The organism is Rahnella sp. R3(2024) (assembly GCF_042920125.1).
GTDB lineage: Bacteria > Pseudomonadota > Gammaproteobacteria > Enterobacterales > Enterobacteriaceae > Rahnella > Rahnella rivi.
Genome location: NZ_JBHGBU010000001.1, coordinates 1,557,131 through 2,018,503 on the forward strand (window position 1 = coordinate 1,557,131; position 461,373 = coordinate 2,018,503).

Consider the following 461,373-nt stretch of genomic DNA (forward strand, 5'->3'; position numbering starts at 1 on the left):
CCAGACGGCCTAATCCGCCATTGCCCAGCGCCGGATCGGTTTCCTGCTCCAGCACATCGGCCAGCTCAACGCCCTGCTCTTTCAGCGCCTGTTGCACGGTGTCATACCAGCCGAGGTTGATCAGGTTATTCGCGGTCAGGCGCCCGATCAGGAACTCCATCGAAATATAGTTCACGTGCCGCTGCGGCTGCTTTGTCGCTGCGGGCACCGGCTGCGCACTGAGTTGCTCGGATAACGCGGCACTGGTGGCCTGCCACCACTGATGCGGCGTCATGTCCTGCGCCTGTTGTAAACCGAACCCCTGCCACTGGCGTTTCAGCGCGGCTAAAAACTGCGTTTTATCCAAAGTCACCTGCATCACATGCCTCTTTATCCGGGAATTTGTAGGGAAGTCTGATGTTGATTATCACTATGCTGACGCTTGTGTCGGTGAGCGGCATCATCCCGTCACAGATTAGGCGGGGAGGAGAAACGGGGCGTAGCCGGAGGAGACAGGGGGTCAGGGCGAACGGCGGAAAATTTGTATTAAGAAGTGTGATGCAGAGCAACTTAACGGCATGTAAAGACGTAACATTCTTGCAATCAATGTTTCAAAGGAGGACTTTAGGAAAAGTGATTAATTACACGCTGTGAAATAATTAAGCCGCCCCCAGATTATCGTCAAAAGAATCGAAAAAAATGCTGATCCCGTCAAAACTGAGCCGCCCGGTGCGGCAGCAAAATACTGTGGTTCGCGATCGTCTGCTGACGAAACTCTCGACTGCGCCTAATTATCGTCTGACCCTGGTCGCCAGCCCGGCGGGCTATGGGAAAACGACGCTGGTGGCACACTGGGCGGCGGGTAAAAGCGATCTGGGCTGGTATTCTCTGGATGAAAGCGACAATCAGCCGGAGCGTTTTGCCAGCTACCTGATCGCCGCCGTTCAGCAGGCCTGCGGCGGTCATTGCGTGAAGAGCGAAGCCTTGAGCCAGAAGCATCAGTACGCCAGTTTGTCCGCGTTGTTCGGGCAACTGTTCGTGGAGCTTTCCGACTGGCACCGCCCGCTGTTGCTGGTGATCGACGACTACCATCTGATTTCGAACGATGCCATTCATGAGGGCATGCGCTTTTTCCTGCGCCATCAGCCGGAGAATATGTCGCTGGTGGTGCTCTCCCGTACCCTGCCACCGCTGGGCATCGCGAACCTGCGCGTGCGCGACCAGTTGCTGGAGCTGAACGCTTCCCATCTGGCCTTTACCCATCCCGAAACACAACAATTCTTCGACTGCCGTCTCAGGGATCCGATCGATCAGGCTGACAGCAGCCGTCTGTGTGATGACGTCGCGGGCTGGGCCACCGCGCTGCAACTGATTGCGCTCTCAGCGCGCCAGTCCACCACGCCTGCCCAGCAGTCAACTCAGCAATCCGCCCGTAAACTTGCCGGGCTGAATGCCAGCCATTTATCCGAGTATCTGGTGGATGAAGTGCTGGATCGCGTGGATGCGCCGACGCGTGATTTCCTGCTGCGCTGCTCGCTGCTGCGCTCAATGAATGACGCGCTGATTGTGCGTCTGACCGGCGGAGACAACGGCCAGCAGCGTCTGGAAGAATTAGAGCGCCAGGGATTATTCATCCATCGCATGGATGACACGGGCGAATGGTTTAACTTCCACCCTTTGTTTGCCACCTTCCTGCGTCAGCGCTGCCAGTGGGAACTGGCGGCTGAACTGCCCGCCATTCATCGTGCGGCTGCCGAAGGCTGGCTGGCGCAAGGCTTCCCCGCCGAAGCCATTCATCACGCGCTGGGAGCCGAAGACACCGATATGCTGCGGGATATTCTGCTGCAACACGCCTGGGCGCTGTTTAATCAAAGCGAACTGGCCTTGCTGGAAGAGTGTCTGAACGCGCTGCCGTATGAGCGCCTGATCCAAAATCCCAAGCTGGTCCTGTTGCAGGCCTGGCTGGCACAAAGTCAGCATCGTTATGCCGAAGTGGAAACCCTGCTGGTGCGCGCGGAAAGTGAAATGCAACAGCGCAGCATTGTGATGGAGCAGGACATGACCGCCGAGTTCGACGCCCTGCGCGCGCAGGTGGCGATCAACGATGGCCGTCAGGATGAGGCGGAAAAACTGGCCGCCGATGCCCTGCGTTTCCTGCCGTATGAAAGCTATTACAGCCGCATCGTCGCCACCTCAGTCACCGGTGAGATTCAGCACTGCAAAGGCGATCTCACCCGCGCGCTGCCGCTGATGCAGCAAACTGAACAGATCGCCCGCCGGTACGAAGCTTATCACTACGCGTTATGGGCGCTGCTGCAACAGAGTGAAATCCTGATTGCTCAGGGCTATTTGCAGGCGGCCTATGAAATGCAGGATCGCGCGTTTGAACTGGTGCGCGAGCAACATCTCGAACAGTTACCGATGCATGAATTCCTGCTGCGTCTGCGGTCACAGTTATTGTGGTCGTGGTCGCGGCTTGACGATGCCGAAGAGGCCGCCCGTGAAGGGCTCAACGTGCTGACCAATTTCCAGCCGCAGCAGCAGTTGCAATGTCTGGCGATGCTGGCGAAATGCTCGCTGGCGCGCGGCCAGCTCGACAACGCGCACCACCATTTACAGCGCTGCGAGGCCCTGCTTAAAACCGGTCAGTACCATATTGACTGGCTGACCAACACCGACAAGCCACGGGTGATTTACTGGCAGATGATCGGCGATAAAGCCGCCGCGCGACAATGGCTGCAACAGGCCAGAAAACCGGACATGGCGGACAACCATTTCCAGCAGGGCCAGTGGCGCAATATTGCCCGCGTGCAGATTTTGCTGGAGAAGTTTGATGAAGCCGAAGTGGTGCTGGATGAACTGAACCAGAACGCCCGCCAGCTGCGTCTGACCAGCGATCTGAACCGCAATCTGCTGCTGAGTAATCTGCTGTACTGGCATACCGGGCGCAAAAGCGACGCGCAGAAAGTCCTGATCGAAGCGCTCGGGCTGGCGAACCGCACCGGCTTTGTCAGCCACTTCGTCATCGAAGGCGAAATGATGGCGCAGCAACTTCGTCAGCTGATTCAGCTTAATTTGCTGCCCGAGCTGGAACAGCGCCGCGCCCAGCAAATCCTGCGCGAGATTAACCAGCATCACCGCCACAAGTTTGCACATTTCGACGAAGGCTTCGTTAATAAGCTGCTGACCCACCCGCAGGTGCCGGAACTCATTCGCACCAGCCCGCTGACCCAGCGCGAGTGGCAGGTACTGGGGCTGATCTATTCCGGTTACAGCAATGATCAGATCGCCGGTGAGCTGGATGTGGCGTCCACCACCATCAAAACGCATATCCGTAACCTGTATCAAAAACTCGGCGTCGCACACCGCCAGGAAGCTGTGCAGCAGGCTCAGCATCTGTTGCAGGTGATGGGCTACGGCGCGTAATTCCTTTACCTCATTCCCGCCTTTAATAACGCACGGCCATGAATCAGCTGTGCGTTATACATAAAATGCATTAGCGAGCAATTTTTGCTCATCGCCCCTGCTCATGACGAAAATCTGATGATATAATGTGACATACATCACATTATTGTGTTTCTTCATTTTTTCAGTAAGCCCATTGCCCACCTTGTTTAAACAGCCTTTGCGGCTGATTTTGGCATCGTGCAACCGGCTGTAGTGAGTAAGGATTTTATCAATGGGAACGTTAACTGCCGGAATAGTCATGATGCGCTGGGAATTGCTGAGCGCTTTTTTGATGTTCTGCACCAGCCAGCTCAATATTCTGTGCCGCCAGTCGAGCCGCAACACCATGGCTTTCGTCTGTAGCGGTCTTGGCCTGACGGTGACCTGTTTCTTTGTCATGAGCCTGATGGGCATGACTTACAACGCCGCTGCCATTGCGCAATTCTGGTCAATGACCAAAGACGTTTTCTTCGATGTGATGAGTAAAACCCCCACCGATATGCCGTTCTATTATTAATGCCGTTTTATTATTGATTCCTGCCTGACAGATTGATCGGCTTTTTCCGGGCTGAGCATCACGCTCTGCCCGGCTCATTGTGCAAAAATCTCCCTTCCCGCGCTATTTCATCGCTCATTACTGAACCGATTTGTCATCTAATCCTAATTGTCTGAAATTGCGGGGTATATCGAACGTCTTTTAGTAGCCATCTGCCCGATTACCTGTAAATTGCGATCTGTCTCCACAGGTAAAAGATAATGTGCCGCACGATAAAACTATTGATTGCTAATAGTTGAAGGGTCGTATTAGATTCTCACACTATACTTTTCTTAGAATGATCATTGATTTGTTTGCTTCAGGCTGCTGAATTTTCTCTGTTTTGGCATCCCTGCTTATGGCTGAAGGAATTCCGATGAATACGCATCACATGCTCGGCGCGTTTGTGCTACTGGTAAGTTCTGCTTCTGCTCTGGCAGTAGAAACGGCGGGTATACCTCAGAATCAGGTAAAAGAGCGCAACGCGTTCATTGCTGATCTGATGAAAAAAATGACCCTTGATGAAAAAATTGGTCAGTTGAATCTGGTGACCGTCGGGACTGATTATCCGAAAGAAGCGATCATGGCCGATATTCGCGACGGCAAAGTCGGTGGCGTATTTAATACCGTGACCAAACCCGATATCCGCCGCCTTCAGGATGAGGTGAAAAACAGCCGCCTGAAAATCCCTCCTTTCTATGCGTATGACGTGGTACACGGCCAGCGCACTATTTTCCCGATCAGCCTCGGTCTGGCAGCCAGCTGGGACATGCAGGCCGTGGCCACCAGCGCACGCATTTCTGCAAAAGAAACCGCAGCCGATGGCCTGAACATGACGTTCTCGCCGATGGTAGATGTGACCCGCGATCCACGCTGGGGCCGTGTTTCCGAAGGTTTCGGTGAAGACACCTATCTCACTTCACGCCTTGCGCATGAAATGGTTACCGGTTATCAGGGCAAAGACCCGTCTGCCCCTGACGCTGTGATGGCAAACGTCAAACACTACGCGTTGTACGGCGCTGTCGAAGGCGGCCGGGAATACAACACCGTGGATATGAGTCTGACGCGTATGTTCAACGACTACATGCCACCGTACAAAGCCGCTGTCGATGCGGGTGCGGGCGGTGTGATGGTGGCGCTGAACAGTATCAACGGCACGCCTGCCACCTCCAACACCTGGCTTTTAAAAGACATTCTGCGTGACGACTGGCAATTCAAAGGCCTGACCGTCAGCGACCACGGCGCTATCGGCGGCCTGGTCAAACACGGCGTAGCCGAAGACGATCGTCAGGCGGCGGCCATGGCATTGAAAGCCGGTGTCGATATGGACATGGCGGATAACATGTACGGCAAGTATCTGAAAGGCCTGCTCGCTGACGGCATGGTCAGCCAGAATGATATCGACCGTGCGGTGCGTGACGTACTGGCCGCAAAATGGGACATGGGCCTGTTTGTGGATGAGTACCGTCATTTAGGCCCACAGTCGAGCGACCCGGCAGATACCAACGCCGAAAGCCGCCTGCACCGCAACGAAGCGCGCGAAGTGGCGCGAACCTCGCTGGTGCTGCTGAAAAACAACAATCAGACATTACCGTTGCAGAAAGCGGGCACCATCGCCGTGATCGGACCGCTGGCTGACAGCAAACGTGACGTCATGGGCAGCTGGTCTGCCGCCGGTAAAGCGGCTCAGGCGGTCACCGTCCTGCAGGGCATGAAAGATGTGCTCGGCGATAAAGGCAACGTTCTTTATGCACGCGGCGCTAACGTCACTGACGATCAGGCCATGGTGGATTTCCTCAACTCTTACGACAAGCAGGTGATCAACGACACACGTAAACCGCAGGAAATGATTGATGAAGCAGTGAAAACCGCTGAAAAATCTGACGTTGTGGTCGCGGTCGTTGGTGAGGCGCAAGGTATGGCGCACGAGGCGTCCAGCCGTTCTGAACTGAACATCCCGCAAAGCCAGCGCGACTTACTGAAAGCCCTGAAAGCGACTGGCAAACCGCTGGTCATTGTTCTGATGAATGGCCGTCCGCTGACGCTGTCATGGGAAAATGAAATCTCCGACGCGATGCTGGAAACCTGGTTCAGCGGCACCGAAGGCGGCCACGCGATTGCTGACGTGCTGTTTGGCGCTTACAACCCGTCAGGCAAATTGCCGATGACCTTCCCGCGCGCAGTGGGCCAGATCCCGCTGTATTACAGCTTCCTTAATACAGGGCGTCCGTTTAATCCACAGCATCCGGATAAATACACCACCCGCTATTTTGATATCACTAACGGCCCGCTGTTCCCGTTCGGTTATGGTCTGAGCTATACCGACTTCAGCGTCTCTGACGTCAGCCTGTCTTCCACCACCATGGATGCCAAACACCCGCTGACCGCCAGCGTGACGGTGAAAAATACCGGTAAACGCAGCGGCGCGACCATCGTGCAGCTGTATTTGCAGGACGTCACCGCGTCGATCAGCCGTCCGGTCAAGCAGCTGAAAAACTTCGAGAAAATCGAGTTGCAGCCGGGTGAGCAAAAAGTCGTCACCTTTACAGTGAACGAACAGGATCTGCGTTTCTACAATGATCAGCTGAAATGGGCTTCCGAGCCTGGCAAGTTCAACGTCTTCGTTGGGCTGGATTCAGAAAACGTCAAACAAACCAGCTTCCTGCTGAAGTAATCTCGAAAGCGATCTTCGGGCGGCATGCTCGCCCGGAGATCGGTCAAAAGCCCCTCAGTGCTGACGGCATCCGGCAACGTGTGTCGTCAGCACTGGGCGGCAATTTCTGCCCGTAAACTGGATATATAACGGACAGTTGCTAACCTTAATTTCAATGTGTTATGCCCTTTTGCCTTTATCCGCCGGATGCGGAGCGTTGCGAGTGGGCTCAACAGAGTAAGCTCCGTCTGTGCTGACTGTCGCCAGGTCACTGCGCAGACGGCGTTTTGCGTTCTTTGCGGAGAAACATTCCATGGTCGACTCACAAGATGCCTCCATCCTGTACCTGCATTTTGGTACGCCCCGCCCATACTGGCGACTGGGTTCAGACAGCAACGCGCTGGAGTTATCTGCTGAGAAAGGCATCGTCAACGTGGCGATCTCCCTGACCCAATGGCAGGCAGGAAAGATCAGACAACTGACCGGGATTACCTCAAGTTTTACGCTGGACATCACGCTGTTCGGATCACAGGTGCGCCTGTTTCTGGTGGGCCGAAAAATTGATGGTCAGGTCTGGGCGGGCACTGCGTCGGCCTATCAGGACACCGAGTCCGTCGCGCACGATTTAGAGGTCGGACTGACCTTTGCAGAGCAGGTCGTTTCCGAAGCCAATTCCGTGATCGTCATTATCGATCAGGAAGGCAAAATCCACCGTTTTAACCGGCTGAGCGAAGAGTACACCGGCCTGCGTGAAGAGGATGTTATCGGGCGCAGCGCCTACGATTTATTCATGTCGATGGAAGAAGGTCTGGCCTCACGTCAGAACATCAGCAGTTTCTTTCAGAACCAGCAATCCTACGAAGTCGAACGCTGGATCAATACCGTCAAAGGCCAGCGGCTGTTCCTGTTTCGCAATAAATTCGTTCACAGCGGCAGCGGCAAGCAGCAAAAATTTCTGATCTGCTCAGGCTCAGACATCACCGACGAACGTAAAGCGCAGGAGCGTTTACGCGTGCTGGCAAACACCGATCTTGTTACCGGTTTCGCGAATCGTAACGCGTTGCAGGAATCTCTGGCGACGGCGCTGAAAGACCGGGGTGACACGAAAGTCGGGCTGATTTACCTCGATCTCGACAACTTCAAAAAAGTTAACGACGCCTACGGGCATATGTTCGGCGACCACCTGCTGCGCGCAGTGTCAGATGCGATTCAGGATTGCCTTTCAGCCAACGATAAACTGGCCCGTCTTGGCGGCGATGAATTCATCATTCTCAGCTCAAATGCTGAAATCAAAACGATGGAAGCGCTGAGTCAGCGTGTTTTACACCGTCTGAGTATGTCGTTTCGTATCGGGCTGATTGAAGTCTACACCGGCTGTTCCGGGGGTATTGCCATTTGCCCGGAACATGGCACCGACGGCGATACCCTGCTGCAAAATGCCGATACCGCCATGTACGTGGCGAAGGAAAAGGGCAAAAACTCGCACTGCGTATTCTCTGTGGAAATGAATCAGAAAGCGGCGGAATACATGTGGCTGGACACCCATCTGCGTAAAGCGCTGGCGGAAAAAGATCAGCTGGTGCTGTATTACCAGCCGAAAGTGTCGCTGTACGGCGCCGTCAACAGCGTCGAAGCGCTGCTGCGCTGGCAGTCCCCGGAGCGCGGGCTGATTCAGCCGCAAAGTTTCATTCCCTACGCTGAAGAGTCCGGGCTTATCACGCCGCTTGGAAAATGGGTCATCGAAACCGCTACCCGTCAGGCGACAGAATGGCAGAAAAAAGGCCTCAACCTGCGCGTGGCGGTTAATCTTTCCGGGCGTCAGCTCAATAACGGGTCGTTCATCACCACGCTGGCAGAGGCCATGAAAGCGTCAGGCATGAAAGGCTGTTTGCTGGATTTTGAGCTGACAGAAAGTTGCCTGGTGGAAGACGAAGGCGCAGCGGTCACCATGATTAATCAGTTACATAAGCTGGGCGCGCAGGTGCATCTGGATGACTTTGGCACCGGGTATTCTTCGTTGTCACAACTGGCACGCATCCCGCTGGACTGCATCAAACTCGATCAAAGTTTTGTGCGGGGAATCAATGACAATCCGGTGTCTCAGGCGCTGGTGCGGGCCATTGTTGCGGTGGCAAAAACGTTGCAACTGACGGTGGTGGCAGAAGGGGTTGAAACGGCGGAAGAAGAAAAGCTGATCGACGAAATTGGCGTGGACAGCAAACAAGGTTTTCTTTACGCCAAGCCAATGCCCGCAACGGAACTCGAGCACTGGCTTGATGATAAAAACGTTGCTTCACCCAATGTGTTTAAACATAAAGCCAAACAGAAATAGCACCAGTGACGGGCTTTTTCTGTTTGCTGCTAGCCGGTTTTACGCAATGACGCCGTATGCCGGTTTTGCAGCATGACCAGCCGCTCCATGTAACTCAGATCTTTCTCCTCCAGCGTAAATGCCGCATCCACCCAATCCTCCGTGATATCCATCAGTTCCGAACGCGACAGCTGCAATACACGCTGGCGTGCGCGGAGCATCGCACGTATCCCGTTAAGTTTTGGCCGCAACGTATCCATAAAGGTACGCGTGGCGTTGAACGCCTCACCGGGCTGGAACAGGACATCCACCAGGCCCCGGCTTTCGAACCATTCCGCCGTATGCGATTCGCCGGTAGTGATCAGTTCCTCCGCGAGCCGCATCCCGGCTTTACGTGATACCAGCGAATAGCCCCCCATACCGGGGAACAGGTTAAACGCGATTTCAGGAAACCCCATCCTGGCCGTGTTCTGTGCCAGCACGTAATGGTGCGCCAGTGCCGCTTCAAACCCGCCTCCCAGCGCCGTTCCTTCAATCATCGACAAACTGATGGCACCGACATCGAACCCACGCGCGGCGGCGTGTACGCAGTCCACACAGGCTCTGGCGTAAGCGCGCAATGCTTCGCGCTTGTTGTTTACGATGGAATCGACAAAGAAGCTGAGATCGCCACCGACGTTGTACATATTGGGGACCAGCGAGCCGGTGACCCAAAAGTCGAAACGCAGCCCCGACGCTTTCGCGGCGTAGGTCAGTGTCATGATGTCTTCAATAAGCTCCTGATTAAAACAAGGACGTGGATAAGACCTGAGCATCATCCACATGACATTACGGCCTTCTTCATAATAGGCAGCAATTTGCGACAAATGCCCGGCTTCGGTAAACGGACGGCAGGCTGTATGGTCAATAAGATTCATAGTATATATCCAGGTTAGAATTGAATTTTAGGGTGAAGCAGCTCCAGCCTAGTCCAGCTCTAACCCGAACTGAATCGATTCGAGGTGTTTTTATAAGAATATTCCTAATGCACGAAATTCAATAAAAAAATGTTAAAAATAAACAACCTGCAATCAATCAATGTTGTGTAAAAACAGTGAAATAATGATTTCCCCCGCAAAAAAGCACTCGTTCGCCTCCTCAGTAATAATCTGTTAATTAAATAAACCTGATTAATAATATGAGGAAGAGTTAATAAAACCTTTCCGTTTTGCCACAGTGATACACGTCACAATCATGGCGCGCCCGCTTTCCAATTCTTCCGCCACCCGCTAAATTGAATTCATCTCCTCCGACCACTTAAGAGAATTCCATGACTGAACCCGCTTCGCTGTTTTATCCGCACCTGCTGGCGCCGCTGGATTTAGGCTTTACGCAGCTGAAAAACCGCGTGCTGATGGGATCCATGCACACCGGTCTTGAAGAGCTGGAAGACGGACCGGAACGGCTGGCGGCTTTTTATGCCGAGCGGGCCGCAGCGGGCGTCGGGCTTATCGTGACCGGCGGTATTTCGCCCAATGCGCAGGGCGTGGTTTATCAGGGCGGTTCGATCCTTGCCGAACAGCAACACATCACCCACCACCGCGTGGTGACCCGTGCGGTGCACGCCGCCGGGGGGAAAATCGCGCTGCAAATCCTGCATGCCGGACGCTACAGCTATCAGCCAAATCCGGTCGCACCTTCTGCCCTGCAGGCACCGATTAACCGTTTTACGCCCCATGCGTTGAGCGAAGAAGAGATCGAGGCAACGCTGGAAGATTTCGCGCGCTGCGCAGCGCTGGCGAAGGCGTCAGGTTATGACGGCGTGGAAATTATGGGCTCGGAAGGTTATCTGATTAATCAGTTTCTGGCCGCCAGAACCAATCAGCGCAGCGACCGCTGGGGCGGTTCGGCTGAAAACCGGATGCGTTTTGCTATCGAAGCCGTGCGCCGCGTGCGTGAAACCTGCGGGCAGGCATTCATCATTATTTATCGCTTATCCATGCTGGATCTGGTCGAAGAAGGCTCGGACTGGCTGGAAGTCGAAACGCTGGCGCAGCGCATTGAACAGGCGGGCGCGAGCATCATCAACACCGGTATCGGCTGGCACGAAGCGCGGATCCCGACCATCGCCACCATGGTGCCGCGCGCCGCGTTCAGCTGGGTGACGCAAAAACTGATGGGCAAAGTCGGCATTCCGCTCATCACCACCAACCGTATCAATGACCCCGACGTGGCTGAGAAAATTCTCGCCGAAGGCTGCGCGGACATGGTGTCGATGGCGCGCCCGTTCCTCGCCGATCCGGCGTTTGTGGAAAAAGCCGCACAGGGCCGGGCTGATGAAATCAATACCTGCATCGGCTGCAATCAGGCCTGTCTGGATCAGATTTTCGCTGGCGAAGTGACGTCCTGTCTGGTGAATCCGCGCGCCTGCCGGGAAACGCAGTTGCCGGTGATCCGCGCGCAGGTCCCCAAACGCCTGGCCGTCGTCGGTTCGGGCCCCGCCGGGCTGGCCTTTGCCACCACTGCCGCCAGCCGCGGGCATCACGTCACCCTGTTCGACGCACACAATGAAATCGGCGGGCAATTTAATGTCGCCAAACAGATCCCCGGCAAAGAAGAGTTTTATCAGACGTTACGCTATTACTCGCGCCAGCTGACGCTGCTTGGCGTGACGCTGCGCCTCGGCGAAACCGTCAGCGCCAGCCAGCTGACCGGCTATGACGAAGTGATCCTCGCCTGCGGTATTTCACCGCGCCTGCCGGACATTGCGGGCATAGATCATCCGTGCGTACTGACCTATCTCGACGTGTTGCGGGATAAAAAACCGGTCGGCCAGCGCGTCGCCATTATCGGCGCAGGCGGCATTGGTTTTGATACTGCCGAATACCTGATACATAACGGCCCGTCGTCGAGCCTGAGTGCTCAGGCCTTCAGCCACGAATGGGGGATCGACCAGAGCCTGACGTACCGTGGCGGGCTGGCGCCGTCTGGCCCGCAGCCGGAACCCGCCGCGCGGGATATCGTGTTGCTGCAACGCAAAACCACTAAAGTCGGCGCAGGACTGGGCAAAACCACCGGCTGGATCCACCGCGCCAGCCTGTTGCAGCGAGGCGTGAAAATGCAAAGCGGCGTGAGTTACGAGCGCATCGACGACGCAGGTTTGCACCTTGTCATGAACGGTCAGCCGGTATGTCTGGAAGTGGATAACGTGATTATCTGCGCCGGACAGGAGCCGCAGCGGGCCTTGTATCAGCCATTACAGGCGGCGGGTAAAACCGTGCATCTGATTGGCGGCGCAGACATCGCCGTCGAGCTGGATGCACGTCGGGCAATCGATCAGGGCACGCGGCTGGCACTGAACATGTAGACAACCGCCCTGGAGAATCACAGACGAAAAAAAAGCCGCGTGAGCGGCTTTTTTATTTCAAGACTTCAGGCTAAGGCATCAATCAGTGATGCGACGCCGTTTTCACCGCGCGCAGAATGACGAATTTCTGGTTGGTGGCGATAGTCGTGCAGTTACCGAACAGGCGACGCAGTTTCTGGTAGTAATCCAGATGACGGTTGCCGACGATGCGCAGTTCGCCGCCGGTTTGCAGGCAACGTTTGGCATCGCAGAACATGCGCCAGGCGGTGTCATCGCTGACGACCGTGCCCTGATGGAATGGCGGGTTACACAGCACCGCGTCCAGGGTTTCGCGTTCAACACCGGCCAGCATGTTGTTCACTTCGAAATGACAGCGGCTGACATCCTGCGGCAAGTTGTTTTCGACGTTGATACGGCTTGATTCCACCGCCATGTAGGATTCATCGACGAACAGCATTTCCGCGTCCGGGTTCAGTGCCAGGGCTGTCATACCGATGACGCCGTTACCGCAGCCTAAATCCACCATGCGTCCTTCAATGCCTTCCGGCAAATGTTGCATGAAGAAACGCGCACCGATATCCAGACCGCCGCGCGAGAACACGTTCGCGTGGTTGGAGATACGGAATTCACTGTCGTCCAGCGCCCATTCGGCGATCACCGGTTCGGCGGCCTGTGCTGGCAAGGTGGCTTCGCAATGGATCAGACGCGCTTTTTTCCACGCCAGACTGGTTTTGGTCGGGCCGAGGATTTTTTCAAACAGTTGCAGCGTGGAGGTGTGGATATCACGGGCTTTCGCCCCGGCGATAATCTGGGTGTCCGGCGTCACGACTTCGCGCAGGGCCAGCAATTGCTGTTCCAGCAGCGCCAGCGTTTTTGGCACCTTGATGATGACCAGCCCCGGATTGATCGGCAACGGCACCAGGCTGCTTTGCGCTGCCACGGCGTCTTCGTCAAAACCGTTCAGACGCAAGTTGTGGCGCGTGGCCAGCTGGCTCATGAAAGAGTCATTGATGCTGGTGGGACTGAACGCCTGCAATGCGCACGCCAGCGTGCCAAAAGCATCGTTGAAAATCAGCAGCGGACGGCCATTGAGCTCACCGGTGTTCAGGGTTTGCAGCAGATATTCATCAGCAGCTTCCCATGCCTGCAACTGCGTTGCCGCTTCGTCCTGCGGATAACGTTCCAGATCCAGTTGCAGTAACTGCCCACCTACTTCGGTTTCGAATTGGCTCATTGGCCCTCCTCAATATTCAATTTGCGCTGTTTATCCCCTAAATTGGGCTATCAGTAAAATGTTTTTTCAGTTAAAAAGGGGTTTATCTGCCGGATCCCAGCGATCGCGCTAAAATCCACGTTTATCGTTACGGCATCTTTTCCCCGTCAATAAGAGACAAAGCAAACAGTTATGCCTGAATTGACCTATCTGCAAGGCTATCCCGAGCACCTTCAGGCTCAGGTGCGTCAGTTAATCGACCAGGAACGTTTAGGTAAAGTCTTGCTGACGCGGTATCCGCAACCGCACGAGCTGACCACCGATAAATCGCTCTATCAGTATACGCTGGACCTGAAAAATCAGTTTTTGCGCAGTTCATCACCGTTAAGCAAAGTGGCCTACGACAATAAAATCCACGTGATGAAGCACGCGCTCGGCCTGCATACGGCGATTTCGCGTATTCAGGGCGGCAAGCTGAAAGCCAAAGCGGAAATCCGCGTGGCGACGGTGTTTAAAAGCGCGCCGGAAGCTTTTCTGAAAATGATCGTGGTGCACGAGCTGGCGCATCTTAAAGAGAAAGATCACAACAAAGCCTTCTATAGCCTGTGCTGTCATATGACGCCCGACTATCATCAGTTAGAATTCGACACGCGCATGTATCTGACGCATCTGGAAATATTCGGCAAGTTGTATCAATAATTAACCTACCAATAGGGAACACGCATGATTCGCTTTGCTGTCGTCGGCACCAACTGGATCACCCAACGTTTTATTGATGCCGCGCACGAGAGCGGAAAAATGAAGCTCACGGCGATTTATTCACGCACGCTGGAAGGTGCCAAAAAGCTGGGCGAGGATTATCCGGTCGGGCACTATTTTGATTCTCTTGAAGAAATGGCGGCGTCTGACCTGATTGACGCGGTCTACATCGCCAGCCCGAATTCATTGCATTACGCACAGTCTCTGCTGTTCCTCAGCCATAAAAAACACGTGATGTGTGAAAAGCCGCTGGCCTCTAATCTGCGTGAGGTTGAAAGCCTGATGGCCTGTGCGAAAGAGAACAACGTGGTGCTGTTTGAAGCGTTTAAAACGGCGTACCTGCCGAACTTCCTGCACATGAAAGGGGCGCTGAACCGCATCGGTAAATTGCGTAAAGCCATTCTGAATTACTGCCAGTATTCATCGCGTTATCCGCGTTATCTGGCGGGTGAAAATCCAAACACCTTTAACCCGGCGTTTTCCAACGGCTCGATCATGGATATCGGCTATTACTGCCTGGCCAGTGCCGTGGCGCTGTTTGGCGAACCGTTGTCCATCAATGCCACCGCCACCTTGCTGGAAAGCGGTGTCGACGGCCAGGGGACGGTGATCTTGTCTTATGCCGATGACTTCGTCGTGGTCATTAACCATTCCAAAATCAGCGACTCTCATCTGCCAAGCGAGATTCAGGGTGAGGAAGGGACGCTGCAAATGGAAAAAATTTCCGAATGCCAGACGCTGAGCCTGACGCCGCGAGGCAGCCAGAAGCTGGATCTGACGCAGCCACAGCACATCAACACCATGCTGTATGAAGCAGAAACGTTTGCGATTCTGGTGGATAACCAGTTTGTCGCGCATCCGGGGCTGGAAGTCTCGCGTATCACTGCCAAAGTGCTGACGGAAATCCGCCGTCAGACCGGGGTGGTGTTCCCTGCCGACCATCAGCCTTAACGATTATCACCCATTCGGGAGTCACAGATGACCGCACCCAGTCTGAAGCCGTTGTTGATTTTGCAAACCGGCCACGCGCCGGAGCCTGTCCGTCGGGCGCACGATAATTTCCCGCAGATGTTTATTCGTCAGGGCAATATCGACGCGCAGCAGGTGGTGATTGTCGATTTACAGGCCGGTGAGCGCCCGCTGCCGCCGGAACACTATTGCGGAGCGATCATTACCGGTTCGCGCAGCATGGTGACGGAGCATCTGGCGTGGAGCGAAGAAGCGGCGGACTGGGTACGCCTCGGGATGTTGCAGGAATTGCCGATGTTTGGTGCCTGCTACGGTCATCAGCTGATGGCCTACGCGCTGGGCGGCGAGGTGGATTACCATCCGCAGGGCATTGAACTCGGTACGCATGAAGTCACACTGACGCCTGCCGGACATCTTGATCCGCTGGTATCGCAGCTTCCGGCGCAGTTCGCGGCGAACCTGATCCACCTGCAAACCGTGATCACTCCGCCCGCGACGGCAACGGTGCTGGCGAAAACGCAGCACGATCCGCATCAGATTTTGCGCTACGGCCCGAACGCCATCAGCACGCAGTTCCATCCGGAATTCAGTCTGGCGGTGATGAAGACCTATCTGACCTGGCTGAGCTCGATCGCCGAAGACGAACGTGTAGACTTTGCCCATCAGGCTCAGCAACTTAGCGAAACACCGCTCAGTCAGGGTTTGCTGCGGGCGTTCGTGGGTGCCTTGGGTAAGCGACAGGCACTGGCGGGATAAAGTGCAAAGATATGTCAAAATGTTGACAGCAGTTACACTTTGAATTAATTTTTGGATCGCAAAGGGGAGTAACTTCTTCGTCGGATAATCGTCATTACGGTGTCTGGACCCGCGCTCACAGCAGCGCTGTCTCAGTCACCCGGTTACCGGGGCAACCAGAATCGTATTCTTTGGATGAATACATCTCGTTGTAAGTGAGACCTTGCCGGATGGCGAGGTTTGCTTACAGCTCAGAGAGAGCGGCTAACGTCTTCCGACGCTGGCCGTTTTTTTTTGATGTTTTTCGGAGGACAACGTAATGATGAATTCAGTAGGCAACCCGATGTTATGGGGCGCATTTGCCGTTGTTGTGGTGATTATGCTCGCGTTCGATCTGCTGTTGCAGGGCCGCAAAGGCGCGCAGGTCATGACCATGAAAAGCGCCGCTGTCTGGTCGCTGGTGTGGATTGGCCTGTCGTTGTTATTTAACGTCGGCTTCTGGTGGTATCTCAACGGCGAGTTTGGACGCGAAGTCGCAGACGCCCAGGCCACGATGTTCCTGACCGGCTACCTGCTGGAAAAAGCGCTGGCGGTGGATAACGTCTTCGTCTGGTTGATCCTGTTCAGCTACTTCTCCATTCCGGCCAACCTGCAACGCCGCGTGCTGATCTACGGCGTGCTGGGTGCGATCGTACTGCGTACCGGCATGATTTTCGCGGGCAGCTGGCTGGTGGGTCAGTTCAGCTGGATTTTGTACGTGTTCGGTGCGTTTCTGCTGTTCACCGGGATTAAAATGGCGCTGACCAAAGAAGATGACGGCGAGGTGGGCGAGAAGCCGGTGATCCGCTGGCTGCGCAGCAAAATGCGCATGACCGACGAATTGCACGGTGAGAAATTCTTTATACGCCGTAACGGCATTCTGTTCGCCACACCGCTGCTGCTGGTGCTGATTATGGTGGAACTGAGCGACGTGATTTTCGCGGTCGACAGTATTCCGGCCATCTTCGCCGTGACGACCGACCCGTTCATCGTGCTGACGTCTAACCTGTTTGCCATCCTCGGCCTGCGTGCGATGTACTTCCTGCTGGCGGGCGTGGCGGAACGTTTCTCGATGCTGAAATACGGTCTGGCGGTGATCCTGATTTTCATCGGTATCAAGATGCTGTTGCTCGACGTGTTCCATATTCCGGTCGGCGTTTCGCTGGGTGTGATTGCTTCGATTCTGATCATCACCCTGCTGATTAACACCTGGGTGAACCGTCGTAACGATCTACAAAATACGCGCAAGTCATAACATTACTCAGGAATAACGAATGGGCGGATATCACGACCATTCGTTATTTTACCTGTCTTATTTTCAGTGAAGTTTATCAAAACTTATTTCCATTGATATAACGCCGATGACGATCCCCTCCAACTGAGCGAGGAGGAGCTTGTCAGGCAACGCTACGCTGTGGCCCTCTCATTCCATCTGTCCTTATGTGTGATATTACCGTCGCAGTGCTTCCAGGTAATCGCCTCATAGCGTAGCTGAATGTTTTCCAGATGCGTTCCCGTTGTGCCGCCAGGATGGAGCGTAGGAGTGATCGCAGTGATCGCAGTGATCTTCACATTCTCTAGCAAAATATTGAAATACTCATGTTCCATGCCTGAATCCACTATCTGATACATCTTTATTGTTGCAGATTTCAGTACCAGATTATTTGTGAGAGCGCGGTATAGACAGGTGGTGAGCAAAAGATTTCAACTCAATGGCACCCACGCGGCCAGAAACCAAAGAGCCGCCGATAATCGGAGAATTATTTTCATCCTTCAGAAATAAATAAGCGGGAACTGACATATTATATCCTTTAAAGTTAATTATCACGTTTTCCACTGCCTGTGAATTTATCAATCACTTTGTACAAGACGTATAAAAACACGAGCCAGGTTATTATACCTACAAATTTCATCGGCCACGGCTCGATATACATAATGCAAAGCATTGACCCAAATATAATTAATGGTGCAAATGCAAACTCAAATATATAATAAATTATAAATGCAATTACTTTTCCGAGCGCAGTAAGCACCATCTTGAAGATTTTAAAAAACACCCCATCTTTAGGCATTTATTTTATTCCTCACCAACTCAATTATTTTTCTGAATACAGGCTCGCCTTGCGTCATTCTGATATGCATCGCATCTACAAAAGGTTGAACAGATGGCTAAAATAAGAAGTAAAGGAGATCATAGTCTTTCGGACTCAATAAATTAAAGAGTTCTGGGTTTCAGCCTCCAACCTTTCAGAGGTTCGTATTCGCCAGCCTCAGTCAGCAGACCGCACTATACTATAAATTTCCCAGAATACTTTGGCACCAACAAGAATTTCATCAAATTACTCACTCTGCACAAGCTTGCATGACATGACTTGTTCTTAATTTTGTTATTCGAAAATTCATATATTGTGTAAAACACACTTATTAGAATTTCGTTAAACACAACATATAAAATAAATCACTCACATTAGAGTTTGATATCCGGCCACGGCATCAGCGGTAAATTACCGGCCGGCGCGGCATAGGCGGAAACACAAAGCAGCAGGGATGAAGCCAGAAAGGTACGGCGGAAAGGCACTCGCATCGGTGAAATTCCTCAGAGTAAAAAAGCGCGCCATCTTAGCCCGCTGAATCTAAAGGAATAACTATAGTCTCTGGATAAAAAAAAAGCGGTGACTGCGTTAACAATCACCGCCTTTATGATGAATGCGCTGCGATTATTGCCAGCCGTAACGGCGCACGAACCAGCCTTTCACGCACTGCGTCAGCACCATGTAGCCCGCCAGAATCGCGATAAGCCACGGGAAGTAACTCAGCGGCAGCGCCTGCAATTGCAGGAACCCGGCGACCGGCGAGTAGATCAGCGCGATACCGGTGACCACCACCATCAGCGTCATGATGCACAGCGGCCAGGAGGCGCGGCTCTGAATAAACGGCACTTTGCGGGTGCGGATCATATGCACAATCAGCGTCTGCGACAGCAACCCTTCGATGAACCAGCCGGACTGGAACAGCGTCTGCGCTTCCACCGTATTGGCTTTAAACACCCACCACATCAGGCTGAAAGTCAGGATGTCGAATACGGAGCTGATCGGACCGAAGAACACCATAAAGCGGCCAATATCCCCGGCGTTCCAGCGCTGTGGCTTAGCCAGCTGTTCTTCGTCCACGTTATCAAACGGGATCGCCACCTGTGACACATCGTAAATCAGGTTCTGAATCAGCAGATGCAGCGGCAACATCGGCAGGAACGGCAGGAAGGCGCTGGCCACCAGCACGCTGAACACGTTACCGAAGTTGGAACTGGCGGTCATTTTGATGTATTTCAGCATGTTGGCGAAAGTTCTGCGCCCTTCCGTCACGCCCTGCTCCAGCACCATCAGGCTTTTTTCCAGAAGGATAATATCAGCCGCCTCTTTGGCGATATCCACCGCGGAATCCACGGAAATCCCGATGTCCGCCGCACGCAGCGCCGGGGCATCGTTAATGCCGTCGCCCATAAACCCGACCACATGCCCTTCGCCGCGCAGCACGCGCACAATGCGTTCTTTATGCATCGGTGTCAGTTTGGCAAACACCGTGGTTTCGCGGGCAACGCGCAGAAGCTCTGCATCATCAAGAACATCGATATCGCTGCCGATCACCACGTTATCGGCCTGTAAGCCGACATCTTTGCAGACTTTGCGTGCTACCAGCGGGTTATCGCCGGTGAGGATTTTCACCGTCACGCCTTTACGTTGCAGGGCGTCCAGCGCCGGTGCGGTGCTCTCTTTTGGCGGATCGAGGAACGCAATGTAACCGGCGAGAATCAGGCTGGATTCATCCGGCACCGCGTAACCCTGCGTGCGGGCAGGCATCACTTTATGCGCCACGGCGACCACGCGCAGCCCCTGCTGATTGAGGTCATCCGTAATGCGGCGGATGCGCGCCAGCAGCACATCGGTCAGCGGCACAATCTCACCGTTGAGCTGCACCAGCGTACAAATCGACAGCATTTCCTCGAGCGCGCCTTTGCAGATCAGGCGGTGATTCTGGTCGGTTTCAGCCACCACCACAGACATACGGCGGCGGTCGAAATCGAACGGAATTTCGTCCACTTTCAGCGAGCTATGGCCCTGATGCGGATCGCCGGCGTCCAGCACCGCCACGTCCAGCAGATTTTTCAGGCCGGTCTGATAATGGCTGTTCAGCCACGCCAGATGCAGCACGTCGTCGCTGGTCACGCCGAGCACGTCGGTGTGGCGCTCGAGCACGATTTTATCCTGCGTCAGCGTGCCGGTTTTATCGGTGCAGAGAATGTCCATCGCGCCGAAGTTCTGGATGGCGTCCAGACGTTTGACGATCACTTTCTGGCGCGAGAGTTTGACCGCGCCTTTCGCCAGCGTCGAGGTGACAATCATCGGCAGCATTTCCGGCGTCAGGCCGACCGCCACCGAAAGCGCAAACAGCGCCGCTTCCCACCAGTCGCCTTTGGTGTAGCCGTTGATCACCAGCACCACCGGCGTCATCACCATCATAAAGCGGATCAGCAGCCAGCTGACTTTGCTGATCCCTTCCTGGAAGGCGTTAGGCTGGGTGTCTTCCTGCACCACGCGCTCGGCAAGCTGGCCGAACCAGGTTTTGCTGCCGGTGGCAATCACCATCGCAATCGCCGTGCCGCTCACCACGTTGGTGCCCATAAAGCACAGGGTGTTCAGTTCGAGCGGATCGGCGGCAACCGGGGTTTTCTCGCAGGCATGTTTTTCCACCGGCAGGGATTCACCGGTCAGCGCTGCCTGGCTGATAAACAAATCTTTGGCGGAAAGAATACGCAAATCTGCCGGGATCATATCCCCCGCAGAAAGCTTGATCAGATCGCCCGGCACCAGCTGGCTGATCGCGATTTCCACTGTTTCACTGCGCCCGGTTTGCGCGTCGCTGCGCAGCACCGTGGCGGTGTTGCTGACCATGGCTTTCAGCGCATCGGCGGCTTTATTGGAGCGGGCTTCCTGAATGAAATGCATGAAGGTGGAAATAAACACCATCGCGCCGATCACCAGCGCAGCCGTCAGATCGTCGGTGGCGTAAGACACCAGCCCGAGCACGGTCAGCAGCAGGTTGAACGGATTGCGGTAGCAGTGCCACAGGTGCAGCCACCACGGCGCAGGTTGCTGATCGCCGGTCTGATTGAGGCCGGAAACGTCGCGGATAGCCTCGGCCTCCTGCGCGGTCAGCCCTTCCGGATGGCTGGCAAATTGCAGGTAGAGCTGATCTTCCGTTGCGCGGGCACAGGCCTGACAATGGGCGGACATCGCCGCAGGGATCGCCTGCGACGCACGGGCTGGCACGTTTTCCAGCATCGGATCGCGGCGGACTAAACGGCGCGGTAAATTACGGCTGAGCGCAGTGAGCAGCCGGGAAGTGAGATTTTTGAACATCATTCGCACCTTTGTTGCACCCACGGCGAAGCCGCCATGAGCATGGCAAAAGGGTTGTTAAAAACAGGGCGAACGAAAAGACGTGCGCCGCTGCCTGCCAGGTAACGTCACGGCAAGCAGCAGCGAAAATGCGGGTGCTTACCGGATCACAACGGACCTACTGAATTGGGGTCGGGTTCCATGGGTTTTCACCTCCGGTAAGGAACGGTCTGGAAATTCATACGCATCAGGCAGGAAAATCCGTTAGGGTATCGATTCGATATTGCGAAGCGTCGATATTTGAGCGGATCATACGCTCACCAACTACAACCGTTTTTAAACCTGAGCATTTTTAGCTAAAAAAATCACCATGCAAAATCGCCTGACTATTAATGATATTGCCCGCCTGAGCGGCGTCGGAAAATCCACGGTTTCCCGCGTTTTAAATAACGAAGGCAACGTCAGCCCGCAAACCCGTGAACGGGTATTACAGGTGATTGAACAGCAGCATTTCAGCCCGTCGAAATCGGCGCGGGCCATGCGCGGGTTCAGCGATAAAATTGTGGCGATCATCGTGTCGCGTCTCGATTCGCCGTCAGAAAACCTGGCGGTGCGCGCCATGCTGCCGCTGTTTTATCAGCAGGGGTACGATCCGATCGTGCTGGAAAGTCAGTTCAGCGCCGAACGCGTTAAAGAACATTTGCAGGTGCTGAAACAGCGCAACATCGACGGCGTGGTGCTGTTTGGTTTCACCGGCTTATCCGCGCAGATGCTGACGCCGTGGCAGGATAAAATGGTGATACTGGCGCGCGATATGCCGGGGCTGTCCTCTGTCTGTTATGACGATGCCGGCGCCGTACACCTTTTGATGCAAAAGTTGCTGGCACAGAACCTGCGCCGGATCGGCTTTATCGGCGTCTCCCCGCAGGACACCACCACCGGCCAGCGGCGCAGCGCGGCCTATCAGGCATTTTGTCAGGCGCACGGTCTGACGCCGCACGTGGCGCTGGGCGAGCTCACTTATCAGAGCGGCTTCGATCTGATCCCGCAGTTGCTGGAAAATGACATTCAGGCCGTGGTATGTGCCTCGGACACTATCGCCATCGGCGCACAGAAATACCTGCAACAGCAGCAAATCCGCGACGTGCAGGTCTGCGGGATCGGCAACAACCCGCTGCTGCACTTCCTGTTCCCTGAATCTTATTCGGTGGAACTCGGTTACGGCGCGGGCGGTGAAGCGGCGGCAACGCAACTGCTGGCTCAGCTTGGCGGTTCCGCGACCGTGCAGCAGCTGATTATTCCCGGAAAACTCTCCGCCTGACCGGCCTTCCCGCCAGATAAAAACAGAAACTTTGTGATCGTCCCGGCAAAACCGGGAACGTTCCCGGACAAGTTCCCACCGCCTTCGCTATGCTTGAACCCTACCCACACCCTTACGCTAAATCACAGGCCACATCTCATGAGCAAAGTTAAGCAACAGGATGTTGATCAGCTGATCGCCCTCGTTGGCGGCAGCGACAATATCGCGATGGTGACTCACTGCATTACGCGTCTTCGTTTTGTCCTCAATGATCCGTCCAAAGCCGACCCGAAAGGCCTCGAAGCCCTGCCGATGGTGAAAGGTTGCTTCACCAACGCCGGTCAGTTCCAGGTGGTGATCGGGCCGGAAGTGGATGATTACTATAAAGTCCTGATCGCCAGTACCGGGAAAAGTGCGGCCGGAAAAGAACAGGCGAAAGTCGCCGCCCGCCAGAATATGAGCTGGTTTGAGCGCAGCATTTCTCACTTCGCGGAAATCTTCTTCCCGTTGTTACCGGCGCTGATCAGCGGCGGTTTGATCCTCGGTTTCCGCAACGTTATCGGTGAAATCCCGATGAGCGGCGGCCAGACGCTGGCGCAGATGCATCCGCTGTGGCAGTCGATTTATGACTTCCTGTGGCTGCTCGGCGAAGCGGTGTTTATGTTCCTGCCGGTGGCGGTCTGCTGGTCGACGGTCAAAAAAATGGGCGGGACGGAAATCCTCGGTATCGTGCTCGGCATCACGCTGGTGTCGCCGCAGTTAATGAACTCCTACAACCTCGGGCAGCAAATTCCTGAAGTGTGGAATTTCGGCTGGTTCACCATCGAAAAAGTCGGTTATCAGGCGCAGGTGATTCCTTCCGTTCTCGCCGGTATGGCGCTGGCGATGATCGAAAATGGCCTCAAGCGCATCATCCCGAATTACCTGTATCTGGTGATTGTGCCCGTCACTTCACTGATTATTGCCGTGTTCCTGGCGCATACGCTGATCGGGCCGTTTGGCCGCATGATCGGCGACGGCGTGGCCTTCGCGGTGAAATTCGTCATGACCGGCAGCCTCGCGCCAGTCGGTGCCGCACTGTTTGGTTTCCTCTACGCACCGCTGGTCATTACCGGCGTGCATCAGACGACGCTCGCCATCGACATGCAGATGGTACAAAGCACCGGCGGCACCCCGGTGTGGCCGCTGATCGCCCTGTCCAACATTGCGCAAGCCGCTGCGGTCGTCGGCGTGATTATCGTCAGCCGTAAACATAACGAGCGTGAGATTTCCGTGCCTGCGGCGATTTCCGCCTTCCTCGGCGTCACCGAACCGGCGATGTACGGCATCAACCTGAAATACCGCTTCCCGATGCTGTGCGCGATGATCGGCTCGGCCTTAGCTGGCCTTATCTGCGGCCTGTTCCACGTCACCGCCAATGGCATTGGCGTCGGCGGGTTGCCGGGCATTTTGTCCATCAAACCGCAGTTCTGGAGCATCTATGGACTGGCGATGCTGGTGGCGATTGTGGTGCCGATTATCCTGACCGTGCTGGTTTATCAACGTAAAGCGCGCCGTGGCGAACTGGCAGTGGTGTAAGACTTTCAAGAAGGAAAATGGAATGAATAGCGAATTGCCGTGGTGGAAAAACGGCGTGATTTACCAGATTTACCCAAAGAGTTTTCAGGACACCACGGGCAGCGGCACCGGTGATATCAACGGCATCACCCGGCGTCTGGATTACCTGAAAACGCTGGGCGTTGATGCCCTGTGGCTGACGCCGATGTACCTCTCGCCACAAATTGATAATGGCTACGACGTGGCCGATTACTGCGCGATTGACCCGGCTTACGGCACGCTGGAAGATTTCGAGCGGCTGACCGCAGAGGCACATCAGCGCGGAATGCGCATCGTGATGGACATGGTGTTTAACCACACCTCGACCCACCACGAATGGTTCCGCCAGTCGCAGGATCCGGGCAGCACCTTCCGCCCGTTCTATGTCTGGCGTGACGGCGCTGCCGAAGGCGGGCCGCCGAACAACTGGCGCTCCAAATTCGGTGGCGGCGCCTGGCAGTGGCATGAAGACAGCAGCCAGTATTATCTGCACCTGTTCGCGACCGAACAGGCCGATCTCAACTGGGAATACCCGCCGGTGCGCGAGGCACTGAAAAAAGTCTGTCATTTCTGGGCGGATAAAGGCGTCGACGGACTGCGGCTGGACGTGATTAATCTGGTCTCGAAACAGCAGGATTTCCCCGCTGACGACGCAGGCGATGGCCGCCGTTTTTATACTGACGGGCCGCGCATTCATGAGTTCCTGCAGGAATTCAGCCGCGACGTGTTCAAACCGCTCGGGCTGATGACGGTCGGCGAAATGTCTTCCACTCAGCTCGAACATTGCCGCCGTTACGCCGCCAACGACGGCAGTGAACTGTCGATGACCTTTAATTTCCATCACCTGAAAGTCGATTACCCGAACGGTGAGAAGTGGACCGACGCGCCGCCGGATTTTATCCAGCTCAAACAGATTTTCCGCGAATGGCAGCAGGGAATGCACGGCCACGCCTGGAATGCGCTGTTCTGGTGTAACCACGATCAGCCGCGCATCGTGTCGCGCTTTGGCGATGAAGGCGCACTGCGCACGACGTCCGCCAAAATGCTGGCGATGGTGCTGCACGGGTTGCAGGGCACGCCTTACATTTATCAGGGCGAAGAAATCGGCATGACCAATCCGGGCTTTAAACATCTCGAGCAATACCGCGATGTGGAAAGCCTGAATATGTTTGCCGAGCTGAAGTCAGACGGGCGCAGCAACGAAGAACTGCTGCGCATTCTGGCGAAGAAATCGCGGGATAACAGCCGCACGCCGATGCAGTGGAACGCCGGAGAACAGGCCGGATTCACCACCGGCACGCCGTGGATTTCCGTCAGCCACAACGCGCAGGAAATTAATACCGAACAGGCGCTGGCAGATAAGGATTCGGTGTTTTATCTCTATCAGCAACTGATCGGCCTGCGCAAAACGTTGCCGGTGCTGACGGACGGCGATTATCAGGACTTGCTGCCGGAGCATCCGCAACTCTGGTGCTATACGCGTACCGCAGGCGGTAAAACCCTGCGCGTGGTGGCCAACCTGAGCGCGCAGGATCAGGCACTGGATCTCACAGAATTCACCGGCGAGACGCTGCTGAGTAATTACGACACCTCCGCCACTTCCGGCATCCTTCGTCCTTACGAATGCCTCTGGCAACTCGCCATATAGTCTGAATTTTCTGTTCTGTCGGGTCAGTCACACGCGTGGCTGACCCGTTTGTTTTTTATGCATCTCCTTAAAAAACAACAGGCAAAAATGAGGCCAGAATTTACATTTGGTCATCAATTCTTCCGCTGAAAAAATTCTTTGTTTCAGGTCAATAAAACGAGAATTAACGCTCGCGCGAATCCTACATCTAGTGTGTATAGTACACACCCAACCCAATATATAGCGTTTACCTGTAAAACCCGCACAACAGGCCTTCAGGCCTTGTGGGGCGCGGGGTGCGCAAAAAAGGAGTGTCATTGTGAAGGCAGACAGACTGGAATCCGTTCCCGCTAATACGAAGAAAATGCAACCCATCGTGATTAAGCGGGATGGTTGTCAGGTCCCTTTCGATGAAGTTCTGATCAAACAAGCGGTGCAACGCGCGGCGGCGGCTGCCGGTATCGACAGCATTGGTTATTGCGAACAGGTCGCCCGCGTTGTTGCTGAAAATCTGCAAGACCAGGCACGCGTCGATATCCACGAAATTCAGGATGCGGTAGAAAACCAGCTGATGGCGGGGCCGTACAAAAAACTGGCGCGTGCTTACATTGAATACCGCCACGACCGCGACGTGAAACGTGAAATGCGCGGGCGCCTGAACCAGGAAATCCGCGGTCTGGTTGAGCAAAGCAATATGGCGCTGCTCAACGAGAACGCCAACAAAGACAGCAAAGTCATCCCGACCCAGCGCGATCTGCTGGCCGGTATTGTGGCGAAGCACTACGCCAAACAACATATTTTACCGCGTGAAGTGGTGCTGGCGCACGAGCGCGGCGAAATCCACTATCATGACCTCGATTACTCGCCGTTCTTCCCGATGTTTAACTGCATGCTGATCGACCTGAAAGGCATGCTGAATCACGGTTTCAAAATGGGCAATGCGGAAATTGATACGCCTAAGTCAATTTCCACCGCCACCGCCGTCACCGCGCAAATTATCGCGCAGGTCGCCAGCCACATTTACGGCGGCACCACCATTAACCGTATTGATGAAGTGCTGGCACCGTTTGTCACCGCCAGCTTCAACAAACATCGCCAGACCGCCGAAGAGTGGCAGATTGCCGATGTCGAAGCCTTTGCCCACAACCGCACCGAGAAAGAGTGTTATGACGCCTTCCAGTCGCTGGAATATGAAGTCAACACACTGCACACCGCCAACGGTCAGACGCCGTTTGTTACCTTCGGTTTCGGGCTGGGTACGACGTGGGAATCCCGCCTGATCCAGCAATCCATTTTGCGTAACCGCATTGCGGGGCTTGGCAAAAACCGCAAAACCGCCGTGTTCCCGAAACTGGTCTTTGCCATCCGCGACGGCCTGAATCATAAAGCCGGTGACGCCAATTACGACATCAAGCAACTGGCGCTGGAATGCGCCAGCAAGCGCATGTATCCGGATATCCTCAATTACGATCAGGTGGTGAAAGTCACCGGATCCTTCAAAACGCCGATGGGCTGCCGCAGTTTCCTGGGCGTTTATGAAGAAAATGGCGAGATGATCCACGAAGGCCGCAACAATATCGGCGTAATTAGCCTGAACCTGCCGCGCATCGCGCTGGAAGCGAAACGCGACGAAGCCGCGTTCTGGGCACTGCTCGATGAGCGTCTGCTGCTGGCGAAAAAAGCGCTGATGACGCGCATCGCCCGCCTCGAAGGCATCAAAGCCCGCGTGGCACCCATTCTGTACATGGAAGGGGCGTGCGGCGTGCGTCTGAAAGCCGACGACGATATCTCCGGTATCTTCAAAAATGGCCGCGCATCGATTTCACTGGGCTACATCGGCGTGCATGAAACCATCAACGCGCTGTTCGGTGACGAGACTCATGTCTTCGACGCCAGCCAGTTGCGCGAAAAAGCCGAGGCGATTGTTGCCCGACTGAAAGCCGCCACCGAGAGCTGGAAAGATGAAACCGGCTACGGTTTCAGCCTGTACAGCACGCCGAGCGAAAACCTGTGCGACCGCTTCTGCCGTCTGGATACAGCCGAGTTCGGGCTGGTGGCCGGGGTCACTGATAAAGGGTATTACACCAACAGCTTCCATCTGGACGTCGAGAAGAAAGTGAATCCGTACGAAAAACTCGACTTCGAAGCGCCGTATCCGCCACTGAGCAACGGCGGTTTCATCTGCTATGGCGAATACCCGAACCTGCAGCACAACCTAAAAGCGCTGGAAGACGTGTGGGATTACAGCTACACCCGCGTGCCGTATTACGGCACCAACACGCCCATCGATGAGTGCTACGACTGTGGCTACACCGGCGAATTCGAATGTACCAGCAAAGGTTTCACCTGCCCGAAATGTGGCAATCACGAACCTTCCCGCGTGTCAGTCACCCGCCGCGTGTGCGGTTATCTCGGCAGCCCGGATGCCCGTCCGTTTAATGCCGGTAAGCAGGAAGAAGTGAAGCGCCGGATTAAACATCTGGGTAACGGCCAGCTGGGTTAATGCGTTGAGATTCCATCAGTATTACCCGATAGACGTCGTCAACGGGCCGGGAACGCGCTGCGTGCTGTTCGTTTCCGGCTGCGTCCACGAATGCCGCGGGTGCTATAACAAAAGCACCTGGCGGCTGGATTCCGGCAAACCTTTTACGCAGGAAGACGAAGACCGCATCATCGCCGACCTGCAAAACACCGTCATCCCACGTCAGGGGCTGACGCTCTCCGGCGGCGACCCGCTGCATCCGCAGAATCTTTCCGCCGTGCGCCAGTTGTTGTTGCGCGTGCGGGCGGAATGTCCGGGTAAAGACGTGTGGATGTGGACCGGTTATACGCTGGGTGAACTGAGCGCTGAACAGCAGGAAGTGACGGCATTAATCAACGTGCTGGTCGACGGGAAATTCGTGCAGGAACTGAAAGACCCCTCACTTATCTGGCGCGGCAGCGGCAATCAGGTGATCCATTACTTACGTTAGATTCCATTCAGAGGGGAAATCATTCCCCTCTTCTCTGATTCAAATTCCATTCAGTAAAAAATCAAAGGCATTTTTCACTTCATAGATTTCGCCATCGAGCTGCCTGACCTGATCGCCAATTTCCTGAGGCGGGATCCCGCCTGGAATATGTGTCATCAGCACATAATGTTTGTGCTGAACTTTTAGTAACGGGCACAGTTTTTTAGGGGGAGAGGTAGTCATCCTCGCCAGGGGAACCAGCGGCACCATGACGGTATGACCAAAGCCACTCGCCGCAGGATGGAGAACATTAAGCAGATAAGGGTAAGCGGCTTTACGCTCACCCATATTTTTATAAATAGCGTAATGCTCCATTTATAATTTCCGTGGCGGATGAGTCAGCGTCCCATGCTTTTCCACGTATTTCTTGAGCGCCTCAAGCCCGGCCCGGTTTTCACGTCGCCATTGCTCAACTGCTGTTTCCTGAACGGGTTGCTCCGCAGACATTTTAAAATCCCTCTTATTTCCTACTGACATAACAGTTCCTTTTACAGTTTTTAGTATGAAAAACAATCAACTAAAACAAAGTGTATTCCTTCACACTCAACTCGTAAATCACCACTGTTAATTCCTGCGAGGCACCTTCCAACTCTTCGTTTTCACGCCACGGCTTGCCCACCGATTTCAATATGGGTAATGTGCAACTCGGCACTCGCCAGCATGTTCACCAGCATATCAATACTGAACACCGAGATTTTACCGCGCATCAGATCCGATATCCGTGGCTGAGTTACCCCAAAAAACTGCGCAGCCTGAGCCTGGGTCATTTTGTTTTTCTCGATGTGTGCAGTGAGAACCATCATTAATCTGGAGCGTATTTTCATATTCTCGGCTTGCTGCGGCGTATCTTCGATGGCATCCCAGACATTATCAAAACTCTGAATCATTCTTCCTCCGGCTTACTTCTGATTTATAGCGTTTTTTAGCCCACTCAAGATCATGATGATTCGTGGCCTGAGATTTTTTCTGAAAGCAGTGAAGCACATAAACGGCTTCTTTGAATTTGGCGATATATAAAATCCGGTAAATACCCTCCGCGTCTTTAATCCGTATTTCGCGGACACCCATCCCCACATTTGGCATGGGTTTCCAGTCAAAAGGCATCTCGCCATGCTGCACCCGATATAACGGGTGTCCTGCTTCCCGACGAGCCTGTAAGGGAAAACGCTGTAAATCCGCCAAACTGCTGTCGACAAAGAAAATCCTTTTCATCTTACCTTCCCGGATGAAATATACAAAATTTTATATAACCGAAGGAAAAATCACCTTACGCTGCTTCCGCCGATGGTGCGGAAGAAATGTAATTGCCTGCGCATCCGGGGTAAATCACCGCCTTTCATTCCTGCGCGATGTCTTCCAACTCTTCATTTCCCTGCAATCAGACCTTCACCCAACTGTCATTAAGCTCCGCCAACATGATGCCAACGCCACACTGAGGTTTGCATCATGACCCTTTCAGACCGCTTTCATACTTCCCCTGCCATAGCCCGTTTATCCCGTGCGAGGTATTCATTGTGATGAACTTATCTAGACATCCGACCAGTCACACCACGGTGTATCAGCAAATCGCTGCCGAACTGGAACAGGAACTGCGTAACGGTTACCGCTGCGGCGATTATCTGCCGCCGGAACAACAGCTTGCCGAACGTTTTCAGGTGAACCGCCACACGCTGCGCCGTGCGGTGGATGAGCTGGTGGATCGCGGCTGGCTGCAACGCCGTCAGGGCATTGGCACGCTGGTGCTGATGCGGCCTTACGATTATCCGCTGCACTCGCAGGCGCGGTTCAGCCAGAACCTGCTGGATCAGGGCAGTCACCCGACCAGCGAACGTCTGCTGGCGGTGCTGCGTCCGGCGACCGATCACGTTGCGGCGGCGCTGTCCCGCCAGGAAGGCGACACGATTATTCATTTGCGCACACTGCGCCGCGTTAACGGTGTGCCGGTCTGCGTGATTGACCACTACCTGCCGGATCTCGACTGGTGGCCTGCGCTGCAAAACTTCCACAGCGGCTCGCTGCACGATTTTATCCGCGAAGAAATTAAGCAAAAACTCAGCCGCCGCACCACCCGTATCAATGCCCGCCGCGCGCTGGCGAAAGAGAGCAAATTACTCGAAATCGTACCGCAGGCACCGCTGCTGTGTGTGCGCACCCTGAACATTCGTGAAGGCAGCGACACGGTGGCGGAATACTCCGTCAGCCTGACGCGCGCCGACATGATCGAACTGACCATGGAGCACTGAATGGATCACCTGCAAACCCGCCAGCGCTGGATGTCGGTGCTGGCTCACAGCCGCCCCGACGAACTGCTCGCGCACTGGCAAACGTTAAATTTATCACCGCAGTTTGAACGCATCCGCGCTGCCGAAACCGGACTGACGCAGCTTCAGGGCCGCATGGGCGGCACCGGAAAACGTTTCGTGATGGGCGACATGACCATCACCCGCGCGGTCATTCAGTTAGATGGCGGCGTCTATGGCTACAGCTACGTCAGCGGGCGCAATAAACCGCACGCCGAACTGTGCGCGGTCATCGACGCCTTACTGCAAATGCAGGGCATGGACGAACTGCTGCATAAACGTGTGATCGCCCCGCTGGCTGCGCTGCAACAGGAGCGCCGTCAGCAACGCGCCCGTGAAGTGGCTTCCAGCCGCGTCGATTTCTTTACCCTGGTTCGCGGAGAATAATTCATGTCACTTGTTGCCAGTTTTCAACATCCCGTTGCCGATGCGCAGTACAGCTTTCGTCGTATTCTCAAGGCGTTAAGCGAGCCCGGCGTCAGCGTGCAGTTACCCGCTATGCCTGGTTTTGGCGCACTGGGCTCTGCCAGCGCCTGCGTGCTGCTGACGCTTATCGATAAAGACACGCCGCTGTGGCTGAGCGCGTCGCTCAACGATGAAATCCTGCGTAAAAACCTGCGTTTTCATACCGGTGCCGTGCTGACCGACGATGCCTCTGCCGTCAGTTTTGCGCTGGCCGATCCGGCGCTCGACAGCGCCACCCTGCTGGCTTTTCCGTGCGGGGATGAAATGTCACCGGAGCTGGCGACCAGCGTGATTGTTCAGCTGGAAAGTCTCACCGGCGGCACGCCGCTGCGTCTGAGCGGGCCGGGCATCGAAAGCAGCCGGATGATCACGCCGCAGTTGCCCGATTCCGTCCGCGATTATCTGCTCAACCGCCCTCACCGCTTCCCGCTGGGCCTGGACTTTATGTTCACCTGCGGCGAAGAATTGATTGCCATACCGCGCACCACGCGCGTGGAGGTGTGCTGATGTACGTCGCCGTTAAAGGGGGTGAGAAGGCGATTGCCGCCGCCCATCAGTTGCTGGCGCACGAACGCCGTGGCAACGCTGATGTGAATGAACTGGGCTGTGATCAGATTGAACAACAGCTGGGGCTGGCGGTTGACCGTGTGATGAGCGAAGGCGGGATCTACGACCGCGAGCTGGCGGCGCTGGCGATCAAACAGTCCGGCGGTGATCTGGTTGAAGCGATTTTTCTGCTGCGCGCTTACCGCACCACGTTGCCGCGTCTGGCGACCAGCGAGCCGCTGAACACTCAGGCGATGCGCCTTGAACGCCGCATTTCCGCCATCTACAAAGATTTGCCGGGCGGCCAGGTGCTCGGGCCGACCTACGATTACACCCACCGTCTGCTGGATTTTGCCCTGCTGGCCGAAGGCGAAGCGCCGTTTACCCCGATTGCCGATGAACCGCAGCCGGAAGACTGCGGGCACGTATTTGATTTGCTGACACAGCAACAGCTGGCCGTTCGTGAAGAAGACGACGGAAGTGAGCCGGAAGATATCACCCGCACGCCGCCGGTATTTCCGGCATCCCGCGCGGCACGTCTGCAACAGCTGGTGCGCGGCGACGAAGGTTTTCTGCTGTCGCTGAGCTATTCCACCCAGCGCGGTTACGGTCGCACGCATCCGTTTGCCGGAGAAATCCGCACCGGCTGGTTGACCGTCGACATTGTGCCGGAGGAGCTGGGTTTTGCCATTGATATCGGCGAAATCCTGCTGACCGAATGCGAGATGGTGAACGGTTTTGTCGCCCCCGAAGACAAACCGCCACACTTTACCCGTGGATACGGGCTGGTGTTTGGCCGTGCCGAGCGCAAGGCGATGTCGATGTCGCTGGTGGATCGCGCACTGCAAACCCGTGAATACAACGAGCAGATCAGCAGCCCGGCGCAGGACGAAGAATTCGTGTTGTCGCACGCCGATAACGTCGAAGCCGCCGGTTTTGTTTCGCACCTCAAACTGCCGCATTACGTCGATTTCCAGGCCGAACTGGAGTTGCTAAAACGCCTGCGCGCCGCGAAAGAACAGGATCCTGCCAATGAACAATAATACCGCCCGCACACTGACCGGCTACAACCACGGTTATCTGGATGAACAGACCAAACGCATGATCCGCCGTGGGATCCTCAAAGCCGTGGCGATCCCCGGTTATCAGGTACCGTTCGCCGGACGCGAAATGCCGATGCCTTACGGCTGGGGCACCGGCGGGATCCAGCTGACCGCCAGCGTGATCGGTGAAAACGATGTGCTGAAAGTGATCGACCAGGGCGCCGATGACACCACCAATGCCGTGTCGATCCGCAAATTCTTCCAGAGTGTCGCGGGGGTGAAAACCACCGAGAAAACCGTGGAAGCCAGCCTGATCCAGACCCGTCACCGCATCCCGGAGACGCCGTTGCAGGAAGATCAGATCCTGATTTTTCAGGTGCCGATCCCGGAGCCGCTGCGCTTTATAGAACCGCGTGAAACGGAAACCCGAAAAATGCACGCGCTGGAAGAGTACGGCGTGATGCAGGTGAAACTTTACGAGGACATCGCGCGCTTCGGCCACATCGCCACCACCTACGCCTATCCGGTAAAAGTGAATGACCGCTACGTGATGGATCCGTCGCCGATCCCAAAATTCGATAACCCGAAAATGAACATGATGCCCGCCTTGCAACTGTTCGGTGCCGGCCGTGAAAAACGCATTTACGCCCTGCCGCCGTTCACCAAAGTGGAAAGTCTGGATTTCGACGATCATCCGTTCACCGTCCAGCAATGGGATGAACCCTGCGCCCTCTGCGGCTCGCGCAACAGTTATCTCGATGAAGTGGTGCTCGACGATCAGGGCAACCGCATGTTCGTGTGCTCTGATACCGATTTTTGTGCTCAGCAGGTTGAGCAACAGGCTTCCAACGAGGGTAACCGCTGATGACCACTCCCTTAAATCTCGCCGCCGAACCCCTGTTGTCGGTGAATAACCTGACCCACCTTTATGCGCCGGGCAAAGGCTTCAGCGATGTGTCGTTCAATCTGTATCCGGGCGAAGTGCTGGGCATTGTCGGTGAATCCGGCTCGGGTAAAACCACGCTGTTGCAGTCGATTTCTGCCCGCCTCGCGCCACAGCAAGGACAGGTCATCTACAACAACGGCCAGGTTGCCGCACAGTCGTTGTATGACATGGCCGAAAGCGACCGCCGCCGTTTGCTGCGCACCGACTGGGGCGTGGTGCATCAGCATCCGATGGACGGTTTACGCCGTCAGGTGTCTGCCGGGGGCAACATCGGCGAACGTCTGATGGCCGTGGGCGAACGTCATTACGGCGATATCCGCAAGAAAGCCGGTCAGTGGCTGGAGGATGTCGAAATTCCGGTGTCGCGCATTGATGACCTCCCAACCACGTTTTCCGGCGGCATGCAGCAACGTCTGCAAATCGCCCGCAATCTGGTGACGCATCCGCGTCTGGTGTTTATGGACGAACCGACTGGCGGACTCGACGTGTCCGTGCAGGCGCGTCTGCTGGATCTGCTGCGCACGCTGGTGGTGGAAATGCAGCTGGCGGTGGTGATTGTCACCCACGATCTGGGCGTCGCCCGCCTGCTTGCGCACCGTCTGCTGGTGATGAAACAGGGTCAGGTGGTGGAAAGTGGATTAACCGACCGCGTGCTCGACGATCCGCATCATCCTTATACACAGCTGCTCGTTTCTTCCGTGCTGTCCTGAACCTTATTTAAGAGAAAGAGTGACCAAAATGACGACGAAGCTCAGGGTCGAAAATCTCAGTAAAACGTTTGTTCTGCATAACCAGAACAGCGCCAGATTGCCGGTATTCAGCAACGCCAGCCTGACAGTAAATGCCGGGGAATGCGTGGTGCTGCACGGCCATTCCGGCAGCGGGAAATCTACCCTTCTGCGCTCTTTATACGGCAACTATCTGCCGGACAGCGGCAAAATCTGGGTGGAACATCAGGGCCAGCAGATTGACATGGTCAGCGCCGAAGCGCGGCAGATCCTGGCGGTTCGCCGCCATACGGTCGGCTGGGTCAGCCAGTTTCTGCGGGTTATCCCACGCATCAGCGCGCTGAATCTGGTGATGCAGCCGCTGCTGGAACTGGGCGTGGATAAAGCGCAAAGCGAAGCCCGCGCCAGCGCCTTGCTGCGCCATCTGAACGTGCCGGAACGCCTGTGGCACCTCGCGCCTTCGACGTTTTCCGGCGGCGAACAACAGCGCGTGAACATCGCCCGCGGTTTTGTGGTCGATTATCCGGTGCTGTTGCTCGACGAGCCGACGGCTTCGCTGGACGCCACCAACCGCGCGGCGGTCGTCACGCTGATTGAACAGGCCAAAGCGCGCGGCGCGGCGGTGGTCGGGATTTTCCATGATGCGGATGTACGCGAACGCGTTGCCGATCGTTTATATGAAATGAGCCTGGAAACGGCTCCGGAGATGTCCGCATGATCATTAATAACGTCAGACTGGTGCTCGACGATCAGGTTGTTGAAGGATCCCTTGAGATGCAAAACGGCGTGATCAGCGCCTTCGCTGACACCCGCAGTCAGTTACCGCAGGCGCTGGATGCGCAGGGCGGCTGGCTGATGCCCGGTTTTATCGAGCTGCACACCGATAATCTGGACAAATTTTTCACGCCGCGCCCGAAAGTTGACTGGCCGGCACATTCCGCAATGAGCAGCCACGATGCGCTGATGGTCGCCAGCGGTATCACCACGGTGCTGGATGCCGTGGCGGTTGGGGATGTGCGCGACGGCGGGCATCGTCTGGAGAATCTGCAAAAAATGATCGACGCGATTGTGAACAGCCAGAACGCCGGGCTGAACCGCGCCGAACACCGTCTGCATCTGCGCTGCGAACTGCCGCATGAAACCACGTTGCCGCTGTTCGAGAAGCTGATGGACACGTCAGTGCTGTCGCTGGTGTCGCTGATGGACCATTCGCCGGGCCAGCGCCAGTTCGCCACGCCGCAGAAATATCGCGAATATTATCAGGGCAAATACAACCTTAACGATGAGCAGATGGACGACTATCAGGAAGAGCAAATCGCCCTGTCGCGCCGCTGGGCGCAGCCAAACCGTGAAGCCATTGCTGCACACTGCCGTGAGCGCAGGATTTCACTGGCCAGCCACGATGATGCCACCGCTGCACATGTCGAAGAATCGCTGGCGCTCGGCAGCGTGATCGCTGAATTTCCGACCACCGAAGAAGCGGCGCGTGCTTCTCATGCTAACGGGTTGCAGGTGCTGATGGGGGCACCCAATATCGTGCGTGGCGGCTCGCATTCCGGCAACGTCGCGGCGCACCAGCTGGCCTCGCTCGGCCTGCTGGATATTCTCTCCTCCGACTACTATCCCGCCAGCCTGCTCGACGCGGTCTTTCGCATCGCGACGGATGAGAATAATGCCTTCAGCCTGCCGCAGGCGGTGAAGCTGGTGACGCGTAATCCGGCCAATGCGCTGGGCTTGAATGATCGCGGGGAAATTGCCGAGGGCAAACGCGCGGACCTGGTGCTGGCACGTGCGCACGGCGAACATCACTACGTTCAAAACGTCTGGCGTCAGGGCATTCAGGTGTTCTGAGGGGAGAAAGGATGAGTCGTTTACTCTATCTGATGGGCGCGTCGGGTTCAGGCAAAGACAGTCTTCTGGACGCGTTGCGCCAGCATTTACCCACTGATGTCGCCGTGGCGCACCGCTACATTACGCGCCCTGCCGATGCGGGCGCCGAGAACCACATTGCGCTGAGTGAAACCGAGTTTATTCAGCGCCGCCAGCTCGGTTTATTTGCCCTTGAATGGCATGCACACCAGTGCCGCTATGGCGTGGGCATTGAAATCGACAGCTGGATGCAACTGGGCTGTCATGTGGTGGTCAACGGCTCACGCGCGCATCTGGACATCGCCCGTCAGCGTTATGGCAAGCGGCTGCTGCCGGTGTGTTTACAGGTTTCAGACGAGGTGCTGGCCGCACGTCTTACGGAACGCGGACGCGAAGATGCGGCGCAGATTGCCTGTCGGCTTCAGCGCGCCAGAGAGTATGCCAGCGCGCTGCCCGCCGAATGCCATCTGCTGAACAATGACGGCGCATTACAGGAAACATTACAGCATCTGCTGGCGGTGCTTTCGCTGCCGGTCAGTGCCCCGGCTTATCCCGTGACGTTACGATGAAGGATCCTATGACAGACATCATTTCTCCCTTTTCGCTGGCTGATGAACACGATTTTTCCCGGCCTCAAATTGGTCAGCAGGTTGAGCTGAACGGATCGCAGCTCGGGCACTATGTGCACATCGCGGATAACGCGATCATCGAAGAAACGCAGATCGGCGATTACTCTTACACCGCCGGAAATAACCAGATCTTCTACGCGACGATCGGCAAGTTTGTGTCGATCGCCACTTATGTGCGGATCAATCCCGGCAATCACCCGACCTATCAGCGTGTAGCGCAGCACCATTTCACCTACCGCAGTTCGGTGTATGGGCTGGGTGAAGACGATCAGGCCTTTTTCGACTGGCGGCGTGAGCATCACGTCACCGTGGGCAATGATGTGTGGATCGGCCATAACGCGGTGCTGATGCCGGGCGTGAACGTCGGCAATGGCGCGGTGATCGGCACGTCGGCAGTGGTCACCAAAGACGTCGAGCCTTATTCCATTGTCGCGGGTGTACCGGCGAAGAAGATTGGCATGCGCTTTGACGATAAGATGATCGACAGGATCGAAAAAAGTCAGTGGTGGAACTGGGATCATGAAACGCTGAAAGAAAGGATGCCGGACTTCAGGGATCTGGCGGTATTTGCGGAAAAATATCTGTAAAGATCGATCGGGAGGAAGCGTCAGGTCAGACAGGCAGAAAATTCACGTTTTTTGCCTGATACCTTATCACAAGGATCCGCCTGAGCGGATCACGCGGATTAAAGATCTTCAATACTGGCGGCAATCTGATCGGATTCCAGCACCGTTATTCCGCCCAGCCCGGCATTGAATGCCTGCTCCTGCAACGCTCTGGCCACGATATCGGCATCAATGGCTTTCAGTTTTCCCGGCAATAATTTAAACAATGGCGCACTCAGTTGTTCCAGCAGGCGCGGCGGATGGCGTTTTCCCACCAGCAATGACGGTCTGACCAGCGTCAGCAACGGCCATCCCTGTTGCATCAGCGCCTGTTCCATTTCGCCTTTGGTCCGGTTATATAAAAAACGCGAACGCGCATCGGCACCGTGGGCACTGACGGTAAGACAATGGCGTGCGCCCAGTTCCCGTGCGGCTTTGGCGCTGTCGACAACCAGATCGTAATCGACGGCCCGGAAGGCCGCCGCACTGCCAGCCTGTTTGCGGGTGGTGCCAAGACAACAGAACAGCAAATCGATGGGTTCATCCAGCGCGACCACCAGTGAGGTCAGATTGGCTCCCAGCGGATTGACCACTTTACTGCCCGGCGGCAAAGGACGGCGGCTCGGCGCAACTATGCGGCTGACGCGCGGATCCAGCTGGAGCAGGCGCAGAAGCTCTCGCCCCACCAGACCACTCCCACCAAGAAGAAGAACTTTTGCCATATCACTTCCTTTTAAACATCGGCGTTTCAGATAGCTTTTATCAGCAGATTTTTCAGTGTTACCTGATCGTTAATGCAGCGCTATAAGACATATCCTGTTACGGATGAATGTCAGACATCCCCCGATCCCACAGCAGCTTTTTCCCAAAGCCGAGCGTGTTGTCGGTCATCTTGATGTAATTGAGTTTAAGCCGCCACACCGGCGCTTTCATCGCCACGGCCACGGGAAAATGCGTGCAATAAAGATGGCGCGCACGCCCCTCTTCTTCACCACTGAGCAGCGTGGCCTCTGCGCGAAACTGAATCCCCTGGATCAGGGCGATGGTTTTCGGATGCGGCGCGATGGTGCCGACCACCTGCGGCGATTTCGCCATCAGCGTGCCATGCAGCGTTTTCATTTCCGTCATGAAATACAGCGACAGGCTTTCTGAATCGGTGACGTAAAAACAGTTGGCGCTCCACATGTCGCCATCAGCGGCGGCGCACAGCGCCAGAACGTGGTTTTTATTGAGAAACTTCAGGATGTGTTTCAGATCGTCGGGATTATTCATCAACGGTGCCCTTTCCATTCTTTGCGCACAGTGTAACGCGCTGCCAACAGGTTTTACGTCACTCCTTTGTGCGCTTCGGGTAAACTTACGCAAACTTTATTAAACGCCATGAGCCTATGTCAGCCCCACCAAACTGGTATTTGTATATGTTGAGAACCCCGACCGGCGTGCTGTACACCGGGATCACCACCGACGTGACGCGGCGTCTGGCGGAGCATCAGTCCGGAAAAGGGGCGAAAGCGCTGCGGGGAAAAGGCGAGTTACGGCTGGCGTTCCATTGCCCTGCGGGCAACCGTTCGCTGGCATCGAAGCTAGAAATCAGAGTGAAGAAGCTCAGCAAGGCGCAAAAGGAGTTACTGGTAAAAAATGCGCCGCCGTGTCTGGAAAGGTATTTTGGCTTGCCGGAGAGCGGTGTTCAGGAAGAGTGCTGACGGGCCTGATAACAGGCCCGCTGGAAATCAGAAACGGTTAAATGCCGCCGGGAAAACCACTTCTCCGCTGGCATGGGTGAGCGCATCGTCTGACAGGGTAAACAACTGGAAAGCATCTTGCGTGCCCGGCCAGCGGCAATGCAGGTCGTGTGGCGCGGCGGGTTTGAAGCCAAAACGGCGGTAATACGCCGGTTCACCTAATACCACCACAGCGGCATAGCCGAACTCGTTAAGGGAATCTAACCCTTCGTACACCAGTTTTTGCCCCAGCCCCTGCTTGCGCAGTGAGGCTTCTACCGCCAGCGGAGCCAGCCCCACCCAGTTACGATCTTCACCCTGAATATCGACCGGGCAAAAAGCAACGTAACCCACGACACCACCTTCATCATCCGTTGCCACAACGCCCAGCGTCAGCAGGCCGTCTTCGCGCAGTTCCTGGACTAAATCGGCTTCGGCACCGGTCGGAAACGCAGAGCGCAACAGGCGGTCTATGCCCGCCGCATCTACAGGAATTTCAGTTCGAATTAACATGGTTCAGCTACCGGAGCTTGTGGCTCACGGCCCTCTTGCAGACCTGCTTCAACAAAGTCGGCCAGACGCAGCAGACCGTTTTTCAGCAGTGCAGGCATCGTATCAAGGTCGATAGAATCCATCAGATTCTTCACGTTCAGACCGAGTTCAGTGTCACCTTCAATGCGCAGACGACGCTGGAAGAACAGCGTATCCGGATCTTCCTTACGCGCCGCGATCAGGATCAGATCGTTGGCTTGACCGCTGAAACTGACGTCGGCTTCGCCTTGTTCGCGGATGATCAGTTTGCCTTCGCTGACGGACATCTGCCAGCTCAGGTTGAGATCGGAAACCTCAATTTTTAACCAGCGGCTTTCCAGAAAATCCAGTTCGCCGTCGGCCAGTGCCTGACGTAACTGCCAGCTCAACACCTGCTGCAAAACCTGACGCGACACGGCGAAAGGGGTGAATTTTAAAGGCACACTTAACAGGGATGGCCCCTGACGAACTATACGTGCACGTAGTTTTTGCAACACTCGCACTACTCCTTTCGGTAACTTTTTGGGCAACACGTCAGTCTATTTTGCCACATCGCCAGACTCATTCAGCGGCCTGCATCAATAAATACTGCTACAGAAAAACCTCACGTACAACCTCCCCGGCCCTAACTCACCGCTCAATACCGCAGAAACTGCCTCAAATCAAAATATTGCATCTATAGCTTCTCTAAAATAGTTCGCCAACCTAAGCCCTCGCTGATGAATGAATTACGTCGGCATATCGCTTCTCATCACTATCAACCCTTCAGCTACGCTGTCCGGTTGCAGCAAGGAATGATCATGGAGCTACTTTGTCCGGCAGGGAATTTACCTGCGCTGAAAGCGGCGATCGATAACGGGGCCGATGCGGTTTATATCGGCCTGAAAGACGACACCAACGCGCGCCATTTTGCAGGTCTGAATTTCACAGATAAAAAACTCCAGGAAGCGGTCAGTTACGTGCACAGCCGCCAACGTAAACTGCACATCGCCATCAATACGTTTGCACATCCGGACGGGTATCAGCGCTGGGAGCGCGCCGTGGATATGGCCGCGCAACTCGGCGCGGATGCGCTGATCCTCGCCGATATCGCCATGCTGGATTACGCGGCCAATAAATATCCTCACGTGGAGCGCCATGTTTCGGTGCAGGCTTCGGCCACCAACGATGAAGCGATCCGTTTCTATAAACGTAACTTCGACGTCGCCCGTGTGGTGTTACCGCGCGTACTTTCCATGCATCAGGTACGTCAGCTCTCGCGCACGTCGGTGGTGCCGCTGGAAGTGTTCGCCTTCGGCAGCCTGTGCATTATGGCCGAAGGCCGCTGCTATCTGTCTTCCTACCTGACCGGTGAATCACCCAATACTGTCGGAGCCTGTTCTCCGGCGCGGTTCGTGCGCTGGCAGCAAACCGCGCAGGGCATGGAATCACGCCTGAACGATGTGCTGATAGATCGTTACGAGGAAGGCGAAAACGCCGGTTATCCGACGCTGTGCAAAGGCCGTTATCTGGTGGATGGCGCCAAATATCATGCACTGGAAGAGCCCACCAGCCTGAATACGCTGGAATTACTGCCAGAGCTGTTCGCCGCCAATATTGCCTCGGTGAAAATTGAAGGCAGGCAGCGCAGCCCGGCCTATGTCAGCCAGGTCGCCCGCGTCTGGCGAGCGGCGATAGACCGTTGCATGGCCGATCCGGTGCACTTTACAACCGATGCCGCCTGGATGAGCACGCTGGGCGCAATGTCTGAAGGGACACAAACGACGCTCGGTGCCTATCACCGCAAATGGCAGTAACCGAAGAGACAATGATGAAATATTCTTTAGGCGCCATCCTTTATTACTGGCCGAAAGCGCAGGTGGAAGAGTTTTATCAGGCCGCCGCCGCAAGCAGCGCAGACATCATTTATCTGGGTGAAAATGTCTGTACCAAACGCCGTGAAATGAAGGTTAACGACTGGCTGGAGGTCGCGCGCCAGCTGGCAGCGACCGGCAAACAGGTGGTGATTTCCACGCTGGCCCTGTTGCAGGCACCCTCTGAACTCAATGAACTGAAACGCTATGTCGAGAACGGTGAGTTTCTGCTGGAAGCCAATGATTTTGGCGCAGTGAATATGGCTGCTGAGCGCAATCTGCCGTTTGTGGTGGGCCATGCACTGAACTGCTATAACGCCGTCACGCTAAAAATCCTGCAAAAACAAGGCATGGTGCGCTGGTGTATGCCGGTTGAGCTTTCCCGCGACTGGCTGGCGAATCTGCTGAACCAGTGTCAGGATCTGGGTATTCGCGATAAGTTTGAAGTGGAAGTGCTGTCTTACGGGCATCTGCCGCTGGCTTATTCGGCACGCTGTTTTACCGCGCGTTCAGAGAACAAAGCCAAGGATGAGTGCGAAACCTGCTGCATCGAGTATCCGCAGGGCCGTAAGGTGCTGTCACAGGAAAATCAGCAGGTGTTCGTGCTCAACGGTATTCAGACGCAAAGTGGCTATTGTTACAATCTCGGTAATGAACTGACCTCGATGCAGGGGCTGGTGGATATCGTCAGGCTGTCGCCGGAAAGCAGCGAAGCACTTGCCACGCTGGAGGCGTTTCGCCGCAATGAGCACGGATTAGCGCCGCTGACGCTGACCGATAAGGCTGACTGTAACGGTTACTGGCAGCGCGTCGCCGGACTGGAACTACGCCAGTAATTTCAGCCTGTGTGGAAAAGAAAAGGGATATGGCTTTGCGGCGATATCCCTTTTTTATCACGCTTTTTTATGTTTGCGCCTGAACATCGCCCGCAGGCGGACGCCGTCGCGCAGCATGCCCACGGCAATACCGGTGAAGGTGTAAAACGCGCACAGGATCAGTAGCATCAGAATATCGCCGCCCACGTCTTTGAACGGCAGCCCCATCTGATTCACCCCGGCAATCGCTTTGGTCGCCCACGTTGATGGCAGCATAGAAGAGATTGCCCGAACCCATGCCGGCATTGCCTGTAAGGGCCAGATAGTGCCGGAGATGTAAAACACCGGCGTGGTCAGAAAAGCCAGCGTCAGGTAAATCAGCTCGACGCTGCGCAGACATTCCGTAACCAGTTTTCCCAGCCCTAAAACGGCCAACAGGAACGGGAAAGTCAGCAGCAGAATTTCCGGAATGCTGGCCGTTTGCCGGTAGCCTAATATCCACGGCCAAAGCACAAACAGCACGATCGATAAAAACAGCCAGACCGGGATCAGCGCCGAAATCCCGCCGAGAAATGCCGGGATCGTCGGTTTTCCGGAGGGAGCGCTGTTGAGCACAATACTGACGCGCACACTGGCAATCAGCAGGGAGTGTTGTAACAACATCACCAGCAGGCCGGGGAAAATGATTGCCGCAAAGCTGATGCCGGGGTTAAACAGATCCAGCGTCTGCCCCACCATCGGCGAGAGCACCACGCTGGCCTGACGCTCGCTGAAGCCGTTGCTCAACAACAGATCAGTGTTGTATTGGGTGAGGAGCGCCTGATACGCCCCCAGCACATCCTGCTGGATCTGCCCGTTTGCCAGACGGTTGGTGGCATCGCCGTACACCGGAATAACGATATTTTGACCGGCAAGGATCTTCTTCTCCAGATCGACCGGCATGATGATCACGGCGAACAGTTTGCGCAGCGCAAGATCGTGCTCGGCATCCGCCAGATTTTCATAGTGCACCGTGGCGACTTTCGAGGTCGCGTCGAGCTGGCGGGTCAGCATCCGGCTGGCGGTACTGTGATCCTGATCGACGACGGCGACCGGCAAGTCCCACACTGTGCGGTTGGCGTAGACCATGCTCATCACGCACAGGGAAATCAGCAACATCATCCACATCGGTTTATCAAGCAGGCCCGTCAGCACTTTGCTGAAAGTCCCCCACCAGGTCCTGAACCATTCGCGACGGGTCATTTTCCTGGCTCCTGTTGTTTCAGCCGCAGATATAAGCGTTTCCGCACCAGAAGGCTGGTGACCAGCGGATAGATCAGCAGGATGGCGCAGACCATTAAAATACCGCGCACGGACACTTCACGCAGGAAGACGTCAAACATCGCGGCCAGGGCGTAACTGAGCGGTTCGATGCCGGAAATTATCCGCGCAGGCAAGGGCATCGAGAGCACCGGGACCGCCATACCGGAGAAGGTCAGCGCGATACTGACGAAAATCCCCATCATGGTGTAGGCCGTAATCGTGGTTTTGGTAAAGGTGAACAGCAACAGCCCGAGGCTTTGGGCGGCAATCACATAAAAGAAACCGATGAGCAGCATATATAGCGGGTTACCGCTGACGCGCGCGTCAAAAAAGCCGACCAGCATGGCGATCTCGACCATCAGTAACGTGGTGAAACACAGCGTGTAAGGCGCGAGTTTGCCCAGCAGTGCCAGCGTAAACGACGGCGTGCTGATCAACGCCTGACTGCGCGCCATGACGTAAATCATGCAGGTGACGGTAAACAGTTGCAGCAGGTGAATGGTCGCAGCGAACTGCTGGTAATAAATGTAGCTGCCGCTGGCATTAAACAGGCTGCCGTAGGAGAGATCCACGCTCGCCAGCGACGGCAACGTTTTGCCGATTTCAGTCGCAATAATCGAACGGTAACGGGTATTGAGTTCAGTGATCAGCCCGCTGAAATCCTGCGTGGAATACAGTCCGGCACCGTAGAACAAAGCGTTGTAGTACAGCACCGCACTTGGCTGTTTTCCGGCCAGCACGTCCGCTTCGAAATTAACCGGAATATACAGCAACGCGTAATCCTGCGCGGTACGCAGGCGATATTCCGCTTCCTGCAATCCGCCACTGAAGGCCTGAACATGAGCATGGGAACCGGCGTCCAGTTTGCGGGTCAGGGTCTTCGACAGGTTGCTGTGATCGTTGTCGATGACCGACACCGGTAAATTCAGCAGAGTGCCTTCAGAGAAATTGCTGCTGATGAGGCCAAACAGCAACAACGGGAAAATCCAGCACAGCCAGTGGATCACCGGCTTGCGGAATGCATGACTGACTTCACGGTTAAATGCCCGGCTAAAACAGCGCCATCCGGCTTTTATTCTTTCACTGCGCGGCGCTTTGACCCGCTTCACTTCGCCTTCCACTGCCACAGCGCACTCATGCCCTGCCGCAATCCGGGCACCGGTTTCGCAGGGTAAAGACGCACTTCAAAGGTTTTAAGATCGAAATCACCTGTCGCACGCGTGGCGCGTTTGGTTGCGTAATCACCGAGCGGTGCGATATAGCGCACTTCGGCTTCGATCATCTGGTTGTTCAGCGCAGGCACGCGCATTTGTACTTTGTCGCCTTTGCGCACGCCGGCCAGAATATCTTCGCGCAAATTAAAGACGAAATAGGCGTCAGGCAGACGGACTAACGTCAGCAACGGGCTGTTCGCACTTTCCAGTTCGCCGACTTCCACCGGGATCGGCCCCACTTCACCATCGACCGGGGCTTTCACCTGCAAGTCATCGGTTTGCGCTTTGATTTCCAGTAAATCTTCTTCCGCCTGACGCAACTGCGCGGCGTAGCTTTCGCGCTGTTCCACGCGGTCGCCATTTACACCTTCATCAAGATTGGCTTTGGCGACCAGAACTTGTGCATAGGCGCTGTCACGGGCGCGGCGGGAATCTTCTAAATCAGACGCTGAAATAAACCCTTTCGCCGCCACTTTGGCGTTGCGGTTGTAGAGGTCGCGGGCGTTAACATATTCCGCCTGAGACTGGGCCAGCGTGGCTTTCAAATTGCGGATGCTCTCTTCGCGGGTACCGTTAACAGAGAGATCGAGCTGGGCTTTTGCCTGATCGCGGGCCGCTTCGGCGGCGTGCAACTGCGCCATCATTTCCGGGCTGTCGAGGGTGATCAGTAGCTGACCTGCTTTGACATCGTCACCGCGTTCAACGTGACGTTCAATCACGCGACCTTTGGCTTTGGACGCGACAATGACTTCCGGCGCATCGACTTCGCCCTGCAGCAATAAGTCCTGATTGTTCGCACGGAACAACACGGCTAAAGAAACCGCCACGAAGACCAGCAGAAGGGTCAATAAAATTCGTTTACTCATGTGTTGCCTGATCCTTTTTTTTCTCGCCAGTGTTCTTCAGAGGCATTGGTTTTCCATTCCTTGAGTGTCCTTTCGCCGCGCTCTGTTTTCGGAGTGATCGATACATCACAGGAGGCGTTCAATCATAGCGGCGCTGACAGAGAGTTTTTAACACAAAACAACATATTGACTGAAACGATAAATTAAACGCAATTCATAGTCGTTACGCATGAGTTAGAGGATCAGGAAAGGCACAAATGCAGTATTCAATCCACGGTGAATGGGTAATACTCGTTCTAATTATGAGCATTTTTAGCGGGCGAACTGCTTGTGTTTCGCCCATCAACGAGTGAGCCGTGACTATGTCTGATAAACACACCGTTCCCCTATCCGTGCTGGATTTAGCACCCGTTCCACAAGGTGCCGACGCTGCACAGGCCTTTAAATCTTCCCTCGATTTGGCACAACATGCTGAAAAATGGGGCTATCAACGTTACTGGATGGCTGAGCATCACAACATGACCGGCATCGCCAGTGCGGCGACGTCGGTGTTGCTGGGATACATCGCGGGCGGCACGAAAACGATTCGCGTCGGTTCCGGCGGGGTCATGCTGCCCAACCATTCCCCGCTGGTCATTGCCGAACAGTTCGGCACACTGGCGACGCTGTATCCGAACCGTGTCGATCTTGGTCTTGGCCGCGCGCCGGGTACCGATCAGCGCACAATGATTGCACTGCGCCGCCATCTCTCCGGTGAAGTCGATAATTTCCCGAAAGATGTGCAGGAATTACAGTTGTACTTCGGTGAAGTTCAGCCACAGCAGGCGGTGCAGGCCGTGCCGGGTCAGGGATTGCATGTGCCGATCTGGCTGCTGGGATCGAGCTTGTACAGCGCTCAGCTGGCCGCCGCACTGGGATTGCCTTTTGCCTTCGCCTCGCATTTTGCGCCGGATATGCTCTATCAGGCATTAGCCATCTATCGCAGTAAATTCCAGCCTTCTGCCCAGTTTGAAAAGCCGTATACCATGGTGTGTATTAACGCGATTGGCGCGGATACGGATGAAGAAGCGCGCCGGATGTTTACCTCAAATCAGCAGCAGTTCATCAATTTGCGTCGCGGTATGCCGGGCAAACTGCCAGCACCCGTGGATAACATTGAAAGTCTGTGGTCCGCGTCAGAGCGCTTTGGGGTGGATAATGCGCTGCGTATGTCGGTCGTCGGTAATAAAGACACGCTACGCCAGGGATTGCAGTCCATTCTGCGTGAGACACAAGCGGATGAACTGATGATTAACGGCCAGATTTTTGATCATCAGGCGCGTTTGCATTCCTTCGAGATTGTGGCTGGCTTACAGGATGATTTGGTAAAAGAACAGCGCATCAGTTAATCGCGTTCGCAAATTTAAGACGAAAAAAAACCAGCCGGTTAAGGCTGGTTTTTTATTATCTGCACCCGAGTAAAACCAGGTGCGATAAATTATGCGTCAGTCGTGCGACGTGGTGCGCGGCTTGGCGGACGACGTTCGCCTGCAGCAGAAGAACCTTCACGACGATCGCCGCTGAAAGAACGTGGAGCGCCGTTACCACGACGTTCGCCACCTGCACCCGCAGGACGGTCACCGTTGAAAGGACGCGGAGCACCGTTACCACGACGCTCACCACCTGCACCGGCTGGACGTTCGCGACGCGCAGCCTGTGGCTGAGCATCACCCAGCAACTGCATGTTCATCGGTTTGTTCAGGATACGAGTACGGGTGAAATGAGACAGAATCTCGCCCGGCATACCTTTCGGCAGTTCGATAGTAGAGTGCGTACCGAACAGCTTGATGTTACCGATGTAACGGCTGCTGATGTCGCCTTCGTTAGCGATCGCGCCAACGATGTGACGAACTTCAACACCATCATCACGACCCACTTCGATGCGATACAGTTCCATTTCGCCAGCGTCACGACGCTCACGACGTGGGCTGTCGCCATCACGTGCAGGACGGTCGTTGCTGCGAGCCGGACGGTCACGACGATCGCCACGGTCACCGCGATCGCCACGTTCTTCAAATTCACGACGCGGTGGACGGCTTTTGAAGATTGGGTCAGCAGCAACGATCAGAGGACGTTCGCCCTGTGCCATTTTCAGCAGTGCAGCAGCCAGCGTTTCGATGTCCAGCTCTTCTGCAGGTTGCAGTTTAGCCAGCAATGCGCGGTACTGATCCAGATCGCTGCTTTCCAGTTGTTGCTGAACTTTTGCTGCGAACTTAGCAAGACGACGCTCGCCCAGGACATCAGCAGTAGGAATTTCAACTTCTGGAATGGTCAGCTTCATGGTGCGTTCAATGTTACGCAACAGGCGACGTTCACGGTTTTCGACGAACAGTAATGCGCGACCAGCACGGCCTGCACGACCGGTACGACCGATACGGTGAACGTAAGACTCAGAGTCCATCGGGATGTCATAGTTAACAACCAGGCTGATACGTTCTACATCCAGACCACGTGCTGCCACGTCGGTTGCGATAAGAATGTCCAGACGGCCATCTTTCAGACGCTCCAGGGTTTGCTCGCGCAGCGCCTGGTTCATGTCGCCGTTCAGTGCAGCGCTGCTGTAGCCGCTACGTTCCAGAGCTTCGGCCACTTCAAGGGTCGCGCTCTTAGTACGAACGAAGATGATGGCTGCATCAAAGTCTTCTGCTTCCAGGAAACGCACCAGTGCTTCGTTTTTACGCAGGCCGTGCACAGTCCAGTAGCTCTGGCTGATGTCCGGACGGGTAGTCACGCTTGACTGGATACGTACTTCCTGTGGATCTTTCATGAAGCGACGCGTAATGCGACGAATCGCTTCTGGCATGGTTGCAGAGAACAACGCGGTCTGATGTTCAGCCGGGATCTGCGCCATGATAGTTTCAACGTCTTCGATGAAGCCCATACGCAGCATTTCATCAGCTTCGTCCAGCACCAGACCGCTCAGGTTAGAGAGGTTCAGGGTGCCGCGTTTCAGGTGGTCCAGCAGGCGGCCCGGGGTACCCACAACAACTTGTGGACCTTGACGCAGTGCGCGCAGCTGAACGTCATAGCGCTGGCCGCCGTAAAGGGCAACCACATTCACGCCATGCATATGTTTAGAGAAATCGGTCATTGCTTCAGCAACCTGAACCGCCAGTTCGCGGGTCGGAGCCAGAACAAGAATTTGTGGTGCTTTCAGTGAAGCATCAATGTTGTGCAGCAAAGGTAAAGAGAATGCAGCAGTTTTACCGGAACCGGTCTGCGCCATACCCAGAACGTCGCGGCCACTCAGCAGGTGAGGAATACACTCAGCCTGGATTGGTGAAGGTTTTTCGTAGCCCAAATCAGTCAGGGCAGAAATGATCGGAGCAGACAGCCCCAGGTCAGCAAAAGAGGTTTCAAGCTCAGTAGTCATGTACACGTGCCTCATTAATAATGGCAGCCAGTCTACATAACTCGTCGAGAAAATTTTCAGTCATTTTCATTGAAAAGTGTGAACCGGCTCAAATTAGATTATAAAACGAACAAAGCAACCCTCGCCCGTTAAGGCGCTTAAAAATGGTAAAAACCATGATTAATCAGGCTGATTGGTGTCGTCAGCTATTGCTGGTCCGATTCTGATAGGTCGTCTTGCTCTTGGCCCAAAAGCGCCAATTCCAACAATGCATAGCGGTGCTCAACAAAGTTGTGAACGTTGTTAGCTACCGTCAGTTTGAACAGTGCCGCAGCGCTGTTCTTGTCCCCCAGACTTAGGTAGTGCTTACCTAAATAGAAGTCAGTTTCACTGAGATGCTCAGCGAGCGAAGTGTTATCCGTTGCTTCTGCCTTGAGGCGTTCCATCAGCGTAGATTCGCTGATTTTGCCCAGGTAGAATTCGACGATATTCCATCCCCATTGCCCTCTGTCCGCTTTGTCATAACGCTGTTGAAGCGCTACGTCGGCATCCTTTGGATTGATTTCTCGCTCCGCAAGATAAAGCCATAATGAACGGAAGGGATCATTTGGATCGTCTCGATAAAACGCCTGCAGATCATCCTGCGCTAACGAGAATCGGCCACCGTAATACAGGGCGATACCTCGGTTCAAACGCGCGTAGTTGTAAGTTGGATCAAGCTCTAGTACAGAATCAAACGCTTCATAGGCAGCATCGAAATTGCCTGCCTGCGTTAGGTAAATCCCCAGGTAGTTAAAAACTTCTGGCATATCAGGACGAACAGACAGCGCTTGTGAAAAATCATTACGCGCCAGTGCTCTTAGCCCGAGACTATCATACAGCACACCGCGCTCATATAATAGCTGTGCTCTCTCATCATCGGTTAATGACCGGCTGGCAAGAATTTGTTCCATGCGCGCCAGGATGACTTCCTGCTGCAACGTCGGCTGCAAAGGAATCGCCAGAACTTCATTTTTACGCCAATCATGGTTGCTGCATCCTGCCAACATAAGTGCTGTCGCAACATAACACCAGCGCAAGAAAGGCTTCATTTCTACTCCCGGAGACAAACATTGGATAGACGTCCTGTCATCCGCTTGCTTAACACAAACGCGTCCTACGCTCGTGATACGAACAGCTCCTCTCCGGATGGAAAGGAGCTGTAAAACTTCTGTTACAGATTATTCTGCGTCAGGTTGCTTAGTTGTATCATCCTGAGTCGGTGCAGTGGCTTCTTTGATGCTCAAACGCACACGGCCCTGACGGTCAACTTCCAGTACCTTAACCGGTACTTCCTGACCCATTTGCAGGTAATCAGTCACTTTCTCTACACGCTTGTCAGCGATTTGAGAAATGTGAACCAGACCTTCTTTACCGCCGCCGATGGCAACAAACGCACCAAAGTCTACGATACGGGTCACTTTACCCTGATAGATACGGTCAACTTCGATTTCTGCAGTGATCTCTTCGATACGACGGATAGCGTATTTCGCTTTCTCGCCGTCGGTTGCTGCGATTTTCACAGTACCGTCATCTTCGATTTCAATGGTTGTACCCGTTTCTTCAGTCAGGGCACGGATCACAGAACCACCTTTACCGATCACGTCCTTGATTTTGTCCGGGCTGATCTTGATGGTGTGGATACGTGGAGCAAACTGAGAGATGTCGCCGCGCGGAGTGCTGATAGCCTGTTCCATTACGCCCAGAATGTGCAGACGCGCACCCTTAGCCTGGTTCAGAGCCACCTGCATGATTTCGCGGGTGATACCTTCGATTTTGATGTCCATCTGCAGCGCGGTGATACCATCGCGGCTACCGGCTACTTTGAAGTCCATGTCGCCCAGGTGATCTTCGTCACCCAGAATGTCAGACAGAACAACAAAGCTTTCGCCTTCTTTAACCAGACCCATTGCAATACCTGCAACAGCGGCTTTGATCGGCACACCTGCATCCATCAGGGCCAGAGATGCACCACAAACAGAAGCCATAGAAGATGAACCGTTAGATTCAGTAATTTCAGACACGACACGTACGGTGTACGGGAAGTCTTCTGGTTTTGGCATCATCGCCAGCACGCCGCGTTTCGCCAGGCGGCCGTGACCAATTTCACGACGTTTTGGTGAACCCACCATCCCGGTCTCACCAACGGAGTACGGAGGGAAGTTGTAGTGGAACAGGAAGCTGTCAGACTTCTCGCCCATCAGTTCATCCAGGTTTTGCGCGTCACGGGCAGTACCCAGAGTTGCAGTAACCAGTGCCTGAGTTTCGCCACGCGTAAACAGCGCTGAACCGTGAGTACGTGGCAGAACGCCAGTACGAACGTCCAGACCGCGGATCATGTCTTTTTCGCGACCATCGATACGTGGCTCGCCACGCAGAACACGGCTACGCACCACATTCTTCTCAATGCTACCCAGCAGGTCAGAAATTTCGCCAGCGTCCAGCGCTTCATCTTCAGCTTGCAGGGTCTGAACCACTTCCGCTTTGATGACGTTGATCTGAGCGTAACGGTCTTGTTTATCAGTGATCAGGTAAGCATCACCTAAACGAGATTCTGCCAGGGCTGCAACGCGAGCGTGCAGCTCTGCGTTAACCACTTCTGGCTGCCAATCCCATTTCGCTTTACCGACTTCAGCAACCAGAGAGTTGATGTTATCGATAACGATTTGTTGTTGCTCGTGGCCGAACACCACAGCGCCCAGCATCTGGTCTTCGCTCAGAACGTCAGCTTCAGACTCAACCATCAGAACCGCGCCTTTAGTACCGGCAACGACCAGGTCAAGACTACTGGTTTTCAATTCATCTGCGGTTGGGTTCAGAACGTACTGATCGTTAATGTAACCCACGCGTGCTGAACCGATTGGGCCGCTGAAAGGAATACCAGACAGGCTCAGGGCAGCGGACGCACCGATCATCGCAACGATGTCAGGGTTTACTTGCGGGTTCAGGGAAACCACGGTCGCGATAACCTGAACTTCATTCAGGAAACCTTCCGGGAACAGTGGGCGAATTGGACGGTCGATCAGACGTGAAGTCAGTGTTTCGCCTTCGCTTGGACGGCCTTCACGACGGAAGAAGCTACCCGGGATACGACCAGCAGCATAAGTACGCTCCTGGTAGTTAACAGTCAGTGGGAAGAAACTCTGACCTGGTTTGGCTTTTTTCTGGCCAACAACGGTAACGAATACCGCGGTGTCGTCCATGCTAACCATCACGGCTGCAGTCGCCTGACGCGCCATCATGCCGGTTTCCAGCGTAACGGTGTGCTGGCCGTATTGGAATTTACGAATAGTCGGATTAAGCAATGTAATGTCCTTAATTGTGGCACGCAGCTGTTATGACAGCAGTTCACGCCGATAGATATCCGAGCTTCTCACTACATTCTCGCGACTAATGACAATCCTTATTGACCTGACAATGTGGCAATAAAGTCTCTCATTAGCCGCGCGAAAACATCTGTAACGGAAGTTCATGTTCTTAGAAAAACAGCAGAAACAACAGCCATACAGTACCCTGATTTGGTGTTGCTTCCTAGAATAAAGGGGCCTATTGGCCCCTTTACACTGAAACTCGCTTGATTAGCGACGCAGACCCAGACGTTCGATCAGGCTGGTGTAACGCGCTACATCTTTACCCTTCAGGTAGTCCAGCAGTTTACGACGCTGAGAAACCATACGCAGCAGACCACGACGGCTGTGGTGATCTTTTTTGTGCTCTGCAAAGTGACCTTGCAGATGGTTAATTTGAGCAGTCAGCAGAGCAACCTGAACTTCGGTAGAACCACTGTCGTTAGTGCCGCGACCAAAGTCGGAAACGATTTGAGCTTTAGCTTCAACGCTTAGAGACATAATTATACTCCAAAATATTATAGATAGTTTAAACGGGTGCCGATCTCTAATTCAGCTACCCAATGCATAAGCTGCGCTATTCTACCCTTTGCTATATATGATCGCAAGGTGGGCAAAAAGCGCTTATTCGGCGTATTCGACGACTAAACGACGTGGCGCAATGCGGCCATCATCGTCAATTTCACCAATGCCGATAAACTTATGTTCTTCACCTTCCGTAATGCGAACCATGCCGCTCGTCGGTGCGCCCGATGCCTGAACAGGTTGACCCTGTTTAACGTATCCGGCCACCACAGGCAGCAAATTCACTTCCGGGAAGTCTTCGCATGCGCTGTCCATAGGTAGCAACAACGGATCCAACAGCAAGCGTGGATCGATGCCCTGCTCTTCTGCCTGAGCAATCAACTCATGGAGTTTTTCCATTGTGACCATGCGCTCAAGGGGATACGTAGCCACCTGCAAACGACGCAAATAAGTGACGTGTGCGCCACAACCCAATTTTTCACCTAAATCATCCACAATAGTGCGAATGTAAGTGCCTTTTGAGCAATGGATTTCCAGTTCAACCTCAACGCCTTCCCAGCGGATAAACTTCAGTTCATACACCGTAATACTGCGAGATTGACGGGGAACTTCGATACCCTGGCGTGCGTATTCATACAGCTTCTTGCCTTCGTATTTTAACGCAGAATACATAGAAGGAATTTGCTGGGTTTCCCCGCGGAAGCTATCGAGTGCGTCGTCAAGTTGCTGCGGCGTAAAGGTTATTTCACGTTCGGAAACGATCTCACCTTCAGCGTCAGACGTATCAGTGCGTTGGCCTAGGCGGGCAATGACCCGATAACGCTTGTCTGAATCCAGCAGAAAACGCGAGAACTTGGTCGCTTCACCTAAACACAATGGCAGCATGCCCGTTGCCAGAGGGTCGAGCGCACCGGTATGTCCTGCACGGTTCGCGTTGTAAAGGCGTTTCACCTTTTGCAGGGCATCGTTGGAAGACAAGCCGTAAGATTTGTCCAGTAGCAGAACGCCGTGAATATCACGGCCGCGGCGACGTGGGCGGCTCATTATGCTTCCTCGTCGTCGCCTGCAGCTGAACGACGTTCAGCATCATTCTTCACGACGTTAGTCACCAGGTTAGACATACGCATGCCTTCAACCAGGGAGTTATCGTAAGCAAAGGTCAGTTCCGGAACAACACGCAAACGCATCGCTTTACCGATCAGGGTACGAATGAAACCTGATGCATCCTGTAAGGCTCTGATGCCGTTTTTCACACGATCGGGATCGTGATTATCGGTGGTCAACACGTCGAGGAAGGTGACGAACACTTTGGCATAAGCCAGGTCACGTGACACTTCTACGCCGGACACGGTGGCCATGCCAACGCGCGGATCTTTGACTTCGCGCTGTAAAATAATCGCGATTTCTTTTTGCATCTCCTGAGAGACACGTTGAGTACGGCTAAATTCTTTTGCCATGATTCTTTCTCCACTTGCTCCAGACAAATAAGGGGGCGCAAGGCCCCCATCTGGATATCAGCTACTTCGCAAACGTTAAGCGATAGTACGTTTGATCTCGATGATTTCGAAGACTTCGATCACATCACCAGTACGCACATCGTTGTAGTTCTTAACGCCGATACCACATTCCATGCCGTTACGAACTTCAGCAACGTCATCTTTGAAGCGACGCAGGGATTCCAGCTCGCCTTCGTAGATCACCACGTTGTCACGCAGTACACGGATTGGGTTGTTACGTTTGATCATACCTTCAGTAACCATACAACCTGCAATTGCGCCAAATTTCGGTGACTTGAACACGTCACGAACTTCAGCCAGGCCGATGATTTGCTGTTTGTACTCTGGCGCCAACATACCGCTCATCGCCTGTTTGACTTCATCAATCAGGTTATAGATGACGGAGTAGTAACGCAGATCCAGGCTTTCGCTTTCTACGACGCGACGGGCAGAAGCATCCGCACGCACGTTGAAGCCCAGGATGATCGCACGGGAAGCGGCTGCCAGCGTTGCATCAGTCTCGGTAATACCACCGACACCCATACCTACGATTTTGACTTTCACTTCGTCGGTTGACAAGTTCTGCAGTGCATCGGAAATCGCTTCGCAAGAACCCTGTACGTCAGATTTCAGAACGATGTTCAGTTCAGAAACTTCACCTTCGGTCATGTTCGCAAACATGTTTTCCAGTTTAGATTTCTGCTGACGAGCCAGTTTCACTTCGCGGAATTTACCCTGACGATACAGAGCAACTTCACGAGCTTTCTTCTCATCACGAACAACAGTCACTTCATCACCCGCAGCCGGAACGCTGGACAGACCCAACACTTCGACAGGAATAGAAGGACCTGCAGACAGAATGTCACGTCCCAGTTCATCGCGCATCGCACGAACACGGCCGTATTCGAAGCCACACAGAATGATATCGCCTTTATTCAGCGTACCTTCCTGAACCAGAACTGTTGCTACCGGGCCGCGACCTTTGTCCAGGAAGGACTCAATCACAACACCACTTGCCATACCAGTACGTACCGCTTTCAGTTCCAGTACTTCAGCTTGCAGCAAGATGGCTTGCAGCAGATCGTCGATACCCGTACCGACTTTCGCAGAAACATGGATGAACTGAGATTCACCGCCCCACTCTTCCGGCATAACGCCGTACTGAGAAAGCTCGGTGCGAACGCGATCTGGATCAGCATCTGGCTTATCAATTTTGTTCACTGCAACCACGATTGGCACGCCAGCCGCTTTCGCATGCTGAACTGCTTCAATGGTCTGTGGCATCACGCCATCATCGGCTGAAACAACCAGAACCACGATGTCAGTTGCCTTGGCACCACGTGCACGCATTGAAGTAAACGCGGCGTGTCCCGGAGTATCCAGGAAGGTGATCATGCCGTTTTCTGTTTCAACGTGATAAGCACCGATGTGCTGAGTAATACCACCGGCTTCGCCCGCAGCAACTTTCGTTGAGCGAATGTAGTCAAGCAGGGAGGTTTTACCGTGGTCAACGTGACCCATGATGGTCACAACCGGAGCACGTGGCTCAGCGGCAGCTGAAGCACCGGTATCACGGTCGCTCATCAGCGCTTCTTCCAGCTCGTTCTCACGACGCAGGATGACTTTATGGCCCATTTCTTCAGCAACCAGTTGAGCAGTTTCCTGATCAATAACCTGGTTGATAGTAGCCATCGCACCCAGTTTCATCATCGTTTTGATGACCTGAGAGCCTTTAACTGCCATTTTGTTCGCCAACTCAGCAACGGTAATGGTTTCACCCACAACAACGTCACGATTCACAGCAGCGACAGGCTTGTTGAAGCTCTGTTGCAGTGTGCTTGGCTTACGCTTGCCTTTACCATTACGGCCAACGGCACGTGCTTCTTCGCGATCCGCTTTAGATTCAGACAGTTTATTGCCTTTCTTCTGCTTGGTCGCTTTTCCACCGCGGGTACGGCTACGACGTTCGCCTTCAACTTTGGCGTCGTTTTCGTCTTCAGCTGCACGGGCGTGGGTAGAAGTGGTGACATGATAGTCAGCAGATTCTGATTCGCTTGGCGCGACAGTTTCAGTCCAGACACCTGAGTCAGCCATTTTACGGGCTTCCTCTGCGATGCGCTTGGCGTTTTCTTCAAGCTTACGCTGGGCTTCTTCTTCCGTTTTGCGTTTCAGCTCTGCGGCTTCAGCTTCACGGCGTGCTTTCTCTGCCTGAGCTGGTTTGGTTACTTCGTCAGTATGTTGATTCGTCACTTTATCTTTTTCCGCTGCATCACGCTTAGCTTTATCAGCGGCCTCACGTTTAGCTTGCTCTTCGGCGGCGCGTTTGGCTTTTTCCTGAGCTTCGCGCTGGGCTTGCTCTGCTGCTGCACGCTGTGCCTGTTCTTCCGCGTCACGCTTCGCCTGCTCTTCCGCTTCGGCCTGGGCAAGTTCTGCTTCGGTCATATCACGTTTAACATAAGTGCGTTTCTTGCGGACTTCGATTTGCACCGATTTACTCGTCCCGCCGGTGCTCGGAATATTCAGTGTACTACGCGTTTTGCGTTGTAACGTCAGTTTGTTTGTCGCACCAGCGTTTCCGCCATTCAGATGCGCCAACAATGTTTCTTTTTCCTGCTGGGTCACAGAGTCAGATTCGGACTTCGAGATCCCTGCATCAGCAAATTGCTGTACCAGGCGATCTACCGGGGTCTGAATCTCTGCCGCCAGCGATTTTACAGTTACATCTGTCATGCTGTTCCTTCCTGCTACAGTTTATTACGCGTTGTCGCCAAACCAGCAGATATTGCGCGCGGCCATGATAAGTTCACCAGCCTGCTCGTCAGTAAGACCTTCAATATCAGCCAGATCGTCGACACCCTGCTCGGCAAGATCTTCCAGCGTACAAACGCCTTGTGCAGCCAGTTTAAACGCCATGCTACGTTCCAGACCCGCCAGGTTCAGCAGATCGTCAGCAGGCTTGTTGTCACCGAGACTTTCTTCCTGGGCTAAAGCCAACGTCGTCAGCGCTTCTTTCGCACGTTCGCGAAGCGCATTCACGGTGTCTTCATCCAGACCGTCGATTTCAAGCAGTTCGTTCACTGGCACATAAGCCAGTTCTTCGAGAGTAGAGAAACCTTCTTCTACCAGAACCGTGGCGAAATCTTCATCAATGGCCAGGTATTTAGTAAAGGTTTCAATCGCAGCGTGTGCCTCAGCCTGATGTTTGGCCTGAAGGTCGTCTGCTGTCATCACGTTCAGTTCCCATCTGTCATCACCACGATGTTGTTTCAACAGTTGGGAAGCCAAACGTACGTTCTGACCATTACGGCCAATCGCCTGTGCCAGGTTGCTGGCTTCAACGGCGATATCCATGGTGCATTTATCTTCATCAACCACGATGGAGGCAACATCTGCCGGAGCCATGGCGTTGATAACGAATTGCGCAGGATTGTCATCCCAAAGGATGATATCGATACGTTCGCCGCCCAGTTCACTGGAAACGGCCTGAACGCGTGCACCGCGCATACCGACACAAGCACCGACAGGATCGATGCGTTTGTCGTTGGTTTTCACTGCGATTTTTGCACGGGAGCCAGGATCGCGGGCTGCCGCTTTAATTTCGATCAGCTCTTCACCGATTTCTGGCACTTCAATGCGGAACAGTTCGATCAGCATTTCGTTGCGCGAACGGCTGACAAACAGCTGTGCGCCACGTGCTTCAGGACGAACATCGTACAGAACGCCACGAATACGGTCGCCAGAGCGGAAGTTTTCACGCGGAAGCATATCTTCACGCAGGATCACAGCTTCAGCATTGCTGCCTAAATCCAGGGCGATGCTGTCGCGGTTAACTTTTTTCACGACGCCAGTGACGATTTCGCCCTGCTGTTCACGGAACTGCTCAACAACCATCGCGCGTTCAGCTTCGCGTACTTTCTGTACGATAACTTGTTTTGCGGTTTGGGTGGTGATGCGGTCGAATGTGACTGACTCGATTTGATCTTCGATGTAACCGCCGAGTTCGATAGACGGTTCTTCATACTGTGCTGCTTCGAGGGTGATTTCACGCGTTGGCTGAGTCACTTCGTCGACTGCAACCCAACGACGGAAGGTATCGAAGTCACCTGTTTTACGGTCAATGCTGACGCGGACTTCGATTTCCTGCTCGTATTTTTTCTTGGTCGCTGTTGATAATGCAATTTCCAGCGCTTCAAAAATCTTCTCGCGCGGGAGGGATTTTTCATTAGAAACTGCTTCTACAACAGCCAGAATCTCTTTGTTCATCCTAGTTGCCTCTTCCAAACTCTTTAAAAGTGGGGTACCAGGTTCGCTTTCTGGATGTTGCTCAGTGCGAACACTTCGTCTTTCCCTTCCACAGTCACCGTGATCATTTCGCCTTCGACAGCTTTGATGATGCCCTGCCATTTGCGACGATTCTGGACCGCCATACGCAGTACCATGCTGACTTCGTCACCGATAAAACGTTGATAATGCTCAGCGGTGAACATAGGACGATCAAGGCCTGGAGAGGAAACTTCCAGGTTATAGGCGACGGTGACTGGATCTTCAACGTCCAGCACAGCGCTCACCTGGTGGCTGACATCAGCACAATCATCAACATTGATCCCGGCGTCACTATCAATATAGATGCGCAACGTCGATTGGCGAGCCCGAACGAACTCGATGCCCACCAGCTCAAAGCCAAGTGCCTCGACTGGTGCTGTAATCAGCTCTGTTAATTTTTGTTCTAATGTGGACAAGCCCACCCCCAAGACATAAAAAAAGGGCTAAATAGCCCAGTGATTCTGTTGCCAAATAACAAAAAACCCCGATAAATCGGGGCTTTATGCAACTGGACCCTATTTGCCGCATAGCGGCTTCGGTACAACTTTCGAAGTGTTATTTTCAAATTGAAGCTTTCAAATGGGAACTGCAGAACATCACAGGAAGATACTGAAAGTCTATTTGAAATAAACACTTAGGGAAAGTGGTTGCGGGGGCCGGATTTGAACCGACGACCTTCGGGTTATGAGCCCGACGAGCTACCAGGCTGCTCCACCCCGCGTCCGAAAACGTGGCAAATACTACGCCGATAATCGCTAAAAAGCAAATTATCACAAAGATTGGTACCGAGGACGGGACTTGAACCCGTAAGCCCATTCGGGCACTACCACCTCAAGGTAGCGTGTCTACCAATTCCACCACCTCGGCACTCTTTTTTTTCACAATCGCTTGTACTGTCCAAGTTCAAGCCACTGTTTAAAACTTTTCACTTCTTTAGGTAAGAAGGTTACTGCTTAGTGAGGAACATCACTGTTCGGCGCTGCTGGAGCTGCCGGTGCAGTTGTCTGCTCAGTTTGCGCTGGCTGACTTAAGTTTTCCCACTCACTGCCTTTTTGGCCTTTATTGGTGCTCATGTTCCCAAGAATCAAACTAATGATAAAGAACAAAGCGGCCAACACGCCGGTCATACGGGTCATGAAGTTACCGGAACCACTCGAACCGAACAATGTGCCAGAAGCACCTGCTCCGAAAGAGGCTCCCATATCAGCGCCTTTACCTTGTTGCAGCATAACCAAAGCCACAAGGCCGATTGCTACGATAAGGAAAATCACCAGAAGAGCGTCGTACATAGTAGTACCTGTATCCTCGCGGGTTCACCGCATGCCAATTGCTTCTCACCAATTTAGCAGGCCATTTAAGGACCCACTGAAGCGGGTGTGAATACTAACCAAAGCCGTATGGCCGCGCAAGAGCAATTTGCAATGGAATGTTCGTTTGCGGAAAAAAACGGCAAATTCATTCAAAAAACCTTCATCAGGTATTATCTGCGCCGTTATCTGATGAGAAGACAACGGCGCAGAGCAGAAAAATTCGCCATTTCTTATCGGGTTACGGCTTGACCGCTTTCACTGCATCGGCAATGCGATTAGCTAATTTTTCTACCAGCGCCGCATCTTCACCTTCCACCATGACACGCAACAAAGGTTCTGTGCCTGATTTACGCAATAAAACGCGGCCACGGCCTGCAAGTTGCTTTTCAACTTCAGCGGTTACCTGCTTCACTTCATCAGATTCCAGCGGATCATGTTCACCAGCAAAACGCACATTAATCAGAATTTGGGGCAATAATTTCATACCGCTGCACAAATCATGAAGAGTCATGTGGTTACGGACCATTGCGGTGAGTACTTGCAAACCTGCAACAATACCGTCTCCGGTGGTCGTTTTGTCCAGCAAGATGATATGACCGGAGTTTTCAGCACCAATACGCCAGCCTTTTTCCTGCATTTTTTCCAGAACGTAGCGGTCGCCCACTTTCGCACGAGTGAAAGGAATGCCGAGCTGCTTGAGCGCAAGTTCGAGGCCCATATTACTCATCAGCGTGCCTACCGCACCGCCTTTCAGTTGCCCCTGACGTAGACCTTCACGCGCGATGATATAAAGAATCTGGTCGCCATCAACTTTGTTACCTTCGTGGTCAACCATGATCAGACGATCGCCGTCACCATCAAATGCCAAACCGACGTCAGCTTTTTCTGCCAGAACGCGTTGTTGCAACTGACGAACATCCGTTGCGCCGCACTCTTCGTTAATATTCATGCCGTCCGGCTCACAGCCGATAGCGATGACTTTCGCGCCCAGCTCGCGCAGGACACTTGGCGCAATGTGATAAGTTGCACCGTTAGCACAATCGACCACAATTTTCAGACCGTTAAGGCTGAGTTCGCTCGGGAAAGTCCCTTTGCAAAATTCGATGTAACGACCTGCCGCATCCACTATACGACTGGCTTTGCCTAACTCTGCCGATTCAACGCAGGTCAGCGGTTTTTCCAGTTCGGCTTCTATGGCTTCTTCCACGTCATCTGGCAGCTTTGTCCCATCGATGGTGAAAAATTTGATGCCGTTATCGTAATAAGGATTGTGGGAAGCAGAAATCACGATCCCAGCTTCTGCACGGAAAGTACGCGTCAGATACGCCACCGCAGGGGTGGGCATCGGTCCGGTAAAGGATGCCGATAAGCCCGCAGCCGCCAGCCCTGCTTCAAGAGCCGATTCCAGCATATAGCCCGAGATACGTGTGTCTTTACCAATAATCACTTTACGAGAGCCGTGGCGCGCTAAAACTTTTCCCGCTGCCCAGCCGAGTTTGAGAACGAAATCTGGCGTGATTGGGTTATCACCTACTTTTCCGCGAATGCCATCGGTGCCAAAGTATTTACGGTTGCTCATAGTTATTTTTTATCCCTTGCAGAAAGTGTAGCTTCGACGACACGCATCGCTTCGACGGTTTCTTTTACATCATGTACACGGACGATCTGAGCGCCCTGCATGGCTGCGATAACAGCACAGGCAACACTTCCCGTCACACGTTGTTCCGGTGAGACATGAAGCAGTTGGCCGACCATGGATTTCCTCGACATGCCAACAAGAAGAGGCAAACCGAAATGATGAAACTCAGCCAGTCTGGCGAGCAACTGGTAATTGTGGTTCAGATTTTTACCGAAACCAAAGCCCGGGTCGAGTAACAATTTGCTTTTCGGAATGCCGGCATTCTCACAGCGTGCAATTTGTTCAACAAAATACTCCGCGACTTCAGCAACCACATCCTCATATTTTGGGGAGTGCTGCATTGTTTTCGGTTGCCCTTGCATGTGCATCAGGCAAACGGGCAAACCTGTTTCTGCGGCTGCCTGTAATGCGCCCGGCTCTTGTAAAGAGCGAATGTCGTTGATCAGATGCATACCTGCGCGGGCAGCTTCGCGGATAACGATCGCTTTTGATGTATCCACTGAAATCCAGACATCAAAGCGACGGGCAATCGCCTCAACAACCGGCACCACACGTGACAGTTCCTCATCTTCACTGACCTCAGCAGCACCTGGACGCGTCGACTCTCCGCCAATATCAAGAAGGGTTGCCCCGGCATTGATCATCGCCTCAGCATGCCTGAGTGCGAGCTCCAGCGAGTTATGCCTTCCTCCATCGGAAAATGAATCCGGCGTAACATTCAGGATCCCCATTACCTGAGGAAAAGTGAGGTTTAGAATCGATTCTCTGGCTGTGAGTTGCATACGTCATGTCTCGTTTGATCGGTCAGTGGTCGTAATATCTAAATTCCGGGGCAAAGAATGCACGCATAAAAAACCCCGGGCAAGCCCGGGGTAGTATGTAATCAGCATTTTTCCAACCAGCGACTTATTTGCCGCTGAATTGTTCAAACATCGTATTGCCAGGATTTGGCGTACGAGGCTCATCAACCGGCGTTGGCGCTTTTGGCGAACCACCGTCGTTAGAATTGCCATTACCATTTTTACCGCCGACGTCATCCCAGCCAGCTGGCGGGCGAACTTCCGTACGGTTCATCAGATCGTCTATCTGTGGTGCATCGATGGTTTCATATTTCATCAGGGCATCTTTCATTGAATGAAGGATATCCATGTTTTCCATCAGCAAAGTACGCGCACGTGCATAGTTACGTTCAACCAGAGATTTCACTTCCTGATCGATGATTCGCGCCGTTTCATCAGACATGTGTTTCGCTTTTGCTACTGAACGGCCGAGGAAGACTTCGCCTTCTTCTTCCGCATACAGCAACGGACCTAATTTGTCTGAGAAGCCCCACTGCGTAACCATGTTACGGGCAATGGATGTCGCCACTTTGATATCGTTAGATGCACCGGTAGAGACTTTTTCTACACCGTAGATGATCTCTTCAGCAAGACGACCACCGTAGAGCGTGGAAATCTGGCTTTCGAGTTTCTGACGGCTGGCACTGATCGCATCACCTACTGGCAGGAAGAACGTCACACCCAATGCCCGGCCACGAGGAATAATCGTGACTTTGTGCACAGGATCGTGTTCAGGAACCAGGCGGCCAATGATGGCGTGACCCGCTTCGTGATACGCGGTGGATTCTTTCTGCGCTTCTGTCATCACCATGGAGCGACGTTCCGCACCCATCATGATTTTGTCTTTGGCTTTTTCGAACTCAACCATAGACACCACACGTTTATTACCACGTGCAGAGAACAGAGCGGCTTCGTTGACCAGGTTTGCCAGATCAGCACCGGAGAAGCCCGGTGTACCACGTGCAATCACTGAAGCATCAACATCTGTTGCCAGAGGAACGCGGCGCATGTGAACTTTAAGGATCTGTTCGCGGCCACGCACGTCTGGCAAGCCAACCACAACCTGACGGTCGAAACGGCCCGGACGCAGCAATGCCGGGTCAAGAACGTCAGGACGGTTAGTCGCAGCAATAACGATAATGCCTTCGTTACCTTCAAAGCCGTCCATCTCAACCAACATCTGGTTCAGCGTTTGCTCACGTTCATCGTGACCGCCGCCTAAACCTGCACCACGCTGACGGCCAACGGCGTCAATTTCATCGATGAAGATGATACATGGAGCAGCTTTCTTCGCTTGTTCGAACATGTCACGCACACGGGATGCACCAACACCAACGAACATTTCGACGAAGTCAGAACCAGAAATAGTAAAGAAAGGAACCTTGGCTTCACCTGCAATGGCTTTCGCCAGCAAGGTTTTACCGGTACCCGGAGGACCGACCATCAGGACGCCTTTAGGAATTTTACCGCCCAGTTTCTGGAAACGGCTAGGTTCGCGCAGGTAATCAACCAGCTCGCTAACCTCTTCCTTGGCTTCGTCGCAACCTGCAACATCCGCAAAAGTCGTTTTAATTTGATCTTCTGTCAGCATGCGCGCTTTGCTCTTGCCAAAGGACATCGCCCCTTTGCCGCCGCCGCCCTGCATTTGCCGCATAAAGAAGATCCAGACCCCAATCAACAACAACATTGGGAACCAGGAAATAAAGATAGAGGCCAGTAAGCTTGGTTGCTCTGGTGGCTCACCCACTACGGTTACATTTTTGCTCAGCAGCGTATCCAGCAACTTAGGGTCTTCAACTGGAATGTAGGTCGTGTACTTGTTGCTGTCTTTTTTAACAACGTTAATCTCACGTCCATTGATACGCGCTTCGCGAATCTGGTCTTGGGTCAATTCGGACATGAAGGTAGAATAATCTACCCTACGGCCATTAGACTCGCTGGGCCCAAAGCTCTGAAATACAGACATCAATACTACTGCGATGACTAACCAGAGAATCAGGTTCTTCGCCATGTCACTCAAGGGATCAACCTCATATTACAACTGTGTTAACAAACAGCGTTAGGGTACTACAGTTTCCGCCCTGTCGCTACGATGTACACTTCTCGCGAACGTGCTCGGGAAGCGTCTGGCTTACGAATCTTCACCTTCGTAAACAGGGAGCGAATTTCCCGCAGGTATTCATCAAAGCCATCTCCCTGGAACACCTTCACCAGGAAACTTCCGCCTGGTGCTAATACATCCCGACACATATCCAGCGCTAACTCAACCAAATACATCGATTTTGGAATATCGACTGCCGGTGTACCGCTCATATTCGGGGCCATATCGGACATGACCACCTGAACCTTGTTTTCTCCCACGCGGTCAAGCAGCGCTTTGAGAACTAATTCATCACGAAAATCCCCCTGAAGGAAATCGACTCCAACAATAGGATCCATAGGTAAAAGGTCAAGAGCAATGATGCGCCCTTTGCTACCGATCTGCGTGGCGGCAAACTGCGACCATCCACCGGGTGCTGCGCCTAAATCCACAACGGTCATCCCGGGTTTGAACAGCTTATCGCCCTGCTGTATCTCATCAAGCTTAAACCAGGCGCGGGAACGCAGCCCTTTTTTCTGTGCCTGAATCACGTATTTATCGCTAAAGTGTTCCTGCAGCCAGCGTGTGGAACTTGCAGAACGCTTTTTAATAGACATTATTTAGTAACCATATAGTTTTCCAACTACCCTGTGTTAGAGCTTTTGGAACAAGCTGTTAGCGTCATGACGTCTATGGCTAAGTCAGTATAAATCACATCCCGAAGCAGTGCGGGTTGGTCATATACATGAGATGGCGGTAGAATGACCCGTTTTCAATCCCAACTTAAGCAAAAAAGACGATGAATCTTAACAATAAACAAAAACAGTACCTGAAAGGTCTGGCACATCCACTGAAACCGGTTGTCATGCTGGGTAACAACGGCCTGACAGAAGGCGTGCTTGCCGAAATCGAACAGGCACTGAAGCATCACGAACTGATCAAGATTAAAGTCGCGGCAGAAGAACGCGAAACGAAGACCTTGATCGTAGACGCTATCGTGCGTGAAACCAAGGCGTGTAATGTGCAAGTTATCGGCAATATGCTGGTACTTTATCGCCCTTCTACCGAAGACCGCAAAATTATCTTACCGCGTTAATTCGTCAGAGTTTAACGAAAAACGCTTTAGATTTTCGGAAAGGTGCCACGAAATCACGTTCAGGAAAAGGCTATCACTGGCCTTTTTACGTTAGTTTTCAATTTAATGTGAAGTCATTCACTTCATGAATGGGTGATTTATAGGGCGAAACATTACGTTTCGCCCTTTTTAATGCAGATTTTTAGAGGTACTCGACCTTCAGCACTTCAAACTCAACATCCCCGCCTGGGGTGCTGATCACAACCACGTCATCCTGTTCTTTCCCAATCAAACCGCGTGCGATAGGTGAGTTCACAGAAATCAGATTTTGCTTAAAGTCAGCTTCGTCGTCACCCACGATGCGGTAGGTCTGTTCTTCTTCGCTGTCCAGGTTCATCAATTTCACCGTGGCACCAAAAATGACACGACCCGTCGCCGGCATTTTTGTCACGTCGATCACCTGAGCATTTGAAAGCTTGGCTTCGATCTCCTGAATACGGCCTTCACAGAAGCCCTGCTGTTCGCGGGCAGCGTGATACTCAGCATTCTCTTTCAGATCGCCGTGTTCGCGCGCAGTGGCAATATCAGCAATAATCTTTGGACGACGTACGCCCTTCAGATGATCCAGCTCTTCACGTAATCTTTCTGCGCCACGCAACGTCATCGGAATCGGTTTCATATATTCATTACCTCTAACTTGGTCCTTTCGGTAAACACCGTCCTGATTGAATCAGGTAAGAAATTAAGCCAGCTCTTTTGACCTACTCACTCTGGCGAAAAACAAAAAAAACCTCACCCGGAGTTGCCACCAGGCCAGGATTCATTTTGCATTATGATTCGTATTTTAACGTAGAGTTCCTTGAGGATCATCGTTTACTTTCAGCCACGTTGCGCCTGGGTTCGTAGCATCGTAGTATGGCACCACATTATCCTGTTGTTACCCAGAGCCTTTACTCAAAATAATGCGTTTTATACGAATAGTCAGTGGATTAGCATGCGCGTTTGTTCTGAATACAAATGCGGCTCAGATCGAAAATTACACAGAATATCTGCCTGACGGTACGAATCTGGCTGTGCTGGTACAGAAAATAGGCGCTCCCGCGCCTGCCATCGACTATCACGGTTCCCAGATGGCGTTGCCCGCCAGTACCATGAAAATCCTGACCGCGCTGGCGGCCTTACTTCAGTTGGGTCCAGATTTCCGATTCACTACCACCCTTGAAACCCCGGGCTCCGTTTCAGATGGCGTCTTAAAAGGGGATCTGGTCGCGCGTTTTTCCGGAGATCCGACGCTGAAGCGTCAGAATATTCGGAATATGGTTGCGGTGCTTAAAAAACAGGGCATTAAAGAGATCAGTGGTGATGTGGTCGTGAACACGTCAGTGTTTGCCAGCCATGACAAAGCCCCCGGCTGGCCATGGAATGACATCACACAGTGCTTCAGTGCGCCGCCCGCCGCGGCGATTGTCGATCGCAACTGTTTCTCGGTGTCCCTTTACAGCGCGCCTAAACCTGATGAAAACGCCTTTATCCGCGTAGCCTCCTATTATCCGGTGCATATGTTCAGTGAGGTCCGCACGCTGGCAAAAGGTTCTCCGGATGCACAGTATTGTGAACTGGATGTGGTGCCGGGAGAATTCAATCGCTACACATTGACCGGTTGTCTGACCCAACGCAGTGAACCTTTGCCACTGGCTTTCGCCATTCAGGATGGTGCCAGCTATGCCGGTGCAATTTTGAAAGACGAACTCTTGCAGGCAGATATTCAGATTGATGGCACCTTGAAACGTCAGACGCGCCAGACACCTGCCGGGACGGTGCTTGCACAAACGCAGTCTGCCCCGTTGCATGATCTGCTGCGCATCATGCTGAAGAAATCCGACAACATGATTGCCGATACGGTATTTCGTACGATTGGTCATCAGCGGTTTGGTGTGCCGGGAACCTGGCGTGCCGGTTCAGATGCTGTGCGCCAAATCCTCCGCCAGAAAGCGGGCATCGATTTAGGCAACTCTATTCAGGTTGATGGCTCAGGCCTGTCACGTCACGATTTGCTGTCACCGGCGACGATGATGCAGGTACTGCAATACATCGCGCAGAACGATAAGGATTTAGACTTTATCTCAATGCTTCCACTGGCCGGTCATGACGGAACGCTGCAGTATCGCGGTGGTCTGCACGAAGCCGGTGTGGACGGCAAAGTGTCTGCGAAAACAGGCTCACTGTCTGGCGTATACAACCTGGCAGGCTTTATCACCACCGCCAGCGGGCAGCGCATGGCGTTTGTTCAGTTCCTCTCCGGATACGCAGTGCCTCCGGAAGACCAGCGTACGCGTCGCGCTCCGCTGGTACGCTTTGAGAGCCGTCTCTATAAGGACGTCTACCAAAATAATTAACCCTGGAGAAGTGCCAGACGATGAAACTGCTGATAGTTGAAGATGATGAACTTTTACGGCAGGGTTTATCGCTGGCATTAACCAGCGATAATTATGTGTGCGACTGCGCATCCACCGCGGCAGAAGCCCAAAGCCTCATCCAGACCAGTCAATACAGTCTGGTGATCCTTGATTTAGGGTTGCCAGATAAAGATGGCGCCACGCTTCTGCGTCAATGGCGTCGCCAAAGAATTTCCCTTCCCGTCCTCATTTTGACCGCCCGTGATGCCCTTGAAGACCGCGTCGATGGCCTGGACGCCGGTGCCGATGATTACCTGATCAAACCTTTCGCCCTGGCCGAGCTCCAGGCGCGGGTTCGTGCGCTTATTCGCCGCTATCAGGGACAAAGCGATAACGAGATTTCCGTTGGCAATTTGAAAATTAACCTCTCGTCGCAGCAAACCTATCTGGGTGACGCTCAGGTGGAAGTCACGCCGAAGGAATTTGCGATTTTAACCCGACTGATGATGCGCGCCGGGCAAACGGTCAACCGCGAGTTACTTCAGCAAGATCTCTATACCTGGCAGGACGATTTAGGATCCAATACGCTGGAAGTTCACGTTCATAACCTGCGCCGCAAACTGGGTAAGGAACTCATCCGCACAGTGCGCGGCATTGGATACCGGCTGGAGATAGCACCGTGACCAGTATGCGCCGCCGTCTTCTGGTCATGCTGGCGTTGATTCTTTTTGTCACCCAACTCACCAGCATTTTCTGGCTCTGGCATGAAAGTCAGGAGCAGATTAATTTGCTGGTGAATGACACGCTTTCCGCCAAAGTTCGCAATGCGCATGTTGAGAAGGAAATTGCCGAAGCGATTGCCTCGCTGATTGCGCCTTCTTTGCTGATGATGACCATTACTCTGGTGCTCTCCTTCTGGGCGATCAGCTGGATTATTCGTCCGTTAAACCAGTTACAAAAACGTCTGGAAACCCGCTCGGCAGATAACCTTTCGCCTTTGCCACTGAACAGCGAAATTCGCGAGGTGGTGGCGGTGACAAACGCCCTCAATCAGCTGTTTTCGCGCCTTTCAAATACGATTCAGCAGGAACGACTATTCACTGCCGATGCCGCTCACGAATTACGAACGCCACTTGCCGGCGTGCGTCTGCATCTTGAGATCATGCAAAAAAATGGCATCACCGGCAGCGATACCCTGATTGGTCGCATCGATCAGCTTATGCATACCATTGAACAATTACTGATGTTATCCCGCGCTGGACAAAATTTTGCTAAAGGTGAATATCAGCAAGTGGATCTTGTGGCAAACGTCATTGAACCGCTGCGTGAAGAGTTCTGCGAGATGCTGGAAGATCGCCAACAAAGGCTTATTTTGAGGCTTCCGCAACATGCCACGCTTCAGGGAGATGCCGTTCTGCTTCGTTTACTGGTGAGGAATCTGGTGGAAAATGCTTTCCGCTACGGCCCTGAGAACAGTGAAATACTTATTACAGTGCAGCCACAGAACAAGGGTTTCCTGATACAAATTGACGATGAAGGTCCGGGGATTGATGAGACAAAAGCGTGTGAGCTGACCCAGGCATTCAAACGTATGGATCAACGTTATGGCGGCAGCGGGTTGGGTTTGAACATTGTGATACGCATTGCTCAACTTCACTGCGGAACGTTGACGTTGCGTAACCGTGCCTCGGGCCACGGGCTGAGTGCGCAATGCTGGCTGCCCGATGTGATTTTGGAAAATGCCCTTTCACTTTCTGCCAGCACCACGAAAAACATGTATTAAAAAAGGCTGCCACTGGCAGCCTTTCAGATTGAGATCTACGCCGGATTAACGTTCGTAAATGATTTCAACGCCTTCGTCGTCGTCTTCATCCCAGTCATCATCCCAGTCGTCGTCAGCTTCAGATTCCACTTCAGCCAGTTGTTCACGGTGATAATCATCCCACATGAATTCAACTTTTTCTGGCGCAGCTTCTTCAATCGCCATGTGCTTAGGATTTTCATTGATAAATTTCATCACATCCCAGCACAGTGCATTCACGCCTTCGCGATTAGCGGCTGAAATCAGATAGTAGTTACCTTCCCAACCCAGCGCTTCTGCAATGGCTTTAGCACGCGTCTCAGCTTCTTCTTTTTCGATCAGATCAACTTTGTTGAATACCAGCCAACGTGGCTTTTCAGCCAGTTTTGCATTGTATTGCTGCAACTCATTGATGATGACTTTCGCATTCTCGATCGGATCAGATTCATCAATCGGTGCGATATCGATCAGGTGCAATAACACACGGCAACGCTCAAGGTGTTTCAGGAAGCGAATACCTAAACCAGCACCTTCAGATGCCCCTTCAATCAGACCAGGGATATCGGCGATCACAAAGCTTTGCTCACTGTCCATACGAACAACACCAAGGCTTGGTACCAGGGTGGTAAACGGATAGTCAGCAACTTTTGGTTTCGCTGCGGAAACGGCACGAATGAAGGTCGATTTACCCGCATTTGGCAGTCCCAACATACCCACGTCAGCCAGCAGCATCAGCTCAAGCGCGATATCACGCTCTTCGCCTTTCGTGCCCATGGTTTTTTGGCGTGGGGAACGGTTAACCGACGATTTGAAGCGGGTATTGCCAAGACCGTGGAAACCGCCTTTAGCCACCATATTGATCTGACCGTGTTTGGTCATATCAGCAAGCACTTCACCGGTGGCCTGATCCAGAACGCGCGTACCAACGGGAACTTTGATCGTAATATCTTTACCGCGTTTACCGGTACAGTCGCTGCTTTGACCGTTTGTGCCGCGCTCCGCGCGATATGATTTCACAAAGCGGAAATCGATCAGCGTATTGAGGTTTTCATCAGCAAGCAGGAAAACATCACCACCATCGCCACCGTCGCCGCCATCAGGGCCGCCACGGGGAATATATTTCTCACGACGGAAGCTCACACAACCGTTACCGCCGTCACCTGCCACGATCAATATTGTGGCTTCATCAACAAACTTCATTTGTACTGTCTCCGTAAATCATTCGCCGGGCAGCTATAGTTTAGCTACCAGGTTTTGCTCTGTCCGACGAGGCCACCAACGATGGCCTGCTGCGGAAAACATTGCACCCGCCACCACCACAAATGCCCCAAGATAACCTACAAAATTGAGCACTGGTGCGGCGAAATAGCCCGGCCAGGCAAGTGCTAACAGATCTGAAAATAGCAGGGTAAACAAGGGCGTCAGCGTCACTATTGCGCTGACCTGCGATGCCTGCCATCTCGCCATCGCTTCCGCTAAGGCGCCATATCCTACTAAGGTATTCGCGCCGCAAAACAACAAACAGGCAAACTGCCAGCCGCTGAGCTGTGAAAGCATCGCCGGACTGGCCAGCGGGAGCAATGCGATAGAACATAAAGTGTACAGCAAAAACAAGATTTGCGGCGAGGCCAGCTGACGCAACAGAACCTTTTGCGCCACACCATAAATCACCCAAACCATTGCTGCCCCGACACCAAAAATCACACCGAGGGTGTAATCGGTAAGACGGGTAAATATTTCAATCAGGCTGACATTGAAGAACAATATCAGTCCCAAAATCAACATAATGGCGCCAATAACCTGCGTGACACGCATCTTCTCTTTCAGGATTATCACACTGGCCAGCATCATACCAACAGGCGAAAGCTGACCGATAACCTGAGAAGCCGTCGGACTGAGAAACTTCAGTGAAGAACTAAAAAGAACAAAGTTCCCCATCAGCCCTGCGGTGGCAATTAACACCAGAATAAGCCAGCGTGGCCTGCTTAAAATCACTCTTGGCGGTAAGCGGCGCTTCGCGGCAAGAATGCATCCCAGCACAATTGCAGCCATGGAAAACCGATACCAGACCACCGTAAAGGGATCCATGACGACCAATACCTGCTTCATGGCAATGGGCAGAGAGCCCCAACTCATGGCAGTGATCAGCGCTAACATGATCCCGACAGGTGCCTGCGATTTAGTATCCATTATCCGCCAGAATGGGCTAACCAGAATGTAAAAAGCCCCGCAACGAGTTGCGGGGCTTACATCTATTTACTAAGACGAGAAAAACTTATTCAGCTTCGATGCTGATGTACTTACGGTTTTTCGGGCCTTTAACTTCGAACTTGACTTTACCGTCAGCCAAAGCAAACAGAGTGTGGTCCTTGCCGCAACCCACGTTGATACCAGCGTGGAATTTGGTGCCGCGCTGACGAACGATGATGCTGCCTGCCAGTACTGCTTCGCCGCCAAAGCGTTTTACGCCCAGACGTTTAGCTTCTGAATCGCGACCGTTGCGTGTGGAGCCGCCAGCCTTTTTGTGTGCCATTGTTCCGCTCTCCTAATCTTAAGCGCTGATGCCGGTGATTTTAACGTCAGTGAACCACTGACGGTGGCCCTGCTGCTTACGATAGTGCTTACGACGACGAAACTTAACGATTTTGACTTTAACGCCACGACCGTGAGCAACGATTTCAGCTTTAACGATACCGCCAGCAACTAAAGGCAGGCCGATATTAATTTCTTCACCGTTTGCAATCATCAGAACCTGATCAAACTCGATCGTTTCGCCAGTTGCGATGTCAAGCTTCTCAAGGCGAATAGTCTGCCCTTCGCTGACACGGTGTTGTTTACCACCACTTTGGAAAACCGCGTACATATAAAACTCCGCTTTCCGCGCACTCAACTTTGTATAGTTCAGAGGGCGCTATAAATATTCACAATAGGGCGCGAATTCTACGCAAAAAATCAGAGTAAGACAAGAGCACAATGACCACAAAAGAAGAAAAAAAGCGCAGTTCTTTCGTTATCATTTATCTACACTGTTTTTCAAGTACAATCCCCTTTACAGTTAGCGCCATGTGCCAATGTGAGCCAGATCTCATTGCGGTGAAGAGAACAACAGCCGAAAAAACACAATGAACCTAGAACAGATTATCGATCTTACTCAGGACGACATGGCTGCGGTCAACGCATCCATCCTTGAACAGTTGAACTCCGAAGTTTCACTCATCAATCAACTGGGATATTACATCATCAGCGGTGGCGGTAAACGCATCCGTCCAATGATTGCAGTATTGACTGCCCGGGCGCTCTCATACGAAGGCGACAAGCACATCAAAGTGGCTGCGTTGATTGAGTTTATCCATACCGCCACGTTATTGCACGATGACGTTGTGGATGAATCCGACATGCGTCGGGGCAAAGCCACTGCCAATGCGGCTTTTGGTAATGCGGCCAGCGTACTGGTGGGTGATTTCATTTACACCCGTGCCTTCCAGATGATGACTGATTTGGAATCACTTCCCGTTTTAGCTCTGATGGCAAAAGCGGTGAATGTGATCGCCGAAGGCGAAGTACAGCAACTGATCAACTGCAATGATCCTGACATCAGCGAAGAGAGCTACATGCAGGTTATTTACAGCAAAACAGCGCGCCTCTTCGAAGCAGCATCCCAGTCTTCTGCCATGCTGGCTGGCGGAACTCAGGAGCAGATTGTCGCGTTGCAGGATTACGGTCGCTATCTGGGTACTGCGTTCCAGCTGATTGATGATTTACTCGATTATGATGCTGACGGCGAAACGCTGGGTAAAAATACCGGTGATGATCTTGATGAAGGCAAACCGACATTACCGCTTTTGCATGCAATGCAGCATGGTGATGAAGAACAGTCAGCCATGATCCGTAAAGCTATCGAAGAAGGTAATGGGCGCCATTTACTGGAACCCGTCCTGGCAGCCATGCACCAGTGGGGCTCACTGGAGTACACCCGTCAGCGCGCTGAAGAAGAAGCAGACAAAGCGATTAAAGCCCTTCAGGTATTGCCGGAGTCTGTCTACCGCTCCGCGCTTGAAGGTTTGGCGCACCTATCTGTGAAACGCGACTTCTGATGTTTTCTGTCGTACCTGCATGACCACGGCAGGTACGACAGCGTTACAACGCTAGCTTTCGTCAGGTTTGCGTAACCTGTTTAATATTTCCGAAACACCTTCTCTCACAATAAACGAGATCATTGTTTCACGTTCCGGCTCTCTCAGTTGCTTATAGCTTTCAATCCATATCGCCAGGGGATCCTGATGCGACGTATAAACATACTCTGCCGAGTGCTCATTCATCGCCAGACTGGCGACGGTATTACCTGGCAGACTGTCTATGTGATATTCAACCGCACGCCCCTGTACACCTCGCCTCCTTCGCTTTATCCAGCATAACCTGCGCGCCATTCCGTGCACGCCTTGTGTCGAAGTCGGAAGCCCTTCTTTACCGGTCAACTCCTTTGCTGCAAACCACTCTTTTTTCATAACGTTCCTTGTCTTTCTCATTCAAACCAATAAGAAAGTTGCTGTTATAAATCCATGTGAATAATGACGATGCTTTCCTGACACGGGCGACGTTTATTTTAGAGAAGATATTAACGCCACCACTTAAGGAAAACGTCTATTTAACGGAAAGAAGATATTCAATTTTTCGAAATGAGTCCACTGCTGCTTTAAAAGTTTCCATGAATTATCTTTATCAACAAACCATGAATATGCTTAAAGGAAGTTTTTTAGAAAGAAGCATTACAATGTTGAAAGAAAAACATCAACACCATTAAAATATAAATAAAAAACAAATACTTAAGATAAAAATCAATAATTAAATATCATTCAACTATAATAAATTAACTACTCAAAACATTTAATTATTATTTTTATAAATGCTAAAGATCAAAAAACACGCATACCGATAACGCATCCACTTTAATCAATTTCAACTTTGCACGTGATACATCATGAAAATAGACATGAATCACAAAAAGCAACATGAATTTACTTGTTTGTTTAAATCACAATAAGAATGTATTTTTCTAAATGAAAGCAATGAGGGTTTTTAAGAAACATAGATTTAAATGATCGTAAATAAATCAAACCCTCGTTAAATGTATAAGTGCGATAAATATGCCCGCGGAATAAAATTAAACAAATAAGGAAGCCATCATGAATACAAGGAACGAAGACTGGCATCAGGCCGATATTATTGCTGCACTCAGAAAGAAAGGAACCACCCTGGCGGCAGTATCGCGCTCTGCAGGTTTGAGCTCTTCCACCTTATCAAACGCTCTGACACGGCCATGGCCCAAGGGCGAATTGCTCATCGCGAATGCGCTGGGGCTACATCCTTCAATCATCTGGCCAAGCCGCTATTTCGACGCCAGGACTTTTCAGATCATTGAACGCCGTTGCCGCACACCCAATGCTGCGCAAGAGTAAATCCGAGGGGAGATAAAAGAAAAAAACCGCCGGGATAAGCCGGCGGTTATCTATAAAGAGACGCAATCAGTGATTAATAAACTGTTCGCCGAGTTCGATATCCTTGTGCAGGATCTCCAGCATCGATTCCAGTGACTGCTGTTCAAATGCGCTCAGTTTACCGATGTCCAGCAATTCGGTGATCCCGTTTTTGCCAAGCAAAACAGGCTGTGCGAAAAAGCGAGCATACTCACCATTGCCTTCGACATACGCACATTCCACAACGTTGCTTTCACCCTGCATAGCTCGCAGTAATGAAAGTCCGAAACGCGCAGCCGCCTGCCCCATCGACAGCGTTGCCGATCCACCACCCGCTTTTGCTTCTACCACTTCAGTGCCTGCGTTTTGAATGCGCTTGGTGAGTGAAGTGATTTCACTTTCGCTGAACGTCACACCAGGTACCTGAGAGAGCAGCGGCAGAATGGTGACACCAGAATGTCCACCGATCACCGGCACTTCAATGTCTTCCGGTTGCTTACCTTTTAACTCCGCAACGAATGTATTAGAACGGATCGCATCCAGCGTTGTGATGCCAAAAAGTTTGTTTTTGTCATAGACGCCGGCTTTTTTCAGCACTTCTGCCGCAATAGCAACCGTCGTGTTGACCGGGTTGGTGATGATGCCAATGCAGGCTTTCGGACAGGTTTTCGCCACTTGCTGAATAAGATTACGAACGATACCCGCGTTAACATTAAACAGATCTGAGCGATCCATCCCTGGTTTTCGCGCCACACCCGCTGAAATCAGGACAATATCTGCGCCTTCCAAAGCAGGTGTGGCATCTTCGCCACAGAAGCCTTTGATTTTCACAGCGGTAGGGATATGACTGAGATCGACAGCAACGCCCGGCGTCACCGGTGCGATATCATATAATGAGAGTTCGGAACCGGAAGGTAGCTGGGTCTTTAGCAGAAGCGCGAGGGCCTGACCGATACCGCCCGCAGCACCGAGAACTGCAACTTTCATCCTATACTCCTTTTTTATCATTAACTTATAAGTGTCGTGGAATTATTTTGGTTGTGACCTTAATCACTTACGCTGTTAAAAACAATCGCTCACCTGCAGAGAATCTGAGGTTGGTCGTTTAGAAAGTAAAAAAATACACCTAAGCGCCCTTATCCGGTCTTTTATGACTTTTATCGGAAAGCTACCCCTTAAAAGTAGCACCGCAAAAGACGTCAGGTTAATAAATGGTTAAATTTGGTTCATTGTGTGAGCTGAATCGAAATCGGTTGAGTCCAACTTCCTGCGAAAGGCTTACTCAAAATTCACAATTTCGGCATATTCATGAAAAACCCACTAACGCGACACCCGTCACATTCCTTGCAGAACGGTGAGTTCTGGATTGTCCATGTCTTGCGTTGTTGCATAAAAATGCAATTATCTGCATAATCAGCCAAACATTGATCAAGAGACCAGGGTGCAAAATGCGTAATCCTGCCAAACAGGAAGATTTAATCAAAGCCTTCAAAGCATTACTGAAGGAAGAGAAATTCAGTTCTCAGGGCGAAATTGTCGTCGCACTCCAGGAGGAGGGCTTCGAAAACATCAACCAGTCCAAAGTCTCACGGATGCTGACCAAGTTCGGTGCGGTGCGTACGCGCAACGCGAAAATGGAAATGGTGTACTGCCTGCCCGCTGAAATCGGTGTGCCAACAACGACCAGTCCACTTAAGAACCTGGTACTGGACATCGATCACAATGAAGCCATGGTGGTCATCCGCACCAGTCCGGGGGCAGCACAGTTGATCGCCCGCCTGCTTGATTCACTCGGAAAATCAGAGGGTATCCTCGGAACTATCGCGGGTGATGATACGATTTTCATTACGCCTGCCCGCAGTTTCAGCGTTAAACAACTGCACGATGCGATCCTGAGTTTGTTCGAACAAGAGTTATAAGCCGCCTCAATAGTACAAGGGTGTAAGCGCCCTTTCTGTGCAGGGGGTCAGAAGAACAGAATTTCTGACCTCAGGCCAGCCTCTTTACCCTTCCTTTATATTGCTCACATTTCAAATGCCGCACAAAAATACCGGTTTTCTACCATTAACGGGTACAAGGCGCATGCCCTCTTCTGTTAACGCCGGTCACAACAGGCTCATTTCCGTCACATAAATATTTCAATGATGTGATTCACACCAAAAATAAGCACAGATAATCAAATTCATTCAATCTATTGATTTTACTAAAAATCAACACCAATTGAACAATTTATAGACGTTTTTTATTACTTTCCGTTATTAAAAACACCAATAGGACACACATAACCACTCAAATAACTATTAGCAAACTATTAATATTTTGAGTGACTAGATGTATACTCATTTCCGTGGTGTGAGACACCAGTTGTTGGAACACATAATAAAATCGACGAGGTCAAATCATGAACGTTAAAACTACAATCGCAACATTAAGCATTCTCTCTGCTCTGTCATTTGGTGCATTTGCAGCACAACCTGTTAGTCAGGAACAAGCTGCCAATCTGCAGGCGAAAGGGATGATCAGCGTCAGCGGCGTTGCCGGTGCACCTTCTGATATCCGCCAGGCACTGTCTGACAAAGCTGATGCAAAAGGCGCTAAAGCTTTCCGCGTTATTGAAGTGCGTCAGGAAGGTAACTACCACGCAACCGCAGAAATCTACCAGTAACTTTCCGGTAGCCATCGCGAAGGGGCCTGAATAAATCAGGCCCGTGAATAAACAGATTTATCACTGCCCGTTTTACGTTCCCGCACGCTTTAAGCGCCCTGAACTGCAGTTAACAGCCCTGATAAATCTACATTTGAATCGACGTTGCTCTCTCAAATTGCATCAACGTCAGTGAAATCAGGAAATTATCATGAAAATCATCACTACTATCGCCGCTCTTAGTCTGTTGTCTGCTGTGTCTTTCGGTGCGTCTGCCGCGCAACTGATCACGAATCAGCAAGCAGAAAATCTGCAACCTATGGGCGTGATCAGCGTGAGCGGAGTGAATGGTGCACCAACCGATATTCGCCAGGAGCTGTCTGACAAAGCTGATGCCAAAGGCGCTAAATCTTATCGTGTGATCGAAGCCCATAATGAAGGTGCTTATCACGCGACAGCAGAAATCTATCAGTAAGATCTTCTGTACGTTACCCAGAAATAAAGCCACTGCTTGAGTATTTATATGAATTAGCGTTACCGGGTTTCAACAGCCACAGATCGTCTCAATAAAACGATGCTGTTGAGGCTGGGAGAGAGCTGACACTGCCACTGCCGTGCTCTCTTGCTAACGATACCCTCGTCGTCCTGTCCGACGACACCCTTTGGCTCCCACGCTTTTTTTGGGAGCTTTTTTTTGTCTGTTGATAAGCCATTGCCCGGAATAAAGACAAAAAAAAGCACAGCAGATGCTGTGCTTTGAGGCCGTTGAGGAAGACATTATGGCTGCTGTGTAAGGCTCGCTTTTGCGGCCAGAGCTTCCAGCAGTTTTCCGTGGATGCCACCAAAACCGCCGTTACTCATGACGAGAATATGATCGCCCGGCAGCGAGGCCTTGATCACCATATCCACCAGCGAATCCACATCGGCACTCCAGTGCGCAGGCTGTATACAGTGTTCAGCCACTTCTGCTACCTGCCACGGAATATGCTGCGGCTGCAGCAGGAAAACTTCGTCCGCACGCCCCAGCGACGGCGCCAGTTCGTTTTTGCTCATGCCCATTTTCATGGTGTTTGAGCGCGGTTCAAGCACTGCCAGAATACGCGCCGTGCCGCCCACTTTGCTGCGCAATGCGGAGAGCGTTGCCAGAATCGCCGTTGGGTGATGGGCGAAGTCGTCATAAACGCTGACGCCATTTTCAACGCCGCGCAGTTCGAGACGACGACGCGCGTTGATAAATTCGCCCAGGGCTTTACAGGCATCTTCCGGTTTCACACCGACATGACGCGCGGCGGCAATCGCCATCAGCCCGTTATGCATGTTGTGTTCACCGACCAGATTCCAGTCCACCTGCCCGACGATTTCGCCTTTCAGGTAGACATTGAAAGAGCTGGCATCCGGCGTCAGTTTTTTCGCATCCCACGAACAGGCATCCGTTTCACCCACAAACTCCTGTTCACTCCAGCACCCCATCGCCATCACTTGCTTAAGCGGAGTATCGTGCTCGGGCAGGATGATTTTCCCTTTACCCGGCACCAGACGCACCAGATGATGGAACTGTTTCTGGATGGCTTTAAGATCGTCGAAGATATCGGCGTGATCGAATTCAAGGTTGTTGAGCACCAGGGTGCGTGGGCTGTAGTGAACGAATTTCGAGCGCTTATCAAAGAAAGCACAATCGTACTCATCAGCTTCCAGCACCATAAACGGGCTGTTGCCCAGACGCGCAGACACCTCAAAGTTACCCGGCACGCCACCAATGACGTAACCCGGCTCATAACCACAGGCTTCGAGGATCCACGTCACCATACCCGCCGTGGTGGTTTTGCCATGTGTACCGGCAACGGCAATCACCCAACGCCCAGGCAGAACGTGGTCGTGCAGCCATTGCGGGCCAGACACGTAAGGGATCCCCTGTTCCAGCACAGCTTCAACGCACGGGTTTCCGCGCGTCATCGCATTGCCAATGATCACCAGATCCGGCTGAGGGTCTAATTGTGCAGGATCGTACCCCGTAATCAGCTCAATACCCTGATTTTCCAGCAGCGTACTCATCGGTGGATAAACGTTATCGTCCGAACCTGTAACCTGATGCCCCTGAGCACGAGCCAGCATCGCCAGCCCGCCCATAAACGTGCCGCAAATCCCAAGAATATGAATGCGCATATGTTTTCCATTAATGCCTTTAAGTCAGCCGCCATTCTACCGCTCAGAATCCTTCAGAAGAAATGGATTTGCCTATGATTCATCCATATATTTGGGCTAAACTGCCCACGCTCTTGTAAAGGTTTTATTAACGAACCGTTATCCATCCTAGATTCAGGGAACGTGTTATGAAAACGTTAGGCGAATTTATTGTTGAAAAACAGCAAGACTTTCCTCATGCAACCGGTGAACTCACCGCCTTGCTCTCAGCAATAAAACTCGGCGCTAAAATCATTCACCGTGACATCAACAAAGCGGGTCTGGTTGATATTCTCGGTACCAGCGGCGCAGAAAATGTTCAGGGCGAAGTACAGATGAAGCTCGATCTGTATGCGAATGAGAAGTTAAAAGCAGCCATGAAAGCGCGCGGCGAAATTGCCGGTATCGCGTCGGAAGAAGAAGACGAAATTGTTATTTTCGAGGGCGAACGCGCTGAGAATGCAAAATACGTCATTTTGATGGATCCGCTCGATGGCTCTTCAAACATCGACGTTAACGTTTCGGTCGGCACCATCTTCTCCATCTACCGTCGTACCACGCCACTGGGCCAGTCGGTGACCGAAGCTGACTTCCTGCAACCGGGCAACCGTCAGGTCGCTGCGGGCTACGTGGTTTACGGTTCGTCCACCATGCTGGTATACACCACCGGCGTTGGCGTTCATGCCTTCACTTACGATCCTTCACTCGGTGTATTCTGCCTCTCCCATGAAAAAGTACGCTACCCGGCAACCGGCAGCATGTATTCGATCAATGAAGGCAACTACATCAAATTCCCGCTCGGCGTAAAAAAATACATCAAATATTGTCAGGAGCAGGACGAAGCTACGCTGCGCCCTTACACCTCACGTTACATCGGTTCTCTGGTGGCAGATTTCCACCGTAACCTGCTCAAAGGTGGCATTTACATTTACCCAAGTACGGCGACCCATCCCAACGGAAAATTGCGTTTGCTGTACGAATGCAACCCGATGGCGTTCCTGGCTGAACAGGCCGGTGGCAAAGCCAGCGACGGTAAAAACCGCATTCTGGATATCATTCCGCAGAAACTGCATGAACGCGCGCCGTTCTTCGTCGGTAACTGCTCAATGGTGGAAGATGCAGAACGCTTTATCGCTCAATTCCCTGATGAATAAGCCCTGCACGGCACGACAATAAAACATCAAAGAATGAACGTGATACCTCTGTAACTTAGCCTTACCGCTGTTCTGAACGTAAAAAGGTGGCTTTTTAAGCCACCTTTTTTATTTCCTGCAAAATGCGGTTTTACGATCGGTACTGCTCAGACTGATTCAGTTTGAACACGGCCATGCTCGCCGCCAGCAGCTGAGCCTGCTCTTCCAGAGAACGCGTCGCCGCCGTCGCCTGTTCAACTAACGCGGCGTTTTGCTGTGCCACCTGATCCATCTGGGTGATCGCGACATTCACCTGCTCGATGCCGTGCGTTTGCTCGCTGGTGGCAATCGAGATTTCCCGCATCAGGCTGGTCACGCGCGTCACTTCGCTGGAAATTTCCAGCATCGTCGCCGCGGCAGATTTCACCATGCTGGATCCTTCCGCCACCCGGCTTTCTGAATCACCAATCAGCTCTTTGATTTCTTTGGCAGATTGCGCACTGCGCTGTGCCAGGCTGCGCACTTCCCCCGCCACGACGGCAAATCCGCGCCCCTGCTCACCGGCACGTGCGGCTTCAACGGCGGCATTCAGCGCCAGAATATTGGTCTGGAAAGCGATGCCGTCGATGACAGTAATGATATCGCCGATACGTTTGGAGCTGTCGGTGATGCCCTGCATTTTCTCCATCACCTGATTAACAACCTGACTGCCTTTGTCCGCGATCGATGAAACGCTGTGCGCCAGCTGGTTCGCCTGTTCAGAGTTTGCGGCGTTCATCCGCACGGTCGAGGTCAGTTGCTCCATGCTGGCGGCAGTTTCTTCCAGAGAGGCCGCAGACTCTTCTGTGCGCTGCGCCAGATGCACATTACCGGCCGCCAGTTCGCGCGAGCCCACGTCAATCTGGTTACCCGCATCGCGGACGCGGCCAACCGATAACACCAGAGAATCCTGCATTTGCTTCATGGCTTTCAGCAGGCGCCCCATTTCGTTGTTGTGAGAGTCGTCGATATCGTGTGTCAGATCGCCTTGCGCAATGAATTCCAGCTGCGCGATGGAAAACGTCAGCGGACGCATAATGAGTTTCTGCAATGCAAACCACGCCAGGACAGCAATCGTCAGCGCCACCACAAAAGCCGCGACGATGACGGTCAGCTGGATACGCGCCTCTGCCCGCGCCTGCTCAATGCGTTGACGGGTGTTATCCACCGCATACGCGCGGAAATCCGCGAGCGCTTTGTCATAAGCATTGCTGTAGGGCGTGATTTTATTCTCCAGCACATCGTAATAACTGTCGGCGCTTTGCGACTGCAACGCCTGAAGAATGGGGACCAGACCATTAGTTTTGTACGCTTCGTAGGTTTTTTGCACCGCTGCGGACAAATCCCTGCCGTGCTGAGTGTCATCCACTATGCTGACGAATTTTCCCAGATCCTCATCTGCCTGTTTGATGTAACCGGCAATGCGGTCGGACGTTGCTTTCGCGTCATCCATCATGCCGATTTCCAGCTGACGGACAGCCACACCGCTGGCAACACGGGTGCGCAGGGAGTAACTGTAGCTGTCAGCCAGCGAGCCCAACTCCTCGCCCTGCAGCTGATTAATCTTTTGCAGCGAGGTCGCACTTTGCCTGATGGCATTGGCGCCCAGTACGCTCACCAACAGTAAAATCAGGGTCATAAACACTAACAGGCCGATCAGACCGGCCTTTACGCTCAGCTTATTCAACATACGGTGTTATCCAGTCATTCAGGTGAAAAGGAGAAGTGCATATCGCGGTAGGGGTCAGGTTTATCCCGACTTTTATTTGAATAGAGTTATCGGCAATTGACTGAATTTCTTGATAAGAAAAGCAAAAACAGGCAGTTACGCGGTGAAATGACCTGGCGGTAAATTTTACTGCCGAACCTGAAGTTTTTGCAGGTTCGCAACAGCAGGTCATGCGGAAAAATTGGAAAGCGACATTCGGTGAAAAGGGCGGGAAATCACGGGAGACTTGGCTATAATGTGCGGCACTCTATTCCTGGTTCAATGAAGGAAACCAACCATGAGCTTACTGAATGTACCTGCTGGCAAAGATATGCCAGAAGATATCTACGTTGTTATCGAAATCCCGGCAAATGCTGATCCGATCAAATACGAAGTAGATAAAGACACCGGCGCACTGTTCGTAGACCGTTTCATGTCTACAGCGATGTTCTACCCGTGCAACTACGGCTACATCAACCACACTCTGTCTCTGGATGGCGACCCGGTTGACGTTCTGGTGCCAACGCCTTACCCACTGCAACCGGGTTCTGTGATCCGTTGCCGTCCGGTTGGCATGCTGAAAATGACCGACGAAGCGGGTGAAGATGCGAAGCTGGTTGCGGTTCCGCACACTAAACTGAGCAAAGAATACGATCACATCCAGGATGTGAACGACCTGCCAGAACTGCTGCGCGGCCAGATCACCCACTTCTTCGAGCAATACAAAGCGCTGGAAAAAGGCAAATGGGTAAAAGTTGACGGTTGGGCTGACGCTGCTGCTGCAAAAGCTGAAATCGTGGCTTCTTTCGAACGCGCTAAAAACAAATAAGTTTTTCGCTGTTCGGACGAAAAAAAACACCGCCAGATGGCGGTGTTTTTTTATGTATTACGCGTTGAAACACAACGTTTATTTTTAGACGACCTTGCTCAGATTACTCACTCTGCTGCATCGTTACGCTTTACCCAGTCGCCACCCTCTATTCTCGGCACACCATCCAGTGAGCGAATGTAGAGATAAATCCAGGCACTGCCGTACGGCGTCGAAATCAGCTCGCGACGATAATCTTTTGTATTACTTTTCAGTTCATCCAGCTCGGCTAAGATAGACGAGTTTATGCGGTAAACTTCGCAGTAGACCTTTCCTTCCCCTGGAATCACAGCCGGGTAATGCCCCAGATTATAGAGCGCATACCCTTCCAGCTCATGGTCACCCAGCCATTGAGCGTTAGTCATCCAATGACTGTTGCCTTGCTTGCGTCGCAGACTACCGTAAACAATTATTCGCATGTTTATATTCGTATAGTAAAAGTCACATGAATTAAAACTCAAACTGATAGAGCAAATCCAAGGCCTGATCGATGCCCGATACCGCCTGCAGATAGAGCTTCGGCATCAACCTGTAGCGTAAAGTGAGTGTTGCCAGTGAGTCGAAGATCCCGACACCATATTTCACCTGTAAACCCGGTAAAACATAACCACTGACCACCACCTGGGAACTGTCTCCCACGCCCTGAGTATCCAGTGCCAGATTGCTGACACCAAACGCCTCGCCGATTTTACCCACAAGTTTACCACTTTGCGCAACCCCCAACCCGATAAGAGCTGAGGTCATTGCGCCGCTGTCACCGCCAGAATTGTCTAATCCCTGCCCGCGAAGCAGGTAGGACAAGGCTTCCTGCTGTGACATCGCCGGATCTGAGAATATCTCAAGTTTCGGTGCATCGGCCTCGCCGGTCACCCGTAAACCGGCCACAACGTCGTTTTCTGTCGCTTCCGGATTACGAATCGCTTCCAGATTCAGCAGTGGCTGATCCGCCGGACCGGAGAACAGTAACTGGCCTTTACGCACAATTAAGTCCTGCCCGTACGCATGGAACCGGCCAGAAGGAATATTAATCTGCCCATTCAGCCCCAGACCGCGACTGTCCTGCGCCACTTTCAACGCCCCTTCAAGCCGGGCTTTCAGGCCGAACGCATCCAGACGCACATCTTTGCCGATATTCACCATCAGATTGCTGTTGATCGGAATTGACGCTGACACCGGTTCAATCGGCTGACGCTGATCGTTGAGCATCACCTCATCTGATGAAACCCCGACCGCGCTTTCCGGCAACTCCTGCACCGTGATGCGTGCCCAGGGAATATCCACCGAACCGTTCAGTGAGAACAGCTGCGGCGTGGCATCAAACACCAGATCCGGCGAGACGTCGAGACGCACCATCGGCGGTACCGACACCCGAACGCGATCGCCGCGTGCGGCAATGCGGGCGCGCCAGGCGTTCAGCTCGCTCCAGTCGGCGTTGCCGTTAAGCTCCAGCTGGCCGTGCGCCGTTTTGATCACCCCTTCCATCAGCGATGACATGCCGTTGAAATTGATATTGATGTTCGCGTCGGTGATATCAAACGGCATGAACTGACCGTCGAAATCGACGCCGCTCAACGCCAGTTTGCCAAACACCTGCGGTTTCTGTGCGTCGCCTCCCAGTCGCAGATTCGCGTTCAGGATGCCGGACGCCTTCTCACCGTCCATCAGGGCTGGCTGCAACAGCGCCATCGAGATGCGGGTAATATTGACGTTGCCGGTCAGATTACGTTTCCCCTGCGGATCGGCAATCTGAATACTGCCGTCCAGCTGGCCGTTATTGGCAATCTTGATCAGCCAGTCCAGCGTCGCCCGGCCATTATTAAGACCGGCATTCAGGTTCAGCGTGTCAAACGCCACCGGCAGCGGACTTCCCTGCACCAGTTGCTGTACTTTCACGCCCTTGCCCACCAGCGAGACGCTGGCCTGAGGCAATCCGCCCTCTGCTTTCCAGCTCACATCGGCCTTACCGGTGAAAACGCCGCTAAGCTGCGTGTCATCGGTCAGGAAGGGTTTAACCATCGCCAGATCAAAGCGGTTAAGCACCACGCTGGCCTGCCCGCTGGCACCGGCATCAATGGTTTTCGGCACGCAAAGACTGGCGTTCGGGTTCTGCCAGCAATGCGGCCCCACGGTGATTCGTTGCTCTTTGTTGAAATACTCCAGTGCGATCGTCCTGTTGAGACGCCATTCGCCGACCGGCGTATCGAACAACGTGTTATCGACGGTGCCCTTCCATTCCTCGGTCGCGCGGTCGAAACTGCCTTTCAGCGCCAGACGCCCGGAAACGGGTTTACCCTCGACTTTCAGCGTCAGCTGATGCTGTTTTTCGTTACCTTTCGCGTCCAGACTGATATCGGAGATATCCAGCGCGTCCTGTTTCAGTTGCTGCACGCGCACCGCCAGATTGCCCTGAATCTGATCGGTGGAGCTGACATCGCCTTTGACGTCAACGCGGCGGACGGTCAGTGCCTGCCATTTCAGCCCCGTTGCAGTCAGGTCCGCCAGCAGCTTCGGCGCTTTCAGATCGCCGCGCAGTTGCAGCATCCCTTTCGCCACGCCGCCCAGCCCCGGCAAGGCGCCGTCCAGATGTGGCGCATCCACTTTGGCATCCAGATCCCAGGTATCGCTGAGCTTACCTTTCACATCCAGATTGTTGCGCCCCAGTTCGAGGTGAAGCTGTGGAATATCCCACTGACCGTAACTGTTTCCGCGCACATTGCCCTGCGCTTTGACGGCGTTTTGTTTCACGTTGCCGCTCAGATCCAGTACCGGTACCTGCACCTGCCATGTGCCGCCATACAGGCTGCCGCGCGTGGTGATTTTACCCTGCAACTTCGCCGGCCAGTCCGGATACTGTTTGGCAGTATTAATGCCGGTCAGCGTCAGTTGGCTGTTCCAGCTGATGGCTTTACTCCAGTCCACCACGCCGGTCAGATCGGTATTGCCTTGCAGCGCTGCCAGACGCAGCAGCGTCAGGTTGAACTGCTCCACGTTACCTTTGCCGTCAAGGGTCAGCGTGGCGGGCGGGATCTGATCGCCTTTGAAATCAGAACGCAGCGACAGTGCGTAATCGGTCGCTTTTCCGCTGACGTTAAATGTAAAGCCTTTCACCTGATACTGCGGCGTACCGGTCAGCGGCCACTGCAAAGCGTCACTGGTCAGCTTCATATTAAGGGGTAAGCCGGCTTCCGCCAGCTGGGTTTGCAACGCCAGCTGCGCACGCACAGGCCCGGAGAGATTGAGGCCAACGTCGAGTTTGTCACGCAAACCGCCTGCGACCTTCAGTTTGACCTTCTCGCCTTTAAGCGGATCGACATTCATGGCGGTGTTGATGGTCATGTCCACCGGCCAGTTTTGATTCAGCGTCGCCTGCCCGGTCCCGTCCAGCGTGCCCTGCGGCGAGCGGATCTGTAATTTGTCTAACCTGACAACCTGATCCTGCGTACTGGCCTTTAATTCGAAACGGGTGATCAGCACATCGGTATCACCGGTCAGACGCAGGTTTTCCCCGACAATCTGCTGAATATCGAGATCAACCGGCAGCCGGTAATCGGGTAACTCAGGCAGCAGGGGTTTCGCAAACAGTTCCTGAAGCGTCTCACCCAGCGGTTTTTCCGGCACGACGACCGCAGGTTCCGCCGGTTTACCGGTGGCTTTTTCCACCGCTTTGTCCTGCGCGGCCTGCACCACCTCCGGCAATGGATTGACCGGTGTTTTCGGCAACGCGATCAGTAATCCGCCAATGTTTGTTGGCATCAGCTGAATCGCACGACCTTCCCAGTGCGCACCGGTCCGAAATGACGCCAGAGAAATGGCACGGTCATCGAGGGTTACGTTGATATTTTCCAGGGTCAGGACGCGCAGCGTGATCGGATACGGCGTACTGAGATTGGTCAGCGGCTCGCTGTTTTCTGGTTCAGGCTGCGGCTGAGCAGGCGTCATTTCTTTGGTGTTCACCACCACGTTGACGTCTTTTACCCGCAGCGCATTCACACATAACGCGCTGTTTTTCAGGCAGGAGAAATCGAGGGAGAGATGAAACTCCCCGGCTTTCACATCCACACCCGGCATTTCGTAATGCACGCCTTTCAGCGTCAGGTCGCGCCATCCGCCTTCGGTACTGGCGATGTTCAGCCCCGGCACTAACCGGTTGGCGCCGTTGATCATCAGATGAAGACCGGTTTGCGTACCGATCAGGAAGGCCACCAGGCCAATCAGCAGCACCAGGAAGATCAGCGTTCCCAGGCAGATTTTCTTAAATAAACTCATAATTCCGGACCCAGGCCGATGTAAAACTGCAATCCATGCTCATCTTTATCGCCAACCGGCGCGGCGACATCTAATTTCACCGGACCGATCGGTGAAGCCCAGCGCACACCCACACCCGCGCCGGTTTTGAAATCGTTTTTCGTGATGTCATTTACCGCTTCGCCGGAATCGACAAAGACCGCTCCCCACCATTTTCCGGTGACGTTGTACTGATATTCCAGCGAGCCGGTGCCCAGATAGGACGCACCGGTCAGTTTGCCTTCATCATCGCGCGGAGAGATTGATTTGTATTTGTAGCCGCGAATACTGCGATCGCCACCGGCAAAGAAGCGCAGCGAGGGCGGTACGCGTTCGAAATCGTTGGTTTCGATCCAGCCCAGATTGCCGCGCATCACGAAGCGGTGTTTCTCTTCCAGCGTACGGATCCAGACGTTTTGCGCCTGAACCACGGCGAAATCGACGTCGGAGCCCCAGGTAGTGTCCGACACATCCAGCGAATAACGTTGAGAGTCGCCCCAGGTCGGCATCAGGCCGCCGCGCTGACGCGTACGGTTGAGGCTGACGCCCGGATAAATCAGCATCGTGGTGTTGGTGACACTGCCCTGCGTAAAGTGGTCAAGGCTCCAGCGCAGATTCACCGCGTGTTGCCAGCCGCTGGAAAGATCCCAGTAGCGCGCCAGATTCACCGTGGTGGAGTCCGAATTGGTGTCATTGAGGTCTTCACGTTTGAAGCCGCCCTGAACCAGATAATATTGTTCGAGAGGTGACTTCAGCAGCGGAATTTTATAGCTGAGATCTAAAGACTGTTCCGGGCCGGACAGCGTGGTCGAGGTTTCAAAGCTCTGGCCGCGATCGTTCACCCACGGTTTTTTCCAGTTGGCCGTCACACGCGGCCCGATATCCGTCGAATAGCCGACACCCGTCTCAATGGTGTTTTCGGTGCGCGGCGAGACTAAGGCGTTCAGCGGTAATGTTTTACTGGCTTTAGCATCGGTGAAATCCGGGGAAACCACGACGGAATTAAACCAGCCCGTGGCAGACAGGCGGCGGTTCAGCTCGGCCAGCTGGGCGGACGTGTAATAATCCCCTTTGTGGAAAGGCACCAGATTTTGCAGGTAATCATCACGGATTTGCGAGCCCTGATAATGCACATCGCCAAAGCGGTAACGCTGGCCGCTGTCGAACTGGATATCCCAGAACGCTTTATGCTCATCTTCGATGACGCCCAGCTGGCTTTTCAGCATGTTGGCATCAAAGTACCCTTTGCGCAGTGCCACACCGGTAAGGGAACTTTTAAAATGCTCGTAGGTTCCGTGGTTCAGAATGGTGCCCACGGCGGGAACCTGAGTTTTCTTCAGTTGTTCGAATTCATTATCTTTATCCGCCTGTCCGGTGATCACCACGGTGGTGCCCGCGATTTTAACCGGTGTGCCCGGCGTCACTTTGGCAATCAGCACCGGACGTCCCGGCGGGGGCGTCTCACGGTAGTCGAAATCAATCGTCGGGGAATAATAGCCCAGTGGCCGCAGCCCCTGTTCAATCGCGGCACTGACGCGCGCACGGAACCGCCCGTTTGCGCCGACTTCATCACTTTCTATTGACGATAAACGCACGCGGACGTTTTTTTCCAGATCGCCATCCAGGCCTTCCAGCTGCAAACGCACTTTCGCTGCCATGGAAAGTGAGGGGGCGAGCAGTACACATAACAAACCCAGTTCACGATATCGTGGCACACGCACTCCTGCTAATTTTGCTGTCCTGTTAAAATATCAGATGCCCGCCGGAGAAAATCCGCCCATCTTTGGCAGATTCCTCTTTCTAATGTCTGATGAAGGCAGTTTAGTGCCAATCTTCTGAAAATGTTCAACGACGGCGCAACGTTCCTCGTATTGTGTGCAAAGACGCAATCAGATACAACTAAGAGTGACCCGTTGGTCACTAATGTCTGTTACTAATTTTGTTCACTAATGCAACAAATGGAGTCTCCTGTGGTGCAACTTTCCGACAAAACGCATGTGGTTAATCAAGAAGATGCGTTGACTGGCAGAACAACCCCGATGCCTGTGGCAACCACTCACGCCGTGAATGGTCATTCGATGACATATGTTCCTGACAATATGGAAGTCGCTCTTTTTGCGATGGGATGCTTCTGGGGTGTGGAGCGTTTGTTCTGGCAACTGGAAGGGGTTCACAGCACGGCGGCCGGTTACAGTGGCGGTTTTACGCCTAACCCGACCTACCGCGAAGTCTGCACCGGCCAGACCGGCCATGCGGAAGTGGTGCGCGTGGTCTTCGATCCTTCCGTCATCAGCTACGCGAAGCTGTTGCAGATCTTCTGGGAGAATCACGATCCGGCACAGGGCATGCGTCAGGGGGGTGATATCGGCACTCAGTATCGTTCGGCGCTGTATGTGCTGAGCGCGGCGCAGCAGGATCAGGCTCTGGCCAGTCTGGCGAGCTTCCAGCAGGCGATGGACGAAGCGAACGACAAACGTACCATCACGACAGAAATCAGCGAAGCCCTGCCGTTCTATTACGCCGAAGACGATCATCAGCAATACCTGTTTAAAAACCCGGAAGGTTACTGCGGTTTAGGCGGTATCGGCGTCTGTCTGCCACCGCAATAATGCGGGATTTTTAAGCGCTGGCGGCAGTCTCAGTGCTGCTGCTATACTATGCGGGTCACAAATGTGGCCTTTTGAAACTATTTCTGGCAATTATCTTTGTTTTTTCATCCTTAATGCTTCTTTCTTCTGAACCGACTTTTAATCTGTTAGTAAAACGATGTTGAGTTAAGCAATAAATAAGCAACAAAAATAATACGTGCCTTTCCCTGCTGGTTCATACCGGTGTTAAACGGATAGATTATGTTAAACAGTATCTTACTGATTCTCTTACTCATCGCGATCAGTGCCTTTTTCTCGCTTTCTGAGATATCGCTGGCCGCGTCCCGAAAGATAAAACTCAAACAGTTGGCAGACGAAGGAAACGTCAATGCCTCCCGCGTCATGAAACTGCAGGAAACCCCTGGCCTGTTCTTCACCGTGGTACAAATCGGCCTGAATGCCGTTGCCATCCTCGGTGGTATTGTCGGCGATGCCGCTTTCTCCCCTGCGTTCCAGTCCTTTTTCATTCGCTTTATGTCGCCGGAAATGGCGGATCAAATCAGCTTTATCTGTTCCTTCGTCCTGGTCACCAGTCTGTTTATTCTGTTCGCTGACCTCACTCCGAAGCGCATCGGTATGATTTCACCTGAGTCGGTTGCGGTCCGTATAGTCAACCCGATGCGTTTCTGCCTGCTGGTGTGCCGCCCGATGGTGTGGTTCTTCAACGGCATGGCGAACATGATTTTCCGCCTGTTTAAACTGCCAATGGTGCGTAACGACGACATCACCTCTGACGATATTTATGCGGTGGTGGAAGCCGGCGCACTGGCCGGTGTGTTACGTAAACAGGAGCACGAGCTGATTGAAAACGTGTTCGAGCTGGAATCGCGTACCGTTCCCTCTTCCATGACCTCGCGTGAAAGCGTCATCTTCTTCGATCTGCGCGAAAGCGAAGAAAGCATCAAAGAAAAAATCTCGACGCATCCGCACTCCAAATTCCTGGTCTGCGACGGCCATATCGATCAGGTGGTGGGTTACGTCGATTCCAAAGACTTACTGAACCGTGTGCTGGGTAATCAGAGTTTAATGCTGAGCAGCGGCGTGCAGATCCGCAACGCGCTGATCGTGCCTGACACACTGACGCTGTCGGAAGCGCTGGAAAGCTTTAAAGCCGCCGGTGAAGACTTCGCGGTGATCCTCAATGAATACGCCCTGGTGGTTGGCATCATCACGCTCAATGACGTGATGACTACGCTGATGGGCGATCTGGTCGGCCAGGGTATGGAAGAGCAGATTGTGGCCCGTGACGAGCACTCGTGGCTGATTGAAGGTGGTACGCCAATCGAAGACGTGATGCGCGTGCTGCACATTGAAGCATTTCCGCAGGCAGGTAATTACGAAACCATCGGTGGTTTCATGATGTTTATGCTGCGTAAAATTCCTAAGCGTACGGACTTTGTGAAATTCTCAGGCTACAAATTTGAAGTGGTCGATATCGACAGCTACAAAATTGATCAGCTGCTGGTGACACGTATTGTCGATCAGCCCGTGACTCCGTTGCTGCCGAAAACGCCGCAGGAGATCAAAGACGAGAAGAAAGCGCAGGCGCAGTCTTCATAAAACATCCCCGCGCAATATTCCGGATACCAGAAACACGAACGGCCCCTTTCAGAGGGGCCGTTTTTTTTGCGCCTGCTGCGCCAGTGGGGGCAGCGACTACGCGCAGGGCGTTTAACCCATTTCTGTCTGCAAATGCGTAACCTGACGGTTAACTTCAGACATCACGCTAAAATGGCGCTTATCACGAACCTTTGGCAATAAAATTTTGCCTTGGTCAAACTCAAAAGCGCCGACGTCTTTGATGTACAAACGTCCACGAAACAGTGTCTTAACGTACTTTGCGACTTTCATCGGATTGTAACGCTGAAAGATTCTCATTTTTCTACTTTTCTCCGTTAAATCACTGCATGCGCCGGCCACGTCGCAAGGCGACAGATACCGGAACAGAAAAGGAACATTTGCAGTGATGAGACATATAACATAGCAGGGCACTCAGGTATTGCCAGTGTATTTAACTGCTTTTACATTGCTTTTCAGTATTGTCTTAATCCCTGACACTACTTGGCAGTATAACCCTGCTCTATGTGTCAATTTTGTAACCAGCAACACAAATTTAACAAGCCAACAGGACAGACCACTTGAGCGATCCTATGATGAGCAGGTCTGCCCTTTTGTGCCCCGGAGAATCTATGCTTTTAAAAAGTCTGTGTGTGATCAGTTTTATGACATTTTCGCTTTTTGCCTCAGCCCATAACTTTACGGTTGGCCAGCGTCTGGCACCGGTCGGCGTCGACGACAAAGGCGAGCTGAATGACGTGAATGACACCTTCAGCTACAGCAAATGGAACAGCGCCAGATTGCCGGGAAAAGTACGTATCGTGCAGCATATGGCGGGCAGAAGCAGTGCAAAGGCGCTGAACGAGCCGCTTATTGAGGCCATCAGGGCGGCGAATCTGCCGCATGACCGCTACCAGACCACGACCATCGTCAACGTTGATGACGCGATAATCGGCACCAGTCTGTTCGTGCGTAAAAGTATTGAGAGCGGTAAGCGGGAATTCCCGTGGTCGCAGATCATCGTCGACAGTAACGGCGTGGTGAAAAAGGCATGGCAGCTGCAACCGGAAAGCTCCGCTGTCGCCGTGCTGGATAAAAACGGGGTGATTAAATTCGCCAAAGACGGGCAGCTGTCGCCGCAGGAAGTTCAGCAGGTGATTACGCTGGTCGATCAACTGGTCAAAGAATAACAGCATAAAAAACCCCGGCGCGCAGGCCGGGGCAGGAACAGTGCGGGCCTGCGTCAGAACAGAGAAACGCGGAAGCCCGGATTCAGGAACGATTCACGCGGCGTGTACAGCAGCGTCTGCCCTGTCCAGTCATTCACTTTTGCACCCGCGGCAATGGCCACCGCATGTCCGGCTCCGGTATCCCAGATGTTCGTTGGTCCGAAACGCGGATAAAGTTGCGCCGAGCCCTCGGCAACCAGACAGAACTTCAGGGAGGAACCGACAGAAACCGTCTGATGTTCACCCAGCTGGGCCAGATAGTCTTTCAGTTCCTGATCGTTGTCGTAATGTGAACGGCTCACCACAACCAGCGGCGGATGCGCTTCGCTGACGTGAATCTGACGGCGCTGACCCTGATCTTCTTTCCACGCTTTTCCTTCTGCCGCGCTGTACATCACTTTCGTGACCGGCACATAGACCACGCCGAGCACCGGCACGCCGTCTTCGATAAGCGCGATGTTCACTGTGAACTCGCCATTACGTTTGAGAAATTCTTTGGTGCCATCCAGCGGATCAACCAGCCAGTAACGCGTCCAGTTCTGACGTTCACTCCAGCTTTGCGGATCTTCTTCCGAGAGCATTGGTGTGTGCGGATCCAGCTGTTGCAAACCGGCTTTGATCACATCATGCGCGGCAATATCAGCCGCCGTCACCGGGGAATCATCTTTTTTCTGACGTGCGTCGAGCGGCTGCTCGCCGTCATAGACCGCCATGATCGCATCGCCTGCATCGCGCGCCAGCTGACAAATTTGCTCTAACATCTTTTACCTCAGTGCTTTGATTCTCATTTCTCAAGCCTAGTTTTTTTTGTCCTGAATAGCCATCCCGTCATGCTAAGGATTCATAAAGTTGTTACATCTCACATTTATTTATGACAACTGATTACATTCTCAGCAAATTTTGAGATACATATCCGGTTTTTTATTCCGGGCATCATCTTTTTCTCTGGAGGCAAGGCAATGAATACGCGTCATCTGACGTTATCCCTGCTGGCGACACTGACGGCGGCATCCGTTCAGGCGTCACAGGTGGATCTGCGCATCATGGAAACCACGGATCTGCACAGCAACATGATGGACTTCGACTACTACAAAGATAAACCGACCGAGAAGTTTGGGCTGGTACGCACTGCCAGCCTGATCCACGCGGCGCGTAACGAAGTCACCAACTCCGTGTTAGTCGACAACGGCGACATCATTCAGGGCAGCCCGCTGGGCGATTACATGGCGGCAAAAGGCCTGAAAGAAGGCGATGTGCATCCGGTGTATCTGGCCATGAACACGCTGAATTATGCGGTCGGTAACCTCGGCAATCATGAATTTAACTACGGTCTTGATTATCTGAAAAAAGCGCTGGCTGGCGCGAAATTCCCTTACGTGAATGCTAACGTCATCGACGATAAAACCGGGAAACCGCTGTTCACGCCGTTCCTGATCACCGATAACGCAGTAAAAGACCGCGACGGCAAAACCCATAATCTGCGCATTGGTTACATCGGTTTTGTGCCACCGCAGATCATGGTCTGGGATAAAGCCAATCTGCAGGGCAAAGTGACCGTGGCAGATATCACCGAAACCGCCAAAAAGTGGATCCCGGAAATGCGTAAACAGGGTGCCGACATTATTGTCGCCATCCCGCACTCCGGCCTGTCAGGCGATCCCTACAAAACGATGGCGGAAAACTCGGTCTATTACCTGAGCCAGGTAAAAGGCATCGACGCCATCATGTTCGGCCATGCGCACGCTGTTTTCCCGAGTGAGGAATTCGCCAGCATCAAAGGGGCAGATATCAAACAAGGTACGCTCAACGGCGTGCCTGCCGTGATGCCGGGCATGTGGGGAGACCATCTGGGCGTTGTCGATATGGTGCTCAGTAACGACGGCGGCAACTGGAAAGTCGAAACCGCCAAAGCCGAGGCGCGGCCGATTTACGATAAAGAACAGAAAAAATCACTGGCGGCGGAAGATCAGGATTTGGTGAAAGTGCTCGCCCCTTCTCATGACGCCACGCGTGAATTTGTCAGCAAGCCGATCGGTAAATCTACCGACAACATGTACAGCTATCTGGCGCTGGTGCAGGACGACCCGACGGTGCAGATCGTCAATAATGCGCAAAAAGCCTATACCGAACACTTCATTCAGGGCGACCCGGATTTAGCCGATCTGCCGGTACTGTCGGCAGCAGCGCCGTTTAAAGTCGGCGGACGCAAAAACGATCCGGCCAGCTTCGTCGAAGTGGAAAAAGGCGAGCTGACCTTCCGTAACGCGGCAGATTTGTATCTGTATCCGAACACGCTGGTGGTAATGAAAGTCACCGGGCAGGAAGTGAAAGACTGGCTGGAATGTTCCGCCGGGCAGTTTAATCAGATTGACCTGAACAGCACCAAACCGCAGTCGCTGATTAACTGGGACGGTTTCCGTACCTATAATTTCGACGTCATCGACGGCGTGAATTATCAGATTGATGTCAGCCAGCCTGCGAAATTCGACGGTGAATGCACGCTGGTCAACAAAGATGCCGAACGCATCAAAAATCTGACTTACAACGGCAAGCCGATTGACCTGAAGGCCACCTTCCTGGTCGCGACGAATAACTACCGGGCTTACGGCGGGAAATTTGCGGGTACCGGCGATAAGCACATTGCTTTCGCATCACCGGATGAAAACCGTTCCGTTGTCGCCGCCTACATCAGTGCTGAAACCAAAAAAGCTGGCGCGGTCACCCCGACTGCGGACAACAACTGGAAGCTGGCAACCCTCAACGCCCCGCAACCGCTGGATATCCGCTTCGAAACCTCGCCGGGTGACAAAGCCGCGGCTTTCATTAAGTCTCATGCTCAGTATCCGCTGACCGCTAAAGGCACAGACGCTATTGGCTTTGAGATTTATCAGGTCGATTTGCAAAAATAACGCCCCTTCAAACGCCCTGCGGGGCGTTTTTTCTTTCTGTACTTCCTTTGAGCTATAGCTTCGCTTTAAACATGTATTTATAATGCATGTTATAGATTCTTTCATTTAACGAGGCTTCATCATGGACTATCGCGACCAACCCCTTGGCGCTCTGGCTGTTGCCATTCCACGCGCTACCCGTCTGTTCCGTCAGTACGATCTCGATTTCTGCTGTGGCGGTAAGCAAACGCTGTTACGCGCCGTCACTAAAAAAGATCTGGATATCGATCTTATCGAGCAGCAAATTGCTGAGATTGCCCAACTGCCGGATACTTCAACCGACTGGAAAACCGCTCCGCTGGCGCAGATCATCGATTTCATTATTCCGCGCTACCACGATCGTCACCGTCAGGAATTGCCTGAACTGGTGCTGATGGCAGAGAAAGTGGAAAAGGTCCATGGCGATAAAGCGCCTTGCCCGCACGGTCTGGCGGTTCAGTTGCAACTGATCCTCGAAGAACTGACCAGCCACATGATGAAAGAAGAACAGATCCTGTTCCCGATGATCCGTGGCGGAATGGGCCGTCAGGCTGCCGGTCCGATTTCAGTGATGGAACGTGAACATGATGATGCGGGGCTCATTCTGGAAGAGATTAAACGTCTGACCAATAACGTGACGCCGCCGGAAGGCGCCTGTGTGACGTGGCGGGCGCTGTACGCCGGGATTAACGAATTCATCACCGACCTGATGGAGCATATCCATCTGGAGAATAACCTGCTGTTCCCGCGCGCGCTGCGTGGCGAATAAGCCGGATTCCGGACGTAAAAAAGGGCGCATTAGCGCCCTTTTCATTTCTGTTATCTGCAGAGAATTACAGAATTTCCAGCAGCTCAACTTCGAAGATCAGCGCGCTGTATGGCGGGATGGACGCACCTGCGCCACGCTCGCCGTAAGCCAGGTTATGAGGGATGTACAACTCCCACTTAGAACCCACCGGCATCAGGGTCAGTGCTTCGATCCAGCCTGCGATTACGCCGTTAACCGGGAATTCAGCCGGTTCGCCACGCTGTACGGAGCTGTCGAAGACAGTACCGTCGATCAGTTTACCGGTGTAGTGAACGCGTACACGATCCTGACGGCCCGGAATAGCGCCCTCGCCCTGGGTAATCACAGAGAATTGCAGACCGGACTCGGTGCTGCTCACGCCTTCGCGCTGTACGTTCTGAGCCAGGAATTCCTGCCCCTGAACAGCCAGTGCTTCCTGACGTTCACGACGAACAGCATCAGCACGTTCATGGACTTCACGCAGTGCGCGGTGAACCACGTCAACAGGAACGGCTGGCGTATTCCCTTCCAGCGCGTCGCGTAAGCCTGCCAGCAGTGCGTCAGGCTCTAAGCCCTGCAAACCTGATTCCTGCAACTGTTGACCGACCTGCAGGCCGATACCGTAACTTGCCTGCGCTTCTACGCTGTCAAATGAAGGGGTAGTCATGAATTTTCCTTAGCTCTTAAAAATGTCGAAGGCGCAGCATAGCAGCGCAAAGCTTTTGGGTAAAATCCTCTGTGAGCCAACATGACGGCGGGCGCAGTTCATCCCACTTTTCGATAAATTTTTCGCATTTGACGCCATTTAGCGCATCGTTTGGATGATATTTATGCTTTGTCCCTTTCCGCATCAAGCAGTTAAACAGCTATACTAGGCAGCAACAGACAGTCGAAAATGCGACAGTTAACAAGAGAGGTCGTCATGGGCAGAATCCCGCCCAGGAGAAGGAAAGCCATCCGTATTTATCAACCCATGTTGAGATCCTGGATTGCCATTATGAAAAGGCCGATGCGAGACACGACAGCACCGCAGAGCGAAAGCGAAAGTGAAATCACTTCTGCTGAAACTGAAACCGGAACGTCTGCTGCAACCAGAGGCAAAACGTTGCTGAGCAGGATCTGGCACATAAGCGACGGCTTCCACTGGATGTCGCCACTCCCTTACCCACATCGTCGCGGCATTATTTTGGCTGTGCTGGTCATTCTTCTGGCACTGCTGTGGCCGTATACGCCGGAAAATACTTACGCGCCGTCACAACCGCAACAGCCGACCAGCATCCCGATGCAGGCCGATTTGCGCAACGATCAGGGCCGTACCACGCAAATGGCGCAGCCGGAACCTGTGCAGCCGCAGAGTAATGACAACGGCGGCACATGGCGTAGCTATCAGGTGCAGTCTGGCCAGACGCTGGCGCAGCTGTTCCGCGATAACAATATGGCTGTGAACGATGTGTTTTCAATGGCGCGGGTAGAGGGCGCGGAGAAACCGCTGAGTACATTGAAAACAGGACAGGAAGTGAAGATACAGCGCGATGCTCAGGGTGTAGTGAAGGCATTGCAGGTCACGACGGAACAGAACGTCACCGTGACGTTTACCCGTCAGTCAGACGGCAGTTTTCAGCGCGAAAACTGAGTGAATTCAGTAAAGGGTTCGCCACTGAAATACTCCGCCCGTTCTTAATGCTTGTGGGCTCAGCATTCCCTGATGCAGAAAAGCAAAACGCCGGCACTAGGCCGGCGTCTCAGGGTTAACTTCAGCGTTATTACGCTTCAGCAACCACAACGACATTCAGTTTAGCGAATACGTCGCTGTGTACCTGGAACTCAACTTGGTGTTCACCAGTGGTACGCAGAACGCCATTCGGCAAACGAACTTCGCTTTTTGCAACTTCAACGCCAGCTGCAGTCACTGCATCAGCAATATCGCGAGTACCGATAGAGCCGAACAGTTTGCCTTCGTCGCCTGATTTAGACGCGATGGTGACTGAACCCAGTTCGTTGATTTTAGTTGCACGAGCTTCAGCAGCGTTCAGAACGTCAGCCAGTTTGGCTTCCAGTTCAGCACGACGTGCTTCGAAGAACTCAACGTTTTTCTTGGTAGCAGGAACAGCTTTGCCCTGTGGTACCAGGAAGTTACGAGCATAGCCCGCTTTAACGTTAACTTGATCACCCAGGCTGCCCAGGTTTGCTACTTTATCAAGCAGAATAACTTGCATTACCTTAACCTCTCAAAGTCGTTTATGGACAGTGGCCTATTACTGATGACGATCAGTATATGGCAACAAAGAAAGGTAGCGAGCGCGCTTGATACAACGAGCGAGCTGGCGCTGGTATTTTGCACGAGTACCGGTAATACGGCTCGGGACAATTTTACCGCTTTCGGTAACGTAGTTTTTCAGCGTAGCGATATCTTTGTAATCAATCTCTACAACGCCTTCCGCGGTGAAACGGCAGAACTTGCGACGACGGAAATAACGTGCCATTAGGCTAGTCTCCAGAATCTATCAATTCAATCTGCTCGGCATGTAACACCACTTTGTTCAGTCCATTGCGCCCTTGATGGCAACTAATGAATCCAGAAACAGTGAGTTGCGTGCCGACCGTTATACTGTGAGTTAATGCTTGTGACGCTTGTCCACTGACAACCACAGGCATTCTGCACCATGTTTGTCGGTTAAATCCGGCTTCCTGCTGCTGCGAGCGATGCTCTAGCACGAACTGGCAGTGAGGAATACCCGAAGGACTGACTTTACGAATGGGGGTCTTGCACACTGTGCCGGACAACACCAGACGATTCGCCGTCACGGCAATTACTCTTCAGAATCCCCAGCTTCAGCATCATCATTAGCTTCAGCGAAATCTTCACGACGATCACGACGTTCGTCTTTCGCTTTAACCATTGGAGATGCTTCAGTTACCGCGTGTTTAGTACGCATAACCATGCTACGGATAACGGCGTCGTTGAAGCGGAAGTTTGTTTCCAGCTCATCGATCGCTTCCTGCGGGGCTTCAACGTTCAGCAGAACGTAGTGAGCTTTGTGCAGTTTGTTGATCGGGTAAGCCAGTTGACGGCGGCCCCAGTCTTCCAGACGGTGAATCTGACCAGCAGCGTTAGTGATTACTGCACTGTAACGCTCGATCATGCCCGGAACCTGTTCGCTTTGGTCAGGGTGTACCATAAATACGATTTCGTAATGACGCATAGAATTGCTCCTTACGGATTATTCAGCCTCCTGTCAGGGTCAACCGCGGCCCATGGAAGCAAGGAACGTGTTATGTGTGCGGTCGAAAAAATGACGCGCAATTATATGTACAGCCACTGTGAAACTCAAGGAGAAAGGCAGATTAATTTCTCTACAGCTTTTGAGCGAAGAAAGCGGTGGCTTCTGACAGTGCGTGCACCGTGACTTTATGCTTCGCCTCAGACTCAGAAATGAAGGTCAGATTGGCGGTCGCTTCGCTGGCAGCCAGTTCCTGTTGCAACCGCAGGCTTTCGCCAAACGGCACCACGTCGTCCTGCTCGCCGTGCCAGACAAACAGCGGTTTATCGGCGAATAATGCCGTTTTACCGGTGACATCCAGGCTAAGTAGCGGAGCAACATCACGTTCAAAAACGTCGCGCTGTGCTGTGTCACCGGCGGTAAATGCAGGGAAAAGATGATGTGATAAACGCGAAAAGTAGCCCGACCCCATCAGATTTGCCGCAACCTTCACCCACGGGTATTTCACCAGCGCGGCCATGGTGGTCATTCCGCCCATCGATACCCCGCCGACGCCCAGGCGTTGCGGATCCGCCAGACCGCGTCCGACAAACAATTCCTTCAGCATCGCCAGCTCTTCTACGTTGTTTTGTAAAATACGCCAGAAATGGGCCACGCATTTGGCTTCGTCACTTTCTGCACGGGCACCGTGCATGAGTGCATCCGGCAGAATGACGCGAAAACCGGCCTTCGCCAGCGTATAGCCGAAATACGAGTACATCTCTTTGGAGGATAAAAAGCCGTGATAGAAAAAAATTGTCGGAAGCTGCTGCTGATACTGTCCGGCAGGCACGGCATGAATCACCTGGATCCCTTCAATATTCTCTTCATACATCTCAACCATCGTAACTTCCCCTGCGCATATGGAAAAAAATGTCGGCCTCAGTGCGAACCGACATTCTACGGGTCTGAAAACCGGCGACTACAACCTTTTTCGTATGATTTATAACCGGTTACTTCATATCGGCCATATTCTTCTCACCGGCCTTAATTCAAATTCATACATTCATAATTATTTCATTGATTCAGATCAATTTTTATTGAAATAAGTGGTTACATTTGATCATTAATCCTTTCCGTTTTTACGCCGTTAGTGCGCTATCGAAAATTAACGGGAAACCCCATGAAAACGGCATCAAAACGCTCATTTCGCCGATGGAGCATAGGGGCAAAACTGGCAAGTTTCGCCTCCCTGCTGGTCGGCCTCTTATTTATTATTTTCACCTTGTCACTGACGCATTCCGCTGGCAGGCAGGTCAATGAACTGGCGGTTAACGCCATTTCCGAGCAGGTGACCGGCGTGGTGGACATGATAGAAATGTACAACGCCAGTCTTAACGCCGAAGTAGACAGTTATACGCGCCTGTTCAGCCATTTCCTGCCGGAAAATTTTGAACTGGATACCGGCAACCCGGTGATTATCGGTGAACAGTCTGCACCGGTTATCAAAGCGGGCGGCAATCCGCTGAATCTGGACAGTAAAATCCCCGATGATTTTCTGGCGCGCACCGGCGCGATTTCCACCATTTTCGCCCGCCGTGGCGATGATTTCATCCGCGTGACGACGTCCCTCAAAAAGCAGGACGGCACCCGCGCCATCGGTACCTTGCTCGACAACACCAGCCCGGCTTATGCAAAAATCATGGCAGGCGAATCCTTCAGCGGGCTGGCGACGCTGTTCGGCAAAAAATACATCACTAAATATCAGCCGGTACGCGATGCGCAAGGCAGCGTGATTGGCATTCTGTTTGTGGGCGTGGATATCACGTCAGAATACGCGGACATGCGGGCGAAGATCCTCTCCAAACGCATCGGCGAGCAGGGCTATTTCTTCGTGCTTAACAGCGCGCCAGGCAAGGATCTGGGGAAATATCTGGTTCATGCCACCGAGGAAGGAAAAACCCCGGCATGGCCAGAGGGCGTGCTGGAACAGGTGATGTCGCAATCGCGCGGTGAACGTGAATACACCGACGCCGCCAGTCAGCATCAGCAATTTATCGTTTATGCCAACGTCCCCGCCTGGCATTGGGTGGTGGTCGGCAGCACGGACAAAGACAGCCTGATGGAACAGGTGACCCGCACGCGTAACCATTTCCTGATGATAAGCCTGCTGGCACTGGCCTGTTTTGCCGCACTGTTCATCTGGCTGACGCGTAAGCTGGTCAGCCGTCCACTCAGCGACGTCGTCCACATCGCTCAGCAGTATGCCAGCGGCGATCTGCGTGCGCGGGCACAAACCCGGCGCGTTGACGAAATTGGTGCGCTGATGCACGCCATCGACGGCATCGGACACGGACTGGAGAAAATCGTCGGCGAAGTGCGTCAGGTGTCATCTGAAATCATGCACAACACCCAGGCGCTCTCCTCAGACAGCGATCAGATAAACCAGCAGATCGGCACTCAGGCCAGCAGCCTGGAAGAAACGTCGGCCAGCATGGAGCAGATCACCGCCACGGTTCAGAACACAGCGGATAACGCCACACAGGCCACCCGGCTGGTGCAACAGACCGATAAAGCCGCCACCGTCGGCGCCGATGCGGTAGATCAGTCCGTTGAAAGTATGGAAGCTATCCGGCACGCCTCTACCCGTATCGCGGCCATTACCACGGTCATTGAGGGTATCGCCTTCCAGACCAACATTCTGGCGCTGAACGCTGCCGTGGAAGCCGCGCGTGCCGGTGAGCACGGGCGCGGCTTCGCCGTGGTGGCGTCAGAAGTCCGGGCACTGGCACAGCGCAGTTCGAATGCGGTGAAAGAGATTGAAAATCTGGTGGCAGATTCCCTGAGTAAAGTGGAAGAAGGCCATCTGAGTGCGGCCAAAACGCAGTCGAACATGAACCATATCCTGCAGGGGATCCGTCAGGTAAAAGTGCTGATGAGCGATATTGATATCGCTTCGCACGAACAGTCGTCAGGGATTTCTCAGGTGAACATCGCCATCATGCAGATTGGCAAAGCGACGCAGGAGAACGCCACGCTGGTGGAAAACTCACAGCAAACGGCCGCCGCGCTCAGTGAACAGGGTCGCCATCTTTCTCAACTGGTCAGCGTGTTTAAGATTTCCGAACGTTAGGACGTGCAGGGCGCGGCAATAAACGCCGCGCAAACTCGCCAGCAGACCGGTGAAAGGGCTACACTTACGCTATCGCCCTTTTACCGGATATCACGATGAAATCCCTCCGAATCCCTGCCGCCCTGCTTTTACTGGCAGCGCTTAGCGGTTGCAGTAACCTGATGAAAACCACGCCGGTTCCTCCGCCTGCGCCAGCGGCCAACGCGCAGGAAATCACCCGTGCTCAAACGTCCACACTGACCAAAATCGGCAGTATCACCGCAGATGTCATTGGCAGCCCGATGGATGCAGAAGCAGAAATTCAGCGCAAAGCCGATGAAGCGGGCGCACGCTATTACGTCATCATGTTTAACAGTGAAACCATTGTGCCCGGACGCTGGTATTCCCAGGCCACGCTTTACCGTTGAGACGCCGGTTTCAGCCCTACTCTGCGCCAATTGCCCGGTTGATCAGCAACTGACACAACCGCTCCGGCAGCAACGTTTCGCCGCGCGGATCGAGCACCATCCGGCACCAGGCATCGGCCATTGGCGGTGATGCAAATTCCAGCATCTGCGTCGCCGTCAGCAACTGACATAACTGGCCGGTCAGCCACCGGCCCTGCGCTTCCTCCGGCTGGCGCAGGCGTTGCAGAAACTGACGGGCGGCGCGATCAAATACCCGGTTTTGTCCCCGCGCATGATGCAGCAGCTGTTGCAGCATCTCTCCGCTGGCTGGCAGCTTGCGAAGCGTACGTAATATATCAAGGCACATAATGTTGCCCGAGCCCTCCCAGATGCTGTTGACGGGCATTTCACGGTATAAACGCGGCAACTCGCTGTCTTCGCAATACCCAATCCCACCCAGCACTTCCATCGCCCCGGCGACAAAAGGCATGCCCTGACGACAGATCTCGAATTTTGCGGCGGGCGTCAGCAACCGGCAAAGCAGTTGTCCGGCGGAGTGATTTTGTTCACCCGAAGCGGCGGCGAGATGCATCAGTAACAAGGTTTGCCCTTCCAGTTGCAGCGCCATGCGGCTCAGCGTCTGGCGCATCAGCGGTTGTTCGATCAGCGGCTTGCCGAAAACCTGACGCTGAAACGCATGGTATAACGCCACCGACAGCGCCCGCCGCATCATGGCGTGGCTGCCCAGCGCGCAGTCAAAGCGCGTATGACCGCCCATTTTCAGGATATGGCGGACCCCTTCGCCCTCTTCGCCCAGCAGCCAGCCGGTGGCATTCTGAAACTCCACTTCGCTGCTGGCGTTGGAGCGATTGCCCAGTTTGTCTTTCAGGCGCTCAATCCGCACGGCGTTGCGCTCGCCGTCCGGCAATACGCGCGGCAGGAAAAAGCAGGAAAGCCCGCCATCGGCCTGCGCCAGCACCAGATGCGCATCACTTTGCGGCACCGAGAAAAACCATTTATGCCCGACCAGATGATAGGGTTTGCCGCTGCCCCGTCCTTCCAGCGCGCTCGCCCGCGTGGTGTTGCTGATCACATCCGATCCGCCCTGTTTTTCCGTCATGCCCATGCCGATCAGCACGCCTTTTTTCTGATCGCCGGATTGCAGATGCGGATCGTAGCGGTCGGATAACAACGGTTTCATCCAGCCACGAAATTCTGCGGGTAAATATTCTTGTAGCAGCGGGACAGCGCCGTAAGTCATGGTCACCGGGCACAGCGTCCCGGCCTCAACCTGCGCATGGAGAATAAACCGTGCAGCGCGCGACACCGTCGAACCGATTCGCGCATCTTCCTGCCACGGCAGATTGTGTACGCGGTTAGCGATTAACCCCTGCATCAGCAAATGCCACGCCGGATGAAAACGCACATCATCGATCCGCTCGCCGGTGGTGTCATATCGCAGAAGATCGGGCGGATTGGCATTGGCCAGCCGGCCAAGCTCAAGCGACTCCGCGGAACCTAACTGCTGCCCCAGAGAGGCCAGCACATCGGCGTCCCATCCGGCCTGATGCCGCATAACAGCCTCACGAAGCGGAGTATCGGACAGAAATAAATTGCTGTTGCTCAACGGTTTGGGCTGATTGAAAACCCGGTGTGTTTCCCAGTTCATCGCCTGCTCCTTTTAAAGGACATGGCATCAGTATGGTAAAAATCGGGGAATTAACAGGCGGGCAGATCACAAAGACAGGAATGCAAACGGGAGCCCGAAGGCTCCCGTTGAAGGCACAGCTAAAGAAACTGAAATCAGCTCTTCTTCAGACCACGCTGGCGCACGGCTTCGAACAGACAGACACCGGTCGCCACAGAGACGTTCAGTGAAGACACGCTGCCCGCCATCGGAATACTGATCAACTCATCACAATGTTCACGGGTCAGACGGCGCATACCTTCACCTTCTGCCCCCATCACCAGCGCCATCGGGCCGGTCATTTTGCTCTGATACAGGTCGTGATCGGCTTCACCGGCGGTACCGACGATCCAGACATTGTGTTCCTGTAAAACGCGCAGCGTGCGCGCCAGGTTGGTCACGTTGATCAACGGCACGTTTTCAGCCGCACCGCTGGCGACTTTTTTGGCGGTCGCGTTCAGTTTGGCAGAACGGTCACGGGGAACGATCACCGCGTGAACACCTGCCGCATCTGCGGTACGCAGACATGCACCGAGGTTATGCGGATCAGTCACGCCGTCCAGGACCAGCAGGAACGGGGATTCGAGACTTTCCAGCAGCGCTGGCAGGTCGTTTTCCTGATACTGACGGCCTTCACGAACGCGCGCGATAATCCCCTGGTGTACGGCACCCTCGGATTTTTCATCCAGCCACTGACGGTTCGCGACCTGAATAACAATCCCGCTGGCTTCCAGTTCGTCGATCAGCGGTTTCAGACGTTTATCATCGCGGCCTTTCAGAATGAAAACTTCCAGAAAGCGTTGCGGATCGTTGTCGAGTAAAGCTTTAACGGAATGAATACCGTAGATAATTTCGCTCATGATGCTCTTTAAAATAGACTTGCGGACAGCATGCTGTCCGCAATTTAACGAAGGATTGCGGGCGATTCTATCATCGACTGAAAAAAGCATCAGTGAATAAATGACCGCCCGTTAGTGCAGACGCGTGACCGTCAGCTTTGCGCAGGTTTTTTCTTCGCGCGCTTGGCTTTGGTCGCGGAAGCGATTTTCTGCGTCTGGTCAGACGGCTTTTTAGCTTTCTTCGGCTTGCCGTCTTTACCGACTGCACTCACCGCTTTTTCTTTCTTCGGCTTAGCAGGCTTCGCATCGTCTTTACGGAACGCGCTGTCCGGCTCGAAGTTAGCGCCTTTCTTGCCTGTGCGACGACGTCCTGCATTGGCGGGCGCCGTGGAACGCATGGAGCGCTCCCCTCCTTGTTTCGCGCGATCGCGTGCGGTTTTGCCTTCACCACGTGCTTTACGGGTGCTGGAAACCAGAGCGAAGTCGATTTTACGCTCGTCCATATGCACGGCTTCAACACGAATTTCAACCGTATCACCCAGGCGGTAAACCGCGCCGGAAGATTCGCCCACCAGACGCTGTCCGATGTTGTCGTAACGGTAATAATCGTTGTCCAGTGAGGAGACGTGCACCAGACCGTCGATGAACAGATCGTTCAGACGCACGAAGAAACCAAAACCGGTCACGCTGGCGATGGTGCCGGTAAAGACTTCACCGACGTGATCTTGCATAAAGTCGCATTTCAGCCAGTCAGCCACGTTGCGGGTGGCTTCGTCGGCGCGGCGTTCTGCCATCGAACAATGCTCGCCCAGCTGCAACATGTCTTCGTAATCACTGTGCCAGCCACCGGTTGGCGTCCAGCGTTCTTTCAGCGTGCCGTGCTCTTTCGCCAGCAGATATTTGATTGCGCGATGCAATGCCAGATCCGGATAACGGCGGATTGGCGACGTAAAGTGGCCGTATGACGCCAGCGCCAGACCGAAGTGACCCCGGTTTTCCGGATCATAAATCGCCTGTTTCATCGAACGCAGCAGCATAGTTTGCAGCATTTCGCGGTCAGGACGATCCGCCAGTTCATCCATAATCTGGGCATAATCTTTCGGCTCAGGCTTGAGGCCGCCGCCCATCACCAGACCCAGTTCACCCAGCACGCTTCGCAGCGCGGAGATGTGATCATCGCTTGGACGGTCATGAACACGGAACAGCGCGGGTTCGTTATGTTTTTCAACAAAACGCGCCGCCGCGATGTTAGCGAGGATCATGCACTCTTCAATCAGTTTGTGTGCATCGTTACGCACGGTGGGCTCAACACGTTCGATACGACGTTCGGCGTTGAAAATGAACTTCGCCTCTTCGGTTTCGAAGGCGATACCTCCACGCTCGGCACGCGCCTGATCGAGCATTTTGTACATGGTATGCAGTTCTTGCAGATGTTTGACCAGCGGCGAATATTGCTCACGCAGCTCTTGGTCACCATCAATGATGCGCCAGACTTTGTTGTACGTCAGACGGGCGTGAGAACTCATCACCGCTTCATAGAATTTAGAACTGGTCAGCTTGCCCTGCGCGGAGATAGTCATCTCACAGACCATACACAGACGGTCCACTTGCGGGTTCAGGGAACACAGGCCGTTAGACAGCACTTCCGGCAGCATCGGGACTACCTGCGACGGGAAATACACAGACGTCGCGCGGCTGCGTGCTTCATCGTCAAGCGCTGTGCCGTGACGGACGTAATAACTGACGTCAGCAATCGCCACCCAGAGACGCCAGCCGCCACCACGTTTTTTCTCACAGTACACGGCGTCATCGAAATCGCGGGCATCTTCACCATCGATGGTGACCAGCGGCAGACTGCGTAAATCCACGCGGCCTTTTTTCGCTTCTTCCGGCACCTGTTCACTCAGATCTTCGACCTGTTTCAGAACCTGCGGCGGCCAGACGTGCGGAATTTCATGGGTGCGCAGTGCGATGTCCACCGCCATGCTGGTACCCATTTTATCGCCCAGCACTTCGACGATTTTACCGACCGCTTTGGTACGGCGGGTCGGACGCTGAGTCAGCTCGACCACGACCATATATCCCATGCGCGCACCATTGATGGCGTCGGAGGGGATCAGAATATCGAAGCTCAGACGGCTGTCGTCCGGGACGACAAAACCGGCGCCGGCATCAGTAAAGTAACGGCCCACGATCTGGCTCATTTTCGGCACCAGCACACGCACGATGCGCGCTTCGCGGCGGCCTTTACGGTCGGTGCCGACCGGCTGTGCCAGTACCACGTCGCCGTGGATGCACATTTTCATTTGTTCAGCAGACAGGTAGACGTCATCTTTCTTCACGCCTTCAAGGCGCAGGAATCCGTAACCGTCGCGATGACCGATGACCGTGCCTTTCAGCAAATCCAGGCGTTCAGGCAGTGCGTAACACTGGCGGCGCGTAAAGACCAGTTGACCATCACGCTCCATGGCGCGCAGTCGACGGCGCAAGGCTTCCAGCGCCTCTTCACCAGACAAATTCAGTTCGTTACCGATTTCTTCCCGGCTGGCTGGTGTTTCACGTTTCGCGAGGTGTTCCAGAATAAATTCACGGCTGGGAATAGGTGAGTCGTATTTTTCTGCTTCTCGTTCCAGGAATGGATCTTGTGACATAGCGGTTCCTCCGTTGCCATCAGCAGTTTGTTGAGAGTCTTTCATTCAACAAGCAATAATTTATAGAGCGGCGAGTTATCTTTGACCATATCGGCCAGAGTGTACTGATTCAGCTCATCAAGAAAATGTTCTACAGCAGTGTGCAGGACTTGTTTTAGCCGGCATGCGGGCGTGATGTGGCAAAAATCACTGTCACAGTTGACCAGTGAAAGCGGCTCGAGTTCGCGAACCACATCGCCAATGCGGATTGTTTGTGCCGGTTTACCCAGCTTTATGCCACCGTTCTTGCCGCGAACGGCGGTGACCAGACCTGCGCGGCTTAACTGATTAATGATTTTCACCATGTGGTTTCGCGAAACACCGTAAACATCGGTAACCTGCGAGATATTGGTCATCTGATCGTCAGGCAACGACGCCATATAAATCAACGCTCTCAAACCATAATCAGTAAAACTCGTTAACTGCACACATACCTCTGGGTAGTTTTTTACCCGCTCTTCCCGCGTCGACCGAGACGAAGGGAAAAATTGATTTTTTTAAGAAAGCACAATGATGATAAACCAGCCTGCAAGTTTGCGGCTAATCATTTAAATAGTGGATGCTTTATGGGAAGTAAACAAGCGCAGACAGGCAGAAAAAAATAAACCGGGCAAATTTGCCCGGTTATGACGTTTTTACATACTCAGCTCGCGCTGTTATGCATCAAACGGGTCACGCAGAATCATGGTTTCGCTACGGTCAGGGCCTGTTGAAATGATATCAACCGGCACTTCGGTCAGCTCTTCGATGCGTTTGATGTAGTTAAGTGCCGCTTGTGGCAGTTTATCTACTTGTTTCACACCAAAGGTCGTTTCGGTCCAGCCTGGCATGATTTCGTAAATTGGCTCGATACCTTCCCAGCCTTCTGCTGCCAGCGGAGTGGTGGTCATTTCGCGGCCATCAGGCATACGGTAACCGATACACAGCTTCACTTCTTTCAGACCGTCCAGCACGTCCAGTTTGGTCAGACAGAAACCAGACAGGGAGTTAATCTGCACAGAACGACGCACAGCAACGATGTCCAGCCAGCCGCAACGACGGCTACGACCCGTGGTCGCGCCAAACTCGTTACCTTGCTTACGCAGGAACTCGCCCGTTTCATCGAACAGTTCAGTCGGGAACGGACCTGCACCCACGCGGGTGGAATAGGCTTTTACGATACCCAGTACATAATCGACATAACGTGGACCAATACCAGAACCGGTAGCGACGCCGCCCGCGGTGGTGTTGGAAGAGGTTACGTACGGATAAGTCCCGTGGTCGATGTCCAGAAGCGTGCCTTGCGCGCCTTCAAACATGATCAGATCGCCACGCTTACGCGCGCCATCCAGCAGCTCAGACACGTCAACGACCATTGCGGTCAGGATGTCGGCGATAGCCATGACATCGTCTAACGTTTTCTGGAAATCAACGGCTTCTACTTTGTAGTAGTTGACCAGCTGGAAGTTATGATAATCGATGATTTCTTTCAGCTTGATAGCGAAAGTTTCTTTGTTGAAGAGATCACCTACGCGCAGACCGCGACGGGCAACTTTATCTTCATAAGCAGGACCGATGCCGCGACCGGTGGTACCGATAGCTTTATCGCCACGCGCTTTTTCGCGCGCCATGTCTAATGCGACATGGTAAGGCAAGATCAGCGGGCAGGCTTCAGAGAGTAACAGACGTTCGCGTACAGGGATGCCACGAGCTTCAAGTTCGCCCATTTCTTTCATTAAGGCGTCAGGCGCCAGAACAACACCGTTACCGATGATGCTGGTGACATTTTCACGCAGAATGCCAGAAGGAATTAAATGAAGAACGGTTTTTTCACCGTTGATAACCAGAGTGTGACCGGCGTTGTGACCGCCCTGATAGCGCACAACATATTTAGCCCGTTCAGTAAGCAGGTCTACGACCTTGCCTTTCCCTTCATCACCCCATTGAGTGCCGAGTACGACGACGTTCTTACCCATCTCAAGAATCACCAGGTTGCTTAAAAAAGGATTCTAACATCTCATTCTGTGCTTTCCAGTACTTTTAGCACACGTTTGCGGGAAAAATTTCAATTGCGTGCTACTCGTCTCTGCCAGACGTGACACAAGGGATGTAACAAAAGCTCAGCCACCCAGACGACCACGCAACATGTAGTAAATTACGAAGCCGGCAACCACAAGTGCCCCTCCAAAACGGCGTAAAACCGGGTCCGGAAGATTTGCCAGAGCCAGGATCATTTTTCTCCATGATTTTGGATAAATCATCGGCCCCAGGCCTTCAAGAACTAAAACTAATGCCAGCGCCAGCAAAATAGTGGAATTCATGGTCAGTGTTTCTCTTTGCTTCCCCTGATTTAAAACAGCAGGGTTTTAGAAAAGACAAAAGGCCCCGCAGGGCCTTTTGGAAATTGCATCAGCAATTATTTATTTTTTTCAGGTGACTTCATGAAACGGAAGAAATCGCTGTCAGGGCTTAACACCATGACATCGTTACCGCTCTTGAAGCTGGCCTCGTAAGCACGCAGGCTACGAATGAATGCATAGAAGTCAGGATCCTGGCTGAATGCATCAGCAAACAGTTTCGCCGCTTCAGCATCGCCTTCACCGCGGGTAATACGTGCAGTACGTTCCGCTTCTGCAACAGTACGGGTTCTTTCGTAATCCGCCGCAGCCTGAATCTTGGTGGCTTCTTCTTTACCCTGAGAGATGTGACGCAATGCAACTGCATTACGCTCAGCACGCATACGATCGTAAATCGCGCTGGACACTTCTTCCGGCAAGTTGATCTGTTTCAGACGCACATCGACCACTTCAATACCCAGCGCGGCCATGCTGTTCGGGTTCACCGCAGGCTGTTTGCCTTTGGTTTCCTGCTCAACACGTTTTGCTGCAGAAGCGATAGCATCATCGGCTTCTGTGGTCGCTTCAGGCTCATCGCCGACGCTACCGGTGTTCAGTGCATCACGCACATCCATCGTCAGACGACCACGGGAATCGGTCACGATGTCTTTCACATCAAGACGACCGATTTCAGAACGCAGACGGTCACTGAATTTACGTTTCAGCAGAATTTCAGCCTGAGAGACGTCACCGCCGCCCGTAGCCAGATAGTAACGGCTGAAATCGCTGATACGCCATTTCAGGTAAGAATCGACGATTAAGTCTTTCTTCTCGCTGGTAACGAAACGGTCAGCCTGGTTATCCATAGTCTGAATACGTGCGTCGAGCATTTTAATGGATTCCACGAAAGGAACTTTAAAATGCAGGCCCGGCGCGTACACCAGAGGTTTGTTATCGTTGTCACGCAGGACTTTGCCGAAACGCAGCACGATGCCACGCTGGCCTTCCTGAACGACGAACAGTGAAGCATAAAGCGCCACCAGCACCACAACGACGATAAGTAAAATGGACTTACGCATTGTTATTCTCTCCCTACGCGAAGTGTATCGTCACGTTGTGCATTCACACGACGCTGATCCATGACACTGCCAGACGAACGGGAACTGCTGTTATCGGCACTGCTTTTGCCATTATTGCCAGTTAAACCCGGAACGGAAGGCAACAAACCTGTTTCATCACTCTTGGTATCATTGGCGGCTGGATTAGTGCCACGCAGCATTTGATCAAGAGGTAACACCATCAGGTTGTTCCCTTTGTCACTCACCAGAACTTTACGGGTGTGACTGAGAACTTTTTCCATTGTCTCGATATACAGACGCTCGCGGGTAATTTCCGGCGCGGCTTTATATTCAGGCAACAGTTTTGCAAAGCGGGCAACTTCACCCTGCGCTTCAAGCACGGTACGGTCTTTATAAGCTTTCGCATCTTCAAGCAGGCGCTGTGCTTCACCGTTTGCCAGAGGCTGGATTTGGTTAGCGTAAGCTTCTGCTTCACGAATAGACTGTTGTTCCCTTTCACGGGCAGCAATCGCGTTATCGAAGGAGGCTTTGACTTCTTCAGGCGGACGCGCCGTCTGGAAGTTGACGTCCTGAATGGTAATACCCATTTTGTAAGGACGAATGGTTTCTTCCAGTACGCGTTGGGTGTCACTACGCACGGTGGTACGGCCTTCAGTCAGGATTTTATCCATCGTGTATTTACCGATAACACCACGTAATGCGCTGTCCGTTGCCTGGCTCAGGCTGTCGTCAGGGTTGGCGACGCTGAACAGATAGGCTTCAGGGTCGGTCACGCGGTACTGTACGTTCATCTCGACACGCACCACGTTTTCATCAGACGTCAGCATCACGCCAGACGCGGCCAGTTCACGTACCGATTCTACGTTCACTGCGCGGACCTGATCGATGAAGGTTGGCTTCCAGTTCAGGCCCGGTTCAACCAGATGGCTGAACTTTCCAAAACGGGTGACCACGCCACGCTCGGCTTCTTTAATGGTATAGAAGCCAGTTGCAGCCCAGATAACCACCACCGCGGCGACCGCGATGCCAGCTATCCGGCTACCACTCATTCCGTGACCGGAACCCGATGGCGTGCCGTTGTTATTGTTGTTGCCTGAACCTTTTCCACCGAAACCGCCCAGCTTTTTGCTGAGTTTACGGAAGATATCATCCAGGTCAGGTGGCCCCTGATTTCGGCCGCCTTTGTTGTCATTATTACCACCAGAATTTCCACCAGAGTTGCCGCTATTATTATTGCTGCTGCCCCAGGGGTCGCGGTCCTGTCCGTTATTACCGGGCTGATTCCACGCCATGTTATAGCTCCATTATTCTATGATTGGTGTTCTTCAGGACAAATCAGACAGACTCTGGTTGCGGATATAGCTGGCCAGTTCCTGCTCTTGTTTGCAGAGGCGGTGCCAGTCAACAATGGGCATTCGCACCATAAGACCAAAACTACCATCCTCTTCAATCCATTCTTTTTCTATCGCCTGAAGCTGGTAAAAACGGCTACGAAGGCGTCCTGCTTCCGGCGGCAGGCACAATTCATGCTGCGCGATTTCGCCAGAGAGTCGCTCCGTTAATGCCTGAAAGAGCAACGGAATACCTTCCCCGGTCACGGCTGATAGCCACACCCTGATCGGCAAATTCTCCTCGTTGCGATCGATACGCGGAACAAAATCATCCAGCATATCTATTTTGTTCATCACTAACAGCGCAGGAATTTCATCTGCTTCGATCTCTGCCAGCACCGTATTCACCGCGTCAATATTTTCCTGAACGCGGATGTCCGCTGCATCGATGACATGTAATAACAGAGATGCCTGTTGGGTTTCCTGCAATGTTGCTTTAAAGGCGGCAACTAAATCATGGGGCAGGTGACGAATAAACCCTACGGTGTCCGCCAAAACTGTTTCCCCGACATCCGCAACCATAATGCGTCGCAGCGTAGGATCCAGCGTAGCAAACAACTGATTGGCCACGTAAACATCGGCCTGAGTGATACGGTTAAAGAGTGTGGATTTCCCGGCGTTGGTATACCCCACCAAAGACACCGTTGGAATATCCGCACGGACGCGCGAACGACGACCTGTTTCACGCTGCTTAGCCACTTTCTCAAGACGGCTGAGGATCAGGGTAATTCTGTCACGCAGTAAACGGCGGTCAGTTTCGAGCTGGGTTTCACCCGGGCCACGTGCCCCGATGCCACCCCCCTGACGCTCAAGGTGTGTCCAGCCACGAACCAGTCGGGTAGCAATGTGGCGTAATTGCGCCAGTTCTACTTGTAACTTACCTTCGTGTGTTCGTGCCCGCTGGGCAAAGATATCTAAAATCAATCCTGTGCGGTCGACAACGCGACATTCGCATAATGCTTCCAGGTTACGTTCCTGGGCAGGAGATAACGAGTGATCAAAGAGAATAACAGAAGCGCCCGTTGCTTTGACTGCGTCTGCAATTTCCTGGGCTTTTCCTTCACCGACAAAGTATTTTGGGTGCGGTGCCTTACGGCTCCCGGTGACGACTTGCAGCGCCTCTACACCGGCAGAAGAAACCAGCGATTCGAATTCGCTCAGGTCTTCCGTGTCTTTGTCTTGCGAGAAATAGATATGAACCAGAACGGCCTGTTCGCCGCCTTCATAACGGTCAAACAAGCTTGCGACCTCTCATTTGGATTAAATTCGACAGCCGGGGGTGCATAAGCATAATCGGAATACTTATGAACCCCTTCGTGGTTGACCAACGTTGCGCTTTATTCAGCGTCATCGTTTTCCTGCTGCGGCTGTTGCTGCGCAGACGGAGTACTGCCTTGATGATAGTTGTTGGTGCTGCCCGTACCTGGATTATTGCTATGATGTGACACCGGGCGGGAAGGCACTACGGTGGAGATAGCGTGTTTATACACCATCTGGCTTACCGTATTTTTTAACAGAATGACAAACTGGTCAAAAGACTCAATCTGGCCTTGCAGCTTAATACCATTCACCAAGTAAATAGAAACCGGAACACGTTCACGACGCAATGCGTTCAGGAACGGATCTTGCAAAGATTGCCCCTTAGCCATTCTATCTTTTCCTTATTAGTTTGTTGTTTGTAACTTTGAGCCTATCGGCTCGAAAATAAATCACATAAAAAATTTGCGCGCTGAGTACTGATCAATTGTACACAATCACCCAACCTATGCACTAACAACCTGAATTACACGGCTTAAGGCATCGTCCGGCTTTTCGGAATCCAGCCATTCGACGTTATCCCACCCTCGTAACCAGGTCATCTGACGTTTGGCCAGCTGTCGTGTCGCGCAAACACCACGATAAACCATTTCATCGTAATCGAATTCACCAGATAAATAGGACCACATCTGGCGATAGCCGACACAGCGAATGGAAGGCAAATCCGTATGCAAATCGCCCCGAGCTAACAGCGTTCTGACTTCGTCTTCAAAACCATTGGACAACATCTGACTAAAACGTTCCTCAATCCGCGAATGTAATAATTCACGGCGCGTTGGAGCAATCGCAAACTGGTGAACGCGGTAGGGCAACGTTTCACCCGAAATTTTAGTCAGTTCCGTTAAAGTTTTACCCGAAATATAAAAAACTTCCAGTGCTCTGGACAGTCTCTGCGGATCATTCGGATGAATTCGCATAGCGGCAACCGGATCGATCTCGCTTAATTGATCGTGTAACGCGTTCCAGCCCTGCTCTTCCGCCTGCTTTTCAATGCGCTCACGCACGGCGGCATCGGCCTGCGGTAAAGGTGACAACCCTTCGAGCAACGCCTTGAAATAAAGCATAGTCCCACCCACCAATAACGGGATCTTATTGCGTGCAGTTATTTCTGCCATTTCGCGCAAAGCGTCAGCTCGAAAATCTGCCGCCGAATAGGCCTGGGTAGGATCAAGGATATCAATCAGACGATGGGGGGCATCCGCCAGCTCTTCCGCTGTGGGTTTGGCAGTACCGATGTCCATTCCGCGATAGATAAGTGCGGAATCGACACTGATCAGTTCAACCGGAAGATGTTTCACCAGCGACATCGCCAGTGCGGTTTTACCGGATGCGGTCGGCCCCATAATAAAGATCGCCGGGGGAGCGGAGTGTTTTTCAGAATCAATCATGCTTAAAAGCCGCCAGCGCGGGCTGTAAATCAAGAGGTTGCAGAAGTCCGGACGGAGGTGATTTCACCAACTGCGGGCAAAGACGCTCAACATCCGTGAGTAATTGTATGGCTTGGGAAATGGTCCAGACCTCGTGCTCGCAGCCACAGTGGCGGGCAAACCACATAGCTACCGCATCAGAAGTCACCTCCTGCTGAACAGCAAGGTAATCTAACAGGTCGGGTATCAACTTTTGTAAATTTTGTTGGCGTAATGGTAAAGGTACTGCGCGTACCGTCACACGCTGCGACTCACTGAACATTTCTAAACCAAAATGCTGTAAAAGCGGCTGATTTTTTGCAAGCACGGCAATTTCATCTTTGCTGACTGTCAGCTTCAGCGGAATCAAAAGGGGTTGCGGACGCAACCCTTCATCAGGTGGCGTCATCTGTGCCCATTTAAGCCAGCGATCGGCGACAGGTAACGCCAGCATAACCAGTTGTTTGCCTCTTTCGAGCAACGCATATTCTGCCGCACACACCGTCAGGACACGCCCGAAACTTTGGCTATGCGATTCCAGAGCCGGTTCAGCGAGTGTACGAGCCGCCGGCACTACCGGCTTAGCGGCCTGTGCCGCGTCGGGCGCAGGCTCCTGCAAGGAAAATACGTCGGATGAAGGCTGCAACAACCGTTGATAGGCTTTACCTTCTGAGCGGTTATATGCCGGTTCATTGCTGTGGCTAATGGGTTCGCGCGGATGGCCGGCACGGGACGTTTCAGGAAACACGTTCTCACGCGCTGCTGGCTTTTCACGTTGCGGGTTCGCCGGTTTTTCTGCGGGTTGTGAGAAATGATTACCGCCGGCGGCCTGACGATTCTCCGGTTGCCAACGCGGTGCGTCTTCCTGGGTCTGCTGTTGTGCCAGAACAGGATTGCCGGCCTGTTGTAATACCGACATCACCGCCTGGTAGATAAAATCGTGCACCAGCCGGGACTGATGGAACCGCACTTCGTGTTTGGCCGGATGCACATTCACATCGACCTGATGCGGATCGACATCCAGATACAGCACATACGCAGGCTGCTGATCGTCTTTTAACTGATCCTGGTATGCCTGACGGATCGCATGATTAATCAGGCGATCTTTCATCATGCGGTTGTTCACATAACAATATTGCATATCGGTGAGACTGCGCGATCCGGCTGGATCGGCGACCCAGCCACGGATCCCCAAATCACCGTGAGTCCATTCGACTTCCAGTGCATGTTCAACAAACGTCGGGCTGCAAATGCTGGCCAGACGCCGCGATGACTGGGAGGGATCTTTCACTGCGCGGTACTGCCGGATGAGTTTGCCGTTGTGACTCAGATTGACGGAAACGTCAAAACGCGCCAGAGCGATCCGGCGGACGACTTCATCAATATGGGTAAATTCGGTTTTCTCGGTGCGCATAAACTTGCGTCGGGCGGGCGTGTTGTAAAACAGATCCAGCACTTCGACGGTCGAGCCCTGCGGATGCGCCGCCGGTTTCACCGTCACCGCCATATCGCGCCCTTCCGCGTAAGCCTGCCAGGCTTCACTTTGATCTGCGGTGCGTGAGGTCAGAATCAGACGTGAAACAGAACTGATACTCGCCAGCGCTTCGCCACGAAATCCGAGGCTGAGAATCGCTTCCAGATCGTCGAGACAGGTAATTTTGCTGGTGGCGTGACGCGCCAGCGCCAGCGCTAAATCATCTTTACCGATTCCGCAGCCGTTATCGCGAATACGGATGAGCTTGGCGCCACCGCGATCAATATCGATATCAATGCGCGTGGCTCCGGCATCAAGGCTATTTTCCACCAGCTCTTTCACCACGGAAGCCGGCCTTTCGACAACTTCACCCGCGGCTATCTGATTAGCCAGTTGCGGGGGCAGTACCTTGATCGGCATAGCGGCTCCTGTGGAAAGCGGTCTGTCAGACCGCCGTTAAGACTGTGGAATAGTTAAGGTTTGGCCGAGCTGTACCTCGCCAGACTTCATGTGGTTCGCCGTTTTAATTTCCGTCATGCTGACACCGTATTTGCTGGCAATCGCCGACAGCGTATCGCCGCGTTTGACGGTATGTTTCGACGGTTTTTTCGTGGCTTTCGCCGTCGAGGCCGACGCGCCGGTGACAGAAGATGTGCGAGTACCTGCGGGAACTTTCAATCGCTGGCCGACCCAGACACCGTCTTTTTTCAGTTTGTTGAGATCGCGCAGCGCCGCATTGGTCGTACCGTAACTTTTCGCAATCCCCGTCAGTGTTTCGCCACGGGTCACTTTGTGGATCTGCGTGGCACCGGCTGCGCCGGCCGTCACTTCAATCGGGCCCGGCTGATTACTGGTCTTTGCGCTACTGTCTACCGCCGCTGCTGATGAGGCCAGCAGCGGACGGTTTTCGACCTTTGGGCCGTTTTGTATCGGATGCGACTGGAAATAATTACGCAGACCGACGTGAATGGCCCTCGCAATTTTATCCTGGTACGCGCTGCTGCCCAGCAGCCGCTCCTCAGTTGAGTTACTGATAAAGCCGGTTTCCACCAGCAGGGAAGGAATGTCCGGCGAACGCAACACCCCTAAACTGGCGTGCTCAGGTTTCGCTTTATGCAACGAACCGACGCTGCGCAGTTCGCGCAATACGCGGGTGGCGACGTCATAGCCGACGCGTTGTGAATGGCCGAATTGCAAATCCAGCACGGCCTGACTCAGATACGGGTCAGAGGCGGTATTCGCCAGCACATCCCCCGCACCGCCCAGCAGTTCGGATTGTTTCTCGTGCTGCTCGAGCCAGTTACCCATTTCACTGTTGGCGCGACGGTTAGACAGCACCCAGACGGATGCCCCGCGCGCACTGCGGCTTGGCGCAGCATCGGCGTGAATAGACACCAGCACGTTGGCATTTTTCTTACGCGCCACATCAGAACGCCCCATCACGGAAATAAAGTAATCGCCGTCGCGGGTTAATACCGGCTGGAACATCGGGTCAGCATTTAAAATCGCCTGTAATTTACGGGCAATCGCGATGGTCACGTTTTTCTCTTTCAGGCCACCCGCGCCGATAGCGCCCGGATCCTGCCCGCCGTGTCCGGCATCAATGGCGACAATGATTTTGCTGTCGCTGGTGGAAATCGTGGAAGAACGCGAGTTGTCTGACGCCACGGCCGTCGAAGCAACCGTAGTTTTATCATTGGTAAACGGATTTGATTTCGCGGAAGGCGTGACTATTCTGCCTGCGTTTGGCGAAGGCGTGTTCGTTGCCACGGTAACCGGCGCGCTCTGGCGTGCCGGAGCCGACGCATTCATGGTCAGCACCACCGTGTACTGGCTGCCATCTTTCTGTTTAGTGGCGTTGGTTCTGACCTTTTGATTCAGTTCAAACACCAGACGCTGACTTTGCGCGTTCGGCGGGGTACTGGCGCGCACGCGCGTCACCAGATTCTGTCCGTTAAAGGTCAGCGGTAGACCTTTCATCACGCCATCCTGACGAATATCCATCACCACGCGTTCAGGATTATGCAGCGGGAAAAAGGAATAATCAGGCGAACCGTCAAAGGTAATGGTGACGGTAGATTGCGATGGGCCGTTTGAAACATTGATATTTTTCATGCCGGCCGCAAAAACGGCGGAGGACGTCAGTCCGGCAAAAAGCATCAGCGCCGATAAAAACATCGTCGCTGTAAAAAAGAGAGAAGTGATACGTGAATTCATCGCGTGATCATCCTTGCTGTTGAACACGATGCAGCAAATTTATGCCAGATTCAGAAACGGCCACCAGCGTCGCCGTACGCCCCTGAGGCTGATAGTCCAGCGTCAGTTCGATATCCGGTTCAGGCAACACGCCCTCACCTTTTTGCGGCCACTCGACCAGACAGATGGCGTCTTGCGCGAAATAATCGCGAATGCCCATAAACTCGAGCTCTTCCGGGTCGGCAAGACGGTATAAATCAAAGTGATACACCGCGATATTTTCCAGCTGATAGGGCTCTACCAAGGTGTAAGTCGGGCTTTTCACATTACCCTGATGCCCTAATGCCTGAAGAAAACCCCGGCTAAAGGTGGTTTTACCGGCACCCAGATCGCCATAGAGATGGATAACCGTTGAGCCCTCGCAAGCTTTCGCCAGTGAAGCACCTAGTTGCAGCGTCGCCGCTTCGTCGGGTAATGAGATATTAAGTTGATTCATTCAGTGATATCTATTTCTTCAGGTCTGGATTAACTAACGGGGCAATCACCGCTAAAAGATCAGTCGCCAGCATACCGCGCGTTCCCTGCTGCCGGGCGATTTCGTCTGCGGCAGCGCCATGAACCACCGTTCCCGCGCAGGCCGCATCAAATATATTCAGTTTTTGAGCGAGCAGGCCGCCGATAATACCAGAAAGCACGTCGCCCATACCGCCTGATGCCATACCGGCATTTCCTACATCGGCAATGGCCATCTCACCCTGCTCCGTGGCAATCAGTGTGCCGGCGCCTTTAAGCACCACCACGCCACCGTATTGCTCAACCAGTTTCCTGGCAGAAAGTAAGCGGTCACTCTCAATTTCCTTCACGGTACAACCGAGCAGACGGCTGGCTTCACCAGGATGAGGCGTCAGCACCCGATTTTGCCGTTTCTCCGGTGTGATTGCCAGCAGGTTCAGCGCATCGGCGTCCCATAAGGCCGGTTTCTCGCATTTTGCCACCCGCTCCAGCGCCTGTTTACCCCAGGCTTTCTGGCCGAGCCCCGGCCCAATCACCACCACGTCGGCCCATTCAAGCGCTTCATCAAGCGACTCCGCGCTGAGTTCCTGCACCATCAGCTCAGGTCTGGCGGTCAGCAAGGGGCCTGCGTGTTCTTTGTGAGTAAGCACTCGCACCAATCCGGCTCCGGCACGCAGCGCGGCTTCCGACGCCATGCGGATCGCGCCCGCAAAGCCGGTATCCCCGCCAATCACCAACAAACGCCCGTGATCGCCTTTATGAGAACACGGGCGTCGCGGGTGCAACCAGGTGCTTAATTGTGACGCATCAAGCCGTTGTAACACTGCACGATGTCCAGCCAGCCAGCTTTCCAGCCCCAGGGCATCGCAGTGTAATTTGCCGGTGTAATCGCGCGCCTGCCCGGTCAGTAAACCCGGCTTCAGGGCAATGAAACTGATCGTGTGCGTGGCCACTGCCGCTTTGCCCGCGGCCTGGCCGGTTTGCGCATTCAAACCCGAAGGAATATCCAGAGAGATGACAGGCAATGACGACGCGTTGATAGCATCAATCAACGCGTCATAAGGGGCGCGCGGCGCGGAGGATAAACCGGTACCGAGCAGGCCATCAATAATCAGATCGGCGTCGTGCGGCCAGTCAGAGTCCGCCGGGTTAACCATGCCGCCACTTTTAAGCCAGCCCTGACGCGCGGTTTCCGCTTCGTCAGGCAAGGGCTTGCCGCCTTCGACGGCCAGCAGCGTCACGCGTATACCCGCGCTTTTCGCCAGACGCGCCATTTCAAAACCGTCGCCACCGTTATTTCCGTGGCCGCATAAAATCAGCCAGTGTCGCGATTGCGGAAACTCACGCTGAGCAAGCGAAAAAGCCGCGCGTGCAGCACGCTGCATCAGCGAAAACAGAGAAATCCCCGTTTCCTGCGCGGCGTGACCTTCATTCTGACGCAGCCAGTCAGCAGAAAAGACGGAATGTGGTAAACTCGCCTCGTTTCGTTTTTCACGTTGGTTCGTCATGACACTCCCTCTCGATCTCGTTCAACTGGCTCAACATATCAAGCAATGGGGCCAATCGCTAGGCTTCCAGCAGGTTGGTATCTGCGATACAGACTTATCTGCAGAAGAGCCCCGACTGCAGGACTGGCTTGATAAACAATATCATGGCGAGATGGACTGGATGGCGCGCCACGGCATGTTGCGCGCCCGTCCACATGAACTGCTGCCCGGTACGTTGCGGGTGATCAGCGTGCGCATGAACTATTTGCCTGCCAACGCTGCCTTTGCCAAAACCCTTAATAACCCGCAACTCGGCTACGTCAGCCGTTATGCGCTGGGCCGTGACTATCACAAAGTGCTTCGTCAGCGCCTGAAAAAGCTTGGCGACATGATTCAGACCTACTGCACGGAACAACAATCTGATCATCAGGTGGCATTCCGGCCATTTGTCGATTCTGCTCCGGTGATGGAACGCCCTCTGGCTGCGAAAGCCGGACTGGGCTGGGTTGGTAAACACTCACTTATTCTGAACCGGGAATCCGGTTCCTGGTTTTTCCTCGGCGAACTGCTGATTGATTTGCCCCTGCCCGTCGATCAGCCGCAGGAAGAGAAGTGTGGAAAGTGCGTCGCCTGCATCACCACCTGCCCGACCGGCGCTATTGTCGCGCCTTATACCATTGACGCCCGTCGCTGTATTTCCTATCTGACCATCGAGCTGGAAGGTGCGATACCGGAGGAATTCCGGCCAATGATGGGCAACCGCATCTATGGCTGTGACGACTGTCAGCTGATTTGTCCGTGGAACCGTTATTCGCAGCTGACGGATGAAGAGGATTTCAGCCCGCGCGCCGCGCTGCATGCGCCGGAACTGATAGCGCTGTTCGCCTGGACGGAAGAGAAATTTTTGCGCATTACCGAAGGCTCACCCATCCGCCGCATTGGCCACCTGCGCTGGCTGCGGAATATTTCTGTGGCGCTGGGCAATGCGCCGTACTCGGAAGAGGTGTTGAATGCGTTGCAGTCACGGGCAGGCGAAAATGTGTTGCTCGATGAACATATCGACTGGGCCATCCGGCAACAAGTGGAAAGAAGAAGTGAACATCAGGTCGAAGTGCAAACATCCCAGCAGAAACGACTGATCCGCGCGGTGGTAAAAGGTTTGCCGCGAGATGCATAACGCGTCGTGAAGCGCTCAGATTAAAAAGCCAGATTTTCTGTGCATAAAAATAAAAATGCTTTGCCAATCAAGTGCAAAAAAAAGAGCAAGTGATCACCATAACGTTTCGTTATAAATTTATTTTGTTTTAAAACAAGTGATTAGAAATTGGCAATATGGAGGGTGCAAAAAACAGACAGTTTAAAAAAACAGCTAAACCTGTGGATAAGTCTGTTTAAAACATTACTACAAATCGTGTAAGGATCGTATTAATCACGCACGAATTATGCATGGGGGAACTGGCAGGAAATGATTGTGTACTGAAGAAGAAAATTGGAGCGGGAAACGAGACTCGAACTCGCGACCCCGACCTTGGCAAGGTCGTGCTCTACCAACTGAGCTATTCCCGCTTTGAGATGCTAGGTGCATCGGCTGTAAACTTACAGCATTTGAAATTTTTTGGAGCGGGAAACGAGACTCGAACTCGCGACCCCGACCTTGGCAAGGTCGTGCTCTACCAACTGAGCTATTCCCGCGTCGCATGGCACTGCATTTTTTACGTCTTAACTCTTTAAATCTTCACAACTTAAAAATTTGGAGCGGGAAACGAGACTCGAACTCGCGACCCCGACCTTGGCAAGGTCGTGCTCTACCAACTGAGCTATTCCCGCTCTGCGCACTCAACGAAATTCTTCATCGGTACGGGGTGCGCATTATACGAGAAATCCTTTTAGCCGCAACCCCCTGAAAGCAAAAAAATGAATTTTTCGTTCAAGTGCCGATTAAACCATCAAAGCGGCGATTTAAGCGGCGAAACCCGGCGGTTTTGTGTTCCGCGGCGCAATAAAAAAGATTTCAGGTATTTTTAGAGATTAATAAAATGTTCGCGGTAATACGCCAGTTCAGCCACGGACTCACGAATATCATCCAGAGCCTGATGGGTATTTTGCTTTTTAAAGCCGCCCAGTATTTCCGGTTTCCAGCGACGCGCCAACTCTTTCAGCGTGCTGACATCCAGATAACGGTAATGGAAATAGGATTCCAGCTCCGGCATGTACTTAAACAGGAAACGGCGATCCTGCCCGACGCTGTTGCCACAAATAGGCGATTTGCCTTCAGGCACCCACTCGCGCAGGAACTCAATGGTTTTCAGCTGAGCTGCATTGTCATCAAACGGGCTGGCTTTCACACGGTCAACCAGACCGCTGCCGGTGTGCGTACGCACGTTCCAGTCATCCATCAGCGCCAGTTGCGCATCAGACTGATGCACAGCCATCACCGGGCCTTCGGCCAAAATGTTTAAATGCGCGTCGGTCACCAGCGTGGCGATTTCAATAATACGGTCACGTTCAGGATCCAGACCGGTCATTTCGAGGTCGATCCAGATTAAGTTCGAGTCATTAGCAGCCATGATGTGTCCTGTTAAAGTAGAGAGTTGACGGAGATCTCCGTCATTCGGGCAATTAATATAAAATAGCTGGTATCATAGTCGTTTTGGTCGCACCGAGCGATTAAAGCCAGTTAAGTGAGGCGCAGTGACTAAATCAAAACTGTCTAAAGGGCAACAACGTCGCGTTCAGACTAACCACCAGCGTCGTCTGACTCAGACCGACAAACGCAAAGAGCTGGACGATTCTCTGCATGGCGAACCGCAGGACGGCATTGTCATCAGCCGTTTCGGGATGCATGCGGACGTTGAAGCGGCCGACGGCAGCCAGCACCGTTGCAATATCCGCCGTACCATTCGTTCTCTGGTCACCGGTGACCGCGTTGTATGGCGCGCCGGCGAGAACACCAGCGTCAAAGGTATCGTTGAAGCAGTGCATGAACGCACATCCGTGCTGACCCGCCCAGATTTCTACGACGGCGTGAAACCAATCGCCGCCAACATTGACCAAATCGTCATTGTCTCCGCCATCTTGCCAGAGCTGTCGCTGAACATCATCGACCGCTATCTGGTGGCGTGCGAAACCGTTGAAGTTGAGCCGCTGATTGTGCTCAATAAAATCGATCTGCTTGACGACGAAGGCCGTAAGTTCGTCGAAGGTATGATGGATATCTACCGCAGAATTAACTACCGCGTACTCGAAGTCTCCAGCCAGACCGGTGAAGGCATGCCTGCATTTGAAACCGCACTGACCGACCGCATCAGCATTTTCGCCGGTCAGTCAGGTGTGGGGAAATCCAGCCTGCTGAACGCCTTACTGCCGCCGGAAGAGAAACAGATCGTGGTGAATGAAGTGTCAGACAACTCCGGTCTGGGCCAGCACACCACCACCGCGGCGCGCCTGTACCACTTCCAGCGCGGCGGGGACGTCATCGACTCCCCCGGCGTACGTGAATTCGGCTTGTGGCACCTTGCGCCAGAGCAGATCACTCAGGGGTTTGTCGAATTCCGTCCTTTCCTCGGCTACTGTAAATTCCGCGACTGCAAACATGGCAGCGATCCGGGCTGTGCCATCCGTGATGCCGTAGACCGTGGCGACATCGCTGAAGAGCGTTTCGACAACTACCATCGTATTCTGGAAAGTATGGAAGACGTAAAAACGCGTAAAAACTTCGACGCACTTTAACGTTAACCCGTTGAGTTTATGAGCAAATCAGAAACGAGTGAGATTAACGGAAGTTGAACCGTTGATTTCTCATCGTTACAATCGGCGTCGATTAACAGGCTCCTGCGCAATCATACAATGTGTGACCGTCCCGCTGATGGACGGTCCCCTGCAAAATGGCCGGTCATGCCGGCCATTCATACCATCCAAGAGGTTTTTCCCGTGCTGGACAGTATCAAAATCAAACTTCAATACTTACTTCCTAAACAAGGTCTGACCCGTCTGGCGGGCTGGGGCGCGGAAAAACGTGCAGCCACGCTGACCCATTGGGTCATTAAAGCCTTTGCGCGCTTTTACAGCGTGGACATGAAAGAAGCACAAAATCCGGATATCAAATCTTACGCGACGTTCAATGAATTCTTTGTTCGCCCACTGCGCGACGGCGCGCGCCCTGTTGTCAGTGGTCTGGACATGCTCTGCCTGTCTGCCGACGGTGCAGTCAGCCAGTTGGGTGCGATCACTGACGGCAAGCTGTTCCAGGCAAAAGGCCATTTTTACAGTCTCGAAGCGTTGCTGGCGGGAAATTATCAGCTGGCCGAGAAGTTCCAGGGGGGTCAGTTCGCCACAATCTATCTGGCACCCCGCGATTATCACCGCGTGCATATGCCGTGCAACGGCGTTCTGCGCGAAATGATTTATGTGCCGGGCGATTTGTTCTCAGTAAACCCGCTGACTGCCGCCAACGTCCCTAACCTGTTCGCCCGTAATGAACGCGTCATCAGCGTGTTCGATACTGAATTTGGTCCGATGGTACAGATTTTGGTCGGTGCGACCATTGTCGGCAGCATCGAAACCGTGTGGGCGGGCTGCGTAACGCCACCGCGCGAAGGCATCATCAAGCGCTGGACCTACCCGGCTGCCGGTGAAGAAGGCGCCATCGCGCTGGAAAAAGGCCAGGAAATGGGCCGTTTCAAACTGGGCTCTACCGTGATTAACCTGTTTACCGCCAGTCAGATTCGCTTCATGCCGAACCTGAGCAACGGTACCGTAACCCGCATGGGCGAACCTTTCGCCGAAGCGCTGCGTGCATCCGCAGTAGCCCCTGAAGCGCCTGAAGCAACTGAAATACCTGAAGTTACTGAAGTTACTGAAGTGCCTGAAGTACCTGCAGGTGTGGCAACGGCTGAACCGCAAGTCCCTAAAGACTTCTGATTCCGCCCTGAACTGACGAAAAGAACTGAAAAAAGGATGTGACCGAGTGCGCCTGATCCCCGCCTTGCTGATGAGTTTACTGCTGTCTCTGCCGCTCATGGCAGGTGCCGCACCGACTGAAGATCAGCTCAAACAGGAACTGAAACAGGCGGAAGCCAATAAAGAAATGGCCAACCAGGCGCAGGTTGTTGAGGCGCTGCAAAGTGCCCTCAACTGGCTGAATGAGGCGAAAGTCTCTGCCGGGCGCACGGCGGAATATCAAAAAGTCATCGATGACTTTCCTAAACTGACGCAGTCTTTGCGTCAGGAACTGCAAAATCAGCCCGAAAAGCCGCCTGCGATCAGCACAGATGTATCCAGCGCCGAGCTCGACCAGCAAATTCTGCAAATCAGCAGCCAGCAACTGGAAGAAACCCGCCAGCTCCGCCAGGAGCAGGATCGCTCCCGCGATATCAGCGACTCGCTCAGCCAAATCCCGCAGCAACAGTCGGAAGCGCGTAACGCGCTCGGCGACATCGATCAGCGGATCCAGTCAGCCACTGCGGCGGCCACATCGTCCATCCTCGCACAAGCCCAGCTGAGTGCACTGCAGGCCGAATCTGCCGCACGCAAGGCGAAAGTGGATGAGCTTGAACTGGCACAGCTTTCTTCCAATAACCGGCAGGAACTGTCGCGGATGCGCGCCGATCTCTACAAGAAGCGCGCCGATTATCTCGATCAGCAACTGCAGGCTCTGCGCAATACGCTGAACAATCAGCGCCAGCGTGAAGCGGAACAGGCGCTTGAAAAAACCGAGCTGCTGGCAGAACAGAGCGGCGAACTGCCCCACTCCATCAGCCAGCAGTTGCAATCCAACCGTGAACTGTCGCTGGCGTTAAATCAGCAGGCGCAGCGGATGGATTTGATCTCCTCCCAGCAGCGTCAGGCCGCCGCGCAAACGCAGCAGGTGCGTCAGGCGATCAATACCATTCGCGAACAGGCACAGTGGCTGGGCGCATCCAATCTGTTAGGTGAAACGCTGCGGGCGCAGGTTTCCCGTCTGCCGGACATGCCAAAACCGCAACAGCTCGACCGCGATATGGGTCAGTTGCGCGTTCAGCGTCTGCACTATGAAGATTTACTCGATAAGCAGGCGGTTTACCGCCAGGGGCGTCAGGACGACGGCAAACCGCTGACGGCTGCGCAGCAAAAAATTCTCGACGCGCAGCTTCGCACTCAGCGAGATTTGCTCAATTCACTGCTCTCAGGCTGTGATACGCAGATTCTCGAACTGACCAAGCTGAAAGTCGCCAACAGCCAGCTGGTGGAAGCACTGAACGACGTCCATGAGGCCGCGCACCGTTATCTGTTCTGGGTGGCCGACGTCAGCCCGGTCGGGCTTTCCTACCCTGTCATGCTGGCGCATGACGTGAAACGCCTGGTGTCGCTCGACTCCCTGAGCCAGCTCGGCGGCGCATCGATGATGATGGTCACCAGCAAAGAAACCCTGCTGCCGCTTTTTGGCGCACTGATTCTGGTCATTATCAGCATCAGCTCCCGTAAGCACTATTACGCCTTTCTGGCGCGTGCCAGCAGCAAAGTCGGCAAAGTCACGCAGGATCACTTCTCGCTGACAATGCGCACGGTATTCTGGTCGATTCTGGTGGCGATGCCGCTGCCGGTACTGTGGGCGGCTCTGGGCTTCGGGCTACAAAGCGCCTGGCCATATCCGATTGCCGTGGCAATTGGCGATGGGGTTACCGCAACACTGCCGATTCTGTGGGCGTTCATGGTGAGCGCGGCGCTGGCGCATCCGCAGGGGTTGTTTGTCACCCACTTCGGCTGGCCGCAGCGCGCCGTTTCCCGCGCGCTGCGCTACTACGCCTTGTCTATCTGGGTGATAGTGCCGCTGATCATGGCGCTGATTACATTCGATAATCTCAATGACCGCGAATTCTCCAACACCCTGGGCCGTCTGTGCTTCGTCATTCTGTGTCTGGTGGTGGCGCTGGTCACTCACAGCCTGAAACGTGCGGGGATCCCGCTGTACCTTGATAAAAAAGGCAACAGCGAGAACATGCTCAACAATACGCTGTGGTGGATGCTGCTTGGCGCGCCGATAGTCGCGGCACTCGCCTCACTGATGGGCTTTCTCGCCACCTCACAGGCATTACTGGCACGTCTGGAAACCTCGGTCGCCATCTGGTTTGTGCTGCTGGTGATTTATCACATCATCCGCCGCTGGATGCTGATTCAGCGGCGCCGCATTGCCTTTGAACGCGCCAAACAGCGTCGGGCCGAAATGCTTAATCAGCGCGCCCGTGGCGAAGAAGACGCGAATCACGCCAACAGCAGTAACGAAGGTACGGTTGAAATTGAAGAGCCGGTCGTCGATCTGGATGCCATCTCCGCGCAGTCACTTCGTCTGGTACGATCGCTGCTGACGCTTATCGCGCTGATCTCGGTGATCTTCCTGTGGTCGGAGATCCATTCGGCCTTCTCATTCCTGGAAAATATTCATCTCTGGCAGGTGGCGTCCACCGTTCAGGGCGTTGAGAGCATGCAGCCGATCACGCTGGGATCGGTGTTGATCGCGATTTTAGTGCTGATCATCACCACGCAGCTGGTGCGTAATTTACCGGCGCTGCTGGAACTGGCGCTGTTGCAACATCTGGATCTGACGCCGGGCACCGGTTACGCCGTACTGACCATCACCAAATATGTGCTGCTGCTGATCGGCGGGCTGGTGGGCTTCTCGCTCATTGGCATCGAGTGGGCAAAACTGCAATGGTTAGTCGCCGCGCTGGGTGTGGGGCTTGGATTTGGTTTGCAGGAGATTTTCGCCAACTTTATTTCCGGCCTGATCATTTTGTTCGAGAAACCGATCCGTATCGGCGATACCGTGACGATCCGCAACCTGACGGGCAGCATCACTAAGATCAACACCCGTGCCACGACCATTGCCGACTGGGACCGTAAAGAGATTATCGTCCCCAACAAGGCCTTTATCACTGAGCAGTTCATCAACTGGTCGCTGTCGGATTCCGTGACGCGTGTGGTACTGACCGTACCGGCTCCGTCGGAAGCCAACAGTGAAGAAGTGACTGAAATCCTGCTCAACGCCGCGCACCGCTGCTCCCTGGTGCTCGACACGCCGGTGCCGGAAGCCTATCTGGTGGATTTGCAGCAGGGGATCCAGATTTTCGAATTGCGTATGCATGCCGCCGAAATGGCTCACCGTATGCCCCTGCGCCACGAAATTCATCAGCTGATTCTGGCCGGATTCCGCGAGCACGGCATTACGCTGCCCTTCCCGCCATTCCAGGTGCGAATGGAAACATTGCACCGCGCGCAAAATGGCAACAACGCGACCTTTACCAGCAGCAGCGGCAGTGGCCGCAGCGGTACAAGCTCGCGTTCGCCGGGCGATTTATAAACCTAAAAGGGCAGATTTCTCTGCCCTTTTTTACGCCCTGAGTTTACAGATCCGCGATCAGCGCCGCCGCAGCTTTACGGTGTCGTGATATCAGCGATGCCACATCCATATCCACAATCTGGCCGTCGATGACGCGCCATTTTCCGCCGACCATCACGCGATCGGCTTTCTCCGCGCCGCACAGTAACAAGGCGGCAATGGGATCATGGCTGCCGCTGAAACGTAACTCGTCGAGTTTAAACAGCGCCAGATCAGCCTGCTTGCCCACGGCAATTTGTCCGATATCATCACGCCCGATAAGCGTCGCCGAACCCCGCGTCGCCCAGCCCAGCACTCTTTCCGGCGTCACATATTCCGCACCGTATTTCAGCCGTTGCAGATACAGTGCCTGCCGCGCTTCGTACATCAGATTCGAGGCGTCATTTGATGCCGAACCATCAACGCCCAGTCCAATCGGCACGCCTGCGGCCTCCAGGTCACGCGTCGGACACATGCCGGACGCCAGCCGCATATTCGACACCGGGCAATGACAGATGCCGGTGCCCGCCGCGCCGAGACGGCGGATTTCATCGTCGTTAAAGTGAATGCCGTGCGCCAGCCACGTCCGGTCACTCAGCCAGCCGACGCTTTCCAGATAATCCACCGTGCGCAGGCCAAACATCTTCAGGCAGAACGCCTCTTCATCCAGCGTTTCCGCAAGATGCGTGTGTAAGCGGACATCTTCCCGCCGGGCCAGCCGGGCGCTTTCGCGCATGATTTCTGTCGTGACGGAAAAAGGCGAGCACGGCGCCAGCGCAATCTGCATCCATGCTCCTTCACCGCGCTGGTGATAGCGGTCAATCAACCGCTGACTGTCGCGCAAAATGGTTTCGCCCGACTGAACCGTCTGTTCCGGTGGCAGCCCGCCCTGCGCTTCACCAAGGCTCATTGAGCCCCGCGTCAGTAAAGCACGCATGCCCAGCTCCCGGACCACGTCCACCTGCACATCGATGGCTTCTTCCATCCCTTGCGGAAACAAGTAATGGTGATCGGTGGTGGTGGTGCAGCCAGACAGCAACAGTTCGGCCATCGCCACGCGGCTTGCCAGCCCGAGCGTTTCAGGCTGCAAACGCGCCCAGACCGGATACAATTTTTTCAGCCACGGAAATAACGGCACATTGACCACGGGCGCCCAGGCCCGGGTCAGTGTCTGATAAAAATGATGGTGGGTGTTAATCAGGCCCGGTAGCAAAACACTCTCTGAGGCATCAAAAATATGATCCACCGGTTGTGAAGGTGGCTGGCCGGGGGGCAGCAATTCGACGATTTTCGCGCCTTCGATGACAATGCCCCCGCGTGCATCCAGGGTGTTTGAGGTAAAAACAGCCAGCGGATTTTTGATCCACGTGCGTTGCTCTGACATATCTGACGTCCTTTTTTGGTCCGAATGTAACTTCAAAAAGTGAGTCAGCTCAGTTATGCCCTGTCTGCTGATCCAGGGGCGCAGGCGCGGTGTATCAGTGAACTTTCATTTCCTCTGCGAGCACGCTGACGCGTTCAGCGGGCATCAGTAAATTGAGCAGGATGGCGACAACACCGCCGCTGGTGACCGCATGCCCAAAGATGTTGCCGACGATCGGCGGGAATTGCCCCAGCGCTTCGGGTACCGCTTCAATGCCCAGACCGATACCGAATGAAATGGCGATAATCAGCATTTCACGGCGTCCTACCGGCGATTGCGTCATGATGCGGATACCGGCGGCCACCACGCTGCCAAACATCACCAGCGTCGCCCCGCCCAGCACCGGCGCGGGTATTTGCTGCAGAATGCCGCCGATAAACGGAAATAACCCCAGCACAACTAAAACGCCACCGATGTACATGCCGACATAGCGGCTGGCGACGCCGGTCATCTGGATCACGCCGTTATTCTGCGCAAACGTGGTGTTCGGGAATGACGAAAACATCGCCGCAATCATACAACTGACGCCGTCCGCCAGAATTCCACCCTTGAGGCGTTTACGGAAGCTTTCCCCTTCAATCGGCTGCTGCGACAGCATGCAGTTTGCGGTCAGATCCCCAACCGCTTCCAGAATGCTGATAAAGGAAACCAGCGCGATGGGAACGAAGATGATCCAGTCAAACCTGAAGCCGAAGCGGAATAACTGCGGCAGCGCAAACCAGTCCCCCTGTAGCGGTTTCAGTGGCAGATGCCCGCTCAGGTACGCCGCAACGCAGCCCACCACGATGCCTGAAACGATGGAAGACAGACGCACCCAGCGCACGTTGATTCGGTTACAGGCGACGATAACCAGCAGCGTCAGCGCCCCAAGGCCAATATTGACCGGTGCGCCGAAATTCGCCGCGCCGTGTCCGCCAGCCCAGTCAGTAATGCTGACTTTAATCAGGCTGATGCCAATCAGCGCGATAACGGTACCGCTCACCAGCGGGGTGAACACCCGGCGCATCTGACCAATAAAACGGCTGACCAGTAGCGGAATGAAGGCTGCCACGAAGTTCACACCAAATATCATCGCCATAATGTCTTCGGGGGATCCGCCACGGCTTTTCACCAGCAGCCCTCCGGACAAGATCACCCCCAGAAAAGCAAAGCTGGTGCCCTGCAGACAAATCATGCCCGCGCCAACCGACATAAACCGGCGCGCCTGAAGAAAGGTTCCGATACCGGAAGCCAGCAGCGACATGCTGATCAGATAAGGTAAATAGGCGTTCAGCCCGAGAACCGAGCCGATAATCAGCGGCGGAGTGATGATCCCCACCACACTGGCAAGCACGTGCTGAACCGCCGTGAGGAATGCCGGCGCCGGTGCGATACGCTCTTCCAGCCCATAAAGCAGTTCTTTTTCATTGGATTCAGACATAACGGGTTTCCGGGATAATGAGTGATAACCCAGTTATGCATAAAGCAGGCCAGTGACGAAAAAATTTGCCTTAACGTCCTGCAACGCCCGGTTTCTGCGGCCAGCCGAAAAACAGGCGCACTGAAACTTTAAAATCAGTGTTGCGCCATTTGGGTACTTTTGTTTCATGAAATGCGCGGTTAACGGGTTTATGCACAAAAAAAGGGCAAGGGGAAAAGGAAGGGAAGATAAAAAGTCCTGACCGGGCGGTCAGGACTCAAACACTGATCAGGCGCGCGTCACCGGGAACGCCAGCACATCGCTCAGGCTGGTAGCGCCGAGCGCAATCATAATCAGGCGGTCAACGCCCAGCGCCACACCGGAACACTCCGGCATACCGTGCTCTAACGCATCCAGCAGGTTGTTATCGATAGGATGCTGCGGCAGGCCGCGTGCCGCTCGTTTACGGTTGTCCTGTTCGAAACGCTGACGCTGTTCACGCCCATCGGTCAGTTCGCGGAAACCGTTCGCCAGTTCAATGCCTTTGTAATACACCTCGAAACGCTCGGCCACGCGATGATCTTCCGTGCTGATTTCCGCCAGAGAGGCCTGCGTCGCCGGGAAGTGATACACGAACGCGGGCTTGTCGCGGCCTATGTGAGGTTCCACGCCCATGGTGAACAACAGTTGTAATAATGTGTCGCGGTCTTCTTCGGTGTCAGCAATATTCGACAAATCCAGCTTCGCCGCCGCTTCGCGCAGTTCCGCTTTGTCGGCAGACAACGGATCAACATTCAGATGGCGGGTGAACGCCTGCTGGTAGGAGAGCGTTTCTGCACTGTTGCAGTCGAGTACCTGTTGCAGTAAATCATCCACTTCATTCATCAGCCGGTACATGTCATAACGCGGACGGTACCACTCCAGCATCGTGAACTCTGGATTGTGATGAATGCCGGCTTCTTCGTTGCGAAAACTGCGCCCCATCTGATAAATAGGACCGCTGCCCGCCGCCAGTAAGCGTTTCATGTGGTATTCCGGGCTGGTCATCAGATACAGCGTTTTGCCCTCTGCGGCTCCGGGCCCGACGAAACGCGTCTCGAAAGGCACCAGATGAATATCGGTCACCGTGGCCTGGCTCATGGCTGGCGTTTCGACTTCCAGCACGCCGCGATCGGCAAAGAAACGGCGGATCTCAGTGAGGATAGTCGCACGCTTCAACAGATTGGCGATGGAGGCGCTGGGTTGCCAGCTGGCTGTTTCGCTCATGGTGATTTACTCCGAATGCAGAAAAGTCATGCAGTCTACCTGCATCCCTGTGGGCAAACAAATATCTCATTTTGCGAAGCACAACGCAGAGAAAGCCTAAATCCGCGTTCACATCAAATTACCCCTTCTACCCCTTAGGTATACTAATTCCCTTACAAACAATAAGAATATTACCCTCTGGGACAGCGCCTGTATGTCATCAGGGTTCACTAAGCCTTCGATTCCGAAGGCGTTTCGCGGGTGTTTCAAACCCGATCTTTTTGATGATAGTGGAGGAATGCAGTGCAAACCTTTAACGCCGATATTGCAATTATAGGTGCAGGTGGGGCGGGTTTACGCGCAGCAATAGCCGCAGCGGAAGCCAATCCTGACCTGAACATCGCATTGATTTCGAAAGTGTACCCAATGCGCAGCCATACTGTCGCCGCCGAAGGCGGTTCTGCCGCGGTGACGCAGGATCATGACAGTTTTGATTTGCACTTCCAGGATACCGTTTCCGGCGGCGACTGGCTGTGTGAACAAGATGTGGTGGATCATTTCGTTCATCAGTGTCCGACAGAAATGGCTCAGCTGGAAATCTGGGGCTGCCCGTGGAGCCGCAAAGAAGATGGCTCGGTCAACGTCCGTCGTTTTGGCGGCATGAAGATCGAACGCACCTGGTTTGCCGCCGATAAAACCGGCTTCCACATGCTTCATACCCTGTTCCAGACCTCCCTGAAATACCCACAAATCAAACGTTTCGACGAGCATTTCGTCCTTGATATTCTGGTCGATGACGGTCAGGTACGCGGCGTGGTCGCCATCAATATGATGGAAGGTACCCGCGTGCAGATCCGCGCTAACGCGGTTGTCATGGCGACCGGTGGCGCAGGCCGTGTTTACCGTTACAACACCAACGGCGGTATCGTGACCGGCGATGGTATGGGTATGGCATTCCGTCACGGTGTGCCGCTGCGTGATATGGAATTCGTGCAATATCACCCTACCGGTCTGCCGGGCTCCGGCATCCTGATGACTGAAGGCTGTCGTGGTGAAGGCGGTATTCTGGTGAACAAAGACGGCTACCGTTATCTGCAGGATTACGGCATGGGGCCGGAAACACCGCTGGGCGAGCCGAAAAATAAATACATGGAACTCGGCCCTCGCGACAAAGTGTCGCAGGCGTTCTGGCACGAATGGCGCGCCGGACGCACCATCGAAACCCCACGCGGCGACGTGGTTTATCTGGATTTGCGCCATCTTGGCGAGAAAAAATTACGCGAACGTCTGCCGTTTATCTGCGAGCTGGCAAAAGCCTACGTCGGCGTTGACCCGATCACGGATCCGATCCCGGTACGCCCTACCGCCCACTACACCATGGGCGGCATCGAAACTGACGCACAGTGCGAAACCCGGATTAAAGGCCTGTTTGCCGTCGGCGAATGTTCTTCCGTCGGCTTGCACGGCGCTAACCGTTTAGGTTCCAACTCACTGGCAGAACTGGTGGTCTTCGGACGCATGGCCGGTGAACAGGCCGCGTTGCGCGCTGCGCAGGCCACAGACTTTGGCAATACCGCCGCGCTGGATGCTCAGGTGCGTGATATTGAAAATCGCCTGTCAGCGCTGATGCAGCAGGAAGGGGATGAAAACTGGGCGACTCTCCGTGATGAAATGGGTCTGGCGATGGAAGAAGGGTGCGGGATTTACCGTACAACTGAGCTTATGCAGAAAACCATCGACAAGCTGGCAGAACTGAAAGAGCGCTTTAAACGGGTCAAAATCCACGACACTTCCAGCGTCTTCAACACCGATCTGCTGTACACCATTGAGCTTGGCCACGGCCTGGAAGTGGCCGAATGTATGGCGCACTCCGCCATCAACCGTCGTGAATCTCGCGGGGCGCATCAGCGTCTGGATGAAGGCTGCACCGAGCGCGATGACGTCAATTTCCTTAAGCACACCCTGGCATTTTATCAGCCTGATTCCTCGCCGCGTCTGGAATACGGGGACGTGAAAATCACCACGCTGCCGCCAGCCAAACGCGTTTACGGTAGTGCAGGCGACACTCAGGATAAAAAAGATAAGGAGCAATCCCGTGGCTAAAATGCACAGCCTGAAGGTTGAAATCATGCGCTATAACCCGGAGACGGACAGCGCGCCGCATCCGGTGGTGTATGACGTCCCTTTCGATGAGACAACCTCCGTTCTCGATGCCCTCGGTTATATCAAAGATCATCTTGCGCCAGACCTTTCGTACCGCTGGTCATGCCGCATGGCAATTTGTGGCTCCTGCGGCATGATGATCAATCACGTGCCCAAACTGGCCTGTAAAACCTTCCTGCGTGAATACCCGCAAGGGATGCAGATTGAAGCGCTGGGCAACTTCCCGGTGGAACGCGATTTGGTGGTCGATATGACTCACTTTATCGAAAGCCTCGAAGCCATTAAGCCTTACATCATCGGTAATTCACGTACCGTCGATCAGGGGCCGGGGAATCAGACACCGGCGCAGATGGAGAAATATCATCAGTTCTCCGGCTGTATCAACTGCGGTTTGTGTTATGCCGCCTGCCCGCAGTTCGGGTTAAATCCGGAGTTCATCGGCCCGGCCGCCATCACGCTGGCACACCGTTACAACCTCGATAACCGCGACCAGGGTAAAGCGCAGCGTATGCCGCAGCTTAACAGTCAAAACGGTGTCTGGAGCTGCACGTTTGTCGGGTATTGCTCCGAAGTCTGTCCAAAGCACGTAGACCCTGCCGCCGCCATTCAGCAAGGCAAAGTCGAAAGCGCTAAAGACTTCATGATCGCGAGGCTCAGACCGCAATGAGGGAGGAAAATATGACGACTCAAAGTACGGGCAGCAAGCGCAAACCCTACGTGCGTGAGATGAAAGCCAGCTGGTGGAAAAGCCTGCCTTTCTATCGTTTTTATATGCTGCGCGAAGGCACGTCGGTTCCGGCCGTCTGGTTCAGCCTTTTGCTGCTGGCTGGGGTTTTCTCGCTACGTAACGGGCCTGAAAGCTGGGCGGGTTTTGTGGATTTTTTGCAAAATCCGGTGGTTATGTTGATCAACCTGATCGTCCTGCTGGCGGCGCTGCTGCACACCAAAACCTGGTTCGAGCTGGCGCCTAAAGCCTCCATCGTGATTATCAAAGACAGGAAGATGGGGCCGGAGCCGGTGATTGCCGGTTTTTGGGGCGTGACCGTGGTTGTGACGCTGGTGATCATTGCCATCGCGCTGTTTCTTTGAGGAGGCGAAATGAAAAATACTCTGCCTAAACGTTCAGATGAACCGGTATTCTGGGGGCTGTTTGGCGCCGGGGGTATGTGGAGCGCAATCTTCGCGCCGGTGATGATTTTGCTGGTGTGCTTCCTGCTGCCGCTGGGTTTCTTTCCCGGTGAAGCACTGAGCTACCCGCGCATACTGGCTTTCGCACAAAGCTGGATCGGCCGTCTGTTCCTGTTGCTGATGATCGTGCTGCCTTTGTGGTGCGGTCTGCACAGGATCCATCACGCCATGCATGACCTGAAGATCCACGTTCCCGCCGGGAAATGGGTGTTCTACGGTCTGGCGTCGATCTTAACCATTGTCACCCTTATCGTATTGATCCGTCTCTGATCCCTGACGATCTGACCTCACAGCGGCCTGCTCTCTGGCCGCTGATTTTTCCTCTCTGTTCTTTTCCTTTTTTCTCAAATGTTACCTACACTTAGATGCTTACCTAAGGAAGGAATATTTATGCGTATTTGGTCAAAACTGGGTGTCATCGTCACGGCACTGCTCTCTGTCGCCTGCAGCGTTACCCCACCGAAAGATGTCAAAGTCGTCAATAATTTCGAACTCAACCGTTATCTCGGCACCTGGTATGAAGTTGCCAGACTGGATCACAGTTTTGAGAGCGGGCTTGAACGCGTTACCGCGAACTACAGCCTGCGCGATGATGGCGGCGTTAAAGTCATTAACCGTGGATTTAATCCAAAGAAAAACAAATGGCAGGAAAGTGAAGGGAAAGGATACTTCACCGGATCGACAGCGCGTGCCGCGCTCAAGGTTTCTTTCTTCGGTCCGTTTTATGGCGGTTATAACGTCATCGAGCTGGATAAAGACTACCGCTACGCGCTGGTCTGCGGCCCGGACAAGAGCTATCTGTGGATCCTTTCACGCACCCCAACGCTGGATGACAGCGTGAAACAGCAATTGGTGAAAACCGCGCAACAATACGGCTTCGACACCAGCAAGCTGGTGTGGGTCAAACCGTAAGTTTTTCGCCCTTCAGAAACAACACTGCCTGCATCAATGTGCAGGCAGACTTCAGTTTACTTCAGGTCGTTCAGCCGCTATTGCGCGCTTTTCTGAATCGCTTGCCCGCCGGCAGACACATCTTCACCCACGCCACGCGTGGTATTGCAGGCGGTTAACGCAGAAGACAGAACAAGAACAGATAAGATAGCGAGGATACTTTTCTTCAGCATATAAATTTCCTTCCTATAGGAGAATGTAAAGTACAACCCTTTAAGTGTAGTTAACTTTTAGGAAATGCAGGAAATCAGGAAGGCTTTTAAGAAAATTGGAAAAAAGAAATGGAAGGTTAACAAGGCTGAAGGGATCAGCCTGCGCGTGAAATTGCCCCACCCAGATGCTGGATGTCTTCACCAAAACCATGAACCGTGTTGCAGCCGGATAACGAAGCCAGCGCCATCACTGAAACCACGATAAGCATCATCTTTTTCAACATGATCAATAACATCCGATTCAATTCGTTGAGGCAGGAAAGCTGCAACAGGCGTTCACCTGTAGCAGCTCTCATCCGGCAAAATAAGCAGGGAAACTTATTTAACGCGGGAAACGTATTCGCCAGAACGGGTGTCACAACGAACAATTTCACCGATCTGTACGAACAATGGCACTTTAACCACGGCACCGGTGCTCAGGGTCGCAGGCTTGCCGCCAGTACCCGCTGTATCACCTTTCAGGCCTGGATCAGTATCCACCACTTCTGCTTCGATGAAGTTTGGTGGCTGTACCGCGATAGGACGACCATCCCACAGAGTGACGATACATTCTGCATTGTCTTGCAGCCATTTAGACGCTTCAGACACGGTTTTTGCTTCAACGCCGTGTTGTTCGAAAGTCTCTGGGTGCATGAAATGGTAGAACTCACCGTCGTTGTAGAGGTAAGTCATGTTGGTATCTACCACGTCCGCGCCTTCGCAGGAGTCAGTAGATTTGAAGGTTTTTTCTACACGTGAACCGGTCAGCAGACGACGCATTTTCACGCGTGCGAAAGCCTGACCTTTGCCCGGTTTTACGAACACACTGTCTTCGATAGCGTAAGGCTCGCTTTCGAACATGATTTTAAGACCCGGACGGAAATCGTTGCTAGAATAAGTCGCCATGATGGCCCTCTAATTTTAAACTGGTATTAGCCAAAAAATGGCAAACATTGTAACCCTAAATACGCCATTTAGAGAAGATTGGTTGTATCAACTCGGCGATGTTATTACAGACCCGGATGAACTGCTTACTCTTCTGGCACTTAACGATAATGCAGAGCTGCAAAAAGGGCGTGAAGCCCGTCGTTTGTTCCCGCTACGAGTGCCCCGCGCTTTTTTGGCACGAATGAAACCGGGCGATCCGCAGGATCCTTTATTGCTTCAGGTATTAACCGCCCGCGAAGAGTTTATCGCCGCGCCGGGGTTTACCACTGACCCGCTTGATGAACAACGCAGCGTTGTTCCGGGTCTGTTGCACAAATATAGCAATCGGGCCCTGCTACTGGTGAAAGGCGGCTGCGCGGTGAACTGCCGCTACTGTTTCCGCCGTCATTTTCCGTATCAGGACAACCAGGGGAATAAAGCCAACTGGGTTCAGGCGCTGGATTATATCCGTACATGCCCCGAACTCGATGAAATTATTTTCTCTGGCGGCGATCCGCTGATGGCAAAGGATCACGAACTCGACTGGTTGATCGGCGAACTGGAAGGGATCACGCACATTAAACGTCTGCGCATTCATACCCGTTTACCGGTCGTGATCCCAGCTCGCATTACCGATGCTTTCTGTCAGCGTCTTGAACAATCGCGTTTGCAGGTGCTGATGGTGACGCACATCAATCACGCCAACGAGATTGATGATGCGTTGCGCGCCAGTATGGCTAAGCTGAAAAAGCACGGCGTGACCCTGCTCAATCAAAGCGTATTACTGCGTGATGTGAATGATTCCGCTGAGGTGCTGGCCGCGCTGAGCAATGCGCTGTTCGACGCCGGTATTTTGCCTTACTACATCCACGTGCTGGATAAAGTCCAGGGCGCAGCACATTTCATGGTGAGCGACGACGAAGCGCGCGTCATTATGAAAGGGCTGATGAGTCAGGTGTCGGGTTATATGGTGCCGAAACTGACACGTGAAATTGGCGGCGAGCCAAGCAAAACGATTCTGGATTTACGTCTGAAGCAGTCCTGACGACGACCAGAGAATGCAAAAAGGGATGCCCGATGGCATCCCTTTATTATTTCTAGGCGATCATAACGCGCAAGGCGCGATTATGGGCACTTATAAACCTGGCCGACCATTTTGCTGTCAACGGGTGCAAAGCTGGACAGGAAGTTCTGAGACGGGCTGTTAGCACCATAAATGGTGTTGCCGCCCATGGCTGCTGCTTTGTTACGCAGGTCGTTGGCTGCACCACGCATGGAGCTGCCGTCACCACCGGTACCTGAGAACCAGTTGCTTTGGGCACCGGTTACCTGGCCGATCAGCTGACATTCAGCGCCTGGCTTATCGTCGGTGAATTTCACCTGCTGGCCTGCAGCATCCAGTTGATGAGTGGTACTGCACCCGGCAAGCAGCGCGATAGCTGACAGGCCCAGTAACATTTTAATCCGCATCACTTTCCCCATTTGTTTTTGTAATCACATAAAGCCTATCAGAAAACACCTGGCTCTCTTAGGCATCCGTTGCCACGCATACCCAAGTTCGCGCTATCGGTAAAAATCCGAAAACCACGCAGAAACGAGTCTACACGTTAAAGGCCGGCGACAATGAGAGTTATCTTACTGAACCTGACAAAAAAGGGTCAAATAAAAAAACCCGGCCTTTTCAGACCGGGTTTCTTCAGCAGGTTAATCAGTAAACAAAAACGTCTGCTGATTTCGCCTGCCTGCGGATGAGCGCAGGGGGATGATGATTACATCATGCCGCCCATGCCGCCCATTCCACCCATACCGCCAGCGCCGCCCATATCGACTTTATCGTCTTTAGGCAGGTCGGTGATCATGCACTCAGTGGTGATCATCAGGCCAGCTACAGAAGACGCGTACTGCAGAGCAGAACGGGTCACTTTAGTTGGATCCAGGATACCCATTGCGATCATGTCGCCGTATTCTTCGGTATAAGCGTTGTAGCCGAAGCTGCCTTCGCCTGCTTTCACTTTGTTAGCGATGACAGAAGCTTCTTCGCCTGCGTTGACAACGATCTGACGCAGTGGAGATTCCATTGCGCGCAGAGCAACGCGGATACCCACGTTCTGGTCTTCGTTATCGCCTTTCAGGCCAGCCAGGGTGTGAGCAACGCGGATCAGCGCAACACCACCACCGGCAACCACGCCTTCTTCAACAGCAGCACGGGTTGCGTGCAGCGCATCTTCAACGCGGGCTTTCTTCTCTTTCATTTCAACTTCAGTCGCTGCGCCAACTTTCAGAACAGCTACGCCGCCTGCCAGTTTAGCCACACGCTCTTGCAGTTTTTCGCGATCGTAATCAGAGGTCGCTTCTTCGATCTGCTGACGGATCTGAGAAACACGGCCCTGAATGGTCGCTTCTTCGCCAACACCGTCGATGATGATGGTGGTGTCTTTATTGATCACAACACGCTTAGCCTGACCCATGTCTTCCAGCGTCGCTTTTTCCAGCTCCAGACCGATCTCTTCAGAGATAACGGTACCGCCAGTCAGAGTTGCGATGTCCTGCAGCATAGCTTTACGACGGTCGCCGAAGCCTGGTGCTTTAACCGCAGCCACTTTCACGATGCCACGCATGGTGTTCACTACCAGAGTCGCCAGGGCTTCGCCTTCAACGTCTTCAGCAATGATCAGCAGTGGTTTACCGGCTTTCGCAACGGCTTCCAGAACTGGCAGCATTTCGCGGATGTTAGAAATCTTTTTGTCAGCCAGCAGAATGAACGGGCTTTCCAGTTCGATTGAACCGGTTTCTGGTTTGTTGATGAAGTACGGAGACAGGTAACCGCGGTCGAACTGCATACCTTCAACAACGTCCAACTCGTCTTGCAGACCGGTGCCTTCTTCAACAGTGATGACGCCTTCTTTGCCGACTTTTTCCATCGCTTCAGCGATCAGTTTACCGACGGTTTCATCGGAGTTAGCAGAGATGGTACCCACCTGGGCAATGGCTTTAGAGTCAGAGCAAGGTACAGACAGTTTTTTCAGTTCTTCAACGGCGTGAATCACAGCTTTGTCGATACCGCGCTTCAGGTCCATCGGGTTCATGCCCGCAGCCACAGCTTTCAGGCCTTCGGTGATGATGGCTTGTGCCAGAACAGTTGCGGTAGTGGTACCGTCACCTGCTGCATCGTTCGCTTTGGACGCCACTTCTTTCACCATCTGTGCACCCATGTTCTCGAACTTGTCTTCCAGTTCGATTTCACGTGCAACGGACACGCCGTCTTTAGTGATGGTTGGTGCGCCGAAAGATTTGTCCAAAACCACGTTGCGGCCTTTAGGGCCCAGGGTCACTTTTACTGCATCAGCAAGGATGTTTACGCCACGCAACATTTTTACGCGTGCGTCATTACCGAATTTAACTTCTTTAGCTGCCATTGTTAATTTCCCTTCAATTCGTTCAGTTCAGAAAAAAGTGGGTCGAGGATCAGGCTTCTACGATTGCCAGGATGTCGCTCTCAGACATAATCAACACTTCTTCATTGTCGATTTTCTCAGCTTTCACGCCGTAGCCGTCGTTGAAAATGACGATATCGCCAACTTTCACGTCCAGCGCTTTCACTTCACCGTTTTCCAGAATGCGACCATGGCCGACAGCCAGGATTTCACCGCGGGTAGATTTACCTGCAGCGGAGCCAGTCAACACGATGCCGCCAGCGGATTTAGATTCTACTTCTTTACGCTTGACGATAACGCGGTCATGCAATGGACGAATTTTCATTGATAACTCTCCTGTGAGCGGGTCTAACTCAATTTTAGGGTTGAATGCCCGGCAGAACACTGCCCGGCCTCGTGGTTTGTTTAATGGGGGCGATACATCGCCCTTCAAGGGGAAGAAGAGAAAAAAATTTCCCTTTTTCTTTCACATTCCTGCCATTAAGTCCGGCAAAAAATGCCCTTCCCCCCTGTTTTTCCTAGTCAAAAACAATTTTTTAACAATCAAGGCCACAGAGATTAGCGATCGCGGTGCTCTGTGTCGTCATCTTTTTTTAAAGAAACCAGACGCTCCGGCGTTTCATCAGTGCGCTTGAATTCGCCGTCAAAGGTATTCCCCGTTGGCGCGCTGTTACCCCAGTTGCCGCCAGAGCGGACGATATTCAGATGAGGCATCAGTTTCAGCGTCAGGCGTTTCTGGATCGGAGGCAGTAAAAGCAGCAAACCGAGGAAATCCGTAAAGAACCCGGGCACCAGCAGCAGAAAACCTGCAATCACCAGTGACACGCTTTTCACCATTTCCGCCGCCGGACTTTCGCCCACGGCCAGTTTTTGCTGTAACTGCATAAACGTTTTCATACCCTGGTTTTTCACCAGAGAGACACCCACGCAAGAGGTGAACACCACCAGCAGCAGCGTGGTAGCAACGCCGACGATTGCAGCCACCTTGATAAATAAGGTGATCTCAATGTAAGCCAGCAGAAATAATACGATTAACGGTAACCAGCGCACCGCGTTCTCCTTGTAATAAGGTTGCGGAAATTCTCAGAGAGAACATTCCGCAACCATGAATGAGGGCCCGCTCACGAACTTTGCCATCAAAGGCAGACAGGCTGACTACACTGAGATGGTGCTCCATCCCAATGATTTCAAGCGCCAGACCTGATTTAATTGAGCAACTAAATGATTTGTGAGAATTCTCACAGATACAAAAATAGATGCACAACAATAGGGCAGGATAGTGATCTTAGTACGTGCAATTCGTTTGAAGCAGCATATGATCGCCTTCGTTGCCAAAACAACGGTTGATCGTTTTAAATTTACCACGGTAAGTAACATAATTTTAAACATCGCATAACGCGTTTAGTACCGAAGAGAAGGTTCTCATGTCAAACACCATTCGTATCGAGGAAGACCTGCTGGGCACGCGCGAAGTCCCTGCAGACGCTTATTACGGCATTCATACCCTGCGGGCGATTGAAAACTTCTATATCAGCAACACCAAGATCAGCGATGTACCTGAATTTGTCCGTGGCATGGTAATGGTGAAAAAAGCGGCCGCTCTGGCAAACAAAGAGCTGCGCACAATTCCACGTCACATTGCCGACATCATTATTCAGGCGTGTGACGAAGTGCTTGATAAAGGTAAATGCATGGACCAGTTCCCTATCGACGTCTATCAGGGCGGCGCGGGAACCTCGGTAAATATGAACACGAATGAAGTGCTGGCGAACATCGGTCTGGAACTGATGGGACACCAGAAAGGCGATTATCAGTTCCTCAATCCCAACGATCATCTCAACAAATGCCAGTCCACTAACGATGCTTATCCGACCGGTTTTCGTATCGCCGTGTATGCCTCATTGCTGAAACTGGTCGATGCCATTTCCCAACTCGGCGACGGCTTCGAGCGTAAAGCGAAAGAGTTCGAGAACGTCATCAAAATGGGCCGTACCCAGTTACAGGATGCGGTACCGATGACGCTCGGTCAGGAATTCCACGCATTCAACGTGCTGCTGAAAGAAGAAACCCGCAACCTGATCCGCACCGGCGAGTTACTGCTGGAAGTGAACCTCGGTGCGACGGCCATCGGCACACGCCTGAATACGCCGGAAGGGTATCAGCAACTTGCCGTGGAGAAACTGGCGGAAGTCAGCAATCTGCCGTGCGTTCCGGCCGAAGACCTGATCGAAGCGACGTCTGACTGTGGCGCCTACGTCATGGTTCACAGCTCCCTGAAACGGCTGGCAGTGAAGCTTTCCAAAATCTGTAACGACCTGCGCCTGCTCTCTTCCGGCCCGCGCGCTGGCCTGAACGAAATCAACCTGCCAGAACTTCAGGCCGGTTCTTCAATCATGCCCGCCAAGGTCAACCCGGTGATCCCGGAAGTCGTGAATCAGGTGTGCTTTAAAGTCATCGGTAACGACGTCTGCGTCACCATGGCGGCAGAAGCCGGTCAGCTTCAGCTGAACGTAATGGAACCGGTGATCGGCCAGGCGATGTTTGAGTCAGTTCATATTCTGACTAACGCCTGTTACAATCTGTTGGAAAAATGCATCAACGGCATTACCGCAAATAAAGAAGTGTGTGAATTTTACGTATTCAACTCTATCGGCATCGTCACCTATCTCAACCCGTTCATCGGCCACCACAATGGCGATATTGTCGGGAAGATTTGTGCAGAAACCGGCAAGAGTGTCAGGGAAGTGGTGCTTGAGCGCGGCCTGCTGACAGAAGCAGAGCTGGACGATATTTTCTCTATAGAAAATCTTAAACACCCGGCTTATAAAGCGAAACGCTACACGGATGAAAATGAACAGTAACAGGCTCCATCACTGACCTTTTAAAGGCTCGTTGTTCTGCGGAACAGCGGGCCTTTTTACTTTGTATGACACAACAATTACATAACAAATAATTATCAATTCCTTAAGGAATACGGGAAAAATGGACGGACAACCATGTTAATCATCGAACTCATTATTGTACTGTTGGCGATCTTTCTCGGGGCGCGATTAGGCGGCATCGGGATTGGTTTCGCGGGTGGACTCGGCGTACTGGTGCTCGCCATGATCGGCGTAAAACCGGGCTCAATCCCCTTCGACGTCATCTCCATCATTATGGCTGTTATCGCCGCCATCTCGACCATGCAGGTCGCAGGCGGCATGGATTATCTGGTTCAGCAAACCGAGAAGCTGCTGCGCCGCAACCCGAAACACATCACTCTGCTCGCCCCCATCGTCACCTACTTCCTGACCATCCTCGCAGGAACAGGCAACATTTCCCTCTCGGCGTTACCGGTAATTTCTGAAGTCGCCAAAGAGCAAGGCATCAAGCCTTCACGTCCTTTATCCACCGCGGTCGTGGCAGCGCAAATTGCGATCACGGCGTCGCCTATTTCAGCGGCGGTGGTGTATATGTCATCGGTGATGGAAGACCATGGCGTCAGCTATCTGCATTTGCTGATGGTGATGATCCCTTCGACGCTGGCGGCCGTTATCGTGATGTCTCTGATGGTCACCTGGTGTTTTGACTCCAAACTGTCTAACGATCCGGTCTATCTGAAGCGTTACGAAGAAGGGCTGGTGACGCTGCGTGGCGACAGCATTGTCGAAATCAAACCACGGGCAAAACTCTCTGTGATGTTGTTCCTGCTCGGTGTTTTATCCGTGGTCGGTTATGCGGTGATTAACAGTCCGAGCCTCGGGCTGGTCGCCACACCGCTGATGACCACCACCAGCGCGATTCTGATCATCATGCTCAGCGTGGCGACATTAATCACCCTGCTGTGCCGGGTTGATACCGATTCGATCCTGACTTCCGGCACGTTTAAAGCGGGCATGAGCGCCTGTATTTGTATCCTCGGCGTGGCGTGGTTGGGCGATACCTTCGTGCAGGCGAATCTTGGCTGGATCAAAGAAACAGCAGGCAGCATTATTCAGGCACACCCGTGGCTGCTGGCTGTGATTTTCTTCTTCAGTTCTGCGTTGCTCTATTCTCAGGCGGCGACCACCAAAGCCCTGCTGCCGATGGCACTGGCGCTGAGCGTGTCTCCGCTGACTGCCGTCGGATCGTTTGCAGCCGTTTCTGGCCTGTTTATTTTGCCGACCTACCCGACGCTCGTCGCGGCCGTGCAGATGGATGACACCGGCACCACCCGCATCGGGCGCTTCGTGTTCAACCATCCGTTCTTTATTCCAGGCACTGTGGGCGTCTTCCTGTCGGTGCTGTTCGCATTTGGCCTCGGCAGCGTTATCCTCTGACCTTACGCGGGGGCTCCGGCCCCCGTCATCCGCTCCCTTTCTGATATTTGTAAAATACCCGCAAGACTTTCTGCTCAACGATGGCGCGGGGTATACTCATTACTCCTAATCGCGCCACGGCATGAAGCCGTCCGCATCTTCTGTCGAATCACCCAGCGGCTGAGTGTCTGCGCCGCGACAAAGAGACTTGAATTCCGCATGGATCACCGCATTTTTCGTATTTTTTTCCTGCTCTGCAGCCTGTGCATCGCGCCGCTGCAGGCTCAGGCATCATTATTCAGTCAGCCCGCAGCACCGCAGTTTGTGCCCGTGGATCAGGCGTTCAGCTTTGACTTCCAGCAGCAAGGTCACGACCTCAAGCTGAACTGGCAAATCCGTGACGGGTATTATTTATACCGCAGCAAAATTGAGCTGGAACCGAAGAACGCCGATCTCGCTGCGTTCTTCCTGCCGAAAGGGCGTGAGCATCACGATGAGTTTTTCGGTGACAGCGAAGTCTATGAAAAGGCTCTGCACATCACCGTCCCTTTGCGACAGGCCAGCGCCGACGCCACGGTGCGCGTGACCTATCAGGGCTGTGCCGCTGCAGGATTTTGTTATCCGCCGGAAACCCGCGAAGTGCCGGTCAGCGAGGTGACAGACGCGCCACCCGCCAGCCCGCCGGTGATCGACGCAGCGCCTGTCGTCGCCACGCCCGCGCCGCACAGCACACCACTGCCGTTCTCGCCGCTGTGGGCGTTGTTGATTGGCATCGGCATTGCTTTTACACCTTGCGTATTACCGATGTATCCGCTGATCTCCGGCATTATTCTTGGCCGACAGCGTCCTCACAGCATGAAGCGAATTTTCATGCTGTCGCTGATTTACGTTCAGGGCATGGCGCTGACCTACACGTTGCTCGGCATGGCAGTGGCCGCTGCCGGTCTGCAATTCCAGGCCGCATTACAAAGTCCGTGGGTGCTGATTGTGCTGTCGGTGATGTTCATCGCGCTGGCACTGTCGATGTTTGGCACCTTCAGCCTGCAACTTCCTTCTTCATTACAGACCCGGCTGGCGTTGTGGAGTAATGAACAAAAAGGCGGCTCGCTGCCCGGCGTCTTTATTATGGGTGCGCTGGCCGGGCTGATTTGTTCACCCTGCACCACCGCGCCGCTGAGCGCCATTTTGTTGTATATCGCCCAGAGCGGTAATCTTCTGGCCGGTGCTGGCACGTTGTATCTGTATGCGCTGGGCATGGGCATCCCGCTGATTATCGTGACCCTGTTTGGCAACAAACTGCTGCCACGCAGCGGCCCCTGGATGAATAACGTCAAAGAAGGCTTTGGTTTTGTGATTCTGGCGCTGCCCGTCTTCCTGCTTGAGCGTGTGGTCGGTGATGTGTGGGGGCTGCGTTTATGGAGCCTGCTCGGCATCGCGTTCTTTGGCTGGGCCTTTGTGCTTTGCCTGAAAAGCCAGCGCGGCGTGTTCCGGGTCCTGCAACTGGTCTTCCTCGCGGCCGCGCTGGTGGTCAGCCGTCCGTTACAGGATTGGGCTTTTGCCCCCGCCGCAAGCAGTACCGCGCCACAACACGCACTGAGTTTTCAGAAGATCCACAACGTGGATGAACTCAATGCGGCTCTTCAGAGTGCTCAGGGCAAACGCGTGATGCTGGATTTGTATGCGGACTGGTGCGTCGCCTGCAAAGAGTTTGAAAAATATACGTTCTCTGCGCCAGACGTGCAGCATGAACTGGCGAATACCTTACTGCTTCAGGCAGATGTCACCAAAAATTCGCCGGAACAAAAGGCGTTGCTTAAACGCCTGGAAGTGCTGGGATTGCCTACGATTTTATTCTTCGGCCCTGATGGCAGAGAACTGCCGCAATCCAGGGTTACCGGATTTATGAATGCAGCGGAATTCACCGCGCATTTGCAGAAAGCCCGTCATTAAACGACACTGGTTTTTGAATGACGCGAATTGCGAGGAGGCAAACGTGCTACGCGAACAAGTTCTTGATCAAACCTTAAATATCCTGGAACAACGTGGCCTTGCAACCATGTCACTGGAATACGTCGCTGAAAGGGTCGATGTTCCGCTCAATGAGTTACGCCGTTTCTGGCCAGATGCGGAAGCGTTGCTCTACGACAGCCTGCGCTATCACGGTGAACAAATTGACGTCTGGCGCCGCCAGCTGATGCTGGACGAGTCTCTCAGCGCATCGCAGAAGTTACTGGCCCGTTATAAAGTGCTGGATGAGCAAGTTCGTCAGCAGCGCTATCCGGGATGCCTGTTTATCGCTGCCTGCACGCTTTTTCCTGACAGCGATATGCCAATTCATCAGTTAGCACAGCAACAGAAACTGGCTTCCTATGAGTACACGCTGTCGCTGCTGCAAGAGATGGGCTCCGATGATGCCGAGATGGTGGCCCAGCAGATGGAGCTGATCCTGGAGGGTTGCCTGAGCAAACTGCTGGTCAAACGTCAGTTGAACGACGTGGAAGTCGCCCGCAGGCTGGCAGAAGACGTTTTGAATATTGCACGTTGTCGAGAACATGGCGCACTTTCCTGATTTTCTGATCGGCAAAACAGGGAATTTGATAGTTTTTGAATGAAAAGCCAGCAAACAAACGCGTTTTATGTGTTTTAGATGACAAAGCCGTTGACGGCACATGCCCAATACGGTTTAATGCGCCCCGTTGCCCGGATAGCTCAGTCGGTAGAGCAAGGGATTGAAAATCCCTGTGTCCTTGGTTCGATTCCGAGTCCGGGCACCATATTTAAAGAAACCCGCCTATGGCGGGTTTTTTGCTTTCTGAGATGCGGACTCTCCATCGAACTCCGTTCGATTATTCGTCTCATGCCCTGCGGGGGTCAGCGCAAGCGTTGCGCGCCTTTGTCCGGGTCCGGGCACCCTGTTTAAAGAAACCCGCCTATGGCGGGTTTTTTGCTTTCTGAGGTTTATGGCATTTTCTCTGCGTAACAACACCATATCCCCCCGTCATGCCCTCTCCCTGGTCCTGATAAATCACGCACTACTAAAATTCCGTACGTGATTTATAGCTTTTATCACAATATCGTCCCGCCAAAAAAATATGTTATGTCGTTAAGACTTATCTCAGGTCACGTGTAAACTATTCGGACACAATTCTATTTCATTAATAGAACGGGTTTATACTGGCTGGCCGTACTCACGGTATATAAAGGCAAATGACAACAGCATAATGGCACTTAATTACCTGATGCAGTGAAAATTCAGGATATTCAAGACAGGGAGAAAGGGATGCATATGATTTATCTGATTGAAAATCAAATAGTCTTTAATCCGGAGGATAACTCACTTTCATTACTGAGCGACGCTGAAAGTAACATCACGGTATCCAATCCTGCGAGGAGAATATTATCCCTGTTAATTGAGCAACAGGGTACCGTTGTACAGCGTGAAACATTCTTTAAAAAAGTATGGGATGACTATGGTTTGACAGCCAGTAATAATAACCTCAATCATTGCATCAGCAAATTACGTAAAGTGATTTCCACACTGGGTTATGTCGATGAATTCATCGTCACTGTGCCTAAGGTCGGTTTTATCATCAAAAAAGAAACGACTATTACGCTGCAGTCGGGGCTGGGCCTGCCGCAGGAAAAAGACACTTTACTGCCGGAGGAAGCGTTCAGTGCACCTGAACCCCCTGTCGCCATGCATGAAACGGCACCTTCAGAACCTGAAACATCAGAAGTTCAGGAGCCAACATTCGCGGTCATGCATAAAGAACATCGTAAAATATACTTAATTATCAGTATGATTACGTTGTTCACTCTGACAACCTGGGGGCTGTATGTTTTACACAGCGTGATGATTGATCCTAAAGCCAAGCTGTTGGTAGCTAACATCGGTGCCTGTGAACTCTACTCTACCGCACCAGTTTCCGGCGCCAGAAAGGCGGAGTTCCTCCAACTGGCACAAACCTTTATGATGAAACAAAAAATCCTCTGCTCTCCCGGAAATATTTTCATATTTCAAAGTGAGCAATTCATTACGCCTGTTGATACAGGATCAGTTCGTGACTTTATGGCGCAGTGCAGCACTAATGAATCGCATAACATCAACATTTGTATCAGCTATTATGCAAATGACAGGACAACGCATGATCAGTTTTAAAAAATGGCCATCGCCCGGTCTGCAGAACATTCTGCTTACATTATTACTGGTTGGGATATTGCCTGGCATAGTTATATACGGCAATTCATTGAAGAATGATAAAGCCGCCTTTCCTGTCAACACCTCCTGCCGGGGAAATATGATTGTTGACGCCCTTTATGATGATCAACGGGCACGGATGACGACATCCTTCTACTTTAGTTTTCTCGACAATAATAAAATTTTGATCTCTCTCAGCGGGACGGGGTATTTGTATGATCGCAGCGGTAAGGTGATTGAGCGAAAAACGATCCTGAGGAATATTTATTATCGTTATGTGCATGAGAGTAAATACACTAACACCTACTCACTTACCAGTACCCAAATAAATACCGACAGCGTTGATAATATGGACTGGAGGATGTCCTCACTTTTATTGATGAACAGTTTTTTTATGGCGGGCCAGACTGACACGCTGGTGCTCAAGAAATACGATGACAACACCATGTTGATCGAGAGCAACCAGTCACCGCTGACCATGTGCGTGTTTAAAAACGATCTCTGAGTTATTTGTAATACAGGTATAGATGGAAGCCGCAGGCCTGCGCATAACGTGTCAGGGTGTTAAAGCTGGCCTGCGCCGGACGCTTTTCAAGGCGCGTGATCGCCGGAGGCGTCACGCCGAGGCGCCTGGCCAGCTCGGTTTTACTTAACCCCGCATCTTCCCGCAGGGTTTGGAGCATCGCGTGAATCTGAGTTTCGGCTATGAGTTCCGGTGCCTGTGCTGAGTAAACCGGTTCTTCCAGCGCTTGCGCGCGCAGCTTGGCGGTTCTAAACATGTCGTTCTCCCTGTACTGAAATAGGTCAGTAATAGTTGATCTTGACGATCACTGACGCGTCAAACTGCCCAAGTGAAAGTGTTTTCCCGGGTATCGCGCTGAGTTTTGCTGTGAAGTTTTTGGTGACTTCATTGACGTTGTTCAGTTCAGCAAAGTTGTCGTAGCGATTGAAGGTAATCGCCTGTTCTTTCTCGTTATAAAGCATCAGCTTCGCGCCGTTCGACAGGTCAATGGCGGTGTTATCAAGTAAAGGACTGGCCGTTGAGAATTCGGCCTGAAGTGAGAAATTATCCAGACATCCCTGCTTCACCGCCTTGATAGCAAAGGGCAGAGAAATCCCGGAGGAGCGCGAAAGCGTGGTGCTTTGAATCGCGCCAAAATCAACGATCTGTGATTCCGGGTAAACCTTCAAATCTGAACCGCAGGCCAGAAAACGGATCCCCTGTAATCCCGAGAGGTTGTATTTGAGATTTTTAGCCCCCGGTGATTTGTTGATGCCTCTGCTGCCGTCGAGCTGGAATACCGTGAACTGATCGGCTCCCTGATAATGCCCGCTGGAAGGCGCATTACCGCTGACTTTGATGTACAAGCGGAACGTGACATTAACCGTGACGTTCTGCCCTCTTTTGATGGGCGCGCTGTTGGTGCTCAGGCGCTGTTCGTTTTGCTCCAAATCCTGCCCGTTATAACTCACACCCAGCAGCAACCCTTCACCAATCGACTGGGATTTTGGGTTGAAGTAGAAATGGACGACGTCAATGATTGAGCCGAGCACATTGTCGCAATAGGCCGTCACATTAATGTCGTTCGATTCCCAAATTTTAGTGCCGACAGGTACGTTAGCGGGGATCGCCAGCTGGCCGACCGGAATGGCCGGTTTATCCACTATGCCGGTGCCTTTTTCCACACAATCGAGCGCCAGCGCACTGCCGGAAAACAGGCACAGCAGGAGGAATAGCGTCACCCGCACCCGGACTAATTTATAAATTTCAGGCATAACTCTCCCTACCTTTCAGATAAACCGGCTCATTCACACAGAGTTCGCACTGGGGTTATTTTTTGGCATCCTTGCTGATGCGCTGACATTGCATGGCGGTACACGTGTACTGATTTATCTGCAGGCCGCCGTAGTCGTCCATATAACCGATGCTGTATGTGGCACTGACATACTGACTGCCGGTGAGTGATTCTGTGGCAAACGGCGCCAGCATGACGCTGTCAAAACCCGGCACGTTGCCTTTGTTGTCTTTGCCCAAATACCCGACTGTGATATAGAACGGCGTGGGGTTCGTCAGTTTCAGCCCGTCATTGAGACGGCTTATCTGAAGCTGCTCCTGCCAGTTGCCCTTTATCAGCTTGCGTAATTCAGCAGGACGGAAGAACAATTTCACCCGGCTTTGAATCGCCACCTGCATGACGTTGGCCATCTCGCTCTTTGGCGGCACTTCACGCACGTTAAAATAAAACAGCGACTCACGGTCTTTAGGGAGTGCGGCCGCCTCGGGTAACTGCAAGATACGGATCTGACTCTTCTGACCGGCATCAATGCGTTGCATCGGCGGCAGCGCCACCAGGGGCGATGTGATTTTTTCGCCCTGTGCATTCTCCAGCCAGACCTGCGCCAGATAAGGTAAATCCTTACTCTGGTTTTCAAGCATGACGCTGACAGACTTATCACTGGCGTTATAAATGATGCGTGTCCGGTCGAGATTCACGGCGGCCAGCACCGGCTGGAGCACTCCGGTTAACATGAGTAGTGCGCCACTGAATCGTAATATCAGGTTCTTCATCCGGTCATTCCTTTGCTGATTAGCTCTGTTTCATGGTTGTTGGCGCGCTCAGGTGCACGGTAATAACACCTGGCCGCTTTGCGTTGCGGTGTCTGATGGCACCTGAATGCGGCACTGGTTTTCATCTCCCCAGCGTACGGTCAGCGATTTCTCCCCGGAAACCCCGGCCAGGTAGGCCAGCCCGCCATCGCCAATCAGCCCCGCTTCAAACCCGGAACTGTTGTCGGTGACAGAAGCTCCCAGAGGCGGGTGGCTGCCGTCGGCCAGACGGATCACCGCCATCAGACGTTCACCTTTGATCGCACGAATTTTGCGAAAACCAATCGCTCCTTCGGTCAGTGTCTTACTGACCACCGAGCTGTACACCTCTACGTCATCCGGTAAATGGTTTACATCAACGCGGATATCGGAGGTCTGATAGCTGGACACGCCATTCACCACGGCGATACCGTAATCATTGGTGATCGACGCACCGTCGCTGATTGGAATACCTTTTACGCCGGTGGACACCATCATTCGCGGTTCACTGCCCGCGCTGCTTTGATGCAATGCCGCGCCAGCCGCCGTCGCCGTCATCGAGCCATACCAGTTGGCGTTCACCGACCGGTAATCGTTATTTTTGACGCTGCCGTTCACACCAAACTGGCCGTAAGGCGACATGTGCTGATAGTTGGCCCGGAAGACGCCATCGCCTTTTTGCAGATCAGGGCTGCTACCCCCTGCGCCGACACGCCAGGTGTTATTTGGATCCTGACTGTTGTAATACGACGCGGTTTGCGAGAAACCGCCCTGCGAGTCCTGTTGTGCGTCGTAGCTGACCTGTTGCCCGGAAGAGAGCGGCAGGCTGAATGACAGGAACATCTGGTTTTCATCGGTATCCCGGTATTTCAGCTTACTGGCCGAGAAGGTGGCAGAAATACCGGTGAAACGTCCGATATCAAAAATTTTGCTCACCGACACGCTGTAGTTATTGCTTGGATTTTCGTTCCAGTAGACCTTGTGCGTGGCTGACAGATACAGGGTGATCGCCGGCCACGGCAGATACTGGTTGGCAGTCACGGTATAGGTTTGTTTATCGTCACGGGAATAGCCGTCGCCATTCACTTTGTCGAGATACTGACTGAACGACATGAAGGTTTTTTCAGTGAAACGATAGCCGGCAAAGGTGATCTGGCTGCCCGTGGAATCAAAACGCTTCGAATAGTTGGCGCGATAACTGAAACCCGTCTGCCTGCCCGCCACCGGAACCGTTGCCGATGAACGCGTCACGTCGAAAGAGACTGCGCCCAGTTTTTGCAGATTTTGCCCGACGCCCAGTGCCTGCGCCTGATAATTACCGGTGGTCGAAATCAGCCCGCCGTATAACGAGAAATCATTCAACGCGCCCCACGACATTTCGCCGCTGTAAAAGCCTGGCTGTAAAACGCGGTTATTGTTGCCGGTTGTTGGTTTACCCATCGCGGTCTTGAAGCGCACCTGGCCCTTACGGGTCAGGAACGGAATGGTCGCGGTCGTCACCTGATAGGTTGTGACGCTGCCATTTTCCTCTTCAATCTTTACGTCCAGCGCGCCCTGCACAGCTTCTGTCAGATCCTGAACCACGAACGGCCCCGGAGAAACGTTCGTCTGATAAATCACACGGCCATTCTGACTGATACTCACTTTGGCGTTGGTTTTTGCAATACCCGTGACCTGCGGTGCATAACCGCGCAGGGATGGCGGCAGCATTCGCTGATCGCTGTTCACAGAAGCCCCGATAAAACGAAATGAATCAAAGATATCGGAATTGAAATAAGTCTGGCCGGCGGTGAGACGTGCACCGATGGAAGGCAGCGCGCGAAACAGGTAGGTCTGCGTCCAGGTGAATTTATCGTTAGCCGGGCTGCCAGAGGTGCGTGAGGCTGAATATTGATAATCCGCGCGTGCCCGCCACGGCCCCAGATTGAATCCGGTGGTCCCGTAACTGCTGACGCTGGTCGAGCTATCACCTTGCTGTGGCATATATTTGCTGCCCAGCAGGTTGTAATCGAGTAACGCGCCATTCACGCCCTCATCCCATTGCGAGGGTGGCACCCAGTTTTCATCATGAAAGGTTAACCAGGCCTGCGGAATGCTGATATTCAGCGTTTGTTTTTCCTGATCGTAACGCGCAGTCACTTCCTTCTGCTGATCCAGAGAAGTGCACTGGCCCTGATGCCAGAGCGTAAGTTTTTCCCGCGCAGCCGGGGTCAGATCGAATTTATCGACCAGTGAAGGCGGTATGCACAAACGGCTGTTCTGGTTGTTAACAGAACTATCGTCTGTCGGAATATATTTTATGAGGCTTTGATCGCCCAGGGTACGGCCGTTCAATACCACATCTAACAGGTATTCTCCGGGGGCGATGTAATTTGCAGTCTGAAAGCGTGAGAGATCGACATTATTACGATCAGCAGAATCAATAAAGTTAACGTTAAACTCTACCGCGAAGCTTTTGATTGAAATAAGGCATCCTGAGAAGAGGAAAATACACCCTGAAGTGATCCTCTTTACTGCTGACGCTCTGTCCAAGGCAAACAACATAATTACGCCACTTTTTTATTTTTATAGATCCAGCACGGAACCCCGATGCACCTGAAAATAAAGGGGAGAAAACTCCCCTTAATAAAAAAGACGATTATTTATAATTCAGCGCGTAAGTAGCCTGAGAAACGATCGTACCGGTTGAAACCGGCTGAGTATTCGCTTCCACACGTGCAGCAAAGACCAGCTCGTTGTTACCGGTGACCAGATTGATGTCTTTGGAGGTATCACCCACTTTCAGCAAGTCACCGTTGGCATCAATTAAACGGATGCCCGCGCCTTTCGCGCTGCCGGTGTTTGCCAGTAATTCAGTGGCACTGCTGTCTGGCGTGCCGGCAAAGGAAACCGCCACTTTAGACATAGCCGGATACTCAACTGAACCCGCGGTTTGCGCGGTCAGGTTACAATCTTGCAGATGGATGGTGTAGTTAACGTTCTGAGAATATTTATTGCCGCTTTCTAATACTTTATTCGCGACCTGGCCCATATTGACATTAATGTCTTCATCGCCTGCAGCAATTGAGCATGGCGCATTAATCACGGTTCCGGTGAAATGAATACGGCCTGAGCCCTGGTCGGCACCCACAGGAGGCGTTCCGGTCGCATCTTCTGCAAAAGCTGAAGCAGAAATAAAGGCAGATAAAGCAATAATCAGTGTCTTGTTCTTGGCGTTAAACATAATTTGTCCTTGAGATTTTAACGGTAGTTATTAAGCCATAAGCTATTAAGCGATATTTTTCGCTGTACCGAAGAGAGCACCCCTCTCTTGCCAGATCAATATACTGATATTTGCTTTTTAACGTTATAATAATTTGCATAATGCAAATATTAAGAACTTTAGTCTTACATTAATATTTAAATCTCATCTTTATGAAGGGAAATTAACTTATAGGTAAAAATTATTAACATTAAATGTTACGCCATGAAGGCAAATCACTTCGGTTAATGTGCCAGATTAAGCTTTATTTAACCAAATGTTTACTTTTAATCTAAATTGTTTTCACTTTCGAACCGGCATTGATACATTTTTGGGGTCAGATGTCGGAAAAACCTTCATGCAGGTCAAAAAACTCGCTTGTCAGGAATATTCCCTATTTCGGCAGAGATCATATTCGGCTTCTTTCTTATTTCATTATTAATGCGACTTTATGAGTAAGGATATTTTTCAGTGGTTTTTACTGCCGCAGGCCATTAAAAGATCACGCTTATATTGTCTATTTATGTGGCATGTACCGCAGCGGCCTTGCCAATGTCTTGCCGGTTTAGCGCGACTTGCGTGATCTGACACCCAAAAAGCAAACAAAGGCCTGACGCAAACTACACTTAACCTTTGATTGACATATCATTAACAAATCAAAGGAGAAAAACCATGAGCCATGTTTACAAGCATCCTATTCCTGCCTCTGTTGCAGAACGTACCCTGATCACACCTGAGAAATATCAGCAGTTTTATCAACAGTCTGTAGAAGATCCGCAGGCATTCTGGGGAGAACAGGCGAAAGTTCTCGACTGGATTAAACCTTTCACAAAAGTGAAGAACACCTCTTTCGCGCCGGGAAATATCGATATTCGCTGGTTTGAGGACGGAACTCTGAATCTCGCTGCCAACTGTCTGGATCGTCATCTGGCAGAGAAAGGCGATCAGACCGCATTAATCTGGGAAGGCGATGACCCCAACGCTGAAAATAAGCACGTCACCTACAAACAACTGCATCATGACGTCTGTCAGTTCGCGAATGTGCTGAAAAATCTGGGCGTTAAGAAAGGCGACGTCGTGGCTATCTATATGCCTATGGTGCCGGAAGCGGCGGTGGCAATGCTGGCTTGTGCCCGTATTGGTGCCGTGCATTCTGTGATTTTCGCGGGCTTCTCACCGGAAGCCGTGGCGGGACGCATTGTAGATTCAAGCGCTAAAGTCGTGATCACTGCGGATGAAGGCCTGCGTGCTGGAAGAACCATTCCACTGAAACAAAACGTAGATGACGCTCTGAAAAATCCTTCCGTCACGACGGTGACTCACTCCATTATTTTCAAGCGCACCGGCAAACAGGGTGAATGGAAGGAAGGACGTGATATCTGGTGGCATGACGCGATCTCAGGCGTGCCGGCAGACTGCCCGGCCGAAGAAATGAATGCCGAAGACCCGCTGTTCATCCTCTATACCTCAGGTTCCACCGGCAAACCGAAAGGCGTGCTGCATACCACAGGCGGTTACCTTGTTTATGCCGCGCTGACCTTCAGGTACACCTTTGACTACCATGACGGCGACATTTACTGGTGTACCGCTGATGTCGGCTGGGTAACCGGCCACAGCTATTTACTCTATGGCCCGCTGGCCTGTGGGGCGATAAGCCTGATGTTCGAAGGAGTGCCAAATTATCCGACACCGGCACGCATGGCGCAGGTTATTGATAAGCATAAAGTGAATATTCTTTATACCGCGCCCACGGCAATTCGTGCACTGATGGCTGAAGGCGATAAAGCGATTGAAGGCACCAGCCGCGAATCGCTGAGGATCATGGGGTCCGTCGGGGAACCGATCAATCCGGAGGCCTGGGAGTGGTATTACAAAACCATCGGGAACAGTAAGTGCCCGATTGTTGATACCTGGTGGCAAACCGAAACCGGCGGATTCATGATCACGCCGTTGCCTGGCGCGACTGAACTGAAAGCCGGTTCCGCCACGCGTCCTTTCTTCGGCGTACAACCTGCGCTGGTGGATAACGAGGGCGTGCCTCAGGAAGGCGCTTGCGAAGGCAATCTGGTGATCACCGATTCATGGCCTGGTCAGGCGCGCACTCTGTTTGGTGACCATGAACGCTTCGAGCAAACCTACTTTTCCACCTTCAAAAACATGTATTTCAGCGGAGATGGTGCCCGCCGTGATGAAGACGGTTACTACTGGATAACTGGCCGCGTGGATGATGTTCTGAACATTTCTGGCCACCGTTTGGGCACGGCGGAGATTGAATCTGCGCTTGTTTCTCATCCTAAAATTGCAGAAGCCGCAGTCGTGGGCATTCCGCACAGCATTAAAGGTCAGGCAATTTACGCATACATCACGCTGAATCATGGCGAAGAACCTTCCCCTGAGCTGTATACGGAAGTCAGAAACTGGGTGCGAAAGGAGATTGGTTCGATTGCCACCCCGGACATTCTTCACTGGACGGATTCTTTACCAAAAACCCGTTCCGGCAAAATTATGCGCCGCATTCTGCGCAAAATTGCAGCCGGTGACACAAGCAATCTGGGAGATACCTCAACGCTGGCGGATCCGGGCGTTGTCGAGAAACTGTTGGAAGAAAAACAATCAATGAAAGTGCCGTCCTAATTTTCACCGCCCTGGCGCGGTGAACTCTATCAATGCCTCAAAGGAGTCACTGAGATGAATGATCTCATTTATCAGAGAGTTGTAAGTAATCCGCGTTTCAGGGAGCTGGTGCAAAAGCGCAGCCGTTTTGCCTGGCTGCTTTCAGGTATTACCCTGGTCATGTACGTCGCCTTTATTTTATTGATCGCATTCGACCCGCAATGGCTGGGAACGCCATTGTATGAAGGGGCCACCATTACGCGGGGTATTCCTGTCGGCGTCGGATTGATTGTGATTTCTTTCATACTCACCGGTATTTATGTTATTCGCGCGAATGGTGAATTTGACCGGCTGACAGCAGATATCGTCCGTGAGGTGCAGCCATGAGTGCTCGCCGTGGTTCCCTGCTTCTGTTGTTATCCCTGACCTTTCCTTTTAGCGTATTCGCTGCAGAAGGTATTTCCGGCGAAGTGAAGGCTCAGCCTCTCAATATTGAAGCGATTGTGATGTTCCTGCTCTTCGTTGGCGCCACGCTGTACATTACCTATTGGGCCTCCAAACGAACCCGTTCTCGTCAGGACTATTACACTGCAGGCGGTAAGATCACCGGGTTGCAGAACGGTATGGCAATTGCCGGGGACTTTATGTCTGCGGCTTCTTTCCTCGGGATCTCCGCGCTGGTGTATACCTCGGGTTACGACGGATTAATTTACTCCATCGGTTTCCTGATTGGCTGGCCGATCATTTTGTTCCTGATCGCCGAACGTCTGCGTAATTTGGGCAAATATACCTTCGCAGATGTGGCATCTTACCGCCTCAAACAGAAGCCTATCCGCGTACTTTCAGCCTGCGGTTCATTGGTTGTCGTCGCTCTGTATTTGATTGCTCAGATGGTGGGTGCCGGTAAGTTAATTCAACTCCTGTTCGGCCTGAACTATCACGTGGCTGTCGTGCTGGTTGGGATCCTGATGGTGCTCTACGTCCTCTTCGGCGGCATGCTGGCAACCACATGGGTTCAGATCATCAAAGCGATCCTGCTTTTAGCCGGTGCCACATTTATGGCCGTCATGGTCATGAAGTCCGTCAACTTTAACTTCAACACGCTCTTTACCCAGGCGGTCGCAGCCCATCCGAAAGGTATCGCGATCATGAGCCCAGGAGGGCTAGTCTCTGATCCCATATCGGCATTGTCGCTGGGTCTTGCGCTGATGTTCGGGACCGCTGGTCTGCCACACATTTTAATGCGTTTCTTCACCGTTAACGACGCCAAAGAAGCCCGTAAAAGCGTGTTCTATGCCACTGGATTTATTGGGTATTTCTACATTCTGACCTTCATTATTGGCTTTGGTGCAATAGTGCTGGTGGGGTCTAATCCGGCATTCAAAGATGCAAGCGGCATCTTGCTTGGCGGGAACAACATGGCCGCTGTGCATCTGGCAGATGCCGTCGGTGGTAGCTTCTTCCTCGGTTTTATCTCTGCTGTTGCATTCGCAACGATCCTGGCGGTAGTCGCCGGCTTAACGCTGGCAGGTGCTTCAGCGGTATCTCATGACCTCTATGCGAGCGTAATCAAAGACGGTAAAGCAACGGAGAAAGATGAATTACGCGTGTCGAAAGTAACCGTGATTGTTCTGGGTATTGTCGCTATCGGATTGGGTATTTTGTTTGAAAAACAAAACATTGCCTTCATGGTGGGATTAGCATTCTCGATTGCAGCAAGTTGCAACTTCCCGATCATCATACTCTCGATGTATTGGGCGAAACTGACAACGCGTGGAGCAATGGTTGGGGGATGGCTCGGATTACTGACGGCAGTGATCCTGATGATTCTGGGACCTACGATTTGGGTACAGATTTTGGGACATGCAAAACCAATTTATCCTTATGAGTATCCGGCATTGTTCTCCATGATCGTTGCATTTGTCGGCACCTGGTTCTTCTCGATTACGGATAATTCTCTGGAAGGACAGAAAGAGAGGGAGCGTTTTTATCCTCAGTTTGTTCGTTCACAGACCGGGATCGGCATATCACAAAGCTCTAATCACTGATTTATGCGTAGTAAGCGGTAAAAATACAAAAGGCCACCGACAAGGTGGCCTTTTATTTACAGATATATCTTCAACTTCCCCACACTAAAAAACTGCAAGTTATGGCAGAGCTTTCTCATCGTGGAATAAATTACCTGATCACATAAAAGACAAAAGCCCCGTACGCAAGTACGGGGCTTTTGTCTTTTATTGATGCCTGGCAGTTCCCTACTCTCGCATGGGGAGACCCCACACTACCATCGGCGCTACGGCGTTTCACTTCTGAGTTCGGCATGGGGTCAGGTGGGACCACCGCGCTACTGCCGCCAGGCAAATTCTGTTAATTTACCGAACTCTACGCTTATTACTGGTGCTGATACCCAGAGTCGAACTGGGGACCTCACCCTTACCAAGGGTGCGCTCTACCAACTGAGCCATATCAGCACGCTTATTCTTATAACAATTTGCTTTAAAGCAAATCTTACTAATTTGATGCCTGGCAGTTCCCTACTCTCGCATGGGGAGACCCCACACTACCATCGGCGCTACGGCGTTTCACTTCTGAGTTCGGCATGGGGTCAGGTGGGACCACCGCGCTAGTGCCGCCAGGCAAATTCTGTTTCATCCATAACGCGCACCTTAAATCAGGCTTGCACTACGAACCAATCTCGGAACATTCAGCTGAAAATCTACTTCAGAGCCACTCTAAAACACCTTTGGTGTTGTAAGGTTAAGCCTCTCGGGTCATTAGTACTGGTTAGCTCAATGCATCGCTGCACTTACACACCCAGCCTATCAACGTCTTAGTCTTAAACGTCCCTTCAGGTGGCTTAAAGCCACAGGGAAGACTCATCTCGAGGCAAGTTTCGCGCTTAGATGCTTTCAGCGCTTATCTTTTCCGCATTTAGCTACCGGGCAATGCCATTGGCATGACAACCCGAACACCAGTGATGCGTCCACTCCGGTCCTCTCGTACTAGGAGCAGCCCCTCTCAATCTTCCAACGCCCACGGCAGATAGGGACCGAACTGTCTCACGACGTTCTAAACCCAGCTCGCGTACCACTTTAAACGGCGAACAGCCGTACCCTTGGGACCTACTTCAGCCCCAGGATGTGATGAGCCGACATCGAGGTGCCAAACACCGCCGTCGATATGAACTCTTGGGCGGTATCAGCCTGTTATCCCCGGAGTACCTTTTATCCGTTGAGCGATGGCCCTTCCATTCAGAACCACCGGATCACTATGACCTACTTTCGTACCTGCTCGAGCCGTCACTCTCGCAGTCAAGCTAGCTTATGCCATTGCACTAACCTCACGATGTCCGACCGTGATTAGCTAACCTTCGTGCTCCTCCGTTACTCTTTAGGAGGAGACCGCCCCAGTCAAACTACCCACCAGACACTGTCCTCACCCCGGATTACGGGGCCGAGTTAGAACATCAAACATTAAAGGGTGGTATTTCAAGGTTGGCTCCACGCAGACTGGCGTCCACGCTTCAAAGCCTCCCACCTATCCTACACATCAAGGCTCAATGTTCAGTGTCAAGCTATAGTAAAGGTTCACGGGGTCTTTCCGTCTTGCCGCGGGTACACTGCATCTTCACAGCGAGTTCAATTTCACTGAGTCTCGGGTGGAGACAGCCTGGCCATCATTACGCCATTCGTGCAGGTCGGAACTTACCCGACAAGGAATTTCGCTACCTTAGGACCGTTATAGTTACGGCCGCCGTTTACCGGGGCTTCGATCAAGAGCTTCGCATTGCTGCTAACCCCATCAATTAACCTTCCGGCACCGGGCAGGCGTCACACCGTATACGTCCACTTTCGTGTTTGCACAGTGCTGTGTTTTTATTAAACAGTTGCAGCCAGCTGGTATCTGCGACTGGCTTCAGCTCCGGGAGCAAGTCCCTTCACCTACGCGCCAGCGTGCCTTCTCCCGAAGTTACGGCACCATTTTGCCTAGTTCCTTCACCCGAGTTCTCTCAAGCGCCTGAGTATTCTCTACCTGACCACCTGTGTCGGTTTGGGGTACGATTTCGTGTTACCTGGAGCTTAGAGGCTTTTCCTGGAAGCATGGCATCAACTACTTCACCACCGTAGTGGCTCGTTATCACGCCTCAGGGTTAGTATGTAACCGGATTTACCAAGTCACACCCCCTACACGCTTGAACCGGGACAACCGTCGCCCGGCTAGCCTAGCCTTCTCCGTCCCCCCTTCGCAGTAACACCAAGTGCTGGAATATTAACCAGCTTCCCATCGACTACGCTTTTCAGCCTCGCCTTAGGGGTCGACTCACCCTGCCCCGATTAACGTTGGACAGGAACCCTTGGTCTTCCGGCGTGCGGGTTTTTCACCCGCATTATCGTTACTTATGTCAGCATTCGCACTTCTGATACCTCCAGCAACCCTCACAGGTCACCTTCGACGGCTTACAGAACGCTCCCCTACCCAACAACGCCTAAGCGTCGCTGCCGCAGCTTCGGTGCATGGTTTAGCCCCGTTACATCTTCCGCGCAGGCCGACTCGACCAGTGAGCTATTACGCTTTCTTTAAATGATGGCTGCTTCTAAGCCAACATCCTGGCTGTCTATGCCTTCCCACATCGTTTCCCACTTAACCATGACTTTGGGACCTTAGCTGGCGGTCTGGGTTGTTTCCCTCTTCACGACGGACGTTAGCACCCGCCGTGTGTCTCCCGTGATAACATTCTTCGGTATTCGTAGTTTGCATCGAGTTGGTAAGCCGGGATGGCCCCCTAGTCGAAACAGTGCTCTACCCCCGAAGATGAGTTCACGAGGCGCTACCTAAATAGCTTTCGGGGAGAACCAGCTATCTCCCGGTTTGATTGGCCTTTCACCCCCAGCCACAAGTCATCCGCTAATTTTTCAACATTAGTCGGTTCGGTCCTCCAGTTAGTGTTACCCAACCTTCAACCTGCCCATGGCTAGATCACCGGGTTTCGGGTCTATACCTTGCAACTTGACGCCCAGTTAAGACTCGGTTTCCCTACGGCTCCCCTATACGGTTAACCTTGCTACAAAATATAAGTCGCTGACCCATTATACAAAAGGTACGCAGTCACCCAACAAAGTAGGCTCCCACTGCTTGTACGTACACGGTTTCAGGTTCTATTTCACTCCCCTCGCCGGGGTTCTTTTCGCCTTTCCCTCACGGTACTGGTTCACTATCGGTCAGTCAGGAGTATTTAGCCTTGGAGGATGGTCCCCCCATATTCAGACAGGATGTCACGTGTCCCGCCCTACTCATCGAACTCACAATGCATGCATTTTTGTGTACGGGACTATCACCCTATACTGTGCGACTTTCCAGACGCTTCCACTAACACATACGCTGATGTTGGTTCTGGGCTCTTCCCCGTTCGCTCGCCGCTACTGGGGGAATCTCGGTTGATTTCTTTTCCTCGGGGTACTTAGATGTTTCAGTTCCCCCGGTTCGCCTTGCATGGCTATGTATTCACCATGCAATAGTGTGTCGAAACACACTGGGTTTCCCCATTCGGGTATCGTCGGTTATAACGGTTCATATCACCTTACCGACGCTTTTCGCAGATTAGCACGCCCTTCATCGCCTCTGACTGCCTAGGCATCCACCGTGTACGCTTAGTCGCTTAACCTCACAACCCGAAGGTGTCTTAAAGACATCGTCGCGCTGCGATTATTTGAGAGACTCTGTTACAGACTAACCCACCACTCAGTACTTCTACGGAGAGTGATGTTCAGCTGTAAACTTTCAATTTTCAGCTTGTTCCAGATTGTTAAAGAGCAAAATACTTCGCAGCATACTGTTACCAATATACTCTGAAGTATTATTTAGGGGCTGTACGGTAATGGTGGAGCTAAGCGGGATCGAACCGCTGACCTCCTGCGTGCAAGGCAGGCGCTCTCCCAGCTGAGCTATAGCCCCATACAGTCACTTACAGATACCTTAATTACTCATCGTTCAGATGAGTCAGCCAATTACTTTCTCATCAAGGTGGAGTCATGCGAAGTTTGCTTGTGCAAACGAGACATGGCGACAACGAAGAGGAGGAAGGAATTGGTAGGCCTGAGTGGACTTGAACCACCGACCTCACCCTTATCAGGGGTGCGCTCTAACCACCTGAGCTACAAGCCTATTAAGGTATTTCTGCTCGTTACTTTCTATCAGACAATCTGTGTGGACACTGCACAATGCGTATCTTTAGGTAAGGAGGTGATCCAACCGCAGGTTCCCCTACGGTTACCTTGTTACGACTTCACCCCAGTCATGAATCACAAAGTGGTAAGCGCCCTCCCGAAGGTTAAGCTACCTACTTCTTTTGCAACCCACTCCCATGGTGTGACGGGCGGTGTGTACAAGGCCCGGGAACGTATTCACCGTAGCATTCTGATCTACGATTACTAGCGATTCCGACTTCATGGAGTCGAGTTGCAGACTCCAATCCGGACTACGACATACTTTATGAGGTCCGCTTGCTCTCGCGAGTTTGCTTCTCTTTGTATATGCCATTGTAGCACGTGTGTAGCCCTACTCGTAAGGGCCATGATGACTTGACGTCATCCCCACCTTCCTCCGGTTTATCACCGGCAGTCTCCTTTGAGTTCCCACCATTATGTGCTGGCAACAAAGGATAAGGGTTGCGCTCGTTGCGGGACTTAACCCAACATTTCACAACACGAGCTGACGACAGCCATGCAGCACCTGTCTCAGAGTTCCCGAAGGCACTAAGCTATCTCTAGCGAATTCTCTGGATGTCAAGAGTAGGTAAGGTTCTTCGCGTTGCATCGAATTAAACCACATGCTCCACCGCTTGTGCGGGCCCCCGTCAATTCATTTGAGTTTTAACCTTGCGGCCGTACTCCCCAGGCGGTCGACTTAACGCGTTAGCTCCGGAAGCCACGCCTCAAGGGCACAACCTCCAAGTCGACATCGTTTACAGCGTGGACTACCAGGGTATCTAATCCTGTTTGCTCCCCACGCTTTCGCACCTGAGCGTCAGTCTTTGTCCAGGGGGCCGCCTTCGCCACCGGTATTCCTCCAGATCTCTACGCATTTCACCGCTACACCTGGAATTCTACCCCCCTCTACAAGACTCTAGCTTGCCAGTTTCAAATGCAGTTCCCAAGTTAAGCTCGGGGATTTCACATCTGACTTAACAAACCGCCTGCGTGCGCTTTACGCCCAGTAATTCCGATTAACGCTTGCACCCTCCGTATTACCGCGGCTGCTGGCACGGAGTTAGCCGGTGCTTCTTCTGCGAGTAACGTCAATGTACAGTGCTATTAACACTGAACCCTTCCTCCTCGCTGAAAGTGCTTTACAACCCTAAGGCCTTCTTCACACACGCGGCATGGCTGCATCAGGCTTGCGCCCATTGTGCAATATTCCCCACTGCTGCCTCCCGTAGGAGTCTGGACCGTGTCTCAGTTCCAGTGTGGCTGGTCATCCTCTCAGACCAGCTAGGGATCGTCGCCTAGGTGAGCCATTACCCCACCTACTAGCTAATCCCATCTGGGCACATCCGATGGCGTGAGGCCCGAAGGTCCCCCACTTTGCTCTTGCGAGGTCATGCGGTATTAGCTACCGTTTCCAGTAGTTATCCCCCTCCATCAGGCAGTTTCCCAGACATTACTCACCCGTCCGCCGCTCGTCACCCAGAGAGCAAGCTCTCCCGTGCTACCGCTCGACTTGCATGTGTTAGGCCTGCCGCCAGCGTTCAATCTGAGCCATGATCAAACTCTTCAATTAAAAGTTCGATTTGCTTAAACAAGTTAAGCGGTGCTCAAAAATTAACTTTCGTAATAATTCAACTAAATGAATTACTGCTTGGTCACTCTTTAAGACTTGATATTTTTTGCCACCGAGGTGGCTGATATCGTCTTGTGAGTGCCCACACAGATTGTCTGATAAATTGTTAAAGAGCAGTGAGTTACGCGCTTTCGCTTGCTAACTCGAGGTGGCGTATATTACGCTTTCCTCATTCAGTGTCAACCGTTTATTTCATCCGGTCATCACTGCTTTTAATCTTTCCGACCCGGTTACTTCGTGATGTTGTTCACGTTGTTCCCTGTCGATGGAGCGGCATTATAGGGATCCGTATTTTTTGCACAAGCATTTATTTCGATAAAAAGGATCGACTGCGTGTTTTTCAACCCCATCGAGGAGATCTCACTCGATCCGCGGGTTTTACAACCGATCCAGGCACCTCATAATTGGTATTTCTTCATACCCGAACTATATTGCCAAGATTAAAACCCAATTATGAGGTAATTAAACATGTCTCAGGCATTACGTGCATATCAGGGATCATTGCCCACCTTGGGGGAAAACGTCATGGTTGACCCCTCCAGCGTCATCATTGGTGATGTTGCTCTCGCGGACGATGTCAGTATCTGGCCATTGGTTGTGATTCGTGGTGACGTTAATCACGTTGTCATCGGTTGCAGAACCAATGTGCAAGATGGGAGCGTATTGCATGTCACGCATCAGTCTCGTCACAATCCGGAAGGTCATCCGCTGATCATTGGTGAGGATGTCACTGTCGGTCATAAAGCTATGTTGCATGGTTGTACCATCGGCAATCGGGTACTGGTTGGAATGGGATCAATACTGCTGGATGGGGCGATCATTGAAGATGACGTGATGATCGGTGCAGGAAGTCTGGTCCCCCCAGGGAAGCGACTTGAAAGTGGATATCTTTATCTGGGAAGTCCGGTGAAGCAAATCCGGGAGCTGACGTCTGAAGAACTTGCAGGACTGACTTACTCTTCCAGTAACTATGTTACCTGGAAGGATCTGTATCTTACCGACCAGAAATGATTAAACGGTTCTCATGCCTGAAGCATCTTTCTTCAGGCATGCTTCAAAATTAACTCAGCAAATCCTGCTTCAATTGCGCCAGCACGGGTTCAATCTCAGGCATAACACCATGCCAAAGATGAAATGCATGTGCTGCCTGCCCGACCAGCATGCCCAAACCATCTGCATAATGCGTCACTCCCTTCTTTTGCGCCCATTCGATAAAAGGTGTGAGTCCGGCCTGATAGTACATATCGTATAAGCGAGTCTGCGGGGTGATCACTTCTTGGGGAATCGCTGGGATCTCACCTTTAATACCAGAGGCAGTAGCATTGATGATCAAATCAAATGATTCGTTCATCAGCTGTTGCAATGGCATTGCCTGAATATCGCCTCTGCTTTCAAAAATATGGCTTAAATGCTGTGCCCTCTCGAACGTCCGGTTAGTCACGACAAGAGAACAACCATAAGACAGCAGCGGAAGAATGACGCCCCGCGCCGCGCCGCCGGCGCCGATCAGCAGAACCCGGTCGCCTTTATGTATGAGGTTGAGCCGTTCAAGATCACTCAGCATACCGATGCCATCAGTGTTATCCCCGAGCAGACGCCCGTCCTCAAGTTTTTTCAGAGTGTTCACCGCACCAGACAATGCCGCACGATCGGTCAGTTCATCACACTCAGCAAATGCGCGCTCTTTAAAAGGGACTGTGATATTCGCCCCCTGGGCTCCACCGTGAAAAAAGGATCGTAGTGTTTCCTCAAACTCTTCGTGCGGGGCCAACACCGTTCCATAAGTATGATCAATACCCGTCTGGACGGCGAAAAGTGCATGAATTCTTGGTGACTTACTGTGACTAATCGGATTCCCAAACACTGCAAAAGATGGCATGAACTCGATCCTTAGCCCTGGCGAATGAGATCCCCGGTGAGGGCATCCCGGATTTCTGATGGATTTTCTCTTCCGCCGACATTACCCGCCAGAACCGGAAACTCATTCCCAAATTGCTGACTGACTTCTGCTGCGAAACGACAAGGTGGCTCACCATTGAGGTTGGCGCTGGTGGATACCAGAGGCTTTCCAAATTTCTGGCAGAGTTCTTTAACCTGAGGATGATCCGTAACACGAACCGCGAGCGAGGAAAAACGCCCGGTAAGCCAGTCAGGAGTGGAGACTTTAGCAGGCATTACCCAGGTGACGGGGCCGGGCCAGGAGGACCATATTGTCTGACGTTGTTGCTCAGTTAAAAAAGAGTCATCTATATAAGGGAGGAGTTGCTGATAATTATCAGCAATTAAAATCAGCCCTTTGTCTTTAGGACGTTTTTTTAGCGCCAGCAGTGCTTCGACTGCCCGTTCACTGTCAGGGTCGCATCCCAAACCAAAGACGGCCTCTGTGGGGTACGCGATCACTTGTTGTTGACGCAGTGCTTCAAGCACTACGCTAAATGAGTTTTCAGCTTCTTTATTCATCTGTTGGGTTATCTTTCGTTTGTACGGCTTTTCCGCATAATTTACTGGCACAAAATAATTTAATACCGTGCGCTGTTTTCTTTTCCATTAACAAGGAGTAGTGGCAATGCGCACACTCGCCCGCGACAGGCTTATTATTAATAGCAAACTGACAATCAGGATAGCGATCACAGGCATGAAAGACTTTGCCGAACCGTGATTTGCGCTGTAACAGATGCCCGCTGCCGCACTGTGGACAACTCAGACTGGTTTCTTCAGGTTTGTCGATCACTTCAATATGATCACATTCGGGATATTGGCTACATCCAATAAACATTCCATAACGGCCCTGACGCAATACCAGTGTCGATTCACATTTTGGGCAGTGCTGCCCATCCAGTACTTTGACGATATGACCGTCAGCCTGCGCTTTGAGCGGTCGAATATACTGACATTGTGGATAAGAAGAACAGCTGAGAAAGGGGCCGTGGCGACCACTACGGATCACCAAACCGGCCCCGCATTCCGGACAGGATTCATTTTGCTTCTCAGCAAAAAGTGCTGCTTTAGTCATACGCTATGTTTTACCTGTTATCTGTTAGTGCAGATAACCTTCATTAACTTCAAATAACAGCTCTTCCATTTGCTGATACGCACTTTCATGTCCGGGAATATTAAAGAGAACCATCAGCACGACCCACTTAAGATCTTCAAGATCGAACTCTTCAGTGTCCAGAGCCATAACACGATCGATAACCATCTCCCTGGTATCGAAATTCAACACTTTGATCTGTTCGAGGAACAATAAAAAACCACGACACATGCAATCTAACCGGTTTGTTTCCTCATCGGTGTAGATTCGTAATGCTGAAGGATCAGAATCCAGCATGTAAGATGGGGTTCCGCCCTCTTGCATATCCGCAAGTTTTTCAAGCCAATTCAACGCATTGTGAATATCGGCCCGGTGGAAACCAGCCTCGGTCAAGTCATCCGTTAACCTATCCTCGTCAACATTCATCTCCGCTTCGTTGTGAATGTAAGTTTCAAATAAGTACATTAGTACGTCGAACATGGCCTGCCCTCTTAATTCGGACATAGCCGCCGGATACAGCTGCGATCCATCCTGCTAACTCCAGCTCGAGTAGTTTACCTACCACTTCTGGCACAGGTTGGCCGGCACGTTCGGCGACGACGTCAACAGATGTCACCTCATATTCTACGTTAGCCAACACATCAGCAAATGGCAATTCAACTTCGTCATCTTGTGCATAAAAAATCGCCTCTGAGGCACATTTTTCCTCATCCTGCGGAATTTGCCGCAATGATGAGTCCACAGGCGCCGGAAACCATGTCAACCCGCTGCCCATATGCTCGGCGATATCCTTGGGTTCGGTGACCAGATAAGCACCCTGGCGGATAAGCCAGTGCGTTCCTTCTGAAGTCAGACTGCCCAGCGGTCCCGGTAAAGCAAATATTTCCCTGCCCTGCTCCAGCGCAAAGCGGGCTGTGATTAACGAGCCACTGCGCAGCGTCGCTTCAACCACCAAAACGCCCACGCTCAGGCCACTGATAATCCGATTTCGGCGAGGAAAGTGTGCGGCAATGGGAGGCATGGAGACTAAATGCTCAGACACCAGAGCGCCTCCTTGCGCCAGAATGCGGTCGGCTAATTTGGAATGACGTGCTGGGTAGCGGTTCATTAATCCGCTACCCAGCACAGCAACAGTGTTTCCGTCTGAATCCAGAGCGGCTTTATGGCTGATACCATCTATCCCCAGAGCAAGTCCGCTCGTGACGGTAAACCCGCTGCAAACTAATCCACCGGCAAAAACCTGCGCATAGTGATCACCATAATGGGTGAAGTGGCGACTTCCAACCATAGCAATCTGCGGGGATGACAACAGTCCAGCTTGTCCTTCGACAAAAAGAATTAACGGAGGTGACGATATCTGTGCCAATAAAGGCGGATAAAACTCACTGTTAAAGGTAACCAGATGGCGGTTATCACCTTCCAGCCACTTCAGGGATGCTAAAAGCCATTGCCGGTTGATTTGAAGGAAATCATCTATCTGCTCCGGTGAAAGTCCGCAACCAGAAAGCCCGGACCTCGTGTAATCCCCCCGACTAAACAGAGCCTGGATAATCCCTCCAGCACGATGAGCGCTGAGCCGTTTCACCGCAGACAAACGTATCCATACTTCCTGTAGTGTCATTACTGCGCTCCGTTTCAATGCCTTTTAGCGAGTGATTCAATTGGCATAGGATGCTGTCAATCGGAGCGAGAAATGTCTAGAATAGAAACTATATATCTTCAATCAATTGAATAAAGATCCAGAAAAATATGTCCGTATTACAGATATTACATTTCCCAGACGAGCGGCTTCGCATTACTGCAAAACCGGTCAAAGTAGTTGACGCCAAAATCCAGCAAATCGTGGATGATATGTTCGAAACCATGTATGCAGAGGAAGGCATTGGTCTGGCTGCGACTCAGGTCGACATCCATCAGCGTATTATTGTCATTGATGTTTCTGAAAATCGTGACGAGCGCCTGGTGCTCATCAACCCTGAGTTGCTGGAAAAAAGCGGCGAAACGGGCATTGAAGAAGGCTGCCTGTCGATTCCAGATCAACGTGCCCTTGTTCCACGCGCTGAGAAAGTGAAAATTCGTGCTCTGGATCGTGAAGGCAAAAGCTTCGAACTGGAAGCTGACGACTTGCTGGCGATCTGCATTCAACATGAAATGGATCATCTGGTCGGTAAATTGTTTGTGGATTACTTATCTCCACTGAAACGTCAGCGCATCCGTCAGAAAATGGAAAAGATGGCCAAGCTGAACGCCCGGCCTGACTAATATTCGTGTAACACAGGATACTGCTTTGCGGATTATATTTGCCGGTACACCCGATTTTGCAGCGCGTCATCTTGACGCGCTTTTGACATCTGAACATCAGGTTGTGGGTGTATTCACCCAACCTGATCGCCCCTCTGGCCGTGGCAATAAGCTGACTGCGAGCCCGGTAAAAATGCTGGCAGAGGCCAACAACATTCCGGTTTTCCAGCCTAAATCTTTGCGGCCCGAAGAAAATCAGACGCTGGTTTCCGCATTAGAAGCGGACATCATGGTCGTTGTTGCCTATGGGCTGATTTTGCCTAAAGCCGTACTGGAAATGCCGAGACTGGGATGCATCAATGTGCATGGTTCTCTGCTTCCACGCTGGCGCGGTGCGGCACCGATCCAACGTTCGCTGTGGGCCGGAGATACTAAAACGGGCATCACTATTATGCAGATGGATGTGGGACTGGACACCGGCGACATGCTGCATAAGGTCGAGTGCGATATCTTGCCTGAAGATACAAGCGCATCACTTTATAACAAACTGGCATTACTCGGCCCATCTGGGTTGCTTGAAACGCTACACCAGCTGGCAAAGGGCACTGCTCTTCGGGAAGTTCAGGATGAAGCGCATGTCACTTATGCAGAAAAACTCAGTAAAGAAGAAGCTCGCTTAGACTGGATGCTTTCTGCTGAGCAACTTGAACGTTGCATCCGTGCCTTTAACCCGTGGCCAGTCAGTTATTTCATGATTGACGACCAACCGGTGAAAGTATGGCTGGCAGAAACTTTGCCCGATGAAACTGGTGCGCTACCGGGCACCATTATCGCCGCAGATAAAAAAGGGATACAGATTGCGACCGCCAGCGGTATCCTGAATATCACCCAACTCCAGCCTTCGGGTAAAAAAGCCATGTCCGCGCAGGACTTGCTGAACTCTCGTCGTGAATGGTTTATCGCAGGCACTCGTTTAGCCTGACCATTACGACTACGCCCGGCTTAATGCCGGGCCTTATCCCCATGATAATGCTGATATTGTTCAGCTTCTTTGACTATGAAAACAGCCTATAATCTCCGTAGTATTGCAGCGCAAGCTATTAGCCAGGTATTAGACAAAGGTCTGTCGCTTTCCACCGTTCTTCCCGGTTTGCAGAAAAACATCTCAGATAAAGATCGCGGATTACTGCAGGAATTGTGTTTCGGTACGCTGAGGGTTTTACCTCAGTTGGAATGGTGTTTGCAGCAACTCATGGCAAAACCATTAACGGGTAAACAACGGACTCTGCATTATTTACTGATGGTTGGCTTATACCAGCTGATCCATACCCGTATCCCAGCACACGCCGTTCTGGCAGAAACCGTTGACGGTGCTGTAGCACTCAAACGTCCACAATTAAAAGGTCTGATCAACGGTGTTCTGCGTCAGTTCCAGCGACAGCAGGAAGAGTTACTTCCGAAAATGGCTAATAATGACAGCCGTCATTTGCACCCAAGCTGGCTGTTAAATCGTCTGAAGAAAGCCTATCCCGCAGAATGGGAAAATATCGTTGATGCTAATAACCAAAGACCACCGATGTGGTTACGCGTCAATCGTCTGCATCATACCCGGGATGAGTATCTGCACCTTTTGAGCGAAGCTCAGATTGAGGCGATTGCGCATGACGAGTATCGCGATGCACTTCGTCTGGTTACACCTTGCCAGGTGAACCTGCTGCCAGGATTCGCAGAAGGATGGGTGACAGTTCAGGATGCATCGGCACAAGGTAGCGTTGATCTGCTGGATCCGCAGGATGGAGAAATGATCCTCGATTTATGCTGCGCCCCGGGCGGAAAAACCACACATATTTTGGAAGCAGCGCCTAAAGCGCATGTGTTAGCCATCGATGTGGATGAGCAGCGACTAAAACGGGTCCATGAGAATCTCCAGCGTCTTAAAATGAGTGCTGAAGTCAAACAAGGTGACGGCCGCGAGCCACAAAACTGGGCTGGCGACCGTGTCTTCGATAGAATTCTTCTCGATGCTCCATGTTCCGCTACCGGTGTTATTCGCAGACATCCGGACATCAAATGGCTGCGCCGTGATAGTGATATTGCGGAACTCGCAAAACTGCAAAAAGAAATTCTGGAAGCCGTCTGGCCGCGACTGAAAAGTCAGGGTGTGATGGTTTATGCCACCTGCTCAATTCTGCCAGATGAAAACAGCGAACAAATTTCTGCTTTTTTACAAACACATCCCGATGCAATGTTGGTTGAAACCGGTTCAGCTGACAAACCAGGCCGACAAAATCTGCCTCATGCTGAAGACGGCGATGGCTTCTATTACGCTAAACTGATTAAACGTTAAACGTCTGCATTAGCGCTATCTACTCAGGCTGATACTTTTTAGGCAAAGCAGAGAGTCATATGAAAATAATCATTCTCGGTGCCGGGCAAGTTGGCGGAACGCTCGCCGAAAACCTGGTAGGCGAAAACAACGATATTACCGTTGTTGATACTAATACCGTCCGTTTACGTCAGCTCCAGGACAAGTTCGATCTGCGCGTCGTGCAGGGTCATGGCTCTCACCCGCGTGTTTTACGCGAAGCCGGTGCCGAAGATGCCGATATGTTAGTGGCAGTCACAAACTCTGATGAAACTAATATGGTGGCCTGTCAGATAGCGTATTCATTATTCAACACACCCAATCGCATTGCCCGAATACGCTCGACTGAATATATCCGTGAATCGGAAAAGCTCTTCAATCCTGAAGCGGTGCCCATTGATCATTTGATTTCTCCTGAGCAGTTAGTCACGGACTACATCTACAAACTGATTGAGTATCCAGGCGCACTTCAGGTCGTAAACTTTGCCGAAGGTAAAGTCAGCATTGCTGCGGTAAAAGCCTATTACGGTGGTCCGCTGGTGGGAAATGCCCTTTCATCAATGCGTGAGCACATGCCACATATTGAAACCCGCGTTGCTGCGATATTCCGCCACGAACGTCCGATACGTCCCCAGGGTTCTACAATTATAGAAGCAGGCGATGAAGTGTTCTTTGTCGCTGCCTCTCAGCACATACGTGCGGTTATGAGTGAACTTCAGCGGCTTGAAAAGCCTTACAAACGAATCATGATTGTGGGTGGTGGTAACGTTGGAGCTGGGCTGGCACAAAAGCTTGAGAAAAATTACAGCGTAAAACTCATCGAACGGGATCAGCAACGTGCCGCTGAACTGGCGGAACTTCTGCAAGACACTATCGTGTTTTACGGTGATGCCTCCGATCAGGAATTGCTGGCAGAAGAACACATCGAACAAGTAGATGTATTCATCGCGATCACCAATGACGATGAAGCCAATATTATGTCCGCCATGCTTGCCAAACGTATGGGCGCTAAGAAAGCCATGGTGCTTATTCAACGCAGCGCCTATGTCGACCTGGTTCAAGGCAGCGTTATTGATATCGCTATTTCACCTCAACAAGCCACCATATCAGCTCTGCTGGGTCACGTGAGAAAAGCGGATATTGTGAGCGTTTCATCATTGCGCCGGGGAGTAGCTGAAGCGATCGAAGCGATTGCGCATGGCGATGAAACTACGTCAAAGGTAGTTGGCCGTACTGTCGAACAAATTAAGCTTCCGCCTGGCACAACGATCGGGGCTATTGTTCGCGGTAATGAAGTCATCATTGCTAACGGAAACAGCAGGATACAACAAGGTGATCATGTCGTTATGTTCATCACTGACAAGAAGTTTGTCAGAGACGTTGAGCGTTTGTTCCAGCCAAGTCCGTTCTTCTTATAACGCACACAGCTCGACAGGTTTTGTTTAAAATAGATTTCTGAAGCTAAGTTTTGTAGCGAAGACGCGACAAATGGTCTTTACTTTGTTTGACACAATTGTTGAATTTGCCAAGGAGAATTTTATGAGTTTTATGAAAGAGTTTCGTGAGTTTGCCATGCGAGGCAACGTGGTTGACCTGGCTGTAGGTGTCATCATCGGTGCCGCATTTGGGAAAATAGTATCATCACTGGTTGCTGATATTATTATGCCGCCACTGGGATTACTTATCGGTGGCGTTGATTTCAAACAGTTTACTCTGGTACTCCGGGAAGCGCAGGGCACAGTACCTGCCGTTGTGATGCATTACGGTGTCTTTATCCAGAACATCTTTGATTTCATTATTGTTGCATTAGCCATTTTTTGTGCGATTACACTGATGAATAAGATGCGTCGGAAACAAGAAGATGTACCCGCTGCACCGCCTAAACCGACCGCAGAAGAAACACTGTTAGCAGAAATACGTGACTTGTTAAAAGAGCAACAGACACCGAAGTTCTAAGGGACTCAGAACCCTCATTCGGGCTTACTTATGAAGGGCAGTGTTGAATATTCGTAAAACACTCAACACTGCCCTCCAGATAACGCCCTTTTCCATTTTTTTCTTTGCGACGGTAGCTGCCTTTTCCCTTCAGATTCTTTTCTATTCGCTGCTTAAAGAGCGGATCATGCAAAAGTGCTTGTAACGCATTTTCCTGAATAATGCCTTTTTGGTGCTTGTAGTTACTCATAAATTCCTCAGTTCAATCATTAACTGCCTAAAATACCGCCGCATCATACTGCGTTCATTCTTCATGTGAAAGGGATTTCAATGTCACTTTTCCAGCCCCGTCCTCTAAAGCTTCGAGGATAGAACAGCTGATGCTTGAGTGTGAAGAACCGCAGCACGCCTTGCTCAACCTCTGAAGCGATTCTTTCATGCGCTCAAGCTCCTTCAATTTGAGCTCAACTTCTGCAAGCCGCTCCTCAACAATCGACTTTGACTCCTGGCAGGTATGATGAGCGGGGTCAATTCGAATCGACAGTAATTCTCTGATCGCTTCCAGAGTGAAGCCTGTTGATTTGGCGTACCGAATGAAGCGCAGTCTTTGCAGATCATTGTCATCATATTGACGATACCCCGAACTGTCACGTTGTGCTGAACTCATCATCCCCTGCTTTTCATAGTAGCGAACAGTATCATTCGAAACATTTGCGAGCCGGGCTAATTCGCCAATTTTAAACATGTTTACTCACCTTTAAATTTCCCTCTAATGGCGTCGTTATAACACCCATCAATAAAATCTGTATTCATGCCCGACCGTTGCAATCTTAACTTGAGCAGTTGAAGGCGCTTCTCAATGACGCACAACTCTGGATCATTCGGCGCCAAGCATCTAAGCATATGTTCTAACTCGAGAGTTTCCTTACGATCTTGCAACTCAGGAGGTAAATACCCCGCATTCTTGAGAATACGATAAGCAACCCGGAGTTCTACAGGCACCGCACTGTCATCATCTAAAACCAATGGCTTGCCTTTACCGGATAAGTTTTCGAACTCGCCTCTAGCACTCGCTTCTTTGATGTATTTTTCCACCCATTGATCAACCAAAAACATGGCAAAGCCTCGCCAACATTAAATGTGATTCATTAGTACAGAGTAGCGCGAAAACAAGGGTAATTCAGAATGGCGCAGAGAAAGAAATTTTGGAAGGGATAAATTTTAGATGTAAAAAAACCGGGCAAGCCCGGTTTTTTCATGCATCTACAGATTATTCAGCAGTTGCTACTTCTGCTTTTGACTCTGCACGATCAACGAGCTCGATGTATGCCATCGGCGCATTGTCGCCTGCACGGAAACCACACTTAAGAATACGAGTGTAACCACCGGCACGGCTCGCGAAACGCGGGCCCAGTTCATTAAACAGTTTTGCCACGATCTCGTTATCACGAGTACGGGCGAATGCCAGACGACGATTTGCAACGTTGTCGGTCTTGGCAAGAGTAATCAGCGGCTCAACAACGCGACGCAGCTCTTTCGCTTTCGGCAGGGTCGTCTTGATGATCTCATGACGAACCAAAGAGCCGGCCATGTTACGGAACATAGCCTGTCGGTGGCTGCTGTTACGGTTCAGTTGACGACCACTCTTACGATGGCGCATGACCTTATCCTTCTCAGTAAAACCTTAACCTGTGATCCGGTTACTCGTCAGCAATACTTGCTGGTGGCCAGTTTTCCAGGCGCATGCCTAGTGACAAACCACGGGACGCAAGTACGTCTTTGATCTCAGTAAGAGATTTTTTACCCAGGTTAGGTGTTTTAAGTAACTCAACCTCGGTACGCTGTACCAGATCACCGATGTAGTGGATTGCTTCTGCTTTAAGGCAGTTAGCAGAGCGGACAGTCAATTCCAGATCGTCAACAGGGCGCAGCAGGATTGGATCGAATTCCGGCTTCTCTTCTTTGACTTCCGGTTGACGTACATCACGTAAATCAACGAAAGCTTCAAGTTGTTCAGCAAGAATGGTTGCCGCACGACGGATCGCCTCTTCAGGATCGATCGTACCGTTGGTTTCCATTTCGATAACCAGCTTGTCCAAATCAGTACGCTGTTCTACACGCGCTGCTTCAACATTGTAGGCAATTCGCTCTACAGGGCTGTAGCATGCATCTACTAACAGACGACCAATTGGGCGCTCATCTTCTTCCGAATGAATTCGGGCAGACGCCGGTACATATCCACGACCACGTTGAACTTTGATGCGCATGCTAATAGCTGCGTTCTCATCGGTCAGATGGCAGATGACATGTTGCGGCTTGACGATTTCGACATCACCATCATGGGTAATGTCGGCTGCAGTCACAGGGCCAATGCCAGACTTATTCAGGGTAAGAATAACTTCATCTTTCCCTTGAACTCTCACCGCCAGCCCTTTCAGGTTGAGCAGGATCTCCAGGATATCTTCCTGTACGCCTTCTTTGGTGCTGTACTCATGCAGTACACCATCAATCTCAACCTCGGTCACCGCGCAACCCGGCATGGATGAAAGCAGAATACGGCGCAGTGCGTTGCCTAAAGTATGGCCAAAGCCACGTTCTAAAGGCTCAAGGGTCACCTTGGCGTGCGTCGAACTGACTTGCTCGATATCTACCAGGCGCGGTTTTAGAAACTCTGTCACAGAACCCTGCATTGTGTCCTCTCTTTGGTACTAAGCTTTACTTAGAGTAAAGCTCGACGATCAGGTGTTCGTTAATGTCGGAAGACAGATCAGTACGTTCAGGCATACGCTTGAACACACCTTCCATCTTAGCAGCATCAACTTCAAGCCAAGTCGGCTTTTCACGCTGTTCAGCCAACTCCAAAGCGGCCTTCACACGAGATTGCTTTTTAGCTTTCTCTCGGATGCTGACAACGTCATTCGGAGATACCTGATAAGAAGCGATGTTAACAACGCGACCGTTTACCATGATAGCTTTGTGGCTAACTAACTGGCGCGATTCCGCACGAGTAGCGCCGAAGCCCATACGATAAACAACGTTGTCCAAACGACCTTCCAGGAGTTGCAACAGGTTTTCACCGGTGTTGCCTTTCAGGCGTGCTGCTTCTTTATAATAGTTACGGAACTGACGCTCAAGAACACCGAAGATACGGCGAACTTTTTGCTTTTCACGTAACTGTACACCGTAATCAGACAGACGCGGTTTACGCGCACCATGCTGACCAGGAGCTTGTTCAATTTTACACTTGGTATCGATCGCGCGAACGCCAGATTTAAGGAATAAATCTGTGCCCTCACGACGGCTAAGCTTGAGCTTAGGACCCAAATATCTTGCCATTTTCTCTCTCCAACAAACCTAAAAGCAGCGTTATACGCGACGCTTTTTCGGCGGACGACAACCGTTATGAGGGATAGGAGTCACATCAGTAATATTAGTGATGCGGAAACCAGCCGCGTTTAACGCGCGGATAGTAGACTCACGACCAGGACCAGGTCCTTTAACCATAACTTCCAGATTCTTGATACCGTATTCTTTCACTGCGTCAGCGCAGCGCTCTGCTGCAACCTGAGCTGCGAACGGAGTGGATTTACGAGAACCACGGAAACCGGAACCACCAGCTGTTGCCCAACCCAAAGCATTACCCTGACGATCGGTAATGGTAACAATGGTGTTGTTGAAAGAAGCATGGATATGAGCCACGCCGTCAGAGACTTGTTTTCTTACACGTTTACGTGTACGAACAGGTGCCTTTGCCATTTATTCAATCACCCCGATTATTTCTTGATCGGTTTACGCGGACCCTTACGGGTACGTGCGTTAGTCTTGGTACGCTGACCGCGTACTGGAAGACCACGACGATGACGCAAACCACGATAAGTTCCAAGGTCCATAAGACGCTTGATGCTCAGGGTGACTTCACGACGCAGATCACCTTCAACAATGAACTTGGCAACTTCGTCACGCAGTTTTTCGATTTGCTCTTCAGACAGCTCACTGATCTTAACATTTTCAGCAATACCGGATGCAGCACAGATAGACTGTGAGCGGGTTTTACCGATGCCGTAGATCGAAGTTAATGCGATCACGGTATGTTTTTGATCAGGAATGTTAATGCCTGCTATACGGGCCACTATGCACTCCTACTATTTATATACGGCAATACCATTCTGAAAAGCCCGTTTTCAGGATACTCAAATAGTATTGCTGCTTACATACAAAAGATTGGCTGGCTAATCTAGCCAGCTCAACCCAACTTTGCAAGAAAAATATGCGAGATAATCAGCCTTGACGCTGTTTATGCTTCGGTTCTGCGCTGCAGATTACGCGAACGATACCGTTACGCTTAACAATTTTGCAGTTACGACATAATTTCTTGACGGAAGCACGAACTTTCATTTTTACTCTCCGTAACTTCTCAAACGCACCAGATTAGCGGTTGTAGCCTTTCAGGTTTGCTTTCTTCAATGCAGACTCGTACTGACTTGACATCATCAGAGTTTGCACTTGAGCCATAAAGTCCATAATGACAACGACTACGATGAGTAGAGAAGTACCACCAAAGTAGAATGGAACTTTCATCGCGTCACGCATGAACTCCGGGATAAGGCAGATGAAAGTAATATACATCGCACCAATTAAGGTTAAGCGAGTCATTACTTTATCGATGTACTTCGCCGTTTGCTCTCCCGGACGAATTCCTGGTACAAATGCACCGGACTTCTTCAGGTTATCTGCTGTCTCACGCGGGTTGAACACCAGCGCAGTATAAAAGAAACAGAAGAAGATGATTGCAGTCGCATAGAGTAACACATAAAGCGGTTGTCCAGGCTGCAAATACAGCGAAATCGTAGTCAGCCAGTTCCAACCAGTCCCGCCCCCAAACCATGATGCAATCGTGGCAGGGAACAGAATTATGCTGGAAGCGAAGATTGCAGGGATGACCCCAGCCATATTCACTTTCAACGGTAAGTGCGTGCTCTGTGCTGCATAAACACGACGACCTTGTTGGCGTTTAGCGTAGTTAACGACAATACGACGTTGGCCACGTTCAACAAACACCACAAAGAAAGTCACTGCAAACACTAAAACTGCAACCAACAGCAACAGGAGGAAGTGCAGGTCGCCTTGCCGAGCTTGTTCGATAGTATGGGCAACTGCTGGCGGGAGACCCGCTACGATACCTGCAAAGATAATGATTGAAATACCGTTACCGATACCTCGTTCAGTAATCTGTTCACCCAGCCACATCAGGAACATTGTCCCGGTAACTAAGCTCACCACTGCAGTAAAGTAGAACGCAAAGCCTGGATTTAACACCAAGCCCTGCATACCAGGCATATTCGGAAGACCGGTAGCAATACCGATCGACTGAAACACTGCCAATACCAGCGTACCGTAGCGGGTATACTGACTAATCTTACGACGGCCAGCCTCCCCTTCTTTCTTAATTTCTGCTAACGCCGGATGAACCACCGTTAAGAGCTGGATAATAATCGATGCCGAAATGTACGGCATGATTCCCAGAGCAAAGATAGAAGCACGGCTAAGAGCACCACCAGAGAACATGTTAAACATTTCAATGATGGTGCCTCTTTGCTGTTCGAGCAATTTGGCAAGTACAGTGGCATCAATACCAGGGATCGGAATAAAAGAGCCGATACGGAAAACAATCAACGCACCGATAACAAACAAAAGTCTGCGCTTCAGTTCGCCTAGTCCACCCTTGGCACTTTGGAAATCTAACCCCGGTTGCTTAGCCATCTGCTACTTATTCCTCAATTTTACCGCCAGCAGCTTCGATAGCAACACGAGCGCCTTTGGTGACACGCAAACCACGCAGAGTTACCGCACGACCGACTTCGCCTGAAAGGATTACTTTCGCGAATTCAATCTGGATACCAACTACGTTAGCGGCTTTCAGCGCGTTCAGGTCGATCACGTCGCCTTCCACCAGAGCCAGTTCAGACAGACGAACTTCTGCCGTGATCATAGCTTTGCGGGAGGTGAAGCCGAATTTCGGCAAACGACGATATAAAGGCATCTGACCACCTTCAAAACCACGACGTACGCCACCGCCAGAACGTGAGTTCTGACCTTTGTGACCACGACCAGCGGTTTTACCCAGGCCAGAACCAATACCACGACCTACACGCTTAGGCGCTTGTTTGGCACCATCAGCCGGAGACAGAGTATTTAAACGCATCTCTTACTCCTCAACCTTAACCATGTAGGAAACCAGGTTGATCATACCGCGTACAGCAGGAGTATCCTCGCGCTCAACGGTGTGACCAATACGACGCAGACCCAGACCAAGCAGAGTAGCTTTATGCTTCGGCAGACGGCCAATGGAACTGCGAGTTTGTGTAACTTTAATAGTCTTTGCCATGGTTAATTACCCCAGAATTTCTTCAACGGATTTACCACGCTTGGCAGCGACCATTTGTGGGGATTTCATATTTGCCAGAGCATCAATAGTTGCACGAACCACGTTAATTGGGTTTGTAGAACCATAAGCTTTAGCTAATACGTTATGAACCCCTGCAACTTCCAGGACGGCGCGCATTGCACCACCGGCAATAATACCGGTACCTTCGGAAGCCGGCTGCATGAACACACGGGAACCCGTATGAGCACCTTTAACAGGATGCTGCAGGGTGCCGCTATTCAGCGCGACATTCATCATGTTGCGACGGGCTTTTTCCATCGCTTTCTGGATCGCTGCCGGAACTTCGCGTGCTTTGCCGTAGCCAAAACCAACGCGACCGTTACCATCACCAACTACTGTCAGTGCGGTAAAGCTGAAGATACGGCCACCTTTTACGGTTTTAGATACGCGGTTTACCGCGATCAGCTTTTCCTGCAGTTCGCCAGCTTGTTTTTCGATGTGAGCCATCTTAAACCTCTTCCTTAGAACTGAAGGCCAGCTTCACGGGCAGCATCTGCCAGTGCCTGGACTCGACCATGATATTGGAAACCGGAACGGTCAAAGGATACTTTCGTGATCCCTTTTTCCAATGCGCGTTCTGCGATAGCTTTACCTACAGCAGTGGCAGCATCTTTGTTGCCGGTATACTTCAGTTGCTCAGTAATAGTTTTTTCTACAGTAGATGCAGCAACTAATACTTCAGAACCGTTTGGTGCGATAACCTGTGCGTAAATATGACGCGGGGTACGATGTACCACCAGGCGAGTCGCACCCAATTCCTTGAGCTTGCGGCGTGCGCGGGTCGCACGACGGATACGAGCAGATTTCTTATCCATAGTGTTACCTTACTTCTTCTTAGCCTCTTTGGTACGCACGACTTCGTCGGCGTAACGGACACCCTTGCCTTTATAAGGCTCAGGACGACGGTAGGCACGTAAATCCGCAGCAACCTGACCAATGACTTGTTTATCAGCGCCTTTCAGCACGATTTCAGTCTGGGTAGGACATTCTGCAGTAACGCCTTCCGGCAGTTGGTGCTCGACTGGGTGAGAGAAGCCTAAGGCCAAATTCACCACATTGCCTTTAACAGCAGCACGATAACCAACACCTACCAATTGAAGCTTTTTAGTGAAGCCGTCGGTAACACCTATAACCATAGAGTTCAACAGTGCACGAGTGGTACCCGCTTGGGCCCAGCCGTCTACAAAACCTTCGTTCGGACCGAAGGTCAGTGTATTTTCTTCCTGTTTAACTACAACGGCGTCATGGATAGTACGTGACAGCTCGCCGTTTTTACCCTTAATCGAAATAACCTGACCGTTGAGTTTTACCTCTACGCCGGCAGGAATGACGACGGGTGCTTTTGCAACACGAGACATGCTTTCCTCCCGATTAAGCTACGTAGCAGATAATCTCGCCACCAAGACCAGCCTGGCGAGCTGCACGATCAGTCATAACACCTTTAGAGGTAGAAATAACAGCGATACCCATACCGGCCATAACCTTTGGCAGCTCATCTTTTTTCTTGTAGATGCGCAGACCAGGGCGGCTGATACGTTGAATGCTTTCTACCACTGCCTTGCCCTGGAAGTACTTCAGTACTAATTCCAGTTCAGGTTTGGCGTCGCCTTCGATTTTAAATTCTTCAATGTAGCCTTCTTCCTTCAGCACGTTGGCAATAGCCACTTTCAGCTTGGAGGAAGGCATGGTGACCGCAACTTTGTTCGCGGCTTGACCGTTACGGATACGGGTCAGCATATCCGCGATCGGATCTTGCATGCTCATCTGTCTTTACTCCCGTGATTCAATTGGTGACAATTACCAGCTAGCCTTTTTAAGACCCGGAATTTCACCGCGCATAGCGGCTTCACGGACCTTAATACGGCTCAACCCGAACTTCCGCAGGAAAGCATGCGGACGACCAGTTTGACGGCAGCGGTTACGCTGACGAGACGGGCTGGAATCACGCGGCAGAGACTGCAGCTTAAGAACTGCATCCCAACGATCTTCGTCGGATGAGTTCACACCAGAGATAATAGCTTTCAATTCCTCGCGTTTAGCGCGGTATTTATCAGCCAGTTTTACGCGAACGACTTCGCGTGCTTTCATGGATTGCTTAGCCATTAGTAACCCTGCCTTACTTGCGGAACGGGAAGTTAAAGGCTGTCAGCAATGCACGGCCTTCATCATCGGATTTCGCAGTAGTGGTGATAGTAATATCTAAACCACGAACGCGATCGACTTTATCATAATCGATTTCCGGGAAGATGATCTGTTCACGCACGCCCATGCTGTAGTTACCACGACCATCGAAAGACTTAGCAGACAAGCCGCGGAAGTCACGAATACGTGGAACAGCAATGGAGACCAGACGCTCAAAGAACTCCCACATGCGTTCGCCGCGGAGGGTTACTTTACAGCCGATCGGATAGCCCTGACGGATTTTGAAGCCTGCAACTGATTTGCGTGCTTTGGTGATCAACGGTTTTTGACCGGAGATTGCTGCCAGGTCAGCTGCTGCGTTATCCAGCAGTTTCTTGTCAGCGATCGCTTCACCAACACCCATGTTCAGGGTGATCTTCTCGACCCGAGGGACTTGCATGACAGAATTGTAACCAAACTCAGCCATGAGTTTTTTTACGACATCGTCTTTGTAGTAATCATGCAGTTTCGCCATCGTACTACTCCAAATTACTTGATAGTTACGCTGTTAGACTTGAAGAAACGTACTTTTTTGCCGTCTTCGAATCTAAAGCCTACACGGTCCGCCTTGCCAGTTGCCGTGTTGAAGAGTGCAACGTTAGAAACCGGAATTGCAGCTTCTTTTTCAACGATGCCGCCTGGTTGGTTCAGGGCCGGTACAGGCTTCTGATGTTTCTTAACCAGGTTGATACCTTCAACAATGACCTTACCAGAAGTCAGGACATTTTTAACTTTACCGCGCTTACCTTTATCTTTACCGGTAAGCAGGATAACTTCGTCATCACGACGGATTTTCGCTGCCATGGTTTCGCTCCTTAGAGTACTTCTGGTGCCAGAGAGATAATTTTCATGAACTTCTCATTACGCAGTTCACGAGTTACCGGCCCAAAAATACGCGTGCCGATTGGCTGTTCGCTGTTATTGTTTAAAATAACGCAAGCATTACCATCGAAGCGAATGACAGAACCGTCCGGGCGACGAACACCCTTCTTGGTGCGCACCACTACCGCCTTCAGCACATCGCCTTTCTTCACCTTACCGCGAGGAATTGCTTCCTTGATGGTAATTTTGATGATGTCGCCGACGCCTGCGTAGCGACGGTGCGAGCCACCTAGAACCTTGATACACATTACGCGACGTGCACCGGAGTTGTCGGCCACGGTCAGCATAGTCTGTTCTTGGATCATGTTAGTGCTCCGCTAATGTCAACTACAACTTAGGACCCAGGATAGGTCATTAAGAAATCCCCACAATATGAGGGCGCGGCATTATAACACCGGTTCCCGATTATGGGTAGAAAAAATAAACGGCCCACGTACATGAGCCGTTTATTTGTTTTTGAGAAGCGCTACTGTATTACAGAATCGCTTTCTCTACAACGCGAACCAAGGTCCAAGACTTAGTCTTAGACAGTGGACGGCATTCGCTGATTTCTACAACGTCGCCGATACCACATTCATTGTTCTCGTCATGTACGTGCAATTTGGTCGTACGTTTGATGAATTTACCGTAAATCGGGTGTTTCACCACACGCTCAATCGCAACAACCATGGATTTCTCCATTTTGTCACTGATTACACGACCCTGCAGAGTACGGATCTTATCAGTCATTACGCACCCGCCTTTTCAGTCAGTAAAGTTTTCACACGTGCAACATCACGACGCACTTGTTTCAACAGGTGTGTTTGCTGCAACTGACCGCTTGCCGTTTGCATGCGCAGGTTAAACTGCTCACGCAAAAGGTTCAGCAACTCAGTGTTCAGCTCTTCCACGCTTTTTTCGCGCAGCTCTTGTGCTTTCATTACATCACCGTCTTAGTTACAAAGGTGGTTTTGATAGGCAGTTTGGCTGCTGCCAGCTGGAAGGCTTCACGAGCCAGCTCTTCAGGCACACCGTCCATTTCATACAGGACTTTACCAGGCTGAATCAAAGCAACCCAATACTCTACGTTGCCTTTACCTTTACCCATACGAACTTCGAGCGGTTTCTCGGTGATCGGTTTGTCCGGGAATACTCGGATCCAGATCTTACCTTGACGCTTAACTGCACGGGTCATCGCACGACGTGCTGCTTCAATTTGACGAGCAGTCAGACGACCACGGCCAACAGCTTTCAGACCGTAAGTGCCGAAGCTCACATCCGTACCTTGCGCAAGACCACGGTTGCGGCCCTTGTGCACCTTACGGAATTTTGTACGCTTTGGTTGTAACATCAGCGACTCTCCTTACTTGCGGCCTTTACGCTGCTGCTTTTTAGGTTGAGCAGCCGGTTCCGGTTGTTCAACTGCAGCCATACCACCCAGGATCTCACCTTTGAAGATCCATACCTTAACGCCGATTACACCGTAAGTGGTGTGCGCTTCAGATGTGTTGTAATCGATATCCGCACGCAGAGTATGCAACGGAACACGACCTTCACGGTACCATTCGGTACGCGCGATTTCAGCACCGCCAAGGCGGCCGCTTACTTCAACTTTGATACCTTTAGCGCCAAGACGCATTGCGTTCTGTACAGCACGCTTCATAGCACGACGGAACATAACACGACGTTCCAGCTGTGAAGTGATGCTGTCAGCAACCAATTTTGCGTCCAGTTCCGGTTTACGGATTTCGGCGATGTTAATCTGCGCAGGAACGCCAGCGATATCCGCTACGACCTTACGCAGTTTTTCGACATCTTCACCTTTCTTGCCGATTACGATGCCAGGACGAGCGGTGTGAATAGTCACACGGATGCTCTTCGCTGGACGCTCGATAACGATGCGAGAAACGGAAGCTTTCGACAATTCCTTAGTCAGGAACTGGCGAACTTTAAAGTCGCTGTCCAGGTTGTCAGCGAAATCTTTGGTATTTGCATACCAAGTAGAATTCCAAGGTTTGACAATACCTAGGCGAATACCATTAGGATGTACTTTCTGACCCATTGCTAGTCTCCAGAGTCTCAGCGATCGGACACAACCACAGTAATGTGGCTGGTGCGCTTCAGGATGCGATCTGCACGACCTTTAGCACGCGGCATAATGCGCTTCATGCTTGGGCCTTCGTCTACGAAAATCTTCGTGACTTTCAGATCATCGATGTCAGCGCCATCGTTGTGTTCTGCGTTAGCAATGGCAGACTCCAGCACCTTCTTAACCAGACCAGCAGCTTTCTTGTTGGTGTAGGCTAAAGTTTCCAGAGCTTGCGACACTTTCTTACCGCGGATCAGGTCAGCAACAAGGCGGACCTTCTGAGCAGAAGAACGAGCGTGGCGATGTTTAGCTATAGTTTCCATCTCTTCCTCCTACCTTAGCGCTTTTTAGCTTTTTTATCAGCCGCATGGCCGCGATAAGTACGAGTCGGCGCGAATTCACCCAGTTTGTGACCGACCATTTCATCGGAAACGAACACTGGTACGTGCTGACGACCATTATGGACAGCGATGGTCAAACCGATCATGTTAGGAAAGATCGTTGAACGACGGGACCAAGTGCGCAAAGGCTTCTTGTCACCGCTTTCCACCGCTTTCTCTACCTTCTTCAGCAAGTGCAGGTCAATAAAAGGACCTTTCTTGAGAGAACGTGGCATGGCTTATCCTCTAATTATTTTTTACTACGGCGACGTACAATGAATTTATCAGTACGCTTGTTGCTACGGGTCTTCTTACCTTTGGTTTGAACGCCCCACGGAGTTACCGGGTGCTTACCAAAGTTACGACCTTCACCACCACCGTGTGGGTGATCGACTGGGTTCATCGCAGTACCGCGAACGGTAGGACGAATACCACGCCAACGACTTGCACCTGCTTTACCCAGAACGCGAAGCATATGTTCAGAGTTACCGACTTCACCTAAGGTGGCGCGGCAATCAATCTGAACTTTACGCATTTCGCCAGAGCGCAGACGCAGAGTTACGTAGGAACCGTCACGAGCAACGATCTGAACGTAGGCACCAGCTGAGCGAGCCATCTGGCCGCCTTTACCTGGTTTCATTTCTACGTTGTGAACCGTTGAACCTACTGGGATGTTGCGCATAGGCAGGGCGTTACCTGTCTTGATTGCAGCATCAACGCCAGATTGGATCTGGTCACCCACTTTCAGGCCTTTCGGCGCCAGGATATAACGGCGTTCACCGTCTTTGTACAGAACCAGCGCGATATTCGCGGAACGGTTCGGATCGTACTCCAGACGCTCAACCACTGCAGCGATGCCATCTTTGTTGCGTTTAAAGTCAACAAGACGGTAATGCTGTTTGTGGCCACCACCGATATGACGGGTGGTGATACGGCCATTGTTGTTACGGCCACCGCTTTTGCTCAGTTTTTCAAGCAGCGGGGCATAAGGTTTACCCTTGTGCAGCTCAGGGTTAACCACTTTAACAACGTGGCGACGACCCGGAGATGTAGGTTTACATTTAACAATTGCCATTGTTTCTTACTCCTCCGACTTACTCAGCGCCGCTGATGAAGTCCAGATTCTGGCCTTCTTTCAGGGTGACGTAAGCTTTTTTCCAGTCGCTACGACGACCAACACGCTGACCCTGACGTTTCACTTTGCCTTTAACCAGCAAGGTGTTTACGTCTTCGACTTCGACTTCAAACAGTTTCGAAACCGCAGCTTTGATTTCTGCTTTAGTCGCGTCTTTGGCAACTTTGAGTACGATGGTGTTGTTCTTTTCCATCGCGGTAGAAGCTTTTTCAGAAACGTGCGGCGCGCGCAGCACTTTCAGCAGACGTTCTTCACGAATCATGCCAGCATCTCCTCAACTTGCTTCACAGCGTCAGCAGTCATAACCACTTTGTCGAAGGCGATCAGGCTTACTGGATCGATACCTGCTACATCGCGAACGTCAACCTTGTACAGGTTACGTGCGGCCAGGAACAGATTCTCGTCGACTTCGCCAGTTACAATCAGCACGTCTTCCAGAGCCATGTCTTTCAGTTTCTGTGCCAGCAGCTTAGTTTTAGGCGCTTCTACAGAGAACGATTCGACAACGATCAGACGATCTTGACGTACCAGTTCGGACAGAATGCTTTTCAGCGCGCCGCGGTACATCTTTTTATTTACTTTTTGACTGTGGTCCTGTGGCTTTGCAGCGAAGGTTACACCACCGGAACGCCAGATTGGGCTCTTTACAGAACCTGCACGCGCACGGCCAGTACCTTTCTGACGCCAAGGTTTTTTACCGGAACCAGTTACTTCAGCACGGGTCTTCTGAGCGCGAGTACCTTGACGGGCACCTGCTGCATAAGCAACAACGACCTGGTGTACAAGCGCTTCATTGAAATCACGCCCGAAGGTAGTTTCGGAAACAGTCAGCGCGCTTTGCGCGTCTTTCACTACTAATTCCATTCCTATCTCCTCGACGTTAAGCCTTAACAGCAGGTTTAACGATCAGGTTGCCACCGGTAGCACCCGGAACAGCACCCTTGACCAGTAGCAGGTTGCGCTCAGCATCAACACGTACTACATCCAGGCTCTGAACGGTTACACGTTCGTTACCCAGTTGGCCTGCCATTTTCTTACCTTTGAACACTTTACCTGGAGTCTGGTTCTGACCGATTGAACCATGTCCACGGTGTGCCAAGGAGTTACCGTGGGTAGCATCTTGGGTACGGAAGTTCCAGCGCTTAACTGTGCCAGCAAAACCTTTACCTTTAGAAGTACCGGTAACATCGACTTTCTTAACGTCTGCGAAAATTTCAACGCTAATGTTCTGACCTGCAGTAAATTCTTCACCTTCTGCAAGGCGGAATTCCCACAAACCACGGCCAGCTTCTACGCCAGCTTTAGCGAAGTGACCCGCTTCTGGTTTGGTTACACGGTTAGCTTTTTTGCTACCAGTAGTAACCTGCACAGCACGGTAACCATCGTTGTCCAGGTCTTTGACCTGAGTAACGCGGTTTGCTTCAATTTCGATAACGGTTACTGGGATTGAAACGCCATCTTCTGTGAAGATACGAGTCATGCCCACTTTCTTACCGACTAAACCAATCATTGTTTCAACCTCTCAATCGTCAATGACCTGATTAACCCAGGCTGATCTGCACGTCTACACCAGCAGCCAGATCCAGACGCATCAGAGCATCAACGGTTTTCTCGGTTGGCTCAACGATGTCAACCAGACGCTTGTGAGTACGAATTTCATACTGATCGCGCGCATCTTTATTGACGTGCGGAGAAATCAGAATTGTAAAACGCTCTTTGCGGGTCGGCAGCGGGATTGGACCACGAACTTGCGCACCAGTGCGCTTCGCAGTCTCAACGATTTCCGCAGTTGATTGATCGATCAAACGATGATCAAACGCTTTCAGGCGGATACGGATTCTTTGGTTCTGCATGAGACCAGAGCTCCAATTATTTTAAACGTAAATGATTACTCCTCAAACCCATTTCGATTGATGGGAGAGTGTAATCGTTCTTCACATAACCCCCATATCGGGAGTATTGTTGACCAGCGAGTTGCCTCAGTGGCCAGCTGATTCAGATTGAATCAGGCTTACCAATATTAGGTAAGCCCGCGCATTATACGTAAACCGTCAGATTAAGCAACTGCCAATCCAGAGAATGTGTGTTTATTTTGCGCGCCCTCTTTGCGCTGTTCATCCTGCATCACACTCAATGATGTGTTCCATCAATAGTTATCAGCGGTCATATCAATGTCGTAATGCATTCATAGTTAACAACGAATTCTCTAGACCCCTGGCTCCTGTCTATCCACTATCTGCCCTGGTAAATCTCATCGCATCAGGAAAGTGGGGGCAATCATGGCGGAACTTCTACAAAGCATACTCAAGTCTGGCAGTTTACTTTCTTTCGCTATTCATGCCTCATCTTTGATATTCGGGGCAATTTTTGGCGGCGCTTTAACGATCACCGCACGCCGACTTCACCTCGCAACTAACTCGAACGACGATTTGCAACCGAGCGCCGATACATTCAGGCTGGCACCGCATCGCCCCATAACAAAATCAGGTCTTCGAGCCAGACGCTCCATAAGATTATCCAACTGCCCATTTTTCATCGGGCTTTGCATTTTCCTTCAGGAGTCGAGATCTAAGCGTGTTTTGCTTAATGGAGGAGCTTGCGGAATACTGTTGCTTGGTGTTTCTTTTACCCTCCCCTTCTCATTAGCCCTTTTATCAGTCTTGTGGCTCACGGGGTTTCTTCTGATTCTGAGCATGATCGACTATTACACCCTCAGGCTGCCAGATGCACTGACTCAACCTTTATTGTGGTCCGGCTTACTGATAAGTGTGTCCGGGGTGGGGATATCACCGGAGTCCGCCATATCCGGATCGGTATGTGGATATCTGTCTTTATGGGGACTTTATTGGTTGTTCAGGTTTTTTTCGGGGAAGGAAGGCGTTGGATATGGCGACTTTAAACTGCTTGCAGCTATCGGAGCCTGGACAGGTTGGGAGGCGCTGCCTCTTGTCTGTACTCTGGCCGCATGTTCGGGAATGGTATTTTCGATATTTTGGAAAAAAAATGGGGACGCTGAAAAGCAAATACCTTTTGGTCCTAGCCTTTCAGCTGCAGGCTTTCTTATCTACACCAGCCAGAAAAGTGAAATGCTCTGGCTGATGTAATATTCTTGGGTTCTACTCAAGACCGTTACTGTGATTCTTCTTTCAATTGCGACTGAATATAGTTTTGCAGTCCGATGCGTCCAATTAACTCGATCTCTGTTTCCAGCCAGTCGATGTGATGCTCCTCATCGGCCAGAATGGTGATCATCATATCGCGACTGACATAATCATGGACGGAGTCTGCATATGAAATTGCCTCACGCAGATCTTTCGCACCTTCTAATTCCAGAAGCAAATCTGACTTCAGCATCTCTTCAACATCTTCACCAATGTTGAGTTTGCCTAAATCCTGCAAATTTGGTAGCCCTTCAAGGAACAAGATACGCTCAATGTAGATATCAGCATGTTTCATTTCGTCTATCGATTCATGATACTCGATACCATTAAGACGCATCAGCCCCCAGTTTTTGAACATACGCGCATGCAAAAAATACTGATTGATAGCAACCAGTTCATTTCCAAGAAGTTTATTGAGGTGTGCAATGACTTTTTTATCGCCTTTCATAGGTAACTCCTCCGTTCCGGTATCTAAAGCGTAGATCCGGTACAGAGTAAGTCAAAAAAAAGGCACACTTTTTAACGAAGTATTTTTACGCGATGTTTTTGAACTCGGGAATCTGCTGCAACTCATCTTCCATTATCTGACGTGCTGCGCGTACACATTTGCCACATTGAGTCCCGACCGGCACAAAATTCCTGAGCTGTTGAAACGTTTGAGGCTGGTAACGTCTTACTGCCTGTCTGATTGTTTTATCACTGACTGAATTACACAAACACACGTACATATAAACCACACCTCGCATATAACTTCCTTTAACTTTAAATGAGAATGGTTATTATTGCAAATGTGGTGCGTATACTTTTGACTCATTTTCAGGCAATAAAAAAGGGTGCCGAAGCACCCTCTTTTTTGCTCTTAATTATCAGCGATTAAGCGATAACTTTAGCAACAACACCAGCGCCTACAGTACGGCCGCCTTCACGGATTGCGAAACGCAGACCGTCATCCATCGCGATTGGGTGGATCAGAGTAACAACCATGTTCACGTTGTCACCAGGCATTACCATCTCAACGCCTTCTGGCAGTTCGATAGTACCGGTCACGTCAGTTGTACGGAAGTAGAACTGTGGACGGTAGCCTTTGAAGAATGGAGTATGACGACCACCTTCTTCTTTGCTCAGGATGTACACTTCGGAATCAAACTTAGTGTGTGGTTTGATTGAACCTGGTTTAGCCAGAACCTGACCACGTTCGATGTCTTCACGTTTGATACCACGCAGCAGAACACCAACGTTCTCACCAGCACGGCCTTCGTCCAGCAGTTTGCGGAACATTTCAACGCCGGTACAAGTAGACTTAACAGTGTCCTTGATACCCACGATTTCAACTTCTTCGCCCACTTTAACGATACCGCGCTCTACACGACCGGTAACAACTGTACCACGGCCGGAGATGGAGAATACGTCTTCGATTGGCAGCAGGAACGGCTTATCGATAGCACGCTCTGGCAATGGAATGTAGCTGTCCAGTGCTTCTGCCAGTTCGATGATTTTCGCTTCCCAAGTTGCATCGCCTTCCAGTGCTTTCAGCGCTGAACCTTTGATGACTGGGATGTCGTCGCCTGGGAATTCGTAAGCAGAAAGAAGTTCACGAACTTCCATTTCTACCAGTTCCAGCAGCTCTTCATCATCAACCATGTCGCATTTGTTCATGAACACGATCATGAATGGAACGCCAACCTGGCGACCCAGCAGGATGTGCTCACGGGTCTGAGGCATAGGGCCATCAGTTGCAGCAACAACCAGGATAGCGCCGTCCATCTGAGCAGCACCGGTGATCATGTTTTTCACGTAGTCGGCGTGCCCTGGGCAGTCAACGTGCGCGTAGTGACGAGTCGGGGTGTCATATTCAACGTGTGAAGTGTTGATGGTGATACCACGAGCTTTTTCTTCTGGTGCGTTATCGATCTGGTCGAATGCGCGTGCAGAACCGCCGTAGGTTTTAGCCAGAACGGTGGTGATTGCTGCAGTCAGGGTAGTTTTACCGTGGTCGACGTGGCCGATAGTACCAACGTTAACGTGCGGTTTGTTACGTTCAAATTTTTCTTTAGACACGGCTATATTCCTTACTCTTGTGCTCTCCCTTCATAGAGAGAGCACGGGATCATTGTGTTTAAAACTGTGGCTTATTTGCCACGAGCTTCAATAACGGCCAGGGCCACGTTATTCGGCGCATCATCATACTTCAGGAATTCCATGGAGTAAGATGCACGGCCTTTAGTCAGTGAACGCAGCTGAGTCGCATAACCGAACATTTCGGAAAGCGGAACTTCGGCATGAATCACAACGCCAGTAGCGTTAGAATCTTGGCCTTTCAGCATACCACGACGACGGCTAAGGTCACCGATGACGTCACCAGTGTTCTCTTCTGGAGTTTCTACTTCAACCTTCATGATCGGCTCAAGCAGAACTGGTTTCGCTTTCTTAAAGCCATCTTTGAAGGCAATAGAAGCGGCCAGTTTAAACGCCAGCTCAGAGGAGTCAACGTCGTGGTAAGAACCGAAGTGCAGACGCACACCGAGATCTACTACTGGGTAACCCGCCAGAGGACCTGATTTCAGCTGTTCCTGGATGCCTTTGTCAATCGCAGAGATGTATTCGCCAGGAATTACACCACCCTTGATTTCGTTGACAAACTCGTAGCCTTTCGGATTCGAGCCTGGCTCCAATGGATACATATCGATCACAACGTGACCGTACTGACCACGACCACCAGACTGCTTGGCGTGTTTACCTTCAACGTCAGTCACTTTGGAGCGAATCGCTTCACGGTAAGCAACCTGCGGCTTACCTACGTTCGCTTCAACGTTAAACTCACGACGCATACGGTCAACCAGGATATCCAGGTGAAGTTCACCCATACCTGCGATGATAGTCTGACCAGATTCTTCGTCAGTCCATACGCGGAATGATGGGTCTTCTTTCGCCAGACGGCCCAGAGCCAGACCCATTTTTTCCTGGTCAGCTTTGGTTTTTGGTTCTACCGCAACGGAGATTACCGGTTCAGGGAATTCCATGCGCTCCAGAATGATCACGTTATCCGGATCACACAAGGTATCACCAGTAGTCACGTCTTTCAGACCGATCGCTGCAGCGATATCGCCCGCACGAACTTCTTTGATTTCTTCACGCTTGTTAGCGTGCATCTGAACGATACGACCCAGACGTTCACGCTGTGATTTCACTGGGTTAAATACAGTGTCACCAGAATTGACGAGACCGGAATAAACACGGAAGAACGTCAAGTTACCCACGAATGGGTCAGTAGCGATTTTGAACGCCAGAGCAGAGAACGGCTCAGCATCGTCAGAATGGCGAACTGCCGGAGTATCTTTACCGTCATCCAACATACCGTTGATTGCTTCAACGTCAGTTGGTGCTGGCAGATATTCAACAACAGCATCCAGCATTGCCTGTACGCCTTTGTTTTTAAACGCAGAACCACAGGTAACCAGGATAACTTCGTTGTTCAGAACGCGCTTACGCAGAGAAGCTTTGATCTCTTCTTCAGTCAGCTCTTCGCCACCAAAGAATTTCTCCATCAGCTCATCAGAACCTTCAGCAGCGGACTCAACCAGTTTCTGACGCCATTCTTCAGCCAGTTCTTGCATATCAGCTGGGATCTCTTCGTATTCGAAGGTCACGCCCTGATCTGCTTCGTTCCAGTTGATAGCTTTCATTTTCACCAGGTCAACAACACCGGTGAATTTCTCTTCCGCGCCGATTGCCAGTTGCAGAGGCACCGGAGTTGCGCCCAGACGTTTTTCAATCTGGTCAACAACTTTCAGGAAGTTAGCACCCATACGGTCCATTTTGTTAACGAACGCGATACGTGGAACTTTATATTTGTTTGCCTGACGCCATACGGTCTCAGACTGTGGCTGAACACCACCAACTGCACAGTAAACCATTACCGCGCCATCAAGAACACGCATGGAACGTTCAACTTCGATGGTGAAGTCAACGTGTCCTGGGGTGTCAATGATGTTGATGTGGTGTGGTTCAAACTGCTTAGCCATACCAGACCAGAAACAGGTTGTCGCAGCGGACGTGATGGTAATACCACGTTCCTGCTCCTGCTCCATCCAGTCCATGGTGGCTGCGCCGTCATGAACTTCACCGATTTTGTGGTTTACACCGGTGTAGAACAGAACACGTTCGGTAGTAGTTGTCTTACCGGCGTCGATGTGAGCACTGATACCAATGTTACGGTAGCGCTCAATGGGTGTTTTACGAGCCATTTGATTCCTCTATAACTAGGACGTTCAAGTTCGGTTAAGCCAAGCGGGTTGGCTTCTTGAAGCGCCCGCTTGGTTAGCATAACTACAGCGAAGTGATTACCAGCGGTAGTGGGCGAACGCCTTGTTGGCTTCAGCCATACGGTGAACGTCTTCACGTTTCTTAACTGCAGTACCTTTGTTCTCTGCAGCATCAGAAAGTTCGTTCGCCAGGCGGAGAGCCATGGATTTATCACCGCGTTTACGAGCAGCTTCAACGATCCAACGCATTGCCAGAGCATTACGACGAACCGGACGGACTTCTACTGGAACCTGATAAGTAGAACCACCTACACGGCGGGACTTAACTTCGACAGTCGGACGAACGTTGTCCAGTGCGACTTCGAAAGCTTCCAGGTGGCCTTTACCGCTACGTTGAGCCAGGGTCTCAAGAGCAGTGTAGACGATTGCTTCTGCAGTAGATTTTTTACCATCTACCATCAGAATGTTGACGAATTTTGCCAGCAGTTCGGATCCGAACTTAGGATCTGGCAGGATTTTACGTTGACCAATGACGCGACGACGTGGCATGGAAATACTCCGTTGTTAATTCAGGATTGTCCAAAACTCTAAGAGTTTATTTTGACAGTAATGTGAAAATGTTTGGCCTTACTTAACGGAGAACCATTAAGACTTCGGCTTTTTAACGCCGTATTTAGAACGAGATTGCTTACGATCCTTAACGCCTGAACAGTCCAGCGCGCCGCGGACGGTGTGATAACGCACACCTGGCAAGTCTTTTACACGACCGCCACGGATCAGGATCACGGAGTGTTCCTGAAGGTTATGACCTTCACCGCCGATGTAGGAGGTAACTTCAAAACCGTTAGTCAAACGCACACGGCATACTTTACGCAATGCGGAGTTTGGTTTTTTAGGAGTGGTGGTATATACACGGGTACATACGCCACGTTTCTGCGGGCAAGCTTCCAGCGCTGGAACGTTGCTTTTAGCAACCTTCGTAGAGCGTGGTTTGCGTACCAGCTGATTAATTGTTGCCATTAAAAAGCTCCTGGATTTTGGTTCATAAACTACTTTGTAAACGCGTGATAAATCGCCCCATAAAAAGCATTAGCTAATATGGGGACGCAGAATTTTAGAGCTGACCTTGGAGGGTGTCAAGAAATATACAGCACATCATAGATTCACCAAGCGGTTTGCTGGGCATGTTTCTCCGTCAGCGCGACGAAACCAGTATAGTCGATCAGGGTAATATTGTGTGATATTTGACCAACCAATCCTCTGGCGGCCAAATCCTCGCTTAGCACATAGACACTTTGTACATGCTGAAAAAGCAGCTCGCACGCCTCACTGCCTTCGAGGGAAGCCAGCACACCATCTTGCATCAACAGCAGGGCATCATCCTGAGTCACCAGTTTAACAAGCAGCGGGAAATCACAGTGTTGCGGGGAACGGGCAAGAGTAAAAAGCATCGGAATTCCTGATTCAGAAAGTCAGCACCACATCATATTCAGCCAGTTGGCGACGGATTTCGGCGACAGACAGCGGCGCAACATCCAGCACCCAATCCTGCGTAACAGACAATCCTCTTGCTTTTAAAGATGCCGAACAGACATAGCACTGATCGACGTCGTAAAGCGATAACACGCCAAATGTCGCGATATAATTGCGCGCTAATATTTTTTCGGGCTGCTGGCCTGGGATCAGCTGAAACACACCATCCGCCATGAAAAAGACGCCAATGTCTTCGGTCAGGGCAGAAGTTGCCAGCAATGCATCAAGACCTTCGCGACCGGCAGATGTACCGTGAGGTCCCTGCGTGAAAATAAACGCCACCTTCTTCATCGTTGTTTTCCGCTCAGACACATCAGAATTGCACCATACGATCGCAGGTCAGTGACGCTTCTGCGAGACTGCCCAATCCGGTGAGGTTGAAGCCGGGTTGCAGGTTGGTCTGACCATGCCCCTGATTATGCGCTTCCGTTTCATCGATCACTCCCCGACGCAATGCCGCAGCAATGCATACATTGAGCGCAACCTGATGATCGGCCGCCATTCTTTGCCATGAACGAACCAAATCGAATTCATCGGAGGCCGGGGCAGAAAGCAAATTGCCGTTCAACACTCCATCCCGATAGAAAAACACGCTGTCGAGTTGATGACCGCTGGCGATCAAAGCCAGCGCAAACTGATAAGCGGCGCTGGCTTGTTGTGTTCCATAAGCCGGGCCGGTCACCAGGAGGCAATAACGCAGTTTCAACGCTCATTCCCCACCAGGTCACCGCTTTTAAACTGGCGGATATACAGGTAGACCGTGTGTTTGGAAATATTCAGCCGGTCAGCGACCTGATTGATAGCATCTTTAATATCAAAAATACCTTTTTCATAAAGATTCAGAACCACCTGACGGTTCTTCGCATTGTTAGACACATTACGGTCAGCGTTCACTTCTTCAATCGTGAATTCGAGCGTTTGTGCGACCAGATCGTCAACAGATGACGCGAAGTTAACCGAAGGTGCCACTTCCTGCGTTTCAGGCGGCATAAAGGTTTGAATGATTTGCGAGAAAGGTACGTCAAGATTCATGTTGATACACAACAGCCCCACCACGCGCTGTTCGCGATTGCGAATGGCGATAGTGACTGACTTCATCAACACACCGCTTTTTGCGCGGGTGAAATAGGCTTTGGAGACATTGCTGTCCGCCCCGGTCATGTCATGCAACATGCGCAGCGCCAGATCCGTAATAGGCGAACCAATCTTACGGCCTGTGTGTTCACCGTTGGCAATTCGCACGGCGGAACATTTCAGATCTTCCAGCGAGTGAAGAACAATTTCGCAATGCTCACCAATAAGCATCGCCAGTCCGTCCACGACGGCCTCGTAGGAAGACAAAATTTCGTGATCGACCTGGCTAAAAGGACGTTGGTCCAGCAAATCCAGTTCGCCGGTTTCGCCAGTTATAAGCGAATTAGACATTGAAGCTACCACCCTCTACATCGCGCCTTCTCATGGGAGCCAGGGCGCATTATTCATCATTCCAGGTTCGTTACTGTACCAAAACTACAGAAAAAACGGTCTGGCGAGTTTACGGATCTGTGACGTTATGCCCGACGGACAGAAGCGTCAAGTAATCATCATAGAGTAACCGCAGTAAAAAGAGGGATTGGTTGCGATAAAAGTTACCCGCGAAAAAAAACCGCCGCATTATGCGACGGTTCGTTGTAGCAACTGTGCTTTCGCTTAGTTTGCTTTTGGCGCTGCTTCAGCTTCAGCTGGTTTTTCAGCTGCTTTAGGATCTGCTTTCGGTGCAGCCTTCACGTCCAGCAGTTCAACGTCGAACACCAGAGTAGAATTCGCTGGGATCCCCGGAACGCCGGTTTTGCCGTAGGCCAGTTCCGGTGGAATGACCAGCTTGATTTTGCCGCCTTTCTTGATGTGTTTCAGGCCTTCGGTCCAGCCTGGGATCACGCCATCAAGACGGAAAGACAGTGGCTCGCCGCGGGTATAAGAGTTATCAAACTCTGTACCGTCGGTCAGGGTACCTTTGTAGTTCACGACAACGGTGTCGCTGTCTTTAGGTGCCGCGCCAGTACCTGGTTTTTCTACCTGATACATCAGGCCAGATTCCGTCTTCTTCACGCCTTTTTCTTTAGCGAAATCAGCACGGAATTTGTCACCTTTGTCGGAATTCGCTTTAGCATCCTGTTCCATCTTAGCTTGTGCAGAAGCTTTCACACGGCCTTCGAAGGTTTGCAGGGTTTTCTCGATTTCCTGATCTGACAATTTGCTCTTGTTCGCAAACGCATCCTGAACACCGGCGATCAACTGGTCTTTATCCAGTTTGATGCCCAGTTTTTCTTGTTCTTTCAGCGAGTTGTCCATGTAGCGACCCAGTGAAGCGCCCAGCGCGTAAGCCGCCTGCTCATCATCACTTTTAAACTTAGAGGCTTCTGCTGCAGGTGCAGCAGCTGGCGCGGTGGCAGCAGGTGTTGCCGCTGCGGCCGGTGCAGTTTCAGCAGCCATAACCTGAGTCGCGTTCAGGGCGATTGCCATGGTCGTTGCCAGCAGGGTGACTTTAAACAGTGATTTCATCCATTTCTCCAGGACCAGAAGTTTATGACCTCTGGTAATCATTACGAAAGTTCGGCGGTTACTATAACTGTCCGTCTCACGACAAAACAATCTCTATACACGCCATTAGCGTCTATTTCAGACCTTTTACGCATCAATTAGTTTCGCGAAACCGTTGAAAAACGAAGGTTGAGCGCCACAGTTGTCAGGTAATTCGCCGTATTTGCAGGTAGAATCGGCCACCTAATTGCAGGATGAGGTTCCGGTCAGTGCTCAATCTGATCAACTTGAGCCACACGATGAGGTAACAATGATGAACTCAAATACCGTTGAACAGCGTCTGGAAATGCTGGAAAACAAACTGGCTTTTCAGGAAGTCACCATCGAAGAGCTGAATATGATCGTGACGCAACACCAGCTGGAGATGAGCCGTTTACATGATCATCTGCGTCTGCTGACGGACAAACTGCGCGCCAGCCAGCCGTCAATGATTGCCGATCAGTCGGAAGAAACTCCGCCGCCACATTATTGATAACGTTCCCTGACCCAGTAAAAAGGCGCCCATCAGGCGCCTTTCTTATTTACCGCGACAGCGGGCGTGCGATCAATGACAACCGCAGCCGCCGTTGCCGCCGCAACCGCCTTTCTTCGCTTCATCATGGCCGTGATCGTGATCATGGCTGTGACCGTGGCCACCGCAGCAACCGTCACCATGTTCGTGATCGTGACCATGGTCGTGGCCGTGTTCGCCATGAACGTGACCATGCGCCAGTTCTTCTTCAGTCGCTTCACGGATAGCAACCACTTCAACGTGGAAGTTCAGATCCTGACCCGCCAGCATGTGGTTGCCATCGACAACAACGTGGTCGCCGTCAACTTCAGTGATTTCGACCGGAACCGGGCCCTGATCGGTGTCAGCCAGGAAACGCATACCCACTTCCAGCTCTTCAACACCCATGAACACGTCTTTAGGAACGCGCTGAACCAGATTTTCATCGTAGTTGCCATAAGCGTCATTCGCGCCAACGTGCACGTCGAATACGTCGCCGATGGCATGGCCTTCCAGCGCCGTTTCCAGACCGGAGATCAGGGAGCCATGGCCGTGCAGATAATCCAACGGTGCGCTCACCGGAGATTCATCAACCAACACACCGTCTTCTGTACGTACCTGATATGCCACGCTGATGACCAGGTCTTTAGATACTTTCATGATAACTCCTACCGTTGGAAACTTAATTTGTTGTATGCGGACGTCTTAACAACGTACGCAACGTCAGTTAAGACTAATTCAGTGACGGTCACTTTTCGATGAGATCATCCTGAAAAGCGATACCGGATAAATTTGGCGAAGAGTGTAGCGGAAATCCGCGCCGCTGTACCCTACAGCATAAAAAAACGCGGCTATTAACGCTACTTTGGATCGAAAATACCGATCACCTGCTCTTCCGGACGCAGCTTCTTACTGACCTGCGCATCCGTCTGGCGCTGATGGTGGCCGCACGTCATGCATTCCACCACTTCAACCTGATCTTCCGTCCATAACGCCAGCGTATCCAGCGCCTTACATTTCGGACACACCGCGCCGGCGATAAAACGTTTACGGGTAGTAGCCATTGTTACTTCTCCTGAAATTAACGACATTGCGTCTGGTCAGTTTTCGCTCAAAAGGCGGCATTATTTTTAATCTGCCGGACTATTCATCATCGTCCCAGCCATCAAGCTGCCGGCGTTCGTTATGCATTTCGCTCTGAAAGATATCTTCCAGTTCGCGCCGCGCCTCTTTCACGCGGGAAATTTGCGCCACATCACCCCGGTTTTGTGGCACCAGCTCACGCAGCATACGCATATCGAGACGGCGAAAATGCTGCTGAGCACGATACGCGCTGTGCGGATGCATACCCAGCGTCACCAGCGCCTTCTTGCCCAGTTCCAGCGCACTGGAGAACGTCTCGCGGGAGAAGTTCGCTACGCCCGCCTGCAACAGCTCATGGGCTTCTACGCGGCCACGGGCGCGCGCCAGAATATTCAGATGAGGAAAGTGTTGCTGACACAAATGCACGATGGTCATTGTGTCTTCCGGCTCATCACAGGTAATGACGATCGATTTCGCTTTCTCCGCGCCGGATGCCCTCAGCAACTCAAGTTCGGTCGCATCGCCGTAATAGACTTTATACCCATAGGTGCGCATCAGCCCGACCGCACTGATATCACGCTCCAGTACGGTGATGCGCATCTTGTTCGCCATCAGCAAACGCCCGATCACCTGCCCGAAACGTCCGAATCCGACGATAATGACCTGCGGCTCATCATCCTGCACAAAGTGCTTTTCGTCGCTCTCTTCACCGTCGTTATAGCGACGCACCAGGATCCGGTCCACCCACTGCATCAGCAAAGGCGTAGTCATCATCGATAACGTCACCACCACCAGCAGCAATGAAAGCTGGGAAGAGGAAATGACTTTCTGCGCGCCGGCGGCCGAAAACAGCACGAAAGCAAACTCGCCTCCCTGGCTAAGCACAGCGGAGAATTGCAGCCGGACAGAAGTGCGTAACCCAAACACCCGGGAAAGCCCGTAGAGCACCGCACCTTTGACCGTCACCAGAATAATCACACCGGCCAGCACCAGCAGAATATGGGTGTACAGCACCCCCAGATTCAACGCCATGCCAACAGAAATAAAGAACAGCCCGAGCAGTAAACCCTTAAATGGCTCGATAGCGATTTCCAGTTCGTGCTGATATTCACTTTCTGCCAGTAAAATCCCGGCGATAAATGTCCCGAGCGCCATCGAAAAGCCCAGCGTATCCATAAACAACGCCGAACCCAGCACCACCAGCAACGCGGCGGCGGTAAACACCTCGCGCACGCCGGAGGCAACGATCAGCCGGAAGATGGGCCGCAGCAAATAGCGGCCGCCAATCAGCATGCCGCCAAACGCCAGCACTTTAATACCGATCATTTCCCAGTTATTGCTGCCCTCGGACCCTCCCGCCAGAATCGGGATCAGCGCCAGGGCCGGGATTACCGCGATGTCCTGAAACAGCAGCACGGCAAAACCCAGCTGGCCGCCTTCATTACGGGTCATGCCTTTATCGCGCATCAACTGCAACGCCATGGCCGTAGATGACATCGCCAGCCCGATACCGCCGATCACCGCCGCCTGCCAGGAGAACTTCGTCAGATAAAGCAGGCCGCCGAGCACCAGCGCAGTGAGGATCACCTGCCCGGCGCCGACGCCAAATATTTGCCGCCGCAATGCCCACAGCTTTCCGGGGTTCAGCTCCAGCCCGATGATAAACATCAGAAAGACCACGCCGAGTTCAGAGAAGTGCAGAATTTCGTCGACGTCGCGAATAAAGCCCAGCCCCCAAGGGCCGATGGCGATCCCGGCCAGCAAATAGCCGAGCACCGCGCCAATGCCTAAACGCTGCGCAACGGGAACGGCCACGACGGCGGCGAACAGAAACAGCAGGATCGCGGCGGGCAGATTTGAACCATCCATCAGGCGATCCCTCCCTGCGGCAGCGGAGATTTAAGCCATTCGCCGTAAGCTTCAGCATGGCTTTGCAGCACATCAGGTTTCTGACGACGCGCCCAGTAAATGATGACGGGCGTCATCCAGTGCATATGACACATCGCCGAGGTCAGCTCAAATGGCCGCATAATGTCGGACATCGGATAGCGGTTATACCCGCCCGCTTTATACGCCCCTTCGGGTTCGCCGGTGGTGACCACCGAACGCCAGTATTTTCCCCGCAGTTCATTGCCCCCTGCTCCGCTGGCAAAGCCTCTCGCCAGTACGCGATCCATCCATTCCTTCAGCAACGCCGGGCAGCTGTAGGTATAAAGAGGATGCTGGAAGACGATCACTTTATGCTCGCGCAGCAGTTGCTGTTCGCGGTGGATATCAATAAAGAAGTCGGGATAGTGGGCGTACAAATCGTGCACGGTGACATGTTCAAGTTGCTGCGCTTGTTGTAATAAAACGCGATTGGCGACCGAATCGGGTGATTCCGGGTGGGCGTACAGCAGCAAAACCTTTGGTGGCTGCGACATCAATACCTCCAAAGCGTCGTCAGGGTGCGGTTTTTCCGTTACCATGCTTCGCAAAGACAAAATGGGACGCGATACGTCTTGTTTAAATCATTTTCATGACAATTTAACATACTCTCAACACGGCGCTTTATGATTGTTTTCTCCTCCTTACAAATCCGACGCGGCACTAATGTGCTGCTGGACAACGCGTCTGCGACCATCAATCCTGGCCAAAAAGTCGGGCTGGTGGGCAAAAATGGCTGCGGTAAATCCACCCTTATTTCACTGCTAAAAGGTGAGATGAGCGCCGATGCAGGCAACCTGACATTTCCGTCCAGCTGGGCGCTGGCCTGGGTCAATCAGGAAACACCCGCTCTGGACGAGCCTGCGATAGAGTATGTTATCGACGGCGATCGCGAATTTCGTCAGTTAGAATCCGAATTACAGCAGGCCAATGAACGTGACGATGGCCATGCCATTGCCACGCTGCACGGCAAGCTGGATGCGATCAACGCCTGGACCATTCCGGCGCGCGCGGCCAGCCTGCTCAGCGGTTTAGGCTTTAGCCAGAATCAGCTTCAGCAGCCGGTCAAATCCTTCTCCGGTGGCTGGCGTATGCGCCTTAACCTGGCGCAGGCGCTGATTTGCCGCTCTGATTTACTGCTGCTCGACGAACCGACCAACCACCTGGATTTAGATGCGGTGATCTGGCTGGAAAAGTGGCTGAAAAGCTACACCGGCACGCTGGTGCTGATTTCCCATGACCGCGATTTCCTGGATCCGATTGTCGATAAAATTCTGCATATCGAGCAGCAAACGCTGAACGAATACACCGGCAACTACTCGTCTTTCGAACGTCAGCGTGCGACCAAACTGTCGCAACAGCAGGCATTGTTTGAAAGTCAGCAGGAAAAAGTGGCGCATCTGCAAAGTTATATCGATCGTTTCCGCGCCCAGGCGACCAAAGCCAAACAGGCGCAGAGCCGTATCAAAATGCTCGAACGCATGGAGCTGATTGCCCCGGCACACGTCGACAATCCTTTTCATTTTAGCTTCCGTTCGCCGGAAAGCTTACCCGATCCGTTGCTGCGGATGGAAAAAGTCAGCGCCGGTTATGGCGACACCACCATTCTGGATTCGATCAAGCTGAATCTGGTGCCGGGGTCGCGCATCGGCCTGCTGGGCCGTAACGGTGCCGGTAAATCCACGCTGATCAAACTGCTGGCGGGCACCATGGCACCGCTTCAGGGTGATATCGGGCTGTCTAAAGGCGTCAAACTCGGTTACTTCGCGCAGCATCAGCTCGAGTTCCTGCGCGCCGATGATTCGCCACTGCAACACCTGGTGCGCCTGGCAGCGAAAGAAACCGAGCAGCAACTGCGGGATTATCTCGGTGGTTTCGGCTTCCACGGCGACAAAGTGACGGATCCGACCGGGCGTTTCTCCGGTGGCGAAAAAGCCCGTCTGGTGCTGGCCCTGATCGTCTGGCAGCGTCCGAACCTGCTGCTGCTCGATGAACCGACCAACCACCTCGATCTGGATATGCGTCAGGCGCTGACCGAAGCGCTGATGGACTTTGAAGGCGCGATGGTGGTGGTGTCGCATGACCGTCACTTACTGCGTTCCACCACGGATGATTTGTATCTGGTTCACGGCGGTAAAGTCGAACAGTTCGACGGCGATCTGGAAGATTATCAGCAGTGGCTGGTGGATATTCAGCGTCAGGAAAATCAGCTGGATGCACCCTCGAAAGACGGTGGCGTAAACAGTGCGCAATCACGCAAAGACCAGAAGCGTCGCGAAGCCGATTTCCGCAACCAGACCCAGCCGCTGCGTAAGCAAATCACCAAACTCGAAACGCAGATGGAAAAACTGAGCACTGAACTGGCGGCGATTGAAGAACGTCTGGCCGATTCCGCGATGTACGACATCAGCCGTAAAGCCGATCTTACCGAATGTCTGCAACAACAGACCAAAGTGAAAGGCGCGCTGGAAGAAACCGAAATGACCTGGCTCGATGCCCAGGAACAGCTGGAAGAGTTATCAAAAGCCTTTGATGTAGAAGGCTGAGCTGACGGTTAAAAGCGGTCACACCGATAAAACGTGATTGTGCAGGAGCGACCAACGTGACGCAGCGATGCCGTCACCGCCCTGCACAACCTCGTATCACGCTTTGTAAAAAGGTTTATCGCCCAATATGGTCGCGCGATGCATGATCCGCCGCTGCGGCAAATAATCGGCATTCGCATAGTGCTGCGTCACGCGGTTATCCCATATCGCGATATCATTTTCCTGCCAGCGCCAGCGCACCTGAAATTCCGGTTTAGTGATATGGCTGAACAGGAACGTCAACACAGCCGCGCTCTCTTTTTCACTCAAGCCGATAATCCGCGTCGTAAAACCTTCATTGACGAACAACGCCTTTTTGCCGCTGACCGGGTGTGAACGGATCACCGGATGCAACAACGGCGGATTTTTCTCCTTGGCCTTCAGCCATTGTGCGTGTTCTTCCGCCGTTTTCCGGTACTTAAATTCCTGGAATGATTTGGTAAAGTCGTGCTCAGCCTGTAAGCCACTCAGCAACTGCCGGAATGGCTCAGACAGCGCCTCATAGGCCGCAATACCACTGGCCCACAGCGTATCTCCGCCTGAAGAAGGCAACCTTTTCGCGGCTAAAATCGCACCGGCTGGCGGTGTGTCGATGAAGGTCACGTCGGTATGCCAGTTGTCGTTGTCCGGCGGATTATCATCATGCGTATCCAGCACGATGATCTCTTCCACGTCCGGCGCGTGCGGATACACCGGGTGAATATGCAAATCACCGAAACGGGCGGCCAGCGCACGTTGCTCCAGCGGGGTAACCGGCTGATTACGCAAGAACAGCACCTGGTGCTTTAACAGCGCGTGATAAAGCTGCTCGAACTGCGCGTCTGACAGCGGTTTACTCAGCACGACATTCTCAACCTGCGCGCCGATATACGGACCTAAAGGCGTGATCACCAAACGTTCGTTCATTGTTGTTCTCCATGCCACGGGGTCAGCCTGCGTTGCAAAGCGCGCAACCCGAGTTCAAGACTAAAAGCGATCAGTGCGATGACACTGATACCGGCAATCACCACATCGGTCGCCAGAAACTCACCCGCCGACTGCACCATAAATCCGAGGCCACGCGTGGCGGCAATCAGTTCAGCCGCGACCAGCGTTGACCAGCCGACGCCCAGTCCGATGCGGATACCCGTCAGGATTTCCGGCAGCGCACTAGGCAAAATCACGTAACGTAAAACCTGAATTTTGCTGGCACCGAGTGCCTGAGCAGCGCGAACCCGCACCTGCGACACACTGCGCACACCGGCCAGCGCAGAGAGCGCCACCGGCGCAAAAATGGCCAGATAGATCAGCAGAATTTTCGAGGTTTCACCGATCCCAAACCAGATAACCATCAGCGGCAAATAAGCCAGCGGCGGCACCGGGCGATACAGTTCGATCAGCGGATCAAGAATGCCGCGTACGGTGTCATTGAGCCCCATGGCGATGCCGACCGGCACACCAATGATCACCGCGGCCAGCAGGGCGATAACGATGCGCGTCAGGCTCGCGGCCAGATGCTGCCACAGCGTGGCATCCATAAATCCCTGAGGACTGCCGATCACGTACAGCTGATGTAAAACCTGCTGCGGCGCGGGTAAAAACAGCGGGCTGATGAGGTGCAACGCCGTCACCGCCCACCAGACCAGCAGCAACACCAGCAGCGTGGCAATGCTCAGGCGCACATTGCGCGGCAGGCGAAATCGCCGCCGCGAAACGGTCACCGGTGAATCGGTTTTCAACGCGGAATCCAGGCTCATATCAGCACCTCGCGCTGCTGAAAGACTTTACTCAGCACGTATTCACGCTGAGCAATAAATTCAGGATCAGATTTGATTGCACGGCAGTTTTCACCCCCGGCATAGCGCTGGCCGAAGTTGAGTTTCAGGCGTTCAACCACCTGCCCCGGCCCCGGCGACAACAGCAACAACTCGCTGGCCAGGAAAACGGCTTCTTCGATGTCGTGGGTGATCAGCAGGATCTGTTTGCCCGTATCACGCCAGATGGTCAGCAGTAATTCCTGCATCTGTTCGCGGGTAAAAGCATCCAGCGCGCCGAAAGGCTCATCAAGCAAAAGCAGTTGCGGATCCGCCGCCAGTGCACGGGCGATACCCACCCGCTGGCGCATCCCGCCGGAAAGCTGCCAGATAAAATGCTTTTCGTAACCGCCCAGCCCCACCTTGCTTAACATGCGCTGCGCGATGTCCCGACGCTGAGTTTTCTTCACGCCAGCCAGTTCCAGACCAAATTCGACATTATTTTGAACGTCCCGCCACGGCAGCAAACCTTCGTGCTGAAATACCACGCCGCGGTCGGCACCCGGCCCGTTCACCGGCTTGCCGTCCAGCGTGATGCTCCCTGAAGAGGCAGACTGAAAACCGGCGATCAGATTGAGCAGCGTGGTTTTTCCGCAACCGGACGGCCCGAGCACCACCACCAGTTCGCCACTGGCAATCTGCAGTGAAATGTCTTTGAGTGCCGGTTTTCCCTGATATTCAGCCGATAAATGCGAGACATTTAACATAGGTTGCTCCTCAGGATTTCGGGCCGGACTGCACCGCTTTCACAAACTCGCTGGTCACATAGTCGCTGTAATCATCGTCAGTCTGCTGAATTTTGCCCTGCTCCTTGAGGAAGGCCGCCGTATCTTTAATCGCTTTGTTCACCGGCTCACCGAGCTGGGTAATTTGCTCGCTGACCGGCAGATAGCGGTTACCTTTCACCAGACCCGGGATCTGCTCATCCGGCACGCCGCTCAGACGCGATAAGGTGTCGAGATTCTTTTTATCCTGTAACCATTTTTCAGGTTGCTGCAAATAGTCGCCCTGCGCTTTCAGTGCGCTGCGGGCAAAAGCGGTCACCACGTCAGGATGTGCTTTGGCGAAATCTTTACGCACGACCCACACGTCCAGCGTGGGGGCGCCCCATTGACCCACTTGTGCCGAATCAGTCAGCACTTTGCCGGTTTTCTCAAGCTCGTTCACCGCCGGCGCCCAGACATAAGCCCCGTCAATGTCGCCCCGCGCCCACGCCGCCGCGATGGCCGGTGGCTGTAAATTCACAATAGTGACCTGCTTCGGATCGATACCCCAATGCTTCAGCGCGGCCAGCAGGCTGTAGTGAGTGGTGGAAATAAACGGCACGGCGATGCGTTTACCGATCAGATCTTTCGGACCGTTAATGCTTTTCTTCACCACCAGCGCCTCGGAACTGCCGAGTTCAGACGCCAGCAAAAACACTTCGATCGGCAACTTCTGGCTCGCGGCAACGGCCAGCGGGCTGGATCCAATATTGCCGATCTGCACGTCACCGGAGGCCAGCGCGCGCAGCACGCTCGATCCGCTGTCGAATTTGCGCCAGTCCACCTTGGCACCGGATTCTTTGGCAAACGTATTTTCTGCCTGAGCGACCTTAGCCGGTTCCGCTGACGTCTGATAAGCCACGGTGACATCCGTCGCCTGCGCGCAGAACGCCGCCATACTCAGAGCGAGGGCCAGGCCACTTTTTTTCAATGCAGAGAGGGGAAACGTATTGAGATCGGTCATGGGGGTCAGCTCCGCGCAGGGCGTCATTGTGTGTGTTTGTCAGTTGTAGCGGAGGTGTAAAAATAGATAAAGTAATTAGAAATTATCTTTAATGCTTTTATGGAATATAAAACACCAACAAAAAGGCCTCGTTGCGGAGGCCCTGGAAAAAGCAGGAAAAAATCAGTGCCAGATTAACAGCACGCAGGCAGCGGTCAGGATACCCATCGCAATATTAAAGGTGTACCAGGCGCGACGACTGCGCAGCAGGCGACCAATCACCGTACCGAAACCCAGCCAGATCACCCCTGAAACCAGATTCACCAAAAACATTCCGAGGCTGATACCGGCAATTGAGTGATTGTAAGCCGCGCCCGCCAGACTGAAACTCGCTACCGCTCCCAGCCCCATCAGCCACGCTTTAGGGTTGAGGAATTGCAATAACCAGCCCTGATATAAGCGGATCGGCTTTGGCGGCGGTGCGCCGGTTTCCAGTTTTTCATAGGCGGAAGTGGCAATCTTCCACGCCAGCCACAGCAAATACAGGCTACCGGCGATCTTCAGGAACAGATGTAACGCGGGATATACCGTGATCAATCCGCCGACGCCAAATGCCACCAGCAGCAAAATACTTTGCATACCGAGCATAATGCCGACCATCAGCCAGAGTGAGCGGAAGAACCCGAAGTTAGCGCCAGAGGTGGTTAACAACATATTATTCGGCCCCGGCGTGATGGCCGCGACCCATAAAAAACCGAGCATGGATAAAAATAAACTAAGTTCCATTTAATGGGTGCTCCTCACCCGGTGTCGTGCGATTCAGTTGTGCGATAAGATTGAAGCTATCAGTGTGATATTGATCGCACAAGAGCCTGTTGAGAGAAAATTATTCATCTTATGTATGAATCCTTTCGCCCTTTGCGCGGGGCCAGTAATCCGCATATCCAGACGCTGTTACCACGGCTGGTCAGGCGGCACGCAAAACTTAAACCCTGCTGGCAAAGACTGGACACGCCCGACGGCGATTTTCTGGATCTGGCCTGGAGTGAAGATCCACAACTGGCGCGCCACAAACCGCGTATGGTGCTGTTTCACGGGCTGGAAGGCAGCTTCTACAGCCCGTATGCGCACGGCTTATTACAGGCGTGGAAAGACCGGGGCTGGCTGGGTGTGGTGATGCATTTTCGCGGATGCAGCGGCGAGCCGAATAAACTTCAGCGAATTTATCATTCGGGTGAAACCGAAGACGCGCGCTTTTTCATTCACTGGCTAAATGAAACTTACGGTGAAATGCCCACCGGCGCCGTCGGCGTTTCTCTTGGCGGCAATATGCTGGCCTGTTATCTCGGTCAGGAAGGCGAAAACTGCACCCTCAGCGCCGCCGTGGTGGTGTCGGCGCCGCTGATGCTTGAGCCTTGCGCGTACCGGCTGGAGCGCGGTTCATCGCGGATTTATCAGCGCTATTTGCTCGGTCAGCTTAAAGGGAATGCGTCACGCAAACTGGCAAAATACCCCGGAACGCTGCCGGTCACCCTGACACAGCTGAAATCGATGCGACGGCTGCGCGAATTCGATGACGCGATCACGTCGAAAGCCCACGGTTTTGCCGATGCGCTGGATTATTACCGCCGGTGCAGCGGCCTGCCGTTACTGTTACAGGTACGCACGCCGCTGCTGATCATCCATGCTAAGGACGATCCGTTCATGACGCCGGAGGTGATCCCTAAAGCAGAGGATTTACCGGCCTGCGTGGAGTATCAGCTGACCGAACACGGCGGGCATGTCGGGTTTGTTTCCGGCAGTCTGCGCAATCCGCAGATGTGGCTGGAGCAGCGCATTCCCGCGTGGATCGCCCCCTATTTAGAGAAAGAAGAACCAACAAAGGATGTAACGTTGTGATTATTCCCTGGCAAGAACTGGACGCAGAAATCCTCACCAGCGTGGTGGAATCTTTTGTCTTGCGCGAAGGTACCGACTACGGCGAACAGGAACGCTCTCTCGAGCAAAAAGTGGATGACGTGAAACGTCAGCTGAAAAGCGGCGAAATTGTGCTGGTATGGTCCGAACTGCACGAAACGCTCAACATCATGCCGCGCGGCCAGTTTCGCGCCGGGCAGGAAGAAACACCGCAGGACTGGTGAGTAAAAAAACGTTCGCGTCACTGTTATTGTTAACCCCGGCCACTGACCGGGGCTAACCGTTAAATCAACGCCCCTCTACAATTTCACCGGTTTAATGTTCCAGATCTCATCCGCATACTCCTGAATGGTACGGTCTGACGAGAAATAGCCCATATTGGCGATGTTGTGCAGCGTGCGGCGCGTCCACTCTTCCGGCAGTTTATACAGTTCATCGACTTTATCCTGCATATCGACATAACTGCGGTAATCCGCCAGTACCTGATAATGGTCGCCGAGATTTACCAGCGTATCGAACAGGTTGGTGTAGCGCTTTGGCTCGCCAGGACTGAACACGCCGGTGGCGATTTGCGTCAGCACCTGATGCAACTCCGCGTCCTGCTCAAAATACGTGTGCGGGTTATAACCCTGACGGCGTAACGTCTCGACCTGCTCGGTGGTGTTGCCGAAGATAAAGATATTCTCCTCGCCGACGTGTTCGAGCATTTCGACGTTTGCGCCGTCCAGCGTGCCGATGGTCAGCGCGCCGTTGAGAGCAAATTTCATATTACTGGTACCGGAAGCTTCGGTGCCTGCCAGCGAGATCTGCTCGGAGAGATCGGCTGCCGGAATGATCATCTGCGCCAGACTGACGCTGTAGTTAGGGATGAAGACGATCTTCAGCTTGTTACCGATTCGCGGATCGTTATTGATCACCGCCGCCACGTCGTTGATCAGCCGGATGATCTGTTTCGCCGCATAATAGGCCGAGGCCGCTTTACCGGCAAAAATCACCGTACGCGGCACCCATTCGGCGTCCGGCTCTTCCAGAATGCGGTTATAACGGGTGATGACGTGCAGCACGTTCATCAGCTGGCGTTTGTACTCATGAATACGTTTGATCTGCACATCGAACAGACTTTTTGGATCCACCACGATATTCAGTTTTTGCGCGATATACAGCGCGAGCCGTTTTTTGTTATCCAGCTTGGCCTTACGGATGGCCTGCAAGAAACTCAGGTAATCCAGATTCTGTTTCAGCTCAGAAAGCTGACTCAGGTCGGAGCGCCAGGTGTGGCCTATCGCATCATCAATCACCGCCGACAGCGGTTTATTGGCCAGCGCCAGCCAGCGACGCGGCGTCACTCCGTTGGTTTTATTACAGAAACGGTCAGGATAGATATGCGCGAAATCCGCGAACAGCGACTGCACCATCAGATCGGAGTGCAGCGCCGAGACGCCGTTGACTTTATGACTCGCGATGACCGCCAGCCACGCCATGCGCACCTTGCGGCCATTGCCTTCATCAATAATAGAAACGCGTGACAGCAGGCCGTCGTCGCCCGGTATTTGTGCCGCGACTTCTTTGAGGAAGTGATCGTTAATCTGGAAAATGATTTCCAGATGGCGCGGCAGGATCTTACCGATCATATCCACCGACCAGGTTTCCAGCGCTTCGGTCATCAGCGTGTGGTTGGTGTAGGAGAACACGCGGGAAACGGTGTCCCACGCTACCAGCCATTCAAATTTATGTTCGTCGATCAGTAACCGCATCAGCTCAGGGATAGACAGCACCGGGTGCGTGTCGTTGAGGTGAATGGCAATTTTATCGGCCAGATTATCGTAAGTATGGTGGGTGGTGTAGTGGCGGTTGAGGATATCCTGCACCGTCGCCGACACCAGGAAATACTCCTGACGCAAACGCAGTTCACGGCCCGAATAGGTGGAATCATCCGGATAAAGCACGCGCGATACGTTCTCGGAATGGTTTTTATCTTCCACCGCCGCGAAATAGTCGCCCTGATTAAATTTACCCAGATTGATCTCGTTACTGGCCTGCGCGCCCCACAGCCGCAGCGTGTTGGTGGCGTCAGTGTCGTAACCGGGAATGACCTGATCGTAGGCGCAGGCGATGACCTCTTCGGTTTCCAGCCAGCGGGTTTTCACCCCTTCATGCTGAACGCGGCCACCGAAACGTACTTTATAACGGGTGTTGTAACGCTGAAACTCCCACGGATTCCCGTACTCCAGCCAGTAATCCGGTGACTCTTTTTGCTCGCCGTTAACGATGTTCTGCGCAAACATGCCGTATTCGTAACGAATGCCATATCCGCGCCCCGGCAGCGCCAGCGTCGCCAGCGAATCCAGGAAACAGGCTGCCAGACGCCCCAGGCCGCCGTTGCCTAATCCGGGGTCATTCTCTTCGCCGATCAGTTCTTCAAGATCAAAGCCCATTTCATCAAGCGCGCTTTTAAGATCGTCGTAAATACCCATCGCCAGCAGCGCATTGGAGAGCGTCCGTCCAATCAAAAACTCCATCGACAGGTAATACACCTGCCGGACATCCTGTGAGGTTTGCGCCCGGTTAGAGCGCAACCAGCGTTCAACCATACGGTCACGCACCGCAAATAAGGTGGCGTTCAGCCAGTCATGCTGCGTCGCGATAGACGGGTCTTTGCCAATAATAAACATCAGCTTATAGGCGATAGAATGCTTTAGCGCTTCGACACTGACTGTCGGTGAGTTGTAATTAAACGGTGAAGTCATAACGTTACATTCCCGATCAAGTTAGCTACGTTCAGGGGTTCAGGACAGAAGACGGTGATACAGCGTGAGATATTCCTGCGCTGCAACCTTCCAGCCAAAATCAATACCCATGGCGTGTTGTTGTACGTGTCGCCAATGTTTAGGACGGCTCCACAAAACAAATGCCCGGCGGATCGCACTTGCCAGCGATTTCCCCGTGGCTTCTTCGAACACAAAACCGCTGGCCGTTCCGTCAGCCAGATTTTCCAATGCACAATCCACCACGGTATCCGCTAACCCGCCGGTACGACGCACCAGCGGCAGGGTGCCGTATTTCAAACCATATAATTGCGTCAGACCGCAAGGCTCGAAGCGACTCGGCACCATAATGACATCCGCCCCGCCGATAATGCGGTGGGAAAAGGCTTCGTGGTAACCGAGCTGCACACCGACCTGCCCCGGATTGTCAGCGGCGGCGGCCAGAAATGCCTGTTGCAGCACCGCATCACCCGCTCCCAGCAGCGCCAGCTGACCGCCACGCTCGAGTAAATCCGGCAACGCTTCCAGCACCAGATCCAGCCCTTTCTGGCTGGTCAGGCGGCTGACGACAGCAAACACCAGCCGCGAGTCGTCAACGTCCAGCCCCATCGCCCGTTGCAAATAGGCTTTGTTAATGGCTTTGGAACGTAAATCATCGGCGTCATAACGCGCAGACAGCAGCACGTCATCACGTGGCTGCCAGATCGCTTCATCAACACCGTTAAGAATACCGGTCAGCCGCCCTTCCATTTCCCTCAGCTGCAACAAAGATTCCATGCCGTAACCGAATTCCGGACGGGTGATTTCTTTGGCGTAGGTCGGGCTGACGGTGGTCACGTGATCGGAGAAATACAAACCGGCTTTCAGATAGGAAATCTGGCCGTAGAACTCCAGTCCATGCATCTGGAAAAATTCACGCGGGATGTATAACTCATCCACGTGGTGCGCGCCAAACAGCCCCTGGAACGCCAGATTATGCACGGTAAAGACCGTTTTCACCGGCGCATGGCGGGCGCGGATATACGCCGACGCCAGACCGGCGTGCCAGTCATGGGAATGCACAATATTTGGCTGCCAGTGGTGATCAAATCCCAACGCCAGTTCGCACGCCATCCAGCTTAACAATGCAAAGCGCAGATGATTATCGGCGTAAGCAAAGGAAGACTGATCGTGATACGGGCTGCCGGGACGATCGTACAAACCTGGCACATCAATCAGATAAATACCGACGCCGTCAAAATAACCCAGCGAAAGGGTGACGTACCCGGCAAAAGTATCCAGCGTACCGATTACCCGTGTTTCTCCGAGGCCTTTTTTGACATCGGGGAACGCCGGAATGAGCACGCGGACATCCGCTCCCTCAGCAATCTGCGCGGCAGGCAGTGCACCGGCGACGTCTGCAAGGCCACCCGTTTTTAACAGGGGGAACAGCTCGGAACAAACATGTAAAACCTGCATTCGCGCTCCTGATTATCCCGGTCATCCCGGCGATAACCGGGATGACGAAAAGTCATGCTTTCTAAGGTCTGTTTATAGTTTCGCCAACATTGCGCGCGTCACCAGCACAACGCCGCCTTCGGAACGGTAAAAGCGGCGGCTGTCTTCGTCGGCGTTTTCACCAATGACCATGCCTTCGGGGATCTGACAGGCGCGGTCAATCACACATTTGCGCAGACGGCATGAACGACCCACATTCACATCCGGCAAAATAATCGTTGAATCAATATTGCAGAAAGAATTGATCCTCACACGCGGGAACAGCACTGAATGCACCACCACCGAGCCCGACACAATGCACCCCCCGGCCACCAGCGAGTTCATGGTCATGCCGTGACTGCCCGAGCGATCCTGCACAAATTTTGCCGGCGGCAGCGGTTCCATGTGGGTGCGGATCGGCCAGTCGCGATCGTACATATCCAGTTCCGGCGTCACCGACGCCAGATCCAGATTAGCGCGCCAGTAAGCGTCGAGCGTGCCGACATCGCGCCAGTACGGAGGCAACTCTTCGTTCTGCGTAACGCACGACAGGCTGAACGGGTGCGCACGCGCCACCCCCTGAGCCGTCAGTTTCGGGATCAGATCTTTGCCGAAGTCATGGGTGGAACTTTCATCCGCCATATCTTCTTCGAGGATCCGAAACAGATAGTCCGCATTAAAAATGTAGATGCCCATGCTCGCCAGCGCCATATCAGGGTGCCCCGGCATCGGCGGTGGGTTTTGCGGTTTCTCGACAAAGCTTTTGATCTGATAGTCTTCGCTGACGTCCATCACACCGAATTCACTGCCCTCGGCAATCGGCACCGCAAGGCAGGCGACGGTACATTCACCGCCCTTCTGCACGTGGTCGATCAGCATGCGCGAGTAGTCCATCTTGTAGATATGATCGCCCGCCAGGATCACCACAAACTCGGCGTTATAGCGGCGGATAATATCCAGGTTCTGATAGACAGCATCGGCGGTGCCCTTGTACCAGTGTTCCGTGCTGTGACGCTGTTGCGCCGGAAGCAAATCCACAAACTCATTCATTTCTTCGTTAAGAAATGACCAGCCGCGCTGAATGTGCTGCACCAGCGTATGCGACTGATATTGCGTGATCACGCCGATACGCCGGATGCCCGAGTTGAGACAATTCGACAGAGCGAAATCGATGATGCGAAATTTACCGCCGAAGTGAACGGCGGGCTTTGCCCTGGTGGCCGTCAAATCTTTCAGTCGTGAACCACGTCCCCCGGCAAGAATCAACGCCACGGATTTCAGCGGCAGTTGTCGCGCCAGCATGACCGGGTCCCGGTTATCTAATGTCGCCATATCTGACTCCTTCGTTTTTATTGTGACCGGCTCTGTGGAGTGAAATCTTGTAGGACACAGAGGGTTTTCGCTGCTGCCCGCCATTGCGAGCCTTCCATGACGCGTCGGGGATCCTCATCAAAAAGCACGCTGTTGAACGGTGCCACCGGCTGCCAGTTTCCCGGCGGCAGTTGCAGATCCACGTCGTGCAGGGAAGCATTCACGATTAACAGCCAGCGGCGGGAAAGAAGGATTTGCAGCCATTGCTGCGGCCCCTGCTCCCAGTCACCGGGGGTCATCGGCTGCCCCTGTTGATTCAGCCATTGCACGTCGTCGCCGTCCTCCTGCCACCGGCTGTTTTGCGTCAGTGCCGGGATTTTCCGGCGCAGCGCAATCAGCGCGCAGACGTAGGCGGTCAGGCTTTCATCGGCATTTTCCCAGTCGAGCCAGGTCAGCGCGTTGTCCTGACAGTAGGCGTTGTTGTTGCCCGACTGGCTGTTGCCGTGCTCGTCACCGGCCAGCAACATCGGCGTGCCTTGTGACAAAAAAAGCGACGCCAGCAGCGCACGCTGGCTGAGACGGCGCTGCCGTACTACTTCAGCAGACGCCTCCAGCCCTTCCTCGCCGTGGTTTTGGCTGAAGTTCTCGTTATGGCCGTCGCGGTTTTCTTCACCGTTGGCCTGGTTGTGTTTCTGGTTAAAACTGACGACATCGCGCAACGTGAAACCGTCGTGCGCCGTCAGCATGTTGATGCTGGCGTAGGGTTCACGCTGCGCCGGGTCGAATTTGTCTGCTGACGCCGCCACGCGACCGGCAAACTGACCGATCGAGACATCGCCATGCAGCCAGAACTGACGCATTTCATCGCGCCAGACGTCATTCCATTCCGCAAAGGGTGCCGGGAACTGTCCGAGCTGATAACCGCCGGTACCGATGTCCCAGGGTTCGGCGATAAGCTTGACCTGCGAAAGTACCGCATCCTGTTTAATGGCGTTGAACAGCGGCGAATGCGCGGTGAACGCCGGCGTACGTCCGAGCAGCGTCGCCAGGTCAAACCGGAAACCATCAACGTGACATTCGCGCACCCAGTAGTGCAGGCAGTCGAGCGTCCAGGCGATCACTTCGTCGTCCACCAGCCGCAGCGAGTTGCCGCAGCCGGTCATGTTGTTGTCAGAGCCGTCTTCGTTCAGCCAGTACCAGCTGGCATTGTCGATGCCGCGAAACGAGATAAACGGCCCGTCAATATCAAGCTCAGCACTGTGGTTGAACACCACATCGAGGATCACTTCGATCCCCGCCTTATGCAGTGCTTTCACCGCCGACTTAAACTCACTCAGCGCCGAGACGCCGCCCAGACCGCTGGCATAACGCGGGTCTACGGCGCACGGCGCGAGCACGTTGTAACCCCAGTAATTGGTCAGCCCAAGACGTTGCAGGCGGGGTTCATCGGCGTGATGCTGTACCGGCAAAAGCTCAATGGCCGTCACCCCGAGATGTTGCAGATATTCGAGCATGACCGGATGCGCCAGCCCGGCATAGGTGCCGCGCAGTGCCGCCGGAATGCGCGGGTGCTGACGCGTCAGGCCGCGCACATGGGCTTCGTAAATCACCGTATCGCCCCACGGCGTGGCGGGCGGTTTATCCTCTTCCCAGTCAAAGTTTCCGGCAACGACAACGGATTTTGGCGCCACAACGGCGCTGTCGCGGTCGTCCGGAGCATCAATACCGCCGGTGAACCGTGCGTTGTCGAGCAGCACGCCGTCAATGGCCCGTGCGCTGGGGTCGATCAGCACTTTTTTCGGGTTAAAACGATGGCCGTGTAGCGGATCAAAGGGCCCGTAAATCCGGTAACCGTAGCGCTGCCCGGCTTTCGCACCCGGCAAAAAGCCGTGCCAGAGATTGCCGGTGCGCGAAGTCAGCCGCAGATGCTGCTCGCTGCCCGTCTCATCAAACAGACATAACTCCACTTTTTCCGCATGCGCGGAGAACAGGCAAAAATTGACGCCGTTATCTCTGAGATGCGCACCAAAGGGCGCGGGCTGACCGGGCTCGAGCTGCTTCATTACGGCTCCCTTCGCAAATAAATCGTCGCCAGCGGCGGGATGGTGACGCTCAAAGAATGTTCGCGCTGATGCTGACTGATGTTTTCACTGTGAACATCGCCGGCATTGCCGACGTTGCTGCCGTGGTAGAAATGCGAATCGGTATTCAGTATTTCGCGGTACACGCCCGGACGGCTGATGCCAATGCGGTAGTCATAGCGCGGCACCGGCGTGAAGTTGCTGATGACAATCACCTCACCGGCGTTTTCATCGCGGCGGGCAAACGCAAAGATCGAGTTCTCGTGATCGTCAACCACCAGCCATTCAAAACCACGCGGATTGAAATCCAGCTCGTACAGCGGCGCATTGGCCTTGTAAGTCAGGTTCAGATCCCGCACCAGATGCTGTACGCCGCGGTGCCAGCCGTCAGGATTGTCCAGCAGATGCCAGTCGAGACTGGCGTTAAAGTTCCATTCGCGCCCCTGGGCAAATTCGCAGCCCATAAACAGCAGCTTTTTGCCGGGATGCGCCCACATAAAGCCGTAATAGGCGCGCAGGTTGGCAAATTTCTGCCACGCGTCGCCGGGCATTTTGTCGATCAGGGATTTTTTACCGTGGACAACTTCATCGTGCGACAGCGGCAGAATAAAATTCTCGCTGTAGGCGTAAAGCACGCCGAACGTCATGAGATTGTGGTGATATTTGCGGTGAACCGGATCGAGCTGCATGTACTTCAGAGAGTCGTTCATCCAGCCCATGTTCCATTTGTAATGGAACCCCAGCCCGTTGGCATCCGGCGGCATAGTGACACCCGGATAATCCGTGGATTCTTCTGCCAGCGTCACGGCACCGCCCAGTTCGCGGCCAATGGTCTGGTTGGTGTATTTCAGGAAGGCAATGGCTTCAAGATTCTCGCGCCCGCCGTAATGATTGGGGATCCATTCACCGGCTTTGCGGCTGTAATCGCGGTAGATCATGGAAGCCACGGCATCGACGCGCAGACCATCAATACCAAAACGCTCGATCCAGTAAAAACCATTTCCCGCCAGGTAGTTACGCACTTCATGGCGGCCATAGTTATAAATCAGCGTATTCCAGTCCTGATGATAGCCTTCACGCGGATCGGCGTATTCATACAGCGCGGTGCCGTCAAATTCCGCCAGACCATGGGAATCACTCGGGAAATGCCCCGGCACCCAGTCAAGAATGACGTTCAGCCCGGCGTTGTGGGCCGCCTCGACCAGCGCTTTGAACTCCATCGGCGTGCCGAAACGGCGGGTGGGCGCATACATGCCGAGCGGCTGATAGCCCCAGCTGCCGTCGAACGGATGTTCGTTAACCGGCATCAGTTCGATATGCGTAAAACCCATCCATTTGGCGTAGGACACCAATTGTTCCGCCAGCTCGCCGTAGCTCAGCCAGAAGTTATCGTCAGTGTGACGACGCCAGGATCCCAGATGCACTTCGTACACTGAGACTGGCTGATTCAGCGCATTGGCTTTCTTTCTGCTTTCCGAAAACGGCACGACGTCCGGCAGTTTACGCACGCACGAAGCGGTGTCCGGGCGCATCTGCGCCTCAAAAGCATAAGGGTCAGCGCGCAGGGTAACGTGCCCGCGACAGTCGATAATTTCGAATTTATACAGCTGGCCTTCGTGGACGGTCGGGATAAACAATTCCCAGATGCCGTTTTCGCGGCGCTGACGCATCGGATGACGGCGGCCATCCCAGAAATTGAATTCACCCACCACCGAAATACGCTGGGCGTTGGGTGCCCAGACGGCAAAACTGACGCCCGCAACGTTATCGAGCGTTTGCGGATGTGCGCCGAGCTTTTCGTAAGGACGCAGGTGCTTGCCTTCGGACAGCAGCCAGATATCCAGCTCCTGCAACAGCGTGCCAAACCGGTAAGGGTCGTCAATCACCTGGGTGTTTTCGCCCCAGCGTACTTCCAGCTGATAGCGGAAAGCATTTTTACGGCGTGGCATCAGCCCGACAAAAAAACCGCGATCGTCGGTACGGCGCAGTTCAACAACTTTTTTACCTTTATCTGCATCAATCACCCAAACCTGATCGGCATCCGGAAGCAGCGCACGCACTTCCAGTCCGGCGGCCACGGTGTGCATTCCCAGCAGAGAAAAAGGATCAGCGTAGTGACCCGATATAATTTGATTAATGACGTGCTGATCGGGAAGTACAGACATGAATTTCGTCCTATGATTAATTAAATCAATAAATCCAATAAAATCATTCAGGTGCCAAATACGAAACGTAACCCCAGTTTGCTCCCCTTTTTATCGTGGCTTTGTGATCTCATCTGGTTTCAGTTTTGCCAAATAGTGCGCGATAACGCGTTTGCTCACACTTTCTAAATAAGTGTCTGTTTCAGCTTCTCAAAGAGGCAGAGCTCTTCTACTAAGCATAGACAAAGGTTGAATAAATCAGTGGGAAGAAACCGAGGAATTTTGCTCAAAATGAAATACAGAGAGATGCGCTGGCAAAATGCGGATAAACGGTGAAGTGGTTGATGACTGGAATAAAAACGGGACACCGTGCTGGCATCCCGTGGGTAAATCATAAAGATGAAAACAAGACAGTTTTCAACATACAGGCCTGTTAGAGCAAAATACGCAGCATACGGCGTAAAGGCTCTGCCGCGCCCCACAACAACTGGTCGCCGACGGTAAACGCAGACAGGTATTGCGGGCCCATATTCAGTTTACGCAGACGTCCAACCGGGGTGTTCATGGTGCCCGTAACCGCCGCAGGCGTCAGTTCACGCATCGACAGTTCACGGTCATTTGGGATCACGCGAACCCAGTCGTTGTGCGTCGCCAGCATTTGCTCAATCTCAGGGATCGACACGTCTTTTTTCAGCTTCAGCGTGAATGCCTGGCTGTGGCAGCGCAACGCGCCGATACGGACACACAAGCCGTCCACCGGAATGATGCTTGAGGTGCCGAGAATTTTGTTGGTTTCTGCCTGACCTTTCCACTCTTCTTTGGTCTGGCCGTTATCCAGCTGTTTGTCGATCCACGGGATCAGACCGCCCGCCAGCGGAACACCGAAGTTATCGGTTGGCAGCGTGCCACTGCGGGTCAGCGCGGTGACTTTACGTTCGATATCCAGAATGGCAGAGGCCGGATTTTCCAGCTCTTTCGCCACGCTGTTGTGCAGCATGCCCATTTGGGTCAGCAGTTCACGCATGTGGCGCGCACCGCCGCCGGATGCCGCCTGATAAGTGGCAACCGAAGCCCACTCAATCAGGTCATTGGCAAACAGGCCGCCGAGAGACATCAGCATCAGGCTGACGGTACAGTTACCGCCCACAAAAGTTTTGATGCCTTTGTCGATACCCTGGTGGATCACCGCGCTGTTCACCGGGTCGAGGATGATTATCGCGTCATCCTTCATTCTCAGAGAGGATGCTGCGTCGATCCAGTAGCCGGACCAACCGATTTCACGCAGCTTAGGATAGATTTCATTGGTATAATCGCCGCCCTGACAGGTGATGATAATGTCCAGCGCGCTCAGTGCATCCAGATCATAGGCATCCTGTAAGGTGCCACTCTGGCCCGTAAAGTCTGGAGCGGCCTGGCCATGCTGAGAGGTCGAAAAGAATACCGGACGGATAGCGTCGAAATCGCGTTCTTCAATCATGCGTTGCATGAGTACAGAACCGACCATCCCGCGCCAGCCAACGAAACCTACATTTTTCATAATATCTGTCCTGCCCTGAGGGTGATAACTGCTTAAAACGGCTTGAACGCGCGTTTGCACTAAGACAGTGCCTGTTTTCATGCACTCTGCCCCGTTAACGCGCGGGTCTACCACCTTACAAAATGCACCAGAAGTGGCAAGTGAATTTAATCAATAGTGCAGCGTTTAATAGCAGCACAACTTATAACAGGCGTTTTCAAAAGCCGAACTTTCATCTGAGGTAGTCATGACCGAAATGATTTCAGCAACAATTTTGCTGTTTCTGATTATGGATCCATTGGGCAATTTACCGATTTTCATGTCGGTGTTAAAACATCTCGACCCGAAACGCCGCCGCGTCGTACTCATCCGCGAAATGCTGATCGCCCTGCTGCTGATGCTGATTTTCCTGTTCGCCGGGGAAAAAATCCTGTCGTTCCTGAATTTACGTACTGAAACCGTGTCGATTTCCGGCGGTATCATTCTGTTCCTGATCGCCATCAAAATGATTTTCCCTTCTGAAGAAAAAAGCAGCACGGGCCTGTCAGCCGGTGAAGAACCTTTCCTCGTCCCGATGGCTATTCCGCTGGTCGCCGGTCCGTCGATCCTTGCCACGCTGATGCTGCTTTCACACCAGTATCCGAACCAGATGAGCCACCTGACACTGGCCCTGTTTATTGCATGGGGACTGTCAATGGCCATCCTCCTGCTGTCGAATTTGTTCCTGCGCCTGCTGGGTGATAAAGGCGTCAGCGCCCTTGAACGCCTGATGGGCCTGATTCTGGTCATGCTCTCCACGCAGATGTTCCTCGATGGCATCAGGGCGTATTTGAAGATTTAACGGAAAGAAGAAACAAAAAAGGCGAGCCAACTGGCTCGCCTTTTCGTTATCTGTGTCAAATCGTTTTAAGCGTCTGGATAATTTGCGGGTTCAGTTCCAGCATTTTCAATAATTTAAGTGCTGCGCCATTGGGCAAACGTTTTTGTTGCTCCCACGCCTGAACCAGTGAAGGAGACACGCCAAGCAACCGCGCAAATTCATCCTGTTTAACACCCGCTTTGGTGCGAATTTGTTTTACTTCAGGCATCGCAACACGCGTGATATTTGCAGGTGCCATCTCGCCTCTGCGAATCGCAGCCATCTCTTCAGCGGATTGCCTTAACTCTTCAAACAATTCACTCTTCATGGTCTATCTCCTGTGTCACGACAGACTTTGTACAATGCTTTTCAACATCGATTTCTCGTTTTCCGTGAGGGAGTCCTTCTCACTCTTCGGATACACCAGCAGCATGAAAATCTGACCATCAGCGCATAGATAATAATAAATCGCCCGCACACCCGCACGCTTCCCGCGCCCCTGATTACCCCAGCGGATTTTTCTGCATCCCCCCGTACCGACAATTAACGCCCCTGCATCAGGATAATGTGTAAGGTATTCCTGAAACAGGCGATATTCCTCCTCAGTCAGGAGTTCTTTGCATGTACGGCTAAACGTTGGGGTTTCAATAAACTCCAGATATTCCATATGACTCATTCCCTGACTCAAGATGGCGGGATAATACTCTCACAGGGTAAGAGTTCAACGCGAGGTTTTTCTCATCACAAACAAAAAAGGCGAGCCCGCTGGCTCGCCTTTTTTATGACGGTTTTTACCGTTACACCACCATCGAGAGCAGCAAACATCCGCCCAGGCCGCACAGGGAAATGATGGTTTCCAGCACGGACCAGGATTTGAAGGTTTCGACGATGCTCAGGTTGAAATACTCCTTGAACAGCCAGAAACCCGGATCGTTAACGTGCGAGAAAATCACGCTGCCGGAACCGACGGCAATAACCATCAGTTCCGGGCTAACGCCGGTGGTAGCGATGAGCGGTGCGGCGATACCGCCAGCCGTGATTGCTGCCACCGTGGCAGACCCGAGCGCAATACGCAGAACCGCTGCAATTGACCAGGCCAGCAGGATAGGTGACAGCGTGCTACCATCCATCATCGCAGCGATATATTTCTCGATACCACTGTCGACCAGCACCTGTTTGAACGCCCCGCCACCGCCGATAATCAACAGCATCATCGCAATGATTTTGATGGAATCGCTGACCGTTTCCATCACATCTTCCATCTTGCGACCACGATTCAGGCCGAAGGTGAAGATTGCGATCAGCACAGCAATCAGCGTCGCCATTACCGGATCACCGAAGAACTCTGCGTAAGCCAGCACCGGATGCCCTTTCGGCAAAATCATTTCGCAAACTGCGCGAAACGCCATCAAAATCACCGGCACCAGAGAAGTCGCGACGCTGACGCCGAAGCTCGGCATTTCTTCTTCAGTAAACGTTTTCGGGTTGAAGAGGCCTTCCGGCACAGGTTTGTCGATGCCTTTCAGGAAGCGGGCGTACACCGGTCCGGCCAGAATCACCGTCGGCACGGCCAGCAGTGAACCGTACAACAGCGTTTTCCCCATATCGGCGTGGAAGATAGTCGCGATAGCCGTCGGCCCCGGGTGCGGAGGCAGGAAACCGTGGGTCACTGACAACGCTGCCGCCATCGGCACACCGACGTACAGCAGTGGCAGACGCGCCGCTGCCGCCACGGTGAAGACCAGTGGCAACATCAGAACGAAGCCCACTTCATAGAACAACGCAAAACCGACGATAAAACCGGTCAGTACGATCGCCCACTGAATGTGTTCACGGCCAAATTTTTCGATAAGCGTGGTGGCAATCCGTTGTGCGCCCCCGCAGTCGGCCAGCATTTTACCGAGCATGGCACCAAAGCCCATGATCAGCGCCAGACTGCCGAGCGTGCCGCCCACCCCGTTTTTAATGGAGGTGATGACTTTATCGACCGGCATGCCTTGCATGATACCCACAGCCAGCGCGACCAGAATCAGTGCGATGAAGCCGTTGAGCTTAAAGCGGATCATCAGTAACAACAGCAGTGCGACGCCCACCGCTACAATAACTAGTGGCATATTCTTCCCCTCATGCTGTCGCTCTGGCGCAGAAACCCAACGAGCGACGCATTGATTTTAATTTTCAACATGTTGTAGGAATTAACAGTGCAACGGGTACAGACCGCGACCGCTAAAACAGCAGTGCATTCCTTTGTGATATTAGTCACATCTCCATTTGTTACCGGTATCATGATACCGGTAACATGCTAATATTAGGACTCACTACGCAGTCAAAATTTTCATTTTGGGATAGAGATCATACTTATGGCAGGACAAAGCATCATTCTGATGGGCGTGTCAGGCAGCGGTAAATCCACCGTCGGCGCGGCACTGGCCCGTGAAATCAACGCGAAATTCATCGACGGTGATGATCTTCATCCCCGCGCCAACATTCAAAAAATGGCCAGCGGCACGCCACTGAACGACGACGATCGTGCGCCGTGGTTATTACGCTTAAATGACGCCGCCTACAGCCTGCGCCATAAAAATGAAACGGGCGTGATTGTCTGTTCCGCCCTGAAACGCCGCTATCGCGACGCGCTGCGTAAAGACAACGAAGGGATGGTATTCATCTACATGAAAGGCAGTTTCGACGTGATCGCCGACCGCCTGAAAGCCCGCGCCGGACACTTCATGCCGACTGATTTACTGAGAAGCCAGTTCGACGCGCTCGAAGAGCCGGGCGAAGACGAACCGGATGTCTTACGCGTCAATATTGACCATAAATTTGACGGCGTGGTCGACCGCTGCGTCGCAGCGTTGAAGACGGTAAAAAAGTAGTTTTCCGCATCCCGCTTGTTCAGAAATCCCCGGCCTGCACCGGGGGTTTTTTATTCCTTTCCCTGCTTTCTTCCTGAACTGCCCTCTTTTTCACAACGATCATACAGACCGGATTTTCACTGCTGAGGACACACCTCAGGCTTCGCCGCCAGGGCTGCCAGCGGCTGTTCGAAACCTGCCAACGGCGCGCGGACCGTATCGTAAAAATGATGATTTTGCCGTCGTTATCGGGCATTTGATGGATAAAGACGACCTGAGAAATCAGGGAAAAAATGCCGGTTGCGGGCGGCTGAAATAACCGGTCGTCGCCTGTCACTTCACGAATAAATATGGTAACAATAGGCGTAATTATGCGCAGCGATGACGCCAGGTCTTCGATCACAGAAAGGGCCGCGTCGCGCCTGCCAGCATCACCTTTACGGAGAACAGCGCAATATGTCAGCCAAACACCCTGTTATTGCAGTCACCGGTTCGAGCGGTGCGGGCACCACCACCACCAGCGTGGCGTTTCGTAAGATTTTCCAACAACTTGGCCTGCGCGCGGCTGAGCTCGAAGGCGACAGTTTCCATCATTTCACCCGCCCTGAAATGGACGCCGCCATCCGCAAGGCGCGCGATCTCGGGCGTCATATCAGCTATTTCGGGCCGGAAGCCAATGACTTCGGCTTACTGGAAAAAAGCTTCATTGAATACGGTAATACCGGCACCGGGCGCTCCCGTAAATATCTGCATACTTATGACGAAGCTGTTCCCTACAATCAGGTGCCGGGCACCTTTACGCCGTGGCAGGCGCTGCCGGAACCGACGGACATTTTATTTTATGAAGGTCTGCACGGCGGTGTGGTGGCTGACAAAATTGACGTCGCCGCGCAGGTTGATTTGCTGGTCGGCGTGGTGCCTATCGTCAACCTTGAGTGGATCCAGAAACTGGTGCGCGATACCGGCGAGCGCGGGCATTCCCGTGAGGCGGTGATGGATTCGGTCGTGCGCTCGATGGATGACTACATCAACTACATCACCCCGCAATTTTCCCGCACCCACATTAACTTTCAGCGTGTGCCGACCATCGACACCTCCAACCCGTTTGCCGCAAAAGCCATCCCTTCACTGGATGAAAGTTTTGTGGTGATCCACTTCCAGGGGCTGGATGACATTGATTTCCCTTACCTGCTGGCGATGATCCAGGGCTCGTTTATCTCTCAGATTAAAACGCTGGTGGTGCCGGGTGGCAAAATGGGGCTGGCAATGGAGCTGATTATGGCGCCGCTGGTGCAGCGCCTGATGGAAGGTAAGAAAATCGAGTAAGCGGGCTCAGGCGTCGTTCATCAGTAAATGCTGAATGAAGCCAACATGCAGTTTTACGCCAATCTGCATCGCCTCTTCGTCGAGGCGAAAACGCGGATTATGCACGCCATACGTCGCGCCGATCTTCTCGTTACCGCTGCCGATAAAGAGGAAACAGCCGGGCACTTTTTGCTGATAGGAAGAGAAATCTTCGCCACCAAACAGCGGCTGGCTGATTTCACGCAGCGCCTGTGTGCCTACCGTTTTGGCAATCACCTGACGCGCAATCGCACAGGCGTCAGGATGGTTATCTCCGTTGACGTAACCACGCGTCCAGCGCAGTTCATACTGCGCGCCGTGCGCGGCGGTAATCCCCGAAATAATCTGCTCCATCAATTGCGGCACCTGCTCGCGTACCGTGCTGTGATGGGTGCGCAGCGTACCGGCGAGTTTTACCCGCTCCGGGATCACATTATAACTTTCGCCCGTCTGGAAGGTGGCGATGGTCAGCACCGGCACCTGAAGCGGGTCGATACGGCGGGCCACCACGTTTTGCAGCGCCGTCACCACTTCAGCGCCAATCACTACAGGATCCACGCACAGATGTGGCATCGAACCATGACCGCCTTTGCCGGTAATGGTGATGTCGAAATTATCCGTAGAAGCGCAGAACACGCCCTCTTTCAGCCCTACTTCGCCGGTCGGGGAGTTTGGCATCACATGCAGGCCGAAGATTTTCTCAACGCCGTCCAGCACACCTAAATCCACCAGTTCCTGCGCGCCGCCCGGTGGAAGCTCTTCCGCATGCTGAAAGATAAACCTCACCGAGCCGTGCAGCGCAGGCTGGCATTGCGTCAGCACTTTCGCCGCACCCAGCAGCATCGCAGTATGGGCATCATGGCCGCAGGCGTGCATCACGCCGGGCACCGTCGAGCAGAAGGGTTCGTCGTTTTCTTCCTGAATCGGTAAGGCATCAATGTCCGCGCGCAGCGCATATTTCGGCCCCGGATGTGCGCCCTGTAAATCGGCCACCACGCTGTTGGGCGTCAGCCGCGTCAGGGTCAGGCCGCCAAAATCTTCCAGCTGACGGGCGATATAATCCGCCGTGTTATGCTCCTGAAATGACAGCTCAGGATGAGCATGAAGATGTCTGCGCCAGCGCAGCACGTCCGCCCGGACATCAGCCAGCATCGCCTCGAAATTAAAAGTCATCACACTTCTCCTCAGTTAAGCCGCATCACGCAGCGTTGCGCGCGGTTTCATCGCCAGCGGCAGGATCGCCAGACCGGCAACCACCATCGCCAGCGCCAGAAAAACAAACGTCGAGAGATATCCGTGACTGACGCTGATCAGATATCCCATCGCTATCGGTGCCACAAATCCGCCGAGTGTTCCGCCAGTGTTAATCAGCCCCATCGCCGCCCCCATCACCTCAGCGGGCAGGCGTTTCATCGGCAGCGTAAAGACCGTAACAAATGACGCCATCAGGAAAACGTAGCCGAGGAACAGACATAAACCGGCGGTCACCGCCGACGTTGAGGTGTACACCAGCCAGATGCACACGGCACTGAGCAAGGTGCAGCAGAAAATCACTTTCGGCTCGTTGCCCTGCATATAACGCCCGACCAGCCAGCCTGTCGCCAGCGACGAAATCCAGATCCCCAGCCCGCCGGTGGCAACCACCATCCCGGAGACGTCGAGCGACATGCCCCGCTGCTGCACCAGATACTTCGGCAGCCACGCCATCAGGCCATAAGAAGGAATGTTGATGCAGAAAATCGAGACGAACAGCAGTAAAACAATCGGATTCTTCAGCAACTCATGATATCCGGTTTTCACCCCTGTACGGGCCTGCACTTTCGGCGGATCAGGCACCAGCAGGACAATCGCAGCCGCAATGGCAAAGGCCAGCAGACCGAGAATCGAGAACGATCCGCGCCAGCCGAGGGTATCGAGTGCACGGACGGCGATGAGCGGCCCGGCGGTCATCGCCAGCCCGGCGGAGGAGAGCAGAATGGACTGGGCGAAGGTACGTTGTTCGAGGGCGAAGTTGGACACCACGGCTTTTGCGCAGGAACAGGGGTAACCAGAATGGCCGATGCCTGAAAGAAAGCGAAACGTCACCAGCAGCCCCAGACCAAAGCCCAGTGCGCCGAAACATAAGGCGAAGCCCCCGAGAAGAAACAACGATATCGCCAGCACTTTTTTATAGCCAAACCGGTCATTCAGCCAGCCGGCGGGAATTTGAAACAGCGAATAGGCGAGGAAGAACATCCCGGTGATGTAGCCCAGTTGCTGCGGCTGAAGAGTAAATTCGCGCTCTATCGGCAACAGCGCAAAGCCCATCACCGTTTTGTCGATATACACCACGACATAGCCCACGAACAGCAGGAAAATCATCAGGGAACGACTTTTCATAGCGGATATCCCTTTTTGTTATCACCACGTCAGAAGTTCTCACTGTCGGGCGAAAGATAAAATGCGACATACGTCACGTAATCAACTGAATAACAACGCATTATTTTAACAACCCTGACGCTATCAGCTTTACAGTGCGGCCATAAGATGCAATTTTTGGGCGGGTGATGCTTTTTACTGATAGGGATCGGGATGCGCTATTTGCCGAAATTACAGCAACTGAAGGTTTTCCAGCAGGTTATCCGCAGCGGCAGTATTCGCGGTGCGGCGCGGGCGATGAATCAGTCACAACCGGCGGTCAGCAGAACGTTGCGGGAACTGGAACACACCCTCGATACGCAGCTGATTGTGCGCGGCAATCAGGGCATGGCGCTGACCGAAACTGGACGCGCATTTGCCCAGCGGATGCAGTTCATCCTTGAAGAACTGGAACGCGCAGCAGAAGAAATTCAGCAAATTAATCAGTATTCGCAGGGGTCGGTGGCGATAGGTTTTTCTTCACTGCTGGCGCTGACGGTTTTTCCGGCACTGAATGAGGGGTTCAAAACCCAGTTTCCGCAGTCGAAATTGCTGATCAAAGAAGGTCAGCTTTCGGTGCTGTTACCGGCGCTGCGCGAAGGCCGGCTGGATTTTGCCGTCGGCACCGTCGGGCCGGGCTTTCCGCTGGAGGATCTGGTGCGCGAACCGCTGTTTAACGCACCGTTTGGCATCATCGCGCGGCGCGGTCATCCGCTGGCACACGCCACCTCGCTTGAGGAACTGCATGAGGCGCGCTGGGTACTGCCGGAAACGGACATGGGGTATTACCCGCAATTGCAGCTTTCGATGGGCGGATTGCATCCGCCGTTCGCAGAAACGCCGGTGCGAACGGATTCGGTAGTGTGCGGGCTAAATATGGTGTTGCAGTCAGATTACCTGACCATTGTTGCGCGGGCGATGCGGGCGCCTTTTGGATTGCAGGATAAGCTGTGTCTGCTCAATATCGACACCCTGCCACAGGCGGAATACTGCGTACTTTATTCGCAAAAATCGCCGCTGACGTTTGCCGCGCGGCGATTTTTGGATTTACTGCGTCATCAGTGCCAGACGTATGACTGGTCGTGACTTATTCGACGTTAACCACTTCAAAACTGTGGGTGATCGAGGCGGCTTTGCCCAGCATCAGAGAAACGGAACAATATTTCTCAGCTGACAGGCTGACGGCGCGCTCCACAACCTTATCAGTCAGGTCCTTACCGGTGACGATGAAGTGCAGATTGATGTGTGTGAACAAACGCGGTGCTTCTTCGCGACGTTCTGACGTCAGTTTCACTTCACAGTCACGGACATCGCTGCGGCCTTTTTGCAATATCGACACCACGTCGATCGCGCTACAGCCGCCCGCTGACATCAGCAACATTTCCATCGGGCTCGGTGCTTTATCACCGGCATTCCCGTCCATTAAAACCTGATGACCCGACGCGGATTCACCTAAAAACGTCAGACCTTCCACCCATTTTACGCGTGCGTGCATTTGCTTATCTCCTGGCGTTCTTATTCATCAAATTTTCACCCCAGAGTACCCTTTCACCTAAAAACTGGCAACGTAACCCGATCGCCATCATGCTGAAGCGAGACAACACAAGACAGCATTGCAAACCTGTGTTACAAACAAAGCCGAAACATACTTTCCAGTAAATTGCGGTGACGGTTTTCGCGGTTTAAGAACAGAACCCAAGGTGATAACAGCAATTAACAGGCTGTTTCACTCCGACATCCGCTTGCAGCATTTCTGGTGAGTTACATGCTGATAGGGCGCATTAATATTCAGACGCCGTACAGGGAACTCTGAGCCCTGTGATTTTGGGCAGCGATAATAACAGAGGATAATAGCAAATGGTTCTCGGCAAGCCACAAACAGACCCGACACTTGAATGGTTCCTGTCTCACTGTCATATACATAAGTATCCTTCTAAAAGTACGCTGATTCACCAGGGTGAAAAAGCCGAAACGCTGTACTACATCGTGAAAGGGTCGGTTGCCGTCCTGATTAAAGATGAAGAAGGCAAAGAGATGATACTTTCCTACCTTAACCAAGGTGACTTCATCGGCGAGCTGGGACTCTTCGAAGAAGGTCAGGAACGCAGTGCCTGGGTACGTGCTAAAACTGCCTGCGAAGTGGCTGAAATTTCTTATAAAAAATTCCGCCAGCTGATTCAGGTTAACCCGGACATTTTGATGCGCCTCTCCGCGCAGATGGCAAACCGTCTGCAAATGACGTCAGAGAAAGTCGGTAACCTTGCTTTCCTCGACGTAACGGGCCGTATCGCTCAGACCTTATTGAATCTGGCCAAACAGCCAGATGCCATGACCCACCCGGACGGGATGCAGATTAAAATTACCCGCCAGGAAATCGGTCAGATCGTCGGTTGCTCCCGTGAAACCGTCGGCCGTATTCTCAAGATGCTGGAAGATCAGAGCCTGATCTCCGCACACGGTAAAACGATTGTCGTTTACGGCACACGTTAATCCCTCAAAAAAAGGCGCGACAGCTTACTGTCGCGCCTTTTTTATGGGCTAAGCTTCATCCATGACGCTATGGCGAAGGCTGTTTTATCATCCCGAAGTGAACTATGCACTGCGTCAGACGCTGGTGTTATGTCTGCCGGTCGGCCTCTGCTGGCTGTTTGGGAATCTGCAAATGGGCCTGTTGTTTTCCCTCTGCCCTGCCTGCTGTAACGTCGCCGGTCTTGATACTCCCCACAAACGCTTTTTCAAACGTCTCATTATTGGTGGTGCTCTGTTTGCGCTGGGCAGCATTCTGCTGCAAGTGATGCTGACCGGGTGGCACCTCCCGCTGCCGCTGATCATGCTGTCGCTGGCATTATTACTGGGCGTCACCGGCGAAATCAGCCCGCTCCATGCGCGTCTGTTGCCCGGTGCCTTGGTGGCGACCATCTTTACCCTGAGCATGGTGGGCGTCAGGCCGATGTGGCAGGCACCCGCGCTGTTTGCCGCAGGCACCGCCTGGTACGGCCTGTTTAACTGGGCGTGGTTTCGCATATCAAAAGAACAACCGATGCGCGAAACCCTCAGTCAGCTGTATTTGCAACTGGCGGATTATTTCGAAGCTAAATACAGCCTGCTGACACAGCATACCGACCCTGAAACCGCATTGCCGCCGCTGCTCAAGCGCCAGCAACAGGTCATCGATCTTATCGCCCTGCTTTATCAGCAGCTGCACATGCTGCCGCAGCACGGACATCATCATCACTACAAGCGGCTGTTTCAGCGTTTTCAGGTGGCGCTGGATTTGCAGGAGCACATTACCGTCAGCCTGCATCAGCCGGAAGAAGTGCAAAAGCTGGTGGAAGAGAGCCATGCGGAAGCGGTGATCCGCCGTAATGCTCAGGTGATTTCAGCCCGTCTGCGGGTGATTGCTGACGACATTCTTTACCACCGTCTTTCCGGGCGTTTTACCATGGCGAACGAACTGGCGGCGCTGGAGAAAATTGCCGCACGCAATCCGGATAATCCGGTCGGCCAGTTCTGTTATTACCATTTCAGCCGCATCGCACGCCTGCTGCGTACCCAGAGGCCATTGTACCGGCGCGATCTGATGAATACTCAGCCACGCCTGCCTTTCTGGCCCGCACTGAAAAGCTATTTGTCCTTTAAATCCATTGCCCTGCGCAATGCCGCACGTCTCGGCATTATTCTGGCGTTAGGCAGCAGCCTCGGGTTGTTCTTCAATCTGCCGAAACCTTACTGGATTTTGCTGACCATCATGCTGGTCAGTCAGAACGGTTATAACGCCACCCGCGTGCGCATTCAGCACCGTGCGCTCGGCACGCTGGCGGGATTGCTGATCGCCGCTGCCCTGCTGAAACTGGAGCTGCCCGAGGGCGTCACGCTGCTGTGTATGCTGCTGATTACGCTGATATCGTACACGGTGTTGCGGAAAAACTACGGGCTGGCGATGGTGGGTATGACGGTGACGGCGGTGTATACGCTCCAGCTTCTGGCGATGAATGGCGTGCATTTTCTGGTGCCCCGGCTTATCGATACTCTGATCGGCTGCGCCCTCGCCTTCGGCGGTACGATCTGGCTGTGGCCTCAGTGGCAGAGCGGATTGCTGCGACAAAATGCCCATCAGGCGCTGGAAGCCGATCAGGAAGCGATCCGGTTGTTACTGCAGGATAATCCGGATACCGTCAAACTGGCGTACGCCCGAATGCAGGTCAATCAGGCCCACAACAAGCTGTTTACCTCGCTGAATCAGGCGATGCAGGAACCGGGGTTTAACTCGCATTATCTGACGGATATGCGTTTGTGGGTAACGCACAGCCAGTTTGTGGTCGAGCATATTAACGCGATGACCATTCTCGCCCGCGAGCATTACATGCTGCCGGAAAAACTGGCGACGGAGTATTTACAAACCTGCGAAATCGCGCTGCAAAGCTGTCAGCAACGTTTGCTCTACGACGGGCCGGGCAGCGAGAACAATCTGTTCAATGCGCCTGAACTACACCCGGATATGCCGCTGACCGAGATGGAACGCCACCTGCGACGCGTAATTTCGCATCTCAGCGTGATGCATACGATTTCGTCACTGGCGTGGAAGCAGAGGCCGCATCATGGGATCTGGCTGACGCGCAAGGCGTGAAGGGGAATGCCCTTTCAAATTCCGGTTTTTACTGTCTTGCAGCCAGCCGGTCTTTTAAAACTGACCGGCGCTATTTCGATTTCTCGGGTGCGGAGGCCACGCACTCGCCGCTGGTTAAAACCGACTGAGTACATTTCGGTGTTAACCAGCGGTGTAGCAGGGCTCACCCCCCGCAAACTTTCCCCACCGCTTTCTCAAACCGCTGCATCCCTTCTTCAATATCCGCGAAGTCGATAACCAGCGATGGCGCAAACCGCATTACGTTCGGTCCGGCCACCAGCATCATGAGGCCGAATTCAGCGGCGGCGGCGTGGAACTCGCCCGCGCGGTTTTTGAAGGCATCCGACAGCTCGGCTCCAATCAGTAATCCCTGACCACGGAATTCTTTGAAGATGTGATATTTCTGGTTGATGGCCTCCAGCGCGCTGATGAATTTCTCGCGACGCTCGTCGATACCCGCCAGCACTTCCGGGGTGTTGATGATATCCAGAGCCGCTTCAGCCACGGCACAGGCCAGCGGGTTACCGCCGTAAGTGGTGCCGTGTTTGCCCGGCTCCATCACGGAGGCCACGTCTTCGGTTGCCAGCATCGCTGAAACCGGGAAGCCGCCGCCCAGCGCTTTGGCGGTGGTCAGAATGTCCGGCGTCACACCGTAATGCATGTAGCTGAAGAGTTTGCCGCTGCGGCCCATGCCGCTTTGTACTTCGTCCAGCACCAGCAGCGCCTGATGTTTGTCGCACAACTCGCGCAGACCTTGCAGGAATTCCTGGGTGGCAGGCGTCACTCCGCCCTCGCCTTGCACCGGCTCAACCACAATGGCGCAGGTGTGATCGTCGATGACCGCTTTGACCGCGTCCAGATCGTTAAACGGCACGTGGACGATATCAGCCGGTTTCGGGCCAAAGCCGTCGGAGTATTTTGGCTGACCGCCCACAGACACGGTGAACAGCGTGCGGCCATGGAAGGCGTTATGGAAAGCGATGATCTTACTTTTGTACGGGCTGTGACGGTGCGAGGCGTAGTAGCGCGCCAGTTTAAAGGCCGCTTCGTTGGCTTCCGCGCCGGAGTTGGCGAAAAATACGCGGTCAGCAAAGGTGGCGTCGATCAGCTTCTGAGCCAGTCGCAACGCGGGTTCGTTGGTGAACACATTGCTCACGTGCCACAGCGTTTCGCCCTGCTCGTGTAATGCTTTCACCAGTGCAGGATGGCAATGCCCGAGCGCCGTCACGGCAATCCCCCCGGCGAAATCAACATACTCTTTGCCCTGCTGATCCCACACGCGGCTGCCTTTACCCTTCACCGGAATAAATTTAGCAGGTGAATAAATCGGCAAAATCACTTTGTCGAACGTGCTCCGGTCTACCGCTGATTTTTCTGCCATAACCCTTTCCCTTACTGCCGTTAACATGAAAATATAATCACAAAATATGCATAAAAAATCACAAACAGGCAAACGGTAATCGCACCTGATGGGTAAGTAATTTTTTCGGCAGAATTAACTGATTATATTTTAAGGAAATTATTCAGAAGCTGGTGCCCCTGTTCGCTCAGAATGCTTTCCGGATGGAACTGAACGCCATGCAGCGGAAGGGTTTTGTGCATGATGCCCATGATTTCGTCGCGGGCGCCTTCACGTTCTGTCCACGCGGTGACGTCAAAACAGTCTGGCAACGTGTCGGGGGCAATCACCAGAGAGTGATAACGCGTGACGGTCAGCGGGTTATTCAGCCCGCTAAACACGCTGTTGCCGGTGTGGCGGATGGGCGACGTTTTGCCGTGAATCGCCTGACGGGCGCGCACGATGTTCGCACCGAACGCCTGTGCCATCGCCTGATGCCCAAGGCATACGCCAAGCACCGGTAAGCGCGTCGAGAAATGCGTAATGGCTTTCAGGGAAATCCCGGCCTGATCGGGCGTGCAGGGGCCGGGGGAAATCACCAGATGCGACGGCGAGAGTTGCTCAATGTCGACGAGGGTCAGCTGATCGTTACGCATCACTTTCACCTCTGCGCCCAGCTCGCAAAAATACTGATAGAGGTTGTAAGTGAAGGAGTCGTAGTTGTCGATCAGCAGCAGCATAGTGTTCCCGGTAAAGTCGAAAATTTACCGGGCAATTCTACGCATTTTTCCGTGCAGGCTTCAGCACTTTCTGGGAATGTTTTACCGGCAGAAAGTCAGTGGTCGTCGGCTATTTCGCTGATCACGGTGCTGAAAATCGCCACCAGATCAGATTCATCGCCAAACACGGCAGTTTTGTTGGCCTCTATCCACCGCTCCCTTCCAACATTCGCCCACTGAATGTCATAACCGGCATGGATAACCAGCTGCTCGGTGAAAATCCTCAGTGCGCGCCCGTTGCCGTCGCGGAAAGGATGCAGCAAGTTCAGTCCGGTGTAGTAATGCGCCAGCCGTTCGGCAAACTGATCAAGTGGCAGGCCGACGAGAAACTCTTCGTCTTCCAGTTCCTGCATCAGGGCATTGCCTTCCTTTTCGATATAGCCGAAATGGCAAAACTGGGTGTCGTCTTTATAGATATCGATTTCGCGGAACTCGCCCGCCCACGGATAGATATCCTGAAACAGAGACAGATGGATGGCGCACAGGTGCGGCAGCCCCATGACCGAGGGGCCGAGAGGCATCACTGCCGCCCGCAACGCCGTGAAGGCCAGCTCGGCTTCCCGCAGGCGGTGTGCCTCGCGGATTTCCAGCCTGTTTTTCAATACGTTAATGCCGCGATAGTAGTAAGGGTCGGCACCGGCCACCAGTTTATCGTTCATAGTGCCCCCTCAGCTCGGCCAGACGCTGTGCAATCTGGTCGTTATCTAACGTGACAACCTCAACCTGCAGGCCATCCAGCGCGCTGCTGGCCTGAAAGTTTTGCCGCTGCCGTTCCCGAAAGAGTTTTTCCTGCTGTCTGAGCGTGGTTTTCTTCGCCATCGTTTCCTCCCTGGCACAGCCATTAGGGCGCATACCTTGTGGAGTTAAGTATAGACAGAGAAAAAAGGGCGCCACGTGCGGCGCCCTAAACTCAGATTATTCAACGGCGATCGGTTGATCGCTGATCTCCGTTTTCTGTTCGCCCTGCAACGTTTTCACCCGTTGCTCAAGCTGCTGAACGGCTTTGGCATCCGGCAGCAGTGAGTATTTCAGCTCAAACACCGTGCTCTGACCCGGCTGCAACTGTTTAACGCGGCCTTGCTTACGTTCGATGGTCACCGGATAGGCGTAATTGGTGCCCGGTTCGATGCCGGTGACGTAACCTTGTTTCAACGTGTCGGTGTTTTTCCACAGCGTCAGCAGTGGCAACTGATGGGTGTTGAACTCAATCGAGGCGCCTTTATCACCCGCTTTGTTGACCACCCCGGCCACGGTTTTGCCCTGTGCATCCGCCAGCGGCACCATGTTAAACACCATTTCGTCGAAGCCTTTGGTCGGCCCGGCGTAGGTTTGCCAGTCGGTCAGCCCTTTTTTGGCGTAGTCATTGAACGGTGAAATGGACTTCAGCGGCGCGATAAAGCGGGCACCCTGTTCAAGGATCGGCTGACCAAAGTTGCTGTGATAGATGATCTGATAATCGTGCGGATAGTCAGAGGCGTTGGTCAGCGTGTCATGGATAGTCCAGGACTGGCTGCCCGGCACGTAACGCAACTCTGTCCAGGTTTCGAGCCTGGCTTTCTTAAACGTGTTCTCTTTCAGCAGGCCGCGTACGGTGATTTCAAACGGCGCTTTGTCGGCAATCTCAATCTCTACCTTCGACGCGGGCGTATTGCCTGCGCGGCCATGCAAGGTGTAAATCATACCGTCGGCAGTCACCGGATGGCCGGTCCATTCAAAGCCGCAGCGCACCATCATTTCGTTGAAACCTTCCAGCCAACCCACACCGTTGCGGCTTTCCAGATTGATATACGCCGGGTTCACCACTTCCTGAACCGGCGAATCCCAGCCTAAACGAATGTTATCGCCGGTGACGTGCAGTAAATCCATCCCGCGCGTCGGGCTGAGGGCGATTGTCAGCCCTTTACTGGTGATAGTGATGACTTTGGAGCCTTCCTGTTTGCCGCCATGCAGTACTTTTTGTGCGATGCTGAAATCCGCGCCGGCAAGATTCAGCTTTTTGCTGTCAGTCTTCCAGTTTCCCAGTTCCGTACCGGCTTCAGCATCCGTCAGCACGATAGTTTGTGCAGCAGCCTGCCACGAAAAAAGCCCCATCACGATCCCGGTTACGAGTAATTTTTTCACATTCACTCCTTTTTGCTGAATTGATTTAGCCCAAAAGCAATTCAGCCTACAAAGCCCGTCAGGTGAAAAACGTGACAGCCTTCACTTCGCCGGGTTTTTCATCAAAAACAGCCACAGTAACGTGCATTGAACGACACATTGAGATGTCACGAAGGGAATGTTGCACTCAAAAATGCGAGGTCAGGCGGGAATTGAACAGGAGAAGCTGACGCGATTCAGCTTCTCCTGTTAAGTGAAGAGCGTTACTTTTTACGGCCACCCATAATGGAGCCGAGCACTCCGCGTAAAATCTGACGCCCCAGGTCGCGCGCAATACTTTTCGCCGCCACCTGCACCACGCCGTCGCGTTTGCCACCGCGCGGGCCGGTGCTGCCGAACAGCAAATCATTCAGGCCTCCCATCAGTCCGCCGCCGGAAGCACCTTCCGCCGAAGGTTTGGCGGAGGCGGTTGATTGCGGCGTGGCGACCGTGCCAAAGCCCTGTGCGGTGATTTTTTCGTAAGCGGATTCCCGGTCAATGCTGTCTTCGTAGCGGCCATACAGCGGCGACTGATTGATGGCTTTATTGCGTTCGTCATCGCCCAGCATGCCCATTTTAGATTCCGGCGCGATCACCATCGCCCGCTGCACCACCTCAGGACGCCCTTTTTCATCCAGGAATGACACCAGCGCTTCGCCCACGCCCAGTTCGGTAATTGCCGTTTCAGCATCAAATGCCGGATTGGCGCGCAGCGTTTGTGCCGCCGCCTTCACCGCTTTCTGGTCACGCGGCGTAAAGGCGCGCAGGGCATGCTGCACACGGTTGCCGAGCTGCCCGAGCACGCTGTCTGGAATATCCAGCGGATTCTGCGTGACGAAGTAAATCCCGACGCCTTTCGAGCGGATCAGACGCACCACCTGCTCGATTTTGGTCAGCAATGCCTGCGGCGCGTCATTGAACAGCAGATGCGCTTCATCAAAGAAAAACACCAGCTTCGGCTGTTCCGGATCGCCCACTTCAGGCAGATGTTCGAACAGCTCGGCCAGCAGCCACAACAGAAAAACCGAGTAGAGTTTCGGCTGATTAATCAGCTTATCCGCCGCCAGCAGATTGATCACACCGTGGCCGTTTTTATCGGTTTTCATCAGGTCATTGATCTCCAGCATCGGCTCGCCGAAGAACTGGTTGGCGCCCTGACCTTCCAGCGTCAGCAGCCCGCGCTGGATAGCCCCGATGGACGCTGTGGAGATGTTGCCGTACTGCGTCTGGAACTGTTTCGCGTTCTCGCCGGCGAACTGCACCATGGCACGCAAATCTTTCATGTCGAGCAGCAAAAGGCCGTTGTCGTCGGCAATCTTAAACACCAGCTGCAATACGCCGCTCTGCACCTCATTAAGATCCAACAAACGCGCCAGCAACAGCGGGCCGAGATCTGAAACCGTGGCACGGATCGGATGGCCTTTTTCGCCAAAAATATCCCATGGAATAATGCTGCACGCCTGCGGCTGCCAGTCGGTCACGCCGATGTTATTCAGCCGCGCGGTGAGTTTTTCCGACGGCACACCTGCGGCGCCAATCCCTGATAGATCCCCTTTCACATCGGCCAGAAAAACCGGAATGCCGATGCGCGAAAACTGTTCGGCCATGCGTTGCAGCGTGACGGTTTTACCGGTGCCGGTCGCGCCGGTAATCAGGCCATGCCGGTTCGCCAGCGCAGGCAGGATCATCAGATCCTGTACCGGTTGACCTTCACTCATGGCTTTCGCAATCAGACGGGCTTCACTCATTTCATTATCCTTGACGTGGGCGCGGGGCGTTTATTAAAACCTATTCGTCAGCGGGATGGGCGTCAAGAAATGGACATGAAAAAGCCCCCGGATCCGGAGGCTTTATAGAAAGGAACAAAAGGGTCGGAAATAAAGCTTATGGCAGCACTTTCGCAGACAAGATCACGATAGGCGTTGTCGGGACGTTCTGGTACGGGCCGACGTTGTCGGTTTTGACCTGAGACATCTTGTCTACAATATCCATCCCTTTGACGACTTTACCGAAAACGGCGTAACCGAAATCACGCTGGCCGTGATCGAGGAAGGCGTTGTCTGCCACGTTGATGAAGAACTGGCTGGTGGCGCTGTCTTTATCGGCGGTACGCGCCATCGCGACGGTGCCGCGCAGGTTACGCAGGCCGTTATCCGCTTCGTTCTTGATAGGTGCTTTGGTGGCTTTCTGCTGCATGTCCGCGGAGAAGCCGCCGCCCTGCACCATAAAACCTGGGATTACGCGATGGAATACGGTGTTGTTATAGAAACCGCTCTGGGCGTAATCAACAAAATTCTTCACAGAAACCGGTGCTTTCGCACTGTCGAGTTCCAGTTCGATATTCCCTGCTGAAGTCGTCAGCATTACGTGAGTTTCACCGGCAGCAAAAACTGGCGACACAGCAGTCAGGGATAGCAGCGCAGTTAAGGCCACTAAAGTACGTTTAAACATGACGGTTCCTTTCTCGTGAATACAAACAGCAGATCTTACTGATTCTAAAGAGCCTTTACGCTCAGCGCCAGACCTTTACCTTTATTTACGCTCAAGGCTAATTATTCAGTTATTTCAAAATATTACATAAGATTTTTCGCGCGTTTAACTGTTGAAATCTACGGGATAATCTTGCTCAAGATGAATGATAGTTTGTGCAGGCTGAGTTTGCGAAATCACCACGCCCTGACGAACAGAGAACCGCACCGGCGTCTGGCGGCGCACGGCATCGAAACCACTCTCCGCCGCTAAAATCACCAGGCTGGCCGCATTGCCTGCCTTCAGGTCATAGCCTTGCAAATTCATGGTACGGGCGCTGTAGGTGGTGATGAGCTTCAGGCCGTCGTCAATTTGCTGGTAGCCCATCAGCTGGCAAACGTGCAGCCCCATGTGCAGTACCTGCAACATATTGGCGGTGCCCAGCGGATACCACGGGTCAAACACATCATCGTGGCCGAAACAGACGTTAATCCCCGCCTCCAGCATCTCTTTCACCCGCGTGATACCGCGCCGTTTAGGGTAAGTATCGAACCGGCCCTGCAGGTGGATATTCACCAGCGGATTGGCGACAAAGTTAATGCCTGACATTTTCAGCAAACGGAACAGACGCGAGGTGTATGCGCCGTTGTAAGAGTGCATCGCGGTGGTGTGGCTGGCGGTCACGCGTTCGCCCATGTTTTCACGTAACGCCAGCGCGGCGACGGTTTCCACAAAGCGCGATTGTTCGTCGTCAATCTCATCGCAATGCACGTCGATAAGCTTGTTGTATTTTTTCGCCAGCGCGAAGGTTTTATGCAGCGATTCCACGCCGTATTCGCGGGTGAATTCAAAGTGCGGAATAGCCCCGACGACGTCGGCACCCAGCTTCAGCGCCTCTTCCAGCAGGGCTTCACCGTTCGGGTAGGACATAATGCCTTCCTGCGGAAAGGCCACGATTTGCAGCGTCACCCACGGCGCGACTTCAGCTTTCACCTCCAGCATGGCTTTGAGCGCGGTGAGCGTCGGATCGGACACGTCCACGTGCGTGCGCACATGCTGGATGCCGTTAGCGATCTGCCACTTCAGCGTCTGCCAGGAGCGCTGTTTGACGTCCTCATGCGAAAGCAGCGCCTTACGCTCTGCCCAGCGTTCAATCCCTTCAAACAGCGTACCAGACTGATTCCACGCGGGCTGACCGGCGGTTTGTGTGGTGTCGAGATGGATATGCGGCTCGATAAACGGCGGGATTGCCAGCCCCCCCTGCGCATCCAGGATGTGCTCACCCTGCGCGTCACTGTCAGGCTGGGAAATAATCTGACGAACGACGCCGTCTTCGATATCGATCTGCCACAGGCCTTCGCGGTCAGGCATCCGGACATTTTTAATGGTACGCAAAGGGGTTTTCGTCACGCTCTACCTCGTGGTTTCAGAAAGTGTTTGAGGAAATGCAATAACAGAACAATAGCCCGAAACTGTTTATAAATCGAAAGGTTACATAAAAACCTAACAAAATCAGACAAATACTACCTAAGGAGTATATTGGGAGCGGCTTGATTTGCATCAATACCCCCTGTTACGCGCGCGTTATGTTTAGCCTTAGAAAATCAAAATTGAGGCAATTATGAGCAAAGTCAGACTCGCGATTATTGGTAACGGCATGGTCGGCCATCGCTTTATCGAAGACTTACTGGATAAAGCAGAGCCGGGCCAGTTCGAGATCACGGTATTTTGTGAAGAACCGCGCGTGGCCTATGACCGCGTCCATCTCTCCTCCTATTTCTCCCACCATACCGCCGAAGAGTTGTCACTGGTGCGCGAAGGGTTCTACGAGAAGCATAACGTCAACGTGCTGATTGGCGAACGCGCCATCACGCTGAACCGCAAAGAGAAAGTGATCCACTCCAGCAGCGGCCGCACGGTGGTTTACGACAAACTGATTATCGCGACGGGCTCCTACCCGTGGGTGCCTCCGATCCTCGGTTCCGACGGCCAGGATTGCTTCGTTTACCGCACCATTGAAGATTTACACGCTATCGAATCCTGCGCCCGTCGCAGTAAACGCGGCGCCGTGGTCGGCGGCGGTTTGCTCGGCCTCGAAGCCGCCGGCGCGTTGAAAAACCTCGGCGTGGAAACCCACGTGGTCGAATTCGCCCCCGGCCTGATGGCTGAACAGCTCGATGTGATGGGCGGCAGTCAGCTGCGCCAGAAAATCGAAAGCATGGGCGTACGCGTCCACACCGCAAAAAATACCAAACAGATTGTTCAGGGTGGCACCGCCGCCCGTAAAACGATGGAGTTTGCCGACGGCACCTTCCTTGAAGTCGATTTTATCGTGTTCTCCACCGGTATCCGCCCGCAGGACAAACTGGCGCGCCAGTGCGATTTAGAGATCGCCCAGCGTGGTGGCATTGTGATTAACGACCAGTGCCAGACCAGCGATCCGGACGTGTACGCAATCGGCGAATGTGCGTCGTGGAATCAGCGGACTTTCGGCCTGGTGGCGCCGGGCTACAAAATGGCGCAAGTCACCGCCGACCATTTGCTGGGTCGCGAAAATGCGTTCACCGGCGCAGACATGAGCGCCAAACTGAAACTGTTAGGCGTCGATGTGGCCGGTATTGGCGACGCACACGCCCGCACGCCGGGGGCACGCAGCTATGTGTACCTCGACGAGAACAAGGCGCTGTATAAGCGTCTGGTGGTCAGCGAAGACAATAAAACGCTGCTCGGCGCTGTGCTGGTGGGCGATACCAGCGATTATGGCAATCTGCTGCAACTGGTGCTGAACAACATTCCGCTGCCGGAAAACCCGGATGCGCTGATCCTGCCCGCCCACGCAGGCAGCGGCGGCGCGGTGATCGGCACCGATGCCCTGCCGGAAAGCGCGCAAATCTGCTCCTGCTTCGACGTCACGAAAGGCGACATCATCAAAGCGGTTCAGGGCGGCTGCCACACCATAGCAGCACTGAAATCGGCCACCAAAGCCGGGACCGGCTGCGGCGGCTGTATTCCGCTGGTCACTCAGGTGCTGAATGCTGAACTGAGTAAGCAAGGCATCGAAGTGAATCATCACCTGTGCGAACACTTCGCGTATTCACGTCAGGAGCTGTATCACCTGATCCGCGTCGAAGGCATCCGTTCGTTCGATGATTTACTGAATAAATACGGCAAAGGCTACGGCTGCGAAGTCTGTAAACCGACCGTCGGCTCGCTGCTCGCTTCCTGCTGGAATGATTACGTGCTTAAAGCACAGCACACGCCGCTGCAGGACACCAACGACGTGTTCCTCGCCAACATGCAGAAAGACGGCACTTATTCCGTCATTCCTCGTTCGCCGGGCGGTGAAATCACACCACAAGGTTTGCAGGCAATTGGCGAAATCGCGGCGGAATACAATCTTTACACCAAAATCACCGGCTCGCAGCGCATCGGGATGTTCGGCGCGCAAAAAGACGATTTGCCAGCCATCTGGCAGAAACTGATTAACGCCGGGTTCGAAACCGGTCAGGCCTACGCCAAAGCATTGCGCATGGCGAAAACCTGCGTCGGCAGCACCTGGTGCCGTTACGGCGTCGGCGACAGCCTTGGTTTCGGCATCAGCCTGGAACACCGTTACAAAGGCATCCGTACGCCGCACAAGATGAAATTCGGCGTTTCCGGCTGTACCCGTGAATGTTCTGAAGCCCAGGGCAAAGACGTCGGGATTATTGCGACGGAAAACGGCTGGAACCTGTATGTCTGCGGCAACGGCGGCATGAAACCGCGCCACGGTGATTTGCTGGCAGCAGATCTGGATAACGAGACTCTGCTGCGTTATCTCGACCGCTTCATGATGTTCTACATCCGCACCGCCGATAAGCTGCAACGCACCTCGGTCTGGATGGACAACCTTGAAGGCGGAATTGTTTACCTGCGTAAAGTCATCATCGACAACAAGCTGGGCCTGAACGATCAACTGGAAGCCGAGCTGACACGCCTGCGTGAATCAGCCGTGTGTGAATGGCAGGAAACGCTGAACGACCCGGCGGCGCAAACCCGCTTTAGCCACTTTATCAACAGCAGCCAGCGTGACCCGAACGTGCAGTTCGTCGGTGAACGTCAGCAACATCGTCCGGCGCGGCCTGACGAACGTATCCCGGTGAAACAACTCGCCGACGGGGAGGAAGTATTATGAGCCAGTGGTTAACGCTTTGTTCTGTTGAGCAGATCTTACCGGGTTGTGGCGTCTGCGCGCTCGCGGGCGATCAACAGGTTGCCCTGTTCCGCCCTTACGCTGACGAGCAGATCTTTGCCCTGTCGAACCTCGACCCGTTTGCGCAGGCCAGTGTGCTGTCACGCGGAATTATCGCGGAGCATCAGGGCGAGCTGTGGGTGGCAAGCCCGCTGAAAAAACAGCATTTTCGCCTGAGCGATGGTTTGTGCATGGAAGACGATCAGTATTCGATCCCGGCCTATGACGTGCGCGTGCGCGACGGGAATGTGGAAATCAATACCGCCCGTCTTCAGGCTGAGCGCTGTTAAACTCCGCACCGTCCACGCCGCCTCCGGGCGGCGTTTTTATCTGTTTCGCCACATCCGTTTGATAGAGAAGCGCCCATGGATTACCTGCCCCTCTTTTGTCAGTTAAAAAACAGAGCCTGTTTGCTGGTTGGTGCCGGTGACGTGGCAGAACGTAAAGCCCGCCTGCTGCTGGAAGCCGGTGCAAAACTGACGGTAAACGCCCTCACCTTTACACCGCAATTTCAGATCTGGGCTGATGAAGGCAAAGTCCGCCTGTTGCGCGGCGAATTCTCCCCGCTGCTGGTGGACGAAAAATGGCTGGTCGTGGCCGCCACCGATTCCGATCTGGTGAATCAGGAAGTCAGTGACGCCGCCGAACACCGTCGCGTGTTCTGTAACGTGGTGGATGCCCCGGAAAGTGCCAGCGTGATCATGCCGTCGATTATCGACCGTTCGCCGCTGATGATTGCCGTCTCCTCCGGCGGTAATGCGCCGGTGCTGGCGCGCCTGCTGCGTGAGCGTCTGGAGGCTATACTGCCGCTGCATCTGGGCAAACTGGCGCAGGTAGCGGGCGGATTACGCGCACGGGTCAAAAACCAGTTCAGCGAGATGTCCGAACGCCGCCGCTGGTGGGAAAAGTTGTTTAATCATCATCGTCTGGCGCAGTCTCTGGCCAACAACGATGAAGCACAAAGCGCGCAATTTATCGAAGAGCTGTTCAGCGAACCGGTAGATAAACACGGCGAAGTGGTTCTGGTGGGCGCCGGGCCAGGCGACGCCGGATTACTGACGCTCAAAGGCACGCAGCAAATGCAGCTGGCCGACGTGGTGGTTTACGACCGGCTGGTTTCCGATGGCGTGCTGAATCTGGTGCGCCGTGACGCCGAGCGGATTTTCGTCGGCAAGCGTGCCGGGCACCACTGCGTGCCGCAGGAGCGCATCAATGAAATCCTGCTGGAACAGGCGCAGATGGGCAAACGCGTTGTCCGGCTAAAAGGCGGCGATCCGTTCATCTTTGGCCGTGGCGGCGAGGAACTGGAAGCACTGAAAGCCGCGGGTATCGCGTTTTCTGTGGTGCCGGGCATCACGGCGGCTTCCGGTTGTTCAGCCTACAGCGGCATTCCGCTGACTCACCGTGACCACGCGCAAAGCGTGCGGTTGATCACCGGTCATGCGAAGCAGGACGGCATTCTGGACTGGGCCTGCATGGCGCAAAGCCAGCAAACGCTGGTGTTTTATATGGGGCTGACGCAGGCCGGTGAAATACAGCGCCGTTTACTGGAAAATGGTCTGGCCGCAGAAACGCCCGTCGCCTTGGTGGAAAACGGCACCAGCCAGCAGCAGCGGGTTGTGACCGGCGTGCTGACTGAACTGGGCAATCTGGCAAAACAGGTGCAAAGCCCGAGCCTGATCATCGTTGGCAGCGTGGTAAGCCTGCGGGAAAAACTGAACTGGTTTGCCAGTAAAACGCAGAACTGACAAGCCAGCGTAACGTTGCGCTGTATGTTCCACTGATTTTGTAAGGTGTTGAAAGCAAAAAACCACGTCAGGAAGACGTGGTTTTTGTGTTCACAGCGAAGTCAGAGATTATGGCAGCGTAACAAAACCAATCGCTTCATAAGCTTTCTTCAGCGTCACGCTGGCGCGGGCGCGGGCTTTCTCAGCACCTTCTTTCATCACCTCTTGCAGGTAAGCTTCGTCGCTGCGGAAGCGGTTAAAACGCTCTTGCACGTCGGTCAGCATGCCTGAAACAGCTTCGGCCACCGCACCTTTCAGATGACCATACATCTGACCTTCAAATTCAGCTTCCAGCTCTGGAATCGCTTTGCCGGTGACACCGGAAAGGATATCCAGCAGGTTTGAAACGCCCGGCTTATTTTTAATGTCGTAACGGATGACCGGTGGCTCTTCGGAATCCGTCATCGCGCTTTTGATTTTCTTGGTGACCGCTTTCGGATCTTCCAGCAGGCCGATCACGTTTTTACGGTTGTCATCCGACTTGGACATCTTCTTGGTCGGTTCCTGCAATGACATAACACGCGCACCGGATTTCGGAATGAACGGCTCAGGCACGGTAAACACGTCACCGTAAATCGCGTTGAAACGGCTGGCGATATCGCGGCTCAGTTCCAGATGCTGTTTCTGGTCTTCACCGACCGGCACCTGATTGGTCTGGTACAGCAGAATATCGGCCGCCATCAGCACCGGATAATCGAACAGACCGGCGGTGATACTTTCGCTGTTGGACGTCTCGTAACGCGCGGATTTGTCTTTAAACTGCGTCATGCGACCCAGTTCACCGAAATAGGTGTAGCAGTTCAGCGCCCAGCTCAGTTGCGTATGTTCAGGAACATGAGACTGCACGAAGATCGTGCTTTTCTTCGGATCAATACCGACGGCCAGATACAGTGCCAGCGTGTCGAGCGTTGCTTTACGCAGCTTTTCCGCATCCTGGCGCACGGTGATCGCATGCAAATCGACGATGCAGTAAATGCATTCGTAATCGTCCTGCATTTTGACCCACTGACGCAGAGCACCCATGTAGTTGCCAATGGTCAATTCGCCGGAGGGCTGTGCGCCACTAAATACGATGGGTTTACTCATTTTATGCTTCCTGATCTTTTAAAGATGACAGCCCCAAGGTGGGCAGAAGGTCGGCGAAATTCTCCAGTACGCGATCGGGTTTGGTCAGCGCGATAGTTTCACCGTAGTTATAACCGTATGTCATGCCGACGCACGGGCAGCCAGCGGCCTGTGCAGCATGAATATCATTGCGTGAATCACCGACAAACACCATTTCACTGGCACGCAGTCCGAGCAACGCCAGGGTCATATAGACCGGCGCCGGATGCGGTTTTTTTGCCACGACGTCATCGCCGCCAATCACGACGGTGAAATAACTGTCGATACCCAGCGATTGCAGCAAAGGCGCGATGAAAGGCGTCGGTTTATTGGTCACCAGCCCCATTGGCAGCCCCGCCGCGGCCAGTGCGGCCAGCGTCTCTTTAACCTGAGGGTATAAACGGCTGCCGCCTGCGGCAGTACCGGCATAATAGTGATCAAATTTATTACGCACATTCTGCAGAAATGCTGGCGACATATCGCCTTCGGCCCAGCGGACGGCGCGTTCAACCATGACGTCGGCACCGTTGCCGATCCAGGTGCTGAGGCGCGCAACGCCAGCGGCCGGTAAACCGACATCACGTAACGCCAGATCCACGGCCTCGGCCAGACCCGGCGCGCTGTCGACCAGCGTGCCGTCTAAATCAAATGCCAGACCACGCGCAACCAGAGTGTCAGTCATGGGAAACCTTCGCCAGCTCGCTGCGCATGTGGTCAATGACGGTGCCGTAATCCGGCTGATTGAAGATGGCTGAACCGGCGACAAACATGTCGGCGCCCGCAGCAGCAATCTCACGGATATTTTCCGCTTTCACGCCGCCATCCACTTCCAGACGAATGTCGTAACCGCTCGCATCAATAATCTTGCGCACCTGACGCAGTTTATCCAGCGTGCCCGGAATAAAGGGCTGACCGCCAAAGCCGGGGTTGATCGACATCAGCAGGATCACATCCAGTTTATCCATCACGTAGTCGAGATAGCTCAGCGAGGTGGCCGGATTAAAGACCAGACCGGCTTTACAGCCGTGGCTTTTGATCAGTTGCAAAGTGCGGTCAACGTGCTCAGAGGCTTCCGGATGGAAAGTAATGTACGTCGCGCCCGCTTCAGCAAAATCAGGCACCAGACGATCCACCGGTTTTACCATCAGATGAACATCGATCGGTGCTGTGATGCCGTAATCGCGCAGTGCTTTGAGGATCGCAGGCCCCATCGTTAAATTCGGTACGTAGTGGTTATCCATTACATCGAAATGTACGACGTCTCCACCCGCAGCCAGTGCCTTTGCCGTGTCTTCACCCAGACGGGCAAAGTCAGCAGACAGAATCGATGGTGCAATCAAAAACTGTTTCATCCGCTTCTCCAAACGATAAGGTTACCTGTTGACTGCGGCGCAAACCGGCAATCAGCGATACAGCGCTAAAAGTTCGTTCACTTTGCTGCGTTGAGCAACATTGCTGCTGATAGTACGACGCGCAGAGACGCGATGCAGTTCCGCTTCTGCGTACCATTCCAGCGTAAGTGGTGTTTCGTGGTTGGAGATCAGCACCGGTACCGCATTCTCATTCGAGAGCTGCTGCGCCAGACGCGCCAGATTGCGCTGATCGTCCATGCTAAAGCTGTTGGTGTGATACGCCGTAAAATTCGCAGTAGCAGAAAGTGGCGCATAAGGTGGATCGCAATAAACCACCGAGCCAGACTCCGCTTTCAGCAACGTGTCCTGATAATGCTCGCACACGAAAACCGCATTTTTGGCTTTTTCAGCAAACCAGTGGAGTTCTTCTTCCGGGAAATACGGTTTTTTATAACGGCCAAAAGGCACGTTAAACGCTCCGCTGAGGTTATAGCGACACAGGCCGTTGTAACAATGGCGGTTCAAATAGAGGAAAAGTACCGAACGACGATAAGGGTCGCTGCTGGCATTGAACTCAGCCCTCAGGACGTAAAAACGATCTGAATCATTATACTCAGGCGTGAAAAGCACACGGGCATCACGCACAAATTCGTCTGTGCGGAGTTTCACAATGTTATAGAGGTTGATCAGGTCGCTGTTGATATCCGCCAGAATGTAGGCGTCATACTCAGTATTCAAAAATACCGAGCCCGCGCCAACAAAAGGCTCAATCAGACAATCTCCCGCCGGAAGATGACGTTTAATGTCATCAATCAGCGGGTATTTGCCGCCAGCCCACTTCAAAAACGCGCGGTTCTTCTTCATGCCGTCAGTTAGCTACTTATACAATTCACAGCCGCGGATTGTACCCTGTTTTTAGACAGCAAATCGCGTTGAGATCAGATTCATTTTTTCAGGTCTTGCTGTACCTGATGTACAGGTTTAACCCACGGTTTTTTCGCCTGAACTTCCGCAGGCAGACTGGCAATAGCACGCTTGGCTTCTGCAGAAGACGCATAGTTGCCACTGACCAATACATACCAAGGCTTCCCGTCACGGGCAGTCTGATAGACCAGATAGTTTTTCAAACCTGATTGTTTGGCAAAAGCGTTCAGCGAAGTAGCCTGAGAGGCGCCGCTTAACTGCAGCGTGAAGTGTGAACCAGGTGCAGACTTAATGGCTGATGCGCTGCCTGAAGCCACTGCTGGCGCAGACGCGCCAGGCGTTGACGCTGTCTGGGATTTGGCCGGGTGCGATGCCGTCGCCGCAGGTTTACGCTCAACCGGCTTCGCGGTATGGGCGGTCTGCGGGGTACGGGCGGTTTGCGCCGGACGGGTATGCGTAGCTGAAGGTTGTGAAACGGCCGGCGTCTGAGTACGCGCCGAACCATTGACTGTCGCCGCGGCGGTCGGCAGAGAGGTCAGAGATTGTGCAGCACCATTGGTTGCTGAACCCTGAACCATACTGCCCTGCGCAACACCATCCACCTGATTCTGCTGGGAAGACAATGCATCACCCATATCACCCGGCAGATCCACACGTTCTTTCTGACCATTATCAGGCAGAGGCTGTGCTTCAGTTGGGGTGGAGGACACTGGCGGTAAACCGATATTCTGCGGCTGCTGGCCATTTGCGGCCTGAGCGGTGTTGTTTTGCGCCTGCGCGGAGGGCTGAGCCGGGGCTGCAGCGTCGTTGCCCGCAAGATTAATGTCTTTCGGACCGTTATTCTGCTGGGTAGCCTGGTTCGATGTCGGTGACTTCATGGCAGAGCCGATGCCTACGATCAGCAATACCAGCACCACAATACCGATGCCAATCATGACGTACTGACGGGAAACAGCGACCTTTGGTATGGAAGGAGACGGTTTGCGCGCGCGCGGTGGGCGGCGATCGCTGGTGTCTGGCTTGAGATCGTCTTCCGGTGTTAAATCATCCATCTAAAACCTCCAACCCGGCTAAAAGCCTGAAACAGGCCTCACGCGGAGCAACTATCCTGACTAATAAATATAACGCTTGCTGGGCATTGGTAAAATCGGTCGTTATCTGGCCAAAAAAGTGGCCACAGGTTTAACGGCAATCTTCAATCGAAGCCAGCACCATTTCATGCGATACGCCGGAGCGTACTTCAGACTGTCCAATTGCTTTCGGTAAAACCAGACGCAGTTCGCCAGCCAGTACTTTCTTATCACGCATCATGTGCGGCAAATAGGCGTCGGCTTTCATGACCTGTGGCCCGGTGACCGGTAAACCGGCGCGGGTCAGCAAGGTTTTCACCCGGGCGATATCACCCAGACCGAATTGACCGAGGCGATGGGCGGTATAACACGCCATCATCATGCCTGCGGACACGGCTTCACCGTGCAGCCAGTTGCCATAACCCATTTCAGCTTCAATAGCATGGCCATAAGTATGGCCCAGATTCAGCAAGGCGCGCAGTCCGTTTTCACGTTCATCGGCAGCGACAACCTCCGCTTTCAGCTCGCAGCAACGTCGGATGCAGTAAGCCAGCGCGTTCATATCCAGCGCCAGCAGAGCGTCCATGTTGTCTTCAAGCCAGACAAAGAAGTCGGCATCCAAAATAATGCCGTATTTGATCACTTCCGCCAGCCCCGATGACATTTCACGGGCAGGTAAAGTGCGCAGACAGTCGAGATCAACCACCACCGACGCAGGCTGATAAAACGCGCCGATCATGTTTTTTCCGAGGGGATGGTTTACCGCCGTTTTACCGCCAACGGAGGAATCGACCTGAGAAAGCAACGTGGTAGGCACCTGAACAAAGCGTACACCGCGTTGATAACTGGCTGCAGCGAAGCCGGTTAAATCACCGACTACGCCGCCGCCAAGGGCGACAAGTGTGGTATCACGTCCGTGCGGCTTTTGGAGCAGCGCGGAGAACACGTCATTGAGAACAGCCAGGGATTTGTATTGTTCACCATCAGGCAAAATCACCTGATCAACACGAACGCCTGCCTGCTCCAGCACTGAACGAATGCCGTCCAGATAGAGAGGAGCGAGGGTTTCATTGGTCACTATCATGACCTGATCGCCTGCCTTTACCGGCATAAAAGAAGCCGGATCGTGGAACAATCCGGCAGCAATCGTAATGGGGTAGCTACGCTCCCCTAACGTTACGGTAATCCTCTCCATGTCGCGCTCTGTAACCTTCTTTAACTGACACCCTCAGGCAATGATAGAAACCAAAAATCAGTTACTTTCCAGCATGTTAATAATCTGGTTGGCGACGACTTTGGCACTTTGATCATCGGTACGAATAGTGACGTCGGCAATCTCTTCATACAAAGGATTGCGTTCTCTCGCCAGTGCTTCAAGCACTTCACGCGGCGGAGCACTCACTTGTAATAATGGACGTTTTTTGTCGCGTTGTGTACGCGCCAGTTGTTTTTCGATGGTAGTTTCAAGATAGACGACAACGCCACGCGCCGACAAACGGTTACGGGTTTCACGTGATTTAACGGAACCCCCGCCAGTTGCCAGAACGATGCCTTGTTTTTCGGTCAATTCGTTGATCACTTTTTCTTCGCGGTCGCGGAAGCCGTCTTCGCCTTCTAAATCAAATACCCAGCCCACATCAGCTCCGGTACGTCGCTCAATTTCGTGATCGGAGTCGAAAAACTCCATATTGAGTTGTTGAGCTAACTGTCGACCAATAGTGCTTTTGCCGGCACCCATAGGCCCAACCAGAAAGATATTGCGTTTCTCTGCCATGTTTTTCGGTATTACTAAGACTATTTCGTTGATGATAACCCGCCCCGCCAATCAAATTAGCGGCGGGACCTAAACTGAAACCTCATGAGCGATAGTGCGAGATCAGAAAAAAATTATCTCAACACTCTTGGTAGTTTGGCAACCGAATAAATCACATTGCACGCCGCAGGAGGGAAACCGTACGTTTTTATCGACGTGTGTGCAGTAAAAAAAGATCACGGTGCTTAATTCGGTAACCCTTGTAAGCTAAATCGACGGCAGCGTCAAACTCAGAAGCCTCTGACGACACAAAAAGTTGCACGTGCTCAAGGTAATTATGCGGTTTAGGTTAACACTTAATACCCGCTTAGCGGGTGCGGATTAAGGTTGGAGTGATGAAAATCACCAACTCACGCCGCTGTTCATTCGTATACTGGTGTTTAAACAAGGAACCTACCACCGGAATATCGCCGAGGACGGGCACTTTTGTATCTGTGTTCTGATTTTTACGTTGAAAAATCCCGCCGAGTACAATCGTTTCGCCATCTTTTACAGTGACCTGGGTTTTAATTTCCTGCTTATCGATCGCCAGCGCTTCACCTTCTGACTGTTTAATGCTCCGCCCCGGCATGTTCTGGCTGATTTGTAATGCCAGCTGGATGCGACCGTCACGCTGAATTTTGGGTGTCACTTCCATACCGAGCACGGCTTCTTTAAATTCGATCGAGGTACTGCCACTCGCACCACTGGACACCTGATAAGGAATTTCGGTGCCCTGTTTGATACTGGCGGTCTGCATATGCGCCGTCAGCAACCGCGGGCTGGCGATAATATCGACTTTGTCTTCCTGCTCAAGCGCAGTCAACTCGAGATCCAGTATCCGTCCGCTGATGTGCGCCAGATTAAATCCCGCGGTAAATATCGGGTTTTCTACCGGCATCCCCATGCTGAAATTGTTCATACGCACGGCTTTGGTGATCGCCTCTTCCCCCGTGAACCCCCAGCGTACGCCTAATTCCCTCAGGCTTTCGCTATTCATTGTTACGATGTGTGCTGCCAGTTGCACCTGCTGCAAGGGCAGATCCATCTCTTTCACCCACGGCGCAACCACATCCAGCGCTTCTTGAGTATCACGCAATAAAAGTGTGTTGGTGCGCGGATCCGCAGACGCACTGCCCTTTACAGAAAGCAGCGTGCCTTTTTGCGCGTTCAGACTCAGCGCCGCGTCTTTGGCATCGGCATATTGCAGCGGCACGGTCAGGCTGAGTACCGGACGTTGATCTTCCTGCTGCTCGGCAGCCTCCCTGAGTTTCTGTTGCTGCAAAAGCGGATCGATTTCAGGTGACACCATCAGCACGTTGCCTTCCAGCTGGCTGGTGAGATGGTTCATGCGCAGGATAATATCCAGCGCCTGCTGCCAGGGCACTTCCCTGAGCTTCACGCTGATCTGCCCTTCAACGCCCGGCGCAGTAATAAGATTGAGCTGCCGGGTATCGGCCAGTGCCTGCAACACCATTTCCACCGGCGCGGTCTGAAACTCCAGTGACACCGGCGACAACTGAGCGGCCTTCGCCGCGCTAAAACACAAACATAACGGCAGCCACCAGGCGGCATAGTTACTCTGTTTCATCATTTTCCTTTCCGTGGAGTGACAATAGGTTGGCCAAACCGAAGGGTCTGGCGCTGCTCGCCGCAGCGAATATCGCTGATGCTGAGTTCGATTTTTGACGCACTGAGCGCTTCTACCGTCCATTGCGGCATACCGATCTGCGCGCCTGCTTCTACCTTTATCCAGCCTTCATCTGGCGAGAGTAACCAGCCGGACTGCCGCCCTTCCGCCTGCACTATCCCGCCTAAACGCCATGCAGGAGATAGCGCTTCGTCCGCACAAGGCCGGGCTGGCGTGGAAGCAAAGGGATCACGCACGGGAAGGCTCGTGGCAGCCGCATCGGGAATTTCCGCCGCCTCGGTGGTTTGCGTCAATAAAAGTGAGGCCGCAAGACCGTCTTCACCCGCCCGCAGATTCAGTTCACTGAACGCCGGATGCGAAGGTTTTTGCAGCAATGTCTGAAGAAAATGCATCAGCGCGCTAAACGACGCTTTCAGATGAAGTTCACCTTGCGGGCCGGGCGCGGGCAACCACTGAACCAGCGTGGCTTGTGAGGTTTTCAGTGGCTGTGAGAATTGCTGATCCAGAGGCAAAATGTCATTTTCTGCCCGCACGTTTTCTTTCAGAGTCTGCTCCAGGCGCGACAGCGGTGATGCCTGAAGCAATAACACCTGGGCATGAGCCACAACCCGCTGCATATCCTTGATCTGCTTCTCCAGATCATTCTGTTGCTGCCACATGCCACTCAACACGCACTGATACAGGATCATCGCCATGCATAACGTTGCACACGTCAGCATTGATGCCAGCTGCCAGCCCGGTTTTTGCATGAGAGGTTCAAGCCGCGCGGCGAAGGAGAACGTCATGGCTGCGCCTCCTGTTTATCTGCTGATAACACGCCAGTCGGCTGACGCAGTTGCATCTTCAGGGTAAAACTCAGCGCCAGACCGGATTGCTGACGTACATCTGCAAGGCTGACGTCACCGAGTAATTCGCTGGCGGCGAGCGTTTCACCAAAAGCCAAAATATCGTGATAAAAACGCCCTTCACCCTTGAGCGTCAGGTGGCTCTGATGCTCAGTCAGTTCACTCAGCCGGAGATCCTCGGGCATATTTTCAGCCAGCAACGTCAGCAGTTGCAGATAGTCCCTGCTTCGCTGCGCCTTCTGCTGGCTTATCAGGCGCTGAGCCATCAGCTCTTTTACCTTTGCTGATGCCGCATCCACACGCCGTTGCTGGAGGGACAGCGCCTGCGAAGCGAGTTTCAGCGCAGCGACATGCTGCAGTAACAGTGTCTGATGCTGTGCCAGATAAGCAGCACAGATCCACGAACCCGCCAGCAGCAATCCCGGAAACAGCACCGTCACGTTCAGCCAGAAACGCAGCCGTTTCCGGCCCTGCACCCTGCGCCAGGGCAATAAATTGACCTGTAGCATCAGCAATCCATATGTCGCAGTGCCAGCCCGACGGCGGGAGCAAAAGCGCCGGGGCTGACCGGTAGCGGTGCAGATAACTGACCGATAGCGCTCAGCGGCGACCAGCTTTGCAGTGTCGGCGGTGGATTTTCGCCGCTGTAATAGCCTCCGGCTTCACACAACGTCGCCGCGCGATACTGCGTACGAACCCGTTCTGCCAGGGAAGTGTCGGCCTGCGCGTCAGTGTTATCGAATAATCCAAACTGAAACGGCAAACCGTGCGGCGAAGCCCAGAGAATGCCATCGTCGAGAGGATGAATCAGCAAGGCGTCACCGGGAAGCCCGGCGGCGTGGGCGGCAACCTGAAGAGCGCAGGGGGCAAGTTCGATCACCTGCGGGAAAAGCTGCGCCTGCGCCAGGCAGCCCATCCACTGTTCGATTTCCTTCTGCCTCGCAGCGGTGACCACCATCTGATTATCGCCGCACGGGTCTGCGCGATAGTCCATCACCAGATGTTCGATGCTGAGGGGGAACTGTTTCGCCGCATGGGCGAAAATAAAGGCGCTGCGGGCAGGCTCAGGCATACGCACATCAGGGGCGGCCATACGCTGCTGCATGATCCGCTGTGCCGGGAGGCTGATTCTGAGTGACAGCGTCGAGGGTAAGGTTTTGCGCCAAAATGATAAAATGGCGATCAGTGGCGCAGTCTCATGTAATATGCCCTCCCGCAACGTGAAATCGGGCAGCGGATGCTGCCACCAATGACGTAATTGCCAGCCATGACGCCGCCTTTGTACGGCGATCGCACGGGCAAAACCGGCTTGAATATCCAGACCTACCTGCCATGCTTGTAGTCGCATTTTCGCCCAATCTCCATATCGTCAAGTAAATAAAAGTACGTATCCATGTTGCAGGCTTGCCTTTATACTACCGCGCGGTTGTTTATAAACTGCCCAATTGACACTAAATGGGAAATCTCAGGTGAAGTTCGTAAAGTATTTATTGATTCTTGCAGTGTGTTGCATTTTGCTGGGAGCAGCCTCGATCTTCGGTTTGTATAAATTTATCGAGCCTCAGCTACCCGATGTTGCCACGCTCAAAGACGTGCGCTTGCAAACACCCATGCAGGTCTTCAGTGCCGAAGGCGATCTGATCGCCCAATACGGTGAGAAGCGCCGTATCCCGCTGAAACTGGGCCAGATCCCTCCGGAAATGGTGCATGCGTTTATCGCCACAGAAGACAGCCGTTTTTACGAGCATCACGGTGTGGATCCGATCGGTATTTTCCGTGCGGCGTCTGTCGCGCTGATGTCCGGTCACGCCTCACAGGGCGCGAGTACCATTACTCAGCAGCTGGCCCGTAACTTCTTCCTGAGCCCTGAACGCACGCTGACCCGTAAAATCAAGGAAGTATTTTTAGCCATCCGCATTGAACAGCTGATGACTAAAGATGAAATCCTCGAGCTGTATCTGAACAAGATTTATCTCGGTTACCGCGCCTATGGCGTGGGCGCTGCTGCGCAGGTGTATTTCGGGAAAGACGTGAGCCAGCTGACACTCAGCGAAATGGCCGTGATTGCCGGTCTGCCAAAAGCGCCGTCAACCTTTAACCCGCTCTATTCACACGACCGTTCTGTCGCACGTCGCAATACCGTACTGGCCCGTATGCTGGATGAAAAATACATCACGCAGGAGCAGTACGATCAGGCACGTGCAGAACCGGTTGTGGCGAACTATCACGCCCCGCACATTGAGTTTTCTGCGCCGTACCTGACCGAAATGGTGCGCCAGGAGATGGTGAAACGTTATGGCGACAACGCTTATAACGATGGCTATGAGGTCTACACCACTATCACCAAGAAAACGCAGCTGGCAGCGCAGGAAGCCCTGCGTACTAACGTACTGAATTACGATATGCGCCATGGCTACCGCGGCCCGTCAAATCAGATGTGGAAAGTCGGTGAACCTGCGTGGGATGAAGACAAAATTGTTCAGTCGCTGAAAACGCTGCCGGTCTACGGGCCATTGTTCCCGGCGGTCATCACGTCAATCGACGATGCGCAGGCCACGGCAACTATGTCTAACCGTGCGGTGATCAGCCTGCCGTTTAGCACCATGCGCTGGGCGCGACCTTACCGTAATGACAACGCTCAGGGCCCGACGCCGAAAAAAGTGTCCGACGTGGTTCAGCCGGGCCAGCAGGTGTGGGTGCGTAAAGTGGGGGATGTCTGGTGGCTGGCACAGGTTCCTGATGTCAACTCGGCCATCGTTTCCCTGAATCAGAACGACGGCGCGATTGAAGCGCTGGTGGGTGGATTTGATTTCAACCAGAGCAAATTTAACCGCGCAAATCAGGCTGTCCGTCAGTTGGGTTCGAACATTAAACCGTTCCTGTACACCGCTGCGATGGATAAGGGGCTGACGCTCGCCACTATCCTCAATGACATGCCGATCACCCGCTGGGATGCGGGCGCAGGCCAGGACTGGCGTCCGAAGAACTCCCCACCAACCTACGTCGGCCCTATCCGCCTGCGTCAGGGGCTGGGAGAGTCTAAGAACGTGGTGATGGTGCGTGCGATGCGTGCGATGGGCGTAGATTACGCAGCAGAATATCTGCAGCGTTTCGGCTTCCCGGCCGCCAACATTGTGCATTCTGAATCACTGGCGCTCGGTTCTGCTTCATTCACGCCATTACAGGTGGTGCGCGGTTACGCGACGTTAACCAACGGCGGTTATCTGGTGGATCCGTATTTCATCACCAAAATCTTGTCGGAGTCCGGCGAAGTTCTGTTTGAAGCTAAACCGAAAATCGCCTGCCGCACCTGTAATATTCCGGTGATTTATGGTGATACACAGAAATCGGCGGTGCTATCTGATGACAACGTGGAAAACGTTGCCACTTCAGTGAATAACAGCAATAACGCCGTGCCGACGCCGCAGCTTGAACAGGTGCCGGCGAACTCTCCACAGGTCGATGCACAGCAACAGTACGCGCCACATGTGATCAGTACGCCGCTGTCATTCCTCATCAGTGATGCGCTGAACTCCAACATCTTCGGCGAACCTGGCTGGATGGGCACAGGCTGGCGCGCAGGACGTGATCTGAAACGTCACGACATTGGCGGTAAAACCGGGACAACCAACAGCTCGAAAGATGCCTGGTTCTCCGGCTATGGTCCAAATGTAGTGACATCAGTCTGGATTGGTTTTGACGATCACCGACGCGATCTGGGTCGTTCGACCGCTTCGGGTGTGATCCCGGATCAGATCTCCGGCGCTGAAGGCGGCGCGAAGAGTGCGCAACCGGCATGGGATGACTACATGAAAGCGGTGCTGGAAGGCGTACCTGAAGAGAAACAAACGCCGCCTCCGGGCATCGTGACGGTCACTATCGATAAGAGCACCGGTAAGTTGTCTGACGGCGGCGGTGGCAGCCGTCCGGAATACTTCATTGACGGAACTCAGCCGACGGAACATGCAGTGCATGAAGTCGGGACGACCATCATGGATAACGGTCAGGAACACGAACTGTTCTGATGCCTGAGCTGTAAAGCAAAAAAGCCGGTCTGCATAATGCATGACCGGCTTTTTTATTGGCGTTTTTTTGGCTCAAACGCCGCAAAGCCCATTGAGTCAGCGGGCGTTGCGGGTCAGGAAATCATGCGCCAGGAATAACGCGCTGACGTTGCGGGCTTCGCAAAAATCAGGCTGTTGCAGCAGTTCCATCATCCGCGAAATCGGCCAGCGGGTTTGCGGTAAAGGCTCTGGCTCATCACCTTCGAGACTTTTCGGATACAGCGCTTTCGCAATCACAATGTTCATACGGCTGGAGAAATAGGACGGCGCCATCGTCAGTTTTGCCAGTACGTCAAAATGACCGGCACCGTAACCGACTTCTTCCATCAGTTCACGGTTCGCCGCTTCCAGCACACTTTCTCCTGCATCGATAAGCCCTTTCGGAAAACCCAGCTCGTAGCTTTCGATACCGACGGCATATTCATGGATCAGCAGCAGATCGTCATCAATGATCGGCACGATCATCACCGCTTCGCGATCGGAAGGACGCATGCGTTCATAGACACGTTCGGCGCCATTGCTGAACGCCAGATCAACAGATTCGATGGTGAATAAACGCGAACGGGCTACGGTTTCCACCTTCAGGATTTTCGGTTTTTGCAGGTGTTGTGTCATTTCATCCCCAACTTATTATTCACCTGACTGCGGGTGTCGTAATGGGTTCATATGGGTTTCTGAATATTACTATCAGAAAACATTGTGCGTTAATGCAAGCCTGAATCGCAATCTTTACCGCGCATAAGTTCCGCGCGGACGGGTATATTCACCGCCGAAGCTCGGATTTCACTCCTGATATCGTGCAAAAAAGACCCGTTGTTATGTTCGCGTCACAATTCTGCTGTAACAAAAACACGCACGATTCAAAATAGGATTATACCGATACCCATTAAAGTACAATTGCGGATATCCTTTAGCGTGGTATGTTTTGAAAAAAATTTGCGCATAAAAATCAGTCAAATAATGAAAATTCTGTCCGATATCAGGCCGCGCGTAAAAATGTGTATTGGGTTTATGTGTTTTTAAATTATGTATAATACTTTCACAGAGTTGACGTAAGTCACCCACGTCAGAACGGGGATAGGATGAGCACAGTAGTCGTGACACTGGTGTTGTTGTGTATCGCAATCATTGCCACTGGGAGTTTCTTTTGGTTTGCCTTGCGACGCCGCCAACGCGACGAGTCCGTGGTACATTTCCCCACCCCCAGCCAGCGAAAACTTTCGCAACAAGAGCGCGACGCCGTTGAACGGTATCTGCGACAAAGCGAAGGCCTGGGACAAACACCGATTACCCACCGTAATAACCTGATTATCCTGCGCGATAAACTCATCCTGACCACCAAAAGCGAAAACGTCTACAGCCTCAAGCGCGCGATTACCCGTTACGGGGTCGCCAGCGAAGAGACCAACAGCGGACGCTACTTCCTTGATACCACCGAAATTCACCTGCCGCCTTTCTGGGAGCAATACATTGCCCAGGAAAATCAGGTTGAGCTGATCAAAACGCAGTCTATGCCGCTGGTCATCTCCCTTAACGGGCATTCGCTGGTCGATCACGTCTATGAAGGCCCGACGCCGGTTTCTACCGTGCTGCCTTCGCAGCCGCAAAATGCCTCGATCCGCCATGAAGAAAGTGAACATATCGAACTGGTAAAAGTGCGCCGTGAAACCCGTGAAGAACACGCACTTACCCGCTCCAGCGGCGTGAAAGAAGCGCTGGCCATCTCCGGCGTTTTATTGCTGCTGTTTATCACCCTGCTCAGCCCGGTGGTGTTCCTGCCGTGGTTACTGACGCTGGCGGCGGTGCTTACTGCCTGGGTGAGCTGGCGCGTCGTCTCCGAACGTTTAGGTAAAAACCGCAAGGAAATCCATTGCCTGCGGGGATTACCTAAACGCTGGGGTCTTTTTGGTGAATCCAAACAGGGTGATATCAGCAATATTTCACTCGGTACGGTTGATCTGATTTATCCGCCGCACTGGCAGCCGTTTATTGGCCGTGACCTGGGCCAGCCGACAGATATCGAGCTGTACATGAACAGCCACGTGGTTCGTCAGGGCAGCTATTTGTCTTTGCACGACGAAGTGAAAAAATTCCCGTTGCAACTGTGGGGAAAGAACCTGGTGCTGGCGACCAGCGCTTTCCTGCTGCTGCTCATGCTGCTGGTGTACGTACCGCTCGGACTGCCGCTCAAACTCAGCATGGCGTGGCTTCAGGGCGCGCAAAGTGCGCAGGTGAACAGCGTGCAGGATCTGGAAAAAACGGCGCTGCGCGTCGGCGACACGCTGAAAGTTCAGGGCACGGGGATGTGCTATGTGGCGCCATCGGGCAGCCGCAGCGCATCGGGTTTCATGCCATTCGACTGTTCCGGTATTTACTGGAACAACGCCGCGCCGCTGCCGGTTCCGCAGTCAGAAATTATTGATGCCGCCACCGCACTGCAAACGACGGTCAACAATCAGATGCATCCGGGTGAAAATCTGGAGCAGAACATCAACCCGCAACTGGCGACCGCGATTGAAAAATCCGGCATGATCCTGCTCGACGATTTCGCCGATATCGTGCTGAAAACCGATGCGCTGTGCGGAAACAAATCAAACGAGTGTGTGCGCCTGAAAAATGCGCTGGTGAATCTGGGCAATTCAAATAACTGGAGCATGCTGGTGAAGCGTGCAAAAGCGGGAACATTGCAGGGAATCAACGTTCTGTTGCGACCGGTCAGCGCGCAGTCATTGAGTGAACTGGTCAACAACGCCACGTCTTCTTTCTTCCTGCAGGAAACCCGCCGCGCCGCTGACAGTCTGAACAGCCCACCTCCGGGCGGATTCCTGATCAGCAATGACGAAGGCCGTCAGCTGGTCGAACAGCCGGTGCCGCCGGTCGGGTTGTTCGGTAATCCGCCACAGGATCAGTGGAAACAGCTGCAAACCCTTTCCGCGATGTTGCTGCACACACCGTTCAGTGCGCAGGGTGTGATCACCAGCATCAGCATTGATGCCAACGGCACGCGTCACATTTCATTGCACAGTGAGCCCGATATCTCGACGCTGTGGCGCTATCTGGGCACCAGTGTGCTGCTGTTCTTGCTGCTTGGCGTCCTGCTGGTGAATACGGTGCTGTTTATCCGTCGCTTCATCAAAGACAAGCGCCGCATCGACGATATTGAACAGTATTACAACGCCAGCTTTCACCCGACATTGATGCCTGCCCCCACGCATACGCTGAACTGAATCCCAGGGTGGCTCTGCGCCGCCCTGAGAGAATATGGTATTCTGACCCTTCCCTGCTTGCGTTTAACCTCTCCTGCCATGCTCCGGCACGCAGGACATGGAGTTTTCATGCCTCTTGATCTCGACTGGAACAATATCGATACCGTTTTACTGGATATGGACGGCACGCTGCTCGATCTGGCTTTCGACAGTCAGTTCTGGTTAAAGGACGTGCCGGCTGCACTCAGCCTGCAACGTGCAATCCCGCTGGAAAATGCCCGCCAGATCATTCATGACGAATACCTGGCCGTTCAGCACACCATGAACTGGTATTGCTTTGATTACTGGAGCGAGAGGCTGGATCTGGACATCTATCAGATGACCACAAACATCGGCAAAAATGCGCGCTTACGCGAAGATACGGTGCCGTTCTTGCGTCATCTGCGGGCAAGCGGTCGCGAAACTATTTTGCTGACTAACGCGCATCCCCACAGTCTGTCAGTTAAAATTGAACACACCGGTTTGGATCAGCACCTTGATTTATTACTTTCCACCCACACATTTGGTTATCCAAAGGAAGATCAACGTTTGTGGGCTGCCGTGCAGCAGCAGACCGGTTTTAACCCCGGCAGAACCCTGTTTGTCGATGACGGGGAACCGATCCTGAATGCGGCAAAAACCTTTGGTATCCGCTATTGTCTGGGTATAGAAAATCCGGATTCGAGCGGGGCAAATAAGTCATTCCAGGGACACCCTTCCATCAATGACTACCGCGACCTGTTGCCTTCGATTCACCCCGTAACAGGCCCGGCTCAGTAGTTCCGGTACGTTTCAGGGGGAGAGATGAAAGGTAAAAAGGAAGAGGACGACAACGCAGTACGTCTCGATAAATGGCTGTGGGCGGCTCGTTTTTATAAGACCCGGGCACTGGCACGCGAGATGATTGACGGCGGCAAGGTGCATTACAACGGCCAGCGCGGGAAACCCAGCAAGCTGATGGAACTGAATGCCGAAATCACCCTGCGTCAGGGAAACGATGCAAAAACGATCATTGTGCTGGGGCTGACCACTCAGCGCCGCAGTGCGGAAGAAGCGCAAACGCTTTATCAGGAAACCGAGGCCAGCATTGCCAGCCGGGAGAAAATTTCTCAGGCGCGGAAGATGAATGCGATGCCCCATCCGGACCGACGTCCGGACAAAAAGGAACGCCGCAACCTGATCAAATTCAAATATGGCGATGCGGAATAAACACCGCCAAACAGAGAGAACGTTATGTCAAATCACGACCAGTTACACCGTTACCTGTTCAACCATCACGCTGTGCGCGGCGAACTGGTTTCACTCCATGAGACGTTCCGGCACATCGTAGCGGGTCACGACTACCCGGCTGAAGTCCGTAATTTACTGGGCGAAATGTTGGTCGCCACCAGCCTGCTGACGGCCACTCTGAAATTTGATGGCGATATCACCGTACAACTGCAGGGCGATGGCCCGCTGAAACTGGCGGTGATCAACGGCAATAACCGACAGGAATTGCGTGGTATTGCGCGTTTACAGGGTGACATCGCCGAAGGCAGTTCCCTGAAAGAGATGATTGGTAACGGCTACATGGTGATCACCATTTCTCCAAACGTGGGCGAACGTTACCAGGGCGTTGTCGGGCTGGAAGGTGAAAATCTGGCTGAGTGTCTGGAAAACTATTTCATGCAGTCTGAACAGTTGCCGACACGTATTTTCATCCGTACGGGCGAAGTTGAAGGTCAGCCCGCGGCTGGCGGCATGTTGTTACAGGTTCTGCCCGCTGAAGAGACGGACGCGGAAGAGTTCAGCCATCTGTCACAGCTGACGACCACCATCAAAGCTGAAGAATTGCTGAATTTGCCGGCTAACGAAGTGCTTTATCGTCTATATCATCAGGAAGAAGTCACTCTGTATGAACCGCAGGACGTATGTTTCCGCTGTACCTGTTCGCGTGAACGCTGCGCCGGTGCGCTGATGACGCTGCCAGATGAAGAGATCCTCGAAATGCTGGAAGAAGATGGCAAAATCGAGATGCACTGTGATTATTGCGGTTCAGATTATGAATTTGACGCCATGGACATGGCGACGCTGAAGGCGAGCGGCAATGTTATTTCGGGAAATGATAACGTTCATTAATTGTTAACTCATTAAACTAAAGGGACTTTCTGTTGAAAGTCCCTTTTTTATTGCTTCCTCATAACTTCATTGCACAATTTGTTAGTTTTCCATCACATTTCCAGAAGAAAATTCACATCTCCGGTTATTCTTTGAGAGCTATCGCTGTTTGACCGCCATAAATACCTACAATTACCGCTGGTTTATCCCTTAAGACGCTGACGCTTTAGGGGTTCTACGTTCAGGTAAGGAGCAGGGAAATGCCAACCACTCTCGGGATCAACGCCGAAACACTCGCCCGCTACGGGATCCATCAAAGCAGTCAAATCGTCTATAACCCTGATTACGAGACTCTTTTCAATGAGGAAACCGCACCGGGCCTTGAAGGCTTTGAGCGCGGACAGGTGACAGAACTGGGCGCAGTGAACGTCGATACCGGCATTTTCACCGGCCGTTCCCCAAAGGATAAATACATTGTCCGCGACGACACCACGCGCGATACCTTGTGGTGGGCAGATCAGGGCAAAGGCAAAAATGACAATAAACCGTTGTCGCCTGAAGTCTGGTCTTCGCTGAAAGCTTTAGTCAGCAAACAATTGTCTGGAAAGCGTTTATTCATCATCGATGCCTTTTGCGGTGCAAACGCCGATTCCCGCCTGAAGGTGCGCTTTATTACTGAAGTCGCCTGGCAGGCTCACTTCGTCAAAAACATGTTTATTCGCCCGCAGGAGACTGAGCTGGAGAACTTCGAGCCTGACTTTATTGTCATGAACGGCGCGAAATGCACCAACCCGGACTGGCAGAAACAGGGCCTGAATTCTGAAAACTTCATCGCTTTTAATCTTACCGAGCGCATTCAGCTGATCGGCGGCTCGTGGTACGGCGGCGAGATGAAGAAAGGCATGTTCGCGGTGATGAATTACCTGTTGCCGTTGCAGGGCATTGCGTCAATGCACTGTTCCGCCAACGTCGGTGAAAAAGGTGATGTGGCGGTCTTCTTTGGCCTTTCAGGCACAGGAAAAACTACATTGTCCACCGACCCGAAACGTCAGTTAATTGGTGACGATGAACACGGCTGGGACGATGACGGCGTGTTTAACTTCGAGGGAGGGTGTTACGCAAAAACCATCAAACTCAGCAAGGAGGCGGAGCCGGAAATTTTTGGTGCGATAAAACGCGATGCGTTACTGGAAAATGTCGTGGTCAGCGAAGACGGTAAGATCGACTTCGATGACAACAGCAAAACTGAAAACACCCGCGTTTCATACCCGATTTATCACATTCAGAATATCGTGCAGCCGGTGTCCAAAGCAGGTCACGCCAGCAAAGTGATTTTCCTGACCGCCGATGCCTTTGGCGTTTTACCTCCGGTATCCCGACTGACGGCTTCGCAGACGCAATACCATTTCCTGTCTGGTTTCACCGCCAAACTGGCGGGTACAGAGCGCGGCGTCAATGAGCCGACGCCGACCTTCTCCGCCTGCTTTGGTGCCGCCTTTCTGATGCTGCACCCGACGCAATACTCCGAAGTGCTGGTCAGGCGCATGGAAGCGGTTGGCGCTCAGGCCTATCTGGTCAATACCGGCTGGAACGGCACCGGTAAGCGTATTTCGCTGAAAAACACCCGCGCCATTATCGACGCCATCCTCAATGGCACGATTGACGACGCAGAAACGTTTACGCTGCCGCTGTTTAATCTGGCCGTGCCGGTTGAGTTGCTGGGCGTCGATACGCAGATTCTGGATCCGCGCAACACCTACGCCAGCCGTGAACAATGGCAGGAAAAAGCTGAGCATCTGGCCCGGTTATTTATCGATAACTTCGACAAATATACCGATACGCCTGCAGGTGCCGCATTGGTCAGCGCCGGGCCGACGCTTTAATCTGTCGATATTCACCTTTCAGGCGCGGGCTTCCGCGCCTTTTTTATTGCAACCGGCCCGGCGGCATTTCAGAATGACAGCAAAGCTGTCAGAGGAGCATCACATGGCGACCATTACCGTTCGTAATCTGGATGACGACGTGAAGGAACTGTTGCGTATCGCGGCAGCCAGAAAAGGCCACTCGATGGAAGAGGAAGTGCGTTTAATTCTGAAACAGGCCTTAACGCCCGCCCAACCTGACTTCGGTTTGGGCAGCCAGCTCCGCCAGCGCTTTTCTACGCTGAGCATCGGGCCCCTCGAACTGCCATCCAAATGATTATTCTCAATACCGCCGTCATCCTGGAGATGATCAATCCCCGGCCGCAAAAGAATGTACTGCAATGGCTGGATGCGCAGGACACTACGCAGCTGTACCTGACCAGCCTGAGCGTCGCCGCACTTTTCTCCTGGGTTGAGAATTTGCCAGAGAACCAGCCGAAAGCCGCACTTTCGGAGGCTTTACTGGAAATGCTGAATCAGGATTTCGCCGGTCGCCTGCTGTCATTTGATGCGGCCAGCGCACTGTATTACCCGCGAGTTTCAGCCTTATTAAAAGCGGCCAGCAGGGATATGCCGGAGCCTGATATCCAGCTCGCCGCCGTTTGCCTCAATCATCAGGCGACTCTGGCAACGGATCATCCTGAAGGCTTTGCACTGGCAGGCGTGCAACTCGTGAATCCGTGGGACGCAGCAGAGACACCGAGATGGCGGGAAGAAGCGGCAGAGTATTATGTGATGAGCAGGAAGAACTGATAAACCCTGGGTTGCCGCAGCGCGACAAGTGATCGCCGATATGAAGAAACCAGGATGTTCTCAACTGCTTTTTACAGCCCTGATGCCATTAAAGCGGGGGATTATTAAGGCCCCCGTTTAATTAGACAGGCTTCTGCTGAACCGCCACCGCTTTGAGCATCTCAACCGGTAACGGCAAATAGGCGCGAATGCGTAACCCGCCACGCTCACTTTTCCCGATATCCAGCGTCCCCGAATGCGCATCAATAATACGCTGGACGATGGCCAGCCCGAGCCCGGTTCCGCTGGTGGTGCGTGCGCTTTCCCCCCGCACAAACGGCTGGAACAGATGCTTGAGCTGATCAGGCGCAATGCCCGGACCGTCATCCTCAACCTGGAACCAGGCGCGCTGCAACTCACGGCCGCTGCTGACTTTAATCCAGCCATCACCGTAGCGGGCGGCGTTAACCACCATATTCACCACCGCGCGCTTGATCGACAGCGGATGCGCATTCACCAGCAATTCACCTTCAGCCAGACCGGAATCGATTTCACGCTCATAGCCGCTTTCCGTGGCGATCACTTCACCCAAAATACCGTTGAGATCGGTGATTTCCGTCGGCATTTCCTGCCCGGTGCGCAGATAATCAATGAACTGCTCGATGATGGCATTGCACTCTTCGATGTCTTTATTGATCGACTCCGCGAGATAACCATCGCCGTCGCTCATCATTTCCGTCGCTAAACGAATGCGGGTGAGCGGCGTGCGTAAATCATGGCTGACGCCCGCCATCAATAATGTGCGGTCATCGGCCAGCAGTTTCACACCGGCAGCCATCTGGTTAAAGGCACGGGTAACCGAACGGACTTCTGAAGCACCGTACTCGCGCAGCGGCGGAGGAATAATCCCCTTACCCACCTGCAACGCGGCATGTTCAAGTTCCACCAGGGGTCGGTTCTGAATGCGGATAAACAGCCATGCGCCGCCTATCGCCAGTAACATAATGGCAAGCGTATAACGGAACAGCGGGGAAAAATCACCCTGATGAATTTCAGTCAGAGGTACGCGCACCCAGATATCCGGCGACAGCCAGGTTTTCAGCCACACGACCGGCGTGTTTTGGTTCACTTCAACACGCACGTCAGTCGGGCCACCGAGTTGCTGGGCCATCTGCTGACTCAGGAATTCGTAATGTTGCGCCCAGCGCAGGCCACTCTCCTCTGCCGCAGAGTTGGTATAAAGAGAGATGCCCAGTTCACGATAAATCTCGCGACGAAACGCCGGTGGTACGGCCAGCAACGTGCCATCTTCCAGCTGCAACCGGTCGGTCATCAGCATACGCACTTCGTAGGCCAAAACCTTATTGAACTGTTGCAGGCTCGGTAAGATGGCGAAGTTCAAGACCACCAGATAAGTCGTCACCAGGCTGACGAACAGCAAGGTGACGATGAGTAACAGTGTTCGGGCAAACGAGCTACGCGGTGAAAAGCGTATTCGTCTCATGCCTTACTGCCGTCCGGCACGAAGACATAGCCCAGACCCCAGACGGTCTGGATATAACGTGGATGCGCCGGATCTTCTTCTACCATGCGACGCAGACGCGAAATCTGCACGTCGATAGAACGCTCCATTGCACTGTATTCACGACCACGAGCAAGATTCATCAGCTTGTCGCGGGACAGGGGCTCACGCGGATGGCTCACCAGCGCTTTCAGCACGGCAAATTCACCGCTGGTCAGCGGCATAGGCTCATCTTCACGGAACATTTCGCGGGTGCCGAGATTCAGTTTGAATTTACCGAAGGAGATCACCGCTTCTTCCTGAGAAGGGGCACCCGGCAGTTCATTGGCCTGACGGCGCAATACGGCACGAATACGGGCCAGCAGTTCACGCGGGTTAAACGGCTTAGGAATGTAGTCGTCGGCACCAATTTCCAGCCCCACGATACGGTCAACTTCTTCGCCTTTCGCGGTGACCATAATGATGGGCATCGGGTTACTTTGGCTACGCAGGCGGCGGCAGATAGACAAACCGTCTTCGCCCGGCAACATCAAATCCAGCACCATCAGGTGGAAGGACTCACGGGTCAGCAGGCGGTCCATTTGTTCAGCATTGGCCACGCTACGCACCTGGAAGCCCTGTTCAGTCAGATAACGCTCCAAAAGTGCGCGCAGACGCATGTCGTCATCGACCACCAGAATCTTGTGATTTTCTTGCATGTAACTCTCCCAAAGGCGTGAATGCCTGAAGCGTGTATTGTTAGAAAAATCAGCCAAAACAGACAGTGTTTAATGGTATATATTCTAGCCGAAATTGTAACAATGAATACGGATTTCCTAATTTATCAACAATATCAGAGGAATCTTCCGCTACCAACGCCTGCTTTGTTACGGTTTGTCCCGCCCTCCAAAACCCGTTCCCGACTTCTGCTGTACTTTATCTGACCTGTCTGACCGATTCCCAGACGGCATCCTTGCGGGGTGAGAGTAAAAATGGCTCATTGTCGGTAAAAAAATCACTCTCAAATTAATTTGAGATGAAATTAAACAGAAATCTTAATGAGTCCTTTTATAGATAAAATTAATAATAAAATTTTAATAATATCTTTTTCTTTTCATCACAGACCAGTTAATCATCAACAAATCATTAAAATGAATCATCTAAATATAAACAATTATTCAGGTTTATATATTAGAGTAAAAAACACCCCAAAGCTAAATAGACAACTTCGCACCTACTATTCAATACATAAAACACTTGATAGAATCCGATTCCTGCAGGCGCTTCATTAATAAGTTTTGTGTATGAATTGATGAAACCTGTAGCCCTCACCTTCAATATTTATTTATGAATGGATGCTGAAAATGAAAATGAAATACAAAGCTATTGTTAGCGGATTACTTCTGGCGTTAGCTGGAAACAGCTACGCGATTGACGGAAGAATTAACTTCACGGGTGAAATCATTAAAACTGCTTGTGTGATTAACAATGGTAATGACTTAGACATTGAGCTAGGTACATATTCCGCAGCTCAGTTCCGTGCCATTGGTGATACTTCACCTAATATTCCGTTTACATTGCCGCTAGCGAATTGCCCTGTAGCACAAAAAGTTGGTGATCCTATTCCTCACTTCCGTATATGGCTGGAGGGCGATGTTGTTGATGCCACTCACCCTAACCTTCTTTTATTGCAAAATAGTTTTGGTGATACTATGTCTGATGGCGTAGGCGTCCAGATTTTAGATGCTAAAACTAAAAATGTTATGTTACTGAATACATTGCCAACGATGACCTATGACATCAACACAGCAATAATGGATGTTAACCTCCTGGCAAACTACAAATCCTATAAAGCACCCAACGACATTACTGCTGGCCGCGCAGATGCAAATGTCAATGTGACTCTTGATTATCGTTAAGCCCATTTGAATCGTGCAGGCAAAATTAAGCCTGCACGATTTATTTATTACAAAGGATTAAATAAGTCTATTCATAAATGGATGTTATAAATACATGTACAATCCAATCAAAATACTCCTTATGCTTTCCTCTCTGTTTCTCCTTTCCATTCAACTGAGTTATGGCGGAGGAATTCTTGTAGGGCGCACACGAGTGATTTATGAAGCCAATAAAAAAGAGGCATCATTACCTCTCAGCAATAAATCGGAAAGCAGGCCATTTCTTATCCAGTCTTGGACAGATGATGGTGATGGAAAAACACGAGGCCCATTTGTTGTTACTCCTCCACTTTTTCGTCTGAATGCCAATGACGAAAGCAACCTCCGTATTACATATACTGGAGGTGAATTACCTCAAGATAAAGAATCAATATTTTATATTAATGTGCGTGCTATTCCCTCTACGCCTAAAAATGATTACAACGAATTAAGACTTGTCATAAAAACCCGAATAAAGCTTTTTTACAGACCAGAAAAATTAAGCGGAAAAGCTTTTGAGGCATATAAACTGCTCACTTTTTCGCACGTTAAAGATCAACTGATGATAACTAACCCTACACCTTATTATGTGGTTTTCAGTTATCTCAAGGTAGGTAATGCCTTCCTGAATGACACCGACATGATTGCACCAAATAGCCAAATTTACGTGAAGTTACCGGCTAACAACGTCGGCGATATCATTGAATGGAGTGCAATAAATGATTATGGCGGGGATACCGCACCAGAGAAAAGAAGCCTTTGATTTTAATGGCTCCGCTCTGCCTTTAGTTGCATCAGTAAGATTCCAGGAAACTCAGAGAAATTGACTATGGATAGCCATCCAAATGCAAAAAAAGCGGGAAAGAGTGCCTTACTTCCCCGCATGCAGCGTCATATGGTCGCGCATTGCCTGAGCTGTTTCACGGCATTAATGAGCTATGCCGCCATGGCGGAAGAGGTCTACTTTGACCCTCACTTGCTTGAACAAAGTGGCCAGCCGACAGACAACGTGGATCTTTCAATTTTCTCAAAAAGTGATAATGCGCAGGTTGCCGGCGTTTACGATACGGCTATCTACGTCAACCTTGATAAGGTGCTGCAGCAAAAGATTCGTTATGACCAGTTGTCTGACGGTTCGTTATCTCCAGAGATTACCCCCGATCTGTTACGCGCACTGAACGTAAGGGTCGATGCATTTCCCTCTTTAGCCAACCATCAGCACGATGCTCCGCTTAATGTGCTTGGCCAGTATATTTCGGCAGCTACAGCTAAATTCGACTTTAACCGGATGCGTCTGGATATCAGTATGCCGCAGGCAGCAATTAATCAAACGGCTAAAGGCTACGTAGACCCAGAACGGTGGGACGACGGCGCTCCCGTATTATTTTCTAACTATACTTTTTCAGGTGCTGAACGAAAAAACAAAAATGGCAGCGATGATTCCAGTCAGTATCTGAACATGCAAAACGGAGTTAATTTAGGCCCCTGGCGCTTTCGAAATTACAGCACGTACAGCAGTAATGAAGGCCAGCAAAGTTGGGATGCCATTGCTACCTATGTTCAACGTGATATCAAAAGCCTGAAATCTCAGTTTCTGATCGGAGAAAGCTCTACGCCGGGAGATCTGTTTGCCAGCCTGCAATTTTCGGGGATTCAGCTGGCTTCAGATGACAATATGCTGCCTGACAGTCAACGGGGATTTGCACCTACCATACGCGGGATCGCCAATTCTTCTGCCGAGGTCACCATCCGCCAGGATGGCTATATTATTTATCAAAGTTATGTCGCACCGGGCGCTTTTGAAATTAACGATCTTTACCCTGCGTCATACAGCGGTGAACTCGAAGTCACCGTTAAAGAAGCGGATGGAACCGAAAGAAAATTTAATCAGCCCTTTTCATCTGTACCGATCATGCAACGACCAGGACGCTTCAAATACAGCGGCACTGTAGGTCGCTATCGCTCAAATGACAGTGATGATAAACAACCCAACTTTGCTCAAGGGACGGTAATTTACGGTATTTCCAATGAGATAACTTCCTATGCTGGCACACTTTTATCTACCGATTATTTTTCAGGTATGGCAGGGATAGGCTTTAACTTGTTTTCGCTGGGCTCCGTTTCTGTCGACCTGACTCAGGCTCAAACAACACGCGAAAATAATCAAAGCAGCAGCGGCCAGTCTTATCGCCTCCAGTATTCGAAAAATATCGAGGCAACGGATACCAATCTTTCAATCGCCAGCTACCGCTATTCCACAAGTGGATTCTATGATTATGATGAAGCTAACCGCTCACAGGAAGATGCAAAGCAAGAAGGGCATAAACGCAGCAAATATCAAGTCAGTATTAATCAGGCTCTTTGGGAAGGCGCCAGCGTGTATGTGTCGGCTTATCAGCAAGACTATTGGCGAGACACCAGTAAAGAGAATAACGTCTCGTTGGGATTGAATAACAATCTGTATGGCATCAGCTATAACCTTTCTTATAGCTACAGCCAGTTGGACGGCGAGAATAGTGATCAGCAAATCGCATTGAATATCCGCATCCCGCTGAGCGGCTGGTTGCCGCAAAGCTGGGCCACATATAGCGTTTCACGCGACAAAGAAGGGAATACCCGCCAGCAAGCAGGTCTTAGTGGAACCGCACTTGACGACCATCGACTTAGTTATTCCCTTCAGCAGAGCCATGCAGATCATGGTGGCAACGACAGCAGTAATATCAACACTGCTTATCGCTCATCCTTTGGCACATTCAACGCGGGCTATTATTACGATAATGACTCGCAACAAATCAACTATGGCATTGCTGGCGGCATCGTCGCGCATTCACACGGTTTAACGCTCTCTCAACCACTGGGTGAATCCTTTGCGTTGATTGATACAAATGGCGCCAGGGGAGCAAGATTGCAAAATCTCCCCGGACTCAGTACCGACTGGCGTGGATACGCCGTGGTGCCTTATCTCACATCCTATACCGAAAATCGCATCGCGTTAGATACCACGACCTTACCCGATGACGTGGATGTCACCCATACGTCAAAACTGGTTATACCCAACAAAGGTGCGATGGTCGTTGCACATTTCGACGCACGTATAGGGGCACGTGCGTTAATTAAACTTGTCCGCAGTAATGGTATCGCAGTGCCTTTCGGTGCTGTTGCTGTCAGTGAGGATCAATCGCTCGAAAATATCGTAGATGATGGCGGTGTACTGTATCTCTCAGGAGTAAAAACTGACGAGCCCGTAGATTTGCAGGTGAAATGGGGGGAGGCAATCCATCAACAATGCAAAGCCACCATTAATTTAAAACCTGCGGCATCATCGGTGCAATCCATCACTGCCTCATGCATTTAAGGATAAAACATGAACTGTTTGAAATCAGCCCTGCTTGCAAGCCTTACAGGTTTTTGCTCTTTGCAGGCTATTGCGGGCACTGCCACCTGTGAGCCAACGAATGGCAGTGCAGCTACTTATGAAAGTTCTCTTCTGCGTGATTTAACTGGCAATGACAATGAAAAGGGCAGCCTTATCACTGATGCGCTGAACAGCAGTCAGCAGAGTTATCAAATCACTTGTAATTGCACGCCTGCAGACGCCTCAAATGTTAATGGTGTATTAATCATGTACAGTCTGCAAACTTCACTCCCCCTCGGACATACCACTAACTACTTCAAAATAAATGATCATCTTGACGTAATGACTCAGATTGCTATCCCTAAAAATGGCAATGTCACCGTTCCGACCAGCAGAGCCGCCAGCGACGGCACACATCACTGGGATAAAGAAAACTCCGGTATCTGCATGCAGCAGAAAACCCAGGATAATTTGACTACCGGCTCCCAGGGCAGAGTAACGATATACATCTCAAGACCTTTCATTGGTGTAGTGAACATTCCCCGCATCGAGATAGCCCGGGTTTATGCCTCTTCAGCAACATCCAACACAAACGCGCCTCCTTTAGGATCACCCGTTGCTATTGTTTATCTCAGCGGAACGCTGACGGTACCGCAAAATTGTGAGATCAATCAGGGTGAAATCATTTCAGTCAATTTTGGTACTGTTCAGTCCAGCCTGTTTACTACTAAAGATTCTCCACCCAATGGTTATCGTCCTGTGACCTTTAATATTAAATATGACTGTTCGAAAAGTGGACTTCCTTCCATTCCCACCAATGATAAGTTAGAGATGATGCTTGAAGGGCAGGATGTGGAGAATCAGTATTATTTAATCGCGCGTCGCCGCCCCTCTGATAACAAAGGGGATATTGGAATTGTCGTAGAAGATGCAGGCGGGACTTACATGCCGTTTGTACAGGGGGTGTTACCTATGAATCAGAATGGGCTGGGAACAATTAATTTAAAAGCCATACCCATAAACCTGGTCGGCGGTGAACTCGACACAGGTCCCTTCCAGGCGACGGCCACGCTTAAAATCGATATCAGATAATTTTCAGGCAGCCATTGCGCTGCCTGAATTTCACCGCTAATTCACAATCTCAATACTCACCAACCGGCTGTCCGCGCGTCCGCGATCGTCTACGGCGCGGATGCGGTACTGCCCGTTATTGATAGGCTGCCAGTTAATGGCGGATTTGCTTGCGGAGCTGCCGAGATAGATATCATCGACAAACCAGTAGACCGTTTTACTGTCCGCGTCAGTGACCGCGTTGAACGAAATCCGGTCGCGCCCCTGCTGGGATTGCCGCAAGGTATACGTCGTGTTTTTAAGCGGCGAGGTAATACGCGGCGGGTTACCACTGACGTCCACACCGTTATCTTTGCAGTGACTCACCGGCGGTTTGCGCTTAGGTAAACCGGCTTGTGCAAACACGTTAGCCAGGTCCGATGGCCAGAACTCAAACACTTCAGTACGGGTTTCGTCCTCATCAAAGGGCGGACACGCCACGTCACCAGTCAGTTTATCAAGACGCACCGGGCGATAGACGGTATCGACTTTAATCGGTGATTTACCGGGAATAAACCAGGTTTTCCCCTTTTGCTGGCACCAGGGTGTCGGTAAATCACCGCTGGCCAGGCAGATATCCACCCGTTTCAGTTGCTTAGGGAATGCACGCTTCGGCTCCTGCAATGCCGGATAGCTGGCATTGATGCTGTCGATAATATTGAAGAACAGCGGCGCTGCGGCCTCTGCGCCGACAAACACATTATTGCCTTTACTGTCGAAATTCCCCTCCCACACCACCAGGACGTAAGGACCGAAAATCCCGACGCTCCAGGCGTCACGAAATCCCCATGAGGTGCCGGTTTTCCAGTACACGGGCAGCGCGGAGGGCTGCTGGGCCAGCGTATCGCCAGGGCGGCGGTGCTGACGCAACATGTCCAGCGTCATAAAACTGGCTTCTTCACTCAGTAACCGTACCGGCGTGGCCGTTTGTGGATCACTCTTTTGCATCCTCAGCGGTTGCAGCACGCCGCGGTTCGCCAGCAGGGCATACAACTTTGCCAGTTCCTGCATCGTCACTTCCCCGCCGCCCAGCACCAGCGACAGGCCATAGTGATTTTCGCTGGACATATTGGCAACGCCGGAAAGACGCAGAAACTGATAAAACGACGGCTGGCGAAGCTGCGACGCAACATACACGGCAGGAATATTGCGGCTGAAGTTCAGGGCATCCGTGGCCGTCACTGGCCCCAGAAAGCGGCGGTCGAAGTTCTCCGGCGCATAAGCACCGAAGGCTGACGGCACATCCTTCAGGATAGTCATCGGATGCAACACGCCCTGCTCCATGCCCAGCGCGTAAATAAAGGGTTTGAGCGCCGATCCCGGCGAGCGTTTGGCGTTAGTGCCGTTCACCTGCCCCTGAATACTGCGGTTGTAGTAATCCGCCGATCCCATCAGCGCCCGCACCCCCATATCGCGGCTATCGACCAGCAGCACGGCGGCATTCTGGATACCGCGACTTTGGTTACGGGTGATAAATGCGTTTACCTGACGCTCAACCAGCCGCTGCAGGCCCGCGTCCAGCGTCGTGTCGATGCGGGTATTGGTCTGGATCAGTTGCCGGTTTTGCAGCCTGAGCTGTTCGATAAAATGTGGCGCGATGTAGGGCATCCGCTCCGGCTGGCGCAGCGCCAGCGGCAATCTGAACAGTGAAATCTGGCTGGAATCTGTGACGTAATGTGCCTGCCAGCGCTCAAACAGCCGGTTGCGTGCCTGCGTCAGCGCCGCCCCCAGTACGCCGGTATTGGCATCAATACGAAAACTCGGTGATTGCGGTAAAACAGCCAGCGTCAGGGCTTCAGGTAATGTCAGATCTTTGGGGGCCTTATTGAAATAAATCAGACTGGCGGCGCCGATGCTCTCAATGTTGCGCCCGTAGGGCGCGTAGTTCAGATAGGCTTCGAGGATGTCGTGTTTGGAATAACTCAGCTCCAGCTGAACCGCACGTAAAACCTGCATGATTTTGCCGGACGGCGTGCGGGTATTGAGATGCCAGTGCATACGCGCCAGTTGCATGGTGATGGTCGAGCCGCCCTGCATTTTGCCGCCCGCCACATAACTGCGCCAGAATCCACGCAGCAGGCTGACCGGGTTGAAACCGGGGTTAACGTAAAACCAGCGGTCTTCGTGCAACAGCAAACCGTTAATGGCCAGCGGAGAAACCTGTCCGAGCGGCGTCCACAAACGATAGCGGTCATCATTGGCAAGCGTGATGCGCATCAGCGTGCCCTGGCGATCGTAATAGACGGTTGAGAAAGGTTGCCCCTGCGAAAGCGGCGGATGCGGCCACAGACGGCAGACAAGCACGATCAGCGCCAGTAAAAAGACGCCCATCAGAATATTTTGCAGCAGACGTTTTGCTGTGCGGAAGAATGTGGGAATGGTGATCATCTTGCTACCTGGGAAAGGTTACGCCCCGCCGTGAATGGCGGGGCGTAGTCTTCAGACAGTGCCTGGCACCCTCTGTTATTTGTTGTCAGCAGCAGGCACAACCACCAGTTTTTTATCACTGACGGAGAGCGCCTGAACTTCGCGGTCGTACATCGCCTCGCCATACGCTGGCGGGATCACAAAGCTGCCGGTATTGGTGGCTTTGATCTGATACACAAACTCCTGTACATCGGTGCTTGCGCTGCCGTAAATCACCACGCGATCTTCACGAATATCGCTGTAGTCCGGCGCCCACGTTGAACCCGATGCCGCCAGCGGTGACTGCCAGGAAGCTGACGCTTCCGCGTCGCTGTTCTCGTCGCTGCTGTCAGATTCCGGTTCCGGTGGCGTTTGCTGAACCACTTCGAAGCCGCCCGGCAGCAAATCAACAATCGCCAGATTGCTTTGACCCTCTTCTGAATTGGCACGGACTTTCAGATGCACGTTGATCTTCTGCCCCAGCGTGACCTGCGTGACCGCATTGCCTTTTTCATCCGTGTAATCGCGGGTGATTTCCAGACCGCGCGAAATCGCTTTCTTCGGCGCGGACAGGTCGTAACCGGCCTGCGTCACCACATACCAGGCTGGCGCATCGTTACCGTTTTCCACACGCAATGCTTTCGCATCAGCAGTGAAATTCGCTTTCGCAAACAGCCCCTGAACGCTGGAAATCAGCTGCGGTTCAACATTATTTCTTTTGCTGATCTGCGTGATTTTCAGCGCATCCGGTGCCGTTACCTGGGCTGCCACCTGTGAGGAATAGCTCTCCAGCGCCAGAATGCTCATCGCCGAAGAATAGGTGGTGTAACGTTCCTCTTTCAGCGATTTGACCATGTTTTCCAGCACCTGCGGCGGAATGGCTGACACTTTTTCCGGGAAGTGACGGGTGATCAGATACAGCCGCGTTGCGTCCTGCACCAGTGGGTCAAAGTAACTCTGCGTCCACCAGGCTTTGTCATACGCCTTGCTCAGTTGCTTCCATGTCGGCTGCAACAGCGTATTGGCTTCATCATCCATCTTCAGCATGCGATAAGACGACGCCAGATACAGCGCGCTGAGATCGGTTTTCCAGGTGTCCGGATAACGCTGTTGCAGTGTGTCCTGCACCGAGGCCAGCGAACTGGTGGTGATTTCACCCTGACGCGTCAGCAGATACACCGCCCATGCGCGCAGACGTAAGTTGTACAAATCATCATTCTGATTCGCCGCCAATACACGTAATGCGCCGTTGGCCTCTTCCAGCATGCCGGCTGGCAGCGCCACGCCTGCGGCTTTGGCTTCCAGCAAATACTGCACCACATAAGGCGTGACGAACGGATCGGTTTCCGGCGACGAACGCCACAGACCTATCGCGCCGCTGTCGTTCTGACGTGAACGCAGGATCGCCAGCATGTCTTTCAATTTCTTACTGGTTTCAGCCTGACTCAGACTGCCTTTCATTTCCGGATGCAGCCCTTCAAGGATCATCGGAACCGAACGGCTGACAATCTGCTCCGAACAGTAGTACGGATAATCCGCCAGATACTGCGACAACCCGTTGGTCAGCACCAGTGGCGAGTTGGAAACTGCCGCTTTGCGCACCGAATAAGCATCAAACATCTGACGCAGGTTATCGACGTTCTGGCTGCTGCCGCTCATACGTCCCATCACCGACTGCGTGCGGAACGGCATCGCCGGTCGCACCGACGTACTGATGGTGCGGCGGCTGGTTTTATCAGCATACGTAGCGTCAAACACCAGCGGCGCATCGCCCGGCAGGGCTTTGGCGCGCAGACGGAAGTAGATTACGCCTTCGCGTTTTTCGGCCAGCGACAGGTTCTGATCGGCTTTACCGACCACTTCCAGTTGTGGCGGCACGGTCAGGTGGATCGCCACCGGAATGCTTTTTCCGTTCAGACCTTCGAGGTTATTGCTGACCCCGACACTGACGTCAAACTCATCGCCCGGCGCCACCATCGACGGCACATTCGGCGTCATGATGAAGTTGTCGCGCACCGTTGCGGACGTTTGCGCTTTACCGATTTTGTCCGGCGTGACTGAAATTGCCATCACGCGGATTTTACCGTTGAAGTAATCCGGCACCTGGTAATCGAACTGCTTCTCGCCATTTACTTCGGTAATGCCAGACCAGTACGCCACTGGCTTATCGCGTTTACGTTTGAACGGATTGACGTTCAGATCCAGCCCTTCACCGGCGTCCCCGCCCGGCGCGGCGGCCAGCTGCATCAGCTTGCTGAACTCCGGCAGGATAAGGTCGAGGATTTGCGAGCTTTCCACGCCAAGCTCGCGTTTACGGAAGAAATATTCCAGCGGATCTTTCAGGCGATAACGCGCCACCTGCAAAATCCCCTCATCGACGGCAAACAGCGCAACCTGCTGCGGGCCGTCTGTCATCACTGTCATCGCCAGGTTTTCGCCCGGTTTGATCACTTCAGGCGCGTCAACTTCGAGGTAGTTCTGCCGCGCTTTGGTACTGATTTTGAATGGCATTACGCCGTAGCTGAGCGGGCTCATGAAAATTTCGTCGGAATTCACATCGCGTACGAACTGCACGTTGATATAACCGTTGCCTTCCATGCCCGCAGGGACGCGGATTTTCTGCACCGAACTGGTGGTATCGGTGTGGAACCACTGCCAGCTGTAGACTTTATCTTTCTCGATGGTGATAAGGCCACTGCCGGTATATGGCGCGTTAACCGACACCTCGATTTCCTCGCCCGGCAGATATTCGCCCTGATTCAGTTTCAGCTTCAGTTCGGCATTTCTGTCCAGCGAACGGCTGAGGTTGGCATTACCGGCGACGGTATAGCCAATGCGGTTCAGCACGTTGCCCTGTGCGTCTTCAACCACCAGCACGAAATCACCCGGTTTGTCCGTCGCCAGCGTCAGGTCATTGCCCTGCGCGCTAAGTGACAGCGGCTGTTCCGACAGCTGCACTTCCTTCATTTTGGACTGATATTTATAAACGCCGGAATCCTGTTTGGTCAGCACCGAAATGTATTTCTGTTCGATCAGTGCAACTTTCAGCGCAGGCAGCGCGATCTGTTTCAGCGTCGGATCAACCGCAATCACATTGAGATGACGCACCGCACTGCGGTTGATGTACCCCAGATCGCCGTCCGGTTTAACGCCGACCAGATAATCATACGGCGACACTAAAACCCGTGCGGTGGCGGAAACTGAACGCCCGCCACCGGCCACAAACGCCTCGGACAGCAACTGCAACTGGTAGGTCGCGTCAGCATAGGATTTCAGGTCCAGCGGAATGTTCGCCGCGCCTTTTTCATCGGTGGTGCGGTCTTCCAGTTCTGTTTCGAAGCCGTCGCTGTTCTGGCGGTTCTCATAGAAGGCATATTCCGGGAACTGATCAAAGCTCGGATACATCGGGCGCAGCGTCAGTTTCGACGTCACGCGGCGATCTTGTGCCGGTGTGCCAAACAAATTTTGCACGTCGATATTGGCCTGCAATTCCGACGGTTTCACCCAGCCCTGCTTGCGCTCAGGCGTCAGCTGGAGTTTTACCTTCAGCTGGTCCGGCTCGAACTCTTTCACATTGACGGAGGTATGCCCCAGCAGCGTAGAAGATTCATTGTCTTTGCCGATCAGATACAGATAGACGTTCCATTCGCCGGTAGGCGAATTATCATCAGTCGTGTAACTGAGTTCGTTAAAACCACTGGCACCGAGCGTCAGCGGTACAGTGCTCATCAGCTTATCGCGCGGATCGTGGATCTCAGCGCGAACCGGCACACCGGCCAGCCCGTTACTCCAGTCAGCGGCGCGGGTGATCAGGCCGATATTAAACGTATCGCCAGGACGATAAACACCGCGATCGGAGAACAGATAGCTGCTCAGCGTGCGCGGATCGTTCGGCGTGATTTCGCCATCAATGTCAAAACGTGAGAAGTCGAGGCCACGATCGTTATCACGATCGGCAGGCAGGAAGGAGACATCGCCCTCTTTCTCTGCCAGGAACATCACTGGCTGGCGCTCGCTGGTATAAACGTCCAGCGCCGGGAAACGCACATGGCCGTCGGCACCGGTGGTTTGCGTCAGCAGCGTGACGCCGTTTTTCGCAATCACCGAGACTTTCGCGTTCGCCACCGGCGTACCGCTGTGAATTGACTGCACAAACACATCGCGGGTTTTATCCTGCGAACGCTTGGCAATAATCCCCAGATCGGTCACAACGACAAAGCGGGAATCGCCCACAGAGGGTTCGTCACCGCTCTCTTCTTCCTGATAGACGTTGCCGTCATCATCTGCGGCCGGTTTTTCTTCTTTCTTCTTTGGATCCCATTCCGACAGCGTCAGCAGGAATACGCCACGGTGCGAGTTGGGATCGGTCGAAAGATAGCGTGAGAGATCAACGCCCTGATAATTCACCTCACCCGGTTTATCGTTATTTACCGCCGTCTGATATTTGAAGTGCTCAGTAAAATACTCGTCATTCAGGCGGTTAAATTCTGCGGAGGAATACTGACGGCTTTTAAAGGAAACGATGTGTTGCAACTGGCCTGGGATCACCCGTTTGATGTCCAGACGCATTCCCGGCACGTTACGCGCCGCAACGCTGATTTGCTTGTCACCGTTGACCGACAGCAGCGAGCCCTGCGACATAAATTGCAGAGACTTCGGATAATCCGGAACCTGCACGATACGGTAGACTTTTTCCGGCATTTTGTAGCCACCGGAGGAGGTCAGCACGTTATCAATTTCCACCAGCATTGAGCGGTGCGCAGGGGCATCAAAGCGGAAGCTGAACTGCGGCTGAAAATCACTTTCGGCGTCATTGAGCTGAATATTCAGCGGCGTGGACAGCGCCAGCACGTTATTTTCGATGCTTTGCACTTCCCAGCTGGCGTAGTCGTCCGGGCCGGTACCGGCTTCGGTTTCATTCGGATCGTGCTGCGGCAACAGCCAGACTTTCACCGCGCGGCGAATGTCTTTGTCTTTGACCGCATCGCTGAAACCGACAATCAGCGCACGCTGGCCTTTCGCCCCGTCAGCATCCACGACCTGCGCGCTGGCTTCATTTACCGTCAGGCTGTAAAGCGTCGGCACGGAAACCACACCATTTCTGGCTTGTGTCGTGGCGTTCGATGCCACCGAGGCTTTCACGCCCTCACCGATCGAGACGCGCACGGAGCCGCCGTGATCAAGCGATTTCAGCGGTTCAGAATGCACCCACGCATTGAGTTTTTTCTGGTCGTAGACCACGGAATAATTGAGTTTCGACTCGGTTTTGGCTTTCCCTTCGGTCAGGCCAAGCGTGATTTGCTTTTCAAAGCTGGCCACATCCACCGGTGCATTAAATCTGACGTTGAAAATGGCACTGCGTTTTTGCGGATCCTGCGGGTCCTGGTAATACTCCGTTTCCCCAAGCTGATAATCAAACGCCGGCGCAGTGAATTCATAGCGCGTCACGGGCAGTTTGATTTGCGGGGCGAGTAACACGTCAGGCGTGAAATTCACTTCATATCGGGTGCCCATTGGCAGCGGTTTTTTCGGCGTGAATGCCAGCGTGTAGCCACTCAGCCATTTCCACTCGCCTTCCACGGCAGGTTTCAGGGAAATCCCTTTCTCGACCACTTTGCCAACATCGGTCAGCGGTGCAGCGGAGTTTTTGAAGTAAAACGACACCTGCTGCGGCGCCAGTTTCTGCGCGGCGTAGTTCACCGCTTCCGGGCCACTGACCCGCACGCTGGTTTCCTGATAGACCATCGGTGCCGGTTCAATCGGCTGCGGGCGGTTTAACCACCAGTGCCAGCCGTAAACGCCCGCGCCTGCCGCGCACAGCAACACCAGAATCGTCAGGCTGATGGCTTTCGGGTGTTTATCCACCCCGCCTTCCAGGCGTGCAAAACCACGCTTCAGCCCGCCGGACATTGCCGTCCACCAGACCGGCGCACGCCAGTCGATATTGCCGACAACAGGTTTAAAGACGCGCCCAAGCAGACCCAAAATGAAGGCCAGCGCGCGGAGGACGCCTTTTATCAATGTAAAAGGCAGACGAAGTAAGAATTTGAGTAAATCCATTTGTAGCTGTACCCCTAATCCCTGTGACCCATAACCAGAAGTTATTTTTTATGAAACTATTATAAAATTCAGAATATTGCGTAAACGGTGAACAGAATATAAACCCACGCTATCGCGGCGAAGGATAATAATTATTCGACTAAAAAGCCATCACATAAAGCGTAGCAGTCCGGAAGATTTTTCGGCCAATTTCTGCACTGTCAGCGATGCAAATGTGTGAAACAATGGCCGCAGAAATTTTTTGAAAAAATTAACCGCGTGGAAGGCAACAGCCAGCATGAAGACCAAACTGATTACCCGCGAAGGCTACGACAAGCTCAAAACGGAGCTGGATTTCCTGTGGCGGGAAGAACGTCCTGAGGTGACTAAAAAAGTCACCTGGGCCGCAAGCCTCGGCGATCGCAGCGAAAATGCTGATTACCAGTACAACAAAAAGCGCCTGCGTGAGATCGACCGCCGCATCCGCTATCTGACCAAATGCATGGAACAGCTGCGCATTGTCGATTACTCGCCGCAGCAGGACGGCAAAGTGTTCTTTGGCGCATGGGTAGAAGTGGAAAACGACGACGGCGACATCAAGCGTTTTCGCATCGTTGGCTATGACGAAATCTTTGGCCGCAAAGACTATATTTCTATCGACTCCCCGATGGCGCGTGCGCTGCTGAAAAAGGAAGTCGGAGACAGCCTGGTGGTCACCACACCGGTTGGCGATGCGACCTGGTACGTCAATGACATTGACTACGTGAAATGATCAGCTAACTCTCAAAACGCGCAGCGCAATGGCCTGATGGCTGGCATTTTCAGCCTTCAAACCGTATAACTGTGCCCCTGCTTTTACGTCACTCACTAACGAAAAAACTGATACCAGACCTATGAATGATCAACTGAGCCGCATTATCGCAAGTGAATTGCAGGTTCGCCCGGAGCAGGTTGCTTCCGTGGTGCGTCTGCTGGATGAAGGTAATACCGTGCCGTTTATTGCGCGGTATCGTAAGGAAGTCACCGGTGGGTTGGATGATACCCAACTGCGTCAGTTGGACTCCCGTCTGGGCTATCTGCGTGAGCTGGAAGACCGTCGTCAGACCATCCTCAAATCCATCGAAGAACAGGGCAAGCTGAGCGACGATTTGGCGAAAGCCATCCGTACCACGCTGAGCAAAACCGAGCTGGAAGATCTCTACCTGCCGTTCAAACCCAAGCGCCGCACGCGCGGGCAAATCGCGATCGAAGCCGGTCTGGAACCGCTGGCCGAATTGTTGTGGAACGAACCGCAAAACGAGCCGGATGCCGCCGCCGCGAAATTTATCGATGCCGATAAAGGCGTGGCCGACACCAAAGCGGCGCTGGATGGCGCGCGTTACATTCTGATGGAGCGCTTCGCCGAAGATGCGGGGCTGCTGGCGAAAATCCGCGATTATTTGTGGAAAAACGCGCACCTGACCTCCCGCATGGTCGAAGGCAAAGAGCAGGAAGGCGCGAAGTTCCGCGACTATTTCGATCACCACGAACCTATTTCTCAGGTGCCTTCGCACCGCGCGCTGGCGATGTTCCGTGGCCGTAACGAAGGTATCCTGCAACTGGCGCTGAATGCCGATCCGCAGCACGACGAGCCGCCGAAAGAGAGCTACGCGGAACAGCTGATCATCGATCATCTGGGTCTGCGCCTGAACAACGCGCCTGCCGATGTCTGGCGCCGTGCAGTGGTCAACTGGACCTGGCGCATCAAAGTGCTGCTGCACCTTGAAACTGAACTGATGGGCACCGTGCGCGAACGCGCCGAAGATGAAGCCATTAACGTCTTTGCCCGCAACATGCACGATTTACTGATGGCGGCACCCGCCGGGATGCGCGCCACCATGGGCCTCGATCCGGGCTTGCGTACCGGTGTCAAAGTGGCCGTTGTGGATAACACCGGCAAACTGGTGGATATCGACACGGTTTATCCCCATACCGGACAGGCGGCCAAAGCCGCGCAGCAGGTTGCCGCGCTGTGCATCAAACATAATGTTGAGCTGGTGGCGATCGGTAACGGTACCGCGTCCCGCGAAACGGAACGTTTCTTCCTCGAGCTGCAAAAACAGTTCCCGGCGGTAAAAGCGCAGAAAGTGATTGTCAGTGAAGCCGGTGCGTCGGTGTATTCCGCCTCCGAGCTGGCCGCGCTGGAATTCCCGGATCTGGACGTTTCCATTCGCGGCGCGGTGTCTATCGCCCGGCGCTTACAGGATCCGCTGGCAGAACTGGTGAAAATCGACCCGAAATCTATCGGTGTCGGCCAGTATCAGCACGATGTCAGCCAGTCACAGCTGGCGAAAAAACTCGATACCGTGGTCGAAGACTGCGTGAACGCCGTGGGTGTGGATCTCAACACCGCGTCGGTGCCGCTTCTGACTCGCGTGGCTGGCCTGACCCGTATGATGGCGCAGAATATTGTTAACTGGCGCGATGAAAATGGTCAGTTCCGTAACCGTGAACAACTGCTGAAAGTCAGCCGTCTGGGGCCGAAAGCCTTTGAACAGTGCGCGGGCTTCCTGCGTATCAATCACGGCGACAACCCGCTCGATGCCTCAACGGTTCACCCGGAAACCTATCCGGTGGTCGAACGTATTCTGGCCGCGACGCAGCTGGCACTGAAAGATCTGATGGGCGATTCCAATGCGCTGCGCGGTCTGAAAGCCAGCGAATTCACCGATGAACAATTTGGTGTGCCGACCGTCACCGACATCATCAAAGAGCTGGAAAAACCGGGGCACGATCCGCGTCCTGAGTTCAAGACAGCGACCTTTGCCGATGGCGTGGAAACCATGAATGACCTGATGCCGGGCATGATCCTCGAAGGCTCCGTCACCAACGTCACCAACTTCGGCGCATTCGTGGACATCGGCGTTCATCAGGACGGTCTGGTGCACATTTCATCTCTGGCAAACAAATTCGTCGAAGATCCGCACACCGTGGTGAAAGCCGGCGATATCGTGAAAGTCAAAGTGATGGAAGTCGATCTGCAACGTAAGCGTATTGCGCTGACCATGCGTCTGGACGAGCAACCGGGCGAAGCACCGGCGCGCCGTTCATCGGCACCGGCTGCGGCCACCCCGCGCGATGGGCAGAAACGTCCCGCTCAAAACAAGCCGGCAGGCCGTAATGCGGCACCGGCGGGCAATAACGCGATGGCCGATGCGCTGGCCGCCGCACTGGGCAAAAAACGCTAATTTTTTCGTTTTCTCCTGCCAACCGAAAGCCGCTGAATTTTAGCGGCTTTTTTTATGTACTTTATTTCGACACTTTTTAAAGTCTCTCCTATTGAATCAATCACTGCGGTAAATCAATAAATCGGCCTTTGCACAGGCATAGGATAGCGACGCGGTAGGGACAACCGTGAAGAGGCACGCCTCTTTTCTTTTTGTCTCTTCATGCGTACTAATTATGATAACTATTTTCGTTTGTACTACTTTGCGTATTCAGTACGCCGTCGGTTTCAGACTGACATTTTGCACCAGGGACAATTTCTGAGCAGTATTTCCAACTAAGTGGGATCACCGGGCACGGAAGCGCGGCGTAGCATTTGTCACGCTGCCCCCAACATGCCTGAACGCTTCGCGAGGAACTATGCAACTTCAATCAAAACGTGCTTACAAAATCACCGGCTTTTCTCATGAGATCAGCCCGGCCTACCGCCAGAAACTGCTGTCGCTCGGCATGCTGCCAGGGTCATTCTTCAACATCATCCGCGTGGCGCCGATGGGCGACCCGGTACAAATCGAAACCCGCCGCACCAGTCTGGTGGTTCGCAGAAAAGATCTCGATCTGCTCAAACTCGAAATGCTGGCCTGACCTTTTTGCGCAGGTCGCTCTGATCCCCTGCGCGTTTCTCCTTTCTCACACGTAGATCTGAACGTATGAAAGCACTGACCATTGGCCTGATTGGTAATCCCAATTCAGGTAAAACGACCCTTTTCAATCAGCTGACCGGTTCACGCCAACGCGTGGGCAACTGGGCTGGCGTGACCGTCGAGCGCAAAGAAGGCCAGTTCGCCACCGGAGAACACAAAGTCACGCTGGTGGATTTACCGGGCACCTACTCCCTGACTACCATTTCCGAGCAAACCTCGCTCGACGAACAAATTGCCTGCCACTACATTCTTAGCGGCGACGCCGATCTGATGATCAACGTGGTGGATGCCTCGAACCTTGAGCGCAATCTCTACCTGACGCTGCAACTGCTCGAACTCGGCATTCCCTGCATCGTCGCACTGAACATGCTCGACATCGCCAACATTCAGAACATCCATATTGATATCCCGGCGCTCTCCGCGCGTCTGGGTTGCCCGGTGATCGCGCTGGTATCGACACGCGCGTCAGGCATCAAAGAGCTGAAAGCGGCTATCGACCAGCTGCCGCCCGCCACCGCTATGGAGCGCGTGGTTTACCATCCCATTCTGCAACAGGAAGTGGACGCGCTCGCCAGCGATATGCCGGCAGAAATGGCGCTGCAACAGCGTCGCTGGCTGGCGCTGCAAATTCTCGAAGGCGATATTTACAGCCAGAGCCACGCGGGTAACGCGCAACAGCGGCTGCCAGAAGTGAAAGCCCGGCTCGCCGCGCAGCAACTGGATGACCCCGCGCTGCTGATCGCCGATGCGCGCTACCAGTGCATTGCCGCCCTGAGTGCCGACATCAGTAACTCGCATCTCACCGCGCCGAATAAACTGACGCAGGTGCTGGACCGCGTGATCCTCAACCGTTTCCTCGGCGTGCCGATTTTCCTGCTGGTGATGTACCTGATGTTCGTTCTGGCGATCAACATCGGCGGCGCGCTGCAACCGATTTTCGATATCGGCTCAGCGGCGATTTTCATTCAGGGCACGCAGTGGATCGGATTTACCCTGCACTTCCCGCAGTGGCTGACCATTTTCCTGGCACAGGGGATTGGTGGCGGTATCAACACCGTGCTGCCGCTGGTGCCGCAAATCGGCATGATGTATCTGTTCCTCTCCTTCCTTGAAGACTCCGGTTACATGGCCCGCGCGGCCTTCGTAATGGACAGACTGATGCAGGCGCTCGGTCTTCCTGGCAAATCTTTCGTGCCGCTGATTGTCGGTTTCGGCTGTAACGTGCCGTCGATTATGGGTGCCCGTACGCTGGATGCGCCGCGTGAACGCCTTATCACCGTCATGATGGCGCCGTTTATGTCCTGCGGCGCGCGTCTGGCGATTTTCGCCGTGTTTTCCGCCGCGTTCTTCGGCCAGGATGGCGCGTCGATTGTCTTCTCGCTGTATCTGCTGGGAATTGTGGTCGCCATCCTGACCGGTCTGCTGCTGAAATACACCATCATGCGCGGTGAAGCCTCGCCGTTTGTGATGGAACTTCCGGTGTACCACGTTCCGCATCTGAAAAGTCTGCTGCTGCAAACCTGGCAGCGTCTGAAAGGTTTCGTGCTGCGTGCCGGTAAAGTGATTGTGATTGCGAGTATTTTCATCGGCGCGCTGAACAGCTTCTCTTTCAGCGGTAAGGCGGTGAATAACATCAATGACTCCGCGCTGGCATCGGTCAGTAAAGTGCTGACGCCAGTGCTCTCACCGATGGGCGTGCACCCTGACAACTGGCAGGCAACCGTCGGCCTGGTGACCGGTGCGATGGCGAAAGAAGTGGTGGTCGGTACGCTGAACACGCTCTACACCGCTGAACACATCACCAATGAAGAATTCGACGCCGCCAGTTTCAACCTGCCCGACGAACTGCGCGGGGCCGTAAACGAAACCTGGCAGGGCCTGAAAGACACCTTCAGCATCAGCGTGCTCTCCAACCCGATCGAAGCCAGTAAAGGCGACGGCGAGATGGGCGTCAGCTCAATGGGCGTGATGAGCAGCAAATTTGGCTCAGCGATTTCGGCCTACAGCTATCTGATCTTCGTGCTGCTGTATGTGCCTTGCGTATCGGTGATGGGCGCTATCGCCCGTGAAACCAGCCGCAGCTGGATGACGTTCTCCATCTTCTGGGGGCTGAACGTGGCGTATTCTCTGGCGACATTGTTCTATCAGGCGGCCACGTTCAGCAGCCATCCGACACACAGTGCGACCATCATCCTTATCGTACTCATCTTCAACGCGCTGGTGCTCACCGCCCTGCGCAAAGCCCGCAGCCGCGTCAGCGTTCACCTGCAACCGCGTCAAGCTGCGGCCTGCTGTGCACCGGCGACCGGCAGTGATTGCCATTAGGAGGCGCGATGGCCAGTCTGATTCAGGTACGTGACAGCCTCGCACTGGCTGGCCGGGCAGATGCCCGCCAGCTCAGCCGGCAACTCAACACACCGCAACCGCTGGTGCAGGCGATGCTCGAAAAACTGGTCGCCATGCAAAAAGCCGAGGCGATAGACGCCGACGACAGCTGCCTTTCCGGCGGCTGTAAAAGCTGCGCCGAAGGCAAAAAGTGCCTGACGGTCAGCTACCGGTTAATCCCGCAGTAATTCGATTTTTTCCTAAATAGCCGCGTTGCGGCTATCATCACAGGTCGCAACGGCCGCCAACGTGCCGCAGGAGCCTGCATGATCGACAGTGAAATCACTTTTCGCAAACTCGAAATTTTCCTCGCCTATATGGAAAAACAGAACATCAGCCGCGCCGCCGAACAGCTCGGGCTGAGCAGCGTCAGCGTGCATCGCGCCCTGCATTCGCTCGAAGAAGGTTTACGCTGCCCGCTGTTTATCCATAAAGGCCGTAACCTGCTGCCGCTGCCCGCCGCTGAAGCATTGCTGGAACATGCCACGCAGGTCATCGAACAGATGGAACACGGCATTCAGGCCACGCAACGCGCCGCCGGATTTGGGGATAAACGTCTCAAACTGGGTACGCTGTATTCCCTGACACTGGAAACGATCCCCCGCCTGATCATGGGGCTGAAGCTGCGCCGTCCGGAGCTTGAGCTGGAACTGGTGATGGGCTCGAACAATGATTTACTGCACAAACTGGAAGACGGTCAGCTGGATGCCATCCTGATTTCGACCAGCGATTCCAACGTTGATGCCCAGCGCTACGATCAGCTGCCGTTGTTCCAGGACGATATTTTTCTCGCCGCCCCGGCCAGTGCAGAACTGGCAAGCGAAGGCACGGCGGATTTACGCGATTATAAGCAGGAAAAATTCGTCTCACTGGCGGAAGGGTTCGCCACTTATCACGGCTTTCAGGAAGCGTTTCAGGTTGCCGGATTCGAGCCGGACATCGTCACACGGGTGAATGATATTTTTTCGATGCTGAGTCTGGTGCAGGCGGGCGTCGGGTACACGCTCATTCCTGGCAGAATGAAAGGTGTGTATGAAAATACGGTGAAACTCCTGCCGCTGGCCGAAGCCTACCAGATGCGTCAGACCATCTCGCTGGTCTTCCCGCACAGCCGCGAGCACGATCCGAACCTGCTCGCCCTCGCAGCCGAAAGCCGGATGTATGCGTTAGCGAGCAGAAAGCGCTGAAAGACGCTCGCTGTTTTGTGCAATCAAAACGACCGGCCAGTGTGTTTTATCCGGATGCTCACTCCAGATGGCAGATTCCGGAATACTCACACCGTCATAACGCATTTTCGAGCCGTCATAAGGGTAAAATTGCCCTTTTTCTGTATCGAGTATGAAAACCAACAATCCCGCTGCATTTTGGGCAAGACGTTTCCAGAGCGCCCGACCGCCGGTGTAATGATCGTTATCACTCATCAGGGTGAGATGTTTTTTTACCACCAGCGTTTCATACAACAATGTCGCTAAACGGTAATCGCGCATGCCGGCATTCACCACCACGCCTTCTACCTGAAACGCCTGATCGTCTTCCCAGAACTGACGGACTTCGAGCAGTTCATCGCTATTATCCCTGCGGGCAAGTTCCAGCGTTGCTACTACGTGGTGTCGGTTTTCACCCCGGTTATCGGTTCGGGTTTGTGCTTCAGCAATGGCAATGAACGGAATCTTCTCGTCATAGATGACCAACATATCGAGATTGTTGAAGCGTATTTCATCAATGATTTCAAATCTTCTGGCCAGAGTGGCCGGACTGTACGATCTTTCGAGCACGATCATTTGCGAATCCCCGCGAATTAAAACTGGCATGATATCCCTTCAATCAGAGTGGTTGGACAATAGCACGCTGCGCAATAATCAAACAGCCCAACGCCTTTCATCACCAACCTACCATGCCTTTAATCAGCGTTCGTTTTCCCGTAACCGCGTTGCGAGACGTCCCGCAACCTGCAGGCCGGACTGACATAAAGAGAGCGCTTCGCCCTGCTCCATTGCGCGGCGGGTCAGGCCGGTCAGCACCGCGCCCGGTGGCATTTCAATTGCCAGCCGCACATCGCGCTGATACGCCGCCACCATGGCGTCACGCCAGTTCACGGTGCGCGCCATGTTCATCGCCAGATCGTCGGCGATTTTCTCCGGTTGCCAGTAAACGCGGCCAGTGGTGCCGCTGAGATAACCGCAGGTCGGGCGGGAAATCGACATTTCTTTAAACGCTTCCACCAGCTTCGCCGCGGGCTCATCCAGCAACGCACAATGCGACGGCACGCTGACCGCAAGCTGATGCGTTTTCTGCGCGCCCAGCCCTTTGGCAAGCTGCATCACCTGCGCCATGGCGGCGTCGCTGCCCGCAATCACCAGCTGGTCTTCCGCATTGATATTGGCAAGAAATACCGGCGACGTGGCGCTGTTCACCTGCGCCACCAGCCCCTCAACCTGCATCTGACGCAGACCGGTGATGGCCGAAAGCCCAAAGCCCTGCGGATAAGCCTGCTGCATCAGCTCACCGCGCAGCGCAACCAGCCGGACGGCTTCGGAGAAATCGAGCGCACCTGCCACCACGGCGGCGGGAAATGCACCAATCGACAGCCCGCTGCAAAAATCTGCCTCAATGCCTTCGGCCTGACATTGCTTCGCCCACACCACACCGGCAATCAGTAAACACAGTTGTACCGCGCGGGTAGAACGCAACGCATCGGCGGTATCGAGCAGCAGAACATCTTCGCCCAGCGCGAGGCTGGCTTGTGCGATCAGGGAATGGGTAAGCGGATTATCCGGCAGACGATGCAGCATGTGCGGCACCTGCGGCCCTTGTCCGGCGAAGGTAAATAAGATTTTCATCGTGCTCCTTGCTTCTTTTGGCCGGTATCACTCTGCCGGCGGTTGCCACGGGTCACGCACCAGCAACGGGCCGGACGCCGTTTTCAGCATGATGTCCCCGCCACGCAGCCATTCGCTGAGGGCAAATCCCCCTTGCGGCGTAGTGATCTGAACATCGGCGCGGCAGGGAAGCCGCTGAAGCTGGTCGTAAAAATCGGAAAACTGAGAAGAGTCCACCGGCGCGTCGCAGCGCACCAGTAAATCGAGATCGCTGTCGGCATGCATCACCGGGAGGTCACTGGCCAGCGCGTAAGCACAACTGCCGGTCACCCCCCACCGGAAAGGCAGTGGCAGATTGCACAACGTAATCAGCGCCTGCACCGGTTGTTGCGACACAAACGGCGAATGCAGTAACAGGTTGATGTCGCTGACCAGTGATTCCGGTGTGACTGCCCGCACCACCGCCGCCGGGTCAATCCAGGCGGCGGCACGCTGAATGCGGGTCAGCCCGCGAATACCCACCGGGATTGCGCCGTCAGCACGTTTATCGCGACGCACCACCAGCGGCAGCGCCGTGCGCCAGCCGGTGTTTACCCACGCGGGTAAAACGTCGTCGCTTTGCAGCGCAGAACGGTCGCTGATCCAGACAAAATCATGGGCTCGCGGGTCACACATATTTCCCCCTTTCTGTTAGTGAAGTGCGGCTGTCAGTGAGATAAACAGCGGCAAAGTCACGATACATAATACGGAACTGATCAGCAGTGACGCTTCGGCATCCGGAGACTGCACCCCGAAACGGTTACCGAACACGATACCGAAGAAACCGGCAGACAGTGCAATCATCAAAATAGCGGTGACCGCCACCTGGCCGCTCAGGCCGAATGCCAGTACCAGACCCCAGGCGATGAACGGCTGGATCAGGTTTTTGGCGACACAAGACAACAGCACCGGCGCGTTAATTTTCAGTTTACGGGCTGACAGGATCACACCGGTCAGGAACAGCGCAGAGGCGGTGGCTGACAAACCCAGCGGCTTAATCGATGCCAGGAAAATTTCCGGCATTTTAATGCCAATCGCTGACAGGATCACGCCCAGAAGCGGTGCCCAGACGATCGGTTTTTTCACTGAACGCCACATCAGCACCGGCAGCAGTGCCAGAGAAGACCCCTGATTTTCGCCACTCAGACGGGCTTTTTCACGTTCGAGAATCAGCAGACAGAACGGCGTCATCAGCACCGAACCGCAGGCGATAGATACCGCAACGGACAGTGAAGTCGACGGCGCATCGCCCATCACGCTGCTCAGAATAGGCAAACCGAGCGCCGCATAGTTAGGCAGTGCGACGGTCAGCGTCAGAACGACAGCGTCCTGCGGAGACTTGTTGAAGACTTTGGTGCAAATAAAATAAATCGCCGCGTAGGTGATCCACATCGCCAGAACCAGCACCAGAATCAGCGGTGACTGCTCGACAATGCCTGACCACGGCGTTTGTACGGTCGCTGCAAACAGCGCAGCGGGTAAAGCAAAATCCATCACGAAAATATTCAGTAAAGAGACATTCTGGTTATCCACCATTTTCGCTTTCCCGGCGTAAAAACCGAGGATCATGATGACGAAAATAGGGGCAAGCGCGTGCAATATTACGTAAGTCATAGCGATATTCCTGAGACAAAAATGAATGCTCAGTCAGCGCCGGTGCGATGGTTTTTTTAGTATGACAGTCCAGTTGCAGACAACAGCAGGCTCCTGCCCGGACGGTATGTCTGGGCGGGAACCCGCAATGCGGCTGCGTCACGCTGTTTGCAGGTGCGTTACCGGTTGAGACTGAAAGTTATGAATGAATTACCATTCCTGGCGCATCTGCTGGCGAACGCGCTGCGAACTTGCGCGATTTTCTGCACCCAGACGATTGCTGAGGCTAACGCCTTCTTTGCGTGCGTCCTGGATGTTTTGCCAGACCGTGTTTTCGACACGGGCGATATCGTCAGGCGTGGCGTTGTCCGGGTCTGCAATGTCGAGTAATTGCGACAGCAGGCCCAGCGTGGCGTAGTTTTCGATGTCGTAAGCCATCGGTGGAATGGTGGCGGCCAGTTTTTCCAGCGCCTCCACGGAGCGTAAGGTGATTCGTGCGGCGGATTCTTTCCCCATCGCATGGATCATCACGCCGTTGTTTTTAAAGGCGATCAGTTTGTTGGCCTGATAACCGTGCGCCAGAAACGCACCGGACATCGCTTTGCCGACAATCAGCCCGATGACAGGATGCCCGGCCAGTCGTGCTTTGGCGTAAGCGCCCGCGGCACCGGCCAGCGCCTGATGGATACCGAACGCCTCTTCGCGGCGGCCATACGCCTGACTTGGCACATCGATCACCGCCACGATGGCGCGTTTGATGCTGGCGTTAGCGTCAGCGTCAATCACGTCGTTGACCACTTTTGCCAGATTCCAGCCTTCGAGCAAGCCGACTTCGCCGCCCGCCGCACGCGGATACTGGTTATTTTTGTCCGGCACCACGGCGATGAAGCGCACGGTCTGGTCATTCATTTTGCCGTCGGCCGCTTTCACGGAAGGGCAAAGACCGCTAACCGGTGTGGCGTCTTTGGTCAGTTGTGCGAACCAGTAATCACCCCGGCTGGCTGCGTTGCTGTTGATAGTGCTCATGCGCGATCCTCCCGGTTAAACAGGGCTTCCGTCACATCACGGCTGGCCTGCTGCGCGGTGTCAAAACCGGTCAGTTTTGGCAGGTAATAATCATAATTATCAGAACGGTGTGTGGCCGGAACGCCTTTTTTAATGAAGTCCAGCACGTTTGATTTCACCTGTGCGAGGGAATCTTTCACCAGTGCATCCACAAAGCCGCTGTGATAACGCACTTCGCCACCGGTCATGCTCCAGATAAACGGACGGTCGCGGGAATCGTATTCATCGATACCGGCTTCCTGTTCGATAACCTGCGGGCCGTTCAGACCCAGACGGGCTTCACGGGTGACAATCAGATAACTGCACAGCGCAGCGGCAATCGACATCCCGCCAAAGCAACCGACGGTACCAGCCACCACGCCAATCACCGGCGTGTAGCGGCGTAAATCAACGATAGCGGCATGAATATCCGCGATCGCCGCCAGCCCCAGATTGGCTTCCTGCAAACGCACACCGCCGGTTTCGAGCAGCAGAACCGCCTGCGTCGGGATGCCGTTGCGGTTATCTTCTGCGGCCATTTCCAGCGCAGCGGCCATTTTGGCCCCGGACACTTCGCCCATGCTGCCGCCCTGGAAGCTGCCTTCAATCGCCACAACCACGGCGGGCTGGCCGTTAATCTGGCCTTTGGCGACCACCATGCCGTCGTCGGCCTGCGGAACGATGCCCTGCGGTTCCAGCCAAGGAGACATAATGCGTTCAAACGGGCCAAGCAGTTCACGGAAAGTCCCGGCATCCAGCAGTTTGCGGGCGCGCTGACGGGCACTCAGTTCGATAAAGCTCTGATCAGCATCAGTTTGCATGTTCAGCCTCCTCAAAGACCTGTTCGATACGCAGACGGGCAACCCCTGGTGTGGCGCCAAAATCATTGATGTCGAGACGCCCGGCCGGTAATTCACGCAGGGAGCTCAGACGGTCAAAAAAGTTCTGCCATAAGGTATGGCTGCCGTCGACCGAGGTGGTGACGATAATGTTCAGCTCATTGACTGTTTTTGGTTCATACAGCGCTTCTAAATCGCCGGAACCTACCACGCCTGCTTCGGCGCGGCCTGCCAGCGGTTTTGCCGCCGGGTAATTAAATTCAAAACGTTCCATAACACCTCTTTGTACTGATGTTAGTTAATGCGTATCCGGTTCAGGCCACGCTGACGCGGTCAAGAAACAGCGTCGCGGCCAGTAAATCGGCGGCACCACCGGGTGATGTGTTGTCGGCCAGCATGCGGTGCTCGAGATGGCGTAATAACTGTTTGCCCGCCATCGTTCTCATCCCGCCGGCATCGAGCACGGCCTGCGCGCCCTGATGCATGGCGTGCAGCGCCGGTAATCCGCCGCGTGACAACACGCAGGTATCGGAAAGCCGGGCCATGACCGCCAGTAAGGCATCGACCTGTGCTTCGCTTTCGCTGGCACCGCGAGCCCGGCTGTGATGGAGCTGCGGCAGCGCACAATGGAGAATGTGCGGGAATGCCCCCTGAGCCTCTTCACGCGCACCGGGCACCTGATAACGCTGCACGGCGTGCGCACCTTTACTGAATTTTTTCGGGCTGAATGCGTCGGGCAACGCCGCAATTTTCGCGGCGCGCTGCGCAATATGCAGCGGCTGGAGATCTTCCGGCTGCATGGCGATCGCACTGACCAGCAGCCCCATCGCCCAGATAGCGCCCCGGTGCGTGTTCACGCCGCCGGTTTCCGCCATCATCAGCGCTTCTCCCGCACGGCCCAGACGGCCCACTTCCTGACGCAGGGCGATATCCGCCGGGCGCTGCCAGCTGTGTAAAGCCAGCAAATAGAACGTGGACGTCAGACTGCGCGCCGAGCGCACCATCAGATCAAGGGTTAAATCCTGATGTGCGCCGGAACTCCGGCTGTCTACCAGCCCTGGTTTCGGGCTAAGCCGCGCTTCGTCGATCAGCGCCTGCGTCGCCGTTTCTGCCAGCCTTTCGGCCAGCTCTTGTGCTGTGAGTACAGCGCCAATCGTTAAAGTCTGCGGCATCATGATTACCAGCTACGGAATTTAGCGGGCGGGTTGTACAAACCGCCGGACCAGTCAACCAGATCGCTCACGCTGCCAGCCGCCAGTAATGAACGGGTGGCGTCGGTGCGGCGGATGCCCATGTCTTCCGGGAAGACCACCAGTTCCTGACGGCGCAGGTCAGCGACGCGTTTAGCATCAACGCCCAGACCGATGTCAGTGATCCCGGCCACGGCGGCGACCATCGCACGGCGTTCTTCCAGAGAACGGGCGCGATAGAGGTACGCGATGCCTTCTTCGGTCAGCACGTGCGTCACGTCGTCGCCGTAAATCATCACCGGCGCCAGCGGCATACCGGATTCTTTACCCACATCGACCGCTTCGAGTTTCTCAACAAACGTCGGTTTGCCACCGGCCTGGAAGGTTTCCACCATCTGTACGACCAGTTTTTTACCGCGTGCCATTGGATCCGGCTCTTCAATCATATCCAGCCAGGCTGGCGTGGCGTGACGACGGCCATGCGGGTCATGCCCCATGTTTGGCGCGCCACCGAAACCGGCCAGACGTCCACGGGTCACGGTTGAGGAGTTAGCCAGGCCATCAACCTGCAAGGTGGAACCGATGAACATGTCTACCGCGTACTGACCGGCCATCTGGCAGAACGCGCGGTTAGAACGCATGGAGCCGTCGGAACCGGTGAAGAACACGTCCGGACGGGCGCGGATATACTCTTCCATCCCCAGCTCGCCACCGAAACAGTGAACGGTATCCACCCAGCCGCTTTCAATGGCAGGGATCAGCGTCGGATGCGGGTTCAGCGTCCAGTGTTTGCAGATTTTGCCGCGCAGGCCGAGCTGTTCGCCGTAGGTCGGCAGCAGCAGTTCGATGGCGGCGGTGTTAAAACCGATACCGTGGTTCAGCGACTGCACATTGTGTTTGGCGTAGATGCCTTTGATGGCCATCATCGCCATCAGCACGTGAACCGGTTTAATCAGGCGCGGATCGCGGGTGAACAGTGGTTCGATGAAGAACGGCTTGTCAGCGACAACCACGAAATCAATCCAGTCGCCCGGAATATCCACGCGTGGCAGATCGCAGTCCTCTTCAACCAGTTCGTTCACCTGGGCAATCACGATACCGTTTTTAAAGGCGGCGGCTTCGACCAGCGCTGGCGTATCTTCCGTACTCGCGCCGGTGTAGAGATTCCCTTTACGGTCAGCCTTGAAGGCGGCGATAAGCGCGATGTTCGGCACCAGATCGACATACAGGCGGGAATAGAGCTCGATATAGGTGTGAATCGACCCGATTTCCATCTGACCGTCTTCCAGCAGTTGCGCGATGCGCAGGCTTTGCGGGCCGGAGAAAGCGAAATCGAGTTTGCGGGCGATGCCGCGTTCAAAGAGATCCAGATGTTCGGCGCGGCTGACGCTTGGCATGATCATATGTAAATCATGCAGTTTTTCAGGGTTCACCTGCGCCAGCGAGCGGGAAAGGAAATCAGCTTGTTTCTGGTTATTCCCTTCCATCACTACGCGGTCGCCGGAGGCAATCAGCGCTTCGAGGATAGGAATAATTTTATCGGTGGGTAACACTTTACCCTCTGCCACGGCACGGACACTGTCGAGACGCCGTTGTTTTTCATTGCGGCGGGTGTCCCACGCTTTCGTGGTCTGCGGATGTTGCGGCATGCCAAACCTCCCTGGGTTGCGCTTGCTGAAACCTTCCCGGCGTGACGAAAGAGCAGAACGGAGGGAAGTTCAGTCAAGTGGCGGTTGCATCACATTTGACCTGTTTAGGTAACGGGTTAAGTGTAGGAATCGGGGGCATTTCCATCAATAAAGTGCTCTGACACTTCGTTACTCTCAGAGTAATGATTAAAAATATCGTCGATAAATCAGGGGAATGAGGAATTCAGAAAGGGGGATGGCGCACAAATATCAGGAAATAAAAAGGGATGCGCAGTGGCATCCCCGGAATGTAGTGCAGAACGGACGGATTATTTGAAGACTTCAGCCGTTGCGGTGATTTTCTTTTTCTCTTGTGCCGCGATCACGACATAATATTTGCCGCCTTTCTCATCAGCCAGTTTGGACAGCTCTTCTTTAGCATCCATTGGCGCGGTGTATTCGTTGCTGGTGGTGACCACGCCCAGGCTGGTGTAACCCTTATCCTTTGCGTCTTCTTTGCTGATCATCTCAGCTGCCATTGCATTGATTGAGAATAACCCGGTCAGCATTGCCGCAACGATAATTTTATTAGATTTCATGACATTACCTCTAAATTAGATGAATAGTTTTCCAAGAAAGCAGTCAGGATATAAACGGCAGGTGCGAATGCGCTGGCATGACCTTCATGGTTAAACACCAGTAAACTCCCCAGAGACGCAAACAGGCAGGCGTAACAACTTACGCTTGCCACTCACTCCGTCATTATCGGCTTAAGTATTGGTCACCTTTGGAAATTATCCAGAAATTTGAAAAATATTTTTACATCCTCTTTCATTTTGTCATCAGGAAGTCTTCAACGAGTGAACAAAAAACCTCGGGGTGAGAGACAAAAGGGGCATGCGCTGCCTTATTAATGATTTCGGAGCGGGACTCAGGCCACAGCGCATCCAGCAGCGGCACCACTTTGCGCGGAACCAGACCGTCGAGCGCGCCATAAATTCGCAGCACAGGCGCGGTCAGAGCGGCCATCGGCTGGCGTAAATCGACGTTGCGTAAGATCTCCAGCCCGCCGTTCAGCACGTCGACCGAAGGCATGGGCTGGCCCAGCACAATGGATTTCAGCAGACGCGCATCCTGCCGGGCGCTGTCGCTGCCCAGGGTTTGCAACGCCAGAAAACGCTCGACCGTGCGCTGAAAATCTTCACTCAGCTGATGCTGGAAACCCTGCAACACGTCAGGGCGGATGCCCGGCCACGCTTCATGCGCTGAAAAGCACGGTGACGACGCCACGGTGATCAGTTTTTCCACCCGCGCGGGCGCGCTCAGCGCAATCTGGCTGGCGACCAGCCCGCCCATTGACCAACCGAGCCACGACGCTTTTTCCGGCGCGACCTCCAGAACAGTTTCCGCCATCGCGTCCAGCGTCATTGCCCCGAAACCCTCACTGCGGCCATAGCCCGGCAGGTCGATCAGATGCAGACAAAAATGCGGCGCAAGTCGCTCTGCGGTGTAACGCCACACTTCGGCGTTCAGCCCCCATCCGTGAAGCAGCACAAGATGGCGATCTCCTTCGCCGATTGTTTCCCGGTAAAGCGTGTTCATAGCGTATTGTCCGTGTCTGTCTGATTGGCAAAAGGAACCCGCCACTATGCTAACAATTGCCAGCCGCTGTTGGCTATGCCAGTGTCCGCTGCATCTGGCGGTACAGGGAATATGCAGTCTGTGTCTGAAAACGTTGCCCGCCGCCCCGCCCTGCTGCCCGCGCTGCGGATTGCCCTCCTCCGGCGGACATATCGATTGCGGGCGCTGCCTGCTTAAGCCGCCGCCGTGGGATGCGATGATCTTCGCCTGTCCGTACGAGATGCCGGTCAGCGGGCTGGTGCTGCGGCTGAAATTCTCCAGACAGCCTGAGCTGGATACCGCCCTCGCACGCCTGCTTTTATTGCGCTGGCAGGCGCGCTGGCGTGAAAACCGGCTGCCGCGACCGGATGTGATGCTCAGCGTACCGCTGCATCAGAAGCGGTATTTCTCACGCGGGTATAATCAAAGTGAACTGCTCGCCCGCCCGCTTGCGCGCTGGCTGCACTGCGATTATCGCCCCGCAGCACTCAGCCGCGACCGGCGCACGCCCCCGCAGCAAAGCCTGACTGAGCTGGAAAGGAAGTGGAATCTGCGCAAGGCATTTAGCTGCCATGAAAACCTGAGAAATAAGCACGTGATGCTGATCGACGACGTGGTCACCACCGGCAGCACGGTGAAAGAAATCGGTAAAATCCTGCAAAAACAGGGAATTGCCTCGCTGCAAATTGGCTGTATTTGCCGCACGCTGTAAGTTTAAGCACAGGCTGCTAACACACTGGTCACACGAGGGATGACGGGTAAATGCAAAGGGCGTATTATAACCAACTGGAATAGTCAACTATTGAGCTAATGTTATGATCCTTGTTACCGATGCTGCCCAAGAGCACTTTGCCAAACTGCTGGCAAACCAGGAAGAAGGCACCCAAATCCGCGTATTCGTGATCAATCCGGGTACGCCAACCGCAGAGTGCGGTGTCTCCTATTGCCCACCCGACGCGGTTGAAGCGACGGATACCGAACTGAAGTTCGAAAAGCTGTCTGCTTTCATCGATGAATTAAGCGCGCCTTATCTGCAGGACGCGGTGATCGACTTCGTTACCGACCAGCTTGGTTCCCAGCTGACGCTGAAAGCGCCGAACGCGAAAATGCGTAAAGTGTCTGATGATGCGCCGCTGATGGAACGTGTTGAATACCAGCTGCAGTCACAGATCAACCCGCAGTTAGCCAGCCACGGCGGCCGTGTTTCCCTGATGGAAATCACCGACGACGGCATCGCTATCCTGCAATTCGGCGGCGGCTGTAACGGCTGTTCAATGATTGATGTCACCCTGAAAGACGGCATCGAGAAAGAACTGCTGCAAAACTTCCCTGAGCTGAAAGGCGTTCGCGATCTGACCGAACACCAGCGCGGCGAGCACTCGTTCTACTGATCCTCCGTTGATCAGCCAGAATGCAAAAAGCACCCTTCCGTTGGGTGCTTTTTTTATGCCTGCCTGCGCTGGTTCACCTCACGGAGCAGCGCGTCAATCTCCTCATCGCCAAACATCTCCTCCAGCGTTCGCGTCAGTTTGCGGCGCCAGTTGGGATATTCAGCATTGGTACCCGGCACATTGACCGGCGTCGCCATATCCAGCCAGTCCTCCGGTTGCAGGCCGAGTAACGCGCTGGCGCTGCCTGCCAGATACCCTTGTAGCCCGTGATTCAGCACCGGGCTCATCGGCATATGTTCAGCCTTGCGGGGTGTGGTTTTCGGTACGCAATGTTCAAGATGCAGCGCATTGAGCAACCCCTGCTTGCTGTGTTCACGCTCCCCGCGCAGTTTCTCCAAAACCTGTGGATCCGGGTAAACCCCGAGAGACGCCCCCAGCGTTAAATCGCCGCCTTCCCAGTAGCCGCGCAACGTCGGTAAATCGTGCGTGGTGACCGTTGCCATCGCCTGCGAAACATAGTCTTCCGGTGGCCGGTAGACGAAGTGTTTATCGTGCTCGAAATACAGCACTTTGTAGGAATAGACGCCGCTGTCGCGCAGGCTGGTGACAATCTCTTTCGGCACGGTGCCGAGGTCTTCACCAATCACCATGCACTTATGCCGCTGGCTTTCCAGCGCCAGCACGCCGAGCAAATCTTCCAGCGGATAACGAACATACGCGCCATTTCCCGCCTCCTGATCTGCCGGTATCCACCACAAACGCAGTAATCCCATGACGTGATCGATACGCAGTGCGCCGCATTCCGCCATATTCGCGCGCAGCAAATCAATAAACGGCTGATAGGCGCGGGCTTTCATTTCATGCGGATCAATGGGCGGCAGGCCCCAGTTCTGCCCCTGCGGCCCGAGAATGTCCGGCGGCGCGCCGATGGTGGCATTCAGGCAATACAGCGCCGGATCCGACCAGGTTTCTGCCCCGCCTTCTGCCACGCCGACCGCTAAATCACGGTACAAGCCGATGGGCATGTTCAGCTCAACGCTGCGCTGATAACAATCTGAAAACTGCGCATGCGCCAGCCACTGCTGCCACATATAAAATTCAATTTCGCTGGCGTAACGCTCGCTGAATTCGGTCACGTCGGCGCCTCTGGCATCGCGATAGGCATCGGGCCACACCGGCCAGCCCCACTGGCCTAAATCCAGATCGCGCAGATGCACATGCAGCGCGTCGAACAGCGCCTGTTGCCGCAAACTGTCACCACCCGCGTCGACGAAACGGCGGAAATCCTGCTTACGCGGGCTGTTTTCCGGCAGTGCGCAAAACAGCGGCCAGGCCAGTGTCAGCGCCGCCGATTTCAGCGCCATCACCCGTGGATAATCGACAAACTCCGTGCTGCGCGCCTGCAATAACGCGTCGTGCGTGTCGAGGGCATGCCACCAGCGTTGTGCCTCGCTGCTGGCGGTGAATTCTTCCACCGCATTGACGTCGATGTACGTCAGGTTCAGCCAGCGGCGGGACGACGGGCTGTACGGGCTGGCGCTCAGCGGATTGGCAGGGTACAGCGCATGGATCGGGTTCAGCCCGACAAATGCCCCACCGCGTTTTCCGACTTCTTCGACCATCTTTTTCAGATCGCCAAAATCGCCCACGCCCCAGTTATTTTCCGAGCGCAGCGTATAAAGCTGAACCGTCGCGCCCCACAGTTTTTCCCCGGCCAGCAGGGCCTCAGGCTCATAACAGCGAGAAGGGGCTACGATGATCCGGCAGTGCCAGACGTTGCCGTTTTGCGATAACGTCAGCTGGTGATAGCCGGCGGGCAGCGCCGCACCTAAGTTCAGCGCATTGCCCGGCGCAAGATCGCCCTGCGACTGCGCACCATTTTCCTGCGTCAGCTGCCAGCGAAATGCGCCGCTGCCTTCCGGCGTCAGCAGTATTTTTTGGCCCTGGGTAAAGACTTTCACCGGCGGCACCGGCGTAACGTCCTCTTCATCCGCCGGATCCCGTCCCATCGCCGCCAGCAAGGCGGCGCGGGTATCATCGGACACCGTTTCCACGTCATCCGCCATATTAATAAAACTGTCCAAAATCCCGGCCCGGCGCGCGGCCTCAACGAGTTGCTTATCCTCCATGTCGGCTCCTAACGTTTGGCCTGCCAGATACGCTGCTGGTAATCGCGAATGGAACGGTCGGCGCTGAACATCCCGACGCGCGCCGTATTGAGCAGCGCACGGCGCGTCCATTCGTCGGCGTTACGGTAAAGCGCATCCACCTGTTTTTGCGCCTCGCAGTATTCGGCGAAATCCGCCAGCACCAGATACGGATCACCGCCATCGAGCAGGCTGTTCAGCATCAGATCGAACGCTTTTTTATCGCCATTGGCATAAAAGCCGCTGGCCAGTTCGTCGAGAATGGCTTTGAGGTGTTTGTCTTTTTTCACCAGCGCTTTCGGCTTGTAGCCTTTTTTCAGCTGCGCTTTCACTTCATCGACCGTCAGGCCAAAGATAAAGATGTTGTCCTCGCCGACCTGTTCGGCAATTTCGACGTTTGCGCCGTCGAGCGTTCCGACGGTCAGCGCGCCATTGAGCGCCAGTTTCATGTTGCCGGTGCCCGAGGCTTCCTTACCCGCCGTTGAAATCTGCTCGGAGACGTCCGCAGCCGGGATCATCAGTTCCGCCACCGACACGCAGTAATCGGGAATGAACACCACTTTGATACGATCCGCGACGATCGGATCATTGTTGATCTTCTCCGCCACCTGATTGATCGCATAGATAATGTTTTTGGCGAGGTAATAACCGGGGGCGGCTTTGGCACCGAACAGGAACACGCGCGGCACGATGTCGAGTTTCGGGTTGTCACGGATCTGGCGGTAAAGCGAAAGAATGTGCAGCAGGTTGAGGTGCTGACGTTTGTACTCGTGCAGGCGTTTGATCTGCACATCGAAAATCGCGTCCGGATTGAGCCTGATGCCCATGCGCTGCCAGACGTATTCCGCCAGCCGCACTTTGTTGTCATGCTTGATGTTGCGGTACTGCTTACAGAATTTTTTGTCTTTGATGCCGTCTTCCAGCCCTTTCAGCGCATCGAGATCCGTGACCCAGCTGTCGGTTTTCAGGCGGTCATCAATCAGCGCAGACAGCGCCGGATTACACTGTTTCAGCCAGCGACGCGGCGTGATGCCGTTGGTGACGTTGTGGAATTTTTCCGGCCAAAGCTGGTGATATTCCGGGAACAAATCTTTCACCACCAGATCCGAGTGCAGCGCCGCGACACCATTGACCGCAAAACCGGCAACCACGCACAGGTTCGCCATGCGCACCTGTTTGTCGTGATGCACCGCCAGCTTCGCCCACACCGCTTCATCGCCCGGCCACTCTTTGCTGACCAGTTTCTTAAAGTTGGCGTTAATTTGCTTAATGATCTGGAAATGGCGCGGCAACAGGCTGCGCACCAGACTTTCGTCCCAGGTTTCCAGCGCTTCCGGCATCAGGGTGTGGTTGGTGTAGGCAAACGTGCGGCTGGTGATGTGCCACGCGTCATTCCAGCTCAGCTGATGCTCGTCGAGCAATACGCGCAGCATTTCAGGAATGGCGATGGTTGGGTGCGTATCGTTGAGCTGGATAACTTCATAATCCGGCAGCTCGCTGATTTTTCGGCCAAGGAAATGATGACGCCGCAGGATATCGGCCACCGAGCAGGCACACTGGAAATACTGCTGCATCAGGCGCAGACGTTTACCGGCCTGATGATTGTCGTTCGGGTAGAGCACTTTGGTAAGTTTCGCCGCATCCACGCCCTGCTGTTCCGCTTTCAGAAACTCGCCGTCATTAAATTTTTCGAGATCAAACGGATGCGGATGCGTGGCTTCCCATAAACGCAGCGGCTGCGTGATGCCGTTGCGATATCCCATCACCGGCAGATCCCAGGCTTCGCCACGCAGCGTAAACTCCGGCTCCCAGCGCGGAACACCCTGCTCATCTTTCACGATTTTCCCGCCGATCCCGACGCTGACCGCCAGCGAACTGTTGTGGCGGAACCACGGGTATTCGCTGCGGTGCCAGTCATCCGGCGACTCTTTCTGTTTGCCATCCACAAAGCGCTGGCGGAACAAACCGTACTGATAGTTCAGGCCGTAGCCGATCCCCGGCTGCCCGACCGAGGCCATCGCATCGAGATAACAGGCTGCCAGACGCCCGAGGCCGCCGTTGCCGAGCGCCGGGTCGATTTCTTCTTCCAGCAGGTCGGTCAGATTGATATCGAAAGATTCCAGTGCCCCGGCAATTTTCTCGTACCAGCCGAGGTTAATCAGATTGTTGCCGGTCAGCCGCCCGACCAGAAACTCCATCGAAATGTAGTTAACGTGGCGGGTGATTTTTTTGCTTTTGCTAGTGACGGTATCGCTTTGCGGCGGTAACTGTTCGGCGACGGCAGCACTGACCGCATGCCACCACTGATGCCGGGTCATATCCGTGGCACAAGTGAGTCCGAACGCTTGCCACTGGCGGGTGAGCGCCGCCAAAAAAACATCCTGCTTGAACGTGATCTTCGACATAAGGGCAGTCTCTTTTCTGTCTGAGGGACGGAATACTTCCGTGAGAAAAAGCCTGGTTGCGCTAAAAAATGTGATCTGGGCATCTTTATGTATAAACCCTATGCCGGAAAAAAGCTCACTGCGGGGATGAGGAAAAATGCATGAAATCATGTCGAAGGGATAATGTCGGGTTAGCCGGAGATACCCTTAAGCCCCATCCAACCCCCACCTTCGAAGGGGGGGCCGGGGGGGCATTTTAAGGGCATCTCCGTGCCATTATTTCTGTCCGTAATAGGCATCCGGCCCGTGTTTGCGGCTGAAGTGTTTTTGCAGCAAATAGTCGTCCATCGGGGTTTGGTTACGCCGGATGGAACCGGTGATCCACGCCATTTTCGCGACTTCTTCCAGCACCACGGCGTTGTGTACCGCCTGTTCCGGCGTGCTGCCCCAGCAGAACGGGCCGTGCTGGGCGACCAGAATGCCCGGCATGTGCAGCGGGTCGATGCCGCTCAGCGCTGCGGCGATCACTTTGCCGGTTTCCAGTTCATATTCGCCGCCCACTTCCTGACGCGATAAAGGCCGGGTGCACGGCACCGCACCGGCGAAATAATCCGCATGCGTGGTACCGAGCGGCGGGATGGCCACGCCAGCCTGCGCCCATGAGGTCGCGTAGGTGGAATGGGTATGCACGATGCCGCCAAGCTGCGGAAAACGGGCGTAAAGTTCGAGATGCGTGGCGGTGTCGGAGGAAGGGGTGTAATGCCCTTCCACGACGTCGCCTTGCAGATTCAGCACCACCATATCGCTGGCCTGCATGCTTTCGTATTCCACGCCGCTCGGCTTGATGACCACCAGCCCGCGCTCGCGGTCAATCCCGCTGACGTTTCCCCACGTAAAGGTCACCAGACCGTAAGCGGGCAGCGCCATGTTGGCTTCAAATACGCGTTGTTTCAGAGCATCCGTCATACGGTTTCCTCCATGTTCAGCCCGGCTTTCTGCATTTTATCCACCACCCAGGCGCGGGCGTTGCGCACTTCCTGCATCGGATCGGCGGCCGTTTCGCTCCACATTTCGATCAGGTACGGCCCGCGATAACCGCTTTTTTGCAGCGTTTCAAAGCAGCGCTCGAACTCCACCACCCCGCTGCCGAAGGGCACGTTTTTGAATACGCCGGGCTGCGTGTCTTTAATGTGCACGGCGACGATGTGCCCCGCGCCGCTCGCCAGTTCCATCTGCACGTCGTTATCCCACGCCGACAAATTGCCGATATCCGGGTAAAGCTGGAACCACGGGTTATTCAGGTAATGCGTGTAACCCAAGGCTTTGCTGATGGAATTCATCAGCGGGTAATCCATGATTTCCATCGCAAGCGTCACCTGCGCGCGGCTGGCCATTTCGACCGACTCCTGCAAGCCGTCGCGGAAACGTTCGCGGGTGTGGTCGTTGGCCTGCTGGTAATAAACGTCATAACCGGCGAGCTGGATCACGCGGATGCCGAGATCCTGCGCCAGCACGATGGCTTTGCGCATGATGTCCAGACCCTGATTGCGGGTTTCATCGTCTTCTGCGCCGAGCGGAAACCGCCGGTGCGCGCTCAGGCACATCGAGGGAATGCGGATGCCGGTGCGCGAAATCGCATCGACCACCAGCAGGCGTTGCTCGCGTGACCAGTCAAGCCGCGCCAGCCGGTGATCGGTTTCATCTACCGACATTTCAACGAAATCGAAGCCCAGCTCTTTCGCCAGCGTCAGGCGCATCAGCCAGTCTTCGCCCGCAGGCAGGGCTTTTTCATAGATACCGAGTGGAACGGCTTTATGCATCATGCGAGATTCCTTAGCCCCAGAGCTGGCTGATGGATTTTTTGAACTGACGCGCCGCGTCAACCGGATCTTTGGCATCGCGGATACTGCGACCGGCGATGAAAACGTGGACCGGAATGTCTTTAAACAGCGGCAAATCTTCCAGCGCCAGCCCACCGGTAATGGTCACTTTAAAGCCCATATCCGACAGGCGTTTGATGGCGGTGATATCGGCATCACTCCACGCCACACCGGCGGCCTGAGCATCGCGGCTGCGGTGATAAACCACCTGCTGAATACCGGCGTCATGCCATTCCTGCGCCTGTTCCCACGTCCAGTAACCGGTCAGTTCAATCTGCACGTCGCCGTTAAATTCCTTCGCCACTTCCAGCGCGCCTTTGGTGGTGTTGATGTCGGCGCAGCAAATCACCGTCACCCAGTCGGCGTTGGCTTCAAAGCACATGCGCGAGAGGATTTTTCCGGCATCGGCGATTTTGGCATCGGCCAGCACGATTTTTTCCGGATACAGCGCTTTCAAATCACGCACCGCCCGCACGCCTTCGGCGACGCATAAAATGGTGCCGACTTCGATGATGTCGACTTCGCTGGCGATCAGGCGCGTGGTTTTGTAGGCGTCGTCCATCGACTGGTTATCCAGCGCCACCTGCAACATCGGTAATGAATGAGACATATTGAATTCCTTCTCTGCTAACGAATTAGTGAACCGCCGCGGCGGAAGTCTGGTCGATCAAATCCAGCACCTGCTGCGCGGTAGTACAGGCGCGCAGGCGGTCAAAATTGGCTTCGTCATCAAACAGGTTCACCACCTGCATGATGCCGATTTCCTGATGGGCGTTGGCATCCACCGCCGCCAGCGTGATGAGGATATCCACCGGATCGTTATCCTCGTGGTTGAACACCCGCGGCGTTTTCAGGGTCACCAGCGCAAAACCGGTTTTCAGGACGCCTTCTTCCGGGCGGCCATGCGGCATCGCCAGCCCCGGCGCTATCACGAAATACGGCCCGAACTGTTTCACGCCATCCAAAATTGCCTGGTAATAACGCGGCTCGACCACACCGGCGTCCACAAGCATATCGACGCCGATTTTCACCGCTTCCTGCCAGGTTTCGGCTTCTGCGTTGAGGCGAATCGAGTTGTTTTCAGCCAGCGAATCTCGCAGTTTCATACAGCGCTCCTTACTTTTTCAGCGACGACGGAAAGTGCGCGTTGATCACTTCCATCACTTTCGGGCCGAAATCTGCCGCCGACAGCATGTTGCGCACGCCGACCACGTATTTGTTGCCGCTGACGGTGATTTCATCCGCCACGTGCGTGGAGGCGACAATAATATCGGCGCCGCCCAGCTCTGATTTGTATTCCCCCACCGCGCAACTGTTCATGGTGTGATCCACGCCTTCCTGCGTCAGGAACTGGCCGATTTTCATCTTCATGATCATCGAACTGCCTTGCCCGCAACCGCATACCGCCAGAATTCGTACTGTCATGGGAACCTCGTTGATTAATGTGAAGTAGATTGATTAAGCGTTTGTTTTTCCGCATCTTCTTCTGCGCGCAATGTGCGACCGGCGAAGAACATGTACAACAGTGCGATCACCGCGATGATGCCCATAAAGGCCATCCCGATGCTGAAGAAGCCCTGCATCATTGGCGGTGCCAGAATCGACCAGTCAGCCATGCCCATCCAGGCGCTCAGGCCGGTGAGTTTGATGGCCCAGACGCAGCCGAAGATTTCGATCATCCCCATCACCAGACAAATTTTCAGCGCCGCTCGCCAGCCGCCGAAGTGGTTGGCAAACACGCCGATGGTGGCGTTGGAGAAGAACATCGGGATGAAACCGGGGATGATCATGATGGATGAGCCGAGGCCAAACAGAATGGCGACGGCAATCAGCTGGCCGATGGTGCCCCACATAAAGCCCCAGACCACGGCGTTCGGCGCAAAGCTGTAGATTGCCGCGCAGTCGATCGCCAGCACGGCACCGGGAATTAAGCGTTGGGAGATGCCGTTAAAGGCTTCGGTCAGTTCAGCGACGAACATGCGCACGCCCTGAATAATGATGAAGATCGCCACCGCAAACATCAGACCGGTTTGCAGGATGTAAATCGTCCAGTGGGTTTTACCGGCCATTTGCTGCAGGGTGTCGAGGCCGAAGGAGCACAGAATAATGCCGAAGAACACGGTCATGACGATGGCAGTTGAGACAATATTGTCGTGGAAGATATTCAGCCAGCCCGGCAGTTTCAGGTCCTCCACGCTGTCTTCTTTCTTGCCGAGATAGGGCGCGATTTTACAGGCGATCCACGAGGCGAACTGCTGCTGATGCCCGATGGAGAAACCGCTGTTTTCCGTCACGGACTGCGTCGGTTTGTACATCATGTTCGACGTAATGCCCCAGTACAGCGACACCAGGATCGCCGTCGACCAGATGGTGGTCCACATCGGATAGCCCATGATGAAGAAGAACACCGCAATCAGCCCCGCCTGCTGGAACATGATGTGGCCGGTGAGCATGATGGTGCGAATGCCGGTAATACGGCGGAAAACCACCATCAGGATATTCAGCCCGAGGGCGATCAGCACCGCATAACCGACCCAGCTGTAAGCCTCGCCCATGCGCTCGACCGTCGCCATCATCGAGGCGTAGGTGTCAGAGATCGCACCGTTGATGTGGTAAACCTCTGAAAGTTTTGCCACCACCGGTTTAAAGGTGCCGGTCAGAATACCGGACCCCGCCTGCAACAACATAAAGCCGATAATGGTTTTAATGGTGCCTTTGATGATCACCGTCGCGCTCTTCCTGAGCAGGATGTAACCCAGCATGGTCACTATACCCAGCAGCAACGGCGCGTTGGTCATTACCTGATTAAAAAATACGGTGAAGATGGTGTAGAGGAATTCCATAAGACTCTCCGTCTGACCTTGTTTGATCTTCCCGGCGCTGCACAACGCGCGGCGAAGTGAGGGACAGACGCACTCTAATGCTCACATCGAATCAGATAAAGATTCACAATGATTATTTGTGAGCAGTCTCGCAAGATATCGTCATCAGGGTAAATAGCCACCTGGCTAAAAAACCTCATATTCATGAATAATTTCAATACCATAATGACTTATTATCTTATTAAATAATGCGAATCCGGCTGAATACCCCTTCTCAAACGTTTTTATTCATGCTCAAAAAACCCGCCTTAAAATCATTGTCATGACACTTTTTCGGTGATAACTTCCTCATCAATAAATCATGATTAATCATTAAATGATTTATTATGACGTCTTATTTCAAACCCAACTCAGATGAGGGAATACCATGAGCAAAGTAGAAACGATCAGCCGCGAGTCCTGGATCCTCAGTACGTTCCCGGAATGGGGCACCTGGTTAAACGAAGAAATTGAGCAGGAAAAGGTCGCGCCGGGCACCTTTGCCATGTGGTGGCTGGGCTGTACGGGGATCTGGCTGAAATCTGAGGGCGGCGCGAATATCTGTGTCGATTTATGGTGCGGCGTCGGCAAGCAAAATCACAGCAGCCCGCTGATGAAAACCGGCCACCAGATGCAACGCATGGCCGGTGTGAAGAAGCTCCAGCCGAATCTGCGCACCACGCCGTTTGTGCTCGATCCCTTCGCGATCCGCGAGATCGACGCCGTGCTCTCCACCCACGATCATAACGATCATATCGATGTGAACGTCGCCGCCGCCGTAATGCAAAACTGCGCTGCCGACGTCCCCTTTATCGGCCCGCAAACCTGCGTGGATTTGTGGATGAGCTGGGGCGTGCCGGCTGAACGCTGCATCGTGATGACGCCGGGCAAAGTGGTCAGGATCAAAGATGTGGAAATTCACGCGCTGGATTCTTTTGACCGCACGGTGCTGATCACCCTGCCCGCCGATCAGAAAGCCGCAGGCGTGCTGCCGGACATGATGGATCAGCGTGCGGTGAATTATCTGTTCAAAACGCCGGGCGGAAACCTGTATCACAGCGGCGATTCACACTATTCCAACTACTACGCCAAACACGGCAACGAGTATCAGATTGACGTGGCGCTCGGCTCTTACGGCGAGAACCCGCGCGGCGTGACCGACAAAATGACCAGCGTGGATATGCTGCGCATGGCGGAATCCCTGAACACCAAAGTGGTCATTCCGTTCCATCACGATATCTGGTCGAATTTCCAGGCCGATCCGCAGGAAATCCGTGTGCTGTGGGAGATGAAAAAAGATCGCCTGAAATACGGCTTCAAGCCGTTTATCTGGCAGGTGGGCGGCAAATTTACTTACCCGAATGACAAAGACAATTTCGAATATCACTACCCGCGTGGATTCGACGACTGTTTCACCACAGAAACCGATTTGCCCTTTAAATCTTTCCTTTAAAATTATTTACTTAAAAGAGTCATGCATTCACAGCGGGGAAAGTATTCCCCGCTGGTTTTATCAGCAAATGATGATTGAATGCATTAAATGCTCGTTTATAATCACGCGGTAATCACCTATTTACCTGCGGAGCCACCATGACTGAGCCACAACGACACAACGCTATTCTCGATCTCCTGCAACGTCAGGGGCAGATTTCCGTCGCAGATGTGATTGATCAATTTGATATTTCACCGGCGACAGCGCGTCGTGACATCACCAAGCTCAACGAACTGGGGAAATTGCGTAAAGTGCGCAACGGCGCGGAAGCCGTTAATCAGCCACGCCAGAACTGGACACCGCTGAACATCCATCAGACCCACAACCTCAACGAAAAAATGCGCATCGCCAAAGCGGCAGCCGAACTGTGCCAGCCGGGTGAAAGCGTGGTGATTAACTGTGGCTCGACGGCGTTTCTGCTGGGCCGTGAAATGTGCGGAAAAGACATTCAGGTCATCACCAACTATCTGCCGCTGGCCAATTATCTGATTGAGCAGGAGCACGAGAGCGTGGTGATCATGGGCGGGCAGTACAATAAAAGTCAGTCGATTACGCTGGCACCCCAAGACGGCGATGCCAGCCTGTATGCCGGACACTGGATGTTCACCAGCGGCGCGGGGCTGACCACTGACGGCCTGTACAAAACCGATATGCTGACCGCGATGGCCGAGCAGAAGATGCTGAATTACGTCGGGAATTTAGCGGTACTGGTCGACAGCAGCAAAATCGGCCAGCGCGCGGGTATGCTGTTCAGCCGCACCGAGCAAATCGATGTGCTCATCACCGGCAAAGAAGCGAACGGCGACATCATCGGGCAGTTACGCCAGAAAGGCGTGAAAGTGATCCTGGTTTAACGCTTACCCCTTCTCTTTGTCTGGTCTTCGTCGTGCAATTATTGGGTAGAATGAAGACATCACCTTTTATGAGGCACGACCAGAATGGAACAATTTGAAGCAATCAGCGTAGAACTTGCGCATTCCCGCCTGACCTCCGGCGAAGCCGTGATGGTCGATATCCGTGACCCTCAGACGTTCGGCGCGGGTCACGCCCCCGGCGCGTTCCATCTGAGCAACGACAGTATGCGTGCATTCATGGAACAGGCCGATGCCAAAAAACCGGTGCTGGTGATGTGCTATCACGGCATCAGCAGTCGCGGAGCAGCACAGTTCCTGATTGGTCAGGGTTTCGAATCGGTCTACAGCGTGGACGGCGGCTTTGAAGCCTGGTCGAAAACCTTTCCGCACGATATCGAAGCCTGATTTTCTCCCCGTTACCCCCTTGTTCTTTTCCGGCGCAGACTAGGCTGTTTATAACCAGCTTGATCAGTTTGCGCCGAAAATGTTCTTAAGTTGAAAAAGCTACCTTTCCTCAGTCTTGATATAATTTCCGCCTACTATCGACAGGATTTCAAGATGAAAAATCTGAACACTTCACGTTCTCTAGGGATGCGCACCCTCGCCGTTCATGGCGGCCAGCAGCCTGATGCCCAGACCGGCGCCGTCGCGACGCCTATCACGGCCTCTTCTGCATTTTCGTATCCTGATTTCGACAGCGGTGCTCGCCGTTTCAGCGGTGAAGAGCCGGGCTATATGTACAGCCGTTTCGCCAATCCGACGGTCAGTGTTTTCGAACAAAAACTGGCGGCACTCGAAGGCGCGGAAACCGCTGTGGCCTGCGCAAGTGGCATGGCGGCCATCAGCGCCACGCTGTTTGCCCTGCTGGTTCCCGGCGATGAAATCATTCATATCGGCACGCTGTATGGCGGCACCGAAGGCGTGGTGCGTAACCTGCTGCCGCGTTATGGCATCAAACCGGTTCACGTCACCGATGTCAGCGGGCTGGAAGCGGCATTCACGGCAAACACCAAAGTGGTGCTGGTGGAAACCCCTGCCAATCCGGGGCTGGATATCGCCGATCTGGCCGAGATCGCCCGTCTGTCCAAAGCCGCAGGCGCGGTGAGTGTGGCGGATAACACCTTTGCCACGCCGTACCTGACGCGTCCGCTGGAATTGGGCATTGATATCGTTCTGCACTCCGCCACCAAATACATCAGCGGTCATGGCGATGCGACCGGCGGCGTGGTGGCCGGTTCTGCGGCGTTAATCACCCCAATCCGCACCCTGAGCCTGAAACAGTTCGGCGGTTGCCTCAGCCCGTTCGAAGCCAGTTTGCTGATCCGGGGTTTGAAAACGCTGCCGCTGCGCGTGGAAGCCAGTTCCCTCAGCGCGCAGGCGGTGGCGGAGTTTCTCGACGGCCACAGCGCGGTCGACACGGTGTTCTATCCGGGGCTGAAACAGCATCCGGGGCATGCCACGGCATCGAAACAAATGAAACTGTTTGGCGGGATCATGGCGATTGAGCTGAAAGGCGGGCTGAACGCCGCACGCACTTTCCTCGATAAGCTGAGCATCATTACGCAGGCGGTGTCGCTCGGCGATACTGACTCGCTGGCCTGCCATCCGGCGTCCACCACCCACAGCGCCGTCGCGCCGGAGATCCGCCGTCAGAGCGGGATCACCGACGGGCTGGTGCGTATCAGCATCGGTATCGAAGACACCGAAGACCTGATCGCCGATCTGGCGCAGGCGCTGGAAGGGTTGTAAATCTCCCTGAAATCCCGCTGCGCGTCACACCCGCGCACTCAAAAGTGTAATTATTATGGCGATATTCAGACAATATCGCCATAATAGTATCAGTTTACACTTCTCATTGGCTCTTCCCATGCCCAGAAAAACGTCACCGCTGCTTCCGAAAACTGAATCATTATTGACTGAGTTTGGTGATCGTCTTCGCCTGGCGAGGCTACGCCGTAAACTGACGGCAGCGCAGGTCGCAGAACGCGCAGGCATGGTGCCCATGACATTACGCAATATTGAACGGGGCGGCGTGGGCGTGACAATCGGGGCGTATCTCGCTGTTATGCAGGTGCTGGGAGTAGAGGAAGACCTGAATTTTCTGCTCAAAGATGATCCGTTCGGCCATCAGTTGCAGGATGCTAAATTATCCCCCCGTAAACCCGCCGCACGTCAATCCCGATCAAAACGGACGGCACCTTCAGACAATCCTGATTTAACACATGTCGAACCGAATACGGATAGCGACTGGGCGAAAGATGATTTTTTGAGTGCAGGTTCATTAGCGTCACTGCTTCACGGTGATGAGAACGTTGATAAAAAGAACCCTAAAAGGACGAAGAAATGACGGTAAGGATCGCCGTGTATGCTGACTGGACACCACTCTCATCGCCACTGCGCATCGGTTTTCTCAATGTGCATAAAGCCGGAGGGCGGGAAATTTTTGCCTTTGAATATGATCAGGCTGCGCTTGAGCATCCTGATTTCGCCAATCTCCAGCTTGATCCACGCATAGGTTTATTCACCGGGCCACAATATCCGGCGCAAGGGCAGGATATTTTTGGTGCCTTCGCGGATACCTGCCCGGATCGCTGGGGGCGTTTATTGATGAAAAGACGGCTGGAACGCGAAAAACGAGCAGGTATGGCCCCGGCCAGTCAGCGTCTTTATGAATCAGATTATCTGCTGGGCGTGCATGACAGTTTTCGTATCGGCGCACTGCGATTTCGGCTCAATGATGAAGGTCATTTTCTCGATGATCGTCATGATGTCGCAGCCCCTCCTTTCATACAAATTCGCGAGCTTGAAGCTGCCAGCCGGGCGCTGGAGAAGGACAGCGAAAATCAGGATGCCACAGGCGACGAATGGTTACGGTTGCTGATTGCACCGGGCGGCTCACTCGGCGGCGCACGCCCTAAAGCCAGCGTCAGTGCCCCAGATGGCCATCTTTGGATAGCAAAATTCCCAAGTATCAATGATGAATACGATATCGGCGCCTGGGAGCTGGTCGTGAATACGCTGGCAAAAGCCTGTGGTCTGAATGTGCCTGAAAGCCTTGCCCGCCGCTATGCCAATCCCCATCATTGTTTTTTAGTGAAGCGTTTTGACCGAACGGCAGAAGGCCTGCGTAAACACTTTGCCTCAGCGATGACGCTGACAGGCCATCAGGATGGCGATGATGCCTCTTCCGGCGTCAGCTATCTTGATCTGGCCTCAGTACTGATCAACCAGGGTGCGCAGCCGAATCAGGATTTACGCGAACTTTGGGCACGTATCGTCTTCAACCTGCTGGTTTCCAATACGGACGATCATCTGCGTAACCATGGTTTTCTGCTGGAGCCGGGAAAAGGATGGCGTCTATCACCCGCCTATGACATCAATCCTGTGGCACAAAGCACGGGATTAAAACTGAATATCAGCGAATCCGATAATGCGATGGATCTCGATTTGGCGCTTTCGGTGGCACCGGTATTTCGGATTTCAGACACCGATGCGCTGGATATTATCCGTCGCTGCCAGCACGTCGTCAGGCAGTGGCCAACCATTGCCAGCAAAATTGGCATTCCGGCACGCGAGCAAAATGCGATGTCATCGGCATTTAGGTTAGCATGACCCTGTTATCGGAAAGCCCGCTGACAGATAATCGGGCGATACCGTTATCGCATGCTGGCATAACAATGAATTACCGCAGTCAAACAATTAGGGAAACCGCTTAACGCTATGGTGCGCATTCTTAACCTGAACAACCCCCGCCTCGCTCAGGCGTTTGTCGATTACATGGCAACGCAGGGTTTTACGCTGACGACGAAACACGAAAGTCAGGAAGTGCAGATCTGGCTGGAAGATGAATCCCGTCTGGAAGAAGCAGAAAAACAGGTCGCCCTGTTTGTGCGCGATCCGCTGCATCCGCGTTATCAGGAGGCCAGCTGGAAAACCGGCAAAACGCAGCCGCATTTAAAAATGTCGCACGCGCCTTTCCTGAAAAGCCTGCGCAGCCGCGCCGGGCCGCTGACCATCGGCATGATCGTCCTGAGTCTTGCGGTGTTTATCCTGCAACAAATGGTGGGCGATCAGCTGGTGATGAGCTGGCTGGCCTGGCCTGACAGTTCCCGCATGTTCCAGGTCTGGCGCTGGTTCACGCCCGCGCTGATGAATTTCTCGTTTATCGCCTTACTGATTAATCTGGCCTGGTGGTGGTATCTTGCCAGCCAGATTGAAATGCATCTGGGCAGCGGCAAGCTGTTTACCGTGACGCTGATTTCCGCACTGATCAGCGGCTGGGGCCAGTCGATGGTGAGCGGTATCTGGTTCGGCGGTCTGTCCGGCGTGGTTTATGCGCTGATGGGCTATGCGTGGCTGACCGGCCAGTTAAAACCGGAAAGTCGTTTGTACGTTCCCGGCGGATTGCTGGTCATTTCGCTGATTTTCATGTTCATTGGTTACGCAACCGGCGGTGCTGCTGTGGCGAATGCCGCACATGCATTTGGTCTGGGTCTTGGCCTGGTGATGGCATTTGTTGATACGCGCACACCGCGCAAAAAAAGCAAGTAGGGGATTCGGGTGAAACAAACACAACGCCATGATGCGATTATCGATCTCGTCCGTCAGCAGGGTTACGTCAGCACGGAAGAGCTGGTGGAGCACTTCGCCGTCAGCCCGCAAACTATCCGTCGTGATCTGAACGATTTGGCCGAACAGAACAAAATTCATCGCCATCACGGCGGCGCAGCCTTGCCGTCGAGTTCGGTGAATGCGGCCTATAACGACCGTAAAGTGATGTGGTCGGAAGCGAAAGCGCGCATCGCCGAACGCGTTGCCAGCCAGATCCCCGACGGTTCAACGCTGTTTATCGATATCGGCACCACGCCGGAAGCCGTGGCGCACGCGTTGCTCAACCATAAAGATCTGCGCATCGTCACCAACAACCTGAACGTGGCAACGCTGCTGAGCGCCAAAGACGATTTCCGCCTGTTCCTCGCCGGGGGTGAAGTTCGCGCCCGCGACGGCGGCATCATGGGTGAAGCCACGCTCGATTTCATCTCCCAGTTCCGCCTCGATTACGGCATTCTCGGCATCAGCGGCATCGATATGGACGGCTCGCTGCTTGAATTCGATTATCACGAAGCGCGAACCAAACGCGCGATTATCGAAAACTCCCGCTGCGTGATGCTGGTGACCGACCATTCCAAATTTGGCCGTAACGCCATGGTAAATCTCGGCAAAATGGATTTAATCCACTATCTGTTTACCGATAAACTGCCGCCGGACAGCGTGAAACAGATCATCGACAAGTACGACGTTCAGCTCGAACTCTGCTGATTTCCCTGCTTTTTCTGGAGCGCCGCGCGGGCGCTCCCGCTTTTCCCTTCTCCTCCCTGCCCTTTCAAAACGAACAATTGCGAAACATTCCACGCTTTGCCGCGTTCGGTTTCGTTCCCTTCTTGCCGTTTTGCTCGAAACCGACACAAAAATGTTACCTTCATCACGCATAATTGTTTTTATTTGGTTAACGCTTGGCTTGTTTGACGATTCTCGATTACAATCGTGAGCGAAAACGAACATAAAAGAGCTATTGCGAACATCTGGAGGAAGATGACGTGGAAACCAAAGACTTGATCGTAATTGGTGGCGGTATTAATGGTACCGGCATCGCAGTAGATGCAGCTGGCCGCGGGCTGTCTGTTCTGCTGCTTGAAGCGCAAGACTTGGCCTGCGCGACCTCTTCGGCCAGTTCTAAACTGATCCACGGTGGCCTGCGCTATCTGGAACATTACGAATTCCGTCTGGTCAGCGAAGCGCTGGCTGAACGTGAAGTGCTGTTGAAAATGGCACCGCATATTGCCTTCCCGATGCGTTTCCGTTTACCGCATCAGCCGCATTTGCGCCCGGCCTGGATGATCCGCGCCGGTCTGTTCCTGTATGACCATCTGGGCAAGCGCACCAGCCTGCCGGCCAGCAAAGGCCTGAAGTTTGGCAACGAATCGGTGCTGAAACCCGAACTGACCAAAGGTTTTGAATACTCAGACTGCTGGGTCGATGACGCGCGTTTAGTGGTCGTCAACGCTCAGGAAGTGGAAGAGCGCGGCGGCGAAGTCCGTACCCGCACCCGCGTGACCCGTGCATGGCGTGAAGACGGTTTGTGGATGGTCGAAGCCGAAGATATCGACACCGGCAAAACCTTCACCTGGCGCGCCAAAGGCCTGGTGAACGCCACCGGTCCGTGGGTCAAACATTTCTTCGACGACGGTCTGAAACTGAAATCGCCGTACGGCATTCGTCTGATCAAAGGCAGCCACATTGTGGTGCCGCGTGCGCACAATCAGCCGCAGGCCTACATTCTGCAAAACGAAGATCACCGCATTGTGTTTGTGATCCCGTGGCTGGATGAGTTCTCGATCATCGGCACCACCGACGTGGAATACCACGGCGACCCGAAAGACGTGAAAATCGATGATAAAGAAGTCGGTTATCTGCTGAAAGTGTACAACGACCACTTTAAGAAACAGCTGACCACCGAAGACATCGTCTGGACTTACTCCGGCGTGCGTCCGCTGTGTGATGACGAATCGGATTCACCGCAGGCAGTGACCCGTGATTACACGCTCGACGTTCACGATCAGGACGGCAAAGCGCCGCTGCTTTCCGTGTTCGGCGGCAAGCTGACCACCTACCGTAAACTGGCAGAACATGCGCTGGAAAAACTCGGCAAATACTACCCGAAAGCAGGCCCGGCATGGACCAAAACGGCGGTACTGCCCGGCGGGAAGTTGAACGGCGATCGTGATACTTACAGCGCCAATCTGCGCAGCCGCTTCAAATGGTTGCCGGAAACCCTGGCTCGCCGTTATGCCCGCACTTACGGCAGCCAGACGGAGTTGTTCCTGTCTGACGCCACCAGCATTGAATCGCTGGGTGAAGATTTTGGTCACGGGTTCTATGAAGCAGAGTTGCGCTATCTGGTGGAAAAAGAGTGGGTGAGCGAACTGGATGATGCGATCTGGCGTCGTACCAAACTCGGCATGTGGCTGGATAAATCCCAGCAACAGCGCGTCGCCGGGTGGCTGCAAACCTACAAACAGCAGAAAAGACATTTGTCACTGGCGTCATAAACGCGCCTGCAAATGAACACTGCACAATCCCCGGCCACTTCGCCGGGGATTTTTTTATCTGCGCGCAGGGCTCAGATACTGCCGCCCGCTGAAATTGTAAAGCCGACATCCACCATGCGCGGGACGACGTTCTCACCGCGTAATCTCGCCAGCAAACGTTCGGCGGAGATCTGCCCCATTCTCTCACGCGGTGTCAGCACGCTGGCCAGCGGCGGTTCCATCGCCTGTCCCATGTTGTGACCATGGAAACCGGCGATCGCCATTTGTGACGGGATTTTCAGCCCCTGACGCTGGCATTCGAAGAATGCGCCTGCCGCAAGGTCATCGTTGGTGCAGAAAATACTGTCGATTTGCGGCCAGTCTTTTTGCGCCTGACGCAATAATTCCGCCCCCGCGCTGTAACTCGATGACCGGCTGGTCATCACGCTGTAAGGCTCCAGCCCGGATTCACGCATCGCCTGCTCGTAACCCTGCTGCTTGATAAGGGTGCGTTCGTCCTGACGTGCGCCGAAATACACCACATGGCGGTGGCCGCGCGCGATGATTTGCTGGGTCATTTGCCGCGCCGCTTCAAAGTTGTTGAATCCGACCGCCAGATCGACGCAGGGTGAGACGCAATCCATCATTTCCACCACCGGAATACCGGCGACTTCAATCATTTTCAGCGTCCGTGCGGTGTGATGACGCTCCGATAAAATCAGCCCGTCGATATTGTAAGAAAGCAGCGAGGTCAGACGCTGTTCTTCGCGCTCCTGACTGTAGCCGTAGTGCGCCAGCATAGTCTGATAACCGTGAATATCCGTGACGCTTTCGATGCCGCGCAGCACTTCGGCGAACACCTGATTGGTCAGTGACGGCAGCAGCACGCCGATGGCGCGGCTTTTGGCATTCGACAGAATGTCCGGAGCGCGGTTGGGGATGTAACCCAGTTCATCGAGAGCGGCCGAAATCTTTTCCTGCAACGCGCCGGAAACCTGTTCGGGGTTGCGTAAGTAACGGCTGACCGTCATTTTGGTCACGCCCACTTTATCGGCCACATCCTGGAGTACGGGTCTTTTTTTCTTCATAGTCGTCAAAGGGATGTGCCGCTGAAAGGGGTTAAGGGATCAGGGAGTTATGGTAGCAAACATTCGCGCAGGCGGATATCCGTTGCTGCGCGACATGCGATGCGGGTCAGGCAGGCAGACAAAGCTGCCCGCGAACCGGCTCGCCGGTGTTCGCTGAAAACTGTCCGGTGAGCAATGCCATCGCTCTTTGCGCCAGCGTTTCCAGCGGATAAGCGATAGCCGGCACCGCCGAAGCGCCCGGCGGCAGCGTGCTGTCGAGGCTGAACACCATCACCGCCTGCGGCACCGCGCGGCCCAGCTGGGTAAGCTGACGTAACGCGTCCTGCGCGGTGGCATCGTCTGGTACCAGCAACGCATTGAACGGAACATTCTGCGCCAGCAGCTGCGTGAGCGCGTCTTCTCCGCTGTGGACCAGCCGCCGGTCATAAGGCAGTAAGAATTTTTCCAGCGCCAGATGGTAGCCCTGAAGCACCTGCCCCGCGGCCTCGCTGTTTTCAAAGTTAATCAGTGCAATCTGTCGGCGCCCCTGCTGCAACACATACTGGCAGGCGGTTTCGGTAGCAAAGCTGCGGTCAAAATGAATGCTGCGCCCGGAATCCGCGTCCAGGCAATCAATGGTAATGACGTTGTCGGGCAGCGCAGGCAGGGCGAAGCGCGCGCCAATCACAATCATCGCATCGCAAAGCCCGCGACCGATTTCATCCACGGAATGGGCAAGGCTGGCGGCATCGGTGGCGAATCTCAACAGTAAATACTTTTGATTGAGCCTCAGCTCTTTTTCCAGCGCGTGCAGATAGCCGGTGCTCTGATTGATATTTTCTGCCGCACAAATCACGCCGATGCAGCCGGTAGACTGCGTGGAGAGCGACTGCGCAATCATGCTGGGTTTGTATTGCAGTGTTTCCACCGCCTGCATCACGGCCAGGCGGCTTTCTTCTTTTACACCGCGGCTGCCACTCAGGACACGGGAAACCGTCGCTTTCGAGACGTTTGCCAGCCGCGAAACGTCGTTAATGTTTGCCATGTCTTTCCTTGCGTCACCGCGTTAAGGGTTAGTCGAAACCGTGATGTTTAGCGACCTGCGCGAACCATTCGCCACTCTTTTTCACTGTCCGTTTTTGCGTGTCGAGATCCAGCTGCACAAAGCCATAGCGGTTTTTGTACGCATTCATCCACGACCAGCAATCAATAAACGTCCACATATGGTAGCCGAGACAGCCGCTGCCTTCCTGCAACGCCCGGTGCAGCCATTTCAGATGCCCGCTGACAAACCCGATGCGGTAATCGTCGTCAATCCGGCCCTCTTTCTCGAAGCGCAGTTCGTGCTCCACGCCCATGCCGTTTTCAGAAATGAAACAGCGCGGATTGCCGTAGTTTTCGCGCAGATTGGTCAGAATATCGTAAATGCCCTGCTCGTAAATTTCCCAGCCACGGTGCGGGTTCATCTTACGCCCCGGCATGACGTAGTTGTCAAAGAACCATTCCGGCATAAACGGACTTTCCGGATTCACCATACTGTCGCGGCACTGAATGCGGCGCGGCTGGTAATAGTTGATGCCGAGTAAATCCACCACGCCCTGCTGCAACAGCTCTTTGTCTCCCTGCTGACAGGCCGGGAGCTGATCGTGTTTTTTCAGCAGATCCACCAGTTCCTGCGGATATTCGCCGCGCAGTGCCGGGTCGAGGAAGCTGCGGTTGAACATCAGATCCGCAATGTTCGCGGCTTTCAGGTCAGCCGGGTTTTGCGAGCGTGGATAAGACGGCGTCAGGTTGAGAATGATGCCGATTTCGCCGCCAAGGTTGCGGGCGCGGTACGCTTTCACCGCCCGCGAGTGCGCCAGCATGGTGTGATAGGCAACGGTGGCCGCACGTTTGAAATCCACCACGTTCGGATAGTGGAAATCATACAGGTAGCCGCCTTCGACTGGCACCACCGGCTCATTGAAGGTAAACCAGTGTTTGACGCGATCGCCGAATAGCTCAAAACAGGTATCGGCATAAGTTTCATAGGCCTGCACCACGTCGCGGTTTTCCCAGCCGCCGATTTCCTGCATCGCCATGGGCATGTCGAAGTGGAAAAGGTTGATGAACGGCTGCACGCCCTGCGCCAGCATTTCGTCAATCACCTGATTGTAGAACGCCACCGCTTCCGGGTTGACAGCGCCACGCCCGTTGGGGATCAGGCGCGCCCAGGAAATAGAGGTTCGGAAAGTATTGTGGTTCAGCTGTTTCAGCAGCGCGATATCCTCGCGCCAGTTTTTATAAAACGTCGATGTGTCCTGCGGGCCGACGTCGCCGTGAAAACGTGTCGGTTGCTGCGAATACCAGTGATCCCAGACCGTGGCGCTTTTGCCGTGACTGAGGGTTTCCCCCTCCGTTTGCGGCGCTGAGCTGGCACTGCCCCACCAGAATTCTTTTGGAAATTGATATTTCATCGTCATCCTCGCTGTCCGTTAGCTTTTAGCTGTTTGCTGGCACGGCGTTACCCGCCGTTTGTGTCGTAGCCTTTTCCGCTTCCTGTTTCAGCAGCGTACGTTCGTAAGCTTTCAGGAACGGGTAATACATTACTGCCGATAACACCATACAGAAAAGACACATAATTACCGGGCTGAACGCCCAATTTGCGGCCCATGACGCACCAATTGGCGCCGGTGTCGTCCAGGGTGTGAGCGACACCACTTGCGCTACCCAGCCGAGTTTTGTGGCGGTATAAGCGAAGATGGCGTTGAGCATCGGGACCAGTGTGAACGGCAGGAAAAACACCGGATTCATGATAATCGGCGTACCGAAGAGAATCGGTTCGTTGATGTTAAAGAAACTCGGCACCACCCCCATTTTACCGATGGTACGCAGGTGCACCGCCTTGCTGCACAGCAGCAGGATCGCCAGCGGCAGGGTCGAACCGACGCCGCCAATCAGCAAATAGTGATCCCAGAATCCTTGCAGATAGATATGCGGCAGTGGCGCACCGGCCTGTAATGCCGTCTGGTTCAGCGCCAGATTGGTCATCCAGAACGGATTCATGATGCCGGTAACAATCAGCGCACCATGAATACCCGCAAACCACAGCACCTGGCAGATAAAGACCGAAATCAAAATCGCCGGCAGGGAATCGGAGGCAGAAACCAGCGGCGCCAGCAGGTGCATGATCGCTTCGGGAATAATCATCCCGGTGGTGGACTGAATAAACAGGTTCAGCGGATGCAGCGTGGCGACAATCACAATCACCGGGATCAGAATTTCAAAAGAACGCGCCACGCCGGTGGGCACTTCTTTCGGCAGGCGGATGGTGATGTTGCGGCGTTTGAGCAGCGCATACACTTCGGCGGCATAAATTGCCGTCAGGATCGCGGTGAATATGCCTTCGCCGGAGAAATATTGGGTGGAGATTTGTTTGTCATGATAGGGCGCGGCGACCAGCAGAAAGGCCATAAACGCCAGCAAACCGGTCATGATCGGGTCAAGTTTATAGTGTTTGCCAAGGCTGGCACCGATACCGACCGAGATGAAAAAGGTCATCACACCCATGCTCAGATACCACGGCAGCATCAGCTGTTCGCGGTATTTCAGCGACAGATCCAGCCAGCCGCGGGCAAAACCGTTGGTGGTGTCGGGGGAAAAAGGCGGGAAGATAAACACCAGCATAAATGAGCCGATGATCATAAACGGCAGCGCGGCGATAAAGCCGTCGCGGATCGCAATCACATGCCGCTGCTGGCCGACGCTGCCGGCCAGTGGCGTGATGTGCTTTTCGATCACGTTCACCATCGCCTGATAAAGGCCACTCATACGCGGCTTCCTTCCTGGGCGATCAGGCCGTAAGCGAAGTCCAGCACGTTGTCGCCGCGCTGCATGCCGTAATCCATCATATTGATGGTTTCGACCGGAATATTAAATTCTGCTGCCTTTGCCGATAAATCGGCCTGCATGTAGCGCACCTGCGGCCCGAGCAGCACCACCTGATAGTCACGGAATTTTTCGTCAAACTCGCTGGCACCAAACGCCTCGATCTGCACCTCTTCGCCCCGTGCGGCAGCGGCCTCTTTCATTTTGCGAACTAACAAACTGGTCGACATCCCCGCCGAACAACAAAGCATGATTCTTTTCATTTTGCTTCACTCCCAGATAATTAATGTTCTGCCCGTTTTCTCTTGCCGAAGGTATTTGAGTCTCTTTGGAAACCGGTTTCCATGACTGAAAGGGTGGAATGAGAGCATGCTCATAAAATCGGGACAGCGTCGTATCAGGCTGTGAAAAGCGTCACGAAGTTGAATAAATTCTCAGCATCTTTTTAGAGAAAGGACTATGCCGCCGCGTTGCGCAAAACGCGTTTAGTTAGGAAACTCACCGGTAATCATTGCTTTTTTGCCCGGCTAAAATTTCTCACACCGGGCTGTGATGCCCGTGGTGCCTGACATTTTTATCTCTGATGCAGTGTGATTAGCCTTGCGTAAAAAACAGCCTATATTGAGCCGCCTTATCCGATGACATCAGGGCAGACAGGCAGGCGAACTCATGACGACTTCAGGCAAAACCCTCACTTTTACCGCCTTTACGCTGGTGTTTATTCTGGGCAGAACGGTCAGTTTTGCGCTGCATGAAAGTTGTGTACAGGCCGCTGACCCGCAACCGGCGCAAAATGCCTACGTCACAGCGCCTTACCTCAACCGGGAATATGGCTTTAAAACGGTGGGAACCTACCTTGAACGACAGAGTAATGCGTCGAAAAACCGCGAAAACGGCACCTGGGGTTTACTCGGCGGCAGCCATAACGCGGATGTCACGGATACCCGCTATCGCGCGTCGAATATCTGGTTTGCGCAAATCGGCAGAGATCTGTTTCAGGAAGAAAAACCGGACGGGGAGCACCGCCGCGCCGGGGTGATCGTCACACTGGGGAATCAGACCACTGATACCAAAGACAGCGCGCTGAGGCTTATCGGGCAGGCGCTCAGCACCGGCAATATTTCGACGGCATCGGCGGGCATTGGCGGGTATTACAGCGCGGTGACATCAGAAGGCGGCTACCTGAATGTCGTTAACCAGAACACCTTTTATCGCGAGGACTTATCGGAAAAACGCAACGCCGCGCAGAAAGGTTATGGCTCGACGCTCTCCGTCGAGATCGGCAAGCCTTACCGTGTGGCAGACAACTGGAGGCTTGAACCGCAGGCGCAGTTTGTCGCTCAGCATCTGCATCTGGATTCGTTCAACACGCTCAGCCAACGCATTCAGCCTATCGATCAGAACAGCGGCCAGGTGCGCGGCGGCTTGCGGATTTTCCGTCAGACAGAACGCAACACCTCTTCCCTGACGCCCTATTTTCACATTGATCTGGTGGGCAACGTCGGAGATAAATCGGCAGTGACCATCAATACGGTTGAAATCGAGCCACCGACGACGGAACGCTGGGTGCAGGACGGCGTGGGCCTGACCGCGACGCTGTCAAAACGCGTGGCATTTTTCAGTGACATCACCCATTACCGAAATTTAAGCCTGCCGGGGATGGGATATCAGGGGCAGCTGGGCATTAACGTCAGCTTCAGATAACAGACGTAAAAAAGGCGACCGGAGTCGCCTTCAGGGGTGTTACCTGCCTGTTCAGACCGGTGGCAGATCAAACAGCAGAATTTCACTGTCTTCATCGGCATGAACGGACAGCGCCGTTTCATCCCAGATCGCCAGCGCATCGCTTGGCCCGGCTTTCTGACCGTTGATGGAGACGGTGCCTTTCACCACCTGGATCCACACACGACGTTCTGCCTGAATCTGATAGACAGACTGTTCGTCTTTTTTCAGCGCCCAGCGGGACAATTCCATGTCCTGGAAGACTTTCAGTGAACCATCACGTGCATCCGGAGAAAGCACCAGCTGGCGGCCTTGTGGCGCGTCGAACATACGTTGTTCATAACGCGGTTCCAGACCTTTTTTATCCGGAATGATCCAGATCTGGTACAGATGCAATTTGCGGTCTTTGTTGCCGTTGTACTCAGAGTGGGTCACGCCGGTACCGGCACTCATGATCTGGAATTCACCCGCCTGAATCTGCTCTTTGTTGCCCATGCTGTCCTGATGTTCCACAGTGCCTTCGAGCACGTAGGTCAGGATTTCCATGTCTTTATGCGGATGTTTGCCAAACCCTTGCCCTTCGTCGATAAAGTCTTCATTGATGACCCGCAGTGCGGAGAATCCCATGAAGTTTGCATCGTAATAATCGGCGAAAGAGAAAGTGTGCCAGCTTTCCAGCCAGCCGTGACTTGCGTGACCGCGTTCTTGTGCTTTGCGTAAGTAGATCATGTTCAACTCTCCTCAATGTTTTCTCTAGTCTAGTCAACGGCTGAGAATAAGAAAGCGTAAAAACTTCACCCCTCTGTTCAAAAAATATGAACAAACGCAGATGACTAAATTCAAAGGAATTGCAGGAGATAAAGGCGGGTTTGGGCAGAGAGTGAAAAAGATTTCATCTAAAGAGTGTGAGTGGCAGGCAAGCGAATCCCGGCGGGTTTACCTGAGACAGTACATGAGTCAGTGATCCGGGCGAGTGAACGGAGCCATCACCTCTGCCGCTCAAAATAAGGCAAAAAAAAAGCCAGCACCCGGCTGGCTAAATAATACTGGAAGCAATGTGAGCAATGTCGTGCATTCATGGGGACCCGTTTGACCTTGGTGTGAGGCCATCCCCGGAACGCATGGCAATAATAATCATTATCATTCGCACTTGTAAAGCATTTTTTTTCACCACATGACACATTGACACTTTTATTATTCCTGATAAATCTAGAGGATATTCAAACAGTAACCACACTAAAAGGAGTGTCGCTATGAGCGAAATCGTTATACGCCATGCTGAATCAACGGACGCGCAGGCGCTTGGGCAACTTTACGCGCAGGTGCCGGTGTACAGCGACACTCTGCAACTTCCTTATCCACCCGCCGCGCTCTGGGAAGGCCGCCTGGCGAATTCTTCTCCTCACCGTTTCGCGCTGGTGGCCTGCATTGACGGCAAACTGGTCGGGAATCTGACGCTGATCGTGGAAGAGCCCTGGCGACGCCGCCACGTCGCCACGTTCGGCATTGGCGTGGATGTCAGTTTTCAGGGAAGAGGAGTGGGCAGCAAATTGCTCGCGGCCGCTCTTGAGCTGTGTGACAAGTGGCTGCAGGTGAAACGCGTGGAACTGACGGTCTATGCTGACAATGACGCCGCCATCGCCTTGTACAAAAAGTTTGGTTTCATGCTCGAAGGCCGCAGCCCTTGCTATGCGATGCGTGACGGTGAGCTGGTGGATACGCTGCACATGGGCCGCCTGCACGGCGTGTAATGTGTTGAAAAAGAATCAGAGGTCGGCGCGGGTTTTCTGCGGTGAAGGACGTAACAACAGCCGCAGCACCAGCGCCATCGCCACCAGAACCAGCAGCGCCGAGCCAGGATAAATCGCCCCGATCCCCGCCTGCGCCATCAGTATTCCCGCCAGGGGGCCGGTGACACCCAGTGATAAATCCAGAAATGCCGAATAGGTTGCCAGCGCGCTGCCCTGATTTTCCTGCGGCAATTTTTTAACCGCCACCACACCCAGCGCCGGAAAGACCAGCGAGAAGCCCGCGCCGGTAAGAAACGCGCCGCCCATCGCCACCCCAGCCGTTGGGGCGAAAAATACCAAAATCAGCCCGATGATTTCCACGGCGAAACACACCAGAGAAACGCGCAGGCCGCCAAAACGGTTGATGCAGTTGGGGAAAAGCAGCCGCATTCCCACGAACGCCGCGCTGAAAAACGTCAAAGAGAATGCCGCGCCCGACCAGCCTTTGGCATCGTAAAACAGCGTGATAAACGTCGCGATCACGCCAAAGCCGGTGGACGCCAGCCCGAGCGCCAGCCCGTACGGCAACACTTTGCCCAGCACCTGCCGGAACGGAAGTTGTGTCGCGGCTTTCCCCGCCACCGGCGCTTTACGCCACGCCGCCAGCAACGCCGTCAGCGCCACCAGAATTATGCAGCCGGAAAGCAGGGTCAGGCCGCCAAGGCTGAAAATCCACACGCCGAGCGGCGCGCCAATCGCCATCGCGCCATACGTCACCACCCCGCTCCACGAAATGACTTTGCCGATATGCAGCGAACCCACCACGCCGATGCCCCACAGCGTTGAACCGGTGCCTGCGAAACTTTGCCCCGCGCCAAGCAGCAAGCGTCCGATGCACAGCAGCGCCAGACTGGCCGCCGGTGAGGCATCCAGCCACAGCGCCAGCAGGTAAAACACCCCGCTCAGCAGGCAGCCGGTCAGGCCGATCATCACCACTTTTTTGGGTCCGACTTTATCGGCATAACGCCCGGCATGCGGGCGGCTGAGCAGCGTCGCAAAATATTGCAGGCTGATCACCAGGCCCGCCCAAAACGCGCTGTAACCGAGATGCTCATGTACATACCCCGGCAGGATCGCCAGCGGCAGACCGATGGTCAGATAATTAGCAAAGTTGAACACCAGAATCGAAAGAATGCGCAGCGTGGTCTTTGAAGCAGCAGCCGGAGATAAATCGGGCGAAGCGGGAGCGGGCATGGAAATCAGCGTCTCACGAAAGATGGGTTGGGCATTTTAGTCGCCATGCAGGAGTGTTGACTCTATGGGTATTTGGTTGTTTTCGCAACAAATTGAACCGGTGTTTTATTCAGCCTTCCTCTTACTGCCATCAAAACGTCACATCGCTGTCATGTGCGCTGATTATGGTCGGGAGACTTCAACCGGAGGACATCCTATGTTCAGCATGGATACCCTGTTTCAGGATCTCGACCCGCAGCACAAAACCCCTTCCTGGCAACGCCGTCTGTTAAAAACCCTTTTCCGCGAAAAAGAATTTCACCGTTTTGCCGACAAGTATCAGCACCTGAAAGGGATTGATATGGCCGAGCAGGTGCTTGAGCATTTCAATATTCGCTGTGAACTGACAGAGCGTGACCGGGAGCAGATCCCGAGTTACGGGCCGGTGGTGGTGGTGGCGAACCATCCGATTGGCACGCTCGACGGCCTCGCGCTGTTGCACGCAGTGGCGTCGGTGCGCCCGGATGTCAAAGTGGTGGCAAATCAGCTGTTATCGCTGGTGTCTTCGCTCGGCAGCCTGATGATCCCGGTGGACAATATGGGCAACCGTACCCGCCGCAATCAGGTCACGCAAATGCAGGAGCATCTGCAAAATCAGGGCGTGCTGATTGTCTTCCCGGCAGGCGAAGTGTCGCGGATGAGCTCGAAAGGCGTGCGCGACGGCAAATGGCACACCGGATTTATCCGCCTCGCGGCCAAAGCCCGTGCGCCGGTGGTGCCGGTGCATATCAGCGGCAGCAACAGTGCGCTGTTTTATCTCACGTCGATGATTTACCGCCCGCTGAGTACCCTGCTGCTGGTGCATGAAATGTTTGGCCAGCGCGGCAACAGCCTGACGCTTAAAATCGGCGCGCGCATTCCGTATGCCAGCTGGCACGACGGGCAGATGCAGGCGGGGGATCTGGCGGCGCGTTTTCGTAAACATCTTTACCGCCTTGGTGCAGGCAAACCGGGGCTGTTCCACACTGAAACGTCGATTGCCCGCGCCGAAGATCGGGCGGTGCTGAAACACGCGCTGGAAGCCAGCGAAGTGCTGGGCAAAACGCCGGACGGCAAGATGATTTATCTCTATCGCCGTCACGGGGAAGATACGGTGCCGATTTTGCGCGAACTGGGCCGGTTGCGCGAAATTGCCTTCCGCGCCGTCGGTGAAGGCAGCGGCCGCCGTCGGGATCTCGACAGTTACGATGACGACTATTATCACCTGGTGCTGTGGGATCCTCAGGCGCTGGAAATTGTCGGCGCGTACCGGTTTATTCCGACCGCCGATCAGGTCGCCAGCAAAGGATTGAACGGAATTTACAGCCAGAGTTTGTTTCAGTACGGCCACCAGATGGATCCGATTCTGGCGCAGGGTATCGAACTCGGACGCAGCTTTATTCAGCCTGCGTACTGGGGAAAGCGCGGGCTGGACTATCTTTGGCTGGGCATCGGCGCGTATCTGGCGAAATATCCGCAAACGCGTTATCTGTTTGGCCCGGTGTCGATTTCCGGCGGCATGCCGCTGCCCGCCCGCGATTTGCTGGTGGCATTTTATCGACTGTATTTCGCCCCGACGCTGCCACTGGCGACCTCACTGCGCCCTTATCCGGCGTCGTTGCCTGACGTGTTAGCGCAGTTTTGCGGTGATGATTATCAGGAAGATTTGCAGCGCCTCAAACGTCTGCTGGCCAATCTCGGATGCAGCATTCCGGCGCTGTATAAGCAGTATTCTGAACTTTGCGAAAGCGGCGGCGTGCAGTTTATCGATTTCGGCAGCGACCCGGAATTCAACAACTGCATCGACGGATTGGTGCTGGTGGATCTCAGCCAGCTGAAACCGGCCAAATTTGAGCGCTATATTGCGGTGCATCAGGAAAGTGCCTCTCTGGCATAATGTGCCAGAGAGGCTGTGGCAGGAAAGCGGCCTCCCCGGCGAAGGGGAGTGCTGACCGGCGGTCAGTGCGGGTTGTTCACGTTCACCACAGACACCGTGTAAATCACCACTGATTTTGGCTTGCCTTCCTCACTGTTTTTCCCGACAGCGGCAGGCGGGATAACAATCGTCACTTTTCCGCCTTTGCGGACAAGTTTCACGGCATCACGCAGGACAGGCGGCATGTCGGCCACGCGGAAAATCTGGTTCGCATTGTCGATTTGCGGGCCATCCACCATAGTGCCATCGAGTAATTCCCCTTTGTAGGTCACCTCCACCTGATTGGTGTCTTTGATGACCGCACCTTCACCTTTATTTTCAACCAGATAGTAAAGGCCTTTTGCGGTCTTTTTCACACCCGGACGTTTGGCAAACTCTTCAATAAAGGCTTTCTCTGCGCCCTGCTCTTTCGCTGTCGCCGCCTGCGTCAGGATCTTCACTTGCTCATCAAACGCCGTCAGCGTGGCCTGCACATCCTGCGGACTCATCTTTTCGCGCTGGTTAAAGGTATCGGTGATCCCGGCCAGAAGAATGTCTTTGTCCAGCGTAATGTGCAGCGCCTTTTGCTCGACAATCTGCGCTTCAATGTATTTAGCCATGGCAACGCCGCTGGCATAGGCACGCTTTTGCTCTTCGCTGTTCAGGCTGAAAGCGACTTTCTCAGGCTCCGGCGCAACTTCAGCGGCCGGTTCTTTTACCGGCTCAGGCTCAGGCTCGGGTTCCGCCGTCGCGTGAGTAAGGGGCAGCGTGGTCACGGCATCGGCCGGGGCAGCAGGCTGTGCGTCTGGCGTAGCGGGCGGAGTGACATCCGGTAAGGCCGGTGCAGGTGCCTCAGCCGTGACCGCCGCCGTCTCCGGGGTTTGCGGCGTCGTCAGAGGTGCAGCGGGTACGGCTGGCGCAATCCCGGCGGCGTTATTTTCCGAACCGGTAACCTGAGCAGCGGCCGGTTCATTGGCAAAAACCTTAAAGGAATAACAAAACATCATCATGAGGCTTAGCACATAAGCGCTCTTCTTCGCAGGAATAAAAGACATGGAATTACCTTCGCAATAAAATTACTTTGTTGAATCTTATAAATCAGGGAAATAGCGTTCATCGCGATAAAACCGGTGCACATTAAAATAGAAAATGCAGCGAGTTTTCCTGCGGATAAAGTGAAGCCCACTTTGCAATGGTGACAAAAGATTCAAAACATGATGGCGCAATGATTTCATACACGAGTAAATAATGCGAATTATTTTCACATTATTTACTTTACATGATCATGAATATATTAGGATTTTTCGCACTTAATGAGGATGTTTACTGACAGGTTTCCCGGTAGTCATCCGCCATTGCCATTTTTAATAACAAATCATGACCAATATAGTTACTCCAGTTAAAGGAATTCTGTAACACGACAACAGCATTCTGATGTTTTTTATCAAACCCGATATAACTCGAGTATCCGCCGATATATCCGACCTGGTATGTAATTATCTGGTTATCTTTATAATCAGTGACCCAGGCAATATTGGCGGCCTCAATTTCTCTTTCGAAATAGACTTTTTCTGTGACCTGAATAGCCGCGTTGAGATCGCCGGTGCGGGAATTCTCGATATGCGCACGAAGATATTTCAGCAGATCATCGGCGTTACTGTACAGATTGGCCGCCGCCACCATGTTGTTGGTGAAGTACCAGTCAGGCACCACTTTGCCGCGGCGAATAAACTTCGGCTGATCGCCCGCATGACCGATCGCGCGATAAGGGTAATCTTTCAGCGTCGGGCCGTGGAAGCTGGTATTGCTCATTTTCAGCGAGTTAAAGATAAAGTCATACGCCAGTTGCTGGATGTCTTCGCCGGTTTTTACTTTGAGAATGTAGCCAAGAAGCGCGTAACCCAGATTGGAATACTGAGGCTCCCGCTTTTGCGGCTTTTTGAACGAAGAGAGATCGTTCACTACCGCATCGCTGTCCAGTTCGTTATAAAAATTGTCGCCGGTATACAGATATTTCAGGAAGCTCTGCAACATGTCTTTGTTCATGTTTTGTCGCGGTAAACCGGAAGTATGTGTGGCCAGCTGCAACAAGGTGATGTTCCGGGCATCCGGGCTGAGCAGAATATTTTTCGGCAATAAGTCCGAGAGTTTATCGTCCCAGTTCAGCTGCCCTTTATCGACCAGCCCGGCCACCACTTCACCGGTCACGCCCTTACTCACTGAACCGAGGGCAAACAGCGTTTCCCCGTCAATTTTGTAGCCATTTACCGCGTTGGTGTACCCATAGCCCCAGGTCCGGGCTTCGCCGTTGTTGCGGATAATCCCTATCGCCAGGCCGCTGGCTTTTTCCTTCTTCATATAGTGCTGAACAATACCGTCAACCAGCCCGTCGAGATTTTTCGTGCAGGCAAGTTGCTTTACCGCCTGCGGGCTTTCTTTCACCTGCATCTCGGATAAGGTTCCGCACGCGGTCAGAAGCAAAGGAAGCATGATGCTCAGGCCAGAAAATCGTCCCGTTATTCTTTTCATTGCATTGATTTATAGAGGGAAGTTAAACGGTGACGATAGTGAATACACATCAGATGACCTTGTGACAGAAAAAGAGGCTCGCCGGATGGCGCGCTGCAGGCCGCAGACTGTGTCATTTCCCCGCGCTTTTCAATGAGAAATTGACGCGATCCTGATGTTCTTTTGCACAAACCCGCCGGGCGTCGGGGGAATCATTCAACATCGTCTGAGAGAGCATGAAAAATCTCTTTACGTGCATAAAAAATCACTTTAAACACCAACGCGAAACATTGACTTAACGTAAATAATTGAATTAGATCGGTTTAATTAACGTTAGCGCAACCTTTGCCGATAACCCTGATTCACGTCATGCCACTTTCACGAAGGCCGGACTTTTAAAATCAGGGGAAAATATGAACATCACACAGCGTCTTTTACTGACGTTCTCACTGCTATCTGCCGCCCTCATCGCTCTGGGGGTCGCCGCCATTATGTTGATTTCGGGTTTCCAGGACCGGTTTGAATACGTTCAGGTCAATGCGATCCCATCCATCAAAGATCTCAATAAACTCATCGATCAGAGCAACAGGCTTTCCCTCACGCTCTATAAACACCAGAGCCAGACCGATAACAGCAAAATGCCTGAGGTAGAAACGCTCATTCAGCAGCGGATTGCCGGGCTGAAAACGTTGACGGAATATTATCTGCAACACGATATCTCCAGCGCTGAAGATGAAAGGCTGACCCACGTCGCTTTCGACAATATTCGTAAAGTGGAGGAAAAACTCCCGGCGTTTCTGGCCTCATCACGGGCGCATCAGGATGACGTCAGTCTGGCGCTGATTGAGGGCGACGGCGGCATCGGCATGGCTATCCGTCAGCTCATCTCCGATTACCAGAAACAGCTTACCGTTAACATCGACATCGGTGAGGGGCTGCGCGCCACTAACCGCAGCATTTTCAACGCCACACTCTGGGGAATGGGCAGCGGCGTGACGCTCACCATCCTGCTGCTGGGTTTCTTTGCGCTGGTCACCATCCGCCGCGTACGGAAAAGCCTGCTGGCCATCGGGGATATCATGACCATCGCCAGCGAACGGCTGGATTTGACGGTGAGCGCCGATGCCAGCCGTCATGACGAAGTGGGCAACATGGCCCGCGCCTTCAACAGCCTGATGCAACGCGTCTCCGGAGCACTGTTGTCCGTGAGTGCGGCGTCACAGTCGGTCAGCAGCGCGTCGGCACAAATCGCGGCCGGTAACGAAGATCTCTCCTCGCGCACCGAGCAGCAGGCCGCCTCGCTGGAACAGACCGCCGCCAGCATGACCGAGCTCAGCGAGACGGTTCGCCAGACCGCCGACAACACGCGTCAGGCCAGCCAGCTGGCGGGCAACATGAATGCGCTGTCGGAGAAAAGTGCCTCCTCGCTGGAAACCATGCTGAGCACCATGGGCGATATCCGCAGCAGTTCCCGCAAAGTCACCGAGATCATCACGCTTATCGAGGGCATCGCCTTCCAGACCAATATTCTGGCGTTGAACGCCGCCGTGGAAGCGGCACGCGCCGGTGAGCACGGAAAAGGATTTGCTGTGGTGGCCGGTGAGGTCAGAAATCTGTCACAGCGTTCGACCACCGCCGCGCGTGAAATAAAAGAACTGATCGACCTCTCCTACAGCCTGATCGAAGCCGGTGCCCATCAGGCGGGCGATGTCGGCGAGAACATGAACTCGATGGGCAACGCCATCCGTCAGGTTACGGATCTGGTGAACGAGATTGCCGCTGCGGCTACCGAGCAGAGTCAGGGGATTTCTCAGGTGCATCAGGCCGTTAATCAGATGGATGATGTGACCCAGCAGAACGCCGCGCTGGTGGAAGAAGCCTCTTCAGCCTCACGCTCGTTGCAGGATCAGGCCGACGGCCTGGCGCGGCTGGTGGGTGAATTCCGCCTGAGCGACGCCACCGGTCAGCGTCAGTCCTTCGTAAAACCGGCGCAGACGCTGGCTGCACTGCCGCGCACCCAAAAACCGGGCACTCCGCCACACAATGAGGCCGACTGGCAACGTTTCTGATCAGGCTTTTACCGTCGTCTTATTACAGGGAGAACAGCATTATGGATAATCTTGAGGAGCACGCAGACCATCTGGAAAAGCACAAGGCATTGGTGGAGAGCTTTGAACAGATGGCGGCGCTGGTGAATCAGCTTGCCACCGGGGAATACCGGTCGCTGGATCTGTACATCAATAACTGCCGCCATTTTCGCGATCGCAGCCTGGAAGTTCAGGCAGTGCTGGCAGATAAATGTTTTGAAACTTACCTGATGCGCCACGATATAACGCTGTATTACAGCATTCACAGCGTGAATATGGCCTTTGGCATGATGACCAATATGCTGGAAAACCTGAAAAGATTCTTGTCCTGAGAACGCGTTAAACAGTGCCAGATACCTGACACGGAGCATGTGAAGGGTCACCCTGAAGATTCGCGAGTATTTTCAGGGTGTTTTTGTATTCATCGCCGTGATAACTGGCAGCCAGTCGCGGTGCGAAATTGATGAATTGGGTTAGCTGACGCGGCCAGCCACCAAATCCTGCGCACAGGCCCACGCGGAACTCCACGCCCACTGAAAATTGTAACCGCCCAGCCAGCCAGTCACGTCCACCACTTCACCGATAAAGTACAAACCCGGCACTTTCGCAGCGGCCATGGTTTTAGAAGACAACTCCCTGGTATCGACACCGCCGAGCGTCACTTCTGCCGTGCGGTAACCTTCGGTGCCGTTCGGCTGCACCTGCCAGTTTTGCAGTTGTTCAACCAGCTCCGCCTGCTGCGGCACGTTGAGCTGTTTGAGCGTCACGTCCGGCAACTGGCCGAGCGTTTGCAGACATTCCACCAGACGCTTCGGCAGTTGCATCGCCAGCGTATTTTTCAGGCTTTGATTGGGATGTTCCTGCCGCTGCTCATTGAGAAACGCCGCCAGATCGACATCAGGCAGTAAGTTAACGCTCACAAACTCACCAGGCAGCCAGTAGCTGGAAAGCTGTAAAACGGCCGGGCCGGACATGCCGCGATGGGTAAAGAGAATGCTTTCACGGAAAACCGTGCCGTCTTCTGCGGTCAGCACCGCAGGCACTGACACGCCCGAGAGGGTTTGCAGGTGATCCAACAGCGGTTTGTGCAGGGTAAAGGGCACCAGACCGGCGCGGGTCGGCAATACTTTCAGCCCAAACTGCTCCGCCAGACGGTAACCGAACGGCGTCGCGCCCAGTCCCGGCATGGAAAGCCCTCCGCTTGCAACAACAAGTGAGTGAGTGCTTACAGTTGAGCCGTTCACCTTGATGACAAAGCCATTTTCCGTTTTCTGTACGTCGGAAATCTCACTGCGCAACCGGACATCGACATTGCCCAGTTCGCATTCTTTATCCAGCAGCGCCACAATTTGCTGCGCGGAGTCATCGCAAAAAAGCTGACCGAGGGTTTTCTCGTGCCAGGCGATGTTGTAGCGGTTGACCATGTCGATAAAATCCCACTGGGTGTAACGCGCCAGGGCGGATTTGCAGAAATGCGGGTTTTCGGAAAGATAGGCGGCCGGTTCGGCATACAGATTAGTAAAATTGCAGCGTCCGCCCCCCGACATCAAAATTTTACGTCCGGTTTTCTTACCATTATCCAGCAGCAGAACCCGGCAGCCACCCTGTCCGGCCTGCGCTGCACAGAACATGCCTGCCGCACCCGCACCTATGACTACCACATCAACCTGTTCCACTTTTGGCCTCTCTTTCCGGAAAATTCAGCTACGTTTTAAATAGGATACGCCCTGCGCACAGGAGGATTTTGACCGCTGCGCGTCGCGGATTGTAAGGGACTGACGGGGTATAAACCAGTCACAGGGGCATTGCATGAGGCAAAGTAAGCAAATGTTTCAGACTGCAAAGACCCAACAACCTGCTGATTAATAAATAGTTAATCTACATTGCAACATTTTTTGAACTGTTTTTAATCAAAAAAATGTCATATTTTCCTTTTATCGGCCCCCTGTTCTCGCAGATAATGCGCGGCGTTCATGACCACTAACTGGCGTAACAATTATGCTGCATCTATTTGCCGGGTTGGATATTCATACCGGTTCGTTATTGATTCTCGCGTTACTGTTTGTCCTGTTCTATGAAGCCATTAACGGTTTTCATGATACGGCCAATGCAGTAGCAACCGTCATCTATACCCGGGCAATGCGTTCGCAATTAGCGGTCGTGATGGCGGGTGTGTTTAACTTTCTTGGCGTCATACTCGGTGGTTTGAGTGTGGCTTATGCCATCGTCCATTTGCTTCCAACCGATCTTCTGCTCAACGTGGGTTCCACTCATGGCCTTGCCATGGTGTTCTCGATGTTACTGGCAGCGATCATCTGGAACCTCGGCACCTGGTATTTCGGCCTGCCGGCGTCCAGCTCCCATACGCTGATCGGCGCCATCATTGGTGTCGGGTTGACCAATGCATTAATGACTCACACGTCCGTGGTCGATGCATTAAACATCCCAAAAATGATCGGTATTTTTGCCTCTCTGATTATCTCGCCTCTGGTCGGGATGATTGTGGCGGGGACCATGATTTTCCTGTTACGTCGCTACTGGAGCAGCAACAAGAAACATGCCCGTATCCACCTGACGCCTGCTGAACGTGAAAAGAAAGACGGCAAGAAAAAGCCGCCGTTCTGGACCCGTATTGGTCTGATCCTGTCGGCTATCGGCGTGAGCTTCTCTCACGGCGCTAACGACGGTCAGAAAGGCATCGGTCTTATCATGCTGGTTCTGATTGGTGTAGCTCCGGCAGGTTTTGTGCTGAACATGAGCGCCACCGGTTACGACATTACCCGTACCCGCGACGCCGTGACGCACCTCGGGCAGTATTATCAGCAGCACGTTGATGCGGTACCCCACGTGGTAGCACAAACGCCACTGGTGCCTGCGCCAGACGTGAATATCGCCCCGACCGATGCAGCAAAAGTGTTCCATTGCGACAGCAGCCATGCGCTTGATGCTATTGGCCGTGCGCAAACTCTGCTGACCAATCTTCCGTCCTACAGCGCATTGTCACCGGATGAACGCAGCCATATGCGTCGCCTGCTGATGTGCGTGTCTGATACGGCAGATAAAGTCGCTAAGCTGCCGGAAACGTCACCTGCGGATAAACGCTTCCTGGGTGAACTGAAAACCGACATTCTTCAAACCGTGGAATATGCTCCGATCTGGATCATCATCGCTGTGGCTCTGGCACTGGCGCTGGGCACCATGATTGGCTGGAAGCGCGTTGCGACCACCATTGGCGAGAAGATTGGTAAGAAAGGCATGACCTACGCACAGGGTCTGTCAGCACAGCTTACTGCGGCGGTGTCTATCGGTGTTGCCAGCTACACGGGTATGCCGGTTTCCACGACACACGTGTTGTCCTCTGCGGTGGCGGGCACCATGATTGTGGACGGTGGCGGTGTGCAGTCGAAGACCGTGAAAAACATCGCGATGGCCTGGATCTTAACCCTGCCAGTCTCGATTGTCCTTTCCGGCCTGTTGTACTGGATTGCGCTGAAGCTCATCTGATAAGCGTCTGAATCTCGGTTCAGAATAGAAAAAGGCGACCTGTGTTGAACAAGGTCGCCTTTTTTATTTCCTTTTTCACACATCCTCACAACGATTATTCAGATTTAATACCAGATGAGCATCGCCATCATACTGATGAGAATAAGCCCTACCAGCGCTGTCGTCAGAACAAACTGACCGCGCACCCGCTCACAACGGCGGATAAATTCAGGATCGTGATGTTCAACGTAGCGCTGAGCATAAATATAACGCACCAGCCTGATTTGCTTACTCGGTTGCCCGTGAGACGTAAAGAATCCACCGCCATCAACATATTGATACAGCAGGGGATCACATCCCCGAAGAACCACCAGCAATGCGCGCAAAGAAGAATAATAGCGCAGCATATTCACCACACACACAAAACACAAAGCCCAAAATAGCGCAACGGGACTGATCATGATTCCCCCTCAAGGCGAACTCACCCCGCGCACTGCGGCCATCAACTCTGCCGCACACCCGACGTTTCGCCCTGCCTTTCCGCGATTTCACACCCCCGGACACGAATATGTCCGCCCTCTTTCACATCACAGAAAATTGCCAAAACAGGAGAAGCCTGCATTATTCAGTGTAGGAAACGAATCTGGAAATAGGGAAGACGCCTCATATTATTTATATCTATCGATTGCCGGAACAGGAAATGGGATCTGTATGCTTGATTTGTTTAACCATTTTGGCGCTATACTAAAAGCATGACTTTCGCATGATGCAGATATTGCTGTTAACCGACTTATGGAAGGAGTTTTCTTATGGCTTACAAACACATACTCATTGCTGTAGACCTGTCGCCGGAGAGCAAGGTTTTAGTTGAGAAAGCCGTCTCCATGGCGCGCCCTTACAACGCTAAAGTGTCCCTGATCCACGTTGATGTGAACTATTCAGACCTGTACACCGGCCTTATCGACGTCAATCTGGGCGACATGCAGAAACGTATTTCCGAAGAAACTCACCACGCGCTGAATGAATTGTCGCAAAACGCAGGTTATCCGATTTCAGAAACCCTGAGTGGCAGCGGTGATTTAGCACAGGTTCTGGTTGATGCGATTAATAAATACGGCGTGGATTTGGTGCTGTGCGGCCATCACCAGGATTTCTGGAGCAAACTGATGTCCTCCGCCCGCCAGCTGATCAACACCGTACATATCGACATGCTGATCGTGCCGCTGCGCGATGAGGAAGAAGAAGCGTAAGACACACTGTCTCGCTGAAACGGCTATAAAAATGCCCGCAGGTGAAAAACCGGCGGGCATTTTTTTATGGCTATAGCGGAAGTGGCTAAAGCACCAGCGCGTTACAGCGGCGTATAAATATCAAACCGGTGGCTTTTGGTGACCACGGCGGCCTGGGCAGGAATATCGGCCATCGGCGGGGCGTAATCCGGGCGTTTCACCACGATGCGTTTTGTCGCTAAACGCCGCGCCGGTTCCAGCAGGCCATCGGCATCTTCATCCGGGCCGACAAGTCCCTGAAACACCCGCATCTCTTTCTTCACCAGCGCACTTTTCTGTTTGTGCGGATACATCGGATCGAGATACACCACTTCCGGCTTCGGGGAAAGCTCAGAAAGCGCCGTCAGGCTTGAAGCGTGCAGCAGCGTCATACGCTCACGCAGCCACGGACCGATTTCCGCATCGCGATAGCCACGCGCCAGCCCGTCATCGAGCAATGCTGCCACGACCGGATTGCGCTCCAGCATCCGCACCTTGCAGCCCAGAGAAGCGAGCACAAACGCATCGCGCCCCAGCCCTGCGGTGGCATCGACGACATCCGGCAGATAGCGGCCTTTAACACCGACGGCTTTCGCCACCGCTTCACCGCGTCCGCCGCCGAATTTACGACGGTGCGCCATGGTGCCGCCGACGAAATCGACAAAAATCGCCCCGAGTTTGGGCTCGTCGCGTTTGCGTAATTCCAGACGTTCAGGCGTCAGCACCAGCGCCATCACGGCATCCGGATCAGACGTCAGATTCCAGCGCTGCGCCAGAACAGATAAGGCGCCTTCATCGGCGCCTTCTTCACACAGTAAACACACACTCACAGGCAGAGGTTATCCTTTGATTCCGTAGTGGCGCAGCATAGCATCCAGCTGCGGCTCACGCCCGCGGAAGCGTTTGAACAGCTCCATCGGCTCTTCGGAACCGCCGCGCGACAGAATGTTATCGAGGAACGACTGACCTGTTTCGCGGTTGAAAATCCCGTCTTCTTCAAAGCGGGAATACGCATCGGCAGACAGTACTTCCGCCCACAGATAGCTGTAGTAACCGGCCGCATAACCACCTGCAAAGATGTGGCTGAAAGCATGCGGGAAACGTCCCCATGACGGTGACGGCACCACGGCAACTTGCTTCTTAATTTCTGCCAGCGTTTGCAGGATTTGCGCGCCTTTGGCCGGGTCATATTCCGCATGCATACGGAAATCAAACAGGCCGAACTCCAGCTGACGCAGGATAAACAGCGCCGCCTGATAGTTTTTCGCCGCCAGCATTTTATCAAGCATCTCTTTCGGCAACGGTTCGCCGGTTTCGAAATGGCCGGAGATGAACGCCAGCGCGTCCGGCTCCCAGCACCAGTTTTCCATAAACTGGCTTGGCAGCTCGACAGCATCCCACGGCACACCGGAAATACCGGCGACTCCCGGAGTGTCGATGCGGGTCAGCATATGATGCAGGCCGTGACCGAACTCATGGAACAGCGTGGTGACTTCGTTATGCGTGAACAGCGCCGGTTTATTGCCGACCGGGCCGTTGAAGTTACAGGTCAGGTACGCGACCGGTTTTTGCAGCTCGCCGTCAGCTTTACGCAGGCTGCCGACGCAGTCATTCATCCAGGCGCCGCCGCGTTTGTGCTCGCGGGCATACAGGTCGAGGTAGAAGCTGCCGCGCAGGTCGCCGGTTTCATCGAACAGATCGAAGAAACGTACGTCTTTGTGCCAGGTTTCCACGTCTTTACGCTCTTTGGCAGTGATGCCGTAAATACGTTTCACCACTTCGAACAGCCCTTCCAGCGCACGCTGTTCAGGGAAATAAGGGCGGAGTTGCTCGTCGTTGATGGAGAACAGATGCTGTTTCTGTTTTTCACCGTAGAACGGCAAATCCCAGGCTTCCATTTCATCCACGCCGAAGTGTTCTTTGGCGAAGGCGCGCAACTGCGCCAGCTCCTGCTCACCCTGCGGGCGGGCACGCGTCGCCAGACCACTCAGGAAGTCGATCACCTGCGCCGGGCTTTCCGCCATTTTGGTGGCGAGGGACATGTCCGCGTAAGAGTCAAAGCCCAGCAGCTGCGCCAGTTCATGACGCAGCGATAAAATCTCCGCCATCACTTCACTGTTATCCCACTTACCGGCGTTAGGGCCCTGATCGGAGGCGCGGGTGCCGAATGCGCGGTACATTTCTTCGCGCAGCGCACGGTTTTCACCGTAGGTAATCACCGGCAGATAGCTCGGGATATCCAGCGTCAGCAACCAGCCTTCCTGCTCTTTCGATTCGGCCAGCGCTTTGGCAGCCGCCAGCGCGCTTTCCGGCAGACCTTTCAGGTCGTTCTCATCCGTGATGAGTTTGCTCCAGCCCATAGTGGCGTCGAGCACGTTGTTGCTGTAAGTCGAGCCAAGCTCGGACAGACGCGCGGAAATTTCACCGTAACGTTTCTGTTTTTCCATCGGCAAACCAATGCCGGACAGCTCGAAATCACGCAGCGCGTTATCAATGGCTTTTTTCTGCGCCACGGACAGCGTGTTGAAATGCTCGCTGGCTTTGAGATCGCAATAAGCCTGATACAACCCGGCATGCTGACCCGCCCAGGTACTGAATTCGGATAAAATCGGCAGGCACTGCTCGTAAGCTTCACGCAGTTCCGGGCTGTTTTTCACCGCATTCAGGTGGCCGACCGGCGACCAGATACGCCCCAGACGATCGTCACTTTCTGCCAGCGGCTGACACAGGTTTTCCCACGTATATGGCGCACCTTGTGCGACCACGCGTTCGATGGTCTGGCGGCTTTCTTCAATCGCAGACTTCATCGCAGGGACAATATGTTCAGGTTGGATCGCAGAGAAAGGCGGCAGGGAGAACGGTTTTAAGAGCGGATTCGACGCGTTTTGCTGTTCAGTCATAGGGCCAGTCCTTCGTAATAGCGTTTGGGGCTGATGCGTCTGTGGCGCACCACGCCGTGAATTCGGGTCGTCTTAAAGATGACGTAACTTCTAACATGCGGTCAAGTGACGGGGAAATCAAGGGTGGCGCCGATATCGCCCGGCAGGCACAGACATTCATGTTATCAATCACTCCCGCTCGAATTATCAGCTTACAGCAAGACCTGCCTCGCATTTTTCATCTTTGTCTGTGCCTGCCCGTTAACCCTTATTTACAGCAAGGTTATTCGTGTTAACTTCCTGTCATCTGGCATATGCCAGTACGGTTTTTCAACAACGCAGGGAGTCAGCAGGGAATGAAAACACTCAAGATTGTCACGCTGGGCGGCGGCTCAGGTTACACACCGGAACTGATCGACGGCTTTATCCGCCGCCACGCCGAATTACCGGTGTCGGAATTCTGGCTGGTGGATATTGCCGCCGGTGAAGAAAAGCTGAACATTGTGGGCGCGCTGGCGCAGCGGATGGTGAAAAAAGCCGGTATCCCGATGACGGTCCATCTGACCACCGACCGGGAAACCGCGCTGCGTGATGCGGATTTCGTCACTACCCAGCTGCGCGTCGGCCAGCAGGAAGCCCGCATTCACGACGAGGCGATCCCGCTGAAATACGGCGTTCTCGGGCAGGAAACCACCGGCGCGGGCGGGTTTATGAAAGCGCAACGCACCATTCCCGTGCTGTTAGCGTTGTGCCGTGATATGGAAAGGCTGTGCCCGGAGGCGTGGCTGATCAATTTCACCAATCCGGCGGGGATTGTCACCGAAGCCATCGAAAAATATTCGTGCATCAAAACTCTGGGGATTTGCAGCGGCGCGAACAGCATGATGATGGATATCGCCAAGGTGTATGACGTACGCCGCGAAGACGTGTATGCCCGCGTGATGGGGCTGAACCACCTGATTTTTGCCGATCAGATCGCCGTCAGCGGCCACGACGTTACGGCAGAATTTATCGAAAAGCTGGCGCAGGGCAACGGTCAGCATCAGTTGAAAAACATTCCCGACACCGGATTGCCGCCCGCCTTTATCCGCGCACTCGGGCTGTATCCCCTTTCCTACCTGAAATATTTCTATCTGCGCCGTGAAATGGTGGCGCACAGCGTACAAGACAGTCAGACGCACGGCACACGCGGAGAACAAACGCGTGAAATTGAGCGCCAGCTTTTTGAAATCTATAAAAACCCGCAGCTTGGAAGTAAACCCAAAGAACTGGAAAGCCGCGGCGGCGCGTATTACTCAGACACTGCCTGTTCGATCATCAGCGCGATTTATAACAACCGGCAGGAAATCCACGTCGTCAATACGCGAAATCGCGGTGCCACGCCGGATCTTGACGAAAACAGTGTGGTGGAAACTAACGCGGTGATTGACCGTCAGGGCGCGCATCCGCTGGCGTATGGCCGTTTGCCGTCGAAAATCCGCGGCCTGATCCAGAGCGTTAAAGCGTTCGAAGAACTCACGATCGACGCTGCCGTCACCGGCGATTATTCCACGGCATTAATGGCGCTCTCGGTGCATCCGCTGATGCCGTCCGTGGATATCGCCGAAAAAATTCTCGACGAATACCTGGCGGTAAACCGGGCTTATTTACCTCAATATGATTATTGAAAGACAGGTAAAACCTCATGATGAAATTTTTGGAATCACGCGTTGTCCCCTCTCTGGTGAAAGTGGGCGAAAACGTTATTCTGGTCGCCGTCAGAAACGGCATTCCGCTGACGCTGCCGTTTATTATTTCCGGCAGTATCTTCTTAATTATCGCCAATCTGCCGATCCCCGGCTGGACGGAATATTTAGGCCAGTTCGGCACCGCGCTGAATGTGCCGGTCATTGTGACCTTCGGGATGATCGGATTAATGTCGGCCATCGGCATCAGTTACAATCTGGCGAAACATTACAAGCTTGACGGACTGATGTGCAGCGGGATCACCGTCGCCGTATTTCTGATGGCGCAGCTTAACGATGAATATACGTTAAACGTCGAAAATCTCGGGGCGTCCGGTCTGTTCTCGGCCATTATTCTTTCGGTGCTGACCGTCTATATCATTCGCTTTTTTATCGAACATAAAATCTATATCCGGCTGCCGGAAAACGTGCCTCCCGCCGTATTACAGTCCTTTATCGGCGTCATTCCGGCGTTCGTCTGTCTGGCGCTGGTGTGGTTTGTGCGGGTGATCCTGCATTTTGATATCAACGCATTTTTCACGCTGATCTTAAGCCCGCTGGTCATCGGCCTGGGCACGTTGCCAGGTATGCTGGTGCTGGTGTTTCTTATCTCGCTGCTCTGGTGCTGCGGCATTCACGGCACCAACGTGCTCTCCGGCATTACCGCACCGATATTTCTCAAGTTTATTGTCGAAAATACTCAGGCCTATCTCAGCCACCAGCCAATACCCCATATCTTTGCGGAAGGTTTTTATAACTTCTTTATTTGCACCGGCGGGTCCGGCGCGACGATGGGACTGGTGCTGGCGATGATGATGTCGAAAAGTCGTTATTATAAATCGCTGGGCCGGATGTCTTTTGCGCCGTCGCTGTTTTGTATTAATGAGCCGGTTATTTTCGGCGTGCCGATGGTGTTTAATCCGCTGATGATGCTGCCGTTAATTATCACGCCGATGCTGCTTTGCACTCTGTCCTGGTTCCTGATGGCGTTTAATATTATTGGCCGCCCGGTCTTGCAGATCCCGTGGACCATGCCGCCCTTCTTCAATGCCTATTTTGCCACCGGCGGGAATATTCCGGCAGCCATTTGGTCAGGCGTCATGATTATTATTTCAGCAATGATCTATTATCCCTTCTTCCGCGTGCTGGAAAAGAAACAGCTGGCGATGGAGCACAGCGAACAGCCTGTTCCGGCTTTGCAGGTCAATGCATAAATCTTAACGACAAGGAATACATCATCATGAAGATAAACTGTGCGTTTGTAGGATTCGGAAAAAGCGCAACGCGCTACCATCTGCCTTACGTTTTGCAGCGGCGCGATACCTTTGCGGTTCGCACCATTTTTGACATCACCCGTCGCCCGGACATTGAGAAAGAAGAGGCTTATCAGGGCATCCGCTTCACCTCTGATCTCAATGATATTCTGCACGACGAAAGCATTACGCTGGTGACCCTGTGTACCCCGCCGCAAACCCATTATGACTATGCAAAAATCTGCCTTGAACACGGAAAGAACGTCATCGTCGAAAAGCCGTTTACCCGCACGCTGGAAGAAGCACGGAGCTTATTTGCGCTGGCTGCGGAAAAAGGGCTGACGGTGACGCCCTATCAGAACCGCCGTTTCGACAGTTGTTTCCAGGCGGTGAAAAAAGTCATCAACAGCGGCCTGCTCGGTAATATTGTCGAGTTCGAAAGTCATTTTGATTACTTCCGCCCTGACGCCCCCGATGCACCGGCCGATTATACCCACGGCGCTTTTTACGGGCTGGGCGTTCATCTTGTCGATCAGGTGGTCAGCCTGTTCGGACGGCCGGAATGTGTGCATTACGATATCCGTTCGGTGCGAAATAAAAATAACCCTGACGACACCTTTGAACTGCAGCTTTATTACGGCAAGACCAAAGCCATTGTTAAATGCAGCCATCTGGTGATGCAGCCTTACCCGAAATTTATTCTTCACGGAGAAAAAGGCTCTTTTATCAAACTGAATATCGATCAACAGGAAACCTGGCTGAAAGCCGGGAAATTACCGGGCACCGCAGATTTTGGTCAGGAAACGGAATATGGCGTACTGAAATATCTGGATGAACACGGTGAAACCATTACCGAACGTGTCGATGCGGGCAACGGCGATTATGGCCGCGTTTACGATGCGGTCCATGCCACCTTATCTCAGGGACAGCCGCCGTATGTGCCTGCCGCAGATGTGATGACCACGATGGAAATTCTGCATCGCGCATTTGAACAGCCGGCACCGGCGCTGATCCGCCTGCGATGACACGCGCGCAGACCGGGAGCCTGCGCTTCCGGTCTGCGGGGCATCTGTCTATACTGCTCAAAAATAAACCCTGACATGAAGAAGTTACGCCCATGGCCGCCCGCTACATTGATATCAAAAACAGCCTGAAACAGGCGATCCTCAATAAAGAGTATCGGGTTGGTGACAAAATTCCTTCCGAGCGCGAACTGGCCCTGCGTTATGAAGTGACGCGCGTGACATTGCAAAAAGCTATGCACATGCTGGAACAGGAAGGCTTTATCGAACGTATTCATGGCAAAGGGATGTACGTCACCAAAGTCATTGAAGATAACGTTTATCTGCTCAATAACGGTACCAGCGATTCTATTCTCGGTTTTTCTCGGGAATTCAAAGATGACGTGAAAGTGTCCAGCCGCTTAATCAGCCTGCATACCCTCAAAGCCGGGGAATATATCGCCAGCCAGCTGGATATTCATGAAGACGACGAGGTGCATTATATTCGCCGCGTCCGGCTGGTGGACAATATTGCGGTGCTGATCGAAGATTCCTATATTCCCTGTACAATCATCGACATTATTCCTGAGTCCGTTTTACAAAATGGCTCGTTATATGAATTCATTGAAAATAAAACCGGCAGAAAAATTAAATTCTATAACTCCGTCATCGAGGCCTCGCTGTTTGATGACGCGCTTTCCGCGCTGCTGGCGTGTGAAACCGGCCTGCCAATGCTGAAAGTGTCGGGCATTACCAAACTGGAAGACGGAAAAACCTTCAATTACTCAATCAGTTATAACCGCGCAGACAAATTCAAAATCAAGAACAGCTGGGTGGGGAAGTAAGATCACGCCTGCAACGTGAAGTATGAAGAGGGCAAACAGTTTATACTGTCGCCAATACGCCACTCCGGAACATGATATTTATGCTGAGTTACCGCCACAGTTTTCACGCTGGCAACCATGCCGACGTCCTGAAACACACCGTTCAGAGCCTGATCATCGAGTCTCTGAAAGAAAAAGAAAAACCCTTCCTTTATCTCGACACCCACGCGGGTGCCGGGCGCTATCAGCTGAGCGGCGAACACGCCGAACGTACCGGCGAATACCTGGAAGGCATCGCGCGCATCTGGCAACGTGATGATATTCCTGAAGAACTGGCGGCTTATATGTCCGTCGTCAACCACTTCAACCGCAACGAAAGCCTGCGTTATTATCCGGGTTCACCGCTGATTGCCCGTCAGCTGCTGCGCGAAGAAGACAAACTGCAACTGACCGAGCTGCACCCGAGCGATTTCCCGCTGCTGCGCAGTGAATTCCAGAAAGATGACCGCACCCGCGTTTCGCGTAGCGATGGCTACCAGCAGCTGAAAGCCCAGTTGCCTCCGCTGTCGCGCCGTGGCTTTATCCTGATGGATCCGCCGTACGAACTGAAAACAGATTATCAGGACGTGGTGAAAGGCATTCAGGAAGGCCACAAGCGCTTTGCCACCGGCACTTACGCGCTGTGGTACCCGGTGGTCATGCGCCAGCAGATCAAGAAAATGCTGCGTGATCTTGAAGCGACCGGCATCCGCCGCATCCTGCAAATCGAGCTGGGCGTGCGCCCGGACAGCGATCAGCGCGGTATGACGGCTTCCGGCATGATCGTCATCAATCCGCCGTGGAAGCTCGAGCAGCAGATGAACAACGTGCTGCCATGGCTGCTGAAAGTGCTGGTCCCTTCCGGTACCGGTCACACCACGGTCAAATGGGTTGTGCCTGAGTAAGTAAAGAATTGCCCTTCGCCGGGACCTTTTTCTAAGGTCCCGGCTATCAAACCTATTGCAGCCATCGATCCAAACTTTGCGACAAAACGCATTCACGCGCTAAACTCACAGCAATTTTTAAGATTAGCGACGCCGGTATGGCGTTCTTCATTTTTGACAACTCATGGAAAATCCGATGACCAAACATTATGACTATCTGGCAATTGGCGGCGGCAGCGGCGGTATCGCATCAATCAACCGTGCAGCCATGTATGGGAAAAAATGTGCGCTGATCGAAGCTAAAGAGCTGGGCGGCACGTGTGTCAACGTGGGTTGTGTCCCGAAAAAAGTCATGTGGCACGCCGCGCAAATCGCTGAAGCGATCCGCAACTACGGCCCGGATTATGGCTTCGATACCACCGTTAACAGCTTTAACTGTAAAACGCTGGTCGCCAACCGTACCGCCTACATCGACCGTATCCACACCTCGTACGATAACGTGCTGGGCAAAAACAACGTTGACGTGATCAAAGGTTTCGCGCGTTTCGTTGACGATCATACCGTGGAAGTGAACGGCGAGAAGATCACCGCGGATCACATCCTGATCGCCACCGGCGGTCGCCCGAGCCACCCAAGTATTCCGGGTGCAGAATACGGCATCGATTCCGACGGTTTCTTTGATCTGACTGAGATGCCAAAACGCGTTGCCGTTGTCGGCGCGGGTTACATTGCGGTAGAAATCGCCGGTGTGATGAACGGCCTGGGTGCTGAAACTCACCTGTTCGTGCGTAAACACGCGCCGCTGCGTTCTTTCGATCCGCTGATGGTCGATACGCTGGTTGAAGTGATGGAAGCCGAAGGCCCGGCGCTGCATAAAGAATCCATTCCGAAAGAAGTGGTGAAAAATGCCGACGGCAGCCTGACGCTGAAACTGGAAAACGGTCAGGAATTTGAAGTCGACAGCCTGGTCTGGGCGATTGGCCGCGAACCGGAAACCGACAACTTCAACCTGAAAGCGACGGGTGTGAAAACCAACGAAAAAGGGTATATCGTCGTCGATAAATTCCAGAACACCAGCGTAAAAGGGATTTACGCCGTGGGCGATAACACCGGTGCGGTTGAACTGACCCCGGTTGCCGTTGCCGCAGGTCGTCGTCTTTCTGAACGTCTGTTTAACAACAAACCTGACGAGCATCTGGATTACAGCAACATCGCCACCGTCGTGTTCAGCCACCCGCCAATCGGCACGGTCGGCCTGACCGAACCGCAAGCGAAAGAGCAGTTCGGCGAAGAGAACGTGAAAGTGTATAAATCTCAGTTCACCGCCATGTACACCGCCGTTACGCAGCACCGTCAGCCGTGCCGCATGAAACTGGTGTGCGTGGGTGCGGAAGAGAAAATCGTCGGCATCCATGGCATCGGTTATGGCATGGACGAAATGTTGCAGGGCTTCGCGGTTGCACTGAAAATGGGCGCGACCAAGAAAGACTTCGACAACACCGTCGCTATCCACCCGACCGGTGCGGAAGAGTTTGTAACTATGCGTTAATTCGCGCCCTTGCGACGCTAACGCGATGCAGTAAAAAGGCTTCAGATCTGCGGATCGGAAGCCTTTTTTGTTGCCGTTAATCCAGCAAGATCACCTTCGAACTGTCCGCCTCGAACAGCGGCTTGCACAGGATTTTATAACTGTCGCGGTCGAAATGCGGAACGGCCATGTCGAAGGCTTTTGCCGCTTCCAGCGTTTGCACCGTCCCCAGATAAAACCAGTGATTGATGACGTGATAATCGGTTACGCCATTGGCTTCTTCGGCAATAGCAATCCGGCCAGGATAGGGCCAGCTGCGGATTTTCAGGGCGCTGAGCGCCTCTCTGAGACGCGCCTGATGCGCCTGCGGGGATTCTTTTCCACAACAGACACCGGCACATTTTCCCAGTGAATAGCGGAAGCACGCGCGGTTTTTTGTCAGCTTCTCCAGCCCCAGCGCGCCGTAACACAGCTTTTCCTGATCGGCGATATCACGGATTTTTTCGACTGCCGACATCTTGGTTTTAAACAAGCCGAACAAATCGTCACTGTGCGAGAAATCCACTTCGTTGCTGAACACGATACTCGCGCTTAGCCCCTCAAGCCGGATCGAACAGAGCTTGCGGGCGGTGCGCAGACGTTTATTAAACAGCGGACGCCGGGTTTTGATCAGATCCGATTCCAGCAATAACGCCCCGACTTCGCCGATGGTTTTCACATAATCGATATCGCGGGTCATGTGGAGCAACTTGGCTTCGGCAGGATTACGAAAATGCGACATCACGCGGCTGCGGATATTCACACTCTTGCCGATATACAGCGGAAAAGCGTTGTCGTCACCATAGAAAATATAGACACCGCTGCTGCTGGGTAAATTTTCCAACGTATGACGAAGATGTTCAGGGTATTGATAAAGCTCGGTAAAAAGCTCTTTTTCGGGATTCCACAAAATGGCTGACCTGCTTTCTGTGATGACTTTTCTCTGATAACGACAGCGTATAAAAAACAGCCGAATCATACTGGCGTTTTATACAGTCTTCAACCTTTGCAGGGCAAACAATGTGTAAATTTCGGGCGATGAAACATTACGCCTGTGTGCGCATCTCAATATATTCCTGTCCTCTCAGTAAGTTGGCTAAGGTGGCCTCACGGATTTCGCGCTGATCGGAGTGTATCCACTGATACAAATTATCAATGTTATCGAAGCGCACGAGCAGGGTGTAGATGGTTTCACCGTGAACCGGCCGCAGGATGTTCACATTCTGATAACCGGGAAACCTCGCCGCATCCGTCTTCAGCGTCTCCAGCCAGCATTCATAGTCTGCGAGCTTATCCCGCTGTACGCCGTGGGTGATCACCAGAGTCATATGGTCGGGTTGATGCGGATAGGTCATCGGATATTCCTTCTCATTCACCGTTGTTCTGGTTAACTGAATGTTGCGTTATATTCATAAACGATACGAAACCAGCACCCTCATTGATAACGAAAATATTTTGGGGTGTTGTTAAACAATTTTTGGGGTGGGAAAAATAATGCGATTAAGCCTTGAAGCGCTGCTGATCCTGGATGCGCTGGACAGACATGGCACCTTTGCGGCGGCCGCGGCCAGACTGTTTAAAACCGCGTCGGCACTGAGTTATACCGTGCAGAAGATGGAAAGTGATCTGAACATCAAACTGCTGGACCGCTCCGGTCATCGCGCGACATTCACTCCCACCGGCCGCCTGATGCTCGAAAAAGGCCGCGTGCTGCTGCGCGCCGTCAGTGAGCTGGAACAACAGGCGCAGTACGTCGAAAGCGGCTGGGAAAGCAAACTGACCCTCAGCGTTGATGCCTCCGTTCCCTTCGCGCTGCTTGCCCCCCTGATCGACCGGTTTTACGCCGAGCATCAGCATACCCAATTGTTGTTCCGCCACGACGTGCTCGCCGGTTGCTGGGAAGCGCTCAGTTATGGCGAAGCCGACATTGTCTTTGGCGCCGTGCAGGAACCCCTGACCCGCAGCGGTATCGAATATCGCGCCATCGGCTGGCTGGAATATGTGTTTGCCGTTGCGCCCCACCACCCGCTCGCCGCAATGCCGGAACCGCTGGTGCGTGAACACATCCGCCAGTATCGCGCCGTTGTCGTTCACGACACCTCCCGCCACGGCGCAGGCGCTGATTTACGCGTGCTTGATGAGCAGAAAATGCTGAGCGTGCATGACTTTAACGCCAAAGTGCATGCACAAATTGCCGGGCTGGGTTGCGGCTATCTGCCGCGTTATCTGGCCGCACCGCATCTGGAAAGCGGTGCGCTGGTTGAGCGTCGTCTCGATACCGAACCCCGTCGCGACCAGGCGTTTATGGCCTGGAACGACAATGCCACCGGTAACGCCGCCATGTGGTGGCGTGAGAATTTGCAGAACTTCGACGGGCTGAGCACCGTTTATAGCCCGGAATAACCGGGCAGTCGTACCAGAATTACCCCTGACGCTGTGGCGCTTTGTGCACCATCGTGTAGGCATAATCGACGCCCATGCCGTAGGCACCGCTGTGCTCACGCACCAGATCCATAACAGCGTCGTAAGTTTCTTTGCGTGACCAGTCGCGCTGGTATTCGAGCAGAACCTGCTGCCAGGTCACCGGCACCGCACCGGCCTGCACCATACGGTCGATGGCGCGTTCGTGGGCATCCACGCTGGTACCGCCGGAAGTGTCGGTCACCACATACACTTCATACCCTTCTTTCAGCGCCATCAGCGCCGGGAAAGTCAGACACACTTCGGTCCAGAGGGCGGAGATAATCAGTTTTTTGCGCCCTGTCGCTTCAACGGCCTTCACGAAGGCCGCGTCTTCCCAGGAATTCATTGAGGTGCGTTCGACAGGTTTCACATCAGGGTGCACCGCCAGTAATTCCGGCCAGATATAACCGCTGAAGCTTTCCGTTTCGACCGAGGTGTAAATCACCGGCACGTTAAAAACTTTGCCCGCTTTGGCGAGAGCGACCGTATTATTTTTAAGCTGCTGGCGATCAATATTCGCAACGCCGAATGACATCTGTGGCTGATGGTCGATGAAAATCAGTGTGGAGTTCTGTGGGTCCAGCAGATCGAATTTAGACATTTTCATTTCCTCTCAGAGTGCATTGTTGGGTTGTGTGTTTGTATTTAATGTTGTGTTGTTGTGCTGCTGGAATTAACAATAGGGCAGGAGTGTAAAAGCAGATAGCGGAAAGAATTTGGCAACTTGTTCAGATTTTTTTGACAGACATTCCTTTCTGTAAAGAGCAAAAAAAACCTCTTATTTTCATATCTATAGGTACAACAAAATTTTTAACAACACGTTAAAGATAACTTGTCATCACTCTTTACCCCTGGCACCTCATAGTATTTTCAACATGACACATGACCCGTTTAAAACCTGCCAAACCACTGCGGAGGAAAGATAAAAATGAGCACATTCAGTACTCAGGATGGCACTCAGATTTATTTTAAAGCGTGGGGTAAACGAAAAGGCATTCCCGCCACGGAATGCCTTTTTATTTTGCTCATATTCAAAAACAAGCCGTCATGCCACCGGCAGTTTATCCAGGATCGATTGCGCGGTATTCACGTCTGTCACTAATGAATTGATCATGCCCGAACGCACCGCGCCGATAATTCCGGCGGCCTTTTCCGGCGTGGCGGCGACGCCGATGGTCAGTGGCGTTTTACGCAACTGTTCAACCGAAGCCGCAATCATCCGCTCCTCACCTTCCCAGTGTAATAATTCACCGGATTCCGTGAAGTAGTGGCGCAGCACGTCACCCGCGGCATCGCTCAGCGCCTGTTCGCCCGGCGTGGCAGTGGTGGATTCGCTCGGTTTCGGCGTGTGGGTCAGCCCGATGCCGACGATCGCTGCGTCCAGCTTATCCCACAGCGAAATGATTTCCTGCACGCTGCGGTCAGCGAGAAAGGCATCACGCAAAGGTGCCGAGGAGAGATAAGGCGCATGTAAAAAGTACGGTGTGCCTTCCATCTGTTCCGCCGCGCGGCGGACGAACTCGGTGATCTGAAAATGCGGTGCAGACTGTTGCATCCCGCCGTTCAGCGCCACGGTCATGATCCCCGGCAGACGCGGCATACCGGCCAGCGTCACTTCGCGCACCGCCCTTCCCCAGCCGATGCCCAGCACCGAGCCGGCACCTAATCCGGCGTCCTGAAGCAGCGAGGCCAGCGGCGTTGACAGCGCACCGAGCACATTCCCCGGCGGCGCATCGACCACATAGGCCTGCTTCAATCCGAGGCGCTTAACCAGGTCTGATGTCATGTCTTCCGGCGAAGATAATCCCACCACTTCGATGCGCACGATGCCCGCCGCACGGGCCTTATTGAGCAATCTTGAGATGGTGGCCGTCGACACATCCAGCTTGCGAGCAATCTCCACCTGAGACATATCAGACTCGTAATGCAGCTTAGCCACTAAATGCATCATGGCGCGCGTTGCTGCAATATCTTGCAAAATTGGCTCTTTCAGCTTGAAATTCCTTTCAGTAATGAATTACACTCAAATTGTCGATTGAGGGATTATTGCGCAACACCTGTAAAAATGCAATGTACCGGATCGGGCTTCAACCCTTGCAAACCGGCGTGTTACGCGACTTTCCGCCCCTTTTCATCAGGGGGCTAAAGACAGAACGTCCAGTGTAATCGAGATTTTTTCATCTGTAATAAATTTCACGCAAAGGAGAGTTCCATGTCAAAAATGTCTACTTCAGAATTACGCAGCTATCAGCAAATTTGTGGCAAGAATGGCGCGATGCTGGTGATCGCCTGTGACCAGCGCGGTGCCATGCGCAGCCTGCTGGCCAGCGACCCGCAGCAACAATCCGCCATTTCAGAACACGAACTCGGGCTGATTAAAGCCGACATCACCCAATACCTCGCCAGCAAAGCCTCCTGCGTGCTGGTCGATCCGGTCTGCGCCGTGCCGCAACTGGTGGATGACGGCATTATTGCCCGCGATACTGCCCTGCTGATCGGCCTTGACGCATCAGGCTGGGATAATTCACCGGAAGGCTACCGTCTGTCCCGCCTGGTGGCGAATGTCGATGCGCGCCGCGTGCGTGAACTGGGCGCCACAGGCGGCAAAATCATGGTCTACCTGCGCGCTGATCAGGAAGAAGCCAACCGCCATAACATTGAAATTCTGCATCAGTGCATCGAAGATTTTGCCCGCGAAGACCTGCTGCTGGTGGTGGAGTTCCTGACCTATAAACTCGACAACGAAACCGAGGAAGAATATAAAGAAAAAGTCCCTTCACTGATCTATGGCGGCACTAAGATTTGCCTGGAGTGCGGTGCGAAGGTGCTGAAACTGCCTTATCCGGGCTCGAAACAAGCCTGTGCCGACATCACTGAACTCGCCGGCGACGTGCCATGGGCGGTGCTTTCCGCCGGGGTTGATCATTCCACCTTCCTCAAACAAGTGGCGGATGCCATGAGTGAAGGCGCATCGGGCGTTATCGCAGGGCGTTCATTGTGGAAAGACTGCATTTCTCTCGACCGCAGCGCGACCAAATCCCGCCTCGAATCCCTTGCGGTACCGCGTCTGAACGAACTTCAGGCCGTGATCCAGCAATACTTCCAGGCTCCGGTACCTCATAAAACTGAACAGGTGGAACATGTCTGAAAACAGAAGCGCCGCACGAAATGGCTTTACCGGTAAACGCGTTATCCTGGTTAACGGGATCCCCGCATCGGGTAAAAGCCGGCTCGCCGTTGAGCTTTCTGAACAGAGTGGCTGGTTGCAGTTGTCGCTCGATGGCATTAAAAACCCGTTTTTACAGCGGCTGCAAAATGTCGATCGCCCGTTTAACCGCGTACTGGGTCAGGCCAGTTATCAGGTGATCTGGGATATCGTCGCAGGCGCGCCGGACGGCAGCACATTTATTGTCGATGCCTGGTTTGGTTTCCAGCCAAAAGACGTGTTGCACACCTATTTGCAGCAGGCTGGTGTGACACAGGTACTGGAAATCTGGTGCCAGATTGATGCACAACGGGTCGCGGAACGTTTTGCCTCGCGAGTGGGTGAACGCTTAGCGGGACATGTCGGGGCAGAATATATTCCCGAATTAAAAATTCTTGCAGGAAATGCGCAGCCAATGGCATTAGGACCGGTATATTCTTTGGATCAAAATAATGTTGATGAGAATAGACCTGTAAATATTGTTGTTATTCACGAATGGATAATAAATTCATTCCATACCCAAACACAATAAACCGGAAAGGGAAATATTACGTTACTGAACAAAAAACATGACGTGTTTTATTGTCACAGACATTAATTCCGACACATCGTTTTACATTCTTATCTTGGATAAATGAAAAGCTTTATTTAGTCACCAATAGAACTGGACAGATCACAGTTTTTATTTAAATTAAATATCATACTGAGAAAAGCCCCTATTCATGTAAAGAGGTATTATGTTAAGCGACTGGATTAATGAAAATAACACCAAGATAATTCCGAAAACAGAAGACTGGAAAAGTGCCGTCGCGTTAGCGGTGCAACCGTTAATTGATTCCGGTGCGGCGGAAAGTCGTTATCTTCAGGCTATATATGATATGCACCGGGAAATCGGTCCTTATTATGTGTTGGGCGAAGGTATTGCCATGCCGCACGCCCGGCCCGAAGAGGGCGTCAACCGCACGGCGCTGTCGCTGGTGATTGTTTCACAAGGCGTAGAGTTCGGCAGTGAAGATAACGATCCGGTGTACGTTATTTTCGCGCTGGCCGCCGTGGACAGCCATTCGCACATAGAAATGATTGCCAGTCTCTCTCATCTTTTCTGCGACGACGAGGCCGCGAAAAAACTGAAAGAGAGTAAGAACACGCAGGAAGCCTTAGAGATTATCCGGCAGTTTTAAACGTGAAGTGAAGAGAGATGACCATCAACCGATATTCATCATCTACAACAATCATCACCTACAAAATGCGTAAGGGAGTCTTATGAAAAAGTTATCTATCCTTGCAGTCTGCGGCGCAGGTCTGGGCAGTAGTTTTGCCTGTGAAATGAGTATCGAAGCCGCATTAAAAGATTTAGGTGTCGAAGCCGATTTATCACATTGCGATATTTCCAGCGCCACCTCTACCCGGGCAGATATTATTATGACCGGCGAAAACTTCAGATCACAATTCCAGCATTACACCATCAAAGCCAATATTATTTATCTCAAAAGGCTGGTGGATAAAAATGAAATAAAAAGCAAACTGACACCCGTTCTTCAGGAAATGGGTCATCTGGCTATCTAATAATAAAAAATAATATCATCCAATAGAACAACTCTACATCTCTACTACAGGGGACGCTTATGTCTTTCCTTCACTTTATTGTTAATGATGTATTAGGCCAGGCATCAATATTAATATCGCTGATTGCGATGATTGGCTTGATCGCATTGAAAAAAAGTCCTGGACAAATTATTACCGGCACACTGAAAACGCTGCTGGGATTTTTAGTCCTCCTTTCCGGGGCGAGCATTATTGTTAATGCGCTGACTTTTCTGGGCGAAATATTCCAGAAAGGTTTCCATATGCGCGGCATCGTGACTGACGTCGGGTCGATTGCCGGGATCGCCCAGCAGACGCTCGGGCGTGAAACCGCCTTAATTATGGTGCTGGCGTTTATCGTCAACATCCTGATTGCCCGCCTGACCCGCTTTAAATATATCTTCCTGACCGGCCAGGCCTCCTTGTGGATGGCGACCGTCTGTTCGGTCATCGGTTATATGGGCGGCCTGCGCGGTGTGGAGCTGATCGTAACCGGTGGGGTAATCGCCGGCGTGATGGCGGTCGGTATGCCGGTACTGGCACAACCGATTGTGCGCAAAATTACCGGTTCCGATGATTTTGCGCTCGGCCATTTCTGCACCATCGGCTATATCGTGCAGGCGGGTGTGGCGAAAATCACCGGCGACGTCAGTAAGAGCACCGAAGATTTTGAGCTGCCGCAGTCCCTCTCATTCCTGCAGGACACTTATCTGTCGATGATGGTGGTGATGATCCCGATTTACCTGATCCCCGCCGTCGCCGCAGGCCCGGAAGTTGTCGCGCCTTTCGCCAATAACGTCAACTATCTGGTCTATTCCTTCCTGCAATCGGTTCAGTTTGTGGTGGGTGTCTATGTTCTGCTCTCCGGGGTACGCCTGTTGCTGGCAGAAATCGTCCCGGCTTTTCGCGGGATCGCCCTGCGCATCGTGCCGAACGCCATTCCGGCGCTCGATTGCCCGGTGCTTTTCCCTTACGCCCCTAACGCGGTGATCATCGGGTTTATCTCCACCACCATCGGGTCGGTCATCGGCATGTTCCTGTTCCCGAGCCTGGGACTCGCGATGATTTTACCGGGCATGCTGACCAACTTCTTCGCAGGCGGCACGGCGGGCATCTTTGGTAACGCCGTCGGCGGACGTCGCGGGGCGATTATCGGCGGTATCTTCCACGGCCTGTTTATCACCTTACTTCCGGCGCTGCTGCTGCCTCTGCTGGGCAAATTCGGCTTCTCGAACGTGACATTCAGCGACTCGGATGTCATCAGCGTCGGGCTGGTGTTTGGTCATATTCTCAACTTCTTCCATTAACCGCGCGGAGGTCATCTTCATGGATACACGCATTGAGCAAATTTTAGCGCAACAGCTGCCGCCGCAGGAGTCGGCCAAAGCGCTCAACGAGCTGGGAAAACAGTATCAGGAACAGCAGGAACTGGAGGCGGCGATCGCCTGCTGGGAGCAGAGCATGGCCTGTTACGGCAAGCCTGGCTTTGCGCAGGCGCAACTGATGAAGGCCTATAACGCGCGGCGGCGCGAGTGCTCAGAGGCCGGAGACGGTAAAGGGCTGGAGACGTATTCGCAGAAAATTGACGCGCTGATGCAACAAAGTAAGGATGCGATCCGATACGGATTTTGAGACAAAAAAGCCAGAACTCAGGTTCTGGCTTTTTACATTCATACGTCCGGGTACTTTACGGGTTCAGCGATTTCGTTCGCTGCGCAAAGCTCTTGCGTAATTTTTGCAGTTTCGGTGGGATCACCGCCATGCAGTAACGGTTCTGCTGCCCCGCGCCATCCCAGTAATTCTGGTGATAGCCTTCGGCCACGTACACCTCACCCAGCGGTTCAATGCTGGTCACAATCGGATCACTGTGATCGTGCTGCGCGCGCAGTATGGCGGCTTCCGCCTCGGCTTTTTGCTGCTCATTGGCCGGGAAAATCGCCGAACGGTACTGTGTGCCGACGTCGTTGCCCTGGCGATTAAGCTGGGTCGGATCGTGCGTCACAAAGTGGATATCCAGCAGATCGCCGTAGGTCAGTTTTTCCGGGTCAAATCCCACGCGGATGGCCTCCGCATGGCCGGTGGTGCCGGTGCACACCTGCTCATAGTTCGGATTCGGACGACGCCCGCCGGTGTAAACACTTTCCACCGACTCCACGCCGATGACGTCTTTGAACACCGCTTCCGTACACCAGAAACAGCCGCCACCAAAAATAGCGTATTCGATTGTCATACAGACTCCTTCACTCAGGGGGTAGAGGAAATATGGGGACGGATAAGGCTGACATAAAGGTATGGCATTAAAAAAAGGGAATGTGAAATGCTTATCGCCGGTAAATTATATTATTTTGCTTTCTCTTATTTCCCTGCAAATAGTGATGATATTCCGTCTGATTGATCTGCCTTTTTTTTCATGGCAGACTCACTGGCATTGAAATACATGGAATTCCCCCTATGAAAGACGTTATTGAAGGTTTTCTCAGATTCCAGAAAGAAGCGTTTCCGCAACGCTCTAAGTTATTCAAACAACTCGCTTTAAACCAAAATCCTAAGACCCTGTTTATATCCTGTTCTGACAGCCGTTTAGTGCCGGAATTAGTGACCCAGCGTGAACCGGGCGAACTGTTTGTTATCCGTAATGCCGGTAATATTGTGCCACCTTTCGGGCCGGAACCGGGCGGCGTATCGGCAACGGTGGAGTACGCGGTGATGGCGCTCGGCGTGAAAGATATCGTTATCTGCGGGCACTCCAACTGTGGCGCGATGAGCGCAATCGCCAACTGCACCTGTCTGGATCACATGCCCGCGGTCGCCCACTGGCTGCGTTATTCCGATGCCGCGAAAGCCATCAACGAAGCCTCTGAGCACGAATCCCCTGAAGCGCGCGTCAACGGAATGGTGCATCAGAACGTGGTTGCCCAGCTGAGTAACCTGCGCACGCACCCTTGCGTTGCGGTCGCGCTGGCGAAAGGTCAGGTTACCCTGCACGGCTGGGTTTATGATATTGAATCCGGGTGTATTGATGCATTTGATGCGAAGAGCAGCACCTTTATTTCACTTTCAGATAATCCTGAAGTCAGGGCCAGTTAATTAAAAAATCCGGCATATCGGCTTGCCGGATAATAATACGGAATCTATTCCAATAGGTTCCGTATTATAAATCAGCGGGTTAAGCATTTTTATTTTTTCCTCCGCACCTTTCAGCCGACATTATTTCCCTGCCTGAACGACACTTAAGCGCTTTCTCCTTCAATGCCACAGCGAGAATATTTCATGCCTGTTATCACGTTGAGCCGTCTGGCTGATTTGCCTGCCGCACAGTGGGATGCGCTGGTGCCTGCGCAACAGCCTTTCCTCAGCCATGCATTTTTATCTGCGCTGGAAGACAGCGGCAGCCTGGGGCCACATTCCGGCTGGCGACCTGAACATCTGCTGTGGCAGGAAAATGGCGACATCCGCGCCGCCCTTCCCGGTTACCGTAAACGTCATTCTTACGGCGAATACGTGTTCGATCAGGGCTGGGCGGATGCCTGTCAGCGTTCGGGCATCGCCTATTATCCGAAATGGCTGGGCGCGGTGCCGTTCAGCCCGGTAACGGGCGCCCGGTTGCTGGGTGATGACTCTGCGGCCTTGCGTTTATTGCAGGCGTTGCCGGAGTATCTGGTGGAAAACGGCCTGACCGGCGCGCACATCAATTTCACCGATGAACGCGCCAACCGGCTGATCGGCAGTGAAGCCGTCTGGCAGCACCGGCAGGGCTTGCAGTATCACTGGCAGAACCGCGGTTATCGTGATTTTCAGGATTACCTCGACGCCCTCACCTCGCGCAAACGTAAACAGTTCCGCAAGGAGCGCGAACAGGTGGCGGCGCAGGGTATCGAGTTTATCTGGCTGAAAGGCACCGACGTGACTGAAGCGCAGTGGGATTTTGTCTACAGCTGCTACAGCAATACTTACGCCGTGCGCGGCCAGTCGCCGTATCTGACCCGCGCTTTCTTCAGCCTGCTGGCGGAAAGAATGCCGGAGGCGATCCGTCTTGTTGTCGCGCAGCAAAACGGGCGTGACGTGGCGATGGCCTTCAGCCTGATCAGCGGCGATACCTTTTATGGCCGCTACTGGGGCTGCGTGGCAGAGTTTGACCGGTTGCACTTCGAAACCTGTTTTTATCAGGGTATGGAATACGCGATTGCCAGCGGGCTGGCGCGCTTTGACGCGGGCGCACAGGGCGAACACAAACTGCTGCGCGGCTTTGAACCGGTCATCACCGACTCGTGGCACTATTTACGGCATCCGGGTTTACGCGATGCCGTGGAAGATTTTTTAGTGGAAGAACGTGCCGGCGTGCAGCGCTGGGCCGATGAAGCCCGTGAGGTGCTGCCGTACCGGCACGCATAGAGCCTTAATCCATCCCGACAAATCCGCCGGTCTGATGTTGCCACAAGCGCGCGTACAGGCCGCCGTACGCCAGCAGTTCGGCGTGATTGCCCACCTCGACAATCTGCCCTTTTTCCAGCACCACCAGACGGTCCATTTTGGCGATGGTCGATAAGCGGTGGGCGATGGCAATCACCGTTTTACCGCCCATCAGCGTCTCGAGACTTTCCTGAATTGCCGCTTCTACTTCTGAATCCAGCGCCGATGTCGCTTCATCCATGATCAGGATCGGTGCGTTTTTCAGTAATACGCGGGCGATAGCAATACGCTGACGCTGACCGCCGGAGAGTTTCACGCCACGTTCACCGACATGCGCGTCCAGCCCGGTTCTGCCCTGCGAATCATACAGTTGCGGTATAAATTCATCGGCACGCGCCTGACGGATCGCCAGCTGCAACTCCTCATCGGTGGCACCCGGCCTGCCGTAAAGCAGGTTATCGCGGATTGAACGGTGCAGCAGCGAGGTGTCCTGCGTAATCATGCCGATTTGCGCGCGCAGGCTCTGCTGCGTGACCCCGGCAATGTCCTGCTGATCAATCAGAATGCGCCCGCCGTCGATGTCGTAGAGCCGCAACAGCAGGTTCACCAGCGTGGATTTCCCCGCGCCGGAAGGGCCGATAAGACCGATCTTCTCACCGGGGCGGATCGCCAGATCCAGATTCTGGATCACCCGTGCGCCTTTGCCATAGTTGAAATCGATGTGATCAAAGTGGATCGCCCCCTGATCCACCCTCAGCCCTTTCGCCTGTGGTTTATCGGTCACGGTCAGCGGCTGCGCGATTGTGTGCAGACCGTCCTGAACCGTACCAATGTTCTCGAAAATCCCGTTCACCACCCACATGATCCAACCAGACATATTCACGATACGTATTACCAGACCGGTCGCCAGCGCAATCGCCCCGACGCTTATCAGCGACTGCGTCCATAACCACAAGGCCAGCCCGGTGCTGCTGACAATCAGCAGACCGTTCAGCGTGGTAATGGCGAACGCCATACCGGTTAACAGCCGCCCGGCGAGCTGCGTTTTATACGTCTGTTCGGTGATGGCCTCACGCGCATATTGCTGCTCAAGATCGGTGTGTGCGAACAGCTTCAGCGTCGAGATATTGGTGTAGCCGTCAACGATACAGCCCATCAGCTTCGAGCGCGCTTCAGAAGACTCGACCGAGCGCTGCTTCACCCGAGGCACAAAGAACCACAGGCAAATCGCGTAACAGAATATCCAGATAATCAGCGGGATCATCAGCCGCCAGTCGGCTTCGGCAAACAAAAACAGTGCGCTGGCGGCGTAGATCACCACGTGCCAGATGGCATCCACCATCTGGACTGCGGAATCGCGCAGCGAGCTGCCGGTCTGCATGATGCGCTGGGCGATGCGCCCGGCGAAATCACTCTGAAAAAAGTTCAGGCTCTGCCTGAGCACATATTTATGGTTTTGCCAGCGGATCATGCTGGTCATACCGGGCGTCAGCGTCTGATGTACCAGCAAATCATTCAGACCGAAAAACACCGGCCGCAGGATCATCGCCACCGCCGCCATCCACAGGAGTTCCCCCATGTGCTCGGAGAAAAAACTGCCCGGCGGCGTGTCTTTGGTGAGATCGATAATCTGGCTGAGGTAGCTGAACAGCGACACTTCAATCAACGACGCTACCAGCCCGACCACCAGCAATACCGCAAAACTCGGCCAGACCTGGCGCAGATAATAGAGATAGAAAGGAAAGACTTTGTCAGGCGGCTCCCCGCCCGGCGCCTCACGGAAGATGTCGATCATTCGCTCAAAACGGCGAAACAGCATGGTGATCCCCTTTTACTTGTCCCTAAAAAATACCGGCGCTGATGTCTCCAGCGCCGTAAAGGGGAAAGCTTAGTGTAAATCACATAAAATGCCGTCGGTTATTTCTTCAGCACCACATCTTTCTGCAACAGCGACAGGACAAACGCCAGCACCATGACCCCGGCGGAAATCTGGTACACCGAGTGCAGCGCGGTGGCGAATGCCTGCAAATAATCATCGCGAATGGTTGCCGGTAATTGCTGTACCGCCTGCGCGCTGAGTGAGCGGGGGATCGGGGTGCCTTCCGGGATCAGTTTTTCCAGTTGCGAACGCAGACCTTGTGTGAAAAGTGCGCCGAAGGCCGCCACGCCGATGGAACCGCCGATCGAGCGGAATAACGTCACGCTGGATGTCGCCACGCCCAGCTGTTTCATCGATACCGAGTTCTGCACCGCCAGCACCAGAACCTGCATCACCATACCCAGTCCGAAACCGAGGACGCCGATATAAAGATAAAGCTGGGGTAACGTTGTGCTGAGCGTGAGATTGCCCAGCATCAGCATGCCGATAAAACTGAGTAACGTGCCGAAAATCGGGAACAGCCGATAGCGGCCAATGCGGCTGATAATCCGGCCACTGACAATCGAACTGACCAGCAGCGCCCCCATCAGCGGCAGCAGTTGCATCCCGGCGGCGGAAGGTGATGAGCCTTTGACCACCTGCAAATAGAGCGGCAGGAAGGTCACCGAGCCCATCAGCGACATGCCGATAATAAAGCTGATGGCGCAGCTCAGCAGGAAAGTGCGGTCGCGGAACAGGCCGAGCGGGATGATCGGCTCCGCCGCCAGCGTCTCTTCATAAATGAAGCCGCCGAGTGTCACCACGCCGAACGCCAGAATGCACCACAGCTGCGGATCAGACCACTGATACACCGTGCCGCCTTCGCTGGTAAACAAGATGATGCTGGTCAGCGCCGCCGCCAGATACGCCGCGCCGAGAAAGTCGATTTCATGGCGAATACGCGCAGTCTGCGATTTCAGCGCCACGCCGATCACCAGCAGCGCAAAAATACCCAGCGGCAGGTTGATGTAGAAAATCCAGCGCCATGACATGTGCTCGACGAGAAAACCGCCGATCAGCGGACCAATGACGGTCGCCAGCCCAAACACGCCGCCGAACAAGCCCTGATATTTACCGCGTTCCGCCGGCGGAATAACATCCCCGACCGCGGCCATAGTGACCACCATCAGCCCGCCGCCGCCCAGCCCCTGCAGGGCACGCATCAGGATCAGCTGAGTCATGTTCTGCGCCAGCCCGCAAAGTACCGAGCCGAGCAGGAACACCACTATCGCGGTTTGCAGCACGATTTTTCTTCCCAGCAAATCACCGAATTTGCCGTACAACGGCACCACGATCGTTGACGCCAGCAGATAGGAGGTGACCACCCAGGAAAGCTGATCCAGCCCGCCCAGTTCACCGACGATAGTCGGCAGCGCCGTCGAGACAATGGTCTGGTCAAGCGCGGCCAGCAGCATCACCAGTAACAGCGCGGAGAACAGAAGCTTGATCGAAGGCCTGGCTTCTTTCACTTCGCTCTGCGCCGAATTTATAGTTGTCATGAATGCTATCCTGACTTGTAATTAATTAACTGTATAATTAATATTGACGCATCACCTTCATCCGGTCAATGGATCACCCCGCTCATGACAGACAGAAAAATCTCAGAAAAGGCGACGACAGCACAAAAGGTTCAGGAGGAAGGCACCGCGTCCGCACGCCGTCCGGGTCGCCCGAGCGGGGTCAAAAAAGGCGCGGATAAGCGCGAACTGCTGCTGGATGCCGCCCTGAAACTCTTTGCCCAGTCAGGTATCGCCGAAACGCCTCTCAGCATGATCGCCAAAGAAGCGGGCGTCACCACCGCCATGCTGCATTACTACTTCAATACCCGCGAACAACTGCTGGATGTACTCATCGACGAACGTTTTCAGCCAGTACGCGCGGGGTTTAGCGATATTTTTGATGTCCACGCCGACGATCCGCTGATGGCAATCACCGCGATGGCACAATGCATGATCGACGCGGCGGTGAAATATCCCTGGGTCGCGCCGCTGTGGGTGCGGGAAGTGATCAGTGAAAGCGGGATGTTGAAAAAACGCATGGAAGAACGCAATGGCGACAAAAACCGCAAAGTGGTGCAGGAATGCATCACCCGCTGGCAGAGCGAAGGCCGCCTGAACCCCGATCTCGATCCGGCGCTGTTGTTCATCTCCCTGTTCGGCCTGACCCTGTTTCCCCTCGCCTCCATGAAAATGCGCCAGGGCACCGCTTCCCCCATTTCCCCCGAAGCGCTGCGAAAACACGTCGCCGTCCTGCTCTTCCACGGCGTTGCGCCGCAGAAGCCGTAACACAATCTTGCGAAGGCGCGGGGATAGCCGCGCAACTCACTTTATTCCCCGCTTTTTGTATCGAAAAATACTGCGCAGACTCGACTATTATCATTGGTCATCCACGATGTTTTTGAAAGGAATGCCTTGAGAATGAAGGGAATGCCGCCGCTGATCCTCGCGCTGCTCGCCAGTTCGTTAGTGCTTACTATCGGACGAGGTGTGACGCTGCCGTTCATCACGATTTATCTGACCGAGCACTACCATCTGCTGCCGAAAAGTGTCGGGATTATTCTCGGGGCCAGTCTGGCGATCGGCATTCTCAGTGGTCTGTACGCCGGTTATCTGGTGGATAAATTCAATCACCGGACGTTGATTGTTGTCTCGATCAGCGCTTTTGGATTGAGCTTTTTACTGCTGCCGGTACTGCCCGGCGTCACTGGTGTTCTGGTGGTGCTGGCGTTGCTCAATGCCTCCTACGCGCTGCTGAGTATTACGCTCAAGGCCTGTATCGCCAGCTGGTTGCCGGTGGCGAAACGGGTTAAAGCTTTCTCAATGAACTACACGCTGGTGAACGTCGGCTGGGCGGTCGGATCATCACTTGGCGTCTGGTTAGCCGGGTTCAGCCCGAAGCTGCCGTTCGTGATTTCCGGTGTGCTGGCGCTCGGCACGGTGATTTCCCTCGGCTGGGGATTACGTCATATCCCGCACAGGCCGCCTCAGGCAGAAGAGGAACACAAACCCCTGCCGAAACCGAATCTGCGCCAGACGCTGGGCATTCTCGCGCGCGACCGCCGTCTGATTTATTTCACCCTGGGCAGCACGCTCGGCTCGGTGGTTTTCGGACAGTTTGCCGGTTATCTGTCGCAGTATCTGATACTGGTGTCGAATGCCGCCTTTGCTTACAAGATCATCGGCGCGGTAATGATCACGAATGCGGTGATTGTCATCGCTTTCCAGTATGTCTTAAGCAGCCGCATGAGACAGGACACCCTGCTGAGGTGGCTGCTGCTCGGCACGGTATTTTTCATCGTCGGGTTGATCGGTTTTATGGTTGCGGGGGAATCGGTACTGCTGTGGATCATCGCCATGGCCATCTTCAGCTTTGGTGAACTTATCGTCATTCCGGTGGAATACATGTTTATCGACTTTATCGCGCCGGAAAACATGAAAGGCAGCTATTACGGCATGCAGAATCTGAGCAATCTGGGTGGCGCGATAAACCCGGTGATGTGCGGTTTTCTGCTCAGTTACGCCGCCCCGTCAGTGATGTTTATCGCGCTGATCGCCGCCTCTGCGGGCGGGCTGGTATTCTTCTGGATGGGGCACCGGCTGGCGGCTAATACAGCGCGCGCGCCTGCTGCGTAAGGCTTTCCATCAGCCCGATATAAGGGTGCGGGCCGTAGCTTAACCGGCTGATCCCCGCCGCAATGAGATCGGCCAGCGGCGGCGTCAGGCTGCTGGCCATAATATTCACCGGCAGCGCGGAAACCTCACAGAGTTCAGCAATCAGGCCCGGATCGCTCAGACCGGGGGCAAAAAAACCACTGGCACCGGCGTCCTGATAAGCGGCCAGCCGTTTTTTAGCTTCCGCCATCAGCGCCGGATGCTGCGAGGCATCCGGTTGCTGCAAAAAGACATCGGTACGGGCATTGATAAATAAAGCGATTCCCTGCGTTTCAGCCACCTGACGAAGCGAGGTCAGAATCTCGCATTGCTCACGGACTCCGTTCAGCGCAGATGATCCCATTTGCTGATCTTCAACATTAATCCCCACCACGCCTGCCTGCAAAAGGGCGCTCAGATTATCGCAACGATCAGCGCCATAACCGGTTTCGAAATCCACCGTCAGCGGCAAACTTATCACCGAAGCGATGCGCTGCACCGTCTGCAACAGGCTGGCAAAAGGCATGGCCTCACCATCCTGATAACCCTGCGCCGCCGCGCATGACCAGCTGCCGGTCGCGATGGCCTTTGCCCCCGCCTGCTCCACGGCCAGCGCGCTACCCGCATCCCAGATGTTGTATAAAATGACCGGATTGTGTTTCTGATGAAGCGCTGAAAATGCCAGTGCCTGACGTTGCTGATTCATACCTTTCTCCTCGTTTAGCGGCTCAGCGCCATTCTTCGTTCGTGTTCAATCAGCCAGCGCTTGCGCCATAATCCGCCGCCGTAACCGGTCAGCGAACCATCGGCACCGATGACGCGATGGCAAGGGATCAGAATGGAAATCTGGTTAGCGCCATTTGCCCTGGCGACGGCGCGGGAAGCGGTTGCCTGCCCGATATCGGCCGCCAGCGCAGAGTAGCTGCGTACTTCACCCGCCGGAATAGCTCTGAGCGCATCCCAGACCTTTCGGGTGAACAACGAACCGAATTCTGCCAGCGGCGTGAGGAATAAACGCTTCCCGCCCGCGAAATACGCCACCAGTTCCTGTTCGAGCTGATCTATGACCGGGTTGCGGCCAAAAATAATTTCAGATGACGTCAGCTGTTTCAGCCGCTCAATTTCGTTGGGCAACGCCGGACGGTCAATAAACTCCAGCAGATACAGCGCGTCGCGGCTGGCGATCGCCAGCATGGAACCGATCGGCGTATCCAGCCAGTCAGCTTTCAGAAACTGATGCTTTCTGGCCTGGCTGGGATTCAGCCCGATTTGCCGGGTGATTGCCGCGCGAAATCCGCTGCCGGATCCAAAACTGGCATCCAGTTGCGCTTCAATCACCGGCTCTCCGCCGGTCAGGGCATCGACGCCTTTACCGACTCTGCGCAGGCGCGCCATTTCCAGAAACGTGATCCCGAACTGCCGTTTAAAAGCCCGGCGGACAGTGGAAGGGTCAACATTCATTGCCTGCACATCGCCTTCACTCCACTTTCTGTCCGGCTCATTTTCCAGCGCTGCCAGTAACTTCAGCACCAGCGGGTCTTTCTCTCCGCCCTGCATGAGCGGACGGCAGCGTTTACACGGGCGGTATCCTGCTTCCATCGCACTGACCATCGACGGATAAAACACCGAGTTCTCGCGTTTGGGCTTGCGCGCCGGGCAGGTCAGCCGGCAAAAAATCCCGGTACTTTTCACACCGACAAAGGCAAAGCCGTCGTAAGCCGGGTCGCGGGCAATCAGCGCAGCATAAAGAACATCATCGTCAGGCAAATCGAAAAGCATGATTTCACTCGCAGACCGGGAACATAGGAAAAGCATAGGGGAATTCGAACGGGGGAAGCGACGTTTTTCGGGCGTTGATTTAACTCTTTCCGGCGAGGTCATCCGTGCCCGGCGCGATACCGGGCACGGCCATTTTTACTCCTCCAGCCCGCGATTTTTCAGCATCGGCTCGATCGACGGCGCCTTACCGCGCCAGGTTTCGTAGAGCTTTTCGAGATCTTCGCTGTTACCGCGTGAGAGGATCTGGTCACGGAATTTCTGACCATTCTCCCGCGTCAGCCCGCCCTGTTCGGTGATACCCGCAAAGGCATCGTCGGCCAGCATTTCTGTCCACAAGTAGGCGTAATATCCGGCCGCATAGCCGTTACCCCAGATGTGCTGGAAATAGCTGGAACGGTAGCGCGGCGGTACATACGCCAGGTTCACTTTGTCCTTCGCCAGTGAATCCGCCTCGAACTTATCGACATCCTGCTGGGGTGCGTCGGCGCTCAGGCTGTGCCAGTGCATATCCAGCAGCGCAGCGGCCAGAAGCTCAGTCATGTCATAACCTTTGTTGAACTTACTGGCCTTCTCGATTTTGTCCTGCAACGCCTGCGGCATCACTTCGCCAGTCTGATAATGTTTCGCGAAGTGAGTAAACACTTTCGGGTCGCTCGCCCAGTGCTCGTTAAACTGAGAAGGGAATTCGACAAAATCACGCGGCGTCGCGGTACCGGAAAGGCTCGGGTATTCCTGACTGGCAAACAGACCGTGCAGCGTATGACCAAACTCGTGGAACATAGTGATCACGTCGTCCCACGACAGCAGCGCCGGTTGCCCCGCGACGGGTTTCTGGAAGTTGGCGACGTTGTAAATCACCGGCTTAGTGCCCAGCAGTTTCGACTGATCGACGTAGTTGCTCATCCACGCGCCGCCGCCTTTATTATCGCGCTGATAATAATCGGCATAGAACAGCGCCATCGATTTACCGTCTTTATCGAACACCTCAAAAACCCGCACGTCCGGGTTATACACCGGCAGGTCTTTGCGTTCTTTAAACGTGATGCCGTACAACAGGTTAGCGGCATAAAACACGCCGTTTTCCAGCACATTGTTCAGCTCGAAATAGGGTTTGATTTGCGCGTCATCCAGATCATATTTCTCTTTGCGCACCTGCTGCGCGTAATGCTGCCAGTCCCAGGCGGCCACCTGGAAGCCGCCCTTCTGTTTATCGATTTCCGTCTGAATATCCTGCGCCTCACGCTGTGCGCGGGCGGTGGCTGCCGGCACAATTTTGTGCATGAAATCCAGCGCAGCCTGTGGCGTTTTCGCCATCTGATCTTCCAGCTTCCACGCCGCATAGCTTGGGAAGCCCAGCACCTGAGCCTGCTCAGCACGAACTTTTGCAAGCCTGGCAATCAGCTCGCGGGTGTCGTTGGCATCGCCTTTTTCAGCGCGATTGATGGAAGCTTCATACAGCGCCTTGCGGGTATCCCGGTCATCGAGCGACTGCAACAACGGCTGCTGCGTCGTATTTTGCAGCACCAGCAGCCAGGCGTTATCCAGCTTACGGTCTTTGGCGGCCTGCGCGGCAGCGGATAATTCGGCATCGCTCAGCCCGGAAAGCTGCGCTTTGTCTTTCACCGTCAGCCCGCCCGCTTTGGTCGCGGCCAGCAACTTGTTGGTGAACTGGGTGCTGAGCGTCGCCGCCTGCTGATTCAGCGCCTTGAGTTTGTCTTTATCCGCATCAGAAAGATTGGCACCGGCCAGCTCAAAATCTTTAAATGTCACCTCGATCAGACGCTGCGATTCCGGCGAAATCTTCAGGCTGCTGCGCTGGTCATACACCGCTTTCAGGCGCGCAAACAGTTTGCTGTTGAGATGAATGCTGTCATCCATCGCGGCCAGTTTTGGCGATGTGTCTTCGTCAATTTTTTGCAGCGTATCGTTGGTGTTCGCGCCGGTCATCGCGCCAAAAACGTTTTGCACGCGCTGGAGCATGACGCCGGATTTTTCCAGCGCCACATAGGTATTTTCAAAAGTAGGCGGTGCGCTGTCGCTGGCAATTTTATCGACTTCAGCGAGTTTCTGGCGGATGCCTTCGAGGATCGCCGGTTCGTAATCACTGTCTTTATAGAGATTGAATTGCGGTGCCTGATATTCCAGCGGGCTGGGGGTTAAAAACGGATTATCGGCATTGATAGCATGATTCATGACGTGCTCCTGCGTGGCGGGCTGCGCAGTTTGCGCAGCGCCTGCAAACTGGCTGAGAGCCAGACCGGTTGCCATAAAGAGGATGGACAGACGCATTTTCAGTCTTCCTTAGCTGAGGGAAAGATGGACTCCGTTAAGTGTTTGAGAATAGACGCCTGCTGCCCGATCGGCAAAAGAGAATCCTAAGTAAATCGTGTTATTACGAGGCAGGTTCCATATTTTTGGCCGCCGCATTCTGTCAGGATAGCGTTCTTCGCAGCACGTAAAATGACCGGAAAAGAGATGATCAAAAACCAGACTTTCAGCGACCAGCGCTTTAGCCAGCAGCAACTGTCGGGCGAAGAATTTCACGATTGCAGGTTCCTGCGCTGCCGTTTTGACAGCACAAATCTGTCTGACATCGCTTTCGTCAACTGCATTTTCTACGACGATGAAACACAGTCAGGTTGTTCTTTTCAGCATGCGCAGCTGAAAGATGCCAGCTTCAAACATTGCGACCTGACGATGGCAGATTTCAAAAATGCGCAGGCGCTGGGTCTGGAGATCCGCGAATGCAAAGCCACCGGCGCAGATTTCAGCGGCGCCAGCTTTATGAATATGATCACCTCCCGCACCTGGTTTTGCAGCGCATTCATGACCAAAAACAACTTCAGCTACGCCAACTTCAGCAAAGTCATTCTGGAAAAATGCGAGCTGTGGGAAAACCGCTGGACCGGCGCGAACGTGCAGGGGGCAAACTTCAGCGGCTCCGACCTTTCCGGCGGCGAATTCACCGAGTTTGACTGGAATAACGTCAACATAACCCATTGCGACCTGACGAATTCAGATCTGGGCGAACTGAACATCCGCAAAGTGGATCTCGATGGCGTGAAAATCGACGACTGGCAGCAAAGCCATCTGCTGGAGAAGCTGGGGATGATTGTGATTCATTCGAAGTGAGCGTATTCGAAATCGCGGTTAACGCTTTTTCTGCGCGAGGCTGTAAAGCGCCTCAATATTACTTTTTTCGCCTTCGGCCTCTTTCAGCCTGCGACGCTGTTCAGCGAACTGCTCATATCGCTGGCAGGCTATTTCATCCGCTTCTTTTTTGCTGATTTTGCCGCTGTCCTGCAAAACGTCAAATTCATTAAATTGAAGGAATTGCTCCAGTTTCTCCTCCCAGTTTTTTAAGAAAATCTGCTGACGGCGTTTAGTTTGATCCTCAGCGTAATCCAGCCACATTGAGATAATGCGATTGAGTTGATCGATTTCTGATTCACGTAAGTAATTTTTAGCAATCGTCGTATCTGTCTTACGCACATGATCATATTTGAAACTGGTCAGCCCCATATCCGGCAGGCTGGCGGCGGCACGCTGGGCGATGATTTCTGCTGCCGTCATGCCCGTGCAGGCATAATACAGGCATAATGCAGCTTATTCTGAATCGCCTGGCAAAAGCGCGCGGTATGTTTATCTGAGGCTTGATAATCCGCCGCCATTGCAAAGATATCTTTGATCCGTAAATAAACACGGCGTTCGCTGGCACGAATATCCCGGATGCGTTCATGCATCTCATCGAAATAATCCGGCACAACAGACGGGCCAACAGGTGGATTTTTCAGCCGCTGGTCATCCATCACAAACCCTTTGATGACATATTCCTGCAAAGTTTGTGTTGCCCACTGGCGGAATTGCGTACCCCGGGTTGAGCGAACGCGGTATCCGACAGCAAGAATGGCATCAAGATTGTAATAATCAATCTGCCGGGAAACCTCCCGGGTTCCTTCCTGACGAACTATCCGGAATTTCCGGATAGTTGCGTTTCGCTCAAGTTCGCCTTCCTGATAAATATTCATCAGATGTTCGTTAATTGTCCGAACATCTTTTTGGTAAATTTCAGAAATCAGAGCCTGCGATAACCACAAAGTCTCCGACGCGAAGCGACATTCTATGCGTACACGCCCGTCCTTAGCCTCAAAAAGAACAAACTCTCCCTCCGGCGCCAGAGGCGTAATGTGTTCATCCATCCTGACATACTCCTTCAGACGCCATGAGGCGTTTAACCTGCAGACAATAGCCTCATTCTACCTGTTTCCCCTGAATGCAAAAATAGCGGTTAATCTAACCCGATATGGAAACCGAAAAGTGCGCTTCTCCCCCGCCCTTCATCAGAATCTCATCACACTATGCTATAACTGGCATTCGCTTTAGCCACGAAATTAACCTCATGAAAGATAATAGTATTTACTCTCCTCAGGCGCCTGTGCCGGAAAAATCACGGGTGCTGGGCTGGTCTGATTTATTCTCGCTGTGGTTCTCGCTCGGCATGGGCCTGATGGTATTGCAGGCCGGGGCGATTCTGGCACCGGGGCTCGGGCTGGCAGGATCGCTGGCGGCGATTGTGCTGGGTTCTGCCGTCGGTGTTGCGCTGCTGGCGCTGGTCGGGGTGATCGGCGGGCAAACCGGCATGTCTTCGATGGCATCGCTGAAACTGAGCCTCGGCAAACGCGGTGTGGCGCTGCCGGTGCTGTTCAATCTGATCCAGCTGATCGGCTGGGGCGCGTTTGAAATTGTGGTGATGCGCGATGCGGCCAGCCTGCTGGCAAAACGGGCCTGGGGCGACGGCAGCTTTTGGGCGAATCCAACCCTGTGGACGTTTATTTTCGGCATCGTCGCCACCTTGCTGGCGGCCAGCGGTCCGCTGGCATTTATCCGCGTGGTGCTGCGCCGCTGGGGGATCTGGTTACTGTTGGCGAGCTGTGCGTGGCTGACCGGTTATCTGTTCCTGCACGCGGATTTATCAATGCTGTGGCATAACGCCGGGAACGGTTCGATGCCGTTCGCGCTGGCCTGCGACATCGTGGTGTCGATGGCATTTTCATGGCTGCCGCTGGTGTCGGATTACACCCGTTTTGGCAAGTCTGCGCGGCAAAATTTCTGGGGAACCGCCTGCGGATATTTCCTCGGCAGCGTCTGGATGATGTCACTTGGCGTCGCGTATACGCTGGCGTTTGTCAGCACCTCAGCCGATGCCAATGCGCTGCTGCTGGCGCTCTCAGGCGTGGCGCTCGGTATTCCGCTGCTGCTGATTCTGGTGGATGAACACGAAAACGCCTTTGCGGATATTCACTCGGCGGCGGTATCGGCGGGCACATCGGTGCCGGTGAGCGTCGGGAAACTGACGCTGGGCATCGGCCTGCTGTGTACGCTGATCGCCTGGTCGGTGCCGCTGACGCAATACGAAAACTTCCTGCTGCTGATTGGTTCGGTCTTTGCACCGCTGTTCGGCGTGGTCTTGACCCATCATTTTGTGCTGCGTCGCCAGACCAACGAGAATCTGAATCTGCGCTCGGTCGCGGCCTGGTTTACGGGGATCGCGGTCTATCATCTGATGGCGAATCTGCTGCCTGATGTCGGCGCAACTATTCCGTCGCTGCTGGTAGCGGGGCTGATGTGCTGGGGATTGGGGCGTAAAGTCTGAACTAAGAAAACCGCCCCTCAGGGCGGTTCCTTAATTACTACAAACCAGATCCCATGTTGACGTTAATCTTGATATCAGAAACGTTAACGTTCCATCCACCATTCTCAGTCGTCATCAAAGAACCCAGCACAACGATCAGTGCATAAATACACTTTTTCATTGTTGCGGCCTTTTACAACCGCGTTTCACCAATAAGCACCGGGACTTACAGGAGAAGGACAGGCAAAGTTGAGGTTGCTCGTCCCCGCGGTACTGAAAGTGCTATTTCCTAAGCCCGGTGACCTGCCGCTAAACAGGCGAAACTAGCCCCGCGCGCAGACTAGCACTAAGACCATAAAAAAAGTAAGACAATTTTATAGTCTCCCAACTTGTTCAGTTTGGGTGAATCATGTACAGTTCTTTCCGTTGGGGTTGCTTGTTCCCGCTTGTTTTAAAGAGGCTGATTTAGCGCTAACTGAATCACCCAACAAAAAAACCGCTCTTTGAAGCGGTTTTTTTGTGCCTGAAATTCAGCTCTTACAGCCTCATTTCCCCTGCCCGAAAAAATCGTTGTACAGCATATAAAGGTGCGCCGCGCTCCATGAGAAGTTGGGTGCGCCTTGCTGCTGGCCGGTGAGCGGGTTGTAGTTTTCGCGGATCGGGCCGTCGGTCACCAGGCCGTCGGCGTGGTCGAAGAAGGCCTGCGCCATGGCGATAGCATCGTTGCGGTAGCCGTACTGTTCCATGCCTTTCAGGCCGAAATAGAGCTGATCGACCCACACGCGGCCGCGCCAGTAAATGTCCGCACCGAACGCCGGATTGGTCAGTGCGGCGGTGCCGAGCGGCACATAGGTGTTGAATTCGCGCCCATCTTTCATCACTTTGACCACGGCGTCAGCATGCGCCTGCGTTGCTGCGCCGTTAAACAACGGCGACCAGCCTTCCGGGCCTTTGCCGCGTTCGACTATCGGTTTGCCGGCGCAGCCGTTAGCCAGCGGTTTCTCTTCAATGCGGATGTCATAGAAAAAGCCGCTGCGGCTGTCGAACATGCAGGTATTGATGTATCCGGCCAGTTTGATGGCTTTCGCACTAAAATCTGCGGCTTCGGTTTTCTTGCCTAAAATGCCGGCGATGTCGGCCATGTACTTGTTGTCGCTGTACATATAACTGGCTTCATCGACCGATTCCTGTAGCAGTGAATATCCCAGCAGCGTTCCGTCATCAGAACGGTTTTCGGCGAATTTAACCTGCCAGTCTTGTTTTTTACCGCCATTTTTGATGTATTTCGCCAGCTGATCGGCGTCGATAAAACCAAAGGCCGCCGCATCGTCCCTCCCCGATTCCCATGAAGCCGCCACCTGCGCCGGAATTTCTATGCTGTCGTACTGACCGGATTTCACCACGCGGTCATAGTTTTTCAACCCGGATTCGGTCTGTTCTTTCTTCCCTTCGCGAACGGTAAACAGCATGCTGCCGTCGGCGGTATTGTGCGCTTTATCCCGTGTGGCGCCGTATTCCGGCACGCCGTTATGGTTGTGATCGCGGTTGCGCAGCCACCAGTCATGATAGGCGACCAGTTTCGGGTACATCTCTTCCAGCCACTGTTTATCACCCGTCGTTTTGTAGACTTCCATCACCGACCACGCCGCCAGGCTCGGCTTGGTATTGCGCTCATTCCAGTTGGTGCCGTCGCCACCGCGCTCAGGACTTGTGTTATAGGCGATGAGATCGGGTACAAAACCGGCATCCCACGGGCGAACCGTATCGCCGGGTGGGATCTGAAACGCAAACACGGCGCGGATATTGTTTTTCGCCACGTCAGGATTGAAATGCGCCATCGCGTAAGCCTGTTTCCAGGTGTCCCACGGCCAGGTCTGATTGCCGGAGAACCAGCGGCCGGTGACAGATGGCGTCACGGAATCAAATCTCATTACGCCCGCCGCGCCGCGCCAGTTACCGTTAAGGGTTTCGATGGCTTTGACCGCCACACGTTCCTGCGCCGGTGTGGCGTGCGGATTGGTCAGCCCGCGGCTCAGATATCCTTCCCAGCGCTGTTGTGAGGCTGCCAGAAAACGTTGCGGATGCGCCAGAATACCGGCGATCTCAGGCTGCTCTTTCTGTACCTCACCGGCGGTCAGCAGATGCGAATAGGTGGTGTAAATCGTGGTGGAACCGGCGATGTTGGCTTTCGCGGTAAACTGATGCCCTGCCACCGTCGTCTGCATCGGCAGGGATTTGTGGATCTGGTATTCCGACTCGCCCGACGTCATCAGGCTGGAGGCCTCGCGCACTTTCCCGAAGGTCACGCGCAGGCCGTCAGCCGTTGGCAGGATCTTACGGGTATAGCCCGGATATGCCTGTTCGATGGTTTTATCCGATGGCGGTTTCCCCTCCTGAGCGCGCAGGTTTTCCAGTAATGCGCCGTCCCAGACCAGTTCCAGCGGGGAATCGGTGGTGATTTTGGTTTCCAGCAACGAGGTGCGGGCGGTGACAAAACGCAGCGTCATGTCGACGCGAATGCCGGGCGCGGTCAGCGTCTGGATCAGCGCGCCGGGAATGCTGTATGCCTCCATGCTGAGCGCCACTTTCTGACCGTTTTTGAAGATCGTCAGCCGGTCAAAGTTATCCGCCATAAAGTTGATGTATTCTTCGGTCAGCAGCGCCGGGCCGGGAAATCCGCCCATGCCTTCTGGCCCGGCCGGTAATAAATGTCCGTGCCACGCGCCGTCATCAAATAAAGGATTAAAACGCTGATGCTCATCGAAATCATAATCGAGCATATAATGCGGCGCGCCGGTGCGGTTAATGACGTTTTTATAAGACTCAGCCTGTAATGGCTTTGCCGTTTCAGCGGCCGCATTGCCGGAAACAAATAAGACAGACGAAATAAATAAGGCAAGGATTTTAACGCTGCTGATATTTTTCATTATGATTTACCCCAATAGAAATATTGCATCAGAAATATCGAATTACTGGCGCCAGTATTGTCGTTGCTCATATAAAATTTACTGTCTAATGCAGTCGCGAACCGGCCACCATAATATTCGTACCAGATACCGGCCTGCGCGTAGGAGGTGGTGGTATCCGCCGCGTTATCGAGACGGTGTTCGGCGTAGCTGTAGGCAGTCGAGAAATACAGGCCGGACACCGCTTCGACCATCGCGCTGACCATCATGCCCGATTCACTGCCGGGCTGATTGCCATCGCCTTTGCCGGTGTGATGCCAGACACGTCCGGCGAGGTTTTTGCCCTGTAAACCCGCAAGTACCAGTTGCCCGGTGCCGTCGGTGAGTTCGAGGCCGTTGAGCAGCGTCAGCCCGTCGGTCAGATCGTATTGCGTGTAACCGTTAACCATCGCCCGGTACGTGTATTTATCTGAATAACGGTCATATTTGCCAAAATGCAGCAGCGCCTTACTCTCATCAACGCGGCTTTCCGGCGCGGCGGTCACGCTGTAGCGGAACTTGCCGGTGAGGTTCTGGATTTTCGCCGCCTGCGTTAAATCGCGGGTATTGGGAATGACGTAACCGTATTCCGGCGTGAAATCGCCCCACCATTGCAGGTCATCCAGCGAGGAGTCATTGCGCATGCTGAGGATCATCTCGGTGCCGTTATCGGTGCGGTAGCCGCCATAAAAACGGTTCAGGCCGCCTTCAAATCCGCCCCAGCTGTGATCGGGCACCCAGGCATTTCCCTGATGATCGGCCTGCACTGTCCAGCCTTCGCCATAAATAAGCCCGAACCAGTGGCCCCGTTGTATTTCCAGACCGCCTTCGATATAGGTGCCATCGCTGTATTTATGCTGGTCCTGACCTTTTAAATACACGCTGCCACCGCCGCCCATTTCGCCATAAAAACGGTAAGCGGTTGCCTCTGCGTTTTCTGGCGTTATTTCCGGTGGGGTTAACATATTATGTTCGGCGGGAACCACAGATTCCTGCGCCCATAAATTCATTGGTGAGGCGAATAATAAAAATACGAGTATTTTATTGAGTGGTATTTTCTTCATCGGTATGCGCATCGCTCAGGGTGAGTGGGCTGAAAGTGAGCCGGAAATTAAAACGCATACTAGTAAATATTTTACTAAAATATACTTAAATATCGGTAAAGCGTTAACCGGGTCACACTGCATTTTTGCAGCCCTGCGCGCATGCGGCGTGTATACATGCGTCTGCGTAGCCATTAAGCTAACCGCCTGATTTACTGATAACCCTGGACTGAGACGCTGATGGCAACATTAAAGGAAATCGCTGAGGCCGCGAACGTATCCGTTGCGACGGTTTCACGCGTGCTGAATGACGATCCGAGCCTGAGCGTAAAAGCGCAGACCCGGCAGAAAATTCTGGAAGCGGCAGAACGCCTGGAATACAAACTCTCGTCGGCCAGGCGCAACGCCACCCACCGCATGACGTTTGCCGCGCTGTTCACTTACCGCCAGGGGTTGGAAATTGATGACCCTTATTATCTTTCCATGCGCTATGGCATTGAAACACAATGCGAAAAACTCGGCATTACGCTGGTTTCCGGCTACGACTTTACCGGCGATAAAGCCCTGCCGTCTGCCGAGGGCTTTCTGGTTATCGGGCAGCCGCAGGCCGCGCTTCATCAGCAACTCAGTCAGCAATCCCTCCCGGTCGTGTTTATTGATGGCGTGATGGACGATCCGCAGTCCGACTGTGTGAATGTCGATCTGTTTAAGATCAGCCAGAAGGTGATCGATTTCTTCATCGGGCAAGGCTATTCGAGGATCGGGTTTATCGGCGGGCGCGATGAACCTGAATTTGCCGATCAGCGCGAGCAGGCTTTTGTGGAATATGGCCGGCTGAAAAATGTGGTGCAGGCAGAGGATATTTATTACGGCGATTTCACCAGCCAGTCCGGCTACCAGTGCGCCAAAAAAATGCTGCTGGACAACAGGCCGTACCCTCCGGCGCTGCTGATTGCCACCGATACCATTGCGCTGGGCGTGACCCGTGCGCTGCTGGAGCACGGCGTGAAAATCCCGGAGCAGATCGCGCTGATCAGCGTCAACGACATCCCGACCGCACGCTTTGTTTTCCCTTCTTTATCAACGGTGCGCATTCATTCCGAAACCATGGGCGCGCAGGCGGTTAACCTGCTGACCGAGCGCCTGCGTGATGACCGCAACGTGCCGCTTTCCGTATTTGTCCCCAGCTCATTGCAGTTGCGCGATACCACCCGCCGCTGATCCCGCCCTGGCGTTTCACACCTTCTGACGCCCTGCTTTTTCCGATCGGGCAGGCGTCAAAGGGATCGCCGACGATCGTTAAAAATTAACTGCCTGATCCCTCACCGCTTTTTTTAATTAGTGTGATCCCTCTGACAATCGGTAAATTTTTTTAGTTATTTTTACTAAATATTTACTATCTTGTTTCCCATAGATACACGTCTCAGGAGAGATCACGTGAATAATTGGGAAAACATCGACAAGCAGTCAGAACACCGTTTACCACCGAGGGCCAGTTTTTTCAGCTATGAGAATGCGCAACAGGCGCTGCGCTTTGACCGCGCTGCCAGCCACTGTTTTCAGCTGCTCAGCGGTCGCTGGCAGTTTGCCTATTTTGATCACCCGGCGTTAGTGCCGGACGCATTTTACAACCAGCCGGTGACGGGCTGGGGCGATATCGCCGTGCCCGGAATGTGGCAGATGGAAGGCCACGGCCAGCTGCAATACACCGACGAAGGTTTCCCGTTCCCGATCGACATTCCTTTCGTGCCCGCCAGTAACCCGACCGGCGCATACCAGCGGACGTTTAGCCTCGATGCCGCGTGGGCAGGCAAACAGATCATCATCAAATTCGACGGCGTCGAAACCTACTTCGAAATCTACGTGAACGGCCATTACGCCGGCTTCAGCAAAGGCAGCCGCCTGTGCGCGGAATTTGATATCAGCGCGTTTACGGTTCAGGGCGAAAACTTGCTGTCGGTGCGCGTCCTGCAGTGGGCGGACTCCACGTATATCGAAGATCAGGACATGTGGTGGATGGCGGGGATTTTCCGCGATGTGTATCTCACCGGCCAAAATCCTGTCCATCTCAATGATTTCACCGTGGTTACCGCGTTCGATGAAAACTACTGCGATGCCGTGCTGAGCATTGATGCCGTTCTGTGTAATTTGCGCGAGGCGGTCAGCGGTTATCGCCTGCATGCGCAGTTATCCGACAATGGCGTCTGTGTGGCGCAATTGTCAGCAGATAACCTGCATATCGGCGATGAAACCCGCTGCCGTCTGGACATACCGGTCAGCCAGCCACGTCAGTGGAACGCCGAACATCCTGAACTCTATCAGTTGCTGCTGACACTGTATGACGATGCGGGCAAGGTGGTTTCCGTGGTGCCGCAGCGCGTAGGTTTTCGTGATATCGGCGTGCGCGACGGGCTGTTTTACGTCAACGGGCGCTACCTCAAGCTGCACGGCGTCAACCGCCACGACCACGATCACCGCAAAGGGCGCGCGGTGGATATGGCGCGGGTGGAGCGCGATATCATCCTGATGAAACAGCACAACATTAATTCGGTGCGCACTGCCCATTATCCGAACGACCCGCGTTTTTACGAGTTGTGCGACCTCTACGGGTTATTCGTCATGGCCGAAACCGATCTGGAAAGCCACGGTTTTGCCAACGTCGGCGATCTGAGCCGCATCACCGACGATCCGCGCTGGGAACACGCCTATGTGGAGCGCATCGAGCGCCATGTGATGGCGCAAAAAAATCATCCGTCGATCATCATGTGGTCACTCGGCAACGAATCCGGTTATGGCTGCAATATCCGCGCGATGGCCGCACGCTGCAAAGCACTCGATCCGACACGTTTAGTTCACTATGAAGAAGACCGCGACGCCGAAGTAACCGACGTCATCAGCACCATGTATTCCCGTGTTTCTATGATGAATGCGTTTGGTGAGTACCCGCACGCCAAACCGCGCATCATCTGCGAATACGCTCATGCGATGGGCAACGGCCCCGGCGGATTAGCCGAATATCAGGCAGTGCTCAACCGCCACGCCAGCCTGCAGGGGCATTACATCTGGGAATGGTGCGATCACGGCCTGCTGGAAACCGGCGAAAATGGCCGGATGCGCTACACCTACGGCGGCGATCACGGCGATTATCCGAACAACTACAACTTCTGCATGGACGGGCTGATTTATCCCGATCAAACCCCCGGCCCCGGCCTGCATGAATATAAACAGGTGCTGTGCCCGGTCGGCGTCAGCCTGAGCGGCGGCGCACTGCATGTTAAAAACCGTTACTGGTTCAGCTCACTGGAAGACATCACGCTGTCGCTGACCGTGCAGATGGCCGGTCGCTGTGAAGAAGCCCGCGAAATCACCCTGCCGCATCTGCAACCCGGCGAAACGGAGGAGATTTCCCTGCCGCCATTCACCGCCAGCGGGCAGGAAATTTTCCTCAACGTCAGCATCTGCAAAAACAGCCCGACCGCCTACAGTGCGGCAAAACATCCGCTCGGCCAGTATCAGATGCTGTTGCAGGCGGCGCAGCCTTTGCCTGCTTCGCCGGTTGCCACACGCGTCACCCCGCTGCTTTGCGACGCGCAAAAACATCAGCTGATCGTCAGCGGCGAAAACTTCCGGCTGGCGTTTTCCCGCCTCGATGGCGAACTGAAAAGCTGGCAGGTGGACGGCGAAGAAATCCTGGGCCGTGCGCCGAAAATCAACTTCTTCAAGCCGGTCATCGACAATCACAAACCGGAATTCGAAGGCCTGTGGCAACCCAATCATCTGCACATCATGCAGCAGCATTTACGGTCGCTGCGCTGGGAGCCTATGCAGGATGACCTGGTGATTGAAGTGCAAAGCATCATTGCGCCGCCTGTTTTCGATTTCGGTATGCGCTGTACTTATCGCTGGCGGATTTCGCCTCAGGGCGCGGTGAGCCTCGATTTATCCGGCACGCCTTACGGCAATTTCAGCCACGTCATCCCGAAAATCGGCCTCGATGTTGGCATCAGCCGCCGCTTCACGCAGGTGGAATATTACGGCCGCGGGCCGGGCGAAAATTATCAGGACAGCCGTCAGGCCAACCTGATCGGCCATTATCAGCAACCGGTGAGCCATTTATTTGAAAACTACCCGATGCCGCAGGACAACGGCAACCGGCAGGACGTCCGCTGGCTCAGCCTGCGTGATAACGCCGGTCGCGGGATTTTCATTCAACCGCACCAGCCGATCAATTTCAGCCTGTGGCCGTACAGTTCGCAGCAACTGCAACAGGCGCAACACATCGACGAACTGACGCCGGACAGCTGCCTGACGCTCAATCTCGATCACAAAATCATGGGGCTGGGTTCTAACTCATGGGGGTCGGAAGTGCTCGATTCTTATCGCGTCTATTTTTCTGCATTCCGCTACGGCTTCACGCTGGTGCCGTTCCGTCAGCAGGACACCGACAGCCAGCATCTTGCGGAATTCACCTTTCATACCGGGGAGGAAAACTGATGATTATTCTCGACTCTTTACATGAATTTGAGCGGCTGTATCGCAGCGGAAAGAAATGGCAGCGCTGCAGGGAAGCCATCAATAACCTGGAAAATATTCGTCCCGGCGTTTTCCATTCTGTCGGCGATTCGCTGGTTTACCGGCTAACCAGCGGCAGCGAAAAACAACGGACGGAATTCGAAGGTCACCGCCGTTATTTCGATGTGCATTATTACCTCGAAGGGGCAGAAGAAATCGAGTTTGCCGCGAAATCTGCCCTGCACGGCGTGGCGCCTTATGACGATGAGACTGACCGTGAATTTTTTAGCGGCCAGGGTGAAACAGTCAAAGTGAATAAAGGCAGCGTGATCATTTTTGAAAATCATGAAGCCTGCCGGTTCAGGCCGGAAAAAGACGTCAGAAAAATCATCTTACAGGTGACTATCGAAGAGAGTTATTTCGTTAATAAATAATAAAAAACAATAAAACCCTTACCCTATAAACATCGCAGTTGGAGAGTTTCTATGGCCGGATCGAGCAGAAACACAATCGGCAAATTTGGATTGTTATCCATGACATTTGCCGCCGTTTTTAGCTTCAACAATGTCATTAATAACAATATTCAGTTGGGCATCGCGTCTGCGCCCGTTTTTCTGGTGGCGACAATCCTCTATTTCATCCCGTTTTGTCTGATCATCGCCGAGTTTGTTTCGCTGAATAAAAACTCGGAAGCCGGAGTTTACGCCTGGGTAAAAAGCGCGCTCGGCGGACGCTGGGCATTTATGACCGCCTATACCTACTGGTTCGTGAATTTATTTTTCTTCACCGCGCTGCTGCCGCGCGTGATTGCCTACGCCTCGTACGCCTTTTTAGGCCATGACTATATTTTCACGCCAGTCACCACGGCTATTATCAGCATCTGCCTGTTTGCCTTTTCCACGCTGATTTCCAACAGCGGCGCGAAATTACTCGGGCCGATGACGTCGGTGACCTCGACATTAATGTTGCTGCTGACGTTCTCTTATATTGTGCTGGCAGGCGCGGCGCTGATCGGCGGCGCAGAACCGGCCAATCCGATTAACGTCGAGGCCATGACGCCGCATTTAAACTGGGCATTTTTAGGCATTATTGCGTGGATATTTCAGGCCGCCGGCGGCGCGGAATCGGTCGCGGTGTACGTGAATGACGTCAAAGGCGGCAGCCGCGCATTCGTGAAAGTCATCATTATTTCCGGGCTGGTGATCGGCGTACTGTATTCCATCGCCTCCTTGTTAATTAACGTGTTTGTGGCACAGTCCGCGCTGCATTTCACCGGCGGCACCGTGCAGGTATTTGAAGGGTTATCGGCGCACTTTGGTTTACCGGCGGTGATGATGAACCGCTTCGTCGGCGTGGTTTCTTTCACCGCGATGTTTGGCTCATTGCTGATGTGGACGGCCGCGCCGGTCAAAATATTCTTTACTGAAATTCCTAAGGGGATTTTTGGCGAGAAAACGATTCGTCTGAATAAACACGGTGTCCCGACGCGCGCGGCGTGGATCCAGTTTCTTATCGTCATTCCGCTGATGCTCATTCCAACGCTCGGCTCCAACAGCGTACAGGAATTAATGAACACGCTGATCAACATGACCGCCGCGGCATCGATGCTGCCACCGCTGTTTATTATGCTGGCCTATCTGAATCTGCGGCTGAAATACGACTGCGTTAAACGCGATTTTAAAATGGGTTCCAGAATGCAGGGGATCGCCATCGTCAGTACGCTGATTGTGATTTTCACCGTCGGCTTTATCGCCTCGACCTTCCCGACCGGTGCCAGCATTATTACCATTGTGTTTTATAACGTCGGCGGACTGGTGTTATTCCTCGGCTATGCCTGGTGGAAATACAATAAATATTCCAAAGGGCTGGATGAGAACACCCGTTACCACGAGGATACGCCGCTGGCGAGAATTGTGCTGGAATCGCAAAATGAAACCGCCCGTCTGAAAGAAGCGACGGTTACCAAATCGCTGTCAGGGGCGTAACGGGAAAAACATAGACATAAAAAAACCGCCTGAGAAGGCGGTTTTGTTTTTTTCCGAACCCGACCTTACAGCGCGATATCTGCGGGCAGATTGGTTTCTTCCTGCGCATGGGCGTCAAGCGGGCGCAGTTGCACCACGTCGGCGACCGGCGTCGTTTTCATCGACGGGATATCGAGTTGCAAAATACGGCTGGTATCGAGCAGCTCTTTCTCGGTGGCTTCTACGTTTCCGTTCAGTTTGGTGCCATAAGACGGAATGATTTCGCGGAATTTAGCCTGCCACTCCGGGCTGGCCGCTTTCTCTTTGAAGACCGTTTCCAGCAACTTCATCATGATCGGAGCCGCCGTTGATGCTCCCGGCGATGCGCCCAGCAACGCGGCGATGCTGCCATCTTGTGCGCTGACCACTTCGGTACCCAGACGCAGAACCCCGCCATGCTTGCCATCTTTTTTGATGACCTGCACACGCTGCCCGGCGACCCAGCGTTTCCAGTCTTTCTGCTCGGCTTGCGGGAAGAACTCCTTCAATGCCGCATGACGATCGTTATCGCTGAGCATCACCTGCCCGACCAGATATTTCACCAGATCGAAGTTACCCATACCGACGTGAGTCATCGGCAGCAGGTTGGAGCTGTTCACGCTGCCAAACAGATCCCACAGGGAACCGTTTTTCAGGAATTTACTGGAGAAAGTGGCGAACGGCCCGAACAACAGAACTTGTTTGCCATCGATGATGCGGGTATCCAGATGCGGCACGGACATCGGCGGTGCGCCGACGGCGGCTTTGCCGTAAACCTTCGCCAGATGACGTTTCACCACGTCCTGATTCTCTGTTACCAGGAACTCGCCGCCCACCGGGAAACCACCGTAGTCACGCGCTTCCGGAATACCGGATTTTTGCAGCAACGTCAGCGACGCCCCGCCCGCACCGATGAACACAAATTTCGCATTCACGACGTGGTGTTTGTGGCTGTGGCTGAGATCGGTGATGGTGACGCGCCAGCTTCTGTCCGGATTACGCTGGATATCGCGCACTTCCTGACCGTTCGCCAGCGTGAAATTGGATTTTTTCTGTAACGCCTCGACCAGCTGGCGGGTTACCTCGCCGAAGTTGACGTCGGTGCCTGCGGTGGTGCGGGTGGCTGCCACTTTTTGCGCCGGATCACGGCCTTCCATGACGGCCGGGATCCACTGTTTGATTTGTTCCGGGTCTTCTGAATATTCCATCCCACGGAACAACGTACTTTCCTGCAACGCGGTAAAACGTTTGCGCAGAAAATCGATGTTTTCATCGCCCCAGACAAAGCTCATGTGCGGCACGCTGTTGATGAAGGAGCGCGGATTATTCAGCACGCCTTTCTGCACCTGATATGCCATGAACTGGCGGGAAACCTGAAACGCTTCGTTGATCGCCACCGCTTTGGTGATATCGACAGATCCGTCCTGCTTCACCGGGGTGTAATTCATTTCTGCCAGCGCGGAATGGCCGGTACCGGCGTTGTTCCAGCCGTTTGAGCTTTCCTGCGCCACGCCGTCCATACGTTCGATCATATGGATCGACCAGTCTGGCTCCAGCTCCTGAAGGTAGGTCCCCAGGGTGGCACTCATAATTCCGCCGCCGACCAGCAATACATCAACGGATTTTTCGTCTTCTGCGGCCGCAGGCTCGCTGGCACCCAGTGAGTCACGGTTGAGAAGCATACCAAGTATCTTTCTCATGACGTCTGTTTCTCTAAATGTTCAGTTCTGTTTTTGGCGATTCGTTTAAGAATATTGTTATGGCTTCGAACAAGAAATTAGCAAAAAAACACGCGGGATCGTTACTGAAACTTCATTTTTTCAAATGACAGCAACGAATATAACATTATCACTACATAATTTAAAAAAGGATTTAACCTTTCAAAAAAAGAGGAGATGCGCCAGACAGATCATCATGCAGGCCGCAGCCTGTCTGGTTTTTCGGAGATTTCAGCCCCTGTTTAGCGCGGATTTTTAGCGTACAAAGAACGCGCAATTCGTGCTAAATCGGGTTGGGGAGGGACAGCGGGCGGAGAGCAAATGTTAAAAAGGCGCGGTTGCCCGCGCCTTTACGATGGTTTTGTTAACAAATCAGATCAGAGCGCGACGTCAGCCACCTGCTTCTGCTCTTCACCCTTTTTCGGAGCAGAAGAGTTGTCAGCCGCCGGAGCCGGTTCTGCCGCTTTCGGCTGCGGGTTGTCGAGCATCAGAACGCGGCTGGTGTCGCCCAGTTCTTTCTCGGTTGCCGCCACGTTGCCGTTCAGTTCGGTGCCGTAAGAAGGGATGATTTCCTTCAGTTTGGCCTGCCATTCTGGCGTCGCGACTTTGTCTTTGAACACTTTTTCCATCAGATGCAGCATGATCGGTGCGGCGGTAGATGCGCCCGGAGAAGCGCCCAGCAGCGCGGTAATGCTGCCATCTTTCGAGCTGACCACTTCGGTGCCAAGGCGCAGAACGCCGCCTTCTTTCTCATCTTTTTTGATGATCTGCACACGCTGACCGGCTTCCCACAAACGCCAGTCTTCTTTCTTCGCATCCGGGAAGTATTCACGCAATGCATCGAAACGGTCGTCGTCGGACAGCATCACCTGGCTGACCAGATATTTCACCAGATCGAAGTTGTCGATGCCCACGTGGGTCATCGGCATGATGTTGGAGAAATTCACGCTGCCGAACAAATCCCACAGGGAACCGTTTTTCAGGAATTTGCTGGAGAAAGTAGCGAACGGCCCGAACAGCAGAACCTGTTTGCCATCCAGGATACGGGTGTCGAGGTGCGGAACGGACATCGGCGGCGAGCCGACAGACGCTTTACCGTACACTTTTGCCAGATGACGTTTCACCACGTCCGGGTTTTCAGTCACCAGGAATTCGCCGCCGACCGGGAAGCCGCCGTAGTTATCCGCTTCAGGAATACCGGATTTTTGCAGTAACGTCAGGGACGCGCCGCCTGCGCCGATAAACACGAATTTGGCTTTGATGACGCTTTCTTTGCCGTCGTTTTTCAGGTCAGCCACGGTGACGTCCCAGGTGTTATCCGGGTTACGTTTGATGTCACGCACTTCATGGCCGAGGCTCAGGGAGAAGTTAGGTTTCTTCTGCAACGAGGCCACCAGCTGGCGGGTAATTTCGCCGAAGTTCACGTCGGTACCGATCGGAATACGGGTCGCAGCGACTTTTTGCGCCGGGTCACGCCCTTCCATCACCAGCGGGATCCACTGTTTGATTTGCGCCGGGTCTTCTGAATATTCCATGCCACGGAACAGCGTGCTTTGTTGCAGCGCCGCAAAACGTTTACGCAGGAAATTGATGTTGTCATCACCCCACACAAAACTCATGTGCGGCGTGCTGTTAATGAAAGAGCGCGGGTTGTGCAGTACGCCGTTCTCAACCTGATAGGTCCAGAACTGACGGGAAATCTGGAAGGATTCGTTGATTTCGACCGCTTTGGAGATATCGATACTGCCGTCGGTTTTTTCCGGCGTGTAGTTCATTTCTGCCAGCGCAGAGTGACCGGTACCGGCGTTGTTCCAGCCGTTGGAGCTTTCCAGTGCCACGCCGTCCAGGCGCTCGACCATGTCGATGGACCAGTCTGGCTCTAATTCCTGAAGGTATGTCCCCAGCGTCGCGCTCATAATGCCGCCGCCGATCAGTAACACATCCACGGGCTTTTCATCTTCTGCGAACGCTGACTGACTGAAGGCAACCACGTTAAGGCAGAGGATCATGGCAAGTAACTTTCTCATGACGTCTGTTTCTCTGAATGTTTAGTTTTAGTTTTGCAGGTGAAAGCTATCCAGATTTCCCCTGGATAAACGAAATCAACAACCCGATGCGGTGGGAAACAAGCGATTATTTCCACAGAGTATGAAAGGACAATAATGGGGAGTAACGAAAACTGCGGTGCAGAACGACAATTCAACCACACAAATGTTACCGATTACTCATATTATCGAGATTTCGTAAACATTTTAACATTGCCGTTACGTGCATTAAAAATAGTTTAATACTTTAAATAATTACATAAGTTAGTTCCGTGACGAAACTATCAGCACGTAACTCATGCGATGCGTGCCTGCAACGTGGCGGCGTGCTGCGCCAGAATGGCTGCCGGGCTGTGGCCGATCAGCATGAAGTTATAGCCCGAATCACGCCAGTAAATGACGTTCATCTTTTGCCGCACTTCGCTCTGCGGCGCCGTATTGCCAGGGTGTTCGCTGCGCGTGATACACAACGCCATCGGGCCGGAACGCGCATCCAGATAGGTGATTTGCGCGATATCATATTCATCGTAATGCAACAGGCGGGCATTTTTAAGCTCCGCGCCCTGCACCACCAGCCCCGCCGGGCTTAACGCAATGCCCAGCGTTTTCTGCACCCGTGAGAGCTGGATTTGCTGCTGCTCCACGGAATCACTGACGTCCGCCAGCGTCTGCGCGGAATACAAAGACATGTAATCGGCCACGCGATCGCGCCAGGTGCTTTCGGCGGGCAAGGTGGTGGAATAGCGCCCGGCAAGCAGGCCGACCGCCAGAAAACTCACTGACGCGGCGATCAGGGCACGACGACTGACGCCGCCGGGGCGGGAAACCGGCGCATCGGGGATGGCATCCAGCGCGGCCTGAAGCCTGCCGACCGGCGCGTCCTGCAACATCAGGCCAAAGGCATCGTGGAAAGGCAAATTACTGCGCGCCATCTGCGCCAGACGCTCGCCGAGCACGTCATCACGCGCCAGTTGCTGATCAAACTGCGCGCGCTGTTTTTCACTCAGACGGTTATCGAGATACGCGACTAACACTTCATCGGAAAATGGCGAAGATAAGGTTTCACCGTTCATTTTTTCTCTCCCTGTCGTGACGACTTACCGGCATGTTGTGCCAGCGTCAGCCGGGCGGATGCCAGACGGCTCATAATGGTGCCGACAGGTACGGACAGCGTCATCGCCGCCTCCTGATAGGTAAAACCTTCGACATACACCAGAAAAACCGCGTTCCGCTGGGCTTCCGGCAGGCGTTTCACCCGCTGCATCACCTGCGTGTGCCAGTGCTTATCTTCGAACGAAAACGCATCGGCCGGCGTATCCAGCTCACTGGCATCGACAAATCCCTGCCCCTGACGCACGTGCTGCGCCCTGAGTTCATTGACCCATATGGAATGCAGAATCGAAAACAGCCAGCGATCGACTCCGGCGCTGTCCACCACGTGCGCGCTGCGTTCCAGCGCACGCACGCAGGTGGACTGCACCAGATCGTCGGCCACATCGCGCTTATGCGATAACACCATCGCATAGCGCCAGAGGCGGGCCAGACACTGGCTCAGTTCGTGACGTAAGTCTGTGGGTGAGATTTATCGTTTCCCCGTTTTCAGGATTCAGGATGCCCGTCAATGGCGGCGCTGAGATCACGATACTCTTCGCAACCGGTGCCGCATAAGCCTTTGATGGTGGCGAGCTGGGCTTTGGCGAGATCGGGACGCCCTTTAATCATATAAGCCTCGCCGAGATATTCCCGGACTTTGGCGTAATTGGCGTCAATGGCGATCGACTTCTGATAATAGCTGATGCCTTCATCGGTGCGCCCGAGTTTACGGGTGGCGTAGCCGCGATAGTTCCACGCCTCTTTGGTGTTCTGATCTTTGAGCGTATTCAGCACGGTCAGCGCTTCCTGATAACGGCCTGTTTTCGCCAGATGATAGGCGTACTGCGTTTTATCCTGATCGGAAATCATGCTGCCTTTATCCACCATACAGCTTTTGGTTTTGCTGTCGTAGATTTGCCCCTTCGGGCAGTCCGGCGTTTTTTTCGCGTCGGAATCGTCGCCCATCGCATGGGCAACGCCCGCGAACAGCAGCAAATTAGCGGCCAGGCAAGCCACTGACAGCGCGTTAACCGTTTTTTTCGTCTTCATGATGATGTCCTGTAAGGTACATATTGATGATTTACGGGCGGCTTTCACTGCCCGGTAACATGCGGCGCAGAATGCCGTCGCGCAGAACGTAATGATGGAAAAGTGCCGCCAGGGCATGCACGCCAGCCAGAATAATCAGCGCCCACGCCACGTTGTTATGCAATGAGCCAAAAGTTTTGGTCATCACGCTGTCGAAATTGAAAACATCCGGGATCGGAAATAAACCGAAGAAATAGAAAGGCTCGGCCTGCGACCAGCGGAATAAAAAGCCCAGGGTGATCTGCGCCACCAGCAGTAAATAGAGCGCCAGATGGGTCAGGTGCGAAGCAGCTTTCAGCAGCGTGGGCATGGCAATCGGTTTCTGTTTGCTGCGCCCCGTGCTGACGGTGAACAGCCGCCACAGCAGACGCCCGACAATGATCGCCGCCAGCAGAATGCCTACCGAGATATGCACGGATTGCAGCCCTTTACGCAGTGGCGTACCGCGCTCCAGCAGTTCCCAGATGTGCGCGCTGGCAAACAGAAAGACCACGGCCAGCGCCGTCAGCCAGTGCAGAAGGATGGTCAGCCCGTCGTAACGGCTGCGAAGAACAGAAGAAGAATTTTGCATAAGAACGGTACCCGTCAGTGTTCGATATGAAGGTAAACACCTGAGCACGGTTTTTTATTCGATGAAAAGAGAAAAATTTTCAAATGATTGGAAACTGAGCGACCGGCGTGACCGCCCACAGTCAGCGTAATAAAATTCCGAAGCGGGAAAAAATGATACTCACGTGGGTGAAAAATCGCCTATATATAGATTCAGGGCGGCAGATATTCCCTGACCTGACGCCGAAATTTCACATTGAACCGCGCAAAATATCAGGGTCAGTACAATAAAGATTTATTCCGGGTAGCCGATAACCGTAACGGGCGCTTTATACGTCAAAGGCTGCGCCAGCAATTTATGATTAATGAATTATGAGGTGTGGCAGGTGAGCGAAGTACCCAAAGAGTCGTTTGCTAAGCGTAACACGCTGGCAATATTGTCCGTTTTACGGGATCTGAAAAAAAACCAGACGCTGGTGATGGTCACCCATTCCCGTGGGCAATTTATCAGTAAAATACTGGACGTGAATGCCGACGGTCATCAGTTCTTATTCGATCTGGGCAGTTCTGATTATGAAAACGGTCTGGCGATGGCCGCAGACACGCTGAGTTTTGTCGCTGAGCCTGCGGGTGCCAAAGTGGAATTCGCCTGCGGAAAAGTGCGTCAGGTCACCTACGACGGCCTGCCTACGTTTATCTGTGATATTCCGCCGGTTCTCTATTTCATTCAACGCCGTGAATATTTCCGCGTGAGCGTACCCTGGCTGCCGGATTACCGTTGCAGCGGTAAATTAGCCGATGCCAGTGACTTTGCTTACCGGGTCAGGGATATTTCCCTTGGCGGTCTGGGGCTGGAGATTGATGGCACCACTCTGCCGGAAATTGCCTCGGGCGAAGTGCTGAAAGATTCGCTGATCCAGCTGGCGGAACTCGGCACCTTTAAACTGGATTTGCAGTATATCGGTTCGATGCCGCGTAAATCGGTGAGCAATAAAGGCGAAACGGTCAGCACCCAGCGGCTGAGCTTTAAGTTTCCGCGTTTGTCACCCGCGCAGGAACGCGACCTGCAACGGGCTATTTTCGAGCTGGAAAAACAACAGCATATAAAAGCGAAGCGTTTCCAGCACGATTAAATACCGGCCAGAAACGTCGGATCAGATAAACATACCGCCTGAAGCTTCGACCCGCTGGGCGGTCATCCAGCCCGCCTCATCACTGAGCATGAGCGCCACCATATCCCCGATATCATCCGGCAATCCGGCGCGGCCCAGCGCAGTGTTACCGGCCACCATTTTATTGACCTCAGGATTGTCGCGAACCATTCCGCCGCTGAAATCCGTTTCAATCGCGCCGGGTGCCAGCACGTTGACGGTAATACCGCGCGCGCCAAGTTCTTTTGCCTGATAACGGGTCAGCACTTCCACCGCGCCTTTCATGATGGCGTAAGCGGAAGAGCCCGGCAGCGCAAAACGCGCCAGCCCGCTGGATACGTTCAGAATACGGCCTCCGTCAGCCATCAGAGGCAACAGTTTTTGTGTCAGGAAAAACGGCCCTTTCAGGTGGATGTTCATCATCAAATCGAACTGCGCTTCGGTGGTTTTGGCGAAAGACTCGTGCAGCCCGACGCCCGCATTGTTCACCAGAAAATCAAAGGTATCGCGCTGCCAGATCTGCTGAAGCTGGTGGCTGACGCCGGTAACAAACGCATCAAAGCTGCTGCTGTCTCCGGCATCGAGCTTAAGCGCCACAGCCTTGCCGCCCAGCGCCTCGACCGATTTCACTACCGCCTGCGCGGCGTCCTGCTGGCTGTGGTAAGTCAAAATGATATCCACGCCCTTTTTTGCCAGCTTTTCAACGGCATTCTTGCCTAAACCACGGCTTGCACCGGTCACTATCGCGATTTTACGGTTCATTCCAGACCTCATCATGTTTATGTCACTGCTGCATTGGATGAAATCCAGCCTATTGGATTACGCGCGCGTGATAAATGCCCCATAATGAGTTTCACTGTCTCATTTCAAACAACAATTGGGTAAAATGTGGATAAAATACAATCGATGCAGGTTTTCGTGCGTGTCGCCGAACTGAGCAATTTTACCCGCGCCGCCGAAAGTCTGGGGTTGCCGAAGGGCAGTGTCTCGCGTCTGGTGCAGCAACTGGAAACCCGGATGTCTGCCCGCTTGCTGCACCGCTCGACGCGCCGCGTACAACTGACACAAGACGGTCAGGTGTTTTATCAGCGCTGCAAAGAGCTGCTGGCCAATATGGAAGAGCTGGAATCGATGTTTCAGTCGAATCCGGCCAGCGTCAGCGGGCGGCTGCGGGTGGATATGTCGGTCGGCATGGCTACGCATCTGGTGTTGCCACGGCTGGCGGAATTTCTCAACCGCTACCCGGCGCTGGAAATCGAACTGAGCAGCACCGATCACCGCGTGGATGTGGTGCGCGAAGGGTTTGACTGTGTGATCCGCTCCGGCACGCTGAAAGATTCCGGGCTGATTGCCCGCCCGCTCGGCGCTCTCAGCATGATTAACTGCGCCAGCCCCGGCTATCTGCAACGCTACGGCACGCCTGAGCACCCTGAACAGCTGGCCCATCACGCGATGGTGCATTACCAGCAAACGCTCGGCAGCCACAGTGATGTCTTTGAGTATCTGGACGGCAAACAGCTGAAAACCATCAGGAGCGGTGGCGCGGTGACGGTCAACAGCACGGAAACCTACGTCGCCGCCTGTCTTGCGGGTCTGGGCATCATTCAGGTGCCGCTGATGGGCGTACGTGACGCGCTTGCAAACGGCCAGCTGGTCAGTGTCCTGCCGCAATACTGCGCGCCGCCGATGCCGGTCACGCTGGTCTATCCGCACCGCCTTAACCTGTCGCGGCGGGTGAAAGTGTTCATGGACTGGCTGACAGAAATATCCCAAACGTTCATTGCCTGAGCGGTTAAACCGCTGCCCCGTCGCCTGAGCCGCTCAGGTGTCTATACTTAGGGCTGGATGCACTTTTAAGGACAACATGGATCAATGCCCCTCATTTCAAAAGAAGACCTTTCAAAAAACGCCGCGGCTGAGCAGGAAGAAGCGACGCCGCTGATTAACATCAAAACCGGCAATCACACGGTGGATAAAAACATCGGCAGATTTTCGCACCTGGTGGAACACGTCAAATCCTGGGGATGGGTGGCGCATCTGCTGCGCACCACCGAGCGGTTTAATGATCGCCTCGGCAGCCAGTTTGGTGCGGCGATCACTTATTTCTCGTTCCTGTCGCTGATCCCGATTTTGATGGTGTCGTTCGCCGCCGTCGGTTTTGTTTTGGCCTCGAACCCGGATTTGCTGGCGGAGCTTATCAATAAGATCGTCAACAGCATCAGCGACCCTAATCTGGCGGCCACGCTGAAAAGTACGGTGAACACGGCGATTCAGCAACGTACCGCGGTGGGTTTATCCGGGCTGCTGATTGCGTTGTATTCCGGCATCAGCTGGATGGGGAATTTACGTGAAGCGATCCGCGCACAGTCGCGTGATGTCTGGGAGCGTAACCCGCAGGATCAGGAGAAAATCTACCGCCGCTATTTCCGTGACTTCGTCTCGCTGACTGGTCTGGTTCTGGCGTTGATCATCACCCTGTCGCTGACCTCCATTGCCGGTTCGGCGCAAAAATCCATTGTGGATGCGCTGGGGCTGGGCGGAATCGAGTGGCTCAGGCCGGTGATGACCAGCATCGCGCTGGTGATTTCCATTGCGGCCAACTATCTGTTGTTCCTGTGGATATTCTGGATGCTGCCGCGTCATAAACCGCGTAAAAAAGCCCTGCTGCGCGGAACGCTGCTGGCGGCGATCGGTTTTGAGGTGATCAAATTTGTGATGACCATGACGCTGCCGCGCCTGGCGACCTCGCCGTCCGGTGCCGCCTTTGGTTCGGTGATCGGCCTGATGGCGTTCTTCTATTTCTTCGCCCGCCTGACGCTGTTTGTCGCCGCATGGATTGCCACTGCGCAGTACAAAGACGATCCGCGCATGCCAGATCGCAAAGATAAAGCCGCGCAGAAAGCAAAAGGGACAACGGTAAACGACAGTGAATACTCGCCTGACCATGTCATCGTGCCAGACGAAATACATATCGCAGACGTTAATACTGATACCAAAGTACAAAAGCAGTGATTAGCACTGAAATAGTCTCTGCGTTACCCTGAAAACCAGAATAACTGACTGAGGCATGCACTTTTATTTTGCCGTTTTCCAGTCAGTTACTCTGCATTTCATCTGTTCCCCGAACTTATGAAGGGTGAAACAGGATGTTAATAAAACAATCGCCCGATCCCGCCTGAAATGCCCTTTTCCCTGCGCCCTGCCGCGTTGAAATGCCGTCGCGCTCTGCTTAAGATGCCTTTTCGCTATACATTTATTTACATTAGTTCCCTCTCACTCATTACAAATAAGAAACACTTATGCAAGCCACTATCACTCCAGAATTAGAAGCTGACGCGCACCTGGTGAGTCAGAACTCCCGCGGCAAAGTCATCGTGGCATCGCTAATCGGTACGGCCATCGAATTTTTCGACTTTTACATCTACGCGACCGCCGCCGTCATTGTGTTCCCGCATATCTTCTTCCCGCAGGGCGACCCGACGGCCGCCACGCTACAGTCACTCGCTACTTTTGCCATCGCCTTTATTGCACGTCCGATCGGCTCTGCGCTGTTTGGTCACTTCGGCGACCGCGTTGGCCGTAAGGTCACGCTGGTGGCCTCATTGCTGACCATGGGCGTGTCCACGGTGGTCATCGGCCTGCTGCCGACTTACGCCACCATTGGCGTGTTCGCACCGATGCTGCTGGCACTGGCGCGCTTTGGTCAGGGTCTGGGTCTGGGCGGTGAATGGGGCGGTGCGGCATTACTCGCCACCGAGAATGCGCCACCGAAAAAACGCGCGCTCTACGGCTCTTTCCCGCAACTCGGCGCGCCGATCGGCTTCTTCTTTGCTAACGGCATGTTCCTGCTGCTGTCGTGGCTGCTGACTGACGAACAGTTCATTTCCTGGGGCTGGCGCGTGCCGTTCCTGCTCTCCGCCGTGCTGGTACTGGTCGGTCTGTACGTTCGCGTTTCGCTGCATGAAACGCCGGTGTTTGCGAAAATCGCCAAAGCCGGTAAACAGGTCAAAGTGCCTATCGGCACGCTGTTCACTCAATACAAAAAAGCAACGATCCTCGGCACTTTCATCATGGTGGCAACTTACACGCTGTTCTACATCATGACCGTGTATTCACTCGGTTACGGCACTGCCGCAAAACCTGTCGGGTTGGGCATTCCGCGTAATGAGTTCCTGCTGATGCTGATGCTTGGGGTGATCGGATTTGGCGTGATGGTGCCGATTGCCGGCCAACTGGCTGACAAATTTGGCCGTCGCAAAACCATGATTTGCATTACGCTGCTGATGATTGTTTTCGCGCTGAGCTTCCCGACGATTCTGGGTTCCGGCTCGCAGGCACTGGTGATGGTGTTCCTGCTGTGCGGATTCATGGTGATGGGCCTGACTTTCGGCCCGATGGGGGCTTTGCTGCCGGAACTGTTCCCGACGGAAGTTCGCTATACCGGCGCATCCTTCTCCTATAATGTGTCTTCGATACTGGGTGCGTCCGTTGCGCCGTACATCGCCACCTGGCTGGCAACCCATTACGGGTTGTTCTATGTGGGCGTTTATCTGGCCTTTATGGCAACGCTGACGTTAATTGCGCTGCTGCTGTCCAAAGAAACCGCCCATCAGTCACTGTAACTGACCTGGACACCGTGCCCGGTATGCGCCCGGCACGGTGCCTTCTGCGAAGGTTTCTTATGCGCTTACGACGATTGATTCTGCCTGCCCTGCTTCTGCTTATCGTGATTGCCGCCGCTTTCTGGTTCTTCTGGCCTCACACCTCAAATCCTAATGCTCTGTGGAATATCATCAGTCAGAAATGCGTGCCTAATCAGCGCAGCAGCGGAAAACCCGCGCCTTGTGCGCAGGTCGATGAACAGCAGGGATTTGTGGTACTGAAAGATTTGAACGGCCCGTTGCAGTATTTACTGATGCCCAGTGCGCGGATCACCGGCATGGAAAGCCCGGCACTGCTGGAACCGGCCACGCCGAATTTCTTCAGTCAGGCCTGGAGTGCGCGGCATTTTATGGCGGAGAAATACGGAAAACCGATCGACGACAGTAATGTCTCACTGGCGATCAACTCACAATACGGACGGTCGCAGAACCAGCTGCATATCCATATTTCCTGTCTGCTGCCACAGGTCAAAGCCACGCTGATTAAAGACAGCGCGCAGCTCGGATACGACTGGCAGACACTGCCTGATCAACTCCTCGGCCACACCTATCTGGCACGCAAAGTCACCCCCTCTGAGCTGAATCAGCGAGGGGCTTTCCGCATTCTGGCCGCTGGCGTGCCGGGCGCCGATAAAAAGATGGGGCATTTCGGTATGGCGATGGTCAGCCTGCAAGGCGGCGATTACCTGCTGCTGGCAAGCGAACGTGACTTACTGAAACTCAATAACGCCTCCACCGAGGAGATCCAGGACCATGACTGCAAGGTGCTGGATCCTGTGCCTCAGTGATTCAGATAAACAGCGCGGGAGACATGCCGAAACGCAATAATTTCCGGCAACCTGCGCTGGCAACCTGGCAGCAGCGTAACAGGCTGCGCCAGGGTTGCTGATATCGCCCGTTTACTAACATCACTTCTCTTTCATTTGCTGCAAGATCGGGCCGCACTGGTTTTCTGCGCTGTCGCTTGGGGAAATCAGTGCCAGCAGAGCAGCCGCCGGGGCAACGACGGCCCCGAGAGCGACGGCGGCTGCGCCACGGGCAATCAGCGGCCCCGGTTTGACACCGGCATCCGGATTTTTATAGGTTCCGCGCACGTACAACGGTGAACGCAAGGTCAGCACGCGCAGGCCCTTACTTTCCGGGTCGATGGTCAGATCCAGACGTTCGGTTGCCATATTGGTGCTGCCGGTGATGGTGATCACCGCATTCTCAGTGTCGAACACGAACAGACGTGGCGTCACCAGCCCGTTTTTGATGTTGACGTTGGCCGCAGCGCAGTTAATAGCCACTTCGTCATCGCCGAACAGTTTCCCGACCAGATAATTCCCCACGTTCAGCCCCGCCAGTTCCATCAGGCTGCGGCTGACTACGCCGTCATTTATCAGGATTTTCATATCACCGTTGCTGGTGCCCAGCAGCGCGGCGACGGAATTACCGGTACCGGTGAGCGTCGCATCACCGTTCAGATCCCCCAGACTGCGTTCCATGGATTCCATTTTTGGCAGCAGCTGTTTCAGTTTCAGATGGCGGGCATGCAGATCCGCACGCGCCCGCATCGGCGATTTATCCCCTTCCAGCCTGATGGTGGAATTGAGATTACCGCCCGCCACACCGAAGCGCAGAGGGTCGAGCAGGATAACGCTGTTGTTAAGTTTCAGATGGGTACTCAAATCGCTGAGCGGCAGAGATTCGCCATGTTCAATGCGTTTTGCGCTGAACTTCACGTCAGCATCCATCGCGCCCCAGGATTTGGTATCGAACTTCTCGACCGGCAGCACTTTGTCAGAAGGCTGACGCGTCGTCTCACCGCGTTTCGCTTTCTCTTTATTGGAATCGGCCCCGATAAGCGGTGCCAGATCGGCAAAGCGCAGCTGTTTAGACACCACTTCGCCGGTCAGTTTCGGACGCGGCTTACTCGCCTGATAAGTCAGGGAACCGTGGATGTCGCTGTCGCCAATTTCACCGTTAAAGTTTTGATAACGATAAATTGCGCCGTTTTTATCGTGCAACGTCGCCGATAAATGACCATCAGTGGAATACGGCGGCGTTTGCGGTAAGAGCACGCCGGTCAGGCCATACAAATCAGACAGCGTCTGGCCGGAGAACTTCAGGCGTAAATCCAGACCGCCGAGGTTCATCGGATCCTGCAATGTCCCGGCGACGGCCACGCGGGTATTCCCGGAGCGGACGTCTGCCTGTAACGGGAACAACGCATCTGCGTCTTTCAGCGCCAGCATCCCGCCGATTTTCCCGCTGCCGGAGAGCGATTCACCGTTGTATTTGCCGTCCACTTTCCAGCCAAACACGAACGGCGGCGTTTTGCTTTTCGGTGCGTCTTTTTTATCGCCGGTAACTTCGGTGAACGGCAATGGTTTGTCCAGCGGATCAATCACTGCGCGAAAATCGGCTTTCATCACGGCATCTTTGTAATCAATCTGCCCGAGATCAAAGACGATGTCGTTGAGGGTAAACGACCAGGCTGACGGTGGCTGTGCCGGGTCTTTCTGATCACTGTTGGCAAGATTGAACGTCCAGTTATTTTTGCCGTTGGCTAAACGCAGCAGCGAGGCATCCGGCTGTTTCAGCCAAATCCTCGGGATCAGCACTTCTTTATGCAGTAACGCCAGCGGCGCGATGCTGGCGTCTACGCGGGTAAGTTTCACCATCTGCGCATCTTTCTCACCGCCCTGCACATCTGCCGGATTCCCCAGCACAATGTCTTCGGCATGGATGTGCGGCCACGGAACCCACGCACGCCAGCCCGCCTCGTCTTTCTGGCGTGACCAGTCCACACCCAAATCGCCACGGATCGCGAACGTACGGTTCAGCTCAGCGCTGACTTTTTGATTGATCGTAGGTTTGAGGCGATTCCAGTCAAACATCGCGATGAAAATAACGATGGCGATCAGCAGAATAATAATCACACCGGCAATCCACGAGATCACCTTACCTGTGCGCGTCATAAACGGGTTCCTTTCAGACAGTTAACGAATTCCAGAGTTTAAACATAGTTGAATTCGCCTCAGCTTGCCTGAAACGGTGCAGAAGAAACGGAGAGGTGCGGAAGGAAGAGAAAGGCATAAATCAAATAAAATCAGGGCGATAACAATGTATCACACCACTGCAACCCGTCCGGCATTTTGAGGCTTGCCTGTACAAAGTTTGGTGTGATTCATTATTCTTCGAAATGTATTGGCAGATTATCCAGCCCGTCGAAAGTGGCCGGACGCGCCAGGTAGTACCCCTGCGCCGCCAGCGCATCAGACTGGCGTACCATCGCCCACTCGGCGGCAGTTTCCACGCCTTCAATAATCACGCCTTTGCTGTAGCGGTTCATCAGCGTCACCAGCGTATAGAAGAGTCGCGAGCCCTCTTCGCTCTGGCACAGCAGAATAAACAGGTCGCGGGCGATTTTGATGTACTCGTAATGCCAGGTCGTGAAAGACGAGAAGTTTGCGATGCCCTGACCGAAATCATCCAGCCACAGACGATCGGACTGTTCGATTTGCGACAGCGGAATACTCAGCGCATTTTCAGCACTTTCGACCAGCTCAAACCGGACGTATGGCATCGCACTGATTTGCGCGCGCAAAGAGGACTCCGATTGCAGCATCTCCAGCACCTGACCATCGACGTTAATGGACGCCAGCAGGCCGTTATCAATGAACAAGCGCTGCCAGCGCTGCAAAAGATCGAGCTGCTCCTGCACGATTTGCAGGCGTTTGCCTACGGCGATCGCGACGAAGTAATGCTCAGGCGAAATAAATTTCTGCGGCTCGGCCGGGTGGAAAATGCCGGTCAGCAATTCAATACCCAGTAATTTTCCAGTTGTACGGTAAATGGGCTGAAAACGGTACACTCTCTGACATTGACGCCAGTATGACTGTGCTTTTACGCGCTCAAGCGCGGTAAAAGAAGGCGTAATCAGCCCTAACATCATCTTAGTTATCATATTTTTCTGCCGTCATGAATAAGAGTCAGATAATCAGGGACATGCGGCAACATGTCTTCCGCGACTACAATGTATGACGTGCCGACAAGGTAGTTCGATTTCCTGGCTTTCTTTTGTAGAGATATCTATCGGCGCAGCGCGCAGAAACTTTAATCACTCCGCATTTCCCTCTTTCTTCTTGCCTGTAAATCCCTCATTGCGCGCTGGAAGTTCTTTTGTGCAGGCTCTACATTGGAGGTCGTTTAACACGTCATTAACCCCACCTTCCCGAGACGGAGAGAAAAAATGCCTTACGTAAACATCAAAATCACCCGCGATGGCGCGACCGCCGAACAGAAAAAAGCGCTGATCGCAGGCGTGACTCAGTTGCTGGTCGATACGCTGGGGAAAAATCCGGCGACAACGACGGTGATCATCGATGAAATCGATACGGATAACTGGGGGCTGGGAGGGCGTCCGGTGACCGAACTGCGTAACGAAGCTAAATAACACGTCTTTACCCTGACATCAGATGGAAGCCCCGTGGCTTCCACTTTCATATCGCTTACATCCCTTTTTTCGATCTTCCTCGTAAAAAATAAAACCTCGTTTTAATTTAATTGACTGACCGCATTCTTATGAAGAGACTAGAGCGCAATAATGACGGACTTTTCTTCTCTTTCGTTTTAATGCTTCAGACATAGGCCAGGTAAAATGACTCGTAAAAACATTGCCGTTATCGGCGAATGCATGATCGAATTGTCACAAAAAGGCGATGCCCTTCATCGTGGTTTTGGTGGCGATACGCTGAATACGTCTGTGTATATCGCCCGCCAGGTGTCTCCTGATGCGCTGAACGTGCATTACGTGACGGCGCTGGGCAATGACAGTTTCAGTAATGAGATGCTGCAGGCGTGGCAGCAGGAAGGGGTTCATACCGATCTGACCCAGCGTCTGGAAAACAAACTGCCTGGCCTGTACGTGATTGAGACGGATGACACCGGCGAGCGCACTTTCTACTACTGGCGCAACGACGCCGCAGCGCGTTACTGGCTGGACAGCCCGCAGTCTGAAGAGATTTGTCAGGCACTGGCGAAATTCGATTATCTCTATCTGAGCGGCATCAGCCTGGCGATCCTCAATGACCCAAGCCGCGACCGCCTGATGACCCTGCTGAAAGCCTGCCGTGCACGCGGCGGTAAGGTCATTTTCGACAACAACTACCGTCCGCGTCTGTGGGCCAGTAAAGAACAGACGCAGTCCGCCTACAACGCCATGCTTTCCTGCACCGATATCGCCTTCCTGACGCTCGATGATGAAGACATGTTGTGGGGTGAAAAACCTTATGAAGACGTTATTGCCCGCACGCACGCACTGGGCGTCAGCGAAGTGGTGGTGAAACGCGGTGCAGACAGCTGCATCGTGTCCAGCGCGGAAGGCGAGCTGCACGATGTGCCCGCCGTGAAATTACCGAAAGAGAAAGTGGTGGATACTACGGCAGCCGGTGACTCCTTCAGCGCAGGCTACCTGGCGGTGCGCCTGACCGGCGGAAGCGCAGTGGAAGCCGCTGTACGCGGGCATGAAACAGCAAGCACCGTGATTCAGCATCGCGGGGCGATCATTCCGATGGAGTTTATGCCAGAGCGGGCATAAGGGCAGTTTTTCACCTGCAATGAGGACCGGGCGGCAAGACTGTGAAAGTGTCGGTTTTTTAAGTGCTGTGCGCACTTAACATGTCGCGGCAAAACCGATAACGCGAGGAGGGATCCAAAGGAGGGAAAGCGCTTCCCTCCTTTGGTGGGTTTCGGCGCGGGGCGTTAAACCATCACCGCACGCGAAACCGAAATATTCTCGATCATGTGTAAAAAGATCAATAAGGGACACCCCTTATTGCGCCGCTGCTACCGGTGTCTCAGTGACGGCAGCCTCTCCCGCCGGGCTGGCTTCTGCTGGCGCCATAATCTTGTCATAAATCGCCCTCAGTTCCCCGGCATTGACCTCCGGTTCACCTTTCGGCTGTGCCAGGACTAATGCCGGCTCACGCGACAGTTGCTGTTTAAGCTCCTGATTCATTACCGGTAAGGTCAGCGTTGAGAGGAATTCCTGACGCAATTGCTGATATTGCTCCGGCGCGATGTCTACGACCCCGTTTTGCTGTGAACGCAGGCGCTGACTCATCAGTACGTCGGTGTCCGTGCGGGCATAGGTGGCGAACAGCTTGCTCAGCTGATCTTTTTTCTGGGCAATCAGCGCATCGAATTCAGATTGTGAGATGCCTTTATCACGCACCACCAGCAACTCATCGGAAAGACGTTTAAACAACTCCGCAAGTTTGGCCTGCGGTGCTTCAATACGAATGGCGCACTGCGCACGCTGGAACTGCACGTTACAGTCAAAACCTAATCCCGGCCCCGGTGTGGCTGCGTCTTTCTTATTCTCGAAAGAGGATTTCAGCGCTTCCTGTAAATGCCAGAACAAGGCTTCACGCGCCAAATCACTGCGCCAGTAAGACGCCAGTGCCTGAGAGTCCTGAATCGGCTGCCACGCGCTGTCCCACATTAATGACAAACGATCTTGCGTCAGATTGTCGTCCATCAATGTCATGGATTTCATGGTCACTTCAGACAGCGTCGGCAACGTTTGCGGCGTCTGGCGGCTGCCTTTGAGCGGTGAGAAGGTCCGGTTAATTTGTTCGCTGAGCCCGCGGCCATCCACGTTACCGACAACGAATAATGTCATCACATCTGGCGTGTACCACTGATGATAAAACTTGATGAGGGAGTCTATGTTGATGGGTTTGGTCGGCAACTGATCCGGATTATGCCCGACCAAAGTGGAGCCGGTGATGCGGGCGCGCCAGAAGGCGTCCTGGGTATTTTGCGGCAGCGACCCCACCGGATCCCGCGACTCCTGACGCGCGGCGCTCACCAGTTCGGGTGTCACCGAGACTTTCCCTGCAGTGTTCGCCAGCCAGTTCAATGCGTCTTTCAGCAGGTCCGGGCGGTTATTGGGAAGACTCAGGTTGTACATGGTGAAATCGTACGAGCTGACCGCCGGCGGCAATGGCCGTTGCGGGTTAATGCTCTGCTGCCAGAGAGACTGGAGTTGGGCCGTGCTGAATCCTTCGCTATGCATTAACGCCAGACGAGGAAGGAAATGCGTGTAGCCAGACTGTTGTGCTGACTCTGCCAGTGACCCGGTGCGAACCACCAGGCGTAATTCAATACGATCGCTCGGACGTTGTGGTGTAGTCAGAAGCTGCCAGGTGAACCCGTTTTCTAACTTGCCCTGCTGCCAGGCCGGGTCGGGTTGTAATGTTTCTGCCTGCACATGACTTGCGGCTGCTGCCAGCAGCAATCCACCAATGAGTAAACGGATTTTGGTGCCCTGCATGTGAACCCCTACGTAATGACAATCCAATTTTCAGAGTGCTGTCCTGCCGGTGTCTGATGACGGGCCCACAGGAACTGAATGCGTAAAATAAAGCCCGAAAAAATAAAGCTCTTCGTTAGACCGCGGGTTTTTCTCAAAGTCGCGCATCCGTCAAAAATATTCTCGGAAATAGCGCCGGTGACGGCACAAGAGGGGCATATTATGAAGATAATCCACCGGTTACATCAAGCAACCGGTGGATATTAGGGGAGATGACGCCGAATAAATGCTTTTTTTGGAAGCTTACGCGGGTTTTATGCCCACATATCCACCATTATTCAGAAACAATCAGGCACCGGAAACTGACTTTTCCGCTTCCGTCAGGCCCTTCTGACCGTTCAATGTGGCTTTCAGCTGACCTTCATCGAGCTGTCCGCACCACTTCGCAACCACAATCGTCGCCACGCCATTACCCACCAGGTTGGTGAGCGCACGCGCCTCCGACATAAAGCGGTCAATGCCTAAAATCAGCGCCAGACCTGCAACCGGTAAATGTCCGACTGCCGACAAGGTTGCCGCCAGAACGATGAAGCCACTGCCGGTCACGCCCGCCGCCCCTTTGGAGGACAACAGCAGCACCACAATCAGGGTAATCTGATGCCAGATATCCATATGTGTATTGGTGGCCTGCGCGATGAAAACTGCCGCCATGGTCAGGTAAATCGAGGTGCCGTCAAGGTTGAAAGAATACCCCGTTGGGATCACCAGCCCGACCACCGATTTCTTGCATCCCAGACGCTCCATCTTATCCAGCATACGCGGCAGCGCAGACTCGGAAGATGACGTACCCAGAACGATCAGCAGCTCTTCTTTAATGTAGTTAACAAACTTGAAGATGCTAAAGCCGGTGAAGCGTGCGATAAGCCCGAGCACCACCACCACGAACAAGACGCAGGTCAGGTAGAAACAGATGATCAGCTGGCCGAGTTGCACCAGAGAACCCACGCCGTATTTACCGATGGTGAACGCCATCGCACCGAAAGCCCCCAGCGGAGCCAGGCGCATGATCATGTTGATGATGCCGAAGATGACCTGCGAGAAGCTGTCGATTACGTTGAAAATCAGCTGTCCTTTATGGCCCAGACGGTGCAGCGCAAAACCAAACAGCACGGCAAACAACAGCACCTGCAGGATATTCCCGCTGGCAAACGCACCAATCACGCTGGAAGGGATCACATCAAGCAGGAAAGGAATGATGCCCTGACTTTGTGCCTGTTCGGCATAGACTGCCACCGCTTTGGCATCCAGAGCCGCAGGGTCGACGTTCATCCCCGCGCCCGGCTGGACGATATTCACGATGACCAGCCCGATAATCAGCGCCAGAGTGCTGACAATTTCGAAATACAGCAGTGCAATCGCACCGGTACGGCCAACCGCTTTCATGCTCTCCATGCCTGCGATGCCGGTCACTACCGTACAGAAAATCACCGGAGCGATGATCATCTTGATTAACTTAACAAAACCATCACCTAATGGTTTCATTTGAGCGCCGAGGTCAGGGTAGAAATGACCCAGCATGACACCCAGGGTTATTGCCATAAGCACCTGGAAATAAAGGCTTTTGAAGATAGATTTTTTCATGAATCGCCATCCTGATGTGAGAGTGTCGCCCTTTGTTTTGTAGGGGTACAGATAATGAGCGACTGCCGAAAAATAACACCATCACAACATCATGGAAATATATTGTTTCCTCCGGAAAAGACGGGTCATGAAAAACCAGAGCTGAAAGCATTCAGCCGACGGAGAGTAAGTAAAAAAAGCAGATAAAATGACAGACAGGAACGGGTTTCCTGCCTTCAGAAGGGTCAGTCAGGCTGGCAGAATTTCAGTTCGAAGGCGTCTTTCGACAGTGGCGCGGAGAATAAATACCCCTGACCTAACAGAATGTTTTGCTCAAGTAACCACTGGCGTTGCGCTTCATTCTCGACACCTTCAGCCACCAGCTGGATGTTCATCGCGCGGGCGATCGAGGCCACAATGTTGACCATCACATCGTCCTGCGGCAGCGCGCCGACAAAGCTGCGGTCGATTTTAATGACATCAATAGGCAGCGAACGCAGGCGGTTAAGATATTCGAGGCCCGAATAGCCAAGGCCGAAATCATCCAGTTCAATCGACACCCCTACGGCGCGCAGTTCGCCCAGTAACAGCAGTGCGCGATCAAGGTCGTCGATACGTGCAGTTTCGGTGATTTCCAGCACCAGCTGTCCAGGATTGATTTTGTAGCGGCTCAGTAAACTGCGCAGTTCCGGCAGGAAATTGCGTTGCTGCACCTGAACGCCGGAGAGATTCACTGACAGGGGCAAATTAATCCCCCGCCGCTGCCAGTCAGCGAGAATGCCGCAGCCCAGTTCAAGAATTTTGTAGCCCAGCATGCTCATCACGCCGATTTCTTCGGCAAGCACAATGAAATCGCTTTCCAGCCCGTAACTGCCGTCGGCCATTTTCCGGCGCAGCAGCGCTTCAGCACCGACCACCGCGCGGGTGCGCATATTCACCTGCGGCTGGATAAACAGCGTGAAATCGTTCTGCTCCATGGCGTGCAGAATGTCGTTTTCCTGCAACAAACGTTTCTGAATCTTTGCCGTTAACTCCGGCTCAAAGAACAGAATTTGATTCTTACCCTGCTGATAAGCCGACACCCGTGCCGCCCGCGCATTGACCATCAACTGCTGCGCCGTGGCCGGGAACTCGCCGGTATATTGAACGATGCCGATACTGCCCGTCGGATGCAGAGACATATTGCCGGCATCGCTTTCCTGCGGTGCATTGATGCGCTCCATAATATGACGGGCGAGACGCATCGCCATAAATGGCCGGACAATGTCGCCGGCCAGCAAAGCAAATTCGTTATAGCTCAGGCGCGCCAGTAAGCAGTGCTCGGGCAGTGCGTCAATGATGGATCTCACCAGCGGGCAATCGACGTGGCCGTCATCACGCAGGCTTTCGATACCTATCATTAACAGATGAAACCCTTTTTCCGGCTCGGTGGAATGCAACCGGTGTTGCAGCCGCGACATAAACTGCTCTTCATTACTGATGCAGTCTTGTGCGGGAGGCTGCGCATCGCTGATCTCTTGCTGCAATTTTTGTATGTGCTGCTGATTGCGGTTGTAACTGCGCACCAGCATGCCGATTTCATCATCTTCATGAAGCGCAGGCATGGTCAGCTGATGATAGGGCACATCGCTTTCCGGCAGGGATTCCAGCTCGCGGGCGATAGTGCGTACCGGTTTGACAATCAGCCGGTTAATGATCCAGCTGAGGGAAATGGTCAGGATCAGCGCCAGCAGCAGATACGTCGTCAGCATGGTGGACAGCGCGCTGACGATAAACTGGTACATCCGGTAGGAGTCAGCCTGCACGACCAGGTACGCCAGGGGTTTCGGGTCTTTCGGGCTGGCCGCGGCGGAATAAAGAGGAACGGAAATCGTGACGGGCAGATTGAATCCACGGGACACCCACTGCGGCACCGGGCGGCCTGGCGGAAAATGGGTGTGCAGCGCTGCGATTTCATTGGGCATCACCACATCCGCACGGCTGAGAATACCGACGGGTTGCAGCGTGTTCAGGATCTCCTGCGTTTCATCCAGATCAACATCCAGCACAGCCTGGGACAGCGGTTCGCGGACAGAATGGGCGATATTTTCAAGCTGCTGGGCGTAATCATCCCTCCGTTGTTGCACAAAGTGGAACAACTGGATAATGATGAAAATACAAATAGTTATCGCAGCCACACTCGACACGGCTGCCATCTGCTTGATTGTTAATGAACGCCTGACCCGCAACTTAGTTCTCCATCAACCGCCGACCTGTTTTGCTCCGTTCTACTTATCAGGAACACTATTAGAGCGCAGTATACCTTATATCGTGTTATTTCGAGGCAAAACAGGGCCGTTAGGCTATAAAAAACAATGTGTTTGCACCTCTGAAATTATCACAGAAATACTTTATGTTATTTTACTGACGAAAAACCGACACTCTGCATTAACCCGATGATTAGTGGTGTTATTAAAATTCTGAGTTTAATGTCCCTGATGCAATCTCTGTGCTGCACATCACACAAAATGCAACCGTTTACTCTCACATAAGATAAAAAATCAGATAAAAAAAACAAAAAACCTTTTGTGACAGCCAGTTATAAGGGTATTGTTTTTTATGGTGCTATTCCTAATTTTTGTAAAAAGTGCTCCATGCTGTACAAGAACTGATATATTAAGATTAATCTTATCCTCAAAAAAAACTTCAAAAAAATTAAACCTTTTACACTCTTTATTAGCAGTTCTCGCTTGGTTGACAGCGTTTCTTGCTTGGCCGCTTTGACGTCCAGATAATTCCCACAAAAATATAATCCTACCGGGCGGGATATATGAACAAATATGACGACATTAAGCGTTTTATGGATAAGACCAACCTTAAACAGCTTGATTACAAAGAGCTAAATGATAAATCGACCGGGGAATCAATTACCGGTTCGATGAATCAATGGACCTTGATCAAGCAGGTTTCTGCCAGCCAGACGCCGGGTGGCCCCTTAGATAACGGGCGCTCGACGCAGCCCACGCCACAGTCCATTTCTGCTGATGAATTCTCGCCACAGTCGGCGCAGGAAGCGCTGCAAGCCCAGCATTCGCAGCCGCAGACTGATACCGCTGCGCCTGAACACGCCGGCCCCATGTCTTCAGAAGTCCATCCTCCGGCGGCGGGCTTTGGTTTGCTCGATGCCCTGCGTGAAACTCTGCCGCCCGTGCCTGAACATCCGGCACCCGCGCCAGCACAGGCTCCGCATTCTCCCCCGGTTCATTCGACGCCGGCCCTGCACGCGCAGTCTGTGATACCGGACAACGGTTCAGGTTTGCTCGACTCCCTGCGCAAAGCCATGCCGCAAGCGCCGCGTCAGCCACCCGCGCCCCCGGCCAGCGCAGCGCCCGCACCTGCAGCGCCGGTGTATCAGCCTGCACCGGTGATCCGTTCAACCCCATTACAGAGCCCGGCACCCGCGCACGTGGTGCCCGCATCTGCGACGTCTGCCGATACCGATCAGCGTTTTAAACAGATGTTTAAACAGCGGGCGCCTCAGCCTGCCGGCGCTTATCTGCATCGCGACACACCGCTTCAACCTTTGTTAGAGATGATTGCCTCATGCCGTTAGTTTGCGTTTGTTCACCGAAAGGTGGGGTTGGAAAAACCACGGTGGCCTCCAACCTGGCCTATTCGCTTGCCCGCAGCGGCAGCAAAGTACTGGTCATCGATTTTGATGTGCAGAATGCCCTGCGCCTCCATTTTGGTGTGCCTATTTCAGATACCCGCGGTTTTGTCGCCGGGTCAGGCAATGAATCCGACTGGAGCCAGTTTATTCTCAAAGCCGGGTCGAACACGTTTGTGCTGCCCTATGGCGAAGTGAGCGAAGATCAGAGGCTGGAGTTTGAACATCAGTTAGCCAGCGATCCGCATTTTTTACCGCGCGGATTAAATACCGTCCTGAATTATCCCGGGTTAATTATTATTGCGGATTTCCCTCCCGGCCCGAGCCCGGCATTAAAAGCCGTGCAGAGCATTGCTGATTTACATGTTGTGGTCATGCTGGCAGATACGGCGTCATTGTCTTTACTGCCATTAATGGAAAAGAACAAATTAATAGGCACCCCGCTGAATAATAAGAAAGGGGAATATTACGTTGTTAACCAAAGTGACACCCGCCGGACATTAAGTCGCGATGTCACGCAATTTTTCGAACAGCGTTTAAATGAAAGATTATTAGGCACAATACACAGGGATGAATGTGTGCCGGAGGCGAATGCCTCTCAGCGATCTATTATTGATTTCAGTCCGGTATCAGCGTCCGCGTTTGATATTGAACTGATCAGCAAAAAAGTCGCCGCCATTTTAGGGATTAAAGTCGGTGATGGTGAATTACACGCCGCGCCTAAAACCGGCAGTTATTAACTGTCACTGATAACAGCGATCCCAAAGCGATGAATAAATTCCTGTTTTCCCTGCTTGTGCTTCTGCTGCTGCCGGTGGCAGCAGTTATCGTCATCACGCCAATGGACAGCCAGAAGCAGTACATCTTCGGGCTGATCAGTATTGGTCTTTTATTTTTACTGGGCATCAGTAAAAGCCGCCGGATAAGTGTGGTCATGGTCATCATGTCAGTCATGATGTCCACGCGATATATTTACTGGCGCGCCACAGAAACACTGCATTTCAATTCCACCATTGAAGCTATTTTAGGCATCGGCTTATTCCTCGCCGAGCTGTATGTCTGGCTTATTTTGTTACTGGGTTATCTGCAAACCACCTGGCCGCTGAAACGCACCATCGAACCTTTGCCGGATGACACCACATTGTGGCCAACGGTGGATGTGTATATTCCCTCGTATAACGAAAGTCTGGACGTGGTGCGTGATACCGTTCTGGCGGCACAGTGCATCGATTATCCAAAAGACAAAATCAAAATATACGTACTTGATGACGGCAAGCGCGACGAATTTGCAGTGTTCTCCGCCGATGCAGGCGTGGGATATATCACCCGCGACAATAACGCCCATGCAAAAGCCGGTAACCTGAATCACGCAATGAAACTCACCAAGGGCGAGCTGATTTGCGTATTCGATTGCGACCACGTTGCGACCCGCGCCTTTTTACAGGCCACCGTCGGCAGCTTCCTGAAAGACCCGCGTCTGGCCCTGATCCAGACGCCGCACTACTTCTATTCACCGGATCCGTTCGAACGTAACCTGTCCGCTGGGCGCACCATGCCAAACGAAGGTGCGCTGTTCTACGGCCCGGTTCAGCAAGGTAACGATAACTGGAACGCGACGTTCTTCTGCGGTTCCTGTGCCGTGATCCGCCGCGTGGCGCTGGAAGAAGTCGGCGGCTTTGCGGTGGAAACCGTCACCGAAGATGCGCACTCGGCGTTGAAAATGCAGCGTCGTGGCTGGAACACCGCGTTTCTGGATATCCCGCTGGCAGCGGGTCTGGCAACAGAGCGCCTCGGCCTGCACGTCATTCAGCGTACCCGCTGGGCGCGCGGTATGACGCAGATTTTCCGCGTCGATAACCCGTTGTTTGGCCGTGGTCTGAAATGGCAGCAGCGTCTGTGCTACCTGAACGCCATGCTGCACTTCCAGTTTGGCCTGCCGCGCGTGGTGTTCCTGACCGCGCCGCTGGCGTTCCTGCTGTTCAACCTGAACATCATTTCCTCGTCCGCCAGCCTGATTTTTGCTTATGCGCTGCCGCATCTGGTGATGTCGCTGTACATCAACTCCCGCATGAATGGCCGTTTCCGCTATACCTTCTGGGGTGAAATTTACGAAACCGTGATGGCGTTCCACCTGATCCTGCCAACGCTGGTGACCATGTTTGCGCCAAAACGCGGCAAGTTTAACGTCACCGACAAAGGCGGGTTACTGGACGTCGGCTTCTTTGACTTCAACATCGTCAAACCTCACCTGATTGTCGCCATTCTGATGATTATCGGCATCGGTTACGGGCTGGTGCGCGCGGTGTTCCACAACTACTTTGCCATCGATCCGAACGTTATCGCCCTGAACGTGGCGTGGGGCAGTTTCAGCGTCCTGATCCTGCTGGCGGCGATTGCCGTCGCGAAAGAAACCCGTCAGGTGCGTAAAACCATCCGTATTGATGTGGCGATCCCGGCCATCATTCATTACGCCAATGGCATTTCTCTGCGCACCACCACCATTGATATGTCGATGGGTGGCGTGCAGCTGGTGACGCCGGATGTGCGTTATCTGGAAGAAGAAATTGAAGAAGTGGAAATTCAGCTTTCATCTGGCGCGGAGAGTTTCCCGGTCACGCAGATCAGCGGCAACAAAGAGCGCATTCGTCTGCAATTTGAAAACCTGCCGCTGTCTAAACGCCGCGAACTGGTGCGTGTGGTTCTCTGCCGTGCGGATGCCTGGATTGGTGAAGAATACCCGCCAGACAACCCGTTCAAATCGCTGCTCAGCATCATCCGCTGCGTATTTGAATTGTTCTACAACACCTGGAAAGAACGCCGCGGCAAAAATACACCCGCTGAAACCACCAGCAAGAGTGAAGCAGCATGAACCGACCTCGTAAACCGATGAGTAAACGCCGTTTGTCTGCGGTGCCTGGCACGTCCCTTTTCAGAAAAATCACCACCGGCCTGCTGCTGACCTTCAGCAGCCTGCCGTTTACCCATGCTGAAGATGCCCCCGCTGCGGCGGTTGATCCGGCAACCAGTTTGCCCGCCGCCCCTTCGTGGCTGCCCCCGGCGCCGGTGATGCCCGAACAAACGGCACCCGCAGACACCGCCACGCCGCCAGTGGCTCAGCCGGTGCCCTCAGAATATGCGCCCCAGACCGACACCACGCCGGTCAACAACAGCGAGTCGGCAAATGCTGCGGCTCCGGCTGCCGATCCTGCCGCCGCGCCTGCCCCGGTGATCCCGCTGGTTCAGCCGATCACCAGCAACGTGACCGTCGCCGAAATGGGCCAGCCAAACGGCCTGACCCTCAGCGGCGGCCAGTTACAGTCAGGTATTCTCTTCACCCTGCCTGCGGATGAGGTGGTGACCAACGCCCATCTTTCGCTGGCACTGAAAATTTCTCCTGCGCTTATCGCCCGCGATACCACGCTGGAGCTGATGCTCAACGGCCAGCCGCTGGGCAATCTGCCGCTCAACCAGAGCAGTAACGGCGGCGATGTCTACGAACTGGATATCCCGTCAGCGATGGTGGTATCGAGCAATAACCTGAGCTTTCGCGTGCATGACAGCAACACCATGACCTGCGAGAAAGATCAGTCGGACAAATATTGGGTCACGATTTTGCCTACCACCAGCATTGGTCTGGAAGGTCAGCAGCTGAACATTGGCCGCAATCTGGGGAATTTCCCGCGCCCGTTCTTCGACAGCCTGCAAATGCAGGAGTCTAAAATCACCATGGGCTTCTCCTCGGCGATGAAACCGGGAGATGTCAGCGCAGCGGCGATGGTGTCTTCGTATCTCGGCATGTTATCCGATTATCGCGACGTGGATTTCCCGGTGATCCTGAACGATTTGCCCGATCAGAACGGCATTCTGTTTGGCAAACCAGGGGACAAAATCGGTTCGCTCACCCTGCCCTCCAGCAGTGGTGCATCGATTCAAATCATCGATAACCCGATCAATCCGGTCTACAAACTGCTGCTGGTGCTGGGCAATGATGATAATCAGCTGCGCCAGGCGGCTTACCGTCTGATAAGCGGCGGTATGCCGAACAACACCGATCATCTGGACGTCGCGCAGCAAACTATTCCGTCGAGCAAACCTTACGATGCGCCACGCTGGATAGACACCTCGCGCCCGGTCACGCTGGGCGAACTGGCGGGTAAAGATCCGGATTCACTGATTTCTAACGGCATTTATCACGATGGTATTCAGGTTGCGTTTCGCGCTGCGCCGGATCTGTTCATGTGGGACGGACACAACATTCCGGTGCGCATTGATTACCGCTTCCCGACCGAAAACTGGATCGATGAAGACACCTCACGGCTCAATGTGTCCATCAACAGCAATTTCCTGCGCAGCCTGACCGTCAACAAAGTCGGTCTGGTGGAAAACCTCTGGCGTCGCCTCGGCGGTGACAGTCGTCAGGAACGCTACACCATGCAGCTCGCGCCGTACCTGATTTACGGCGACAACCAGTTGCAGTTCTATTTCGACATCAAACCGAAAAAAGACGCGCCGTGCAGCATTCTGACCAGCGACAACATCAAGAGCCGCATCGATCCGAAATCCTTCATCGACCTGAGCGGAAGTTACCATTTCGCACAGTTGCCGAACCTGTCGTATTTCGTGGGGGCTTCTTATCCGTATTCCAAACTGGCTGATTTCTCGGACACGCTGATGTTGCTGCCACCGCAACCGAGCGCTGATGAAATTCACACCTTGCTGAACCTCGCCGCGCGCGCAGGGAAAGCCACCGGCGTGCCGGTGAGCCATGTGCAGGTTGCCTTTGGCCTGTCGGGTGATGAACAGGGAAACCCGCTGTTTGACCGCGATATTCTGGCTGTCACGACGCTGGGCGACGCCGCCTTCACGCAGCAGCTGCTGGCCGATTCCCCCTTTGGCGTCAATGCGAACTCGATGGGCGTGAAAACACCGACGCAGGTGCAGCGCATGGTGGCCTGGCTGACCGGCGACTGGTATCGCCAGCCGGTGGATGCCGACCGTTATCTGTCGTCAACCGGCGCATGGCGCGGCTTTGTCAGCTTCCGCTCCCGCTGGTCAAACGATCACGTCGTGGTGGTCGCCACGGGGACTGACGATCAGCAGCTGCTGAAAATTCACAACGATCTCAAATCGCCACAAATCAACGCCAACGTGCGTGGCGATCTGGCGATCATCACCGATGAAAACGGCATCCGCAGCTTCTCGGTCGGCCAGCAATTCCCGACCGGACAAATGCCGTGGTACATGATGGTGCTCTGGTACGCCAGCACGCACATCGTGATCCTGTCGCTGATTGCCACGCTGGTTTCGCTGGTGGTGGGCCTGAGCCTGTTCGTCGTTCTGCGCGGGCACGCGGCCAAACGTCTGGGTCAAAAATGAAAAGCCTCGAACGAAGAAAAAGAACAATAAAGGTGGCCGTTACTCCCGGCTATAACCTGGCGATTACCGGAGCTGGAAAATGAAAAAACATAAACTGTCCCTGGCGGTGATCAGGGCTATTTATCTGGTAGGGATCGCCGGAGCCGTAAGTTTCAGCGCCGCCACATTGGCGGCGGACACCACCAATCCGGCCATGAAAGCGCTGTTTGATCAGGCCGCTTACTGGCACGAACGCGCCCATGACGATCTGGCAAAAGACGCCTTGCAGAAAGTGCTGCTGGTCGAGCCGAACAACGCACAGGCGCTGTACCTAATGTCGCTGTATTCCATGCAGAGCGGTGACAAAACAGCGGCGAACCAATGGCGCGAAAAACTCTCGGCTGCCTCACCTGACGATCCGCGTCTGGCCTCGCTCAACAGCGCCAAAGCCATGCAGTCGATTCCTCCGGCGCAGCTCGCCTCTGCCCGCCAGATGGCCGCGCAGGGCAACGTCAGCGGTTCGCTCTCGGCCTACCGCACCATCTTCAACGGCAATCAGCCGCTCGACAGTCTGGCGACCGAATATTACCTGACCATGGCGGGCGATAAGTCGCTCCAGCCGCAGGCGATTCAGGGATTACAGCAGCGCGTGGCCTCACGCCCGGACGATACTCAGGCGCGTCTGGCGCTGGGTAAAGTGCTGACTTATCAGGAATCGTCGCGCCGCGATGGCATCAAACTGCTGAGCACGCTGGCGGGCAGTAACAGCGATGCTGACCGGTCACTGCGTCAGGCATTGCTGTGGATGGCGCCGCAGGAAAGCGATCGCGACCTGTATCAGGGCTATCAGGCGCGTCACCCCAATGACACCGGCGTGATGGCCTACTTCCAGAAAAATATCGGCGGCGCAGCCAAAGGTCAGGGCTTTACTGCGCTCAACAGCGGCAACGTCACCGACGCCAAAGCCAAGTTTGAAAGCGTGCTGGCAGGCGATCCAAACGACGCCGACGCGCTGGCCGGTCTGGGGTATATCGCGCAGCGCAGCGGTGATTTCGAAGCTGCCTCGCAATACCTTAGCAAAGCGGCCGCACAGGGCGGGCCGAACAGCGCACAGCTGAGCAATCAGGCGCAGGACTCGGCATTTTATGCCCAACTGGCGAAAGCCAAAGACGCAGCCGGTTCCGGCAGTTACGACGCCGCTCTGGCGGCGGTCACGCCGCTGACCCAGGTCGGAGGCGAGAAAGGTCAGTCAGCCGGTTTGCTGCGCGCCGACATTCTGCGCCGTAAAGGCGATCTGGCCGGTGCCGAGCAGCAATACAGCGCGCTTGGCGACAATGCCGATGCCCGCGCCGGGCTGTTCTACGTGCTGCGTCAGCAGAACAAATCTGCCGAAGCCAGCGAAGTATTGAAAACGCTGCCTGCGGATATTCAGAACAAAATGAATCCGCCGAAAGTGGCGGATGTCATCGAGCCGTTACGCCGTCAGGCGGCGCAGGCCGTGGCGAATAACGATCCGCAACGGGCACTGAATTTACTTCAGCAGGCGCAGGAACGTCAGCCGTCAAACGTCTGGGTGAAGCTGGATATGGCGCGCATCCTGCAATCGCAGGGGCAAACCGCGCAGGCGCAATCCATCATGGCGCCGTCTTCGCGTCCTGGCGCGTCTTCAGCCGATCTCTACGCGGCCGCCTTATTTGCCTCCGAAACCAAAAACTGGTCCACCGCCAGCGCCCTGCTCTCGCGCATTCCGCGTGGCAGTCAGAATCAGGGGATGCGTGAACTGGCACAGCGCGCCAACTTCAATGCGCAAATGGCCGAGGCGGAGAACTATCTGCAACAGGGCAACAGCGCAGCCGCCGCCAACACCTTACGCGCACTGGCGCAGAATCCGCCTTCCGCGCCGGCTGACGTCGGTGCGCTGGCGAAAAATCTGGCCGCCACCGGGCAGCTTCCGCTGGCGGTACAACTGGTGCGCCAGAACATGCGCAACGGTGTGAAAGGCAACGCCGGGGATTACGCCGATCAGGTGACGGTGCTGAATCAGGCCGGGCTGAGTAATGAAGCACAGGCCTTCCTGCAAAATCCGGAGATTCAGTCCGGCACCTCACCGACCGCGCTGGCGAATCTGCGCAACGGTTTCGTCATCACTCAGGCCGATCAGCTGCGTGAACAGGGCCAGTATGCCGCGGCTTACGACAAGCTTATCGTCGCCCTGCAGGCCGACCCGCAAAACCGCGATCTGATGCTGGCAATGGCACGCCTGTATCAGTCCGGCAAGCTCAACAAACAGGCCGGTCAGGTCTACAACTACCTGATGACCAACGACACACCGAATCAGGATGCCCGTGTGGGGGCGATCAATATCGCGCTGGGCGAAGGCGATACGGCGCGCGCGCAGCAACTGATGAATGGGCTGACCGGCCCTCGCACGCCGGACCGCCTGTTACTGGCTGCCCGCGTTGCCGAAGCGCAGGGCGACCACCAGCAGGCGATGGCGCTGTTGCGTTCCGCGAAGGGCAAGATGATCGGTCTGGAAGGCGCAGACGGTTCGGCGCAGGTCGCCGGATTGCAGCTTTCCGACAATCCGTTCATCAACCGTTCAACGCGCACCACGCGTTCCACCACCCAGTCCACTTATGGCACGGTACTGCCGTGGCAACAAACCGATCAGACCTCGGTTAACAGCACGGTGCCGGTACCGGGTGCTGCGCCAACCGCCGTGGTGCAGCGTAATGCAACGGAAAAACAGATCGACGACATGCTCGACGATTTGCAGGGCAAAACCGCGACCTGGGCGCAGGGCGAGATGTCGATCCGTGGACGTGACGGCGAAAGCGGCCTCAGTCAGCTGACCGAAGCCAAAGCGCCAATGACTTTCGCCTTCGTGCCGTTCGATACGTCGCGTCTGAGCATCGGCGTTACGCCGGTTTCCCTCAGCGCAGGCAGCCCGGCCGGTACGGCCAATGCCCGATTTGGTCAGGGGGCGCTGGCCCAGGCGCAGTCTGCACAAAAAGATGTGGCAGCGGCGGCGACAGCGGCAGGTCTGAACATCGCCGATTACAGCACTTTCGCCAAACTGCAGGCGGCGGCTTCCACCAATTCCAGCGCAAACTGTAGTTCGACCAACGCGGCCTCGGCGCAGTGCGTGGCCTATAACACCATTACGGGTACCGATCCGACCACCTATTCCGCCCCGGATGCCGGTAATCAGAAAGCCACCGGTGTAGAAGTCAACGCCGCGCTGACCGGTGACAGCTATAAAGCCGATGTGGGCAGTACGCCGCTCGGGCAGGATCTGAACTCGCTGGTCGGTGGCGTGCAATGGGCACCAAAACTGACCGACTTCACCACGCTGACGGTCACCGCAGAACGCCGCGCAATCACCGACAGTATTCTGTCTTACGTCGGTACCAAAGATAACTACAGCGGAAAAGAGTGGGGCCAGGTCACCAAAAACGGCGGCAGCGTCAATCTTTCCTATGATGACGGCGACGCCGGTTTCTATGCCGGTGCCGGTTATTACAGCTATCTGGGTAATAACGTGAAGAGCAACCAGTCGGTTAACGCCAACGCCGGGTTGTACGTTCGTCCGTATCGTTACGATGATCGCGAGCTGAAAACCGGCATCAACGTCGGTTACATGGATTTCGACAAAAACCTCAGCTACTACAGCTACGGCCAGGGCGGTTACTTCAGCCCGCAGAACTACGTCAGCGTCTCCTTCCCGGTGGAATACACTCAGAAGTATGACGACTGGGATTTGAAATTGTCCGGCTCTGTGGGTTATCAGTCCTATTCTCAGGATAAGAGCGCCTACTTCCCGAACAACCCGGACTTGCAGAAACAGCTGGAAGATCTGGTGGCCGCGGGCTACGGCACCGAAGCGTACTATTCCGGTAAAACCGAAAATGGTATCGGCTGGAATGCGGGCGTGGGCGGCAACTATCATCTGAACAAGAACATGCAGATTGGCGGACAGGTTGGCTACGATACTTTCGGTGATTACAACGAGAGCAAAGCGCAGGTCTACTTCCGCTATCTGATGGGCCAAAATTAAACCGGTGGAATAAAACCATGCAGGAACAGAACTATACTCAGGTCGCGCAGGATTATTACCGCCAGCGTCACACCACACCGGGCTGGCAAAGTCTGGTGCAGGTGCTATTTTCAGGTATTCTGGCCTCCGCCGACGACGAGGATGGCCGCCGGTTTCTCACGCTGATGGGCGGCAATCTGGCGCGTCAGCATGCGTTACCGGTTTCCTCCACGCTCGGCGAACTGGAAGAAAACATTAATCACCTTCTCAGCCGCTTTGACTGGGGCGTGGTGAAAATTGAAGCTACCCAGCAGCAGCTCACGCTGGTGCACATCGCCTGGCCGGTTTCGCCTCAGGGCGAGAACGACGAACTGTGGCGCATCGCGCTGATTTCGCTGTTTGAAGGGCTGTATGCACAATGGTTGCAGGCGCAAGGCGGGCAGCCTTACGTTCCGCTGCGCTGGCAGGAAAGTACACCCGAAGGCGCATTCGTCTTCCGTTATCAAAATGGTTTGTAAGGAATTTTTATGTTGGCATTTCGACGCTACGGCCTGGTGCTGTGGTTCGGTCTGGTTTTCTCATTATTCACCACGGCAGTAATGGCACAGGATCAGGGCTGGTCAGCCTTCAAAAGTCGTTTCCTGATGCCTGATGGCCGGATCATTGATACCGCCAATAAAAACGTCAGTCACACCGAAGGCCAGGGGTTCAGCATGCTGCTGGCCGTCTTTAACGACGATCAGGCGACCTTCGACAAACTGTGGCAATGGGCGAACAACACGCTGTACCGCAAAGACATCGGCCTTTACTCCTGGCGCTATGACCCGAATAACAGCGTCCACGTGGCCGACAAAAATAACGCCTCCGACGGTGACCAGCTTATCGCCTGGGCGTTGCTGCTGGCGGGCGATAAATGGAGTGATTCGCGCTATACCAAGGCTTCAGAGAAATTGCAGTCGGCGCTTATCAAATACAACGTGATTGATTACGCCGGTTACAAAGTGATGTTGCCGGGCGTGACCGGGTTTAATCAAACCAGCAACGTCACCGTCAACGCGTCCTACTTCATCTTCCCGGCGTGGAAAGCGTTTTACGCTCACAGCCACCTGAAGGTATGGAAAGATCTGGATGAAAGCGGCACCGCGATGCTCAGCAAAATGGCCTTCGGTGAATTCCGTCTGCCGACTGACTGGGTTGATATGCAAGCCGATGGCAGCATGAAACCCGCCAGCCGCTGGCCGACCCGCTTCAGTTACGACGCAATACGTATCCCGCTGTACCTCGGCTGGGCACATCCGGGCAGCCCACAGCTGGCCCCGTTCATTCTGTGGTGGCAAAAATCGCCACGCACCGCGACCCCGGCCTGGATTGACGTCATGACCGGCACCAAAGCGGGCTACAACATGTCACCGGGATTACTGGCTATCCGCGACTTCACCATGGCCAATGCCGGTGCGATCAGCCCGAACCTGGCCCCGAAAGACGATTACTACTCCTCAACGCTGCAACTGCTGAGCTGGTGGGCGAGTCAAAAAGGGTAAGTGCGGTTTACATCAAAAAGGCCAGTCAGGGAATGCTGACTGGCCTTTTTTGTTGAAATTTATTGTATATAGGCAATAGAAAAAACGTAAATCAATTGCATATATACAATTGATTTTATCTTGTTTGATTGTATATTTAATATTGAAATACAATAATTTCATTGTAAATATACAATCAGAAGGTTTCTTTATGTGGGATAAAGAGTTAAAAATCAAACAGATAGATAATCTTTTAAAAAGTATGAAGCCAGAGCGAAATGTAAAACGCCCCAAAAAAGGCTGGTTGCAGTTGCTCAGATCCACACTGGGAATGAGCACTCGCGCTTTGGGTGAGAGGTGCGGGCTAAGCCAGTCGCGTATTTCGTTGATCGAAAAAGGAGAGATCGACGGTACTTTGACCCTTAATACCCTGGAGAAAGTCGCAGAAGGTCTGAATTGTGAACTGGTATACTTTTTACAGCCAAAACAAGGACAAACACTCGAAAATCTGCGGGAACACCAGGCAGAAAAAAAAGCGAAATACCTGACTCAGTACACTGAAATTCATATGTCGCTGGAACAGCAACCCACATCATCAGCTTTTCAAAAATCGACACAAGACAAGCTTAAAAGCGAGCTCTTACAAAAATGGCCTCGGGATTTCTGGGATGAATAATGAGCGAAACCATCAATGATGGCCTACCCGAAGGGGCGACGGAACTTAGCCCTGATGATCTGGCCGGTTTACTTCCCGATTATATCGTTACCCGGGAAGACCTGAATCAATTTGAAAAAACAAACATTCAGAATGCATTAGCGCGCCTCAGCCGTCAGAAGCTGAGTTGCCAGCAGATCTTAACGGTGGATTTCTGTCTTCAGCTACACCGAAACATGTTTGATAAAACATGGGAATGGGCAGGGCAACTTAGACGCAGAGAGGTCAACATCGGGAATACACCGCCTTATATGATCTCAATGCGTGTCAGGGATACCCTGGATAATGCAGCGTACTGGATTGAAAACGACACTTATCCGCGCGATGAAATCTGTCTGAGACTTCACAGAGACATTGTATGGATCCACCCTTTTCCCAATGGAAATGGAAGGCATTCCCGAATTTATTGCGACATACTGCGTCGTGCCCTCGGGAGTGGGTATTTTTCATGGGGAAGCTCAGGCGGCGAACTCGTCTCACCTGACGAACATCGTGCTGAATATATTGTGGCTCTGAGAGAAGCTGACCGCGGCGATTATACCCGGCTCATCAGGTTTGCTGCTGGCTAGGTTTACATCAAACAGGCCAGTCAGGGAATGCTGACTGGCCTGTTTGATGAATCGCAGTTTAATTAATTTGATAGCTAAAATTAGCCGTATAGCTGTGGCTGTTATAGATATAGCTCGCAGCATTGCTTAACGACAAAACGTTTCCGCTATAGGTAACATTCACCCGGTTATTCGCACCGGTGCTGATATCAACAATGGTTCCACTTCCTGAGATAAACGGAAAACCTTCCGCCAGCGACTTAACAACGTCACTATTGTTACCCTTCAGTTCCCCCGCCAGATAATATCTGTAATGGAATGGAACCGTTGCGCCACCACTTTGGCTTTCAGTCATGTACAACCACATATGGTCATTGATTTTTTGGGTGCGGAGCAATTTATCTCCGGCGGGATCATCTTCGCTATGACTAAGCCACCAGAAACCAATGACCAGAAGTAACAGGGTAAGGGTTACAACACTATGTAGCCATTTAATAGCCATTCTGAATGGCATAATCGATCCCTTCTTGTATGTTGCGCTGATCTGTCGGGTCATCGCCATATGGCGGCTTTTGAGTCCATTTTCCCCACTCAGGTTTCGATGTTCCTGCGCGTCCTTGCGCAAACCCTGCGCCCATAAGGAGTGTATTTGCCGGTATACCTGCTGCTGTTCCTGCAGCACCGAAGTTAAAATTCCCGAAGGCCGCCCAGTAAGGATCATACGCTTTATAATCCCAGGGGCCGTGGTTCCTCACTTTCTGATAAAACCAATAATATGTACTTGCTGTCGCCATGTTTCTCGATGTTCCATGCTGCCTTGATTCTCTCATATTATTTTGAATAACCAGAGAACCGGGTCCGGATAGGGGAACGGATGCCATCATAAACGTCCTGTTATTGTAGGGTGAAAGCATCATATCAATAGCCCATCAGCCAACGTGTCTGAAAATCGCCCACAAAAAAGCCCGCTTTCGCGGGCTTATTCATTTTGGATTTCAACGCTTCAGCCAGATTTACGCGACAGTCTGCGTAGTGCCATTTTCATCCTGATCCACTGCAAAACAGGCGACAAGCTGATCGCCGTACTGTTTCAGCTGTGGCTGGAACTGTTTGCAGGTGCCGAAGGCGCGGCGGCAGCGGGCGTTGAACGCGCAACCGGCTGGCGGATTCAGCGGGCTTGGCAGCTCGCCGGTCAGTTTGATGCGTTCGCGGCGTTCGTCCGGGTTCAGACGTGGCGTCGCGGAAAGCAGTGCCTGGGTGTACGGATGGCGCGGATTGCTGAAGATGGCGTCTTTCGGCCCCTTCTCCACGCAGCGGCCAAGGTACATCACCATCACTTCGTCAGCGATATGTTCTACCACCGACAAATCGTGTGAGATGAACACGTACGACAGCCCCAAATCCTGCTGCAAATCCATCATCAGGTTCAGCACCTGCGCACGCACGGAAACGTCGAGCGCAGAGACCGGTTCGTCGGCGATCACCACGTCCGGATCCAGCATCAGACCCCGGGCGATAGCAATACGCTGACGCTGACCGCCGGAGAACATATGCGGATAGCGGTCGTAATGCTCATTTTTCAGACCGACTTTCGCCATCATCGCCAGTGCTTTTTCACGGCGTTCGGCGCTGCTCAGCCTGGTGTTGATCAGCAGAGGTTCTTCGAGGATCTGGCCGACTTTCTTACGCGGGTTCAGCGATCCGTAAGGATTCTGGAACACGATTTGGATCTTCTGACGGCGCAGCTTTTCCGCCGTGGCATCAGGCTTAAGCAAATCCTGCCCGCGATAATAGAGTTCACCGCCGGTCGGCACTTCAATCATGGTCAGCAAACGGCCCAGCGTGGATTTACCACAGCCGGATTCGCCCACCACGGCCAGCGTTTTGCCGCGTTCAAGCGTAAACGACACGCCGTCGAGCGCTTTTACCGTGCGTTCCGGGGCGAACATCCCTTTCTTCACCGGGTAATGCTTTTTCAGGTCAATCGCATGCAACAACGGCTGCGATGCGGTGTTATCAGGACTCATAAAGTAGGTCTCCCGGCATCATCCAGCGGATAATGGCACTTCGACTGACGCCCGTTCGCGAGGTCACGCAGCGCCGGTTCTTCTTTGCGGCAAAGATCGGTGGCATACGGACAACGTGGATTGAGCAGGCAGCCGTCAGGACGGTCATATTTGCCCGGCACCACGCCCGGCAGTGACTGCAAACGCGCCTTATCTGCCGCGAACTCCGGCAGCGAGCGCAGCAGCGCCTGGGTGTACGGATGGCGCGGCGCACGGAAAATCTCCGTGGCTTTTGCCGATTCCACTACCTGACCGGCATACATCACGATGATGTGTTGTGCGGCTTCCGCCACCAGCGCAAGGTCATGGGTGATCAGCATCAGTGCCATGTTCTCTTGCTGTTGCAGCTCAAGCAGCAGTTCGATGATTTGCGCCTGAATGGTGACGTCGAGCGCGGTCGTCGGCTCATCGGCAATCAGCAGTTTTGGACGGCAGGCGATCGCCATCGCGATCATCACGCGCTGGCTCATGCCGCCGGAAAGCTGATGCGGATAAACGTCGAGACGTGAAGCCGGGTCAGGAATACCGACCAGGTTCAGCAAATCGATGGTGCGCTGACGACGGGTCTTTTTATTGCCACCCTGATGCACCTTGATGGCTTCCATGATCTGGAAACCTACGGTGTAACACGGGTTGAGGCTGGTCATCGGATCCTGGAAAATCATCGCGACTTCGGCACCGACAATCTGGCGGCGCTCTTTTTCGCTCATGCTTTTCAGGTCACGGCCACCAAACTCCAGCTTCTCAGCCATCACTTTGCCGGGGAAGTCGATAAGGCCCATCAGCGCCAGTGAACTCACCGATTTACCGGAGCCGGATTCACCGACAATCCCGACCACTTCGCCCTGTTTTACGCTGTAGCTGATACGGTCTACGGCGCGAAACGGCGTGCCTTCATCACCAAAGTGTACGGAAAGCTTATCGACGGTCAGCAGCGTTTTGCCAACCGGTACGTCTTGAATCAATGTGGTTTCCATCTCTCGTCCCCTACTGCTTGAGTTTAGGGTCAAGGGCGTCGCGCAGGCCGTCACCCATCAGGTTAAATGCCAGTACCGTCAGCAGGATGATCACGCCGGGGAAGGTCACAACCCACCAGGCACTTTGAGCAAACTGTAAGACGTCGGACAGCATCGTGCCCCACTCCGGCGTAGGCGGTTGCGCGCCCATGCCGAGGAAGCCGAGAGCCGCCATGTCGAGGATGGCGTTGGAGAAACCGAGCGACGCCTGAACAATCAGCGGCGCTAAGCAGTTAGGTAAAATGTTGATGAACATCTGGCGGGCCGCACCGGCCCCCGCCACGCGAGATGCGGTCACGTAGTCGCGGTTAACTTCCACCAGCACCGCCGCGCGGGTTAAACGCACGTAGTGCGGCAATGCCACGAAGGTCAGCGCCAGCGAGGCGTTAACGATCGACGGGCCGAAAATCGCCACCAGCACCAGCGCCAGCAGCAGGCTCGGCAGGGCCAGCATGATATCCACCACGCGCATGATGATCGCATCGATCACACCGCCGTAATATCCGGCAAACAGGCCGAAAATCACGCCGAGGATCAGCGAAAGCACCACCACCAGACAACCGACCAGCAGCGACAGGCGCGCGCCGTACATCAGACGCGACAGAATATCGCGACCCACGTCATCGGTGCCGAGCAGGAATTTCCAGCTGCCGCCTTCCATCCAGACCGGCGGACGCAGCAGCGCGTCACGGAACTGTTCAGCGGGCAGATGCGGCGCGATCACATTCGCCCCGATCGCAATCACCAGCATGATGATGATGTAAGCCAGGCCGGTAACGGCCCCTTTATTACGCTTGAAGTAATGCCAGAATTCGCGCAACGGCGGCATCGGCACTGGCGCAGCCGTCACGATTTCATTCGCGACGGGCTCTGTAACCTGAGACATTTTGCGCCCCTTATTTTCTGTGACGAATACGCGGGTTGACCACGCCGTAGAGCACGTCTACCAGCAGGTTAACCACGATGATCAAAGTCGCGACCAGCAACACCCCGCCCTGCACGACCGGATAGTCGCGGCGCTGGAGTGCGTCGATCAGCCACCGGCCCAGCCCCGGCCAGGAGAAGATGGTTTCCGTCAGGATAGCGCCGCCGAGCAGCGTCCCGACCTGCAAACCAATGATGGTCACCACCGGCAAAAGCGCATTGCGCAGTGCGTGGACGACAATCACCCGCATACGGCTGACGCCTTTGGCGCGCGCGGTACGGATATAATCTTCACCCAGCACTTCCAGCATCGAAGAACGGGTCATACGCACGATAACGGCCAGAGGAATGGTGCCAAGCACCAGCGCCGGCAAAATCATGTGCATCACGGCGTCTTTAAAATCGCCCGGCTCGCCCCAGATGAGGGAGTCGATCAACATAAAGCCGGTCAGCGGCATGCTGTCATCAAGGAAGACCGTATCGCTTATTCGCCCCGATACGGGCGTGAGGTTGAGCTGTACCGAAACCAGCATCACCAGCATGATCCCCCACCAGAATATCGGCATCGAATAGCCGGTCAGTGAGATGCCCACCGCCGTGTGGTCGAATATCGATCCCCGTTTTACCGCTGCCAGTACACCCACCGGGATGCCGACAAGGATCGCGAAAATCATCGCGCAAATGCCCAGCTCCAGCGTCGCTTTGAAACGCGGTACAAACTCCTGCCAGACAGGCGTTCGACTTTTTAAGGACGTGCCCAGGTCGCCGTGCAGCACCCCGTTCACATAGTGGAAGTATTGTTGATAAAGAGGCTTATCGAGCCCCATATCTGCCATTAACTGGGCATGACGCTCGGGGGAAACACCGCGCTCGCCTGCCATGATGGTGACCGGGTCGCCTGGTATCATGTGTACGAAGGCAAAAGTCAGCAAAGTTATGCCGATAAACGTTGGGATAACTAACCCCAAACGTCGGAGTATGAACTGAAACATATCCCGTACTCTCTGTATAAAATGCCCGGAGAACCGTAGCTCGCCGGGCTTATTGTGGCTCACATTTCTTTCTTGAGAATCAAAGCTGTACTGAATGGCCCGCGAGCACCAGATAACGCAGCTCACGGGTTATTATTCAGCAGGCGATCACTCCATTGAGACGTTTTCGAAGTGATGCTTGCCAAGCGGATCAACCACATAGCCTTTGACTTCTTTACGAACAGGTTCGTACACAGTGGAGTGAGCGATGATCAGCGCAGGTGCCTGGTCATGCATCACAACCTGAGCCTGCTGGTACAGCGCAGCACGTTTGGCATGATCGGATTCAGCACGAGCTGGCTGGATCAAATCTTCAAACGGCTTGTAGCACCAGCGGGAATAGTTGGAACCGTCTTTAGCTGCGGTGCAGCTGAACAGCGTGGCGAAGAAGTTGTCCGGATCCCCATTGTCCCCGGTCCAGCCCATCATCACAGACTGGTGTTCGCCCGCTTTTGCACGCTTGAGGTATTCGCCCCACTCGTAAGTGACGATGTTGGCTTTCACACCCACTTTCGCCCAGTCAGCCTGGATCATTTCAGCCATACGACGTGCGTTCGGGTTGTACGGACGCTGTACCGGCATTGCCCACAAATCGATAGTGAAACCGTCTGCGTGACCTGCTTCTTTCAGCAGCTCTTTGGCTTTTTCAGGATTGTATTCGTAATCCACCACGTCTTTGTTGTAGCCCCACATTGTTGGTGGGATCAGGTTTTTAGCCGGCTGGCCAGCACCCTGATAAACCGCATCGATGATGGCTTTTTTGTTCACAGCCATGGTCAGTGCCTGACGCACTTTCACTTCATCTAACGGTTTTTTCTCAACGTTGAAGGACAGATAACCGACGTTCAGACCTGGCTGTTGCATCAGGTTGATGGTTTTATCTTTCTTCATGGCAGCGATGTCAGCCGGGTTCGGGTACGGCATTACCTGGCATTCGTTTTTCTGCAATTTTGCATAACGCACGGAAGCGTCAGGCGTGATGGAGAAGACTAAACGGTCGATCTGCGGCTTGGTGCCCCAGTAGCCTGGGAAGGCTTTGTAGAGGATGCGTGAATCTTTCTGGTATTGCACAAGCTGGAACGGACCGGTACCGATCGGATCCAAATCGACTTTCTCAGGGGTTTTGGCTTTCAGCATGTTGTCAGCGTATTCCGCAGACAGGATTGACGCGAAGTCCATCGCCAGGTCAGCCAGGAATGGAGACTCAGGGCGGTTCAGTACGAACTGCACGGTGTTGTCGTCCACTTTCACGATCTTGTTGATCAGATCGCCCATGCCCATACCTTCGAAGTATTCGTAGCTGCCGCCAGACACACCGTGGTAAGCGTTATTTTTGTCCAGCTGACGCTCGAAGGAGAACACAACGTCGTCCGCGTTGAAATCACGGGTCGGTTTGAATTCCTTGTTATCCTGCCATTTCACGCCTTTGCGCAGGTGGAAGGTGTAGGTTTTGCCGTCTGCCGACACGTCCCACTTTTCAGCCAGACCGGACTGAATTTCTGTGGTCCCGATCTTGAACTCAACCAAACGGTTGTAGATAGGCACGGAGCTGGCGTCATACGTGGTGCCTGAGGTGAACAGCTGAGGGTTGAAGCCTTCAGGTGAACCTTCAGAACAATACACTAACGTTTTTGCCTGCACGCTTGCCGCAACGGTCAGCGCAATCAGGCCCATACTGAATTTCAGTAGCCCCGACTTACCTAAAGAGATTGTCATCGCTTCTGCTCCATTGATGAATGGTGATGTGGATGTGTGTGTTGTGTTTTGCAGCTCACGGCACCCTTTATTTTTATTTGCGGGTGACTGTGTTGGTTGTGCGCTGCAATAAGTCCAACCAGAGCATGGTGAACTGCCATTTTTTTCCATCGAACTGTAAAGCGGGCTTTACAGATCTTTACCGGAAATAATCACTGGTCTTCCTTGGGGCTATCAATTTGGCAACTCCTATCCCTGACGTCAATATAACCATCAGGCATTTACACAGACTGTGAGTAACAGCAAACAAACATAAAAAAACATTCTGTTAACCAAATCAGGATGAATGTTCAGTTTTTGAACCCAAAACCCACACAATCAACTTTGTAAAAGAATATTCACGGGTGTTTCACTCATATTAAATCCCTAAAAATTTCTCGCTAAATGATGAATATATGAACGGTTATTTTTGAGATAGGGGTGGAAACCAGCGGAAAATGCTGGGAAGAGCCGCGATTGTCGCAAAGCTGTCATAAAAAGCGTCCGCCAGCGGCACCGGCAAAACACCCCAAAATGGCGCAAATGTGCCGTGGTGGTGCATCGCCTCCGCCACCCCCTTCCTGCTTATTTTTTCAACGAAAGCGCGCGCAAGGGCTGAAATATATCGAAACGATCATGTTTCCCTAATTTGAATTCTGGCGTGTTTATTGCTTTGCGCGATAGATGCAGTATCCGGTCAGCATTTTGCAAAACGAAAATGCAGGTTAAAAAGGCAAACTGACGCAGATTTGCGGCACGTAACGCATAAACCATCACGTACATTCGGGGCATTTGCATTACCAATGCATTTGCATTACCCTGCCGAAATCGCTCAATTAAGCATCACAAGGAGTCTCGTCTATGCCTGCCTCAGTCACATGGGGAATCAAACTCGAAGCCGAGTCTAAAGTGACCCGTCGTTTTCAGACCACCATCCCCGCAGCCATACGCAAGGCGTTAAATCTTAGCGGGAACGATCGCATTCAATACAAGATCTTACCGGACGGACAGGTGGTTATTTCGAGGCAACTCGAAGAACCGGAAGATCCTGTCATCAATGCCTTTCTGGATTTCGTGGCGACGGATATGCTCAATCATCCGGAAAATATGCAACCGGTGACCTTATCTGTGCATGAAAAGATGAGTGTACTGACCACTGGCGTTGCCGTTGACCTTGAGAGCCCGCTTTCTGACGATGATGAGTAAAGGACTATGCATAATCAGGCCATGGAGAGTAATGGGTGGACGCTGCTCGCTCACCCGTTGATTCTGCAACAGATAGAGAAACTCACCGAACAGGTCGTACAGCTGCGCCGTAAAGACCCTGTGGGTTACAAAAACAGGAATGCGACCAAGAGACTGGCGGCGATTAATAAGTTGATGTTTGAAGTCATCCCGCAAGACCCTGCCCGGGCGGAGTTTCGACAGGGAGATACGTTAGGCGGGGAGTTTACTCACTGGTTCAGGGCAAAATTCTTTCAGCAATACCGTCTTTTTTTTCGCTACAACTTTAAAAGCCGGATCATCATTTACGCATGGGTTAATGATGATAAAGAACTGCGAGCCTATGAGAGTAAAACAGACGCTTACCGGGTATTTCGCAAAATGCTCAAAAGCGGTGAGCCGCCTGACAGCTGGGTGGCGTTGTATGAAGCAGCAAAAAAGGAAAACCTGAAGGAAGAAACAACCTGAGGGGTATCGTACAAAACAAAAAGCCCGCAACCAGAAGGCTGCGGGCTTTTCGTTATCTGATGACTGAATGCATCATCAGACTGGGATATGGTCGGCGAGAGAGGATTCGAACCTCCGACCCACTGGTCCCAAACCAGTTGCGCTACCAAGCTGCGCTACTCGCCGAGTGGGGCGCATCTTACTGCGACGGTTTCAGAGCGTCAACGGCTTTTTAATGCATATTCACCGACTGCCCAGAAATCATCCGATACGCCGCCAAATTAACCTATAACTTCTGATCCGTCTGAGGTTTTGCACACCAGTTGTTCGCCGGATTGATGCCACCGTCCGGTGAGGTATAACCCAGGCAGCCCAAAATTGAATCGAACAACTCAACATGACGCTTCTTCGCCCCGACGCGTTGCTGCGCCTGGAGCTGCTCGAACGCCTCTTTATGATCCGGCTGCTCGAGGAAACTGTCGGATGCCCACACCATCATCGGCACGCGGAACTGCTCCGGCGGCGCCATCTCGCGGGGTGTTCCATGCAGATGTGAGTTTTCATCAATGGATTCGCCGTGATCGGACGCGTAAAACACCAGCGCTTTCTTATCACGCAGCTGATCTATCACGTTGTCGATAAAGGTGTCGGTGTACAACACGCTGTTATCGAAGGCATTTATCAGCTCATCTTTGGTACAGGTGTTGCTCTTACACTCCGGCGTATAACGTGCGTAGCTGCGCGGATAACGCTGAGAGTAGAGATAATGCGAACCTTTGGTATGCAGGATCACCAGATGTTTGCCTTTCGGATGATTTTTCAACGACTCCTGTAATTCATTCACCAGCAACATATCGTCCACCGGCTTACCGTCATTACGCTTTTCAGAGGCAATGATTTCACGGAAGGAGAAATTGTTGGTGTTGGCGTTGTTGTAGAACCACAACTCGCTTTGCATCGCGAACAGCTCAGAGGTGAAACCTAATGATTTCATCACTGCAAAAATGTTCTGCTCTTTCAGGGTGCGCTGAGGATTATCTTCCGTACCGCCTTCCCTCACGAACATACAGCGCAGAGAGAGCTTGGTCGCCGTGTCGCACGACGTCCCGCGGAACGCCACCAGATTCTTCTCTTTCGACAGGCGCGGCGTGGTGTCGCGCTCGTAGCCCAGAATACCCATATGATCCCAGCGCGTGGTTTCACCGATGATAAATACCACATAGGTATCGTCGATATCTGCCGGTGGCACGTAGGTAAACTCTTTCGCCGGATCAAGGAAATGGCTGGCATCCTGACCTTCATCCACCTGGGTATAAGCATATAAACCCAGCGCGGCCAGCCAGTTAGACGGTAAATAAGAGTGGGCGACAACGCCGCCATAGCTCGGCAAATCGACGTTGGTTTTCTTCTCGTTCACACTTTGTTCGTGATCGAGATAACGCAGCGGCAGCCAGACCAGCAATGCCGTTGCCAGCAGAACCATCAGCGGCAACGCGCGCTGCCCCGGTGTTTTAATCTGCTCAATCAGCGTCAGCCGCAGGTTGTTTTTCCAGATCAGGAACAGCGGGATCGCACTGACCAGCGCCATCCAGACAAACAAATGCAGGCCAATGATCTCTTTGCTGAGGTCAATGTCAGTGGTCATCACCGACACCACGATGCCGTAGCCGATCACCACATTGAACATCACCATGTAATAGCTGGCGGCGACGGAAATCAGCACCAGCAGGCTGGCGACGATGCGGAAAAACAGCCGTCCACCCAGTGACACCAGGCGCAGTACGAAGAAGGTAAACAGCACGATGGCGCAGACTTCAGTGACAGCCTGCATCAGTTCAATGGAAGTGAAGTGATTAATTAAGGCGGCAAAGCGGCGCTGAAACACGGAGACATTCAGGAAAATGCCAATATAAATCGCTAACAATAATGAAATATTTTGCTGCGATAGAGTCTTCACTCTATTCATGTAATGTGGTTTTCCGGGAAGTTTTTTGAAAGATTCTGAATCATTGTGACATGTTTATGCCCGGCGAGTTCACAGATTATGCTGAGATTACGTTTATATACATACCGGCCAAATGCCTGAGCGCAAGCGCCCTGCAGAGGAGATGAGAAGATCGTGGCGGGAATTTCAGACAGGAAAAGGGAGGCCGAAGCCTCCCGGATAGTGCATTAAAACGCCCTGGTGAAGGCGGTACTTCTCTAAAAATTACTTAATATTCAAGGTTACATCGATGTTGCCACGGGTGGCATTGGAGTACGGACAAACCTGATGTGCTTTGGCCACCAGCGCTTCTGCGTCGCTGCGTTCAAAGCCCGGCAGAGTGATATCAAGCTGAACTTCGATACCGTAACCGCCCGGGATTGCCCCGATACCCACCGCGCCTTCAATTTTCGCGTCAGCAGGGATCTTAATTTTTTCCTGTGCAGCCACGGCTTTCAGTGCACCGAGGAAGCAGGCTGAGTAACCGGCAGCAAACAGCTGCTCAGGGTTGGTACCGCCGCCCATGCCGCCCATTTCCTTTGGTACACCCAGTTTGATATCCAGCACGCCGTCGTCAGAAACAGCGCGGCCATCACGGCCACCGGTTGCAGATGCATGAGCACGATACACAACTTTTTCGATAGACATATTTCGTTCCTTTTCGGGTCAGATGACTGAATGACAAGAGTGATGTAATCAGAAATTTATACACGATTTAATCGTGCGCTATGTATTAGATACTAGCAGACAAATTCGAAAGCGCACGTCGGATTTATCTGCTTGCTGCAATAGGTACCATCAATCACCGAAAGCGGCGGGCAACACCTTTCCCGCCGTTCAGGATTTGTCTTTCAGATTCTCGCGCAAAGATTCGAGCTGCTGTTTGAGCGTCATCATTTCACTGAGCTCGCACTCGGTCGCACACAAAATCGCTTCAGGAATGCCCTGAGCTTTCTCGCGCAACTGCCTGCCCGCCTCGGTCAGGGTGATGATGACCTGGCGCTCATCGGCTTTCGCCCGACGGCGCAGCAGTAAACCGGCGGTTTCAAGGCGTTTGAGCAGTGGCGTCAGCGTCGCCGAATCCAGAAACAGCTTGTCGCCGATCTCAGAGACGGTCACTTCGTCGCGCTGCCAGAGAACCAGCATCACCAGATACTGCGGATACGTCAGCTCCAGCTGGCTGAGCCATTTGCGGTAAACCTTATGCAACGCAAGATTCGCGGAATACAGTGCGAAACACATCTGTTGATCCAGATGCATGCGGTTGGGCGTGGAATCGTTGTCTGTTTTCATGTTCATGCCGCCAATCTATATAGCGCGCGATATAATCGCAATCGCTTTCTGGGGGAAATATCCGCTGACGCCATCAGTGCAGGCGCCCGGCAATCAGAATCCGTTCACTCTGTGCAACAGATAAGGATAAAACGGATTCGACGATACGCGCATCAGTTGATCCATACTGACCACCAGCGCGCCGTTTTCACCGCGGGCCGCCAGCGTACCCAGCCGGATGCCAAACTGTGCCGGCCCCTGAGGAGTACGGCCATACAGCGAATCATCTGGCGGGAACGGCAGCGCAACGTGCGAAAGCGAGAAAAATTCCGCGGGATAATCCAGCCCCAGCGGCGTCGTCACCACGGCAGTCTGACCTGCCGCCGTGATCTGCGCGACCGTCGCGGCCTGATCGGGCGCCGCATTGGTGATCACCGTGGTCTGGTAACGCCGTGGCGCAGGCGGAAGTAAACGCCCTACCGCCGTCTCTGACGCCACCCGCAGCAGCGGACCGACGTACGCGCTGCGGTTAATATCAAACAGCACCAGCTGGCTGCCGTTCGCAGGCAGTTGATTAAACAGCGCCGTCACGACTGCCCGGCTACTGACGGTGGAATCAACCACCGACTGGAATGCCAGCACCGGCGGTAACTGCGCCAGCTTGCCGGATTGCGCATCCCGGGTGATTTGCTGCTGCAACACATGGGTCAGCAGATAAGACTGGCGGGCAGCTTTGACCGGAAACGAGTTGTATTTAAACGGATTGAATTCCGGCATCAGGTTCAGCCAGGCGGTTTTGGCAAAGGCCGGGAAAATCGCAGGCCAGCCTGCATATCCGGCAAAGCGCGCGAAGCTCGTCACGCCGATCATCGGGGAAATCAGCACCACGCGGGAAGGCCGCACCAGCGCGGAGTCATCAAGGGAATCCAGCGTATATTTCATCGCCAGCGCGCCGCCGTTTGAAAAGCCCACCAGTTGCAGCGGCACATCCGGCCCGGCGACACGGTGCGCCTCGCGCACCGCCAGCCGCGTTGCCGCCATCCACTGCTCCCAGTCCACCCGCGTCAGGCCACCGGGCACCGTTCCGTGGCCCGGCAGGCGAATACCGACGGCCACGAATCCGCGACGGCGATAATCCTGCGCTATATGACGCAGGCTGTAAGGGGAATCGGTCAGGCCGTGCAATAACACCACCGCGCCCACCGGTTTGCCGTCAGGCATCAGCTCATAAGACCGGTTCCAGTCCTGTGCAAAATGCTCAGGGTAAATCGGGCTGCGGTCGTAATAGCGGTTAAGCGGAATACGTTCTTCGGCGTCCAGCTTGTCCGTCACTTCCTGCTTCACTTCAAGAAATGCCTGCTGTTCCGCGCGTAAATACGCCGCCCAGTCACTCTTATCCAACTGTTCCGCACTCAGTTCGTCCGGCACCAGTTTGTGCCACGGCTCAAGCGGCGGCCCCTGCAAGGCGTCATAAGTGCGCACAGCCAGAAGCGTAATAATCACCAGAATCAGCGCCAGCAGCAGCTTTTTCAGGCGTACATAGAGACGACGAAGTTGCATTAATTAGGGGTTTCCTCTGGCTAATGTTGCGAGGTATGCACCAGCCTCTGCCAGGCACATTACTGCGCAATGATGGATCGTTTTCTGGACATGAATCCGCCCGCTTTTCTGCAAAGAATAATAAATCATCAGTTCATACAACTGTATACCGGAACCTTTATCGGGCCACGTTTATCTTTTTCCTGCGGGATATCGCGCAAATTTTCGCCCCATTTTCGCTCAGTTGCCTTGCGTGCGTGGTGCAACAAACGTACAACGCTTTCACGCGATAAATAATAAATCATTTAAAATCAACAAATAATGATTTGGCACAGGCCTTGCTTAAGTGAATTCAATCTTGTGTACCAGATGGAATTCAACTTATGACCGACGCCTCACATTCTACAAGCTCACCTTATCGCGGTTTTACCCTGCGGGACTGGCAACAGCATTATCGCACTGCGCCGGGCAGCCTGCGCACCACGCTGTCGTTGGTGTTGGGTAGCCTGAGCCCCGCCGATAACGCCTGGCTTTATCGCGCCAGCGCCAACCAGCTTGAAGATCAGATTGCGCATCTGGAAAGCCTGCGCCAGAAGGCCGATGGCTCGCTAAAAGACCTGCCGCTGTTTGGCGTCCCCTTCGCCGTCAAAGACAATATTGATATTGCCGGCTGGCCGACCAGCGCCGCCTGCCCCGCGTTCACTTACACTGCCGAAGCCGATGCCACCGTGGTCGCGAACCTGAAAGCCAAAGGCGCGATCGTCATCGGCAAAACCAATCTCGACCAGTTTGCCACCGGTCTGGTGGGAACCCGCTCGCCGTTTGGTGCCGTGCGCAACACCTTCAACCCCGACTATGTCAGCGGCGGCTCCAGTTCCGGGTCGGCCTCCGTTCTGGCACGCGGCCTGGTAGCCTTTTCCCTCGGAACCGACACCGCCGGCTCGGGCCGTGTCCCTGCCGGATTCAACAATATCGTCGGGCTGAAACCGACCAAAGGCTGGCTGTCGAATACCGGCGTGGTGCCTGCCTGTCGCCTGAATGACTCGGTGTCAATTTTTGCGCTGACCGTTGCCGACGCGCAAACCGTCGCCCATGCCGCAGGCGGATACGACGCCACGGATGCCTATTCGCGCCGCAATCCGCGCACTGCGCCGGTGGCAATTTCGGCTCATCCACGCTTTGCGGTGCCGGACAGCCTGGAATTCTTCGGTGATGCGCTGGCCGAATTTGAATTCGATCAGGCACTGGAACGCCTGAGCAGCAGCGGCGTCACGCTGGTCCCGGTGGATTTCACGCCGTTCCGTGAACTTGCGGAGCAGCTGTATTACGGCGCATGGGTGGCGGAACGTACGGTTGCGGTCGGTCAGATTTTCGAAGAAAACCCGGAGGCGATGGATCCGGTGGTGCGCGGCATCGTCGCCAGTGGTCTGAACTACAGCGCCTGCGATGCCTGGCGTGCCGAATATTTACGCGCAGAGTTGTCGCGCAAAATCAATCTGGCGCTGGAAGGGTTTGATGCGCTGGTGGTGCCGACCTCACCGACCATCCGCACCCAGGCAGAAATGGCGCAGGAGCCGGTGCTCTACAACTCGCAGTTCGGCATTTACACCAACTTCACCAATCTGGCGGATTTGTCTGCTCTTGCGCTGCCGTCCAGCCTGCGCGCCGACGGCCTGCCCGCCGGGATCACGCTGGTCGCCCCGGCCTGGCACGATGATGCGTTAGCCAGCTTTGGCCGTCAGTGGCAGCGCAGCCTGAGCCTGCCGCTGGGCGCAACCGGGCTGGCGATGAAGCCTGAAGAATTCATGATCTCCGCGCCGGTCAGTGCTGCCAGCGTGCGCGTCGCCGTGGTTGGCGCGCACCTGACCGGCATGCCGCTCAATGTCCAGCTCACCAGCCGGAACGCGGTGCGCGTCGAGCAAACCACAACCGCCGCGACCTACAAACTTTACGCCCTCGCGAATACCACGCCGCCAAAACCGGGGCTGGTACGCGCCGGATCGGGCAGCGCGATTATCGTCGAACTCTGGGATATCCCGCTGGCGCGCTTCGGGGAATTCGTCGCTGAAATCCCGGCACCGCTGGGTATCGGTTCGCTCGAACTGGCCGATGGCCGCACCGTGAAAGGCTTTATCTGTGAGCCGTGGGCGATTAGCGAAGCCACAGACATCACTCATTTTGGCGGCTGGAGAAGTTATATCCAGAGCCTGAATTCACCGGTCAAAAGCTGAGGGCGCACACATGTTTACTACCGTGTTAATTGCTAACCGTGGCGAAATCGCCTGCCGCGCGATCCGCACGCTGAAACGTCTGGGCGTCACCAGCGTGGCCGTGTATTCCGATGCCGACCGCAATGCACCGCACGTCACGCAGGCGGATATCGCCATCGCGCTGGGCGGCGAAAAGGCCAGCGAAAGCTACCTGATGATCGACAAAATTCTGGCCGCCGCGACAGAAACCGGCGCGCAGGCGATTTATCCGGGATACGGCTTTTTATCCGAAAGCGCGGAATTTGCCGATGCCTGCGAAGCGGCGGGCATCGCGTTTATCGGGCCGACCGCCGGGCAAATCCGCGAGTTTGGCCTCAAGCACCGCGCCCGTGAATTAGCCGGTGCCGCAAATGTGCCGATGACGCCGGGCACCGGTTTGCTCGCAAGCCTGGAAGATGCCGTGAAAGCGGCCGCAGACATCGGTTATCCGGTGATGCTGAAAAGCACCGCAGGCGGCGGAGGCATTGGCCTGACACGCTGTGATGACGAAGACGCCCTGCGCGCTGCGTGGGACAGCGTGAAGCGTCTCGGCGAGCAGTTTTTCCGCGACGCCGGGGTGTTTCTGGAGCGCTTTGTCGACCGCGCCCGTCACGTCGAAGTACAGATTTTTGGCGACGGCAAAGGCCGCGTGGTGGCACTCGGCGAGCGCGACTGTTCATTGCAGCGCCGTAATCAGAAAGTGGTGGAAGAAACGCCTGCGCCGAACTTGCCGCAGGCCAGCCGCGAAGCGTTACATCGCGCTGCCGTGGAGCTGGGCGAATCGGTGAATTACCGCAGCGCCGGAACCGTGGAATTTATTTATGACGCCGCGCGCGACGAATTTTATTTTCTCGAAGTAAACACCCGTTTGCAGGTGGAGCATCCGGTCACCGAAATGGTCACCGGTCTGGATCTCATCGACTGCATGCTGAAAGTCGCCGCAGACGAGCCGCTGGACTGGCCTGCGATGGAAAAAGCCCCGCAGGGCGCGTCGATGGAAGTGCGCATTTACGCCGAAGATCCGCTGAAGAATTTCCAGCCAAGCCCCGGCGTGCTGACCGAAGTATTTTTCCCCGAAGACGTGCGCGTCGATGGCTGGGTGTCTACCGGCAGCGACGTGTCGGCATTTTACGACCCGATGATCGCCAAACTGATTGTTCACGGCACCGACCGTCAGGACGCACTGGCAAAAATGTCGGCCGCGCTGGCCGCCACGCGCCTGCACGGCATCGCCACCAACATTGATTATCTGCGTCAGGTGGTCGCCACGCCGGTGTTCCGCGACGGCGACATGTGGACGCGCATGCTCGACAGTTTTGCTTATGCACCCAACGCCATCGAAGTGATCGCGCCCGGCACCTACAGCAGCGTGCAGGATTATCCGGGACGTCTCGGTTACTGGGATATCGGCGTGCCGCCGTCCGGCCCGATGGACGATTTTGCCTTTCGTCTCGCCAACCGCATTGTCGGTAATCATCTGGATGCCGCCGGTCTGGAATTCACGTTACAGGGACCCACGCTGCGTTTTCATTGCGACGCCATTATCGCCCTGACCGGCGCGCGTTGCCCGGCCACCATCGATGGCGAGCCGGTTTCTTACTGGCAGCCGGTCGATGTCAAAGCCGGTCAGACGCTGACGCTGGGCCGCGCCACGCAGGGTTGCCGCACCTATCTCGCCGTGCGTAACGGTTTAGACGTGCCGGTGTATCTCGGCAGCCGCTCGACCTTTGCGCTCGGGCAGTTTGGTGGTCACGCGGGCCGTACGCTGCGTGTCGCTGATATGCTGACCGTTTCGCAGCCGGAACTCGCGGCCTGCACCACGCCTGCGCCGGTGGGTTTACCGCAGGCGGCAGCCGAAAACATCGTGCCGCCTTACGGCGATATCTGGAATATCGGCGTGCTTTACGGGCCGCACGGCGCACCGGATTTCTTCACCAAAGAATCTATCGACACCTTCTTCGCCGCCGAATGGCAGGTGCATTACAACTCCAACCGTCTCGGTGTGCGGCTGGTTGGCCCGAAACCGCAATGGGCACGGCAGGACGGCGGCGAAGCCGGGTTGCATCCGTCGAACGTGCATGACTGTGAATACGCCATCGGCGCAATTAACTTCACCGGCGATTTCCCGGTCATTCTGACCCGCGACGGGCCAAGCCTCGGCGGTTTCGTCTGTCCGGTGACCATCGCCAAAGCCGAATTGTGGAAAGTCGGCCAGGTAAAACCCGGCGACAAAATCCGTTTCCATCCGATCAGTTTTGAACAGGCGCAGGCGCTGGAACTGGCGCAGCAAGGCACGCTCGATTCGCTGATGCCGATCAACGCCATGGCGCTGCCGGTGCCGTCGCTGCTGCCCGATACCACCGCCTCCGCCACTATTCTTGCTGCGCTTGCGGCGACAGCCGATCGTCCGTCGGTGGAATACCGCCAGGCTGGCGACGGCTACGTGCTGATTGAGTACGGCGATAACGTGCTGGATCTGGCGGTGCGGATGCGCATTTACCTGCTGATGAACGCCATTAAAGCCGCCGGTCAGGAAGGCATTGAGGAGTTATCGCCGGGCGTGCGTTCGCTGCAAATCCGCTACGACAGCGGCGTGCTGCATCAGACGGCGCTGCTGCAACATTTACTGATGCTGGAAAACAGTCTGGCCGATGTCAGCCAGCTCAAAATCCCCACCCGCATCGTGCACATGCCGATGGCCTTTGAAGATTCCGCCACGCTCGGCGCGGTCGAACGCTATCAGCAGACCGTGCGCGCCGACGCGCCGTGGCTGCCGAATAACGTCGATTTCATCCAGCGCACCAACGGGCTGGCAAGCCGCGACGATGTGAAAAACATCATTTTCGACGCCAGCTATCTGATCCTCGGGCTGGGCGATGTGTATCTCGGCGCGCCGTGCGCGGTGCCGGTCGATCCGCGCCACCGCCTGCTCAGTTCCAAATACAACCCGGCGCGTACGTTTACCGCCGAAGGCACGGTCGGCATCGGCGGCATGTACATGTGCATTTATGGCATGGATTCACCGGGCGGCTATCAGCTGGTGGGCCGCACGCTGCCTATCTGGAACAAATTCCTGAAAAACGAGCAATTCAAAAACGGCGAGCCGTGGCTGCTGCACTTCTTCGATCAGGTGCGGTTTTATGAGGTCACCGAAGCCGAACTGGACATTCAGCGCGAGGCGTTCCGCGAAGGCCGCGCACAAGTTCGTATCGAAGAAACCGAATTCGACTTTGCGCAATACACCCAGTTCCTTGCTGACAACGCCGCCGATATTGCTGAATTCCGCGCGAAACAGGCCGAAGCCTTTACCCGTGAAGTCGCGCACTGGCACGAAGCCGAAAGCGCCGCGGTGGAAGCCGCCGCCAACGCCGTGCAGTTAGTGGAAGACGATGCGGATCAGGACGGGCATCTCGTCAGCGCCGATCTGAACGGCAATATCTGGAAAATTCTGGTCGAGCCGGGTCAGCAGGTCGAAGAAGGCCAGCCGCTGATCGTCGTCGAAGCCATGAAAATGGAACTCTCGGTGAACGCGCCGTGCGCCGGCACCGTTCTGAAAATCAGTTGCCAGCAGGGCCGTCCGGTCGGGCCAGGTGATGCGCTGCTGTGGCTGGATTTAGCGGTTTAAGCGGGTTGAACCCACAAGGGACTCTTTATGCAACTGACTGACGCCAAATCGGCACGCAGTAAAAATAACCGCCCGGAAGGGCTGGCAGAACGTATTTATCAGCAGCTGAAAACCGACATTTTCAGCTTCCGCCTGCTGCCGGGCGATCGGTTCAGCGAAAACGACATCGCCGACCGCATGGAAGTCAGCCGCACGCCGGTGCGTCAGGCGCTGTTCTGGCTCGAACGCGAAGGCTATGTCGAAGTGTTTTTCCGCAGCGGATGGCAGGTGCGGCCTTTCGATTTCGACTTCTTCGAACAGCTTTACGACCTGCGCATTGTGCTGGAACTGGAGGCGGTCAAACGCCTGTGCGCCTGTCCGCCGGCGTCTCAGCCCCTGCAACTGGCGGAGCTGAAAGATTTTTGGATAGACAAGCCACGGCTGCAAGACGGGCAGGCAGTCTCGCGCTTTGACGAAGAGTTTCACATGACGCTGGTGGCCGCGGCCGGTAACGCCGAAATGGCGCGTATTCACCGCGAACTGACCGAGAAAATCCGCATCATCCGGCGGCTGGATTTCACCAAAGATGAGCGGATCAACGCCACTTATCAGGAACACGCGAGCATTTTGCTCGCCATCATCGGGCAACGAACTGAGGAGGCACAACGCCAACTACACGACCATATTGCCGTCAGTAAAGCCGAGGTGCGCAAAATTACCCTGCACATGCTGCATCAGGCCCGGGCGGAGAATAACGGAAATCTTCCGTCATGACTTTTTTAAACATTTTTTCGACTTTCTACATACCAGCGTTCTCTTAATCATCTTTTCATTTCGAGGGTACATCTATGCAACGTCGACGTTTTATTAAAGCCTTTGCTCTGTCCGCCACCGTAGTCAGCATGGGGTTAGCCTGGAGCGCGCAGGCAGCCGACACCATCAAAATCGGGATCATGCATTCCCTTTCCGGCACCATGGCGATTTCAGAAACGCCGCTGAAAGACATCGCGCTGATGACCATTGACGACATCAACGCCAAAGGCGGCGTGCTCGGCAAAAAGCTGGAACCGGTGGTGGTTGATCCGGCCTCTAACTGGCCGCTGTTCGCCGAAAAAGCCCGTCAGTTGCTGACGCAGGATAAAGTCGCGGTGGTGTTTGGCTGCTGGACGTCGGTATCGCGCAAATCCGTGCTGCCGGTGTTTGAAGAGCTGAACGGTCTGCTGTTCTATCCGGTGCAGTACGAAGGCGAAGAGATGTCGCCAAACGTGTTCTACACCGGCGCCGCGCCTAACCAGCAGGCCATTCCGGCGGTGGAATATCTGATGAGTGAAGACGGCGGCGCCGCCAAACGCTTCTTCCTGCTCGGCACCGACTACGTTTATCCGCGCACCACCAACAAAATTCTGCGCGCCTTCCTCCATTCCAAAGGCGTGAAAGACAGCGACATCGAAGAAGTCTATACGCCGTTCGGTTACAGCGATTATCAGACCATCGTTTCCAACATTAAGAAATTCTCCGCAGGCGGCAAAACGGCGGTGATCTCCACCATCAACGGCGATTCCAATGTGCCGTTCTACAAAGAGCTGGCGAATCAGGGCGTGAAAGCGACCGACGTGCCGGTGGTGGCATTCTCGGTTGGTGAAGAAGAACTGCGCGGCATCGACACCAAACCGCTGGTTGGTGACCTCGCGGCGTGGAACTACTTCCAGTCCGTCGATAACCCGACCAACAAGAAATTCGTTGCCGAATGGAAGGCGTACGCCAGGGCTCACAAACTGCCTAACGCCGATAACGCGGTGACCAACGACCCGATGGAAGCGACCTACGTCGGCATCCATATGTGGGCGCAGGCGGTAGAAAAAGCCGGTACGACGGACGTGGATAAAGTCCGCGCCGCCATGGCCGGCCAGACCTTCGCCGCCCCGTCCGGATTCACGCTGACCATGGATAAAACCAACCACCACCTGCACAAACCGGTGATGATCGGCGAAATCGAATCCAACGGTCAGTTCAACGTGGTCTGGCAGACCGACAAACCGGTCCGCGCCCAGCCGTGGAGTCCTTACATCGTTGGGAACGATAAGAAGCCAGATACCCCGGTGAAAACGACTAATTAGGGATCGGAGCCCAGGCCCGCTAACACCGTGGGCTTGCAGCCCACACCCGCTAAGACTTTGGGCTTGGCGTCCAAACTGCCTAAGACCGCGGGCTTGCAGCCCACACCTGCCCAGAAGGAGCGCCAAGGCGCGCCCCTTCTGGACATCCCGCGCCTTTTTGGTTGTGACACCGACGGCTATCGCTGTTGGCAGGGAACGTGTTTCAGGAGCTTTCGTTCACGGCGCAAACGCCGCCGCTACGCGGTGCTCTCATTTCAGGTTCGGACCCGCCCGGAAAAAGACCCGAGCGGTTTCTCACCGTTCATTCGACGTCGTTTTGAAAGCGCCTTTGAGGCATTTTTAAGGTCAAAAGCAGTTTGGGCTGCTGTTTTCTTTTGACTTACATAGCCTCCAGGCCGCACTCAAAAATTCCGCTGAGCAAGAGGTGGAAAACCGCGCGTCGTTTTGAATGCGCCTTTGAGGCATTTTTAAGGTCAAAAGCAGTTTGGGCTGCTGTTTTCTTTTGACTTACATAGCCTCCAGGCCGCGCTCAAAAATTCCGCTGAGCAAGAGGTGGAAAACCGCGCGTCTTTTTGCGCGGGTTGGAATCCCGCAGCGAAGGCACCGCGTAGCGGCGGGATTTTGCGGCGAGAACGGGAGCCTCTGGCACACGGTGCCTGCATGGCGCGAAGCTGTCGGTGCCTCAGAGAAAAAACGCAGGATTCCAAAGGAGGCACGTTTATGCCTCCTTTGGGCCAGTTTGGGCGGCGAGCCCAAGGTCTTGGCGGGTGTGGGCTGCAGGCCCACGGTCTTAGGCTGCAAGCCCGCGCTCCCAGAGGTATTACTTTTATGGCGAAAACATGATGAAAACTTTACTTCGATCTCTGTTTTTCCTGCTTGGCTGCCTGCCATGGCTTGTTCACGCCGGTCCGGCCAACGATTTTGCTGCCGCCAGCCGCAGCCAGCAGGCCACGTTATTGCAGCAATGGGCGGCAGATCCGCAGCCGGAAAGGTTGCCGCTGCTCGAGGCGCTGAAGCAGGAAAACGTCGTCATCGACGAAGCGAAACACGCGTTCACACAGAATGGCGATCAGCTGACGCCGCTGGAAGGCGACGTTAAACCCCAGGGCGAAGCCAAAAAAGTCTGGCTGAACAACCGCCTGCGAATTTTGATCGCCAATGCACTTTCCGCGCACCGTCTGGTGAGCACCGACAGCACCGTTCGTTTGCAGGCCGCCAAAGCCTTACAGCGCGACGCGCAGGCCGATCAGTTGCCGCTGCTGACCCGTCGTCTTGAGCTGGAAAAAGACAGCACGGTGCACGATGCCCTTTCCATCGCGCTGGCGAATTTACAGCTCGCCGACGCCAGCCCGCAGGTGCGCCTGAAAGCCGTTGAGCTGCTCGGCACCTCGGGCGATCCGGATACACAAGGCCGTCTGCAAAGTCTGACCGATCCGAAAACTGAGCCAGATGCCACAGTGCGTAACGCCGCGCTCACCAGCCTGAAAGCGGTGCAGCATCGTCTGCTGATCGGCGATTTACTGGGTCAGGCGTTTACCGGCTTGTCTCTCGGCTCAATTCTGCTGCTCGCCGCGCTCGGTCTGGCGATCACTTACGGTTTGCTGGGCGTGATTAACATGGCGCACGGCGAAATGTTAATGCTCGGCTCTTACTCGACCTACATGGTGCAATCGCTGTTTCAGCACTACGCGCCGGGGCTGCTGGCGCTGTATCCGCTGGTCGCGCTGCCGGTGGCTTTTTTCATCACCGCGGGAATGGGTATGGCGCTGGAGCGCACCGTCATCCGCCATTTATATGGCCGTCCGCTGGAAACCCTGCTGGCGACGTGGGGCATCAGCCTGATCCTTATCCAGGGCGTGCGCGTGCTGTTTGGCGCGCAAAACGTCGAAGTGGCGAATCCCGGCTGGCTCTCCGGCGGCATTCAGCTCCTGCCCAATCTGGTGCTGCCGTACAACCGCATCGCGGTGATCATCTTCGTCTTGCTGGTGCTCGGTCTGACCTGGCTGCTGCTCAATAAAACGCGGCTCGGCATGAACGTGCGCGCGGTGACGCAAAACCGTGCGATGGCGGCCTGCTGCGGCGTGCCGACCGGCCGCGTCGATATGCTGGCATTCGGCCTCGGCTCCGGTATCGCCGGTCTGGGCGGCGTCGCGCTGTCGCAGCTGAGTAACGTCGGGCCGGAACTCGGTCAGGGCTACATCATCGATTCCTTCTTAGTCGTGGTGCTCGGCGGCGTCGGGCAACTGGCTGGCACCGTGGTGGCGGCCTTTGGTCTGGGCATTGTGAACAAAATTCTTGAGCCGGAAATCGGCGCGGTACTGGGGAAAATCCTGATCCTCGCGCTGATAATCCTGTTTATCCAGAAACGTCCGCAGGGACTCTTCGCCTTCAAAGGCAGGGTGATTGACTGATGAGCCAGCCGCTGACGATTACCGGCGTACAAAAAGCGCCGAAGATTGCGATTTCGGTGGGCACGCTGGTGCTCATCCTCCTGATTGTGATGCCGTTTCTGGCGCTGCTGCCCGCCAGCAACCCGCTGGCGATCTCCACTTACACGCTGACGCTGGTCGGCAAGATCCTCTGTTATGCGATCGTCGCGATCGCACTCGATCTGGTCTGGGGCTACGCCGGTTTGTTATCGCTCGGTCACGGGCTGTTTTTCGCCCTCGGCGGCTACGCGATGGGCATGTATTTGATGCGCCAGGCCGCAGGCAGCGGGCTGCCGGACTTTATGTCGTTTCTGTCGTGGACCGAACTGCCGTGGTTCTGGGCCGGCACCCAGCATTTTGCGTGGGCGCTGTGCCTGATCGTACTGGTGCCGGGCGCGCTGGCGTTTGTGTTCGGCTATTTCGCCTTCCGTTCGAAAATCAAAGGCGTGTACTTTTCGATCATGACGCAGGCGCTGACTTACGCCGGTATGTTGCTGTTTTTCCGCAATGAAACCGGCTTCGGCGGCAATAACGGCTTCACCGGTTTTACCACCCTGCTCGGCTTTCAGGTCACCGCCACCGGCACGCGCGTGGGATTATTTCTGGCGACGGTTGTGGTGCTGGTCGCCAGCCTCGCGCTCGGATTCGCGCTGGCGCGCAGTAAATATGGCCGCGTGCTGACGGCAGTGCGCGACGCCGAAAACCGGCTGATTTTCTGCGGCTACGATCCGAAGGGTTTTAAGCTGTTCGTCTGGACGATTTCCGCCATGCTGTGCGGTCTGGCGGGCGCGCTGTACGTGCCGCAGGTCGGGATTATTAACCCCAGCGAAATGTCACCGACCAACTCCATCGAAGCCGCCATCTGGGTGGCACTCGGCGGGCGCGGCACGCTGATCGGTCCGGTTATCGGCGCAGGCATCGTTAATGGCGCGAAAAGCTGGTTCACCGTCGCCATTCCCGAATACTGGCAATTTGTCCTCGGCGGCATGTTTATTCTGGTGACGCTGTTCCTGCCGCAAGGCGTGATTGGCCTGCTGCGTAAGAGGAAATCCTGATGAGCCCGATGACCATGACCGAAGACCTGTTTACCCAGCCGCACCTGGCGGACCGCCACCGCGCGCAGACCGACCCGATTTTGCAGCTGGAAAACATCAACGTCAGTTTTGACGGATTTAAGGCGCTGACCAATTTGTCGCTCAACATCGGCGTTGGCGAACTGCGCTGCGTGATCGGCCCGAACGGCGCAGGGAAAACCACGCTGATGGACGTGATCACCGGCAAAACCAAACCGCAAAGCGGCCGCGTTTATTACGATCAGCGCACCGATCTGACGAAGCTTGATCCGGTGCGCATCGCGCAGTCCGGCATCGGGCGGAAATTCCAGAAACCGACGGTGTTTGAAGCGCTGACGGTGTTCGAAAATCTGGAGATCGCGCAGAAAACCAATAAATCGGTATGGGCGTGCCTGCGCGCCAAAATGAACAGCGAACAGCGCGACCGCATTGATGAAATGCTGGGCACGCTGCGTCTGGCGGCGGAACGCCATCGCCCGGCGGGGTTGCTGTCCCACGGTCAGAAACAGTTTCTGGAGATCGGCATGCTGCTGGTGCAGGAGCCGCATTTATTACTGCTCGACGAACCGGCGGCGGGCATGACCGATGCCGAAACCGAATACACCGCCGAGCTGTTCAAACAGCTGGCGGGCAAACATTCGCTGATGGTGGTCGAGCACGATATGGGGTTTGTGGAAACCATCGCCGACCACGTGACGGTGCTCCATCAGGGGCAGGTGCTGGCCGAAGGTTCACTGCGCGACGTGCAGGCCAACGAGCAGGTTATCGACGTGTATTTAGGGCGCTGAGGAATCGCAATATGTTGCAGGTAAATGAACTGAATCAGTTTTACGGCGGCAGCCATATTCTGCGCGGCCTGTCTTTTGAGGCAAAAATCGGCGAAGTGACGTGCCTGCTCGGGCGCAACGGCGTCGGCAAAACCACGTTGCTGAAATGCCTGATGGGGCTGATCCCGGCGAAATCCGGCACCATCAGCTGGCAAAATCAGGTGATCAATTCCCGCAAACCGCACCAGCGCGTGCAGGCGGGAATTGCCTACGTCCCGCAGGGACGCGACATTTTTCCGCGCCTGACCGTCGAAGAAAATCTGCTGATGGGTCTGTCGCGTTTTTCCGGCAGCCAGGCAAAGCAGGTGCCGGATGAAATCTACCATCTATTCCCGATCCTGCTGGAAATGAAACACCGACGCGGCGGGGATTTGTCCGGCGGCCAGCAACAACAGCTGGCGATTGGCCGCGCGCTGGCCTGCAAACCGAACCTGCTGATCCTCGACGAACCGACCGAAGGCATTCAGCCATCGGTGATCAAAGAAATCGGTGCGGTGATTAAACAGCTCGCCGCCCGTGGCGACATGGCGATCCTGCTGGTCGAACAATTCTACGATTTCGCCGCCGAACTGGCCGACAGCTATCTGGTGATGTCGCGCGGCAGCATCGTCAAACGCGGTCGCGGAGAGGAAATGGAGGCCGACGGTGTGCGGGGGCTGGTGGCGATTTAACTCTTCTTTGGATTGCACCCATTATTAATTTTGGCTGATAATAACTGAGTTCCGTATCCATCAGCCTTCAAATACATATTCAAAACTAAAATTAACATGCTAAATAATAACTTCTCTGCATGATCAATTACGTATTAATCTAATAAATATGGAGAGCAAATTGAGCCAGATCATCTAATAATAAAAACATAGTGAATTATATTGTAATATCAGCAACCATTGGATATTAAAAGGTACAGAAAAAACCTTTTGCACAGGAAGTGAAACCATGGCTTTTTTTAAAGAAGAAATCAGTAAAGAGGATTTTGAGAAGTATCAGATCGGTCGTTACGACGAGCGGATTTCCAATGGTTTTCACCCCGGCTCAGAGTGGGCAGTTGACCGTGAAAGAAATATATACCTCATGATCATTTCCATCAGCGGGCGTGAACCTGAATACTTTGGTTTAAATACAATTTTATTCTTTTTTGATGGCGATGTTTACATTGCAAACATATTTTTAGACTTAAATAAAATAGGCGAAAAACATTGGTCACTCCATTGGAGACAGCATTCATGGCGTACTGTTCCCTATTTCTCTTGTAATAAAAATGATAGGGGATCAATGCGTGACGTTGCATTAGCACTTAAAGAAGCACTGTTGGTTTATCGTCTAAGAGGTGTCGATAGCAATTACGATGCAATATTAGATATTACTTTTGATTTCTAATTAAAATTTTTACCTCCCTAAAAACAAGGAATGTTTATGGACTTTATATCGGCTGATCAAGCACTCGAACTGTTAAAATCCAACCCGGAAAATTATACTACGCCAGATTCGATACGCGGCCTAATAAGCCGGGTAGATATGAATACACCGGCGAAATAACCCTTCTTTACAGTGGGTACTATACTGACGGTGGTCTCCCAACCAGCGCCAATGGCATTGTTCAGGCGATGGCGCATCGAAGCGTTTTGTTGCCGAAACCGTCGGTGAAGTTCGTACGGTACCGCCAATGCCCGCAATAACCGCCTACATACCTAAATCAAATAGTAGCCTGCTAAACAATAGATTAAATACATATTAAATAAGTCATTCCTTCAATTTAATCCCTCAAATTAATTGCACCCGATCTCTGTTCTGAAAAATAGTGATTACTGGCATTTCCTTTTTTGAATTGAAGATATTAAGTGGCATAATGTGAATCAATATTTATTATCAGTTAAGGATAACATCATGGCTTTTGTCAAAGAAGAAATCAGTAAAGAGGATTTTGAGAAGTATCAGATTGGGCGTTACCGCGAGCGGATCCCTGCTGGCTTTCGCCCTGGTGACGACTGGGCAATTGACCGTGAAAGAAATATATACCTCATGATCATTTCCCTAAGCGAACGTGAGCCTGAATACTTTGGCTTAAATACAATTTTATTCTTTTTTGATGGCGAGGTTTATATTGCAAAAGTATTTTTAGACTTGAATAAAATAGGCGAAAAACATTGGTCACTCCATTGGAGACAGCATTCATGGCATACTGTTCCCTATTTCTCTTGTAATAAAAATGATAGGGGATCAATGCGTGACGTTGCATTAGCACTCAAAGAAGCTTTGTTGATTTATCGCCTAACGGGTGTCGATAGTAATTACGATGCAATATTAGATATAACTTTTGATTTTTAATTAAAATTTTCACGCCCCCCTAAAAACAAGGAATGTTTATGGACTTTATATCGGCTAATCAAGCACTCGAACAGTTAAAATCCAACCCGGAAATTATACTACGCCAGATTCGATAGCGGACTGATGAGCCGGAAAGATTTGAATACACCGGGCGAAATAATCCTTTTTAACAGTGGGTACTATACTGACGGTGGTATCCCAACCAGCGCCAATGGCATTGTTCAGGCGATGGCGCATCGAAGCGTTTTGTTGCCGAAACCGTCGGTGAAGTTCGTACGGTACCGCCAATGCCCGCAATAACCGCCTACATACCTAAATCAAATAGTAGCCTGCTAAACAATAGATTAAATACATATTAAATAAGTCGTTCCTTCAATTTAATTCCCCAAATTAATTGCACCCGATCTCTGTTCTGAAAAATAGTGATCACTGGTATTTCCTTTTTTTTGAATTGAAGATATTAAGTGGCATAATGTGAATCAATATTTATTATCAGTAAAGGATAACATCATGGCTTTTGTCAAAGAAGAAATCAGTAAAGAGGATTTTGAAAAGTATCAGATCGGTCGTTACGACGAGCGGATCTCTAATGGTTTACACCCCGGCTCAGAGTGGGCAATTGACCGTGAAAAAAATATATACCTCATGACTATATCCTTAAGCGGACGTGAGCCTCAAGATTTTGGTTTAAATACAATTTTATTCTTTTTTGATGACGAGGTTTATATTGCAAAAGTATTTTTAGACTTGAATAAAATAGGCGAAAAACATTGGTCACTCCATTGGAGAGAGCATTCATGGAGTTTTGCCCCCTATTTTTCTTGTAAAAAAAATGATAGGGGATCAATGCGTGACGTTGCGTTAGCACTCAAAGAAGCTTTGTTGATTTATCGCCTAACGGGTGTCGATAGTAATTACGATGCAATATTAGATATAACTTTTGATTTTTAATTAAAATTTTCACGCCCCCTAAAAACAAGGAATGTTTATGGACTTTATATCGGCTGATCAAGAACTCGAACTGTTAAAATCCAACCCGGAAATTATACTACGCCAGATTCGATAGCGGACTGATGAGCCGGAAAGATTTGAATACACCGGGCGAAATAATCCTTTTTAACAGCGGGTACTATACTGACGGTGGTATCCCAACCAGCGCCAATGACATTGTTAAGGCGATGGTGCATCGAAGCGTTTTGTTGCCGAAACCGTCGGTGAAGTCCGTACGCTAACCGCCTACGCAGAACATGGCCGCACCTTTGATTTGGTGGAATTACCCGGGGTGTTGCGTAACCCAAACATTACCTATATTGATGGGGTTAATAATTCATTACTGCTGAACCATTACAACACGCTACTCGCCAATGGGAATAATAATGACGTGACGAGAGGTGCTATTTTTGACGCCGTAACCGCCCGCTCCTACGATGCCTCTGCCTCATTGCATTATAACGTCGCCAATTTTGTAAATGCGGTCTCAAAAGTTAGGGATAATCACCCTCAAAAAGGGCAGTAAACAGTTTTCATCAATGCAAAATCTCGATGATGTTTTTTTAATCGATGACGTCGTCGACTCAAAATGGACGCTGACCGTGATCGCCGCATTATTACAACAAGCCGGGAGCGGCTGTGTTTATCCAGTTGCTCTCGACTGGCTCAAACGCGCTGAAAATGAAGGTGCCGTTAAAAAATTGCTTAATCCAGTGCGCTACCAGTTTATGAATACCGACTGACACAGAACTTCAGGTCAGCCGATACTCATCACACTCCTTCAACAAAAAACTTCTCGCCAGCGGCGGGTCAGCATCAAATCATTTGCTGCTCGCCGTCGCGGTTTGCGGCAACTCACACTTCTTTCCGGCTAAAAATCCTGCTGCAAAATATTCGGCGCTCACCGGAAAATCATTTCGCTGTCACCCTTTCATCGCCTCTCTATACTTGCGCACAGGTACTTCTTTTCCCCACATCGGATGTTCAGGAGAGTAACGATGACTACGCATCAATTTCAGGCAGAACCCTTCCCGTTAGCCTTTGCCCCGCAAACGACGGCGTTAGTGATGATTGATATGCAACGCGATTTCGTTGAGCCCGGCGGGTTTGGCGAAGCGCTGGGCAATGACGTGTCGAAAGTCCGCACGGCGATTGCGCCGTGCAAAAAAGTGCTGGATGCCGCCCGCGCGCAGGGAATGCTGGTCATTCATACACGCGAAGGCCATCGCGCCGATCTGAGCGATTGTCCTCCGGCTAAACTGACCCGTGGCGGCCAGACGTTTATCGGCACCGACGGTCCGATGGGTCGCATTCTGGTGCGCGGCGAAGCCGGTCACGACATCATTCCTGAGCTGTATCCGGTTGCCGGTGAGCCGGTTATCGATAAGCCGGGCAAAGGCGCGTTTTATCAGACTGACCTGCATCTGGTGCTGCAAAACCACGGCATCAGAACCCTGATTGTCTGCGGTGTGACTACCGAAGTGTGCGTCACCACCACCGTGCGCGAGGCCAATGACCGTGGCTTTGAATGCATTATTCCTCAGGACTGCGTCGGATCTTATTTCCCGGAATTCCAGAAATCCGCGCTGGAAATGATCAAAGCGCAGGGCGCGATTTTCGGCTGGGTCAGCGACGCGAACGCCATCATCAACGGCTTAAAGGCATAACGTGCAACTGCCCGTCGTCTCGCTCGGCTATCTGGCTAAAGACCGCTTCGCGCAGCCGCTGACGGCGCACAGCCGCTTTCAGCATGCAATGAACCTGATGGCGGATGACGGGCAGTTACTGACGCTGCTCGATGCCAGCCGCTACCCGAATTTACCGGATGCCATCCGGGTTCAGCTTCCACACGGCTGGGACTGGCGGCGAATGACCGGCGAATTAACCGGGCTGGATCACGCAGAAATCTGGCAGCCGCAGATAACGCCGGTGCCACCCGAACAGCGGCCACAACACTACGCCACGCTGGTGAAAGCGCTGATCAGGCAGCCGGTGGAAAGTGAACTGATGCTGCTGCCCGGCGGTGACAGCACGAAGCGCCAGCCGCATATTTTTGCGCAGGACAGCACAGAAAAGCTGACGTTTCAGGTGTTACGGCTGATCGGCTTCGGCGGCGGGCTGACGCCGGACGGCGACGATTATCTGCTCGGTTATCTGGCCGGATTGTGGCGCTGGCAGACGGCGCCGCGCATTGCCCGACATTACCGGCTGATGCAGGAGATCATCGCCAGCCATCTGACGCGCACCAACGATATCAGCGCGCATTACCTGCGCCGCGCGCTGGACGGGCATTTCTCTGAGCCGCTTTGTGACCTGCTGATGCTGCTGGCCATACCGGCCAGCGACGACATAGTGCGCAGCGCGGCGCAGAACGTCATGCAGTTTGGTGCCAGTTCAGGCACTGACTGTCTGGCAGGCCTTCTGCACGGAATGCGCACGCTACAGACCACGTTGTAACTCACTCTTTTTCTCTTCATGCCGGTTGCCCCCTGCGCGCCGGCAGGGGATCCCTTTGCCTGAAAAAACAGGCAGTAAGCACAGGTAATTGTTATGAGTGTCATTTCTCAGGTTTTCAGCAATATGTATCAGGACTCGGTGTCGCTGATGCAAATCTCCGCCAACATCAGCAAACAGCCGGGTATCGAACAGGCCTCTGTGGTGATGGGCACGCAAACCAATCTGGCGCAGCTGGCGGATGCCGGTCTGGGTCAGGAGATGAAAGCCGGTCCAAACGATTTGATTATTGCGGTCAAAGGCGATGAAGCGGCCTGTCAGGAAGCCATGACGCTGGCGCGCGAACTGCTCAGCAGCAAACCGCAGGAAGCCGCCACAGACGGCGTTTTCGCGCCAAATCTGGTGAGTCTGGATATGGCGCTGGAACGCCATCCCGACATCAATCTGGCACTGATTTCCGTGCCGGGTGATTACGCCGCCGCCGAGGCGATTAAGGCGCTGCAACTGGACATGAACGTGATGCTGTTCAGCGATAACGTCAGTCTGGCGCAGGAAAAGCAGATCAAAACGCTGGCGCGCGAAAAGAACCGGCTGGTGATGGGGCCGGACTGCGGCACCGCAATCATCAACGGGATGCCGCTGGGTTTTGCTAACGTCGTGAAACGTGGCGCGATCGGCGTGGTCGGCGCGTCCGGTACCGGCGTGCAGGAAGTCACCTGCCGCGTGGATCATCTCGGCGCGGGGATCTCTCAGGCACTCGGCACCGGCGGCCACGACCTGCATGAAGAGATCGGCGGCATTTCCATGCTGCACGGCCTGAACATGCTGGCAGGCGATCCGGATACCCAAGTGATTGTGCTGATTTCCAAACCCCCGGCCCGCGCCGTCGCCGAACGCATCCTGGAACAGGCCAGCGCCTGCGGCAAGCCGGTGGTGGTGAACTTCCTCGGCGCAGATGCGGCAGATATCGCCCGCGATCGCGTTTTCCCGGCAACCACTCTCGCAGAAGCCGCCGATAAGGCAGTGGCGCTGCTCGACGGCAAGCCATCCGTGACGGCTTTCGGTGAAATTATCCGCCCTGAGCAATGCCACGCCTTACCGGCGGCGCGCACCGATATTCGCGGCGTCTTTGCCGGAGGCACTTTCTGTTATGAAAGCCAGCTGATTTGTCAGCAACAGGGGTTTCACGCCGCATCTAATACGCCGGTTACCGGCAACAATAAACCGGGTGACGTGTGGCGCAGCCGCGGTCACACCCTGATCGACATGGGCGACGACGATTACACCCGTGGCAAACCGCACCCGATGATCGACCCGACGCTGCGCAATCAGCGCATTGCCGCCGAACTCAGTGATCCGCAAACCGCCGTTCTGCTGTTCGATCTGGTGCTCGGTTATGGCGCGGCCGCAGAACCGGCAGCGGAATTACTGGAAATCCTCGCACAGCAT

Annotated in this window: 422 protein-coding genes, 10 tRNA genes, 4 rRNA genes and 2 pseudogenes (2 of these 438 only partly in view); 181 read left to right on the forward strand and 257 right to left on the reverse strand. The window is 53.5% G+C overall.

The genetic code is table 11. The annotated features are described in order from the left end of the window. Window positions 1-358, reverse strand: the 5' end (the start) of a protein-coding gene (gene malP, locus ABSH60_RS06960) for a maltodextrin phosphorylase (protein WP_390973311.1). 2,045 nt of this gene lie to the left of the window's left edge; only the first 358 of its 2,403 coding nucleotides appear in the window; its start codon is at window positions 356-358; its stop codon lies off the left edge, out of view. A 320-nt stretch (window positions 359-678) separates the two neighbouring features. On the opposite strand from malP (ABSH60_RS06960), the gene malT reads away from it, so the two are divergent. The 4 genes from malT (at window position 679) to pdeR (ending at window position 8,946) form a co-directional block, all read left to right on the forward strand. Further along, the gene (malT, locus tag ABSH60_RS06965) at window positions 679-3,405 is read left to right on the forward strand and encodes an HTH-type transcriptional regulator MalT (protein WP_056782388.1); all 2,727 of its coding nucleotides are present in this window, start codon (window positions 679-681) and stop codon (window positions 3,403-3,405) included. A 253-nt stretch (window positions 3,406-3,658) separates the two neighbouring features. Further along, window positions 3,659-3,943 (forward strand): YjcB family protein, encoded by a 285-nt coding sequence (locus ABSH60_RS06970; protein WP_056782389.1) that lies wholly within the window; start codon window positions 3,659-3,661, stop codon window positions 3,941-3,943. A gap of 394 nt (window positions 3,944-4,337) precedes the next feature. Continuing rightward, window positions 4,338-6,635: a beta-glucosidase BglX gene (bglX, locus tag ABSH60_RS06975; protein WP_390973314.1), complete on the forward strand. Its 2,298-nt coding sequence runs from the start codon at window positions 4,338-4,340 to the stop codon at window positions 6,633-6,635. Window positions 6,636-6,927: 292 nt separating this feature from the next. After that, window positions 6,928-8,946, forward strand: coding sequence for a cyclic di-GMP phosphodiesterase (pdeR, locus tag ABSH60_RS06980; RefSeq protein ID WP_390973316.1), 2,019 nt, complete (start codon window positions 6,928-6,930; stop codon window positions 8,944-8,946). A 29-nt stretch (window positions 8,947-8,975) separates the two neighbouring features. On the opposite strand, the gene ABSH60_RS06985 is transcribed toward pdeR, so the two are convergent. Further along, on the reverse strand, window positions 8,976-9,842 hold the full coding sequence (locus ABSH60_RS06985) for a crotonase/enoyl-CoA hydratase family protein (protein ID WP_056782392.1): 867 nt from the start codon (window positions 9,840-9,842) through the stop codon (window positions 8,976-8,978). A gap of 392 nt (window positions 9,843-10,234) precedes the next feature. Between ABSH60_RS06985 and ABSH60_RS06990 the strand changes: the two genes are divergently transcribed. Next, window positions 10,235-12,271: an FAD-dependent oxidoreductase gene (locus tag ABSH60_RS06990; RefSeq protein WP_390973318.1), complete on the forward strand. Its 2,037-nt coding sequence runs from the start codon at window positions 10,235-10,237 to the stop codon at window positions 12,269-12,271. Window positions 12,272-12,353: 82 nt separating this feature from the next. On the opposite strand, the gene rlmG is transcribed toward ABSH60_RS06990, so the two are convergent. Continuing rightward, entirely contained in the window at window positions 12,354-13,505 is a 1,152-nt protein-coding gene (gene rlmG, locus ABSH60_RS06995; protein WP_056782394.1) for a 23S rRNA (guanine(1835)-N(2))-methyltransferase RlmG, read from the reverse strand. A gap of 171 nt (window positions 13,506-13,676) precedes the next feature. On the opposite strand from rlmG, the gene ABSH60_RS07000 reads away from it, so the two are divergent. The 4 genes from ABSH60_RS07000 to ABSH60_RS07015 all read left to right on the forward strand — a co-directional run bounded on the left by ABSH60_RS07000 (window position 13,677) and on the right by ABSH60_RS07015 (window position 17,241). Beyond that, complete coding sequence (locus ABSH60_RS07000) at window positions 13,677-14,183, forward strand: M48 family metallopeptidase (protein WP_056782395.1); 507 nt, start codon at window positions 13,677-13,679, stop codon at window positions 14,181-14,183. Between the two features lie 24 nt (window positions 14,184-14,207). Beyond that, the gene (locus ABSH60_RS07005) at window positions 14,208-15,194 is read left to right on the forward strand and encodes a Gfo/Idh/MocA family protein (RefSeq protein ID WP_056782396.1); all 987 of its coding nucleotides are present in this window, start codon (window positions 14,208-14,210) and stop codon (window positions 15,192-15,194) included. Between the two features lie 27 nt (window positions 15,195-15,221). Further along, window positions 15,222-15,968 (forward strand): glutamine amidotransferase, encoded by a 747-nt coding sequence (locus ABSH60_RS07010; protein ID WP_390973320.1) that lies wholly within the window; start codon window positions 15,222-15,224, stop codon window positions 15,966-15,968. 298 nt (window positions 15,969-16,266) lie between these two features. After that, window positions 16,267-17,241, forward strand: coding sequence for a TerC family protein (locus tag ABSH60_RS07015; RefSeq protein ID WP_305775599.1), 975 nt, complete (start codon window positions 16,267-16,269; stop codon window positions 17,239-17,241). A gap of 152 nt (window positions 17,242-17,393) precedes the next feature. Here the strand turns inward: ABSH60_RS07015 and ABSH60_RS07020 are convergent. Continuing rightward, window positions 17,394-17,787 (reverse strand): annotated as a pseudogene (locus ABSH60_RS07020) (Hcp family type VI secretion system effector). A 916-nt stretch (window positions 17,788-18,703) separates the two neighbouring features. Then, the gene (gene mgtA, locus ABSH60_RS07025; protein WP_390973323.1) at window positions 18,704-21,406 is read right to left on the reverse strand and encodes a magnesium-translocating P-type ATPase; all 2,703 of its coding nucleotides are present in this window, start codon (window positions 21,404-21,406) and stop codon (window positions 18,704-18,706) included. A gap of 346 nt (window positions 21,407-21,752) precedes the next feature. Between mgtA and treR the strand changes: the two genes are divergently transcribed. From treR to nrdG, 5 genes are all read left to right on the forward strand, one after another. After that, window positions 21,753-22,703 carry a trehalose operon repressor TreR gene (treR, locus tag ABSH60_RS07030; RefSeq protein WP_390973325.1) on the forward strand — a complete coding sequence of 317 codons (951 nt, stop codon included), beginning with the start codon at window positions 21,753-21,755 and terminating at the stop codon, window positions 22,701-22,703. Window positions 22,704-22,841: 138 nt separating this feature from the next. Then, window positions 22,842-24,260, forward strand: a complete 1,419-nt coding sequence (gene treB, locus ABSH60_RS07035) for a PTS trehalose transporter subunit IIBC (protein WP_390973327.1) — start codon at window positions 22,842-22,844, stop codon at window positions 24,258-24,260. A gap of 22 nt (window positions 24,261-24,282) precedes the next feature. Beyond that, entirely contained in the window at window positions 24,283-25,926 is a 1,644-nt protein-coding gene (gene treC, locus ABSH60_RS07040) for an alpha,alpha-phosphotrehalase (RefSeq protein WP_390973329.1), read from the forward strand. A gap of 343 nt (window positions 25,927-26,269) precedes the next feature. Continuing rightward, window positions 26,270-28,408, forward strand: a complete 2,139-nt coding sequence (nrdD, locus tag ABSH60_RS07045; RefSeq protein WP_390975708.1) for an anaerobic ribonucleoside-triphosphate reductase — start codon at window positions 26,270-26,272, stop codon at window positions 28,406-28,408. Window positions 28,409-28,412: 4 nt separating this feature from the next. After that, on the forward strand, window positions 28,413-28,877 hold the full coding sequence (gene nrdG, locus ABSH60_RS07050) for an anaerobic ribonucleoside-triphosphate reductase-activating protein (protein ID WP_122096261.1): 465 nt from the start codon (window positions 28,413-28,415) through the stop codon (window positions 28,875-28,877). Window positions 28,878-28,916: 39 nt separating this feature from the next. On the opposite strand, the gene ABSH60_RS07055 is transcribed toward nrdG, so the two are convergent. The 4 genes from ABSH60_RS07055 to ABSH60_RS07070 all read right to left on the reverse strand — a co-directional run bounded on the left by ABSH60_RS07055 (window position 28,917) and on the right by ABSH60_RS07070 (window position 30,128). Further along, on the reverse strand, window positions 28,917-29,231 hold the full coding sequence (locus ABSH60_RS07055) for a CcdB family protein (RefSeq protein ID WP_122096262.1): 315 nt from the start codon (window positions 29,229-29,231) through the stop codon (window positions 28,917-28,919). Then, the gene (locus ABSH60_RS07060) at window positions 29,232-29,393 is read right to left on the reverse strand and encodes a type II toxin-antitoxin system CcdA family antitoxin (protein WP_082465799.1); all 162 of its coding nucleotides are present in this window, start codon (window positions 29,391-29,393) and stop codon (window positions 29,232-29,234) included. It abuts the gene before it with no gap. A gap of 122 nt (window positions 29,394-29,515) precedes the next feature. After that, complete coding sequence (locus tag ABSH60_RS07065; RefSeq protein ID WP_056782407.1) at window positions 29,516-29,803, reverse strand: helix-turn-helix domain-containing protein; 288 nt, start codon at window positions 29,801-29,803, stop codon at window positions 29,516-29,518. Beyond that, on the reverse strand, window positions 29,787-30,128 hold the full coding sequence (locus tag ABSH60_RS07070; RefSeq protein WP_390973332.1) for a type II toxin-antitoxin system RelE/ParE family toxin: 342 nt from the start codon (window positions 30,126-30,128) through the stop codon (window positions 29,787-29,789). The genes ABSH60_RS07065 and ABSH60_RS07070 overlap by 17 nt, the downstream gene beginning before the upstream one ends. A gap of 305 nt (window positions 30,129-30,433) precedes the next feature. Here ABSH60_RS07070 and phnF point away from each other — a divergent pair, with 305 nt between their 5' ends. Genes phnF through ABSH60_RS07120 form a run of 10 tightly spaced genes read left to right on the forward strand, consistent with a single transcriptional unit; the run spans window position 30,434 to window position 38,029 of the window. After that, window positions 30,434-31,159, forward strand: a complete 726-nt coding sequence (gene phnF / locus ABSH60_RS07075) for a phosphonate metabolism transcriptional regulator PhnF (RefSeq protein ID WP_183850053.1) — start codon at window positions 30,434-30,436, stop codon at window positions 31,157-31,159. Beyond that, on the forward strand, window positions 31,160-31,603 hold the full coding sequence (phnG, locus tag ABSH60_RS07080) for a phosphonate C-P lyase system protein PhnG (RefSeq protein ID WP_056782410.1): 444 nt from the start codon (window positions 31,160-31,162) through the stop codon (window positions 31,601-31,603). 3 nt (window positions 31,604-31,606) lie between these two features. Beyond that, window positions 31,607-32,188, forward strand: a complete 582-nt coding sequence (gene phnH, locus ABSH60_RS07085) for a phosphonate C-P lyase system protein PhnH (protein ID WP_136375201.1) — start codon at window positions 31,607-31,609, stop codon at window positions 32,186-32,188. Further along, a complete protein-coding gene (locus ABSH60_RS07090) occupies window positions 32,188-33,270 on the forward strand; it encodes a carbon-phosphorus lyase complex subunit PhnI (protein ID WP_056782412.1) in 1,083 nt (360 codons plus the stop codon). Before phnH ends, ABSH60_RS07090 begins: the two co-directional genes overlap by 1 nt. Then, the gene (locus ABSH60_RS07095) at window positions 33,260-34,135 is read left to right on the forward strand and encodes an alpha-D-ribose 1-methylphosphonate 5-phosphate C-P-lyase PhnJ (protein WP_390973335.1); all 876 of its coding nucleotides are present in this window, start codon (window positions 33,260-33,262) and stop codon (window positions 34,133-34,135) included. Before ABSH60_RS07090 ends, ABSH60_RS07095 begins: the two co-directional genes overlap by 11 nt. Then, window positions 34,135-34,926 carry a phosphonate C-P lyase system protein PhnK gene (gene phnK / locus ABSH60_RS07100; RefSeq protein ID WP_056782414.1) on the forward strand — a complete coding sequence of 264 codons (792 nt, stop codon included), beginning with the start codon at window positions 34,135-34,137 and terminating at the stop codon, window positions 34,924-34,926. Before ABSH60_RS07095 ends, phnK begins: the two co-directional genes overlap by 1 nt. A 28-nt stretch (window positions 34,927-34,954) precedes the next feature. After that, window positions 34,955-35,662 carry a phosphonate C-P lyase system protein PhnL gene (gene phnL, locus ABSH60_RS07105; RefSeq protein WP_390973337.1) on the forward strand — a complete coding sequence of 236 codons (708 nt, stop codon included), beginning with the start codon at window positions 34,955-34,957 and terminating at the stop codon, window positions 35,660-35,662. Next, a complete protein-coding gene (gene phnM, locus ABSH60_RS07110; RefSeq protein WP_136375204.1) occupies window positions 35,659-36,795 on the forward strand; it encodes an alpha-D-ribose 1-methylphosphonate 5-triphosphate diphosphatase in 1,137 nt (378 codons plus the stop codon). The genes phnL and phnM overlap by 4 nt, the downstream gene beginning before the upstream one ends. Window positions 36,796-36,806: 11 nt before the next feature. Beyond that, window positions 36,807-37,382: a ribose 1,5-bisphosphokinase gene (gene phnN / locus ABSH60_RS07115; RefSeq protein ID WP_390973339.1), complete on the forward strand. Its 576-nt coding sequence runs from the start codon at window positions 36,807-36,809 to the stop codon at window positions 37,380-37,382. Window positions 37,383-37,390: 8 nt separating this feature from the next. Further along, window positions 37,391-38,029: an acetyltransferase gene (locus tag ABSH60_RS07120; RefSeq protein ID WP_056782418.1), complete on the forward strand. Its 639-nt coding sequence runs from the start codon at window positions 37,391-37,393 to the stop codon at window positions 38,027-38,029. 98 nt (window positions 38,030-38,127) lie between these two features. Here ABSH60_RS07120 and ABSH60_RS07125 read toward each other — a convergent pair whose 3' ends face one another. Together ABSH60_RS07125 and ABSH60_RS07130 are read right to left on the reverse strand one after the other, a co-directional pair. After that, window positions 38,128-38,769 (reverse strand): hypothetical protein, encoded by a 642-nt coding sequence (locus tag ABSH60_RS07125; RefSeq protein ID WP_056782419.1) that lies wholly within the window; start codon window positions 38,767-38,769, stop codon window positions 38,128-38,130. Between the two features lie 97 nt (window positions 38,770-38,866). Next, window positions 38,867-39,319 (reverse strand): YhbP family protein, encoded by a 453-nt coding sequence (locus tag ABSH60_RS07130; protein ID WP_183850040.1) that lies wholly within the window; start codon window positions 39,317-39,319, stop codon window positions 38,867-38,869. Between the two features lie 116 nt (window positions 39,320-39,435). Between ABSH60_RS07130 and ABSH60_RS07135 the strand changes: the two genes are divergently transcribed. Further along, window positions 39,436-39,750: a GIY-YIG nuclease family protein gene (locus ABSH60_RS07135; protein ID WP_122096269.1), complete on the forward strand. Its 315-nt coding sequence runs from the start codon at window positions 39,436-39,438 to the stop codon at window positions 39,748-39,750. A 27-nt stretch (window positions 39,751-39,777) separates the two neighbouring features. Here ABSH60_RS07135 and ABSH60_RS07140 read toward each other — a convergent pair whose 3' ends face one another. Both ABSH60_RS07140 and ABSH60_RS07145 read right to left on the reverse strand, forming a co-directional pair. After that, window positions 39,778-40,281, reverse strand: coding sequence for a GNAT family N-acetyltransferase (locus ABSH60_RS07140; protein ID WP_056782422.1), 504 nt, complete (start codon window positions 40,279-40,281; stop codon window positions 39,778-39,780). Further along, window positions 40,275-40,796, reverse strand: coding sequence for an SCP2 domain-containing protein (locus ABSH60_RS07145; protein ID WP_136375208.1), 522 nt, complete (start codon window positions 40,794-40,796; stop codon window positions 40,275-40,277). The genes ABSH60_RS07140 and ABSH60_RS07145 overlap by 7 nt, the downstream gene beginning before the upstream one ends. Before the next feature lie 303 nt (window positions 40,797-41,099). Here ABSH60_RS07145 and ABSH60_RS07150 point away from each other — a divergent pair, with 303 nt between their 5' ends. Further along, window positions 41,100-42,095, forward strand: a complete 996-nt coding sequence (locus ABSH60_RS07150; protein ID WP_390973342.1) for a U32 family peptidase — start codon at window positions 41,100-41,102, stop codon at window positions 42,093-42,095. A 14-nt stretch (window positions 42,096-42,109) separates the two neighbouring features. Continuing rightward, window positions 42,110-42,988, forward strand: a complete 879-nt coding sequence (locus ABSH60_RS07155; protein WP_056782520.1) for a U32 family peptidase — start codon at window positions 42,110-42,112, stop codon at window positions 42,986-42,988. A 57-nt stretch (window positions 42,989-43,045) separates the two neighbouring features. Here ABSH60_RS07155 and ABSH60_RS07160 read toward each other — a convergent pair whose 3' ends face one another. Genes ABSH60_RS07160 through ABSH60_RS07170 form a run of 3 tightly spaced genes read right to left on the reverse strand, consistent with a single transcriptional unit; the run spans window position 43,046 to window position 46,349 of the window. Further along, window positions 43,046-44,209 carry an ABC transporter permease gene (locus ABSH60_RS07160; protein ID WP_390973344.1) on the reverse strand — a complete coding sequence of 388 codons (1,164 nt, stop codon included), beginning with the start codon at window positions 44,207-44,209 and terminating at the stop codon, window positions 43,046-43,048. After that, window positions 44,206-45,378: an ABC transporter permease gene (locus tag ABSH60_RS07165; RefSeq protein WP_122096315.1), complete on the reverse strand. Its 1,173-nt coding sequence runs from the start codon at window positions 45,376-45,378 to the stop codon at window positions 44,206-44,208. The genes ABSH60_RS07160 and ABSH60_RS07165 overlap by 4 nt, the downstream gene beginning before the upstream one ends. After that, window positions 45,375-46,349, reverse strand: coding sequence for an efflux RND transporter periplasmic adaptor subunit (locus tag ABSH60_RS07170; RefSeq protein ID WP_390973346.1), 975 nt, complete (start codon window positions 46,347-46,349; stop codon window positions 45,375-45,377). Before ABSH60_RS07170 ends, ABSH60_RS07165 begins: the two co-directional genes overlap by 4 nt. A gap of 341 nt (window positions 46,350-46,690) precedes the next feature. On the opposite strand from ABSH60_RS07170, the gene ABSH60_RS07175 reads away from it, so the two are divergent. Next, window positions 46,691-47,716, forward strand: coding sequence for a luciferase-like monooxygenase (locus ABSH60_RS07175; RefSeq protein ID WP_390973348.1), 1,026 nt, complete (start codon window positions 46,691-46,693; stop codon window positions 47,714-47,716). An 89-nt stretch (window positions 47,717-47,805) separates the two neighbouring features. Here the strand turns inward: ABSH60_RS07175 and ABSH60_RS07180 are convergent, their stop codons facing one another. From ABSH60_RS07180 to secG, 13 genes are all read right to left on the reverse strand, one after another. Further along, window positions 47,806-49,740 carry a DEAD/DEAH family ATP-dependent RNA helicase gene (locus ABSH60_RS07180; RefSeq protein WP_122096272.1) on the reverse strand — a complete coding sequence of 645 codons (1,935 nt, stop codon included), beginning with the start codon at window positions 49,738-49,740 and terminating at the stop codon, window positions 47,806-47,808. After that, window positions 49,730-49,810 carry a protein YrbN gene (gene yrbN / locus ABSH60_RS07185; protein ID WP_096335046.1) on the reverse strand — a complete coding sequence of 27 codons (81 nt, stop codon included), beginning with the start codon at window positions 49,808-49,810 and terminating at the stop codon, window positions 49,730-49,732. The genes ABSH60_RS07180 and yrbN overlap by 11 nt, the downstream gene beginning before the upstream one ends. Before the next feature lie 115 nt (window positions 49,811-49,925). Further along, window positions 49,926-50,810: a lipoprotein NlpI gene (gene nlpI, locus ABSH60_RS07190; protein WP_056782429.1), complete on the reverse strand. Its 885-nt coding sequence runs from the start codon at window positions 50,808-50,810 to the stop codon at window positions 49,926-49,928. Between the two features lie 129 nt (window positions 50,811-50,939). Then, the gene (pnp, locus tag ABSH60_RS07195) at window positions 50,940-53,063 is read right to left on the reverse strand and encodes a polyribonucleotide nucleotidyltransferase (protein ID WP_056782430.1); all 2,124 of its coding nucleotides are present in this window, start codon (window positions 53,061-53,063) and stop codon (window positions 50,940-50,942) included. A gap of 273 nt (window positions 53,064-53,336) precedes the next feature. Further along, window positions 53,337-53,606 (reverse strand): 30S ribosomal protein S15, encoded by a 270-nt coding sequence (gene rpsO, locus ABSH60_RS07200; RefSeq protein WP_056782431.1) that lies wholly within the window; start codon window positions 53,604-53,606, stop codon window positions 53,337-53,339. A 123-nt stretch (window positions 53,607-53,729) separates the two neighbouring features. Continuing rightward, entirely contained in the window at window positions 53,730-54,674 is a 945-nt protein-coding gene (truB, locus tag ABSH60_RS07205) for a tRNA pseudouridine(55) synthase TruB (RefSeq protein WP_390973351.1), read from the reverse strand. After that, window positions 54,674-55,087 (reverse strand): 30S ribosome-binding factor RbfA, encoded by a 414-nt coding sequence (gene rbfA / locus ABSH60_RS07210; protein ID WP_056782433.1) that lies wholly within the window; start codon window positions 55,085-55,087, stop codon window positions 54,674-54,676. Before rbfA ends, truB begins: the two co-directional genes overlap by 1 nt. 75 nt (window positions 55,088-55,162) lie before the next feature. Further along, on the reverse strand, window positions 55,163-57,856 hold the full coding sequence (infB, locus tag ABSH60_RS07215) for a translation initiation factor IF-2 (RefSeq protein ID WP_056782434.1): 2,694 nt from the start codon (window positions 57,854-57,856) through the stop codon (window positions 55,163-55,165). A gap of 24 nt (window positions 57,857-57,880) precedes the next feature. Next, a complete protein-coding gene (nusA, locus tag ABSH60_RS07220; protein ID WP_056782435.1) occupies window positions 57,881-59,389 on the reverse strand; it encodes a transcription termination factor NusA in 1,509 nt (502 codons plus the stop codon). A gap of 23 nt (window positions 59,390-59,412) precedes the next feature. Further along, window positions 59,413-59,865, reverse strand: a complete 453-nt coding sequence (rimP, locus tag ABSH60_RS07225; protein WP_056782522.1) for a ribosome maturation factor RimP — start codon at window positions 59,863-59,865, stop codon at window positions 59,413-59,415. 228 nt (window positions 59,866-60,093) lie between these two features. Further along, window positions 60,094-60,170, reverse strand: a tRNA-Met gene (locus ABSH60_RS07230). Between the two features lie 59 nt (window positions 60,171-60,229). Further along, window positions 60,230-60,316: transfer RNA gene (locus ABSH60_RS07235), tRNA-Leu, on the reverse strand. Between the two features lie 86 nt (window positions 60,317-60,402). Continuing rightward, on the reverse strand, window positions 60,403-60,738 hold the full coding sequence (gene secG / locus ABSH60_RS07240) for a preprotein translocase subunit SecG (RefSeq protein WP_056782436.1): 336 nt from the start codon (window positions 60,736-60,738) through the stop codon (window positions 60,403-60,405). 87 nt (window positions 60,739-60,825) lie between these two features. On the opposite strand from secG, the gene ABSH60_RS07245 reads away from it, so the two are divergent. Then, window positions 60,826-61,008 carry a hypothetical protein gene (locus ABSH60_RS07245; protein WP_183850034.1) on the forward strand — a complete coding sequence of 61 codons (183 nt, stop codon included), beginning with the start codon at window positions 60,826-60,828 and terminating at the stop codon, window positions 61,006-61,008. On the opposite strand, the gene glmM is transcribed toward ABSH60_RS07245, so the two are convergent. From glmM to rlmE, 4 genes are all read right to left on the reverse strand, one after another. After that, window positions 60,998-62,338 (reverse strand): phosphoglucosamine mutase, encoded by a 1,341-nt coding sequence (gene glmM / locus ABSH60_RS07250; RefSeq protein WP_390973355.1) that lies wholly within the window; start codon window positions 62,336-62,338, stop codon window positions 60,998-61,000. The genes ABSH60_RS07245 and glmM overlap by 11 nt on opposite strands. Window positions 62,339-62,340: 2 nt before the next feature. After that, window positions 62,341-63,180 carry a dihydropteroate synthase gene (gene folP, locus ABSH60_RS07255; protein ID WP_390973357.1) on the reverse strand — a complete coding sequence of 280 codons (840 nt, stop codon included), beginning with the start codon at window positions 63,178-63,180 and terminating at the stop codon, window positions 62,341-62,343. A 124-nt stretch (window positions 63,181-63,304) separates the two neighbouring features. Continuing rightward, window positions 63,305-65,257, reverse strand: coding sequence for an ATP-dependent zinc metalloprotease FtsH (gene ftsH, locus ABSH60_RS07260; RefSeq protein ID WP_072158216.1), 1,953 nt, complete (start codon window positions 65,255-65,257; stop codon window positions 63,305-63,307). Window positions 65,258-65,304: 47 nt separating this feature from the next. After that, entirely contained in the window at window positions 65,305-65,934 is a 630-nt protein-coding gene (gene rlmE, locus ABSH60_RS07265) for a 23S rRNA (uridine(2552)-2'-O)-methyltransferase RlmE (protein WP_056782440.1), read from the reverse strand. Between the two features lie 182 nt (window positions 65,935-66,116). Here rlmE and yhbY point away from each other — a divergent pair, with 182 nt between their 5' ends. Next, a complete protein-coding gene (gene yhbY, locus ABSH60_RS07270; RefSeq protein ID WP_056782441.1) occupies window positions 66,117-66,413 on the forward strand; it encodes a ribosome assembly RNA-binding protein YhbY in 297 nt (98 codons plus the stop codon). A 181-nt stretch (window positions 66,414-66,594) separates the two neighbouring features. Here the strand turns inward: yhbY and greA are convergent, their stop codons facing one another. Next, window positions 66,595-67,071, reverse strand: coding sequence for a transcription elongation factor GreA (gene greA, locus ABSH60_RS07275; protein ID WP_056782442.1), 477 nt, complete (start codon window positions 67,069-67,071; stop codon window positions 66,595-66,597). Window positions 67,072-67,354: 283 nt separating this feature from the next. Here greA and dacB point away from each other — a divergent pair, with 283 nt between their 5' ends. From dacB to pmrB, 3 genes are read left to right on the forward strand one after another with little or no spacing between them, the layout of a single operon-like run. Continuing rightward, complete coding sequence (dacB, locus tag ABSH60_RS07280; protein ID WP_056782443.1) at window positions 67,355-68,788, forward strand: serine-type D-Ala-D-Ala carboxypeptidase; 1,434 nt, start codon at window positions 67,355-67,357, stop codon at window positions 68,786-68,788. Window positions 68,789-68,808: 20 nt separating this feature from the next. Next, window positions 68,809-69,471: a two-component system response regulator PmrA gene (gene pmrA, locus ABSH60_RS07285; protein ID WP_056782444.1), complete on the forward strand. Its 663-nt coding sequence runs from the start codon at window positions 68,809-68,811 to the stop codon at window positions 69,469-69,471. Continuing rightward, a complete protein-coding gene (pmrB, locus tag ABSH60_RS07290; protein WP_122096274.1) occupies window positions 69,468-70,571 on the forward strand; it encodes a two-component system sensor histidine kinase PmrB in 1,104 nt (367 codons plus the stop codon). Before pmrA ends, pmrB begins: the two co-directional genes overlap by 4 nt. A 45-nt stretch (window positions 70,572-70,616) precedes the next feature. Here pmrB and cgtA read toward each other — a convergent pair whose 3' ends face one another. The 4 genes from cgtA to rplU form a co-directional block, all read right to left on the reverse strand. After that, a complete protein-coding gene (gene cgtA, locus ABSH60_RS07295; RefSeq protein ID WP_056782446.1) occupies window positions 70,617-71,789 on the reverse strand; it encodes an Obg family GTPase CgtA in 1,173 nt (390 codons plus the stop codon). A 33-nt stretch (window positions 71,790-71,822) separates the two neighbouring features. After that, window positions 71,823-72,779 (reverse strand): DMT family transporter, encoded by a 957-nt coding sequence (locus tag ABSH60_RS07300; protein ID WP_056782447.1) that lies wholly within the window; start codon window positions 72,777-72,779, stop codon window positions 71,823-71,825. A gap of 85 nt (window positions 72,780-72,864) precedes the next feature. Beyond that, entirely contained in the window at window positions 72,865-73,122 is a 258-nt protein-coding gene (rpmA, locus tag ABSH60_RS07305; RefSeq protein ID WP_013573805.1) for a 50S ribosomal protein L27, read from the reverse strand. 18 nt (window positions 73,123-73,140) lie between these two features. Further along, on the reverse strand, window positions 73,141-73,452 hold the full coding sequence (gene rplU / locus ABSH60_RS07310; RefSeq protein WP_056782448.1) for a 50S ribosomal protein L21: 312 nt from the start codon (window positions 73,450-73,452) through the stop codon (window positions 73,141-73,143). 259 nt (window positions 73,453-73,711) lie between these two features. On the opposite strand from rplU, the gene ispB reads away from it, so the two are divergent. Then, window positions 73,712-74,683 (forward strand): octaprenyl diphosphate synthase, encoded by a 972-nt coding sequence (gene ispB, locus ABSH60_RS07315; RefSeq protein WP_056782449.1) that lies wholly within the window; start codon window positions 73,712-73,714, stop codon window positions 74,681-74,683. 51 nt (window positions 74,684-74,734) lie between these two features. Here the strand turns inward: ispB and ABSH60_RS07320 are convergent, their stop codons facing one another. Further along, entirely contained in the window at window positions 74,735-75,094 is a 360-nt protein-coding gene (locus ABSH60_RS07320; protein ID WP_056782450.1) for a DNA-binding protein, read from the reverse strand. 678 nt (window positions 75,095-75,772) lie between these two features. Here ABSH60_RS07320 and ABSH60_RS07325 point away from each other — a divergent pair. Then, window positions 75,773-76,045, forward strand: coding sequence for a helix-turn-helix transcriptional regulator (locus ABSH60_RS07325; RefSeq protein WP_056782451.1), 273 nt, complete (start codon window positions 75,773-75,775; stop codon window positions 76,043-76,045). Between the two features lie 66 nt (window positions 76,046-76,111). Here ABSH60_RS07325 and mdh read toward each other — a convergent pair whose 3' ends face one another. Then, entirely contained in the window at window positions 76,112-77,050 is a 939-nt protein-coding gene (gene mdh, locus ABSH60_RS07330) for a malate dehydrogenase (RefSeq protein ID WP_056782452.1), read from the reverse strand. Between the two features lie 461 nt (window positions 77,051-77,511). On the opposite strand from mdh, the gene argR reads away from it, so the two are divergent. The 3 genes from argR to yhcN (ABSH60_RS07345) all read left to right on the forward strand — a co-directional run bounded on the left by argR (window position 77,512) and on the right by yhcN (ABSH60_RS07345) (window position 79,182). After that, a complete protein-coding gene (gene argR / locus ABSH60_RS07335) occupies window positions 77,512-77,982 on the forward strand; it encodes a transcriptional regulator ArgR (RefSeq protein WP_056782453.1) in 471 nt (156 codons plus the stop codon). 482 nt (window positions 77,983-78,464) lie between these two features. Further along, window positions 78,465-78,728, forward strand: a complete 264-nt coding sequence (yhcN, locus tag ABSH60_RS07340; RefSeq protein WP_056782454.1) for a peroxide/acid stress response protein YhcN — start codon at window positions 78,465-78,467, stop codon at window positions 78,726-78,728. 190 nt (window positions 78,729-78,918) lie between these two features. Next, entirely contained in the window at window positions 78,919-79,182 is a 264-nt protein-coding gene (gene yhcN, locus ABSH60_RS07345; RefSeq protein WP_217202884.1) for a peroxide/acid stress response protein YhcN, read from the forward strand. A 302-nt stretch (window positions 79,183-79,484) separates the two neighbouring features. Here the strand turns inward: yhcN (ABSH60_RS07345) and mpl are convergent, their stop codons facing one another. Beyond that, window positions 79,485-80,870, reverse strand: coding sequence for a UDP-N-acetylmuramate:L-alanyl-gamma-D-glutamyl-meso-diaminopimelate ligase (gene mpl / locus ABSH60_RS07350; RefSeq protein ID WP_136376603.1), 1,386 nt, complete (start codon window positions 80,868-80,870; stop codon window positions 79,485-79,487). A 167-nt stretch (window positions 80,871-81,037) separates the two neighbouring features. On the opposite strand from mpl, the gene fbp reads away from it, so the two are divergent. After that, the gene (fbp, locus tag ABSH60_RS07355) at window positions 81,038-82,042 is read left to right on the forward strand and encodes a class 1 fructose-bisphosphatase (protein ID WP_056782457.1); all 1,005 of its coding nucleotides are present in this window, start codon (window positions 81,038-81,040) and stop codon (window positions 82,040-82,042) included. Window positions 82,043-82,172: 130 nt separating this feature from the next. On the opposite strand, the gene ABSH60_RS07360 is transcribed toward fbp, so the two are convergent. Next, complete coding sequence (locus ABSH60_RS07360; protein WP_390973366.1) at window positions 82,173-83,750, reverse strand: methyl-accepting chemotaxis protein; 1,578 nt, start codon at window positions 83,748-83,750, stop codon at window positions 82,173-82,175. 316 nt (window positions 83,751-84,066) lie between these two features. On the opposite strand from ABSH60_RS07360, the gene ppa reads away from it, so the two are divergent. Then, window positions 84,067-84,597, forward strand: a complete 531-nt coding sequence (gene ppa / locus ABSH60_RS07365; protein ID WP_056782459.1) for an inorganic diphosphatase — start codon at window positions 84,067-84,069, stop codon at window positions 84,595-84,597. A 107-nt stretch (window positions 84,598-84,704) separates the two neighbouring features. On the opposite strand, the gene ABSH60_RS07370 is transcribed toward ppa, so the two are convergent. The 3 genes from ABSH60_RS07370 to ABSH60_RS07380 are packed head-to-tail and all read right to left on the reverse strand — an operon-like array spanning window position 84,705 to window position 90,578. Continuing rightward, entirely contained in the window at window positions 84,705-85,055 is a 351-nt protein-coding gene (locus tag ABSH60_RS07370) for a gamma-glutamylcyclotransferase (RefSeq protein ID WP_122096280.1), read from the reverse strand. Window positions 85,056-85,086: 31 nt separating this feature from the next. Next, complete coding sequence (locus ABSH60_RS07375; RefSeq protein ID WP_390973368.1) at window positions 85,087-88,902, reverse strand: translocation/assembly module TamB domain-containing protein; 3,816 nt, start codon at window positions 88,900-88,902, stop codon at window positions 85,087-85,089. Continuing rightward, window positions 88,899-90,578 (reverse strand): autotransporter assembly complex family protein, encoded by a 1,680-nt coding sequence (locus ABSH60_RS07380; protein ID WP_221298267.1) that lies wholly within the window; start codon window positions 90,576-90,578, stop codon window positions 88,899-88,901. The genes ABSH60_RS07375 and ABSH60_RS07380 overlap by 4 nt, the downstream gene beginning before the upstream one ends. 315 nt (window positions 90,579-90,893) lie before the next feature. Between ABSH60_RS07380 and msrA (ABSH60_RS07385) the strand changes: the two genes are divergently transcribed. Both msrA (ABSH60_RS07385) and ABSH60_RS07390 read left to right on the forward strand, forming a co-directional pair. Next, window positions 90,894-91,529, forward strand: coding sequence for a peptide-methionine (S)-S-oxide reductase MsrA (gene msrA / locus ABSH60_RS07385; RefSeq protein WP_056782523.1), 636 nt, complete (start codon window positions 90,894-90,896; stop codon window positions 91,527-91,529). 240 nt (window positions 91,530-91,769) lie between these two features. Continuing rightward, window positions 91,770-93,128, forward strand: coding sequence for a hemolysin family protein (locus tag ABSH60_RS07390; protein WP_056782463.1), 1,359 nt, complete (start codon window positions 91,770-91,772; stop codon window positions 93,126-93,128). 111 nt (window positions 93,129-93,239) lie between these two features. On the opposite strand, the gene ABSH60_RS07395 is transcribed toward ABSH60_RS07390, so the two are convergent. Continuing rightward, on the reverse strand, window positions 93,240-93,446 hold the full coding sequence (locus ABSH60_RS07395; RefSeq protein ID WP_056782464.1) for a DUF1107 domain-containing protein: 207 nt from the start codon (window positions 93,444-93,446) through the stop codon (window positions 93,240-93,242). Window positions 93,447-93,757: 311 nt separating this feature from the next. On the opposite strand from ABSH60_RS07395, the gene ABSH60_RS07400 reads away from it, so the two are divergent. Further along, the gene (locus ABSH60_RS07400) at window positions 93,758-94,315 is read left to right on the forward strand and encodes a YtfJ family protein (protein WP_390973370.1); all 558 of its coding nucleotides are present in this window, start codon (window positions 93,758-93,760) and stop codon (window positions 94,313-94,315) included. A 53-nt stretch (window positions 94,316-94,368) separates the two neighbouring features. On the opposite strand, the gene cysQ is transcribed toward ABSH60_RS07400, so the two are convergent. Continuing rightward, the gene (gene cysQ / locus ABSH60_RS07405) at window positions 94,369-95,115 is read right to left on the reverse strand and encodes a 3'(2'),5'-bisphosphate nucleotidase CysQ (RefSeq protein WP_056782466.1); all 747 of its coding nucleotides are present in this window, start codon (window positions 95,113-95,115) and stop codon (window positions 94,369-94,371) included. Between the two features lie 198 nt (window positions 95,116-95,313). On the opposite strand from cysQ, the gene ABSH60_RS07410 reads away from it, so the two are divergent. Beyond that, on the forward strand, window positions 95,314-97,263 hold the full coding sequence (locus tag ABSH60_RS07410; RefSeq protein WP_122096284.1) for a bifunctional 2',3'-cyclic-nucleotide 2'-phosphodiesterase/3'-nucleotidase: 1,950 nt from the start codon (window positions 95,314-95,316) through the stop codon (window positions 97,261-97,263). 121 nt (window positions 97,264-97,384) lie between these two features. After that, complete coding sequence (gene ytfE, locus ABSH60_RS07415; protein WP_056782468.1) at window positions 97,385-98,050, forward strand: iron-sulfur cluster repair protein YtfE; 666 nt, start codon at window positions 97,385-97,387, stop codon at window positions 98,048-98,050. A 64-nt stretch (window positions 98,051-98,114) separates the two neighbouring features. Here the strand turns inward: ytfE and fklB are convergent, their stop codons facing one another. Further along, a complete protein-coding gene (fklB, locus tag ABSH60_RS07420) occupies window positions 98,115-98,735 on the reverse strand; it encodes an FKBP-type peptidyl-prolyl cis-trans isomerase (protein ID WP_056782469.1) in 621 nt (206 codons plus the stop codon). A 255-nt stretch (window positions 98,736-98,990) separates the two neighbouring features. On the opposite strand from fklB, the gene ABSH60_RS07425 reads away from it, so the two are divergent. Further along, a complete protein-coding gene (locus tag ABSH60_RS07425; RefSeq protein ID WP_056782470.1) occupies window positions 98,991-99,701 on the forward strand; it encodes a LysM-like peptidoglycan-binding domain-containing protein in 711 nt (236 codons plus the stop codon). A 130-nt stretch (window positions 99,702-99,831) separates the two neighbouring features. Here ABSH60_RS07425 and rplI read toward each other — a convergent pair whose 3' ends face one another. The 5 genes from rplI to yjfP form a co-directional block, all read right to left on the reverse strand. Beyond that, on the reverse strand, window positions 99,832-100,284 hold the full coding sequence (gene rplI, locus ABSH60_RS07430) for a 50S ribosomal protein L9 (protein ID WP_390973374.1): 453 nt from the start codon (window positions 100,282-100,284) through the stop codon (window positions 99,832-99,834). A 39-nt stretch (window positions 100,285-100,323) separates the two neighbouring features. Further along, on the reverse strand, window positions 100,324-100,551 hold the full coding sequence (gene rpsR, locus ABSH60_RS07435) for a 30S ribosomal protein S18 (RefSeq protein WP_004392491.1): 228 nt from the start codon (window positions 100,549-100,551) through the stop codon (window positions 100,324-100,326). A gap of 4 nt (window positions 100,552-100,555) precedes the next feature. Further along, a complete protein-coding gene (gene priB / locus ABSH60_RS07440) occupies window positions 100,556-100,873 on the reverse strand; it encodes a primosomal replication protein N (RefSeq protein ID WP_072158217.1) in 318 nt (105 codons plus the stop codon). 5 nt (window positions 100,874-100,878) lie between these two features. Continuing rightward, window positions 100,879-101,271, reverse strand: coding sequence for a 30S ribosomal protein S6 (rpsF, locus tag ABSH60_RS07445; protein WP_013573776.1), 393 nt, complete (start codon window positions 101,269-101,271; stop codon window positions 100,879-100,881). Between the two features lie 151 nt (window positions 101,272-101,422). After that, complete coding sequence (yjfP, locus tag ABSH60_RS07450; RefSeq protein WP_390973377.1) at window positions 101,423-102,172, reverse strand: esterase; 750 nt, start codon at window positions 102,170-102,172, stop codon at window positions 101,423-101,425. A 279-nt stretch (window positions 102,173-102,451) separates the two neighbouring features. Between yjfP and ABSH60_RS07455 the strand changes: the two genes are divergently transcribed. Both ABSH60_RS07455 and bsmA read left to right on the forward strand, forming a co-directional pair. Further along, complete coding sequence (locus ABSH60_RS07455) at window positions 102,452-104,401, forward strand: Cache 3/Cache 2 fusion domain-containing protein (protein ID WP_390973379.1); 1,950 nt, start codon at window positions 102,452-102,454, stop codon at window positions 104,399-104,401. Between the two features lie 95 nt (window positions 104,402-104,496). Beyond that, the gene (gene bsmA, locus ABSH60_RS07460; protein ID WP_056782474.1) at window positions 104,497-104,808 is read left to right on the forward strand and encodes a biofilm peroxide resistance protein BsmA; all 312 of its coding nucleotides are present in this window, start codon (window positions 104,497-104,499) and stop codon (window positions 104,806-104,808) included. Window positions 104,809-104,824: 16 nt separating this feature from the next. Here bsmA and ABSH60_RS07465 read toward each other — a convergent pair whose 3' ends face one another. The 15 genes from ABSH60_RS07465 to nnr all read right to left on the reverse strand — a co-directional run bounded on the left by ABSH60_RS07465 (window position 104,825) and on the right by nnr (window position 123,202). Continuing rightward, window positions 104,825-106,456, reverse strand: coding sequence for an isovaleryl-CoA dehydrogenase (locus ABSH60_RS07465; protein WP_390973381.1), 1,632 nt, complete (start codon window positions 106,454-106,456; stop codon window positions 104,825-104,827). Between the two features lie 134 nt (window positions 106,457-106,590). Further along, complete coding sequence (gene rlmB, locus ABSH60_RS07470) at window positions 106,591-107,334, reverse strand: 23S rRNA (guanosine(2251)-2'-O)-methyltransferase RlmB (RefSeq protein WP_056782476.1); 744 nt, start codon at window positions 107,332-107,334, stop codon at window positions 106,591-106,593. Between the two features lie 131 nt (window positions 107,335-107,465). Then, window positions 107,466-109,964: a ribonuclease R gene (gene rnr, locus ABSH60_RS07475; RefSeq protein ID WP_136377112.1), complete on the reverse strand. Its 2,499-nt coding sequence runs from the start codon at window positions 109,962-109,964 to the stop codon at window positions 107,466-107,468. A 41-nt stretch (window positions 109,965-110,005) separates the two neighbouring features. Continuing rightward, complete coding sequence (nsrR, locus tag ABSH60_RS07480; RefSeq protein WP_056782478.1) at window positions 110,006-110,431, reverse strand: nitric oxide-sensing transcriptional repressor NsrR; 426 nt, start codon at window positions 110,429-110,431, stop codon at window positions 110,006-110,008. A 228-nt stretch (window positions 110,432-110,659) separates the two neighbouring features. Then, complete coding sequence (locus ABSH60_RS07485; protein ID WP_056782479.1) at window positions 110,660-111,958, reverse strand: adenylosuccinate synthase; 1,299 nt, start codon at window positions 111,956-111,958, stop codon at window positions 110,660-110,662. A 144-nt stretch (window positions 111,959-112,102) separates the two neighbouring features. Beyond that, window positions 112,103-112,303, reverse strand: a complete 201-nt coding sequence (locus tag ABSH60_RS07490) for a DUF2065 domain-containing protein (RefSeq protein ID WP_056782480.1) — start codon at window positions 112,301-112,303, stop codon at window positions 112,103-112,105. Between the two features lie 95 nt (window positions 112,304-112,398). After that, a complete protein-coding gene (gene hflC, locus ABSH60_RS07495; protein WP_056782481.1) occupies window positions 112,399-113,397 on the reverse strand; it encodes a protease modulator HflC in 999 nt (332 codons plus the stop codon). A 2-nt stretch (window positions 113,398-113,399) separates the two neighbouring features. Then, window positions 113,400-114,689 (reverse strand): FtsH protease activity modulator HflK, encoded by a 1,290-nt coding sequence (gene hflK, locus ABSH60_RS07500; protein ID WP_217202876.1) that lies wholly within the window; start codon window positions 114,687-114,689, stop codon window positions 113,400-113,402. Window positions 114,690-114,722: 33 nt separating this feature from the next. Next, window positions 114,723-116,027 carry a ribosome rescue GTPase HflX gene (gene hflX, locus ABSH60_RS07505; RefSeq protein WP_056782483.1) on the reverse strand — a complete coding sequence of 435 codons (1,305 nt, stop codon included), beginning with the start codon at window positions 116,025-116,027 and terminating at the stop codon, window positions 114,723-114,725. 98 nt (window positions 116,028-116,125) lie between these two features. Then, window positions 116,126-116,437 carry an RNA chaperone Hfq gene (gene hfq / locus ABSH60_RS07510; protein ID WP_056782484.1) on the reverse strand — a complete coding sequence of 104 codons (312 nt, stop codon included), beginning with the start codon at window positions 116,435-116,437 and terminating at the stop codon, window positions 116,126-116,128. A 114-nt stretch (window positions 116,438-116,551) separates the two neighbouring features. Then, window positions 116,552-117,493: a tRNA (adenosine(37)-N6)-dimethylallyltransferase MiaA gene (gene miaA / locus ABSH60_RS07515; RefSeq protein WP_390973386.1), complete on the reverse strand. Its 942-nt coding sequence runs from the start codon at window positions 117,491-117,493 to the stop codon at window positions 116,552-116,554. Next, on the reverse strand, window positions 117,486-119,405 hold the full coding sequence (gene mutL, locus ABSH60_RS07520; protein WP_390973388.1) for a DNA mismatch repair endonuclease MutL: 1,920 nt from the start codon (window positions 119,403-119,405) through the stop codon (window positions 117,486-117,488). The genes miaA and mutL overlap by 8 nt, the downstream gene beginning before the upstream one ends. 36 nt (window positions 119,406-119,441) lie before the next feature. After that, complete coding sequence (gene amiB / locus ABSH60_RS07525; RefSeq protein WP_390973390.1) at window positions 119,442-121,202, reverse strand: N-acetylmuramoyl-L-alanine amidase AmiB; 1,761 nt, start codon at window positions 121,200-121,202, stop codon at window positions 119,442-119,444. 7 nt (window positions 121,203-121,209) lie between these two features. Then, on the reverse strand, window positions 121,210-121,677 hold the full coding sequence (gene tsaE / locus ABSH60_RS07530) for a tRNA (adenosine(37)-N6)-threonylcarbamoyltransferase complex ATPase subunit type 1 TsaE (RefSeq protein ID WP_056782488.1): 468 nt from the start codon (window positions 121,675-121,677) through the stop codon (window positions 121,210-121,212). Between the two features lie 10 nt (window positions 121,678-121,687). Further along, window positions 121,688-123,202: a bifunctional ADP-dependent NAD(P)H-hydrate dehydratase/NAD(P)H-hydrate epimerase gene (gene nnr, locus ABSH60_RS07535; RefSeq protein ID WP_390973392.1), complete on the reverse strand. Its 1,515-nt coding sequence runs from the start codon at window positions 123,200-123,202 to the stop codon at window positions 121,688-121,690. Between nnr and queG the strand changes: the two genes are divergently transcribed. Continuing rightward, the gene (queG, locus tag ABSH60_RS07540) at window positions 123,201-124,358 is read left to right on the forward strand and encodes a tRNA epoxyqueuosine(34) reductase QueG (RefSeq protein ID WP_390973394.1); all 1,158 of its coding nucleotides are present in this window, start codon (window positions 123,201-123,203) and stop codon (window positions 124,356-124,358) included. The genes nnr and queG overlap by 2 nt on opposite strands. A 313-nt stretch (window positions 124,359-124,671) precedes the next feature. On the opposite strand, the gene ABSH60_RS07545 is transcribed toward queG, so the two are convergent. The 4 genes from ABSH60_RS07545 to orn form a co-directional block, all read right to left on the reverse strand. After that, window positions 124,672-124,747: transfer RNA gene (locus ABSH60_RS07545), tRNA-Gly, on the reverse strand. Window positions 124,748-124,797: 50 nt separating this feature from the next. Then, a tRNA-Gly gene (locus tag ABSH60_RS07550) sits at window positions 124,798-124,873 on the reverse strand. A gap of 59 nt (window positions 124,874-124,932) precedes the next feature. Further along, window positions 124,933-125,008: transfer RNA gene (locus ABSH60_RS07555), tRNA-Gly, on the reverse strand. 194 nt (window positions 125,009-125,202) lie between these two features. Next, window positions 125,203-125,748: an oligoribonuclease gene (orn, locus tag ABSH60_RS07560; RefSeq protein WP_056782491.1), complete on the reverse strand. Its 546-nt coding sequence runs from the start codon at window positions 125,746-125,748 to the stop codon at window positions 125,203-125,205. A gap of 124 nt (window positions 125,749-125,872) precedes the next feature. Between orn and rsgA the strand changes: the two genes are divergently transcribed. From rsgA to mscM, 3 genes are all read left to right on the forward strand, one after another. Beyond that, entirely contained in the window at window positions 125,873-126,910 is a 1,038-nt protein-coding gene (gene rsgA / locus ABSH60_RS07565; protein WP_056782492.1) for a small ribosomal subunit biogenesis GTPase RsgA, read from the forward strand. 201 nt (window positions 126,911-127,111) lie between these two features. Beyond that, window positions 127,112-128,101 (forward strand): archaetidylserine decarboxylase, encoded by a 990-nt coding sequence (gene asd, locus ABSH60_RS07570; protein WP_390973397.1) that lies wholly within the window; start codon window positions 127,112-127,114, stop codon window positions 128,099-128,101. 46 nt (window positions 128,102-128,147) lie between these two features. Further along, window positions 128,148-131,516, forward strand: a complete 3,369-nt coding sequence (gene mscM / locus ABSH60_RS07575) for a miniconductance mechanosensitive channel MscM (RefSeq protein WP_390973399.1) — start codon at window positions 128,148-128,150, stop codon at window positions 131,514-131,516. A 43-nt stretch (window positions 131,517-131,559) separates the two neighbouring features. Here mscM and ABSH60_RS07580 read toward each other — a convergent pair whose 3' ends face one another. The 3 genes from ABSH60_RS07580 to epmA all read right to left on the reverse strand — a co-directional run bounded on the left by ABSH60_RS07580 (window position 131,560) and on the right by epmA (window position 135,622). Continuing rightward, a complete protein-coding gene (locus tag ABSH60_RS07580; RefSeq protein ID WP_390973401.1) occupies window positions 131,560-132,918 on the reverse strand; it encodes an 8-oxoguanine deaminase in 1,359 nt (452 codons plus the stop codon). A gap of 94 nt (window positions 132,919-133,012) precedes the next feature. After that, window positions 133,013-134,377, reverse strand: a complete 1,365-nt coding sequence (locus ABSH60_RS07585) for a nucleobase:cation symporter-2 family protein (protein WP_183850000.1) — start codon at window positions 134,375-134,377, stop codon at window positions 133,013-133,015. Window positions 134,378-134,644: 267 nt separating this feature from the next. Then, complete coding sequence (gene epmA, locus ABSH60_RS07590; RefSeq protein ID WP_056782496.1) at window positions 134,645-135,622, reverse strand: elongation factor P--(R)-beta-lysine ligase; 978 nt, start codon at window positions 135,620-135,622, stop codon at window positions 134,645-134,647. A 282-nt stretch (window positions 135,623-135,904) separates the two neighbouring features. Here epmA and frdA point away from each other — a divergent pair, with 282 nt between their 5' ends. From frdA to blc, 5 genes are all read left to right on the forward strand, one after another. Next, the gene (gene frdA, locus ABSH60_RS07595) at window positions 135,905-137,704 is read left to right on the forward strand and encodes a fumarate reductase (quinol) flavoprotein subunit (protein ID WP_122096298.1); all 1,800 of its coding nucleotides are present in this window, start codon (window positions 135,905-135,907) and stop codon (window positions 137,702-137,704) included. After that, the gene (locus tag ABSH60_RS07600; RefSeq protein WP_390973404.1) at window positions 137,697-138,431 is read left to right on the forward strand and encodes a succinate dehydrogenase/fumarate reductase iron-sulfur subunit; all 735 of its coding nucleotides are present in this window, start codon (window positions 137,697-137,699) and stop codon (window positions 138,429-138,431) included. The genes frdA and ABSH60_RS07600 overlap by 8 nt, the downstream gene beginning before the upstream one ends. An 11-nt stretch (window positions 138,432-138,442) precedes the next feature. Beyond that, window positions 138,443-138,853 carry a fumarate reductase subunit FrdC gene (frdC, locus tag ABSH60_RS07605; RefSeq protein WP_390973406.1) on the forward strand — a complete coding sequence of 137 codons (411 nt, stop codon included), beginning with the start codon at window positions 138,443-138,445 and terminating at the stop codon, window positions 138,851-138,853. Between the two features lie 9 nt (window positions 138,854-138,862). Then, a complete protein-coding gene (frdD, locus tag ABSH60_RS07610; protein WP_390973408.1) occupies window positions 138,863-139,222 on the forward strand; it encodes a fumarate reductase subunit FrdD in 360 nt (119 codons plus the stop codon). A gap of 120 nt (window positions 139,223-139,342) precedes the next feature. Continuing rightward, complete coding sequence (gene blc, locus ABSH60_RS07615) at window positions 139,343-139,864, forward strand: outer membrane lipoprotein Blc (protein ID WP_390973410.1); 522 nt, start codon at window positions 139,343-139,345, stop codon at window positions 139,862-139,864. Between the two features lie 77 nt (window positions 139,865-139,941). Here the strand turns inward: blc and ABSH60_RS07620 are convergent, their stop codons facing one another. The 3 genes from ABSH60_RS07620 to efp all read right to left on the reverse strand — a co-directional run bounded on the left by ABSH60_RS07620 (window position 139,942) and on the right by efp (window position 141,000). After that, window positions 139,942-140,076, reverse strand: coding sequence for an entericidin A/B family lipoprotein (locus tag ABSH60_RS07620; RefSeq protein ID WP_014333643.1), 135 nt, complete (start codon window positions 140,074-140,076; stop codon window positions 139,942-139,944). A 134-nt stretch (window positions 140,077-140,210) separates the two neighbouring features. Next, window positions 140,211-140,339, reverse strand: a complete 129-nt coding sequence (locus tag ABSH60_RS07625; protein ID WP_056782525.1) for an entericidin A/B family lipoprotein — start codon at window positions 140,337-140,339, stop codon at window positions 140,211-140,213. A gap of 94 nt (window positions 140,340-140,433) precedes the next feature. Continuing rightward, window positions 140,434-141,000, reverse strand: coding sequence for an elongation factor P (gene efp / locus ABSH60_RS07630; protein WP_390973412.1), 567 nt, complete (start codon window positions 140,998-141,000; stop codon window positions 140,434-140,436). A gap of 37 nt (window positions 141,001-141,037) precedes the next feature. Between efp and epmB the strand changes: the two genes are divergently transcribed. Continuing rightward, window positions 141,038-142,066: an EF-P beta-lysylation protein EpmB gene (epmB, locus tag ABSH60_RS07635; RefSeq protein WP_390973414.1), complete on the forward strand. Its 1,029-nt coding sequence runs from the start codon at window positions 141,038-141,040 to the stop codon at window positions 142,064-142,066. Between the two features lie 80 nt (window positions 142,067-142,146). Here epmB and ABSH60_RS07640 read toward each other — a convergent pair whose 3' ends face one another. From ABSH60_RS07640 to ABSH60_RS07655, 4 genes are all read right to left on the reverse strand, one after another. Then, a complete protein-coding gene (locus ABSH60_RS07640; RefSeq protein ID WP_122096303.1) occupies window positions 142,147-142,491 on the reverse strand; it encodes a DUF4156 domain-containing protein in 345 nt (114 codons plus the stop codon). Window positions 142,492-142,790: 299 nt separating this feature from the next. Next, on the reverse strand, window positions 142,791-144,437 hold the full coding sequence (gene groL / locus ABSH60_RS07645) for a chaperonin GroEL (RefSeq protein ID WP_056782504.1): 1,647 nt from the start codon (window positions 144,435-144,437) through the stop codon (window positions 142,791-142,793). Window positions 144,438-144,486: 49 nt separating this feature from the next. Then, complete coding sequence (locus ABSH60_RS07650) at window positions 144,487-144,780, reverse strand: co-chaperone GroES (protein ID WP_009636718.1); 294 nt, start codon at window positions 144,778-144,780, stop codon at window positions 144,487-144,489. Between the two features lie 233 nt (window positions 144,781-145,013). Then, complete coding sequence (locus ABSH60_RS07655) at window positions 145,014-145,505, reverse strand: FxsA family protein (protein ID WP_056782505.1); 492 nt, start codon at window positions 145,503-145,505, stop codon at window positions 145,014-145,016. 374 nt (window positions 145,506-145,879) lie between these two features. On the opposite strand from ABSH60_RS07655, the gene aspA reads away from it, so the two are divergent. The 7 genes from aspA (at window position 145,880) to ABSH60_RS07690 (ending at window position 153,435) form a co-directional block, all read left to right on the forward strand. Further along, window positions 145,880-147,316 carry an aspartate ammonia-lyase gene (gene aspA, locus ABSH60_RS07660; protein WP_056782506.1) on the forward strand — a complete coding sequence of 479 codons (1,437 nt, stop codon included), beginning with the start codon at window positions 145,880-145,882 and terminating at the stop codon, window positions 147,314-147,316. 135 nt (window positions 147,317-147,451) lie between these two features. Continuing rightward, window positions 147,452-148,753 carry an anaerobic C4-dicarboxylate transporter gene (locus ABSH60_RS07665; RefSeq protein WP_183849990.1) on the forward strand — a complete coding sequence of 434 codons (1,302 nt, stop codon included), beginning with the start codon at window positions 147,452-147,454 and terminating at the stop codon, window positions 148,751-148,753. A 198-nt stretch (window positions 148,754-148,951) separates the two neighbouring features. Then, window positions 148,952-150,682, forward strand: coding sequence for a protein-disulfide reductase DsbD (locus ABSH60_RS07670; RefSeq protein WP_390973417.1), 1,731 nt, complete (start codon window positions 148,952-148,954; stop codon window positions 150,680-150,682). A 43-nt stretch (window positions 150,683-150,725) separates the two neighbouring features. Beyond that, window positions 150,726-151,301, forward strand: coding sequence for a transcriptional regulator (locus tag ABSH60_RS07675; RefSeq protein WP_056782509.1), 576 nt, complete (start codon window positions 150,726-150,728; stop codon window positions 151,299-151,301). 129 nt (window positions 151,302-151,430) lie between these two features. Next, window positions 151,431-151,506 (forward strand) — tRNA-Phe (locus tag ABSH60_RS07680). A gap of 512 nt (window positions 151,507-152,018) precedes the next feature. Beyond that, on the forward strand, window positions 152,019-152,891 hold the full coding sequence (locus ABSH60_RS07685; protein ID WP_390973419.1) for a winged helix-turn-helix domain-containing protein: 873 nt from the start codon (window positions 152,019-152,021) through the stop codon (window positions 152,889-152,891). Beyond that, window positions 152,878-153,435 (forward strand): hypothetical protein, encoded by a 558-nt coding sequence (locus tag ABSH60_RS07690; protein ID WP_390973421.1) that lies wholly within the window; start codon window positions 152,878-152,880, stop codon window positions 153,433-153,435. Before ABSH60_RS07685 ends, ABSH60_RS07690 begins: the two co-directional genes overlap by 14 nt. Window position 153,436: 1 nt before the next feature. On the opposite strand, the gene ABSH60_RS07695 is transcribed toward ABSH60_RS07690, so the two are convergent. The 5 genes from ABSH60_RS07695 to ABSH60_RS07715 form a co-directional block, all read right to left on the reverse strand. Then, window positions 153,437-153,709, reverse strand: coding sequence for a helix-turn-helix domain-containing protein (locus tag ABSH60_RS07695; RefSeq protein ID WP_056782512.1), 273 nt, complete (start codon window positions 153,707-153,709; stop codon window positions 153,437-153,439). 25 nt (window positions 153,710-153,734) lie between these two features. Next, on the reverse strand, window positions 153,735-154,706 hold the full coding sequence (locus ABSH60_RS07700; RefSeq protein WP_122094096.1) for a fimbrial protein: 972 nt from the start codon (window positions 154,704-154,706) through the stop codon (window positions 153,735-153,737). 55 nt (window positions 154,707-154,761) lie between these two features. Then, a complete protein-coding gene (locus ABSH60_RS07705) occupies window positions 154,762-155,499 on the reverse strand; it encodes a fimbria/pilus periplasmic chaperone (RefSeq protein WP_390973424.1) in 738 nt (245 codons plus the stop codon). Window positions 155,500-155,547: 48 nt separating this feature from the next. Next, window positions 155,548-158,061, reverse strand: coding sequence for a fimbria/pilus outer membrane usher protein (locus ABSH60_RS07710; protein WP_390973426.1), 2,514 nt, complete (start codon window positions 158,059-158,061; stop codon window positions 155,548-155,550). Window positions 158,062-158,155: 94 nt separating this feature from the next. After that, window positions 158,156-158,740, reverse strand: coding sequence for a fimbrial protein (locus ABSH60_RS07715; RefSeq protein ID WP_056782516.1), 585 nt, complete (start codon window positions 158,738-158,740; stop codon window positions 158,156-158,158). Window positions 158,741-159,430: 690 nt separating this feature from the next. Between ABSH60_RS07715 and acs the strand changes: the two genes are divergently transcribed. The 3 genes from acs to actP are packed head-to-tail and all read left to right on the forward strand — an operon-like array spanning window position 159,431 to window position 163,419. Further along, on the forward strand, window positions 159,431-161,392 hold the full coding sequence (gene acs, locus ABSH60_RS07720; protein WP_390973428.1) for an acetate--CoA ligase: 1,962 nt from the start codon (window positions 159,431-159,433) through the stop codon (window positions 161,390-161,392). Between the two features lie 54 nt (window positions 161,393-161,446). Beyond that, a complete protein-coding gene (locus ABSH60_RS07725; protein WP_056782518.1) occupies window positions 161,447-161,758 on the forward strand; it encodes a DUF485 domain-containing protein in 312 nt (103 codons plus the stop codon). Further along, a complete protein-coding gene (gene actP, locus ABSH60_RS07730; protein ID WP_056782519.1) occupies window positions 161,755-163,419 on the forward strand; it encodes a cation/acetate symporter ActP in 1,665 nt (554 codons plus the stop codon). Before ABSH60_RS07725 ends, actP begins: the two co-directional genes overlap by 4 nt. Window positions 163,420-163,613: 194 nt before the next feature. On the opposite strand, the gene rrf (ABSH60_RS07735) is transcribed toward actP, so the two are convergent. From rrf (ABSH60_RS07735) to ABSH60_RS07765, 7 genes are all read right to left on the reverse strand, one after another. After that, a 5S ribosomal RNA gene (rrf, locus tag ABSH60_RS07735) occupies window positions 163,614-163,729 on the reverse strand. A 37-nt stretch (window positions 163,730-163,766) separates the two neighbouring features. Beyond that, window positions 163,767-163,842 (reverse strand) — tRNA-Thr (locus ABSH60_RS07740). A 50-nt stretch (window positions 163,843-163,892) separates the two neighbouring features. After that, a 5S ribosomal RNA gene (gene rrf, locus ABSH60_RS07745) occupies window positions 163,893-164,008 on the reverse strand. Between the two features lie 116 nt (window positions 164,009-164,124). Continuing rightward, window positions 164,125-167,033 (reverse strand): 23S ribosomal RNA (locus ABSH60_RS07750). A 214-nt stretch (window positions 167,034-167,247) separates the two neighbouring features. Then, window positions 167,248-167,323 (reverse strand) — tRNA-Ala (locus ABSH60_RS07755). Window positions 167,324-167,456: 133 nt separating this feature from the next. Then, a tRNA-Ile gene (locus ABSH60_RS07760) sits at window positions 167,457-167,533 on the reverse strand. Window positions 167,534-167,604: 71 nt separating this feature from the next. Then, window positions 167,605-169,147, reverse strand: a 16S ribosomal RNA gene (locus ABSH60_RS07765). Together the 16S, 23S and 5S rRNA genes with 3 tRNA genes alongside form the textbook arrangement of a ribosomal RNA operon. Before the next feature lie 528 nt (window positions 169,148-169,675). Here ABSH60_RS07765 and ABSH60_RS07770 point away from each other — a divergent pair. Further along, a complete protein-coding gene (locus ABSH60_RS07770) occupies window positions 169,676-170,218 on the forward strand; it encodes a gamma carbonic anhydrase family protein (protein ID WP_056778099.1) in 543 nt (180 codons plus the stop codon). Between the two features lie 49 nt (window positions 170,219-170,267). Here the strand turns inward: ABSH60_RS07770 and aroE are convergent, their stop codons facing one another. The 5 genes from aroE to dprA are packed head-to-tail and all read right to left on the reverse strand — an operon-like array spanning window position 170,268 to window position 173,859. Further along, entirely contained in the window at window positions 170,268-171,086 is an 819-nt protein-coding gene (gene aroE / locus ABSH60_RS07775) for a shikimate dehydrogenase (RefSeq protein ID WP_390973431.1), read from the reverse strand. 11 nt (window positions 171,087-171,097) lie between these two features. After that, window positions 171,098-171,667, reverse strand: coding sequence for an L-threonylcarbamoyladenylate synthase type 1 TsaC (tsaC, locus tag ABSH60_RS07780; RefSeq protein WP_056778095.1), 570 nt, complete (start codon window positions 171,665-171,667; stop codon window positions 171,098-171,100). Further along, entirely contained in the window at window positions 171,660-172,220 is a 561-nt protein-coding gene (locus ABSH60_RS07785; RefSeq protein ID WP_056778091.1) for a type I DNA topoisomerase, read from the reverse strand. The genes tsaC and ABSH60_RS07785 overlap by 8 nt, the downstream gene beginning before the upstream one ends. Before the next feature lie 24 nt (window positions 172,221-172,244). Then, complete coding sequence (locus tag ABSH60_RS07790) at window positions 172,245-172,718, reverse strand: DUF494 family protein (protein ID WP_390973433.1); 474 nt, start codon at window positions 172,716-172,718, stop codon at window positions 172,245-172,247. Continuing rightward, window positions 172,690-173,859 carry a DNA-protecting protein DprA gene (dprA, locus tag ABSH60_RS07795; protein ID WP_390973435.1) on the reverse strand — a complete coding sequence of 390 codons (1,170 nt, stop codon included), beginning with the start codon at window positions 173,857-173,859 and terminating at the stop codon, window positions 172,690-172,692. Before dprA ends, ABSH60_RS07790 begins: the two co-directional genes overlap by 29 nt. Window positions 173,860-173,987: 128 nt before the next feature. Here dprA and def point away from each other — a divergent pair, with 128 nt between their 5' ends. From def to mscL, 5 genes are all read left to right on the forward strand, one after another. Then, the gene (gene def, locus ABSH60_RS07800) at window positions 173,988-174,500 is read left to right on the forward strand and encodes a peptide deformylase (protein ID WP_056778079.1); all 513 of its coding nucleotides are present in this window, start codon (window positions 173,988-173,990) and stop codon (window positions 174,498-174,500) included. A gap of 1 nt (window position 174,501) precedes the next feature. Continuing rightward, window positions 174,502-175,461, forward strand: a complete 960-nt coding sequence (gene fmt / locus ABSH60_RS07805; RefSeq protein ID WP_205965117.1) for a methionyl-tRNA formyltransferase — start codon at window positions 174,502-174,504, stop codon at window positions 175,459-175,461. A gap of 75 nt (window positions 175,462-175,536) precedes the next feature. Beyond that, entirely contained in the window at window positions 175,537-176,826 is a 1,290-nt protein-coding gene (gene rsmB, locus ABSH60_RS07810) for a 16S rRNA (cytosine(967)-C(5))-methyltransferase RsmB (RefSeq protein ID WP_390973436.1), read from the forward strand. A 59-nt stretch (window positions 176,827-176,885) separates the two neighbouring features. Next, entirely contained in the window at window positions 176,886-178,262 is a 1,377-nt protein-coding gene (gene trkA, locus ABSH60_RS07815) for a Trk system potassium transporter TrkA (RefSeq protein WP_056778068.1), read from the forward strand. Between the two features lie 121 nt (window positions 178,263-178,383). Then, window positions 178,384-178,800: a large-conductance mechanosensitive channel protein MscL gene (gene mscL, locus ABSH60_RS07820; protein WP_056778064.1), complete on the forward strand. Its 417-nt coding sequence runs from the start codon at window positions 178,384-178,386 to the stop codon at window positions 178,798-178,800. Between the two features lie 28 nt (window positions 178,801-178,828). Here mscL and ABSH60_RS07825 read toward each other — a convergent pair whose 3' ends face one another. The 31 genes from ABSH60_RS07825 to rpsJ form a co-directional block, all read right to left on the reverse strand. Continuing rightward, window positions 178,829-179,029: an alternative ribosome-rescue factor A gene (locus ABSH60_RS07825; protein ID WP_056778060.1), complete on the reverse strand. Its 201-nt coding sequence runs from the start codon at window positions 179,027-179,029 to the stop codon at window positions 178,829-178,831. Between the two features lie 54 nt (window positions 179,030-179,083). Then, window positions 179,084-179,524 (reverse strand): Zn(2+)-responsive transcriptional regulator, encoded by a 441-nt coding sequence (gene zntR / locus ABSH60_RS07830; RefSeq protein ID WP_056778056.1) that lies wholly within the window; start codon window positions 179,522-179,524, stop codon window positions 179,084-179,086. 2 nt (window positions 179,525-179,526) lie between these two features. After that, window positions 179,527-179,895, reverse strand: coding sequence for a DnaJ family domain-containing protein (locus tag ABSH60_RS07835; protein ID WP_390973437.1), 369 nt, complete (start codon window positions 179,893-179,895; stop codon window positions 179,527-179,529). A 154-nt stretch (window positions 179,896-180,049) separates the two neighbouring features. Then, window positions 180,050-180,439, reverse strand: coding sequence for a 50S ribosomal protein L17 (rplQ, locus tag ABSH60_RS07840; protein ID WP_013573706.1), 390 nt, complete (start codon window positions 180,437-180,439; stop codon window positions 180,050-180,052). Window positions 180,440-180,479: 40 nt separating this feature from the next. Further along, a complete protein-coding gene (locus tag ABSH60_RS07845) occupies window positions 180,480-181,469 on the reverse strand; it encodes a DNA-directed RNA polymerase subunit alpha (RefSeq protein ID WP_002919219.1) in 990 nt (329 codons plus the stop codon). 25 nt (window positions 181,470-181,494) lie between these two features. Next, the gene (gene rpsD, locus ABSH60_RS07850; protein ID WP_056778049.1) at window positions 181,495-182,115 is read right to left on the reverse strand and encodes a 30S ribosomal protein S4; all 621 of its coding nucleotides are present in this window, start codon (window positions 182,113-182,115) and stop codon (window positions 181,495-181,497) included. Window positions 182,116-182,145: 30 nt separating this feature from the next. Then, window positions 182,146-182,535, reverse strand: a complete 390-nt coding sequence (rpsK, locus tag ABSH60_RS07855; protein ID WP_004929731.1) for a 30S ribosomal protein S11 — start codon at window positions 182,533-182,535, stop codon at window positions 182,146-182,148. Between the two features lie 17 nt (window positions 182,536-182,552). Next, entirely contained in the window at window positions 182,553-182,909 is a 357-nt protein-coding gene (gene rpsM, locus ABSH60_RS07860) for a 30S ribosomal protein S13 (RefSeq protein WP_013573704.1), read from the reverse strand. 148 nt (window positions 182,910-183,057) lie between these two features. Next, on the reverse strand, window positions 183,058-183,174 hold the full coding sequence (gene rpmJ, locus ABSH60_RS07865) for a 50S ribosomal protein L36 (protein ID WP_012768118.1): 117 nt from the start codon (window positions 183,172-183,174) through the stop codon (window positions 183,058-183,060). A 33-nt stretch (window positions 183,175-183,207) separates the two neighbouring features. Then, a complete protein-coding gene (gene secY, locus ABSH60_RS07870) occupies window positions 183,208-184,539 on the reverse strand; it encodes a preprotein translocase subunit SecY (protein ID WP_034793668.1) in 1,332 nt (443 codons plus the stop codon). Window positions 184,540-184,546: 7 nt separating this feature from the next. After that, entirely contained in the window at window positions 184,547-184,981 is a 435-nt protein-coding gene (gene rplO, locus ABSH60_RS07875; protein ID WP_056778046.1) for a 50S ribosomal protein L15, read from the reverse strand. A 3-nt stretch (window positions 184,982-184,984) separates the two neighbouring features. Further along, entirely contained in the window at window positions 184,985-185,164 is a 180-nt protein-coding gene (gene rpmD / locus ABSH60_RS07880; protein ID WP_013573701.1) for a 50S ribosomal protein L30, read from the reverse strand. A gap of 6 nt (window positions 185,165-185,170) precedes the next feature. Continuing rightward, window positions 185,171-185,671 (reverse strand): 30S ribosomal protein S5, encoded by a 501-nt coding sequence (gene rpsE / locus ABSH60_RS07885; RefSeq protein WP_013573700.1) that lies wholly within the window; start codon window positions 185,669-185,671, stop codon window positions 185,171-185,173. A 14-nt stretch (window positions 185,672-185,685) separates the two neighbouring features. After that, on the reverse strand, window positions 185,686-186,039 hold the full coding sequence (gene rplR / locus ABSH60_RS07890; protein WP_034793671.1) for a 50S ribosomal protein L18: 354 nt from the start codon (window positions 186,037-186,039) through the stop codon (window positions 185,686-185,688). A 9-nt stretch (window positions 186,040-186,048) separates the two neighbouring features. Continuing rightward, window positions 186,049-186,582 (reverse strand): 50S ribosomal protein L6, encoded by a 534-nt coding sequence (gene rplF / locus ABSH60_RS07895; RefSeq protein WP_056778041.1) that lies wholly within the window; start codon window positions 186,580-186,582, stop codon window positions 186,049-186,051. 13 nt (window positions 186,583-186,595) lie between these two features. After that, a complete protein-coding gene (gene rpsH, locus ABSH60_RS07900) occupies window positions 186,596-186,988 on the reverse strand; it encodes a 30S ribosomal protein S8 (RefSeq protein ID WP_013573697.1) in 393 nt (130 codons plus the stop codon). Window positions 186,989-187,021: 33 nt separating this feature from the next. Continuing rightward, the gene (rpsN, locus tag ABSH60_RS07905) at window positions 187,022-187,327 is read right to left on the reverse strand and encodes a 30S ribosomal protein S14 (protein WP_013573696.1); all 306 of its coding nucleotides are present in this window, start codon (window positions 187,325-187,327) and stop codon (window positions 187,022-187,024) included. 13 nt (window positions 187,328-187,340) lie between these two features. Beyond that, window positions 187,341-187,880: a 50S ribosomal protein L5 gene (gene rplE / locus ABSH60_RS07910; protein ID WP_013573695.1), complete on the reverse strand. Its 540-nt coding sequence runs from the start codon at window positions 187,878-187,880 to the stop codon at window positions 187,341-187,343. A gap of 14 nt (window positions 187,881-187,894) precedes the next feature. Then, the gene (gene rplX / locus ABSH60_RS07915; protein ID WP_056778037.1) at window positions 187,895-188,209 is read right to left on the reverse strand and encodes a 50S ribosomal protein L24; all 315 of its coding nucleotides are present in this window, start codon (window positions 188,207-188,209) and stop codon (window positions 187,895-187,897) included. 11 nt (window positions 188,210-188,220) lie between these two features. Next, entirely contained in the window at window positions 188,221-188,592 is a 372-nt protein-coding gene (gene rplN / locus ABSH60_RS07920; RefSeq protein WP_008457164.1) for a 50S ribosomal protein L14, read from the reverse strand. A gap of 169 nt (window positions 188,593-188,761) precedes the next feature. Then, on the reverse strand, window positions 188,762-189,016 hold the full coding sequence (rpsQ, locus tag ABSH60_RS07925) for a 30S ribosomal protein S17 (protein WP_056778032.1): 255 nt from the start codon (window positions 189,014-189,016) through the stop codon (window positions 188,762-188,764). Then, window positions 189,016-189,207 carry a 50S ribosomal protein L29 gene (gene rpmC, locus ABSH60_RS07930; RefSeq protein WP_013573692.1) on the reverse strand — a complete coding sequence of 64 codons (192 nt, stop codon included), beginning with the start codon at window positions 189,205-189,207 and terminating at the stop codon, window positions 189,016-189,018. Before rpmC ends, rpsQ begins: the two co-directional genes overlap by 1 nt. Further along, window positions 189,207-189,617: a 50S ribosomal protein L16 gene (rplP, locus tag ABSH60_RS07935; RefSeq protein WP_009639183.1), complete on the reverse strand. Its 411-nt coding sequence runs from the start codon at window positions 189,615-189,617 to the stop codon at window positions 189,207-189,209. Before rplP ends, rpmC begins: the two co-directional genes overlap by 1 nt. Window positions 189,618-189,629: 12 nt before the next feature. Next, the gene (rpsC, locus tag ABSH60_RS07940) at window positions 189,630-190,328 is read right to left on the reverse strand and encodes a 30S ribosomal protein S3 (RefSeq protein WP_056778028.1); all 699 of its coding nucleotides are present in this window, start codon (window positions 190,326-190,328) and stop codon (window positions 189,630-189,632) included. 17 nt (window positions 190,329-190,345) lie between these two features. After that, the gene (rplV, locus tag ABSH60_RS07945) at window positions 190,346-190,678 is read right to left on the reverse strand and encodes a 50S ribosomal protein L22 (protein ID WP_004391423.1); all 333 of its coding nucleotides are present in this window, start codon (window positions 190,676-190,678) and stop codon (window positions 190,346-190,348) included. 14 nt (window positions 190,679-190,692) lie between these two features. Next, window positions 190,693-190,971 carry a 30S ribosomal protein S19 gene (rpsS, locus tag ABSH60_RS07950; RefSeq protein ID WP_004929772.1) on the reverse strand — a complete coding sequence of 93 codons (279 nt, stop codon included), beginning with the start codon at window positions 190,969-190,971 and terminating at the stop codon, window positions 190,693-190,695. Between the two features lie 14 nt (window positions 190,972-190,985). Further along, entirely contained in the window at window positions 190,986-191,810 is an 825-nt protein-coding gene (gene rplB / locus ABSH60_RS07955; RefSeq protein WP_056778025.1) for a 50S ribosomal protein L2, read from the reverse strand. A gap of 19 nt (window positions 191,811-191,829) precedes the next feature. Then, complete coding sequence (rplW, locus tag ABSH60_RS07960) at window positions 191,830-192,132, reverse strand: 50S ribosomal protein L23 (RefSeq protein ID WP_056778023.1); 303 nt, start codon at window positions 192,130-192,132, stop codon at window positions 191,830-191,832. Continuing rightward, complete coding sequence (rplD, locus tag ABSH60_RS07965; RefSeq protein WP_056778021.1) at window positions 192,129-192,734, reverse strand: 50S ribosomal protein L4; 606 nt, start codon at window positions 192,732-192,734, stop codon at window positions 192,129-192,131. Before rplD ends, rplW begins: the two co-directional genes overlap by 4 nt. Before the next feature lie 16 nt (window positions 192,735-192,750). Further along, window positions 192,751-193,380: a 50S ribosomal protein L3 gene (gene rplC / locus ABSH60_RS07970; protein ID WP_056778020.1), complete on the reverse strand. Its 630-nt coding sequence runs from the start codon at window positions 193,378-193,380 to the stop codon at window positions 192,751-192,753. 31 nt (window positions 193,381-193,411) lie between these two features. Continuing rightward, window positions 193,412-193,723, reverse strand: coding sequence for a 30S ribosomal protein S10 (gene rpsJ / locus ABSH60_RS07975; protein WP_009639175.1), 312 nt, complete (start codon window positions 193,721-193,723; stop codon window positions 193,412-193,414). Between the two features lie 426 nt (window positions 193,724-194,149). Here rpsJ and ABSH60_RS07980 point away from each other — a divergent pair, with 426 nt between their 5' ends. Then, window positions 194,150-194,974: a prepilin peptidase gene (locus tag ABSH60_RS07980; protein WP_390973446.1), complete on the forward strand. Its 825-nt coding sequence runs from the start codon at window positions 194,150-194,152 to the stop codon at window positions 194,972-194,974. A 25-nt stretch (window positions 194,975-194,999) separates the two neighbouring features. On the opposite strand, the gene bfr is transcribed toward ABSH60_RS07980, so the two are convergent. The 11 genes from bfr to fkpA all read right to left on the reverse strand — a co-directional run bounded on the left by bfr (window position 195,000) and on the right by fkpA (window position 203,367). Further along, window positions 195,000-195,479, reverse strand: a complete 480-nt coding sequence (gene bfr, locus ABSH60_RS07985) for a bacterioferritin (protein WP_056778014.1) — start codon at window positions 195,477-195,479, stop codon at window positions 195,000-195,002. A gap of 85 nt (window positions 195,480-195,564) precedes the next feature. After that, window positions 195,565-195,759, reverse strand: a complete 195-nt coding sequence (gene bfd, locus ABSH60_RS07990) for a bacterioferritin-associated ferredoxin (RefSeq protein ID WP_056778102.1) — start codon at window positions 195,757-195,759, stop codon at window positions 195,565-195,567. A 145-nt stretch (window positions 195,760-195,904) separates the two neighbouring features. Further along, window positions 195,905-197,089: an elongation factor Tu gene (gene tuf / locus ABSH60_RS07995; RefSeq protein WP_122097336.1), complete on the reverse strand. Its 1,185-nt coding sequence runs from the start codon at window positions 197,087-197,089 to the stop codon at window positions 195,905-195,907. A gap of 71 nt (window positions 197,090-197,160) precedes the next feature. Next, window positions 197,161-199,275 carry an elongation factor G gene (gene fusA / locus ABSH60_RS08000; protein ID WP_056775179.1) on the reverse strand — a complete coding sequence of 705 codons (2,115 nt, stop codon included), beginning with the start codon at window positions 199,273-199,275 and terminating at the stop codon, window positions 197,161-197,163. A 96-nt stretch (window positions 199,276-199,371) separates the two neighbouring features. Then, window positions 199,372-199,842, reverse strand: coding sequence for a 30S ribosomal protein S7 (rpsG, locus tag ABSH60_RS08005; RefSeq protein ID WP_005969574.1), 471 nt, complete (start codon window positions 199,840-199,842; stop codon window positions 199,372-199,374). Window positions 199,843-199,938: 96 nt separating this feature from the next. Further along, window positions 199,939-200,313 carry a 30S ribosomal protein S12 gene (gene rpsL / locus ABSH60_RS08010; RefSeq protein ID WP_013573668.1) on the reverse strand — a complete coding sequence of 125 codons (375 nt, stop codon included), beginning with the start codon at window positions 200,311-200,313 and terminating at the stop codon, window positions 199,939-199,941. Between the two features lie 143 nt (window positions 200,314-200,456). Then, a complete protein-coding gene (gene tusB, locus ABSH60_RS08015; protein WP_056775182.1) occupies window positions 200,457-200,744 on the reverse strand; it encodes a sulfurtransferase complex subunit TusB in 288 nt (95 codons plus the stop codon). A 13-nt stretch (window positions 200,745-200,757) separates the two neighbouring features. Further along, on the reverse strand, window positions 200,758-201,117 hold the full coding sequence (gene tusC / locus ABSH60_RS08020) for a sulfurtransferase complex subunit TusC (protein ID WP_056775186.1): 360 nt from the start codon (window positions 201,115-201,117) through the stop codon (window positions 200,758-200,760). A gap of 22 nt (window positions 201,118-201,139) precedes the next feature. Continuing rightward, window positions 201,140-201,532 (reverse strand): sulfurtransferase complex subunit TusD, encoded by a 393-nt coding sequence (gene tusD / locus ABSH60_RS08025; RefSeq protein ID WP_082465728.1) that lies wholly within the window; start codon window positions 201,530-201,532, stop codon window positions 201,140-201,142. Beyond that, window positions 201,529-202,251: a transcriptional regulator gene (locus ABSH60_RS08030; RefSeq protein WP_056775190.1), complete on the reverse strand. Its 723-nt coding sequence runs from the start codon at window positions 202,249-202,251 to the stop codon at window positions 201,529-201,531. Before ABSH60_RS08030 ends, tusD begins: the two co-directional genes overlap by 4 nt. 264 nt (window positions 202,252-202,515) lie before the next feature. Continuing rightward, window positions 202,516-203,367 carry an FKBP-type peptidyl-prolyl cis-trans isomerase gene (gene fkpA / locus ABSH60_RS08035; protein ID WP_056775194.1) on the reverse strand — a complete coding sequence of 284 codons (852 nt, stop codon included), beginning with the start codon at window positions 203,365-203,367 and terminating at the stop codon, window positions 202,516-202,518. Window positions 203,368-203,659: 292 nt separating this feature from the next. Here fkpA and ABSH60_RS08040 point away from each other — a divergent pair, with 292 nt between their 5' ends. Next, on the forward strand, window positions 203,660-203,878 hold the full coding sequence (locus tag ABSH60_RS08040; protein WP_056775197.1) for a protein SlyX: 219 nt from the start codon (window positions 203,660-203,662) through the stop codon (window positions 203,876-203,878). A 72-nt stretch (window positions 203,879-203,950) separates the two neighbouring features. Here the strand turns inward: ABSH60_RS08040 and slyD are convergent, their stop codons facing one another. The 4 genes from slyD to kefG all read right to left on the reverse strand — a co-directional run bounded on the left by slyD (window position 203,951) and on the right by kefG (window position 207,402). Continuing rightward, the gene (gene slyD / locus ABSH60_RS08045; protein WP_056775200.1) at window positions 203,951-204,556 is read right to left on the reverse strand and encodes a peptidylprolyl isomerase; all 606 of its coding nucleotides are present in this window, start codon (window positions 204,554-204,556) and stop codon (window positions 203,951-203,953) included. Between the two features lie 200 nt (window positions 204,557-204,756). Continuing rightward, on the reverse strand, window positions 204,757-204,960 hold the full coding sequence (locus tag ABSH60_RS08050) for a YheV family putative zinc ribbon protein (protein WP_056775203.1): 204 nt from the start codon (window positions 204,958-204,960) through the stop codon (window positions 204,757-204,759). A 79-nt stretch (window positions 204,961-205,039) separates the two neighbouring features. Further along, entirely contained in the window at window positions 205,040-206,848 is a 1,809-nt protein-coding gene (gene kefB, locus ABSH60_RS08055; RefSeq protein ID WP_217202931.1) for a glutathione-regulated potassium-efflux system protein KefB, read from the reverse strand. Further along, entirely contained in the window at window positions 206,848-207,402 is a 555-nt protein-coding gene (kefG, locus tag ABSH60_RS08060; RefSeq protein ID WP_056775210.1) for a glutathione-regulated potassium-efflux system ancillary protein KefG, read from the reverse strand. The genes kefB and kefG overlap by 1 nt, the downstream gene beginning before the upstream one ends. A 129-nt stretch (window positions 207,403-207,531) precedes the next feature. On the opposite strand from kefG, the gene ABSH60_RS08065 reads away from it, so the two are divergent. Then, window positions 207,532-209,451, forward strand: a complete 1,920-nt coding sequence (locus tag ABSH60_RS08065) for an ABC transporter ATP-binding protein (RefSeq protein WP_217202932.1) — start codon at window positions 207,532-207,534, stop codon at window positions 209,449-209,451. Between the two features lie 96 nt (window positions 209,452-209,547). Here ABSH60_RS08065 and tauD read toward each other — a convergent pair whose 3' ends face one another. The 5 genes from tauD to ABSH60_RS08090 all read right to left on the reverse strand — a co-directional run bounded on the left by tauD (window position 209,548) and on the right by ABSH60_RS08090 (window position 213,776). Then, window positions 209,548-210,396 (reverse strand): taurine dioxygenase, encoded by an 849-nt coding sequence (gene tauD / locus ABSH60_RS08070; protein WP_056775219.1) that lies wholly within the window; start codon window positions 210,394-210,396, stop codon window positions 209,548-209,550. Beyond that, window positions 210,393-211,226 (reverse strand): taurine ABC transporter permease TauC, encoded by an 834-nt coding sequence (gene tauC / locus ABSH60_RS08075; protein ID WP_183849679.1) that lies wholly within the window; start codon window positions 211,224-211,226, stop codon window positions 210,393-210,395. Before tauC ends, tauD begins: the two co-directional genes overlap by 4 nt. Continuing rightward, window positions 211,223-211,990, reverse strand: a complete 768-nt coding sequence (gene tauB, locus ABSH60_RS08080) for a taurine ABC transporter ATP-binding subunit (protein WP_390973452.1) — start codon at window positions 211,988-211,990, stop codon at window positions 211,223-211,225. The genes tauC and tauB overlap by 4 nt, the downstream gene beginning before the upstream one ends. A gap of 10 nt (window positions 211,991-212,000) precedes the next feature. Next, window positions 212,001-213,011 carry a taurine ABC transporter substrate-binding protein gene (gene tauA, locus ABSH60_RS08085; protein ID WP_183849681.1) on the reverse strand — a complete coding sequence of 337 codons (1,011 nt, stop codon included), beginning with the start codon at window positions 213,009-213,011 and terminating at the stop codon, window positions 212,001-212,003. 162 nt (window positions 213,012-213,173) lie between these two features. Continuing rightward, on the reverse strand, window positions 213,174-213,776 hold the full coding sequence (locus tag ABSH60_RS08090; protein ID WP_056775230.1) for a LysE family translocator: 603 nt from the start codon (window positions 213,774-213,776) through the stop codon (window positions 213,174-213,176). A 111-nt stretch (window positions 213,777-213,887) separates the two neighbouring features. On the opposite strand from ABSH60_RS08090, the gene ABSH60_RS08095 reads away from it, so the two are divergent. Both ABSH60_RS08095 and ABSH60_RS08100 read left to right on the forward strand, forming a co-directional pair. Beyond that, on the forward strand, window positions 213,888-214,889 hold the full coding sequence (locus ABSH60_RS08095; protein ID WP_056775233.1) for a hydrolase: 1,002 nt from the start codon (window positions 213,888-213,890) through the stop codon (window positions 214,887-214,889). Next, window positions 214,886-215,131 (forward strand): YheU family protein, encoded by a 246-nt coding sequence (locus ABSH60_RS08100; protein ID WP_056775236.1) that lies wholly within the window; start codon window positions 214,886-214,888, stop codon window positions 215,129-215,131. Before ABSH60_RS08095 ends, ABSH60_RS08100 begins: the two co-directional genes overlap by 4 nt. A gap of 75 nt (window positions 215,132-215,206) precedes the next feature. On the opposite strand, the gene glgP is transcribed toward ABSH60_RS08100, so the two are convergent. The 6 genes from glgP to asd (ABSH60_RS08130) all read right to left on the reverse strand — a co-directional run bounded on the left by glgP (window position 215,207) and on the right by asd (ABSH60_RS08130) (window position 226,221). Beyond that, window positions 215,207-217,654, reverse strand: a complete 2,448-nt coding sequence (glgP, locus tag ABSH60_RS08105; RefSeq protein WP_056775239.1) for a glycogen phosphorylase — start codon at window positions 217,652-217,654, stop codon at window positions 215,207-215,209. A gap of 39 nt (window positions 217,655-217,693) precedes the next feature. Next, window positions 217,694-219,130 carry a glycogen synthase GlgA gene (gene glgA, locus ABSH60_RS08110; protein ID WP_056775242.1) on the reverse strand — a complete coding sequence of 479 codons (1,437 nt, stop codon included), beginning with the start codon at window positions 219,128-219,130 and terminating at the stop codon, window positions 217,694-217,696. 72 nt (window positions 219,131-219,202) lie between these two features. Further along, window positions 219,203-220,480: a glucose-1-phosphate adenylyltransferase gene (gene glgC, locus ABSH60_RS08115; protein ID WP_122097320.1), complete on the reverse strand. Its 1,278-nt coding sequence runs from the start codon at window positions 220,478-220,480 to the stop codon at window positions 219,203-219,205. A gap of 17 nt (window positions 220,481-220,497) precedes the next feature. Further along, window positions 220,498-222,522, reverse strand: a complete 2,025-nt coding sequence (gene glgX, locus ABSH60_RS08120) for a glycogen debranching protein GlgX (RefSeq protein ID WP_390973456.1) — start codon at window positions 222,520-222,522, stop codon at window positions 220,498-220,500. Further along, entirely contained in the window at window positions 222,522-224,705 is a 2,184-nt protein-coding gene (glgB, locus tag ABSH60_RS08125) for a 1,4-alpha-glucan branching enzyme (protein WP_390973458.1), read from the reverse strand. The genes glgX and glgB overlap by 1 nt, the downstream gene beginning before the upstream one ends. A gap of 412 nt (window positions 224,706-225,117) precedes the next feature. Further along, window positions 225,118-226,221, reverse strand: coding sequence for an aspartate-semialdehyde dehydrogenase (gene asd / locus ABSH60_RS08130; protein WP_056775255.1), 1,104 nt, complete (start codon window positions 226,219-226,221; stop codon window positions 225,118-225,120). Between the two features lie 226 nt (window positions 226,222-226,447). Here asd (ABSH60_RS08130) and ABSH60_RS08135 point away from each other — a divergent pair, with 226 nt between their 5' ends. Then, window positions 226,448-227,041, forward strand: coding sequence for a YhgN family NAAT transporter (locus ABSH60_RS08135; RefSeq protein WP_056775258.1), 594 nt, complete (start codon window positions 226,448-226,450; stop codon window positions 227,039-227,041). A gap of 55 nt (window positions 227,042-227,096) precedes the next feature. Here ABSH60_RS08135 and nadS read toward each other — a convergent pair whose 3' ends face one another. The 3 genes from nadS to gntT all read right to left on the reverse strand — a co-directional run bounded on the left by nadS (window position 227,097) and on the right by gntT (window position 229,173). Then, complete coding sequence (nadS, locus tag ABSH60_RS08140; protein WP_056775261.1) at window positions 227,097-227,387, reverse strand: NadS family protein; 291 nt, start codon at window positions 227,385-227,387, stop codon at window positions 227,097-227,099. A 15-nt stretch (window positions 227,388-227,402) separates the two neighbouring features. Beyond that, complete coding sequence (locus ABSH60_RS08145; RefSeq protein WP_122097318.1) at window positions 227,403-227,726, reverse strand: type II toxin-antitoxin system RelE/ParE family toxin; 324 nt, start codon at window positions 227,724-227,726, stop codon at window positions 227,403-227,405. A 130-nt stretch (window positions 227,727-227,856) separates the two neighbouring features. Further along, window positions 227,857-229,173, reverse strand: coding sequence for a gluconate transporter (gene gntT / locus ABSH60_RS08150; RefSeq protein ID WP_056775264.1), 1,317 nt, complete (start codon window positions 229,171-229,173; stop codon window positions 227,857-227,859). A 246-nt stretch (window positions 229,174-229,419) separates the two neighbouring features. Between gntT and ABSH60_RS08155 the strand changes: the two genes are divergently transcribed. Further along, a complete protein-coding gene (locus ABSH60_RS08155) occupies window positions 229,420-229,935 on the forward strand; it encodes a gluconokinase (RefSeq protein WP_056775267.1) in 516 nt (171 codons plus the stop codon). A 19-nt stretch (window positions 229,936-229,954) separates the two neighbouring features. Here the strand turns inward: ABSH60_RS08155 and ABSH60_RS08160 are convergent, their stop codons facing one another. Then, the gene (locus ABSH60_RS08160) at window positions 229,955-230,317 is read right to left on the reverse strand and encodes a hypothetical protein (RefSeq protein ID WP_390973462.1); all 363 of its coding nucleotides are present in this window, start codon (window positions 230,315-230,317) and stop codon (window positions 229,955-229,957) included. Window positions 230,318-230,370: 53 nt separating this feature from the next. Between ABSH60_RS08160 and ABSH60_RS08165 the strand changes: the two genes are divergently transcribed. Beyond that, the gene (locus ABSH60_RS08165) at window positions 230,371-231,240 is read left to right on the forward strand and encodes a phosphoribulokinase (RefSeq protein WP_056775274.1); all 870 of its coding nucleotides are present in this window, start codon (window positions 230,371-230,373) and stop codon (window positions 231,238-231,240) included. Between the two features lie 6 nt (window positions 231,241-231,246). Here the strand turns inward: ABSH60_RS08165 and ABSH60_RS08170 are convergent, their stop codons facing one another. Continuing rightward, window positions 231,247-232,431, reverse strand: a complete 1,185-nt coding sequence (locus ABSH60_RS08170) for an amidohydrolase (RefSeq protein ID WP_390973464.1) — start codon at window positions 232,429-232,431, stop codon at window positions 231,247-231,249. Window positions 232,432-232,446: 15 nt separating this feature from the next. Further along, a complete protein-coding gene (locus tag ABSH60_RS08175) occupies window positions 232,447-233,637 on the reverse strand; it encodes an MFS transporter (RefSeq protein WP_390973466.1) in 1,191 nt (396 codons plus the stop codon). Between the two features lie 192 nt (window positions 233,638-233,829). On the opposite strand from ABSH60_RS08175, the gene ABSH60_RS08180 reads away from it, so the two are divergent. Continuing rightward, complete coding sequence (locus ABSH60_RS08180; protein WP_390973468.1) at window positions 233,830-234,741, forward strand: LysR substrate-binding domain-containing protein; 912 nt, start codon at window positions 233,830-233,832, stop codon at window positions 234,739-234,741. A 1-nt stretch (window position 234,742) separates the two neighbouring features. Here the strand turns inward: ABSH60_RS08180 and ABSH60_RS08185 are convergent, their stop codons facing one another. Continuing rightward, window positions 234,743-235,150 carry an OsmC family protein gene (locus tag ABSH60_RS08185; protein ID WP_122097314.1) on the reverse strand — a complete coding sequence of 136 codons (408 nt, stop codon included), beginning with the start codon at window positions 235,148-235,150 and terminating at the stop codon, window positions 234,743-234,745. Between the two features lie 362 nt (window positions 235,151-235,512). Between ABSH60_RS08185 and crp the strand changes: the two genes are divergently transcribed. Together crp and ABSH60_RS08195 are read left to right on the forward strand one after the other, a co-directional pair. After that, on the forward strand, window positions 235,513-236,145 hold the full coding sequence (gene crp, locus ABSH60_RS08190) for a cAMP-activated global transcriptional regulator CRP (RefSeq protein ID WP_056775291.1): 633 nt from the start codon (window positions 235,513-235,515) through the stop codon (window positions 236,143-236,145). Window positions 236,146-236,206: 61 nt separating this feature from the next. Continuing rightward, complete coding sequence (locus tag ABSH60_RS08195; RefSeq protein WP_390973471.1) at window positions 236,207-238,282, forward strand: YccS/YhfK family putative transporter; 2,076 nt, start codon at window positions 236,207-236,209, stop codon at window positions 238,280-238,282. Between the two features lie 163 nt (window positions 238,283-238,445). Here ABSH60_RS08195 and ABSH60_RS08200 read toward each other — a convergent pair whose 3' ends face one another. The 8 genes from ABSH60_RS08200 to ABSH60_RS08235 form a co-directional block, all read right to left on the reverse strand. Continuing rightward, window positions 238,446-239,663, reverse strand: coding sequence for an aspartate aminotransferase family protein (locus tag ABSH60_RS08200; protein WP_056775301.1), 1,218 nt, complete (start codon window positions 239,661-239,663; stop codon window positions 238,446-238,448). Window positions 239,664-239,785: 122 nt separating this feature from the next. Further along, the gene (locus ABSH60_RS08205; RefSeq protein ID WP_390973473.1) at window positions 239,786-240,361 is read right to left on the reverse strand and encodes an aminodeoxychorismate synthase component II; all 576 of its coding nucleotides are present in this window, start codon (window positions 240,359-240,361) and stop codon (window positions 239,786-239,788) included. Window positions 240,362-240,456: 95 nt separating this feature from the next. Next, a complete protein-coding gene (locus ABSH60_RS08210) occupies window positions 240,457-241,059 on the reverse strand; it encodes a putative adenosine monophosphate-protein transferase Fic (RefSeq protein WP_122097311.1) in 603 nt (200 codons plus the stop codon). Continuing rightward, window positions 241,049-241,219: a YhfG family protein gene (locus ABSH60_RS08215; RefSeq protein ID WP_072158094.1), complete on the reverse strand. Its 171-nt coding sequence runs from the start codon at window positions 241,217-241,219 to the stop codon at window positions 241,049-241,051. Before ABSH60_RS08215 ends, ABSH60_RS08210 begins: the two co-directional genes overlap by 11 nt. Window positions 241,220-241,315: 96 nt before the next feature. Further along, entirely contained in the window at window positions 241,316-242,521 is a 1,206-nt protein-coding gene (locus ABSH60_RS08220) for a DUF4432 family protein (RefSeq protein WP_390973476.1), read from the reverse strand. Between the two features lie 242 nt (window positions 242,522-242,763). Further along, window positions 242,764-244,287 carry a helicase HerA-like domain-containing protein gene (locus tag ABSH60_RS08225; RefSeq protein WP_390973478.1) on the reverse strand — a complete coding sequence of 508 codons (1,524 nt, stop codon included), beginning with the start codon at window positions 244,285-244,287 and terminating at the stop codon, window positions 242,764-242,766. 136 nt (window positions 244,288-244,423) lie between these two features. After that, a complete protein-coding gene (gene ppiA / locus ABSH60_RS08230; RefSeq protein ID WP_056775319.1) occupies window positions 244,424-244,990 on the reverse strand; it encodes a peptidylprolyl isomerase A in 567 nt (188 codons plus the stop codon). A 144-nt stretch (window positions 244,991-245,134) separates the two neighbouring features. Further along, entirely contained in the window at window positions 245,135-246,418 is a 1,284-nt protein-coding gene (locus tag ABSH60_RS08235) for a cytosine deaminase (RefSeq protein ID WP_390973480.1), read from the reverse strand. 211 nt (window positions 246,419-246,629) lie between these two features. Here ABSH60_RS08235 and nirB point away from each other — a divergent pair, with 211 nt between their 5' ends. The 3 genes from nirB (at window position 246,630) to cysG (ending at window position 250,987) form a co-directional block, all read left to right on the forward strand. Continuing rightward, the gene (nirB, locus tag ABSH60_RS08240; RefSeq protein WP_390973482.1) at window positions 246,630-249,182 is read left to right on the forward strand and encodes a nitrite reductase large subunit NirB; all 2,553 of its coding nucleotides are present in this window, start codon (window positions 246,630-246,632) and stop codon (window positions 249,180-249,182) included. Then, entirely contained in the window at window positions 249,179-249,529 is a 351-nt protein-coding gene (gene nirD / locus ABSH60_RS08245; protein ID WP_056775329.1) for a nitrite reductase small subunit NirD, read from the forward strand. The genes nirB and nirD overlap by 4 nt, the downstream gene beginning before the upstream one ends. A gap of 75 nt (window positions 249,530-249,604) precedes the next feature. Further along, window positions 249,605-250,987, forward strand: coding sequence for a siroheme synthase CysG (gene cysG / locus ABSH60_RS08250; RefSeq protein ID WP_390973484.1), 1,383 nt, complete (start codon window positions 249,605-249,607; stop codon window positions 250,985-250,987). Window positions 250,988-251,095: 108 nt separating this feature from the next. Here the strand turns inward: cysG and trpS are convergent, their stop codons facing one another. From trpS to pilM, 11 genes are all read right to left on the reverse strand, one after another. Then, window positions 251,096-252,112, reverse strand: coding sequence for a tryptophan--tRNA ligase (trpS, locus tag ABSH60_RS08255; protein WP_056775333.1), 1,017 nt, complete (start codon window positions 252,110-252,112; stop codon window positions 251,096-251,098). A 1-nt stretch (window position 252,113) separates the two neighbouring features. Beyond that, window positions 252,114-252,812, reverse strand: coding sequence for a phosphoglycolate phosphatase (locus tag ABSH60_RS08260; RefSeq protein ID WP_390973486.1), 699 nt, complete (start codon window positions 252,810-252,812; stop codon window positions 252,114-252,116). Beyond that, window positions 252,805-253,482 (reverse strand): ribulose-phosphate 3-epimerase, encoded by a 678-nt coding sequence (gene rpe, locus ABSH60_RS08265; RefSeq protein WP_056775340.1) that lies wholly within the window; start codon window positions 253,480-253,482, stop codon window positions 252,805-252,807. The genes ABSH60_RS08260 and rpe overlap by 8 nt, the downstream gene beginning before the upstream one ends. 51 nt (window positions 253,483-253,533) lie before the next feature. Continuing rightward, window positions 253,534-254,346 carry an adenine-specific DNA-methyltransferase gene (gene dam, locus ABSH60_RS08270; RefSeq protein ID WP_056775343.1) on the reverse strand — a complete coding sequence of 271 codons (813 nt, stop codon included), beginning with the start codon at window positions 254,344-254,346 and terminating at the stop codon, window positions 253,534-253,536. An 80-nt stretch (window positions 254,347-254,426) separates the two neighbouring features. Continuing rightward, window positions 254,427-255,458, reverse strand: a complete 1,032-nt coding sequence (locus tag ABSH60_RS08275; protein ID WP_390973489.1) for an SPOR domain-containing protein — start codon at window positions 255,456-255,458, stop codon at window positions 254,427-254,429. Between the two features lie 130 nt (window positions 255,459-255,588). Next, a complete protein-coding gene (gene aroB / locus ABSH60_RS08280) occupies window positions 255,589-256,671 on the reverse strand; it encodes a 3-dehydroquinate synthase (protein ID WP_217202947.1) in 1,083 nt (360 codons plus the stop codon). A gap of 57 nt (window positions 256,672-256,728) precedes the next feature. Then, entirely contained in the window at window positions 256,729-257,250 is a 522-nt protein-coding gene (gene aroK, locus ABSH60_RS08285; RefSeq protein WP_014333540.1) for a shikimate kinase AroK, read from the reverse strand. A gap of 346 nt (window positions 257,251-257,596) precedes the next feature. Then, window positions 257,597-258,859, reverse strand: a complete 1,263-nt coding sequence (gene hofQ, locus ABSH60_RS08290) for a DNA uptake porin HofQ (RefSeq protein WP_122097586.1) — start codon at window positions 258,857-258,859, stop codon at window positions 257,597-257,599. After that, complete coding sequence (locus ABSH60_RS08295) at window positions 258,859-259,704, reverse strand: pilus assembly protein PilO (protein ID WP_390973491.1); 846 nt, start codon at window positions 259,702-259,704, stop codon at window positions 258,859-258,861. The genes hofQ and ABSH60_RS08295 overlap by 1 nt, the downstream gene beginning before the upstream one ends. Continuing rightward, the gene (locus ABSH60_RS08300) at window positions 259,701-260,273 is read right to left on the reverse strand and encodes a PilN domain-containing protein (RefSeq protein WP_390973493.1); all 573 of its coding nucleotides are present in this window, start codon (window positions 260,271-260,273) and stop codon (window positions 259,701-259,703) included. The genes ABSH60_RS08295 and ABSH60_RS08300 overlap by 4 nt, the downstream gene beginning before the upstream one ends. Next, the gene (pilM, locus tag ABSH60_RS08305; protein ID WP_390973495.1) at window positions 260,273-261,112 is read right to left on the reverse strand and encodes a pilus assembly protein PilM; all 840 of its coding nucleotides are present in this window, start codon (window positions 261,110-261,112) and stop codon (window positions 260,273-260,275) included. The genes ABSH60_RS08300 and pilM overlap by 1 nt, the downstream gene beginning before the upstream one ends. 121 nt (window positions 261,113-261,233) lie before the next feature. On the opposite strand from pilM, the gene mrcA reads away from it, so the two are divergent. After that, window positions 261,234-263,789, forward strand: coding sequence for a peptidoglycan glycosyltransferase/peptidoglycan DD-transpeptidase MrcA (gene mrcA, locus ABSH60_RS08310; protein ID WP_056775357.1), 2,556 nt, complete (start codon window positions 261,234-261,236; stop codon window positions 263,787-263,789). Between the two features lie 96 nt (window positions 263,790-263,885). Here the strand turns inward: mrcA and nudE are convergent, their stop codons facing one another. Beyond that, the gene (nudE, locus tag ABSH60_RS08315) at window positions 263,886-264,443 is read right to left on the reverse strand and encodes an ADP compounds hydrolase NudE (protein ID WP_056775361.1); all 558 of its coding nucleotides are present in this window, start codon (window positions 264,441-264,443) and stop codon (window positions 263,886-263,888) included. A gap of 467 nt (window positions 264,444-264,910) precedes the next feature. On the opposite strand from nudE, the gene ABSH60_RS08320 reads away from it, so the two are divergent. From ABSH60_RS08320 to ABSH60_RS08350, 7 genes are all read left to right on the forward strand, one after another. Then, window positions 264,911-267,055, forward strand: a complete 2,145-nt coding sequence (locus ABSH60_RS08320) for an IgaA/UmoB family intracellular growth attenuator (RefSeq protein WP_390973497.1) — start codon at window positions 264,911-264,913, stop codon at window positions 267,053-267,055. Between the two features lie 108 nt (window positions 267,056-267,163). Then, window positions 267,164-267,853: a GMP/IMP nucleotidase gene (yrfG, locus tag ABSH60_RS08325; RefSeq protein ID WP_390973499.1), complete on the forward strand. Its 690-nt coding sequence runs from the start codon at window positions 267,164-267,166 to the stop codon at window positions 267,851-267,853. A 24-nt stretch (window positions 267,854-267,877) separates the two neighbouring features. Next, complete coding sequence (hslR, locus tag ABSH60_RS08330; protein ID WP_122097296.1) at window positions 267,878-268,282, forward strand: ribosome-associated heat shock protein Hsp15; 405 nt, start codon at window positions 267,878-267,880, stop codon at window positions 268,280-268,282. Window positions 268,283-268,306: 24 nt separating this feature from the next. Then, complete coding sequence (hslO, locus tag ABSH60_RS08335) at window positions 268,307-269,191, forward strand: Hsp33 family molecular chaperone HslO (protein WP_056775370.1); 885 nt, start codon at window positions 268,307-268,309, stop codon at window positions 269,189-269,191. A gap of 239 nt (window positions 269,192-269,430) precedes the next feature. After that, window positions 269,431-271,053, forward strand: a complete 1,623-nt coding sequence (pckA, locus tag ABSH60_RS08340; RefSeq protein WP_390973502.1) for a phosphoenolpyruvate carboxykinase (ATP) — start codon at window positions 269,431-269,433, stop codon at window positions 271,051-271,053. A 103-nt stretch (window positions 271,054-271,156) separates the two neighbouring features. Further along, complete coding sequence (locus ABSH60_RS08345; RefSeq protein WP_056775379.1) at window positions 271,157-271,369, forward strand: hypothetical protein; 213 nt, start codon at window positions 271,157-271,159, stop codon at window positions 271,367-271,369. Then, window positions 271,366-271,845 (forward strand): type II toxin-antitoxin system VapC family toxin, encoded by a 480-nt coding sequence (locus ABSH60_RS08350; RefSeq protein ID WP_390973504.1) that lies wholly within the window; start codon window positions 271,366-271,368, stop codon window positions 271,843-271,845. The genes ABSH60_RS08345 and ABSH60_RS08350 overlap by 4 nt, the downstream gene beginning before the upstream one ends. A gap of 121 nt (window positions 271,846-271,966) precedes the next feature. Here the strand turns inward: ABSH60_RS08350 and envZ are convergent, their stop codons facing one another. Next, window positions 271,967-273,328: a two-component system sensor histidine kinase EnvZ gene (gene envZ, locus ABSH60_RS08355; protein ID WP_056775384.1), complete on the reverse strand. Its 1,362-nt coding sequence runs from the start codon at window positions 273,326-273,328 to the stop codon at window positions 271,967-271,969. Continuing rightward, the gene (gene ompR, locus ABSH60_RS08360) at window positions 273,325-274,044 is read right to left on the reverse strand and encodes a two-component system response regulator OmpR (protein WP_009635740.1); all 720 of its coding nucleotides are present in this window, start codon (window positions 274,042-274,044) and stop codon (window positions 273,325-273,327) included. The genes envZ and ompR overlap by 4 nt, the downstream gene beginning before the upstream one ends. 645 nt (window positions 274,045-274,689) lie before the next feature. On the opposite strand from ompR, the gene ABSH60_RS08365 reads away from it, so the two are divergent. The 4 genes from ABSH60_RS08365 to ABSH60_RS08380 all read left to right on the forward strand — a co-directional run bounded on the left by ABSH60_RS08365 (window position 274,690) and on the right by ABSH60_RS08380 (window position 279,709). Further along, window positions 274,690-275,244: a fimbrial protein gene (locus ABSH60_RS08365; RefSeq protein WP_390973507.1), complete on the forward strand. Its 555-nt coding sequence runs from the start codon at window positions 274,690-274,692 to the stop codon at window positions 275,242-275,244. 94 nt (window positions 275,245-275,338) lie between these two features. Next, entirely contained in the window at window positions 275,339-276,025 is a 687-nt protein-coding gene (locus ABSH60_RS08370) for a fimbria/pilus periplasmic chaperone (RefSeq protein WP_390973509.1), read from the forward strand. 120 nt (window positions 276,026-276,145) lie between these two features. After that, window positions 276,146-278,617, forward strand: coding sequence for a fimbria/pilus outer membrane usher protein (locus ABSH60_RS08375; RefSeq protein WP_390975714.1), 2,472 nt, complete (start codon window positions 276,146-276,148; stop codon window positions 278,615-278,617). 9 nt (window positions 278,618-278,626) lie between these two features. Further along, window positions 278,627-279,709, forward strand: coding sequence for a fimbrial protein (locus ABSH60_RS08380; protein ID WP_390973511.1), 1,083 nt, complete (start codon window positions 278,627-278,629; stop codon window positions 279,707-279,709). 36 nt (window positions 279,710-279,745) lie between these two features. Here the strand turns inward: ABSH60_RS08380 and pbpC are convergent, their stop codons facing one another. Together pbpC and ABSH60_RS08390 are read right to left on the reverse strand one after the other, a co-directional pair. Then, on the reverse strand, window positions 279,746-282,115 hold the full coding sequence (gene pbpC, locus ABSH60_RS08385; protein ID WP_390973513.1) for a penicillin-binding protein 1C: 2,370 nt from the start codon (window positions 282,113-282,115) through the stop codon (window positions 279,746-279,748). 75 nt (window positions 282,116-282,190) lie between these two features. After that, on the reverse strand, window positions 282,191-288,193 hold the full coding sequence (locus ABSH60_RS08390) for an MG2 domain-containing protein (RefSeq protein ID WP_390973515.1): 6,003 nt from the start codon (window positions 288,191-288,193) through the stop codon (window positions 282,191-282,193). A 277-nt stretch (window positions 288,194-288,470) separates the two neighbouring features. On the opposite strand from ABSH60_RS08390, the gene greB reads away from it, so the two are divergent. The 6 genes from greB (at window position 288,471) to ABSH60_RS08420 (ending at window position 295,652) form a co-directional block, all read left to right on the forward strand. Next, complete coding sequence (greB, locus tag ABSH60_RS08395) at window positions 288,471-288,944, forward strand: transcription elongation factor GreB (protein ID WP_056775408.1); 474 nt, start codon at window positions 288,471-288,473, stop codon at window positions 288,942-288,944. A gap of 121 nt (window positions 288,945-289,065) precedes the next feature. Continuing rightward, window positions 289,066-291,399: a Tex-like N-terminal domain-containing protein gene (locus ABSH60_RS08400; RefSeq protein ID WP_390973517.1), complete on the forward strand. Its 2,334-nt coding sequence runs from the start codon at window positions 289,066-289,068 to the stop codon at window positions 291,397-291,399. Between the two features lie 397 nt (window positions 291,400-291,796). Then, the gene (gene feoA, locus ABSH60_RS08405) at window positions 291,797-292,021 is read left to right on the forward strand and encodes a ferrous iron transporter A (protein ID WP_056775414.1); all 225 of its coding nucleotides are present in this window, start codon (window positions 291,797-291,799) and stop codon (window positions 292,019-292,021) included. 65 nt (window positions 292,022-292,086) lie between these two features. After that, window positions 292,087-294,405 carry a Fe(2+) transporter permease subunit FeoB gene (gene feoB, locus ABSH60_RS08410; protein ID WP_390973519.1) on the forward strand — a complete coding sequence of 773 codons (2,319 nt, stop codon included), beginning with the start codon at window positions 292,087-292,089 and terminating at the stop codon, window positions 294,403-294,405. Window positions 294,406-294,413: 8 nt separating this feature from the next. Further along, window positions 294,414-294,653: a FeoC-like transcriptional regulator gene (locus tag ABSH60_RS08415; protein WP_122097288.1), complete on the forward strand. Its 240-nt coding sequence runs from the start codon at window positions 294,414-294,416 to the stop codon at window positions 294,651-294,653. Window positions 294,654-294,731: 78 nt separating this feature from the next. Beyond that, window positions 294,732-295,652 (forward strand): LysR family transcriptional regulator, encoded by a 921-nt coding sequence (locus tag ABSH60_RS08420; RefSeq protein ID WP_122097287.1) that lies wholly within the window; start codon window positions 294,732-294,734, stop codon window positions 295,650-295,652. Here the strand turns inward: ABSH60_RS08420 and ABSH60_RS08425 are convergent. From ABSH60_RS08425 to bioH, 11 genes are all read right to left on the reverse strand, one after another. Next, the gene (locus ABSH60_RS08425; RefSeq protein ID WP_217202647.1) at window positions 295,632-296,276 is read right to left on the reverse strand and encodes a hypothetical protein; all 645 of its coding nucleotides are present in this window, start codon (window positions 296,274-296,276) and stop codon (window positions 295,632-295,634) included. The genes ABSH60_RS08420 and ABSH60_RS08425 overlap by 21 nt on opposite strands. A gap of 93 nt (window positions 296,277-296,369) precedes the next feature. Continuing rightward, the gene (mdcH, locus tag ABSH60_RS08430; protein ID WP_390973522.1) at window positions 296,370-297,305 is read right to left on the reverse strand and encodes a malonate decarboxylase subunit epsilon; all 936 of its coding nucleotides are present in this window, start codon (window positions 297,303-297,305) and stop codon (window positions 296,370-296,372) included. Between the two features lie 27 nt (window positions 297,306-297,332). Next, on the reverse strand, window positions 297,333-297,959 hold the full coding sequence (locus ABSH60_RS08435) for a malonate decarboxylase holo-ACP synthase (RefSeq protein ID WP_390973524.1): 627 nt from the start codon (window positions 297,957-297,959) through the stop codon (window positions 297,333-297,335). Between the two features lie 15 nt (window positions 297,960-297,974). Beyond that, the gene (locus tag ABSH60_RS08440; RefSeq protein WP_390973526.1) at window positions 297,975-298,937 is read right to left on the reverse strand and encodes an AEC family transporter; all 963 of its coding nucleotides are present in this window, start codon (window positions 298,935-298,937) and stop codon (window positions 297,975-297,977) included. Between the two features lie 189 nt (window positions 298,938-299,126). After that, on the reverse strand, window positions 299,127-299,942 hold the full coding sequence (gene mdcE / locus ABSH60_RS08445; RefSeq protein WP_390973528.1) for a biotin-independent malonate decarboxylase subunit gamma: 816 nt from the start codon (window positions 299,940-299,942) through the stop codon (window positions 299,127-299,129). Beyond that, window positions 299,939-300,781 (reverse strand): biotin-independent malonate decarboxylase subunit beta, encoded by an 843-nt coding sequence (locus ABSH60_RS08450; protein ID WP_136376619.1) that lies wholly within the window; start codon window positions 300,779-300,781, stop codon window positions 299,939-299,941. Before ABSH60_RS08450 ends, mdcE begins: the two co-directional genes overlap by 4 nt. Continuing rightward, a complete protein-coding gene (locus tag ABSH60_RS08455; RefSeq protein ID WP_056775439.1) occupies window positions 300,771-301,073 on the reverse strand; it encodes a malonate decarboxylase subunit delta in 303 nt (100 codons plus the stop codon). The genes ABSH60_RS08450 and ABSH60_RS08455 overlap by 11 nt, the downstream gene beginning before the upstream one ends. 40 nt (window positions 301,074-301,113) lie before the next feature. Further along, window positions 301,114-301,971 carry a triphosphoribosyl-dephospho-CoA synthase gene (locus ABSH60_RS08460; protein WP_056777135.1) on the reverse strand — a complete coding sequence of 286 codons (858 nt, stop codon included), beginning with the start codon at window positions 301,969-301,971 and terminating at the stop codon, window positions 301,114-301,116. A gap of 5 nt (window positions 301,972-301,976) precedes the next feature. Beyond that, window positions 301,977-303,638: a malonate decarboxylase subunit alpha gene (gene mdcA, locus ABSH60_RS08465; protein WP_056775441.1), complete on the reverse strand. Its 1,662-nt coding sequence runs from the start codon at window positions 303,636-303,638 to the stop codon at window positions 301,977-301,979. A gap of 308 nt (window positions 303,639-303,946) precedes the next feature. Further along, entirely contained in the window at window positions 303,947-304,216 is a 270-nt protein-coding gene (locus tag ABSH60_RS08470) for a YdgH/BhsA/McbA-like domain containing protein (protein ID WP_056775443.1), read from the reverse strand. A 232-nt stretch (window positions 304,217-304,448) separates the two neighbouring features. After that, on the reverse strand, window positions 304,449-305,219 hold the full coding sequence (gene bioH / locus ABSH60_RS08475; RefSeq protein ID WP_122097279.1) for a pimeloyl-ACP methyl ester esterase BioH: 771 nt from the start codon (window positions 305,217-305,219) through the stop codon (window positions 304,449-304,451). A gap of 46 nt (window positions 305,220-305,265) precedes the next feature. On the opposite strand from bioH, the gene gntX reads away from it, so the two are divergent. Both gntX and nfuA read left to right on the forward strand, forming a co-directional pair. Further along, window positions 305,266-305,949, forward strand: coding sequence for a DNA utilization protein GntX (gene gntX, locus ABSH60_RS08480; protein WP_390973531.1), 684 nt, complete (start codon window positions 305,266-305,268; stop codon window positions 305,947-305,949). A 103-nt stretch (window positions 305,950-306,052) separates the two neighbouring features. Next, on the forward strand, window positions 306,053-306,628 hold the full coding sequence (nfuA, locus tag ABSH60_RS08485; protein ID WP_056775453.1) for a Fe-S biogenesis protein NfuA: 576 nt from the start codon (window positions 306,053-306,055) through the stop codon (window positions 306,626-306,628). Between the two features lie 53 nt (window positions 306,629-306,681). Here nfuA and malQ read toward each other — a convergent pair whose 3' ends face one another. The 8 genes from malQ to ulaA form a co-directional block, all read right to left on the reverse strand. Continuing rightward, the gene (gene malQ, locus ABSH60_RS08490; protein ID WP_390973533.1) at window positions 306,682-308,757 is read right to left on the reverse strand and encodes a 4-alpha-glucanotransferase; all 2,076 of its coding nucleotides are present in this window, start codon (window positions 308,755-308,757) and stop codon (window positions 306,682-306,684) included. An 8-nt stretch (window positions 308,758-308,765) separates the two neighbouring features. Continuing rightward, a complete protein-coding gene (gene malP / locus ABSH60_RS08495; RefSeq protein WP_390973535.1) occupies window positions 308,766-311,180 on the reverse strand; it encodes a maltodextrin phosphorylase in 2,415 nt (804 codons plus the stop codon). A gap of 255 nt (window positions 311,181-311,435) precedes the next feature. Continuing rightward, window positions 311,436-312,125 (reverse strand): L-ribulose-5-phosphate 4-epimerase, encoded by a 690-nt coding sequence (locus ABSH60_RS08500; RefSeq protein WP_390973537.1) that lies wholly within the window; start codon window positions 312,123-312,125, stop codon window positions 311,436-311,438. Next, window positions 312,122-312,982: an L-ribulose-5-phosphate 3-epimerase gene (locus ABSH60_RS08505; protein ID WP_183849766.1), complete on the reverse strand. Its 861-nt coding sequence runs from the start codon at window positions 312,980-312,982 to the stop codon at window positions 312,122-312,124. Before ABSH60_RS08505 ends, ABSH60_RS08500 begins: the two co-directional genes overlap by 4 nt. A 10-nt stretch (window positions 312,983-312,992) precedes the next feature. Then, complete coding sequence (locus ABSH60_RS08510) at window positions 312,993-313,649, reverse strand: 3-keto-L-gulonate-6-phosphate decarboxylase UlaD (protein WP_183849767.1); 657 nt, start codon at window positions 313,647-313,649, stop codon at window positions 312,993-312,995. 25 nt (window positions 313,650-313,674) lie between these two features. Further along, entirely contained in the window at window positions 313,675-314,145 is a 471-nt protein-coding gene (ulaC, locus tag ABSH60_RS08515) for a PTS ascorbate transporter subunit IIA (protein WP_136375387.1), read from the reverse strand. A 10-nt stretch (window positions 314,146-314,155) separates the two neighbouring features. Continuing rightward, window positions 314,156-314,464, reverse strand: coding sequence for a PTS ascorbate transporter subunit IIB (gene ulaB, locus ABSH60_RS08520; protein ID WP_122097273.1), 309 nt, complete (start codon window positions 314,462-314,464; stop codon window positions 314,156-314,158). Window positions 314,465-314,478: 14 nt separating this feature from the next. Beyond that, a complete protein-coding gene (ulaA, locus tag ABSH60_RS08525; RefSeq protein WP_390973540.1) occupies window positions 314,479-315,882 on the reverse strand; it encodes a PTS ascorbate transporter subunit IIC in 1,404 nt (467 codons plus the stop codon). Window positions 315,883-316,288: 406 nt separating this feature from the next. Here ulaA and ulaG point away from each other — a divergent pair, with 406 nt between their 5' ends. The 9 genes from ulaG (at window position 316,289) to glpD (ending at window position 325,355) form a co-directional block, all read left to right on the forward strand. Continuing rightward, window positions 316,289-317,353 carry an L-ascorbate 6-phosphate lactonase gene (ulaG, locus tag ABSH60_RS08530; protein ID WP_183849771.1) on the forward strand — a complete coding sequence of 355 codons (1,065 nt, stop codon included), beginning with the start codon at window positions 316,289-316,291 and terminating at the stop codon, window positions 317,351-317,353. Window positions 317,354-317,490: 137 nt separating this feature from the next. Further along, window positions 317,491-318,246 (forward strand): HTH-type transcriptional regulator UlaR, encoded by a 756-nt coding sequence (gene ulaR, locus ABSH60_RS08535; protein ID WP_056775492.1) that lies wholly within the window; start codon window positions 317,491-317,493, stop codon window positions 318,244-318,246. Window positions 318,247-318,330: 84 nt separating this feature from the next. Beyond that, complete coding sequence (gene glpE, locus ABSH60_RS08540) at window positions 318,331-318,651, forward strand: thiosulfate sulfurtransferase GlpE (RefSeq protein ID WP_122097270.1); 321 nt, start codon at window positions 318,331-318,333, stop codon at window positions 318,649-318,651. Window positions 318,652-318,804: 153 nt separating this feature from the next. After that, complete coding sequence (locus ABSH60_RS08545; protein ID WP_122097269.1) at window positions 318,805-319,995, forward strand: PLP-dependent aspartate aminotransferase family protein; 1,191 nt, start codon at window positions 318,805-318,807, stop codon at window positions 319,993-319,995. Window positions 319,996-320,050: 55 nt separating this feature from the next. Then, complete coding sequence (locus tag ABSH60_RS08550) at window positions 320,051-320,593, forward strand: helix-turn-helix domain-containing protein (RefSeq protein ID WP_390973543.1); 543 nt, start codon at window positions 320,051-320,053, stop codon at window positions 320,591-320,593. Next, complete coding sequence (locus ABSH60_RS08555; RefSeq protein WP_390973545.1) at window positions 320,590-321,858, forward strand: HipA domain-containing protein; 1,269 nt, start codon at window positions 320,590-320,592, stop codon at window positions 321,856-321,858. The genes ABSH60_RS08550 and ABSH60_RS08555 overlap by 4 nt, the downstream gene beginning before the upstream one ends. A 108-nt stretch (window positions 321,859-321,966) precedes the next feature. Further along, window positions 321,967-322,797, forward strand: coding sequence for a rhomboid family intramembrane serine protease GlpG (glpG, locus tag ABSH60_RS08560; RefSeq protein WP_056775501.1), 831 nt, complete (start codon window positions 321,967-321,969; stop codon window positions 322,795-322,797). Window positions 322,798-322,806: 9 nt separating this feature from the next. After that, entirely contained in the window at window positions 322,807-323,565 is a 759-nt protein-coding gene (locus ABSH60_RS08565) for a DeoR/GlpR family transcriptional regulator (protein ID WP_056775505.1), read from the forward strand. A 278-nt stretch (window positions 323,566-323,843) separates the two neighbouring features. Beyond that, window positions 323,844-325,355, forward strand: coding sequence for a glycerol-3-phosphate dehydrogenase (glpD, locus tag ABSH60_RS08570; RefSeq protein WP_390973548.1), 1,512 nt, complete (start codon window positions 323,844-323,846; stop codon window positions 325,353-325,355). A 71-nt stretch (window positions 325,356-325,426) separates the two neighbouring features. Here glpD and gntR read toward each other — a convergent pair whose 3' ends face one another. From gntR to ABSH60_RS08595, 5 genes are all read right to left on the reverse strand, one after another. Beyond that, window positions 325,427-326,422, reverse strand: a complete 996-nt coding sequence (gntR, locus tag ABSH60_RS08575) for a gluconate operon transcriptional repressor GntR (protein ID WP_056775509.1) — start codon at window positions 326,420-326,422, stop codon at window positions 325,427-325,429. 106 nt (window positions 326,423-326,528) lie between these two features. Then, window positions 326,529-327,446, reverse strand: coding sequence for a LacI family DNA-binding transcriptional regulator (locus tag ABSH60_RS08580; protein WP_390973550.1), 918 nt, complete (start codon window positions 327,444-327,446; stop codon window positions 326,529-326,531). A 28-nt stretch (window positions 327,447-327,474) separates the two neighbouring features. Continuing rightward, window positions 327,475-328,857, reverse strand: a complete 1,383-nt coding sequence (locus ABSH60_RS08585; protein ID WP_390973552.1) for a family 1 glycosylhydrolase — start codon at window positions 328,855-328,857, stop codon at window positions 327,475-327,477. A gap of 25 nt (window positions 328,858-328,882) precedes the next feature. Continuing rightward, window positions 328,883-330,211 (reverse strand): PTS sugar transporter subunit IIC, encoded by a 1,329-nt coding sequence (locus tag ABSH60_RS08590; RefSeq protein WP_122097266.1) that lies wholly within the window; start codon window positions 330,209-330,211, stop codon window positions 328,883-328,885. Then, on the reverse strand, window positions 330,208-330,531 hold the full coding sequence (locus tag ABSH60_RS08595) for a PTS sugar transporter subunit IIB (RefSeq protein ID WP_056775519.1): 324 nt from the start codon (window positions 330,529-330,531) through the stop codon (window positions 330,208-330,210). The genes ABSH60_RS08590 and ABSH60_RS08595 overlap by 4 nt, the downstream gene beginning before the upstream one ends. A 406-nt stretch (window positions 330,532-330,937) precedes the next feature. Here ABSH60_RS08595 and ABSH60_RS08600 point away from each other — a divergent pair, with 406 nt between their 5' ends. Further along, window positions 330,938-331,972: an autotransporter outer membrane beta-barrel domain-containing protein gene (locus ABSH60_RS08600; protein WP_390973554.1), complete on the forward strand. Its 1,035-nt coding sequence runs from the start codon at window positions 330,938-330,940 to the stop codon at window positions 331,970-331,972. 51 nt (window positions 331,973-332,023) lie between these two features. On the opposite strand, the gene ABSH60_RS08605 is transcribed toward ABSH60_RS08600, so the two are convergent. Beyond that, window positions 332,024-332,719 carry a pirin family protein gene (locus tag ABSH60_RS08605; RefSeq protein WP_056775524.1) on the reverse strand — a complete coding sequence of 232 codons (696 nt, stop codon included), beginning with the start codon at window positions 332,717-332,719 and terminating at the stop codon, window positions 332,024-332,026. Window positions 332,720-333,243: 524 nt separating this feature from the next. Between ABSH60_RS08605 and ABSH60_RS08610 the strand changes: the two genes are divergently transcribed. Next, complete coding sequence (locus tag ABSH60_RS08610) at window positions 333,244-333,741, forward strand: GNAT family N-acetyltransferase (RefSeq protein WP_122097264.1); 498 nt, start codon at window positions 333,244-333,246, stop codon at window positions 333,739-333,741. Window positions 333,742-333,756: 15 nt separating this feature from the next. Here ABSH60_RS08610 and ABSH60_RS08615 read toward each other — a convergent pair whose 3' ends face one another. Further along, entirely contained in the window at window positions 333,757-334,974 is a 1,218-nt protein-coding gene (locus ABSH60_RS08615; RefSeq protein WP_056775529.1) for an MFS transporter, read from the reverse strand. 196 nt (window positions 334,975-335,170) lie between these two features. Between ABSH60_RS08615 and ABSH60_RS08620 the strand changes: the two genes are divergently transcribed. Beyond that, window positions 335,171-336,889 carry a GNAT family N-acyltransferase gene (locus ABSH60_RS08620; RefSeq protein ID WP_390973557.1) on the forward strand — a complete coding sequence of 573 codons (1,719 nt, stop codon included), beginning with the start codon at window positions 335,171-335,173 and terminating at the stop codon, window positions 336,887-336,889. A gap of 62 nt (window positions 336,890-336,951) precedes the next feature. Here ABSH60_RS08620 and ABSH60_RS08625 read toward each other — a convergent pair whose 3' ends face one another. Both ABSH60_RS08625 and ABSH60_RS08630 read right to left on the reverse strand, forming a co-directional pair. Then, window positions 336,952-337,962 carry an FKBP-type peptidyl-prolyl cis-trans isomerase N-terminal domain-containing protein gene (locus ABSH60_RS08625; protein WP_390973559.1) on the reverse strand — a complete coding sequence of 337 codons (1,011 nt, stop codon included), beginning with the start codon at window positions 337,960-337,962 and terminating at the stop codon, window positions 336,952-336,954. A gap of 268 nt (window positions 337,963-338,230) precedes the next feature. Beyond that, window positions 338,231-339,397: a serine hydrolase gene (locus tag ABSH60_RS08630; RefSeq protein WP_390973561.1), complete on the reverse strand. Its 1,167-nt coding sequence runs from the start codon at window positions 339,395-339,397 to the stop codon at window positions 338,231-338,233. Window positions 339,398-339,828: 431 nt separating this feature from the next. Between ABSH60_RS08630 and ABSH60_RS08635 the strand changes: the two genes are divergently transcribed. Both ABSH60_RS08635 and ABSH60_RS08640 read left to right on the forward strand, forming a co-directional pair. After that, on the forward strand, window positions 339,829-341,484 hold the full coding sequence (locus tag ABSH60_RS08635) for a methyl-accepting chemotaxis protein (protein WP_390973563.1): 1,656 nt from the start codon (window positions 339,829-339,831) through the stop codon (window positions 341,482-341,484). A gap of 41 nt (window positions 341,485-341,525) precedes the next feature. Next, the gene (locus tag ABSH60_RS08640) at window positions 341,526-341,834 is read left to right on the forward strand and encodes a hypothetical protein (protein WP_390973565.1); all 309 of its coding nucleotides are present in this window, start codon (window positions 341,526-341,528) and stop codon (window positions 341,832-341,834) included. A 141-nt stretch (window positions 341,835-341,975) separates the two neighbouring features. Here ABSH60_RS08640 and ABSH60_RS08645 read toward each other — a convergent pair whose 3' ends face one another. Beyond that, on the reverse strand, window positions 341,976-343,178 hold the full coding sequence (locus tag ABSH60_RS08645) for an aminoacetone oxidase family FAD-binding enzyme (RefSeq protein WP_390973567.1): 1,203 nt from the start codon (window positions 343,176-343,178) through the stop codon (window positions 341,976-341,978). Window positions 343,179-343,500: 322 nt separating this feature from the next. Between ABSH60_RS08645 and pitA the strand changes: the two genes are divergently transcribed. Further along, a complete protein-coding gene (pitA, locus tag ABSH60_RS08650; protein ID WP_390973569.1) occupies window positions 343,501-345,006 on the forward strand; it encodes an inorganic phosphate transporter PitA in 1,506 nt (501 codons plus the stop codon). A gap of 104 nt (window positions 345,007-345,110) precedes the next feature. Here pitA and uspB read toward each other — a convergent pair whose 3' ends face one another. Beyond that, on the reverse strand, window positions 345,111-345,446 hold the full coding sequence (uspB, locus tag ABSH60_RS08655) for a universal stress protein UspB (protein ID WP_056775554.1): 336 nt from the start codon (window positions 345,444-345,446) through the stop codon (window positions 345,111-345,113). On the opposite strand from uspB, the gene ABSH60_RS08660 reads away from it, so the two are divergent. Both ABSH60_RS08660 and uspA read left to right on the forward strand, forming a co-directional pair. Further along, window positions 345,445-345,741 (forward strand): hypothetical protein, encoded by a 297-nt coding sequence (locus ABSH60_RS08660; RefSeq protein ID WP_136376333.1) that lies wholly within the window; start codon window positions 345,445-345,447, stop codon window positions 345,739-345,741. The genes uspB and ABSH60_RS08660 overlap by 2 nt on opposite strands. A gap of 53 nt (window positions 345,742-345,794) precedes the next feature. Continuing rightward, the gene (uspA, locus tag ABSH60_RS08665) at window positions 345,795-346,235 is read left to right on the forward strand and encodes a universal stress protein UspA (RefSeq protein WP_014333460.1); all 441 of its coding nucleotides are present in this window, start codon (window positions 345,795-345,797) and stop codon (window positions 346,233-346,235) included. A gap of 101 nt (window positions 346,236-346,336) precedes the next feature. On the opposite strand, the gene rsmJ is transcribed toward uspA, so the two are convergent. Both rsmJ and prlC read right to left on the reverse strand, forming a co-directional pair. Continuing rightward, window positions 346,337-347,083, reverse strand: a complete 747-nt coding sequence (gene rsmJ / locus ABSH60_RS08670; RefSeq protein ID WP_056775557.1) for a 16S rRNA (guanine(1516)-N(2))-methyltransferase RsmJ — start codon at window positions 347,081-347,083, stop codon at window positions 346,337-346,339. 9 nt (window positions 347,084-347,092) lie between these two features. Then, a complete protein-coding gene (gene prlC, locus ABSH60_RS08675; protein ID WP_056775560.1) occupies window positions 347,093-349,153 on the reverse strand; it encodes an oligopeptidase A in 2,061 nt (686 codons plus the stop codon). A 335-nt stretch (window positions 349,154-349,488) separates the two neighbouring features. Here prlC and ABSH60_RS08680 point away from each other — a divergent pair, with 335 nt between their 5' ends. The 6 genes from ABSH60_RS08680 (at window position 349,489) to gorA (ending at window position 356,406) form a co-directional block, all read left to right on the forward strand. Next, window positions 349,489-350,799 carry a 6-phospho-beta-glucosidase gene (locus tag ABSH60_RS08680; RefSeq protein ID WP_390973572.1) on the forward strand — a complete coding sequence of 437 codons (1,311 nt, stop codon included), beginning with the start codon at window positions 349,489-349,491 and terminating at the stop codon, window positions 350,797-350,799. A gap of 17 nt (window positions 350,800-350,816) precedes the next feature. After that, window positions 350,817-352,070 (forward strand): PTS transporter subunit EIIC, encoded by a 1,254-nt coding sequence (locus ABSH60_RS08685; protein ID WP_390973574.1) that lies wholly within the window; start codon window positions 350,817-350,819, stop codon window positions 352,068-352,070. Between the two features lie 26 nt (window positions 352,071-352,096). Continuing rightward, entirely contained in the window at window positions 352,097-353,134 is a 1,038-nt protein-coding gene (locus tag ABSH60_RS08690; protein WP_390973576.1) for an oxidoreductase, read from the forward strand. A gap of 92 nt (window positions 353,135-353,226) precedes the next feature. Continuing rightward, entirely contained in the window at window positions 353,227-353,955 is a 729-nt protein-coding gene (locus tag ABSH60_RS08695; RefSeq protein WP_122097251.1) for a GntR family transcriptional regulator, read from the forward strand. Between the two features lie 80 nt (window positions 353,956-354,035). After that, window positions 354,036-354,878, forward strand: a complete 843-nt coding sequence (locus tag ABSH60_RS08700; RefSeq protein ID WP_056775575.1) for a 23S rRNA (adenine(2030)-N(6))-methyltransferase RlmJ — start codon at window positions 354,036-354,038, stop codon at window positions 354,876-354,878. A 175-nt stretch (window positions 354,879-355,053) separates the two neighbouring features. Continuing rightward, on the forward strand, window positions 355,054-356,406 hold the full coding sequence (gene gorA, locus ABSH60_RS08705; protein WP_390973579.1) for a glutathione-disulfide reductase: 1,353 nt from the start codon (window positions 355,054-355,056) through the stop codon (window positions 356,404-356,406). Window positions 356,407-356,482: 76 nt separating this feature from the next. On the opposite strand, the gene cho is transcribed toward gorA, so the two are convergent. Next, window positions 356,483-357,334 (reverse strand): excinuclease Cho, encoded by an 852-nt coding sequence (cho, locus tag ABSH60_RS08710; protein WP_390973581.1) that lies wholly within the window; start codon window positions 357,332-357,334, stop codon window positions 356,483-356,485. A 136-nt stretch (window positions 357,335-357,470) separates the two neighbouring features. Beyond that, window positions 357,471-357,779: a transporter gene (locus ABSH60_RS08715; protein WP_136376173.1), complete on the reverse strand. Its 309-nt coding sequence runs from the start codon at window positions 357,777-357,779 to the stop codon at window positions 357,471-357,473. Between the two features lie 139 nt (window positions 357,780-357,918). Here ABSH60_RS08715 and ABSH60_RS08720 point away from each other — a divergent pair, with 139 nt between their 5' ends. Continuing rightward, window positions 357,919-358,827, forward strand: a complete 909-nt coding sequence (locus tag ABSH60_RS08720) for a LysR family transcriptional regulator (RefSeq protein WP_122097249.1) — start codon at window positions 357,919-357,921, stop codon at window positions 358,825-358,827. A gap of 19 nt (window positions 358,828-358,846) precedes the next feature. Here ABSH60_RS08720 and ABSH60_RS08725 read toward each other — a convergent pair whose 3' ends face one another. Both ABSH60_RS08725 and ABSH60_RS08730 read right to left on the reverse strand, forming a co-directional pair. Continuing rightward, entirely contained in the window at window positions 358,847-359,488 is a 642-nt protein-coding gene (locus ABSH60_RS08725) for a hydrolase (protein WP_056775586.1), read from the reverse strand. 444 nt (window positions 359,489-359,932) lie between these two features. Continuing rightward, window positions 359,933-360,865, reverse strand: a complete 933-nt coding sequence (locus ABSH60_RS08730; protein WP_390973583.1) for a sugar-binding domain-containing protein — start codon at window positions 360,863-360,865, stop codon at window positions 359,933-359,935. Window positions 360,866-361,099: 234 nt separating this feature from the next. Here ABSH60_RS08730 and ABSH60_RS08735 point away from each other — a divergent pair, with 234 nt between their 5' ends. From ABSH60_RS08735 to ABSH60_RS08760, 6 genes are all read left to right on the forward strand, one after another. After that, the gene (locus ABSH60_RS08735) at window positions 361,100-362,035 is read left to right on the forward strand and encodes a tagatose-bisphosphate aldolase (RefSeq protein ID WP_056775591.1); all 936 of its coding nucleotides are present in this window, start codon (window positions 361,100-361,102) and stop codon (window positions 362,033-362,035) included. Then, window positions 362,028-362,624: an AAA family ATPase gene (locus ABSH60_RS08740; protein ID WP_390973585.1), complete on the forward strand. Its 597-nt coding sequence runs from the start codon at window positions 362,028-362,030 to the stop codon at window positions 362,622-362,624. The genes ABSH60_RS08735 and ABSH60_RS08740 overlap by 8 nt, the downstream gene beginning before the upstream one ends. 205 nt (window positions 362,625-362,829) lie before the next feature. Then, on the forward strand, window positions 362,830-363,273 hold the full coding sequence (locus tag ABSH60_RS08745) for a PTS sugar transporter subunit IIA (protein WP_056775596.1): 444 nt from the start codon (window positions 362,830-362,832) through the stop codon (window positions 363,271-363,273). An 82-nt stretch (window positions 363,274-363,355) separates the two neighbouring features. Beyond that, entirely contained in the window at window positions 363,356-363,658 is a 303-nt protein-coding gene (locus ABSH60_RS08750) for a PTS sugar transporter subunit IIB (RefSeq protein ID WP_056775602.1), read from the forward strand. A 59-nt stretch (window positions 363,659-363,717) separates the two neighbouring features. Then, window positions 363,718-364,983 (forward strand): PTS sugar transporter subunit IIC, encoded by a 1,266-nt coding sequence (locus ABSH60_RS08755; RefSeq protein ID WP_056775606.1) that lies wholly within the window; start codon window positions 363,718-363,720, stop codon window positions 364,981-364,983. Window positions 364,984-365,002: 19 nt separating this feature from the next. Continuing rightward, on the forward strand, window positions 365,003-365,308 hold the full coding sequence (locus tag ABSH60_RS08760; protein WP_122097246.1) for a hypothetical protein: 306 nt from the start codon (window positions 365,003-365,005) through the stop codon (window positions 365,306-365,308). A gap of 55 nt (window positions 365,309-365,363) precedes the next feature. Here the strand turns inward: ABSH60_RS08760 and msrA (ABSH60_RS08765) are convergent, their stop codons facing one another. Then, window positions 365,364-365,906 (reverse strand): peptide-methionine (S)-S-oxide reductase MsrA, encoded by a 543-nt coding sequence (gene msrA, locus ABSH60_RS08765; protein WP_112288068.1) that lies wholly within the window; start codon window positions 365,904-365,906, stop codon window positions 365,364-365,366. Between the two features lie 221 nt (window positions 365,907-366,127). On the opposite strand from msrA (ABSH60_RS08765), the gene ABSH60_RS08770 reads away from it, so the two are divergent. Both ABSH60_RS08770 and ABSH60_RS08775 read left to right on the forward strand, forming a co-directional pair. After that, window positions 366,128-366,763, forward strand: coding sequence for a carbonic anhydrase (locus ABSH60_RS08770; RefSeq protein ID WP_056775618.1), 636 nt, complete (start codon window positions 366,128-366,130; stop codon window positions 366,761-366,763). Between the two features lie 183 nt (window positions 366,764-366,946). Then, the gene (locus ABSH60_RS08775; RefSeq protein ID WP_056775622.1) at window positions 366,947-368,068 is read left to right on the forward strand and encodes a GNAT family N-acetyltransferase; all 1,122 of its coding nucleotides are present in this window, start codon (window positions 366,947-366,949) and stop codon (window positions 368,066-368,068) included. A gap of 4 nt (window positions 368,069-368,072) precedes the next feature. Here the strand turns inward: ABSH60_RS08775 and ABSH60_RS08780 are convergent, their stop codons facing one another. Both ABSH60_RS08780 and ABSH60_RS08785 read right to left on the reverse strand, forming a co-directional pair. After that, a complete protein-coding gene (locus ABSH60_RS08780; protein ID WP_390973589.1) occupies window positions 368,073-369,905 on the reverse strand; it encodes an ATP-binding cassette domain-containing protein in 1,833 nt (610 codons plus the stop codon). A gap of 98 nt (window positions 369,906-370,003) precedes the next feature. Further along, the gene (locus ABSH60_RS08785; protein WP_122097242.1) at window positions 370,004-371,503 is read right to left on the reverse strand and encodes an MDR family MFS transporter; all 1,500 of its coding nucleotides are present in this window, start codon (window positions 371,501-371,503) and stop codon (window positions 370,004-370,006) included. A gap of 84 nt (window positions 371,504-371,587) precedes the next feature. Here ABSH60_RS08785 and ABSH60_RS08790 point away from each other — a divergent pair, with 84 nt between their 5' ends. Together ABSH60_RS08790 and ABSH60_RS08795 are read left to right on the forward strand one after the other, a co-directional pair. Next, window positions 371,588-372,289 (forward strand): TetR/AcrR family transcriptional regulator, encoded by a 702-nt coding sequence (locus ABSH60_RS08790; protein ID WP_056775633.1) that lies wholly within the window; start codon window positions 371,588-371,590, stop codon window positions 372,287-372,289. Between the two features lie 132 nt (window positions 372,290-372,421). Then, complete coding sequence (locus ABSH60_RS08795) at window positions 372,422-373,636, forward strand: MFS transporter (RefSeq protein ID WP_390973591.1); 1,215 nt, start codon at window positions 372,422-372,424, stop codon at window positions 373,634-373,636. Here the strand turns inward: ABSH60_RS08795 and ABSH60_RS08800 are convergent. The 3 genes from ABSH60_RS08800 to dcp all read right to left on the reverse strand — a co-directional run bounded on the left by ABSH60_RS08800 (window position 373,608) and on the right by dcp (window position 377,722). After that, window positions 373,608-374,360 (reverse strand): isocitrate lyase/phosphoenolpyruvate mutase family protein, encoded by a 753-nt coding sequence (locus ABSH60_RS08800; RefSeq protein ID WP_390973593.1) that lies wholly within the window; start codon window positions 374,358-374,360, stop codon window positions 373,608-373,610. The two genes, ABSH60_RS08795 and ABSH60_RS08800, sit on opposite strands and share 29 nt — an antisense overlap. Window positions 374,361-374,374: 14 nt before the next feature. Next, window positions 374,375-375,433 (reverse strand): methylated-DNA--[protein]-cysteine S-methyltransferase, encoded by a 1,059-nt coding sequence (locus ABSH60_RS08805; RefSeq protein WP_390973595.1) that lies wholly within the window; start codon window positions 375,431-375,433, stop codon window positions 374,375-374,377. 135 nt (window positions 375,434-375,568) lie between these two features. Further along, window positions 375,569-377,722, reverse strand: coding sequence for a peptidyl-dipeptidase Dcp (gene dcp, locus ABSH60_RS08810; RefSeq protein ID WP_390973597.1), 2,154 nt, complete (start codon window positions 377,720-377,722; stop codon window positions 375,569-375,571). A gap of 186 nt (window positions 377,723-377,908) precedes the next feature. On the opposite strand from dcp, the gene ABSH60_RS08815 reads away from it, so the two are divergent. Continuing rightward, window positions 377,909-378,565: a Qnr family pentapeptide repeat protein gene (locus ABSH60_RS08815; protein ID WP_056777150.1), complete on the forward strand. Its 657-nt coding sequence runs from the start codon at window positions 377,909-377,911 to the stop codon at window positions 378,563-378,565. Window positions 378,566-378,583: 18 nt separating this feature from the next. Here ABSH60_RS08815 and ABSH60_RS08820 read toward each other — a convergent pair. Beyond that, window positions 378,584-379,632 (reverse strand): annotated as a pseudogene (locus ABSH60_RS08820) (virulence RhuM family protein). 200 nt (window positions 379,633-379,832) lie between these two features. On the opposite strand from ABSH60_RS08820, the gene cytX reads away from it, so the two are divergent. Continuing rightward, complete coding sequence (cytX, locus tag ABSH60_RS08825; protein ID WP_390973599.1) at window positions 379,833-381,086, forward strand: putative hydroxymethylpyrimidine transporter CytX; 1,254 nt, start codon at window positions 379,833-379,835, stop codon at window positions 381,084-381,086. 524 nt (window positions 381,087-381,610) lie between these two features. On the opposite strand, the gene ygjK is transcribed toward cytX, so the two are convergent. Beyond that, entirely contained in the window at window positions 381,611-383,992 is a 2,382-nt protein-coding gene (gene ygjK, locus ABSH60_RS08830) for an alpha-glucosidase (RefSeq protein ID WP_390973601.1), read from the reverse strand. After that, window positions 383,992-385,020, reverse strand: a complete 1,029-nt coding sequence (gene ygjJ / locus ABSH60_RS08835) for a protein YgjJ (protein WP_235533440.1) — start codon at window positions 385,018-385,020, stop codon at window positions 383,992-383,994. Before ygjJ ends, ygjK begins: the two co-directional genes overlap by 1 nt. 273 nt (window positions 385,021-385,293) lie before the next feature. On the opposite strand from ygjJ, the gene ebgR reads away from it, so the two are divergent. The 4 genes from ebgR (at window position 385,294) to ABSH60_RS08855 (ending at window position 391,550) form a co-directional block, all read left to right on the forward strand. Beyond that, window positions 385,294-386,274: a transcriptional regulator EbgR gene (gene ebgR / locus ABSH60_RS08840; protein ID WP_183849817.1), complete on the forward strand. Its 981-nt coding sequence runs from the start codon at window positions 385,294-385,296 to the stop codon at window positions 386,272-386,274. Between the two features lie 216 nt (window positions 386,275-386,490). Beyond that, on the forward strand, window positions 386,491-389,547 hold the full coding sequence (ebgA, locus tag ABSH60_RS08845) for a beta-galactosidase subunit alpha (RefSeq protein ID WP_390973603.1): 3,057 nt from the start codon (window positions 386,491-386,493) through the stop codon (window positions 389,545-389,547). After that, on the forward strand, window positions 389,547-389,999 hold the full coding sequence (locus ABSH60_RS08850) for a beta-galactosidase subunit beta (protein WP_217204241.1): 453 nt from the start codon (window positions 389,547-389,549) through the stop codon (window positions 389,997-389,999). The genes ebgA and ABSH60_RS08850 overlap by 1 nt, the downstream gene beginning before the upstream one ends. A 51-nt stretch (window positions 390,000-390,050) precedes the next feature. Continuing rightward, window positions 390,051-391,550 carry an amino acid permease gene (locus tag ABSH60_RS08855; protein ID WP_390973605.1) on the forward strand — a complete coding sequence of 500 codons (1,500 nt, stop codon included), beginning with the start codon at window positions 390,051-390,053 and terminating at the stop codon, window positions 391,548-391,550. 65 nt (window positions 391,551-391,615) lie between these two features. Here ABSH60_RS08855 and mqo read toward each other — a convergent pair whose 3' ends face one another. From mqo to ABSH60_RS08885, 6 genes are all read right to left on the reverse strand, one after another. Beyond that, window positions 391,616-393,268, reverse strand: a complete 1,653-nt coding sequence (gene mqo / locus ABSH60_RS08860) for a malate dehydrogenase (quinone) (protein WP_390973607.1) — start codon at window positions 393,266-393,268, stop codon at window positions 391,616-391,618. A gap of 395 nt (window positions 393,269-393,663) precedes the next feature. Next, window positions 393,664-395,313, reverse strand: a complete 1,650-nt coding sequence (locus tag ABSH60_RS08865; RefSeq protein WP_122097227.1) for a malate:quinone oxidoreductase — start codon at window positions 395,311-395,313, stop codon at window positions 393,664-393,666. A 314-nt stretch (window positions 395,314-395,627) separates the two neighbouring features. Continuing rightward, window positions 395,628-396,404 carry an anti-sigma factor gene (locus ABSH60_RS08870; protein WP_122097226.1) on the reverse strand — a complete coding sequence of 259 codons (777 nt, stop codon included), beginning with the start codon at window positions 396,402-396,404 and terminating at the stop codon, window positions 395,628-395,630. Next, entirely contained in the window at window positions 396,401-396,850 is a 450-nt protein-coding gene (locus tag ABSH60_RS08875; RefSeq protein ID WP_238485181.1) for a sigma-70 family RNA polymerase sigma factor, read from the reverse strand. The genes ABSH60_RS08870 and ABSH60_RS08875 overlap by 4 nt, the downstream gene beginning before the upstream one ends. 80 nt (window positions 396,851-396,930) lie before the next feature. Next, window positions 396,931-397,473, reverse strand: coding sequence for a M48 family metallopeptidase (locus tag ABSH60_RS08880; RefSeq protein ID WP_056775682.1), 543 nt, complete (start codon window positions 397,471-397,473; stop codon window positions 396,931-396,933). A 31-nt stretch (window positions 397,474-397,504) separates the two neighbouring features. Next, complete coding sequence (locus tag ABSH60_RS08885) at window positions 397,505-398,083, reverse strand: cytochrome b/b6 domain-containing protein (RefSeq protein WP_390973610.1); 579 nt, start codon at window positions 398,081-398,083, stop codon at window positions 397,505-397,507. Window positions 398,084-398,447: 364 nt separating this feature from the next. Here ABSH60_RS08885 and ABSH60_RS08890 point away from each other — a divergent pair, with 364 nt between their 5' ends. Further along, entirely contained in the window at window positions 398,448-399,194 is a 747-nt protein-coding gene (locus tag ABSH60_RS08890; protein ID WP_056777153.1) for a flagellar brake protein, read from the forward strand. Between the two features lie 21 nt (window positions 399,195-399,215). Here ABSH60_RS08890 and ABSH60_RS08895 read toward each other — a convergent pair whose 3' ends face one another. Then, the gene (locus tag ABSH60_RS08895; protein WP_122097222.1) at window positions 399,216-399,974 is read right to left on the reverse strand and encodes an SDR family NAD(P)-dependent oxidoreductase; all 759 of its coding nucleotides are present in this window, start codon (window positions 399,972-399,974) and stop codon (window positions 399,216-399,218) included. Window positions 399,975-400,100: 126 nt separating this feature from the next. Here ABSH60_RS08895 and ABSH60_RS08900 point away from each other — a divergent pair, with 126 nt between their 5' ends. The 4 genes from ABSH60_RS08900 (at window position 400,101) to ABSH60_RS08915 (ending at window position 404,661) form a co-directional block, all read left to right on the forward strand. Then, a complete protein-coding gene (locus ABSH60_RS08900) occupies window positions 400,101-401,000 on the forward strand; it encodes a LysR substrate-binding domain-containing protein (RefSeq protein ID WP_390973613.1) in 900 nt (299 codons plus the stop codon). A gap of 84 nt (window positions 401,001-401,084) precedes the next feature. Beyond that, window positions 401,085-402,224: an inner membrane protein YhjD gene (yhjD, locus tag ABSH60_RS08905; RefSeq protein WP_056775691.1), complete on the forward strand. Its 1,140-nt coding sequence runs from the start codon at window positions 401,085-401,087 to the stop codon at window positions 402,222-402,224. A gap of 287 nt (window positions 402,225-402,511) precedes the next feature. Beyond that, entirely contained in the window at window positions 402,512-403,834 is a 1,323-nt protein-coding gene (locus tag ABSH60_RS08910) for an MFS transporter (RefSeq protein ID WP_056775693.1), read from the forward strand. A 59-nt stretch (window positions 403,835-403,893) separates the two neighbouring features. Further along, on the forward strand, window positions 403,894-404,661 hold the full coding sequence (locus ABSH60_RS08915; protein ID WP_056775696.1) for a CDP-diacylglycerol diphosphatase: 768 nt from the start codon (window positions 403,894-403,896) through the stop codon (window positions 404,659-404,661). A gap of 1 nt (window position 404,662) precedes the next feature. On the opposite strand, the gene ABSH60_RS08920 is transcribed toward ABSH60_RS08915, so the two are convergent. The 3 genes from ABSH60_RS08920 to pdeH all read right to left on the reverse strand — a co-directional run bounded on the left by ABSH60_RS08920 (window position 404,663) and on the right by pdeH (window position 407,825). Then, the gene (locus ABSH60_RS08920) at window positions 404,663-404,785 is read right to left on the reverse strand and encodes a hypothetical protein (protein ID WP_390973616.1); all 123 of its coding nucleotides are present in this window, start codon (window positions 404,783-404,785) and stop codon (window positions 404,663-404,665) included. Then, window positions 404,782-406,836, reverse strand: coding sequence for an AsmA family protein (locus tag ABSH60_RS08925; protein ID WP_390973618.1), 2,055 nt, complete (start codon window positions 406,834-406,836; stop codon window positions 404,782-404,784). The genes ABSH60_RS08920 and ABSH60_RS08925 overlap by 4 nt, the downstream gene beginning before the upstream one ends. Window positions 406,837-407,048: 212 nt before the next feature. Next, window positions 407,049-407,825: a cyclic-guanylate-specific phosphodiesterase gene (pdeH, locus tag ABSH60_RS08930; protein WP_056775700.1), complete on the reverse strand. Its 777-nt coding sequence runs from the start codon at window positions 407,823-407,825 to the stop codon at window positions 407,049-407,051. 252 nt (window positions 407,826-408,077) lie between these two features. On the opposite strand from pdeH, the gene ABSH60_RS08935 reads away from it, so the two are divergent. After that, window positions 408,078-408,314, forward strand: a complete 237-nt coding sequence (locus tag ABSH60_RS08935) for a 4-oxalocrotonate tautomerase family protein (RefSeq protein WP_305775608.1) — start codon at window positions 408,078-408,080, stop codon at window positions 408,312-408,314. 204 nt (window positions 408,315-408,518) lie between these two features. Next, window positions 408,519-409,457: a sugar kinase gene (locus tag ABSH60_RS08940; RefSeq protein WP_136375766.1), complete on the forward strand. Its 939-nt coding sequence runs from the start codon at window positions 408,519-408,521 to the stop codon at window positions 409,455-409,457. A 234-nt stretch (window positions 409,458-409,691) separates the two neighbouring features. On the opposite strand, the gene ABSH60_RS08945 is transcribed toward ABSH60_RS08940, so the two are convergent. The 3 genes from ABSH60_RS08945 to hmsP form a co-directional block, all read right to left on the reverse strand. Beyond that, the gene (locus ABSH60_RS08945) at window positions 409,692-411,197 is read right to left on the reverse strand and encodes a pitrilysin family protein (protein ID WP_136375767.1); all 1,506 of its coding nucleotides are present in this window, start codon (window positions 411,195-411,197) and stop codon (window positions 409,692-409,694) included. A 327-nt stretch (window positions 411,198-411,524) separates the two neighbouring features. Then, complete coding sequence (locus tag ABSH60_RS08950) at window positions 411,525-412,817, reverse strand: dicarboxylate/amino acid:cation symporter (RefSeq protein WP_136375768.1); 1,293 nt, start codon at window positions 412,815-412,817, stop codon at window positions 411,525-411,527. 224 nt (window positions 412,818-413,041) lie between these two features. Next, window positions 413,042-415,024, reverse strand: a complete 1,983-nt coding sequence (gene hmsP, locus ABSH60_RS08955) for a biofilm formation regulator HmsP (protein ID WP_390973621.1) — start codon at window positions 415,022-415,024, stop codon at window positions 413,042-413,044. 581 nt (window positions 415,025-415,605) lie between these two features. Here hmsP and ABSH60_RS08960 point away from each other — a divergent pair. From ABSH60_RS08960 to ABSH60_RS09000, 9 genes are all read left to right on the forward strand, one after another. Then, the gene (locus ABSH60_RS08960) at window positions 415,606-416,388 is read left to right on the forward strand and encodes a hypothetical protein (RefSeq protein ID WP_390973623.1); all 783 of its coding nucleotides are present in this window, start codon (window positions 415,606-415,608) and stop codon (window positions 416,386-416,388) included. Then, entirely contained in the window at window positions 416,379-417,182 is an 804-nt protein-coding gene (gene bcsQ, locus ABSH60_RS08965; RefSeq protein ID WP_056775717.1) for a cellulose biosynthesis protein BcsQ, read from the forward strand. Before ABSH60_RS08960 ends, bcsQ begins: the two co-directional genes overlap by 10 nt. A gap of 29 nt (window positions 417,183-417,211) precedes the next feature. Beyond that, a complete protein-coding gene (gene bcsA, locus ABSH60_RS08970; protein WP_056775720.1) occupies window positions 417,212-419,311 on the forward strand; it encodes a UDP-forming cellulose synthase catalytic subunit in 2,100 nt (699 codons plus the stop codon). Then, window positions 419,308-421,818: a cellulose biosynthesis cyclic di-GMP-binding regulatory protein BcsB gene (gene bcsB, locus ABSH60_RS08975; protein ID WP_390973625.1), complete on the forward strand. Its 2,511-nt coding sequence runs from the start codon at window positions 419,308-419,310 to the stop codon at window positions 421,816-421,818. The genes bcsA and bcsB overlap by 4 nt, the downstream gene beginning before the upstream one ends. A 79-nt stretch (window positions 421,819-421,897) precedes the next feature. Further along, window positions 421,898-425,854 carry a cellulose synthase subunit BcsC-related outer membrane protein gene (locus tag ABSH60_RS08980; RefSeq protein ID WP_390973627.1) on the forward strand — a complete coding sequence of 1,319 codons (3,957 nt, stop codon included), beginning with the start codon at window positions 421,898-421,900 and terminating at the stop codon, window positions 425,852-425,854. A 17-nt stretch (window positions 425,855-425,871) separates the two neighbouring features. After that, window positions 425,872-426,351, forward strand: a complete 480-nt coding sequence (bcsD, locus tag ABSH60_RS08985) for a cellulose biosynthesis protein BcsD (RefSeq protein WP_390973629.1) — start codon at window positions 425,872-425,874, stop codon at window positions 426,349-426,351. A 9-nt stretch (window positions 426,352-426,360) separates the two neighbouring features. Continuing rightward, window positions 426,361-427,374: a glycosyl hydrolase family 8 gene (locus tag ABSH60_RS08990; RefSeq protein WP_056775728.1), complete on the forward strand. Its 1,014-nt coding sequence runs from the start codon at window positions 426,361-426,363 to the stop codon at window positions 427,372-427,374. Between the two features lie 190 nt (window positions 427,375-427,564). Further along, window positions 427,565-428,029 (forward strand): mobile mystery protein A, encoded by a 465-nt coding sequence (locus tag ABSH60_RS08995; protein WP_390973631.1) that lies wholly within the window; start codon window positions 427,565-427,567, stop codon window positions 428,027-428,029. Further along, window positions 428,029-428,637, forward strand: a complete 609-nt coding sequence (locus ABSH60_RS09000; RefSeq protein WP_390973633.1) for a mobile mystery protein B — start codon at window positions 428,029-428,031, stop codon at window positions 428,635-428,637. The genes ABSH60_RS08995 and ABSH60_RS09000 overlap by 1 nt, the downstream gene beginning before the upstream one ends. Window positions 428,638-428,695: 58 nt before the next feature. On the opposite strand, the gene ABSH60_RS09005 is transcribed toward ABSH60_RS09000, so the two are convergent. The 7 genes from ABSH60_RS09005 to dppA form a co-directional block, all read right to left on the reverse strand. Continuing rightward, complete coding sequence (locus ABSH60_RS09005) at window positions 428,696-429,130, reverse strand: hypothetical protein (RefSeq protein WP_390973635.1); 435 nt, start codon at window positions 429,128-429,130, stop codon at window positions 428,696-428,698. Next, window positions 429,108-429,500: a polymorphic toxin type 44 domain-containing protein gene (locus ABSH60_RS09010; RefSeq protein ID WP_238485180.1), complete on the reverse strand. Its 393-nt coding sequence runs from the start codon at window positions 429,498-429,500 to the stop codon at window positions 429,108-429,110. Before ABSH60_RS09010 ends, ABSH60_RS09005 begins: the two co-directional genes overlap by 23 nt. 129 nt (window positions 429,501-429,629) lie before the next feature. Beyond that, a complete protein-coding gene (gene dppF, locus ABSH60_RS09015) occupies window positions 429,630-430,643 on the reverse strand; it encodes a dipeptide ABC transporter ATP-binding subunit DppF (protein ID WP_056775737.1) in 1,014 nt (337 codons plus the stop codon). Continuing rightward, window positions 430,640-431,659 carry a dipeptide ABC transporter ATP-binding protein gene (gene dppD, locus ABSH60_RS09020; protein WP_122097201.1) on the reverse strand — a complete coding sequence of 340 codons (1,020 nt, stop codon included), beginning with the start codon at window positions 431,657-431,659 and terminating at the stop codon, window positions 430,640-430,642. Before dppD ends, dppF begins: the two co-directional genes overlap by 4 nt. 10 nt (window positions 431,660-431,669) lie before the next feature. Continuing rightward, complete coding sequence (gene dppC, locus ABSH60_RS09025; RefSeq protein ID WP_056775740.1) at window positions 431,670-432,584, reverse strand: dipeptide ABC transporter permease DppC; 915 nt, start codon at window positions 432,582-432,584, stop codon at window positions 431,670-431,672. Between the two features lie 10 nt (window positions 432,585-432,594). After that, window positions 432,595-433,614: a dipeptide ABC transporter permease DppB gene (gene dppB, locus ABSH60_RS09030; protein WP_056775743.1), complete on the reverse strand. Its 1,020-nt coding sequence runs from the start codon at window positions 433,612-433,614 to the stop codon at window positions 432,595-432,597. A 147-nt stretch (window positions 433,615-433,761) separates the two neighbouring features. Continuing rightward, on the reverse strand, window positions 433,762-435,369 hold the full coding sequence (gene dppA / locus ABSH60_RS09035; RefSeq protein WP_122097200.1) for a dipeptide ABC transporter periplasmic-binding protein DppA: 1,608 nt from the start codon (window positions 435,367-435,369) through the stop codon (window positions 433,762-433,764). Between the two features lie 879 nt (window positions 435,370-436,248). Between dppA and ABSH60_RS09040 the strand changes: the two genes are divergently transcribed. Next, window positions 436,249-436,593, forward strand: coding sequence for a type II toxin-antitoxin system PrlF family antitoxin (locus tag ABSH60_RS09040; protein ID WP_183849859.1), 345 nt, complete (start codon window positions 436,249-436,251; stop codon window positions 436,591-436,593). Between the two features lie 6 nt (window positions 436,594-436,599). After that, window positions 436,600-437,079: a type II toxin-antitoxin system YhaV family toxin gene (locus ABSH60_RS09045; RefSeq protein WP_122097198.1), complete on the forward strand. Its 480-nt coding sequence runs from the start codon at window positions 436,600-436,602 to the stop codon at window positions 437,077-437,079. 88 nt (window positions 437,080-437,167) lie between these two features. On the opposite strand, the gene ABSH60_RS09050 is transcribed toward ABSH60_RS09045, so the two are convergent. The 5 genes from ABSH60_RS09050 to ABSH60_RS09070 all read right to left on the reverse strand — a co-directional run bounded on the left by ABSH60_RS09050 (window position 437,168) and on the right by ABSH60_RS09070 (window position 441,874). Beyond that, window positions 437,168-437,244 (reverse strand) — tRNA-Pro (locus ABSH60_RS09050). Between the two features lie 100 nt (window positions 437,245-437,344). Beyond that, on the reverse strand, window positions 437,345-439,024 hold the full coding sequence (eptB, locus tag ABSH60_RS09055) for a kdo(2)-lipid A phosphoethanolamine 7''-transferase (protein ID WP_122097197.1): 1,680 nt from the start codon (window positions 439,022-439,024) through the stop codon (window positions 437,345-437,347). 243 nt (window positions 439,025-439,267) lie between these two features. Further along, the gene (locus tag ABSH60_RS09060) at window positions 439,268-439,690 is read right to left on the reverse strand and encodes an organic hydroperoxide resistance protein (protein WP_056775755.1); all 423 of its coding nucleotides are present in this window, start codon (window positions 439,688-439,690) and stop codon (window positions 439,268-439,270) included. 189 nt (window positions 439,691-439,879) lie between these two features. Then, the gene (locus ABSH60_RS09065) at window positions 439,880-440,335 is read right to left on the reverse strand and encodes a MarR family winged helix-turn-helix transcriptional regulator (protein WP_056775757.1); all 456 of its coding nucleotides are present in this window, start codon (window positions 440,333-440,335) and stop codon (window positions 439,880-439,882) included. Between the two features lie 93 nt (window positions 440,336-440,428). Continuing rightward, a complete protein-coding gene (locus ABSH60_RS09070) occupies window positions 440,429-441,874 on the reverse strand; it encodes an alpha/beta fold hydrolase (protein WP_390973640.1) in 1,446 nt (481 codons plus the stop codon). A 362-nt stretch (window positions 441,875-442,236) separates the two neighbouring features. Here ABSH60_RS09070 and atzF point away from each other — a divergent pair, with 362 nt between their 5' ends. The 15 genes from atzF to fdrA form a co-directional block, all read left to right on the forward strand. Further along, window positions 442,237-444,084, forward strand: coding sequence for an allophanate hydrolase (gene atzF, locus ABSH60_RS09075; protein ID WP_390973642.1), 1,848 nt, complete (start codon window positions 442,237-442,239; stop codon window positions 444,082-444,084). Between the two features lie 10 nt (window positions 444,085-444,094). Next, entirely contained in the window at window positions 444,095-447,727 is a 3,633-nt protein-coding gene (gene uca, locus ABSH60_RS09080; protein WP_390973644.1) for an urea carboxylase, read from the forward strand. 27 nt (window positions 447,728-447,754) lie between these two features. Then, on the forward strand, window positions 447,755-448,480 hold the full coding sequence (locus ABSH60_RS09085) for an FCD domain-containing protein (RefSeq protein WP_390973645.1): 726 nt from the start codon (window positions 447,755-447,757) through the stop codon (window positions 448,478-448,480). Window positions 448,481-448,554: 74 nt separating this feature from the next. Beyond that, window positions 448,555-449,823, forward strand: a complete 1,269-nt coding sequence (urtA, locus tag ABSH60_RS09090; protein ID WP_056775768.1) for an urea ABC transporter substrate-binding protein — start codon at window positions 448,555-448,557, stop codon at window positions 449,821-449,823. An 842-nt stretch (window positions 449,824-450,665) separates the two neighbouring features. Continuing rightward, window positions 450,666-452,234 carry an urea ABC transporter permease subunit UrtB gene (gene urtB / locus ABSH60_RS09095; RefSeq protein ID WP_122097581.1) on the forward strand — a complete coding sequence of 523 codons (1,569 nt, stop codon included), beginning with the start codon at window positions 450,666-450,668 and terminating at the stop codon, window positions 452,232-452,234. Next, the gene (gene urtC, locus ABSH60_RS09100; RefSeq protein ID WP_056775771.1) at window positions 452,234-453,307 is read left to right on the forward strand and encodes an urea ABC transporter permease subunit UrtC; all 1,074 of its coding nucleotides are present in this window, start codon (window positions 452,234-452,236) and stop codon (window positions 453,305-453,307) included. The genes urtB and urtC overlap by 1 nt, the downstream gene beginning before the upstream one ends. A gap of 8 nt (window positions 453,308-453,315) precedes the next feature. Then, window positions 453,316-454,113, forward strand: coding sequence for an urea ABC transporter ATP-binding protein UrtD (urtD, locus tag ABSH60_RS09105; protein WP_056777157.1), 798 nt, complete (start codon window positions 453,316-453,318; stop codon window positions 454,111-454,113). Window positions 454,114-454,124: 11 nt separating this feature from the next. Further along, entirely contained in the window at window positions 454,125-454,823 is a 699-nt protein-coding gene (gene urtE / locus ABSH60_RS09110; RefSeq protein WP_390973648.1) for an urea ABC transporter ATP-binding subunit UrtE, read from the forward strand. A gap of 268 nt (window positions 454,824-455,091) precedes the next feature. Beyond that, window positions 455,092-455,532, forward strand: a complete 441-nt coding sequence (locus ABSH60_RS09115; protein WP_390973650.1) for a hypothetical protein — start codon at window positions 455,092-455,094, stop codon at window positions 455,530-455,532. Window positions 455,533-456,039: 507 nt separating this feature from the next. Beyond that, a complete protein-coding gene (locus ABSH60_RS09120; RefSeq protein WP_390973652.1) occupies window positions 456,040-456,480 on the forward strand; it encodes a hypothetical protein in 441 nt (146 codons plus the stop codon). 510 nt (window positions 456,481-456,990) lie between these two features. Then, window positions 456,991-457,431, forward strand: a complete 441-nt coding sequence (locus ABSH60_RS09125) for a hypothetical protein (RefSeq protein WP_390973654.1) — start codon at window positions 456,991-456,993, stop codon at window positions 457,429-457,431. Between the two features lie 578 nt (window positions 457,432-458,009). Further along, window positions 458,010-458,213: a hypothetical protein gene (locus ABSH60_RS09130; protein WP_390973656.1), complete on the forward strand. Its 204-nt coding sequence runs from the start codon at window positions 458,010-458,012 to the stop codon at window positions 458,211-458,213. Window positions 458,214-458,468: 255 nt separating this feature from the next. Beyond that, complete coding sequence (locus tag ABSH60_RS09135; RefSeq protein ID WP_390973658.1) at window positions 458,469-459,137, forward strand: isochorismatase family protein; 669 nt, start codon at window positions 458,469-458,471, stop codon at window positions 459,135-459,137. A 1-nt stretch (window position 459,138) separates the two neighbouring features. After that, complete coding sequence (locus tag ABSH60_RS09140; RefSeq protein WP_390973659.1) at window positions 459,139-459,927, forward strand: DUF2877 domain-containing protein; 789 nt, start codon at window positions 459,139-459,141, stop codon at window positions 459,925-459,927. A 93-nt stretch (window positions 459,928-460,020) separates the two neighbouring features. After that, a protein-coding gene (gene fdrA / locus ABSH60_RS09145) for an acyl-CoA synthetase FdrA (protein WP_390973661.1) crosses the window boundary here: on the forward strand, window positions 460,021-461,373 show its 5' portion. 186 nt of this gene lie beyond the right edge of the window; only the first 1,353 of its 1,539 coding nucleotides appear in the window; its start codon is at window positions 460,021-460,023; the stop codon falls past the right edge of the window.

Bases quoted from the DNA above. Each gene is read 5' to 3' on its own strand.
- malT (WP_056782388.1), top strand. From the start codon at position 679: ATGCTGATCCCGTCAAAACTGAGCCGCCCGGTGCGGCAGCAAAATACT.
- ABSH60_RS06970 (WP_056782389.1), top strand. From the start codon at position 3,659: ATGGGAACGTTAACTGCCGGAATAGTCATGATGCGCTGGGAATTGCTG.
- bglX (WP_390973314.1), top strand. From the start codon at position 4,338: ATGAATACGCATCACATGCTCGGCGCGTTTGTGCTACTGGTAAGTTCT.
- pdeR (WP_390973316.1), top strand. From the start codon at position 6,928: ATGGTCGACTCACAAGATGCCTCCATCCTGTACCTGCATTTTGGTACG.
- ABSH60_RS06985 (WP_056782392.1), bottom strand. From the start codon at position 9,842: ATGAATCTTATTGACCATACAGCCTGCCGTCCGTTTACCGAAGCCGGG.
- ABSH60_RS06990 (WP_390973318.1), top strand. From the start codon at position 10,235: ATGACTGAACCCGCTTCGCTGTTTTATCCGCACCTGCTGGCGCCGCTG.
- rlmG (WP_056782394.1), bottom strand. From the start codon at position 13,505: ATGAGCCAATTCGAAACCGAAGTAGGTGGGCAGTTACTGCAACTGGAT.
- ABSH60_RS07000 (WP_056782395.1), top strand. From the start codon at position 13,677: ATGCCTGAATTGACCTATCTGCAAGGCTATCCCGAGCACCTTCAGGCT.
- ABSH60_RS07005 (WP_056782396.1), top strand. From the start codon at position 14,208: ATGATTCGCTTTGCTGTCGTCGGCACCAACTGGATCACCCAACGTTTT.
- ABSH60_RS07010 (WP_390973320.1), top strand. From the start codon at position 15,222: ATGACCGCACCCAGTCTGAAGCCGTTGTTGATTTTGCAAACCGGCCAC.
- ABSH60_RS07015 (WP_305775599.1), top strand. From the start codon at position 16,267: ATGATGAATTCAGTAGGCAACCCGATGTTATGGGGCGCATTTGCCGTT.
- mgtA (WP_390973323.1), bottom strand. From the start codon at position 21,406: ATGATGTTCAAAAATCTCACTTCCCGGCTGCTCACTGCGCTCAGCCGT.
- treR (WP_390973325.1), top strand. From the start codon at position 21,753: ATGCAAAATCGCCTGACTATTAATGATATTGCCCGCCTGAGCGGCGTC.
- treB (WP_390973327.1), top strand. From the start codon at position 22,842: ATGAGCAAAGTTAAGCAACAGGATGTTGATCAGCTGATCGCCCTCGTT.
- treC (WP_390973329.1), top strand. From the start codon at position 24,283: ATGAATAGCGAATTGCCGTGGTGGAAAAACGGCGTGATTTACCAGATT.
- nrdD (WP_390975708.1), top strand. From the start codon at position 26,270: ATGCAACCCATCGTGATTAAGCGGGATGGTTGTCAGGTCCCTTTCGAT.
- ABSH60_RS07055 (WP_122096262.1), bottom strand. From the start codon at position 29,231: ATGGAGCATTACGCTATTTATAAAAATATGGGTGAGCGTAAAGCCGCT.
- ABSH60_RS07060 (WP_082465799.1), bottom strand. From the start codon at position 29,393: ATGTCAGTAGGAAATAAGAGGGATTTTAAAATGTCTGCGGAGCAACCC.
- ABSH60_RS07065 (WP_056782407.1), bottom strand. From the start codon at position 29,803: ATGATTCAGAGTTTTGATAATGTCTGGGATGCCATCGAAGATACGCCG.
- ABSH60_RS07070 (WP_390973332.1), bottom strand. From the start codon at position 30,128: ATGAAAAGGATTTTCTTTGTCGACAGCAGTTTGGCGGATTTACAGCGT.
- phnF (WP_183850053.1), top strand. From the start codon at position 30,434: ATGAACTTATCTAGACATCCGACCAGTCACACCACGGTGTATCAGCAA.
- phnG (WP_056782410.1), top strand. From the start codon at position 31,160: ATGGATCACCTGCAAACCCGCCAGCGCTGGATGTCGGTGCTGGCTCAC.
- phnH (WP_136375201.1), top strand. From the start codon at position 31,607: ATGTCACTTGTTGCCAGTTTTCAACATCCCGTTGCCGATGCGCAGTAC.
- ABSH60_RS07090 (WP_056782412.1), top strand. From the start codon at position 32,188: ATGTACGTCGCCGTTAAAGGGGGTGAGAAGGCGATTGCCGCCGCCCAT.
- ABSH60_RS07095 (WP_390973335.1), top strand. From the start codon at position 33,260: ATGAACAATAATACCGCCCGCACACTGACCGGCTACAACCACGGTTAT.
- phnK (WP_056782414.1), top strand. From the start codon at position 34,135: ATGACCACTCCCTTAAATCTCGCCGCCGAACCCCTGTTGTCGGTGAAT.
- phnL (WP_390973337.1), top strand. From the start codon at position 34,955: ATGACGACGAAGCTCAGGGTCGAAAATCTCAGTAAAACGTTTGTTCTG.
- phnM (WP_136375204.1), top strand. From the start codon at position 35,659: ATGATCATTAATAACGTCAGACTGGTGCTCGACGATCAGGTTGTTGAA.
- phnN (WP_390973339.1), top strand. From the start codon at position 36,807: ATGAGTCGTTTACTCTATCTGATGGGCGCGTCGGGTTCAGGCAAAGAC.
- ABSH60_RS07120 (WP_056782418.1), top strand. From the start codon at position 37,391: ATGACAGACATCATTTCTCCCTTTTCGCTGGCTGATGAACACGATTTT.
- ABSH60_RS07125 (WP_056782419.1), bottom strand. From the start codon at position 38,769: ATGGCAAAAGTTCTTCTTCTTGGTGGGAGTGGTCTGGTGGGGCGAGAG.
- ABSH60_RS07130 (WP_183850040.1), bottom strand. From the start codon at position 39,319: ATGAATAATCCCGACGATCTGAAACACATCCTGAAGTTTCTCAATAAA.
- ABSH60_RS07135 (WP_122096269.1), top strand. From the start codon at position 39,436: ATGTCAGCCCCACCAAACTGGTATTTGTATATGTTGAGAACCCCGACC.
- ABSH60_RS07140 (WP_056782422.1), bottom strand. From the start codon at position 40,281: ATGTTAATTCGAACTGAAATTCCTGTAGATGCGGCGGGCATAGACCGC.
- ABSH60_RS07150 (WP_390973342.1), top strand. From the start codon at position 41,100: ATGGAGCTACTTTGTCCGGCAGGGAATTTACCTGCGCTGAAAGCGGCG.
- ABSH60_RS07155 (WP_056782520.1), top strand. From the start codon at position 42,110: ATGAAATATTCTTTAGGCGCCATCCTTTATTACTGGCCGAAAGCGCAG.
- ABSH60_RS07160 (WP_390973344.1), bottom strand. From the start codon at position 44,209: ATGACCCGTCGCGAATGGTTCAGGACCTGGTGGGGGACTTTCAGCAAA.
- ABSH60_RS07170 (WP_390973346.1), bottom strand. From the start codon at position 46,349: ATGAGTAAACGAATTTTATTGACCCTTCTGCTGGTCTTCGTGGCGGTT.
- ABSH60_RS07175 (WP_390973348.1), top strand. From the start codon at position 46,691: ATGTCTGATAAACACACCGTTCCCCTATCCGTGCTGGATTTAGCACCC.
- ABSH60_RS07180 (WP_122096272.1), bottom strand. From the start codon at position 49,740: ATGACTACTGAGCTTGAAACCTCTTTTGCTGACCTGGGGCTGTCTGCT.
- yrbN (WP_096335046.1), bottom strand. From the start codon at position 49,810: ATGAAAATGACTGAAAATTTTCTCGACGAGTTATGTAGACTGGCTGCC.
- nlpI (WP_056782429.1), bottom strand. From the start codon at position 50,810: ATGAAGCCTTTCTTGCGCTGGTGTTATGTTGCGACAGCACTTATGTTG.
- rpsO (WP_056782431.1), bottom strand. From the start codon at position 53,606: ATGTCTCTAAGCGTTGAAGCTAAAGCTCAAATCGTTTCCGACTTTGGT.
- truB (WP_390973351.1), bottom strand. From the start codon at position 54,674: ATGAGCCGCCCACGTCGCCGCGGCCGTGATATTCACGGCGTTCTGCTA.
- rbfA (WP_056782433.1), bottom strand. From the start codon at position 55,087: ATGGCAAAAGAATTTAGCCGTACTCAACGTGTCTCTCAGGAGATGCAA.
- infB (WP_056782434.1), bottom strand. From the start codon at position 57,856: ATGACAGATGTAACTGTAAAATCGCTGGCGGCAGAGATTCAGACCCCG.
- nusA (WP_056782435.1), bottom strand. From the start codon at position 59,389: ATGAACAAAGAGATTCTGGCTGTTGTAGAAGCAGTTTCTAATGAAAAA.
- secG (WP_056782436.1), bottom strand. From the start codon at position 60,738: ATGTACGACGCTCTTCTGGTGATTTTCCTTATCGTAGCAATCGGCCTT.
- glmM (WP_390973355.1), bottom strand. From the start codon at position 62,338: ATGAGCAACCGTAAATACTTTGGCACCGATGGCATTCGCGGAAAAGTA.
- folP (WP_390973357.1), bottom strand. From the start codon at position 63,180: ATGCAACTCACAGCCAGAGAATCGATTCTAAACCTCACTTTTCCTCAG.
- rlmE (WP_056782440.1), bottom strand. From the start codon at position 65,934: ATGTCTATTAAAAAGCGTTCTGCAAGTTCCACACGCTGGCTGCAGGAA.
- yhbY (WP_056782441.1), top strand. From the start codon at position 66,117: ATGAATCTTAACAATAAACAAAAACAGTACCTGAAAGGTCTGGCACAT.
- greA (WP_056782442.1), bottom strand. From the start codon at position 67,071: ATGAAACCGATTCCGATGACGTTGCGTGGCGCAGAAAGATTACGTGAA.
- dacB (WP_056782443.1), top strand. From the start codon at position 67,355: ATGCGTTTTATACGAATAGTCAGTGGATTAGCATGCGCGTTTGTTCTG.
- pmrA (WP_056782444.1), top strand. From the start codon at position 68,809: ATGAAACTGCTGATAGTTGAAGATGATGAACTTTTACGGCAGGGTTTA.
- cgtA (WP_056782446.1), bottom strand. From the start codon at position 71,789: ATGAAGTTTGTTGATGAAGCCACAATATTGATCGTGGCAGGTGACGGC.
- ABSH60_RS07300 (WP_056782447.1), bottom strand. From the start codon at position 72,779: ATGGATACTAAATCGCAGGCACCTGTCGGGATCATGTTAGCGCTGATC.
- rpmA (WP_013573805.1), bottom strand. From the start codon at position 73,122: ATGGCACACAAAAAGGCTGGCGGCTCCACACGCAACGGTCGCGATTCA.
- rplU (WP_056782448.1), bottom strand. From the start codon at position 73,452: ATGTACGCGGTTTTCCAAAGTGGTGGTAAACAACACCGTGTCAGCGAA.
- ispB (WP_056782449.1), top strand. From the start codon at position 73,712: ATGAACCTAGAACAGATTATCGATCTTACTCAGGACGACATGGCTGCG.
- ABSH60_RS07320 (WP_056782450.1), bottom strand. From the start codon at position 75,094: ATGAAAAAAGAGTGGTTTGCAGCAAAGGAGTTGACCGGTAAAGAAGGG.
- ABSH60_RS07325 (WP_056782451.1), top strand. From the start codon at position 75,773: ATGAATACAAGGAACGAAGACTGGCATCAGGCCGATATTATTGCTGCA.
- mdh (WP_056782452.1), bottom strand. From the start codon at position 77,050: ATGAAAGTTGCAGTTCTCGGTGCTGCGGGCGGTATCGGTCAGGCCCTC.
- argR (WP_056782453.1), top strand. From the start codon at position 77,512: ATGCGTAATCCTGCCAAACAGGAAGATTTAATCAAAGCCTTCAAAGCA.
- yhcN (WP_056782454.1), top strand. From the start codon at position 78,465: ATGAACGTTAAAACTACAATCGCAACATTAAGCATTCTCTCTGCTCTG.
- yhcN (WP_217202884.1), top strand. From the start codon at position 78,919: ATGAAAATCATCACTACTATCGCCGCTCTTAGTCTGTTGTCTGCTGTG.
- mpl (WP_136376603.1), bottom strand. From the start codon at position 80,870: ATGCGCATTCATATTCTTGGGATTTGCGGCACGTTTATGGGCGGGCTG.
- fbp (WP_056782457.1), top strand. From the start codon at position 81,038: ATGAAAACGTTAGGCGAATTTATTGTTGAAAAACAGCAAGACTTTCCT.
- ABSH60_RS07360 (WP_390973366.1), bottom strand. From the start codon at position 83,750: ATGTTGAATAAGCTGAGCGTAAAGGCCGGTCTGATCGGCCTGTTAGTG.
- ppa (WP_056782459.1), top strand. From the start codon at position 84,067: ATGAGCTTACTGAATGTACCTGCTGGCAAAGATATGCCAGAAGATATC.
- ABSH60_RS07370 (WP_122096280.1), bottom strand. From the start codon at position 85,055: ATGCGAATAATTGTTTACGGTAGTCTGCGACGCAAGCAAGGCAACAGT.
- ABSH60_RS07375 (WP_390973368.1), bottom strand. From the start codon at position 88,902: ATGAGTTTATTTAAGAAAATCTGCCTGGGAACGCTGATCTTCCTGGTG.
- ABSH60_RS07380 (WP_221298267.1), bottom strand. From the start codon at position 90,578: ATGGCAGCGAAAGTGCGTTTGCAGCTGGAAGGCCTGGATGGCGATCTG.
- ABSH60_RS07390 (WP_056782463.1), top strand. From the start codon at position 91,770: ATGTTAAACAGTATCTTACTGATTCTCTTACTCATCGCGATCAGTGCC.
- ABSH60_RS07395 (WP_056782464.1), bottom strand. From the start codon at position 93,446: ATGAGAATCTTTCAGCGTTACAATCCGATGAAAGTCGCAAAGTACGTT.
- ABSH60_RS07400 (WP_390973370.1), top strand. From the start codon at position 93,758: ATGCTTTTAAAAAGTCTGTGTGTGATCAGTTTTATGACATTTTCGCTT.
- cysQ (WP_056782466.1), bottom strand. From the start codon at position 95,115: ATGTTAGAGCAAATTTGTCAGCTGGCGCGCGATGCAGGCGATGCGATC.
- ABSH60_RS07410 (WP_122096284.1), top strand. From the start codon at position 95,314: ATGAATACGCGTCATCTGACGTTATCCCTGCTGGCGACACTGACGGCG.
- ytfE (WP_056782468.1), top strand. From the start codon at position 97,385: ATGGACTATCGCGACCAACCCCTTGGCGCTCTGGCTGTTGCCATTCCA.
- fklB (WP_056782469.1), bottom strand. From the start codon at position 98,735: ATGACTACCCCTTCATTTGACAGCGTAGAAGCGCAGGCAAGTTACGGT.
- ABSH60_RS07425 (WP_056782470.1), top strand. From the start codon at position 98,991: ATGGGCAGAATCCCGCCCAGGAGAAGGAAAGCCATCCGTATTTATCAA.
- rplI (WP_390973374.1), bottom strand. From the start codon at position 100,284: ATGCAAGTTATTCTGCTTGATAAAGTAGCAAACCTGGGCAGCCTGGGT.
- rpsR (WP_004392491.1), bottom strand. From the start codon at position 100,551: ATGGCACGTTATTTCCGTCGTCGCAAGTTCTGCCGTTTCACCGCGGAA.
- rpsF (WP_013573776.1), bottom strand. From the start codon at position 101,271: ATGCGTCATTACGAAATCGTATTTATGGTACACCCTGACCAAAGCGAA.
- yjfP (WP_390973377.1), bottom strand. From the start codon at position 102,172: ATGGTTGAGATGTATGAAGAGAATATTGAAGGGATCCAGGTGATTCAT.
- ABSH60_RS07455 (WP_390973379.1), top strand. From the start codon at position 102,452: ATGAAAACGGCATCAAAACGCTCATTTCGCCGATGGAGCATAGGGGCA.
- bsmA (WP_056782474.1), top strand. From the start codon at position 104,497: ATGAAATCCCTCCGAATCCCTGCCGCCCTGCTTTTACTGGCAGCGCTT.
- ABSH60_RS07465 (WP_390973381.1), bottom strand. From the start codon at position 106,456: ATGAACTGGGAAACACACCGGGTTTTCAATCAGCCCAAACCGTTGAGC.
- rlmB (WP_056782476.1), bottom strand. From the start codon at position 107,334: ATGAGCGAAATTATCTACGGTATTCATTCCGTTAAAGCTTTACTCGAC.
- rnr (WP_136377112.1), bottom strand. From the start codon at position 109,964: ATGTCACAAGATCCATTCCTGGAACGAGAAGCAGAAAAATACGACTCA.
- ABSH60_RS07485 (WP_056782479.1), bottom strand. From the start codon at position 111,958: ATGGGTAAGAACGTCGTCGTACTCGGCACTCAATGGGGTGATGAAGGG.
- ABSH60_RS07490 (WP_056782480.1), bottom strand. From the start codon at position 112,303: ATGAATTCCACTATTTTGCTGGCGCTGGCATTAGTTTTAGTTCTTGAA.
- hflC (WP_056782481.1), bottom strand. From the start codon at position 113,397: ATGCGTAAGTCCATTTTACTTATCGTCGTTGTGGTGCTGGTGGCGCTT.
- hflK (WP_217202876.1), bottom strand. From the start codon at position 114,689: ATGGCGTGGAATCAGCCCGGTAATAACGGACAGGACCGCGACCCCTGG.
- hfq (WP_056782484.1), bottom strand. From the start codon at position 116,437: ATGGCTAAGGGGCAATCTTTGCAAGATCCGTTCCTGAACGCATTGCGT.
- miaA (WP_390973386.1), bottom strand. From the start codon at position 117,493: ATGATTGATTCTGAAAAACACTCCGCTCCCCCGGCGATCTTTATTATG.
- mutL (WP_390973388.1), bottom strand. From the start codon at position 119,405: ATGCCGATCAAGGTACTGCCCCCGCAACTGGCTAATCAGATAGCCGCG.
- amiB (WP_390973390.1), bottom strand. From the start codon at position 121,202: ATGAATTCACGTATCACTTCTCTCTTTTTTACAGCGACGATGTTTTTA.
- tsaE (WP_056782488.1), bottom strand. From the start codon at position 121,677: ATGAATCAACTTAATATCTCATTACCCGACGAAGCGGCGACGCTGCAA.
- queG (WP_390973394.1), top strand. From the start codon at position 123,201: ATGACACTCCCTCTCGATCTCGTTCAACTGGCTCAACATATCAAGCAA.
- nnr (WP_390973392.1), bottom strand. From the start codon at position 123,202: ATGACGAACCAACGTGAAAAACGAAACGAGGCGAGTTTACCACATTCC.
- orn (WP_056782491.1), bottom strand. From the start codon at position 125,748: ATGGCTGCTAATGACTCGAACTTAATCTGGATCGACCTCGAAATGACC.
- ABSH60_RS07580 (WP_390973401.1), bottom strand. From the start codon at position 132,918: ATGTCAGAGCAACGCACGTGGATCAAAAATCCGCTGGCTGTTTTTACC.
- ABSH60_RS07585 (WP_183850000.1), bottom strand. From the start codon at position 134,377: ATGTCTGAATCCAATGAAAAAGAACTGCTTTATGGGCTGGAAGAGCGT.
- epmA (WP_056782496.1), bottom strand. From the start codon at position 135,622: ATGAGCGAAACAGCCAGCTGGCAACCCAGCGCCTCCATCGCCAATCTG.
- frdC (WP_390973406.1), top strand. From the start codon at position 138,443: ATGACGACTCAAAGTACGGGCAGCAAGCGCAAACCCTACGTGCGTGAG.
- frdD (WP_390973408.1), top strand. From the start codon at position 138,863: ATGAAAAATACTCTGCCTAAACGTTCAGATGAACCGGTATTCTGGGGG.
- blc (WP_390973410.1), top strand. From the start codon at position 139,343: ATGCGTATTTGGTCAAAACTGGGTGTCATCGTCACGGCACTGCTCTCT.
- ABSH60_RS07620 (WP_014333643.1), bottom strand. From the start codon at position 140,076: ATGCTGAAGAAAAGTATCCTCGCTATCTTATCTGTTCTTGTTCTGTCT.
- ABSH60_RS07625 (WP_056782525.1), bottom strand. From the start codon at position 140,339: ATGTTGAAAAAGATGATGCTTATCGTGGTTTCAGTGATGGCGCTGGCT.
- efp (WP_390973412.1), bottom strand. From the start codon at position 141,000: ATGGCGACTTATTCTAGCAACGATTTCCGTCCGGGTCTTAAAATCATG.
- epmB (WP_390973414.1), top strand. From the start codon at position 141,038: ATGGCAAACATTGTAACCCTAAATACGCCATTTAGAGAAGATTGGTTG.
- ABSH60_RS07640 (WP_122096303.1), bottom strand. From the start codon at position 142,491: ATGCGGATTAAAATGTTACTGGGCCTGTCAGCTATCGCGCTGCTTGCC.
- groL (WP_056782504.1), bottom strand. From the start codon at position 144,437: ATGGCAGCTAAAGAAGTTAAATTCGGTAATGACGCACGCGTAAAAATG.
- ABSH60_RS07650 (WP_009636718.1), bottom strand. From the start codon at position 144,780: ATGAAAATTCGTCCATTGCATGACCGCGTTATCGTCAAGCGTAAAGAA.
- aspA (WP_056782506.1), top strand. From the start codon at position 145,880: ATGTCAAACACCATTCGTATCGAGGAAGACCTGCTGGGCACGCGCGAA.
- ABSH60_RS07665 (WP_183849990.1), top strand. From the start codon at position 147,452: ATGTTAATCATCGAACTCATTATTGTACTGTTGGCGATCTTTCTCGGG.
- ABSH60_RS07670 (WP_390973417.1), top strand. From the start codon at position 148,952: ATGGATCACCGCATTTTTCGTATTTTTTTCCTGCTCTGCAGCCTGTGC.
- ABSH60_RS07685 (WP_390973419.1), top strand. From the start codon at position 152,019: ATGATTTATCTGATTGAAAATCAAATAGTCTTTAATCCGGAGGATAAC.
- ABSH60_RS07690 (WP_390973421.1), top strand. From the start codon at position 152,878: ATGATCAGTTTTAAAAAATGGCCATCGCCCGGTCTGCAGAACATTCTG.
- ABSH60_RS07695 (WP_056782512.1), bottom strand. From the start codon at position 153,709: ATGTTTAGAACCGCCAAGCTGCGCGCGCAAGCGCTGGAAGAACCGGTT.
- ABSH60_RS07700 (WP_122094096.1), bottom strand. From the start codon at position 154,706: ATGCCTGAAATTTATAAATTAGTCCGGGTGCGGGTGACGCTATTCCTC.
- ABSH60_RS07705 (WP_390973424.1), bottom strand. From the start codon at position 155,499: ATGAAGAACCTGATATTACGATTCAGTGGCGCACTACTCATGTTAACC.
- ABSH60_RS07710 (WP_390973426.1), bottom strand. From the start codon at position 158,061: ATGTTGTTTGCCTTGGACAGAGCGTCAGCAGTAAAGAGGATCACTTCA.
- ABSH60_RS07715 (WP_056782516.1), bottom strand. From the start codon at position 158,740: ATGTTTAACGCCAAGAACAAGACACTGATTATTGCTTTATCTGCCTTT.
- acs (WP_390973428.1), top strand. From the start codon at position 159,431: ATGAGCCATGTTTACAAGCATCCTATTCCTGCCTCTGTTGCAGAACGT.
- ABSH60_RS07725 (WP_056782518.1), top strand. From the start codon at position 161,447: ATGAATGATCTCATTTATCAGAGAGTTGTAAGTAATCCGCGTTTCAGG.
- actP (WP_056782519.1), top strand. From the start codon at position 161,755: ATGAGTGCTCGCCGTGGTTCCCTGCTTCTGTTGTTATCCCTGACCTTT.
- ABSH60_RS07770 (WP_056778099.1), top strand. From the start codon at position 169,676: ATGTCTCAGGCATTACGTGCATATCAGGGATCATTGCCCACCTTGGGG.
- aroE (WP_390973431.1), bottom strand. From the start codon at position 171,086: ATGCCATCTTTTGCAGTGTTTGGGAATCCGATTAGTCACAGTAAGTCA.
- tsaC (WP_056778095.1), bottom strand. From the start codon at position 171,667: ATGAATAAAGAAGCTGAAAACTCATTTAGCGTAGTGCTTGAAGCACTG.
- ABSH60_RS07785 (WP_056778091.1), bottom strand. From the start codon at position 172,220: ATGACTAAAGCAGCACTTTTTGCTGAGAAGCAAAATGAATCCTGTCCG.
- ABSH60_RS07790 (WP_390973433.1), bottom strand. From the start codon at position 172,718: ATGTTCGACGTACTAATGTACTTATTTGAAACTTACATTCACAACGAA.
- dprA (WP_390973435.1), bottom strand. From the start codon at position 173,859: ATGACACTACAGGAAGTATGGATACGTTTGTCTGCGGTGAAACGGCTC.
- def (WP_056778079.1), top strand. From the start codon at position 173,988: ATGTCCGTATTACAGATATTACATTTCCCAGACGAGCGGCTTCGCATT.
- rsmB (WP_390973436.1), top strand. From the start codon at position 175,537: ATGAAAACAGCCTATAATCTCCGTAGTATTGCAGCGCAAGCTATTAGC.
- trkA (WP_056778068.1), top strand. From the start codon at position 176,886: ATGAAAATAATCATTCTCGGTGCCGGGCAAGTTGGCGGAACGCTCGCC.
- mscL (WP_056778064.1), top strand. From the start codon at position 178,384: ATGAGTTTTATGAAAGAGTTTCGTGAGTTTGCCATGCGAGGCAACGTG.
- ABSH60_RS07825 (WP_056778060.1), bottom strand. From the start codon at position 179,029: ATGAGTAACTACAAGCACCAAAAAGGCATTATTCAGGAAAATGCGTTA.
- zntR (WP_056778056.1), bottom strand. From the start codon at position 179,524: ATGTTTAAAATTGGCGAATTAGCCCGGCTCGCAAATGTTTCGAATGAT.
- ABSH60_RS07835 (WP_390973437.1), bottom strand. From the start codon at position 179,895: ATGTTTTTGGTTGATCAATGGGTGGAAAAATACATCAAAGAAGCGAGT.
- rplQ (WP_013573706.1), bottom strand. From the start codon at position 180,439: ATGCGCCATCGTAAGAGTGGTCGTCAACTGAACCGTAACAGCAGCCAC.
- ABSH60_RS07845 (WP_002919219.1), bottom strand. From the start codon at position 181,469: ATGCAGGGTTCTGTGACAGAGTTTCTAAAACCGCGCCTGGTAGATATC.
- rpsD (WP_056778049.1), bottom strand. From the start codon at position 182,115: ATGGCAAGATATTTGGGTCCTAAGCTCAAGCTTAGCCGTCGTGAGGGC.
- rpsK (WP_004929731.1), bottom strand. From the start codon at position 182,535: ATGGCAAAGGCACCTGTTCGTACACGTAAACGTGTAAGAAAACAAGTC.
- rpmJ (WP_012768118.1), bottom strand. From the start codon at position 183,174: ATGAAAGTTCGTGCTTCCGTCAAGAAATTATGTCGTAACTGCAAAATT.
- secY (WP_034793668.1), bottom strand. From the start codon at position 184,539: ATGGCTAAGCAACCGGGGTTAGATTTCCAAAGTGCCAAGGGTGGACTA.
- rplO (WP_056778046.1), bottom strand. From the start codon at position 184,981: ATGCGTTTAAATACTCTGTCTCCGGCTGATGGTGCCAAACAAGCGCCT.
- rpmD (WP_013573701.1), bottom strand. From the start codon at position 185,164: ATGGCAAAGACTATTAAAGTTACACAAACTCGCAGTTCCATTGGCCGT.
- rpsE (WP_013573700.1), bottom strand. From the start codon at position 185,671: ATGGCTCACATCGAAAAACAAGCTGGCGAACTGCAGGAAAAGCTGATC.
- rplR (WP_034793671.1), bottom strand. From the start codon at position 186,039: ATGGATAAGAAATCTGCTCGTATCCGTCGTGCGACCCGCGCACGCCGC.
- rplF (WP_056778041.1), bottom strand. From the start codon at position 186,582: ATGTCTCGTGTTGCAAAAGCACCCGTCGTCATTCCTGCCGGCGTAGAG.
- rpsH (WP_013573697.1), bottom strand. From the start codon at position 186,988: ATGAGCATGCAAGATCCGATCGCGGATATGCTGACCCGTATCCGTAAC.
- rpsN (WP_013573696.1), bottom strand. From the start codon at position 187,327: ATGGCTAAGCAATCCATGAAAGCACGCGAAGTCGTTCGCGTAAAACTG.
- rplE (WP_013573695.1), bottom strand. From the start codon at position 187,880: ATGGCGAAACTGCATGATTACTACAAAGACGATGTCGTAAAAAAACTC.
- rplX (WP_056778037.1), bottom strand. From the start codon at position 188,209: ATGGCAGCGAAAATCCGTCGTGATGACGAAGTTATCCTGCTTACCGGT.
- rplN (WP_008457164.1), bottom strand. From the start codon at position 188,592: ATGATCCAAGAACAGACTATGCTGACCGTGGCCGACAACTCCGGTGCA.
- rpsQ (WP_056778032.1), bottom strand. From the start codon at position 189,016: ATGACTGATAAGATCCGTACTCTGCAGGGTCGTGTAATCAGTGACAAA.
- rpmC (WP_013573692.1), bottom strand. From the start codon at position 189,207: ATGAAAGCACAAGAGCTGCGCGAAAAAAGCGTGGAAGAGCTGAACACT.
- rplP (WP_009639183.1), bottom strand. From the start codon at position 189,617: ATGTTACAACCAAAGCGTACAAAATTCCGTAAGGTGCACAAGGGCCGC.
- rpsC (WP_056778028.1), bottom strand. From the start codon at position 190,328: ATGGGTCAGAAAGTACATCCTAATGGTATTCGCCTAGGTATTGTCAAA.
- rplV (WP_004391423.1), bottom strand. From the start codon at position 190,678: ATGGAAACTATAGCTAAACATCGCCACGCTCGTTCTTCTGCTCAGAAG.
- rpsS (WP_004929772.1), bottom strand. From the start codon at position 190,971: ATGCCACGTTCTCTCAAGAAAGGTCCTTTTATTGACCTGCACTTGCTG.
- rplB (WP_056778025.1), bottom strand. From the start codon at position 191,810: ATGGCAATTGTTAAATGTAAACCTACATCTCCGGGTCGTCGCCACGTT.
- rplW (WP_056778023.1), bottom strand. From the start codon at position 192,132: ATGATTCGTGAAGAACGTCTGCTGAAAGTGCTGCGCGCGCCGCACGTT.
- rplD (WP_056778021.1), bottom strand. From the start codon at position 192,734: ATGGAATTAGTAGTGAAAGACGCGCAAAGCGCGCTGACTGTTTCCGAA.
- rplC (WP_056778020.1), bottom strand. From the start codon at position 193,380: ATGATTGGTTTAGTCGGTAAGAAAGTGGGCATGACTCGTATCTTCACA.
- rpsJ (WP_009639175.1), bottom strand. From the start codon at position 193,723: ATGCAGAACCAAAGAATCCGTATCCGCCTGAAAGCGTTTGATCATCGT.
- ABSH60_RS07980 (WP_390973446.1), top strand. From the start codon at position 194,150: ATGGCGGAACTTCTACAAAGCATACTCAAGTCTGGCAGTTTACTTTCT.
- bfr (WP_056778014.1), bottom strand. From the start codon at position 195,479: ATGAAAGGCGATAAAAAAGTCATTGCACACCTCAATAAACTTCTTGGA.
- bfd (WP_056778102.1), bottom strand. From the start codon at position 195,759: ATGTACGTGTGTTTGTGTAATTCAGTCAGTGATAAAACAATCAGACAG.
- fusA (WP_056775179.1), bottom strand. From the start codon at position 199,275: ATGGCTCGTAAAACACCCATTGAGCGCTACCGTAACATTGGTATCAGT.
- rpsG (WP_005969574.1), bottom strand. From the start codon at position 199,842: ATGCCACGTCGTCGCGTCATTGGTCAACGTAAAATCCTGCCAGATCCT.
- rpsL (WP_013573668.1), bottom strand. From the start codon at position 200,313: ATGGCAACAATTAATCAGCTGGTACGCAAACCACGCTCTACGAAGGTT.
- tusB (WP_056775182.1), bottom strand. From the start codon at position 200,744: ATGCTTTTTACTCTTGCCCGTTCCCCGCAACACTGTGATTTCCCGCTG.
- tusC (WP_056775186.1), bottom strand. From the start codon at position 201,117: ATGAAGAAGGTGGCGTTTATTTTCACGCAGGGACCTCACGGTACATCT.
- ABSH60_RS08030 (WP_056775190.1), bottom strand. From the start codon at position 202,251: ATGTCTAATTCGCTTATAACTGGCGAAACCGGCGAACTGGATTTGCTG.
- fkpA (WP_056775194.1), bottom strand. From the start codon at position 203,367: ATGAAATCACTGTTTAAAGTCACCCTGCTGGCAACGACCATGGCAATC.
- ABSH60_RS08040 (WP_056775197.1), top strand. From the start codon at position 203,660: ATGAACTCAAATACCGTTGAACAGCGTCTGGAAATGCTGGAAAACAAA.
- slyD (WP_056775200.1), bottom strand. From the start codon at position 204,556: ATGAAAGTATCTAAAGACCTGGTCATCAGCGTGGCATATCAGGTACGT.
- ABSH60_RS08050 (WP_056775203.1), bottom strand. From the start codon at position 204,960: ATGGCTACTACCCGTAAACGTTTTATCGCCGGCGCGGTGTGTCCGAAA.
- kefB (WP_217202931.1), bottom strand. From the start codon at position 206,848: ATGGATGGTTCAAATCTGCCCGCCGCGATCCTGCTGTTTCTGTTCGCC.
- kefG (WP_056775210.1), bottom strand. From the start codon at position 207,402: ATGTCGCAGCCACCAAAGGTTTTGCTGCTGTACGCCCACCCGGAATCA.
- ABSH60_RS08065 (WP_217202932.1), top strand. From the start codon at position 207,532: ATGATTGTTTTCTCCTCCTTACAAATCCGACGCGGCACTAATGTGCTG.
- tauD (WP_056775219.1), bottom strand. From the start codon at position 210,396: ATGAACGAACGTTTGGTGATCACGCCTTTAGGTCCGTATATCGGCGCG.
- tauC (WP_183849679.1), bottom strand. From the start codon at position 211,226: ATGAGCCTGGATTCCGCGTTGAAAACCGATTCACCGGTGACCGTTTCG.
- tauB (WP_390973452.1), bottom strand. From the start codon at position 211,990: ATGTTAAATGTCTCGCATTTATCGGCTGAATATCAGGGAAAACCGGCA.
- tauA (WP_183849681.1), bottom strand. From the start codon at position 213,011: ATGACCGATCTCAATACGTTTCCCCTCTCTGCATTGAAAAAAAGTGGC.
- ABSH60_RS08090 (WP_056775230.1), bottom strand. From the start codon at position 213,776: ATGGAACTTAGTTTATTTTTATCCATGCTCGGTTTTTTATGGGTCGCG.
- ABSH60_RS08095 (WP_056775233.1), top strand. From the start codon at position 213,888: ATGTATGAATCCTTTCGCCCTTTGCGCGGGGCCAGTAATCCGCATATC.
- glgP (WP_056775239.1), bottom strand. From the start codon at position 217,654: ATGACTTCACCGTTTAATTACAACTCACCGACAGTCAGTGTCGAAGCG.
- glgA (WP_056775242.1), bottom strand. From the start codon at position 219,130: ATGCAGGTTTTACATGTTTGTTCCGAGCTGTTCCCCCTGTTAAAAACG.
- glgC (WP_122097320.1), bottom strand. From the start codon at position 220,480: ATGGCGACATTAGATAACCGGGACCCGGTCATGCTGGCGCGACAACTG.
- glgX (WP_390973456.1), bottom strand. From the start codon at position 222,522: ATGAAGCAGCTCGAGCCCGGTCAGCCCGCGCCCTTTGGTGCGCATCTC.
- glgB (WP_390973458.1), bottom strand. From the start codon at position 224,705: ATGTCTGTACTTCCCGATCAGCACGTCATTAATCAAATTATATCGGGT.
- asd (WP_056775255.1), bottom strand. From the start codon at position 226,221: ATGAAAAATGTAGGTTTCGTTGGCTGGCGCGGGATGGTCGGTTCTGTA.
- ABSH60_RS08135 (WP_056775258.1), top strand. From the start codon at position 226,448: ATGACCGAAATGATTTCAGCAACAATTTTGCTGTTTCTGATTATGGAT.
- nadS (WP_056775261.1), bottom strand. From the start codon at position 227,387: ATGAAGAGTGAATTGTTTGAAGAGTTAAGGCAATCCGCTGAAGAGATG.
- ABSH60_RS08145 (WP_122097318.1), bottom strand. From the start codon at position 227,726: ATGGAATATCTGGAGTTTATTGAAACCCCAACGTTTAGCCGTACATGC.
- gntT (WP_056775264.1), bottom strand. From the start codon at position 229,173: ATGCCACTAGTTATTGTAGCGGTGGGCGTCGCACTGCTGTTGTTACTG.
- ABSH60_RS08155 (WP_056775267.1), top strand. From the start codon at position 229,420: ATGGCAGGACAAAGCATCATTCTGATGGGCGTGTCAGGCAGCGGTAAA.
- ABSH60_RS08165 (WP_056775274.1), top strand. From the start codon at position 230,371: ATGTCAGCCAAACACCCTGTTATTGCAGTCACCGGTTCGAGCGGTGCG.
- ABSH60_RS08170 (WP_390973464.1), bottom strand. From the start codon at position 232,431: ATGACTTTTAATTTCGAGGCGATGCTGGCTGATGTCCGGGCGGACGTG.
- ABSH60_RS08175 (WP_390973466.1), bottom strand. From the start codon at position 233,637: ATGAAAAGTCGTTCCCTGATGATTTTCCTGCTGTTCGTGGGCTATGTC.
- ABSH60_RS08180 (WP_390973468.1), top strand. From the start codon at position 233,830: ATGCGCTATTTGCCGAAATTACAGCAACTGAAGGTTTTCCAGCAGGTT.
- ABSH60_RS08185 (WP_122097314.1), bottom strand. From the start codon at position 235,150: ATGCACGCACGCGTAAAATGGGTGGAAGGTCTGACGTTTTTAGGTGAA.
- crp (WP_056775291.1), top strand. From the start codon at position 235,513: ATGGTTCTCGGCAAGCCACAAACAGACCCGACACTTGAATGGTTCCTG.
- ABSH60_RS08195 (WP_390973471.1), top strand. From the start codon at position 236,207: ATGACGCTATGGCGAAGGCTGTTTTATCATCCCGAAGTGAACTATGCA.
- ABSH60_RS08200 (WP_056775301.1), bottom strand. From the start codon at position 239,663: ATGGCAGAAAAATCAGCGGTAGACCGGAGCACGTTCGACAAAGTGATT.
- ABSH60_RS08205 (WP_390973473.1), bottom strand. From the start codon at position 240,361: ATGCTGCTGCTGATCGACAACTACGACTCCTTCACTTACAACCTCTAT.
- ABSH60_RS08210 (WP_122097311.1), bottom strand. From the start codon at position 241,059: ATGAACGATAAACTGGTGGCCGGTGCCGACCCTTACTACTATCGCGGC.
- ABSH60_RS08215 (WP_072158094.1), bottom strand. From the start codon at position 241,219: ATGGCGAAGAAAACCACGCTCAGACAGCAGGAAAAACTCTTTCGGGAA.
- ABSH60_RS08225 (WP_390973478.1), bottom strand. From the start codon at position 244,287: ATGAGTGAAGCCCGTCTGATTGCGAAAGCCATGAGTGAAGGTCAACCG.
- ppiA (WP_056775319.1), bottom strand. From the start codon at position 244,990: ATGTTTAAACGTACTTTAGTGGCCTTAACTGCGCTGCTATCCCTGACT.
- nirB (WP_390973482.1), top strand. From the start codon at position 246,630: ATGAGCAAAGTCAGACTCGCGATTATTGGTAACGGCATGGTCGGCCAT.
- nirD (WP_056775329.1), top strand. From the start codon at position 249,179: ATGAGCCAGTGGTTAACGCTTTGTTCTGTTGAGCAGATCTTACCGGGT.
- cysG (WP_390973484.1), top strand. From the start codon at position 249,605: ATGGATTACCTGCCCCTCTTTTGTCAGTTAAAAAACAGAGCCTGTTTG.
- trpS (WP_056775333.1), bottom strand. From the start codon at position 252,112: ATGAGTAAACCCATCGTATTTAGTGGCGCACAGCCCTCCGGCGAATTG.
- ABSH60_RS08260 (WP_390973486.1), bottom strand. From the start codon at position 252,812: ATGACTGACACTCTGGTTGCGCGTGGTCTGGCATTTGATTTAGACGGC.
- rpe (WP_056775340.1), bottom strand. From the start codon at position 253,482: ATGAAACAGTTTTTGATTGCACCATCGATTCTGTCTGCTGACTTTGCC.
- dam (WP_056775343.1), bottom strand. From the start codon at position 254,346: ATGAAGAAGAACCGCGCGTTTTTGAAGTGGGCTGGCGGCAAATACCCG.
- ABSH60_RS08275 (WP_390973489.1), bottom strand. From the start codon at position 255,458: ATGGATGATTTAACACCGGAAGACGATCTCAAGCCAGACACCAGCGAT.
- aroB (WP_217202947.1), bottom strand. From the start codon at position 256,671: ATGGAGAGGATTACCGTAACGTTAGGGGAGCGTAGCTACCCCATTACG.
- aroK (WP_014333540.1), bottom strand. From the start codon at position 257,250: ATGGCAGAGAAACGCAATATCTTTCTGGTTGGGCCTATGGGTGCCGGC.
- hofQ (WP_122097586.1), bottom strand. From the start codon at position 258,859: ATGAAACAGAGTAACTATGCCGCCTGGTGGCTGCCGTTATGTTTGTGT.
- ABSH60_RS08295 (WP_390973491.1), bottom strand. From the start codon at position 259,704: ATGACGTTCTCCTTCGCCGCGCGGCTTGAACCTCTCATGCAAAAACCG.
- ABSH60_RS08300 (WP_390973493.1), bottom strand. From the start codon at position 260,273: ATGCTACAGGTCAATTTATTGCCCTGGCGCAGGGTGCAGGGCCGGAAA.
- pilM (WP_390973495.1), bottom strand. From the start codon at position 261,112: ATGCGACTACAAGCATGGCAGGTAGGTCTGGATATTCAAGCCGGTTTT.
- nudE (WP_056775361.1), bottom strand. From the start codon at position 264,443: ATGACACAACACCTGCAAAAACCGAAAATCCTGAAGGTGGAAACCGTA.
- ABSH60_RS08320 (WP_390973497.1), top strand. From the start codon at position 264,911: ATGAGCACAGTAGTCGTGACACTGGTGTTGTTGTGTATCGCAATCATT.
- yrfG (WP_390973499.1), top strand. From the start codon at position 267,164: ATGCCTCTTGATCTCGACTGGAACAATATCGATACCGTTTTACTGGAT.
- hslR (WP_122097296.1), top strand. From the start codon at position 267,878: ATGAAAGGTAAAAAGGAAGAGGACGACAACGCAGTACGTCTCGATAAA.
- hslO (WP_056775370.1), top strand. From the start codon at position 268,307: ATGTCAAATCACGACCAGTTACACCGTTACCTGTTCAACCATCACGCT.
- pckA (WP_390973502.1), top strand. From the start codon at position 269,431: ATGCCAACCACTCTCGGGATCAACGCCGAAACACTCGCCCGCTACGGG.
- ABSH60_RS08345 (WP_056775379.1), top strand. From the start codon at position 271,157: ATGGCGACCATTACCGTTCGTAATCTGGATGACGACGTGAAGGAACTG.
- ABSH60_RS08350 (WP_390973504.1), top strand. From the start codon at position 271,366: ATGATTATTCTCAATACCGCCGTCATCCTGGAGATGATCAATCCCCGG.
- envZ (WP_056775384.1), bottom strand. From the start codon at position 273,328: ATGAGACGAATACGCTTTTCACCGCGTAGCTCGTTTGCCCGAACACTG.
- ompR (WP_009635740.1), bottom strand. From the start codon at position 274,044: ATGCAAGAAAATCACAAGATTCTGGTGGTCGATGACGACATGCGTCTG.
- ABSH60_RS08365 (WP_390973507.1), top strand. From the start codon at position 274,690: ATGAAAATGAAATACAAAGCTATTGTTAGCGGATTACTTCTGGCGTTA.
- ABSH60_RS08370 (WP_390973509.1), top strand. From the start codon at position 275,339: ATGTACAATCCAATCAAAATACTCCTTATGCTTTCCTCTCTGTTTCTC.
- ABSH60_RS08375 (WP_390975714.1), top strand. From the start codon at position 276,146: ATGCAGCGTCATATGGTCGCGCATTGCCTGAGCTGTTTCACGGCATTA.
- ABSH60_RS08380 (WP_390973511.1), top strand. From the start codon at position 278,627: ATGAACTGTTTGAAATCAGCCCTGCTTGCAAGCCTTACAGGTTTTTGC.
- pbpC (WP_390973513.1), bottom strand. From the start codon at position 282,115: ATGATCACCATTCCCACATTCTTCCGCACAGCAAAACGTCTGCTGCAA.
- ABSH60_RS08390 (WP_390973515.1), bottom strand. From the start codon at position 288,193: ATGGATTTACTCAAATTCTTACTTCGTCTGCCTTTTACATTGATAAAA.
- greB (WP_056775408.1), top strand. From the start codon at position 288,471: ATGAAGACCAAACTGATTACCCGCGAAGGCTACGACAAGCTCAAAACG.
- ABSH60_RS08400 (WP_390973517.1), top strand. From the start codon at position 289,066: ATGAATGATCAACTGAGCCGCATTATCGCAAGTGAATTGCAGGTTCGC.
- feoA (WP_056775414.1), top strand. From the start codon at position 291,797: ATGCAACTTCAATCAAAACGTGCTTACAAAATCACCGGCTTTTCTCAT.
- feoB (WP_390973519.1), top strand. From the start codon at position 292,087: ATGAAAGCACTGACCATTGGCCTGATTGGTAATCCCAATTCAGGTAAA.
- ABSH60_RS08415 (WP_122097288.1), top strand. From the start codon at position 294,414: ATGGCCAGTCTGATTCAGGTACGTGACAGCCTCGCACTGGCTGGCCGG.
- ABSH60_RS08420 (WP_122097287.1), top strand. From the start codon at position 294,732: ATGATCGACAGTGAAATCACTTTTCGCAAACTCGAAATTTTCCTCGCC.
- ABSH60_RS08425 (WP_217202647.1), bottom strand. From the start codon at position 296,276: ATGCCAGTTTTAATTCGCGGGGATTCGCAAATGATCGTGCTCGAAAGA.
- mdcH (WP_390973522.1), bottom strand. From the start codon at position 297,305: ATGAAAATCTTATTTACCTTCGCCGGACAAGGGCCGCAGGTGCCGCAC.
- ABSH60_RS08435 (WP_390973524.1), bottom strand. From the start codon at position 297,959: ATGTGTGACCCGCGAGCCCATGATTTTGTCTGGATCAGCGACCGTTCT.
- ABSH60_RS08440 (WP_390973526.1), bottom strand. From the start codon at position 298,937: ATGACTTACGTAATATTGCACGCGCTTGCCCCTATTTTCGTCATCATG.
- mdcE (WP_390973528.1), bottom strand. From the start codon at position 299,942: ATGAGCACTATCAACAGCAACGCAGCCAGCCGGGGTGATTACTGGTTC.
- ABSH60_RS08450 (WP_136376619.1), bottom strand. From the start codon at position 300,781: ATGCAAACTGATGCTGATCAGAGCTTTATCGAACTGAGTGCCCGTCAG.
- ABSH60_RS08455 (WP_056775439.1), bottom strand. From the start codon at position 301,073: ATGGAACGTTTTGAATTTAATTACCCGGCGGCAAAACCGCTGGCAGGC.
- ABSH60_RS08460 (WP_056777135.1), bottom strand. From the start codon at position 301,971: ATGCCGCAGACTTTAACGATTGGCGCTGTACTCACAGCACAAGAGCTG.
- mdcA (WP_056775441.1), bottom strand. From the start codon at position 303,638: ATGCCGCAACATCCGCAGACCACGAAAGCGTGGGACACCCGCCGCAAT.
- ABSH60_RS08470 (WP_056775443.1), bottom strand. From the start codon at position 304,216: ATGAAATCTAATAAAATTATCGTTGCGGCAATGCTGACCGGGTTATTC.
- bioH (WP_122097279.1), bottom strand. From the start codon at position 305,219: ATGAACACGCTTTACCGGGAAACAATCGGCGAAGGAGATCGCCATCTT.
- gntX (WP_390973531.1), top strand. From the start codon at position 305,266: ATGCTAACAATTGCCAGCCGCTGTTGGCTATGCCAGTGTCCGCTGCAT.
- nfuA (WP_056775453.1), top strand. From the start codon at position 306,053: ATGATCCTTGTTACCGATGCTGCCCAAGAGCACTTTGCCAAACTGCTG.
- malQ (WP_390973533.1), bottom strand. From the start codon at position 308,757: ATGGAGGATAAGCAACTCGTTGAGGCCGCGCGCCGGGCCGGGATTTTG.
- malP (WP_390973535.1), bottom strand. From the start codon at position 311,180: ATGTCGAAGATCACGTTCAAGCAGGATGTTTTTTTGGCGGCGCTCACC.
- ABSH60_RS08500 (WP_390973537.1), bottom strand. From the start codon at position 312,125: ATGACGGATGCTCTGAAACAACGCGTATTTGAAGCCAACATGGCGCTG.
- ABSH60_RS08505 (WP_183849766.1), bottom strand. From the start codon at position 312,982: ATGATGCATAAAGCCGTTCCACTCGGTATCTATGAAAAAGCCCTGCCT.
- ABSH60_RS08510 (WP_183849767.1), bottom strand. From the start codon at position 313,649: ATGTCTCATTCATTACCGATGTTGCAGGTGGCGCTGGATAACCAGTCG.
- ulaC (WP_136375387.1), bottom strand. From the start codon at position 314,145: ATGAAACTGCGAGATTCGCTGGCTGAAAACAACTCGATTCGCCTCAAC.
- ulaB (WP_122097273.1), bottom strand. From the start codon at position 314,464: ATGACAGTACGAATTCTGGCGGTATGCGGTTGCGGGCAAGGCAGTTCG.
- ulaA (WP_390973540.1), bottom strand. From the start codon at position 315,882: ATGGAATTCCTCTACACCATCTTCACCGTATTTTTTAATCAGGTAATG.
- ulaG (WP_183849771.1), top strand. From the start codon at position 316,289: ATGAGCAAAGTAGAAACGATCAGCCGCGAGTCCTGGATCCTCAGTACG.
- ulaR (WP_056775492.1), top strand. From the start codon at position 317,491: ATGACTGAGCCACAACGACACAACGCTATTCTCGATCTCCTGCAACGT.
- glpE (WP_122097270.1), top strand. From the start codon at position 318,331: ATGGAACAATTTGAAGCAATCAGCGTAGAACTTGCGCATTCCCGCCTG.
- ABSH60_RS08545 (WP_122097269.1), top strand. From the start codon at position 318,805: ATGAAAAATCTGAACACTTCACGTTCTCTAGGGATGCGCACCCTCGCC.
- ABSH60_RS08550 (WP_390973543.1), top strand. From the start codon at position 320,051: ATGGCGATATTCAGACAATATCGCCATAATAGTATCAGTTTACACTTC.
- ABSH60_RS08555 (WP_390973545.1), top strand. From the start codon at position 320,590: ATGACGGTAAGGATCGCCGTGTATGCTGACTGGACACCACTCTCATCG.
- glpG (WP_056775501.1), top strand. From the start codon at position 321,967: ATGGTGCGCATTCTTAACCTGAACAACCCCCGCCTCGCTCAGGCGTTT.
- gntR (WP_056775509.1), bottom strand. From the start codon at position 326,422: ATGAAGAAAAAAAGACCCGTACTCCAGGATGTGGCCGATAAAGTGGGC.
- ABSH60_RS08580 (WP_390973550.1), bottom strand. From the start codon at position 327,446: ATGGCAAACATTAACGACGTTTCGCGGCTGGCAAACGTCTCGAAAGCG.
- ABSH60_RS08585 (WP_390973552.1), bottom strand. From the start codon at position 328,857: ATGAAATATCAATTTCCAAAAGAATTCTGGTGGGGCAGTGCCAGCTCA.
- ABSH60_RS08590 (WP_122097266.1), bottom strand. From the start codon at position 330,211: ATGAGTGGCCTTTATCAGGCGATGGTGAACGTGATCGAAAAGCACATC.
- ABSH60_RS08595 (WP_056775519.1), bottom strand. From the start codon at position 330,531: ATGAAAAGAATCATGCTTTGTTGTTCGGCGGGGATGTCGACCAGTTTG.
- ABSH60_RS08600 (WP_390973554.1), top strand. From the start codon at position 330,938: ATGACGACTTCAGGCAAAACCCTCACTTTTACCGCCTTTACGCTGGTG.
- ABSH60_RS08605 (WP_056775524.1), bottom strand. From the start codon at position 332,719: ATGATCTACTTACGCAAAGCACAAGAACGCGGTCACGCAAGTCACGGC.
- ABSH60_RS08610 (WP_122097264.1), top strand. From the start codon at position 333,244: ATGAGCGAAATCGTTATACGCCATGCTGAATCAACGGACGCGCAGGCG.
- ABSH60_RS08615 (WP_056775529.1), bottom strand. From the start codon at position 334,974: ATGCCCGCTCCCGCTTCGCCCGATTTATCTCCGGCTGCTGCTTCAAAG.
- ABSH60_RS08620 (WP_390973557.1), top strand. From the start codon at position 335,171: ATGTTCAGCATGGATACCCTGTTTCAGGATCTCGACCCGCAGCACAAA.
- ABSH60_RS08625 (WP_390973559.1), bottom strand. From the start codon at position 337,962: ATGTCTTTTATTCCTGCGAAGAAGAGCGCTTATGTGCTAAGCCTCATG.
- ABSH60_RS08630 (WP_390973561.1), bottom strand. From the start codon at position 339,397: ATGCTTCCTTTGCTTCTGACCGCGTGCGGAACCTTATCCGAGATGCAG.
- ABSH60_RS08635 (WP_390973563.1), top strand. From the start codon at position 339,829: ATGAACATCACACAGCGTCTTTTACTGACGTTCTCACTGCTATCTGCC.
- ABSH60_RS08640 (WP_390973565.1), top strand. From the start codon at position 341,526: ATGGATAATCTTGAGGAGCACGCAGACCATCTGGAAAAGCACAAGGCA.
- pitA (WP_390973569.1), top strand. From the start codon at position 343,501: ATGCTGCATCTATTTGCCGGGTTGGATATTCATACCGGTTCGTTATTG.
- ABSH60_RS08660 (WP_136376333.1), top strand. From the start codon at position 345,445: ATGATTCCCCCTCAAGGCGAACTCACCCCGCGCACTGCGGCCATCAAC.
- uspB (WP_056775554.1), bottom strand. From the start codon at position 345,446: ATGATCAGTCCCGTTGCGCTATTTTGGGCTTTGTGTTTTGTGTGTGTG.
- uspA (WP_014333460.1), top strand. From the start codon at position 345,795: ATGGCTTACAAACACATACTCATTGCTGTAGACCTGTCGCCGGAGAGC.
- prlC (WP_056775560.1), bottom strand. From the start codon at position 349,153: ATGACTGAACAGCAAAACGCGTCGAATCCGCTCTTAAAACCGTTCTCC.
- ABSH60_RS08680 (WP_390973572.1), top strand. From the start codon at position 349,489: ATGAAAACACTCAAGATTGTCACGCTGGGCGGCGGCTCAGGTTACACA.
- ABSH60_RS08685 (WP_390973574.1), top strand. From the start codon at position 350,817: ATGATGAAATTTTTGGAATCACGCGTTGTCCCCTCTCTGGTGAAAGTG.
- ABSH60_RS08690 (WP_390973576.1), top strand. From the start codon at position 352,097: ATGAAGATAAACTGTGCGTTTGTAGGATTCGGAAAAAGCGCAACGCGC.
- ABSH60_RS08695 (WP_122097251.1), top strand. From the start codon at position 353,227: ATGGCCGCCCGCTACATTGATATCAAAAACAGCCTGAAACAGGCGATC.
- ABSH60_RS08700 (WP_056775575.1), top strand. From the start codon at position 354,036: ATGCTGAGTTACCGCCACAGTTTTCACGCTGGCAACCATGCCGACGTC.
- gorA (WP_390973579.1), top strand. From the start codon at position 355,054: ATGACCAAACATTATGACTATCTGGCAATTGGCGGCGGCAGCGGCGGT.
- ABSH60_RS08715 (WP_136376173.1), bottom strand. From the start codon at position 357,779: ATGACCTATCCGCATCAACCCGACCATATGACTCTGGTGATCACCCAC.
- ABSH60_RS08720 (WP_122097249.1), top strand. From the start codon at position 357,919: ATGCGATTAAGCCTTGAAGCGCTGCTGATCCTGGATGCGCTGGACAGA.
- ABSH60_RS08725 (WP_056775586.1), bottom strand. From the start codon at position 359,488: ATGTCTAAATTCGATCTGCTGGACCCACAGAACTCCACACTGATTTTC.
- ABSH60_RS08735 (WP_056775591.1), top strand. From the start codon at position 361,100: ATGTCAAAAATGTCTACTTCAGAATTACGCAGCTATCAGCAAATTTGT.
- ABSH60_RS08740 (WP_390973585.1), top strand. From the start codon at position 362,028: ATGTCTGAAAACAGAAGCGCCGCACGAAATGGCTTTACCGGTAAACGC.
- ABSH60_RS08745 (WP_056775596.1), top strand. From the start codon at position 362,830: ATGTTAAGCGACTGGATTAATGAAAATAACACCAAGATAATTCCGAAA.
- ABSH60_RS08750 (WP_056775602.1), top strand. From the start codon at position 363,356: ATGAAAAAGTTATCTATCCTTGCAGTCTGCGGCGCAGGTCTGGGCAGT.
- ABSH60_RS08755 (WP_056775606.1), top strand. From the start codon at position 363,718: ATGTCTTTCCTTCACTTTATTGTTAATGATGTATTAGGCCAGGCATCA.
- ABSH60_RS08760 (WP_122097246.1), top strand. From the start codon at position 365,003: ATGGATACACGCATTGAGCAAATTTTAGCGCAACAGCTGCCGCCGCAG.
- msrA (WP_112288068.1), bottom strand. From the start codon at position 365,906: ATGACAATCGAATACGCTATTTTTGGTGGCGGCTGTTTCTGGTGTACG.
- ABSH60_RS08770 (WP_056775618.1), top strand. From the start codon at position 366,128: ATGAAAGACGTTATTGAAGGTTTTCTCAGATTCCAGAAAGAAGCGTTT.
- ABSH60_RS08775 (WP_056775622.1), top strand. From the start codon at position 366,947: ATGCCTGTTATCACGTTGAGCCGTCTGGCTGATTTGCCTGCCGCACAG.
- ABSH60_RS08780 (WP_390973589.1), bottom strand. From the start codon at position 369,905: ATGCTGTTTCGCCGTTTTGAGCGAATGATCGACATCTTCCGTGAGGCG.
- ABSH60_RS08785 (WP_122097242.1), bottom strand. From the start codon at position 371,503: ATGACAACTATAAATTCGGCGCAGAGCGAAGTGAAAGAAGCCAGGCCT.
- ABSH60_RS08790 (WP_056775633.1), top strand. From the start codon at position 371,588: ATGACAGACAGAAAAATCTCAGAAAAGGCGACGACAGCACAAAAGGTT.
- ABSH60_RS08795 (WP_390973591.1), top strand. From the start codon at position 372,422: ATGAAGGGAATGCCGCCGCTGATCCTCGCGCTGCTCGCCAGTTCGTTA.
- ABSH60_RS08800 (WP_390973593.1), bottom strand. From the start codon at position 374,360: ATGAATCAGCAACGTCAGGCACTGGCATTTTCAGCGCTTCATCAGAAA.
- ABSH60_RS08805 (WP_390973595.1), bottom strand. From the start codon at position 375,433: ATGCTTTTCGATTTGCCTGACGATGATGTTCTTTATGCTGCGCTGATT.
- dcp (WP_390973597.1), bottom strand. From the start codon at position 377,722: ATGCGTCTGTCCATCCTCTTTATGGCAACCGGTCTGGCTCTCAGCCAG.
- ABSH60_RS08815 (WP_056777150.1), top strand. From the start codon at position 377,909: ATGATCAAAAACCAGACTTTCAGCGACCAGCGCTTTAGCCAGCAGCAA.
- cytX (WP_390973599.1), top strand. From the start codon at position 379,833: ATGAAAGATAATAGTATTTACTCTCCTCAGGCGCCTGTGCCGGAAAAA.
- ygjK (WP_390973601.1), bottom strand. From the start codon at position 383,992: ATGAAAAATATCAGCAGCGTTAAAATCCTTGCCTTATTTATTTCGTCT.
- ygjJ (WP_235533440.1), bottom strand. From the start codon at position 385,020: ATGAATTTATGGGCGCAGGAATCTGTGGTTCCCGCCGAACATAATATG.
- ebgR (WP_183849817.1), top strand. From the start codon at position 385,294: ATGGCAACATTAAAGGAAATCGCTGAGGCCGCGAACGTATCCGTTGCG.
- ABSH60_RS08850 (WP_217204241.1), top strand. From the start codon at position 389,547: ATGATTATTCTCGACTCTTTACATGAATTTGAGCGGCTGTATCGCAGC.
- ABSH60_RS08855 (WP_390973605.1), top strand. From the start codon at position 390,051: ATGGCCGGATCGAGCAGAAACACAATCGGCAAATTTGGATTGTTATCC.
- mqo (WP_390973607.1), bottom strand. From the start codon at position 393,268: ATGAGAAAGATACTTGGTATGCTTCTCAACCGTGACTCACTGGGTGCC.
- ABSH60_RS08865 (WP_122097227.1), bottom strand. From the start codon at position 395,313: ATGAGAAAGTTACTTGCCATGATCCTCTGCCTTAACGTGGTTGCCTTC.
- ABSH60_RS08870 (WP_122097226.1), bottom strand. From the start codon at position 396,404: ATGAACGGTGAAACCTTATCTTCGCCATTTTCCGATGAAGTGTTAGTC.
- ABSH60_RS08875 (WP_238485181.1), bottom strand. From the start codon at position 396,850: ATGGTGTTATCGCATAAGCGCGATGTGGCCGACGATCTGGTGCAGTCC.
- ABSH60_RS08880 (WP_056775682.1), bottom strand. From the start codon at position 397,473: ATGAAGACGAAAAAAACGGTTAACGCGCTGTCAGTGGCTTGCCTGGCC.
- ABSH60_RS08885 (WP_390973610.1), bottom strand. From the start codon at position 398,083: ATGCAAAATTCTTCTTCTGTTCTTCGCAGCCGTTACGACGGGCTGACC.
- ABSH60_RS08895 (WP_122097222.1), bottom strand. From the start codon at position 399,974: ATGAACCGTAAAATCGCGATAGTGACCGGTGCAAGCCGTGGTTTAGGC.
- yhjD (WP_056775691.1), top strand. From the start codon at position 401,085: ATGCCCCTCATTTCAAAAGAAGACCTTTCAAAAAACGCCGCGGCTGAG.
- ABSH60_RS08910 (WP_056775693.1), top strand. From the start codon at position 402,512: ATGCAAGCCACTATCACTCCAGAATTAGAAGCTGACGCGCACCTGGTG.
- ABSH60_RS08915 (WP_056775696.1), top strand. From the start codon at position 403,894: ATGCGCTTACGACGATTGATTCTGCCTGCCCTGCTTCTGCTTATCGTG.
- ABSH60_RS08925 (WP_390973618.1), bottom strand. From the start codon at position 406,836: ATGACGCGCACAGGTAAGGTGATCTCGTGGATTGCCGGTGTGATTATT.
- pdeH (WP_056775700.1), bottom strand. From the start codon at position 407,825: ATGATAACTAAGATGATGTTAGGGCTGATTACGCCTTCTTTTACCGCG.
- ABSH60_RS08940 (WP_136375766.1), top strand. From the start codon at position 408,519: ATGACTCGTAAAAACATTGCCGTTATCGGCGAATGCATGATCGAATTG.
- ABSH60_RS08945 (WP_136375767.1), bottom strand. From the start codon at position 411,197: ATGCAGGGCACCAAAATCCGTTTACTCATTGGTGGATTGCTGCTGGCA.
- ABSH60_RS08950 (WP_136375768.1), bottom strand. From the start codon at position 412,817: ATGAAAAAATCTATCTTCAAAAGCCTTTATTTCCAGGTGCTTATGGCA.
- ABSH60_RS08960 (WP_390973623.1), top strand. From the start codon at position 415,606: ATGAACAAATATGACGACATTAAGCGTTTTATGGATAAGACCAACCTT.
- bcsQ (WP_056775717.1), top strand. From the start codon at position 416,379: ATGCCGTTAGTTTGCGTTTGTTCACCGAAAGGTGGGGTTGGAAAAACC.
- bcsA (WP_056775720.1), top strand. From the start codon at position 417,212: ATGAATAAATTCCTGTTTTCCCTGCTTGTGCTTCTGCTGCTGCCGGTG.
- bcsB (WP_390973625.1), top strand. From the start codon at position 419,308: ATGAACCGACCTCGTAAACCGATGAGTAAACGCCGTTTGTCTGCGGTG.
- ABSH60_RS08980 (WP_390973627.1), top strand. From the start codon at position 421,898: ATGAAAAAACATAAACTGTCCCTGGCGGTGATCAGGGCTATTTATCTG.
- bcsD (WP_390973629.1), top strand. From the start codon at position 425,872: ATGCAGGAACAGAACTATACTCAGGTCGCGCAGGATTATTACCGCCAG.
- ABSH60_RS08990 (WP_056775728.1), top strand. From the start codon at position 426,361: ATGTTGGCATTTCGACGCTACGGCCTGGTGCTGTGGTTCGGTCTGGTT.
- ABSH60_RS08995 (WP_390973631.1), top strand. From the start codon at position 427,565: ATGTGGGATAAAGAGTTAAAAATCAAACAGATAGATAATCTTTTAAAA.
- ABSH60_RS09000 (WP_390973633.1), top strand. From the start codon at position 428,029: ATGAGCGAAACCATCAATGATGGCCTACCCGAAGGGGCGACGGAACTT.
- ABSH60_RS09005 (WP_390973635.1), bottom strand. From the start codon at position 429,130: ATGCCATTCAGAATGGCTATTAAATGGCTACATAGTGTTGTAACCCTT.
- ABSH60_RS09010 (WP_238485180.1), bottom strand. From the start codon at position 429,500: ATGATGGCATCCGTTCCCCTATCCGGACCCGGTTCTCTGGTTATTCAA.
- dppF (WP_056775737.1), bottom strand. From the start codon at position 430,643: ATGAGTCCTGATAACACCGCATCGCAGCCGTTGTTGCATGCGATTGAC.
- dppD (WP_122097201.1), bottom strand. From the start codon at position 431,659: ATGGAAACCACATTGATTCAAGACGTACCGGTTGGCAAAACGCTGCTG.
- dppC (WP_056775740.1), bottom strand. From the start codon at position 432,584: ATGTCTCAGGTTACAGAGCCCGTCGCGAATGAAATCGTGACGGCTGCG.
- dppB (WP_056775743.1), bottom strand. From the start codon at position 433,614: ATGTTTCAGTTCATACTCCGACGTTTGGGGTTAGTTATCCCAACGTTT.
- dppA (WP_122097200.1), bottom strand. From the start codon at position 435,369: ATGACAATCTCTTTAGGTAAGTCGGGGCTACTGAAATTCAGTATGGGC.
- ABSH60_RS09040 (WP_183849859.1), top strand. From the start codon at position 436,249: ATGCCTGCCTCAGTCACATGGGGAATCAAACTCGAAGCCGAGTCTAAA.
- ABSH60_RS09045 (WP_122097198.1), top strand. From the start codon at position 436,600: ATGCATAATCAGGCCATGGAGAGTAATGGGTGGACGCTGCTCGCTCAC.
- eptB (WP_122097197.1), bottom strand. From the start codon at position 439,024: ATGAATAGAGTGAAGACTCTATCGCAGCAAAATATTTCATTATTGTTA.
- ABSH60_RS09060 (WP_056775755.1), bottom strand. From the start codon at position 439,690: ATGTCTATCGAAAAAGTTGTGTATCGTGCTCATGCATCTGCAACCGGT.
- ABSH60_RS09065 (WP_056775757.1), bottom strand. From the start codon at position 440,335: ATGAAAACAGACAACGATTCCACGCCCAACCGCATGCATCTGGATCAA.
- ABSH60_RS09070 (WP_390973640.1), bottom strand. From the start codon at position 441,874: ATGCAACTTCGTCGTCTCTATGTACGCCTGAAAAAGCTGCTGCTGGCG.
- atzF (WP_390973642.1), top strand. From the start codon at position 442,237: ATGACCGACGCCTCACATTCTACAAGCTCACCTTATCGCGGTTTTACC.
- uca (WP_390973644.1), top strand. From the start codon at position 444,095: ATGTTTACTACCGTGTTAATTGCTAACCGTGGCGAAATCGCCTGCCGC.
- ABSH60_RS09085 (WP_390973645.1), top strand. From the start codon at position 447,755: ATGCAACTGACTGACGCCAAATCGGCACGCAGTAAAAATAACCGCCCG.
- urtA (WP_056775768.1), top strand. From the start codon at position 448,555: ATGCAACGTCGACGTTTTATTAAAGCCTTTGCTCTGTCCGCCACCGTA.
- urtB (WP_122097581.1), top strand. From the start codon at position 450,666: ATGAAAACTTTACTTCGATCTCTGTTTTTCCTGCTTGGCTGCCTGCCA.
- urtC (WP_056775771.1), top strand. From the start codon at position 452,234: ATGAGCCAGCCGCTGACGATTACCGGCGTACAAAAAGCGCCGAAGATT.
- urtD (WP_056777157.1), top strand. From the start codon at position 453,316: ATGACCATGACCGAAGACCTGTTTACCCAGCCGCACCTGGCGGACCGC.
- urtE (WP_390973648.1), top strand. From the start codon at position 454,125: ATGTTGCAGGTAAATGAACTGAATCAGTTTTACGGCGGCAGCCATATT.
- ABSH60_RS09115 (WP_390973650.1), top strand. From the start codon at position 455,092: ATGGCTTTTTTTAAAGAAGAAATCAGTAAAGAGGATTTTGAGAAGTAT.
- ABSH60_RS09120 (WP_390973652.1), top strand. From the start codon at position 456,040: ATGGCTTTTGTCAAAGAAGAAATCAGTAAAGAGGATTTTGAGAAGTAT.
- ABSH60_RS09125 (WP_390973654.1), top strand. From the start codon at position 456,991: ATGGCTTTTGTCAAAGAAGAAATCAGTAAAGAGGATTTTGAAAAGTAT.
- ABSH60_RS09130 (WP_390973656.1), top strand. From the start codon at position 458,010: ATGCAAAATCTCGATGATGTTTTTTTAATCGATGACGTCGTCGACTCA.
- ABSH60_RS09135 (WP_390973658.1), top strand. From the start codon at position 458,469: ATGACTACGCATCAATTTCAGGCAGAACCCTTCCCGTTAGCCTTTGCC.